The sequence below is a fragment of the Paraburkholderia dioscoreae genome (assembly GCF_902459535.1).
Taxonomy (GTDB): Bacteria; Pseudomonadota; Gammaproteobacteria; order Burkholderiales; family Burkholderiaceae; genus Paraburkholderia; species Paraburkholderia dioscoreae.
Window position 1 is genome coordinate 2,684,370 of sequence record NZ_LR699553.1, and the last position, 461,373, is coordinate 3,145,742.

Below are 461,373 nucleotides of genomic sequence, written 5' to 3' on the forward strand. Positions count from 1 at the left end.
TGTGCGAGATGAAAAGGAACTGGGTTTTGTCCGACATCGCACGCACGAGGTTCGCGAAACGTTCCGTGTTGGCGTCGTCGAGCGGCGCGTCCACTTCGTCGAGCAGACAGAACGGCGCGGGATTCAGCTGGAACATCGCGAACACCAGTGCGGTGGCCGTCAGCGCTTTTTCGCCGCCCGACAGCAGGTGAATCGTCGAATTCTTCTTACCCGGCGGCTGCGCCATCACCTGCACGCCGGCGTCGAGAATTTCGTCGCCCGTCATGATCAGCCGTGCCTGGCCGCCGCCGAAGAGACGCGGGAACAGTTCGCCGAAATGCTGGTTCACCTGGTCGAAGGTGCCTTGCAGCAGTGTGCGCGTTTCCGCGTCGATCTTGCGGATGGCGTCTTCGAGCGTTTCGATCGCGCTGTTCAGGTCGGTGGATTGCGCGTCGAGGAACGACTTGCGCTCGGTCGCCGCCTTCAGTTCGTCGAGCGCGGCCATGTTGACCGGACCGAGCGCGGTAATGGCGTTGTTGATGCGCGTGACCTCGCCCTGCAGGTACGACGGCTTCATGTCCGGCGTGAGCTTGGCTTGCAATTGCGCCTCATCGACGCCGGCTGCGGCGAGTTGCTCGATGAATTGCTCGCCGTTCAGGCGCGCCGCCTGTTCCTTCAGCTGCAATTCGTTGATGCGGTCGCGCAGCGGCTGCAACGCGCGCTCGGCGGTGAGACGCGTTTCGTCGGCGGCACGCAGCTTGGCGGTGAGATCGTCCAGTTCGAGGCGCGCGGCGTGCAGCGCTTCTTCCTTGACCGCGCGGATGTCGAGCGCGTCCTGCAAGCCGGTGTGCGCGGTCTGCTCGTTGATGGTTTCCAGCTCGGCGCGCGCATCTTCCAGCGACGCCGCTACACGCTCGCTCTGCTCGTGCGCGACCTGAATGCTGCGCTTCAGTTCGTCGATGCGGTTCGCCATGTTGCGCGCGGCAAAGCGCGCGTCGGTAGCGGCGCGGTCCAGATCGCGCGCCTGGCCGCGCGCGGCGGTGAGTTCTTCGTCGAGCGCTTCGAAGGCCAGTTGATGATCTTCGAAACGCGCCTGCAATTCGGCAAGCTCGCCGTCGTGACGCTCGAAGTTCGCTTCCGACTCCGCACGCATGGCGCGCTGCTCTTCGATCTGCGCGGTGATCTCTTCGAGTTCCTCGCGAATCTGTGTACTGCGCTGGGTGTAACGCTCGTGCGCCTGGGTGAGCTTGAGCACGTCCATTTGCAACGCGTGCACGCGCTGCGTGGCGCGCTCCGCCTGCTGACGCACATCGGTCAATGCCTGGGCGGCCTGCGTATGCGCGGCTTCGGCGCGGATCGCGGCGGCTTTCGCTTCGTCCGCGAGCAAGGCCTGCGCGCGAACCTGACGCACCAGATTTTCGATTTCCTGCTGACGGGCCAGCATGCCGGCCTGTTCGGAGTCGGCGGCATACAGTTGCACGCCGACGCGCGTCACCACATGCCCCGCCTTGACGACGAACGAGCCGCCGTCCGGCAACTGCGAGCGCATGGCGAGCGCCTGCTGCAGATCGTCGGCGACGAACGAAAGGCCGAGCCAGTCGTTCAGCACCGCGCGGATGCCCGCGTCGTCGATCCGCACCAGCGACAGCAGCGGCCGCAGCGCGGGCGGCGTCGCAACCGGCTGGCCGGCCGCGGGCGGCGCGTAGAAGGCGAGCTTGGCGGGCGGTGCGTCGGTGGCGAATGCCTTGACCCAGTCGAGGTTCGACACTTCCAGCGCGGCGAGCCGCTCGCGCAGCACGGCTTCGAGCGCGGCTTCCCAACCGGCTTCGACATGCAGTTTCTTCCACAGACGCGGCAGGCCGTTCAGCTCGTGCTTTTCGAGCCACGGCTGGATCTTGCCTTCAGTCTGGACGTTTTCCTGCAACTGCTTGAGCGCGGCAAGGCGCGCGTCGAGCTGATGAATCTGCGAGCTTTCCGCCTGCACGCGCTCCTGCGCGGCGCGGCGCTCGCCGTCGAGGCGCGGCAGCGTTTCCTGCGCGTCGGCGAGACGCGTTTGCGCGTCGTGCAGAATTTCTTCATGCTCGGCGAGTTGCATGCGCAAGTCTTCGAGCTGCGCTTCGTCGGGTGCGTCGAGACCGCCCGCTTCCGATTTCAAGCGCTCATGACGCGCCTGCAGTTGCTGCAACTGCTGGTCGGCATTGCGCTGATGCGCAGCTTCAAGCTTGAGCGCCTGTTCGGTCTGCGCGATCCCGCCGCGCTCCGCGTTCAGCTCCGTCTGCGCGTCGCGCCAGCGCGCTTCGAGCGCGGGCATGGCGTCGTGTTTGGCGGCGGCTTCGTCTTCGGCCAGCGCGGCTTTTTCTTCGGCCACCGCCAGTTGTTCTTCAGCGTCCGCGAGATCGTCCTGCGCTTTTTGCGCCTGCGACTGCCATTGCTCGCGCTGCGCATTCAGCGCGGCGATCTGCGCCTGAACCCGATTGCGCGATTCGACGATGAACTTGATCTCGGCTTCGAGCCGGCTGACTTCCGAATTCGCCTCGTAGAGCGCGCCTTGCGCGCCCTGCATCGCGTCGCTGGCGGAGTAATGCGCGACGCGCAGCGTTTCGAGTTGCGCCTCGACTTCGCGCAGCTTCGCTGTGTGCGCTTCGAGGTCGATCTGGGCCTGTTCGATCGCGCGTTGCTGGCGCTCCTGCTCGCCGCCGGCTTCGTTCTTGCGCAACAGCCACAAGAGACGCTGCTTTTCTTCGCCGTCGGCCTGCAGTTCCTTGTAGCGCGTGGCGACCACGGCCTGCGTTTCCAGCTTCTCGAGGTTCGCGCCCAGTTCGCGGACGATGTCCTCGACCCGCGTCAGGTTCTCGCGCGTGTCGTGCAGACGGTTCTCGGTTTCGCGGCGGCGTTCCTTGTACTTCGATACGCCCGCGGCTTCTTCGAGGAACACGCGCAGCTCTTCCGGCTTTGCCTCGATCAGGCGCGCGATCATGCCCTGCCCGATGATCGCGTACGCGCGCGGCCCAAGACCGGTGCCGAGAAAAATGTCCTGAATGTCGCGGCGGCGCGCCGGCAGATTGTTGATGTAGTAGCTCGAGGTGCCGTCGCGCGTGAGCACGCGCTTCACGGCGATTTCGGCATACTGGCCCCACTGGCCCGCGGCCCGGCCGTCGGCGTTGTCGAACACCAGTTCGACGCTGGCGCGGCTACCGGGCTTGCGCGCGGTCGAGCCATTGAAGATCACGTCCTGCATCGACTCGCCGCGCAGCTCGGAGGCGCGCGATTCGCCGAGCACCCAGCGCACGGCGTCGATGATGTTGGACTTGCCGCACCCGTTCGGTCCGACCACACCGACTAGCTGGCCCGGAACCTGGAAATGCGTGGGATCGACGAATGACTTGAAGCCAGCGAGTTTGATCGAGGTCAGACGCACGGCGATTTCGCTGTTTGAAAAGGGAAAAAATGGGTGGCTCGTGAAGGCCGCGCCAGCCGTTCGCCGATAGAGCGACACGGCCCGCGAACCCTCGGGCCTCGGGTGCCGGCTTCATGCGGTGAAGCATGCGTCGGCCAATGAGGGGCAATCATACCATCGCGCGTGGACGGTTCTTGCCGTCCTTGCGCTCGCCGGGGTCGGCACCGCGCTCGCCGGCGAGGCTCGCGTCCTGAATGGCCGGATCGGGCGGCATGGCCTTGGTCCGATGCACCCAACTGGAGAGCGCCGAGGCCAGCACGATGCACACGCCGCCCGCCCATTCGCGCGGCCCGGGCGTCTCGCTGGCGAAGAGCCAGGCCGACAACGCCGTGACCACGATCTCGAACAGCATGATGATCGACGCCCGGTTGGCCGGCACACGCGCGAGCCCGTACTGCACCAGCATATTGTTCGACGCCAGCAGAAAACCGAGGCCGAGCACCAGCCACGCGGCCGTGCCGAGATGCGCGCCGGTGGGCGGCGCGGGCATCGCCTCGAACAGCGAAGCACAGGCGCTGAAAATCGCCGCGCCGCCGAAGATCGTCGCGGTGCGCATTTCCGGCTTCATGTCAGGCAGCACGCGGCTCGTCTTGAGAATCAGCACGTTGCTCATGGCGAAGCCCATGCCGCCCGCGAGGCCCGCCCATTCGGCGAGATTGCCGGGCACCGGAATGCCCAGTTGCGGCGACCACAGCATGGTCATCGCACCGACGAGCGACAGCGCGGCGAGACCCGCGCCCGCCCAGGTGAGCCGCTCATGCAGGATGAAGTGCGCGAAGAGCGCGGTCCACGCCGGGGTGAGATAGAACAGCAGGAGCACGCGCATCACCTGGCCGTGAATCGAGCCCCACACGAAACCGAGGTTGGTGATGCCCGCCGCCAGCGCGAGCGCCGGCAGCAGCCAGTGCCAGCGCACGGTCCTGAGCGTTCGATAGCGCACCAGCAGCACAAACAGGCAGCCGGCGCCGCTCGTCAGCGCACTGGCGGCCGTGCCGGTCACGCCGAGGGCCGCCAGCATACGCAATGGATACCAGATCATTCCCCACACGGACGCGCCGAGCATGATCGCGAGCGTCGGCCAACTGTTGCGAAGCCAGCTGGTCATGGTGCGGGGCTCCTTGCAGCGGCGTTCGGCGTGTTTCCGTCGCGGACCGCGGTGCTCGTTGCAAAGGCGCTGGTGAAGTTCGGGCCGAGCACCGCGGCGTGTCTCGCCAAAGCGCCGGTGAAGTTCAGACCAAGGGCTGCGGCGTCTCTCGCAAAAGCGCCGGCGAAGTTCAGGCCGAGCACTGCGGCGCTCCTGCGCCTGTTCTGTGCGGATTTCTCCAGGACTGCTGCGTACATTGCTGCTCCTGCTACTTTCTTGCGCGAACCGCCTACGGTTCGCGTTGTTCCCGCTGCAGCGCATTGCCTGCGCCGCCTGGCGGGTTGCGCCGTGATTCGCCGGCGCGCTGTTGCTGGTCCATTGCGCGGGTGGCTACGCGCCGCGACATGCCCGACGCGCCCTGCTCACCACGCTATAATCATCTGCTCGCCGCTGCCGTCTGTCCGGCGCCTTTGTTGCCTGGGTGCCTTGGTCCGCCTCGTGCACTCAACGCCGGCATGCGTGCTTCGCTTTTCCTGCTTCCATCAGCGCTCATCTTCGATCAGGCTCGATCCGCCCAGTGAACCCGCTACTCGACTCCCTTCAGCCCTACCCGTTCGAAAAGCTGCGCGCGCTTTTCAAGGACGTCACGCCGAACGCCGACCACGCGCATATCAGCTTCGGCATCGGCGAGCCGAAACATCCCACGCCCGCGCTGATCCGCGACGCCGTGGTGGCCTCGCTCGGCGGCTTGTCCGCGTATCCGGCCACGATCGGATCGCCCGCCTTGCGCGAGTCGATCGCGAAGTGGGTCACGCAGCGCTACAACCTGCCACCGGTCGATCCGGCCACCCAGGTGCTGCCGGTATCGGGTTCGCGCGAGGCGCTGTTTTCCCTCGCCCAAACGGTGCTCGACCCGAAAAAGAATGCCGGCGGCGAGCCTGCGATCGTACTCTGTCCGAACCCGTTCTACCAAATCTACGAAGGCGCGGCGATTCTAGCCGGCGCGCAGCCGTATTTCGTGAATAGCGACCCGGCGCGCAACTTCGCCTGCGACTACTCGGCGGTGCCGGCCGACATCTGGGCGCGCACGCAACTGCTCTATGTCTGCTCGCCCGGCAATCCGACCGGCGCGGTGCTCACGCTCGACGACTGGCGCGAACTGTTCGCGCTGTCGGACCGCTACGGCTTCGTGATCGCCTCGGACGAGTGCTACTCCGAAATTTACTTCGACGAGGCCAACCCGCCGCTCGGCGGCCTGGAAGCGGCCCACCAACTCGGCCGCGGTTTCGAGCGGCTCGTCATGCTGTCGAGCCTGTCCAAGCGCTCGAACGTGCCGGGCATGCGCTCGGGTTTCGTCGCGGGCGACGCGGCGATTCTCAAGGACTTCCTGCTCTACCGGACCTACCACGGCACGGCCTTGTCGACGGTGTTCCAGAATGCCAGCATCGCGGCCTGGAACGACGAAGCGCACGTGCGCGAGAACCGCGCGAAGTACCTGCAGAAGTTTTCCACCGTCACGCCTATGCTCGCCGAGATACTCGACGTGCGCCTGCCGGACGCCGCGTTCTACCTGTGGGCGGACGTCTCGCGCACGGGCCTCACGGATACCGTGTTCGCCCAGCGCCTCTACGCCGACTATAATGTGACGGTTCTGCCGGGCTCGTTCCTCGCGCGCACTGCGCACGGCGTGAACCCCGGCCGCAATTTCGTGCGCATGGCGCTGGTCGCCGACGTCGACGAATGCACGCAGGGCGCGCAGCGGATCGTCGATTTTTGCCATGCGCTGGCGGGTTAGGGTTCGTCAACGGCCGCTGCGCACCGCATCCCCTTCTTCAGACTTCAACTCTCTTCGATAAAGCACGCATATGTCGCAACAACTTCAGCAGATCATTGACACCGCCTGGGAAAACCGCGCCGAGCTGTCGCCGAAGGCCGCTCCGGCCGACGTGCGCCAAGCCGTCGCCCACGCCATCGAGCAACTGGACAAGGGCCTGCTGCGCGTCGCCGAGAAGAAAGACGGCGACTGGGTCGTCAATCAGTGGCTGAAGAAAGCCGTGCTGCTGTCGTTCCGCCTGGAAGACAACGCGCCGATGCCGGCCGGCGGTTACTCGCAGTTCTACGACAAGGTGCCGTCGAAGTTCGCCAGCTACACCGCTGAAGACTTCGCCGCCGGCGGCTTCCGCGTGGTGCCGCCCGCCATTGCGCGCCGCGGCTCGTTCATCGCGAAGAACGTCGTGCTGATGCCGTCGTACACCAACATCGGCGCCTACGTGGACGAAGGCACGATGGTCGACACGTGGGCCACCGTCGGTTCGTGCGCGCAGATCGGCAAGAACGTGCACCTGTCGGGTGGCGTGGGCATCGGCGGCGTGCTGGAGCCGCTGCAGGCGAACCCGGTCATCATCGAAGACAACTGCTTTATCGGCGCGCGCTCGGAAGTGGTGGAAGGCGTGATCGTCGAAGAAAACTCGGTGATCTCGATGGGCGTGTACCTCGGCCAGAGCACCAGGATTTACGACCGCGAAACCGGCGAAGTCACGTACGGCCGCATTCCGGCGGGTTCGGTGGTGGTGGCGGGCAACCTGCCGTCCAAAGACGGCACGCACAGCCTGTACTGCGCCGTGATCGTCAAGAAGGTGGACGCCAAGACGCGTGCGAAGGTCGGCCTGAACGAGCTGCTGCGAGGCGACTGATGGCACGCGGCACCAAAACCGTCGTCTACGGCATTCCGAACTGCGACACCGTGAAAAAAGCCCGCGTGTGGCTGGAAGAGCACGGCGTCGAGTTCGAATTCCACGACTTCAAGAAACACGGCGTGACCGAACCGCTCGTGCAGGACTGGCTGAAGGACGTGAAGCTCGACACCTTGCTGAACCGTCGCGGCACCACATGGCGCGCTTTGTCCGACGACATGAAAGCGGCCGCGGACACGCAGTCGGGTGCGATCGCGTTGATGATCCACAAGCCGTCGGTGATCAAACGGCCTGTGCTGGTGGTCAACGGGCGCGTCAAGTCGCTCGGTTTTTCTGCGGACGAGTACGCAGCGCTGTTTGCGTAAGAGCAGCACGGTTCGTCAGATCCGGCGCGCGCAGAGCGCAGCGCCGGATCTGGTAGTCGTCTGGTGCGAATCCTGGCGCCGGCGCCGCAAACGCAAACGCAAACGCAATACGTAGTGAAACCGCAGTGAAACGCGGCCTTGGCCGCGTGGCTCAAAAGCAGTTGCCGGCTGCGGTGTTCGACCGCCAGCCGGCATTTTTTCATTTCAAAGTGGCTTGTATCGAATCCATGTCCGGCACCCTCGCCCTTACCGAACAACTGATCGCGCGCGCCTCCGTCACGCCCGACGACCAGCATTGCCAGCGCCTCCTGATCGAACGCCTGGCCGCGCTCGGCTTCGAGCACGAGACGATCGAATCGAACGGCGTCACCAACCTGTGGGCCGTCAAACGCGGCGTCGACGGCACTGCTGGCAAGCTGCTCGCGTTCGCCGGCCATACCGACGTGGTGCCGACCGGCCCGCTCGAACAATGGCACTCGGCGCCGTTCGAGCCGACCCATCGTGACGGCAAGCTGTACGGCCGCGGCGCGGCGGACATGAAAGCGTCGATCGCGGGCTTCGTGGTGGCGAGCGAGGAGTTCGTCGCCGCGCACCCGGCGCACCGCGGCTCGATCGCCTTCCTGATCACGAGCGACGAAGAAGGCCCCGCCACCGACGGCACCATCAAGGTCGTCGAGGCCTTGCAGGCGCGCGGCGAGCGCATGGACTACTGCATCGTCGGCGAACCGACTTCGAGCGCGCAGCTCGGCGACATGGTGAAGAACGGCCGGCGCGGTTCGATGTCGGGCAAGCTGATCGTCAAAGGCGTGCAAGGCCATATCGCCTACCCGCATCTGGCGAAAAACCCGGTGCATCTGCTCGCGCCAGCGCTCGCCGAACTGGTGGCCGAACGCTGGGACGACGGCAACGAATATTTCCCGCCCACCACGTGGCAGGTGTCGAACATTCACAGCGGCACCGGCGCGACCAACGTGATTGCCGGCCATGCGGACGTGATGTTCAACTTCCGCTTCTCGACGGCAAGCACGGTGGAAGGTTTGCAGGCCCGCGTCCACGCGATCCTCGACAAACACGAGCTCGACTACGACCTGCAATGGACCGTGAGCGGCCTGCCGTTCCTCACGCCGCGCGGCGATCTGTCGAACGCGCTCGCCACGGCGATCAAGGACGAAACCGGCGTTACCACCGAACTGTCGACCACCGGCGGCACCTCGGACGGCCGCTTCATCGCGCGCATCTGCCCGCAGGTGATCGAATTCGGCCCGCTGAACGCCAGCATCCACAAGATCGACGAACATATCGAAGTCGCACACATCGAGCCGCTGAAAAACGTGTATCGCCGCGTGCTCGAACAACTGATTGCGTGACCCAAGGACTATTTGCGATGACGCTCCCGTTTTCCACCGTTCGCGACCTGCTGCGTTTCGCGGTCTCGCGCTTCAACCAGGCCGATCTGTCGTTCGGCCACGGTTCGGCCAATGCTTACGACGAAGCCGCCTATCTGGTCCTGCACACGCTGCATCTGCCGCTCGATCTGCTGGAGCCGTTTCTCGACGCGCGTTTGAGCGCCGCTGAAATAGACGCCGTGCTGAACGTGATCGAGCGCCGCGCCACCGAGCGCGTGCCGGCCGCTTACATCACGCAGGAAGCCTGGATGCACGGCTTCCGCTTCTATGTGGATGAGCGCGTGATCGTGCCGCGCTCGTTCATCGGCGAATTGCTGCAGGACGGTTTGCAGCCCTACGTGGAAGATCCCGAGCAGGTAAGCGCCGTGCTGGAGTTGTGCACCGGCTCGGGCTGCCTCGCGATTCTCGCGGCCCACGCGTTTCCGAACGCGGACATCGACGCGGTGGATCTGTCCGCGCCCGCGCTGGAAGTCGCCATGCGCAACGTCACGGACTACAAACTCGACGACCGCATCGCGCTGTTCGAAGGCGATCTGTACGCGCCGCTCGCCGAGCGCCGCTACGACGTGATCATTACCAATCCGCCGTACGTGAACGCGGCGTCGATGCAGGAACTGCCCGCCGAATACCGGCACGAGCCGGATATGGCGCTGGCGGGCGGCGCCGACGGCATGGACATCGTGCGCCGGATCATCGCCGATGCGCGCAACTGGCTCACCGACGACGGCGTGCTGGTCGTTGAAATCGGCAATGAGCGTCAGCACGTGGAAGCGGCGTTTGGCGGCCTCGATCTGGTCTGGCTGTCGACCAGTGCCGGCGACGACAACGTGTTCCTGATCCAGGCGGCTGATTTGCCGGTCTGAAGTTTTGCTGCATTCGCGCACGAAACCACGAAGCCTGACCGGAACGCGCCCCCAAAGCACGCACGTTCGGTAAGATAGGCGCGGTCAGCTACCCGGCGCTCATCGAACCGGCCCGGGTAGCGCTTCGCCAACCCTTCGTCCACCTATGCAATTCGACCTGCTTCACATCGGCACGCTGGTCGCCCTCTGCCACATTCTCGGCGTGGTCGCGGCGTGTCATGCGATTCTCAACACCCGCACGTCGCAAGGTGCGATTGCGTGGGCCGTGTCGCTGGTCGCGATGCCTTATCTGACGCTGGTGCCGTATCTGTTCCTCGGCCGCAGCAAGTTTGCCGGCTACGCGGACGCGCGCCGGGTCGAGAACGAACTGCTGCGCACGCGCGCGCATCCGCCGGAATGGGACACGCAGGCTTCGTCGGAAAGGCTGCCCACGCAGGAGCTCGGCGGCAGGCTCGTGCATTCGCTCACGCGCCTCGGCGGCATGCCGTTTCTGCCCGGCAACACGGTGCGCACGCTGGTCAACGGCGCGGCAACCTTCGAGGCCATCTTCCAGGCGATCGAGGGCGCGCGCCGCTACGTCATCGTGCAGTTCTTCATCGTGCGCGACGACGCGCTCGGCGAAATGCTCAAAGACACGCTGATCGCAAAAGCACAGCAAGGGGTGCGCGTCTACTTCCTGTACGACAGCATCGGCAGCTTCGATCTGCCCCACCGCTATGTGGCAGCACTGCGCGCGGCGGGCGTGGAGACGCATCCGTTCGCTACCCATCGCCGCTTCGTCAACCGTCTGCAAGTGAATTTCCGCAATCACCGCAAGATCGTTTCGGTGGACGGCGAACGCGCGTTTGTCGGCGGACACAACGTGGGCGTGGAATATCTGGGCGGCAAGCCGCCGCTTTCGCCGTGGCGCGATACGCATATCGAAGTGCGCGGCCCGGCGGTCGCCAGCATCCAGTTCGTGTTCACCGAAGACTGGCACTGGGCCACCCAGCGGTTGCCCGAGTTCGACATACCACCCGCTCCGGCCGCCGATCCCGCGGCCGGCCAGGGCATGCATTGCCTCGTCGTGCCTAGCGGCCCGGCGGACAAGCAGGAGACCTGTTCGCTCTTTTTCGTCGAAGCGATCAATGCGGCGCGCGAGCGGATCTGGATCACCTCGCCCTACCTGATCCCCGATGAAGCGGTGTTCTCGGCGTTGCGGCTCGCGGTGCTGCGCGGCGTGGACGTGCGCATTCTGATTCCGAGCCGGCGCGATCACCTCGTCGTGTTCGCCGCGTCGAAACTGTATGCGTATGACTCGCTGCGCGCGGGGATCCGGATCTTCCGCTACCAGCCGGGCTTCCTGCATCAGAAGGTCGTGCTGATCGACAGCGTGGCTGCGGCCATCGGCAGCGCCAATCTCGACAACCGCTCGTTCCGGCTGAACTTCGAGATCATGGTGCTGACCGTGGATCGCGGCTTTGCCAAAGAGGTCGAAACAATGCTGCTGGCCGACTTCGCCGAATCGCGCGAAATCGACCGCAATGAATACCGGCAGGCAGGCGCCTTGAAGCGCGTGCTGATGCACGTGGCGCGGCTCTTTTCACCCATCCTGTAGAGGCCGCCGTGACGCAACGCCAAGCCGCCGTCGCCGTACCGTGGCTTCACAGCAGCTTTTCGATATCCTCGGTAATCGCCTCGGGCTTCGTCAGCGGCGCATAACGCTTCACCACATTGCCCTCACGGTCAATCAGGAACTTGGTGAAGTTCCACTTGATCGCCTCGAGACCCAGCACGCCCGGCGCCTCGCCCGTCAGATAACGGAATAGCGGATGCGCGTTCGCACCGTTCACGTCCACCTTGTCGAACATCGGGAACGTCACGCCGTAATTCTTTTCGCAGAAGCTGCCGATCTGCGCGGCGTCGCCCGGCTCCTGCTTGCCGAACTGGTTGCACGGAAAGCCGAGTACCGCGAGCCCGCGCGCCGCGTAGGTCTCGTACAGCTTTTGCAAGCCGGCGTATTGCGGCGTGAACCCGCATTCGCTCGCCGTGTTGACGATCAGCAAAACCTTGCCGCTATATTGCTCGAGGCTCACTTCCTCGCCGCCGAGCGTGCGTGCCGAAAACGAATAAATCGATGTCATGGGCTCCCCCCGTGAAAGCCGTCAGTCTATGCCAAAAGCTGCGCCGGTACAGTCGGCCGAATGACCGATCCCGCTTGAGCGCCCGGTGTCGGGCCCGGCAGTCTAAAATAGCGGTTTTCTCCAGCCGGCCTCTTCGTGATCCGCTTTAACCAGTTCAGCCTCGCGCGCGGCACCAAGCCGCTCTTCGACCACACCACGTTCACCCTCAACCCCGGCGAAAAGGCCGGCCTGGTGGGGGCGAACGGCGCGGGCAAGTCGACGCTGTTCGCCGTGCTGCGCGGCGAACTGCATGCGGACGGCGGCGATTTTTCAATCCCGCCGACCTGGCAGATCGCCCACGTCGCGCAGGAAACGCCTGCCGCGGACAAGACCGCCCTCGCCTACACGCTGGACGGCGATGCCGCGCTGCGTACGATCGAAGCGCGCATTGCCGCCGCCTCCGCCGCCCATGACGGCGCGGCCGAAGGCGAAGCGCACGCCGCGTTCGCCGACGCCGACGGCTACACCGCGCCCGCGCGCGCCGAAGCGCTGCTGCTCGGTCTGGGCTTCACGCTCGAACAGACGCGCGAACCGGTCAGCAGTTTTTCAGGCGGCTGGCGCATGCGGCTGAATCTCGCGCAGGCGCTGATGTGCCGCTCCGACCTGCTGCTGCTCGACGAACCGACCAATCACCTGGATCTCGACGCGATCGTCTGGCTCGAAGACTGGCTGCACCGTTATCCGGGTACGCTGATCGTGATCTCGCACGACCGCGAATTCCTCGACTCGGTCTGCAATGTCACGCTGCATCTGGAGCAGCAGCAGATCAAGCGCTACGGCGGCAATTATTCGCAATTCGAAGTGCTGCGCGCGCAGCAGATCGCGCTGCAACAAAGCGCGTACGAAAAACAGCAGCGCACGGTCGAGCATCTGCAAAGCTATATCAACCGCTTCAAGGCGCAGGCCACCAAGGCGCGCCAGGCGCAAAGCCGCGTCAAGGCGCTGGAAAAGATGGAGCTGATCGCGCCGGCGCATGCGGCCTCGCCGTTCACGTTCGAGTTCCGCACCCCCGATTCCGCGCCGAATCCGATGATGGTGATGGAAGACGTGCGCTGCGGCTATCGCAGCGAGAGCGAACCGGGCGTCGAGATTCCGATCGTCGACCACGTCATGCTGTCCATCCAGAACGGTCAGCGCATCGGCCTGCTTGGCGCAAACGGCCAGGGCAAGTCCACGCTGATCAAGACGCTCGCCGGCACGCTCGAACCGCTCGGCGGCCACGTGCGGGAAGGCAAGGGGCTGCGCATCGGCTACTTCGCGCAACACCAGCTCGAAACATTGCGTCCGGACGACACGCCGTTGCAGCACCTCGCGCGCCTCGCACCGGACACGCGCGAACAGGAATTGCGCGACTTCCTCGGCAGCTTCAATTTTTCCGGTGAGATGGCGACCTCGAAAATCGCGCCCTTCTCCGGAGGCGAAAAGGCCCGCCTCGCGCTCGCGCTGATCATCTGGCAAAAGCCGAACCTGCTGCTGCTCGACGAACCGACCAACCACCTGGATCTCGAAACGCGTCACGCGCTGACTATGGCGCTCGCGCAGTTCGAAGGCACGCTGATTCTGGTGTCGCACGACCGGCATCTGCTGCGTGCCACCACTGATCAATTCATGCTGGTCGCGAAACATCGCCTGCAAGAGTTCGACGGCGATCTCGACGACTACCGCGACTGGCTGCTGCAACATGCGGCCGAACAACGCGCCGCGCTCAAGGCGGGCACGGCGTCGAACGCTGGCAATGGTGGCAATGGAGGCAACGGCAGTGACGGCGGCGCGGACAACGGCGTGAACCGCAAGGAACAGCGGCGCCTCGAAGCCGAAACGCGTCAAAAGCTCGCGCACCTGAAAAAGCCGCTGCAAAGCCGGATTACGAAGATCGAAAAGGAAATGGACGCGCTCAACGCGGAGAAGACGACGCTCGACGCGTTCGTCGTCGATCCGGCGAGTTACGAGCCCGGGCAGAAAAGCAAACTGACGGAGGCGATCCGCCGTCAGGCAGATGTGAACGCGCGCCTCGAAGCGCTCGAAGCCGAATGGCTCGAGACGCACGAGGAACTCGAACAGATCGGCTAGCGGCACGCTGTTTCAGGTCCGCGCCGGCATCGACGAGAGGTTGGCTTTGTCTTCTGCGACATCATCCGTCTCACCGCCTGCATCATCGGCCACACCGACACCGCCCGCGCTGCAAGGACTGCGCGTGCTCGACCTGACGCGCCTGCTGCCGGGCCCGGTTGCCGCCTTGCGGCTTGCCGAGCTGGGCGCCGACGTGCTCAAAATCGAAGCACCCGGCGCCGGTGACCCCACCCGCACGATGATGCAATCGTCGAGCGACCGCGTGGCGGGCCGGCCCGGCGCGTTTTACCGGCTGGTGAATCGCGGCAAGCGCGAAACGCGCCTCGACCTCAAATCCGAGGCGGGACGCAACGTGCTGTGCGCGCTCGCCGCCGAAGCGGACGTGCTGATCGAGAGTTTCCGGCCCGGCGTGATGGAGCGGCTCGGCATCGGCTACGAAACGTTGCATGCCATCAATCCCCGGCTGGTCTATTGCGCAATCAGCGGATATGGCGCGAGCGGGCCGTTCGTCGACCATGCCGGCCACGATCTCAACTACATCGGCTACGCAGGCGTGCTCGATCAACTGGCGGGCCGCGACGGCGCGCCGATCCTGCCGAATTTCCAGATCGCCGATCTGCTCGGCGGCGCCCTGAGCGCGGTCACGCAGATTCTCGCGGCGTTATGGCATGTGTCGCGCGGCGGCGAAGGCCGCTTCGTCGACGTGTCCATGACGCATGTCACCTACGCGCACAACGTCGTGGCGCAGGTCGCGCTCGCCAACGACGGCGCGGCGCCAGCGGCCGGCGGCAGTCTGCTGAATGGCGGCGTGCCCTGCTACAACCTCTACCGCACGCTCGATAACCGCTGGCTCGCGGTCGGCGCGCTCGAACTGAAGTTCTGGGAAACGCTCTGCATGGCGCTCGACCGGCCCGAATGGGCGACGCGCCACTGGAGTCTCGGCCAGGCCATCGGCGGCCCGGACGCCGCCGCGCTCACGCAGGAACTCGCCGACGTGATCGGCAAGCGTGCGCTGGAAGAATGGGTTGCGATGCTGGAGCCGCTCGACTGCTGTGTCTCGCCGGTGCTCACGCCGGCCGAGGCGGCGCGGCATCCGCTGTTCAATCCGCAGGCTGACGATACGGCGAATGCGGGCGGCGAAGACGAGGAAGAGCGGTCGATCCGGTAACGTGGGGATATGTGCGCTGCGGGTACTGTTCAGTTTGAGCGGCAAATCTGCAGTCGATCCGCGCAGCGCGCTCGTCTCAGTTCGTCTCACAACGAGAACCGCCCAATACTTTCCGTCGCGGCCCACCCGCCCTAACAACCTCAGCGCCGCGCCACCGTCTGCCGCGGCAAGGTCTGACGCGGCGTCTTTTCATCGTCGTACAGCATGTGCTTACGGCCTTCCACATGACGGTCGATGGTCGCACGGACTTCGGCGGCGGTGGCGTCTTCGGCCACGACTCGCCGTGAAATCTGCCCCGCTGTGTCGATCCATTCGACGATCCGGCAGGCGCCGCCCCATGGCTGGCGAATGGGCGCGGAGACACGGCAGCCGCGCACCTGTATTGGCCGCTCGGCTACGGTTTCATATGACTGTTTCAAGGCGCGATCCTTTTTCGGGCATCAGAAGGGATGCAGACCCTCGCAGCTTAGGAAAAAGGAATGTCGGGTAGGTTACAGCCAATATGGAGATATTTACCGGCCATTACGGAACGGCGGGCGCCCCGAAACGCCCGAAGCCCCGTCTATTCGAGCGTGCGGACCCGGTCGATGGCCTGTTCGATCCGCTCGACCGCAACGACCTGTAAGCCTTCTATCGGCTGCTTTGGCGCATTGGCCTTGGGAATCACCGCGACGGAAAAGCCCAGTTTGGCGGCTTCCTTCAAACGTTCCTGACCGCGCGGCGACGGCCGGATTTCGCCGGCGAGGCCCACTTCTCCGAACACCACCAGGCCCTTGGGCAGCGGCTTGTTGCGCATGGACGAATGGATCGCGAGCAGCACGGCCAAGTCGGCAGCGGGCTCGGTAATCTTCACCCCACCCACGGCGTTCAGGAACACGTCCTGATCGAAACAGGCGATGCCGGCGTGACGATGCAGCACCGCCAGCAGCATCGCGAGCCGGTTCTGTTCCAGACCGACCGCGAGGCGCCGCGGATTCGGCGCGTTGGCGGCGTCCACGAGCGCCTGCACTTCGACCAGCAGCGGCCGCGTGCCCTCCTGCGTCACCAGCACGCAGGAACCCGGCACCGACTGCTCGTGCTGCGACAGAAACAGCGCCGACGGATTGGCCACGCCGCGCAAGCCGCGCTCGGTCATGGCGAACACGCCGAGTTCGTTGACCGCGCCGAAGCGGTTCTTGATCGCGCGCACCAGACGGTACGACGAATGCGTGTCGCCCTCGAAGTACAACACCGTGTCGACGATGTGTTCGAGCACGCGCGGCCCCGCCAGCGCGCCTTCCTTAGTCACGTGGCCGACCATGATGATGGTGGTGCCCGACTGCTTGGCGATCCGTGTAAGCTGCGCGGCGCACTCGCGCACCTGGGCGACCGAGCCCGGCGCGGAAGTCAGCGCGTCGGAATAGACCGTCTGGATCGAGTCGATCACCGCGACATCGGGTCGCTGTTCGGCGATCGTCGCCTGGATTTTTTCCAGCTGGATTTCCGCCAGCAGTTGCAGCTCGCTCGCCTTCGAGCCCGGCTCCAGCAACGAAAGTCGTTGCGCGCGCAACGCAATCTGCGCAGCGGATTCTTCGCCGCTGATATAGAGCGCGCGTTTGTCGGCGGCGATTTCCGCGAGCGATTGCAGCAACAGCGTCGATTTGCCGATGCCCGGATCGCCGCCGATCAGCACCACGCCGCCCGGCACCAGACCGCCGCCCAGCACGCGGTCGAACTCGCTCACGCCGGTGGTGAAGCGCGGTATGTCGGACGCTTCGATATCGGCGAGACGGCGCACCGGCGCGCTCTTCGCGAGCGACTGGAAACGATGCGTGGAAGGCGCTTCCGCCACCGACTCGACCAGCGTGTTCCACGCATTGCACGAGGGGCACTGGCCGGCCCATTTCGGCGATTGCCCGCCGCATTCACTACAGATGTACACCGTCTTGGGTTTAGCCACGCGCTTGTTGCCTGAATTGCTGTTGTTTGGATTGACACATTGAGACGCTCGATGGGCGACCCGTTGGCCGCCGTGCCGCACCGCCCTTGGCCCCTTTAACCGCGCCCTTACTCCGCGCGCACCGGCACGCGCGGTGCCACGGCGCACATCAGCTCATAGCCGATGGTGCCGCAGGCCTGCGCGACGTCGTCGATCGGCAGCGCGTTGCCCCACAGTTCGACGCGCGAGCCGACGTTGGCGGTTGGAATCGGCGTCAGGTCCACGGTGAGCATGTCCATCGAGACGCGCCCGACGATCCGCGTGCGCACGCCCTCGACGATCACCGGCGTGCCTTCCGGCGCGACGCGCGGATAGCCGTCCGCGTAGCCGCACGCCACCACGCCGATGCGCATCGAGCCGCGCGCCTTGAACGACGAACCGTAGCCGACCGTATGGCCTTCGTTGAGCGTTTGCACGGCGATCAGTTCCGAGGCGAACGTCATGGCCGGTTGCAACCCCGTGCCTTCGATCGCCGCCGTCACGCCGGACGGCGACGCGCCGTACATGATGATGCCCGGACGCACCCAGTCGAAGTGCGTGGCAGGATGCCACAGCGTAGCCGCCGAATTGGCCAGGCTGCGCGCGCCGGCAATGCCCTGCGCGCCACGCTCGAACGCCTCCACCTGGTAGTCGACGCCGCGGTCGCCGTCGGCGTCCGAGAAATGGGTCATCAAGGTGATCTGGCCGACGCCTTGGGCAGCGCGCGCCCGCTCCCACGCGGCGCGGAATTTCTCCGGCGTATAGCCGAGGCGGTTCATGCCGGTGTTCATCTTCAACTGGATGTTGACCGGTTTTGACAGGCGCGCCATTTCGAGCATGCGCAACTGTTCGTCCGAATGAAGCGCGGTGGTCAGGCTGTAGCGGTCGATCACGTCGATATCGGTCGGGCGGAAAAAGCCTTCAAGCAGAAGAATGGGCCCGGCCCAGCCCAATTCACGCAACTTCACGGCTTCTTCCAGGTCCAGCAACCCGAAGCCGTCGGTTGCGCGCAGGCCCGGAAAAACACGTGCAAGGCCGTGCCCGTATGCATTGGCCTTGACGACGGCCCATATTTTGGATTTCGGCGCGTAACGCCGGGCGACGGCGAGATTATTGGCGAGGGCGGAGGTGTGAATCGTGGCTGAAAGGGGGCGCGGCATGGGATATTTTCGTAAAGACGCTTGCGAATCAGCGGCTTACCGGGCGTTTTCGGCGCTCGGCAGCCCGCTGGGCGGTGCGATCAAGGATTTTGCTAGTCCGAATCCAGCTATTTTCGTGATATAAAGCCGTGCGCACAACCCATTTCGAACGGCATAAGCCCGGACGCTCAACCAGCGGCCGGGGCGGACAGACCGCAGCGAGGACAGCATCGCATCAGATGAAAAAAGGTTTTTACACCATCATGGCCGCGCAGTTTTTTTCGTCGCTGGCCGACAATGCGCTTCTGATCGCCGCTATCGCACTGCTGAAAGATCTTCACGCCCCGAACTGGATGACGCCGCTGCTCAAGTTGTTCTTTGTGCTGTCGTATGTCGTACTTGCAGCCTTCGTGGGCGCCTTCGCCGACTCCCGTCCGAAAGGACGCGTGATGTTCGTCACCAACACCATCAAGGTGGTCGGCTGCATTACCATGCTGGTCGGCGCGCATCCGTTGATTGCGTACGGCATTGTGGGTTTCGGTGCGGCGGCCTATTCACCCGCCAAGTACGGCATTCTCACCGAGCTGCTGCCGCCTGACCGGCTGGTCGCCGCGAACGGCTGGATCGAAGGCACCACCGTCGGCTCGATCATTCTCGGCACCGTGCTCGGCGGAGCGCTGATCAGCCCGCACATCGCCGCGCCGATCCTGCGGCAGCACATTCCCACCGTCAACACACCCGCCGAGGCGGCGATGCTGGTCATCATGGCCATCTACGTCATTGCCGCGCTGTTCAATCTGCGTATTCCCGACACTGGTGCGCGCTATCCGAAACAGGAGCGCGGCCCGATCAAACTCGTCACCGATTTCGCCGACTGTTTTCTCGTGCTGTGGCGCGACAAGCTCGGCCAGATTTCGCTCGCCGTCACCACCCTGTTCTGGGGCGCCGGCGCGACGCTGCAATTCATCGTGCTGAAGTGGGCCGAGGTGTCGCTCAACATGTCGCTCTCCGAGGCGGCGATCCTGCAGGCGGTGGTCGCCGTGGGCGTGGCGGCCGGCGCGATTTTCGCGGCTTCGCGCGTGCCGTTGAAGAAGTCGCTTTCGGTGTTGCCGGTCGGCATCATGATGGGCATCGCCGTGATGCTGATGGCCTTCTACACGCGCGACCTGTTCCCCGCCCACTGGGGTCTCTATTTCGGCCGCATGCATGTGCCGGGCTATCTGATCGTCGCGTATATATTCCTGATGATCGTCGGCGGCCTGTCGGGCTTTTTCGTCGTGCCGATGAACGCGCTGCTGCAGCATCGCGGGCACGTGCTGCTGTCGGCGGGTCATTCGATCGCCGTGCAGAACTTCAACGAAAACCTGTCCGTGCTCGTCATGCTGTGCCTGTACGCCGTGCTCGTGTGGCTGGACGTGCCGGTCACGGCGGTGATCGTGCTGTTCGGCACGTTCGTCTGCGTGATGATGTGGTTCGTCATGCGGCGTCACCAGGCCAATCAGCGCGCATTCGACTCGGTCGCGCTGATCGGCGAAGTCAAGCACTGATCCGCGGCGGGTTTCCGCTCGCGTCGAAGCCCGCGCCTTCTTTCTTCCTCGCTTTGCCATGACTCAACCGATTCCCAATGTGCTGACCATCGCCGGTTCCGATTCCGGCGGCGGCGCCGGCCTTCAGGCCGACCTGAAGGCTTTCTCGGCGCTCGGCGCCTATGGAGCGAGCGTCATCACCGCGCTCACCGCGCAGAACACGCGCGGCGTCACCGCGATTCACACGCCGGACCCCGGCTTCGTCACCGCGCAGCTCGACGCGGTGTTCGACGACATCCGCATCGACGCGGTGAAGATCGGCATGCTGGCGAACGCGCCGATCGCCCGCGCAGTGGCCGACGCGCTGCGCCGGCACAAGCCGAAGCACGTCGTGCTCGACACGGTGATGATTTCGAAGAGCAACCATGCGTTGCTGCTGCCGGACGCGGTCGCGGCGGTGCGCGACGAATTGCTGCCGCTCGCCGATCTGCTCACGCCCAACCTGCCGGAAGCCGCCGCACTGCTCGGCGTGCAAGCCGCAACCGACGAAGCCGGCATGGTCGAGCAAGGCGAAGCGCTGCGTGCGCTCGGCGCCCGCGCGGTGCTGATGAAAGGCGGCCATCTGAGCGCGGCGGACAGTCCGGACTGGCTGGTGCAGGAGAGCGGCGCGCTGCGTCTGGGCGGCCCGCGTGTGCCGGTGAAAAATACGCACGGGACGGGCTGCACGCTGTCGTCGGCGATCGCGGCGCTGATTCCGCAACGTAGCGATCTGGCGAGCGCCGTCGCCGATGCGAAGCAGTATCTGACCGGCGCGCTGCAAGCGAGCGATCGGCTCGACGTCGGTAGCGGCGTCGGGCCGGTGCATCATTTCTATCGGTGGTGGTGAGGGGCGTCGGGGCTGACGGGCTGGGTCGGCCGTCTTATGCAGCGTTTTTTTAACCGCTGCTACTGCTGCGCGTAGTTCCGGGCCTGCTCCGGCCACTCGTCCGGCACGATAAAGCCGCGCGAGCGCTCGATCAGGTTGCCCGCGCTGTCCTCGGCGAACGCGGCGACCATCGCCGGGCCGGGCTGATGCGACGTTTGGCCGGCGAGCGTTGGCGCATCGACGAAACTCAAGCCCGCGCTTTGCGCCTCATCGGCTGAATGCCGCTGCGGCGCGAGCCATTCCAGCCGCGGCAGGGTGCGCCACTTCTGCGTAGCAGCGGCCGCGAACGCCAGCCAGTCGCTGCGCGTGACCCACCAGCCACGGCCATGCGCCGGATCGAGTTCGACAGGATCGGACGGCGTTTCGCCGTGCCGGTAAAACAGCCAGCCTTTGATGAACATCTGCGGCGTCCACGGCCCCGGATAGCCGACCGAGGCAAACTCCTCACGTGCGCTCAACGGCAGTTGATGAGCCAGCACATGGGCGAGCTTGAGGTCGAAACGGTCTTTCAGGTTCGGGCCGACGTAGTTGGATAACTGAGCGAGTGACGACGTGGGTGACGGCGTGGATGGCGACCCGGATGACTGAGCGGACAACGGCGCAATCGACTGCCCCCGCTCTTCGCCTGCATGCAGATAGCACTTGACGGCCAGTTCCCAATGCAGCCGCGCGCCCCGCTGCGTCTGGACCAGAAAATCGCATTCGCCGAGCGTGACGCCCGCACGCCGCAACGGCACGCCCGCGACCACCAGCCGCGCCGCCGGTCCGTGCTGGAGGAACCAGCCGAGCAGCCGTTCGGCGTAGCGGCCGAGTCGCGTGATGCGCGTCGCCGCGAGGTCGTGATGCAGGGGCTCGGGTGCGGCGTCGAGCGCGCGCAGCCAGTCGACGGTCGCCTGCGCTTCCTGCTGCGTCTCAAAGGGATTCGCCAGCACGCCCACCGGTGGTTGCGGGCGCAACAGATCGGCACTCAGCAGCAACCATGCGAGAGCGCGCACGGAAGGATCATGCAAGCTGTCGAGCAGCGTGGCGCGGCTCGCGGCATCGATGCCGGGCGCGCCGGACGAACCGGCCGCCGCTCCCCCGGCAGTCATCACTTCGACGCGTTCGACGGCGCACCGCACGCCGCACGCCACGTGTCGCGCGCGAGGCACAGATCGGCCCAGGCTTTCGCCTTGTCGGGCAGGCTGCGCAGCAGATACGCCGGGTGGTACGTCACGATCACGGGCACCCCTTCGTATTCATGCACGCGGCCTCGCAGCGACGAAATGCTCGCGTCGGTTTTCAGCAGGCTTTGCGCCGCAAAGCGGCCCAGCGCGACGATCAGCTTCGGCTTGACCAGCGCCACCTGACGTTGCAGATACGGCTCGCAACGCGCGACTTCGTCCGGTTCGGGATTGCGGTTGCCGGGCGGCCGGCATTTGATCACGTTCGCGATATAGACGTTGGTGTCGCGCGCGAGCGTCAGCGAACGCAGCATGTTGTCGAGCAGCTTGCCGGCCTGGCCGACGAACGGCTCGCCCAGACGGTCTTCGTTCTCACCCGGCGCTTCGCCGATCAGCATCCAGTCGGCACCGCGATCGCCGACGCCGAACACCGTGCTCCTGCGCTTCTCGCACAGACGGCACAGCCGGCAGGCGGCGACGCGCTCGCTCAGCGCGTCCCAGTCGAGGGTGTGGATTGCTGGGGCTGGGGGGGCTGCGTCGGGTGCGTCTGCCGGCGCGTGGGTCGGCAGGTCGTCGAACCATGCGAAATCGTCTTCCGGTGGGGCGTCGAATGCCGGCGGCTCGGGTGTTCGGGATGGTTGCTGCGGTTGCTTGGGCTGACGCGTTTCGGCGGGCGTTTGTGCCCGGCCTGGCTCCGCCTGCGCCGCATCCTGTGCAGGCAGCGCGTGGCGTTCGCTCTGTGCCGGCGCGGCATCGGCCCGTCGTGCATCGCCTGCTCGCAGCGCGGGCGGCGCAGTTTCCTGCGTGCGCACTGCCGCCGACGCACTCTCCCGCGAGCGCGCGGCGGGCGGCGCAGTTTCCTCTGCAAGCGCAGAGGCCGGCGCGGCTTCCTGCGAGTGCGCGCGCGCGGCGGGCGGCAACCCGCGCACATCGTCACGGCTCGTACCCTGGCCGGCCGTGTCGCCAACGCCCTGCGCGGCTCCGGCTCCGGCTCCGCCTTCGGCCTGTGCTTCAGCAGCCGCTTGCGAGGCCGCCGCCAACCCGCGACGCACCCACAGCGGCGCGAGTCCGAACTCTTCCAGTACCAATTCATGCAGCGCCATCTGCGCCCTCCGTGGCAAACGAGAAACGCATGACGATGGCGTCCTCCCGGCTGCGATGTCGCGCCGGATAATAGTTTTTGCGCCGGCCGATCGACGTAAAGCCGAAGCGCTCATACAACCGGATCGCCCGATGATTCGACGGCCGCACTTCCAGCAACAGGCCCTCGAGTTTTTCGGCGCGGGTAATGCGCACCGCTTCGCGCAGCAGCGCGAGCCCGGCACCGGCGCCTTGCGCAGCCGGCGTCACGCACAGATTGAGCAGATGCATTTCGTCGACGACCGGCATCAACACGCAATAGCCGATCAGCGTGCCCGTGACATGGCGAAGGCAGACGCCGAAGTAACCGTTGCGCAGCGAGTCGCCGAAATTGCCTCGGCTCCAGGGAAACTCGTAGGCGATCTTTTCGATGGCGGCGACTTCGTCCAGATCGCCTTCGGTCATCGGCGACATGTACCGGTCCGCGAGCAACACGCCACTCATTGCCGGCCCTCGCCGTGAGGGACATCGTGCGCGATTCTGGCGGCTTTTTCGGCTTTTTCGGCTTTTTCGGCTTTCTCTGCGACGCGCTCGGCTGTGGTCTGGGCGACCTTGTCGCGCACGTACTCCGGCGCGGCCTGATCGGCGGGTACCGTGCGGCCGGCGCGAAACGCGCGCAGCGCGGCGTGGGCGAGCGGCACGGCGTGCGGCAACGCTTCGCCATCGACGCTGTGCGCCGCGGCGAGCGCGGGCAGTCGCGCGCCGAAGGCCGCGGCGGCGTTGCCCGCCAGCGTGAACGGAACGCCGGGCAACACGAGCCCGTCCGGCGCATCGAGCGAAGCCCGCTGGACGGTGCGCCATTCGCTTTGCGCTTCGTCCCAGGCGTAGTCGGCCCAATAAACTTCGTCCATGCGGGCGTCGAGCGCGGCAAGCACGCGCGCGGCCGACGGATCGCGCATACGCGCGCTTTCGGCACACGCGAGCAGCGTGCTGATCGGTACGACCGGCAGGTTCAGGCCGAATGCGAGGCCTTGGGCGACGCCGGTCGCCGTACGCAGGCCAGTGAACGAGCCGGGACCGGAGCCGAACGAGATAGCGTCGCAGTCCGCCAGTTTCAGGCCGGCTTCGTCGAACAGTTCGCGAATGGCGGGAAGCAGACGCGTGCTGGACACCGCGCCAGTTTGCTCGTGGCGCACCCAGACGCGCGGTTCGGTGCGTAGCGGCCCGGAGGCGGCAGGCGCGGCGCCAGTTGCATGGCCAGCGGCCGACAGCAGTGCCACCGAGCAGAATTCGGTTGAAGTATCGAGGGCGAGGAGCACAGTTTCAGTCATGGACCGTATTGTAATCGGCACTGCGCGCGCGAATGTGGTTTGGCTTGCGGCGTGGATGGTTTGCATGGTTTGGCTTGCGCCTCTAGATAGTCCGGATTTTCCCCTCGGGTGATCCGGCTCCGCGCCAAGCCCTGCAGCCGGTGTTTGGAATAAGCCCTCAGCCCCGCGGCGGCATGCAGTTGTTATGATCGTCAGCCGACCTCAACCCCGACCCCGCCCAGCGGGCAAACCAAAATGACCGACATCAATACCCAGTTCGCCCAGGCTCAGGAAGATGTGAAACAACTGCCGGAACGCCCGGGCAATCTCACGCTGCTGCGTCTGTACGCCCTCTTCAAGCAGGCTAGCGAAGGCGATGTTCAGGGCGACAAGCCGGGTTTCACCGACATCGTCGGCAAATACAAGTACGACGCGTGGGCCGCGCTCAAAGGCACCGCGCAGGACGCCGCGAAGCAGCAATACGTCGACCTGGTCGAATCGCTAAAGAGCGGCGCGTCGGCCTGAAGCGGCTCCGAAGCGGTAACTGGCGGCCCGATCGGCGATCGGACCGCCCTTCAGCCGGCCGCCGTTGCAATTTTTCTGCCAGGAAACTTCCTAACAGTGGCGCGGTGCAGCAAAACCCTATACAATGCTGCCTGCGCTTCACTGCTTTGCCCGGCTTTCTCCTAGCGGCCTTTGCGGCGCAGCGCCTCGTAGCGTTTAGCTCCAATCCAGTTTAGAACCTGTCCCCTCCTGCCTAGCCCCCTACGGGCGATCATGTCCCAGGCTGGCGGCACGCCGTGTTGGCATGTCGCATCCGATACAGCTTCTAACGAAAAGCTCGCCTTCATTGTCGCGAGCTGCCCCCGTTTTTCGATTTGCTCGCTGCTTCTTTGCTCGCTGAATCCGACGACTTGGGTATGCCGATTGGCGCCGACGTTTTAATTCCGTGTGTACCAAGGATTTACCAAGGATTCTCATGACTTCGAGCAATACCCCCAGCAGCCCGTTGAACGCCATCGCCGACCAGGCACTCGGTCTCGCAAGCAGTGACGCAGCACCCGCCCAAGCCGCAGCCGTCGCTGCCGCTCCGGAAGCCGTCGTCGCCGAAGCCGCGGCACCGGCCGGCCCGTCGTTCGCGTCGCTCGGTCTGTCCGCGGACGTCGTCTCCGCGCTGACCGCCGCTGGCTATCAGAACCCCACGCCGGTTCAGCAACGCGCGATTCCCGCCGGTATCGCCGGCCGCGACCTGATGGTCTCGAGCCCGACCGGTTCGGGCAAGACCGCCGCTTTCATGCTGCCCGCCATCGAGCGTTTCTCGCAACTGCAAAAGGCGCAAGCCGGCCAGCCGCGTGAGCCGCGCCCGGCCGACGGCGCCCGCACGCGCCGTCCGCAGCCGGTTGCCCGTCCGACCATGCTGGTTCTGACGCCGACCCGCGAACTCGCCATGCAGGTCACCACCGCCGCCGCCACCTACGGCAAGCACCTGAAGCGTCTGCGCACCGTCAGCATTCTCGGCGGCGTCGCGTACGGCCAGCAATTGATGCTGCTCGCGAAGAACCCGGAAATCCTGGTTGCCACGCCGGGCCGTCTGATCGACCACCTGGAACGCGGCCGCATCGATCTGTCGCAACTGCAGATCCTCGTGCTCGACGAAGCCGACCGCATGCTCGACATGGGCTTTATCGAAGACATCGAAACGATCGTTGCCGCTACGCCGGCTACGCGTCAAACCATGCTGTTCTCGGCCACGCTCGACGGCAAGATCACTTCGCTGACCGGTCGTCTGCTGAAGGATCCGGAGCGTATCGAGATCGTTCAGCGTCTGGAACAGCGCACCAATATCGCGCAAACCGTCCATTACGTCGACGACCGCGATCACAAGGATCGTCTGCTCGACCATCTGCTGCGTGACGAAGGCCTCGACCAGGCAATCGTCTTCACGGCAACCAAGATGGACGCCGACCAGTTGGCCGGCCGTTTGGCCGACGCCGGTTTCGAATCGGCCGCCTTGCATGGCGATTTGCCGCAGGGCGCGCGTAACCGCACGATCCGCGCGCTGCGCGAGCGCCGCGTGCGCGTGCTGGTGGCGACGGACGTCGCCGCTCGCGGCATCGACATCCCCGGCATCACGCACGTGTTCAACTACGACCTGCCGAAGTTCGCCGAAGACTACGTGCACCGCATCGGCCGTACCGGTCGTGCCGGCCGCTCGGGTATCGCGGTGAGCCTCGTGCATCACGCGGAACAGGGCGCGTTGAAGCGCATCGAGCGCTTCGTGCGCGCCCCGCTGGCGGTCAATGTGGTCGAAGGCTTCGAGCCGCGCAAGTCGGCTCCGTCGGGTAACGGCCGTCCTGGCTTTGGCGGCCGCGGCCGTCCGGGCGGTGGCAACGGCGGTGGCCGTCGCTTCGGTAGCGGCTCGGGCAAGCCGGCCGGCAACGGCGGCGCTTCGCGCAGCGGCAGCGGCAACGGCGGCGGCTGGGCCGGCAAGTCGGCCGGCGGCGGTTCGCGTGAAGGCGGCTTCGGCGGCGGTTCGCGCGATGGCGGCTACGGCGCTCGCCGTAGCGACGGCCCGCGTACGGCGCGTCGCGGCAGCTAAGTACTGGACTGTGGGCGCACGCTGCTTCAGGCTTTCGGGCCGTTGCAGTGCCCAGCAAGTACTCAGTGGGCTTGAAACATTACCCGAACAGCTTCGCGCTGTTCGTCGGCAGGAAGAAACCGGTGCTTACGCGCCGGTTTTTTTTCGCCGGTCGCCCTGACAAATTTCACGATGTGGAAAATTTTTTTGCGTCGTAAAAAATCGTGCTGCACGGCACAAGACGACCTATTGCAAGATGGGAAAAGTCGTTTCTTGATGTGAAACGCACACTATAAGTCACTGATTATAAATAAGAATAAATATTCAAAAAACATCTCTTAGCGACTGTTGTGTGCCCCTCGATTTGCCTAGACTCTTATATAAGACTTCACGAAACGGAACACCCAATCAGGCCGACCGCGTCGACGAAGACCGCAAGTTTGCATGGAACCAGAGTGAGCGTTGAAGCGCCCACTCTGGTCGACAGAGTTACTTATTCATTACAGGCAACCAAGGAGCAAATCATGTCCCGTCAAGAACAAGCCAAACAACTTCAGCAGCAATGGGAAACGGATCCGCGCTGGAAAGGCGTGAAGCGCAGCTACACGGCGGAAGACGTGATCCGCCTGCGCGGTTCGGTGCAGGTCGAGCACACGCTCGCCAAGCGCGGTGCGCAAAAGCTGTGGGAAAGCGTGAACAACGAGCCGTTCGTCAACTCGCTTGGCGCGCTGACCGGCAATCAGGCCATGCAACAGGTCAAGGCCGGTCTCAAGGCGATCTATCTGTCGGGCTGGCAAGTCGCCGGCGACGCGAACGTGGCGGGTGAAATGTACCCGGACCAGTCGCTGTATCCGGCGAACTCGGTGCCGCTCGTCGTGAAGCGCATCAACAACACGCTGACGCGCGCTGACCAGATTCAGTGGTCGGAAGGCAAGAACCCGGGCGACGAAGGCTATATCGACTACTTCGCGCCGATCGTGGCGGACGCGGAAGCCGGCTTCGGCGGCGTGCTGAACGCGTTCGAACTGATGAAGGCGATGATCGAAGCGGGCGCTGCCGGCGTGCACTTCGAAGACCAGCTCGCCTCGGTGAAGAAGTGCGGCCACATGGGCGGCAAGGTGCTCGTGCCGACTCGCGAAAACATCGCCAAGCTGACCGCCGCGCGTCTGGCCGCCGACGTCTCGGGCGTGCCGACCGTGCTGCTGGCTCGTACCGATGCGGAAGCCGCCGACCTGATCACCTCGGACATCGACGAAAACGACAAGCCGTTCCTGACCGGCGAGCGCACGGTGGAAGGCTTCTACCGCACGAAGCCGGGTCTCGAACAGGCGATCTCGCGTGGCCTCGCCTACGCGCCGTACGCCGACATGATCTGGTGCGAAACCGGCAAGCCGGACCTCGAGTTCGCGAAGAAATTCGCCGACGCGATCCACAAGGAATATCCGGATCAACTGCTGTCGTACAACTGCTCGCCGTCGTTCAACTGGAAGAAGAATCTCGACGATGCAACGATCGCCAAGTTCCAGCGCGAACTCGGTGCGATGGGCTACAAGTTCCAGTTCATCACGCTGGCAGGCTTCCACGCGCTGAACTACTCGATGTTCAACCTCGCGCACGGTTATGCCCGCAACCAGATGACCGCCTTCGTCGAAATGCAGCAGGCTGAATTCGCTGCGGCCGAAAAGGGCTTCACCGCGGTCAAGCACCAGCGCGAAGTCGGCACCGGCTACTTCGACGCCGTGACGCAAACGGTCGAACGCGAAGCATCGACGACCGCACTGCACGGCTCGACGGAAGACGAACAGTTCTTCGACAAGCGGGTCGCGTAAGCAACCCCGCGGTCTGAACGAAGCAACAAAGGGCAACAAGGCAGACAGACGGACCAGCAGCCTTCGTCAGAAAGGCGCCGTCACAGGGAGGAGCAAGCCGTCGGCGCATGAGTCGATCAGCGCCGACGGCTGGAATCTGGGAGAGACAGCAGCAGAGACAAAGCCAGCGCAACGAATTGTGCGGCGAACACGGCGCGCGCCGGCCTCACCGCCGGCGCGTTTTCTTATCGGCTCCAATTTTGTCGGCTTCAATTCAGCGATACACGATCACTGGAATCTTCGTATGCGTGAGCACCCGCTGCGTTTCGCTGCCGATCAGCAGGCTGCCCAGACCGCGGCGCCCGTGCGACGCCATGAAGATCACGTCGCAGCCACCCTGCTCCGCCGCTTCGATAATGCCGAGATACGGCGCCGGGTGCACGCTGGTCCGGCTATGGACCGGAACGCCGACACGGCGCGCCGCCGTTTCCACTTCACGCAGATGCACACGCGCTTCGCGTTCGCTGCGCAGCAGGAATTCGGAGGGCGGCTCGACCACCACGTCGGAGAACGGCGAGTACGGGTATTGCGGCAGACATGCATAAGCGGTCACGCGCGCGTTGACGGCTTGCGCGAGATCGATGGCGCCGTCGATTGCTTTGCGTGACAGGTCTGAACCGTCGGTCGGAACCAGAATGTGCCTGAACATGATGTCCTCCGTCGCCGGCTGCGCGCAGCGCGGCGTCAGCGTCCAACGAGGCTCGGCGTACAAGCCGCTTCAATCGATTGTAGGTCGCGGAATCGGGCCTATGGATCTGCCGAGGGTCTGTCCGCATATCGGAAACCCCTCGTTCGCGGCGGCGCGATCGCCGGGCAAGGTCGCGCGGCGCCGGCCGACGTCAGCCCCAGTAGCCGGGATGTCCATAGGTATGCTTGAGAAAGTCCAGAAACAGTCTCACTCGCAGCGGCAGATGGCGACGCTGCGGAAACACCGCATGAATGCCGATGGGAGGCGCGGCGAATTCGTCGAGCACGCTGACGAGCCGCCCGGCCGCGATGTCCGTACCGACCTCCCACCACGAGCGCCACGCGAGACCGTAGCCTTCGAGGCACCAGTCGTGCAGCACCGCGCCGTCCGAGCATTCCATCGTGCCGGACACCTTGATCGAGACCACCTTGTCGTCCTGCTGGAACATCCAGCCGCGCTGCTGGTTGGCGCTCGCGCCGAGCGCGAGACAGTTGTGATGCGCAAGGTCGGCGAGACTGTGCGGCGCGGCGCGCCGGCTCAGATACGTCGGCGACGCGACGCAGACCCGGCGGTTCTCGCCGAGCTTGAGCGACACCAGCGACGAATCCGGCAATTCGCCGAGACGCACGGCGCAGTCGAAACCCTCGTTGACCAGATCGACGAGCCGGTCGGACAGGTCGAGCGTGATCGACACGTCCGGATGCGCGACCGTGAACGCCGGCACCAGCGGCGCAACGTGCCGCCGTCCGAAGCCCGCGGGCGCGGAGAGCCGCAGATGGCCGCTCGCCTTGACGCCGCCCGCCGACACGCTGGCTTCCGCGTTCTGCATCTCGTGAATGATGCGCTGGCAGTCCTCGAGAAAGGCCGAGCCTTCGAAGGTCAGTGTGAGCTTGCGTGTGGTGCGCACCAGCAATTTGACGCCGAGACGCTCTTCGAGCGCGTCGATGCGTCGCCCGATGATGGCCGGCGCCACGCCTTCGGCCGAGGCCGCAGCGGACAGGCTGCCTTTGGCTGCGACGGTCACGAAAGTCTCGATCTGCTTGAAACGGTCCATAAGCGATTGGAGCCGCGCCGTCCCAAGGCAAATGACCTTGAAAGACCGCGCGGGAAGGTGGATGGTGCGCGTCAGATTAGGTGCATGAAAGTAAAAGATCAAGTGATGTTTAGCCTCTTTTTTAGCATGAAGCATCACTAATACAATCCGTCCTGACCTCTGACAGGAGTGCACGGCAATGTCGGCCACAACGACACTCTCCCCCAAAGCAGTGATTTTCGACGCGTACGGCACGCTCTTCGACGTGCATTCGGTGATCGCTGCCGCGGAGCAGCTATTCCCCGGCAACGGTGACGCGCTCTCGCAGTTGTGGCGGCAGAAACAGATCGAATACACGCAGTTGCGCACGCTCGCCGCTCCGGTGGGCACACCCGGCGCGCACTACCGGCCGTTCTGGGACATCACGCTCGACGCGTTGCGCTTCGCCGCGAAAAAACTTCAACTCACGCTAGGCCGCAGCGCCGAAAAACGTCTGATGGACGAATATGCGTGCCTGTCCGCCTTCCCCGACGCCGTGCCCGCACTGCGCCTGTTGCACGACGTGTCCTCCACGGCAGCGGCGCCCGCAAGCGGCGAATCCACCTCGCGCCTGCGCCTCGCGATTCTCTCGAACGGCAATCCGCAAATGCTCGACATCGCCGTGAAGAGCGCCGGCATGACGGGCCTGTTCGACCACGTGTTATCCGTCGACGCCGTGCGCGCCTACAAACCCTCACCCGCCGCTTATGCACTCGGCACCCAAGCCTTCGGCGTGGAACCGCGCGAGATCGTCTTCGTGTCGTCGAATGGCTGGGACGTGGCGGGCGCGACGTGGTTCGGCTTCACCACTTTCTGGCTCAACCGGCAAAACGCACCAGCCGAAGAACTGGGCGTCACGCCGCACGGCGCGGGCGCAGGCATGACCGATCTGCCCGCTTTTCTGAAAACCCTGGCATCGCCCGGCCGCAGCAGCGGCGCCGGCGGCGGCCGCCCACGCCACAGCCCTGGCGCGTGACGGCTACCACTGGACTGCGCGACGTGCATCACCCGCATTTCAACATTTGTATCTTTGCAATCTGACCGACCAAGGAGAAAACATGGCGAACCCGCAGTCATCGCATGCATCGTTGCAGTTGCCGCAAGGCATGGAAATCACGGCTGAAATCAAGCCGGGCTATGACACGATTCTCACGCGCGAAGCGCTCGAACTTGTCGCCGCGCTGCACCGCACTTTCGAACCGCGCCGTCAGCAGTTGTTGCAGGCACGCGCGGAACGCACGAAGCGCCTCGACGCCGGCGAGCGTCCCGACTTCCTCGCCGAAACGAAAAGCGTGCGTGAAGGCGACTGGAAAATCGCACCGCTGCCGCAGGACTTGCAGTGCCGTCGCGTGGAAATCACCGGACCGGTCGAGCGCAAGATGATCATCAACGCGCTGAATTCGGGCGCGGATTCGTACATGACCGACTTCGAAGATTCGAATGCGCCGAGCTGGGATAACCAGATCACCGGCCATATCAATCTGAAGGACGCAGTGCGCCGCACGATTTCGCTGGAACAGAACGGCAAGTCGTACACGCTGAACGACAAGATCGCCACGCTGATCGTGCGTCCGCGCGGCTGGCATCTGGACGAGAAGCACGTGAAGGTGGACGGCAAGCGTGTGTCGGGCGGCATCTTCGACTTCGCGCTCTTCATGGTGCACAACGCGAAGGAACTGGTCGCGCGCGGCTCGGGCCCGTACTTCTATCTGCCGAAGATGGAAAGCCATCTCGAAGCGCGCCTGTGGAACGACATCTTCGTGGCCGCGCAGGAAGCGGTCGGCGTGCCGCGCGGCACGATTCGCGCGACGGTGCTGATCGAAACGATCCTCGCCGCGTTCGAGATGGACGAGATCCTGTACGAACTGCGCGAACACAGCTCGGGCCTGAACGCCGGCCGCTGGGATTACATCTTCTCGGCGATCAAGAAGTTCAAGTCCGACCGCGACTTCTGTCTGGCCGACCGCTCGCAGATCACCATGACCTCGCCGTTCATGCGGGCCTACGCGCTGCTGTTGCTGAAGACCTGCCATCGCCGCAGTGCGCCGGCGATCGGCGGCATGAGCGCGCTGATTCCGATCAAGAACGATCCGGCCGCGAACGACAAGGCAATGACCGGCGTGCGCTCGGACAAGGCGCGCGACGCCGGCGACGGCTACGACGGCGGTTGGGTCGCCCACCCGGGCCTCGTGCCGATCGCAATGGAAGAGTTCGTCAAGGTGCTCGGCGACAAGCCGAACCAGATCGGCAAGCAACGCGACGACGTGCTCGTCACGGCAACCGACCTGCTGGACTTCCGTCCTGAAACGCCGATCACCGAGAACGGTCTGCGCAACAACATCAACGTCGGCATTCATTACCTGGGAGCGTGGCTCACGGGCAACGGCTGCGTGCCGATCCACAACCTGATGGAAGATGCCGCCACCGCGGAAATCTCGCGCTCGCAGGTGTGGCAATGGATTCGCTCGCCGAAGGGCAAGCTCGATGACGGCCGCAAGGTCACGGCCGAGCTGGTGCGCGCGTTGTCGGTGCAGGAACTCGACAAGGTGAAGCAGGCCGTGGGCGGCGATACGAAACCGTATGAGCGCGCCGCGCAGATCTTCGAGGCAATGTCGACGTCGGAGCAGTTCACCGACTTCCTGACGTTGCCGCTGTACGAGGAGATCTGAGGCCGGCGTCGGACCTCGAGCGCCTTGGTGGCATCAGGTGCAGGAGTGACGGACGACGCAGTAGCAAGTCCGCTTTCGCGTGTCATTTCGCGTGCTTATTCGTGCAGCGCACGCGGCGCGAAAGCGGCTTGAGTCGCAAGGCTGACCGACCGGGCGGCCCGACAGGCGCATGCCTGCCGGGCCGTTTTTTATGCACGCGTGACGCGTTCAGTCAGCGCGAGCTGCGATGCTCGACCCAGTCGCCCGATCTGATTTCCGGCAAGCCCTTCACCGCATTCGGCGCAACGGGATAAAAGCGGCAGTTCACGACATTGCCGTCGACTTTCACCATCACCTCGCGCGCGAGGAAACGATCCTCGACGCCTGGATAAACCGCCTCGATTTCGTCGAGCACCGCGACCAGTTCGTCGTCGATCTCATAGACGTCGCCGATCACATCGACACCGGCTTCGTCGACGACGAGACCCGGGTACGAGCCGAAATCGAACAGGTGGCCGCGCACCGTGGCCGTGCCCAGCAGATTGGGCGCGGCGATCTCGTTGCGCGCCGCCGCTTCGCTGATGTCGTTCACTTCACCGGCGCGCAATGTGCCGTATACAAAGACGGTCTGCATCGTCGTTTGCTCTCCTTGAAGGGGGTTCGGGTGACTTGTGCTTCTGTTCGAATCTGCGTCCTGGCTGCGGTCGAGCTCAGCTCTGTTCACTTCAATGCCGCGCTCGCCACGAGCACGCCGTCGCTATCCACGTAGATCCATTCACCGGGACGCACTAGCGCGCCGGGCAACTGCACCGCCACGCCGCGCTCGCCGGTGCCGAGTTTCTGGCCGCGCCGCGGGCAGGTTGCCAAAGCTGCAATGCCGACGTTCACTTCATTGAGCTCCAGCGTGTCGCGCACACAGCCGTTCAGGACGATGCCCGCCCAACCGTTCTGTTGCGCAATCTGTGCAAGGTTGCCGCCCACCAGCGCGCAGCGCAGGCTGCCGCCGCCATCGACCACCAGCACACGGCCCGCGCCCTTCTCTTCGAGCGTGGCGCGCACGAGTGCGTTGTCTTCGAATACCTTCAGCGTCACCGCTTCGCCGCTGAAACACTCGGCACGGCTGAACAGGTGAAAAACGGGATCGAGCACGCGCAACGTGCCGAGCGCCAGTTGGTCCTCGTGCGCGTCGCACAAGTCCGCGGTTGCAAAGCTCATGGAGTTCTCCTCGGGTCTGGGCATCGACACATTATGCAACGCCGGGTGCCACGCAACACCTACAATGAGAAGCCCGCGGCGGTTTGCCGTAGCGGGTTTTGCATGGCGGAGCCTTGAGACTACTTTCCGGGTCCGCTCTTCTCGCGTTCCGTTATCGGGATCGATCTTCACCATGACTTCGTCCGTCGACTCAGACCTGTCGAGCTTCGTACGCTTCGCCGACACTCCTCCCGAGTTCCAGCCGACCGATGCGCATCCCATCCGCGTGCGTTCCCGGCAGATGCCCTCGGGCTGGCGCATTGCGCGTCACACGCATGCGTGGGCGCAGGTGGCCTATGCGTCGCGCGGCGTGCTGCGAGTGGCGACGACCGGCACGACGTGGATGGTGCCGCCGTCGCGCGCAATCTGGGTACCGCCGCACGTGACGCACGAAGTGGTCGCTGTCGAAGACGCGTTCCTGCGCACGCTGTACATCACCGAAAGTACCGTGCCGGCCGGGCTCGACACGCCGCGCGTGGTCGAAGTCTCGGATCTGCTGCGTGAAGTGATCGCCGCGCTCGACACACCCGGCATCTCGGCCACGCGCGAGCAGTTGCTCGGCGCGCTCGCACTCGACGAATTGACACGATCCGAGCCACTGCCGCTCTCGGTGCCAATGCCCAACGAAAAGCGCCTGCGCGCGCTGTGCGAAGCGGTCATCGCGGACCCGACGCATGGCGAGTCGCTCGAACAATGGGCGTCCAGCGTAGGCGCAAGCACGCGCACGATTGCGCGGCTGTTCCGTCAGGAGTTGGGCGTGAGTTTTTCGCAATGGCGCCAGCAGGCGATTCTGGCGCGCGCGATTCCGCTGTTGAGCCAGGGAAGGCCGCTCTCGCATGTCGCGCTGGAACTGGGCTATCAGAGTCAGAGCGCTTTCTCCGCGATGTTCCGGCGCGCGTTCGGCGAAAGTCCGCGCGCGTTCATCGAGCGTGGCTCCGAACATCGCGTGGAACATGGGGAGCGTGGCGACATGGAGACGGACAACGAGACGGCGGCGCAGGACCGCGCGGATGCCGAGGACGCCGAGGAGGATGCCGGGCGCTGAGCGTCCGCCTCAGACGCGTCGCGCCAGATGACGGATCGCGCCGAGTTGCGCCAGACGCGGCCCGGTCAGCTTATAGCCTTTGCGCTGATAGAGCCGTGCGGCGGGATTGTCGACGAACACACGCAACTGCAACTCGCGCAACCCACGCTCGCGCGCCCATTGATGCGAGACATCGAGCAGATACGTGCCGGCGCCGAGCCGGCGATGGCCTTCGGCAATCTGCACGTCGCGAATATGCAGCGAGTCGCCCTCTTGCGTGATGCGCAACACGCCGATCGGCGTGCCGTCCACCTCGAGAATGAAATTCTCCGACTCGCGCCAACTGCCGAGAAACAGATCGCCGCGCCAGACGAGATGGTGGCGGCGATAGTAACCGCCCATATTGTTGCGAGTCAGCGCCTCGGCGAACTCGAAATCGTCCATGCTGGCTTTGCGCAGATGAAACGGTAACGCAGCTTCGGTTGGATCGAACATGGCGGAGCGACGGAGATGAGTCGGATCAACGGTAAAACAGGCCGCGCGCGCTGGCAATGGCTGTTTGTCCCGAGCATACCCAGGCGCAATGGATAGCGAAATAAAAAAAGCCCACTTCTTTCGAAGTGGGCTTTCTCAAATCTGGCGGAGCGGACGGGACTCGAACCCGCGACCCCCGGCGTGACAGGCCGGTATTCTAACCAACTGAACTACCGCTCCAGATTTTTTGCGCCGCAGCTTATGAGGCTGGCTCATTTATCACTGCGTCACACTGCATCGCTCATACTTCCAACCGAACGACGCCAGATGCTCTGGCGTCCCCTAGGGGATTCGAACCCCTGTACTCACCGTGAAAGGGTGATGTCCTAGGCCTCTAGACGAAGGGGACAACGTACTGCTTATACCTTTAATGAAAAAGCCCGTTCAAGTTTGGATGAACGGGCTTTGTCTGGCGGAGTGGACGGGACTCGAACCCGCGACCCCCGGCGTGACAGGCCGGTATTCTAACCGACTGAACTACCACTCCAGTCTTTACACCCTAGCTTGCGAGCGTCGGTTATTTCTCTGCAAGCTGCGCCACTTTACTGCCCACCGAGTTGAACTCGGAACACTAAAGCGACGCTGATGTTTGGCGTCCCCTAGGGGATTCGAACCCCTGTACTCACCGTGAAAGGGTGATGTCCTAGGCCTCTAGACGAAGGGGACATAATCTTTTCAGATCTGTCTTTAACTCGCTGCCAACTTACGCTAACTTGTCAGTTATTTCGTTTCGTCAACTGCGAAGACCGCTATTTTAACTACGTTACAACTGTTTGTGAAGTCTTTTTTGCTACAAGCCCCAGACTTCGGGACGACTTCATTCTGCTCTGATGGTGGAGGTAAGCGGGATCGAACCGCTGACCTCTTGCATGCCATGCAAGCGCTCTCCCAGCTGAGCTATACCCCCTTGCAGAACAGAAACGAGATTTTAGAGGCCAATTTTCGCTTTGTAAATACCCTTTGAGCAATTGCATGCGACTTTTTTCGCAAGTCGCATGCAAACGCGCTCAGGCCAGCGCTTTTTCGATACGGCTCACCACGACATCACGCCCGAACAGCATCAGAACGCTATCGATCGACGGCGTGTGCGTGGTGCCCGCCACCAGCAGACGCACCGGCATGGCAAGCTGCGGCATCTTCAACTTGTGCGTGCCGAGCGTGCCCTTCAATGCCGCCGCGATTGCCTCCTTGGTCCACTCTACTGTCTTGAGCGCGGCGGCCAGATCGGCGAGCGCCGGACGCACCGCGTCGGTCACGTGCTGCGCGAGGGACTCGGCGTCCGGCGCCGGCGCACGATAGAACATCGCGGCATTCTCTGCGATTTCCTTTACCGTCGATGCGCGATCCTTCAGCAAGCCCACCACGGCTGTCAGATCGGCGCCCTGGGCAAGCGTGGCTTCGTCGATACCGAGCGCAGCGAAGAAGGGGCGCGCCAACTCCGCGAGGCGCGCGTTGTCGGCTTCCTTGATGTAGTGCGCATTCAGCCAGTTCAGCTTGTCGTGGTCGTATTGGGCCGGGGACTTGCCCAGATGCTCCAGATCGAACCACTCGACGAACTGTTCACGCGAGAAGATTTCCGCGTCGCCATGCGACCAGCCCAGACGCGCCAGATAGTTGACCACCGCCTCCGGCAGGTAACCGGCGTCGCGATAACCCATCACGCTCATCGCGCCGTGGCGCTTGCTCATCTTCTCGCCCTGCTCGTTCAGCACGGTCGGCAAGTGTGCGTAGACCGGCGGCTCGCCGCCGAGCGCGCGCAGAATGTTGATCTGCCGCGGCGTGTTGTTGACGTGATCGTCGCCGCGAATCACGTGCGTGATACGCATATCCAGATCGTCGACCACCACGCAGAAGTTGTAGGTCGGCGTGCCGTCCGGCCGCGCGATCACGAGGTCGTCGAGTTCCTCGTTCGAAATCTCGATGCGGCCCTTCACGGCGTCGTCCCATGCCACCACGCCGTTGAGCGGGTTACGGAAGCGCAGCACCGGCTGCACGCCCGCGGGCGGCTCCGGCAGCACCTTGCCCGGCTCCGGGCGCCACGTGCCGTCATAGCGCGGCTTTTCGCCGGCTTCGCGCTGGCGTTCGCGCAGCGCGTCCAGTTCTTCCGTCGACATGTAGCACGGGTACACCAGCCCCGCGTCCTGCATCTGCTTGAGCACTTCGCGGTAACGGTCCATGCGCTGCATCTGGTAGAACGGACCTTCGTCGAAATCGAGGCCGAGCCACGCCATGCCTTCGAGAATGGCGTCGACGGATTCAGTTGTGGAGCGCTCGACGTCGGTGTCCTCGATCCGCAGCACGAAGATCCCGTTCATCTTGCGCGCGAACGCCCACGGGTAAAGCGCGGAGCGAATGTTGCCGAGGTGGATGAAGCCGGTGGGACTCGGTGCGAAACGGGTGCGAACAGAGGTGGTCATTAGCGGTTACTCGGAAGACAGGCGCCGGCGCCTGGGTGGGACATAGCCCGTGAAGCAGCCCGTGAAGCGTGGCAGCGGACCGCGCCCGTGCGGCAGGCAGGCGCCGCGCATGGACACGAAGGAAATAAATGCGAGAGGCGAATTATACCTTCCGCAAGCGGGTTGCCTGCCCTCGTCCGAACGGCCAATGCGGCCCGCGTGCCGCGTCGCGCAGCGCCCGAGCGTTTCCTCTGCAACGTTTCATTACCGCGCCGCCGCGCGCACCTGGCTTTGATTTATGATGTGCGCGCGCTGCGGCCGGAGTTCAATCCACAGCGCCTTGGTATCGCCGCCGGCGATCCTGTCGTCTGACTATCTGCCTGATCGCGGCAAGGGTGACGCCGATTGCGTTGCCCGCGCCGTTGCTGGAGAACTCGTTGAAACCCTCATCGCCTCGCCTCGCCCGCCGCAACTTTTCATTGGCCGCCGCCTCCGCGGTGCTGGCCGCCTGCACCACCACCGGCGGCAAAACCGATAGCACGCCCGTTGCCGCCACGCCCACCACCAACACGCCACCACTCGACAAGCCACAGCGGCCGCTGCGCGTCGCGCTCGCGCTGGGCGGCGGCGCCGCGCGCGGCTTCGCGCACATCGGCGTGATCAAGGGGCTCGAGGCGCGCAATATCCAGATCGACCTGGTGGCCGGCACCAGTGCGGGTTCGGTGGTCGGTGCGTTGTACGCGTCGGGCATGAACGGCTTCGCGCTCAACAAGCTCGCCTTGAGCATGGACGAAGCATCGATCAGCGACTGGGCCATGCCGTTTCGCACGCGCGGCTTCCTGCAAGGCGTCGCGTTGCAGAACTACCTGAACACGACGCTCAACAACCGTCCGATCGAGAAAATGGCCAAGCCGCTCGGCGTGGTCGCGACCGACCTGAAAACCGGCCAGCCGATCCTGTTCCAGCGCGGCAATACCGGCGTCGCGGTGCGTGCGTCGTGCAGCGTGCCGTCGATTTTCGAGCCGGTGAAGATCGGCGGACACGAGTATGTGGACGGCGGGCTGGTGAGCCCGGTGCCGGCGTCGTTCGCACGCAAGATGGGCGCGGATTTCGTGATCGCCGTGGATATCTCGCAGCGCCCGGAAAGCGGCCTGACGGCCAGCTCGTTCGACGTGCTGATGCAAACCTTCACGATCATGGGCCAGACGATCAAGGCCTATGAACTCGACAAGTACGCCGACGTCGTGATCCGGCCGAATCTGGCCGCCATGAGCGGCAGCGATTTCTCCCAGCGCAACGCCGCGATTCTGGCCGGCGAAGAAGCGGTGGCGAAGATGATGCCGGAGTTGCAGCGCAAGCTGGCAGCGAGTCGCGTAGCGACGTAGCGGACCTGAAGCGCTCTGCGAAGCGGCTCGTTGGCCGCTCAAATGCAAAAAGCCTGCTTCGAACGAAGCAGGCTTTTTTACGCCGGAACCGCCGCGGAATGGGCCACAGACCGGGCCACACTATCCCTTACTGATTGCCGCCGATCGCCGCGTTCACGCGCTTGCGCAGATCCTGGCCGTCCTGATAGGACGTCTCGATCCGGCGCGCGCCGGTAAAGCGCTTTTCCCAGTAGCCGCTATCCATGTCGTCGACACGGATCGTGCTGCCCGTGGAAGGCGAATGCACGAACTTGTTGTCGCCGATATAGATGCCAACGTGCGAGAACGTGCGGCGCATGGTGTTGAAGAACACCAGATCGCCCGGCTTCAGGTCGCTCACGCGAACCTTCTCGCCGACGCGGCTCATTTCCTCGGCGCGGCGCGGCAGCGCCATACCGAGCGTGTCCTGGAACACGTAGCGCACGAAGCCGCTGCAATCGAGCCCGGAATCCGGTGTATTGCCGCCCCAGCGGTAGCGCACGCCGATCATGTTCAGCGCGCCGACCACCACGTCGCCCGCTTTTCCGGCCATGCCGGAAAGAAACGATTTGGCGCCGCTGTCGCTTTCCGGCGCGGTGGTTTGCGAATTGGAAGTGGGCAAAGAATTCGACCCGCTGAGGGTCGAATATGAGGCATTCTGATTGAAACTGCTTACTTCGTCGGCGAACGCGCCGGGAGTTGCTGCCATCAAGACGCCAATGAACATCCCGGCGACGACGCGCGTACCAGCCTGGGTTAGGTTTCTGTGCTGCATTGGTCGGTATTTTTTGCCTAAGAATCAGGGAGCTACGGAAAAAGTTTGGTCGATACTAGCCAGTAAGTATTCACGTGTCAAAACAAATAGAAAAAATCAATCGAGACACGCACCCAATTGGTGAAAGGGTGAAAAATCAATGGTCAAGAGCTGCTTTCAGCAGCTTTCGAGTGTAGGGGTGCGCGGGTCTCGCAAAAATTTCCTCAACGCCCCCCGTTTCCACGATCGAACCGTTTTGCATGACCGCGACACGATGCGCCATCGCCCCGATAACAGCCAGATCGTGACTGATGAAAACGAAGCCCAGGTTGTACTTCTGCTGCAACCCGGTGAGCAGTTTCAACACCTGCTGCTGAATGGAAACGTCGAGCGCGCTGGTCGGTTCGTCGAGGATCAGAATGCGCGGCTCCAGCACCAGCGCGCGCGCAATGGCGATCCGCTGACGCTGGCCGCCGGAAAATTCGTGCGGATAGCGTTGCAGCACCGTGCGGTCGAGGCCGACTTCGCGCAGTACCGCGATCACCTTGTCGCGCCGCGCTTGCGGCGTCATGGCCGGCCGGTGCAGCGCAAGCCCTTCGCCCACTATGCGTTCGATGGTCTGGCGCGGCGACAGCGAACTGAACGGATCCTGAAAGACGACCTGCATATTCGAGCGCAAGGCGGTCTGTTCGGCGCCGCGATAGCTGCCGAGCGGCCTGCCCTGAAACTCGATCTCGCCGTGCACGGTGCGCTGCAGACCGAGCAACGCCATCGCCAGCGTCGATTTGCCCGAACCCGATTCGCCGACGATCCCAAGCGTTTCACCCTGCCGCACGGACACATTGGCGTCCGCGACCGCGCGAAACCGCCCCGAGCGAAACCAGCCGCTGAAGCCCGGCAGCTTCGTTTTGAAATCGACCGAGATGTCGCGCCCTTCGAGCACCACCGGCGCAATCGGCAGCACCGGCACAACCGTGCGTTCCGGGCGGCTCGCCAGCAGACGCTGCGTGTATGGGTGCTGCGGCGCCCCGAAGACCTGCTCGACGGGCCCGCTTTCCACCAGAACGCCCTTCTCCATCACCGCGATGCGTTGCGCGAAGTGGCGCACCAGATTCAGATCGTGCGTGATCAGCAGAACCGCCATGCCGCGCTTTTCCGCTTCGTCGCGTTGCAATTCGAGCAGCAGTTCGACAATCTGTGCGCGAATCGTGACGTCGAGCGCGGTGGTCGGCTCGTCGGCCAGCAGCAGACGCGGACGGCACGCCAGCGCCATTGCGATCATCGCGCGCTGACGCTGGCCGCCGGAAAGCTGATGCGGATAGCTGTTCACGCGCTTGCCCGGTTCGGCAATGCCGGTGCGCCCCAGCAGCGCCACCGCGCGTTTGCGCGCCTCGTGCGCGCTTACGCCATCATGCACGACGATGGTTTCCGCGATCTGGTCGCCGACCGTATAGAGCGGATTGAGTGCGGTCATCGGCTCCTGAAAGATCATCGCGATATCGGAGCCGCGCATGCCGCGCATTTCGCGCTCGCTTTTGGCAAGCAGGTCTTCGCCGTCGAAACGGATCGAGCCGCTCACCTGCGCGTCGCTCAGCAGGCGCAGGATCGACAGCGCGGTCACGCTTTTGCCCGACCCCGATTCGCCGACCAGCGCCACCCGCTCGCCCCGCTGGATCGCGAGCGTGACGTCCTTCACCGCGACCGTGTCGCCAAAGCGCACGTGCAGATGCTCCAGCTCGAGCAGCGGCGTCGCGGCCTGCGGTGCGTTGTTCTGCAAGCCGGCGCTCATTGATTGCCTCCGGCGCGCATGGCATCGGAGATGCGTGTGTCGAGCGCGTTGCGCAACGCATCGCCCATGAAGGTCAGCAGCAGCAACATCGCTACCAGTACGCCGAAGGTAGACAGTGAAATCCACCACGCGTCGAGATTCGCCTTGCCTTGCGCGAGCAGTTCACCGAGGCTCGGCGTCGGCGACGGTACGCCCAGACCGAGAAAGTCGAGGCTCGTCAGCGCGAGAATGGCGCCGCTCATGCGAAACGGCAGGAAGGTGATGACCGGCGTCAAGCTATTGGGCAGCACATGCCGCCACATGATCTGCCAGTTCGACAGCCCCATCGCACGTGCCGCGCGCACATAATCCTGGTGGCGATTGCGCAGAAACTCCGCGCGCACATAGTCGGACAGGCCGATCCAGCCGAACAGCGAGAGCAGCACGATCAGCAGAATGAAGCCCGGCTCGAAGATCGACGAAAAGATGATCAGCAGATAAAGCTCGGGCATCGCGCTCCATATTTCGATCAAACGCTGCCCGATGATATCGATACGTCCTCCGAAATAACCCTGCACGGCGCCCGCCGCAATTCCGAGTATCGTGCCGATCAGCGTCAGCACCAGCCCGAATTCCACCGACACCCGGAAGCCGTACAGCAAACGCGCGAACAGGTCGCGGCCACGGTCGTCGGTGCCGAGCCAGTTGTCGCGCGACGGCGGGGCCGGGTTCGGCGCCTTCGAAAAGTAGTTCAGCGTGTCGTAGTAGTAGCGATTCGGCGGATACAGCGCGAAATTGCCCGGCGCGTCGAAGCGCTGCTTGACATACGGATCGAGATAATCGGCCGGCGTCGGGAAATCGCCGCCGAACGTGGTTTCCGCGTAGGTCTTGAACATCGGGAAATACAGGTTGCCCTCATAGCGCACCACGAGCGGCTTGTCGTTCGACCACAGCGGACCAGCCAGACTCGCCGCGAACGCCACCACGAATACGATCAGACTCCAGTAGCCCAGGCGCTGCTGGCGAAAGCGCTGCCAGACACGGCGCGCAGGCGAAGGCGAGACGAACGCGCGCGCGGTTTCGGCGCGCGCCGACGCATCGGCGGAAAGACGGGCTCGATTCATCAGCGCTCCAGTTGTTCGAATTGGATGCGGGGATCGACCCACACATAGCAAAGATCGGAAATCAGCTTGGTTGCAAGACCGATCAGCGTGAACAGATACAGCGTGCCGAGCACGACCGGATAGTCGCGCCGCACCACCGATTCATACGACAGCAGCCCGAGCCCGTCGAGCGAAAACAGCGTTTCGATCAGCAGACTGCCGGTAAAGAACGCGCCGATGAACGCGGCCGGAAACCCGACGATCAGCGGCAACAGCGCATTGCGGAACACGTGCTTCCATAGCACGCGCTTTTCGGACAGACCTTTGGCGCGCGCGGTCAGCACGTATTGTTTGCGGATCTCGTCGAGAAAAGCGTTTTTCGTCAGCATGGTGACCACCGCGAAACTGCCCACGACCGAGGCCGTGATCGGCAACGCGATATGCCACAGATAGTCGAGCACCTTGCCGGCGACACTCAATTGAGCCCAGTTGTCCGACGTGAGATTGCGCAGCGGAAACAGTTGCAGGAACGTGCCGCCACCAAACAGCACGAGCAGCAACACGCCCAGCACAAAGCCCGGAATCGCGTAGCCGATCAGCACCACGAGGCTCGTTGCGACGTCGAAGCGCGAGCCGTTGCGGATCGCCTTGGCAATGCCGAGCGGCACCGATATCAGATACGTCAGAAAGAACGTCCATAAGCCGATGCTGATCGACACCGGCAGCTTGGAGACGATCAGCGACCACACGCTTTGATGGCGGAAATAGCTCTGGCCGAGATCGAAAGTGGAGAAGCGCTTGAGCATCAGCACATAGCGCTCGAGCGGCGGTTTGTCGAAGCCGTAGAGCGCCTTCAGTTGCGCGATCTGCTGCGCGTCGACGCCGCTATGCGCGCGCAAACCGAACGGCGCACCGTTCTCCGCGCCTTTGCGCAATTCGTGCTGCATCTGCTCGACCGGGCCGCCGGGGACGAACTGGATCACGGCGAAAGTCAGCGTCAGCACGCCGAGCAGGGTCGGGATCATGAGCAGCAGGCGTTTGAGGATGTAGCTCCACATAGCGGCGGTTCCGGTGCGAAGGCGATGAATGAATGACGCGTTAGCGCGGCTGGGCCTGGGCTTGCGGCTGCGCGAACCACCACGTCGACGTGATCCAGCCTTCTGCTGAATAGTACAGGGGCAATGTTTTTGGCCACGCGAGGCCGCGCTTGAACGCCACCCGGTGCGTCGCGCTGTACCAATGCGGCACGACATAGTAGCCATGCATCAGCACGCGGTCGAGCGCGTGGGTGGCATCGATCAGTTGCTCGCGGGTCTGCGCATGCACGAGCGCGCTCAGAATGGCATCGACCGCGGGCGACTTCAGCCCGATCATGTTGTCGGAGCCTTGCGTATCCGCGGCCTTGCTGCCGAAGCGCTCGATCTGCTCCGAACCGGGCACCTGCACGTCCGGCATCCGGATCGTCGTGGTGTCGAAATCGAAGCTGTCCAGACGCTTCTGATAGACCGCGAAATCCGACACGCGAAACGTGGCTTCGATGCCGAGCTTCTGCAGATTGCGGATGAAGGTCGCGACGATCGGCTCCATCTGCGCGGACGAGCCGGAGTCGTCCAGAATCTCGAAGCGGAACGGCTCGCCTTTGGCATTACGCAACGCGCCGTCGCGATAGGTCCAGCCGGCCTGCTGCAATAGCGCGCGCGCCTGCAACAGATTGGCGCGCAGCGAGCCGGGCGGATCGGTGTCCGGCTGCTTCGGCGGCGGACCGAACACCGCCGGGTCGAGCTTCGCGCGCCACGGTTCGAGTAACGCCAGCTCGCCTGGCGACGGCAACCCCTTCGCCTGCAGATCGGTATTGGCGAAGAAACTGTCGATACGCGTGTACTGATTGAAGAACAACTGGCGGTTGAGCCACTGAAAGTCGAGCGCGAGATCGAGCGCCTTGCGCACGCGCACGTCCTGAAACAAAGGCCGCCGCGTGTTGAGCATGAAGCCCTGCATGCCGGTGCCGTTATGTTGCGGAAACACCTGTTTGATCAGCTCGCCGTTATCGAACTTCTTGCCAACGTCACGCCGAACCCAATTGCGCGCGACATACTCGACCAGTACGTCGTACTCGCCCGCTTTGAACGCTTCCAGACGCGCCGTGCTGTCCGAATACAGCTTGTAGACAATATGATCGAAGTTATTCGTGCCGACACGCACCGGCAGCGCCGCGCCCCAGTAATTCGGGTCGCGCCGGTACGTGATCGTTCGGCCGTTGTCGTACTGCTCGATCAGATAGGGACCGCTGCTGATCGGCTTTTCGAACGCGAGCTGGTCGAACCGAATCCGGCTGCCGTCCGGCTTCATCCCCCACTTGCGCGAGAACACCGGCATACCGCCCGCAAGTAACGGCAACTCGCGATTGCGCTGGCGAAACTCGAAGCGGATCGTCTGCGAATCGACGACCACCGCGCGCGTGATCTCGCCGAAGATCGATGCGAATTGCGGCGCGGCCTGCGGGCTCTTCAGCGTATCGAGCGAAAACTTGACGTCGTCGGCGGTGACCGGCTCGCCGTTCGAAAAGCGCGCGCGCGGATTGATGTGGAAGGTGACGGACAAGCCGTCCGGCGCGATGCTGATGTCGTCGGCGAGCAGCCCGTAGGCGGACGCCACTTCGTCGCTGCTGCCGGTGGTGAGGCTTTCGAACAGCAGGTCCACACCGGGCGCCGTATTGCCGCGCAGTGTGAACGGATTGAATTTATCGAAGCTCGTGAGGCGGCTCGGATTGGCCAGCACCAGCGTGCCGCCCTTCGGTGCGTCCGGGTTGACGTAGTCGAAGTGCTTGAAATTCGCCGGATATTTCGGGTCGCCGTATTGCGCGATCGCATGGACCGCCTGCGCCCTCGGCGCCACGAGCAACCCGGCCACCGCCAGCACGCCGCACATCATGGCCGCGCAGAGGGAGCGCCATGAACGCGGCACGAGCGCGCAGCCGGCGCGCGAGGGTCTGTGAATCACGCTGCACTGAAGTGCACGAGGCGTTGGAACCCTTCGCGAGCCAGTCGTCATAGAGGTCTTGTTGATCAGTGGGCAATTGCAGTGTGAGAGAATTCTACCCAATAAACCTGCGCGATCCGCACGCCGGTTGCACACAGCGTCGACGTGTGAGGCACGCCGATCTGAACAGGAGATTCCATGGGCTTCCTCGCTGGCAAACGTATCCTGCTGACCGGCTTGTTGTCGAACCGCTCGATTGCATACGGTATCGCGCAAGCCTGCAGGCGCGAAGGCGCCGAGTTGGCGTTCACCTATGTCGGCGAGCGCTTCAAGGACCGCATCACGGAGTTCGCCGGCGAGTTCGGCAGCGAACTGGTGTTCCCCTGCGACGTCGCCGACGACGCGCAGATCGACGCCCTCTTCGCTTCGCTGAAGCAACACTGGGACGGCCTCGACGGTCTGGTCCACTCGATCGGCTTTGCGCCGCGTGAAGCGATTGCCGGTAATTTCCTCGACGGCATGACGCGCGAAAATTTCCGCATCGCGCATGACATCTCAGCGTACAGCTTCCCCGCGCTCGCCAAGGCCGCGCAGTCCATGTTCACACCGGACGCGTCGTTGCTCACGCTGAGCTATCTCGGCGCCGAGCGCGCGATTCCGAACTACAACACGATGGGTCTCGCCAAGGCTTCGCTCGAAGCGAGCGTGCGGTATCTGGCGGTCTCGCTCGGCGCCAAAGGCGTGCGCGTCAACGGCATTTCGGCGGGCCCGATCAAGACGCTGGCTGCGAGCGGCATCAAGGGCTTCGGCAAGATTCTCGAGTTCGTCGAACAGAATGCGCCGCTCAGGCGCAATGTGACGATCGAACAGGTCGGCAACACGGCGGCTTTCCTGCTGTCGGATCTGGCGGCCGGCGTGACCGCGGAAATCGTGCACGTCGATAGCGGCTTTAATGCGGTGGTGGGCGGCATGGCTGCTGTTGCGGAGTGAGAGTGTGATTCGCTTGAGCGTGTGGCGCTCTGTTCGAGCAGCTGTGTTTCGCTAGCCTGTTGCGGAAGCCCAATAGAAAAACCGCCCTCCCGGGCGGCTTTTCTTTGACTTCGCGGTTCGATCAATCCCTGTCTGGACGCTCAATGCCAGCCGCGACGATTATCGTAATGGTCGTGGCCATAGTTGTAACGCCCCGGGGGATGATGGCGATACCAGTCATCGCGCGCCCAGTAGCGGCGGCCGTCCCAATAGCGGTCGCCATGCCAGCCGATTACGATCGACGGGCCGCCGTAGTACACGGGAGCCGGTTGATACACGACCGGCGGCGGAGGCGGCGGCGGCGGTGCATAGACCGGTGCCGGCGCGACGTAAACCGGCGCGGGAATGCCGATGTTGACACCCACGTTGAGACCGCCGGCCATTGCAGCACCCGACGCGCCCAACGCGAAAACCCCGATCAGAAGCGGAACAAAACGAGCGGACTTCATCGATCACCCTTTGGAAGAATGTGTTGTTGGCGGCAATATAACGCAAGGCGCTGTCCAGCGTATTTCAACTTTGTAATAACTGATGCATAACATCGCACTCGCGCGTGACTGGTTACGTCTCGTTACATTGGATGAGGTTTTGGTGAAGAAGGGGTGGTGTTGTAATCGGTGCGGGTGTTCGTAACGGCTCAGGTTTCGTCCTCGTGGCGCCGCGTGCTGCAGCGCTTGACGGCCGAGCAGGCGCACATTGGCGGACACGCAGGGTTGCCGCCGCCATCAGGCCATCGTTATTCGGCGCGCCCCGTCCAGATGGACAGTCTCTTCAATGTCGTCTTACAGCAGCGTTGCTCTATCTGACGGTGCTATTTTCTTTGATATACATCATGGCCGTCACCGTCCCACCGCTGCCGCCGAGAGGATTCTGAACGATATATTCCTGCTTCATGGTCGAAAAGGATAGGCGGACACTTTCGTGGCAAGTTGTTTCGTTCGCGAGCGGCGCAACGTGCGTGATTATCACGTCATACAGAGCGACCGAGCCAGAAAAATCATAGTTCCTGACTATTATCTGAGGAACTTCTATTCTCGTCAGAGCAAGGCCTCGAGAAATCCCAACGCCGAACGCGCCAAAATGGAAGTGGTGCGGATTTCTGTCTGGATCATTCAACGATATCATACTGCCCGATATCACGGAAAAACCCAGACTGAGACCCAGCGTCGCGCTTGTATCATAGGTCCACTTGCTTTGCCTCAGATACGCCATTTGCTGTGATCCCCTTTCCCAGGAAACTTCACAATCAATAAATTAAACAGCCCTATGGCCGGAATACCTACAACAAATGCAGTCAATAAAATACTCGGAAACCAGATCGCACCAACCCGACCAATCGTCGGACGGGGATTGGGGGAATATTCCAGATAGAGAACGGTGACCCGGTCGCCGACCTTATAGCCAGCAATCCACCCGCCCTGAGGGTATGAAACGCGCTCCCCTTTTTTGTTTACATATTCGATCTGCGGATGACTGCCACCCGCATTTAGCGGGACGACTCGACCAGGGGCTTTGACGGCCGCGTAGAGAAAATCTTTTGTGTCGTCAATAGAGATAGCCAGGCCGATCAGACAGCCAATCCAGAATATCGAAAAAATAAGGACTTTAAAGCGTCGCATGAGCACTTCATCGGTCAGCGGCATGGTACGAAATACCCTTCACATTCGTGGTGTGTGAGTATGTTGATAGCGAAGGGGCAGTTAGCGGAGGCTCCGTGTTTTTTGGCATGCAGGTTGACCTCCAGGCAAGAGATTGAGCCGCCCTACCCCTACTCGGCGCACTTTGTTCGGCAGGTTGCACGATGCAACAGATCGGTTCGTTGTACATATTTTTCGTCACAAGGACGGCCATCGATGATTAGAGGACATGAAACATTCAAACGCCCGCTAATACTTGCATCGGGTCGAGATCATCGCAGAGCTCGGCCCGATGTTTGCCGGTGTTATCAACGTAGCGCGCTACGGCCGTTCGACTACCAGACAGATCCCAATCATCTCGCAGAAACTGCGGCTTGGTTCTCCGAACCGAGAGGGGCATCCACCGCACGCGGCGGAAACCGGTGATAGAAGGGTTTGATGGGCTATGACTACGCGGGCAGAAAGGACGTATCGAATAATGCGCCCCAAAAAACAAAACCCCGCAGAGCCTAAACTCTGCGGGGTTTGCCACCATCGCTGGCGGAGACGGAGGGATTCGAACCCTCGATCCAGGTTTTGGCCCAGATGCTCCCTTAGCAGGGGAGTGCCTTCGACCTCTCGGCCACGTCTCCCAAACTTTCGGTCGCGCAGGGAGTCAGCGCGACGAAGCCAAGATAATAGCGGGCCGAACTGCGAAGGTCAATGTCTGGCGAACATTTTTTGTGCCAGTTTTGTCATCGATGACGCAATTTATTCACATCGACCGCGCAAAACAAACGGAGCGCTCCTGTCCACTCCGTTGCCCAAAGCTACTTACGCCTGATCCAGTTCGAACGCTTTATGCAGCGCGCGCACAGCGAGCTCCATGTACTTCTCGTCAATCAATACCGAGATCTTGATTTCGGAGGTCGAGATCATCTGGATGTTGATGCCCTCTTCCGACAGCGTGCGGAACATGGTGCTCGCGATACCGACGTGCGAGCGCATGCCGACGCCGACCACCGACACCTTCGACACCTTCGGATCGCCCAGCACCTGCTCGGCCTGCACGTGGCCCTTCACCTGGCCCGTGAGGATGTCCATGGCGCGCTGATAGTCGCCACGGCCGACCGTGAACGTGAACGCCGTTTTACCATCCACGCTCTGGTTCTGAATGATCATGTCGACGTCGATATTCGCGTCCGCCACCGGGCCGAGAATCTGATACGCGATGCCCGGCTTGTCGGGCACACCCATCACGGCGATGCGAGCTTCATCGCGCTGAAACGCGATACCCGAGATGACTGCTTTTTCCATGGTCTCGTCTTCTTCAAAAGTAATCAGGGTGCCCGACTTCATTTCAGCGTCGAGCGGCATCAGCGGATCGGTCAGGCTCGACAGCACACGCGTTTTCACCTGATATTTGCCGGCGAATTCCACCGAGCGGATCTGCAGCACCTTCGAACCCAGGCTTGCCATTTCCAGCATTTCTTCGAACGTCACGCGATCGAGCCGGCGTGCTTCTTCCACCACGCGCGGGTCGGTCGTGTAGACACCGTCGACGTCCGTGTAGATCAGGCACTCGTCAGCCTTCAGCGCAGCCGCGACGGCGACCGCCGACGTATCCGAACCGCCGCGGCCGAGCGTAGTGATATTGCCGTCAGGATCGATGCCCTGGAAGCCGGTGATCACCACCACCTTGCCCGCGTCGAGATCGCGCAGCACGCGCTCGCCGTCGATTTCGCTGATACGCGCTTTCGTGAATGCGCTATCCGTTTTGACCGGCACTTGCCAGCCGGCGTAGCTGACCGCGTCGACGCCGGCTTCCTGCAGCGCGATGGCGAGCAGTCCGGAGCTGACCTGCTCGCCCGTAGCGGCGATCATGTCGAGTTCGCGCGGGCTCGGCTGAGCCGTGATTTCTTTCGCGAGACCGAGCAAACGGTTGGTTTCGCCGGACATCGCCGACGGCACGACGACCATCTTGTGGCCAGCCTTGTGCCATTTCGCGACGCGCCTGGCGACGTTCTTGATGCGCTCGACCGAGCCCATCGAGGTGCCGCCGTATTTGTGTACGATGAGTGCCATTGTCGTTCTGAACTGGAGGAGAAACCGCGCTGGCGCGCTGGAGACGACCGCACAAAAGCACAGGAGCGCAACGTCTTGTGAACGACGGCAAAATGTGTGGCGGCGTAAATGCAGCACGCGTGCAGCACGCGCGGATTTGCCCGGGAATGATCGCTGATGGCTTATCGGAAACGACGGATCACGATCGCAGACCGGTAAAAGCGACGGCAAAAGCGGTCGGGCAAACAAGCTAAATTACCCGATCGAGCGTAAAAAGACAAGCCGCAAAGGCCATCGAAATGCGTTCAATAAGGGCGGCAAAGGCTTGTTTCACGCGGATTTGCGCCACGTTTGCGGATTCACCGGTTAGCTCATCGGGGTGTCCGACCGGCCGGTCAGGCGATCAGCAGATCTTCGCGCCACGCTATGCTGACGTGTGATCCAGCCTCGTCGGGCTGCTCTGGCAACGCAGCGCGATTCACCCCGAGCAGGGGCACGAACAGCAGCTCCTCGCCGACGTAGAGCAGTGGCACGTCGCGTTTCCACGCGGGAATACCGCGCTCCTGGAACAGGTTTTTCAGGGTGCGGCCCGGCGCATTGCGCGCCGCACCCGTGCGCATCCGTTCGCCGCCGCTGCGCGAGCGTGCGCTCAACACAGCGCCCCGCAAAAGACTGATAGGCATCGCGTCGGGCTCGCCCGCGGCCGCATCGGCGAATACGAACGTGCCGCGCCATTGCGGCAAGCGCCAGACCGACTCGCCCTGCCATGCCAGTTCGCCGACCGCGCGCGGGGCGAGCGCGGTTTCGTCGGCGGGCTCGCTGCTGTCTCCGGATTCCCAGTACACGAGGCCGCGGTAGCTGCGCAATGCATGACCCGCGTGATCGACACGCAGCGCATGGCCCTCACCCGCCGCGCCGATTTCGCGCAGTTGACGCAGCGCGTCGCCAAGACGCACGCTCGACGCAGCGGCGAGGCCCAGCGTGCGCATCCAGTAGCGCATGAGGTTAAGCGCGCGGTCGTCGTCGAGCGCGAGCAAGGCGTCGTGCGAGAGCGCGCGTCCTTCGTCGCGTGATGTGGCTTCCATGTCGATGCGCGCGAGTTCATCGAGCAAGCGCTGCGCGGACGCCGCGTGTGCCGCCGTGCGAGCCAGTGCGTCACGAAAGCCGGGAAAGTGGACAGCGAGCGCCGGCATCACATCGTGGCGCAACGCGTTGCGCGCATAGCGCGTGTCCGCATTCGACTCGTCGTCGATCCAGCGTAGCGCACGCTCGCTCGCATATTGTTCGAGCTGCGCACGCAGCAGATGTAGCAAAGGCCGCACGCGTGTTGCCGACGCCTTCGCCGGCAAATACTCCGGCGCCATCGCGGCAAGACCCGCGAGGCCGGCACCCCGCAGCAACTGCAGCAGCACCGTTTCCGCCTGATCGTCCGCATGTTGCGCGAGCCAGAGCGTGGCGACACCGCGCGACGCGCACATGCCTTCGAGCGCGCGATAACGCGCATCGCGCGCGGCGGCCTCGACGCTCACACCCGTGTCACGCGACACCACGACGCGCTCCGCAGCGAACTCGACGCCACGCTCCCGCGCGAACGCGTCGCAATGCGCGAGCCACGCATCCGCATGAGCGCTCAGGCCGTGATGCACGTGCAACGCCACGCAGCGCGACGCGCCAGCGACACGCACTGCGGCATCGAGCAGCACGCTCGAATCCACGCCGCCGCTAAACGCAATCGCAATACGGGCGGTTGCGGAAAGCCTGGACAACGAAAAGCCGACCGCCTCGATAACGAGGCGGTCGGCAGATGTTTCGGCGGTGGAAGTCACGTCGCTCGCACGCTGGGCGCTGAAGGACGAAAGAGAACGCGCGCGGGCTTAGGCACCCGGCGTCGTTTCCTTGAACTTGCCGTACGACATCAACCGTTCGAAACGGCGTTGGCGCAGGTCATTGATGCTCATGCCCTGGAACTGGCGCAGCGAATCGGCAAGCGCACGGCGCAGCATGGCGGCCATGCCCTTCGGATCGCGATGCGCGCCGCCGAGCGGCTCGTTGACGATCTTGTCGATCAAACCGAGCGCCTTCAGCCGATGCGCGGTCAGGCCAAGCGCTTCCGCGGCTTCCGGCGCTTTCGCGGCGCTCTTCCACAGAATCGATGCGCAGCCTTCCGGCGAAATCACCGAATAGGTCGAGAATTGCAGCATCAGCACGCTGTCGCCCACAGCAATGGCCAGCGCGCCGCCCGAACCGCCTTCACCGATGATCGTCGCGATCAGCGGCGTCTTCAATTCAGCCATCACGTACAGATTGCGGCCGATCGCCTCCGACTGACCGCGCTCTTCCGCGCCAATGCCCGGATACGCGCCCGGCGTGTCGATGAAGGTGAAAATCGGCAAGCCGAATTTTTCGGCGAGACGCATCAGACGTTCGGCCTTGCGATAGCCTTCCGGACGCGGCATGCCGAAGTTGCGCAGCGCGCGCTCCTTGGTGTCGCGGCCCTTCTGATGGCCGATCACCATGCAGGCCTGGCCGTTGAAACGCGCAAGGCCGCCGACGATCGACAGGTCGTCCGCATAGTTGCGGTCACCGTGCAGTTCGTGGAAATCGGTGAACAGCTCGTTCACGTAGTCGAACGTGTATGGACGTTGCGGATGGCGAGCGATTTGCGAAACCTGCCACGGCGTGAGGTTCGCGTACAGATCTTTGGTGAGCTGTTGACTTTTCTTGGACAGCCGCTCGATCTCTTCCGAAATATCGACGGCCGAATCGTCCTGCACGAAGCGCAATTCTTCGATCTTCGCTTCGAGTTCAGCGATCGGCTGTTCGAAATCCAGAAAGGTGGTCTTCATTGGTTGTAATCCTTGGACTTACCGGCAGCGCGTATTCTAACCGCGCTCGCCGATGTCAAAACCATTTCTCAACTATCAATTTTTAACAGTCGATAGTTTTTGATCTGATTCCGTTTCTTGTTCTTCAGTAGTCGACCGGCAGCGGGTCCAGACTACGCCACATATACCAGGTGGCGACGGTACGCCACGGCTCCCAGTTGGCGGCGACTTCGCGCGCTTCGCTGCGCGTGACCGGCTCACCGCTGAAATAGTTGACGCTGATCGCACGGATCAGTCCCAGGTCGTCGAGCGGCAGGACATCCGGGCGCGACAGATTGAAGATCAGGAACATCTCCGCCGTCCAGCGGCCGATGCCGCGAATCTGCGTGAGCTCGGCGATCACCGCCTCGTCTTCCATCGACGTCCATTTGCCGACGTGCAACGCACCCGAAACGAAATGCTGCGCGAGATCGAGCACGTACTCGGCTTTGCGTTTGGACAACCCGCATGTAGTCAGCTTTTCCAGACCGAGCTTGATGAACTGCTGCGGCACCAGCTTCGGGCAGGCGGCCTCGACTTTCGCCCACGCTGCTTGTGCTGACGCGACCGAAATCTGCTGCCCCACCACCGAGCGCGCGAGCGTGACGAACGGATCGCCGCGGCTCAACAGATGCACCGGACCGAACTTCGGAATCAGCTTCTTCAGAATACGATCGCGCTTGACAAGGTCGGCACACGCCTTGTCCCAATACGCCGGCCGCGTAACCTCGGGCGTGAGGCCGCCGATCTGCACCGGCACCGCGACTTCGCTCGCGCTCGCCGCTTCGCCCCCCGCGGTAGCGGATGCGCGCGTCTTGCGCACGACTTCGCCTTCGTGCCCCTCGCCTGTCACACGGGCCAGTTCCTGCACGTCGCCGGCCAGTTCGGCCGGCAATGCGCCATTGCTCTTTGCACGCGACGCCTTCGCGCGTTTCGCGACAGGCGCATGTACCGACGCGCCGTTGAGCGCGCGCTTGACCGAAGTCTTTTTCGATGCGCCCGCTGCGGTCTCGGCCACCGCCCCGGCGGCTTTCGACGATGCTTTCTTTAACACGCCGCTGCCCGTGCGAGCCGACGTGCGTGTCGACTTTCCCGCGGCTGCCGCGTTTGTTTGAGACGCGGCTCGTTTAGCCGGCGTCTTCGTGGCCGTTGCCATCCTGCCTCCTGCCTGGCGAGTCGATCAAAGGGAAGCTCGAGGTGCGCTCACACGCGCCGCCACTCGGTCAACCCGCCGGGTTTGTCTTCAAGTGCAACGCCGGCCTCGAGCAATTCGGACCGGATCCGGTCTGCCGCCGCAAAGTCCTTCGACTGCTTCGCGGCCGCGCGCGCGGCAATCTTCGCTTCGATCGCTGCGGCCTCGAGCGCGCCCACGGCCGCTGTGCCCGCCGCCTGCTGCAGGTAGGCACGCGGCTCGCGGCCGAGCAGTCCGATCACCGCGCCAAGCGAACGCAATTGACGGGCCAGCGCGGAGTCGCGCGTGCGGTTCACTTCACTTGCCAACTCGAACAACACCGATACCGCAACCGGCGTGTTGAAGTCGTCGTTCATTGCTGCCTGGAAACGCTGCGCATACGCTTCGTTCCAGTCGAGTTCCGCGCCGTCAGGCGTGACGTCCTTCAGCGCGGTGTACAGACGCGTGAGGGCGTTGCGGGCGTCGTCGATATGCACGTCGCTGTAGTTCAGCGGCGAGCGGTAATGCGCGCGCGCGATGAAAAACCGCACGACCTCGGCATCGTACTGCGCCAATACTTCGCGAATCGTAAAGAAGTTGTTCAACGACTTCGACATCTTCTCATTGTCGATCTGTACGTAGCCGTTGTGCATCCAGAAATTGACGAAGGTTTGACCGGTGGCAGCTTCACTTTGCGCAATCTCGTTTTCGTGGTGCGGAAACTGCAGATCCTGGCCGCCACCATGAATGTCAAAATGTTCGCCGAGCAACGTGCAGCCCATCGCCGAGCATTCGATATGCCAGCCCGGACGGCCGCGCCCGTACTTCGAATCCCAGCCGGTGTCGGCGGGCTCGTCGGGCTTGGCCTGTTTCCACAGCACGAAGTCGAGCGGATCCTGCTTCGCGTCGTTCGCGGCGACGCGCTCGCCCGCGCGCAGATCTTCGAGCGACTTGCCCGAGAGCTTGCCGTAGTTCGCGAACTTGCGCACCGCGTAGTTCACGTCGCCGTCGCTCGCCTGATAGGCGTAGCCGTTCGCCTCGAGCCGCTCGATCATGCCGAGCATCTGCGGAATAAAATCCGTGGCGCGTGGCTCGATGTCGGGCCGCTGGATGCCGAGCGCGTCCGCGTCTTCATGCAGTGCCTTGATGAAGCGGTCGGTCAGCGATTTGATCGTTTCGCCATTCTCGACCGCGCGCCGGATGATCTTGTCGTCGATGTCGGTGATGTTGCGCACGTAGGTCACGTCGTAGCCGAGCGTGCGCAACCAGCGCTGCACGATGTCGAACACGACCATGACCCGCGCATGACCGACGTGACAATAGTCGTACACGGTCATCCCGCAGACGTACATCCGCACGACACCGTCTTGCAGCGGCACGAAAGTTTGCTTGTCACGCGCGAGCGTGTTGTAGATGCGCAGTGATTCCATAGAGAACGGTGCGTGGGCCGAAAGAAATCCGCAATGTGTTTCATGCGCGCCGCGCCCAGCGAACAGACGGCGGGGTGCAGCGCATACAGCAAAACCGGTGCAACGGGTGCGGCGGTCAGGCTGCGGTCAAGGCGGAGACGACCACGAGTGGCGAAAAGACAGTTTGCGGTTCGACGGAACGCGCAGACCTTTTGTTAGAATGGGTCGGAGTATAACATCCAGACCTGAGCCTATGAAACCTTCAAGCGGCCGCGCGCGCAGCGCTGCGACCCTCGCCGCGACGGCCTTTGGTAGCGTCGCGCGCGGCGTGACGCACGGCATGAGCGGCGGCGTTGCGCCCGGCGCGACCCGTGCCCTCGCTTTGCGCATCACCCTGGCTGTGGCCCTTGCGACCGTGCCGGCAGCGGCCGCCTTTGCGCAGAAGACCGCCACGCTGCCGCAAGGTCCCGCCGTGCGCGACAACACGCCGGAAATCGACGCGTCGATCGCGCAGAAAAACTGGGCCGCCTCCTTGACCCAGCTCGACGCGCGCATCGCCTCGAATCCGCGCGACGCGCAAGCGAAGTTCAAGCGCGGCACGGTGCTCGCCCACCTGGGCCGCGACGACGAAGCCATCACCGCGTTCACCGAACTCACGCAAACCTACCCCGAGTTGCCCGAGCCGTATAACAACCTCGCCGCGCTGTACGCGAAGCAAGGCCGTTATGCCGAAGCGCGCGCCGCGCTCGAAACGGCGACCAAGGTCAACCCGGGCTACGGCCTCGCATACGAAAATCTCGGCGACCTGTATCTGCGTATGGCCAACGAAGCCTATCGCCGCGCGCAGAGCCTCGGCAAGGTGAGCCCCACCACCACGCAGCGCCTCGCGGACATCCAGAAGGTCATCTCGCCGGTCAGAACCCACGCGCCGGCACAGCAGGCCGCCACCGCGGAAGACAACTACACCGCGCGCGCCACCTCGAACATGAACATGACGCAGACGCCGAGCTTCCAGTACGGCGGCGCGAACGGCTCGCTCGCCATGCCGCCCTACATGGCGCCGTCGAAGTAACGCCGTTAAGTTTTCGCGCAACACGTTTTTCCAACCCTGAGGATCTTCATGAAATGGTTGATGTTGGCGCTCGGCAGCGCCGCCCTGATCGCAAACGCGCCCGCCTTTGCCCAGTCCGGTTCGCAAGCCGCGCATCCGTCCGTCCTCTTCAAGACATCGGAAGGCGACATTCGTGTCGAGTTGTATCCCGAGAAAGCGCCCAAGACGGTCGCCAACTTCCTCGACTACGTGAAGTCCGGCCAGTACAGCGGCACGATTTTCCATCGCGTGATTCGCGGCTTCATGATTCAGGGCGGCGGCTATACGCAGAGTTTCGCTGAGAAGCCCACGCGCGCTCCGATCGTGCTCGAAAGCCGTAACGGTCTGAAGAACACGACCGGCACGCTCGCCATGGCGCGCACCAGCGATCCGAATTCGGCCACCGCGCAGTTCTTCATCAACACGGTGGACAATGCCGGCCTCGACTATCCGAATCCGGACGGCAACGGCTATGCGGTGTTCGGCAAGGTCACGGGCGGCATGGACGTCGTGAAGAAGATCGAAGGCACACCCACCACCTCGCGCGGCCCGATGAGCGACGTGCCGCAAAAGCCGGTCGTGATCGAGTCGGCAACGGTCGTCGGCAAGTAATTGCAGCAATCAAGGCGCGCAACATACGGCAACACACAGCAACACATACAGCGCGCCTGAATAAAAAGCGTCAGCGCACAATCCACGCCCCGGCGCGGCCCGGCGTCAGTTCATGACGACTTGCCGCGCCTTTTACCCACCCCGTTCATCAAAGGATTCCATCATGGTTGAACTGCATACGAACCACGGCGTCATCAAACTCGAACTGGACGCTGAAAAGGCGCCGAAATCGGTTGAGAACTTCCTCAACTACGTGAAGGCCGGCCACTACGACAACACGGTGTTTCACCGCGTGATCGACGGCTTCATGATCCAGGGCGGCGGCTTCGAGCCCGGCATGAAGCAGAAGCCGACGGCCGAGCCGATCACCAACGAAGCGAACAACGGTCTGAAGAACGTGAACGGCTCGATCGCGATGGCTCGCACGAACGACCCGCATTCGGCCACGGCGCAGTTCTTCATCAACGTGAACGACAACGACTTTCTGAACCATTCGTCGCCGACGCCGCAGGGCTGGGGCTACGCCGTGTTCGGCAAGGTGGTCGAAGGCATGGACATCGTCGAGAAGATCAAGAAGGTCAAGACGGGCTCGAAGGGCTTCCATCAGGACGTGCCGGCTGACGACGTGGTGATCGAAAAAGCTGTGATCGTCGACTGAACGTGAACGAAGCGTGAACCAAGCGTCGACTCGTTCGAACTGACATCAGGCACCTTCAATGCTGCAAGAAACGCCGCTGCGAAGCGTCGCCGCGGGCGTGCCTGGCGAGGGCAAGCGCCCGCACGCCGCACGCCCGTTTTTTTTCCTCTCCGATCTTCACTTGAGCGAGGCGATTCCGCATACGGTCGCCGCGTTCGAGCATTTCATCCGCGTCACCGCCGAGCAGGCCGATTCGGTTTTCATCCTCGGCGACCTGTTCGAGTACTGGATCGGCGACGACATGCTCGTCGAGCCGTTCGTCGCGCGTATGGCGGCGCTGCTGCACACATTGTCCGAGCGCGGCATTGCGCTCTACGTCATGCACGGCAACCGCGATTTTCTGCTGGGCAAGCGTTTCATGAGAGCGGCCGGCGCGATCTGGCTACCCGACCCTTTCGTGATCACCGCATTCGGCACGCGTATCGCGCTCGCGCACGGCGACGGGCTGTGCACCGCGGATCGCGGCTATCAAATGTTCCGACGTCTTGGGCGCAGCCGTTTCGCGCAGATGCTTTTTCTGGCGTGGCCGTTCCGCTGGCGTCAGAAGCTCGCCGAGAACATGCGCTCGAAAAGCGAACAAGGCCGCGCGCGGCCGGTTTCGCCGAAGTACGACGTGACGGCCGCGGCGGTGGGCGCGTTGTTCAAGTCGTCGAAAACGGCGACCATCATTCATGGGCACACGCACCGGCCGGCGCGGCATCGCGAACCGGGCGGCACGCGCTGGGTTCTGCCGGATTGGGATCTGGACCACGGCGAGCGCCGTGGCGGGTATCTGCGTATCGATGCTGAAGGGATTCGGGCGCTGCCGCTGGATTGATTGTGGCGGCGGTTGATTACGGCGCTGTCGCCGCTCAGCGTGCCAGCATTAATACTGGCCTGCCTGCGGGCCGCATTCAGCGCTGCTGGCTGCCCTTGGGTTAGCGCCCGCGCAGTGTGGTGTTGATGGTGGCGCCAAGCGCGAGCGTTCGGCTTCGGCTTCGGCTTCGGCTTCGGCTTCGGCTTCGGCTTCGGCTTCGGCTTCGGCTTCGGCTTCGGCTTCGGCTGGCAGCATCAGCGCTCCGCCACCGCCCCATCCACCTTGCCCGCGATTGCGGCCGACAGGCGCCGCAGATCGAGCAGCGCCGCGTCCGCGCCTTGTATTGCTTCGAGACTCGTGCCCAGCCGGTCCAGCGCATCGACGATTTCGTCGATGCGCTTCGCTTGCGTGGCCGCGTGATCGATCAGGCCGTGAATCGCCAGCGACACGGGATCGTCTGCATTCGGCGTGATGCCGTACGCGCAGAAGCCACTGCTTCCGACCGAGCGTTTCGCATCGCTCGCGGCGCCGCCGGAATCGGAATTCACCGCAGCGGAAGCCACTTCCGACGCCACCGCAGCCGCCGCCGGCACGATGATCCGCGCCGGATTGCCCACCGCAGTGCCGCGCGCCGGCACGGGCTTGGTCACCACCGCGTTCGAACCGATCTTCGCCTCCGCGCCGATCGTAAAGCCGCCGAGCACCTTCGCGCCCGCGCCGACGATCACGCCGCGCTCGAGCGTCGGATGCCGTTTCGCCCCGCGAGTGAGCGACGTGCCGCCGAGCGTCACGCCCTGGTAGATGGTGCAGTCGTCGCCGACCTGGGCAGTCTCGCCGATCACCACGCCCATACCGTGATCGATGAATACGCGCCGCCCGAGCGTCGCGCCCGGATGGATTTCGATGCCGGTCATGAAGCGCGCCACCTGCGAGACGAAACGTGCGAGCCAGCGGCGCCTTGCCTGCCAGCATGCATGAGCGAGCCGGTGCAGCACGAGCGCGTGCAGCCCCGGGTAACACGTGAGGACTTCCCAGGCGCTGCGGGCGGCGGGGTCGCGCTCGCGGATCGTGGCAATGTCTTCGCGAAGTCTCGTGAACATGGCAAGGGACTGTGTTGTAGGAGAAAGGGCCACACGCGCGACAACGCACGCATGCCGGCACGGCTTGCCGCATAGCACGGCAGCAGCTTTGCTTAGAACGTTTCGAGGATTGTAGGGCGAATGCGCGCAACGTGCCGCAAGCCCACGCTGCCGGCGGGGTCGTCGCCGGCTATCCGGCTATCGGAACGGCACGCCGTTCTCAGGACGCGTCGCCGCCCTTGGGTCCGGTCTTCAACAGAATGTGTTTGGCGATGCCGCGCACGATATTCACTTCCTCACGCTCAAGACCGGAGCGCGCGAACAGCCGCCGCAGACGCGACATCAGCTTCTTCGGATTGGCCGGATCGAGAAATTCGAGCGCGACCAGCGCGCTTTCCAGATGCATGAACATGCTTTCGATTTCGTCGCTCGCCGCGCGTGCGCCGGCCGGTTCGGCCGGTCCCGCCGCCGCCCGAGGCGCGGCGTGCGCCGCGGTCGTTGCGCTATCGGCCGAAAGATAGGTGGTGCGCAACTCGTACGCGAGCACCTGCACGGCCTGCGCGAGATTGAGCGAGCTGTAGGCCGGATTGGCCGGAATATGCGCGAGCGCGCTGCACCGCTCGACATCCTCGTTCGACAAACCCGTGCGCTCGTTGCCGAATACCAGCGCGATCTCGCCGTGCATCGCCTGCTCGCGCGCGACGCCGGCCGCGGCGCGCGGCGCCCATTGCGGCGGCCCGTATTCCCGCAGCCGCGCGGTCAGCGCGATCGACCAATGCACGCCGCTCAAGGCGTCGGCGAGCGTCGGCACGACGTGCGCGGAGGCCAGCACGTCGTCGGCGCCGCTCGCCATAGCGATGGCCTCCGGATCGGCCTGTACCTGCGGCACGCGCGGCGACACCAGCACGAGCCGCGAGAAACCCATGGTTTTCAACGCGCGCGCCGCGGCGCCGACATTGCCGGGGTGGCTCGGCTCGACGAGCACGAAGCGGGTCGAGGTAAAGCCGCCGCGCAATTCGGCTACGGCACGATCGGAAGAATGGGGGGTATGGTCCACGATGGAATTCGGCAAACTAAAGACGCGTATGGTAGCGCCAACGCCGTAGCCGGTCAGGACTGCACGCAAGTGCGCACGCAAATACGCCCGCGAACACGCTCGCGACCGGTGGGCCGGGCCGCGTAGAAACAGGCAAATTGTCCACCTGCCCCGCGAACGCTGCCGCGGCGCCCGGACTCAGGTAAAATGCCGAAACTCGCGTCCAGCTTTGCCATCCGGCCTTGCATGAGCGCCTCGTTCTTATCCAATTCGTCTCCGTCGGCGGAATGCGCACCGGTGCTGTACCGGGCGGCCGTTCCGTGCTGTTTCCGCGCCTCCCAGAGAGCGCCCGATTAGCGCAGGTTAGCGCTCATTTACCGGCCAGCAGCCGTGCTGCCCCGGCACAAGGATCCAGTCTCATGCATCCCATGCTCAATATCGCTGTGAAGGCCGCGCGCCGCGCAGCCCAGCTTATCAACCGTGCGTCGCTCGACCTCGATCTCGTCCAGGTCAGCAAGAAACAGCACAACGATTTCGTCACGGAGGTCGACAAAGCGTCTGAAGCGGCGATCATCGACACGCTGAAGACCGCCTACCCCGATCACGCCATCCTCGCGGAAGAATCCGGCAAGTCGGATAACGAATCCGAATACCAGTGGATCATCGATCCGCTCGACGGCACCACCAATTTCATCCACGGTTTTCCGTACTACTGCGTGTCGATCGCACTGGCTCACAAGGGCATCGTGACGCAAGCCGTGGTCTACGACCCGACCCGCAACGACCTGTTCACCGCCTCGCGCGGCCGTGGCGCGTTCCTCAACGATCGCCGCATCCGCGTGGCCAAGCGCGACCGTCTGGCTGACGGCCTGATCGGCACCGGCTTCCCGTTCCGCGAAACGGACGGCCTCGAAGCGTATGGCCGCCAGTTCGCTGAAATGACCCAGGCCTGCGCCGGCCTGCGCCGTCCGGGCGCCGCCGCGCTGGATCTGGCGAACGTCGCCGCCGGCCGCATGGACGGCTTCTTCGAGCAAGGTTTGAATGCGTGGGACGTCGCCGCGGGTAGCCTGCTGATCACAGAAGCCGGCGGTCTGGTCGGCAACTACACGGGCGATTCCGATTTCCTGCACATTGGCGAAATCGTCGCGGGCAACCCGAAAGTCTACGCACAGATGATTCCGATCCTGTCGCGCTACAGCCGCACGCGCCAGCAATCGGCTTAAGCGCTCGCATCATGGCGCCCGTTTCTTGCCGGCATCCGGAATGAGAAAGCGGCTTCGGCCGCTTTCTCGTTGGCGCGCCTGCAGCGGGCGTTCGTGCTACAAAAGCGGGAAGCCGCGCCGGCGTACTCGATTGCCGGCTGCGTTTCGCGCGTTTTCGCTGCGCCCTGCTTTGCGCCTGACTGCGCGCACAGCTTCCAATCCGCTTCATGAAAAAAGGCTTCTACACAATCATCGCGGCGCAGTTCATTTCGTCGCTTGCGGACAATGCGCTGTTGATCGCGGCCATCGCGTTGCTCTCCGTGATTCGCTCGGCCGCCTGGGTCACGCCGCTGCTGCAGATTTTCTTCACTGTTTCGTACGTGCTGCTCGCGCCGTTCGTCGGCGCTTTCGCCGATTCGATGCAAAAGCGGTACGTCATGTTCATCTCCAACGCGTTGAAGGCGAGCGGCTGCCTGATGATGATCGCTGGCGTTCATCCGATGATTGCGTACGGCGTGGTCGGCTTCGGCGCGGCCGCGTATTCGCCCGCCAAGTACGGCATCCTCACTGAACTGCTGCCCGCGGAAAAACTCGTCAAGGCGAATGCGTGGCTCGAATCGGCCACCGTGCTGTCGACCATTGTCGGCACGATGGTGGGCGGCGCGCTGATCAGCACCTTCGCGGACAAATTCGTCGCGCATGCGCATCTGCCGCTGATCCGCTCTTCCGCCGACCTCGCCATGTTCGCGACGATGGTGACCTACGCGATCGCCGCCGCGATCAACATCTTCATTCCCGACACCGGCGCGCGTTATGAAAACCGCCTCAAGGAACCGAAGAAGCTGGTCGGCGATTTCTATCATTGCTTCAACGTGCTGTGGGCCGACAAACTCGCGCAGATCGCGCTGTGGGTGACGACCCTGATGTGGGGCGGCGCCGTGACGCTGCAATTGCTGGTGCTCAAATGGGCCAACGTGAATCTCGGGCTGTCGCTCTCGAAGGCGGCGGTCATGCAAGGCGTTACGGGTCTGGGCATCGCGGTCGGCGCGGCGGCCGCGGCCGCGCTGATTCCGTTGCGCAAGTCGCTGCGCGTGTTGCCGGTCGGCATCCTGACCGGCGCGGTGGCGATCGCCATGGCGTTCTACAACAAGGATCTGTTCCCGCCGGGTTCAGGCATTCGCATCGGCACGTACGTCCTGCCGTTCTACATTCTGCTCGCCTATCCGCTGATGATCCTGCTCGGCGCGCTGTCGGGCTTTTTCATCGTGCCCATGAACGCGCTTCTTCAGCATCGCGGCGCGACGCTGCTCTCCGCGGGGCATTCGATCGCGGTGCAGAATTTCAACCAGAATCTCGCCGTGCTGCTGATGCTCGGCGCGTACGCGCTGTTGCTGACGGCGAAGATGCCGGCGCAATGGATCATCGTCGTGTTCGGCACCTTCATCACCTTCATGATGTGGCTCGCAAAACGGCGCAGCGCGATGAACGCGCGCATGGTGGACATGCGGGCCCTGGTGGAAGAATGAGGCCGTAACGAAGATGAAGCGGGCGCGGCGCGGCCGGCCCGCGCCCTGTTGCCACGGGCTTCTCGCCAGAGCTTGGGGTTCGCCGTGCGGATTGGCCATCCGGCCAGGGTCCGTTCGCCCTGACGACAGGTTAAACTCACGCCCTGAACAGCTAACGCAAGAAGACACCGAGGATGGGCATTCAAACCGCAGCGGCCAGCGACGTCGCACAACATACGCCGATGATGCAGCAGTATCTCCGCCCCGCCAGATAAGGCTTTGCGCGATGACCTACGCCATAGCCCACGCTCATTAATTTCCTGTCGGACCACTCTCGACCCGAAGCCGTCTTAGCGCCGAACGACGGGTGAACGTCCGCTTCCCGAGCGAGTTCTGTCGCTAGAATCCCCCGAGGAGCGCCGCAGTGCGTCGCATCTTCATCGCCTCGAATTGATCTGGTCAAGAGTTCTAGAAAACACGGCGAGAGTTGTTGGCTCGCCTTCATCGCCGTCATACAAAAACCAACCAATTGCGATTGCAGATGTGCTTAATGAGCCGACGGTTGACATGACAAACACCATCCCGATGGCGAACACCGACAAAGCATGAAAGCTTGCACAGTAATTCAGTCGGGAAATCGAGCATAGAAGGACCTTTGGGGCCCTCCTTTTGCTGACTACTTTATACTCCGCGATTAAACGACGGAGACTTGCTGCATGAAGATATACATTGCAAATCTCGGCATCCAGAACCATCTCTGGCCAACGTGTCTTGAGCGATCCACGATCGCCCTGTTCGAAGATGTAAGACTGCGTCCGTTCTGGGAACGACGTGATCGTGAGGGCTATATTGCCGTTGCCAAGACGCTTGGCACGGTAGCCCAGACGGCAGGACGCTGGTTCAATCTGCCAGAGATCATTCTTAGCACAGCAGGTGACATCTGGATCCATCGCGATGGCGACTACCTGTGGTGGACAGTGTCAAAGGCAGAGCCGGCTACTACCACGCTCGAACCATGGAACGATCCGAACGGTAAGACGAGCGAGATCTACATAACGCATAAGCCGGTGGAGCCGTGGTCGAACCGTGACAGGAAAGGCAACCGTCTCCTCTGGAAAGAAATTCATCCGACCGCTCGCTGGTTCCTCACGACGGAGGCCACAGTTCAGTCTGTGGCGACTCATCCCGACTATGCACTCGCACTGATCAACGGCGACAGTCTTGCGCAGTGGCATTCGCAGCCGCTTTGGGAAGCCGCCCGTCAGAAGTCCGGCAAAGGCCAAGTGACCAACTACGATCCGATCGCAAAGTCCGCATGGCAAATGGCGTACACAGCCATGCAGACGACAGCCTACGCGAACGGTCAAGACGTCACTCGTACCTTGAAAAACAAGGACATGATGTTCTCCTCGCAGCCCGAACTCGAGGAATACATCAAGGATCTCGCCAAGCAGCAGCAAAACCTGTGCGCGATCACCTCTCTTCAGCTTCAGTTCATAGGTGTGGAGACAGACCCGGAGATGCTGTGCTCGCTTGATCGCATCGAAAGCAGCGGCCATTACGAGCGCGGCAATCTGCAACTGGTTTGTCGTTTCATCAATCGATGGAAGAGCGACGGTGACGTCGACGAATTCCGACGCCTGATCAAAGTTTTGCAAACGTCCGGCCTGACCTAGGTCTCGGATCGTCCCGGATTATCTTGGCCGACGTCGCCGACAGCTATGGTCACCGTTTCAGCTATTTTCGACCGCGGCGCACTAGATGGCTCAGTATCGCGTCGATCGGATTCCTCGCATCTGTCGAATCAGTTTTCAGATCCTTGGGTGTCACTGCGGCGCTAGGCATAACTCCATCAAATTCCCAGCGATGCCCAACAAGGTCGACAAAGGCCTCAGTGAGCGTGTCGGGTACCCCGCTGTCTTTATATTTCATGAATCGGGCTACCGCTCCGACACACAGGTCGGAAACCTGAATTTGTGGGTGCTCCTTCGAGTCGCCCTGCTCAAGCGATGTCGCTCGAAGAGGAAAATGGAATTTGCGTCGATCGTATCCGACGAGCTGTGACGGCTCGCCTGACATTGCCATCATCTGTTCAAACTGATCCTGTGTCGCAAGAATTGGCTTCGACTTGTCATGAACAACGCGAAATCGATCAGACTTTCTAGCACCCCAGACGCCCATCTGGCTGAACAAGGCCGGAATTGCTGGATCAAGCACATTGGGACCCATCCCGTCAAACCATGTGTGAAACAACTCTTGGTCCGCGAACGGCGCAAGGAAATTTCTGAAATCATTGTCGGCAGATGCATCCACAGCTTCTCGAGCTGCAAGGTAATAGGCCTGCACAGCTTCATCCGTTCGCGCTCTCATCAATTCAACGAACGCCTCGAGTAACTTTTCCGCCACCGCTTCCCCACAGAATTCCGGGAGACAGAAATGCATCATATTCGACATCGCGAGATTAGCACCACCTTGATAGAGATCCCGTCCCATTTCGTGCTGCAGCGTTTCGACAACGAGGTCCACCATCTTCGTCACAACCATAAATTTCTTGTCGAAGCAGTGAATAACCAGCCGGCTGTTGTCGAGGCGAGGATCCGAGAGGAAGCGGATGAGGCGATTGATACCGTCCGGCGACTTTCTCAGCGTTTTGAATTTCGGCTCGGCCCCTTGAGGTGATTGCACATGAGTAAGGAGTGAGGTTGCCTCCTCTGTTCCAAAGTCGTTTGAGACGAGCACGAAATGAGGTTGTTCTGCATCGAGAAGCCGTTGGCCAGAATTTCCTGCCTCGTCGCAATAAATTGCCTTCATATCACTCTCAGTTGGTTAAGTACGTCTAGTCTAGCGCAATCAATTCACACGACTTCGTCACATCGCACAATCTCGGATAACACTTCCTGGCCCGCAGTCGCAGCGGCGTAACGGTCGGCCATCCGACGTACAGCGGACGTAAAAACATTCCCGAAAAACGAACTCACTGACTGATTTTGGCCGGGAGCGAAAGATCGGGCAGTCAAAAGAAGCAGCGCACTGATAGACTCGTGCACCCGCTTTGCACTCGTCTGACTCCCTTGGTTCGATCGAAACAACTTCTTTTTCGTGGGAATCGAAAGGGAGAATGTGAAATTCGCTGGTGGAAATACGAATAGGAAAATGATGAAGTCACAATTTTTTTTTGCATTGCAAGTCGCATTGCTTTTGCTGAACTCACAACTAGTGAGTGCGGCGGAGCGTACATCTGTTGACTTGTATTGTCAGACCATGGTCACTTCAGTTATCGATACCAGCCAGTACGTTACGAAGAAAAAAATTCCTCTCGAACAACTACAGCGGGCGGAGAAGGACATGAGCGATCTTTGTCTAGCGACGCCTGCGATGGAGTCGAAGCGCATATCCAACATGAGTGGCCAGGAGATCGCTATTGTGAGTTGCGTTGGTTTTGCCGAAGGCGCCTATATCGCATACCAGCCAAAGGGCGCACCCGACGAGCCCTACTCGAAGCAAATGGCTCGGCGCGAGTTCGCATTCAAAGCCTGCGCATCAAATCCAAAGAAATTTCAAGATGACATCTTTCGACGTGGTCCAGACTACGCTACAACGCAGAGATACTGATGGCAGGCCCAGCCTGTTCTATCCCCGCTCGTCGGCCAACCGATGCACTGGTAAACTCGTTCAGCCAAAGCAACTTTACATTCGACATATGACCGCACCAGGCCGTGTTCGACTCAACCTACGGAGCAATGGCTTATGACTGAAGCTTCGACGATAAGTCTTCGCGAGCGCTTCGATAGCCTTAATGGCGGTATCTCGATGTGGCTTTCGCGTTTTTCGGACTCACTCGTTGAGCACGGGCTCGACGAATTCTATAGGGTCGCTCACGAAGAATCGAAACACGCGCCCGAAATGGCCATGCGCAATGATTGGCACTTCCTCCGCACCGGCATCGAAGGTCTCGGCAATGAGCAGCTTGAGAGCGTCATTGCTTCGCTCAAGGAGCCATTCGCGCGGATCGGAACGCTTGGCGAGGAGTATCAACGCTGCGCCGTATCCATTGAAAAGTCTGAGGAGCAATGGCACGTCGTCGCGAAGCGGGCGAGGCAACAGTTGGCCGTATGGGAGCCCTGGGCGATCGAGGCCGAGATCGCATGGCGAAAGCGGTCGTTTCCATGGACTCACGTTTCCGGTTTCGACGGGCTTTTGCGCCTTCAAGTCTCTATTGATCTCCGTGGCGCGAGCGCAGAGATCGAATCGCCTCAACGACTGCAAAGGAACCTCGCATTCTTCGAAACACAGTTCCGAGCCGTCCGAGCAACTATTTCGAGCGCATATCTCGACGAGGAATTACCGGAGGAATCGAGCGTCTACGACTTCGACATGGGCATCAGCGACCTCATGAAGCAGCAGACACAGGTCAACGAGTTGGTGAACCGGAAGGCCGAAATTGCCGAGGAGCTCAAATGCGCAAGAGACGCGTATCGGGCCCAGAAGGGACCACTTAACATTCTGTTGGGTCAGTTGCCGAACACGGCTCAATGGGCGCTCTTTCGCATTTGCCGCCCGGATTTGCGCGAGCCATCCGAGGTCAAGCAACTTGGGGCACATTAAAGGGTTGATCCAGTCAACGCGTGGCGGGTGTCGAATCCGAAGCAGCCATAGACTTGCTCAAATCAATGACCAAACTAGCCGAGAGCGGAGGATTGTGCAGTTCGAACGAGCAGCGCGCTGCTAAACTCATGCACCAAAGCAACTTTGTATCCGGCCATGCCTAGACTCGCTATTACGCCAGCCGCCGGGTCCTCAGCGACTCACTCGCCAGACATTCATCAGTACCTGCGGGTTACCCAGCAGCGCCAAGAGCTCCGGCCTACGCCACAACCTACGCCAATCATCTGCGGAGAGCGACCCGGTAGATGAACCTCTCTTCGAGCCGCTGAGTTGCCTGTAGGCCGGCGATACGTGTACGATCGCGCAAATTCCTTGCGCTCGAAGTATCAACAAGAATCATCACCCTTTACTGGCGACAACCATGGTTTCAAAAAAGGTACCAGCGAAAAAGGCGCTTCCTGCTAAGAAAGCAGTGACCGTCGATCTGGATCTCGAGAGCAAGTCAGTCGAACCGATCAAACTTTCGCTGCTCGATTTTGACTTCGAAAATCCGCGATTCGGCATGACTGCCGGTCGGACACGGACGCAAACCGAAATTCTTGACTATATCGTTAACGATTTCGGTATTGAGGACGTGTTAAGTTCAATTTCTGTAAATGGTTTTTTCGTTGCCGAACCTTTGATTGCGAGAGCTCAAGGCAATGGTCGATGGACCGTCGTCGAAGGCAATCGCCGCCTGGCCGCCTGTCTAGTTTTGGCAGGGGACAAAAGGGCGAAGAATCAGGAACGCAAAATAGCCCAATACCAAGGGCTTCAAACCAAATCAAAGCGAAAACCATTTGAAGCAGTCCCCGCCATCAAATTTGAACAGCATGAGCAGGAACGCGATCTACTTTCGTACCTAGGAGTACGGCACATTGCGGCATCGCAAGGGTGGGATTCCTTCGCCAAGGCAGCTTGGATTGCACGAGTAGTCGAGCGAAACGACTTGACTCTGCAAGAAATCGCCCTGATGACTGGGGACCAGCACCGCACGATTAAGAGATTGCTTGAAGGCTACTACTTCATTACTCAACTGATCAAGGACGGAGTATTTGATCCAGAGTCAAGTTCACGCAAAGGGCGCGGAAGCAATATAGATTTCCCATTTTCGTGGGTCTATACCGCACTTGGCTATCCGACTGTCAGAGAGTACGTCGGCATGCCTGAAGAGCCAACGCCAAAACCCGTCGCCGCCAATAAGCGCACGGAAGCTTCGACGCTCTTGGTTTCGATGTTCGGTGACTCATCCAAAGGACGGCCTGCTGCGATCGACGATTCACGGGAAATCGGCGAGCTAGCTAGTGCCCTCGGCGACGAAGACAAAGCCGATCTTCTTCGACAAGGTCATAGGCTGGAAGAAGTACTTTATATGACCCTTCCGCCGGCCACACGTTTAAACGACGGATTGTCGGAATGCCGGGATATCCTTCAAACGATTGCATCGATGCTGGCGGAGACGATGGTGGCTGACGAGGTAGCTGAGAAGTACGCCCCACTTGCCAAAAGAGTTCGCAATCTCGCCGGATCTATCCACCGAAAACTCGTTTCTGCCGACGACGACGAGGAAATTTGATCGTGGCGACTAGACCAAGAAAAAACGCAAACGAGTGGGAAAACCGGGCATTCATACAAAGCATCTCGGGGAACGCCGATCAAACAGAGTGGAAGGCTGTTAAAGACGGTCGAGCAAATCTGCAGGCTGGGATTATGGACGACCGGATCGCCGATGCAACTGAGCAATTTGTAGGCGATGACAGCAAGGACACTGTTTTCCAAAAGTCAGAAGCGACATACGAGACGCTAACAGGCACGCTGACAGAAGAGATTCTTTGGAGGCAAAAGGTCCTTGGCAAAGACTATCCGTTCGAGATCCAAGGAGGGAGCCTAGTCCATGTACCTGGCACCTCAATGGTGTATGAGGCGCTGCTAGGCATTACGCAAGCAGAAACTCTCACTGAGGGTGATCACACCATCCTGCCCCGTTGGTTCGAGCGAATCGCAGTTGTTACTGCACAGTCCTACCTCGGCCCAACGAGCGTGGCCAGACACACGGGCTGGCCGCGACCTTGGGCTCAGAAAAAGGAATTCAAGGCAGTCGTCGACCTGCTGAATGAATTGACCGGTAAGCGCAACGGCGAATGGCAATGGCACCCCGCAGACGATCGGCCAACGAGCCCTACGACGACTGATGTGAAAGACGGTGGTGTCGATGTTGTCGCTTGGATTCCGCATCTTGACGAACGAACGGGCCAACTGTACCTGCTCGGTCAATGCGCTTGCGGCGGCGATTGGACTACGAAATTCGACGACATTAATATTGACGATCTAACCCAATGGGCAAAAATCTCAGTCGTCCCTCCAATCCGATCCTTTTTCACGCCATATCGGGTGGCGACCCCTTACATGAGGGACGCTTCGCGAAAAGCGGGTATCGTTTTTGATCGCATCCGCATCGTTTCAGTGCTTCGAAAGGGACATCGCAGCCAGATTGTTGCTCGCCTGCCCAGAGTATTCACCCGACTTATCAATGTGGCGAAGCTGCCCAAGCCGCCCAAGGCAGCAGCCGCGCCTCAGCCCCAGACGTCAGGAAGCGCTTGAGCCACAGCTCGAAAAAGTGGCGGGGGTACCGCGTTACCAACAACTCGGTACCTCATCGCCAACGAAGAAGCTTCGGAGTCTGGAAACTTAAAACGCTTGCCGAAACCTTGTAGTCGCGCTGCCTCGCGATACGAAAATCGCCGTGCCGGTCCGTCACTTTCGAACTCCCACTTGTCTGTGTGAATTCGACGAAGCGATGGACTGATCGGATGCAACGGCATATGGCGCATATGGCTGACGATCGTCTTCGCTGTCTCATTCCAATCCCTTCTGCGATTGCGAGACAGGTAGTACCAGTGAAACGGATCCTCACAAAATTCGCCCATGGGCCAATCTGGCATTCCTGTCAGGGTGTCCTCGATCGTCACGAGTCGCTTCCTGCCTTCACCATGAGTCGGCGTTGGGAAGTGATATTCAGCGCGGAGATCGTTGCGAATACCGACTATTAGAATCCGTTTCCGCTCTTGCGGCACTCCGAAATCTTGGGCGTTCAGCAGTTCCGCTTTTACCGAATACCCGTACTTACCTGCAGTCGAAAACTTCGCGATCTGATCATCAAGCAGGTGCTTATAGGTTGACCGGCGCATTCCAGACACGTTCTCGACAATGAACGCCTTCGGGCCAATCTGTCGAAGTGCCCGCAAGAACTCCAGATACAGGAAATTGATGTTACGGTCGGCGTCTCTTGCCCCCCCTTGCGAAAATCCCTGGCAAGGGTAGCACCCCACCAAAAGTTCGGCTGACGGGAAAGACTTTATTTTCGAAACGTCACCAAGATGGTAGTCGGTGTCCGGATGGTTGGCCAAGTACACATCCCTCGCGTACGGCAACACATCGTTGGCCATCAGAACGTCGAACCCAGCCTTAACCAGACCGGCATCAGACCCCCCGCACCCTGTAAATAACGAAACAGCCGTTGGCATCTATTCTCCTTTGTCGACCGCATTATATACAGACAGAGCGCTGCCCCCACTGATGCAATTGACATGACAGCGCCTGCTCACGGCACGTCATCATACCTACCAACGTAGTGGAAAGCCTTTGCCGTTCAAGCATCTAGTGATCTTCCGCCCCCTTGCAAGTGCCCGCGCAACCATCGAAGGATTCGCGACTAGCCGGCAGTTCAAGCAGCCTTGCGATGTTCGTAGTACGGTCGCTCGCGGTCGTCGAGAATGGCGTAAAGCGCTGCCAGATCAGACGGAACCGGATTGAGCCACGTGTCAACGTTCTCCGGCTTGATCGGGATAATGCAGCGATCGTGACCGGCCGCTGCGACTTCCGCGGGCGGCTCGTCGGTGATCGCCGCGAATGACAGCAGGTCGGGTTGACCTGGCGCCTGCCAGTGTGACCATAGACAAGCCACCAGCATTTCCCCTCCCGTGTCCGGACCAAACTCCAGAACGACGTTGTCATCCTTCTCGCCCGGCGCCAGTTCGCGGCCTTCCATTTTGGCGCGACTCACGTTTTCGTAAAACGCGCTGACAACCATTAGCCCGTGCGAATAGCCGAAGAGCGACTTCCAGAATCCCTCGAGGTTGTCGCGGCGCGCGTTGTATGTCCCCGGGTATTTGGTGTCGTAGAACGCCGGCTTGCCCGCCGGCCGGCACTGGTAGCGCATCGGCTTGATAACCCGCTTCCCGTTCTCGATGACCATCACCGGTGCATAGGTGCCGGGAAAAATTCGCGAGTCGCGATCTTTCAGATCAACCCGGCGAAGATCGTCGAGCCGGCGCATCGCCGCGTCAATCTTGTCGGCGGCGATCCGTTTGCTCTCGGTCGCAGCCTTGGTGGCTTTACTCTGTAGCACGCGCTCGGCGTCGGCGAGCCGCGTTCGCTGCCTGAACAGTTCCTGCTCGAGAGCAGCGACCTGGCCTGAATTGAATTGGTCAATTGCTGCTTTGATGTCGAGCAGTTCCGCGCCCTTCGGCTCGGTGAATGCCGCATCGACAGCCTTGGGAATCCTGGCCTTGCTGCCGTTCGCACGTTCCCAGTACAGGATCGCGAACTCGCGCAAATTCAGGCTGGCGCCGAACGCCTTCACATATTTCTTGTAGTCCGCCTCAATCTGCGCCGAGTAGCACATGTACGCCTCCGAAATTTTGAGACGACTCTATGATACCGCCGACCGCCCCGGATATACTGTACATCCATACAGGTTTTTCACGAACAGCGTCAACAATCATCCGACAAATCTGGGAGGAAGCGATGGACGCAATGAGCTTGAAGGGAGCGCAGTTGGATTACTGGGTCGCATGCGCGGAGCGTCAGAACGGTCATGCCGAATCCGACGCAATACCGACTCCGCCGCCGGCGTTCTCGTCGGATCGTGCGCTTGCTGACGCAATTATTGATCGCGAAGGCATCGTTGTCGTCTTAGCCGTAGATGCCGAGTTCGGCAATCAATACATCGCGGGCGCAGGGCCGGCGAATGCCTACGGATTTCCGAACGCCTCTGATGGGCTGTGGATGGGCGACGGCAGGCTTGAAGCGGCAATGCGTTGCTACGTGGACCGGACTTTCACGCCTCAGCGCGCGACGGACTAGCGGTGGCTGCTCAAAACTGACTGGGACGCGAGTTCGGCGACGCGCGCAGCAGACGTCGCCCATTCATGTGGGATCTCGCGGTGTGGCCACGCGACTTTTTGAGCAAGAAATGAAGTTGCCGAAATTCACTCCGCCGTCGCTCGCAGATCTCCGCAAGTGGTGGTCGAAGCACCGGCGCGAACGCGAAGTCCAGACGTTAATACTCGAGGTTCAGTACCTGAGGTTGCTGTTGCTCGACCTGCGGGAAATGGCCGACGACGGTGTTCGGCTCGCGCGCGAGGCGGACAAGAGACTCGTCGGGCGTGACTCGCCGATCATGGGGCTGCGGATCCGGCTAGCGCAGGAAGTACTGAGGATTGGGGAAATTGACGACACTCCGCCACTCGACGCGCCTAGGTCCGTCCGCGAGTACCAGCGGCCGGCGGAGGCACTCGCTTACGAGCGGGGGGAGATGATGCGGCGCCGGAAAAGGCAAACGGCGCCGTGACGCTGCCGCCCTTCAAACCACCAACTATCGACGAACTGCGCGACTGGTACCGGCGATACAGAACAAATGAGGATGTCTGGCGCCTCATCCTGGAGGTGCAGCATGCACGGATGACGCTCGTCGAGATGACGGCGTTGCTCGGCAAGGTCGAGCGCGCCGCCCGCCGCGCCGACTTCGGGCGCCTGACAAGCGGGGCAGCCCCATTGCACAGCGTGAGTTCACTCGCATGGGAAGAAATGGTGCGCGCTGGGCTCGTCAACTCTTCAATCAACCCGACGATGGCGGACGCCCCCACTACGAAGGGCGCGGCCGGTTTCGATTTCGATCCGGATGAAGCGGAGGATCGTCGGCTCGAGGAATTGGCGCGCATGATCGCTCGCGCACATCAGACACGGTAGCGCCTCGACCTAGGCGCCGAACTTATTCAACAGATTCGTTCTGCGGCTGTGCTAGTTTCGTATTCCTTTGACCACTTGCGCAATCGCCAACTGCTGGCGCGCACCGCTGCGGCCGACCGCCGTGAAAGAAAACTGAAGATGTACAAATCGATCGCTGCCGCAACCGACTGGTATTTTGCGCAAAAGCCGGAAAGGCCGACGTATGACAGAATCGTCTGGAACCTCGCTGCATGGGGTCTCAAACAGAACGGCGAAATAGTCGGGCTGGTCAGCGTAACCGAAGGAGGGAAACCAAAACTTGTCGCCATTCCCGATTTGGAGGGAATGTACCTTCACAAGAGTCAACTTTCTCCCGCCGAAGTGGTCGCCACCGTAACGCTCTAATTGCGCGTCAACCTCGACAGGAAATTGTTCTAGTGTACCCGCCACAAATAGCACGCCACGGCAGACGGCTTTTAGGCACTACCGCCCCCACTTGCGGAGAACGCGCGATTGGCGCTGCAAAACCGTCGGCTCGCTGGCAGCAAGTTCCGGTGTTGTATGCAGTCGAAAACCGCTTAAAAATGCGTATCCGGTGACTCGAACGCACGTCCAATGGTCAGGCCGACAGCGGCGCTCATAATGCCGACGGCGCCGCCCGTGATGGTGCCGATCTGACCGAGCAGCGGTGCCGCCTTGGCGACAGTCGACGCAAGATCGGACCAGTTCATGCAACGGCCCCCAGTGCGCGGTTCAGTTGCCACCCATATTCGAACGCCTCCTGACTGGGATTCTTTTCTGCGATCTCGACATAGCGAACCGACTGCAACGCCGTCACCATGCCGAGCAAGACACGATGGCCGTCTGCGCCTCGCAGTGCATAGAACGCCTTCACCGCAGCGAGTGTCATCGGACCGAGGCCACCGTCGACGGCAATGTCCGGAAACGATTTCCCTTGCTGGTTAAGCACGTTGAGTGCGCGCTGCATGAACTGAACGCCCGTTGCCGTCCCCATGTTCACGCCGATATCGAGCAGCTTGTTCGCAAGCGCCGCATCGATCGCCGCGAGCTGGTCTAGATGCGGCTGTGTCCAATAGCACTTCGTGTAGATATCTACTGCTGTCGAGCGCGGCATTTGTTCCATCGGACCCGTGTATCCATACGCCCGCGCTCGAGCGACAGTCACCCCCCACATGGTCTCGCCGCCAGCGTCTGCCGGGTTGTTCGAATAGCCGCCTTCGCGGCCGATCACACCGTCGATATACGTTTGAATGTTATCCATGGTTACCCTCTTCCAAGCTTGCTGCGCTTCCAGACGCCCCCAAGTACTTCCCACAGCTCGCGCAGGTCGCCGCGGTAAATCTCGACGACTGCGAGTATGAATAGATCCGGGGTCAGCTCTGACGGCTCCACCGGAGTCCAATACCAGCCGAACCACACGCGCAGCGCGATAGTTGCGTAGGTCACGAAAAGCGCCCAGCGCAGGATCTGACCGCCGCGCGAGACGGACTCACCCTTTGGGATATCGGCGAACATAAGCCGCCACGCGATGCGGGTCGAAACCGCACCGGTCAGCAACAGCAGCGCGAAATCGACGGGCCCGTGCGCATGCAGATATCGCATCAGGTCAGGAATCGTCATTTGCCTTTCCTCCAGGAAGTTTTCCTAACGCCCAGGCTCGAATGCGATCGAGCGTGGACGGAACGTTGCGCTCTACCCAATCGAGCGCCGGTATGGCGATCGTCACGATGGACACCGCCGGAACGAATCCCACTAGCCAGCCGGGCAACGTCGGAAAGCGTGGCATTGCCCAGTTCGACAGGTAGAACCCGCCGACAAGCGACACACTGAAATAAATAGCCTTGTGCCAACGCGATGGTTCCCGCGCGCGCATCAGGTACATGGCAGACCCACAGACAATTCCAGCAAGCACGCCCGAGTCGTGCGGCAGGTGCAGCCCGTTCATTGCGACACCACTCACCAGTCCAAACACGGTTGCTCCCGCAGCCGATGCAACGGGTTCAGCCATAGACCTCCTCTGCCAATAAAAAACCGCCCGAAGGCGGCATATGAGACACGCATGCGTAGCAACGCGATCAGCAGATCGGCAGCGGCGATGCGACTCGTTGGGCCAGCGATGCGTTGCTGATTTCCAGGTTTGCAAACTGCACCGCCGTCACGGCCGGATCAGTGCCTCGGTAAATCCCAAATTTCATGTACGGTCCGAGCGCGTCGTTGTATCCAAGCGGGATAGCCTGATCAAAGATCGAGGCACCATTGCGCCAAACCTGCAGCAGACCATTCCCGGTGCGCGCGAAAACCATGCGGAACACGTAGTAGTTGTAGACGCCGCGCTGAAATGATTCGTCCACGTACCGCGTCATGGTGAGCGGGTTCCCCGACGGATAGACATCGGTCTCGGAGCGCGTCTGAATGTTCAGCACATCTCCTGCAATATCGAGCGTAAAACACGGCGACCACGCGAGCTTTCTCGCGTAGTTGGCGTCGCCGGGCTGTGGGTTTCCGTGCATCTGAATCAGCGAACACCACACATACTGACTACCTGCGTCGTAGACCGGTGTGCCGCGCTCCACAAAAATCGCACATGAAATCCAGACGTCCACGCCGTAGGCGAACGACGTCGCAGCCGACGCTTCGCATCGGTCGACCGGATGCCCACTATCAAACGGCGCCTGGTCACCCTGATGCACTTCGAAACGCTGAAGGGACGCCTTATTGGTCGCGTTCTGATACGCATAGGGAGCGGCTGCATTGCCCTGCACGCCCCATGACAATCCGTTCGCACTGAAGGTTGACCCGACGGGAAAGGTCACGCCCCATTTGGTCGGGTACATGACAGCAGAGAATTCAGTCTCGCGCGGAACGCCAATCTGTGGCGCAAGCACAATTGCATTCTCGATAGCGAGCATGCCTACAGCCGGAACAGGTATCGTCCACCCGCTGCCATCCGGAACAGTGACCTGCTGCCAAACTCCGCCTCCGCGCGACTGAAGGTTCACGCTGTAGCTGCCCTTCGGAACTGCCAGCGTCGTCGCATAGGCCGCGCGTGATCCTGCGACATAAGTCGTACAGTCATGCGCCGATGCTCCATCCTCAAGCTGCGGAAACTGGATATCAAAGGTAGCGTCGAAAGGGTCGCTTGCCGCTCCAACAACGTTGAACTGCAGTCGCTGATACATGCTCGCGCCCATCGACGCCACGACGAATGCGGAAACATTCACCAGACCGCCAGCGGATGACATCGGCGAGCTGAATCCTGTGATGCCAGTCGAGTTGTTATTCACCTGCATCGTTACGCTGGAGATGTTTGGGGTGGCCGCGACAATTCCCATTGCCGCGCTGCCCACTACCCCGCCGCGCGAAGGCGCAACGCCGAGCGTCAGTGGCATGCGAATGCCGAAACTCGTTCCGGCGGGTGTGCCCGCCGCCCGGTAGACGCGAATCCGCAGCTTTCCGCGTGACACCGAAACCACTTCCCACGGCAAACCCGGATCTGAAATCTGAACACCCGACGGCAGAATCCCCCCAGCGTTATACGGACCAACCACACCGCCTGCGAAGGTCGGATTCGGAAGCAGATTCGTGGTTGCACGCTGCACCAGCAGCCGTCCGCTTGAATCTCTCTGATCGCCTCCCTGAGACACGGCTTGCTGCAGAGAACACATCGCCCCCCAGATGGAATAGAAGCCATTCATGAAGTCACAGCGGTAGCTCGCGGCGCCCGCTTCGAGACTCACGATCCTTGCTACCAGATCGTCGGTCACACTCAGGTTGCCGTTCAGGTCTCTTTCGACATATGTGGCCCCCGTGAGGGCTGCCCTTACCGTGCTGTTGCTGAGCAGAGGTTTTTCATCGGCGCCGACTCTCAACACGTTTGCATCGTCAGATGAAACGCCAGCATAAAGCTCTCCGGCATAGCCAGCCACCTCTGCCACGGTAAGGCCGACCTCACCCGAACCTTGGTCTCCGTAGAGCAAATCGGTCCCTTTAACGGGACCGGCAGGCGGAAAATCAACAAGACGGATCTCGTCCATCAGCTCTTATCTCCAGCGGTATTGCTTGGTGCTAAAAATGTCCCCCGGCGGCGCCACGTCCACCGAGCATTGAGCGGCGGTCACTGCCAACCGCGGCAGATGTCGAAGTGCCAACCAAACGAGGGGGGAAGTCTGCGGCAAGATCGCGCAGCCGCGTAACGTCGCCGGCTTCGGTCGAAACGTGCATCGGCCTAGCGGCTACAAACGAACAAGGCTCCTCGGTGCCGAAGCAACAATGCGCGCTATCCAACACTCACATTCACGACGCCATACTTCTGCGCCGACACCGTGGTCACATCGGCGAATGCGAACGCATCGCCAGTGCCGCTCACATATGACAAGGAGCGATTCCGGTCCTGCGCGGAAAGCACGACACTGGCGGATGCTGCAAAGCTGAAAGTCACTGCGTATCTGATGGCTCCGTTATCTGTGTAACGGAACGAGCAATCAACATTCTGGTCGTTCGACAGATTGGAGCCCCAGACATAGCCGCCTCTAAACATATAGCCGGCGCCGGGGTTGTAAATGACACCAGTCGTTGATAGCACCATCACTTCGTACGCCTTTCCTGCCCCTGAGTACGGCTGGAAAATGCCTGCCGTTTGCGTCGGATCGATCGGACGCGCCGGAACGATTCCGAACGACGAGTCAATCCACATCGCAACATCGCCGTACTGCCCACGACAGGCAATCCAATAGACATTCGGATTACTCGAATAAGGTCCGGCGTTCAGATTCACGCCGGCGCTAATCGTCTGTCGCCCTTGAGCCCATCCGTTGACGAAGTGAACGGAAGACTGAAAACCGCTCGCGCAAATCTGAAGGCCATAGTGCTTCTTGATTTTGACCTGTTCGAGCGGCGTGTTCCTGTAAAGGACTTCAGTGGCGCCGGCGGTGATTTTGAGCAGATAGGCTTCCTGCAACACCTCGCGCAGGGCGTTGTTCGGCTGGATGTTATTGACGAGAGAGATGACGATCTCCCGACAGGTTCCGGAGATCACCGCTACTGCGGGGTCCAGCGCTGCGCCGTCGATGGTCATCTGATACGAAAGACATCGTGCTGTCGGATTACCACCCGATTCCTGATTTGTCGTGCCATGGGAGCCGCCGGTGAAGTAACCAGACCGGCCGCTCTGTGAAGGATCCGGGTTATTTACGGCCTCGATCACATACGGGCCAAGCCAGTCCGAACCGGCATTGCACACCTGGAGCCAGTCGCGGTTCGTGACCGATGGTGGCGTCCCACTGTGCGGCGCAACATACACATTCCCGTAGTTGTTGAGGGAGTTGTTTCCCACCGGGCCAAACGTCAACTTGATGTCGTAGGTCCCGCTCAGACGCATGGCATAAGTCAGCACACCGCCGACGAGACTGTATGCCAGGGGAAAGACAGCATTGGTTCCTGCACCGGACGCCGCCGGGATCAGACTGACGGGAAACGGCCTGTAACACGACGGATCGATAATGTGACAATACCCGCTCCCACCAGGCAGATTCGCCTGGATGACGCCTGCACCGGCGAATACGTTCGTGTCGTACGTGACGAGAAACGCAATGCTCGAATCCTTTGGACCGTTGAAGTAGCGTGTGACGACGCCGTTTACAATCGGCCCGACTGCGTTGTCGGTTACCGCGGAGGAGCGCACATCGTTGAGGGCGATGATTGGCCTCGAGTTAGAGGCGCTGTTCGTCGCATAGGTCGTCGCATCGTACTCGGAGAAGAGCATCTGGTAATTTGGCGTACCGAAGGCCGTAGTGCCATTTCCATACCACTCCAGACGGTAGTACTTCCCTGGTTTTGCCCCAATCACGGTGATATCGAGCAAGCCGGCCTTCAGATGTGGCTCGCTGCTTCGGACCGCGCCATCGCGCGTCATCGACGCCAACGGGTTGTCGACCAGCTTCATGAACGCATACTTGCTCGACTGCACGCCGACCGCGTTTGCATAGCCAGAGATATCGTCCGCAGTAAGGCGCACCTCTCCTGAGCCCTGATCGCCATAGAGCGCGTCGGTGCCGCTGACAGGACCGCCTGGTGGAAATTCGATTAGACGAATCGTGTCTGTCGTGGCTGTCAACTTTTATCCCCTGCAGAGGTGCTCGTCGTTGACAGACCGATGCTGGTTACAACGCGAGCGCCAGAGATCGTCACGACCGGCACCCCACTTGTCGTTATAACCGTGCCATTTGGAGGAGGTCCAGGCGGCAGCGAATCCGGACCTCGACCGCGCCGTCGGTTGATAGAAAGGCCGAGTCCGATCATAGGAGCGCCACGATGTTCTGCGCGGTCGTGCCGGCGGCCTTGATCTGGACTGGACGAACGTCGAGGATCTCGCCGGCATAGCAGTTCTTGAAAAGCACGTCGACGCCATCCATCCCCGTCAGCGTTACGTCACCGGCGATGCCTACGCGCAACGCGCGCGGTCGGCTTGGAAGCAGGTCCGAGTTGCTTGGCGTGACGAGGTAGAAAGCCCCCGCCGGACTGTCTAGTTGTGGGGCGTAGGTTAGAAAAGCATCCGGAACGAGTGTCGGTGAGTTCACGATGCGAGCTCCGAGAAAAAGTTCAGGTGAGTGCCGCGCGCTATCGCGGCTGGGTTACGGGATGGTCGTGCTCGCAACCGGCAGCTTTGACGCGCTGCTGGCGATTACCGACCTGAGCGCGTAGACGTATGTGCGCATCGCCGCGGCGAAGTCCTTGAAGCTGGTTTCGCTGAATGGGTGCAAAGCACCGGCGATATCCGGATAGTTGAAGGTTGCGGCACCGCCGGGAAAGCCAGTGCCAGCGTTCAACCCCGTCTCGATCGCAATGACGTCCATCTGGCTGAGTTGGTCGATCGCATACGTGGCATTGATCGCTGGCGAGCCTGTGCTGACTAGTGTCAGACCCGCAGCCAACGCAGATTGCGCCGATTCAACCAATGCACGTGCCGTGAGTTCGGCGGCGGTCGGTGGCACCGGCGGCACTAGCGCACCATCGGCGACGGTGTAGCCCGGCGTTGACAAGCATGCATACCACTCTTCGTCAGTGATCTCGATCACGTCTTGAACGTCGTCCGGAACCGGGCTGTCATCGCTGTCGTAGAAAGCGGCGATTGCACCGTCCGAGTCATATGCTGCGAATTTTTGACCCATGCCTATTCTCCTTAAATACCGATCGCGAGGCCGAATCCCTGGACAGCACCTGATCCCGGTGCCAGATATGGCGCACTACCGCTCGGAGCAGTGAAGCCGTTCCAGGTATAGGCAGAAAGTGTCTTGCTGTTTAGGACCGCATATGCTTGCGCGCCCCCTGATCCCTGAAGTCCGGTTAGCAGGGCGGCAAAGCAGTTGTTCGGAAACGCCAAGGGAAATGTTCCTGTGGTGGTCGTACTCCCCACGTTGCTGATAGGGAACCATTCGATGATCAGCGGTGGCCCATTGGGATTGGGGATTTTCACGTAGCCTATGGATGACAGCGACGCGCCGAACTGCCCCAGTTGCACCGCTTGCTGACTCTTGATCGCGGCTGAAACCTGCAACGCACCGCCGCCTTGCCCGATGATGACGGCCGTCCCCGCAACCGCGTTAAAGCGGAAGAGGTAGTTGCCTTGTGCGACGATTTCCCCACCCTGGAGCGCGCCCGTATTGCCGGAGATTCCTATCGGACCGAGGCCATTTACATTAATTGTGCTGGCGTCGCTGTTCGCATGCGTCGCCCGCATCCCAAAGACCATCCCATCTAAATACTCGGATGGCGCAGGATTCAGCGTAATCGCATAAGCGTTCACCGCGCCGACGTCGACGGCATAGCTCCCAACGGACATGGCCGACGCCAGATTGGACAGCAACGTCGCCGTCGTGCCGTCATCGATTACCGGTTGCCCTGTTTTCGCAACGATTAACTGCGCGAGCACATTAGCCATGAGGCTGCTTTGGCGCCAGGTCTTGTTCAGCGCCGCGGAAGATGCAACTCCCGACTGGTAGCCGGTCAGAACCGCCGACAATGCGGCATAGTCGTCTTGCGACAGGACGTTCGCACCGCCGCCAGTTGCGAACGCTAGAAAATCATTCTGGATGGTCATTTAGATTCCGAAAAACAAAAAGCCGCCCGAAGGCGGCCTGTCGCGCGTTGAAAGTGCGTTATGCCGGGACACCCCACGCGCCAGTCTCAAAGCCGGCGACGAGATCGTTATCCATGTCGAAACCAAAAAGCGGTGCGCCTGTCAGGGTCGTCACGACAACGGTGTTCACCCGAACCGTTTCCGGTTTCAGCGGGATGTAGCCGCCCTTCAGAAGCGCGAGCGACAGGGCGTTCGGCGGCGACCCGGCAATGCAGATGCTGATTGACATGTCGTCATGGTCCTGAATGAACACACGCGAACTGGTGTCAAAAATGCTCCGCAAAATCGCCACAGACGTTTCCGCAGTACCGTCCCAGTGATTCGCGCCGATCCTTGCGCGGATCAGCATCCTGTACGTCTCGTCATCGAGAGTGGTGAGGCCCGTACTTGGGTCGAATGGTCCCTGCCACACTCCCTGGTCAAATCCCAGCCCACTCACATCGAGCGAGAAGTAGACCCCGGTGAGCGGCGTGGCGACCTGCCGCCCTATTCCTACCCATAGCCCGACGGCGTCAAGTTGCACGCCAACTGCGTCGTCCAGATCGAATGCCTCCGGTACCGACTGCTGAAAGTTGCGAAGGTCGACGAAGCACGAGGTCAGCGCCTCGATCGTCGCCATGAACTTGGGCTTATCGGCATGCTCCGACGTGACGAGGTCTGTGTAGTCAGATATCTGTGCCATGCAGCCTCAAAAATTAAGTTGCACGGCATCGGGCGTACATGTCGCCGCCTGGTTGAACAGAAGTGCTACGTCGGGACTGCCTGCTCCGGTCGGCCCGATCAGTGTCAGCGATTCGATCTTGAACGTTGTGCCGCCAGCGACCGATTTTGCAGCTGCGATGCATGCATCCCATTCGACGCATCCTGCCGCGCCGCCCCCGATCGCGACGCCGTTGATGAAGTCTGAGACGGCTTTCTGAACCGCGGCGCCGGTCGTCGCGTTGTATCCGGGCAGCGCCTTCATCGCGATCTGGCATCCGATCGCAACATCGGTCGGTCGGAAGATGCTGATTGCGTGCGGGATACGGTACGCATCGGGAACCACGATCGTTGTTGTCCCGTAGGTGCCCCCGCCGGGTGTCTTCTTGAGTGCGATCGTTTGGCAGATCGCGGTCGCATCGCCACCTTCAACAACGAACGCAGTCTTATGACCAGGAATTCCGTGTACGTCCGGCACGCCGTCATCGTTCTCAAATGCCCTATACCGCACGACGCCAGGCAGGTTCGCAACCGCCCCGACCATCCCCTCAAGCACCGTTCGGGACGGGATTGCCGTCGATACAGCCTGGCGCTGCCGCAGCACTGGATCCCGCTCCACCGGCGCGCCGGGCGACGCGTCGCTCGCATTCGTGACGGACTGCCAGCCGCGCGTGGGCGTCGCAATTTGCGTCACCGTGCCCGGTGCCGCAATGATGGCGCCGGGAGTCTGGCACGTTGCGGTCACAGTAACCGTGCCTTCCGGGGGAATGACGACGGAGGCCGGCAGCGACCACTTGTTGCCGGCCTTGTCCTGTGTGACACCATTGTTGATCGGCGTTCCGGCTTGCCCGATGATGATCTGGTCAACCGTTGAGAAGCTGCTCTTGGCCCGGCTGATTCCATTGATCTTCACGACGCTGGACAGTCCATTACCCTGCGCCGTCGCCGGCGAGAATGCGTTGTAGACCGCAACAGCGCCGCCATTCGCGTCACTGATTGCCTTTGCAAAGATCGCAACGAGTTGCCCGTCCTGGCTGTCTCCTTCGAGATAGGTGTCCGGCCCGTATATGCCGCGATACTTGCTTTGTAGAAACTCCAGGACCTGTTCGTACGTCGGCACCCAGATTCCGTTGGCATCGATAACCGGCGCGGTACTTGTGATCATAAGGTTGTCGCAAAACTGGTTTCACCGTATTGCGTCGCAATCGTGATCCGCACGATCAGCGTTCGCGCATCGGCATCAAATGAACTTATATACGAGGCGATGAGTGTCACGCCCGGCGTCGATAAAACTCGATCCTTTATCACCGCGTCGTACGCGTCTTTGGTGTACTTGCCAAGCACCTCGGTACGCCACGGTGTGCCGTCCGACGTATCGAGAAACCACTCGCCGGTGAAAAGTGACAGCCGCGTTTTGACTGATTGCGCGACACCCTCCGCTGAGTCGATATAAAAGTCGCCCTGCTGGTTGCCGAAGGAATAATCGCCGTCGGCATCAAGCTTTCGATATCGCATTGGGAAGTCTCAATTCGGCGGGTTGGTATTCTGTCCAGACCCGTTCTCGTGGTGAGTGTGCGTGTCGTCGACCCGCTTCCCGTTGACGACGAACTGACCGATCAGATTGATTGCACCGTAGATGGTCGCCGCCGCGCCACTCGCCGCGCGCCCGATGATCCCGTTCATGAAAGTCAGCAATCCGGCGATAGTTACAGCGCCGGAAAACGTTGACAGCGGCGCATCCACCTCGAATCCGCCGGGCGCAACGATCGTCACTTTTTGCGCTGAGGGATTGAGATCGACATACGTCGACCCGTCGTTGCTGCGAAGTTGTACCGACGCCGTGCTTATGCCGCCGATTTTCGTGACCTGCGAAAAGAATCCGACAAAAGCAAAGCCATCGCTGAGGTCGTGCATCCGCGGCTCCATCGGCGCCTGAACGCCGCCCGACTGCCACCATCCGTCAATGCAACGGGCCGAGAAAACGACCAGGCATTCGTCGCCTGCCGCGACAGGAAAGGTCAGCGTGCACCCACCGCCGCGGGGAAAAAATACCGGCACGTCGACGAGCAGCGGTTTATTCACGAACTGCGCGCTACCGTCTCGCGCATGCACCACGCCTTTGATCGCCAGTTGCACAACGGCCGTCACGTCTTTCGAGCCACTGCCAAAGTTCACGGATTCGATAATTCCTGGCTCTGCTGTCCACAATCCGGAACGCATCCCTTCCATGGCAACGCGCAAAGCCTCTTCCGGGTCGTCCCATTGTTCACGGCTGTCCATTCACCACCGCGTTTGCGTAGGTCGAGGATATCGGCTGCGTACCATTGACCGCAGAACAAATAATGTTCGAATAGAAGTCCTGTCCGCGCGTGTCGCCGACGTTATTCAAAGCGAAAACCTTGTAGAAGCCATCCGAGTCGGTGCTGGGAAAGTAATTCACTGCGGAGTAGTCGACGCTTATCCCAGCCTGCTGAATGCTCGCATTGTCAAGTTGGATCCGGCGACCGGGCTGGATGTTCGGGTTGAGCAGCGCCTTCACGACGATGCCGTCGACGGTTTGGGTCGGCATGCCGATCAGTCCCGTGTTCGACGTTAGAACGATGGTCTCGCCCGGGATGTAGTCGTTGTCCTTCACCATGTGAAGCTGGCCGTCGATGATCGACCATTGCGCCCCCGCACTTCCTGCCAGTTGTCGCATGTAGTCTCGACTGCCCCCGAACATAACCTTGCCGCGCGGCAACTGCGCAGCCGAGAACTCTGGTGTATAGCCTGCGCTCACGCCATAGCTCGACATCGTTTGCATCAACGCGCGATGAGAATCGGTCTGCGACCAGCCGGCCGCCAGGGTGGTGTTGACGACGGCCCAGTTATAGGCTTCGTCTCCATCCGCCGCGATCAGCTCTACGAATGTGTCGGTCGCATTCTCACGGCCTCGCGGCGCCTGCTTGATCGCACCGCTAAAGATCTGGCCAAAATTTCCGTCGTAACCGGCTTGCAGGAATACCTGCGTGAATTCCTGTCTGAGCGCGAGCGCCGTGTTGTCTGCCACGTTATAGATGCGGATCCTCGCGTGCTTCGGCGACTGCGTCGTGGCGCTCCACACTGCGAAGCGAATATGCAGGTCGGAGAGGTCAAGGCCTTTGCCAGAGGCGTCGCCGACTATCAGCGAGATTTTGCGTAACCACTGTTGGCTCATGTTGGCTCGCGGGTCATTTTTTGATCGCTGCGGGCGTAGCGACGATGAGATCGACCAAAATTAGCTCACGGAACCACGAAATAAACGTGCGACGCCGTTCCAAGGTTGTCATATGTGGGAACCGCCGCGGGATCAACGTCCGTCTGGACCCACAACTCCCCGCCGATACCAAGATATTGGTACTGCGCCAGCAGATCCACGCCTGTTACGAGGGGGACGCCTGAAACAATCGGGCTTCCCCCACTGTCGGCAATATCAAGAGTCCATCCCCCCTCTTCCTCGTCACGCCACTGAAGGGTGAGCTGGTACTGGACACCGACGAGCGTGACAAGAAATGTCTGCGCTGCCGGTGTTAATGGAATCTCAAAAGTCTGTGTCATAGGCCAAGCGCGCTCCCCATTCGATATAGGAGGCTTGTGTCCGTCGCCTTCGGTTGCTTCACGCCGGTGTTTTCAACGGGTGCCGTCGATTGAGGGTCTGCGTGATTTTCCGCAGGCTGCAATGTCGTCACCTGCGTCTCGACGATGATGATCTGCCGCATTGTGGCGGATACCATCAACGCATCCTCTGTCGCGGGGTCCGTTGTCACCGACAGCGACTTGATCAGCATGTTGCAATAGGAGCGCTTGCCGGTCACCAGATCAAACGGGACCCGCGACGCTTGCAGGTCGAGCAACTGTTGATAGACCGCGTTGACGTCGCCCGCGAAAAGCGAGCCCACAGACGAGCTATTGCTCCAACCATATCGACACGTCACATCGGCAGGATTTTTGTACGCGTGATCCGACACGGATGCACCCTGCTCGACCGGATGATCCGTGATCGTGAGCTCGTCGTGGTGCGCCTCCTCGACGGACACGTCCGGCACGATCCCGGCGATAGACCGGCCCTGCCGGAACAGAATCGTTTGCAGATCGCCAATCAAACTCATGCTGTGGCACTCCGCATATTCCTGATGAGGCGCTGATTGACGCCTTCCTGCGCGTTGGCGACTGACTGGCCGACCGCACGCGGATCAGACGCACCGTTTACCGTCGTGTGGTTCGTCTGGTTGATGACCGTCCGCGCCCCCGACTGAGTGCCGGCCGCTGCGTTGGTCGACGCGTCCGCAAGCTGCTGCACAGCGTAAGGATTCCCGCCGGCGCTGGCGCGCGCCGCTTGTAGGGCGCGTGACATCGCTTCTGTCGAAATCGACGCCCTGTTATTTCCGACGCCCGCGTAGTGGCTGCGCCCCGTGGACGGATCCGCGACGCTCGCCCACTCACGCGACGCCGCCTTCATCGCCGCCACCAGGTCGTTTGACTTGCCGCTAATGTAGTCGCCGATAGCGCGACGTTTGTTGTTCACCAGGTACTGCTCGAATATCCGGTCCTGAATACCCCGGTCGAACTTCTCGTTGCCCTTAAGACCCATGCTCTTCACCGCATCAGCGAGCGTAGTGCCGATGAGTTGATAGCGGCCCGCCGCGTTGAACTTGCCATCCTTCTGCGCCGCCATGACCTGCGCCACTGTCATCTGCTCGAGGTTCTCCTTGCCTGACTGATAGCCATGCTTTGCGCCCCGATTCACTGAGTCGTAGTCGCCTTCGCCTTTGGCAATAAGCGCGCCAAAGGCCGACGCGGCGATGCCGCGCGACGAACCGGATGCTGCGGGTTTGCTGTCTGCCGACGATGGACCGCTCGCGAAATCCAGCGAACGACTGTTTCCCATGCCCGTTTGAGACACGGCGCCGTTGCCCTCAGACGCTACGTTGGTGGCGACATCCGATCCGGCCTGATTCGCCTTTGCCTGAACATCGTTGAGAACCTTTGCGGTCTTCTCGCCAGCGTCATTCACGATACTCATGAACTTTGTCGCGTGTGTGGCGAGATCTCCCCAGCGATGTGCCATCGCTGCGTTAATGATCTCCCCGAGTTCGGTAAACGCATCCCCAAGCTCTCGAAGCAGCTTTTTTGCTAAATCAATGTCCGGAAGCCACGTCCCCCAATCGATCAGACTCTTGCCGCCTTCCTTCCAGACCTTGTAATCGTCATACAGCGCGAGGATCGCGGCGCCAAGCGCAACCACGATACCGAGGGGTGTCGCGAGAATCCCGGAGTTAAGCAACTTCCACGCGACGAGCAACGCGGCCAGAGCCGCCGCCGCCTTCTTCGCCCCGTCGTCCCATGAGTTGAACCAGTCGACCACGTCGCCGGCCAACTGCATCGCGCGGAATACGAGGCTGCTCATCACGTCGGCAAGCCACAAGACGCCCTTGGCGACGCTCGTAATAATGCCGGCGATCTGACTGAAATTGGATACGAATCCTTCCCGAAACCGACGCAGGTCGCTGGACATTCCACCTGCCAGCGTGGAGGCGACCTTCTGCTCGAGAATGACGAACGCCGAGCCCAGCGAGCGGACCTCGTTCATGAAGGCATGCGAGTTCTTCGCGGCCTCCTGCGAGTCCATCCCGGCCGCTTTCAACATCTCCCGGTATTCGTCGCCGACCTGGCCCATACCCTGGCGCATGGCCATGAGTGTGCGCTCGTCAATGCCGAGCGCCTGCGCGTAGGCGTTCGCGCGGTAGTACGGCATGTTCGCAAACTGCTTGCCCAGATCGCCCATGATCGCGCTCGTGTCGCGCAGCTCACCATTGATCTCGCGCGTCTGCACGCCGATGCTCTTGATGAGCCCCTCGGCACCTGGGCTATTGCGCATGAAGCGCGCAAGGCTTTCCAGAGAATTCTGCGCGCCGTCTGCCGTGCCGCCAAGCTGTTCGGCCGCAAAGCGGAGCGCCTGGATTTTCTCAACCGACGCGTTCGTGCGCTGCGACGCGAAGTACAGCGACTCCATCTGGCTCGCGATCTTCGTGACGCCGGCGACCACCGCCGCAGCAGCGGCTTCGACTGCAACGCCGAAGGCCGCAGCCTTGAGCGTGCCGGAGACCATCGCGTCGACGAACTTCTTCTCGCTACTTTCGTCGACCTTGAAGCCGACCGACACGAGAAACTCGCGAATTACATCGACGCTACCGGCCATTTCGATTTTCTTCCCGTTCCTGTGCTTTCATCCGGTTGCGCGTCCGAACATCAAGCGCGTCGTTCATCCGGTCAATGTCCTCGAGACCAATCGCACCAGTCAGCAGGCTCTCGTAAAGACACATGCGTTCGACGACCGGCCTCATGAGCCAGTCCTCTTCGTCGATCATGCATTCCCACTGGACCCCGGTGTCTTCGGGCGCTCGCCGGTCTTTGCGAGCAGCCCTCTTATAAAACCCCCGAGGCTGTCCATCACCACGCGTGCAACGAGAAGCGTCATCACGCCGAGATCGATGTCGTCGAACATGCACACAGCCTGCTGCCTGCTCCAGATTGGAGCCCAGGCACTGCCCTGCCGGCGCGAGACTGCTCCAAGGCATGCCGAGTAGACGTATTCCGCATCTGCGTCCGGCATTGACGCCAACACCTCAGCGACGGGATCAAGAGTCGAGGCAATATCACCGACGAGTTCGATATCCACCCGCTTCAGGTCCGGACCACCCCCAGATTCGGTCTGCGGCAACCCAACAGACACCGGATTGGCCAAGGTAGCAAATGCGCCCGCCTGCCCGCTCTGGAATATCTTGAAGAGTGCGGGCAACAGCTTCGGCAGGACCGGAGACAGCTTGCGGGATATGTGCAACTGCGCGAACGCATCGAGCTTGTTGACGCGATATGTCTCGCCTGAGATTTCGAATTCGATCATGTTCCGCTGTACGTCCCGAGCAAGGTGTCAATCTTGATGGAGTCGAAAACCCACTCGACGATGTCGCCGTCTTCGGCGTACGTTAGGTCAGGCTTCTTCTTGAACGCGCACTTCCGCGCGGTCGTGATGTCGCCGCTCGCGGTATTGCGAACCGTGATGACGTTCTGTCCGTGCAGCGAACTCGAGATCGTCTGCGCGTCGTACAGCGCCATCAACTTGGCGTTGATCGGCGCCGTCTTCAGGTAGCGCAGCGTCACCTGGCCGGACTTATCGGCGTGCAGGCTGTGCATGCCTTCGCCATCTGCGCCGATCGTCATCGTGTTCTTGTCGCCCGCCATGGCGATCTTGATGCCCTCTTTGGCGACCGCCTCGCCGTAGCCGAGAGCGAACGCGCCGCCGGGCCCCGTGATCGACGCTGAGACGTCGAGGAACGAATATGTGCTCATGTGTCTGTGTCCTCGTTATCGATTCACGCTGACCGCAACATCGGAGAAGTGGATCGCGCCAGCCAGTTTCATCGCCCCCTGGATCAACGGCGCCTTACGCGCCGCCCGGTCTGATTGCGACTGCTGCGCGACAGGCGGGGCGAAGAAGTAGTACCCCTTCGACAGCGTCTGCCCCTGCTGCACGACGCCGATCGAGGCCGCGTTCCACACGCCCGGTGCGCACAGGCCATTGCGAACTGCCATCTCGGCCGCGCCGTTTTCGATCGTGTTGATGATCTGCGTCACGCCTGGATCGGTCTGGGCGATCTTCGTGCCGTTCGTGTAGAACAGGTTGAACACGTCCGTCTGAATCTGGTTTTGCAACCAGTCCAGACCGTGCACCTCGTCGAAGTAGTAACCGTTCGACATCACGCCTTCCTGGAGGATGGCGGTGCTGTTCTGGTAGCTCACGAACACGTTGCAGTTCTTCGCGCGCAACGTCTTGGATTGCGTCTCCGTCAGCTTTTCCGCCGTAACACCAGGCTCCTGCTTGAACTTCAGCGTGATCGTGGTGTTCACGCCAGTGAAATTCACTGTCGACGCCCGCGCGAACATCGACGTAGCTGCGTAGGCGTTGCTCGACGAGTACTGCGTGAAAGTCTGCTGATATCCGGCGCCTTTCAGCAGGCTGCAAATGTCCGAAGTCAGCGTCGGATCCAGCACGGCGGGATCCTGCGTCGTGATGCCGTACATCCGGCTTGGCGAGGCCGCTTCGATCAGGCCGGCCACCGACATGTGATCGGCGTTCGTAATGCCCGCATACGCAACCGTGAGGGCGTACCAGTCAGTCGAGACATCAGCCATGATGAGGACTGCCCGCGCCAGCGATTCCGCAGCCACGCCCGCGACGGGCGCGGAGGCACCCGAGCCCTGAGACAGTCCGAGCAGCGCTGAGATGTCGGTCCCATTTGCCGGCGCAGTGGCGTAGCCCACCGATGACGGCGCGGCGCCGCCCGACAGCGTTGCGCCCGACACCGCGATGTTGGCGCCGCTCTTTGCCAGCGTGATCGCATTGCCCGCTATGCCTGGAGCGATGGCCGCCACCGTCACAACCTTGCTCGCCGCGGTATAGCTGCATGCCGTCAGGTTCGCATCCGTCGACGCGGCCAGAAACGCTTGCAGATTGGCGGCCGTTGCCGCCGCATTCGCACCGATCAGCACCTGACCGTCGGCAGGGTTAGCAACCACAAAGGTCACCACAGTGCCGTTCACGGTGACAGTGTCGTTCGCGGCGGCGTTACCACTTAGCGTGATCGCGCCGCTCGCGTTGGCGCCCGGCCCGTTTGATTTGCTCGTCACCTCGAATCGTTGGGCGCTCGCGTTCCAGACGACCGTGCCATAAGACGCGATCGCAGCTCCGACGATCGACGCGACACCGTTCAGGTTGGTCGCCGCCGAAAAGTTGAGGCCGGTCACGTTGCGCACCGCGCCATCGAGCGCGATGTTGAACGCTCCGTTGGTGATCGGTGTATAGGCCGACATCGCCTGTTGCGCGGCTGAACGCACGGCGCCGTGCAGTGATCCCGCCGTGGCGCTCTGCGCCCAGCGCCCGACGTACACCATCGACGGTTTCGGCTGCTGCGAGAAATGGAGCTGCGCAGCCTGGTACTCGGGGGAGTCCAGACCGAAGTCGTCGCCGATGGGTCCGATATCCGAATACTCACGGAAGCGCTCCTGTGTGTCGATGACCGGCGACGCGCCGAGAATCAGCAACGAGCCGAAATTGCGCACGGCTGCGGCGATAGGCGTCAACGTCACCGAGACGTTGACGACGTCGCTGACCGAAAGTCCTTGAGACATAAAGTCTTCTCCGGGTCCAGAAAAACAAAAACCCGCCATGTGGCGGGTTCGTGGGAAAGGTGCTCAACGAATCAGGAAACGGATGCTTTTGTAGCTGGCCCGCTGTCGGTCCTAACCGCTACCTCAGCGGATGTGAGGTTCAGCGTCGGGTAGACACGCTGTGCGTTGCGCCGCACTGAAATCGACACGTCGTAGCGACGCACCCATTGCTGATTGACCATGTCGGGTGCAGGCGTAACGGTGCCGACACAGATCAGACCCATTTCATTGGCGCGCAAAATGTCGTTGTTCTGCGGCATATACATGCCGTCACGTGCCATGTTCGCCAGGCGGCTCCCGTGCGGACCATAAAAGCTGCACAACAGCTCGATCTCTTCATGGCGCTGCACCACATCGCTTCCCTCTCCGGCGCCAACGTGGATGATCGCGGGGCCCGCGTCTGGGGTCGTCACCATCACCCCGATCGCACACCAGTCCACGCCAGGCTCCGGCTGCTTGGGTGCCGTCGGCTGCCAGCGCGGTCGCACGAGGCTGCCGGGCAGCGCGGTGAGCCCGACAACCATCTTCTGGAAGATCGCATCAAGTTCAGCGTCGTATGGCGGTCCGGCGTCGACAGGCAGGAGGTATCCGCCGGTGCTGGAGTCGTTAGCCACCACTGCCCCCGGACAACGGAATGAGGTCGCACGTCGCCATCACGAATCCCGCGCCGTACGTGCTCCAGTTCGCTACATTCGTCACGGTGTACCTCGCGCCTAGCCAGGTGACAATATCCGCGCTGCGGCCATCCTGCCCATCGCAGAGACGAAACTTCGTGTGGATGGTGATCGAGCCGGCAATCAGCTCGCCCTCGGCGCGCCGCAGCAGGATGTCGCCAGTGTTGTTCGTGACAACGCCCGAAAACGGCGAAACGGTTTCCGCATTCACGGCAAGTCCGTCGTCGTTGACGGTCTGATCCTGTCGCGTGCAGGCGAGCGATGAATCCATGAAGTCCGGATCAAGCAGCACGTCGGACACATCAAGCAGCGGCATCACTTCTTCCTGATCACATAAGTGATTGATTGGCGATACTGGCCCGTATCCACCAGCGGTTTGGCATTCGCGTTATCTGGCTGATTGCCTGCGGCGCGACTTTCCAGTTCCTTCGCCGCACCCTTGCGCCCGCGCCGCGCGCGCGCACGAAGCGTCGCGTCCGACAGGGCCATGAACGGCCCGTCTGTGATCTTTGCCCGCACAGCCTTCTGGCCGATCATGCCGGCGGCATTCAGCGCTGCTTCCGCGCCGGATGTGGAGCCGTCAAGTGCCGCAATCGAGCCCTTGCGAAGCCGCTCGGCAATCTCGTCCTGCACCGAAGCAACGCCCGGCACCAGGTGTGGCCGTGCCGGAATGTTGTTCGCCGGCGAGCCGTTTTCCATGATGTAGCCGATCGCAGCGTTGCCGATTGGCGCGTCGTCCTTTCGCCCAGGACTGCTGTCCGGCACACCAACGAGCACGTCCCTCTCCATGAGGCTGCTGACGGCCTTAAGGACATCGCCGAGCTTGTCGACGGTCATCTTCACGGACATGGCGCTAGAACTGAAGGCCGCCCGCGCCCATCATGCGGGCGAGCGTGATATATCGGATGCCGTAGGACGTCAAGTTCCACGAGCCACCGTCTTCGATGGTGGCTGCCGCGCTGTCGTAGCCAACAGACACTTTGTCGACGGCCTTGGAGATCGTCGGCCCTTTCACCTCGCCCGGCGTTCCGCCAGCGTTGGCTGTCGCCACATCTCGCACCCCCAGCGTCAGATAGTGCGCTGTCACGAGTTCAAGGCCGAGCGTGGTCAGCTCCATCCAGCGCCGCTCGTTGACGAGCGACACGGCGGCCGTGAGCCACATCTGAACCTGTGAATCCGAATACCTGGTCGTGTCGGCGAATTCGGGAAAATCCTGTCGGAATTGGGAAGGCGCCATGAGTGAACGGTAGCCTCTCGCGAGGCCTCCCTGTCATTGCTTCGGTTGCGATTTCTTGGGTGGCTGCGACCCGCCGTCCTGCACTGGCGGCTGCTGCGGATCACCCCGAGTTGCGGCAGCCGCCTCGGCGATGGCCACTTCTCGCGCGTTGAGACCGGCTTGCCGCGCGTCGAGCGCCTTCTCGCGCTCGTCGAGGTCGTTGGCGAGTTGTTTCAACGCCGCCTCGCGCCCGTTTAGCGTGGCGCGCTCGCTATCGATCTGTTCGGCTTCCGCACGCAACTCGGCGGAGGCGCGATCCAGTTCCGTGCGGAGTTCAGCGCTCATCTCGGCGCCACCGCCCGCGCCGCCCGATTCCAGCTGGCTGCCTGGTTTGTCGCCCGTGTGCAGTCGGACATACCAGTGCTCCGCCAGACCTGCCTCGATCTCGTGCTTTCCCACGCCGAAATGCTCGACGCTGCCGTTGTCGTGCGTCAGTGTGAACGGCGTGTGAACCTGAACCGTCGTCTTGTCCATGTCAGATCCCATCCCGGTATGCCAGCGTGACGCCGTAGCGGAACTCGACCTGGCCGAGCCGGCACCAGTACGTCGTGATCTGGAACAGCGATCGGTATTCGAGCGGCGTACGCTGAATATCGGTCATCGGGTACTGGACATACTTCCTGTCCTTCGAGTACGCGACCATCCGGTCGACTGTGCCCAACTGCCCAGGTGTGCCGCCCGCTCCCATGCCGATCAGCCATTTCAGTGGCAGGATCGTCAGCGGCGTGCCGCTCTGCTTAGAGATGTTGTTCTCCAGCACGTAGGTCAGGATCGACGTGTTACCTGCCTCACTGATCTTGCGCGTTGCAATACTTCCATACTGCGCCGGCGGCAACAGGAGCCGGTTCGGCATTACCTTCCAGCCCGACGCGGCCCAGGCTGCGGTCAGAATGTCGTTGCAGTCCTTCAGGATTTCGTCGGGAGTCTTGTTGGTCCACTGCGGCACGCCACCCGCGCCGTTCTGCACGTTCGACACGCCGCCGACCAGCCCAGTGGAATTGATCAGACCGCCGAAGCTCAACATGGGATCGCCGATGTACACGAGCTGGTCGATATCCATCTGGCGCTTGAGGTTCATTGCTTCGACTTTCTGCGAGTCGATCGGCATGCCCAACTGCTGAGACTTCACCAGTTCGGGCACCGTGTACTTCACCTCGGCACCCCAAAGGCGCATCGGCTGCGGCGTCTTGCCGATATCCACCGACGGTCCGGCCAGCGCATTGCCCTCGTTCGAAATCCAGTTCAGGCCGTTCGGATTGATGCCTCCGGACATCGCGAATGCCGAATTCGTGAACGACGCAATTTCGTCCGCCGGCGAGACGTCGGTGCGAATATCGATGTCGCGCGACCACGTGTACTCGACCAATGGCTCATTGAGCGTCTGATCGAGGCGTTCGAGCTGCCCGACGAGGAATGCGCCAGTCGAGTCGATGGTCTGCTCGTCGTACGTCATCATCGCGTCCTGCGTACGCGCGCGGATCAGCGCGCGCGTCGCGTCGGCGACGCCACGTCGCTTGAACGCAGCCGCTTCGCGCTGCAAATACTTCAGTTCCGACATGTCCATGTAATGGCTCCAGAAATGCGAAGGCCCCGCAAAGCGAGGCCGATCTTGTCGCGCTACACAGCGCCGGGTTTAGATGTTGACTGCGATCTCAGTGACGCCGTACGAGTCGGCGGGGCCGGTGAATGACCACGACGCGGGCATCGCCACGGTGTTCGCACCGTCTGCGCCTGCCTCGAATCCGCCAAGCGGCTTGCCTGCCGCGGGACTTGCGACTCGCAGATAAACCGTACCGTTCTTGAGCGCCGACGCTGTGCCGCCGAGCACCACGTTCACGTAGCCGCGACGCAGGATATCCGTCACGCCCGAAGTCGGCGGCGTCGAGCTGCCGAGCGGATCGGTGCCGTTGCCCTGAATCGGGTACGGACGCAGATTCACGCCGTAGACGATCGCGGCCGTGTCCGCTGCGAGGTTGATCGGCTGAATCTTGCCGTTGACCATCTTGACGGCTACGCCAAACGCAGTCGGCGGTGCGGCCGGGTCGATCAGCTGCGGCTCGATCGTCGCGATTTCGGCACGCTGCAGGTCACCGGCGAACCCGGCCGGCATGCGGTATTGATAGGCTTGAAGCGAAGGCATGGCGGCTCCTTAAGTGCGCTGTTCCCAGAATTTCCGGTTGCGCTCATTGATGTTTTCGAACGCGTTCGCGTCGTTGGTCGGTGCAACGCGTTGTCCCGCGACTGGGCGCTTGTTGACTTGCTTCACCAGTTCGGAAGCCGCATTGAAAACCACCTTGGCCGAGTCGCACGTCATCTTGGAGACGTCAGCGCCGCCGGTGACAGTCTTGACCACGTTGGCGTTGTCACCGTCGAGTGCGGCGCGCAGCGCACGGCGGCGCAGGACGCAGATAGCATCGTTCGTCTTTTTGGGTTCGGCCTTGGCGTCGAACGTAGGCAGCTTCACGCCGGGCGCCAGAATCTCCGCACGAGACATGGCGTCACGGAACTCGTCCCGAAGCTGGGCGCTATCGCCGGTGTTTGCAGGAGCCGGTTTACTGGCATCCGGATTTTCGTCGTTGGTCCCTTCGCCGTTGGGGTCACCTTCCGGATCATCCGCCGGGCCCCCAGCTTCGAGCTTCGCGACACGCTCGCCGATACCCTGCACGACCTTGCCTAGCGCCTCGATCGCCCCTAGCACCTTTGCCAACGGATCGTCAGCACCGCCTGCGGCACCACCGGCGGCGGCGCCAGCAGCACCCCCGTCGGCGCCATCGTCGCCAGTGGGTTTGTCCGCATTCGGCGCCGCGCCAGGAACATGGATGTGGATCTGTGGTTGGCCACTGCTGTTGCTGCCACCACTGGCATCGTCGTCGCCGGTCATTTCGCTTGCGGCTTCTTCGAACGCATCGGAATCGCGCGTCATGAATGCCTGGCGCAACTTGTCCAGCAGGGTGCTCTGCCCCGGTTTCTTCTTCATCTTGGGTTCTCCAGAAGAGTTAGGTTTGCTATCCCCGATCGAACATACGGGGCCGCAGCGGGCGCTCTTTACCAGTGCGATATGGTTTCCCGTGATCGTCACCTGACGCGCCCGCCCAGGCGCGATTTGCTCGTAGTCGGCGTCGTAGCCGTTGCTGACCTGTTGAAGGAGTTTCTGTCGCACTTGCCGAATCGCCTCAGCATCTGCGATCAGGAGATCAGCGAGCATGAGATCGGCTTGTTCGCTGTCGCCGCGGCGCACGTTGCGCGCAATGCCTTTCGCAACAGCGGCCCAATTGCCAGGGTTCACGAAATCGTCCGGATGCCCGATCGTGACCGGCTTGCCCTCGAAGCTCGCGAGCGTCTCCGGACTGAAGAGGACATCGGCTGTGCGTTCCGCGACGATCACGCCATCTTTCGCCTCCAGCTCGGGCAGCTCGAAATACGCGTAGTCCTGAGTGCCGACGCGCGCAATCGGCACGTCCTCGCACAGCAGAAAACCCTCCGGGGTAAGCGATTGCTTCGAGCCGATCTGCTCGGCAGTAAAGAATCCTGATGCCGTAATGGCGTCTGCGGTGGCGCTGCGCGCCGCCTCGCCTCCGCATTTGCATGCCTCGTCGGCGGTGAAACGACGTCGGAGAACTTTCATGTGTGGTGCGCTCGCGCGCGTATTGTTTATTCGGGAATAACGGGTTCGGCGTAGCACCGGCAATTCGGCGTACAGCCTGCGTGACCGGTCAGTTTGTCGAGCGTCGGGGGCTCACTCCACTTCACAAATTTCCCATTCATTTCCCGGTGCGACGGGCGCACGTCGCCGTCACCAGCTGTGCGCCAGATGTAGCCATCCGAGCCGATGTGCGTGGCGCGCGCCTGCGTGAGTGTCGTCGCAGTGCGCGTTACCTCTGTGCGTGCGATCAGCAGCGCACGGCTCTTCGCCACGTCGCCCGAGGCTATGATTTCTTCAGCGATCGAACTCGCACGCGTGCTGTTCTGGATGCCTTCGAGCGTGAGACGGTGCACGCGACGAGCGGCTTCGCGCGGGATGCTCTGGATCAGGCCGACCTGTTCCGCCAGCAGCGCGCGCATAACCTGGCCTGTTGGCGCGTAGCGAATCTCCTCGCGCAGCGCACGGCCCATGTCTTTCGCCAGCACCGCCCACGTCTGCTCGTCGCGCAACGCAACATCCATGAGCATGTTGCTGGCGGTCTGCGTCGCCCAGCCGTGCAACATGTCTGCGTACGCAGCGAGGAGCCGCTCGATAGTCGGCATCTGGCCAATGTCACCGGGCGTGAACGGCTGGATGATCGCGCCGACCTGCTGCGCGACCTTCTTCAACTGGGAGCCGTAGCGCTGCTCGATCGCCTTCGTGCGGACAGGATTGCCCTTGGACTTCCCTTTCTGGTCGAGCGTCAGTGCCATCGCTTCTTCCAGAATCGTGTAAAGAACGAGTCGCCTGTCGGTGTCGGGCTGCCCGCCATGGACGTGAACGCGCCAAAGCCCGGAATGGAAAGTTCGCCGGCGCCTGGTGGTGGCGCGTCCTTTTCCTGCTCCTCGGCCAGCGTGATCTGCTCGTCGGTGATGCTCCCGAACAGCCCTGTTGTCGGCGCTGAAGCCTTCAGTTCCTTCATGCCTGTCGAGCGCGGGATCAGATCGCTGTCCACCGCCTTGGTGACCGCCTCCGTTTTATTTTTACCGATCTCGGCCTTCTCGGCTTCCGACATCTCCTGCAGATTGCGGAACTCGTACTGGAAGGCGTCGGGCAATGGCTTGTCGAGCGTCGACATTGACATGACCGCGAGCAGCCGGTGCAGCGGATTGCGAAGCTTGCGTTCCTGTTTCTGCTTGACCCTCTCGTGGTACTGCTTCATGTCACCTTCGCCAGTCGCGTTCATACCAACCGGTGCCTGGCCGAAAAGGCGCGTGAGCGGGATACCAGTCGCGCCGGAGAGCTGCTGCGCGAACTGGATCAGCACGTCGCTCAAACCGCTGAAGCTGTACTGGTGGGTCTCGAACTTGTCCGTCGAGTCGAGGACTGTCATCCCCTCGTTGGTCTGGGCGAGCCGGGTGAACTCGATTTGCCCTTTGAGGCCGGCGAGCGCCGGACCACCGGCCGCGATAATCTCGCGCAGCTTCTCGATGCTGATCACGCGCAGGTGCGCCTTGTAGACCAGCTGACCGACGCCAACCGTCGCGCTGTCGAATGCGATCAAACGGTCCCACATCGGTTCGAGCACTGACAGACCCCAGCCGTTCTCACTGTTGCGCTGGTAGAACGGCAGCGCGTCGCCCTCCATGCGCAGCACGCGCGAGTGGTGAATCTTGCCGCGGGGGATGCCGGCGGAATCGGCGATCACGTTGTAATACTTCGGCTTGGCGAGATCCGGTCCGAACTCTGTTACCACCTCACCAACCGGCGGCGCCACCATCCAGCGATCCAGCACTGCAAGACCCTTGAACTGCCCTTTGCCGATCGATTCCACGCGCAGCGGCGTCGCCATGTCCTGCCCGTCGATCAGCATGACCGCAATCGCACCGCCGTACAGTTGCGCCCACTTGCCGGTGTCGCACAGAGAATCCCATATGCCAAGCGTCGTCAGGTCGCGCTCGAGCAGGCTGATATCGGTCGCCTCAATGCCCGACATCTCGATGCCGGCGCGCGTCATGTCTTCGGGAATTGCGTCGACCGCTGCCCGCACGATCCATGAACCGCGATAGGCGGCTTCGAGCCAGATCCGGTTGCGGCTCTGGTACGTCAGCGTGTACTGCGACGCCGAGGACTGGTTATCCGTGCCCCAGCCGAGTCGCGCCTGAAAATTTGCGAATGAGTCGCTGGTGCGCTGTGACGTGGCAGGCGCGGCAGCCGCTCTCGTCCGGCCAGCGTTGCGGGTCTTTCGCGACATCCTTGGGTAAGTCCTGTGATGATCAGCCAGCGAGCCGCTCCCAAACCGAAAGGTCTTTCGCGCCACCCAGCATGTCGTTGATTGCGTCGACCATGGGGTCGATCTGGTCGTCGTGCATATGCGTGTCGTCAGCCGTAAACGACTCGCATTCGGTGATGAAGTCGCTCACCCACGGTGCCTCGGCCGGCACGCAGACGTTACCGGCGTCGATCTGACTGACGACGTCCATAACTCGCGTCAGCTTGTCCTTCGTGCGTTCAATACCTTCGACGGGAATGCCGCCGTCGGCCTGCATCTCCTGGATGAGGCCGGTACCGCTCGCCTTGTCTTCGATGACCATCTGGCGCAGCACCGGCGCGTTTGGATCACCCGCGCCGGCGGCCGCATGCTTGTTCCAGAAGTCGATGGCGTGCCGCTTGAGGTCGGGCGCTTTCCATTTGCCGCGAACCAGGTCGAGCAGATAGATGCGATTGTCGTAGCCGAAGCCCCAGCACTCGAACACGCTGTAGTCGTTGCGCTCCGCCGTTTTCTGGGCGGTATCCGCAAAGATCTTCCGGTACCGCAACTGCGGCAGCACCGTGTAACGCCGGAAGCCAGCGCTCTGGATAATGTCGCCACCGAGCGGCGTCGGCCGCTGTTGGTACTGCCCGGAAAACACGTAACGATCGGCCTGCTCAGTCGCGAGCAGATCGGCCAGCGGTTCCTTGTATGGCCAGTAGCTGAACCGGCCATCAACGTCGCGCTCACCGGAGTCGACGAGTGAGCGGATGTGCTCGGGCAGTGACTCGACATACTCGTCGGTGATGAGCGCCGGAATCTCGATGTATTCCCAGTCGCCCGGCACCTTGCCGGCCTTGATGAATCCGGTCGGATCCTCTTCGGCCAGGCGCTGCATGATGACGATGATCGGCGTGTCCGGATTTGCCTTCCTGCTCTTCACCGTCGAGATCAGCTTGCGGTTCGCCTTGTCGCGCGCGGGCTTGCTGTACGCATCGTCGACCTTGAGCGGGTCGTCGATGATGATCGCGCCCTGCCAGCCCTCGGCCATGTGCCCCGCACGAAAGCCGGTAATCTGGCCGCCAAGTGAGACGGCATACACGCCGCCCGCCTTCCTGCCGGCAGACATCACGTTCCAGCGCTTCTTCGACTTCGCGTCGTCCGCGATGGCCAGCGGCCAGAGCGCCTGATACTCGTCGGACCCGACAATCTCTTTCGCCGTCTCGCTGTTCAACAGCGCCAGATCGTCCGAGTAGGAGATGTGCAGGAAACGCGCGCGCGGATTGAGCGCAAGACCGCGCGCGATCAGATTGATCGCCACCAGTTCGGTTTTCGACGAGCCAGGCGGCACGTTGATGACGACGTTCTTCAACTCGCCGCGAATCACCCGTTCGACGGCGTCCGCAATCAGGGCGTGGTGCCAGTTGACGCGAAACTTGATGCCCTGCCGGTGCTTGAAGAAATACCGGCTGAAGAACAGGTGATCGCTTTCGCAAAGCTCCTTTATCGCGAGTCGCTCTACCTCCCCGTCAGTACTCAGACTGGATGCGTCGGACTGCGGCTCTAACCTCATCTTCGCTCACGACCGTCGTCCGGCTCTCTATCGGCGCGCCATCTTTGCCGCTCAGCTCAAGTGCCTGCGGTGACTCCTTCCAGCCGGCGCGCGTCTTCAGCCAGAAAATGGTGGAAGCCGTGTCGCCGGCGATCGCCTTCTTGAAAAGGGACTGCGCGACCTTAACGTTGGCCTTCAGGCGACCCTGCTTCAGTTCGAGAGCAAAGTGTTTGCGCAGCGTCGGCAGGCTGATCGGCTTTCCTGCCTTGTTGCACACGAAAACGACCATCTCCTCGACAGGAATGCCGAAAGCCACGAGTTGCTCGACCAATTGGCGATCAGATTTCGTGGGTTCAAATGCGGGGCGTGCCATCGCGTTATTTCCTTGCGTCCTCGACCTCGGCGAACGTCATCGACGATTCGGCGAGCGTTGCGGCGTGTCCCGTGAAATCCTGCCAGCGCCGCACAATGACGTCGCAGTAGCGTGGATCGATCTCCATCAGCCTTGCGCTCCGCTGCAACTTCTCGCACGCTATCAGGGTTGAGCCGGAGCCTCCGAACAGGTCAAGTACGACGTCACCTTGCCTGCTGCTGTTGCGGACCGGATACTCCATCAGCGCAACCGGCTTCATAGTCGGATGCTGGTCATTGCGCGCGGGTCTGTCGAACTGCCAAACCGTGGATTGCTTGCGGTCGCCGTACCACCGATGCGCCGCGGTAGGTTTCCACCCGTAAAGGACGGGCTCATGTTGCCAGTGGTAGTCCTGCCGCCCGAGGACCAAGGACTGCTTTACCCAGACACAGCATTGGGCCACTTTCCACCCCGCATCGCATAGCGCACGCCGGAAATTGACGCCCTCACCGTCGGCGTGAAAAACATAAACTCCAGCGCCGTCGGCTGCCGACGCGAACATGTTGCGGAACGAGTCGAACAGGAATCCATAAAAGACGTCATGCGTCATATCGTCGTTGGCGATCCGCATGTGCGTCGGCTGCTTTCCCTCGTACGCCACGTTGTATGGCGGATCGGTTACGACCAGATCGGCCGACGCTTGCGCCATCAGCCTGTCGACCTGATCGCGTTTGAGGCAGTCTCCACACATGACACGATGACGGTCGCAGCGCCAGATATCGCCAACCACGGAAACTGCTGTCTCGGGCACTGCCGGAGCCTCGTCATCCTCCGTCAGGCCTGTCCGTGCTTCAGGCTGCAACAGCCGGCCGATATCTTCGATCTCAAAGCCGACTACGTCGATCGCAAATCCGTCAGATTGCAGTTCGCTGAGTTCAAGCACCAGAAGCTCGTTGTCCCAGCCAGCGAGTTCGGCGAGCCGGTTATCGGCAATGACGAACGCGCGGAACTGCGACTCGGTCCAGCCCGACGCGTCCAGCACCGGCACCTCGCCGTCCGGGAAGGGCTCGGCACCTTGCGCGCGTCCCGGAGGCGGATACAGTTTCTTCCCGACACCGTACAACTTGCGGACCGCGGCGAGCGTGCCGTGCCCCTTTGCTATAACTCCATTGCGCACGACGATCGCGCCGACCATGCCGAACTCGTCAATGCTCGCGGCAATGCGCGCTATCTGGTCGTCGGAGTGGGTTCGCGCGTTCCGCGCATAAGGGATCAGGGTGTCGAGACTTCGGCGATTAATTTCCATCAGCCACCCCTTGCATAGACGGAAGAATCCCGCCATGCGCAGCGCATATTTTGAAGTGCCCATTGAAAAGAGCGACTTCGACACCAGTTTCGGAGGTCGCACACCGGGTGCGGCTTTTCAAACGGAGACTATATGAGTACGGATGTAATGACTGACAACAACTACGTGGGCGTGTTGTTTGCCGACACCGCAGTGTTGGCAACTTTGCTCGCGCTACAGGTTGCACATCAGCCGGAGCGGGACAAGGCTATGAGCGCGCTTAAAGACTTTGTACACAAGTCTTTGAACAACATTTACAGTGACCAGAACGTTCCGGCGGAACTGGCAGCCAGGGTAAAGATGCGGGTCGACAATGTGTTCGACGTAGCCACGCATATGGACCTCGGCTGAATCGAATTTCGGAAACTTCTAAGCCGGAAAATTCTCGCCGCAGCCATCTGTTCGGTGGCTGCGGCGGAAACGCATATTTCTACAGACCTCTGAACTAGCTCCGGCGACCCGGTCGCGTTAGACGTAGGCCTCCCAATTTCAGGCTGGAGAGATGAAGAGGTCAAGGGTCGGACGGCTCAATGACCCAAGACGTAGCTCGGCACGCTGAAGCCATTGAGGACGGTCACCGGCATGGAAAACGTTGTCTTGGCGCTGGGCACCATGGGTACAGGGGCCGCGGCCGCAGCATCCTTCCCTGCCTTGCCATCACCCGGCGCAGTCGTAGGCGCGCCCTTAGCAGGAACCATTGCTTGCTTGAGAGTGATCGTTAGCTTGCTTCCCCTGCTTGCAGCAACACTCTGTTCCATATCAAGTTTAGGTCCGAGCTGCAAACCCTTCGAGAAGTCTACCGACAGGTCACCTTTGCCGTCCCTTGACGTCGTCAGATCGAGCTCGACATTGATAGTGTCGACGTAAAGCCCCAAGTCCATGTTCTGCTGGGTCAACTGCTGCTTGAACTGAAATAGCCCTTCTCCAACTGAACCAAGTGCTTTTTCGACAGAAATATCGCTTGGCTGAACAGGCGCAGGAGCAAAGAATGCGCAACCCGTTAGGGACAATGCTGAGACCAAAACGACGCCCACTGATGTCTTGTTCATTGACGTCTCCATTGATTTTTCGCCGCCAGGATGGCGAGCACCACAATTACAGGAGACCGCGTTGAAATCGGACAGCAGTGACGGGGCTATTGAGAGCGCTAGCGCACGTTTCTGCCCGCCAAATTAGAGAGGTGCAGCTTACGCAACGATATGCGATGGCGCGGCGACCGCAAAAAAGCCCGTTGGCTTTCGCTCAGCGGGCTTCGGTCGCATCTATGACGTGTATCGATTGACCCCGATTATTGTGCACCGCTTGCACATAGTCAAGCGGCAGCCTCGGTTCTCAGCAATCCTAAGTCTGAAAACCGCCGCTCGATCGCCGACCACGCCACCTGCGTCACGCCAACTTCGCCTGATTTCTTTCCGCCCTCCAACCACCGCCGCACGGCGGTGTTGTGATTGCCGACTGTGTTCCGGTGCGCGCCGCAACGCTCGGCTATGTCCTGAAGATCCTCCTTCGAGCCGAAAATGCGCTCGACGATGGCGCGCCGAACCTGATAGTGCGAGAAGCCTGAAACGTATGCCGTAGACGCATCGGTCAGCCAGGCAATGGCAGCGCGCCACTCCTGATTGGGTCGATGACCGCTGCAGCATTGCGCACCGCAGCAGCACGGCACGTCGTGCGGAGCGGCGCGCGCAACCAACGCCGCGAGGTGCAAGTCCGGCATCTCCCACATCTCGCGTCGGATCTGTCCGGCCTGTCCGGCGCCGTCCAAGCCAACGAGGCCCATGCCCTGCGACGTTGAATCGCCGCGCAGACGCTTCGCCATAAGCGTTTCGCCATACTGCTGCGACGAGTAGCAGAGCGCAAAACGTACTGCATCGAATGCGCTCTTGAATACAACTTCCGAGGTTTCCATTCCCGTAACTCCTCACCTATGCGCACTGCAAATTCAATTCGACCGCCTCGACGCGCACGCCGGGCGCGCGGCTATACCGTTTCGACACCCATAGGTCAACGATCTGCGAGTCATCGGCGTACACCACACCGTTCATGCCATCCTCGACCGCCTTCAGCACGTTCGACACATCGGGCTTTTTCGTCGCACCGATCAGCGCGCCAGCGGCCATCGTCTGACGCTTCATCGACCACCCGCCGGGAATCGGCAGATCGATGTTCAGAATCAGGCGGATCGGACCGCCGAACGGCTCGCGCATGCCCATGCCCTGCCGCGCAGCCATCTTCACCAGGTTTTCGTAGCGTTCGGTCTCCGGAGGCGTGAACGTCGTGACGATCTTGCCGCGGCGCGCGTGTCGCGCGCGGCCCTTTGCGATCGGCTTTCCTGGTATCAAAAACTCGACGCGCTGCATTACCGGCGAAGCTGTCAAAAGCGTTTTCTGTTCACCTGCCATTGCTGCTTTCCCTCGCCATTTCGGCTTTTTTATAACCGCAAGAAACCCTTCCTAGCCGTCGATCGCCACGTCAAGTTGCGCGATCAGTACGTCGCGCTCATCGACCGCAGTGTCGAGTTGCGCGCGCAGCGTTTCAATCTCGGCACGTTGCGCACGACGGGTGATTGCCGCAGACAGTTCGAGCGCGGCGTGGCGCGCGCGCATTGCAGCGCCGCCGACGTCGATGAAGTTTCTTACAAGATTGGCCATGCTAGGATTCGCTCCAAAAATCAAGGGATAAAACATGCGTAACTGGAAAACTGTCGCTTGCGTGTTGCTGGGGATCGTCGGCGTCATACTGATCTCCCACTTTGGCGCAACGTCGGCCGGAAGAAAGCCCTATGACCCCGGCCTGATGGCGAGCTGGATGCAAGCAATCGGTTCGATCGGCGCGATTCTCGGCGCCTACTGGATGACCGAGCGCCAAAACAAGATCCAACTTGCGAACGCCGCTGAGCAGCAGCGGATCGAAACAGAAAGGAGGTACGCACTGGTCGCCGCTTTGCTCGAGCAGGCAATCAGGCAGACCGAATCTGTCCGCTCTGATTTTGACGTAGGGCCGTCCCCGAACGAATTCGTATTTAGCTACTCGCAATCCGACTTCAGCGCATCGATTCAGAGATTGCAGGCGCTCAATCTGGTTGACATCGGTTCCGTCGAACTTGTGAAAGGCGTAGTCGCGGTCATTGATGCCATGGGTGCGATTCCCAGGGCGATCAATCGTGCACGCACCTCCAACAATCGAGCGAACTACCTGGAAGGCGCTCGCAATTGCGATATGGCGGCGAAGGCATACGCCAACGCGGTGCGCGCAGTCGGTATGACGCCAATCGTCGATCCGTTTGACCCCGACGAGAGCGACCCGGACGACGCAGAATTCGACGAGCGCCAATACGCTGAGTAATCCCACTTTTCCATTCACAGCAAACTCTCTCGCTGTCGATTGCCATCGTCCGACGGCGGCTCGTTGTCCCACCATGGATGCTCAACCGGTGCATGCTTTGGCAATGGCACAGCCACGGCCGTCTTGGTGGTGCCTACCGGTACCACCGCAGACCGCGGCTGCTCACACGCCTGCTGCCCTTCCGGAAACACACGTCCCAACGCCTGATACGCCACGCGGTACACGTTCGTTGGCTTCGATGGCTTCCCAGCCTCATGCTCGGCCACAAGGCGATGCGCCCACGCCTTCGATCCCGGGTTGTTCATGGCGTTAGAACGGAATCCGGTCGATGTACTCAACGCGATGCATCTCCACCGAACACACCGATGCCTCCGCGCCGAGCGCGAAAAACTCATGCCCTGGATTCGCCACCGCGAGTCGCTCAGCCTCCCCCATCGCATCGGCAAAGGTCGAGTGCCGGTGCCTGGGCGGCTTTGCGCCGGTTGGCGACCACACGATCCAAAATTTGTCATCCTGAGTCTTCACGCTGTACGTCCTCCATCGCTCCCTGTCTTGCCAACCAGCGCCGCTATCGGTACCGGCCCATTGCGACCCATTGCCGGAAAGTGAGCAGCCCACCATGGTCCGTCGCCAGCAGCATTGAACACGCGTAGCTTGAACTCAGCGTCCGGCTCGCCGTCCTGTTGCTCCGCGCCAAGTTCGCGACCGCGCCCGACAATGCCGGACCAAGTTCGATGCCACTCGGCTGACGGGGCAACTGCCACCGACGAAGTGGCGCCGCGCGCCGCGATTGCGTCCGCGAGAATCGCGTCGACAAAGCCGACGTTGATCGGCTGAGCGGAATTTTTCTTCGCACGTCGTTGCCGCGCCTCTGTAATCGCCGCGAGGACGTGCTCTCGCGACACGCCTGCGTCGACCCATCTGGCAATTAGCGGGTCGTCCGCTTTCGCATCAATCCCCGCCTGCTCGAGCATTTCGATAAAAGCGGCGGCAGCAGGCGGCGAACCGCGCGCGCTCGCGCAAGCAGAGGCAGTAGAGTCGCCGCTGCCGCTTGGGTTTACATATCCCTGTCCCTGTCCCTGTCCCTTAAGAGCGTTTTCCCGCGGATTTCCTTGGCGTTGGCCCGGTCTTCCCCCGTTTGACGGCGTGCATTCCGGTGGAAACAGATCGGGTTCCAGCGGAAAACCCATCGCTATCCAAGTGTCGAGATCGGGTATTTCCAGCGGAACAAGCCCAATCTCTACGCGCCTTTTGTTTTGTTTTCGGATGCGATCCTCCAGCTTTCCGTAGATGTGCCGATGTTTCGCGCGCCAGGACTCGTTCGCTTTCTCGGCGACCACGGGGTGATACAACCTGCCGTCGCCGCACTTGATCCATCCGCGCAACGCGCCGTCTCGGACCTTTTTCCACTCGGTCACGACGCGCCCATAGCCCGCCAGTTGAGACAGCACACGGTCGTCGTCAGGCAGTGACGCGGCTGGAACCTGATGCCACGACGCACACCAAAGAAGCACCGCGCAGCGAAATTCCTCGCCCGTTGAAAGTGCGGCAATGTCGCTGTCGCGCAACCGCACAACGTCGAGCGGCATAAACGCGAAGTCACGGAGATCGCAATCCCCTGGTGTCAGCGGTGGAGGTCCTTCTGTCATTCGCAAAGTCCGTAGGCTGACGCGCACGCCGTCGCAGGCGTGGCGTCAGCGAGTAAGTCATATTGGCGGCCGCCGCGGGTCGTCTTGGACCACTCGACCACATCGGAGACGGTGCTTGCTTTTCCGGAATGGCCTTGAGTGCCCAAGTGAAAAAAAGAGACAGGCGAATTCTGGCGACAGACCGATGAAACAATCCGCTCCCACTCAGCAATGCGAGCGATGTGCTCGGGAAACCGACGTGCGATTTCCGCCAGCTCAGCCTTGGAGCAATTGATACATGGCATACAGCCGACCCGGCTCATGCCCTGGAGGTAAAGCGGGTTCGGTTTGAGTCCAGCTAGGTGGTGCGCTGCGAAAACATCTTCCACATGCCAGCGCAAAATCGGCCGATAGACGAAAAGTGCGTCTCCGATATGCTCGAATGACTTAACACATGTCCCGGTGCCTTGTAAGCGAATGCGACGCGACTCGCTTTCGTCAATTCGCACGCCCTGCCACGACCAGACGGCGTGTCCTTCGTCGATTCGAGCGATCGCAAATTCCGTTAGCGGGCGTGTTTTCAAGTACTCAGTGCAGAATTGGCGCTTGCGCGACGGAAACCCGCCGCGAACCATGCACAGATCCAAGTACGGGATTCCCGTTGGATGTAAAATTTCAAGCGCTTGCGAAGCCAACGCCGGTGTCCATCGATACATGAACTTCCGGCGACCGTAGACCTCCGACTCTGGCTCACCAGCGGCGATTCGCGCGAGGTTCGCACGCTTGGTCGCAAACTCGTCAACGAACGAGGCTCGCACGACGTCGACCGTGATCTTGAGCGCGCGCGGCAAGTACTCGAGGGCGTATTCGTACGTGGCCTCGTGCTCGTTGCCTGTATCGGCAAACACAAATCGGCAGTTCTCCCGCCCATGCAGTTCGATCGCGACGAGCGCTGTCGCCGTACTGTCTTTTCCGCCGGAGAGTGAGACAACGTGCAATGTTGGTCGTTCGATCACACGACCTCCAGCGAAAGTGCCTGCTGAATCGGCGCCGCCTCGCGATCCCAGAACGTCGTCGACTGTTGCATTTCAATCCGCTCGCGCATGACCATTGCGCGGGCCTCCTTCGTCGGTGGCGTATATGGACCACGCCACTTCGAGTCAATTCCAATGTTCTGGCCAATGTTCGTGCTGTCGGCACTGGCGAACGGAAAGCGTGTGAACACGTCCGGATTAAGCATCCGCAGCCCGTGTATCTTGCAGATTGGCCGGCCGTCGCGGTCGCACAGCACGTCCATCGCTTCGGCCATGCGCGTGTACCAACTCCACGTGCCGACCGTCGCGAATTCTCTGGAACTACCGAGACACACTCGCGGCCACGCGAAAGCCAACCGCTCAAGCCGTTCGAGGTTTTCGTGCAGATGCCACACCGGTGCACCGACCCACGGCGCGCGCTCGCGCCATGGCCATTCCTTGAGCAGCGCATCGTTGGCGGCTTCGTCACCGTCGATCACATCCGGAATCACCGCGAAATCGAACGAGGGGTAGCGATGCACTTCTGCCACCCACGCGTAATACTGCGACCAATCGCTGACCGGTCGGCCTACTCGCCACGCCGTGTAAGCACCATTGTCGAGCGCGAACGACTGCGCCACTGAGATGACCAGAGCGAGTTGTTCGGGGTGCTCAAACGACACGAACGCGTGGCCGCCGTTGACTGCTCGCACCGCTGCGGTCGAGGGGGTAATTGGGGTGCCGTGATAAGGGATCACAAGACCTCCAGCGCAAGGGCCGGCAGCCTCCACCGCATTCGCTGCAACGCTTTGCCGACCAATTCATTCATGCTCGCTATCTCCGCCCGCACTCACCCATGTTCATCCGGGCGCAGTGGCAGTTCGAGCCGATGACATTGCCCCGCGCGAGGTAGTCCATGTATTCGGTTGTGGCCACGACGAGCCCAAGTGCCTTGAACAGCGCCGGGATCCTGTCGATCGGAATGCCAGCGCAGTTGTTCTTCACCTTGTCGAGCATGTCGACGCCCCAGCCGACAGCGTCGGCGATGTCAGCTTTCGCTCGCTTGTCCGAGCACGCCTTGCTCAGCCGCTCGTAAATGATCGAGCTCTGAAAGCCCGATTCCGGCTCATTCATCGTTGTTCTCCAGCATTCCGAACACAGGTAATGCGCCGGAATGGCTTGTTGCCTAAAGTTGCGGTCATACCGCGGCGTTGAGGGCGGCGACTGGCACCGCGCCTTTTCAAGAAGGAGGAGTCTCCAGCCATGGAAGAATCACCGTCGGCTACCAGGCCATCGACATGAACCCTGACCATGAAAGGAGGCTCCTGTGAACGAGATCGAAAACCTGAAGCGGCTGGTTGCAGAACTCGAAGGACACGTCACCTCCCTCGTCGCTTTCCCCAGCGCATTGCTGCGAGAGATGCCGAAAGCAAAGCAGCAGGCCATCGTCGCCACTTTCGAGTCGCGCTGCGAACAGACGTCGGCGTTCCTGCTTGGCCAACCGGACCCTCTCGCGGAGCACCAGATCGAGGCGCTCCAGGTGACCCGGCAAACGATCCAAGGCCTCGCCGACCCTCAAGCCAGAATTGCATAGCGGCATCTGGCTGATTCAACTGTCCATATGGAACGGGGCGAGGGTTCCGGCTCTCGCCAGTTAAATCGCAGTCGTCACAACCCGTTTGCCTTCCGCGCAAGGAGGAACCCTCATGAAGATTGATCGAAGCATCCAACTCGAAATTCTTAAAGCTGCTGCTGACACACACCCCGCGCCGCTCGACATTGCCGTCATGCGACAACTGCTCGCCACTCATGGCGAAGACGTGATGGCCGCCAACCTGCGTTATCTCGCCGGGCACGGCTTGATCGATCGTGGCGTTACCGTCGGCGCTGACGGGCACTTTTCTTTCAAATGCCCGGAAATCACTGCGGACGGCATCGACTTCCTCCTGGATGACGGAGGCCTGTCGGCGATCCTTGGCGTGGTCACGATCAGATTTCACGATGAAACGCTTCGGGAGTTGATCGGTTTCCGGATATCTCAGTCCGATCTAAGCCAGCCCGATAAGTCGCGATTACTTGGTCAGCTTCGCGAGCTGCGCGGCGAGACCATAAAACACCTGACACTGAAACTTGTGGATGCGGGGCTGGCAAACTGGCCGGTCGCACTTCAAGCAATTGAAACGTTCGTGCGCCGTTCCGGGTTTTGAAACGAGGTACCACAGCAAAACGCGCGAATCCAATGACCTGTGACAGACGGATCCAGAACTCGTCGAGGTCCGTGTGCGCCTCGACGAATGTTCCGTTGGCGTGAAACATCAGCGAATCGATATCGATCGGGTTCATCACGCCGCCTCCTCTGCAGGCGTCACTTCGGGCGCGGCAAAAGCGCCTGGAACTGGCGGCGATCCGGGCGCGCCAATCAAGTCGCCCCAGTACTGGTGCCAATCGTCCGGCCGAAGTCGTGTTCGGCTAACGCCGAACTTTTCCTCGATGGCCTTGCAGTGCCGCGCTGCCACGGAGCGATTTCGATCCGGAAGATCGCACGTCCATTGAGAAACCATCTGCGGAGAAACGCCGAGCGCTCTCGCTAAGTTGGATGGTCCTTTGGCGATCGTGACGGCCTCACGAATCGCGGCCAAAGCGTTCAGGTTGATCGTATTCATGCGTCGAATCGTAAAGCATTGCTTCCCATACATCAAGCATTGCTGCAGAACTTAAAGCAATGATTTAATCCAGACTATGAAATCGACAAATGACACCGCCGAGCTGGCGCGCCGAATTACGGTTGCGTTGGACGAGGCGCACCTTTCGTCGGCTGAAGTCGCCGCAGCTTGCGGTGTCAGCCCGCAGGCAGTAAACGGGTGGAAGAAAACAGGAAGGATCGGGAAGGAGCAGTTGCCGAAACTGGTGGAACTTACTGGCCGCCCGCTTAAATATTGGCTCGGTAGCGAAGAAGATGCGAGTGGTGATTCTCTGGCGGAAGCTGTCGCCGTCGAACGGTTTTCGCGGATGCTAAAAGGCAGAAGCGCCGCAGATGTACAACGTATTGCCGAGGCGCTCGATACTCTCCTGAATGTGCCCCGCCCACTTGGGGCAATCGGTGCGGAAAAATTAGTGGCGGAAGACGAAGGCGTCCTGCCGCCGCCGGATCGGCGTCGCCGGCGCGACAAGGCCGCTTAATACCAAACAGCCGCGAAAGCGGCTATTTTTTGATGACATCGATAGCTTTACTCAATCAATCCGAACTTTTCGAGATGAGCTGGTTATCGCAATTCATCACCTAGGAGTTAGATGTGAAAGACACCCTTTATTCCAGCGAGCCGCGCTTGAGGCGCGGCGTTGTGCATCTCCACTCCTTGCTGGTCGAGGGGGAAACCGTGCAGGCATGCACAGTTCAACGGAGACTGTTTGCCCTCCTCCACCGGCGCGTCTTAGTAGCGGCAACTTCCGGCCGTCTTATCGGCATGAAGCGACGTCTGATTGCTGGATTCACCCCGGTCGATCTGCGGTGGCAGGACATAAAGAGTGCGCAAGTCGAAGCTGGCATATTCGGAAGCACCCTGACAATAAGCGCCCTAACCCAGCCGGATCTGGCAATAAATGGCGACATACGCATGGTCGAGTTCAAGGGCCTTCGAAAAGCTGAGGCGCAAGCCGTCTATCGAATTTGTCAAGCCCAGGAGCAGGCCTGGCGTGAAAAGCGACGACTTCGCGAACTCGAAGAACTACGCGCCCGTTCGGGTGGGTTTCAGGGTTCCGAAATGGGACGACGCAGCGAAGGACAGGAATCGGATGGCTCGAGCTCTACTGCTCGACTGCAGCGCGCGAAAGAAATGCTCGATAATGGTCTCATAAGCGATTCCGAATACGAGACGATCAAAGCACGCGTTATTGGCCAAATTTGAGCGGCAGATTCATCTGCGAGGACGAAACCGCAATGAACCGTTTCCCAACACGCCTTTCGGCAAGGGTCAAGAAAAACAATACCCGATACCATTTAATCCGCTCTGCACAAAGACAATGGGTTTCCCCGAAAAATCCAACAAAACTTCACTAACCCGTTGCATCGCGGTGGCTTTATGCGCCCGCAGCTCTTTGCCTTGCCACCGCACTCGCGACGACTGCAATTCTCCCAGCGAAAGGCATAAGGCAAAGCAACTCTTATGAAATTCTCAAAAAAATGTATTACTAATTCTGAAAAAAGCGAGATTCCGAAATTATCGATTTACCGCGTTATGCCATACGCATATATCTGGCGATTCTTGGCAAAAGAGCTTTCAAGAAGTAAAGTTCTATTCAATGCGCATCATTCGTTCGGGCAGAGTTGGTGCGTTTCACGAGCGGCTTAGTCCTCCGAGGCGCTTTATGCATAATGCGACCGAATGGTTCAAACGCCCGCAGGCAGAGGATCTGTTGCTGCTCGCAGTTGACATGCTCGATTCCCCATGCGGAGACGGTCGCCCGCATTCAGCTGTCGCTTAAAATCGGTCCAGTGCAATGGCCGACGTTACCGACTTGAGCGCGTACAGGGAAGAGCGCGCCAAACAGACGGTCTCCTCAGTTCGTCCACCTCGGGGTCGCGCTGCCTCGCAATCTCCTCCTCCTTTGGAAGCGGTCCGACCTCCGCCCACCTCCCCCAGCGAAAAAAACATCTCCGGGTCTCTCACTGTTGAGATCGACGACGAGGGCGGATTGCACTTCAAACGCACCGGCATCTGTACAGCCTGCGACGCCGTGACGCGCTATGCCTTAGCACAGATGCTGTCGCACTTTTGCGACCGCGATCCAAGTCTGCCGTGGTAAAGCATTTGTTGAGAAACATAAAGCATTACTTGCTTTGCGTGAAGCAATGCTTTAGTCTCCTATCCATCGCCACCAACTGATGGATGAACATGCCCTCCACCCCAAAAATAGCACCTCCGGTCGCTGCCACTTATAGGAAAAGCATCCCAAGCGCTCACCCTACGGTCATCCTGGTCTGGAATCAGTTTCGGGATGAGTCCGTCACGCTGGTGTCGACACCACAGGCACGCCAGTTCAACTTCTACTGGGGACACTTCGACGGCATTTGCATCGAGGGTGATTGCGAACGAAACGCCTGGCATCGCCTGGCGCTGCTCATGGGAGCGACCGGCTCGTTCAGCGAGGACGAATGCACCGACGAGGTTCTGCGCGATTGGTGGCAATACATCTGCTTGCTGCCTCGCGACGTTGAGTCACCGCTTGACCTTGCGGGCGACCCCGAACTTGTCGGCGCCCGCGTCGTCAGCGTGTTCCTTTGCCGAGCTATCGACCGTCCGCAAACTCGGATAGCAAAGCGTTTAGAACAGTTTTTCTGTGCTGAATCCAGAAACTTGACGCTTTCCGGGTCCGAACAGGATCGCGCTGGGCCCGACTGTGCACAGGATCCACCTCGCGAAGCTGCTCCGCCGCCCACTGGCAAAGAGCCTCACGGGCATCCGGATATCGGTCCAGCAGGAACTCAAACGCTTCCTGTCTAGCAGTTGCTAACTCTGTGGCGTAGTCGAAGCTATAGCCTGTCATCGGGTGGTTCCTCAGCAAGGTCGGTTAATGAAAGCTGTTTCCTAGTCCAGCATTTTTATTATCCGCGAGTGAACCACCCACCCATCAAACAAAAGAGGCATGACATGAAACAGATCAGTACTACACATCGATCAAGAGGCTGGACCACCGAGGACGAGATTGCATTCATCGAAGGACTAGCCCGCGGAGCAGCCAACGCAGACATGCTGCGCGGCTATCTGCGCAGCCTTCGCAACCGCGCCAACTTCGGCACCATCAACGCAGAAACCGTCATTCAGCACGCGCAGAAGTTGCTCAGAGACGCCGAGCGCGCCGCAGCCTGACGCCTGACCGGGAGCCCAAAATGTTCTCCTTCCACCCGCTCGTACTCTCGCGCGCCGACCATATTCTCGGGAGCCTGCTCGATCAGGAACTCGCTGTTAAGGCCGGCGCAACCGAACACATGCCCGCGGCCGCGTCGACGCCGATCGCCGGGATTTCCATCGACGACGTAGCCACGGCACTGCGCGGCTTGCCCTTACCAACGCAGCAACGTTGCCTGCACGCGCTGATCGACGGCGAGCCGCATGCCGCAGGTCTGGTTTTGCTTCACGCGTTTAACCTGGCAGTCGAAGCGCACAAAACGTTGCCGCCGCAAGAACCGGACTGCACCGACTACGCTCCGACCCACCGCACGTTTCGAATCACAGGGGGGCTGTGATGCTGGCCACCCAGGAGCGCGCGCTCGATTCGACAAAGATCGACTGGCGCAACAAGTCGCACACAAGTGCCTCGACGATCAAAGAAGGCGTCTACCCCGCGACGGCAACGCGCGAGGATGTCGAGAAAGCCGTGCGCGGCACGTTTGGCGGTCGTTTCGAGCATTTCGGCGATGGCCGGTTCAAGTACATCGCCTATACGGACTGATCGGTGCAAATCCTCCTCTTTCTCGCCGCCTGGACGCTTCTAGCTGTCGTCATCTGTGTCTGGCACCACCGAGCCGTAAAACAACACTGCCCTGTGCGCCGCGTTCGGTTCACGCGCGCTCGCTGGGATATTGGCCGAATTGCCGATCGACACCCGTGGATTGTTTGGCTCACCGCGATCGCGATCGCCACCGCATGGCTCGCTCACAACGGCGTATGTGCCGACGCCGAGACCCAGCTCTCTGTTCGAATCTCGAGGTCCGCATGAAACTGCACGCGTTCCGCATCACGATCAATCGGCGCCCACCGTTCGTCGGCATGTTCCCGTCAACCGTCGCCGTGATCGAGGCTTTCGAGCGACTCGCATTCGAAGAGGCCGAGTCACTCGGTGGCTTCAAGCTTTCCGTCGTCGCGTTGCACCCGGCGCAAAATCACTGACGACCCTTTCATTCCGGAAATAGCACCATGACCAATCAAATCACGCATCAGATCACGATGGACGCTGTGGAGTCCTCACAGATTCATAGCATCGGCTATGACTTGACCACCGGCACGCTTGCGGTCCGTTTCAAGAACAAGGCCGGCGAGCCCACTTCGCTCTACCACTACAGCTGCGTGACGCCGGGAAACTTCGACGCGATCAAGAACGCCGAGTCGGTCGGCTCGCACTTCTACAAGCACATCAGGCCGTTCCCGGACCGCTTCCCGTTCACGTGCATTGAAAAGATGCCGACCGCCGGTCAGGTGTCGGAATGAATGCGTTCACTGTCCGCGCATCCGCATGGGGCGCCCTGTTCGACTGCGCGATGAAGTTTGAGGGTGAACACCTGCTCGGCATGCGTAAGGCGTCCGGCCTGCGCGCCGCGTTGGGCACCGCCGTTCACGCCAGCACCGCAGCGAATGATCAGGCGCGCCTCGACGGCAACCCGCTGACGCCCGACGACACCGCCGGCGTGCTGATCGATGCGCTGCACAACCCGACTCAGGACGTTGACTACCGCGACGACGATCTGACCGTGCGGGACGCCGAGCGCATCGGCCTCGCGCTACACACACGGTACTGCCTCGATATCGCGCCGCAGTTCGAATACACCGCGGTTGAAATGAAGCTGGCGCCGTTCGAGATTGACTGCGGCGGCGGCACCGTCGTGCGTCTGACCGGCTCAATGGACCGCGCACGCGTTGCGCAACGCGAGGACGGCATTGCAATCCCCGACCTGAAAACCGGCCGCGCAATCATCCAGAACGGCAAGGTCAACACGAAGGGCAAAGCCGCGCAGCTTGGCACATACCAGCTGCTGTACGAAAACACGACCGGCGAGCAGACGGTGGGCGGCCAGATCATCGGGCTGCCGACCACCGGCAAAGCCAATCCGATGGTCAGCCCGCTCTTCGACGCGCGCCGCGTGATGCTCGGCACCGACGGTCAACGCGGGCTGATCGAGTACGCCGCCGAGATGTTCCGCTCGGGCCTGTTCCCACCCAACCCGCAGTCCGTCCTGTGCTCGCCGAAGTTCTGCGCGCGTTGGAAGACCTGCATGTTTCACGAATAACGAGGATCCCGTGAATCAGCCAACCACTATCGACAACCTGAGAAACCCTGCCCCCCGCGAAGCCGCCCTGCCAACGGTAGAAATGGGGTTCGGCACACTGCAGTCATTCGAGTTGATGCAACGCGCAGCGAAAATGCTGACGCACTCCACTCTCGTACCGGTCGCTTATCGCGCGCGCACCGAAGTGAAGGAGTACGGCAAGGTCACGGGCTACGAAGACAACCCGAACGGGTTGCCGAACTGTGTTGTAGCTCTAAACATGGCTCAACGCATGGGCGCAGACCCGCTTATGGTCATGCAGAACCTGTACATCGTGGAGGGGCGCCCCTCCTGGTCATCGCAGTTCATTATCGCCGCGATCAATTCGTGCGGTCGCTACTCCCCCCTTCGATTTGACCTGTCCAAAGCGTCGGAGCCGCAGGAGGTCACTTATTCGGCCACTGAATGGCAAGAGCAGGCCGGCGGCGGGAAAGCCAAAAAGGTTTCTGTACAAAAAAAGATCGTCGTTCAGCATCAATCGTGCGTCGCGTGGGCGATCGAGAAAGCGTCCGGAGAGCGCCTGGAATCCCCTCGCATTTCCGTTCAGATGGCTATAGACGAAGGCTGGCTAACCAAGAATGGAAGCAAGTGGCAAACGATGCCCGAAGTAATGCTGCGCTACCGGGCAGCAGCATTCTTCGGCAAGTTGTACGCGCCGGAGCTGTTAATGGGATTGCAGACTGCTGAAGAAGTGGCCGACATCGTCGACGTGAATCCTGATGGCTCCTACACGGTTTCGACGCCTCTGGAAGAAGCGCGCGCCGCACGTTCACCTGGTGCCCGAGCAGCGGCTACTCGCGCCCCGGTCGCCGAGGAAGTTGCCTCGTCCGTCGAAAAGGAAGCGACGGCGGCAGCGTCTGAAGCGGAACCAAAGCCTGCTGCCACCGAGGCTCCAGCGCAAGCGTCGCAGGCTCATGACCAACAGGACGGTTTCAGCTTCGATGAGGCCGGAATGATCACTGGTATCCGCGAGGAAATCGACGCGGCGAACACCGCGGAGGAGTTGGACCTCGCGCGCAGCGTGATCCGCGACGTGACGGATGAGAGCGTCAAGGCCGAACTCAACGCGCTTGCCGCGCAGCGCATGCGCGCAATCAACGCCGGCCAGTCGCAGGCGTCGGCATCCACGCCCACACCAAGCCCGGCGCCGCAGCGCAGGCCGCGCGCGCCGATTAGCGCTGAGTAACCCACTCCACCGACAAAGGATAGGCAATGAGCCACTCAGAAGAAGCCAAGCACGTGCTGGGGATGACCGCCGCGACGGTCGGCAAGGATCTCCTGTCAGCTCTCGTTCTCGAACTGAAAATGCTGCCCGATGTCTGGGTCAAGCTCCCAGAGACGAAGCAGAACGACATCATCGACCGGCTGCGCAAGCGCGTTGAGAACGGCGTCAAGATGGCGGTCCATCTGATCGCGAGCGACGGCCGCATGGTGGTGGTTGGCGACCTCGACAAGATCACCATCAAGGACGGTGCGCAGGCCGTCATCAAGATCGGCAAGTCGGCGCCCTCGCTCCACGAGCTCTATGACGCCCAAGGCAAAGCAGTGCTGATCGTCGTGTCCGACGCTGGCGAGCATACCGGCGGCATGGACGAGGTGCGCGGCGAATCAGACCAGCGTGGCTTTGATCTCGGCAAGGAATACACCGACGGGGACGGGGACGGCGACGGCATGGGCGGCGGTGGCGAGGGCGGCGAAGTGGTTGACGTTGAGTCGCGCCCGGTGGCCGCCCTCGGCGATGGACCGCTGCAGTCAGAACTGGATGATCAGTACGCGGCCGGTCGCGAAGCTGCCGCCGCAGGTCTGCCCGAAAGCGAATGCCCGGTGATGCGCGGCGAACTCTGTATCGCGTGGGTGAAGGGCTGGAAATCGTGGCACGAAGAAAACTCGGAACTGGGAGGCGATGCGGCATGAAGCTGACGCACATCCTCGTGCGCGACGTCCTCGGTATCGCCGAAGCCGACGTGCACCTCACCAAACCTGTCGCCCTATTCACCGGGGTCAACGGCGCGGGCAAAAGCAGCCTGCAGGAAGCCGTCCGCATGGCACTCACCGGCGACACCGTGCGCGTGTCGTTGAAGAAAGAATACGGCGCGCTCGTGCATGGCGATGCGAAAGACGGTCAGATTGTCGTCACGTCGGACGACGCCGCGAACAGCATTACGCTGCCCGGCGGCAAGCTCGCGCGCGGCTTGCCCGACGATCCGCGCCTGCCGATGGTCCTGGACGCCCAGCGCTTCGCTCAACTCGACGGCAAGGCGCGCCGCGCCTTTGTCTACGAACTGATGGGCGTGAAGGTCGGATCCGAAGAAATCCGCCGGCGGCTCGTCGCACGACTGTTTCCTACGGCTGCACCGGCCGACGCCGACACGGTTCGGCTCGAGTCGGTCATCCCGATGGTGCGCGCGGGCATCGACGCGGCACACAAAGAAGCTGGCGACAAGGCGCGCAACGCGAAAACCGCGTGGCGCGTGGTCACCGGCGAGACCTACGGCAGTTCTAAGGCCGAAGGCTGGAAACCTGCGGCAGTTCTGTTTGACGAGGCGGCGCTGCTCAAGCTCGAGTCCGACCTTGAATCTCTGGACGGCCGGATCGGCGATATGCAGCAGGAGATCGGCGCAGTCGAAGGCGCGCAGCACGCCGCGCGCACCCGGGCTGAGCAGATCGCGGCACTGCACGAATCTGCATCGCAATTCGCCCGGCTGAGTGACCTGGTGCAGCGGGCCGATGACGCTGTCGCAGAGTTCCAGCCGAAAGTCGAAGCGCTGCGGGCACGGGCGACCGGCGCGCCGGCAGGAGCGGCATGCACCTGTCCGGAGTGCGGTGCGCTGCTGCGTTATTTTCAGGGTGCGCTTGCGGCCGCCGGCGCGACCGAGCGCGACGACGAAGCCATCGCCAAGCTGCCTGAATACATGGCGAGCCTCACGATGCTGCAAAACGCCGCACAGAACCGCCGCAAGGAACTGGATGCTGCGGATACCGCGGCAAAGCAGTTGCGGGCGATTGAAGATCAGGTCGATCCCGACGACGTCCCGATCGATATCGATGCGCGTCGGCGCGAACTGGCAGAGATGCAACAGCATCGGCGAGCCGTGGCCGCGGAAACTGTTGGGCTGCGTGAACAGCAACGCGCCGCGGCGGCCGCTGCCGAAACAGAAAAGAAAGCCGCTGGGCACCATGCCGATGTACGCGCGTGGGAAGCGATCGCCGACGCTCTCGCACCGGACGGCATTCCAGCAGACCTGATGCGTGAGGCGCTGCTGCCACTGAACGAGCAACTCGCCACGCTTGCGCAGATGTCGGAGTGGGCCGACGTCACGATCACGCCGGAGATGGAGGTTCTGGCCGACACCCGCCCCTACGCCCTGCTCTCCGAATCCGAGCGCTGGCGAGCGGATGCGCATCTCGCGTGTGCGATCGGAGCGATTTCCGGGCTGCGACTACTCGTTCTCGACCGCGGCGATGTGCTGGTCGGCGCCGAGCGCGACCGCCTGCTGTACTGGCTCGATGACCTCGCATACGCCAATCAAATCGATACGGCCCTGGTGTTCATGAGCTTGAAAGAGCCGCCAAAGGCATTGCCCGACGGCATCGAATCGTTCTGGATCGAAGGCAGCGCCGTGCGTTCCGTTCAGCTGGGCGGCCGCTGCATGACCACGACTTCATAAAAATCCAAACCGCCGCGTCGGCTGCCCCTCGTGTTGATGCCATGCGCGGTCGCGATACCGACAACCGAAGGAAGCGAAATGCCTAAAACCGAACGAACTCCAACGCCCGACACAGTGTTGGCAGCAATGGAACCGGACCGTCATTACAGCGCGCAAACAATCGCGTCGATGCTCAGCCTTCGCACCGATCTCGCTCGTAGCCTGCTTAACATGATGGTCAACGCCGGCACTCTTGTCCGCATCCAGTCAACGAGGAAACATCCGGTCCGCTTCGCCGTTGCGGTGAATGAAGACGGGGAGCCCCAAGAGGAAGTGCAGCCAACGATTGCAACGCCGCGCACGCACGCGGTCATCACTGGCACGCTCATTGGTTATGACGCTGAGATCGCACGGCGAGCGGAACTCTGCATGATAGTGCGAGGTGTGCGATGAAGTCAGCCCACGCGTCACTTACTCTCGGGAAACTTGCTCGATCTCGGAACAGGATTGGCTTTGAGCCAACGCTTCCACTTGCCCCACCAGATCAGGTGCCATACGAATCTGACCAGCCCCGGAAAACGCGAGATCGTCTCGTATCTGTTCGCGCGATCCATTTCGAAAAGGACCCGTTCGCGGTCTCGATTCAGCCAGACGATCTCATTGTTGATCGAGCCAATTTCCATCTGAAGGGGTGGCTTGCCGCGAACGCTTGCCACCTTGATAAGCTTCATGGACTTGAGGACAACCGATCGACATTTGCCCTCAATAGTGCTTCGCAGAAAATCTCTCTCTCGCTCTTCCAATTGCAAAATACGAGCAAGCAAATCAGTTGCTCCGATCTCATCGACAGATATCTCGCTCGCCGGTCTATCCGCCTGAAGCAACGCACTATGCGCATACGATTCGGCGTCGAGCATAACGTGGAAGAGTGCGCCGACCATCACCGCATCCAACGCCGCCGCTTCGACTCTTCGATCTCGTCGCTCTGCCATGCGTTGCCATGCCGGGATCATGATCGCGATTACCAGAGCGAGAACCGCGCCAATGGCTTGCGCCCACCCGGACAGCTTGTCGTGGTCTTCCATCCAGCGAAGAAGGTCCGGCATGAGAGTCTCCCGACGCCGACGTATAGGGCGATAGTACGGGCAGATCGTGGCGCCGTCGACTCGGCGTGTTCACGACACAAGAGCTTAGTCTGGCTGCAAAGAGCTAGAGTAAAAACGTCAGCCGTTATTCACAAAGCCGCCGCCGTCCAATTTTGTTTCATCGCGTTGCATGCGGTCGAGCGCCCACTTGCCGGCTTCGGACATAGCCTCGTCTCGTGTCTCAAATTCGGCCAGTATCCGGTGCTTGACAGAAGGGGTGATTTCTTTCGCGTGATCGGCCTTTCTCTCGAAAAAGACAAAAGCCTCCCATTTGCCGTTTTCCAACGGCGACGCGAAAGCCCAAGCGAAGTAGCCATTTTCTTCGAAGAAAACATTATCGGCCACGATGGTCTCCGATTTGGTCGTGTTCGAACAATCCTAGCATGACCCACAAGCCCACCCGAACAAATTGCGTCAACACCGGCTTATTCGTTCGAGTCAATGACCAGCTTGATCGTCCGGTTTTTAATCGACGCGATCTGCTCGTCGATAGCATGAATGTAGGAACCGTACCCGTTGATGACCCCGCTCACCCTAGCGCGTTCTACAACAACTCTGCGGATGTTCGTACACGCGAGATCAATGCCGAGAAGAGCCATAGCGGCGTGCGTCGGCAGACCGTACAAAGGTATCTGACGAATCTGCGCGATGTGTTCATCGATTCTTTGCTCAAGCGTGTGGCTACTGACAGCACTGAAATGCTGTTTGCCGACAGCTTCGCGTGCTTCGTCGAGCGTCAAGACGAGAGTTTCGACTACAAGCCGAGCCACTCGAATTACGTCTTGCATTTCCCTCTTTGTTTGAATATCCGAACGCCTATCGGCTTCGGCCTGCTTCATCGCTTCAAAGTGTCGCTGGACAAAGACGACTCCGAACGCACCAAAAACTGCAAGCATGGCGGCTATCGCTTGTGCCAACGAAAGGTAGTCGCCGTGGTGCCAAGACATGGGTGAACTCTCCATTTTATTTTCTGGCGCGATGGTACGTGCACCGCTTGACGGCAGCAAGGCAAAGGCACTTCCGAAAAAAGTTGGGCTAATGAAACTCTCCGTTCACCAGCATCCATATCCGACGGCTCGGCACGTTGGCGCGAATTCGCACAAATACGCCGCGGTATCGCGAGCAAATGTAGTGCTTCTCTACACACTAGCCGTTCACGTTGCCCTCGTCGTTGAGCGTCATGGCTTACTGCGGATCGGAGCTGGCCGGCGGTCCATAGAGGTGCGCGCACGGTGCGCAAGGTTGAATCCAGACGCCCGTGCTCGACTAACTTGGCCCTTTTGGGCCATTAAATACGCGTCACTTGCCGCAATGGATATGCTCGATGATCTCGCGCATGCCGCGATGAGTACACGGCCGCCCTGGCGCAACCGCCTCGATAAGAGCATTGATCTCGGTGACGCTGAACGCCGGGTTGAGAATCGCCGGGTGCAGACTCTCCAAGTGTCCCGTGTGAAGGCTCTTTCCGCTTTTTTCATTGAAGCAAATCTGTTGCACCCCGTTTCGATTCGCTTCAACGCGCAACCCACGCTCACGCGCGGCGCGCAAAACTGCGTCGACGAAACCACTCTTGTTCATGGAGCTCTGCCTCCTAGCTTTTCGAGGATCGTAGCATGAAGGAAAGTCTCTTTCTTTTTAGCGGCGCAACGTTGCGAGCACTACCGGATCTGGCCCTCCCACTCAAGGCCGAATATTTCGACGATATTGTCGCCGGCCGCAAGCCCGAGGAGTTCCGTCTAGCTACCGATTATTGGCGCAAGCGTCTCGTCGGTCGCGAATACGGCCGCATCGTGCTGATGCGCGGCTACCCGAAACGCGATGACCACGAGCGCCGGCTGATTCGACCGTGGCGTGGCCTTGTGATGCGGACGATCACGCACCCGCATTTCGGGCCCGAGCCGGTTGAAGTGTTCGCGATTGCCGTAGGCGATACGAAAAAAACCCCGCACGAGGGGGGGCGCCAAGGCCGCGCGGGGAAGCGCGTAGCCGAGAGAGATTTCGATAATCGGAGGTCGGCAGCAATGCGCCTATCGGACGACTCCGAGAAAGAGGTGTCAAATGGCTGACACGAGAAAGACCGCCTTGGTCAAACCACTCTATCTCGATCTTGAAACGGTGTGCGCGATCGTCTCACTGGCTCCTGCAACTGTTCAACTGCTCGTCCGTCAAGATCATTTCCCTAAGCCGCGGCTGCTATCCGGGCGTCGAGTGGGTTGGCTGCTTCGTGAAATAGAGGAATGGGCAGAACAGCGGCCGGTTTCCGACCTGCTTCCCCCAGCGAACACCGGTACCCGTAGAAAAAAGTCGGTTGCTGCAACGATTAGCGACCTCCCGCCAGTTGCTCAAGCCTCTCCGACACCCTCGTAAGCCAGACCCGACGTTCCGCATCGTAGGCGTGCCGGTTGTACACGCCCTTAATGCCCTCCTGCATGTGGCCGATCACGGCTTCGCCCACTTCGTCAGGGCAGCCCATCGATGCCAGCATCGTTCGTATCGTGCGGCGAAGATCGTGTGGCGCCCAGACCGTTACCGGCAGCCGCGGGCGCACCATCTCCGGCCTGGTCCTAGAATAGGGCTGATGGTAGTGCACCGCTGTCTGCACCACCTTTTGCTCAATGTGAGCCGCCGATCCGTTCGCAGGTGGGAATAAATAACCTTTGCCGTAAACACTCAGCCGACGTCGCACGACCACTTCGGCGCGGCCGATCAGCGGCACGCGCAAATCGGTGGCATCTTCGTGCCGCTCGTTCTTTGTCTTCTCCTTCGGGATCGTCCACCACCACCCGTCGCTTTCCTCGGTGACCTCGCGGCCTTCCATGCTCACGATCTCCGCGCCACGCGTCGCGGTCCAGAGGTATAGCGTCAATACGTCACAGACGCTTCGGCTAAAGTTCGGCAGCCATGGAATCAGGACTGTCAGCTCAGCATCTGTCAGCGTTCGCTTCTTCCCGACCCGCTTGCCCCCGATTGACTTGCCCTTGCTTTTCAGTTTGCCGCGCATGATCAGGCGCCACCAATTTGGCACGTCTTGCGACAGACGTCCGGCGTCATGAGCATATTCCCAAGCCGCCCCCAGTTCGGCACGCAGCTTCGCAGCCTGAACCGGAATATGGGCGTGCGACTCAAGAAGGTCGAACGCTTGGGCGCGAGTCAGCCCGTCGGCAGCCGCGTCGGCTAGCGGGCCGAGCATCGTGCGGAACATTCGTGCGATCTCCTTCGCACCCTTCGTTTTGCGGTTGCGCTCGACGTGCCCCTCAAGGTAGTCACGGCACAGGATTCCCACCGTGTATTTCGACGTCTGCGGTACCATATCGCCGTTCGGGGCTTTACTCGATTGCCGTGACTTGGCAACGGGCTCTTGCCCCTCGTTACGCGCCTCACGAAGCTTTTCCCAAGCGACGGTTGCAGTTGCTGGCGACATCGCCGGCCACTCCCCGATTTTGGTTTGCTTCATGCGACCGTCGACGGGTGACTTATAGCGATAGGTCCAGCTCTTCGTTGTCTTCGTGGCCACCAAGCGTAAGCCGGGGCAATCAGCGACGGTGAGGTGTTGATCGGGCTGAAGTTGCTTAGCCGCACGGGCATCAAAATGCATGAGAGTCGGCGTAGGTTTTGCCGGAAAAACGCGAAGATGCACCGGCGTAGGTCGGATGGGCTTTAATGTCCAGAAACCTACGCTAACCGCTCAAGTTTTGCAATGTGCTGTCATGCACAGCCATGCCTAGACAGAAACGTGCAAAAAGGCCCTTCGCCCAGCTGGATAAAGGATAGATGGAAGAAACACGCGCAAAACCAGACGTACAAGGCATCGACATCAGTAGTCACACCCCGATGATGCAGCATTAGAGGCGTTAGCGGTCCTAACCTTTGTCCAGCTTGGTTCGCGAACCCCAAAAACGTCACTGAGCTACAGCTGGACTACACCACCTCGGCGTTACCTGGCGTGCAAAAGCGCTCTCTTTACCCGTTTCGACCGCCCAAGGCCACGCAGAGCGCCTTTGTCTCGGAAATTTGTAGCCCAGTTCCGACCGGACTACGCCCCTTTGATTCGCTTGTAGTTCGGCACATACTGGGCTACACGGCATTGCGCCCCCAGAAATACCTACGCATCAAGGACTGATGGGTAGTAGGTATCTGCACATCAAGGCGTTCTGTTGCCCGGGCAGCTTTTCCACGGCCGCGCGGATGACCGCGCGGCCTTGTGGCGGGAGCGTGGGGAGTCGATTAAGATCCATCGATTGAGCGCGCGGCATTTAGACCTCGGCTCACCCGATAATCAACTCGGCCCGCGGACTCTCTGACGCCGAAAATGCGCGTGAAAATATGAATGACGATTCAATGTTGCCCAAACTATCCGACGGCTCCAATTCGGGAGACCTGGCGCGTCCGAGACGGCCGGATAGCCACATAACCGGCGAAGAAGCCCAACGAGTGTTTGAAGATCGGCGGTCGCGCAATTGGATTGTGCGCCCCGTTGGGCCGCCGGATTATGGGATCGATTTGGATATCGAGTGGACCGAACACGGCAATGTGATGGGGGCGCATGCCGGAATCCAATTGAAAGGGACCGACTCAATTCCCTGGAATAGCGGACAATCTTTCGCTTACTCGAAAATCGAGCCGTCGACGAACAACTATTTTCTTGATTATGACTTGCCGGTGTTTTTAATTCTGTCGGATGTTTCCGATTTCCGCGCTTATTTTTGTCCCGCCAAAGAATACATCCGCGCAAATTACGAACGCGCTCTTTCAAATCAGTCGATTTCGTATCGATTTTTCAAAGAGCAAGAAGTCGGAGAAAGCAACGGCATCTCCTTTGCATTGGCGTTTTTAAAAGAACGGCGCCTGATGGCTCGCGATGTCACATTGCGCGAGCTTCCGCGATTCCAGTCGGCTTTCCACAGTCTGCATTATGATTTTTACCGCCGAGATGGGCACATGGCGGTGGACGATTTGAAGCGCGAGCGGGAGCTGTTGAATTTGGTGCTCGATTGCGATCGATATTCTTCGCTGTTCGAGTTGCAGTTTGTTTTTGGGACGGACAAAGAGCAATTTGAGACGTGGAGAGCAAAAGGCGTTTTCCCCGGAGAAATGCTCGAACGCGATTTTACGGAATGGCTGGATCGAATTGATAATGCGTTTGCGGCTGTCGTCGCGGCGGCTCAAACTCTCGTGGGCACGACGGAAAAGGTCTTTTGGCAGGTCCGACGCCTGGACGTCGCGGACGCCATCTTGGGCCTGAATCCATCGTTGGCTCAAGTCCTCACGCCGGAAGCTCGCCGCTCGCAACGCCGCCCGTCCGCGTTCTGAGCCTCCGCAACTTCGGGCAACCACGGGTGAGCGACCGCACGGCGGCATTGCTCGCGCGACCGCGCCCGAGGCTATCAGGATCGAAAGAGCTCGACGCGATGGTGCACCCGAAGGGCTCTTTGCTGAGCGTCTAGCTCGGCCCGCAGGCGAGCATGGTCGCCGATCAGCGCGCTCGCCTCCCCGGGCGAACTTTTTGGACGCCAAAAGCTCGCCGTCGTCGCTGAAGGTGATGAACCCGCGATCAAACAGGACGTCGACGTGGGCGGCAAGCGGCAACCGCGAAGGGCTCGATCGAATAGGCGGTCGATTGCGGCTGCTAACACATGAAAAGATGTTTGCAACCATTCCCGCGGTATCCAACGCCCTCTCTTCTAAAACAGGTGATTTTGTAGCCTGCGTTTGCGGTCGACAATTAACATGTTCGCAAGTAATATTGCAACACTTTGTAACAAAATTTATGCAAGGCACGCAGCGACTCTTCGCGGCGTCGGCTTTCTGCGGCGGGGGACATATGGACACTGGGGTCGAGGGCGCGACGGTCGATGCATGCCAGCCACTGATCGACATTGCGGTCGAGAGTTGGCGATTCGCAAAAATCTTCGCCAAGGTTCTGACAAAACTGGATGCCGGTGAGGCCGGTAGATATACCAATCAGCTTCGCTACTTCCAAAAGAGGCTCGACGACAGCCTTCAGGCGGCTGGTCTGCGCCTTGTGAATCTTGAGGGCCAAGACTACGACCTTGGAATGGCCGCTTCCGCGCTCAACATCGGCGACTACGGGACGGATGAACAGCTTTACGTCGAACAGATGGTCGAGCCGATCCTCATGGGCGCCAACGGCGTCGTCAAAGCAGGAACAATGCTGCTCGCGAGCAGGAGCCGCACATGAAGCATTACGTTGGAATCGATCTCGGCACCACCAACAGCGCGATCACCACATACGACGCCGAGAACGTACGGCTTTACAAAAGCCCCGAGCAGAACGACGTGACGCCTTCGGCGATCTTTGTGGACAAGCGTGGCAATAGATATTTCGGCCAACGAGCTTACGAAAATGCGGCGCGCAGCCCCGACAACGCGGCAAAGCTTTTTAAACGCCTGATGGGGACAAGCACGCCGATCAACCTGTCGGCGGTTGGACTGGTCATGACGCCCGAAGAATGCTCTGCGGAGATTCTGCGCGTGCTATTCGGCTATCTGCCGGAAGAGATTCGAAACGACCCGGACACGGGAACCGTTATCACGGTGCCGGCGGCGTTCAACCAAATGCAGAAAGATGCGACGATGGCGGCAGCGGAGTCCGCAGGCCTTGGCAAAGTCGCACTAATGCAGGAGCCGGTAGCAGCCGTGATGAGCGTGATGCGCCAACGCAAGTCTGACGGCATCTTCCTCGTTTTTGATTTGGGCGGCGGCACGCTGGATATCGCCATTGCGGAGAGTATCAACGGCCGCGTGAGTCTGCTAGCGCATGGCGGCGTCGCGATGTGCGGCGGACGCGATTTCGACCGCGCGCTCATGGACAACATCGTGAAGCCGTGGTTGATGGAGAACTTCGACCTTCCGGATAATTTTTCTGTAGACAAGCAATACAGCGCGTTACGCCACATGGCGGAGTGGGCAACCGAGCGAGCGAAGATCGAGCTTTCGGCCAGGGACGAGTCGATCATCAGTCTCGACGACAGTGAACTGCGCGTCAGGGACAGATCGGGGGCCGATATCTATTTGGACATTCCCGTCACCCGAGCCGAATACGACGCCCTGATCGCCGACAAACTCGAAGAGGCCATCCAGGCCGCACGGGATACTCTCGACAAGGCAGGACTCACCGCACACGACGTGGGACGTGTAGTGTTCGTTGGCGGACCAACCCAATACAAGCCGCTGCGCGACAAGGTTGCCTTTGAGTTGGGTATCGCCGCATCGACGGATGTCAATCCAATGACTGCCGTGTCGGAGGGTGCTGCTGTTTTCGCGGAATCCATTGATTGGACAAGCCACAGTCGAGGACGCAAGAGCGGACGTGGAGAACTTTCGTCCGGCGGCGGGTTGAACCTCACATTCAACTACGTTGCGCGCACGCCCGACACGAAGGCGCGCATCGTCGCCAAGGCTGCGGGCCAAGTCGTCGCCGGCGCCGCATTCCAGATCGACAGCCTTGACACCGGATGGTCATCTGGAAGAGTCGAGCTCAGGGACGGCGCCAATGTCGAGGTGCCTCTAACCAAGCCCGGCGAGAACGTTTTCAAGGTCTTCATCTTCGATGGAGCTGGAGGGCACATCACACTGCCGCAAGATAAGCTCATCATCTCGCGCACGGCCGCCCAGATCGACGCCATTCCGGCCTCACACTCTATCGGGGTCGAGGCACGCGAGAAGCTTGGCGGGCGCATGATCATGGCGTATATCGTGCGCGAGGGCGATCCTCTTCCGAAGAAGGGAAAAATTACGTTCCGCGCGGACGAGTCGCTACGGGCGGGGGCTCCGGGTTCTATCAAGTTCAAGCTGTTCGAGGGCTCGATCGACGAGCCTCCCACGGACAATCGCTTCATAGGCCTTTTCGAAATACGGGGCTCCGATTTCTCCGAAGGTGTCATCGTCAAAGGAGCAGAGTTGCTCGTCGACTACGAGGCACATGACTCCGGAGCGATTGTGCTCGACGTCACCGTTCCGTCCATCGGCGCCAACTTCAATAGTGGCCGCAATTTCTATTCGCGCCAAGACGGACAGATCGATTACTCCAACGCGGCGAAACTGATCGAGGACGACGCGGAGAATCTGGAATCTCGCATCGACGCCATTGCGAAAAAAGTCAACGATCCTCAACTCGATCGCGCCCGCGCGAAGCTTAGGAGCGCGAAGACCGACGCGGCAAAGGGTGATCCTGAATCCGCAAAGCAGGCCATGGACGACGTGCAGGAGGCGAAAAAACTGTTGGCTCTTACACGCAGAGCAAACTTGCGAGACATTCGAACGGTGGACCTTGAGAGTTGCGTGTCGATGTTCGATGAAATTGTCAGACGGCACGCCCGACCCGCAGAAGAGACGGCGTTCGACAACCTCGCGGCCACCGCACGGCGTGCCATCGCCAGCCCAAGTGGCGACTTCGAATCGCACTTGCGCGAGATGCGTGGGAAAAACTGGGACATTCTCGCCCGCCAGGACTGGTTCGTCATCGACCGGTTCAAGTGGCTAGCGGGCGCTCCTCACCTATTCCACAATGCCAAAGAGCATGAACAGCTCGCCTTGACGGGCCTCGCTGCTCTTGAGAAGAACGACATCGATCAGTTGCGAAACGTCGTTGACCATTTGGACTCGATTCGCATCAGCCTCGGCGGGGACGATCAAATGCTGGCCGGTTCAAACATTCTTGTTGGATAGGCCATGTCGATAGAAGCTTGGCTGCCAATCGGTCACGAATTACATGACGGAACACGTTGTGGAAAGCCCCTCTACGGAGGACACGGCTGGCAGATCGTCACGACCGCTGGTGGCGGCCGAGCGCTTTTGGCCAACGAGGCGCTCCATTCGAAATGGGTTACCTCGCGGATTATTGACGACTCCGCATTGAAACCTCTGTTGTTCGGCTCCGCAACATTCCACGCTCTATCGAGTGCTCCGAGCAAGATGTTGGCCCCGATCAACGAATGCCGATCTCCAAACAACAAAGCTGAGGCTCTGAGCTTCGCTTTGGCGCTAAAAGCCACGCGCGAAACGGATGCCGAATCGCCATTGCAAGATGCGATCTATGTCGAGCCTATCAGCAGGCTGCTGCCCACATACACGATCACGTCACGCGTCGACGACGATGTGCTGCTCGGATTCTGGCTCACGGGGGGAGCGAGGGTATCCGCCAAAGCTGGCAGGCGTTTGTCGCAGATGCTCAGTTGGATGGGTTCGTCGAACCTGACCGAAGTGGTATCGGCGTCCGGGGTGATGACGCTCGCCAAGATGGCGCAGGACGATGCCGAGCAAGCCGATTTGCTCCAAACCGAGATTGCCGACCCAATCCCAAGGTCCAGTGGCGATAGAGGCATCGACTCCGATGCACGGTTCTCTTTGCCTGGACGGCCAATGCTTGAGGAGTTCTTCAACGAGCACATCATCGACATTGTTAGAAACGAGGAGCGATACGCGGCGTTGGGGGTAGGCTTTCCATCGGCGGTGGCTCTGCATGGGCCACCTGGCTGCGGAAAGACTTTCGCGGTCGAGCAGCTCGTGGAGTTCCTAGGGTGGCCGTCTTTCCAGATCGATGCGTCGAGCGTCGCGAGTCCATACATCCACGAGACCAGCAAAAAGATCGCAGAGATCTTCGACAAGGCGATGAGGAGTGCTCCGTCCGTGCTAATCATCGACGAGATGGAGTCTTTCCTTGCCGACCGAGAAGCGGGGTCTGGCGGAAGCCATCATCGCGTTGAGGAGGTCGCAGAGTTTCTGCGGCGAATCCCCGAGGCCGGCAAGAATCATGTCCTTGTCGTAGGCATGACGAACCGGATCGAGATGATCGATTCTGCCATCATGCGGCGTGGTCGCTTCGACCACGTGATCGAAGTCCCCCCCGCCACCGAGGAAGAAGTTTCCGCGCTGCTCGACAAGCTTTTGTCCGATCTTCCGAAGGACTCCGGCGTGGATCAGGCCACTCTCGCGAAACGTCTGGCGGGCAGGCCACTTTCTGACGTCGCTTTCGTCGTTCGCGAAGGCGCCCGACTTTCGGCTCGTGCGGGCAAATTGAAGATTAATCAGGCGTTCCTGCTGTCGGCCTTGGATAGCGCACCGTCGCGCGCAGACCAAGGTCAAAGTCGGCGCATCGGCTTTGTATAAGGTATGGAAATGAGCACAGACGGATCAAAGGACAAAGTGCGCGGGTTCGCAGGCTTGGCGGATTTGGCACCTCCGCCCCCGCCCTCTCCGCCGCCCCCCGCCCCACCGCTCGTCTCGAATGATCAAGGGCGGGAACCGTCGGCACTCAACCCAAAGCCCGGGACGCAGAGCGTTCCTAAGAAAACAAAGAATGCTGGCAAAGAGCTATGGATCATCGGTGTGGTCGCGCTCGCGGCCATTCTTATCTACGGGGCAAACTCGGCGAACAACGTAGGGTCGGCGCCGGCCTCACCCGCGCCCGCTTACCAGCCTCCGGCTTCGCCTCCGCCAGCAGACGCTCCCCCCGCTCCGCCAGCGGAAACCACACCCGTTCCCACCCCGGCTTACTCTCCCGCGCCCGTCGTTGAATCGCTTCCTCCGCAAGGCGCCGGCTTGTTGCTCAACGACTCGCAAATAAGTTACTGCGTCGCGCAAAAAATGCGTTTGGAAACCTGGAGGAGCGTGACACAGGACACAAACAGCGCTGACGTTGACCGGTTCAACGCACAAATCAACGACTATAACTCGCGCTGCTCAAGTTACAGATATCAACAAGGTGCACAAGAACGCGTAGCTGGCGAAATGGAAAACGAGCGTCCTCGCATCGAAAGCATGGCACGCGCAGGCTGGCTCGCAACTACGCCGCCCGCACCGGCGCCAGCCCCGACCTATATTCCCGACTTGTCCAACCACTACGACACTACGGCTCCCGCGTATCCGCCCATCGTTCCAACTCCTTCGCCATCCAGCGACGACAGCGGCAATGGCAATGGCAATGTCGATAACGATGGCAACGGTAACAGCGGCAGCGACGGCGGCGGAAACGGAAACGAATAATCAAGAAAGTCACAACACAGACCATCATGAGCACATCGCCCGACACCAACTGGCAAGACGCAAGCCCCGGATCCTTAAGCGTAACAAGCATGCACGCTAATGCGTTTTGGGTGATCGGAGCAACGACCCGAGACGACCGGCGGAAGATTGTCGAGCTCGCGGAGGCGAGGTCTTTGGAATCAGGGGGCGACGGGGCACAAAAGGCACGTGCGGCACTGACCAATCCCAAAGGCCGTCTCGCGCAAGAAGTATCGTGGCTCCCTGGCGTCGCGCCAAAAAAAGCGTCGCAAGCGGTGGCGTCGGTTGAAGAGCGTGGCTTAGCGGTTGCGTATGACGAAGGCCTTCCACCGCTTGCGCGGGCGAACCTGACGGCAGCAGCATTCGAACTCGCTCAAGACTTGACCCCGCACCAAATGGCCGCGCTTGCAATCAAGCTGGCCGAACTCGTCGAGGCGATCGACCCAGCAACAACACTGCTCGACATCAACGAGGATCGCGCGATCGCCGGATTTCCGGAGGTGCTAGACGAGGCCGCCGTGGAAACCGAACTAGGCGACCGCCGCACCGCTTACAAGTCAGCAATCAAAGGCGCACTTGACCGCATGGAGTCATCACGCTTGGTCGAATCAATGGTGCTGATGGTCCGCCAAGCGACAGACGAAGGCAGGACCCCGGCCCTGCCATTGATCGATCACTTGGTCGACGCCTACGCGCTGGAAGTGGAGCCAATTCTTTCCGCACGCGCCGAGAGAATCGCTTTGGAAATCCAGGGCGCGGTCGACTTCGCTCCGCAAGGAAAAGCCAAAGTCGGCGTCGCGATTAGCTCTATTGAGGAGATGAGCCGTGCCTGGTGCGCGATCGCGAAGCCTGTCCAGTTAAACGCCAAAGCACGCGGCACGACTGATCAATCCAGCTTCGGGTTGGGCGCAAAAATCCGGTCATTGGGAATCACGCTCAACAACGAACACAACATGATTGAATTGGCAGAGCGCACGACCGCTTTGGTGCGGGAGCTGTTTGCCGATCTGCCCGAGCTCGCTGAAATCGCTGGAATCGACGCGGAGAAGCTCCTGGAGATCAAACAAAGTGCGATCGATGCCAAGCGGCAGGACGACGAATGGGCGAACTCCATTACTTTCCGCTCCGAAGTCGGGCTCCTCTTCAAGGACGCACTTTCCATAGGCCCCGAGGGAATCCAGTGGAAGGGGCGGACATACCCGCTTTCTTCGATTACCGCGTTGCGTTGGGGCGGAGTCCGCAAATCAGTCAACGGGATACCGACAGGAACTGACTACAAGATCGGCATTGCCACAGAGAACGGATCGACGCTCATCGAGTTGAAGAAAGAAGCGACCTATACGAAGTTCCTCGACTGCCTATGGCGTGCGGTCTGCGTTCGCCTTATTGTTGAGATGACGCAGGCCCTCAAAGGAGGCAAGGCGCTATCTTTCGGCAGCATCGAGGTAAGTGACACGCATGCACATCTTGTGCGCTCGAAGCTTTTCGGCTTCGGTGACACGGTGAAGCTCGATTGGGGCCATGTCCATATTTGGTCAGCCAACGGGAAAGTCGTCATGGCCTCGCGCGACGACAAGAAAGTGTCCGGCGCCGCTTCATACATCGACCATTGGAATGCGCATATCTTGGAGCACGTTGTGCGCGGTGCCTTCAAAAAGGGCGTCGGCAAACTGAGCGACTACCTGACCTGAAATAATAATCAGCCGCGCGCATGAAAACACCATGGCATGAAATCGTCATGGCGCAAGCTAACGCTTGGCGACCATATTCCCGGCCACGGGTGACAGCGCTGCACGGAGCCGATACCATCGCAGAAGTTTTTCTTTGGCTTTGCCGCGACGAACCACTGCGTGTGTCGTTTCGTTTCTTTGATAAACCGAGAGCCAACATGCCGACTGGAATTAAGCCCCGCGTCAACGAAGCGCGCGAATTTCTCGAGATCGCGAAAGACTTCAAAGACCCCAAGGAGATACTTCGCGAGGCGTTGAGCAATTGTTGGGATGCGGGAGCGTCCAAGGCGACGATCAAATTTTCCTTGCTGCCCTGCCCTGGCTCTAAGCGCAAGAAAATCCGGGTGGAGATCATCGACAACGGCGACGGAATGAGCGCAGACCCGCGCGGAGACGGCAAACCCAGCGAAGTCGAAAGCTTCTTCAATCTTGGAGACTCATACAAACACTATGGCTCGATCGGATCCAAGGGCCATGGCACGAAAATCTACTATAAGAGCCTCGGCATCACCTTGGATTCATGGAAGGATGGCCATCGGGTTCACGCGGAGACAGAAGTTCCTCCATGGGAGGAGCTCCTGAGAGGCAAGGTGCCAACGTATAGATACGAGAAAACGCTGGAGGCGGGACAGGGAACACACATCGTCGTCGACGGTTTTCAAGCAAAGCACAACGAGTTTTCGTCGCTCGACGAATTGATTCCTTACCTGCGGTGGTTCACCGTGCTGGGCTCTTTCGGGCAATATTTCAATAGCCCCCGACGCATGGACGTGGCGCTGAAACCCCTCGAATCGTCCTCGCCGGTCACTTTGCCTTACGGGTTCGAGTTTCCGCCCGAGCAAACAGACCTCGCGCAAGGCGCGGACTCGATCTGCAAATTGTTTGGCCCAAAGCGGATCTTGTGCGGCGTCACGGAAGAGGGAAACGAAGTTTATGTGGACATCATCGGCGCGCTGCTCGGCGAAAACCACCGCGGGATCGTGCCGCACACCTACACGCACATGGGCCTTTGGCTCTGCAAAGACTATATTCGCGTCGAAAGGAGCAATGAGATCCTGGAGGCGGTGTTGAAGGGGCAGTATTACTACCGCTCGCTGCTGATTTTCGCCAATTGCCAGCAATTCGACTTGACGGCGAACCGCAACAACGTTCGCACCGAGCAAGAGTATGACCTCGCGATCGAGGGGATAAAGACGTTTTGCGCCGAGCTCTGGAAAGACGAATTCGTTGAGGCGTTTTTCGCATCGAAGAAAAACGACGAAGAGACCAAGCGGGACGAGGAAAAGGCGCGCGAACACGCCGAACGGCAGGCGAAATGGCAACAAACGAGAAAGGAGCGGCTCAACCTCTACAAGGGCCGCGCCAACCTTCCCACTGCCAGCGTGAAACGCGCCCCTGTCAAGGAACCGAGGAACGAAGCGGAGACCGGGCTGTTGTTGCAGGCGATGATTTCGTCTGGCCATCCAGGCGTCGACTTTGTGATTGGCGAATACAACGCGACGAACGGCGTCGACCTGATCATTGAGCAGACCGACAAGGACATGGACATGCTTAAGTGGGCGGAGCTTGTCTATTCGCTTGATCGGCTGTATCAGTGGCCGCATCCGCCGGAAGGCTATCACTGCATCATTTGTTACCAGCTGGGCGCAGTCAAAGAAGTGCAGGACTTTCTCGATGGGCAAACGGGGAAACTGGTCCCGAAGTCCGTCAAAGGCAAATACACCCTCCTCGTCGGCAGCGACAGCATCGACATTTATGTCTTGAGAGAGTTGTTGATCGCCGCGGCGTCCAAGCCTATGTGATGCAAAAAGCCTGCCCTGCCCGCCGGCAGGCCAGCGCCGTGACGCTTTCGTCGCAGCGCCTCACGACAAGCGTTCCGCCGATGGCGCGCGCCAGCGATCAATGAACGATTGTCGGCTGCAATGTTTCGCTTCTCCGCCGGACCTCGTGGGCATGTTGCTGTCTCACGGCCGGTCGATTGGCGCCGTGCCCGTGTAGGCATCGCGGCTTCCGCTGGCGAGAAGTGCGTCGTGGATTGCGTCGCGATAGAGTGCACCCATCACGTCCCCCATTTCGCGCTTCCGGTCGCGACTGACATTCGCGGACGCCTTCCGGGACAGCCACCGCAGATAGGCCTTCCTGGCTCACCGGACTCCACTCTACGTTCCTTGCACTCTGATCGCCTCATCCCGTTCTCCCCACCCCGCCGTCCGACGCTCGCCGGCAGCCTGACAATGACGCGTTTCGAAGGGGTGACAAGCGGCCAGCGCGCCTCTACCATCGACACGTTGCCCGCCCGGGAAATCACCCAAGAAACGGGGCGAAAATTGGCGGCGAAAATCGCCGCCTGAACCAAACCACGCGCAAAACCATGAGTGAAAAAGAGTTCGAGGGCGAGATGGAAATCAGCAAATCCGGCACGAAGTCGGATTTGCCGCTGCCCAAGCGGCCGGAAAATCATATTGTTGAAAGCGACTCTGAGACGATTTTCCGGAGCGTTCTGGCTCGGGAATGGCTGGTCAAAGATGCGCGCCAACCCGACTACGGCATCGACCTGCAAATCGAGTGGGCCGGTGGAAACGTCATGTCGGCGATGACCGGACTGATCCAATTGAAAGGCACTCATTCAATCCCTTGGAACAACAAAGGTGAGTATTTTCGCTCCGATATTGCAACGAGCACGTCGAATTATTGGCTTCAACAAGACTTGCCCGTTTTTATTGTGCTCGTTGATATATCGGAAAAACGCGCCTTTTACTCCGTCGCCAAAACGCAGATCCGCGAGCAATATGCAAAACTTCGCAACAACAAATCCATCAGCTATAAATTCACGAAGGACCACGCCGAATTTATCGAAGGGCATCAACCCTTCTATGCCGATTTTTTCCACGAGCGGCAGTTGAAAGAACACGAAGCGGCGATTCGTGAGCTTTCGCGATTCCAAACCGATTTCTTCGATTTTCATTTGGCCAATTATCAACACGAAGGCTACATGCAAGTCGACAGCGAAGAAAAAATCCGTTGTTTGTTCGGCTTTCTGGCGGACGCCGAGAAAATGGCCTCGCCACTTCGCACCCGCTTGATGCTCTACACGGACAATCAAAACATTTATTCAATGTGGAAAAACGAGCGTCGTTACCCCGGGACGATGACGCAGTGGGATATGACGCTGTGGCTCGACCAAATCGACGCGACGCTCACCCAGTTGATTCGGCGGGCGAAGGGCATCGTGCTCCAATGGGAAAAGGACTACTGGGCGGTGATCGACACGACGCTCGTCGAACGCGTCGCCAACCTCAAATCGCATTCCGCCCAAGCGAACACGCGGGAAGCCCGTAAGCTCCCCAACCCCTGGCGTCGCTGAGAGCAGCTCTCAAAGGCGGTGAGGCGCGGCGGCCGCCGAGCCGGCGCTCATTTTTTTCGGGTTTTCAGCTTGAAGTCGGGTTCGTAGATCTGCACAAGATCATGGATGAAGGCTTCGGCGTGCTCGATCACCGCTTGCGCCTCTTCAACCGAGCAAAACTCGCCCTGATGCGCGACGGCGTTGCGCGTGTCGTTGATTTCTTCGGCGCGTTTGCTTAGCGCTTTGATCGTCTCATGCTTTCTGGGCTCCGCCGCCGTCAAAGGCAAAAGGAGGTTGCGGAGCTTCCCGGACAACCCATTTGCCCAACGCAGCATCTTGTCGACAAAGGCGACCTCAAACGTGCTGCGCGCTGCGAATTCGGCCCGAATTGCGAAGTTGGCGGCCAGCTCGGTCGCGGTCGCAGCGCGAATCACCGCCGCCGACCACTCCTCGCGCGAGTGCAAGCCGTGGATTTTGTTCCACTGTGATTGCACCTTCTCCAAGTCAGTCCGTTCTTCGTATGGTTTCTTGTTTGCCATGGTGTTCTTGTTGGTGTGCGCGGGGCTGAGATGGAAAAACCGTCGCGAACAACGTAGATGTATCGGGCGGAAGGCGCGAGCAAAAGTGCATATCGCGCTACCGAGGATTCTCGCACTACCGGGCGTTCGACACGCGCGCTGCTCCGTTTCGAGTCGGCTCGCCGATTTAGGGCGCCACCATAGGCAGCGCCGCCACGCTCCGCGTAGAATCGACGCAGTTTCCCCAGACCAATGCCCCTCGGCTCATGCGAACACCCAGAACCGCCTGCGCACCATGCGACGCGACCGACCCAACGAAAGGGGTCGAGCCCGACGCCTTGGCCTCTTTGGGTGCAGCCCAGCTTGCAGTGTCAGAGGCCGACCGTCGCCGCGCCCATGAGGTGGCAGGCAATCGGATGTCGAAGGATTTGCGGTCGTGAGCGCTCAGAGGCCGCCGCGTCCGCGTTCTCCTCTGGTGGGCGATCCCGCTCGGCAAGCGATCGCCTCCCTGCGTGGCTACGATTACCAGATCTGGCGCTCGGTTGAAGCCTGGATGCGGCTCGCCAAGGGGCAAACTTTGTATCTGGAATGCGCCGAGGACTTCGACCTTGTCGACGACCGCGGCGCCGAGTCCACGCAGGTCAAAAACTCGGCGAAGGACATCTCGTTAGGCTCTTCGGATGTCCGCGAGGCCATCGAGAATTTCTGGCTTCTGCGCGAACGCAATCCGGACCGGTCGGCGCTCTCGATGAGGTTCTTGACGCGGGGCGGCATTCGCTTCGAAAAGTCAAAACCGTTTGGAAGAGAAAAAGGCATAGAGGTTTGGAGGCTCGCCGCCGCTGGCGATGACGCCGCGGCGCCGGCCGTGGGCCGCTTTTTCAAAGCGCCCTTCAAGACGCCTGCACTCAACGAATTTCTCGCGACGGCGAGCGCCGCCGAACTTCGCGACCAGTTGTTGGCTCACATTCATTGGATCACCGACGAGCCCGACACGGAAGCCGTTCGGCTGAGCGTCGAGCGGCTCGCGGTCCAGTTGGGGAGTGTTCGAAACATCACCGCCACGGCGTCCGTGGCGGCGGTTGATGGCCTCTTGGCTCGCTGTCGCGAAACGGCCGCGCAATCGAGTCCGCACCTGCGCAGTCTGACGATTGAAGATAAGCTTGTGGCCTTCGAGGCAAAGACGAGCCTGAGCGTCCCGATGACCCACGTCGCGCTGGCGCGGTTGGGCAATTCGCTGTATTCGACTGGCGGTGGAGCGGTCACGAGCGGCGCCATCACGTTCGATCCCGCGAACCTTGGAATCGGGCCGCCACCTCTGCCGGCGTCAACCCTGCCAAGGTTGCCTCTCGTCGAAGCCATCGCGCAGTCGCTGCGTGCTGGGCATACTGTATTGATCGTGGGATCCGAAGGCCGCGGCAAAACCACCCTCGCGAACCTCGTGTCCCGAGCCCTAGACGGCGCTGATTTTTGGTTGGATCTGTCATCGCTCGAACTCTCCTCCTTGTCGGCGACGCTGGAGCGGCTGTTGGTTCAGATTCGCGGCGTGGCCACGCGCCAAGTCATCGTTCTGGACGACGTCCCGGTCGCGAACGGCATGGAACAAGGCTTTTGGACGCGACTGAGCGCGGTCATCGGCGAATGTTCGGCCCGCAGCCACGTGCTGCTGCTCACGGCGCAAGGCGTCCATCCCGAGGCCGTTGATCCAAGGGTGCGCACGGCAGCAATCGCCTTGCATGACGTGCCCGATTTGTCCCGGGAGGAAATCGCTGAATTTGTGGCATCCCTCGGATGCCCCGAACCGTTGCGCAGCAGTTGGGCAGCGACCATCTTGGCTCAAACCGGGGGTGGCCACCCCAAACTGGTTCACCTGCGCGGACTCGAACTTCGCGACGAAGGGTGGCCGGCACCCAGCGCGGCAACGTTGGCCACGCCACCACGAAGCGTTGAAGAGGCGAAGCGATACGCCCGGCAAGAGGCGGCAAGAACGTTGCCCGACCAAGACCGGGAATTGCTCTACGCTCTGAGCCTCGCCCTCGTCCCTCTTGATCGCGAGGCGGTGCTCGCCATCGGCTATGAGCTGGCAAATCTCGCAGCGCCCGGCGACGCCTTGGATCGGCTCGCTGGCCGTTGGATCGAACTTCAAGGCTCGGCCGGCTATCGCGTAACGGCACTTTTGACGGCGCAAGCGGTTTCCGCCTGGCCCAAAGCAAAGATCGAACAAGCTCACGCCTGCCTTTTCGACACGATTATCCGCAGACGCGCGATCAGCGTGGACCAGGCTCTCCCGATGTTCATGCACGCTTTTCAGAGCGCCGACGATGGACGCTTCGCTCACTGCCTGACCGGGCTGGCCAGCGAGGACGGCAAATCGCGCGACATCGTCTACGAACGAATCGCGCCCATCCTGTTCATTGCGCGGGGAAAAGCCGCATCGGCGCTATCGCGTTTCAGCGCGCGAAGCCTTGTCCTTTTGAAATTGCTGCAATTCCGGGTCGCCCAACAGCAGGATCTCAACCAACTGACTGAGATCGCCCATGAGTGGAGCGAAGAAATCGCCCGATTGCCGGACGGGCAAATGCGCGATGGGAGTCGGCTGCTGAAGGCGTTCTTGGTCGGGTCAGCGACCGAGGGCTTTTTCCCGGCGTCGATGCTGATTGAGGCGCTCGAAGAGCTGGTTCGCCTCGAACACATGATTCCGGCATCGGCCCGAAGCCAAGGGCTGCCGGTCGACCTGTCCGTGGGTGGGCGAGAAGGCGCCGGCGACATGATCGCGGCCCTCTTTATGTTTATGCAGGCGCGCTGCGACAGCATCGACTTCCAGGATGAACTTCTGAGCGCGTTGGAAAACGCTGATCCCGCGGCGCGAAGTCGCATGTTGAAAGCGTTCGATATTCCGTTCGTCCGCCAGAACCATCTTTTCGTGGATCGGCCATGGCTCGCCGAGGCAAAACGGGAAACACCGCGTTGGGATTTCGCGGTGGCGACGTTGCGGAGAATGATCGAGCTCGCCACCGCATGGAACTGCGCCGCCCTTGGCGCCCCCGCCGCCCGTGTGCTCGCGCTCATTTACGATGAGCACCTTGACAACCACGACGAAGCCATCGCATGCCTTCGCGACGCCACCGCTCGATTCGGCGAAGCGCCGCTGCTGATCGCACAAGAGGGGAACGCGCTCTTTCAGCGCAAGCGTTATAAAGACGCGCTGGAACTCTGGAAGAAGTCGCTATGGCGATCCGGCTCCCCGATCGACGATCGCGTTCGCGATCCTTATTCACTGCGCAAGGCGGGCATCGCGGCCGGCCTGATCGGCGATTACGAGAGCGCTTCCGATTGGTTTGAAGAGACGGGCGACCTGGCGCGCGAAAAGGAAATGCGCGCGACGGCCGGCGGCGCTTGGTTCGATGCGGCTTACTGCGCGTTCAAAAACGGCGCTTGGCCCAGGACCGTCGCGCTCGCGTATGCCGGGCTCGACGCCTTCCGGAACGACTTTGACCCAAGCGACGAGTTCGCGCTGTTCGCCACCAAGAAATTGGGCGGCCACATTCTGTTCTGGATGCTCGCGCAGCTTCGAACCAGCTTCGTCGAAGACCCGGCGCAGCCCGTGCTCGGGCAGTGCAGCAATCCGGATCGAGACAAGGGCATCGCGGAGCTGCCCAGCAACTCGTTTGACCTGTCCGGCGCGATGTTGGCCGAAATCGCCTCCTTGCTTGGCGTTTCCAGCGCTGAAACGATCGCCCTGCGCGCTCACATCCAAGAGACTAAGATCCCGGCCGCGAGTTATCAATACTGGTCATTCAGGTGCAACGAAGCTGTCGAGAGCGGCCAGTTCGAAGAGCTCGCTGAGATGCTGATGGGTTTGCATCGCGCGCATTGGGCATCGCTCGCCCAGCGGCAAAGCGGCGCCAGCCCTCTTGCGGCCTACACCGCGCCCATTGAGGAACTTGACCGGACCGCCACGCTGAGCGCCGAGGCTGCCTTTGTCGCTGCTTTGTGGCTGCGTGATCTGGATGGAGGCTCGCCTCAATCGCTCGCCGCGCGCTGGGCCGAGAAGTTCTCCCAGAGCCCGGACGGGAAGCATTTGGAAGCGGAGGCGGAGCGTGCTCTTCTCGCTTTTTCGGTTGACTGGCAAAGCGCAAGAGCCGTTTTCTTTGACCGGAACGCGGAATTCCTGGCGAGGCTGGGCGCAGTATGCCGACTGCTGGTGGGTTCGAGCCGGGACCCCGCTTTGACGGCGCGTTGCCAGAGCGTCGCATTGCTGTGGCTGCTGCAATCCGCGGGTCGATTGACGTTCGACGGGATGCTTGCGCCAATCGCACGGCACTTCGCAAAGATGTGGCGCCAGCATCTATCGACGCCCGCGCTCCTGATCTCGCCTCGCATCGCCCTGCCTCTTCTGCGAGACGTGACAGAAAGCAAACCGAACGCACCGGAACAGATCATGAAATTGTTCGACGCCGCGGAGATCGCCACGGGCGTGGCCGCCAATGGTGAGCTTCGCAATGAGCTGCGCAAGGCGATGAGGGCTCATGCAGCGCGGATTCCTTGGTAACAGTGGCGGCGCAAGAGTGCGCGAGCGTCGTCGGCGCGTTCATCGGAATCTTCAAAGCGGTTCGTAGAGCGTGTCGTCGTTTGCGAGCCTTCGGCTTATCGCTTGCAACACACCTTGAACCAAGGATTCATATATTGGGCTTGAATAACCATCCGCCCACCGCTCCGAACGCAATAGCGTGTGCACATAGTGACGCAGCTCAAAAAATAACCACGAACCCACCGCGTCTTCAACACGCACGTCGCGCTCGACGGTTGGGCCGCCGGGCGCGAAGTCTGTGCACACAAACCCGCACGCGTAAGAACCCTCCACGAACAGTCGGTATTCGAGCAACGCTGTGAATTCCTCGTGTCGTTCCACGGGCAGACGTTCGTGGCCCTGCACGCCAAAATGTCCCAACGCCGCTGTGTCGAGCGCGTCGATTAAAAGCACAAGCATCCGCGCCTGAAACTCGTTGACCGCAGCCCGTTTGCTCGCCGGCTTCCTGCGGATCTTCTGCGCTGAGAGAGATTTTGCGTTTGCGGGCGCCTCTTCAATCGACTCGAACGATGCTTCGCGATCGTTTCTCATGTGGTGCCTTGTGTGTTTTCAAGCATCAAGTTCATGCCGCGTCGCGCGCAGCGCCTGCGGTCGTGGGGACTACCGCCGATGGGTCCGTCATTTGATCGCAATCGTGGGCATCCTGTCGACCTATACCGCCGACGATCGCGCGTTTTCGGTTTCGGGGCCTGCGGTGGATTAGGGACGCTTGCTCCCGAAAGTCGCCGGAGTATGCGTTCGCACGGTAGGAGCTATTTTTCCTTAGCCTACGACCGGCGCCGGCAATGCCAGCAGGGCTTGAGAGGCGGTCTGCATCACCCTCGCCGACAAATCTGCCCCCGAGACATCTTCGTAACGGGCGGGGATGCGCTCTTTGAGCCGAAACAGCCGCTGGTGCGCCGATCGGGTGAGCTGGCCGTAGGTGACGGCCTGCACACGACCGCGTAAAACGCCCTCCTCTTTGAGCTCCTTCTCGCGCGTCGTCTTCGCCGCGATCTCGTGCCCCACCACAAACGCCCTGAACATTGGCGTTCCATCGAGCGCGCCGCTGCCAAGGAAGTCCTGCACATAGCCGTCGGCCTGATTCATCTCCTCGCGGCCGATCGCGGATTTGCCCTTCTTGAGTTCGATGATCAGCACGTTCTGGATACGCGTGAGCGTCGGATCAGCCGGGTCGAATCCTTCGGTGCCGACGATCGAGCACGTCGCGTTAGCCAGAACCACGATGTCTGGTCGCTGTTTGTGGTTGATGAAGGCCTCGGTGGACAACCTCTTCCTGAAGATCTTCTCGGCGGCCGTTCGCAGGCTGACGTTGGATGAATATTCGCTGCTGTCAAACTCCGGCCCGAACAGCCAGCGAGCCTGGGTGACCAGGGGATGCAGCGTGTGAAGTTCATCGGCCCCCTCGTCTCCGCAGAGCTTCTCAACGGCTGCGAGAACCGCCAGACGATGATCGATCTCATCGAGCACCGACAAGGCGTCGCGGACGGTCCACTGACTCAGCAGCCGGTCGAGTCCATCGATGTCGGACTCGTCAAGCTTGGTGAGTTTTTCAAGAAGAGCTGCGCCACCGCGTGCCTTTTCCAAGTTGATCAGAGCCTGAACCGCAGCAGAGAGCACATCCGGGGAGACCGTGGGCGTCGCCTTCACCAGGTCCCGCGCGAAGCTTGCGACCTCGGCGCGACCGAGCTGCGATAGCTCTTTAAACTCCTCGCGATTTCGGATCAGGGCCTCCTCGGAGCTCTCCTCAACAAGAGTGGCGGACAACGAGGCAAAACTTTTCTGCGCGTATTGCCGAACCGCCTCGAAGAGCGCGTCCACCTTGGGTCCATTCTTGAACCGAGACCAGTCAGGCTCGACCTCCGCCATCCAGCCGTCACTGGTTTTGACAACAATCGAATAGCGCTTTGCGAATCGGGCACGACCGTCAATAACGGCCTCGGACCCGACGACCCATCCGGGTGTGCCGACCAGCCGACCATTGACCCAGAAGGCAATTCCTTGATAGATGGTCGATTGAGCAGTCCGAGTCGAGTCCACGACGTAGGCTTCCGCCGGCGGACACCCTTCGATTGAAAGGTCCATTCGCTCGATGAGCCCCGTTTGGTCTGCCAGTTCAACGGACTGTCCGTTGACCCGCACAACGAACTGTGGATCATGCAGGAAGCGAGCTGACAGAATTTCACGGATCCGGTCCGGGTCGGGCAGATGCCGTTCGACAATCACCGAGAGCTTTGTCCCGTGGCCCGATCGCAGGAAGGCGCCCTCCTTCTCGATCTTAAAGGGCGTCTCCTGACTCTGCGTGCCGATCTCAAAGCTCGCGCCCTTGTCTTCGCGCCAGGTTTCTACCGAATATTGGCCCGCGAAGCACAGCAAGCCATGGCGACCAATCCCATTGCGCCCATAGGCCCGACGACGCCATCCCTTCCGCTCCGGAGGGAACTCCACGTTTGAGCTTTGGTGCTTGGTCCGGTCATAACCGAGTTTCATCCACCGGGCCTTGAACTGTGCAGCCGTCATGCCGTGGCCATCGTCTTGCACCGTCAAGACGAGGTTATGCGTGGGCGGAATAATGAGATCGACTAGCGATGCTCCCGCATCCCAAGCGTTAGCCACCAGCTCGGTGAGAGCAATCTCCGGGTCATGGGCGATGCGGCCCAGTGTGCGGACAAGATAGTTTTCTTCGAAGAGCGACCCCATTGAGTCGTCCACTTTCCGTTTTGGCCTTGCCATCACGCACCCCGTATTTGTATGTTGCTCTTGTGCCTGATTTGCAGGGTGGCCGCGCCATCGAGCACCGGCCGCCCTATTGCACAGGGCTCACTCTACGCCCAGCGCCTTGAAGACGGCGTCGACGGGGTCTGAGTAAAAACTGGTCTGAAACTTGGCGAACAGCTCCCCCGGAACCGTCGGAATGTCCGTCACGCTCGACATGGGCAGCAGGATTCGCTTGGCGCCCGCGTCAAACGCCACTTGCAAGCTCTCGGCGAGGTTTCGCGCCTGGGCGATTGTGCCGCCGAGCGTCATGTCGCCCATCACCGCGAGCTGGGTTTGGACCGGCTTGCTCAGCGCCGCCGAGCAGAAAGCGATGAAGCTCGCGAGCGTCACGGCGTCCGGGGCCCCGGAGTTTTGCAGCTCGACCAGGTGCAGATGGAAATCGCGTTCGGTGGGGTGGATGGAGGCGCTCACCCGCGTGGCGTTTGCCCGAAAGTAGTCGAAGGCCACCCGAACGTGCTCGCGCGACAGCGATCCCGAAACGGACAGCTTGCCGCCGCCCGCCATGGCCTGCACTTCCATGCGGTAGACCCCGGGCATTTCGGCCGCCGCCATGGCGATCGTGTGCAGCACGCCCGGTTGCAGGCGACCCTCCGGAATCAACCCGCCGCCCGTCTGCTCCGGGACCGACACGAAGCGCTCTTGCATGTCTTCGAGGTCGATGTAGGAGAAATGGACGTCATAGAACTCCATGCCGCCGATCTTTTTGAGCTGCTCCTTGACCCGCCGGCGGACCTCCAACGCGTATTCGAGGCACCGGCGGACGGTGTCCTTGGTGTATTCGCCGTCCGGGCAAATCAGTTTCAGGAGCCCCGAGACCGTTCGGCGCACGGCGATGGTGTCGCGCTGGTTCAGGTTGTTGCCCAGCTTGAACCACTTGTCGATCGCATCCGCAAAGCTGCGCTTGCGCATCTCGCGCACCCACTCCGCGAGGTAATCGACGATCAGGCCATACTGGTTCGTGAAGAATTCCGGCCGCATCTTGGGGATCTCCCAACCCGGCACGTAGGCGTGGAAGCGGTCGAAAAACGCGGAGTCGATCATGGCGTCCGGAAAGGGTGCCAACAGATGGCTCGTTTTCACGAGCGACTCGACGCTTTGATTGAGGTTGCCCACGAAGACCATCGAGGCGCTGGCGTTGATCGATTCGCGGCCCCGGCTGAACGAGCCGGAGGCCATGTAATCCTTCATGATCTGCACGCCGTCTTGGTCCTTGAAGCTGATGCCGGCCACCTCGTCGAACGCCACGACGTCCCACAAGCCGACCAGGCCGACTTTGCGCGCGCTCATGTTGTAAAAGAGATTGGCGACGGTCGACTGCCCCCCGGAGACCAGGATCGAATTGGGGCTGATTTCCTTGTAGATGTGGCTCTTGCCGGTGCCGCGGGGGCCCAGCTCGCACAGGTTGTAGTTGTTCTCGACGAGCGGGATCATGCGCGCGAGCAAGTGCCACTTGGCCCGCTCTTTGAAGCACGTCGGCTCCATGCCGGTCGAGCGCAGCAACGCGTCGATCCACTGCGATTCGGTGAAGCCTTTGCGCGCCGAAAAGAGCTCCTCCATGTCCATGCTGGGCATCTGAATGGGCTTCAAGTCGGCGACCGCGAAGGGCGACGTCTTTTGGTTCTCTTCGAAGAAATAGCGCAGCGTCACGATGCACCAAATGCCGCCCACCAGCAGCTTCTCAAACTCGCGCACGTAGTGGTCCGGCACCTCGGCGTTTTTGATGCCGAGGTTGGAGAGCAGCGCCTCATAGGCGTCGCGGTTCTCGTTGAGCTTGACGGTGACTTTGTCGATCACCTTGAAGGAGCCCAGCTCGCGGATCTTGCTCTTGACCTTCTCCGCTTCGTCGGGGCGCACGTAATTTTCCGCCAGGATGCGCTTGACGGTGGCCAGCCCCGCGCGAATCGTCTCCGGGTCGTCCGAGGCGCAATACATGCCCAAAAGATACTCGAGCACGTAGACCGGAACGTTGGCCCCTTCCTTGATGAGTTTCGTCAGATCTTTGCGCACCACCCGGCCGGCAAACCGCTCGTTGAGCAGGCTGTCGAGCGTCCGCTCGGCGCTCGCGTCTGCCGCAGCAGCCGGCCCCGCAGCCGGCGCCGCAGTCGGGGCCGCAGCCGGAGCCGCCGGTGCCTCCGCGTTCGGAGCTCGGTCCGCGTTCGAAGCCGAGGCCGGGGTTGGGGCCGCCGGGTCGGAAAAGGGCGCGGAAACGGGTTCTGCCATGTCGGCCTCTAAAAATCGTTGCTGAATGCCAAGTCGATGCGCAGCGGCGAGCGCCACGCCTCGGCCCTTGTCTTCGCGTCCCGCGCGACCAGAAAATAGTCTTTCGTCCGATCGTGGGAGCCGGCCTGAATGGTCAGCATCACGGAGCGCTTGCGCTCGTCGAGCAACGGCGAGGCGCTGTCGAACGTGATCGCCTGCTCGTCGCTCACGGGCGTGTCGCCGTCCCGAATGGAGAATATTAACGTCACGGGCAGAACGCGCTCCGAGATCGCTTCATTTTGAATGAATTCGAAGCGTTGTTTGTTCGTCACCACTCGGTTCGTCGAGCCCAAGGGGCTCACCTCCACGGGCTTGGTCCGCACCTTCTCGGACTCGCTTTCCTTCACCAAAATCACCGGCACGGCTATTTCCTGCGGCATCGCGCTGCCATGGACGAACCGGGCGCCGCCGGCAAAATGGAAGCGACCCGCGCCTTTAGGCGCCCAAAAATCAATGCTGCCCTCGCCCGGGTCGGTGCCGGCCGTCCCTTCGGTCGAGCCGCACCAGGCCTTGGGCGAGCGCCCCATGCCGCGGCCCAAGATGTAGCGCTTTTTGGACTTGATGGCGCCGTCGGGGTCTTTGTCCAGCACCGAGCGGTCGGCCTCTTCGAGCGCGGACTCCTGATACAGGAAGCCGTGGTCGGCGGTGACGAGCACGGTCGAGCCATTGAGGCTGTTGACGATGAAGCTGACCGTCTCGGCCAATTCCTTGATGGTCTGCGCCGTCGCCTCGAAGGCCTTGGTCTCCGTCACGCGCTTGTCGGCGATCGCGTCGATTCGGTCGTGGTAGATGTAGACCAGGCGGTGGGGCTTGACGAACTCGCGCCCGCGCTCCTTGCCCTTCTCCATCAAATCGTCGCGCCCGATCGCCACGCCGTCATGCGCGGCGAGGATGGCCGACCGTTGTTCCAACGTGGCCGAGGGCTTGCCGTCGACCAAGACGTCCAAGCCCGCGTTGGTCTTGTAGGCCAGGCGCTCGTGCGGCAAAAGGCTCGCCATCCCGAGCGTGGTGTAGCTCGGCAGAACGCCCAGCATGGCGCCCAAACGCGCCTTCACGCGATTGCGCGAGTTGAGCTCGCGCGCGAGCTCCTCGGCCGCCTCGTAGCGGAACGCGTCGGAGATGATCACGAAGACGCGTTTGGCGCCGCTGTCAAATTCCGGCCGAACCATTTGGTCGAAAAACGCCTGCTGATTGGCGACGTCCGGCAACGCCCACGCGCTCAACAGCCCATTCTCGCCTTCGATCACGGAGCCCCAGGCCGACGCCAATTGGCCCACAAACCATCCCGAATAGGCGTCCTCCATCCGATCGCGCAGCTCGTGCAGCAGCGCCCAGCCCATCGGCTCCACGAACTCGGCCGCGCGCATGAACCAACGATACAGTTGATCAAAGCGGAAGAGGCTCGAGCGATACGCGGCGAACGCGGTTCCCGCGTCCGGAAAACTAAAGCCGCTCGAATGGGCCGCTTGCAGCTCAAAGAAGCTCGCGGCGGCCTCCAAGGCGTCGTAACTGGCGGCCAGGGCGCGTGTGGAATCGCTCGCGCCCGCCAGCAACGGATTGGCCCAATGGCCGTCCCTTCGGCGCGCGGTGAGCGCGCGAACGGAATCCATGTTGGCGCCGCCGCCGGCAATGATGCGCCCTTTGAGATCGGCGATCACGCGCTTTTCGATGCTCTCGAAGGTCATTGATTCGACGAGGTCTTCGGCGCTCATCGGGCGAATCAAATCTTGCACGCGCAAGTCGTCCGCCACGAGCGTCGAGAGCATGTCGTAGCTGGCGTAGTTGGCCATGTCCGAGCGCCACCGACTTGCAAACACCGATGCGTGGCCGGCTCGGGCGCGCTCGCGGATGAGCAAGTGCGCCATCGGCGCGGGCGCCGCGCGCACGCTGTTGCAAAAGTCGGTCGCGAAAATCGCGTAAAGGAGGCCGCGAAGGGACCGCGCCTCGGGCCCCGCCTCCCGATAGCCCATCTCGCGTTCGACCAAGGCCCAGAAGGCGTCGTCGAGATCGTTGGCGGCGATGTCCGCCAACGCCTTGGGCGTGTCGCCCAAATCGTCCGCTTCGGCCGCGAGCCCCGCGAAGACTTTGAGCAAAATGGCCGAGGCGTCCGGCGTCTCCGCGCGCGCGACGACGGCCAGCATCTTCCGATCGAGATCCTCGACCGTGTCTTGCGGGTCCGTCCAGCGCTTCAAGCGCTCGAGTCGCTCCCGCGCCCGCAAGAATTTCGCTCGTCGTTTGAGGTGCGCGCGCAGCGACTGCTGCGTGGAGAGCCCTAGCTCGTCGAGCTGAATGGAGGCTGTGTCCGCGCTGAATGCCTTGCCGCGCAGTCGAGCGTCGAGAAGCCAGTCGGCCGTGGGCTCGGGCTCAGGAAATGGTGCGTAAAGCAGCCACCGGGCGTCCTTCTCCCGCTCGATCCAGATTTTCACTTGCAACGCCGGAGTTTGATCGAGCCGCACGACGCGAACGCCATCGAGCTCGATCCCATCGAGCTGCGAGGCGAATTCGCCCTCGGCGTCGTTCCAAAACACCAGCGAATGGCCTTCGGCCATCAGACGCGAGAGAGCTGGCAAAAAAGTGTGTTGCCCGCTACTCATCGCTTCCGCCGGTGATCGTTCTCGAATCGGCGACCAGGTCGCCAAATTTCGCGTAGTTCGCCCTCACCCCATCGTCCAGATCGACTTCGACGCGCATGTCCGCGTAGTGCCGGAGCTTCTCGTCGTAAGTAAGGATTTCGGCCTGCTTCGCTCTTAGCGTATCAATCTGCCTTTGGATTTTCACCCGCGCTGCTGTCGATGTGGCAACGGCGGCGTCCCTGTCGAGCAACTCCATCCGGGCCGCTATTTTCGCGATCAATGGCGCCACGTATTGAGCACGCATGCGAGCGAGTGTGCCCTCGTTGTAGCGATGCATGTAAACCAAAGCCTGAAATGCGCGCTGCTTGCCGCTCGAAAAGAGCCAGTAGATTGGGCGCTTCTTATAGGCTTGGACATGCACCGCGTAGAATTTATCAGCGAGGAACCGTCGGACAGTCTCATCCGGGGTCTCGCCGGGTTTTTTCTTAAGGCTTTCGGCGAGCCATTCCATGTTCGCGTCTAAAGTATCCGGCCCCCATATAACGCCGACAAGCTCAGTCACCCGGCGCGCTGCGTCATCTTCGAACCAACAAGTATCCGTCACAGCAACTATGCCATCGTCATCCGCTGAAAACGTTTCATAATGCGCGCTGTCGAAACCGCAATTTCCTGCATGAGCATAAACTAACCCGGCTCGGTCCACGCTATATCTGCCCATCATGCATCCGATCGCGTAAGACATTAGGCGCTGGCAATCACTCTCGCGATTCGCACGTGCAAGGGTAATCTCGTTATCCGAAACAGAAGGCGAAAACTGGTCCTGAAGGTCGAAAATCTCCAAAAAAAGCCGATTGTTTGTCTCCTCGATTTCTCGAAGCCGGTTCAGACGGCGATCGCATGCGCGAGCCCACGCCTCCCACGATTCTTGAAGAGATTGACCGTCTGATACTTTCCAGGCTGCGGGAATACCCGAAAAATCCCAAGACTCCTCAAAGCTGTTCCAATCGTCCCTAGCGATTGCAACGGCTTCCTGCACGCTCGTGATGACCTGATCCCCCAAGCAAGGCTCACGGTATGGCAATAACCCGAACGGGCCTTCGTGGTAGTCCATAGTTTGAGACAGCGCTTCGAAGAAGACCTGAGCCACTTTCGAGTTCCCGAACGCTAAAAGAAGCTCGAGCGGAAGCTCAGCTTTCGGGAAGCACACCGCACCCTTCGATTCGAAAATGAAACCGGGGGGACACTCCCGCATTGCGAAGTTGCTTGAGGTCAATGTTGACCAAGTGGCCCCTTGCTTCCCATAGAATCGCTCGTTTCGGATGGACGAACCTCGATGAGCACGTAGCTCGGCCCCCCCATCCCGCCAATCCACCACAAATTCGTGGTTTCCGAACCATCGCCGGTAAGAGCCGCCCTTTTGGACGGGAACCCAGTAGGTATCACCGCTTGCACGTTCCGCATCGAGCATGGTGAAGTTCGCGACGGATATCTCAAACCATCTCCGAAGGAATCTGTCGTTCTCTCCGGTATCTAGTCCCTTCTTCGGTTCAGCAACCGCGCTTATCAGCTTGCTTTTCTGCCACGCGTCCCGAACTCGATCGCTTGCCCAGTAGGCAAACGGACTCCCCGGGACCGCCGCGAAGCTGGTCTGGTGACGCGGATGAATATGATTCGGGTCTCGCGCCAAGAAAACCTTGCTCTTGTCGGCGTTCTTCGGCGCGCTGTTTAAGTCAATATATGCCCCAACGTAGTCCTCAATGGCATCATTGAGAAAAACAAACGCGCAGGCTTGTGCAATCTTGGAGTTCATCTCGGGGAAACTGTTGAACCCTATCTGCACCAACGACTGCACAGTTTTACTGGAAATCAGGTATTGCCGCAGATCGAAGAAGGACGATATGAACATCCAACTCTGCATGGTAACCAATGCAGAAATGCCGGTCCCGGACCTAGCAAATTGAAAGGCCCGAAGTATGAACATTGCGTATAAGTCGGCCCTTCCTGACGGGTAACAGCCTTCCGCCCATGATTTGATAAATTCGGGGAGATTTCTTCCTCCCATATAGGGAGGGTTCGCCACAACCAAGTCAAACTTCATTGACAAAACGCGTGCCTGCCGCACAAACGGCCATAGGTCGGCCGCCGCAGCTCGCGCATACAAATCGCCCGAATGTGTGGCCTTATCTAAAGCTTCGTATATTTCCGCCAGATTCTCGGAAATCACCGCCGGAATCTGAATGAGGGAACCGAACGACTTCGCCAGCGCGAAGATATCGAGCACGTTCGCCACCACTGATTGGCTAACGCCGAAAGGTCCAAGATGCGAGGAAAGCTCGTCAACATCCAGCCCCTTGCTCTCGCTCATGGAAAAAACGTTGAGAGTCGGAGAATTGCTAAGCAAGCGTCTGTCATCTGCGCGCGCTTTCATCAGTAGCGCGAACCCTGCCAACTGCGCTGCGCGGTCATCAATGTCGATGCCATACAGGTTCTTTTCCAAAATTAGACGCGGAATGTCTCTCAGACGGTATCCACACTCCAAGTAGATAGCCTTGAGCGTTTCATAAGCCTCAACCAAGATGTGTCCTGAACCACAAGCCGGATCAAGAAGTCTGATGGATTCAGGATTAAGGCGTGCGCCATCCTGCTCAATACGCTCTCGGATTTTCGCCTCAATCTGCGCTGTTACTTTATCCGACTGCGCAGGCGGATCCACGTAATAGTCAAACTGCGACTTTAGTGACGACGACGGATTCGCCATCAACCAAAGACGACCAACACTGTTCTGGACCAGATACCGAACGATCCAATTGGGTGTGAAAAGCTGAGTCGCCGCGGGAATATCCTCGCTCTGGACCACCTTTCCTATCACCTCGTCTTTCTTCTCACTGATGTAGAACTGATAGAGCCAGCCGACAACTTCGATTTGCGCCCAATCTTCTTCAGGGACGCTTGAAATCAGTCTTACTAAGATTGAATCGGTGCGTAGCAGGTGGTCGGGCAGCAAGAGCTCAGTCTCGTCGTCGATGCGCTCGAACAAAAATGGCATCGAGCGCGACAAATCATTGCACTGCGCCACCAACAACAATTTGTATAGTTCGTTATCCTGCGTGCCAGTCAGCTGCATTTCCCGCGCGACCTCGGCGTTCAGATCAGGAAGCGACACCTCGCTGGCATGGCGCAAAATTTCCGGAAGCCCACCGTCCCGGCTCGACAGCACTCGCCATCCATGATCGAGGTATCCATGCAGCTCCATGAAGCGCAAGGCAGCGAATCGGTTGAACCACGTGTAGGCCACCTCTTCCATTGCCTGCTCGAAACCGCGACGCTCGATGCGCCGGACGAGCTTCTCGCGTTGCGCGTTGACCTTGGCGGGCCACTCACGCCCCTCAATGATCACCAAGTCGCCGCGGACGCTGGCCGGCGCGGCCCCTGCCGCCGAGATGCCCAGCAGGTTCGCCCGCGCGGCGACCGCGGCGATGAAATCGCGGCGCGCTTGCGGCGCGTAGGCTTTCAGGTTTGTTTTGTTCATGTCTTGATTGAGCCTTTCGTCTAGGCGTTACTGCAAACGCGCGCGGTGGCCCGCCGCGATGGCCGCGAGGAGCTCCCGGCGAAGGCTTCCGATGAATTCTTCAACGTCTTCGGCGCTTTCAAGGTAGGTCTTGGCGCTCAGCTCGCTCGTGCGCACCACCTTGATGGAGCGCGTCGAGACCGCCGCGCCTGCGACGCCGGTCCCCGCGCCCGCGCCCACTCCGCCCCCCGCGGCGCCGTCAGCCCGCGCCTCGACCCGAGCCTTGGGCGCCTCATTGGTCCTCGCCGCGCGCGCAATCTTGTCCATCGCCTCGTCGAGCAGATCGCCCGCCCGCCCCTGCGCGAAGAGAATGCGCGGGATGCTGACCATCCCGGCCAGTTGCGCCTTCAAGGTTTGAAGGGGATTGAGCGCCGCATTGCGCAGAGCCGGATCCGCCTCGGCGGCGTCCAGCGCCTGCTGCGCCTCGGCAATCTTCTCGTCGACCGAACGGAGCGCGCGTTCGCGACGCTCGCCGCCGATCGCGTCGTTCACTTTCTCCACGGTCGCGACCAGCCCCTCGATCCGATTGATCATCCCGTAGGGCGCCGGGTTGTGGTGGATCATCTCCAATTCGGACAGGGCCGCCGCAGCCTCCGGCGCGTTGAGCAGCGCCTCGCGATTGTCCGAAAAGCTGGCGAGGGCGTCGAGCAGGCGCGACCAGACCGGAACCTGGTTCTTGTAGAACCCGAGCACGTCGTGGACGTCTTCGGCCAAATCCAACCAATCGTTGCGAGCCTGCGCGAGCGCGTCCAAAAACTCATAGGGATCGCGCAGCGCCAGTTGGCGATCGATCGTGATCAACGCCCGCACAATCTCCGTGCCGCCCGGGTAATCCTTGTGTTCGGCTTTGCCGCGCGCGCGTTCGAGGTCCGCTTTGAGCTGGGCGAGGTGGCTGCGGAACTCGGCGACGAGCGCGTCTTCGTCCTCCGGCGGCATGATCGAAAACATGTCGCGATGCAACTCTCTCGCGGTGGTGCGCGTCAGCGCATCGGAGGTCTTGCGCTTCAAGATCGAGACGTTTTTGAAGCGGGCCGCTTTCGTCAGTGGCTCAATCGCCCCTAGGGGGTCCAGGTCCGCGCCCTCCATCACCAGCTTGATTTCGCCGGCCATGAAAAGCCGCGCCACCAGCAGGACCGTCTCCCATTCCGGCCGCCACCCCCAGGGCACCCCCGAGAAGCGGTCGATGACGTCGGAGAGGAGCACGCGGCTGCTCTTGGCGACCACGTCGAGATATTGGCGCATTTCCCCCAACGCGAGGGCATTGCCGTCCTCCCCGCCCAACGCCATGCGTTGCTGGCCCACCGTGTCGGCAGTGAGCACGGCTCGGATTTCCGCGATCGGATCGGCCTGGCGAACCTTGATGTAGCCGAGTTTTGAATAGGTGTTGGAGACCAGATAGTTGAGCATTTCGTCGAGCACGCTGGGCGGCGATTGCGGCTTGATCGTCAGCCGCTGGCCCAACGCGTAGAAGTCCCCGGCGCTCATCATTTCCGCCAGTTGCGACAGAAGGCGCGCCCGGCGTTCGCGGTTTTCGTCCTTCCGGTCGTAAAGAATCCGTTTGAGCGACGGGGTCGCCGTGTCCGCTTTCGGCGCGATGTATTTCTCGATCTGCAAATACGTTTTCAGCTCGACATAGACGCGCGGATCGTTGGCCATTCGCAGCAACGCCCGTCCCGAGCCCTCGGCGCTGCGGCCGATGCATCGCGCCTCGTGCATCATTTCGTAGTCGGCGCCGACGGGCGAGATCACCTCGAAGGTCAACGCGGCGTTCGCCAGCTTGTAGGGGACGCTGTCGAGCAGGCGATTGAATTCGTAATCGCTCTTGGTGTCGCGATGCCTCACTTTCGTTTGCCCGGCAAGAATCTCATCGAACACGAGCTCGGCGACCAGGCGCGAGATATCAGCCTCCGAGACGTTGACGGACTTCACCTCTTGTGAAACGTCGCGCTCCTCGTTGGTCAGGAAAAACCAAAGGTCGCCGTTTCGGCTCACCAGATTCTGCCGCTCCAAGCGCAACAGCGCGGCTTCAATCTGGCGTTTGAGCGCGAGCTTGTCCGCGTCGACGCGATCGAGGCACAGGGTGGCGAGGTTGTCGACCGTCCCCTTCACCGCGTCCGCGTAGCGAATGAGGAACAACGTTCGCAGGAGCTCCCCGTCCCAGTCCTCCAACGCCGGGTTGTCGGCCGCTTGATCGATGGCGCGCTTGACCGAGGAGTCCAGGAAACTTTCGATCGCCGGATAGAAATCGTAGAGGGGCACGAGCGCGTCGATGTCCCGCGGGCCATTGTGGACCGCCGCCGTTTGAAAGGCGTCGAGCATCGAGCGCTCGCCGCGCGCCAAGTGCCGGCCGGTCGCCCCCACTTTGCGAATCGACTCGAAGACCTTTTGCAACAGCTGAAACTGGTAAGGGGCGAACGGATAGTGCGCGGAGAAATCCGCGGCGTCGCGAAAGCGCCGAAAAGCCACCGCGTGATCCGCAAACGAAACCTGGTTGTTAATGATGTCGCCCTTGGCCTTCCAGAGGGCTTCGAGCTCGGCGCGCGCCGAGGGCGTTTTTTCGAGCAGGCGATGCGAAATGACCTCGTCGGTGTTCGAGCTCGACAGGGACAAGCGCGTGTGAAAGCGGCCCGTGATCTTCGAAAAATCGTTCGTGCGCGCCTGGTTGGCTTCGCCCAGGGTGGCGTCGATGTCTTCCTGGCTGGTCACGATCACCCAGGCGCGCCCTTTGCATTGCGTGCCGAGCTCTTCGGTGATGGTCTGCAAGTTGAGCATCAGCGCCGTGTTCTTGCCGATGAACTGGCCGACCTCGTCGACCAAAAAGACGATCCGGTGCTGCGGGCCCTTGGTGTCGAGGTATTTGCGCACGAGCGCGGCGAAACCCTCGATGTTGATCTTGTAGTCGTCGCGCGCGTTGTCGAACCATTTCGCTGCGGAATCCGGCGACATGTCCAGCGCGTGGCTGAGCCCTGCGATCACATCGTCGCGCAGGAAATCGACCGCGTCGCGCTCGGCGTCCCACGCGTTGCCATTGGCCGCTTTGAACGCCTGCTTGAACGCGTCGTAGGCGCCCTTGGAGATCAGATAGCGCTCCATCTCGGCGACGTGCGGCGCGTCGCCCGACAACCCTTGCATCTCGTTGAAGACGCGCAGGAACACTTGCAGGATCGCGTCCCGATCGCCTTTGGAGTCGGCCTTCGAGTCGATGTTGAACAAGATCACGTCAGTGTTGCCCGTGACCGCGCGGCGAATGTCGCCCAAGAGCATGGCGTCTTTGATTTTCGAATCAAAGAATTCAATCGCGCGCCGCGATGTCTCGTCGCCCGGATGGGAGGCTTCGAGGTTGGACAACAGATACGACAAAATCTTAATGAAGTGCGACTTGCCCGACCCAAAGAAACCCGACACCCAGACGCCCATTCGCGCGGCGATACTCGGGTCGTTGGGGTGGGCTGCGGTGGCGAGGTAAGCTTCAAAAAAGCTGCGCAGGTATTCCGTGACCTCTTTGGTCGCGACGTATTCGTCCAGCTCCTGCCAGATGCTCGCCTCGTCGCGTTGATCCGCTTTGATGACGCCGTTGATCGGCCGGTCAATGCGCTTGACGAATAGCTCTTTAATTTTCATTGGTCCCTCGGTCTCTCAAAGCGTTAGGGCACCAGGCTGAACGCCCGGTAATAGTTGTCGTCGACCAGCGCGTTGAACAGGCGCAGTGACTGCCCGTCGTATCGCCCCGGGTAAAGCATGAGAAGCGGTGTGTCCTGCATGTGCGGGTGCAGCGCGGAGAGCAGTGTGTGGGTGCGCAGCAGCGGATAAACGGCGCCCACGCCCTTCACGATCAGCAGGTCGAGCTCGTCGGCGCGCGTCTTCTCGACGATCCGCGCGGCCAACCGATCCTCTTTGAGGACTGAGCGCAAGGAGGCGAGCAGCGCGTCGTCCCCTTTGGCGCGCTGCATCTCCAACGCCTTGGCCAACAGGCCGCGATCTTCGAGCAAGCCAATCACGCACTCAAAGAGGTCGACCGTCGCAAAGCGAAGCTGCGGCTTCTGCTTGCGCACGCCCGGCTCGATCACCTCCGCAAGCCAACCGCGCACCTTCATTTCGTGCTCGGGTGGATAGTCGAAAACCCAGAAGCCGATCTCGCCGCCCGCGCCCTTGTTGTCGAGGACGTCCGGCGACAGCAGCCGCGGCAACACTTGATTGAGGCGTTCGTCGAACGAGGCGCTCATGCTTGGGTCTCCAATCGCGCGAGGGTCTCGGCGTCGCCGAGGCTTCTGAGGTAAGCCTGCGCCTTCGGATGAACCAAGGGCGGCGTCAGTTCCATCCGCCGGGTCGAGTCGAGGTATTTGGCTTCAAAGAGAATGCGGACGATCACCTGAAAGAGCTTTTCGCGGGTCGACGCGGCCCATGCGGCGACCGCCTCGTCGCGATGCGCGCACTCTTCGAGGAAACCGTCCCATTGGCGGTGGCTCAGGTTCTTCTCGAGCCGGAGCAAGTCCGCCCGATAGACGTCCCGCATGAAGTCGCTCAGCAGTTGGCTGTGGCGCGCGGCGGCCGACAAGAGAATTTGCCGGCACAGCTCGGCGTCGCCTTCGACGACCAGCTGCAAGCCCGTGTCGTCCAGGGTGTCGAGCCGCCTTCGGATCAGCCGCGCCTGGCGCCGCGCCGTGGCGGGCTTCTTCTGCAAGAGGTTTTCGTCGCTCAGGGCGGCGTCCCATTGCGCGTCGGTGGGGTGGGAGAGCAAGAGGGCCGCGATGCGGCGGCTCTCCGGGATCATGAGCGAGCCCGCTGAAATTTCCGCGTTGTATAAGCCCACGCCCCGCCCTCCGACATTCGTTCCAGCGCCCCCCGAAGCTCGGCGCGCCGGCTCGTTGGCGCCGAAAACCCCCGCTTGGATCACACCCGTCATCCTTGTCCCGCTGGTAGTTAACGCACGACTGGCCCGCTCTGCACCGCCGCCTGCGTCGGCGGTCCGGCAGAGCGGCCCAAAAGCCGTGATTATCGCGCACTTTGTCGCCAGGAAAGCGCCTGAGCGGCCCCGCCCACGCGAGCGGGCGCGCCGCGCCGGGCAAAATCGGCGCGCAAAGCATTCGCCGCCGCTCAGGCGGCGTTCAAAAGGGGGGTCCAAGACTGCTTCGGTCAATGGCAAGTGGGCTCCCGTCGGGCGTTTTTTCATGGTTGGCGCCATGGGCCGTCAAGAGCACCCTCCCTTTCCCATCCGGTCGCTTCAACGCCGGTTCTGCAGGCGTCACTGCGGCCGCAAAAAAACGGCCGGCAGGTTGCCCCGCCGACCGCCGAACACACGCCGAAGATCGAGGTCTTCAGCCGCACAGGCGCGTCAGCGCCCGATTCTTTGCGCCGCCCTCGCCGCCCCGTCGCCGGCCCGCGATGAATGGCGGCACGATCCCGATCGGGCGCGAAGGGCGAGGACTCAGTTCTGGACGCAGTAGTTGCCGTCGGAGTGATAGCCCGACGGGCAGGACCCGCTCTTGGGCACGACGTTTTTCGGGGTCACGCTGTTGGCCAGGCAATAGTTGCCGTCGCTGTGCCAACCGGACGGGCACGAGCCATTTTTCGGGATCGCGGGTTTGGCGTTGGCGTTCGGGACGCACATGTTGCCGTCCGAGCGGTAGCCGGAGGGGCAAGAGCCGTTCTTCGGAATCGGCATGGCCTGCATTGTCATTGAGTGGTCCCTTCGTTGTTCAGCGTTAAAGGCGACGCCGTGGCGCCGTCCTGCATGGATGGTTTACGGCTTCTCACCCTCTGTTCCTGAGGATGTTTTGCCTGAGCCGTTTCTCGGGTGGTCTCCGCGCGACGTCCAACGTGCGAGGTGCTCGAAGCTTACCGTCCGAGAGCCGGCTGGCGCCATCCCGTTTGGCGTCGGCGCGACACGCTATGTCGCGCAAACGACCCCTGTGGCCGTGGCGAGAGACCCTCTTCATGGCGCTGATCGCGCCAGCGCGCGACATCGTCTGTCGCGCCTCCATGGCACACTGCCCGCATCCGTTGGGAAAGGGCCATCGATCGGGGCGGCCCTTGACCCAAAACGCATGCGAGCACCGAAGCGCAATTCAAGAAAAAGACCCAATGAACAACGACAAAGCCGAAGCGGCGCCCCCGAGGGACGGCGACCGCTTGGACGAAGACCGAGCGGCCTTCGCCGAGATGGCCCAAGCCGCCCTGGCGGCTGAGGGCGGCCCAAAGAGACCCTCCGCGTGGTCGCCTGCGTTCTGCGCCGCGCGCTGCCCCGACCAGTGGGTCGGGACCGTCCGGTTTGCCGACTCGCGCCTGCGCTACGCGCCGAACGGCGCTGAGCCTTCGAACGACTTCTCGTGTCGCCGGCCGACGAGCGATCTGAGCGCGAAGGGCCCTCGCCGGCTCTTGATGATCTTGGAAAGCCCGCACGTTCGCGAATTCGGCGCGCCCGCCCGCGCCGCGAAGCTGGGCGAACTCAGCGCCATCGCCTCGGGCAACCTCCGCCCCATCGGGCCCGCAGCGGGGGCGACTGGAGACAACATTCGAGCTCTCCTGGGCGACATCGCTTTGATCGGAGCCGAACAGCTGACCGTGTCCCCGGAGGGCGAAGACCTTGACCTTGTCCTGATCAACGCGATTCAGCATCAAACGTCCTTGGGTCACGCCACGAGCCACTATCGCGACGAGGTGTTCAGGACCGCCTGGGCGTCGGAGCGGATTGGCCGCGAACGGTTCCTGGCCCGATTGGAAAGACTCTGGCGCACCGAGCCGCAAGACCTTGTGGTCAATTGCTGCACGGGCGCGGAGCGCGCGAAGGCGTCCTTGAAGAATCTCGTCTACGACGCGCTGCGAGAGATCGCGGACAAGAATCCACTGCGGCCGCCGCTCGTCGTCGGATGCACCCATCCGAGTTCGTGGCGACGAAACAAAAACAACCGCGTGGCGCGAGTCGTCGCGCTCACGCCGGGCGCGAATGGGCCGAAGGGAGGCGCGCATGTCTGACGCGCTGCTGAGGCAATGGAACGTGTTGCGCATGATCCCAAGGGGCGGCAAGATCACGGCGACTGAAATCCACGCCAAGCTGCGCGCCGCGGGATACGACGTGTCGAAGCGAACGGTGGAGCGCGATCTTTCGGCGCTCTCCGTGGCGTTCGCCATCGAGTCCGACGAGCGCAACACGCCCTACGGCTGGAGATGGAAAGGCGACATGCCGCCCTTGGACTTTCGCGGATTGACGACGCCCGAGGCGCTCGCCTTCCGTTTGCTCGACGAGCATTCGCGGCATTTGTTGCCGTCGGGGTATCGCCAAGAGCTCGAACCGTATTTCAAGGCGGCCAGGCAGCGCCTCGAATCCGAGGCGGGCGAAAAAGGCGCCGCCGCCTGGACGCGAGCCGTGCGCGTCGTCGAGCCCAATCAACCGCTGTTGGCCCCGCCCATCGACGAATCAGTTCGCGCCGCGATCAGCGACGCGTTGATGCTCAGCCGTCAGCTCGAAGTCGTCTACCAGGCTCTCGACCGGCCGGCCTCGACGGCGAAGGCGCTCAGTCCTCTGGGTCTGGTCGGCGTCGGCGGGATCATGTATCTGGTCGTTGTGTTCGACGGCTTCGACGACGTTCGAACGCTCGCCCTGCACCGGATTCGCCAGGCCAAGCTGTTGCCCGAACCGGCGTCAAAGCCCGAGGGCTTCGACCTGGATGCGGCGATCGCCGATGGCCTCTTTGGGTTCGGCGAGCTCGGGCGGCGCAGCCCGATCCGCCTCCTCTTTCGCGAGCACGCCGGCGCCCATCTGCTCGAAAGCCCACTGTCCGACGATCAAGTCGCAACGCCCCACGGCCCCGGAGAGGTGGTGATTGAAGCCTCCGTGCCGCTGACTCGCCGGCTGAGGTGGTGGCTGTCCAATTTTGGACCCGACGTGGAAGTGCTCGGCCCGCCCGAGCTGCGCCAGGAAATGGCCGAGCGGCTGCGCAAAGCGGCCCAGCGATACGACGGGCCAACGCAATGAGCGCCCCAACCCTCGCAATGGCGGCGAACACGGATGCCCTGGCCACGCCGACCGCCGGCGCGGCCCCGCGGGACACATCCTCGGCGACCGACGGCGGTCGCCCGTTCTTCGTTCAGATCGTCGACGCGCTCGGCCTTTGGGGGTCGGGGAACGAGCTGCCCGACTTCGGTAGCCGGGTCGCCTGGCGGGTGAGCGCCGACGCGGACGCGACACCGGACTCGACGCCGGACGCAACGCCCGATTTCGTGATCCGGGTGGCGACCGACCTCGAGCCTCTCGCGGGCCGTCGAGGCCGGCCCGCCGGGGTCTCGGTGCTTGTCGATTCGGTCGTTCCGATTGGCGCGCGGGGCTGCGGACCGATCCTCGCGTGCCCACACGACGAGGTTCGAAGCGCGGTCGAGACCCTCGCGCAAGCGGTCTTTCGCGTCGCGCTCGCCGACCAAGTCGTCCTTTACGAGTGGAGCGAGATCGAAGAGTTGTTGCGCGGGGATTGCCTCGTGCTCGTGCGCTCGCTGCCCGCCGCCTCGCCTGACGCGTTCGCGGCGGCCGCGATTGGCGCCGTTGCCTACTTCCAGGGCCGAACCCGGATCGAGCCCGAAGGTTTGTTGTTGGGCCTCGCGGCGCCCGGGACTCTGCCCTTGGTCCAGCGGCGCGATTTCACGCGGCCCCTGCTCGCCTTGGCCGGCCACCACTGCGCCTTTCTCGCTGGGGTTCACACGCATCGCGGGCAGCCGCCCGAAGCGGCGCTCCTGCTGACCTTCCCGATGCCGCGATTGCCAGGCGAGGACGTGCGCGCCCAACGCGCGAGGCGTCCGTGAGCCTTCACGCGAACACGGCGCGCAGCGCGAAGCGGGCCGAGGCCGTCACGCGTCGCCCGCGTTGGCGCCGCGCACGTCCAGGTAGCGGTCCAGCAGCGCCCGGAGGTTCGCGGCGCCCACGGGATTGGCGCTGTGCACCCAAAACCGGAACGCGGGCGGAATGAAGGCGCCGTTCGCGTCCAAGTCCAAATCGATCAGTCGCTTGGCCACGGCCATCGCGGTGTCGTCGCCGCCCAGATCGTGGTCGAACGAAATCTCGTCGGGGCAGCCGCGTCCGAGCAACAGGGTAATGGCCTCCGCCGAGCTGCGCGCAATCGTCCACGCGGGATCGACGGGGTCGCGCAAGTCGTCAATGAACAGGCGATAGCCCATGGGAGACTCCTCCGTTGAAGGGTTGCGAAAGAAGCGCGCAAAAAGCAAAGGCCAAGGTCCGCATCCGAATCCGAGCCGATCGCGCCGCTACGCTACACTAGCCTGGCTCTGCGGCAGCCGGCGTCGCATGCGGCGCAAACAATCCGCGGGCGTTGAGAATCGAGGCGCCCGCCCAAAAACTTTTCCAACTCCATCGCCATGCGCAACACGCAACTGAGAACAAAAGTCGGCGCCGAATTGCAGGCCGCCGCATCCGTGGACACGGCGGTCATCGAGGCGTTGCCGGAAGAGAGTCGGGAGCAGGCGCGGGCAACGCTCGCCAAGATCCGCGAGAAGCAACAGGCGACGCGCAACGACGAGCCCCCGCCGACCATCTTTGCGGCCGCGTCGCTGGCGGACCCGCTGTTGCTCAGCGAGCTGGTTCGCCATTTCGATCCGCGCCTCGCGGACAGCGACGGCTGGACGCCGTTGATGGCGGCGGCCCGTGCCACCCTGTTGGCGCGCGAGGACGCCCCTGCGGAGGCGTCGCCGAGCGTGCAGTGCTTGAAAATCTTGTTGCCGTTGTCTGACCCGATGGCCGAATCGTCTTCGGGGAGAACCGCGCTGATGTTCGCAGGATCCGCTCACGCCGCGAACCTCTTGTTGCCCGTCAGCGATCCGAAGGCGCGCGACGAGCGCCGCCGAACCGCCTTGATGCACGCGGTCCTCGACAATCGGCCGGCCGTCGCGGCTGCCCTCCTCGCGGTCAGCAACGTCGACGCCGAGAGCGACGAGGGCGCCACCGCGTTGGACTACGCCTTGGGCTTCGGCCACCGCCGCGCCGGAGTGAAGCTCGCCGAGCTCTTGGCGCCGTTGGCGACGAGCGGAATCGACCAATCGCTTGAGCTCGCGGTGGCGGCCACAACGTCGAAAGCCGCGGAGGACGCTGCGGCCCGCAACTCCTGGCGGCCCGTTGTCGACGAACTGGCCTCGCGCGCGAGCGCCGGCGCCGCGAAAGCGGCTCTCGCCAAGTTCCGCGCGCTCGACTTCCCGAAAACTTCGTCAGTTTTGGCGAAACGGTCGAACAACTGAAGCTCGGGGGCGATTAGCACTCCCATGGGGGCGACCGGCTACAACCCGAGCGGTTCTCGCGAACCGCACTTCACCCCGCCGCACCCGATTCGTTCAATGCCGACGAACGAGTGCCCTAGCCTCCGGGATCGCCGCACGCCCCTTTCAAGCAAATCCCCTCATCCGAATCCTGCGCGCCGGCGCCCCCCATGAGCACGCTAAACGGTGGGCTAAAATCGCACGGCGGCCGGCGCCCCAACGACGGCCGAGGACGTCCAACAACAACGTTGTGAAAACACAGAGGCGCCGATGAAGCTCGCGCAATACACCATCAACAAATTGGCCGATCTCGTTTGCGGCGGAGGCAACGGATGGCCTTATCGACGCGGCGTCGACCTGGTTGAGTTTTTCAATGGTTACGGGTTTCGAGACGTCTACGAGTCTGGTTTTCCCAGCCGCGTCGTATTTGCGAAGGAGCGTCTCACCGAACTCGCGTCCAAGCCCGAGATGGCGCAATTGATCTGCGATCTAATCGACCCAAGGCTCTGGTATGACTTGCAGCAAGCTGTCGTCGTTAGCAACGAGGACAGCGCCGCGAAGCTCAACGAACTGCTTGCCTTTGACAACTACGAGGTCGTCAAAGAAGGCTCTCGCTACAAGCTGCGCGATCTGACGGGAGCTTTGATCGCTCCGGAGGCGATCCCCGAGACGCTGCCCGAAGCGTCGGCCGCATCGATCGAAACGCAGATCAAAAAGTGCCGCACAAAAATCGAGGTCGGCGATTACGACGGCGCCATCACGAACGCACGGGCGCTCATCGAACATCTGTTGCTCGCAATTGAGACGGAGCTTTCCGTCGATCTGCCACCGGCGTTCGATGGCGATTTGGGCCGACTCTTCAACCGCGTTCGCGTCCTACTGAATCTGGACACCAGCCGCAAAGACATATCCGACACCCTGCGCCAGGTTCTCACGGGACTTACGTCGATCGTGCAGGGATTAAGCGCGATGCGCAACAAAATGTCTGACAGCCACGGAACGACTTACAAGCCCGCTCGGCACCACGCGAAGCTCGCGGTCAATTGCGCAATGACGCTCGCCGACTTTCTCTTCGAGACGAAGGCCTATCAAGAAGAGAAAGGGTTGCTTGGTAAGCAGAGAACGGCTGCAGAAAAGCACTGAGCCCCCCGTCCCCGCCCTCTCGCGGCGTCACTTTGGAAACGGGGGGTGACCGCTAGAATAACTTGGACACGAAGGCCGCAGTCTGGCGGTTTTGCTCGAAAACGCCTGGCAGCTGGCGCGTGCAACTCACCAATCTGGGCGCGATTTATCGAGACCGAAGGAAGACCCTAACAATGATCACGATCAACGGTGAAAAAGAACTTGTCCGCGTCGAAGACTGGGCCGACATTGAAAGCCGCCCAGATTATGACCGCAATCTCGACCCGTCGGCTCACGAGCTTCAGGCAATCATCGGCAACTATGTCTTTGCCGACAAGATCCGCTGCGGTCTTTCCAACTGCCACACGCCGCACGGGCGGGGCTACCTGGTCGCGACCAAAGACGGCCGGCTCACGAACATCGGCAAAGACTGCGGGCGCATTTATTTCGGCGTCGACTTCGAGACGATGTCTCGCCAGTTCGATCGAGACATTACCGCGAAGGAAAACCGCGAGCGGCTTTGGAGCTTCTCGTTTCGCATTGACAACGTGCTGGCCGAGATCCAGCAGATCCGTCGGGGCGAGAACGGCGCGAGGGGGGCCGACTGGGTTCACAAGCGCTCGCGCGCACTCGTCCAATTGAATCAGGGTGTCCCGGAGCTTATCGTGCGTCGAGTGTCGGAGATGCTCAGAACCGGATCGGACGCCGTGGCGACGCAACGGGAAGCGACAAAAGAGGAAGCCGAGCGCGCCGACGCCTTGGCGGGCCGCCGGCTGCCTCGCCCACACTATGTGGAAGAGATCGTCGGCCGCGTGTCGAGCCTCGAAGCGTTGCAACCGCAGAACGATCTGCGCGAAATCTTGATTGTCGACTTGGAGACGCGCATCAAGGAGTTTTCGGCCCTAAACGTTGATGCTTTGACGCACGTCGAACTGAGCCGATGGACCAAGTGGACAGGTGCCGTCGATCTGCAACTCGAAAGAGCCGCCGCTGCGGTCGACTTGGGTTGCCATCTGCTGACCGCAACCAACCTGATGCCCTTCGAGTCGATCCTAGCCAACGCCCAAGACATATCGATTTTTCGCGCCTATTTGCGCTGCCTGTCTGAGGCGTAGCGCGGTCAACCTCAAGATCGAACCACCGCTCGCCTCGGCGCCGCCCATGCGTTGTTCAACCTTAGCGCTTTCTTGATCGAAAGCGCCCGTGCCTATGGCCATGAACGAATTTGAAGCGAACCTTGCGCGCTTTCGTGCGCAATTCGACGCTCCGGAAAGCGCCGATGCCCGAACTCTCCTGAACCGATACAGCTATCTGCCAGAACTTACCGCCAAGTTGGATAATCGCGCGAAGGGGACTGGCGTTGGCCGTTTGGAGCTCTACGAGATGGTCTTGTGGAAACTGTCCCGATTCCCCCATATCGACGACGAACTGCTCGCGCGAATTGGCGAGGTCGATTCGATCGAGCCAGGGAAGCATCGCGACGCAAAATGCCTCCTCGCCGAGCTGCTGCGCTGCAAAGGCGTTCGCCTCCCCGTTGCATCGACTTTGCTTCGCTTCGCGAACCCGGAGACGTTCCAGGTCATTGATGAGCGCGCTTTGCGCGTGTTGCTGCCCAACGACCGGGTGCCGGCGCCTGTTCCTGGGTCGCGGTCTAAGGCTTACCTGGTGCGATGCTGCGAGCTGTATTTTCGCTATCTCGACGAGCTGCGGACAATTTGCAGCGAGGCTCTCCCCTTCCGCTTGGCCGACCGCGCGCTCTATCAGCTCGACAAAGAGCTCGGCAATAAAATCGGGAAACGAGCGAGCGACGAAGGCGAGTGAATCGGGACCGAGGGATCCCGAGCGCCAGATTTGGCCATTTGCAACATAACACCAATAGGATTCGCCAATGTCTTTGCTGTCTCATCTTTTGACGGGCTCGGGGAAGGAAGAGCTCTACGCCACCACCGCTCTGAACTACTTGCTCGGCCACAACCCGCAGTTTCGCGAGGCGCTCGTCGCGAATTGGGCTCAGCAGGCACAAATCGACTTGCCCCCCGCGCTGACCTTTCGATCGGAAGTTCAAGCTGGCGAAGGGTGGTGCGACATCGCGGGCATCGACGCCGTGGGACAGGTCCACGTTCTCATCGAAGGAAAGTTTTGGGCCGCACTCACGGACAATCAGCCCGGATCGTATCTTGAGGTATTGGCCAATGGCGGGGGCGGCCTGCTCATGTTCGTTGCGCCCGCGATCCGGACAGACACGATTTGGCCAGAAATTTTGCGGCGCGCCCAAGGTTCAGGACATGAAGCACAGTGAGCCCCACGGTGTTGCCGCATTTGCGTTTCGCAACGCTAAAAAGCGGCCACACTCTAGCGCTGACATCTTGGGGCGCGGTGCTTAATTTCCTTGAAGGCGAAGGCATCAAGGCGACCGACGCGGCCTTTGTATCCGACGTCAGGCAACTCGAGGCGCTTTGCGCGCGAATGGACGTTTCCGGCTTCTTGCCGTTGACGGCGACCGAAATGACCTGCGCGGTCGGGCGTCGCTACGCGCAATTGCGTCTCTTGCTCGACGACTTGCAGCAACGCCTCTTTGCCGCCGGCGTGGCGACAAAGAACCCGGGGACAATCAAGTCCACGGAATGGTGGCCCCTGCTCTTGTCAGACGCGCGCGCGTATTTGAGATTTTGGATTCAAGGATGGTCAACCCATCGCGAGACGCCATGTTGGCTTGCAATCCCACGATCGGGCGAACGTCTGCTCAATGCCGATCAGTTCGCAAGGATCGAGCGGCTGGATCATGAGCATCCATCCCGCCTAATCAAAGAGTCCGATTACTGGCTCGTGCCGCTCTACCCCAAGTTGGGGGTCGAGCGGCACGACGTGCTGTTGGACATGCTCGAACAAGTTCGCGGCGTCGCCGACCTCATTGCACAAGACGCCACGCCGTTGGGTAGTCCCTCGCCACCGTCGCAAACGGCAAGTTGACGCGGACGGGTCAGCCCAAAAGCACCAGAGAATCCCAGATCTCCCTGCGAACCTCGAAAGTGCCGCTCGTCAATCCGCGGCGCCTCGTCGTTGGCGTGTTGGTTGCGCCGCTTGCCTTGCTCCTCCCGCTCCAGCCGCGGCGCTTTCTGCCTGACCAACGGCATTGCTATTCGCGCTCACTTTTGCCTCTCATATGCGAGTTACCACCCCACGGCTTCACCCAACGCTGCTGAGCCAATGCTGCCATGCGTCGGAGCCCACCGTGAAACTGGGGAACCAGATGGGAACCTCCGGTCCTGGCCATCGCGTGATGGTCGCGGTCGGCGTCATTCGCGTTCCGGTGTTCGGTTGTCCGCCGCGATGGCATCTAAGGTTGTCACGAGGCTCGCCAACAAGTCCTCGTGATGACGCCGGAGATGCCCGCGGATGTTCTCGTTCCTCAGAAGCCGATTCATGAATCCCTTGGCGACCACGAGCGAGAGCATCGTGTCGCCGATTCCGTCCTCGACCGCCTGGCAATCTTGGTGCAGGCGCTCCATTTCAGCCTCCATGCGCGCGATGTCTTCTGGCGAAATGTCGGTCTTCTTCTTGGGCTGCGCCTTGGCAGTCAACGCTTCCGGTCGCGTCGTGATCAAGAGCATTTCCGCGTAAGACGCGGTGAATCTGTTGGCCGCAACCATCATCTCCGCCGCCTCGATTTGCCGCATGGGCTTCATCTTCTTTAAGGCTGCAAACACTTTGGGAATAGCCTGCTTGTCTTTGAGAAGGGATACCGCTTCGGGCGCCACTCCGTCCAACAGATGAATTCTTTCGCGAATCCTTCGCACGTCCATTTTGAGGACCGTCGCGATGCGCTCTTCGGACGCCCCCTGCGCCAGGCTAGCTCGAATCATTCGATGCTCTTGGACAACGGTGATCCGGTTAATGTGGCGGTTGAAAGAGAACCCCTCGTCGTCCAGAGAGACCATGCACGGGGCCGTTTCTCGCCCCAACTCTTTGAGCGCTTCAAGCCGCAAGCGTCCGTCCAACAGGTCATATTCTCCCGGTCGCCCTTCCACTGGGTAAACCGCCAACGGCTCTATGACACCAAGCTCTCGGATCGAGCTGACGATGGTGCGAAATTTCGGGGTCGCCAAGACTTGCGGCAGTAGTGGCGCGCTAGGGCGTATCCGTTCCAATGGAACCTCGATGATCCGCAGATCGAACGCATGCTTGACGGTCATGGCAAAAGCTCCTGTGGGATGCGGCTGGCCACCGCCTCGGGAATGTCTTTGATTCCCTCGGCGCGAAGCAACGTCCGAAAATGCTCATCAGACAAGAACCGCCGAAACGCGGACGTGATCAGCAGAAGACGTTGCTCCTGAAGCGTGGCATTCTGAATGACGAATTTTTGCCTGCGCACCTCGGTCTGGTAGGTGCGAAGCAGCTTTTGCGGGGTCGGCTTCTCTCGCGGCGCTGGCTTCTTTGAATGAAACGCTTTCCCGACCGCCTCGCGCTTGCTGAGGAGCTTGCGCACTCTCATCAACTCCTCGCCTTTGAGCGTGCCATTCTCGTATGCCGCGACCATTGCATCCTGCATCTCCCCCGTCGAGGATCGAGCGATGTCCAACGCAAGCCACATCGGCACCATTCGCTTCTCAACGGCTCTCACAAGACGCTGCTCGCCGTTTTCCAGCAGGTTCAATATGCCGTTGATGTAGCCCGAATCGAGGTTCGTCTTCGTCGAAATTTGCTCGGCCGTGTATCCACGAGCCTTCAGTATTTGGATGCCGCTGAGCAACTCTTCGGTTGTGTGCCGTCGCCGAGCGATATTTTCAGTCAGCGTGATGAGGTAGCGCTCGACTTGATCCGCCTCGACGACGCAGCATGGAATGACGGTTTCGCCCAACGCCTTTAAAGCTTCCAGGCGCCCTTGGCCGCAAAGCACCTCATGCCACTCCTCGCCCGACTCGGCGCGCCCGCCATACGCGACCGTGATGGGCCGTTTGAGCCCGATCGTCGCGATGTTCTCGACAAGCTGCGCGAAAAACAGGCTGTTGCGGGTCCGAGGGTTCAGGACTCGGAGTTGCGTGGCCGGAATCAGCGTGATCTTTTCCGCTCTGGGCAGCGTCGCCAAGAATCCTTTGAACTTGTCATCCATAAGACACTCCTCGGAGAGGAACCCTGCGACTAAGGTGGACCAGCATGGACAAATCGTCGAAGCGATACACGTCGAATCCGTGTTCGTTGTGGTCACCCAGACGCAACTGGTCCGCATAGACATCAACCGCCGGAAGCAAGTAGTAGTCGCGAATGGCCTGCGCGTCCGGCTCCATGCGCACGGCCACGGTGATGTCCGGTTTCATGGCGTTGTCAAAGCGAACGATCCAGCGGTTGGCGCCTGCCTCGGTCGCTCGGCACCGGCACAGCGCGAGGGACACCCGGAATTCGCTGTTCACAGAAATCAACTCCGTGCCCGGATCGGTTTCGACCGATGCCCCAGCCGCCACCATCGCGCTTTTTGCCTGCGCGACTATTTCCGGGTGCAGCGCCCGCAGGCGACGGTTGATTTCTATGTAGCGGTAGTCCCGATCAGGGGTGTATCCGATCAGACCATAGCTTCGCAACAAGCTGCCGAACCGGCTGCGGTAAGCGCTGCTGGACGGACCGCCGCCCGCCTCATCGATCAAAATTCCTGAGAGGTATCCATTGCGGAGCAACACTTTGCGCAGCACATCGAGCATGTCGCCGTCGCTCAAGCGATACGAGCGGCCGAGGATGATCTGGCGCGCCGCCTCGAACATCAGCTTGTCGACCACTGGCTCGAACGCGTCGTCCGCGCGAGCCCACGACGCTGGGGGGTTATTCACGCGCTCCTGTTTCAGCTTGAACGAGGTTCGGTTCCAGACGTTGTGGCCGATGTATTTTTCGTTGATCAGAATCTGATGAACGGTTCCTCGTGACCATCGCGAGCCCAAATCTGTCCTCTGCCCTGCGGCGTTGAGCGAAGCGGCGATCTCAGCTTCGGTCCGGCCTTCCTCGACAAACGCGCGGTAAATATCCCTCACCACCACGGTTTCCTCGACCGGCCCCGGAGCCAGAATCACTCGGTCCGTTTGAATGGACTTGTGCTCGCCGCGATCAAGCTCGCCTTTGACTCCGCCAGCTTGGTCGATCAACACTCGGCGCAGCCCGTAACCCGCAGGACCGCCCTGACGGTATCCGCTCTTGATCAATCGAAGCTGGCCGGCATGGACTTTGACACTGAGCTCCCGGCTGTATTCGCCAGCCATGGTCCTTTTCACGCTCTTGATGATGCTTGAAACCGGACTGCCGTCATTTTCGAACTGTTCGGCGCAGTAAAGGACGCGAACGCCAGCCTGTTTGCAGCGAATTTCGTAGCTTGCGCTTTCGTCGGGGTCTTGGAAACGCCCCCAGCGGCTGACGTCGTAGACGAGAATCACTGAAAAATCGACGCCGGCCTCAACGTCGCGAATAAGCGCTTGCAAGGAATCACGCCCCTCGAGCCGGAGCCCGCTCTTTCCTTCGTCCGCATAGGTCCGAACGATTTCAAGGTTTCGCGACTCGGCGAACGCCTGAATCACGTCCTTCTGATTTTCGGTCGAATATTGTTGATGCTCCGTCGACATTCGCACGTAGGCTGCGGCGCGGCCCCGCGATCCATTTGTCCCGGCGGACGAATCTTCGTGCGCTGATCGGCTCACCATGCCTCCCATGGTCGGGCGATCGACCAACGCCGCAGGAGTGCGGCGCTCCACGCCCCGCCTCGGCGCTCGCCTTCACGAAATATACTTTTGGAGCCGCGAAAAATGTTACCGAAAACAGGCAACAAATTGCCGGCGAATCACGCGCTGCCTGTCGGGAGCGAATACCCCCTCGCCATCGCCTTTGCGCTCAAAAAGGATGTGGGCGACACTCGCCAAGCAATCAAAACGCTAACTCGCTGGACAGGGGCGAGCGAGCGGACGGTCCAAAACTGGCTCTCTGCTGTTCGAGGCCCCAGCGGTGCGCACCTGGTTGCCTTGGCGAAACACTCCGCAGCCGTTCATTTCGCTTACCTCGCTCTTAGCGGGCGCTCGGACGCGCAGTCGCGTGATGTCGGCGCGTCAGTGGCACTGCTTCACGAAGCAATCGCACTGTTGGTGGGTCCGCGCTAGCCCGCACGAACACGGAAGACCTAAGGGTCGCGTCCATTACGGGAAACGAAAGGACGCGAGCGGTCGCGAAACGGTCAACAAGCGCCGAGGCTTCAGCCCTTCTTCTGGCTTCGGCAATGAGCATCATTGCCTGCCCAAGGACTTCAATTCCGCTACCGCTTCGCCTTTTTTGGCTTGGGTTCTTCCTCTTGTGTGAACAAACCATCACCACTGTTGAGCACGCGAAAACCTGATGGGTTCAGCAATGTTGCGCTGCGCGGCTTGATGAGCACATCGCCCGAGCATCGAACTTCCGTATCCGATCCGTGGGCGGAGATTGCACGCTTATAGTCTCTCGGACCCAAGTCGATCTCAACCATCTTCTCGCTGTTCTCCACGACAGCCGCGACGAGAATCGTCCCATGCTTTTCGCCGTGCGCCCGATCGAGACGCTTAATGTAGCCTTGAACGGTCTTGTTTTTCGCGGTGTAGGTGCGCCTGTAATACGCGGAAGCTTTCTCCAAGCGCTCCACTTTTTCCTTTGCGAACGAAAACTTGACTGGCTTTGGTCTATCTTTGCCCGGGCGCAGCGGAGTGATCGAAATCTCGACCGCCCTGCTCTTGTCGCGGCCACTTATGCCCACCAACGCGTCGCACATGTTCGCGCTGGCCCCCGCCGCCACAGCTTCATCAAGCGCTTTGTGTTCGTCCTTCTTTTTGCTTTTCAGACTGACCGCGTGGCTGAGCGCCTTTAATCCTGACGACAGGTTTGAGATGACATTGTTCGTCATCGGCACGTCCTGCAGTGTCGGTTGATCGATCGGCGGCTCAGGCATCAGGGCAAACAGATTTACGACGTAACTCCCCTTGGTGGTTTGGCCCAACCTAAGGGTATCGAGAAACGCGTTGGTCACGGCCGTTGGCCGCTGGTGGTATTGCCTCTTTGTCAGATAGGACATGGCTGCTGCGATCAGCAACTCAAGGGCCTTCTCGTTTAGCGCCACTCCATCGATGGCCGGGATAGTGCCGCCCTCGACATCTTCGTGGACCACTCGGATGCTAATCACATCGCCGAAGCGGTCGCTTGCGGCAATTACGATATCTTCTGTCGTTCGACCTTCGAACTCGGCTATCGCCATCACCGCGTCCGCTAACCGAGGCAAAAAATCCTCGGCTTCTTCTGATGTCGGCAGCAACACCTGTGCATCGCTCTGATCCGCGTGGTGCCATATCGATGCGAACGGCCCGAGCGCGCCATAGTCGGCCCACCCCGACGCAATGAGATAAGACTGCAACTGAGTCCATCTCAGGTTGCCGATCTGTTTGATCACGTCATCGCGAGTCATGCGTGCTTCCCCTGGCTGGCCAACGTGATGAGGTGCAACAACGCGTCCGTGTCCAAACGCTGCGTCAGTGGAATATCGACCGTCACCTTCGATTTGTTTTTGATCGTCGGGTCATTCTTGATCGACATCCAATAGCACGTGTTGTGGAGACTCATGTATTGGGGGTGATGCCGGATCCAATCGCCGGTGTCGTCAGGCACGAGAAGCACGACCAAGTAGCGAGGAACGATGAGCCGATCGTTTTTCAGGTCGTCGTAGTTCTTCCGGGGAAGCGGAAACTTGATGAAGCCGTCCTTCACCATTCTTTGCGAAGTGGCTTTCAACTGTAGGCTGATCTTAGGAAACCGATTCTTGGTTGCCGTCGGGAATTTGCCGTCAACATCAAGGTCGATGCTTTGGTCGTCGACCTTCATATTCCCGGTGTTCAAGCCTGCCTGGCTCGCCATCGCATGGACGTATGCCACATTGAACTGCTCTTTTTGATTGGAATTGAACATGCAGCACTCGCTCCCGCGTCGGCCGGTCGCTCTCAACCCGGACCCATTTTGGTTTTTCGAATTGTAACGAAGAACCCAAGGTGCGGCTTCGACAAGTTTCCCTCACGGCGCCGGTCATGCAAGGAAGCACGACATGGTCGTTCATCTCGACGCGTTACGCACCGACACGGTTGCCGGCTTGGCCTGGCAGCGATTGCCAAATCCAACGTTGTGCGATTGACCGTGCTGCTTTCGGGTGCGGTCGGAACTGATCCGCAATGACGCATCGGGTCGCGACGCAGTTTCAGTTCACGCGTGTTAAGGCAAAGCAAATTTTCAACGCCTCCGACACTAGGAACATTGCGTGAGAGCACCGCGCTCAGATGTGCAACTTCACTGCCAACTGGTCTTCTAATGGAACTGGCTCGACCGGATGCATTTTTCTGTAGCCCAGCGCGGGATTTTTTCGTGAACGAGCGGGTGCTGGGCTACGGGTGGGCTACAAAATTGTCCTCTTTACACCCCAGATTTGGCTCTTAAGCGGCGCAACAATCCAACCTAAGTAATTGAAAAATAACGGTATGAGATTCCATTCGTCCTCGTCGTCGTGACACGCCAACTATTCTGCGATAATAGCGCGTCAGCCTAATCGGCATTGGAATTTTTTATTTAGAATCAAATGGTTACAAGAGACGAGAGCGTGCCGGCGGTAGAGCCGAAAATTACTCCAGGTATGCAGCAGTACCTACGCATCAAGGCGGAACATCCCGGCACGCTGGTGTTCTACCGGATGGGCGACTTCTACGAACTTTTTTTCGAAGACGCGGAAAAAGCCGCGCGCCTGCTCGATCTGACGCTAACACAGCGTGGCGCGTCGGCGGGCAATCCGATCAAAATGGCCGGCGTGCCGCATCACGCAGTCGAACAATATCTGGCCAAGCTGGTCAAGCTCGGCGAATCCGTTGCGATTTGCGAGCAGATCGGCGACCCGGCAACGTCGAAGGGTCCGGTCGAGCGCAAAGTGGTCCGCGTGGTCACGCCGGGCACGCTCACGGACGCCGCGCTGCTGTCCGACAAGAGCGACGTCTACCTGTTGGCCATGTGCGTCGCGCACAATCGGCGCGGTGTCGCGACCAGCGTCGGTCTCGCATGGCTGAATCTGGCAAGCGGCGCGCTGCGCCTCGCTGAACTCGCGCCGGACCAGGTGGCGGCCGCGCTCGAACGCATTCGTCCCGCGGAAATTCTGGTGGCCGACACGCCCGGCGACTCCGCAAGCTGGACGCCGCCGGTCAACGCCGGCGCCCTCACCCGCGTCCCGGTCTGGCACTTCGACATCACCTCGGGCACGCAGCGCTTGTGCGATCAGCTGGAAGTGGCCGGACTCGACGGTTTCGGCGCGCATTCGCTGACCTGCGCATGCGGCGCGGCCGGCGCGCTGCTGCTGTATGCCGCCGCCACGCAAGGCCAGCAATTGCGTCACGTGCGCAGCCTGAAGGTCGAGTACGAATCCGAATATATCGGCCTCGACCCCGCCACGCGCCGCAATCTCGAATTGACGGAAACACTGCGCGGCACGGAGTCGCCCACGCTGTGTTCGCTGCTCGACACCTGCTGTACGACGATGGGCAGCCGTCTGCTGCGTCACTGGTTGCATCATCCGCCGCGCGAATCGGCGGTGGCGCAGGCGCGTCAGCAGGCGATCGGCGCTTTGCTCGACGCGCCGCCGGGCGCGGGCGTCGACGCGTTGCGCGGCGCGTTGCGGCAGATCTCGGACATCGAACGGATCACCGGGCGTCTCGCGCTGCTGTCGGCGCGGCCTCGCGACCTGTCTAGCCTGCGCGACACCTTCATCGCGTTGCCCGAGTTGCGCACGCAGCTCGCGGCCGTTTCGCCGAATGCGGATTCGCTGGCCCGCATCGACGCCTCGCTCGAACCGCCGCAAGCCTGCGTCGAACTGCTCAGGCGCGCGGTCGCCGAGGAGCCATCGGCGATGGTGCGCGACGGCGGCGTGATCGCGCGCGGCTACGATGCGGAACTGGACGAATTGCGAGATATTTCGGAGAACTGCGGGCAGTTCCTGATCGACCTCGAAACTCGCGAGCGCGCACGCACGGGCATCGGCAATCTGCGCGTCGAGTACAACAAGGTGCATGGCTTCTATATCGAAGTCACGCGCGGCCAGACCGACAAGGTGCCGGACGACTATCGCCGCCGCCAGACGCTGAAGAACGCCGAACGCTACATCACGCCGGAACTGAAAACGTTCGAGGACAAAGCGCTGTCCGCGCAGGAACGCGCGCTCGCCCGCGAACGCTCGCTTTACGACGCATTGCTGCAGGCGCTGCTGCCTTTTATCCCGGATTGCCAGCGGGTCGCCTCGGCGCTTGCCGAACTCGATCTGCTGGCGGCCTTCGGCGAGCGTGCCCGCGCGCTGGATTGGGTCGCGCCCACGTTCTCTCCGAACGCCGGCATCGAGATCGAACAGGGACGGCATCCGGTTGTGGAAGCGCAGGTCGAGCAGTTCATCGCCAACGACTGCGCGCTTACGCCCGAGCGCAAACTGCTGCTGATCACCGGCCCGAACATGGGCGGTAAATCCACCTTCATGCGGCAGACCGCGCTGATCGCGCTGCTCGCCTATGTGGGCAGCTATGTGCCCGCGCGGCGCGCCGCCTTCGGGCCGATCGACCGTATCTTCACCCGTATCGGCGCAGCGGACGACCTCGCCGGCGGCCGCTCCACCTTCATGGTCGAGATGACAGAAGCCGCCGCGATCCTGAACGACGCCACGCCGCAAAGTCTCGTGCTGATGGATGAGATCGGCCGCGGCACGTCCACCTTCGACGGGCTCGCGCTGGCGTGGGCGATCGCGCGGCATCTGCTTGCGCACAACGGCTGCCATACGCTCTTTGCCACTCACTACTTCGAACTGACGCAACTGCCGGCGGAGTTTCCGCAGGCGGCCAACGTGCACCTGTCGGCGGTCGAGCATGGGCACGGCATCGTGTTCCTGCACGCGGTCAGCGAAGGTCCCGCCAATCAGAGCTACGGCCTGCAGGTCGCGCAACTCGCCGGCGTGCCGAACGCGGTGATTCGCGCGGCGCGCAAACATCTTGCGCATCTCGAACAGCAGTCGGCCGCGCAGCCCGCGCCGCAACTGGATCTGTTCGCCGCGCCCATGCCGATGCTGCTCGAAGACGCGGACGACGAGCGTGAGTCGAAAGCCGAAGCGGCTGTGCCGCCCGCCATGCAGGCGCTTGTCGAGCGTCTGCGCGGCATCGATCCGAACGATCTGCGGCCGCGCGAAGCACTCGATCTGCTGTACGAATTGCACGAACTGGCCGCCGTGCCGGATGCGGATCATTGACGCACCCAGGCGCCCGCAGCGTCCGCGCAAGCTCCGCGCGGCGCTGACTCTCGCCCTCACGCTCTCGGGCGGCGGCGTGCCGCTCGCGGGGTTGGCGGCGGGGTTGTCGACTTTCGCGCCGGCGGCCCACGCCGACACGCCGCGCTACACGTTCGCGGTCATCGCCAACACAATGCAAAGCGCCGCCGACGAAGCCCCCACGCAGCGGCTGATCGAAGCGATCAGCCGCGAGCACGACATGTCGTTCATCGTGTACGACGGCAATCTGAAGGGCGCCAAAGAGGCCTGCCGCGACGCGCTCTACGAACGTCGCCACGCGCTGCTCGAAACGTCGCGGCCCGCCCTCTTCTTCATTCCCGGCCAGCATGACTGGGCCGATTGCGGCACGGCCGAGGCCGGCGGTTTTGATCCCGTCGAACGGCTCGATCAGTTGCGTCAGACGCTCTTCGCCGACGCCACGTCGATGGGCCAAAACCCGATCGCCTTGACGCGTGAAAGCGAAGTCTCGCGCTTTCACCCCTATCGCGAGAACGTGCGCTGGCAAGTGGGCGATACCGTATTCGTCGGCCTGAATGCGCCGAGTCCGAACAATCATTATCTGACCGCGGGCGGCCGCAATGGCGAATTCGAAGATCGCGTGATCGCCAATGCATTCTGGCTCGAACATGCCGGCGAATATGCGAAACGCCGCGACGCGCGCGCAATTGTCGTGTTCATTCAAGGCGATCCGGACCCCGAGCGTTATGAACGTCCCGACCGTTTCGCGTGGCTGCGTTTTGCACGCAATACCCGCCGCGACGGCTTCCTGGAATTCAAACGCAGCCTCGTCAAGCTCGCGCAGATTTTCCGCGGACCGGTGCTGGTGATTCATTGCGACGACGAGCGTGCGAGCGCCGGCTTTGTGATCGATCAGCCACTACGCAATGACAAGGGAATGCTGGTGACGAATCTCACGCGTGTCGCGCTCGCGCCGCATGATCGTCTCAATCAGTGGATTCAGGTTGAAGCGGATCTCGGCAGGAAACCGCCGTTCCGCGTGAGTGTGCGCGATGTGCCGAGGCAAATGCCGATGCCCACGGCGCAACCCGTCATGCCGCGCGACGCGCCGGCGGCCTCGATGCCGGCTGTACCGGCGCTCGGACCCGCCTCGGAATTGCCGCCGCTGTTGCAGACGCCCGGGGATTCGCAACTGGATCAGCAACCGCGCATACCAGCCGATCAGGGCGGCGGCGGATACGGACCGGCCACCTCCACGCCGCCCGCCTCCGCTGCGCAGCCGCGCACGCCGGGCGCTTCTTCAAGCGTGCCCGGCATGCCCGCCAGCTCAATGCAGCGTGGGCCCTGACTTGTCTTCTTCATCGTCCTCGTCTTCGTCGAGAACTTCGAGGCCGTCGGCGCCGTGCGCATGTTCGTGCTGGATTTCGTCTTCGGTAGCCGGACGCACGTCTTTCACGGTCAACGCGAAACGCAGCGCCATGCCGGCGAGCGGATGGTTGCCGTCGAGCACGACTTTGTCTTCCGCAACGTCGGTCACCACGTAGACGAGCGAATCGAGATCCTCGTCGCCTTCTTCCGGCGTGCCTTCGAATTGCATGCCGACTTCGAGCGGTTCCGGGAAGCGATCGCGCGGCTCGATCTTCACGAGATCGGGGTCGTACTCGCCGAACGCGTCTTGCGGCTCCAGCTGGATCTGGGTCTCGAAGCCGGCCTCATGGCCGTCGAGCTCTTCCTCGATCTTGGGGAACGTGCCATCATAGCCGCCGTGCAGATAGACCATCGGCTCGTCGCTTTCCTCGATCAGATTGCCCTGCGCATCCGACAGCTTGTAAGCGACCGACACGACGGTGTTCTTTGCGATTTTCATTCGATTCTCCAGAATACAACTCACATTATACGATGCCCAAGCGGCCCACTGACCACCCGGCCGACGCTGCATCGGCACGGAATTCGTCGCCGGCTTCAAAGCCGGCTCTGCCCACTCTTCCGGTACTGCCGCCCTCTCCAGACACGCCGACAGCGCTGCTCGGCAATTTGACACCGTCGCAATTCATGCGCCGCTACTGGCAAAAAAAACCGCTGCTGATTCGCCAGGCGATACCGAACGTCGAGGCACCGCTCTCACGCGAAGAATTTTTCGAGCTGGCCGATCAGGACGAAGTCGAGGCACGTCTGATCACGCATTTCCGCAATAAATGGCAGCTGGAGCACGGCCCGTTCGCACCTGACGAACTGCCGTCGGCGAAGCAGCGCGCCTGGACGCTTCTCGTGCAAGGCGTGGATCTCCACGACGATCGCGCGCGCGCCTTGCTCGACCGCTTTCGCTTTGTGCCCGACGCTCGTCTGGACGACCTGATGATCTCGTATGCAACCGACGGCGGCGGCGTAGGCCCCCACTTCGATTCCTACGATGTGTTTCTATTGCAAGTAAAAGGCAAGCGCCGCTGGCGCATCGGCGCGCAGAAAGATCTGACACTGCAAGCCGGCTTGCCTTTGAAAGTTTTACAGAATTTCCAGGCCGAAGAGGAATGGCTGCTCGAACCGGGCGACATGTTGTACCTGCCGCCGCACATCGCGCATGATGGGATCGCCGAAGGCGAATGCATGACCTGCTCGATCGGTTTTCGCGCGCCTTCCACGAGCGAGTTGACCGCGCAATTCCTCTATCATCTGGCCGAGCGAGGCGAATCGGCAGGCAACGCCGGCGCGCTTTATCGCGACCCGCAGCAGCCGGCTGTCGAGCGTCCGGCGGAGCTGCCCGCAGCGCTTGTCGAAAGGGTTGGCGCAATCCTTGCTGGCATCAAATGGAAAGAGCAGGATATTGCGTCGTTCCTTGGCACGTATCTCAGTGAACCCAAGCCGAGTGTCGTCTTTGATCCGCCGCAAAGGCCGCTTAATGAAGCACGTTTCATCAGTCAGGCATCGAAGTCAGGTATTCGGCTGGACCGCAAGACTAATTTGTTGTACAACCGCCGTTTTTTCTTCATAAATGGAGAGGAAACATCATTCGATGGCGCAAAAAAGTGGTTGTTTGACCTCGCAGATTGCCGGTGTATGAGTGCGAAACGCTTTGTAACACTCTCGCACGATTCGCCGGTGACAGCACGGCTACACGAGTGGTATTGTGCGGGCTGGATACAAGTGGGCGAGCTTGCGTAACTCTGCCTGCCTGCTATACCGTACAGTGAAATTTTGTATGAGAAAGACAACGTATTGACCCCGGATTTATGGATTGTCAGTACGAAAGTGCATATAATTTCCGCCCAAGCCGTAGGGAAGATTCCAGCTCGTCAAAAGAGCGTCTCCACCAGCGGCCCAGGTCGGTGTTGGAGCACATTACCGGTTTTATTTTGCGCTGTTGCTTACCTTTAAACCATAAAAGGACGTGATCATGAAGAAATCCCTCCTCGTAGCATCCCTGTTGGCAGCTGTGGCACTGGCTGCATGCAACAAGAGCAACGACCAGGCAGCTGCCCCGGCTAGCGACGCAGCTGCTGCTTCGGCACCGGCTGCTGCAGCTTCGGATTCGGCTGCTGCTGCTTCGGGTGCTGCTGCTGCTGCGAGCGACGCTGCTGCTTCGGCTACGTCCGCTGCTTCGGACGCAGGTGCTGCTGCTTCGGACGCCGCTGCTTCGGCTGCTGCTCCGGCTTCGGGCGCAAGCCAGTAAGCTGTCGCATAGGGCTCGCCTCTGGGCGAAACTGCATCGGGAAATCACCTCGATTTCCCGATGCAGTAAAGCAAAACGCCACGGATTCACATCCGTGGCGTTTTGTCATTTAAGCGCCGCTATTTGCAGTAGCGCTTATTGATTCCGATCAGCTATTGCGCCGGTGTTTCATTCTCTTCGAAAAACTCGCGAACCACCTCGATCTCTCGCGTGCGTTTAAATGGCGGCAGGCTCTGCCATATACGGCGCCCATACGGTTTGTCGACGAGTCGCGTATCGCAGATCATCAGCACGCCGCGATCGGTCTCCGCGCGAATCAGACGCCCTGCTCCCTGCTTCAGTGTGATCACGGCCTGCGGCAACTGATGCACGGCGAACGGGCTCAAACCCTTTTTGGTCAGCGCGTCGAGACGCGCCGACAGAACCGGATCGTCGGGCGGCGCAAACGGCAGCTTGTCGATCACTACCAGCGACAATGCGTCGCCGCGCACGTCCACGCCTTCCCAGAAACTCTGGCTGCCCACCAGAATCGCGTTGCCATATGAGCGAAAGCGATCCAGCAGCTCGGTGCGGCTCGCGTCGCCCTGCACGAGCAGCGGATAGCTCCAGCCGCGTGCTTCGATCGTGTCGCGCAGCTTGGCCGAAATGCGGTCCACCGCGCGCAGCGTCGTGCACAACATGAAAACGCCGCCGCCCGACGCCTCGATCGCCGGCAATGCGGCGTCGAACACGGCGTCGGTGAACATCGGCGAAGACGGCTGCGGCAAATTGCGCGGCACGTATAGCAGCCCCTGCGTCGAATAATCGAAGGGACTGGGCAACGTCATCGAGCGTTTCGCGTTCAGGCCCATCTGCGCGGCGTAGTGAGTGAAATCGCCGCGCACCGAGAGCGTGGCCGACGTGAAAATCCACGCGCGCGGCACGCCGGCGCGCTGCTTCGCGAAGATCGGCGCGACCGACAACGGCGTTTCGTGCAACTGCACGGTATGCGAGAAGACTTCGATCCAACGCACCTTTTCGTTCGGGTCGGCGCGCTCGGCTTTGCCGTCGGCTGAGGCAGCGTCAGCGTCCTCGCGCTCGGCCTCCGTGGGCGGCGTGGTCCAACCGGCAAGCACGCCTCGCAGTTCGCGTGCGCGGCGCAGACAAGCGCCGATCGATTCGGCTCGCTCGGCCTGGCCCGCCAGCGCGGACGTGAGGGCATCGAGCTCGGTCTCCAGCGTTTCCAGTGCGGGGAACAATGGATGGTCGTCCGGCAGTTGGCCGATCGACAGGCGCACCGAGTCTTCCTTGAAGGCAAGCCGCACATCGCGCGCCGCGCGCTCGAGCGTCGAGCCGAGCGTGACCCAATCGACCGTCTCGCGCGCATGACCCAGCCCCTCGGCCACCGAATCGCGAGCCAGCTCCAGAAACTGCGTGGTCGAGAGCGTCTCGCCGAAAAACAGCGTTGCGGTTTCGGGCAACTGGTGCGCTTCGTCGAAGACGATGGTGTTGGCGGTGGGCAGCAGTTCAGCCATGCCCGTATCGCGCAACATGATGTCGGCGAAAAACAGATGGTGATTCACCACCACGATATCCGCCTGCTGCGCCTCGCGGCGCGCCTGCATTACGAAGCAGTCCTTGTAATGCGGGCACTCCTGGCCAAGACAGTTTTCGCGTGTCGACGTGACCATCGACCACACCGCCGCCGTTTCGGGCACGCTGGCCAGTTCGGCCTTGTCGCCGGTGCGCGTGATCTTGGCAAAGCGCACGATATCCTGCAGATAGGAGGTTTCCTGGCGCGATGGCAGACGGCCGTTATCCGCTGTGCGCTGCAGATAGTAGTGGCACAGGTAATTCGCGCGCCCCTTGAGCATCGCGACCGAAACCGGCACCGCGAGCGCGTCGCGCACAGTCGGAATATCGCGCTGAAAAAGCTGATCCTGCAGATGCTTCGTGCCGGTGGAGACGATCACCTTGCCGCCCCATAGCATGGCCGGCACGAGATACGCGTAAGTCTTGCCCGTGCCCGTACCGGCTTCGACGATCAGCGTGTTTTCGCTGCCGTCGAGCCCGCCCGATTCGGCGCCCTCAGCGGCCTCGGCGGCGGCATCCGCACCCGGCGCCTGCAGACGGCGTGCCGGCCGCTTCTGCGCCTCGAACATCGCGGGCTCGGGCATCGCGCGGCCCGACGCTTCCATTGCCGCGGCCACCGCGCGCGACATTTCTATCTGCGACGCCCGCGAGCGGTAGCCGTCGATCTGCCGCGCCAGCAAGCCGTTGTCGGCGAAGATCTCGTCCAGCTCGGCGGCGCGGCGCGGGTTCAGCGACGCGCTCAGTGCGGACGCGGCAGGACGCGGCGCCGGTGTAACGACACTGGCTGCGTCGTCGCCCGGCGTGGCACGGGATGAAGTTTCAAGCGGTGAATTCAAGGCAAGCGTTTCCTGCAAAGTCCGGCTCGCGCGGCGCGCGCCCGGCGCCTGCCAGGCCGCGAACTCAGGCGCGTGCGTCCGGTTCGAGCTGCAATTGCAGCAAGATGATGGTGTCTTTGACTTTGAGTTTGCGCTTTTTCAGGCGCTGCAACTCGAAGTCGTCGATGCCGGGCTCATCCGACATTCGGTCGATCAGGCGATCGAGCCCACTATGCTCCGATTCCAGTTGCAGAATACGGTCGCGAAGTGTGTCCGCGTTAATGACGTGATGTTGATCGCGCATACTCGCCTCCTCTCGTCGACGGCGCGGGCGGCGTGTGCTGCCCGATACCTGAGGTTGCTGTCCGGCTTAAAACGCGTTACGGCGACTACGGCCCTGCCACGCAGTCTCAGGGCCTACTCCGGGAATCTTACTGCTGCTCCTGTTGCTGCTTCTGCTGCTCTTCGAGTTGCTGCTGCTTCAATGCGTCCTGACGTTTCTGTTCGGCTTTCTCGGCCGCCTGTTTCTGACGTGCTTCCACGTCGGCCTTGTGCTGTGCCGCGTCCGCCTGCTTCTTCTCGAAAGTCTGCTGCTTCTGCACGCGCTCCTGAGCCTTCTGCGCACCCTGCGCACGCGCCTCGTCGAGCTTGCGCTGGAAGTCGGCCTGCTTCTGATCGTACGCCTGCTGGTTGGCCGCCGCCTGCGACGGGCTGACGCCGCGCTGCGCCTGATCCAGCGCATGTTGACGCTGCTTCTCCTGATAGGCCTGTTCATTCGCGCTGCGCTGCGGCGCCTCGGCGGCGCGCTGCGCCTGATCGAGCTGATGCTGGCGCTGCTTGTCTTCGTAAGCCTGCGCGTTGCGCGCGTCTTCGGCGGCACGCTGCGGCGCGCTCGCTTCGTCCTGTGCGCGTTTGAACGCGGCCTGTTCGTCGCGGGTGCGGGCGCGCTGCGCGCGCTGTTCGCCGTCGAGCGCGAGCTGTTCCTTGCGAATATCGGCCTGCACCGAGCGCATGTTGTCGCGCGCCTTGTTCAGGCAATAGTTGACGAAGAACTTGCTATAGCAGTCGTGTTCCGCAACGCCGTAGCGATAGTTGTTCTCCTCGGTACGCTGATCCAGGACTTTTTGCCGCGCGTCGAAAGCACTCTCCTGCGGGACCGCGTTGCCGGCGTTGTCCGTGCCGTCGCCGGTCGTTCCGCCCTGCGCATTCGTGACGCTCGCGGCCTCCCCGCCCGACGCTGCGGCCGGCGCGAGCGCGCCGGCGGGCCGCGCAACGTTGCTGCTCGCCGGCGTTATGGATTGCGCCGCAGCCGGTGTGGACGCGGCCAACGCGGCGGCGAGGACACATGACGCGCACGACGCGACAAGCATCCCACTGGGAAGAAACGGGAACCTGAACACCGGGCGCGGAGCCGATACGAGCGAGCCGACCGGTGAGCGCGACACGAGCGGCGAAAAACGCGACAGCGAGCGCGCCAGGAAACGCGACGATAAAAACAACGGCAGTTGTGTCAAGCGAGAGACCAAGCGGGAGCCCAGGCGGTTGAGGGACAAGGAGATCGGCAACGTCGTAGAGGGTCAACGGAACATGCCCGAAATTCTATCACCCTGCGGTTGAGCCCTTTTGCATTTATGGCAAAATGCCCCGCTCCAGCAACCTGGTCGCAGCGCGCACGCCCGGCGTGCCCCGACGTGCCACGTGGCCCTCATGTGCCGCCCACGTCCGGTCAGCGCGCGGCCTCCGAACTGAGTCCGCAGGAACACCAAGACCTTATGACGGAAACCGTAGCACTCAAGATCGTACAGCGCATCGCCGCCGAACTGTCCGTCCAGCCGCGCCAGGTCGCGGCCGCGGTGCAACTTCTCGACGAAGGAGCGACTGTTCCGTTCATCGCCCGCTACCGTAAGGAAGTGACCGACAATCTCGACGACACGCAATTGCGTAACCTCGAGGAACGCCTGCTGTATCTGCGCGAGCTGGAAGACCGGCGCGCCGCGATCATCGCCAGCATCGACGAACAGGGCAAGCTCACGGACGAACTGCGCGCCGCGATCGAAGGCGCCGACAGCAAGCAGGTGCTGGAAGACCTGTATCTCCCGTACAAGCCGAAGCGCCGCACGCGCGCGCAGATCGCCCGCGAAGCCGGTCTGCAGCCGCTCGCCGACGCGCTTCTCGCCAATCCCCTGCTCGACCCGCAAACCGAAGCCGCCGCCTACGTGGACGCCGAGAAAGGTGTCGCCGACGTGAAGGCCGCGCTCGACGGCGCGCGCGACATTCTCTCGGAGCAGTTCGGCGAAACGGCCGAGTTGCTCGGCAAGCTGCGCGACTACCTGTTCAACCAGGGCGTGGTGTCGTCGAAAGTGGTGGAAGGCAAGGAAAACGCCGAAGAAGAGAAGTTCCGCGATTACTACGACTACTCGGAAACCATCCGGACCGTGCCGTCGCATCGCGCGCTGGCGCTGTTCCGCGGCCGCAACGCGGGCGTACTGATGGTCAAGCTGGGCTTGGGCGAGGAACTCGACGCGCAGGTGCCGCATCCGGGCGAAGCGCTGATCGCGCGCCACTTCGGCATCGCGAATCAGAACCGTCCGGCCGACAAGTGGCTCTCCGACGTGTGCCGCTGGTGCTGGCGCGTGAAGGTGCAGCCGCATATCGAAAACGAGCTGCTGACCAATCTGCGCGACGAGGCCGAGCACGAAGCAATCCGCGTGTTCGCGCGCAATCTGAAAGACTTGCTGCTGGCCGCGCCCGCCGGACCGAAGGCCGTGATCGGCCTCGATCCGGGCATGCGCACCGGCGTGAAAGTCGCGGTGGTCGATCGGACCGGCAAGGTGCTCACCACCGACGTGATTTATCCGCACGAACCGCGCCGCGACTGGGACGGCTCGATCGCGAAACTCGCGCGCATCTGCGCGCAGACACAGGCTGAACTGATCAGCATCGGCAACGGCACGGCGTCGCGCGAAACGGACAAGCTCGCGAGCGAACTGATCGCGCGTCATCCGGAATTCAAGCTGCAGAAGATCGTCGTGTCCGAAGCCGGCGCGTCGGTGTACTCGGCGTCGGAGCTCGCGGCGAAGGAATTCCCCGACATGGACGTGTCGCTACGCGGCGCCGTGTCGATTGCGCGCCGTCTGCAGGATCCGCTCGCGGAACTGGTGAAGATCGAACCGAAGGCGATCGGCGTCGGCCAGTATCAGCACGACGTGAACCAGCGCGAACTGGCCCGTTCGCTCGACGCGGTGGTGGAAGACTGCGTGAACGCCGTCGGCGTGGATGCGAATACCGCGTCCGTCGCCCTGCTCGCCCGCGTGTCGGGTCTGAACGCCACGCTGGCGCGCAATATCGTCGACTATCGCGATGCGAACGGCCCGTTCCCGTCGCGCGAACATCTGCGCAAGGTGCCGCGTCTGGGCGACAAGACGTTCGAACAGGCAGCCGGCTTCCTGCGCATCAACAACGGTGAGAATCCGCTCGACCGTTCGTCGGTTCACCCGGAAGCGTATCCGGTCGTCGAACGCATGCTCGCGAAAATCAGCAAGCATGTCGGCGAAGTGCTGGGCAATCGGGATGCGTTGCGCGGCTTGTCGCCCGCGGAATTCGTCGACGATCGTTTCGGCCTGCCGACCGTGCGCGACATTCTGCTCGAACTCGAAAAGCCGGGCCGCGACCCGCGTCCCGAATTCAAGACCGCGACGTTCCGTGAAGGTGTCGAAAAGGTCAGCGATCTGACGCCGGGCATGGTGCTCGAAGGCGTGGTGACGAACGTGGCCGCGTTCGGCGCATTCATCGACATCGGCGTGCATCAGGACGGTCTGGTGCACGTGTCGGCCATGTCCACGAAGTTCATCAAGGATCCGCATGAAGTCGTCAAGGCCGGCCAGATCGTCAAGGTGAAGGTGCTGGAAGTCGACGTGAAGCGCCAGCGTATCGCGCTGACCATGCGGATGGACGACGAAGTCGGTGTAGCCGCGGCACGCAGCGGTGGCGGCGCCCAGCAGGAGCGTGGCGGCGCGGGCCGCTCGGGCGGCGGTGGACGCGGCGCGCCGCAACAGCGTTCGCGCGAGCCGGAACCGGGCGGCGCGATGGCGGCTGCCTTCGCCAAGCTCAAGCAGAAGTAAGCTCGCCGCGCCTGGCGCGCGATTCGCTCACGCGCCAGTTGCGCTGGTTGCCCTTGCCGGGCATGACATAGTGCGCGCTCACTCGGTCAGCCAGTAAAAAAGCCCACGCAAAAAATTTCCGCGTGGGCTTTTTTTTACGCCCTCCGCAAGGGGACGTTGGCGAATCAGCAGCGACTATCAGATCTCGATCTTCGTCCCCAACTCCACCACCCGGTTGGCCGGAATACTGAAGAAGTCCGTCGGCTTCGCGGCGTTCTGGTGCATCCACGCGAACACCCGTTCGCGCCACACCGACATGCCCGGCAATTGCGTCGGCACCACCGTTTCGCGCGCGAGGAAGAACGACGTGTCCATCAATTCGAAAGTCATGTCATGCGTGCGGCCGACTTCGAGCAGGACCGCCTTCACGTCCGGCGTTTCGTTGAACCCGTAGGCCGCCTTGACGAGATACAGACCGCCGTCGATATCCTTCACCGTCACACGCTCTGCGTCGTTCACGTATGGAATATCGCGCGTCACGAAGGTCAGGAAAATGGTGCGCTCATGCAGCACCTTGTTGTGCTTCAGATTGTGCAGCAGGCTCACCGGCACGAGCGAATCGCTGCCGGTCAGATAGATCGCGGTACCCGACACGCGGTGCGGCGGATGCGCGAGCAGCCCTTGCAGGAACGGCATGAGCGGAATACCGTCGGCCGCCGTGCGTTCCTTGACAATCATGCGGCCCTTGTACCAGGTCATCAGCAGGAAGAACAGCAACGCGCCGATGCCGAGCGGCAGCCAGCCTCCCTCCTCGACCTTCAGCAGATTGGCGCCGAAAAAGCCCAGATCGACCGTCATGAATACGCCGATGATCAGCGCCACCAGCAGCTTGTTCCAGTTCCACACTTTCACCATCACGACGCAGGCGAGAATCGTGGTGATCACCATGGTGGCCGTCACCGCGATACCGTATGCGGCCGCGAGATTGTCCGAACTCTTGAAGGCGATCACGATGCACAGAATGATGAACAGCAGCATCCAGTTCACCACCGGCACATAGATCTGGCCGATCGCCAGTTCCGACGTGTGCAGAATCTTCATGCGCGGCACGTAGCCGAGCTGGATTGCCTGGCTCGTCAGCGAATAGGCGCCGGAAATCACCGCCTGCGAGGCGATCACCGTCGCGACGGTGGACAGCACGACGAGCGGCAGCAACGCCCAGTCCGGCGCGAGCAGGAAGAACGGATTTTCGATGGCTTTCGGATCGTGCATCAGCAGCGCGCCCTGGCCGAAGTAGTTCAGCACCAGCGACGGCATCACCAGCACGTACCACGCCATGCGGATCGGCTTCGCGCCGAAGTGGCCCATGTCGGCGTACAGCGCTTCGGCGCCGGTCAGCACCAGCACGACCGAGCCGAGCACGACGTAGGCCTGCAGCACGTGCGCAGCCATGAAGGTGTAAGCGTAGTACGGGTTGAGCGCGCGGATCACGTTCGGCGACTGCAGGATGTGCCACAGGCCGAGCGCCGCGAGCACCACGAACCACAACACCATGATCGGACCGAACAGGCGGCCGACCATGGCCGTGCCATGCCGTTGAATCCAGAACAGCAGGATGAGGATCACGATCGTGAGCGGCAGCACCAGATGCGACAGATGTGGTGCGGCGATCTCCAGACCTTCGACCGCCGAGATCACCGAAATGGCCGGTGTAATCACCGCGTCGCCGTAGAACATGCAGGCGCCGAAAATGCCCAGCATCATCAGCAAGCCCGCCATCTTCGACTTCCCGTCGAGCGAGCGCAACGCCAGCGCCATCAGCGCGAGAACGCCGCCCTCACCGTTATTGTCCGCGCGCATCACGAACAAAACATATTTGACGCCGACTACGATCACGATCGCCCAGAACAGCAGCGAGATCACGCCAAGAATGGATTGATCGGTCAGCGGAATGCCGTGCGATGGGCTGAAGGCTTCTTTCAGCGAGTACAACGGGCTCGTGCCGATATCGCCGAATACCACTCCAATCGCAGCAATGGCGAGGGAAGGCAGAGGCTGTTTGTGCTCGTGATTGTTATCTGTCATAAACGCGAGAAAATCCGTTCCCTGGGCGGGAAAAACGATCGCTATTCTAAACTGCCCATCTGGCACCGCCCGGCTTGTTGTGGATACACCACGTGATGGTCCGCGCAGTGTAGCACCGCGATATGAGCGCGTCTGCTGCGCAAGCCGTATTGTCCACATCGCCGATGCGCGGTTTGCGAGGCGCACACGCACAGTGCGCAAACAAAAAAACGGAGCCCATTGGGCTCCGTTTTGCGAGACTACGCGGGATACGACGCAACAGGTTCGGCGCCGAAGTGTACATCACGCCCCCGACGACTCCTGCGCTTGTGCCGTGCCGCGCTTGATCCACGCGCCGAGGTTATGCGGACGCACCGTGTCCCATTCCTCGAACGGTTGATGGATCCACGGATTGGTGGGCAGATACTGCACGTGGTAGTCGGGCTTCACCTTCGAGCAGCCCTTGTACCAGAGCACCGCCGAACGCACCGCGGTGATCGCCGGATAACGTTCTTTCAGATGCTGCTGAACACGCGCGAGCGTCACGCCCGAATCGACCAGGTCGTCGACCAGCAGCACATTGCCGTGCAACTCGCCGCGCGTCATGGTGATGTATTGCGCGATGTCGAGTTCGCCCTGCTCCGTGCCGGCCGCCTCACGATACGAACTCGTGGCAAGAATCGCCAGCGGCAGATCGTAAATGCGCGAGAGCTGATCGCCGACACGCAAACCGCCGCGCGCAAGGCACAGGATCTTGTCGAATTTCCAGCCCGACTCGTGCACCTGCAACGCCAGCAGTTCGATCAACCGGTGATACTCGTCCCAGCCGACCCACAGGTTCTTGTCGTCGTTGCGCGGATCTTTCATCGCAATCATGGGTACACCTTGCACCATGTTTAAACCTTGAACGGATGACGAAGCAGGATGGTCTCATCGCGATCCGGACCGGTCGACACCATGTCGATCGGAATGCCCGCAACCTCCTGCACACGCGACAGATACGCGCGCGCATTCGCCGGCAGCTTGTCCCATTCCTTGATGCCAACCGTGCTTTCCTTCCAGCCCGCGAAGGTTTCGTACACCGGCTCGCAACGCGCGACTTCCGACGCGCCACGCGGCAGCAGGTCGACTTGCTTGCCGTCCACCGTGTAGCCGACGCACAGCTTCACTTCGTCCAGACCGTCGAGCACGTCGAGCTTGGTCATGCACAGACCCGATACGCCGTTGATCTGGATCGAGCGGCGCAGTGCAGCGGCGTCGAGCCAGCCGGTGCGGCGCGGACGGCCGGTGACCGAGCCGAATTCCTTGCCGACCGTGGCCAGTTCGAGGCCGATCGCTTCCTGACGGGCGGCGTTATCCGCGTCGTACAGTTCGCTCGGGAACGGGCCCGAGCCGACGCGCGTGCAGTACGCCTTGGTGATGCCGAGAATGTAGTTCAGCTTTTGCGGACCGACACCCGCGCCTGCCGTGGCCGCACCGGCCACGCAGTTGCTCGATGTGACGAACGGATACGTGCCGTGGTCGATGTCGAGCAGCGTGCCTTGCGCGCCTTCGAACAGCAGGTTGCTGCCGGCCGCGTTGACGTCGTACAGACGGCGCGACACGTCGGTCACCATCGGCTTCAGACGGTCGGCATAGCTGAGCATCGTGTCGAGCGTTTGCTGGAAGTCGACCGCGGCGACGCCCAGATATTGCGTCAACACGAAGTTGTGATAGTCGAGGTTTTCACGCAGACGTTCGGCAAAAGTCTCGGGCTCGAACAGATCCTGCACGCGCAAACCGCGGCGTGCCACCTTGTCTTCGTAAGCCGGGCCGATGCCGCGGCCGGTCGTGCCGATCTTGCCCGCGCCACGGCGCGCTTCGCGGCCCTGGTCGATGGCGATGTGATACGGCAGGATCAGCGTGGTGGCTTCGGAAATGAAGAGGCGATTCTGGACATCGATCCCGGCGGCTTCGAGCTCGCCGATTTCCTTGAACAGCGCTTCCGGCGACAACACGACGCCATTGCCGATGTAGCACGCGACGCCGGGATGCATGATGCCCGACGGAATCAGGCGCAAGATGGTTTTCTTGCCGCCGATGATAAGCGTGTGGCCGGCATTGTGACCGCCCTGGAAGCGAACGACGCCTTGAGCGTGGTCCGTCAGCCAGTCGACGATCTTGCCCTTGCCTTCATCACCCCATTGGGTTCCCACGACGACGACGTTACGCCCGGGGTTCACATTCACTGCGCTGGCAGACATGTTGTTTCGTAAGCTGGTTAAAAACGTATTCTACCTATGTTCGCGGAACCTTCCGAATTTTTCCGTTTCCGCTCAACGGTATGCACGTTATGGTGGGTATAGCGAAAGTGGCGCGGCCAACGGCCGCGCCGTGCTTCGGCGACACGTTCGGCGCCGTCTGACATGCCATGAGGATCGCCCTCTGGCGGGTCTGCCGGAACGCGCTCAGGCGCGCGGTTCGACGACCCAGTTACCGCTGCGTTCGACCAGCACGCGGTCGAACGCGAATTCATCGAGATCGTGTTCGTGGCCAGGCAGCGCCTGAATCACCACCTCGCCGGCATCGCGCAACGCGGCCACGCTCACGCGCAATGCCTCGTCGTGCTGCCACGGCGCGAGAATCGCGCTGCTGCGCGCTTCGACCGGCGAAATCCGCGCCACTTCGCGCAGATCGAGCGAAAAGCCGGTTGCCGCCCGCGCGCGGCCATACGCTTGACCCACGTGGTCGTAACGGCCGCCCCGCGCCACCGCATTCGGTACGCCGTCCACATACGCCGAGAACATCACGCCGCTGTGGTACGCATAGCCGCGCAGATCGGCGAGATCGATCATGACTTCGGCGCCGTCCACCTGGCTCGCGAGGAACGCGAGGTCGTCGAGCGCGCGGGCAATGGCCGGCATATTGGGCAGGCGTGCGCGGGCTTCGTCGAGCACTGAAGCGTCGCCGTACAACGTGGGCAGCGCGCGCAACGCGTCGCGAATCGCCGGCGTGAGGTTGGCCGTCAGTTCGACGAGGCGCGGCACGTCCTTGCCCGCGAGCGCGTCGTAGAGCGACTGGCCGAGTTCGGCCGCTGCCGGTTCGGCTTCGATCAGCGCGGCGAGCACGCCCGCATGGCACAGATCGAGGCGCACTTTCGCAAGGCCGGCCAGACGCAGCGCGTCGAGCATCAGTTGCTGGATTTCCAGGTCCGCTTCGAGGCCGGCGTGGCCGTAGATTTCCGCGCCGATCTGAATCTGCTCGCGCGTGGCGTGCAGGCCGCGCGGACGCGTATGCGCGACGTTGCCCGCGTAGCAAAGACGCGTCACGCCCTGGCGATTCAACAAATGTGCGTCGATCCGCGCGACCTGCGGCGTAATGTCCGCGCGCAGACCGAGCGTGCGTCCGGACAGCTGATCGACGAGCTTGAAGGTGCGCAGATTCAGATCGTGTCCGCCGCCGGTGAGCAGCGACTCGATATATTCGAGCAACGGCGGCATGACCATCTCGTAGCCATACGAACGGAAACGGTCCAGCAGATGGCGCCGCAATTCTTCGATCTTGCGGGCTTCCGACGGCAGCACGTCGGCAATATTCTCGGGAAGTAACCAGGTCGACATCGATACAGTCCTACGACGTTGAACACGGCGGCTGGGTGCGCCGGTAAGTGAGTGTGAATGGCGGGCGGCGGCTCGATTTTGGCGGCTACCGCGGGCGTTCGGGCCGCTTGCGAAGAGCGCTTCCGACGATTGTCCGCAGGCGTTGCAGTTGTAGTTGCTTTGCGCGCCGTTCGGGAACCAACCGCCGGCAGTGGCCGCCGTTTGCAGTTGGCCTCAAGCCTTCGCGCACCATCAGGCTGGCACCAAAAGAGATCCCTTCAGGTCACGATAAACAGCAGGATCAGCCCGAGCACCATCACGATCAGGCCGCCCACGCGAATCTGATGCGGCGGCCGTTCCGCTATTTTACGGAACGTGTCGCGCCAGGCGCTCGGAAAAACGAAGGGAAACATCCCTTCAATAATCAGCATCAACGCGATCGCGAGCAATAACGAGCCGGCTATATCCATGCGAATGAAGGGGCCGCGATGCGGATGCCGCGGCGTTCCGGTTTCCGGTTATCAGTGTTTGCGTGGGACCGCGGGAGCGTCCGGGGCGGCGCCGCCGGTCGGGCTACGCATGAAGCGGAAGAACTCGTTGCTCGGGTCGACCACGATCACGTCGCCCGGCTTGAAGGTGTTCCTATACGCCTGCATGCTTTGATAGAACTGATAGAACTGCGGGTCGGTGCCGTACGCCTCGGCGGCGATTTCCGCAGCCTTCGCATCGCCCTCGCCCTTGATGGTTTGCGCCTGACGATAACCGTCCGCGAGAATTGCCTGTTGCTGGCCGAGCGCGTCCTGCCTGATCTTGTCGGCCTCGGCCGTGCCCTTCGCGCGCTCGTCGGCCGCGACCTGCTGACGCGCGGCGATCATCCGCTTGTAGACGGAGTCCGCCATCGACGCGGGGAAGTCGACACGCGTCAACTGCACGTCGACCACCGACACGCCGAGCGATGCCGCAGCCTTGTCCATCGCGGCGCGCGCTTCGTCGGCGACGGCCTGCTGGCGGGCCAGCGCGTCGGACAGCGTGACCTTCGCGAACGCATCGCCGAGCGCGCTGCGCGACAGCAAGGCGAGCCGGTCCGGCAAGCTCTGCGCATCGCCTCTGGTTTCGGCAAGCAGCTTCAGCGGATCGGTCACGCGATATTTGACGACCGGGTTGGCCAGCAGATCGGTTTTATCGGACGTCATGTAGCGGTCTTCGTCCGGTGCATCGAGCGACTGGATGCGGTTATCGACCAGCGTGACCGTTTGCAACGGCGGCGGCAGTTTGACGTGCAGCCCGGGGCCGAGCAGGCTCGGCGCCTTGTCGCCATGCGACGACAGCACGGCCAGATGACGCTGATCGACGACGAACACCATCGACGAAGCGGCAAACAGCACGATGACGACAGCCACGACGAGCGCAATGATCCTGTTCATGATGTGCGCTCCTTATTGAACGTCGTCTTCGCGCATACGGCTGCGGAAGGAGTCGCGTGAGCGCAGCGCGTCGCTGCTGGCTGCGGCCTGGCTGGCGGGCGCGGCAACTGCTGCCGGCGCGGAAGCAGCGGCGCCGGTTGCGGAGGCAGACGGCGTGGCCGAAGGCAATGCGGCACCGCTCGCCGCTTGCGGCGCGGCAGCAGCCACGGCGCCCGAGGCGGCGGCCGCGTCGGTCACCCGCTGACGGGTCTGTTCGACCAGCTTGTCGAGCGGCAGATACAGCACATTGTTGCCGCTCTTGCTGTCCACAAACACCTTGGTCGTATTCGAATAGATCTGCTGCATGGTTTCCAGATACATGCGCTCGCGAATCACAGCGGGCGCTTTCGAGTACTGCGCGTAGACCTGCTTGAAGCGCTCGGCGTCGCCCTGCGCCTGGGCGACCGTCTTGTCGCTGTACGTTTTGGCTTCGTCGATCTGGCGAGCCACGTCGGCTTGCGCGCGCGGCAACAGATCCGCGGCATAGGCCTCGGCATCGCGTTTCGCGCGCTCGTTTTCCTGACGGACTTTCGCGGCGTCGTCGAACGCGGCTTGCACCTGGTCGGGCGCCTGCACACCCTGGATCGTCACACCGGTCACGGCGAGTCCGGACTGGTATTCATCCAGGGATTGCTGGATCGCCGCCATCAGCTGCTGGCGAATTGTTTCGCGATCCTGATAGAGAATGTCATTGCTGCTGCGCGCGCCGACGATGCTGCGCACCGCCGCCTGAGCGGCCTGCGTCACGCCCTGATCGGGATCGACGCTGCGGAACAGGTAGTCGGTCGGCTTCCTCACCTGGTATTGCACCGCGAAGCGCACGTCGACGATGTCCGCGTCGTGTGTGAGCATCGACGCGTCTTTCACGTTCGCGACTCGCACCACGTTATTGCGGCCAATCTCCACCTGGCGGATCTGGCCGATATTGACGAGCTCATGCGCTTCGAACGGATATGGCAAACGCCAGTGCACACCCTGCCCGGCCGTGTAGCGATATTTGCCGAATTGCATCACGACGCCGGCCTGGCCGTCCTGCACGACGAACACGCCGCTGCCGAGATAAATGGCCAGCAGCACACCGATCACAATGCCAACGCCGATGCGCGCACCCCGACCGTTGTCCGGCCGGCCGCCACCCGCGCCGCCGCCCTTGCGGCCGAACACGCGGCTCAAACGGCGGTTGAAATCGCGCCACATCTCGTCGAGATCGGGCGGGCCTTCACCGTCCTTGCTCGGCGGACGCCTGGGCTCGTTTGGACGTTGCCGGTCGCCATTGCCGTCCCCCCGGCCCCAGCGCGGATCGTTCAGTGAAAGCATGGCGCGCATGCGCAGCCAGATACTCCGCTCGTTGTAATCGTTCACCTGTGTTCGTTCACCAGAGTAGACAGCGGGTCAGTGCAATTGGAACGGGTCAATGCCCGAGTTCTGGAACCTTGCGGTCGTCGCGTGGTGCCGCCGACCGGTCTTCTTCCGAAAGATCGACCAGCGTTTCGGGAAGAGGTTCGGCAGTAGCGATTTCAGCGATGGCAGCGCGCAGTGTGTCCAGCCCCTGCCCTGTGCGCGCGCTCAAAAAGACGCGCGAAATATTACCATACTCGTCCCGCTCGACCGCGTCCCCACGGGCTGCCAACTCCGGCACCGCGTCGATCTTGTTGAAGACCAGCACCTGCCGGATGGTGTCCGCACCGATTGCGTGCAACACCTCGTTCACCTGATCGATCTGATCGAGCCGCACCGCGCTCGACGCATCGACCACGTGCAGCAGCAGGTCGGCGTGAATGGTTTCTTCAAGCGTGGCGCGAAATGCCGCCACCAGTTGGTGAGGCAGTTCGCGAATGAAACCGACCGTATCGGACACCACGACCTGCCCCGCTTCGTCGCCGAGATAGACGCGCCGCGAGGTCGTATCCAGCGTCGCAAACAACTGGTCGGCGGCGTACGCCTGAGCCTTGGTGAGCGCGTTGAACAGCGTGGATTTACCCGCGTTCGTGTAACCGACGAGCGACACGGACATGGTCTGATTGCGGCTGCGCGCACGACGCTGCGTGCCGTGCTGACGGCGCAATTTCTCGAGCCGCGTCTTAAGCGCCTTGATGCGCTCGCCGATCAAACGGCGGTCGGTTTCGAGCTGCGTTTCACCCGGGCCGCGCAAACCGATACCGCCTTTTTGCCGCTCCAGGTGAGTCCATGCGCGGATTAGTCGCGTGGAAAGGTACTGCAACTGCGCGAGTTCCACCTGCAGTTTGCCTTCATGGCTGCGGGCGCGTTGCGCAAAAATGTCGAGGATCAGACTGGTGCGATCGATCACGCGCCGGTTAAGCGCCTGCTCCAGATTGCGCTGCTGCGCAGGCGCCAGAGCATGATTGAAAATGACGAGTTCGATGTCGTTCGCCTCACACGCAAGACGCAGTTCTTCGGCCTTGCCGCTGCCGACGAACATCTTGGCATCGGGGCTGGACCGGCGCCCGGTGAGGGTGACCAGGGGATTCGCGCCCGCGCTTTGCGCGAGCAGGCTGAGTTCTTCGAGACTGGCTTCGAAATCGATCTTACCGAAGTCGATGCCGACAAGCGCTGCATTGATCAAATTGGAGGATATCAAAATGAGGCGGCCGGGAGTAATCGCCAACGGGCGACGTTACGCCGGCCGCGACGAGGGTTAGGACTGTTCGGAATCCGGGTGGAAATTCACCGGACGGGCTGGCACGACAGTCGAGATTGCGTGCTTGTAGACCATCTGGGTGACCGTATTCCGGAGCAACACGACGTACTGGTCGAACGATTCGATGTTCCCTTGAAGCTTGATGCCGTTGACCAGATAGATCGACACCGGCACATGCTCTTTACGCAGTGCGTTCAAAAACGGGTCTTGTAACAATTGCCCTTTGTTGCTCATAGCAAACTCCGTATTTTTTTGCAGGTTGACTTAATTGACGACGAAGAAAAAGAGATCCGCCGTCAACCGCTACACTATAGCCGATTTTCATTTTTGCGCGAGGCACCTGGCCAGGCGGCCAAAGCCAGTGCGCATGCGGGTTTCAGCCTGGATTTAGCCTTTATCCGCGTAAGGGTTCGTCGACGATCTGAACTCTATTCGCAATGGAGTCCCAGTCAGCTTGAAAGTTTCCCGGAAGCGGTTTTCGAGGTAGCGTTTGTAGGTTTCGGTGATCGCGTCGAGCGCGTTGCCGTGAATCACGATGATCGGCGGATTCTGTCCACCCTGGTGCGCGTAACGCAGTTTCGGGCGCACCGGACCGCGGCGGCGCGGCTGCTGGAACTCGACGGCATCGATCAGCGCGCGCGTGAGCTTCGGCGTCGGCAGCTTGGCCATGGCGGCGGCGTAGGCGTCGTCGACCGAGCGCATCAACGGGCCGATTCCGGTTTTTTCCGCGGCGGAAATGAAATGGAATTTGGCGAAGTCGAGAAATTTTAGTTTGCGCTCGAGGTCCGCCTTGGTGCGCTCGCGCACATGCGGATCGAGCCCGTCCCATTTGTTCACGCCCACCACCAGCGCGCGCCCCTGCTCCACTACGAAGCCGGCGATGTGCGCGTCCTGTTCTGAAATATCCTGGCGCGCGTCGAGCAGCAGGATTACGACGTTCGCGTCGGAGATCGACTGCAGCGTTTTCACCACCGAGAATTTCTCGATCGCTTCGAACACTTTGCCGCGGCGGCGCAGGCCGGCTGTATCGATCAGCGTGTATGGCTTGCCGCCGCGCTCGAAATCGACGTAGATCGAATCCCGCGTGGTGCCGGGCATGTCGAACGCGATCACGCGCTCTTCACCCACCAGCGCGTTGATCAACGTCGACTTGCCGACATTCGGCCGGCCGACGATCGCAATCTTCACGCCGCGTGCGGCTTTCTCGTCGTCGTTTTCTTCAGGCTGGCCGGCATAGGCGACTTCGAGCGCCTCGTTGATCATTTCCGTGACGCCGTCGCCGTGCGCCGCGGAAATCGCGCGCGGGTCGCCGAGTCCGAGTTCGTAGAAATCGGCGGCGACCGTGCTGTACTTCATGCCCTCCGCCTTGTTGACGACGAGGAAAATCGGCCGGCCGACCTTGCGCAGATAGTCCGCGATCGACTTGTCCTGCGGCGCGAGGCCATTGCGCCCGTCGACGATGAACACGACAATGTCCGATTCCTCGACCGCCTGGCGGGTTTGACGCGCCATTTCGTGCAGGATGCCGTCTTTGGCGACCGGCTCGAAACCGCCTGTATCGACGACCAGATACGGCCGCTCGCCGGTGCGCCCTTCGCCGTAGTGGCGATCGCGGGTGAGACCGGGCAGGTCGGCAACCAGCGCGTCACGCGAGCGCGTGAGCCGGTTGAACAGCGTGGATTTCCCCACATTGGGGCGCCCAACGAGGGCAATAACGGGTTTCATCAGATGTTGTTCACGGTGAAACGCGGGATCGAAATCGACCGTCCGCGTAGCGACGCCATGCGGCCGCTACACGGCAGCGTTTGACGAAAATTATCACGAATTCGGCCAGCTCCGGATGTGCTGTCAATATGCGCACCGGAGTGGACGGGGGTTTGGCTGTATGGGGCGGTGCAAGGGGCCGCCAGGTTCAGTCTTCCTGCTCGACGACTCGCACGCCAGTTCGAATACGATTCTCCGCGGTATTTGCGAAGATGCCGTCGATGATGGCGCCGCAAGCAGCCACCGATGGCCACGTAGCCCGTGTGCCATATCTGATCCGACTTGCCGGACCAGCCAGTCCGGCGTAATTCTTCTACTTACTCTGCCTTGCAACCAACTCTTCTGAAACGCGTGCGGCCGGCAAAGCCGGCCTGCACGCCAGACGGCGATTGGCCTCGCGCGATCAGCGCGGGCGGTAGCCGTACAGGTCGCCGTCGTGCGTCAGCACCACCAGCGTCTCGCCGGCCAGCACCGGCGCGGCGGTAATCGGGCTGCCGTCGGTCTTCACGCGGGCGACGAGCGTACCGTCGTCGCGGGACAGGAAGTGGACGTAACCCTGGTAGTCGCCCAGCACCGCAGCGTGACCCAGAATGAACGGCACGCTCAGGTCGCGGTTCTTCAGCTTGTCGTTCTTCCACAGCGGCGCGCCGCTGGCGACGTCGAACGCCGACACCACCGACCAGTCGTCCGCCGCGACCACGGCGCGGTCATCCTGCGCCAGACCGCTCGTGCTCGAAAACGCTTTTTCCCACACCGCGCGGCCCGAGTTCGCGTCGAAACAGCCAATCTGACCCTGGAACGTCACTGCGCAGGTTTCCGAACCGACCAGCGTGGGCGGACCGGTCACGTCGTTGATACGCTCCACTTCCGTCACGCCCTTCGGATAGGACACCGGCGTTTGCCAGTAGTTGTCGCCCGTCTGCAGGTTGATCGCGGCGAACGCGCCGCCCGGGAAACCGGCCAGCACGGCTGCGTCGCCCGCGAACGTCATGCCCGACGAGACGCGCAGATTGAGCGGCACCGCGCGGTTGCGGTAGTTCCAGCGCTGCTCGCCGGTTTGTGCATTGAACGCGACGATCTGGCCGTCGACCGTACGCACCACCACGAGGCCATTGCCGACGAGCGGCGGCGAAATGATCTCGCCCGGCGCCTTGGCAGTCCACAACTGCTTGCCGTCCGCGCCGAGCACGTAGACGTCGCCCTTCAGGCCACCGACCGCCGTGAGCGTGCCGTCGCTGCCGACACCCGCCGAGAGGTCGTCATGCAGCTTGATGCGCCAGATGTCCTGACCGGTTTGCGCATCGATCTTCGCAACCGAACCGTTCGCGCCAGCCGCGTACACCGCGTTGCCGACCGCCACCGGCGAAAACAGGTAACGGCCTGCCTTGCCGACGCTCGCCTTCCAGGCCTGCTGCACGTCGAGCACGGGTTTGAACTCGGTGAGCGGCGTCGGCACGCGGCGCTCGTCTTTCGTGGATGAGCAAGCCGCCATGGTGAGGACGGTCATCGCACAGGCAACGGGCACAGCGTAACGTTTCAGCAGATTCATCGGTGGACGAAGCATTCAGGAAATTAGTTAAAAGAGACCAACTGGTCGTTACATGCGGCGCTGATTATGGCGCTTACATGCGGCAATCAGCCGCCCAGCGCGTCCAGCTTGAACTGAATCAACTGGCGCGCCGAACTATCGTTTTTCGACAGCGAGTCGAGCGCGAGCTTGTAGGCCGCGCGCGCATCGTCACGCTTGCCTTGAGCGGCGAGCAGATCGCCGCGGCCGTTCGCCACGATGCCTTTGAACGCGTCGGATTGCGGTTCGGCGAGCAGCGCAAGACCCTGGTCGTAAGCCTTGTCGTCGAGCAGCAGCGAAGCGAGACGCAGTTTCGCAATCTGCTTGAACTCGTCATCTTTTGCGTGATCGATGGTCCATTGCAGTTGCGCCTTCGCGGCGGCTTCGTCGCCCGCGGCGTACAGCGCCTTGGCGGCGCCCAACGCGGTCATCTGCGCATACGCGGTGCGGCTGAACCTGTCTTCCATGTCGGCGGCGACGCGCGTGATCTTTGCCTTGTCGCCCGATGCCACGGCTTGCTGCACCTGGTCATATAGCACGGCGGCTTCCGCCGCCTCGCGCCGCTGCCAGAAATTCCAGCCGTTCCAGCCGGCCGCGGCCACCAGCGCCACCAGCACGATCCATGTGGTTGCATTACCCCACTGCGTCCACCATGCCTTCAGACTTTCAATCGATTCTTGTTCGTCGTGGTAACTCATTGCCCGGCGATTTCCTCTTTCTTGCTACATGTGCGTGTCGAGTCCGATTGAAAACCAACCGGCTCGACGACATCGCGATCAGTCGTCGCCGTCTTCGGCGGTTGCAACCATCGCATTGATTAGAAATTCGGTCAAGTCTTCGGCGGGCACGTTGTGTTGCTCGTTTTTACCGCCGTTAGCATTCGTATCGCGCAGCGGCTTCACGCCGACCGTGCCGTTGGCGATCTCGTCTTCACCGAGCACCACCGCGAAGGCCGCGCCGCTTGCATCCGCACGCTTCATCTGCGATTTGAAGCTGGCCGTCTGACCGTCTGCACTGCAATGCAGGATGACGTCGAGGCCCGTGTCGCGCAAACGCTCGGCGATGATGAAGGCCTGTTCGCGCGCCGCGTCGCCCTGGTGGACCACGTACACGTCGCAACCTTCGTCTTCCGGCACGAGTTGCTCTTCTTTTAGCAATTCGAGAATCCGCTCGATGCCCATTGCCCAGCCGCATGCTGCCGTGGGCTTGCCGCCGAGCTGTTCGATCAGCGGATCGTAACGGCCGCCGGCCGCGACGGTGCCTTGCGCGCCGAGCTTGTCCGTCACCCATTCGAACACGGTCAGATTGTAATAATCGAGACCGCGCACGAGACGCGGATTGATCGTGAACGGAATATTGTTCGCCTTCAGAATGCGCTGCAAACCGTCGAAGTGCGCGCGCGATTCTTCGCCGAGAAAATCGATCAGCTTCGGCGCGTTCTGCGCGACTTCCTGCATGGCCGGATTCTTCGTATCGAGCACGCGCAGCGGGTTCGTGTAGAGACGACGCTTCGCTTCTTCGTCGAGTACGTCCATGTGCTTTTCGAGGTGCGCGATCAGTTCGACACGATGCGCCGCGCGTTCGTGCGCGAGACCCAGCGAGTTGATTTCGAGCTTGATGCCCATCAGGCCGAGGTCGTCCCACAGGCGCTGGCACATCATGATGATTTCAGCGTCGGCGTCCGGACCGGCAAAGCCCAGCGCTTCCACGCCGACCTGATGGAACTGGCGATAACGGCCGCGCTGCGGACGCTCGTGACGGAACATCGGGCCGATGTACCACAGGCGCTTCGGACCGTCGTACAGCATGTTGTGTTCGATCGCCGCGCGCACCACCGCTGCCGTATTTTCCGGGCGCATGGTCAGATTTTCACCATTGAGCGCGTCGGTAAAGCTATACATCTCTTTCTCGACGATGTCGGTCACTTCACCGATACCGCGCTTGAACAACTGCGTATGCTCGATGATCGGCGTACGAATATTCTGGTATCCGTACGAACGCAGCATCGACTTGACGGTGGTTTCGAAAAATTCCCACAACCCGGCTTCCTGCGGAAGGATGTCGTTCATGCCCTTCACGCCGGACAGCTTTTCGAGCTTTTTCTTCTGTTCAGTCATCTGTCTTTCGATAGCCGATATTTAATTGAGCGCGTCGGCGCGGCCGTAGCGGCGCTCGACGTAGTCACTCACGATTTGCTGGAATTCTTGCGCAATGTTCTCGCCGCGCAGCGTCTTCACCTTTTCGCCGTCGATGAACACCGGCGCGGCAGGATTCTCACCCGAACCCGGCAAGCTGATGCCGATGTTGGCCTGCTTCGACTCGCCCGGACCGTTGACGATGCAACCCATCACCGCGACGTGCATCTTCTCGACGCCAGGATACTGATCGCGCCACACCGGCATCTGCGTGCGCAGATAGGTCTGGATCTGCGACGCCAGTTCCTGGAACAGCGTGCTGGTGGTACGACCGCAACCCGGACACGCGATCACCATCGGCGTGAACGAGCGCAGACCCATGGTCTGCAGGATTTCCTGGCCGACGATCACCTCGCCGGTGCGCGATCCGCCCGGTTCCGGCGTAAGCGAAATACGGATCGTGTCGCCGATGCCCTGCTGCAGCAACACGGACAATGCCGCGGTCGATGCCACGATGCCTTTCGAGCCCATGCCTGCTTCGGTCAAGCCGAGATGCAGCGCGAAATCGCAACGGCGCGCGAGTTCACGGTACACGGCGATCAGATCCTGCACGCCGCTAACCTTGCACGACAGAATGATCTGGTTGCGCGACAGACCGAGTTCGACTGCTCGCTCCGCCGAGCCGATCGCCGACTGGATGAGCGCTTCGTACATCACGCTTTGCGCTTCCCACGGCGTGGAACGCGCGGCGTTCTCGTCCATCATCTTTGCGAGCAGATCCTGATCCAGACTGCCCCAGTTGACGCCGATACGCACCGGTTTATCGTATTTGGCCGCGGCTTCGACCATCTGCGCGAACTGCGTGTCGCGCTTCGCGCCGTGGCCCACGTTGCCCGGGTTGATCCGGTACTTGGACAACGCCTCCGCGCAGGCGGGGTAATCGCGCAACAACAAATGGCCGTTGTAATGGAAGTCGCCGACGAGCGGCACCGACACGCCCATGCGGTCGAGCTGCTCGCGCACGGCCGGCACGGCCGCAGCCGCTTCCGGCGTGTTCACCGTGATACGCACCAGTTCCGAGCCGGCCTGCGCCAGCTCCTTGATCTGGATTGCGGTGCCAATGGCGTCCGCGGTATCCGTGTTGGTCATGGACTGGACGCGCACGGGCGCGTCGCCACCGATCGTGACGAGCTGGCCGCCCCAGCGGACGTCGACCGCGTGCGACTTGCGCCGCGCGGCCTGGCCGCCGAACACCGGCTCGTTGGAAACGATCTTGCTACTGGATTGGGATTGAGCTTCGGAATGCATCGAAAAACCCATTTACGCCGCATGCGCCACTCAAGAGACGTAGCGCCTGAATTGAAAAAGCGCCGCGGACCGGTTGGCCGCGGCGCATACCGTATCTGTCAAGGCAGCGCAAAGCGCGCCACATTACCTTTGGCCGCCGCATATTTCGACGGATCGACCGGCTGGCCGTCGAGCGTCAGCGATTCAAGACCGGCCTTGTTGCCAACCGTGATCCTGAACGGCGCCACACCCGTTACTTCTTTGGTATCGCCTGCGTGCACAAGGCCGGAGAACACTTCCTTGCCATCCTGTCCACGCACGCTGAACCAGCTGTCCTGCGTCACGCGCAATGCGACGATTGCCTCACCGGCAGCCGGCGCCACCGTTGCCGCCGACGCACCCGCGACCACCGCCGCCGGCGCACTTGCGCCCGGCGCTGTGGCAGCTGGGGCCTGCGACCCGGCCTTGGGCGCGGCCGCTGCCGCCGTAACCGCCGGCGCCGGCGCCGACGACGGCGTCGTGCCAGTGGCAAGCGGCGCAGGCATCAGCGTGGCCGATGCTGCATTCTCTGCTGCCACCTGCGCGTCCGGCGTGGACGCGGCCTCGTCCGCCGTTGCTTCGGAACCCGCCGCTTGACCTTGCGCCACCGCGCCCGATGCGCCGGTCGCGCCACCAGCGGCACCATTCGCACTCGCTTTCAGCCGCGCAAGCCACGCCGACGAATCGCCGCCGTTGGTATGCCACATGCCCAGCGCGATCACCGCGACGATCACCGCCGCCACGCCCCACAACCACGAGCGGCTCTTTTGCCCGCTGCCGCCCAGCGAAAGCGACACCCGGCCACGCGGCAAATCCTTACCCGACGACGCCGGCATCGACAGATCCGGCGCGGCCACGCCTTTCTCGCGCCGCAATGCCGCCGTGAACGGCGTGGGATCGGCGCCGAGCATCTTCGCGTAACTGCGCACCACACCCAGTGCGAAAGTGGTGTCCGGCAAGTGGCTGATGTCGCCCGATTCGAGCGCGCGCAACTTGATGGCGGACACTTTCAGACGCGCCGATACGTCCTCGATTGTCCAGCCTTTCGATTCACGCAATTGGGTCAAGCGCGCGCCAACCGCCGCCAACGAATCCATGCCCGGCTGCACAACGGGCTGCACCACCGCCCGTGCAACCGGCGCCGGATGGCCTTCGTTCGTGTCTGTGTCCTGCGGCTGCGGGTGCTGCGGCTCACTCATCCCAAATCCTTTCGCGTCGATTCTTTTTCACTTGTGCAACCCGGACGGGCTCAAGCCTCACGTCCAAATCGCAGACCGTTTATAACAAAATGCGCGGCCTTGTGCGCCGCTTCCGATCGCTTCTGCAAACTTTCTTTTCAATCGACACCGATACGGCAGGTCTTCGCGCGTTCGCAGAGCTTCTTCGAACACCGGCACCCTACCGTCCCGCACGATTACACGGCGCGAACCTCGATAATCTTCGCCGCCTTCCCGGTGCGCTCAGCGAGGCGAGTGCGGTCCTTCACCGCACCGGCCAACTGACCGCAGGCAGCGTCGATATCATCGCCGCGTGTTTTACGCACCGTGGTGACGACGCCCGCGTCCATCAACACTTGTGCAAACCGCTTGATCTGTTCCGGTTTCGAGCGGATGAGGCCCGATTCGGGGAACGGATTGAACGGAATCAGGTTGAACTTGCACGGCACGTCGCGCGTTACCGCCAGCAACTCGCGCGCTTGCGCTTCGCTGTCGTTCACGCCGTCGAGCATGCAATATTCAAACGTAATGAAGTCGCGCGGCGCGACCTTCAGATAGCGCTGGCAAGCCGCCATCAATTCGCGCAGCGGGTACTTTTTGTTCAACGGCACCAGCATGTCACGCAATGGATCGCTAGGGGCATGCAAGGATACCGCGAGCGCCACGGGCAGATCGGCGCCGAGCCGGTCCATCATAGGCACGACACCCGAAGTGGACAGCGTGACACGGCGGCGCGACAAACCATACGCGTTGTCGTCGAGCATCAGGCGCATGGCCGGCACGACCGCATCGTAATTGAGCAGCGGCTCGCCCATGCCCATCATCACGACATTCGTGACGACGCGCTCGCCCTTGCCGTCACCACCCGTGGCGCGGCCGCCGTCCACGCCGCGCGACGCGCGCAGCGCGAACTCGGCCATACGCAACTGACCGATGATTTCGCCGGTGGTGAGATTGCGAGAAAAACCCTGTTTGCCGGTCGAACAGAAACGGCAATTGACCGCACACCCGGCCTGCGACGATACACACAGCGTGCCGCGCGTTTCTTCGGGAATGTAGACGGTTTCAACCGCGTTGCTGTTGCCGACATCGATCAGCCACTTGCGTGTGCCGTCGGTCGAAATATGGTCGCTGACGATGCCCGGCATCGAGATCGTGGCGCGCCCCTTGAGCTTTTCGCGCAAGGACTTCGCCAGATCGGTCATGCCGTCGAAGTCGGCAGCGTTGTATTGGTGAATCCAGCGCTGCAATTGCTTGGCGCGAAACGGTTTCTCGCCCAGGCTGTCGCAGTAGGCGACAAGCCCTTGGGCGTCGAGGTCGAGAAGGTTGACGGTGGGACTGCTCGTCATATCGAATCCTGCCATTTCAGTGCGAGACTACGTTCATGCAACAAGCTGCATGAACGCCATGCCGTTCGCGCCCATTCCTGCTGCTTTTACCTTACTACTTTGCCGGGCGATTCGTGCGATAAATCCAGTCGGCGGCACGAATCCGGCATGGCAAGTCCTGCTTAACGCGAGTAGACGTTCACTTGCGGGAAGAAGAACGCGATTTCAACTGCAGCCGTTTCAGGCGCGTCGGAACCGTGCACTGCGTTCGCGTCGATGCTGTCTGCGAAGTCGGCGCGGATCGTGCCCTTTTCCGCCTTCTTCGGGTCCGTTGCACCCATCAGATCACGGTGCTTCAGGATGGCGTTTTCGCCCTCCAGCGCTTGCACGACAACCGGGCCCGAGATCATGAAATCGACCAGGTCCTTGAAGAACGGACGTGCAGCGTGCACAGCGTAGAACTTCTCCGCGTCGGCGCGCGACAGGTGAACCATGCGCGATGCCACGATCTTCAGACCAGCGTTCTCGAAACGGGTGTAGATCTGGCCGATCACGTTCTTGGCCACTGCGTCCGGCTTGATAATGGACAGGGTGCGTTCGATCGCCATAAAAACTCCAAAAAATTAAGAGGTTACAGATTCAAATGAATCCGCTATTGTAGCATGTTCCCGTGTATGATTGCGATTGAACCCTTACAACATTGAAAGACTCCAAGCAGGAGTTTCCGAATACTGGTAGCGTAGGCAGTGTCGGTATTTTCAGGGCATTGAAACTCCCTGCCCGCGCGCCAATCTTAGGGATGAGAGCGCCGCGGCCGGTGACAGAAATTCCCACGGCGCGGCTCGCTAAACCCGCTTCACAACCATACGTAACTTGCTTCTGAGGTAAGGAGAGACCATGAACGATCATCCGTATAGCTTTGGCCGCAATGGCGCGGTCAGCACGGTCGAAACGCGTAACCGCGTGCTACGGAACACCTACTGGCTGCTCGCGCTGTCCATGATTCCGACAGTGCTCGGCGCGTGGGTGGGCCTCGCCACGGGTTTCTCGCTGTTCGCCGCCACGAGTCCCGCCATGAGCATGCTGGCGTTCTTCGCGATCGCCTTCGGCTTCATGTTCGCCATCCAGAAAACCAAAGACAGCGCGGCCGGCGTGTTCGTGCTGCTCGGCTTCACATTCTTCATGGGCCTGATGCTGTCGCGCATCCTGAGCTTCGTGCTCGGTTTTTCGAACGGCCCGTCGCTGATCATGCTCGCCTTCGGTGGCACTGGTGTGATCTTCGCGTCGATGGCAACCATCGCCACGGTCAGCAAGCGCGACTTTTCGGGTCTCGGCAAGTGGCTGTTCATGGGCGTGATCGTGCTGCTGCTGGCGTCGGTCGCGAACGTTTTCCTGCACCTGCCGGCGCTGATGCTTACAGTGTCGGTCCTCGCCATCGTGATCTTCTCGGCCTACATGCTGTTCGACGTTCAGCGCGTCGTGAACGGCGGTGAAACGAACTACATCACTGCCACGCTCGCGATTTACCTGGATCTGTACAACGTGTTCGTCAACCTGCTGGCGCTGCTCGGTATCTTCGGCGGCAACCGCAACTAAGCCTGATTCGGGGCGCGGCGTTCGAAACGCCTCGCCCTTGAAAGGACAAAGCCCCTAACGAGCGATCGTTAGGGGCTTTTTTCATTGGCGCCGCGACGTCCGCCGCGCCGGGAGAGCAAGAGGCATCTGGCGTGGATTACACGCTCAGCCACGCAAACCCGTCGTCCTGCGAAGCCACCACCACGTCCGTGGGCGCCGTGCCCAGCACACCGGCCATAGCCGCCTGCGCCAGTTCCGGCAGATTGTTCTGCTGGCTCAGATGCGCGGCGACTAGATGGCGCAATCGCGAACGGTCGAGCGAGGCCAGAATTTGAGCCGCCGCGTCGTTGTTCAGATGCCCGTGATTGCCGCCGATGCGCGCTTTCAGCGACTGCGGATAGCGGCTGCCCGCCAGCATCCGCACGTCGTGATTGCATTCGAGCACCAGCGCGTCGCAACCGCTCAGCATCGCGCTGATATGCGGCGTGGACGTACCGACATCCGTCAGCACACCGAGCCGGCTCGCGCCGTTTGAGAACACGTATTGCAGCGGCTCGCGGGCGTCGTGCGGCACGGTGTAAGGGAGAATGCTGAGGTCGCCGATCGCCACCGCTTCGTCGCCCCACAGCACCTGCAGGTCGATATCGGCTTTGTCGGCTCCCACCGCGCGGGCGGTCCCCCAGCTCATATACAACGGAATCGACCACTTGCGCGCCAGCGTCAGCGCACTGCCAATGTGGTCGCTATGCTCATGCGTGATCAGAATCGCGTCGAGACCTTCGACGCTCGCGCCGAGCCGCGTCAGACGCCGCTCGACCTCCTTTGCCGAAAAGCCGCAGTCGAGCAGCACGCGCGTGGTGGTCGCGCCGCTTTGCGCTTCCACCAGCAGGGCATTGCCTTCACTGCCGCTGCCGAGACTCGCGAACCTCACGGGCCGCTTAGTTCAGTTGCGCGTGCAGCAGCGTCACGATGCGCTGCGCGTCGGACGAGTTGTCCACCTGCCCATTCGCGTCCAGCACGGCCACCTGCGTCACGGCGTCACCCTTCGAGCGCACGTTGACGAGGAATTCCTGACCCGGCTTTTTCGACGAATTGCCGCTGTAGAACAGCTTGCCGAGCAGCCCTTCTTTCTTCAGTTCCTGCATCGAGTCCGCGTAGCGCACGTAGTAGATGCCCTTCGCACGATCGCGGTTGTCGACGGTGAAGTTGGTGCGGTCGAGCGCGAGGCCCACGCGCAGCCATGCGCGATCGAACGACTCCTGCAGGTCGAGCGTGGATGCGCCCGCGCTCTGGTCGAGCGTGGTCGGTGCGGCCGCCGGACGCGCGTCGGTCAGCAGTTGCCTGGATTGCGTTTCGGTCAGGCCGAACTTCTGCATCAGCTTGGTGAGGAACAGCGCTTCGAGCGCCGGATCACGCGGACGCTCTTCCCAGCGCGACGATGTCTTGTCCTGCCCGGTCATCACTTCCTCCATTGCGCTGTGCGTGATGGAGATATCGGTCGTGCCGCCCGGCGCGCGCGAGACGAGCGTGCGGAAACTGTCACGCGTGCCCGACGAATACGCGAAGTCGATCACCTTGCCGACCGTGCGGCGGAACCAGTCGTCCGGGATATTGGCGCGGTTTTCGGCCCAGTCGGTCGTCATGATGCCGGTGGCCGGCGCGTCGGTCTTCAGCGCGAAGCCGTTTTCCTGCCAGAACTCCTGCAACTGCGGCCAGAGCTGTTCCGGCGAGCGGCCGTCGACCACGAGCCAGCGGCGATCGCCGTCACGTTCGATATGCATGCCGAGCGGATCCTGCGCGTTCGGCTGGCCTTCGGTCGAATTGCCGGCGGCCGTCACCGCGCGCTTCTGAGCGCCGCCCAGCGCCAGATTGGCGGGCGGTGCGACGTAGCGCTGATCGGTCGGCGTAGTGCTCAGATCGCCCGGAACGGCGAGCGGCGGCGCACTGCCCGCGCCCTTGTAGTTGACGCGGTCGGAAGCAAACCAGTCGTTCAGCGTGTCACAGCCGGCGAGCGTCGTAAGGGCAAGCGCCAGCGCCGCCATGCGGGTTGCGTGGAGGGAAAGTGCGGAACGTTTCATGAGGTCCTTCGTGATGCTGGAACGCGGTGCCTTGGTTCTGTGTGCCGGGAACGCGGGCTGGATCGACGTCGGTTAAGGGAGTGCCGGTGGCAGGCTTTCGTTAGCGCTACGGGTTGCCGCGGACGCTATCCGCCTAGCCCAGCAGGCCCGCTTCGCGCAGCGCGCCGCGCACCACTTCGTGGTACTGCGGGTCGAGCGGCGTAAGCGGCAGGCGGATTCCGCCCTGCACACGACCCATTTGCTGCAGCGCCCATTTGGCCGGAATCGGATTCGATTCGACGAACAGGTTCTTATGCAGCGACAGGAGTTTCAGATGAATCTCACGGGCGGTCTTAGCATCCGCGGCGAGAGCGGCCTTGCAGAGATCGCTCATGGCGCGCGGCGCGACGTTGGCGGTGACCGAAATATTGCCGTGGCCGCCGAGCAGCATCAGCGCGATCGCGGTGGGATCGTCGCCGCTGTAGATGCCGAAGTGCGACGGCGCAAACTTGATCAGATGCGCGGCGCGATCGATATTGCCGGTCGCTTCTTTCACACCGATGATGCCCGGCACCTGCGCGAGGCGCAGGATGGTTTCGTTGCTCATGTCGGCAACGGTGCGGCCCGGCACGTTGTACAGAATCACCGGCAGATCGACGGTTTCCGCGATCTTCGCGAAGTGGCGGTAGATGCCCTCCTGCGTCGGCTTGTTGTAGTACGGCACGACCTGGAGCGTGGCGTCGGCGCCGACCTCTTTGGCCCGCTGGGTAAGTTCGATCGCCTCGGTCGTGGAGTTGCCGCCCGAGCCCGCGATCACCGGAATCCGGCCCGCCGTGTGCTCGACCGCGGTCTTGACCATCAGCACGTGTTCTTCGACCGACAGCGTGGCCGACTCGCCGCTCGTGCCGACCACGACAAGAGCGTTCGTGCCCTCTGCAACGTGCCAGTCGATCAGTTTGCGAAACGCCGGCAGATCCAGACTGCCGTCTTCGAGCATCGGGGTGATGATGGCAGGAATGCTGCCGCGAATCTGAACGCCGTCGTTGCTGCCGAGCTTGCTGCTTTGGTTGCCGTTAGTCATGAAACGCCATGAATTTGATCAGGTAAACCGCGATTGTAGCGGATTAGCCAGCCAACTCGTAACAAGGCGGGGGTGCCGCCTGCGCGGGGTCGTCTGAGCGCTCCGCCTCCAGAATTGCGCAGATCCGCTGGACGTAAGCCGGGCGCGGCTGCGCAAGAAAACCATCTTGAAATGCGACTACCCGGAGTTTGCCGCGCACGCGCTCGAGAAGCTCGCCGGGCGCCAGCAAAAACGCCGGATTGGAAGGTTTGCCGACTCTTTCGTTTCCTTGCGCGAAGGTCTCGTAGACCAGCACGCCGCCCGGAGCGAGCGCGTGCAGGAGCTGCGCGAAGAGCGGCCGGTGCAGGTAATTCGTCACCACGACGGCGGCGAATTTCGCCTCGGCGGGCAACGGCCAGCCGGCACCTTCGAGATCGGCTTCGAGCGGCGTGACGAGCGGCTCTCCGCGCAGGGTAGCGAGCGCCGCCGCATCCCGGTCGATGGCCGTCACCGGATGCCCCAGCGCCGCAAAGAACCGCGCATGCCGCCCCGCCCCGCACGCGACGTCGAGCACCGCGCCGCCCGCCGCGACCAGATGCGCCCAATCGCGCACCCAGGGCGACGGTTCGCCCAATCCATGCAGGGCGGCAGCGGGCGTGTTCATCGGAGTGCTCATACCTTGGCGCGGCTCGTCGGTTGCGTCAGTTGTACGAGAGGCCCATCGCTTCGCGGACGTCGCGCATCGTTTCCGAAGCAAATTTGCGGGCCTTGTCACAGCCGTCGGCGACGATCGCGCGCAACAGCGATGGGTCGTCCATGTACTTCTGCGCGCGCTCGAGCATGGGCTGCTGCTCGCGCAGAATGCCTTCGATCACCGGCTGCTTGCACTCCAGGCAACCAATGCCGGCTGTCCGGCAGCCTTTCTGCACCCAGTCGTGGGTGGCTTCGTCCGTATAGACCTGATGGAGCTGCCACACAGGGCACTTGTCGGGGTCGCCCGGATCGGTGCGGCGCACGCGGGCCGGATCGGTCGGCATGGTGCGGACTTTCTTCGTGATGGTTTCCGCGTCTTCGCGCAAGCCGATCGTGTTGCCGTACGACTTCGACATTTTCTGCCCGTCGAGACCCGGCATGCGCGACGCCTCGGTCAGCATGGCTTGCGGCTCGACCAGAATGATCTTGCGCGAACCTTCGAGGTAGCCGAACAGGCGCTCGCGGTCGTTCATCGACAGACTCTGCGATTCCTGCAACATGGCGCGCGCCTGTTCGAGCGCTTCGTCGTCGCCTTCCTGCTGGTAGGCGTTGCGCAGTTCGTGATAGAGCTTGGAGCGCTTGCCGCCGAGCTTCTTCGCCGCCTCGTTGGCCTTCTCCTCGAAGCCTGGTTCGCGGCCGTACAGGTAGTTGAAACGGCGCGCGATTTCACGCGTCATTTCGACGTGCGGCACCTGGTCTTCACCAACCGGCACGAGCGAGCCGCGATACAGCAGAATGTCCGCCGCCATCAGCACCGGATAGCCGAGAAAGCCGTAAGTGGACAGATCCTTGTCCTTCAGCTTCTCCTGCTGCTCCTTGTAGGTCGGCACGCGTTCGAGCCAGCCGAGCGGCGTGCTCATGCCAAGCAACAGCGCCAGTTCGGCGTGCTCGGGTACCTTGCTCTGGATGAACAGCGTGGCCTGCGCCGGATCGATGCCGGAGGCAAGCCAGTCGGTCAGCACGTCCCAGACGTTCTTTTCGATCACTTCGGGCGTTTCGTAGTGCGTGGTCAGCGCGTGCCAGTCGACCACGCAGAAGAAACACGGGTATTCGGACTGCAACCGCACCCAGTTTTTCAGCACGCCGTGATAATGGCCGAGGTGCAACGACCCGGTGGGCCGCATGCCGGAGAAGATACGGTCTGGGAACATGATATTTAGAAAAGCGAAACAAGGGGAGTCAGAATGGCGGTGATCGCGCTGTACCCGATCGTGACGAGCGGGTTCAACCAGTAACGCGTCAGCGTGCCCGTCATGACCAGTGCCATCACGATGAAAAAGCCGTACGGTTCGAGGCGCGACAGCGTGATGGATTGGCGCGGCGGCAGCAGCGCCATCAGCACACGGCCGCCGTCGAGCGGCGGCAGCGGAAACAGGTTGAGCACGCCGAGCACGAGGTTCACGCCCACGCCCGCTCCCGCCATGCGCGTGAAGAAGGGCTCGTCGACATTCAACACCGCCAGCGCGACCCCGAACAGGCCCCAGATCAGAGCCTGCACGAAGTTGCAGGCCGGCCCCGCCGCCGCGACCCACAGGCTGCCCCAGCGCGGATTGCGCAGGTTACCGAAGGCGACCGGCACCGGCTTGGCGTAACCGAACATGAACGCGCCGCTGGTGGCGAAGTACAACAGCAAGGGAATTGCAATCGTGCCGAGCGGATCGATGTGCCGCATCGGATTGACGGAGACGCGGCCGAGCACGTAGGCGGTATTGTCGCCGAGCCAGCGCGCGACGTAGCCATGCGCGGCTTCGTGCAGCGTGATGGCGAAAATCACGGGCAACGCATATACCGCAATGGTCTGTATCAGGGAAGAATCCATAACTCGTTATTGTAACAACGCGATTGCGTGCGTCTGTCCGCTTTCACTCATGCCGTCTCTGCAAGGCCGAACGGCGCGAGAGAACCGCGCCCTGCCCGCACCAGCACCGGTTCGGCACCGGTCAGATCGATCACCGTGGAAGGCTCGCACACGCAAGGGCCGCCGTCGATCACCAGATCCAGTTGCTTTTCCAGGCGCGCCCGGATTTCTTCCGGGTCGTTCAGCGGCTGGGTTTCGCCCGGCATGATCAGCGTCGAGCCGAGCAACGGCTGGCCGAGTTCCTCGAGAATCGCCAGCGTGATCGCGTGGTCCGGCACGCGCAGGCCGATGGTCTTGCGCGACGGATGCGAGAGGCGCCGCGGCACCTCCTTGGTAGCCTGCAACACGAATACGTACGGGCCGGGCGTCACCGATTTGATCAGCCGGTACTGCCGGTTGTCCACCATCGCGAAGTTCGAGAGCTCCGACAGATCGCGCACCAGCAAGGACAGCAGTTGCTTCTCGTCGAGTCCGCGAATGCGCCGCAGACGCTCGACCGCTTCCTTGTCGTCCAGATGGCAGGCGAGCGCGTAGCTGGAATCCGTCGGCAGCGCGACCACGCCGCCATCTTTGATGATCTGCACGGCCTGCTTGACGAGGCGCGGCTGTGGGTTATCGGGATGAAGCCGGAAGTATTGGGACATGGCGACTAACGTTGGCTGACGGATGAACAGCGGATGAACGGCAATGGAGTTCTGGCCGAAGACCGGCCGGAAGCACGCGCCGCGCCCAACCGGCGGTCGCGCCGGACGTGCCGCCCCGGCACGGCGCGGTCACAGCCAGCGTTCCCAGACGGGCTTCAGATCGGCGGGCAGCGGCGGCAGCGTGCCGAGGTCGACGCGGCCTTCGCCGGCTGCGTGGAAGTCGGACCCGCGCGACGCCTCGAAGCCGAAACGGCGCGCGACATCCGCGTATTCGCGATACTGGTCGGGCGTATGGCTGCCTGTCACCACTTCGATCGCCTTGCCGCCGAGATCGATGAATTCGGCGAAAAACGCGTCGAATTCGACCGGCGAGTACGCATACCGGCCCGGATGCGCAATCACGGCTTCGCCGCCTGCGGCCTGGATCCAGCCGACCGCATCGGCCAGTTTGGCCCAGCGGTGCGGCACGTAACCGGGTTTGCCGTCGCCGAGATAGCGGGTGAACACGTCCTGCGTGGAACTGGCGTAGCCGCTTTCCACCATGAAACGGGCGAAATGCGTACGCGAAATCATGTCCGGGTTCGACACGTATCTGAGCGCGCCCTGATAGGCGTCGGGTATGCCGAGCGTGGCCAACTGCTCGCCGATCGCCTCCGCGCGCGCGGCGCGGCCGTTGCGCGTGCGCGCGAGCCCGTCGATCAGGACGGAACTGGTCGGATCGATGCCCAATCCGACGATGTGCACCGTGCGCGAAGCCCATGTCACCGAAATTTCGACGCCGCTCAGATAAGCCATGCCGAGCGCTTCGGCAGTGCTTTTCGCTTCGCGCTGACCGCCCAGTTCGTCATGATCGGTGAGCGCCCACAGCGTCACGCCGCCCGCGTGCGCGCGGCGCGCGACATCGGCCGGCGCGAACTGGCCGTCGGAAACGGTGGAGTGACAGTGGAGGTCGGCGTTCATCGTTGTCTTGAAAAGGATCAGCACTCATTTTACTGCAACGCAGTAAGTGAACGCAGAGCTATCTCGCGCAACCGCCGCCCCGAAGGAAATCCCGTTGGCGGTTCGCGGGAAACCCTGGAAACGATTTTAAAGCGCTATGCGCAAAACCCCTCGATCAGCGCGGCCACCTGCTCCGGCTGGTCGTGGTGCACCATGTGCCCCGCTTCGTCGATGATCTTCTCGCGCCAGTTCGGGAACGCCTGAAAGCGCGCCTTGAATTCGTCGAGCGGGATCTCGCCGGCGATCTGCGCGAGCGTCGGCGAGTTGGCGGCTTCAACGTGCAGCACCTTCGCGCTCACCTTGCGCCACGTCGCCATCACTTCGTCGAGGCGGTACAGCGCGGGGCCGCGCAGTTTGTGCGCGGGATCGGCGAGCAGCATGAAGCGCCCTTCACCGTCCGGCTTCGACCAGTGCTGCGCGAGGAACTGCGCGCGCTGCGGATCGAGGCGCGGATTGGTTTTGACAAGGCGCGCGGCGACGTCGTCGAGCGACGCGTAGCGCTTCAGTTGCGGCGGATCGCGCAATTCGTCCAGCCAGTTGCGCAGGCGTTTGGGCGCCTGCGCCGGGTGCGACGGCGCGAGACCGAAGCCTTCGAGGTCGACTACGCGCCGCACCCGCTCCGGCCGCACGCCTGCATATACGCAGGCGATATTCGCGCCCATGCTGTGGCCGACCAGATTCACTTCGCCGGCCGGCGCATAGTGGTCGAGCAAGGCGTCGAGATCGGCCAGATAGTCCTGAATCCAGTAATTGCCGCCGCCGCGCTCAGCCACTGGCCAGTCCGACAGGCCGAAACCGCGCATGTCCGGCGCCAGCACCTGCCAGTCACCGCCCAGCGCGTCGACGACGAACTGGAACGAGGCCGCCACGTCCATCCAGCCATGCAACATGAATAGCATCGGCGCGTCCGGGTTGCCCCAACGCCGCACATGCAGACGGATGTCGCGCACGGCGACGAATTCAGAGCGGGAAGTGTTCATGAACGGCGCGTCCAAAAAAAGAATGGTCGTTCGATTATAACGAGATAGCCGGCCGATGCACGGCGCCGGATTGCGAAGGAAACCTCAACCGGCGGCGGCCGGCGGCGCGGGTTCCGGCGCGTCGAGGCCCGCCAATGCTGCCAACTCGGCCAGTTCCGCCTCGTCGAAACCGGCATCGCGGCGCGCCTCGAAATTGAACGGACCACGTAATTTCGGTGCGTGATACTGGTCGGCGAGGCGCGTGTAAGTCTCGTGAGGGTCGAGCCCGCTGCCATCGCACAGGTAACGGAACCAGCGGTTGCCGATCAGCACGTGGCCGATTTCATCGCGCAGGATCACGTCGAGAATGGCTGCTGACGCCTGATCGCCCGCCTGCAGCAGGCGCGCGCGGATCGGCGGCGACGCGTCGAGGCCGCGTGCTTCGAGCGTGCGAGGCACCAGCGCCATGCGCGCCAGCACGTCGCCGCGGGTGCGCTCGCACATGTCCCACAGGCCGTCGTGGGCTGGAAAGTCGCCGTAGACGTGGCCGTACTCCGCAAGGCGCGCGGCCAGCAGCGAGAAGTGATACGCCTCTTCGGCGGCGACTTTGAGCCAGTCGGCGTAGAACGCGGCGGGCATGCCGGCGAAGCGCCAGACGGCGTCGAGCGCGAGATTGATGGCGTTGAATTCGATGTGCGCGAGCGCGTGCAGCAGAACCGCGCGCCCTTGCGGCGATTGCATGCTGCGCCGCTTCAGATGGCGCGGATCGACCAGTTCCGGCCGCGCCGGACGGCCCGGCAGTCCGGCCGGTTCGTCGAACGCGAGGTCCGCGGCGCATGCCATGCTGCCTTCGAGCACCGCGGCATAGAGCGCGCGGGCCGCGGCGGCCTTGGCGATCGGGTCGGCTTCGCGCAGTGCGGCGAGCGCCGCGGCGCGCGCGCAATGGGCGCTCCGCCCGGCATCGGCGACAGATGAATCGGGCGACGCGGACAACGCGGACGGAGCGGCAGAGATCATGACGAGCGGATCGACAAAGGAAACAGCAACGGAAGCCCGAAGCGCGGAGGCTGACGAAACGGCGGAGCGAGCGGCGACCGCCAAGTCAACACGCTGCCGTCAAAGCAGCCGTCGCGATAAATCGCGATAAATCGCGATAAACCTACGCAGACCGTGGCCCGAGCAGCGAAGCGGCGAATGCCCGTGCGGCTCCGGCAAGCGGGGCCGGCAGCGGCTCAAGCACACAACCGTTTACAATACCCGATTCGACGACCATTCAGCGCGCCCGGTGCGCCGGAGCGGCGCAGCCGCCCGGGGCGCAAGACCTGTCGGGCGGGTCTGCCGCCCTATCCCGCCACGTGCGTAGCGACCGATCAAAAGGAGACACTGTGACCATTTACAAGCTTGGCGATGCCGCCCCGACCATCCATGAAAGCGTGTTCGTCGCGGATTCAGCGAGCATCATCGGCAACGTGACGCTCGGGGAGAACGCCAGCGTGTGGTTCAGCGCGACGATTCGCGGCGACAACGAGCCCATCACCATCGGCACGGGCAGCAACGTGCAGGAAAACGCCGTGCTGCACACCGACCCCGGTTTTCCGCTGACGGTCGAGCCGAACGTGACGATCGGCCACCAGGTCATGCTGCATGGCTGCACGATCAAGGAAGGCTCTCTGATCGGAATTCAGGCCGTGGTCTTGAATGGCGCGGTGATCGGCCGCAACTGTCTGGTCGGAGCGGGCGCCATCGTCACCGAAGGCAAAGTGTTTCCCGACAATTCGCTGATTCTCGGCGCGCCCGCCAAAGTGGTGCGCGAACTGACCGAAACAGACATCGCCAACATGCAGCGCGGCGCGGCAACCTATGCCGAGCGCCGCGAATATTACAAGGCGCAGCTCGTGCGTATCGGCTAACCAGCCGGAGCGCGCAGCGCGCACGGCGCGGCATCACGCTGCGTCATTCGACCGAGGAAAAGTTGTGAGCGACCAGTTGCAAAAATTCATGTTCAGCGCGGCGCCGGTGCGCGGCGAGATCGTTTCGCTGCGCAATACGTGGCAGGAAGTCCTGACGCGTCGCGATTATCCGGCGCCGGTGCGCACGGTGCTGGGCGAAATGATGGCTGCCTGCGCGCTGCTGTCGGCGAACCTCAAGTTCGACGGCACGCTCATCATGCAGATTTTCGGCGACGGCCCGGTCAAGATGCTGGTGGTGCAGTGCGGCTCCGATCTGTCGATGCGCGCCACCGCCAAGCTGTCGGGCGAAGCGGCCAGCGTGATCAGCGAGACGACCAGCATGGTCGACCTGTTGAACGCGAGCGGTCACGGCCGTTGCGTGATCACGCTCGACCCGGCCTCCAAGCAGCCCGGCCAGCAGCCGTATCAAAGTATCGTGCCGCTGTCGGGCGTGGACGGCCCGCTCAACTCGATGGCCGAAGTGCTCGAGCATTACATGCATCACTCCGAGCAGCTCGACACGCGCCTGTGGCTGGCGGCGAACACCGAGCGTGCGGTCGGCATGCTGCTGCAAAAATTGCCGGGCGACGGCGGCATCGTCCCGCATCCGGGCGATCTGGACGCGGACACGTGGGAGCGCGTGTGCACGCTGGGCGGCACGATGTCGCAAGACGAATTGCTGAAGGAAGAACCGGAAACGATTTTCCGCCGCCTGTTCTGGCAGGAGAACGTTCAGCATTTCGAACCGGCGAAGGCGCGTTTCGAATGCACGTGTTCGCGCGAAAAGGTCGGCGGCATGCTGAAGATGCTGGGCCGCGAAGAAGTGGACGGCGTGCTCGAAGAACGCGGTCACGTCGAGATTCATTGCGAGTTCTGCAACCAGCGCTACGAGTTCGATCCGGTCGATGTGGCGCAACTTTTTGTCGCCGAAGCGCTCTCACAAGGTGTGACGCCCGCGGCTGACCAACGGCACTGAACGGCTCGCCGGCGCGCGGCGCTCATGCGCGCGAGGCGGCGGTTGACTACAGCCGTGTTGAGGCAGTAAAGGTACCGCGCTGCCCGCTGCATTTTCGGGGCTCGGACGGCGCGGTATCGTTGACCATTGCGTTGAATCATTGGCGGTGCGTGCGGGGCATGATTTGCTTAGGCATCCGACCGATGGAGATAGAAACATGAACCATCCTACTTCGTTGATACCGCTGCTGCGCCGTGCGCGCACGGCCGCCGTGCTGGCTGTCCTCGTCGGCGGCGGCGCGCTGGCCGGCTGCATGATGGATCCGCCGGGTCCGTCGCCGATATATAGCCGCCTGCCCGCCGACCAGTCTGGCACCGCCCAACCGCTGACGCCTCAGGAGCGACAGCGCTATGACGCGATCGACCAACAGGTCATGGTCGAGCAGAATCAGGCGATTGCCGCCGAAAACGCGGCGCAGGCGTGGTCGCGTTACTACACGCCGCCTGTGAGCGTGTACGGCAGCTATTACGGCGGTGGTTGGGGGCACGGCTGGGGTACGGGTGTCGGCGTCGGATACGGACCGTACTGGGGCTGGTAGCGAGTAAGCGGCAGAGTTCACGCACGCCGCGGGAATTCCGCCCCGACGGCGGCTCCAAAGAAAAAGGCACGGTTTATTTTTCACCGTGCCTTTTTTGCGTCCTTCGTATCAAACCGTTGCGCGGCGACGAAGCTCAGTGCGCAGGCTTTCTTTCGTTAGCAGCAGCTTTCCCACCGTGCTTGCGGTCCGGCTTCGCGCGCGACTCCGGATTCGGCACCACATGCAGCGGCGCCGCCGACATTTCGCCACGCGTGGACGTGGTTGCCGATGGCGTGTTCGCCGCCGGCAACGGCGCATTCGGCGACACGAACTGCACGAACACTTCGCCGTCCTTCACCATGCCCATTTCGTAGCGTGCCCGCTCTTCGACAGCGGCCGTGCCGTTCTGCAAATCCTGCACTTCGCCTTGAATGCGCTCATTGCGCAGCTTCGAGTCGGCATTCTTTTGCACTTGTTGCGCCAGTTGCTGCTGCAACTCGTGCACGCGCAACCAGCCGCCATGTCCCCACCAGAGCGGGTACTGGATCAGCGCCAGTAGAACGATCAGGACAGCAGTGACAAGCCGCATGAAGTAGGCACAATAAATACACGCCGCCCTGCGCTATACGCAGGGCGGCGGGGTCAATCAGAAACGAAGGATAACCGGCTCATCGGTCAGCGCCAGCAAGAAAGCCATTAGCGCAGATTGTAGAACGCCGACTTGCCCGGGTAGCTGGCGATATCGCCGAGATCTTCTTCGATACGCAGCAACTGGTTGTACTTCGAGATGCGGTCCGAGCGCGACAGCGAACCCGTCTTGATCTGACCGGCGTTCAGGCCGACCGCGATATCCGCAATCGTCGAATCCTCGGTTTCGCCCGAACGGTGCGAGATCACGGCCGTGTAGCCGGCGCGCTTGGCCATTTCGATCGCCGCGAAGGTTTCCGTCAGCGTACCGATCTGGTTGATCTTGATGAGGATCGAGTTGGCGATGCCCTTTTCGATGCCTTCCTTCAGGATGCGCGTGTTGGTGACGAACAGGTCGTCGCCCACGAGCTGAACCTTCTTGCCGAGCTTGTCGGTCAGCGTCTTCCAGCCGGCCCAGTCGCTTTCGTGCATGCCGTCTTCGATCGACACGATCGGGAACTTGTCGGCCAGATTCGCCAGGTAGTCCGTGAATTCCGTGGACGAGAGTTGCAGGCCTTCGCCGGCCAGCTGGTACTTGCCGTCGTGGTAGAACTCGCTTGCTGCGCAGTCGAGTGCGAGCAGCACGTCTTCACCGGCGCGGTAGCCGGCTTTCTCGATGGCTTGCAGGATGGTGGACAGGCATTCGTCGTTGCTGCCGAAGTTCGGCGCGAAGCCGCCTTCGTCGCCCACTGCCGTGCTCATGCCGCGATCCGACAGGATCTTCTTCAGCGCGTGGAACACTTCGGCGCCGCAGCGCAGTGCTTCGCGGAAGGTCGGCTGGCTGACCGGCACGATCATGAATTCCTGGATGTCCAGGCTGTTGTTGGCGTGCGCGCCGCCGTTGACGATGTTCATCATCGGCACCGGCAGTTGCATCGCGCCCGAGCCGCCGAAGTAGCGGTACAGCGGCAGGCCGGCTTCTTCAGCAGCGGCTTTCGCGACGGCCATCGAGACAGCCAGCATCGCGTTCGCGCCCAGGCGCGACTTGTTGTCCGTGCCGTCGAGTTCCAGCAGCGTCTTGTCGAGGAACGCCTGCTCGGAAGCGTCGAGACCCATGATCGCTTCGGAGATTTCGGTGTTGATGTGCTCGACGGCCTTCAGCACGCCCTTGCCGCCGTAGCGGCCGGCTTCGCCGTCACGCAGTTCGATCGCTTCACGCGAACCCGTCGACGCACCCGACGGCACCGCGGCGCGGCCCATCGTGCCCGACTCGAGCAGCACGTCGCATTCGACGGTGGGGTTGCCTCGCGAATCGAGAATCTCTCGACCGATGATATCTACGATAGCACTCATGGTTTCCTCAAGAAATGACGTTGAATTCTTTACTGTGACACTGTACCAGGCGTGTCGAGCCGGAGTGGGTGCTTCAACATCGTGTCGATCCGGAATTAGTGCTTCAGCACTTACTCCGGTCCCACGCGACGCGCTCCGGTCCCATGCAGAGCACCGGTCTCCCCGGCAAACTGCTTGCACGCCGATACGTTCGACGACCATTGCGTGCATTCTCCGCGTGCCGATTGTGGCTAATTGTGCAGTCCGATCGTGACACGCGGTGAATGCCTGAATCAGTTGAAATCGCTTTCGAGGAACGGCGCGCGCTTGACGGCCCGATCGAGCGTGACCAGCGTCTCGAGCAGATCGGCCATGCGATGAAGCGGCACCGCGTTCGGACCGTCCGATTTGGCCTGCGCCGGATTCGGATGCGTTTCCATGAAGAGACCCGCCACGCCCACCGCCACCGCGGCACGCGCCAGCACCGGCACGAATTCGCGTTGGCCGCCCGAACTCGTGCCCTGCCCGCCCGGCAACTGCACCGAGTGAGTGGCGTCGAACACGACAGGCGCGTTGGTTTCGCGCATGATCGCGAGCGAGCGCATGTCCGACACGAGGTTGTTATAGCCGAACGACACACCGCGCTCGCACGCCATGAAACGGTCTTCCGACAGACCGGCTTCACGCGCCGCGTCACGCGCCTTGTCGATCACGTTCTTCATGTCGTGCGGGGCGAGAAACTGGCCTTTCTTGATGTTGACCGGTTTGCCCGAACGCGCGCAAGCGTGAATGAAGTCCGTTTGACGGCACAGGAAAGCCGGCGTTTGCAGCACGTCGACCACCGAGGCGACCTGTTCGATCTCGTGCTCTGCGTGAACGTCGGTCAGTATCGGCAGACCGAGTTGACGCTTCACTTCGGACAGGATGCGCAAACCTTCGTCCATGCCCAGACCGCGGAACGACTTGCCGCTGCTGCGGTTGGCCTTGTCGTACGACGATTTGTAGATGAACGGAATGTTCAGCTTCGCGCAGATTTCCTTCAGCCGGCCGGCTGTGTCGATCGTCATCTGTTCGGATTCGACGACACAGGTGCCGGCAATCAGGAAAAACGGCTTGTCGAGCCCGATTTCGAAATCGCCCAGTTTCATGCTTTCTCCTCGACTTCGGCCGCGGTGCGCGACTGCTGGTGCGCGAGCGCCGCTTCGACGAACGACTTGAACAGCGGATGGCCGTCACGCGGCGTGGACGTGAATTCCGGATGGAACTGCACGCCGACGAACCACGGGTGCATGCTGCGCGGCAGTTCCATCATTTCCGGCAGATCTTCACTCGGCGTACGGGCGCTGATGATAAGGCCGCCCGCTTCGAGCTGGGGCACGAAGCGGTTATTGACTTCATAACGGTGGCGATGGCGTTCGTTCACGTCCTTGCCATAGATCTCTTCGGCCATCGTGCCGGGCTTGATCGGGCAACGTTGCGAGCCGAGGCGCATCGTGCCGCCGAGATCCGACTCTTCTGTGCGCTTCTCGACCCGGCCTTCGCGGTCGTACCACTCGGTGATCAGCGCGACCACGCGGTTCGGCGTTTCCTGATCGAATTCCGTGCTGTTCGCGTCTTTCAGACCCACCACGTCGCGGGCGAATTCGATCACCGCCAGTTGCATGCCGAGGCAGATGCCGAGATACGGCACCTTCGCTTCACGGGCATAACGGATCGCGGCGATCTTGCCTTCGGTGCCGCGCCGGCCGAAGCCGCCCGGCACGAGCACCGCGTCCAGATGCTTGAGGCTTTCGACGCCGTGCGTCTCGATTTCTTCCGAGTCGATGTATTCGATGTTGACCTTGGTCGACGTATGCATCGACGCATGGCGCAGCGCTTCGATCAGCGACTTGTACGACTCGGTCAGATCGACATATTTGCCGACCATGCCGATCGTGACTTCATGCCTGGGATGCTCCAGCTTCTCGACCAGATCGGACCACATGGTCAGATCGGCGGCCTTCGGCTCGAGCTTGAGTTCTTCGCAGATGATCGCGTCCAGCCCCTGATCGTGCAGCATCTGCGGAATCTTGTAGATGCTGTCCGCGTCCCACACCGAGATCACGGCGTCTTCCGGCACGTTCGAGAACATGGAGATCTTCGCGCGCTCGTCGTCCGGAATGCGGCGGTCGGCACGGCACAGCAGCACGTGCGGCGAAATACCGATTTCGCGCAGTTTCTGCACGCTGTGCTGCGTGGGCTTGGTCTTCAGTTCGCCGGCCGTGGCAACCCACGGCACCAGCGTGAGGTGCACGAAGCACGCGCTGTTGCGGCCCATGCGCAGGCTCATCTGACGCGCGGCCTCCAGGAACGGCAGCGATTCGATGTCGCCCACGGTACCGCCCACTTCGACGATGGCGACGTCCGGCTCACCGCACGTTGCGGAAGCCGCGCCGCGTTCGATGAACGCCTGGATTTCGTTCGTGATGTGCGGGATGACCTGCACCGTCTTGCCGAGATAATCGCCGCGGCGTTCCTTGCGGATCACCGATTCGTAAATCTGGCCCGTGGTGAAGTTATTGGCCTTGCGCATCTTCGTGCTGATGAAGCGCTCATAGTGGCCGAGGTCGAGGTCGGTCTCCGCTCCGTCTTCCGTCACGAACACTTCGCCGTGTTGAAACGGGCTCATCGTGCCGGGGTCGACATTGATGTAGGGATCGAGCTTGAGGAGGGTGACTTTAAGACCGCGCGATTCGAGGATCGCGGCGAGGGAAGCGGCGGCAATACCCTTGCCGAGGGAAGATACTACGCCGCCGGTGACGAAAACATATTTGGTCATCGCTGGATGCTCGCGGGAAAAACGGATTATACCGTAAAGCAGGGTCTCAACCCCAGCAAAATCCGAGCTGCGTCTGCAGACGCATGGCGCGGCGGCGGCCATCGTCGCGCGTCGATCATGCACTGTTTTTGCCACGCACATGCCGCGGCACCGCGCTGCGCCCGGCGCCACGTTGGCAGGTCGACGCAACGGCAGCCACCTGACATTCACGCCGCGTGACCGTGCGACCGTCGCCGTCTTGTGGGTGCGTTACCTGCATGCGCCGCCTGACGCGGCATCAGCCTCGCCGCTCCAGTTCATGCAACATGCTTTGCACCGCGCGCGCGGTTTCGACGGGTCTTTCCATCGGGTAAAGATGACTGCCCTCGATCCATTCCACATGGCCGCCGGTCGCGCGGCGGGTGGCCTCCAGACCGGCCTGGCGAATTTCCTTCGAACGCGTGCCGGCGATGAAGCCCACCGGCACCGGCGCGCCCCGCGCGAGCCGCGAGCCGAGCGTGTGCGGCAAGGTCTTGTAGATCTGATATTCGGTACGGCGGTCGAAAGCGAGCGACCGCGAGCCGTCCGGCGATGTTTGCGGAATGCCGAAGTCGATGTAGTCGGACAGCATGCGCTCATCCCAGCGCGCGAACGCCGGCTTCGAATGGAAGTGCCGCCACGCTTCGTCGCGGCTCGCCCACTGCGTGCGGCGCGTACGGGTGGCGGCCGCGGGCGACAGACGCTCGTCGAGGCCGGTCCATTGCGACACGCGCAGCATGCTGCTGCGCCAGCCGGCGATCACCGGCGAATCGAGCATCACCACCCCTCTCACCCACTGCGGCTTCTTCAGCGCGGCCATCAGCGACAGATAACCGCCGAGCGAATGCCCCACCAGCCACACCGGATGTTCGTACGTTCTGCCGATGTCTTCGAGCAACTGCTCGACCAGATGCGGCCAGTCCTGCGTCACCGGAAAGCGCGCGTCGTGACCGATCCGCTCGATGGAGCGCAATTCGTAGTCGTCGGCGAGTTCGGCGAAGATGGTCCGGTAGGTCGATGCGGGAAAGCCATTCGCGTGCGAGAAGTGGATGATGTTTTTCAACTGCGGCTATCTCCGTTCTGTTTTTGCGTGCGGGGTTTTGGTGCGCGCTTACGTACAGCCGCTTCGTCCAGCGACATGCTTTCTGTGCGGTCTGCTGCGCTCCGTCTATCGATGAGCGAACCTGTTAGCGGTCCATCCAGTAACGGTGCTGCGTGTCGCGATAACGATCGAGCGTCAGCGTGGTGTTTTGTCTCGCGGCGCCCTTCGCCCCGGCTTCCGGGTTCACCTCGACTCGCACCGCGCCGTCCGTGTCGCTGCGCCCAAGCTCGATCTGCCGCGCCTTGTAGCGCTCGAACACACCCGCATTCGGATGATGAAAACGGTTGCGATAGCCTACCTGAAATAGCGCGATGAGCGGGTCGATAGAGTCGAGGAACGGCTCGGTCGACGAGGTCTTGCTGCCGTGATGCGGCACGACCAGCACCTGTGCGCGCAACGCGCCGCGATCGCGCGCGAGCAGAATGCGTTCGACGGGTGCCTCGATATCCGCCGTCAGCAAGGCGGCCATGCGCGGCGGCTCCGTTTGAACGCGCGCGCCCGGCCGGCTCGTCGCGGGCGGCGACGTGCTCACCCGCAACACGCAGCAATGCGTGTTCGGCTTGCCTTGCAGCGGACCGGCGTCGGGCCAGAGCATCGCGAACTCGACACCGTCCCACTGCCAGCGCTGCCCCGCCGCGCAGGGCAGCGTGGCGGCGCCGTGCTGCCGCGCGTTCAGCCACAACGCATTCGACGGCGCCAGTGCCGCCACCATCTGATGCACCTCGATTGCGTCCAGAACAGCAGGCGCGCCGCCCGAATGATCGGAATCGGCGTGGCTGACGATCAGCGTATCCAGCGCGTTCACGCCGTGCGCCTGCAGGAATGGCACGACAACCCGTTCGCCCGCGTGAGTCGATTCCGGGCCCGGCCCCGTATCGAACAGCAACGTGTGATGCGCCGTTTCGATCAGCACGGAAGTACCTTGACCGACATCCAGCGCGGTTAGCCGAAAACTGCCATGCGGCGGCCCGGACGGCGCCGGCATCAGGAGCGGCAGCCACGTGAGCGGCGCGGCCCAGCGCAGCGGCCAGCCGCGTGGCGCGAGACACCAGAACACACCGAGCGCCGCCGCGGCCAGCGCCCACGTATCCGGTTGCGGCAGGCGCCAGAGCAGCCAGGCGGGCCCCGAGAGCCGCTGCAAGCCCGCGGCCAGCCACTCCAGCAAAGCGTGCGCAACATGCCATGCGTGGACGTCGAGGGGCGCGGGCAAAACAACGCCGGCGAGTATCGCTGGCGTGACCAGCAGGCTTACCCACGGAATCGCGAAGGCATTCGCGAGCGGGCCGATCAGCGGAATCTGCGTGAACCAGTAGACGGTTAGCGGGGCGAGCGCGACCGTAACGGCGAACTGCACGTGTGCCGCGCTGCGCAGCCGTTCGCCGGCACCGCGCACGCGACGCAGCAATCCGGCACACAGTCCCGATAATTGGGACGATGGCTCGCCGCCCTCGTTCGCAGGGTCGTGGTGCTGTTCATGATCCTGCACGCGCGGTCGCCCGGACATGGCGAACAGAATTGCCGCCACCGCGCAGAACGACAACCAGAACCCCGCCGACACGACCGCCCACGGATCGATCAGCAGCACCAGCCCCAAGGCCCAGGCGAGCACCGCCGAGCGTGCCACGTTGCGCCCGCTGACAAACGCGAGGGCGACGACGCACGCCATCCACAGCGCGCGCTGTGCCGGCACGTTGAAGCCGGCCAATGCAGCGTGCAGCGCGGCGAACAGCGCACCGCCCGTGATCGCGACGACCTGCGCGGGCAGCCGCAACGGCCAGTCGCGGCCGATCCAGCCGGAGCGCCGCCATAACGCGCCCGCGAGCCAGCCCGCAAGGCCCGCGACGAAGCCAATGTGCAGCCCGGAAATCGCCACCAGATGACTGGTGCCCGTGCCGCGCATCAGCAGCCAGTCCGCTGCGCTCACTTCGTCCTGCGCGCCGATGGCCAGTGCCAGGACGATTCCGCGGTGCGGCGCGTCACCAAGCACCGCGTCGATGCGTGCGCGCAGCGCGGCGCGCAAGCGGTCCACCGTTACGCCGACACCGCGCGCATCGCCGCGCAGTCGCACGGCGTGAGCCGGCGCACTCACATAGCCGGTGGCCCGCACGTTGCGCGCCAGCAGATTCGCCTCGGCGTCGCGCACGCCGAAATTCGCATTGCCATGCGGACGTTTCAGCCGCACGGTCAACTGCCAGCGTGCACCGGGTTCGAGGATCGGCGGCGGCGCATCTTCGGCGATCCACGCCAGTTGGATCACGCGCGGGAAACTGGCCATTGGCGCGTCGGCCGGGTCGACGTCGAATAGAAAGCGTGCGCCGTTTTCATCGCGTGACGGCAGGCCTTTGATACTGCCGACGACCTCGATATCGCGGCCCTCCCATGCGGTGGGCAAGCTGAGCGCGAGGCGCATGTCCGCGCGCAAGGCCGCGTAGCCGAAGCCCATGCACGACGCCGCACACCACACCGCGCTCCAGCCGGCGAATGAACGCACGCGCGGGCCGAAGCGGACACGGCGTATTAGCGAAGCGAGAACCGCAAGCGCGTGCGCGCATTCTGTGGGCGCAACGGTAGCCTTTGCGGCAAGCGCAATTGTCGCCTTTGCCGTGAGCTCGGCTGTCGCCCCAGTTCCAGCTTCAGCCCGAGCCGTAGCGGCATACCCACCAACCGCCGCAGCCATCCCTCCAGCCACCGCATGCCGCTCAACAGCCCGCGCACTCCCGCCGTCGCCCAAACCCCAAACCGCCACGACAACCGCGACACACGCAGCGAACACCAATCCGCACAACCCGACCCAATCCGGCAGCACCGCTTGCCGCTGCAGCCAGACCACTCCCAACGCAAACCCGCACCACCATGCCCGCATCCGCCCTCCACCAGCAAACGCCGGGCGCAGCAGCGCTTGAGCACAGGCGTTAGCGAGCCCGCCAAGCGTGAATGTCGCCCGGCGCGAACCACTCAGACCTTCCGGGTTCGATTATGCAGAGGAAAGTGCGAGCCGCGGCAGCGCGGCGAGCGCGTTAGCCGTTGTGCCAAGGGCGGCTTCGTCGGCGGCCATGCCGCGCAGTTCCGCGAGGCCCGCGCCGATCGCCGGAATCTGCTCCGGCGAATTGCGCTGCCTGTAAATCCATGCAGGCGCGATGTCCGGCGCATCGGTCTCGACAACCAGCGCGTCGAACGGCAACTGTTCGGCAAGACGGCGGATTTGCCGCGCCCGCTCGAACGTCAGGTTGCCGCCGAATCCGAGATGCATGCCCTGGTCGATATACGCCTGAGCCTGCTGAAAACTGCCGTTGAATGCATGCGCGATACCACGATGAATCTGATGCCGCCGCAGTCCCTTGAGCACCTGATCCTGCGATTTGCGCACATGGCAAATCACCGGCAGATCGAATTCGCGTGCGAGTTCCAGCTGAGCGTTGTAGAAGAATTGCTGGCGCGCGTCGTCGAGACCGTCGACGAAATAATCGAGCCCGATTTCGCCGAGGCCGACGAACCGCGGATCGTCGAGACTCGCCTCGATTTCCATACGCAACAACTCGAGATCGCTCTCTTGCGCCGCTGGCGTGAACAGCGGATGGATGCCGAGCGCATACGCGCCGCCGTCGACCCGGTGCGCCAGTTCGCGCACCGTTGCGAAGTTCTCGCGGCCGATCGCCGGAATCACGATCCGCCCCACGCCCGCGCGGTGCGCCGCCGCCGCGACTTGCGCGCGGTCGGCGTCGAATTCCGAAGCGTCGAGATGACAGTGCGTATCGATCCACATGACGTGCCTCGCTAGCGGCGCAGCATCAGCGCACAGTGTCCGGCAATCAGACCGGCACCGACGGCTCTTCGTGCAGCACGCCGTCGCGCAGCCGCATGATGCGGTCGCAGCGCCCCGCCAGTTCCGGATCGTGCGTGACGATCACGAAGCTCGTTTCGAGCGTTTGCGACAGTTCGAGCATCAGGTTGAACACGGTGTCCGCCGTGCCGCCGTCGAGATTGCCGGTCGGTTCGTCGGCCAGCACGCAGGCGGGCTTCGTCACCAGCGCGCGCGCAATCGCGACGCGCTGGCGCTCGCCGCCCGACAGCTCGCCCGGACGATGCTTCGCGCGGTTCCCCATGCCGACGCGCTCCAGCACCGCGAACGCTTCGCGGCGCGAGGCTTCGGTCGACATGCGGCGAATCCGCAACGGCATGGCGACGTTATCGAGCGCGGAAAACTCCGGCAGCAGGTGGTGGAACTGATAGACGAAGCCCAGCGCGCGATTGCGCAGGTCGTTGCGTTCGCGCTCGGAGAGTTTGGTGAAAGGCTTGCCCATTACCGAGACCTGTCCGGCGCTCGGATCGTCGAGGCCGCCGAGCACGTGCAGCAGCGTGCTCTTGCCGGAGCCCGACGCGCCGACGATCGCCAGCTTCTCGCCGCGCCGCACGCTCAGTTGCGCGTTGTTGAGCACCGTCACATTCAGACCGCCCTGCACGAACGACTTGGAAATGTCGGTCGCTTCCAGCACATAGGGATGCGGCACGGTGTCTGCGGAAGGCATGGATAAGTTAGCGGAACGGTCATTCATAGCGCAGTGCCTCCGCGGGACGGACTTTCGCACCACGCCAGCTCGGGTACAAGGTGGCCAGCGCCGACATCAGGAAGGCGATGATGCCGATCCGCGCGACGTCGGCCGGAATCAGTTCGGACGGCAATTCGCTGATGAAATACACCGACGGCGGCAGGAACTGCACACCGAGCAGATGCTCGATCATCGGTACGAGCCACGGAATGCTCCACGCGATCAGGCAGCCGAGCGCGACGCCGGTGGCCGTGCCGATAAAGCCGATCGTCACGCCCTGCACCACGAAGATCTTCATGATCGAGCCGGGCTGCGCGCCGAGCGTGCGCAGAATCGCGATATCGGCCTGCTTGTTGGTCACCGTCATGACGAGCGACGACACCAGATTGAACGCCGCCACCGCGATGATCAGCGTGAGGATGATGAACATCATGCGCTTTTCGATCTGGACCGCCGAGAACCACGTCTTGTTCTGCTGGGTCCAGTCGCGAATGTATAAATCGCCGGACAGGCTGCGCGCGAGCTGATGCGCGACCTCCGGCGCGCGCTGCATGTCGGTCAGGCGCAACCGCACGCCGGTCGGCGCGGGCAGCCGGAACAGCGCCTGCGCGTCCTTGATGTTGATCAGCGCGAGCGTGCTGTCGTATTCGTAATGCCCCGACTCGAAGATGCCCACCACCGTGAACTGCTTCAGCCGGGGCAGCATGCCGGCGGGCGTGATCGTGCCTTCCGGGGCGACCAGCGTGATCTTGTCGTTGACCGCTACGCCGAGATTGGTGGCGAGGTCGGCGCCGAGCACGATGCCGAAGTCGCCCGGCACCAGCGCGTTCAGACTGCCGCCTTTCATTTCCTTGCCGATATCGGACACCTGCGGCTCGAGCGACGGCTCGACGCCGCGCAGCGCCACCCCGCTCACCGCGTCCTGGCGCGTGAGCAGCGCCTGCGCTTCGACATACGGCGCCGCGCCGATCACTTCCTTGTTCTGGCGGGCTTCCTGGGCGGTGAGTTGCCAATTGGGCATCGATCCGGTCGGCGAGAAGATCTCCACGTGCGCGAGCACCGACAGCATCCGGTCACGCACCTCTTTCTGAAAACCGTTCATCACGGACAACACGACGATCAGCGCCGCGACGCCGAGCGCGATGCCCGACATCGACACGAGCGCAATGAAGGAAATGAAGCCGTTACCGGTCGTGCGTTTGCCGGCGCGGGTGTAGCGCCAGCCAATCTGCCATTCGTAGGGAAATTTCAAGCGAATCCTTTTCTGCGTGTCTTCGGCTTTGTGCCGCGCACGAAGGCGTGAAGCGCCTGCCGTGCGGCCCGAGCGTCGTGATCATTGGTGTCGTTGCGCAGCGGATGGTTCCGGTACGACGCGCCACGTCGTAGCAATGCGCGCGCCATACCGCTCCGCGGCGGTCCGGCAGACGGCTCTTGCCGTTGCCACAATCGCTGGCAGCGCCGATCAAGCGCGAAGTTTGCCATACAATGCCGCCCGCTCGCGTAAAGGCGGTGTGGGCGCGCCCGAGACAGGAAGGGCGGCCGAGTCAGGTCAGGCTGGCTGCGGCGTCTGCGGCGTCGGAGTGGAAAGGCGACGGCCATGCCGACTACTGCTGCGCCGGAATGGAAAGGCGGCAGCCACGCTGACCGCTTCGCCTGGATTGGAAAGGCGGCGGCCGCGCCGGCAAGGCCGCGCTGCGCCGCGCCGGGCGTCCGGCGCGAAACCCGGCACGGCTTTATCTACCGCAGGTTGTACCGCTCGCGCAGCTCGTTGATGATGCCCGCCGCGGCGCTGTTGGCGGCGTCGCGGACGTCGGCGTCCTTGCGGTCGCGGTGCAGATGGGTGATGTCCCAGTTGCAGCCGCTCTCGTCCTCCACGGTCTCGTGGAAGCCGGTCGGAATCCAGCCGGCCGTGGCCGGGTTCGCATCGAGCGCCTTGACGACCAGTGCCAGCAGTTCCTGCTCGGTTTTGATTTCACGCGACATGACGGTCTCCATCGTCCTATGCGCGGTGCCGCCGCGCGCGGCTTTTGCTCCGGGCTCCAGAAGGCGGCGAACGGGTGGCCCGCCGCCGCGGTTCATCGAGCGGGAACTGATGGACGGAATACTCGCACTCTTTGCCCTACAATGCGCAGCATCATGCCCGCCAACCGCCTCCATCTTCTCCTGCCCTTCGCGCTGCCCGCCGCAGCGGACGCTGCCACCGCCCTTCACGACATCCGCAGCCCGGCCCTCGACCGGCTGATCGCGCGCGCGACGCTGGTGGAGCGCGTGATCGGCGAAGACTTTCAGCGCACGCTGCCACACGAGCGCTGGGTGGCACGCCAGTTCGGCGCGCTGCCGAGCGGCGCCGCGGCCGCCGACGAAGCGCCGCTCGCGCCGTACATGCTGCGCGCCGACGGCGGCGAACCCGGCACCGCGACATGGGCCTGCGTGCAGCCGGTGCATGTGCGCATCGCGCACGACCATCTGGTGCTGATCGATCCGGCCTCGCTCGACCTGTCCGACCAAGAAGCCAGCGCGCTGCTCGCCGTCGCGCGGCCGCTGATCGAAGAACTCGGCGTGCGCATCGAAGCGCCGCGTCCGGTGCGCTGGTATCTGTCAGGCGAAGGGTTCGGCACGCTGGCCGGCGCGTCGCCGTTGCGCGCAAGCGGGCGCAACATCGAAATCTGGCTGCCGCACGAGGCGCATTCCGGCGAGCGTTCGCGCGCCTGGATGAAACTGCAGAATGAAGTACAGATGGCGTGGTTCGAGCATCCGGTCAATGAAGCGCGCGAGGCGCGCGGCCTGCCGGCCGTCAACTCGATCTGGTTTCACGCGCAAGGCGCGGCGCAGCCCGTGCACAGTCCGTTTGCACGGGTGTTCTCCGACGCGGCGGCAACGCGCGGCCTCGCAATGACCGCCGGCGTGCCGGTCGCCTCGCCACCGGGCTCGTTCAGCGCGCGGTCGTCGCTTCCGGGTGACGCCAACGGCAACCCCAAGACCAGCACGAGCACCACACTGGTCGAACTCGATCCGTTCTCCGCGCCCTACATCGAGCAGGACTGGGCGCGCTGGAACGACGCCTTCGCCGCCTTGCAGACGGACTGGTTCGAACCGGCGCTCGCCGCGCTGCAATCCGGTCAGCTCGACGAACTCGGCCTCACCTTGTGCGGCGACACCGGCTCGGTCACGCTCTCGGTCACGCGCGGCGACCTGCGCAAATTCTGGCGGCGGCGGGTGCTCGCTTCGCTCTTCATCGAATGAATGACTGAATGACCCAACGAATGATCCACGGCCTTTCCGTATGACCCGAATCGTTACGCGCGCCGCGTCCCCCGTCGACGCCGAAATCCTCACCCGCCACGGCCTGCATCCGGTGCTCGCGCGCCTCTACGCGGCGCGCGGCGTGTGCATGCCCGACGAAATCGAAACCGGCCTCGCGCGGCTCGTGCCGCCCGTCGCGCTCAAGGGTTGCGAAGACGCCGCCGCCCTGCTCGCCGACGCAATCCAGAGCAAACGCCGCATGCTGGTGGTCGCCGACTACGATTGCGACGGCGCCACCGCCTGCGCGGTCGCCGTGCGTGGCCTGCGCATGTTCGGCGGCCGGATCGAGTATCTGGTGCCGAACCGTTTCGAGTACGGCTATGGCCTGACGCCGGAGATCGTCGCGCTGGCCGCCCGCAACGCGGCGGGCAAGCCGGATCTGCTGATCACCGTGGATAACGGCATTGCCAGCGTGGACGGCGTGCAAGCGGCCAACGCGCTCGGCATCGACGTGCTGGTTACCGATCACCACCTGCCCGGCGACGAACTGCCGCCCGCCCGCGCGATCGTCAATCCGAACCAGCCGGGCTGCACGTTCCCGAGCAAATGCATCGCGGGCGTCGGCGTGATGTTTTACGTGCTGCTCGCGTTGCGCGCAGAATTGCGCCGCCGTGGCGCGTTCAACGATAACTTTCCCGAGCCGCGCCTCGACGGCCTGCTCGATCTGGTCGCGCTCGGTACGGTCGCGGACGTGGTCAAGCTCGACGGCAACAACCGCGTGCTGGTCGCGCAGGGTCTGCAGCGCATCCGCAAAGGCAAGATGCAGCCGGGCATCGCCGCGCTGTTTCGCGCCGCCGCGCGCGACGCCCGCAGCGCGTCGGGCTTCGATCTCGGCTTCGCGCTCGGGCCGCGCCTGAACGCGGCGGGCCGGCTGTCGGACATGTCGCTCGGGATCGAATGCCTGACTACCGACGACATCGGCCGCGCGTGGGATCTCGCGCAGCAACTCGACACGATGAACCGCGAACGCCGCGAAATCGAAGCCGGCATGCAGCAGCAGGCGCTCGACGACCTCTCGGCGATCGACCCCGACGGCACCACCACCATCACGCTGTTCAATCCCGACTGGCATCAGGGCGTGATCGGCATCGTGGCGGGGCGGCTGAAAGAGAAATTCCACCGGCCCTCGTTCACCTTCGCGCTCGCCGACGACAGCGGCCAGACCGTCAAAGGCTCGGGCCGCTCGATCGCGGGCTTCCATCTGCGCGACGCGCTCGATCTGATCTCGAAGCGCGAGCCGGGCCTGATCGTCAAGTTCGGCGGCCACGCAATGGCCGCGGGCCTCACGCTCGCCGCCGCCGACGTGCCGCGCTTCACCGCCGCGTTCGAAGCGGTCGGCCGCGAATGGCTGTCCGAAGAAGCGCTCTCGCGCACGGTGGAAACCGACGGCGAACTCGAAGACGCCTACTTCACGCCGCAATTCGTCGAAATGCTCGACGCGGCCGTGTGGGGCCAAGGCTTTCCGGCGCCGGTGTTTTCGGGCGAATTCGACATCGTCTCGCAGGCGCTGGTGAAGGACAAACACCTGAAGCTGCAACTCGTGCGCGGCCGCCAGCGCTTCAACGCGATCTGGTTCAATCACACCGACACCCTGCCCGCCCGCACCACGGTCGCCTACCGCCTCGCGAGCGACACGTGGAACGGCGTGTCGCGCGTGCAACTGATCGTTGAGCACGCGGCTAGCTGAAGTGGTGGACTAGTGGTGGACTGACGCCGTTCAGCCCGGCAAGGTCCGGCGTAGCGGAAACGTCAGAAATCTCCGCAAAATCAACCCCAAACACGCGCCGGATCGCTCAAGAGCCGCCGGCGCGCCGCGCCGATCGGCTATAATTTCCCCTTTTTACGAAGCTAAAAGATCGACATGGAAGCGGAACGTCTCAACGCGATCGAAGCCTCACTGGCGGACCTGCGCACTCGCGCGGACTCGCTACGGGGGTATCTTTGACTACGACGACAAAGCACTGCGTCTAATCGAAGTCAACCGGGAACTCGAAGACCCGGACGTTTGGAACGACTCGAAGCACGCTCAGGCACTAGGCCGGGAAAAGAAGCTGCTCGACGACACGGTCGGCAAACTCACGTCGCTCGACAACGACCTGCGCGACGCGCAGGATCTGTTCGACATGGCCCGCGAAGAAGGCGACGAGGCAACCCTCCTCGCCTGCGAATCCGACGCGCAAGGCATCGAACAACGTGTCGCCGACATGGAATTCCGCCGCATGTTCTCGAACCCGGCGGATCCGAACAATGCCTTCCTGGACATCCAGGCCGGCGCCGGCGGCACCGAGGCGTGCGACTGGGCGGCCATGCTGCTGCGCCAATACCTGCGCTACTGCGAGCGCAAGGGCTTCAAGACCGAAGTGCTCGAACAGACCGACGGCGACGTCGCGGGCATCAAGAACGCCACGATCAAGATCGAAGGCGAATACGCGTACGGCTTTCTGCGCACCGAAACCGGCGTGCACCGCCTCGTGCGCAAGTCGCCGTTCGACTCGTCGGGCGGTCGTCACACGTCGTTCTCCTCGGTGTTCGTGTACCCGGAAATCGACGATTCGATCGAAGTGGACATCAATCCGGCCGATCTGCGGATCGACACGTACCGCGCGTCCGGCGCGGGCGGTCAGCACATCAACAAGACCGATTCGGCCGTGCGTATCACGCACATGCCGTCGGGCATCGTCGTGCAGTGCCAGAACGACCGTTCGCAGCACCGCAACCGCGCCGAAGCGATGGCCATGCTGAAATCGCGCCTGTACGAAGCGGAAATCCGCAAGCGTCAGGAAGAGCAGGACAAGCTGGAAGCCGGCAAGACCGATGTGGGCTGGGGTCATCAGATCCGCTCGTACGTGCTGGACAACAGCCGTATCAAGGATCTGCGCACCAATGTCGAAATCAGCAATACCAAGAGCGTGCTCGACGGCGACCTCGATCCGTTCATCAGCGCCAGCCTGAAACAGGGCGTCTAAGCGCAACCGGCGCGGCCTGCCCTTGCAACGCCGCGCCGTATCTTCGCTGCTTCTTCGTTTTTGTTCGCTGTTTCTTTACACCGCCTGAGGTTTTTACTGACTGGCCACCCGCATGCGAGCCACTCCCGTGCGGGCCACCGAATACCAAATCATCATGACCGAACCGACCCAGCCTAGTGCGGCCCAGCCGAACGCCGTGCCCGAGGTGGACGACAACAAGATCATTGCCGAGCGCCGCGAAAAGCTGCGCGAACTGCGTGAGCACGGCGTTGCCTATCCGAACGATTTCCGCCCCACGCATCACGCCGAAGATCTGCAAGCGCAATACGAGCACTCCGACAAGGAAGCGCTCGAAGCGAATCCGCTCGAAGTCGCGATTGCCGGCCGCATGATGCTCAAGCGCGTCATGGGCAAGGCGAGCTTTGCGACCGTGCGCGACGGCTCGGGTCAGATCCAGTTCTTCATCACGCCGGCCGACGTCGGTCAGGAAACGTACGACGCCTTCAAGAAGTGGGACATGGGCGACATCGTCGCGGCGCGCGGCGTGCTGTTCCGCACCAACAAGGGCGAGCTCTCGGTGCGCTGCACCGAACTGCGCCTGCTGTCGAAGTCGCTGCGGCCGCTGCCGGACAAATTCCACGGCCTGTCCGACCAGGAAATGAAGTATCGCCAGCGCTATGTCGATCTGATCGTCACGCCGGAAACGCGCAAGACCTTCGTCGCGCGCACCAGGGCGATTTCGTCGATCCGCAAGTTCATGGCGGACGCCGACTTCATGGAAGTCGAAACGCCCATGCTGCACCCGATCCCGGGCGGTGCGGCGGCCAAGCCGTTCACCACGCACCACAACGCGCTCGACATGCAGATGTTCCTGCGCATCGCGCCGGAGCTGTATCTGAAGCGTCTGGTGGTCGGTGGCTTTGAGCGCGTGTTCGAGATCAACCGTAACTTCCGCAATGAGGGCGTGTCCGTGCGCCACAATCCGGAATTCACGATGATCGAGTTCTACGCGGCGTACACCGACTACAAGTGGCTGATGGATTTCACCGAACAGTTGATCCGCCAGGCCGCAATCGACGCGCTGGGCACGGCCACCATCACGTATCAAGGCCGCGAACTGGATCTGGCCAAGCCGTTCCATCGCCTCACGATCACGCAGGCGATCCAGAAGTACGCACCGCAATACACGAACGAGCAACTCGCAGACAGCGCTTTCCTGCGCACCGAACTGAAGAAGTTCGGCGTGGATGCATCGCAGCCGCAGTTCCTGAACGCGGGCGTCGGTGCGCTGCAATTGGCGCTGTTCGAGGAAACCGCCGAGTCGCAATTGTGGGAGCCGACCTACATCATCGACTATCCGATCGAGGTGTCGCCGCTCGCGCGCGCGTCGGACAAGGTCGACGGCATCACGGAGCGTTTCGAACTGTTCATCACCGGCCGTGAAATCGCCAACGGCTTCTCGGAGCTGAACGATCCGGAAGACCAGGCTGCCCGCTTCAGGAAGCAGGTCGACCAGAAAGATGCCGGCGACGAAGAAGCCATGTTCTACGACGCGGACTACATTCGCGCGCTCGAATACGGCATGCCGCCGGCCGGCGGTTGCGGTATCGGCATCGACCGTTTGGTCATGTTGCTGACCGATAGTCCGAGCATTCGCGACGTGATTCTGTTCCCGCATCTGCGCCGCGAAGACTGATCGCAGCGCGGTACAACACAAGCAAAACGCCCGGTTCGTGCCGGGCGTTTTTCGTGGTATCGCGCAAAAAGTCATCTGGCGCTGACGGTTTGTAACTATCGGTAAAAAGTGCATACTGCGCGAGGATTCGGACGTGCGGCGCACTATGCAGGCACTTGCCTTGGACGCGGCGCCTGCATGATGATTGCCCGGATATCGTTACAAATTGAAACCCTTGCAGGATCGATTTGCCAGACACTTTGTCTATTAAAAGTCGACTCTGCTAAAGACGGAGGCCAAAAATGGACAATCCAAACACGCAACCCACCACGCAATCTCCACAGCCCGCGCAACCACGCCGGCTTCACCCGCTCGTCGCAACCGCCGCCGGTGCAGTGATCATCGCGAGCCTGGTCGCCACGGCGGCCGTAACGGGCCTGTTTCCGAAGGCATCCAGCAACGGCGCGCAAAGCGATCAGACGCAAGCGGCGCAAGTGGCCACACAAGGCACGCAGCCGGGCGTGGTCGATTCAGCGGCACCGGCCAACCTGAGCGCGCAGCAGGCCGCCCAGCAGCAGGCCGCGCAACAGCCGCAACCGGCACCCGCACCCACTCCGGCGCCCGCGCAACAGCAATACGCGCAGCAACAACAGGCGCAGCCAGCCCCGCAGCCGGCTCCTGACTACGCCCAGCAACAGCCCGCACGACCCGCCTACTGCTCGACGTGCGGCACGGTCGAAGCCATCTCGGCGGTACGCCAGGAAGGTCATGGCACGGGTATCGGCGCGGTCGGCGGCGCGGTGGCCGGCGGTGTGGTCGGCAACCAGTTCGGCAGCGGCGGCGGCCGCACCGCGATGACCATTCTCGGCGCGCTCGGCGGCGGCCTTGCCGGCAACTCGGTCGAAAAACATATTCGCAGCACGACGTCGTACTCGGTGCGCGTGCGGATGGAGAACGGCAAGATGCGTTACTTCACTTACCATGAAGCGCCGCCGTTCCAGCAAGGTCAGCGCGTGCGTGTGGAGAACGGCACGCTCGTGGCAAGCTGAGAGCAGGTGTAGGCACCGGCAAACGGCGTTTCCAGCCGGCGTAAAGAAAAAGGCGACCTCAATTCGAGTCGCCTTTTTCTTTGTCGCAACCCCAGCAGCGCACGCAAACCGCTGACCGGCGTCGAAGCCTCAGAGACGCTCAATAATCCGCGTCTTCAATCCATGCAGCCTGAATCGCCTCGAGGATCTTTTCGTTCGACCGGTTAGGATCGTCGTCGAATCCTTCCAGTTCGGTCACCCAACGGTGCAAGTCGGTGAAACGCACCTGTTGCGGATCGATGTCCTGGTGCTTGTCAGTCAGGGCCATCGCGATGTCTTGCGTATCGGTCCACTTCATGGCTGCATCCTCCTGTTAGTGGTTTTCCTTCGCGTGATTGATCGAGTAGCGAGGGATTTCGACAACCAGATCCTGCTCGGCCGGCACCAAGGCCTGGCATGACAGGCGCGAGGTGGGTTCGAGGCCCCACGCCTTGTCCAACAGATCGTCCTCGTCTTCCTCGGATGGCGTCAAGGCGGCGAAACCCTCACGCACGATCACGTGACAGGTCGTGCACGCGCAGGACTTCTCGCACGCGTGCTCGATTTCAATGCCGTGTTCGAGCAGGCTGTCGCAGATGCTCTTGCCGGGCACGGCATCGATCACCGCGCCTTCCGGGCACAGTTCGACGTGAGGCAGCACAACGATTTGAGGCATACATTTTCCGTTTGGGTCGGTGGCACGGCGGCCGCAAACAGGCTCCGTACCATTTTACTGGCGCCGCGAGGACTTTTTAAGTCCACGCGGCGCGGTTCGGTTTCTTCGGCGGCGGCACGAGGCGGCCCGCCGGCCGCTGCCGCAACGCTCAGATCTCGTCGAGCTTGCGGCCGGCGAGCGCACGGCGAATGCCCTTGTTCATGCGACGGGCGGCGAATTCGTCGGTGCCTTCGGCGACAGTTTTGGTAGCGGCTTCGATCGCATCGACGTCGTCGCTTTGCGCGACGTTGCGCAATGCATCGAGCAGCTTGTCGAGCTCGGCGCGCTCGCTGTCGTCGAGCAGTTCGGCGTCGGCGGCGAGCGCGGCGTCGGTGGCTTCCACGAGACGCTGTGCTTCGACTTGCGCTTCGCGCAGCGCGCGCGCCCGCATGTCGATTTCAGCGGTCGAGAAACTGTCTTCGAGCATTCTGGCGATGTCGTCGTCGGCGAGGCCGTAGGACGGCTTGACCACCACCGACGCTTCCACCCCCGAGCCCTGCTCGCGCGCAAACACGGACAGCAGCCCGTCCGCATCTACCTGGTAGGTCACGCGGATACGCGCCGCGCCGGCAGCCATCGGCGGAATGCCGCGCAGCTCGAAACGCGCGAGCGAGCGGCAGTCGCTGACGAGCTCGCGCTCGCCCTGCACGACGTGGATCGCCATCGCCGTCTGGCCGTCCTTGAAGGTGGTGAAATCCTGCGCGCGCGCGACCGGAATCGTCGAATTGCGCGGGATGATCTTCTCGGTCAGACCGCCCATCGTCTCGACGCCGAGCGACAGCGGGATCACGTCGAGCAGCAGCCAGTCGTCGCCGTCCGCGCCGCGATTGCCCGCGAGCAGATCGGCCTGGATCGCCGCGCCGAGCGCGACCACCTGATCAGGATCGAGATTGATCAGCGGCGGCTGGCCGAAGAACGATTCGACCGCGCGGCGAATCACCGGCATGCGCGTCGCGCCGCCCACCAATACCACGCCCTTGATTTCCTTTGTCGTGACCTTGGCGTCGCGCAGCGCCTTTTTCGTGGGGCCGAGCGTGCGCTGAACCAGCGCTTGTGTGATGGCCTCGAAAGTGGCCTCACCGATTGTCAGATCGATCTCAGTGCCGTTCGAGAGCGTGGTCTGCAGCCTTGCACTCGGCGCATCCGACAACGCCTCCTTGGCCACGCGCACGCTGTCCAGCAGCAGGCGCACGTCTTCCGGTGCGAGCGTTTGCGGTGCAATGCCCACCTGCTCCAGCACGTGGCGATATAACGCGTGATCGAAGTCGTCGCCGCCGAGCGCGGAATCGCCGCCGGCTGCGAGCACTTCGAATACGCCTTTGGTGAGCTTGAGAATCGACAGGTCGAAGGTGCCGCCGCCCAGGTCGTACACGGCGTACAGACCCTCGGAACCGTTATCGAGGCCATACGCAATCGCGGCCGCGGTCGGTTCGTTCAGCAGGCGCAGCACATTCAGACCCGCCAGACGCGCGGCGTCTTTGGTGGCCTGGCGCTGGGCTTCGTCGAAGTAAGCCGGCACCGTGATGACCGCGCCGACGAGTTCGTCGCCGAGCGTGTCTTCCGCGCGCTGGCGCAGCGTGGCGAGAATTTCGGCCGACACTTCGACCGGGCTCTTCACGCCGTCGACGGTACGGATCTGCACCATGCCGGGTGCATCGATAAAATCGTACGGCGCGTTTTCGGCGCCCTCCACTTCCGCCTTGCCACGGCCCATGAAGCGCTTGACCGAGACGATCGTGTTGCGCGGATCGCTCGCCGCCTCGGCCTTGGCCGTGCGGCCGATACGGCGGCCACCCTTTTCGAGGTAGCGCACCACCGACGGCAGCAGCGCATGGCCCTCTTCGTCGGGCAGCACGTCGGGCACGCCGCTGCGTACGGCTGCGACGAGGGAATTGGTGGTGCCGAGATCGATGCCGACCGCCAGACGCCGCTGGTGGGGCGCCGGCGCCATGCCGGGTTCGGAGATTTGCAGTAGGGCCATCTGGATCTTCTCGGAGCCGCTCGGCCCCGTCCTGAATTTTCGCGTTGCTGGATGTAATGCTACGGCGCTTCGGTTCGCTTCTGGTCGCCATCGCCGCGCTGATGCCGGCGATTTACGATGCACAGCGGGCGCACAGCGCGCTCGGGTTCGCTAGTTTTCGAGCCGCTCGATCTGCGTGCCGATTTCCGACGCCACCCGCTCGATGAACATCAACTGCCGCACCGCCTCGCCCGCCGCCTGGTTCGCGCCGCTGTCGAGCAAGGCGCCGAGCTTGTCGAAACGCATGCGCTCTTCGTCGCGCAGTTCGGTGAGCAAGGCGTCGAGCGCGTCGACGTTTTTGGCCGCGGCCGCGTCTTCGATGCTTTCACGCCATTCCATCTGCTGCATCAGGAACGCCGGCTCCATCGCCGTATTGTTCTCCGCGCCGACGTCGATGCCGCGCAGATGCAGCAGATAAGTGGCGCGCTTCAACGGATCGCGCAGTGTCTGATACGCCTCGTTCGTGCGCGTCGCCCATTGCATCGCAATGCGCTTTTGCGCGTCGCCGGCCGCCGCAAAGCGGTCCGGATGCACTTGCGCCTGGACCGTGCGGTACGCGTGATCGAGCGCCGAAGCGTCGAGCGCGAATTGCGCCGGCAGGTCGAACAGGTCGAAGTGGCTGTCGTTCAGCGAGGCCATCGGATAGAAAAAGTCCGTTCAGGAAAGCGCACCGGAGTGCAGTCTAAAAACGCGGCTCGACGAAGCGGAGCACAGCGGCATAGGCGAATGCGCGGATCAAACTAAAAAGGCGGCCCGCGCCGCCTTTGATCCGCTGCACGCGGAAATATCCCGATCTATACGCGGAACGATTCGCCGCAACCGCATTCGTCCTTCACGTTCGGGTTGTTGAACTTGAAGCCTTCGTTCAACCCTTCACGCGCAAAGTCGAGTTCGGTGCCGTCGATATAGGCGAGGCTCTTCGGGTCGACAATGATCTTCACGCCGTTGCATTCGAAGACTTCGTCTTCGGGCGCGAGTTCATCCACGTACTCGAGCTTGTAGGCCAAGCCGGAGCAACCGGTGGTGCGCACGCCGACGCGCAGGCCGACGCCTTTACCGCGACGGTTCAGATACTTCTGGACGTGCTGTGCTGCCTTTTCGGTCAACGTAATTGCCATAGCGTTTCTCATTGCGCAGGGCGTGCCGGCCGTTCGTCCGCCTGCTCACGCGCTGCTACCCTGCCTGCATCAAATATCGCTCGTGCCGGACGGCTGGTCTGAATTCGCGCCGTCCGCTTCGATTCACCTGAAACCGCGTTGCAACCCGCCGCTCGATCAGGCGTGCTGCTTTTCGTCTGCAACGACGGCTTCGCCGTGGCGTTGCTTGTAGTCGGCGACCGCTGCCTTGATCGCGTCTTCCGCGAGGATCGAGCAGTGGATCTTCACCGGCGGCAGTGCCAGTTCTTCGGCGATCTGCGTGTTCTTGATCGACATGGCCTGATCGAGCGTCTTGCCCTTCACCCATTCGGTGACGAGCGAGCTCGATGCAATCGCCGAGCCGCAGCCATACGTCTTGAACTTCGCGTCTTCGATGATGCCGTCCGCGCCCACGCGGATCTGCAGCTTCATCACGTCGCCGCATGCCGGCGCGCCGACCATGCCGGTGCCGACCGCATCGTCGTCTTTCGCGAAGGAACCGACGTTGCGTGGGTTTTCGTAGTGGTCCAGAACCTTGTCGCTATAAGCCATGATTAAACTCCTTGATCCGTTTCAATCTGCAATTTGCAATTCGATGAATTCGACTTCGTCCAGACGGCGCGTCAGTGCGCTGCCCACTGGATGGTCGAAATATCGATCCCGTCCTTGTGCATTTCCCACAGCGGCGACAAGTCGCGCAGCTTCGAAATCTTGGTCTTCAGCAGGTTGATCACGTAATCGACATCCTGCTCGGTCGTGAAGCGGCCCACCGTGAAGCGGATCGAGCTGTGCGCCAGTTCGTCGTTACGGCCCAACGCCCGCAGCACGTACGACGGTTCCAGCGAAGCCGACGTACAGGCCGAGCCCGACGACACCGCCACGTCCTTCACCGCCATGATCAGCGATTCGCCTTCCACGAAATTGAAGCTGATGTTCAGGTTGTGCGGCACACGCTTTTCCATGTCGCCGTTCACATACACTTCTTCCATTTCCGACAGGCCGCGCAGCAGACGGTCGCGCAGCATACGGATACGTTCGTTTTCCGTCGCCATTTCTTCACGCGCGATACGGAACGCCTCACCCATGCCGACGATCTGGTGCGTGGCCAGCGTGCCCGAACGCATGCCGCGCTCGTGACCGCCGCCGTGCATCTGCGCTTCGATACGGATACGCGGCTTGCGGCGCACGTACAGCGCGCCGATGCCCTTCGGACCGTAGGTCTTGTGCGCCGAGAACGACATCAGGTCGACCTTCAGCTTTTGCAGGTCGATCGCGATCTTGCCGGTGGCTTGCGCCGCGTCGACATGGAAAATGATGCCCTTTTCACGGGTGATCTCGCCGATCGCCTCGATGTCCTGGATCACGCCGATCTCGTTGTTCACCGACATGACCGACACCAGAATCGTGTCCGGACGCAGCGCGGCCTTGAACTTTTCGAGGTCGAGCAGGCCGTCGTCCTTGACGTCCAGATACGTGACTTCGAAGCCTTCGCGCTCGAGTTCGCGGCAGGTGTCGAGCACGGCCTTGTGCTCGGTCTTCACCGTGACGATGTGCTTACCCTTGCTCTTGTAGAAGTGCGCGGCACCCTTGAGCGCAAGGTTGTCCGACTCCGTTGCACCCGAGGTCCAGATGATTTCGCGCGGGTCTGCGTTGACCAGCGCGGCGACATTCTCACGCGCTTCTTCGACCGCGCGCTCCGCGTCCCAGCCATACGAGTGGCTGCGCGATGCGGGGTTGCCGAACTGCTCACGCAGGTACGGAATCATCTTGTCCACCACGCGCGGATCGATCGGCGTCGTCGCGCTGTAGTCCATGTAGATGGGCAGATGGAGAGTGTCGTTATTCATCAATTGCTCCGGGGACGTCATGTGCTCTGGCTTCTGGGTTCCTGATCAGGCTGCGGTGCTGCTTTGCACCATGCCTAGGAACCGGCCATGTTGAAAACGGAATTGGGCCCTTTCGGCGCCACGCGGACGGGTTCGACCGCCGGCGCCTCGTTGCGCCTGTCGCGCAACACAGCCGGCGACCCTTCGCGCGAACGCTGCTGATCGACCAGATCCTTCAGGGAGACCGAATCGAGGTACTCGACCATTTTCTGGTTCAGCGTGGACCACAGTTCGTGCGTCATGCAGTGGCCGTCGTGCTGTTTGGTGCCCTCGCACGAGCCCTTGCCGCCGCACTGGGTGGCGTCGAGCGGCTCGTCGACCGCGATGATGATGTCGGCCACGGTCACGTCTTCAGCGCGGCGGGCCAGATTGTAGCCGCCGCCCGGTCCGCGCACGGACTCGACGATCTCGTGACGACGCAGCTTGCCAAACAGCTGCTCGAGGTACGACAGGGAGATGTGCTGGCGCTGGCTGATACCCGCAAGCGTCACCGGGCCCTGCTCCTGGCGCAGTGCCAGGTCAATCATCGCCGTGACGGCGAAACGGCCTTTCGTGGTGAGTCTCATATGTGTGGGAACCGCAATTCTCGACAAGTTTTGTCAAGTATAAATACATGACCGATTTAGTCAAGTATCCCTATTGCGATTTGGGTCATTTGCTTAATTGTTGGATGGGGCTGCGCACTATCGTCGAACCCTGGTCAAACCCTACGCCTGCAAGTGGGGGCGCAACGCCGCGATCAGGCCGCGGCAGGCCGCCTCACACTGGTCCAGCACCTGCTCGAAACCTTCCGCGCCACCGAAATACGGATCGACGACTTCACGGGCGCCGCCCCAGCGGGCGTCCGCTTCGGGGACAAATTCCATCAGCAGACGAATCTTGTCGCGTTGGTCCGGTGCGCAGACCTGGCGCAACGCGACGACGTTTTTGTCATCCATCGCGATCAGTAGATCGAAACGCTCGAAATCCACCGCCGCGATCTGGCGGCCGCGCAAGGCCGCGAGTTCGTACCCTCGCTGGCCAGCCGCATGTTGCGCGCGCTCGTCCGGCGGTTGGCCGATGTGCCAGTCGCCTGTGCCGGCGGAATCGATCAGGATGTGCTCCGCGAGCTTCGCTTCGACCACCAGACGGCGCATCACACCTTCCGCCGTCGGTGAACGGCAGATGTTGCCGAGGCAGACAAAGCAGATGGACACGGTTTTCATCAGGGGTTTTTTCAGGCGCGCGAGGCGCGTCGGCCGATGTTTATCAAGATAGGTGCCGAGATTATACAAAGCTCACCGAAATCTCGCCGGACGCCGGCTCGCGGTGGTCACCTTCGGCACGGCGACGGCCATGCTCGCCAAACCGGTCGCGCTAGCCTTCGTGCTTACGACGCTTCCGCGAGCGGCACCGCGGCGGCGGCGCGCATGGGTTTTGCCGGCCGCGTCGAGGCGGCGTCGACCATGCCGTACGAGACGGCGCGCGCAAGCTCAGCCGTCAACTGGCCAGCGGCGAGCGGGGTTTGCGACGCGTGCGAGGCAGCGTCGCTGAGTATATGTAGACAGGCAGCCACAGCCAGCGGCACAACGATGGCGAGCGGCCAGTACGCCGATATTGCCTTTTTCATGATGTCGTTTCTTCCGATTGCGGGCGCATGGGTTTGTATTCCACTATGCCCAATCGAAATCCTATAGGAATACGCAATCGGGAAAAACCCAACGCAGCGAGACAGATCGTTGCTCTCAATGGAACAGTCAATCGGCTGTTGTTGCAGCGCGCGCCGTTAGCGTGGTTCGTGGCATAAAAAAGAAATCCTTACAAACGCACACAAAGCCGCTGCGACGGATGGCGATAATAGCGGTCTTATTGATATAAGCCCTCGCACTGGTCCATCACATGAAACGCTTTGCACCAATCGCCTGCGTCACCCTTGCCGCCCTGCTGGGCGGCTGTGCGGTCTACCCGGACGGTACGCCGATGTACGGCAATGCCAACGGCGGATATAGCGGCTATGACGGTTACGACGGCTACGCCACCGGCGTGCCGGTCGTGCCGCAAACCAACATCTATATGGGTTATGGCAATTACTCCGGGCCGGGCTACTACAACGACGGGCCGGGCCGCTATTACGGACGCGGACCCGGCTATGGGGACTATCCCGACCGTGGGAGGCCGAACAATGGCAACTATGGAAACAACGGCAACCACGGCGATAACGGCGGCTGGCACGGTCAGCCGGGTGGCGGCGGTGGGTCGCACGGCGGACCGCCGCCCCAAGGCGCAGTGGGCGGCCCGCGGGGCCCCAGCGGATCAAATGCGCCTCGACCGGGGGCCGCCAACGCGTCCCCACCTCCGCCGCCGCAACAGGCTGGCAACGGTGGCGGTCGTGGCAACGGCAACAATGCTGCGCCCGTACGCGGAGTGCCGGGCCGCCAGTCCGGCCAGATGACGGATCACTGACGACAGAGCGCCGGGCGCAGCGGACGGACACCAGGCCCCACGTTCGCGATGTAATTGCGCAACGGCAAGCCCGGCGACGTTAGGCCGCTTCCAGGCTGCTCTGTATGAGTAGGCTTGGGAACCCCTGTGGAAGCGCGACCCAGCCACCGCGATGCTGCGATCTACGGCTCGCGCCCAATACCACCAATCGGTGAGATACGACCGCACGCCCCCTCAGCAAAACCTGCTCAGCCAATATGGCTGCGCTGCGCGGCGTACAACTCCCTGAACGTCCGTCCGACCGGAGCGGGCATCTCCCGCGTATTGGTCCAACCGGCGCCGCCTAGCGGCAGCCGGGCGATTGACCGGTTCCTTCCGCCCATGCGCTCCAGCACGCGCACCGCCAGCTTGGTGAAAAGCGCGTAAGCGTCGGGATGCAGCGCCAGGAAACCCCACACGGCGAGCCCCGCGCGCTCTTTCCAGGGCCGCAGGCGCCGCTCCACCTGTTTCTCCCGCAGCTTGCGCAACAGATCCGATAAGGGAATCCCCACCGGGCACACGCTGTTGCACTCGCCGCACAAGGTCGCGGCTTGCGGCAAATCCAGCGCCTTGTCGATACCGACATAGCTCGGCGTCAACACCGAACCCATCGGGCCGGGATACACCCAGCCGTATGCGTGGCCGCCCACCTTCTGATACACCGGGCAATGGTTCATGCACGCGCCGCAACGGATGCACCTCAACATTTCCTGGAAATCGCCGCCTATCAACCCCGTGCGCCCGCCGTCGACGAGCACCACGTACATGTGTTCGGGACCGTCCTGATCGCCCTCGCCGCGCGGCCCGGTCAACACGGAAAAGTAGTTCGCGGTGGCCTGCCCGGTCGCCGAGCGCGGCAGCAGACGCATTGCCGTGGCCAGATCTTCGAGCGTGGGCAACACTTTCTCGATACCCGTCACGGCCACATGCACGCGTGGCATGACGGTGCACATGCCTTCGTTGCCCTCGTTCGTGACCAGCACGACCGAGCCGGTTTCCGCCACCACGAAGTTGCCGCCCGTCACCCCCATGTCCGCCGTCATGAAATGCGGACGCAGCATCTCGCGCGCTTCGCGTGTCATGTCGGTGATTTCGGTCAGGCGCGGCCGGTTGTGAGTCTTCGCGAAAAGATCCGCGATCTCGTCCTTATCTTTGTGGACGACCGGCGCGATGATGTGGCTCGGCGGCTCGTTGCCGTTGATCTGGAGGATGTACTCACCCAGATCCGTTTCGATGGATTGCACGCCCATTTGCCCGAGCACTTCGTTCAGGCGCATTTCTTCGGTGACCATCGACTTGGTCTTGATCACCTTCTTCACCTCGTGCCGGCGCGCAATGTCGCCGATGAGCCGCGCAGCCTCCTGGGTCGTCTCGGCGAACAGGACGGTCACGCCGCGCCGAGCAGCCTCGCGCTCGAAGGTTTCCAGCCACACGTCGAGATTGTCCAGCGCGCGATTGCGGCGCTCCTTCAGCGCGGCGCGCGTGGCCGGAAAGTCGATCTCGGTCATGGCCGTAGCACGGGCCGTGACGAATTTGGTCGACAGCTTGGTCAGGTTCTGCTGCAGCCGCTGGTCGGCGAGCTTCTGACCAGCGCGTGCCTTGAATTGCATGGATTGGACTTGCATGGCGGCCTTATGCGTAAATCGGCGTAAATCGGCGGAGCCGGCAGGATCGGCGTAATCGGAAAGAGCACGCATGAAGCGTGCGTATCTGAACACGGCGGGGGTGCGGCAAGCCGCGTTACACGTCGCCGGCCAACACCTGTGCGATGTGCAGCACCCGCGTGGTCGCGTCGCCGGTACGCCGCAAGCGGCCTTCGATATTGAGCATGCAGCCGAGATCCCCGAGCACCACCGTGCCGGTGCCGCTCGCACCGATATTCGCGCATTTTTCGTCGACGATCGCCGTGGAGATATCGCCGTACTTGAGCGCGAACGTGCCGCCGAAGCCGCAGCAATGCTCGCAATCCTTCATCTCGTTCACCGTCACGCCGATCTGTGCCAGCAAGGCGCGCGGCTGCGCTTTCACGCCGAGCTCACGCAATCCGGAGCAGGAATCGTGATACGTCACCTGGCCCGCGAACTCGCCCGGCTGCAACTGCACCCTGGCCACGTTGACGAGGAAATCGGTCAGTTCGAATACCTTGGCGCGCAGCCGGCCGAAGCGGTTCATCAGTTCCGGGTCGTCGGCAAAAAGATCGCCGTAATGCGCGCGGATCATACCGCCGCACGAACCGGACGGCACCACGACGTAATCGAACTGTTCGAACTCGCGCAGGGTCTTCTCGGCCAGATCGCGCGCAATGCGCCGTTCGCCCGAGTTGTACGCGGGCTGCCCGCAACAGGTTTGGGCGGGTGGCACCACCACTTCGAAACCGGCGGCTTCGATCAGCTTGATGACCGAAAACCCGATCTCGGGACGCATCAGGTCGATCAGGCAGGTAACGAACAATCCGACTCGCATGAGCCCTCCTTCGGGAAAACGTCCCTGATTATCCGCTGTTTGGCGCACAATACCAACGGCCGGAGGGCATAGGACATACGTCAAGTTAAATTGGAATAGCGCCTCCAACCGCTTTCTTTTTTTTCACAATACGGGATACAATCAATTTCCGCTGTTTGACGCGTCAACCGATTCCTCCCATGAGCGATACGAACCCGGATCCCAAAACTTCGATCCAGGTGATCGAACGCATGATGCGCCTGCTCGATGCACTGGCTGCGCATAGCGACCCGGTCAGCCTGAAAGAACTCGCCATCCGCACCGAGCTGCACCCTTCCACCGCGCACCGCATCCTGAACGACATGGTTATGTGCCGGCTGGTGGACCGGTCGGACCCCGGCACTTACCGCCTCGGCATGCGCCTGCTCGAACTCGGCAATCTGGTGAAAGCCCGCCTGTCGGTACGCGACGCGGCGCTCACGCCAATGCGTGAACTGCATCGTCAGACCGGCCAGACGGTGAACCTGTCGGTCCGGCAGGGCGACGAGATCGTCTATATCGAACGCGCTTATTCCGAGCGTTCCGGCATGCAGGTGGTGCGCGCCATCGGCGGGCGGGCGCCGTTGCATCTGACTTCCGTCGGCAAGCTGTTTCTCGCCGCGGACGAATCCACCCGCGTACGGGCCTACGCCACGCGCACTGGCTTGTCAGGCCACACGCAGAACAGCATCACCGACCTGGCCAAACTGGAGCGCGAACTGTCTCATGTGCGCCAGCAAGCCTGCGCGCGCGACAACGAAGAACTGGAACTCGGCGTGCGCTGCATCGCTGCCGGCATTTACGACGACACCGGCAAGCTGGTCGCCGGCCTGTCGTTGTCGGCGCCGGCGGACCGTCTGCAGGATTCCTGGCTCGGCCAGGTCAGTCAGACCGCGCTGATGATCTCCGAGTCGCTCGGCTACCGGCCGCAACCCACGCAAGACCATTCGCCTAGCCATCACGCGTAAGCCGGCGTCCGGCGTTCGCGCACAAAAAAACGCCCCGCATTGCGAGGCGTTTTTTATGCAGGCCGATTCCGCGAACCGGCCACCGACGAACCGCTTCAGGTACCCGAACCGCCGGCGTCCGCGCTGGTAATGCGCGGCTGGTCGCCACCATTATCCAGCCACGTGCGCAGACGCGTTGCGTCCGCGAACCGCGAGTATTTTCCCGACGAGTCGAGCAGCACCATGATCATCGGGCGACCATGAATGGTCGCCTGCATCACGAGACACTCACCCGCTTCGTTGATGAAGCCGGTCTTTTGCAGACCGATGTCCCACGTCGGGTTACGCACTAGCGCATTCGTGCTGTTGTACGCCAGCGAGCGCTTGCCGGTGTACACCTCGTAGCTGTGATCGGTCGAGAACCTGCGGATCAGCGGATACTGATACGCCGCATTGACCATCTTCACGAGGTCGCGCGCGCTGGAGACGTTCTGGCTCGTCAAACCCGTGGGGTTTTCAAAGTGCGTGTCGGTCATGCCAAGCTGCCTTGCCTTCGCGTTCATGGCCGCGAGGAACGCCGGACGGCCGCCCGGGAAATAACGCGACAGCGCTGCGGCCGCGCGATTTTCCGACGCCATCAGAGCGATATGCAGCATGTCTTCACGCGAGAGCACCGAGCCCACCGACAGACGCGAGCCGGTGTTCTTTTCGTAATCGCGGTCTTCGTCAGTGACTTCGATCTGGTCGGTCATCGGCTCTTTCGAATCGAGCACCACCATCGCGGTCATCAGCTTGGTGATCGACGCGATCGGCACCACGGCGCGTGAATTCTTGTCGAAAAGCGGTTCGCCGGAGTTCTGATCGATCACGTAGGCGACGCTGGAGCGCAGCATGAGCGCGTCCGGCGTTTCGTGCAGGCCGAAAGCCTGGCCGACGCTCGGCGGACGCGGCTCGTACGCCACACGGCGCACCACGGAGTGGTGACGGCCATTCGACGTGTACGTTACGCGCTTGCGCTTGACGCCCGCGCGAGGCGCGTCGTCGTTAGCGGCTACGGTCTTTGCAGACGCAGCTTTCGACGCCTTCGACACCTTGGCAGGGGCGGCGGCCGGCTTTTTGGCCGCTTTCGCGTGTTTGGAGGTTTTTGCAGTTGCAGCGGGCGTGGCGGCAAAAGCGCTCACGGGCGTGGCGAACGCCGCTGCGATGACCATGGAGGCGGCCACCGACAGAGCGGTGCTGCGGGCCGCGCCGTGGATCACTTTTAGCGACGAAAACATGTCGGTTTTCATGGGTGTTCGGTAGGGAGCGGCGAGAGGGTTTCCGCAAGTGTAGTAAAACAACGAAAAATTAGCAATTTGAAGCACTTATACGCGCTCCTTAAACCGGCTTGTAAGCTCCGATCGCAAAAACACAAATAAGTGCCTCATCTCGATCGAAAAAAAACGATCGCCAACGCGCTTCGCCTCGCAGCTGCCGCCATACGCCAGAATCGAGGTGATTCTTCCAGCATAACGGCAATTTCGAGACAACCTTGATCAGGGGAAATACGGTCAGAGCACCTGCGCGTCTGTCGCTGTCAGTGCAGAGGTACGGCGTTGGCATCATCCCACAGATTGTTAAACGTCCGCTGGGAACCGCCAACGCGCATTCGACCGGGTTCCAGCGTTAACGTTCCGTGACACTTTCCGGTTTACATGGATTTGCAACGTGGGCGTTTTGTTTTCGTTGTCCAATGTTAGCGGGTGCCTGCACGGCGCGCGACAGGAGGTAAAAAATACCCATCTGCAGCAATAAAACACGTCGAATATCCCGCACCAGTACGGTGCGGCGGCGAAATTGATCTACGTCATACGATCGTCATGCCTAGCGCATAACGTCTTGTTTTATCAGTAGTTTCTTAATATGGTGCGACGCACAAAAAGGACTTGACATTCGGTGCAGCCATCCTAAAATGGGAACCATTGCTGCGATGCACAAAACATCGCGGTCCGGCGGGGCGCACCAACGTGTCTCACCACTCACCCAATGCGGTCCGCACAGACAGACCGCGATCCAGGAGCGTAAACCATGACTCTGCTGACCCCTGAGCAATTCGCCGCAGCCCAGAAAGCCAACTTTGAAACGCTGTTCGGCCTGACGACCAAAGCATTCGAAGGCGTCGAAAAGCTGGTTGAGCTGAACCTGCAGGTCGTGAAATCGACGCTCGCGGAAAGCCAGGAAAATGCCCAACGCGCGTTGTCAGTGAAAGACGCGCAGGAACTGCTGGCACTGCAGGCAAGCCTTGCACAGCCGGTGGCCGAAAAGGCGCTATCGTACGGCCGTCACGTGTATGAGATCGTTTCGGCAACGCAAGGCGAATTCGCCCGCGTCGCGGAAGCGCAATTCGAAGAGCAAAACCGCAAGGTCCAATCGCTCGTCGAAAACGTTGCCAAGAATGCTCCGGCCGGTTCGGAAACCGCCGTCGCCGTGATGAAGTCGGCCATTACCGCCGCCAACACCACGTACGAAACGGTCCACAAGGCTACCAAGCAAGCGGTCGAAATCGCTGAAAGCAACTTCAATGCAGCTGCAACGGCCGCCTCGAAGGCAGCTTCGCAAGCTGCTGCACAAGCATCGCGCTCGGCCAAGAAGGCAGTCTAAGCTTCCGTCTCACGCGTCAACCTGCAGGCATCAAACAGCGCCGGCACAGCTCATACGCTGTGCCGGCGTTACCGCAAGCAACAGCGTCGTGCCGTTGCCGCTCACACGGTGTTAATTGGCCGAACGCTCCGATACGTTGAATAGCGTATCGTTTGCCCGGCGCAAGGCCGGGATTTTTTTTCCCGCCACTGTCGTTGCGCGGTAACTGCCCGGCTCTGCTCTGCTGCTCAAAAAAAACGGCGCGTCCTTTGCGGAACGCGCCGTTTTTTGCTTTATCGGCCAGCCTGCATATGAATGCGGACGGGCCAAACCGCGCTACTTCTTTTTCTGCGGCGGCAAGTCGGTGCACACGCCTTCATACAGCTCGGCGGCCATGCCGATCGATTCGCCGAGCGTCGGATGCGGATGAATCGTCTTACCGATATCCGTTGCGTCCGCACCCATCTCGATCGCGAGACACACTTCGCTGATCAGGTCGCCGGCGTTCAACCCGACAATCCCGCCGCCGATCACACGATGCGTTTCCTCGTCGAACAGCAGTTTCGTGAAGCCTTCGTCGCGACCGTTGGCAATCGCCCGGCCCGAAGCCGCCCACGGGAACACCGCTTTGCCGTACTTGATGCCGGCCGCCTTCAACTGGTCTTCGGTCTTGCCCGCCCACGCCACTTCCGGATCGGTGTAAGCCACCGACGGAATCTGCAACGCGTCGAAGTACGCCTTCTCACCATGCGCGGCCTCGGCGGCAACGTGGCCTTCGTGCACCGCTTTATGCGCGAGCATCGGCTGACCGACGATGTCGCCGATCGCGAAGATGTGCGGCACATTAGTGCGCATCTGCCTGTCGACGTCGATGAAGCCGCGATCGGTCACCGCCACGCCCGCCTTATCGGCGCCGATTTTCTTGCCATTCGGCGTACGGCCCACCGCAACCAGCACAAGGTCGTAGCGTTGCGCTTCGGCCGGGGCCTTTTCACCTTCGAACGAGACGTGAATGCCGTCGTCTTTCGCTTCGGCTGCGGTGGTTTTGGTCTTCAGCATGACGTTTGCGAAACGCTTGCTGTTGTACTTCTCCCAGACCTTGACCAGATCGCGGTCCGCGCCGGCCATCAGGCCGTCGAGCATTTCGACCACATCGATCTTCGCGCCGAGCGTGGCATAAACCGTGGCCATTTCCAGACCGATGATGCCGCCACCGATCACCAGCATGCGTTGCGGAATCTGACGCAGTTCGAGCGCGCCGGTCGAATCGACCACGCGCGGATCTTCCGGAATGAACGGCAGTTTCACCGCTTCCGAACCGGCGGCGATGATCGCCTGCTTGAACTTGACGACTTTCTTGCCGCCTTCGGTCTGCACTTCCATGTGATGCGGATCGACGAACGCGCCGTTACCCGTCACGACTTCGACCTTGCGCATCTTCGCCATGCCCGCAAGACCGCCAGTCAGTTTCTTGACGACGCCCGACTTGAACTCACGCAGCTTGTCCAGATCGATTTGCGGCTTGGCGAACGTGATGCCGTGTGCGCCGAGCGCTTCGGCTTCATCGATCACGAGCGCGGTGTGCAACAGCGCTTTCGACGGAATACAGCCGACATTCAGACAGACGCCGCCGAGCGTCGCGTAACGCTCGACCAGCACCGTTTTCATGCCGAGGTCGGCCGAGCGGAACGCTGCCGAATAGCCGCCGGGGCCAGACCCGAGCACGAGCATGTCGCACTCGATATCCGCGCTGCCCGAATAGCTGCCGGCTTGCGGCGCGGCTGCTGCCGCTTTGGCCGGAGCCGGAGCGGGAGCCGCCGCTTGAGCCGCCTGCTGCGGTTTGGCCTCCGCCTGAGCGGGCGCTTTCTCAGCTTCTTTGGCCGGAGCCTTCGGTGCGTCTTTCGCGGGCGCCGCATCCGCCGACGTTTCGACGAGCGCGATCAGCGTGCCTTGCGAGACTTTGTCGCCAGCTTTGACGCGGACTTCCTTGACGGTGCCGGCGGTGTCGCTCGGCACTTCGATGGAAGCCTTATCGGACTCGAGCGTCATCAGCGCCTGTTCGTTCTCGATGACGTCGCCCGGTTTGATATTGACTTCGATGACATCGACGTCTTTGAAGTCGCCGATATCCGGCACTTTTACTTCGACGAGACTCATTAGTGTCCCCTTCTCATATTGATCGTGATGAGACGAAGAACCCACGCAATGCAGCCCAAAAGCTGGCAGCGCTCTGGACAGAATCATCCTTTGCAGTCCGCCCAAGGACGCGCCTTTCTTTTGCCTACTTTTCTTTGGAAGACGCCCCGCAGGAAGTACCCTTGGGATGCAAAGAAAAGTAGGTGCCGCCCCGCACAGGGGCGACACTAATAGACCGAAAAGAAAGCAGGTTCTACAGAGAGACGCGGATAACAAACAAAAAACCCGCGCCCCGCGCAACCATCACCACATCAAAGAATCACACGCCGGAAATCGGCAAGAATCGCACCCAGATAAGCATTGAAGCGCGCCGCTTCCGCCCCGTCGATAACCCGATGGTCATACGATAAAGACAACGGCAGCATCAGGCGCGGCACAAACTGCTTGCCGTCCCACACCGGCTTCATCGCACCACGCGACAGCCCGAGAATAGCGACTTCAGGCGCATTGATGATCGGCGTAAAGTTCGTGCCGCCAATTCCGCCGAGCGACGAAATCGAGAAGCAACCGCCCTGCATCTGATCCGGCTTCAGCTTGCCTTCACGCGCGGCCTTCGACAGATCGGTCATTTCCTTCGCGATCTCGACCAGACCCTTCTTGTCCGCGTCGCGAATCACCGGCACCACCAGACCGTTCGGTGTATCGGCGGCAAAACCTACGTGGAAGTACTGCTTGAACACGAGGTTGTCGCCGTCGAGACTCGCATTGAACGTCGGGAATTTCTTCAGAGCCGAAACAACAGCCTTGATCACGAATGCCAGCATCGTGATCTTCACGCCGGCCTTTTCGTTTTCCTTGTTCAGTTGCACGCGCAGCGCTTCGAGTTCCGTGATGTCCGCTTCGTCGTTGTTCGTGACGTGCGGAATCATGACCCAGTTGCGATGCAGATTCGCGCCCGAAATCTTCTTGATGCGCGACAGCGGCTTCGGATCGACCGGACCGAATTTCGTGAAGTCGATCTTCGGCCACGGCAGCAGATTCAACTCGCCGCCGCCCGCCGCAGCCGGTGCCGCGGCACCCGCCGGCGCCGCACGCTGGCCGGCCATGACACTCTTGATGAAGGCAGTCACGTCGGCTTGCGTAATGCGGCCCTTCGGCCCCGTACCCCGCACCTGCGTCACGTCGACGCCGAGTTCGCGCGCGAACTTGCGCACTGACGGCGACGCATGGCTCGCGTGACGGGCGCCGCCTTCGCCAGCCGGAATCACGGGCGCCTGAGCGAGCGCCGACGGCGCCGCCGGAGCCGGCGACGGCGTAGCCGGCGCATCGGACGGCTGCTCGACAGCTTGCTGCTTCGGTGCCGGAGCCGGCGCAGCCGCGCCGCCTTCCGCTTCCACCACCACGATCACCGAGCCTTCCGACACGGTATCGCCAACCTTGACCTTCACTTCCTTGACGATGCCGGCAGCCGAGCTCGGCACGTCCATAGTCGCCTTGTCGGATTCGAGCGTCACCAGCGACTGCTCTTTCTCGACACGATCACCGACCTTCACGGCGACTTCGATCACGGGAATGTCTTTGTAGTCGCCGATATCCGGCACCTTGACTTCCTGCAGACCGCCACCGCCGCTCGCGGCGGGTGCGGGCGCAGCCGCGGGGGCGGCAGCCGGTGCCGGTGCGGCCGCAGGCGCCGGTGCAGCCGCGCCGCCTTCCGCGCCTTCCAGCACGACGATCAGCGAACCTTCCGACACGTTGTCGCCGACCTTGACCTTCACTTCCTTGACGACGCCGGCGGCCGAGCTCGGCACATCCATGGTCGCCTTGTCGGATTCCAGCGTAACGAGCGACTGCTCTTTCTCGACGGTGTCACCCGCCTTCACCAGCACCTCGATCACAGGAATGTCCTTGTAATCGCCGATGTCCGGCACCTTGACTTCGATCGCTTGACTCATTGTTAGTGTCTCCTGGGCCGCGCACGCACCCGGCCCCCGTCGAACGGGGGCGGGCGCACACGCCGTGGCACACGGGGAAGGATGCCTTAGACGGTCATCGGGTTGGGTTTGGCGGGATCAAGGTTGTATTTCCTGAGCGCCTCGGCGACGACCTTGCGTTCGATCGTGCCTTCATCTGCCAGTGCATTCAACGCGGCAACCGTGACCCAGTAGCGGTCGACTTCGAAGAAGTGGCGCAGCTTCTCGCGCGTGTCCGAACGGCCGTAGCCGTCCGTGCCCAGCACGACGAATTTCTGCGGCACGAACGCGCGGATCTGTTCGGTCAGCGCGCGCACGTAATCGGTCGAGGCGATGACCGGACCTTGTGCGTCCTTAAGCAGCTTCTCGACGTGCGAGAGCTTCTTTTCTTCCGTCGGGTGCAGCAGGTTCCAGCGCTGCACTTCATGGCCTTCGCGAGCCAGTTCGGTGAAGCTCGGCACGCTCCACAGATCGGCGGCAACGCCCCAGTCGTTCTTCAGCAGGTCGGCGGCGGCGATCACTTCGTTGAAGATCGTGCCCGCGCCCATCAACTGCACGCGCGGCGTCTTCTTGTCGGCCTCGGCCTTGCGGAACGCGTACATGCCCTTGATGATGTCGGCGGCCACCGAGTCACCCTGCGGAATCGCCGGGTGCTCGTAGTTCTCGTTCATCACCGTGACGTAGTAGTACACGTCTTCCTGTTCCGCGACCATGCGGCGCAGACCGTCCTGCATGATGACCGCGAGTTCGTAGCCGAACGTCGGGTCGTAGCTGATGCAGTTCGGCACCGAAGCCGCCCACAGCAGCGAGTGGCCGTCTTCGTGCTGCAGACCTTCGCCGTTCAGCGTGGTGCGGCCCGCCGTACCGCCCAGCAGGAAGCCGCGCGAACGCATGTCGCCCGCCGCCCATGCCAGGTCGCCGATGCGCTGGAAGCCGAACATCGAGTAGAAGATGTAGAACGGGATCATGATCTCGCCGTGCGTCGAGTACGACGTCGCGGCCGCGATCCAGTCCGACATGCCGCCGGCTTCATTGATGCCTTCCTGCAGGATCTGCCCGGTTTCCGACTCACGGTAGAACATGAGCTGGTCGGAATCTTCCGGCACGTACTTCTGGCCGTCCTGATTCCAGATACCGATCTGGCGGAACAGGCCTTCCATACCGAAGGTGCGCGACTCGTCCGGCACGATCGGCACGATACGCTTACCAAGCGCCTTGTCTTTCAACAGGATGTTCAGGATCCGCACGAACGCCATCGTAGTGGAGATCTCGCGGCCTTCGCCCGTGCCCTTGAGCAGCGGCTCGAATACCGACAGTTCCGGCACCGGCAGCGACTCGGCCTTCTGACGACGCGCCGGCAGATAGCCGCCGAGATCCTGGCGGCGAGCGCGCATGTACTCGAGTTCTTTCGAACCTTCTTCGAACTTGAGATACGGCACGTTGACGAGGTCTTCGTCGGAGATCGGCAGGCGGAACTGGTCGCGGAATTTCTTCAGCTGGTCCACGTGCAGCTTTTTCTGCTGGTGCGTGATGTTCATGGCCTGGCCGGCTTCGCCCATGCCATAGCCCTTGATCGTCTTCGCGAGAATGACGGTCGGCTGGCCCTGCGAATTCGACGCTTCCTGGAACGCTGCGTAGATCTTGTGCGGATCGTGGCCGCCGCGGTTCAGGTTCCAGATTTCCTCGTCGGACCATTCGGCGACCAGCGCCTTCAGTTCCGGCGTGTTGAAGAAGTGTTCGCGTACATACGCGCCCGACTCCGACTTGTACGTCTGGTACTCACCGTCGACCACTTCCATCATGCGGCGCATCAGTGCGCCCGATTTGTCGCGTTGGAACAGCGCATCCCAGCGGCTGCCCCAGATGACCTTGATGACATTCCAGCCCGCGCCGCGGAATTCGCTTTCCAGTTCCTGGATGATCTTGCCGTTACCGCGCACCGGGCCGTCGAGGCGCTGCAGGTTGCAGTTGATCACGAACACGAGGTTGTCGAGGCGTTCGCGGCCGGCCATGCCGATCGCGCCGAGCGATTCCGGCTCGTCCGTTTCGCCGTCGCCGAGGAAGGCCCACACTTTGCGGCCTTCGGTTTTCGTAATGCCGCGCGCCTGCAGGTACTTCATGAAGCGCGCCTGATAGATCGCCATGATCGGGCCGAGGCCCATCGAGACGGTCGGGAATTGCCAGAAGTCCGGCATCAGCCACGGGTGCGGGTACGACGAAATGCCCTCGCCGCCCACTTCCTGGCGGAAGTTGTCGAGCTGGTTCTCGGTCAGGCGGCCGAGCAGGAACGCGCGCGAGTACACACCCGGCGACGAATGCCCCTGCACGAACACGAGATCGCCGCCGTGTTGCGCGGACGGTGCATGCCAGAAGTGGTTGTAGCCGACGTCGTACAGCGTGGCAGCCGAGGCGAACGAGGCAATGTGGCCGCCGACGTTGGTGTCCTTGCCGGCGCGCAGCACCATGGCAATGGCGTTCCAGCGGGTATACGAGCGGATACGGTGTTCGAGATCCTGGTCGCCGGGAATTTTCGCCTGGCGCGAAACGGGAATCGTATTGATATACGGCGTGTTGGCCGAGAACGGCAGATGTTCGCCATGCACGCGGGCGAACTCGATCTGTTTCTCGATGAGATAGTGAGCGCGGTCGGGGCCCACAGCAGAAATCACGCCATCCAGCGCTTCAAGCCATTCGCCGGTTTCCTGGGGATCGTCGTCTTTTTCGGCGGCGACATATTTCATGACTTCGTCGGGTACAGCGGACATGCTCGTCTCCTGGATATAGAGGAACGCTCTTTGAACAGACGACGCGGACGAAGCACGGCCGCGGCAGCTTCGGCCGATTGTAATGACCGTCCCGACGTCCGCGCAACAAAATTTTCGAATTACGAGATTCATTCTCATAATGCGGAAAATTGTTGCGGCGCAACCTGATTTGACTGCCAATCGACGGATACGTCGGCTAGTTTGCGCCGAATAATGGCACTTTCAGCGCTTTTTTGCGCCATTTGCCAGCTTCCTGCTGCGCTACAATGCCACGCATGTTGACCGAACGGCTTTTCGCACGCTCGGCGCGCACCGCCGGTTCGCCGGCGGATTCGACGCCGTCCTCCCGCTGGCACCACGGACCGTGGTGGTCGAATTCCTATTTGCTCACGCCGCTCCTGTCGATCCTCGTTTTTCTGGTCGTCATGAGTCTGATTCTGTGGAGTCTGAACCGGCGCGAACAGCAGCAGCAGGAAGACACGCTGTATCGCAACGTCGCGTGGGCGCAGCAGCAGATCCGTCTTTCCATGACCGGCGCACAGGAACAGATCCAGGCGCTCGCGCGCGATCTGGTGGCCGGCCACGCCGATCCGCATTCGTTCCAGGTGTCCACCACCGACATCATGCAGGGGCATCCCGAGATCCTCTACATGAACTGGTACACGAGCCAGCAGCAGCCGCGCTGGCCCAATACCGCGCTGCCGGTGTTCGGCCAGCGGCTCGCGAGGCCGAACGACACGCAGATGGACGAAGCCGTCAAGGCCGCCTTTACCGAGGCGCGCAATACGCGCCGCCAGGTCTATTCGCCGCTCATTTATGACGACGTCGGCAACGGCTACATCACGCTGCAAACGCCGGTGTACCGCGACCGCGACTTCCTCGGCACGATCGCCGCGGTGTTCTCGGTGGAAGGCATTCTCAAGCACGACATTCCGCCGGAGCTTTCGGCGAAATACAAAATCTCGATCATCGACGTGAACAACCGCGAGTTGACCACCACGTCGACCCGCCCGCGCCTGCCGCGCGACATGTTCTACGATCTGCCGCTAGACCCGCCGGGCCAGGGCGTCTCCGTGCGCGTCTACGCGTTTCCGCAGATGACCAACTTCACCAACAACACCCTGGTGTGGCTGGTGGCGGGCCTGTCCTGTTTCGTGCTGTGGAGCCTGTGGAGCTTGTGGAAACACACGCGCCAACGCTTCGAGGCGCAGCAGGCGCTGTACGCCGAAGCGTTCTTCCGCCGCGCGATGGAAAATTCGGTGCTGATCGGCATGCGCGTACTCGACATGCACGGGCGCATCACCCACGTCAATCCGGCGTTTTGCCGCATGACCGGCTGGGATGAAAGCGATCTGGTCGGCAAGAATGCGCCGTTCGCTTACTGGCCGCGCGACGCTTACCCCGAAATGCAGCGCCAGCTCGACATGACGCTGCGCGGCAAGGCGCCCTCTTCCGGCTTCGAATTGCGGGTGCGCCGCAAGGACGGATCGCTGTTCCACGCGCGTCTTTACGTGTCGCCGCTGATCGACAGTTCGGGCCGCCAGACCGGCTGGATGTCGTCGATGACCGACATCACCGAACCGAAACGCGCGCGCGAAGAACTCGCCGCCGCGCACGAGCGCTTCACCACCGTGCTCGAAAGCCTCGACGCCGCCGTGTCCGTGCTGGCCGCCGACGAGGCCGAGCTGCTGTTCGCCAACCGCTATTACCGTCATCTGTTCGGGATTCGCCCGGACGGTCATCTGGAATTGGCGGGCGGCGGGTTCGATAGCGCACAGGCGTCGTCCGATTCGATCGATATGGTGGATACCTACGCCGGGTTGCCCGCCGCGGCGTTGACCGAAAGCACCGCCGATGCGCAGGAAGTTTACGTGCAAAGCATCCAGAAGTGGTTCGAAGTGCGCCGCCAGTACATCCAGTGGGTGGACGGCCACCTCGCGCAGATGCAGATCGCAACCGACATTACGACTCGCAAGCAGGCGCAGGAATTGTCGCGTCAGCAGGACGAAAAACTGCAGTTCACGAGCCGCCTCATGACGATGGGCGAAATGGCGTCGTCGCTCGCCCACGAGTTGAACCAGCCGCTCGCCGCGATCAATAACTATTGCTCCGGAACCGTCGCACTGGTTAAATCCGGTCGGACGACGCCTGACAATCTGCTGCCCGTGCTCGAAAAGACGGCCCAGCAAGCGGTGCGCGCAGGCATGATCATCAAGCGCATTCGCGAGTTCGTGAAGCGCAGCGAGCCGAAGCGTCAGGCCACGCGCGTCGCGGATATCGTCGCGGACGCCGTGGGTCTCGCGGAAATCGAGGCGAGGAAGCGCCGCATTCGTATCGTCACGGATCTGCGCGCGCGCCTGCCGGTGATCTACGTCGATCCGGTGCTGATCGAGCAGGTGCTGGTCAACCTGCTGAAGAACGGCGCCGAAGCAATGGCCGAAGCCCGTCCGAACGCGGTCGACCCGGTGATCCGCGTGGTCGTGCGGCTGGAGGGCGGATTTGTCTGCATCAGCGTCGTCGACCAGGGGCCGGGCGTCGACGAAGCAACAGCCGAGCGGCTGTTCGAACCGTTTTACAGCACCAAGTCCGATGGCATGGGCATGGGGCTGAATATTTGCCGTTCGATTATCGAATCGCACCGCGGCCGTCTGTGGGTGGTCAACAACGTCGAATCTGACGGCCACATCACAGGCGCCACGTTCCATTGCAGTCTGCCTATTGGAGAGCCTGACGGCCCGAGCAACGGCGGGTCACAGGCGCCGACACCACAAACCGTTACGGGAGAGCTATGAACAGCCCAGTCACCACACAGGAAACTGTCTTTGTCGTCGACGACGACGAGGCCGTGCGAGATTCGCTGCGCTGGCTGCTGGAGGCGAACGGCTACCGCGTGCAGTGCTTCTCCAGCGCCGAGCAGTTCATCGACGCATGGCAGCCGCACACGCATCCGGGCCAGATCGCCTGCCTGATCCTCGACGTGCGGATGTCCGGCATGAGCGGGCTCGAATTGCAGGAACGCCTGATCGCCGACAACGCGTCGCTGCCGATCATCTTCGTGACGGGTCACGGAGACGTCCCGATGGCCGTGTCCACGATGAAAAAAGGCGCGATGGACTTCATCGAGAAGCCGTTCGACGAAGCCGAGTTGCGCAAGCTTGTCGAGCGCATGCTCGACAAGGCGCGCAGCGAAAGCAGCAGCGTGCAGCAGCAGCGCGCCGCGGCAGAACGACTCGGCAAGCTGACCGCGCGTGAGCACCAGGTGCTCGAGCGCATCATCGCCGGCCGCCTGAACAAGCAGATCGCCGACGACCTCGGCATCAGCATCAAGACGGTCGAAGCGCACCGCGCGAACATCATGGAAAAGCTCAACGTCAACACGGTCGCCGATCTGCTGCGACTCGCGCTGTCGAACAAGCCGCAACCGGCGCAATAAGCCACACCCCGAGCCGCACCGCGGCGGCACGCCCCGAAGAAAATCCCCTGGGGTAGCCGCCGCCGGAAAAGTGGCCACGCATCAACGGCCGGACCCTCCACGAGTCCGGCCACCTCGCCGCCTCCCTCCTGTCATACCCCCTCGCTTTTTGCCTCGCCACCTTGCATGCCATCAACGCGACCTGCGTTAATTCGACGCATCCAGCAGGAAAATAATACGCATTACTCAGCAAATGCTTACACTATTGCGCAACAATTTCTTTCCTCAGACAAGATTGACGGACTGATGCGCACCCTTTAATTTACACAGAACTCCTTAGCGCATATCGCCGACGGCGATCAACGCGGGAACGACGTGCTGCAAAAATCAGCACGCGGTATCGCCTGGTGGTACGAAACAATCGGATCGGCTCGAGCGTTTCTTTTTCGCAGCATCGTGTCCGCCGAGCCGTTTGGCTGCCAACCGGACACCTGCTCGCCTCGCCACCTCCCTGCCACTTCCTTGCCACATTCCATCGCGGCGGAGCGACGCAGCGCGTGCTGCGCACGCACGTCGCGTCTTATAAACATTACCGGGAGGAAATCATCGTGAAACGATCCGGAGCACACCGCTCGTGTGTGTTGTTTGTCTGCGCCGTTCTTGCAGGGGCGCCGCTCGTTACCGGGCTGGCCACGCCGGGCGTCGTCCATGCGCAAGGCGTCTCGAAAATGTCGAACCAGCAACTCGATTCGCTGGCCGCTCCCATTGCACTTTATCCGGACGCCCTGCTCGCGCAGGTGCTGATGGCCGCGACTTTTCCGCAAGACGTGCGGGCTGCGGCCGCGTGGTCCAGATCAAACGCGAAGCTGCAAGGCGACGACGCGGTCAGAGCGGTCGCGGCCGAGCCGTGGGATCCGAGCGTGCAGTCGCTCGTCGCCTTCCCACAGGTGCTCGCCACGATGGCTTCGAAATCGGATTGGGTCACGCAACTCGGCTCAGCGTTCCTCGCCCAGCCCGGTGACGTGATGGACTCCGTGCAGCGTCTGCGCCGGCAGGCGCAAGCGGCCGGCAATCTGAAAACAAGTGCGCAGCAAACGGTCGTGGTCGAGCAGAGCACGATTCAGATCGTGCCGGCCAATCCGCAAGTGGTGTACGTGCCAACCTACAACCCCACGGTAGTCTATGGCGTGTGGCCTTATCCCGCGTATCCGCCTGTGTATGTTCCGCCGCCGCCCGGTTACACCATCGCCACCAGTTTCATGGCCGGTCTCGCGTTCGGCACCGGCGTCGCCGTGGCGAACGCGCTGTGGGGCGGCTTCAACTGGAACTCGCATGACGTCAATATCAACGTGAACCGGTACAACACGATCAACGTGAACAACCGCCTCAACGTGAATGGCAGCACGACGAACTGGAACCGCAACACCAACGTCAATCGAAATATCAACAATGCGAATTTCGATCGCAACCTGAACAACAACGTCGGCGGCATACAACACGATGCGTATCGCGGCCGCGACAACGCCCGCGCTCAGGCGCAGCAGACCCTGCAGAACCGCACGGGCCAGAATCTGGGCGGCAGCGCGAGCCAGCGCGTGCAAGGGATCCACCAGGGCGGCACGGCAAACCCCGGTTTGCAGAACCGCGCGCAGAACGTCAATCGCGACAATGCGCTGCGCGGCGCCGGCGACGGCAACACCGCTCGTGAGGATACGCAGCGCGGTCAGGCAAGCCGCGACGCGCTCGCGAACCGCGCTACCCAGCAACACACGGGAAGAGATAACGGCGCGAATGCCGGCGTACAGCAACGCACACACGGCGGTCCTGGTGCAGACGGCGGCGGCCAGCAACATGCGCTGCGTGGTATCGGCGCAGACGGCGGCGGCCAACAGCGAGCGCTGGGTGGTGCCGGCGCAAACGGCGGCGGCCAGCATGGCGGCGGTGCCGGGAATTGGGGCGGTGGCGCACTGGGTGGTGGCGGCGCAGGTGAGCGCCACTTCGGCCGCAATCGTTGAACAATAAAAAGGAGTCTCTGATGATGCGTTTACTTTCACTGGGCACGCTACGCGCCCACGCCCTGACAGTTGCCGTGGCCCTCGGCACCACCGCCGCGCTGCTCATCGCGCCGGTGCTGCTCATCAGCACGATCCCGGCCCATGCCCAGGCTGTCTATCCCAGCGCGAACGACGCCGCCAATGCATTCGTGGAAGCGCTCGCCCGCAACGACGAGGACGCACTCAAACATGTGCTCGGCAGCGATTTTCAACGCTTCATTCCGACTGAAGGTATCGGCGAGGACGACATTTATCAATTCCTCGGCGAATGGTCGAAGAACCATCAGATCGTCGAGGATCCGACGGCGGACAGGGGGCGCGTCACCGCGCATCTGACGGTCGGCTACAGTGGCTGGAACTTGCCGATTCCGCTCGTGCAAGCGGGCAACGGCTGGCGTTTCGATCTGCCGGCGGCACGCGACGAGATGCTGACGCGCCGCATCGGCCGCAACGAGCGTGCCGCTATTCTGACCTCGCTCGCCTATCTGGATGCGCAATACGACTATCGCAACCTGACGCAGCACTACGCGCAGCGCTTCGTCAGTACGCCGGGACAGCATGACGGCCTGTATTGGGCCACGGCGCCCGGCGAAGCGGAAAGTCCGTTTGGCCCGCTCGCCGCCACCATGCCCACCGGCACGCAGCCTCAGGAGGCCTACCACGGCTATCACTACCGCATTCTCGCGGCGCAGGGGCCGCACGCGAAGGGCGGCGCGCAGAACTACCTCGAAAACGGCGTGCTGACCAAAGGGTTCGGGCTGATCGCCTCGCCGGCCGAATATGGCAAAACCGGCGTGATGAGTTTCATCGTCAATCAGGAGGGGCAGGTGTACCAGAAGAACCTCGGGCCGCAGACCACGCAGGCGGCCGCGGAGATCAGGTCGTTCGATCCGGACTCGGGTTGGCAGGCGGTCCAGCCCTAGCACGATGGGTCGATAGCCGCGGCGGTAGATCAGTTGCCCCGGTCAATCGAGCCGGGAGTCCGCACGCGGCCCACCGGGCAGGGCCGGTATAATGTCGCACTTTGCAGCGCTGCTTAACCCCGATTCGCGCCGCGCGCTTTTCACGTGCCGACCCATTCCCGCTGAAAAGCGCCATCGCGCGTGGCCCGCACGAGCGCCTGCGCGCTGCCCCGCTTTCCAAACTGCCCATCTCGACCCGACCATGACTGCCAAACTGATCGACGGCCTTGCCCTTTCCAAGACCCTGCGTGCCGACGTCGCCGCGCGCGCTGCCGCCCTCACCGCCCGCGGCCATCAGCCGGGCCTCGCCGTGGTGCTGGTCGGCGACAATCCGGCCAGCGAAGTGTACGTACGCAACAAGGTCAAGGCGTGCCACGACAATGGCCTCGGCTCGTCGTTCGACCGCTATCCGGCCGACCTGCCGGAAGCCGACCTGCTCGCGCGCATCGACGAACTGAACCGCGATCCGCTCATTCACGGCATTCTGGTGCAACTGCCGCTGCCGCCGCATATCGACAGTCACAAGGTGATTGAGGCGATCGCGCCGGAAAAGGACGTGGACGGCTTTCACGTCGCCAACGCCGGCGCCCTGATGACCGGCCAGCCGCTGTTCCGTCCGTGCACGCCGTACGGCGTCATGAAAATGCTCGCCGCTTACGACATTCCGCTGCAAGGCGCGAACGCGGTGGTGATCGGCCGCTCGAACATCGTCGGCAAGCCGATGGCGCTGCTGCTGCTCGAAGCCGGCGCGACCGTGACGATCTGCCACAGCAAGACGCGCGATCTGGCGGCCCACACACGCAACGCCGACGTGGTGGTGGCCGCCACCGGCTTGCGCAACATCCTCACGGCGGACATGGTGAAGCCGGGCGCGGCCGTGATCGACGTCGGCATGAATCGCGACGAAGCCGGCAAGCTGTGCGGCGACGTCGACTTCGCGGGTGTCAGGGAAGTGGCCGGCTACATCACGCCGGTGCCGGGCGGCGTCGGCCCGATGACCATCACCATGCTGCTCGTCAATACGATCGAAGCCGCCGAGCGTGAAGCGGCGGCAAACGCGTAAAGCGGAGAACGTCGGGCGCAGAACGTCGGGCGAAAGGCCGGTAGAGCGGAGAGCCGCTCCGCCGGCATCGAGACCTTTCGGCCCTGGCGTCGCGCCAGGGCATCGACCATGATAGACGCCACATCGCGCCACATCGCGCCACCTTCGCGCCATACACGCGCCGCATCTCAGCGCACGGCCTGATCGCTTGCCGGCATGCCGGCGGCTAGCGGCGTCGACCGGCGCGCGAGACGCCTGCGGCACCACTTCAGCACGGGCCGCTCCACGAAGTGCCACGACAGCGCCGCGCACAGCAGGATAAACGGCGCGGCGATCAAGACCGCCGCCACGTGGTTCAACTGCGGCGCGATATTCGCCACGCATTGCTGCACCATGAAGCCGTACAGATAGATGCCGTACGAGTAATCGTGATGCGGCACGAAGCGCCGCAACAGCGGCGTCGTGCCGAGCCACAGCACGCCGTACACGAAGGCCAGATAGAACAGCGGCTGCGCGCCGGCCGTATCGCGGAACACCAGAAACACCATGGTGAGCGCCAGCGCAGTCAGGCCGTTGATATCGATCCGCTCACGCCAGCCGTACAGCAGCATGCCCAGCATGAAAAACGGCTCCGGCCAGAACGAATAACCGCCGGGCGTTTCGCTGAAATCGCGCAAACCGACCTGCCAGTGCGACAGATTCACGCGCAGCACGAAAGCGGCGCACCCGAGCGCGGCTGCAAGCGCCACGCCGCGCGAACTGGACAGCAATCCCACCATGCCGGTCGCGAGCACGATCAGATAGCAACGCACTTCGAGCGGCAGCGTCCAGAGCGGTGCGCAGATGTCGACGGGAAAGCGGTTGTGCTCGAACACGCCGGGCAGCGCCCAGCCGGTTTTCAGCACGATGGTCGAGAAGTTGTCGAGATTGCCCCACGTCATGCCGGAGGCGAAATACTCGCGCAGCGGCAGCGTCGTGAAAAGCGGGCCGATGATGAACACCGTCACCAGCGAACCGGCCGCCACCGCCGGCCACAGGCGCGCAATGCGCAACACGGCAAAGCGCGGCACCGAGCGTTGCCGGTCGAAGCTGGCGGTCACCAGCATGCCGCTCAACAGAAAAAAGGCGTAGACGCCCAATGCGCCGAAACCGTCGAAACCGAGCGCGTTCTGAACCCAATCCGTGCTGCCGTCGGGCGCCTGGAGCAGATACGAATGGCCGTAGACCACGGCGACGGCGGCCAGCAACCGCACCAGATCGAAGTTGTTGCCCTTGCGCGATAGCGCATCCGAAAGCGGGTTCATCAATACCTCTTTACGAAAAACGCCGCTGACCGATAGCGGCACTCCACATTGCCGCATAGCAGCAATCGGAACCGTTCGCTTTCGCACAAAGCACAACGGCGTTTTTCGCCGCGCGGCGCCGCCCGCCTCGCCTCGCCTCGCCTCGCCTCGCCTCGCCTCGCCTCGCGCATATTGCGGCGACATCTGATAATTTGTCTGTCGACGGATTGGAATCGGCACGTCCTGCCCCAATAATGTCTCTATCGGCTGCGACAGGGCGTCGCCGCGCGCGCCCGAAGACGTCCTCTTAAGGGACGCCCGTCCATGCACCGATTACCCGTTCACCCGCGTCAGACAGGAAGCCTCATGTCCACTACCGCCTCGAATCACGACAATCCGCTCCTCGATTTCTCCGACCTGCCGCGCTTTGGCCAAATCCGCCCCGAACACGTCACGCCCGCCCTCGATGTGCTGCTCGCCGACGCGTCCGCCGCCGTCGAGCGCGCCGCCCAGCCCATCACGCCTGCTTCATGGGCCGACGTGGTCGAGCCGGTCGAGCGCGCCACCGAACCGCTGTCGCGCGCCTGGAGCGTGGTCGGCCATCTGAACGCGGTGGCCGACACGCCCGAGCTGCGCGCCGTGTATGGCGAGAATCTGCCGCGCGTCACCGAATTCTGGTCGAGCGTCGGACAGAACCTCGCGCTGTACGAGAAGTACAAGGCACTGCACGCCAGCAGCGATTTCGAATCGCTGACCGGCGAGCGCAAGAAGATCCTCGGCAATGCGCTGCGCGACTTCCGCCTGTCCGGCGCGGAATTGCCGGAAGACCAGAAGCCGCATTTCGCCGAATTGCAGGAACGCCAGGCGGCGCTGTCGAAAGCGTTTTCGGATCACGTGCTCGACGCGACCAACGCATATGCGTATATCGTCGCAGCCGGCGACGAAGCGCAACTGGCCGGCCTGCCCGAAGACGTGATCGAAGCCGCCAAGGAAGCGACCGAGCGCGAAGGCAAAACCGGCTACAAATTCACGCTGCATTTCCCGTCGTATTTCCCGGTGATGCAGTACTCGGAGAATCGTCCGATGCGCGAAGCAATGTATCGCGCCTATGTCACGCGCGCCTCGGAACTCGGCCCGCAATACGGCAACGGCAAGCCCGAGTGGGACAACACCTCGGTGCTCGCCGAGCAGTTGAAACTGCGCGCCGAAGAAGCGCACATGCTCGGCTACAACAATTTCGCCGAAGTCTCGCTCGCGCCGAAAATGGCCGAGTCGCCCGCCCAGGTGATGAGCTTCCTCGAAGACCTCGCCACGCGTGCGCGTCCGCATGCCGAGCAGGACTGGAAGGAACTGCGCGAATTCGCCGCGAACGAACTCGGCATGAGCGAACTGCAGCCGTGGGACATGACATTTGCCGCTGAGCGTCTGCGTCAGAAGCGCTATTCGTTCTCCGAGAACGAGGTCAAACAGTACTTCCCGGAAGACACCGTGTTCAAGGGTCTTTTCAAGGTCACTGAAACGCTGTTCGGCGTGCGCATCCGTCGCGACAAAGCGGCCGTGTGGCATCCGGACGTGCGCTTTTTCCGTGTCGAGAATCAGGACGGCGGCCTCGTTGCACAGTTCTACCTCGATCTGTACGCGCGCGAAGGCAAACGCGGCGGCGCCTGGATGGACGACGCGCGCGGCCGTCACAGACACACGCACGGCGGCGTGCAAACGCCGGTCGCGTATCTGACCTGCAACTTCTCCGCGCCGGTCGGCGGCAAGCCCGCCTGCTTTACGCACGACGAAGTCATCACGCTGTTCCACGAGTTTGGCCACGGCCTGCACCACATGCTCACGCGCGTGGACGAGCTGGGCGTGTCGGGCATCAACGGCGTGGAGTGGGACGCGGTCGAACTGCCGTCGCAATTCATGGAGAACTTCTGCTGGGAGTGGGACGTGCTGAGCGACATGACCTCGCACGTCGAAACGGCCAAGCCGTTGCCGCGCGAACTGTTCGACAAGATGCTCGCGGCGAAAAACTTCCAGAGCGGTCTCGGCACGCTGCGCCAGATCGTCTTCTCGATGTTCGACATGCAACTGCATACCGGCTTCGATGCGTCCGGCACGAAGAGCGCCACCGAGCTCGCGAGCGAAATCAACGAGCGCTTCCACGTCGTGCCGCAGGCACCCTTCTCGCGCTGGCCGAATACATTCAGCCATATTTTCGCGGGCGGTTATGCGGCGGGCTACTACAGCTACAAGTGGGCCGAAGTGCTGTCCGCCGACGCCTACGCGGCATTCGAAGAAGCCGCGCAATCGGCCAGCGGCAGCGTGCTCGATCAGGCCACCGGCATGCGTTATCGCAAGGAGATTCTGGAGGTAGGCGGCAGCCGTCCGGCAATGGAATCGTTCAAGGCATTCCGCGGCCGCGAGCCGAATATCGACGCCTTGCTGCGGCACAACGGCATGACGCCGGGCGCTGCGCATTGATCGGTTGAGGTTGATACAAGCGTCGGCGCCTTGCATGGGCCGATGAAAGCCGGTGACCTGCTTGACGCAGGCGCCGGCTTTTTTGTTCGTGAACGTTGAATGCGCAACTAGGCGCGATGCAGCTTGAAATCCACCTCCGAAGGCCGGCCTTCGAGCGACAGCGCCGCACGCGCAGCCGGTGCGCGGCTGACCACCTTGCCGCGGCTCACCACCGCGAGACGCGCGGCGCGCAGGCGGATCGCCTCCACCGGATCGCGCGCGTCGAGCAGCACGAGATTGGCCGCGCAGCCCGGCGCGATACCGTAGCCCTCCAGACCGAGAATACGCGCGGCGTTCACCGTCACCGCGTCGAAACAGGCGCGCATGCCGTCGACGCCCGTCATCTGCGCCACATGCAAGCCCATGTGCGCGACTTCGAGCATGTCGCCCGAACCGAGGCTGTACCACGGGTCCATCACGCAATCGTGGCCGAACGCGACGTTGATGCCCGCCGCCATCATCTCCGGCACGCGCGTCATGCCGCGCCGTTTCGGATAGGTGTCGCTGCGCCCTTGCAGCGTGATGTTGATCAGCGGATTCGCAATCGCCGCGACGCCCGCCTCGCGCATCAGCGGCAGGAGCTTGCTGACGTAGTAGTTGTCCATGGAATGCATCGAGGTCAGATGCGAGCCGGTCACGCGCCCTTGCAAACCGAGCCGATGCGTTTCGGCCGCGAGCGTCTCGATGTGGCGCGACATCGGATCGTCCGATTCATCGCAATGCATGTCGACGCGTAAGCCCTGCTCCGCCGCGTACTCGCACAGGAGGCGCACGGACTGCGCGCCGTCGGCCATGGTGCGCTCGAAATGCGGTATGCCGCCGACCACGTCCACGCCCATCGCGATCGACCGCTTGAGGTTCTCGAAGGCGCCCGCGCTGCGCAATACGCCGTCTTGCGGAAAGGCTACCAGTTGCAGGTCGAGATACGGCGCGACACGGCGTTTCACTTCCACCAATGCCTCGACCGCGAGCAGGCGCGGGTCGCACACATCCACGTGGCTGCGGATGGCCAGCAGGCCGCGCGCGACGGCCCAGTCGCAATACTGCAGCGCGCGCTCGATCAGCGCTTCCTGCGTCAGGTCAGGCTTCAGTTCGCCCCACAATGCGATGCCCTCGAGCAGCGTGCCCGACGCGTTCACGCGCGGCAGACCGTACGAGAGCGTCGCATCCATATGGAAATGCGGATCGACGAACGGCGGCGTGACGAGCGAGCCCGCGGCATCGATTTCTTCGCGCGCACTGGCGGCCAGATTCGGTTCGACGGCGACGATGCGGCCCGCTTCGATGCCGATGTCGACCGGCTCTTTTTGTTGCGGCGCGGCGCCTGGGGACAGCATCGCGCGGCGGATGATCAGATCCATGTATCGCTCCCTTTGAGCCTTCCTGATTGATGACGATTCTATCGGCGTCAGAAAGCGCGTGCCGACGTTTTTATCCGCCGCCGTTGCGTCAACCCGTACCGGCGGGCGACGCGCGATCCGTACCGGCTGCGGGTCGCGCCGCCCGCCTATACTCGCCAGACAGACGGCCGATGCCGCGCCGTCATCCACTCATGGAGCAGGGACATGAAGACAATCGGCGTGATCGGCGGAATGAGCTGGGAATCGTCCACCGAGTATTACAAGCTTCTGAACCGCCACGCGAAGGCGCGCCTGGGCGGCCACCACAACGCCCGCAGCCTGATGCTCAGCGTCGACTTTGCGCCGATCGAAGCGCTCCAGCGCGCGGGCGACTGGAGCGCGCTCGGCCAGCAGATGGCCGACGCCGCGCGCCGACTCGAACAGGGCGGCGCCGATCTGGTGATGCTGGCGACCAATACGATGCATCGCGTGTATGAGTCGATCGAAGCGGCGATCGACGTGCCCTTCCTGCATATCGCCGATCCGACCGGCAGCGCGTTGCGCGCGGCGGGAATCGAACGCGTGGGCCTGCTCGGCACGCGCTATACGATGGAGCAAACTTTTTACACGGGACGCCTGCACGAGCGCTACGGCCTCGAAACGCTGGTTCCCGACCAGGCCGAACGCGCGGACGTGCACCGCATCATCTACGACGAGTTGTGCCACGGCAAGGTGAACGACGCTTCGCGTGCGGTGTATCAGCGAGTGATCGAAGCGCTGGCCGCGCGTGGTGCACAGGCGGTGATTCTCGGCTGCACTGAAATCACGTTGCTGATCAAGCCGGAGGATTCAGTAGTGCCCGTGTTCGATACGACCGCGTTGCATGCGCAAGCGGCGGTGGAGTGGGCGATCGGCTCGGCGTGAAAGCCGATGGGTGCGTGTGCTCCAGCGCGTGTGCGCGGACGAACGCAAACCTCGCAGCAAAGCCATCAGCAAATTGGCGCGCAAAGGGCTTGGCCAATCGTTCCGCCACGGATTGCAAGTCGGTTTTCTCCGCTCGTCCCATGCAGTCACTTTGCGCCAGTTAAACGCGAGCTCCCACAAGGAAATTTCCCACACATTTTTGTGATTCTTCTGATGGCGCAAGGGGTCGGCTTGCGATCCAATAGCTCTTCCGATCTGTCTTTCGACACAATTAATAAGGATGACATATGGATTACGTCTGGACGACATACGCAGAAGGCGCGCCTGCCTACGCTTGCGGACGCACCAATCCGTTTCCCCACCCATGCACCACCTGAAGTGACGTGAAGCGATGGATCCGCGACTTCTTGGGTACTACAACGCCGAATTGCTGTTCATGCACGAACTGGCGCAGGAGTTCGCGAAAGCACATCCCAAGGTCGCGAAGCGCCTTGGCATGCAGGCGGGCGAAGTCGGCGATCCCTTCGTCGAGCGCCTGCTCCAGTCTTCGGCCTTTACGACCGCGCGCATGCAGATGCGCCTGGATCAAGCGTTCGCGGAATTCACACAGCCGCTACTGCAAACCGTCTATCCGAACTATGTCAGCCAGATTCCCTCAATGGCTGTCGCGCGCATGTTTCCGCTCGTACGGGGCAAGCAGTCCGCTAACGGAACCACGGTGCCGCGCGGCACGGCTTTCTTCTCACGCGTACCCGACGGTGAGCTGACGGCCTGTGAGTTCCGCAGCAGCCAGGACGTAACGCTCTATCCACTGGAGATCGCGCAGGCACGGCTGACCGGCATCCCGCCGGATATCCCGGAGCTCGGCCGCTATATCACGCCAGAGGTGCAGATACAGGGCGCGTTGCGGCTTCTTCTGCGAACGATCAATGGCGCACCGATCTCGAGCCTCGCGGGGCTCGAACGGCTGCCGGTCTGTCTCGCGGGCAACGAAGCCGCTGCTTCACACCTGTTCGAACTGATCCACGCAGCCGGCGTAGCCACCGTTATGGGCGTACCCGGCGAACTCGCGACCGGCACGCTGCATGTCGTCACAGCTGACGCGGTCGTTCATGACGCACTGGAACCGGAACAGAGCCTGCTGCCCGCAGTCCCTCGCAAGTTTCACGGGCATAACCTGATGCAGGAGTATTTCGCCTGTCCCGCACGCTTCTGGTTTTTCACGCTCACCGGCCTCGGCAAAGGGCTATCAGCCATCGGCGGCAATGAGGCTGAAGTCATCGTGCTGCTTGACCGGTCTGTGGACGGGCTGGCGCAGACGGTCGACGCGTCGCACTTCGCGCTGTTCTGCACGCCTGTCATCAACCTGTTTCCGAGGCGCACCGAGTGGCTGGAGCTCGACGCTCAGGCAACCGGGCACCGCCTCGTGCCCGTGGCCAAATTTCCCCGCGACTACGACGTGCATTCGGTGTCGCGTGCCTGGGGGCAGGTCTCGGAAGACTCCGAAGCGCTGCGGCTCCAGCCGCTGCATGCACACTACCTGGACGACGAGAACCACGGCGGGCACCGCTTTACGATTCGTCGCGAACTGAGCCGCCCGCTCGACGAAACCCGGCACTACGGCACCCGCCGGGCGTTTACGGAAACACGCGCCTTTCTTTCGCTGGTGGATGAAAACGGACTGCCCAGTACCGAAGGCATCCGCAATATATCGCTCGAGGCGCTACTGACCAATCGTGACCTGCCATGCGTACTGCCGTGCAACGGCGTGAACGACCTGTCCGTGGCGAGTTCGATTCCCCAAAGGAGCATCGGCCTGCTGCGCGCGCCGACAATGCCACGCCCGCCGCTCGCGTGCGGCGATCACGCGTGGCAATTGATCGGGCAACTCAGCTTCACCTACGCGGCGTTCGATAGCAGGCCGGATCATCCGTGCGCGGGCGATGGACTGCGCAAGCTGCTGGCGTTGTACCTGGGCAGCGAATCTCCCGGGTTGCGCCGTCAGGTTGCGGGGTTGGTGGGCGCAACCGCAACGCCCGTCAACCGCCGCCGGGCGCTTGACGGCCATCTCACGTTCGGCCGCGGGATCGAATGCGAGCTGACTTTCGACGAAACAGAGTTCGACGGCATGAGTCCGTACACGCTTGGACTCGTACTCGAACGCTACGTGGCACGTCATGTATCGCCTCGTTCGTTCACGACGACCGTGTTGCGCTCGAAGCAGCGCGGGCGTATCGGACACTGGCCACCGCGCTCCGGCACGCGTGACGCGGCGTGACGACCTCGTCTCACCGCGCCTGACTGACCTCGCACATGAGTTGCTGATGATTGGAGTCGCTGATGTCCTGGTTTAAACAGCCGCGCACGCTGGAAGTTACCGGCAAGGCGCTGCCGCAATGGGCGGGCGGACCGCTGTTCGTCGTCTGCCGGCTGTCGGGAAAGGAGAAGCTCGGCCGTCTGTATGACTACGACGTCGACGTGAGCACCATCGATGACGCGGCGCTCAGCGTTATCGAGGCGCAGCAGTTGGTCGATGTCGATGCGCTGATCGGCAAGGAAATCACCGTCCGCATCGCCATCGAAGGCAGCGGGACTGCGGAGCCAGGCCGCACGGGCGGGGCGGAAAACTTCGGCGCGCACGTGCGCAAGCTGACAGGCCTGATCGTTTCGGCGCAGTGCGTCGGCGCGGATGACCGGCGTGCGTTCTACCGGCTCAGGATTCGCCCCTGGCTATATCTCGCCACGTTGAACCGAGACAGCCGGGTCATGCAAAACAAGGACGTGACAGAGATAACACGGGAGGTACTGCTGAAATACCCGTACCCGTTCGACATGCGTCTGGCCGGTCCCGGCGCGGCGCGGCGCCCCTACCCGAAGCGCGAATATCAGCGACAGTGGTGGGAGTCGGATTTCGCATGGCTGTCGCGCTTGTGGCAGGAATGGGGCATCACGTTCTTCTTCAGCGAGAGCACTCTGGTTCTGTGCGACTCACCCGGCGGCTATAAGAAACACCCGGCCGCCTACCAGACGCTGCGCTTTCTCGACCGCGACGGCCAGCGCATCGACGAAGAACATGTCCACGCCTTTCGCATCGCCCGGCAACTTACAACGGGCCAGGTGACGCTGGTCGACTACGACTACACGCAGTCGCTTGCCGACCTTGCGGTTGACGAGGCGAACCCTAGCCAGCGCTCATTCGACAACGCCGAGGAATACGCGTGGGGCGACTATTCGCAGCCGATGGAAGGACCGAACGGCGTCAATCCTTCGTGGCGGAACGATCCCGACTTCGACAGCAGGCACCTCGCGCGCGTGAAAGTCGAGGCGCACCGTTCGAAGAGCCTGCGCGCGAAAGGCAAAGGCAACCTGCGCGGACTGATGACGGGCTATACGTTTGCGCTCGAACGCTATCCGCTGACGCCCGGCAACGGCGAGTATCTGGTCGTGTCGACCGACACCAAGATCGTCAACAACGACACTGTCACCCAGCACGGCGGCTTAATCCGCCAGTACCACTGCGATACGAGGTTTACGGCAGTACCCGCCGCGACGTTCTTCCGTACGCCGCAAAAAGCGCGGAAGCCCCGCGCCTATGCCGAGGCGGCCATCATCACGGGTTATGGGGAGGAACCAACCTTCTGTGACCAGTATGGGCGCGTCAAAGCTCATTTCGTCTGGGACAGGATCGGTGCGAAAAACCAGGACGCAAGCTGCTGGCTACGGGTCGCGTCGCCGTGGCATGGCGCCGAACACGGCGCCATGTGGCTGCCACGCGTCGGACATCATGTACTGGTGGGCTACTACGACAGCGACCCGGACCGGCCCTACATCATGTCCGAGCACACGACCGAGTTGCATCAGGCGCCGTGGGCCTTGCCGAAGAACGACGCGCTGTCGGGCTGGCGCAGCCAGGAACTGAAAGGCCAGTCGGCGAACAGTGTCGTGACGGACGACACGCCCGGACAGTTGCAGGTTCAGGTGGCAAGCGACCACGCGCAGTCGCGGCTCGTGCTTGGCTATAACACGCGCATCGACGGACATGAAGGACGCGACAACGCGCGCGGTGAAGGCTTCGAACTGGCAACCGAAGCACATGGCGTCGTGCGTGCAAATCGGGGCATCCTGGTGACGACCGAAACGCGAGCCGGAGCAATGTCGCCCGTCAAGGACATGGGTGAGACCGTACAACGCCTGACGCAGGCGCGCGAGCAGCATGAAGACCTCGCGCAGCTTGCGCAGCGGCACAACGCGCAACCCGCTGAAGCGAACCAGAACGACGCGACCGGCGCGATCGGCACACAGAACAACGCGATCAAAGGCGGTACAAGGATCCGCGAAAATCCGTCGCCGGAAATGACCCGTCCCGACCTGCTAATGGCAAGCAGCGCGGGCATCGCGACCTCGGCAGCCGACAATACGCACATGGCAAGCGCGAATGATCACGCAGTCACGGCGGGCCGCGATGTGAGCGTGTCGTCGGGGCGGTCGTTACTCGCCTCGGTGCGCGGCGCGATCTCCCTGTTCGCTTACCACCTGGGCATGAAGCTGATCGCGGCGAAAGGCAGGATAGACATCCAGGCGCAAAGCGATGAGCTGGCGCTTGCGGCGCTCAAGGACGTTACCGTTAGCAGCGCGGACGGCAAGATCATCCTCACCGCATCGAAGGAAGTCTGGATTGGCGCCGGCGGTTCGTACATTCAGATCAACGCAGGCGGCATTATCAACGGCTCACCCGGGCCGATTCTCGAAAAGACCCCTTCCTGGGAAAAACCGGACGCATCGTCGATGCGCGCGCCACTGCCAGTCCTTCCGCTCGCCCCGCTCGCTCAGAATCCGACCGACATTTATACGCAGATGTTCGACGTCGGTACCGTTGTCAGGAATCGTGGCATCGGCCCCAAACTGGCTGACCGTCCCTATCGCATTTATCTACCGGACGGCACGATCCAGCAGCAAGGCATGCTGACGGACGGGGCCACGCTGGCCGTTACCACGTCGGTATCGACCAAGGTGAAGTGCGAAGTCGGCGCGGGCGACTGGCGCATCGCGGAGGACGCTTACGACCACGGCGAGTCCGACGGTAGCGACACGTCTGCGTGAGCGCGCATGCAAACGCAGAACGAACTGACTAGAACCTATGGCCCATCACCAGCATCCAGCAAGCCAGCCGAAGGCATCGGCCGCCCCTTACGTGCAAGTTACCCTCGTCTTTCGCGATGTTCTGCAAAAACCCATTGAAGGGCTGTCAGTCCAGATCAAGGCCGGTACGGGCGCGCAGCCCGCTCCCCAATGGACGACAGGAGCGGGCACAGACGCCGACACCGCATCCGCACCGGCCGTTCCCCTCGCACCCGTCTCTACGGCGCCGCCGCCCGCGGTTGCGAACAGCATTCAGGCAACAACGGACAAAGACGGCTATGCGGTCACGATTCGCAATGCCGCACGCAACCAGCAGATTGATGTGCTCGTGAAGAACCGTCGCGGCGAATTCGTCTGGAAGGCAACGGTTACGCCGAAGAAGGACATCAGCGTATTCACGGTCACGAGCCCTGAGTACCACCTGGAAGCCACGACGAAGCTGACGCCCAAAGAGGAATTTGAGCAGGATCTGAATCTTCCCTTCGTCAAACCAGGTGAAGTCATGACGATCGAGCGGCTCGTGAAAGAGTTCGGGCCGTATATTGGGTGGTCGCAGAAAGTCACCGAGCAGGGCAAGGTTAAAAAGGATACCCCGACTCGCCATAAGGAAACCACTGTCGACGACAAGACGAAAAAGAAAAAGACGACCGTGACCATCGAACACCACTACAAGGTTGTCGATACTGGCAAGCCGGCCACTGTCGCATTCAACGTACTCGGTTCAAAGCTCAACTATCCCAAAACGCTGGAGATAAGCGAAAGGAAATACGCCGAAGCCGCGAAGGCTCTCGGTTGTGAGGCGGCGGCCATCAAGGCAGTCGCGATGACCGAAAGCCAAGGGGCAGGGTTTTGCGACAACGGATTACCTAAAATTCTCTACGAACGCCACGTCTTTTTTCGATCTCTCCTGCCAAAGGACAAGCAAAATGAAAAGACGAGTTTATTAAAGAAGGAAGCCAATCCCTTCCCCGCATTTCCTAATCTTTGTCTGCCCATTCCAGGAGGATATACGGCTGGGGAAACTGACGACCGTGGCTGGTCGCATAGCGACGAGAAGGTAATGCATCAATATGAACGCTTTATTCAGGCATGCGCTTTGAATCGTGACGCCGCGATAATGGCATGTTCATGGGGAGCTTTTCAGGTACTGGCCTTTTTCTACAAAGAATTGGGGTACACAAGTCCCACGGAATTGGCCAACCTCGCCATGCAGGGCGTTGATGAGCAATTCGATCTTTTTATTGCCTACGTCAACATGAACGATTCAGCCAAAAAGGCCCTGAAAAAGAAGGACTGGAAGTCTTTTGCATATTATTATAATGGCCACAGCTATCCTAAAAAATATCCGGATAAGATGAGCAAATTTTATGAAAAATTCAAATAGAATATTTTTTAGATTTATTACACTCTGCCTCATTATGCCTTTCTGCCGGATGGCAACAGCAGGTGTCGCGACAACATACGACGAACTGAATTTAGTAACATATCAGTCGGGACAGGATATCGTCGGTTATTACCGCGCTCACGAGCCTCCATTCTCGTGCGAGTTCCTGTTTATGGCGAATCGGGATCATGGAGTAAAAAGTGCGGACGGAACAGAGGCGTTGCAAATGAAAACGTTCGATTTCGTTCCTTATAAAAATACCTTCTCTTATGCTCAGCGTGACCCACGGGCAGAAATCGGCGGAACGCTATACCTGCGCGACAATGAAATCGCCCTGAAAACAGATCATCCACACGGAGGATGTCAGAGTGCAGCGGGATTATTCAACGCGGCGCCCGGAGAACGCGGGGGAAGTCAATATTCGGCGACCAAACGGTTCGACGCGGTCGGCATCGCCGTTTCCGTCGAGAAATCCTATTTTTATGAAAAACCGGGTATTGGCAGACGGCGACAATATATATTGCCAGGAGATCTTGTCACACTACTTAGCCGACGCAATGGTTATTCGTATGCGCGGTACGTTAATCCCGATATGGCGATTGATGAAACAGACTCCCGCAAGGTCGTATCAGGATGGCTTCGCAACAGCGATCTGGCCAACCCCTTCCCTGCTTCTCCGGCAATCGAGTTGATGCGGAGTAGCAAGAAAGAGCGGCGAGATAATGACTGATTCGGTCCGGCTCGGATGGCGCCATCGTGGGTTCAGTGCACACCTCGGCATTTTTTAGAAATTTCGCATCTGTCATGATGAATTGGCCAAAAAAAGCTTTGATTGCCTTGCGTGCGGGGCAGCGGTTCGACCTGCCCCGCACGCCTGTCAGACAACCCGTCAGACGAGCCGCGTCAGACTTGAAACATCGGTGTTGCTGACGCGTGGCGCGCCAATGTTTTACCGAACCCAGGGGCATGCTCTCGTTGCAAGCTTCACGCTCTGTCGAGCCCGCGAGCCATGCGACCGAACAGCAGAAACGTCGCGAACAAAGGGCAGCCGCAGCCGATTCATGGAAGTATCGCGGAGGGGTTTCGCAGACACGCTGGAATTGAGAGAGGCACTAACCGGCGACGCGACAAACGAAGCAAGACAAATCTTTGCGACGCTAACAGGACCGATCGAACTGGAACAGAGGGAAGGCGCTCACTTCGCGCCTTATGACGACATTTCCGAACGGCTGCTCGTCTGTGCTGCCGGAAATGTGTCTTTTGTGTTGGTTGCGGGGGTAGGATTTGAACCTACGACCTTCGGGTTATGAGCCCGACGAGCTGCCAGACTGCTCCACCCCGCGTCAGAGAAAACGGATTGTATAGAGATGTTCGCAATACGTCAAACAGTCGCACGAATTATTTCGCGCTCGTGAAATGACTCAAAGATCCTGGACCGTTGCGCCTTCCACTTTACCGTCGATGATATCCGCGCCGTACTGGCTCGCGCTGCGTTTAGCCACGCCGAAATCGGAGAACGTGGCCGGCAGCACGAGACGAAACACGCGGCTCGCCGTCGAGCCGCTGATCGCGCCAGGCCGGCAGACGCGCACCGCGACGTCGTAACCTTCGGCGTGACGCTTGTGGCCGTCGAATTTGTCGAACGTCCGCGAAAACACTAGCGGGTGCACTTCGAAGTCCTTATAAAGTGCTGGGTAAAGTTCAGCCATGATGCCTCCCCGATGCGCAAGAGTGCGAGTGTGTGTGATCCCACTATACGCCGCGGCACGAGCGATCCGCCCTTTTATTTTCTATGCCGCGGCGGGGCCATTTTCACGGCCCCTCTTTCGCGCGATAAGATGCGGGACTATTGGAATTACGCAAGCTGGAGAGAATGCCATGAAAATTGCCACCTGGAACGTCAACTCCCTCAAAGTCCGCCAGCAACATGTGATCGACTGGCTCGAAACCACCGGCACCGATGTACTGTGCCTCCAGGAATTGAAGCTGCCGGACGAAAAATTCCCGCGCGCCGAACTCGCGGAGAAAGGCTACCGGAGTTGGTTCGCGGGGCAGAAGACCTATAACGGCGTCGGCATTCTGGTGCGCGACGGCCTGACGGTCGATGAAAGCAGCATCGTGCGCAACATTCCCGGCTTCGAAGATCCGCAGCAGCGCGTGATTGCCGCGACCATCGAAGACACGCGCGTTATCTCCGCCTATTTTCCGAACGGCCAGGCGCCGGGCACCGACAAGTTCGCGTACAAGCTGCGCTGGCTCGCCGCGCTGCACGACTGGATCGCGAGCGAGATGGCGTTGCACCCGAAGCTCGCGCTGCTGGGCGACTACAACATCGCGCCGGAAGATCGCGACGTGCACGACCCGAAAGCGTGGGAAGGCCAGAATCTGGTGTCGCCCGAAGAACGCGCCGAGTTCGTGCGGCTGATCGGACTCGGCCTCGTCGACGCGTTCCGCCGGTTCGAGCAGCCGGAGAAGATCTACTCGTGGTGGGACTACCGGATGATGGCGTTCCGCCGCAACGCCGGGCTGCGCATCGATCACATTCTGCTGTCGAAAGCGCTGGCCGAAGTGTGCTCTTCGTGCGACATCGACAAGGTGCCGCGCAAATGGGATCAGCCGTCGGACCACGCGCCGGTCGTCGCGCAACTGGGCTGACGGCCGGCTGGTTGAACCTCGCACGCTGAGCCGTTGCGCTGCTCGCTGTCACCCAGGCAAGACCACAAGAACTCGAGGACGAGGGCGTCCTGCGCCGCCATGTGCAAGCCGTCCGCCGCTCCGTGGCCGCCCTCCTTGTCCTCGAAGTACCAGACGTTGCCGGCGCCGAGCGCCTGCATTCGCGCGGTCATTTTTCGGGCATGGCCGGGGTGCACGCGGTCGTCGCCGGTGCATGTCGTGAACAGCACGGGTGGATACGTGCGCTCAGCCGACAGTTGATGATAGGGCGAATAGGCGGCCAGTACCCTCGCCTGCTCGGGGACATCCGGATCGCCGTATTCTTCGAGCCATGACGCCCCGGCGTGCAGAAAATGGTAGCGGCTCATGTCCAGAAGCGGCACCTGGCTGACCACGGCGCCGAACAACTCGGGCCGTTGCACCATGCACGCCGCCACCAGTAAGCCACCGTTGCTGCCGCCCCGGATGCCCAGTTGCGCCGGCGTCGTCACCCCAGTATCGATGAGCGCCTGTGCGACAGCGATGAAATCGTCGAACGCGCGCTGGCGGTTTGGACCCATCGCCGCAGTATGCCAGGCGGGCCCGAACTCGCCGCCGCCGCGAATATTCGCGACCACGTAGACACTGCCGCGCTCCAACCATCCGACACCGATCCCGCTCATGTAGCCCGGCGTCAGCGCGATTGAAAAACCGCCATAGCCGTTTAGCAGACACGGGCGCGTTTGCTGTCCGGGCTCACGTGGCCCGATCAGGGTATAGGGTACCCGGGTGCCGTCTGCCGAGATCGCATGGGCGCGCGTCACGGCGAAACGCGTGGCATCGAAACTGGCAGGGAATTGATCGATCAACTCCCACTGCGAGAGATCGTCCTGCATCAGATCGACAATCCAGCAGCCGCCGGGCTGAAGATAGTCCTCGACGCCGACATAGGCCTCGTCGTCCATGGTCGGCTCGATCGGCGAAACACCGATCTGCGCGTTCTCCGGCAATGGAAACTCGCGCGAATCCCACTGCCAGATCCCGTCGCCCGACTGCTTTGCCTGCCACAGTATGGTGCGCTGCTGAACGTCGTCGAGATACGAGACGATTAGCAGGTGCCGTGTGAACGAGTAGCCGCAGCCCGACGTTGTCGGCGTGGGCACGAAGAGGGGCACGCAATCCCGCTCGCCGCGCAGGAATGCCGCCTCGCGAATGGCCAGCAACGCGCCGCCCGCGTAGGTCACCTCATCGCAGTCCCAGGGGAGGCGCGGCTGAAAAAGCAGCCATCCGTCCCACACGCCGACTGCAACATGTGCCGGCACGTCGAAGCGCTGCCACTGCCGCGCCTCGTCGAGATAATAGGTATCCGAATCAAATGAATCGACACTGACGAATAGCGCATGGCGCCGTTCGATGGGATCGTAATCTGCACCCACCGAGACGTCGTCGAATTCGGCACGGAACACGACCGGCGCGTCCGTTATCGGTGTACCGCGCGTCCAGCGCCGCACTTCGCGCGGATAGCCGGAACGCGTCAGACTCAACCCGCCATTGTCCCAACCGAGATAGACGGTGTCACGGTCGATCCAGAAAATCGAATGCTTGCCAGGCTCGGGTAACACAAATCCATCGTCGACGAAACGACGTGTCTCGAGATCGAACTCGCGCACGATGACGGCATCCGAACCGCCGGACGAGAGGGAAATCAGCGCCCGGTCGCCATCCGGATAGAGGATCTGCTGATCAGCGCACACCCACTGCGTCTGCTCGTCTTCGCCGAGCGCGTCGAAATCGATCAACGTCTGCCACTCGGCTTGACCGGCACGCCAGCTGGCCCACGAAGTGCGGCGCCAGATCCCTTTGGGATTGTGTTCGTCCTGCCAGATATCGTGTGCCCAATCCCGCCAGCGTGCGGGAATGACCGGCGGATCGCGCGGCAAACAGACGGAAGCGAGCCGGTCTTTGAGCGCGTTGAAGCGTGGCCCGCTTCCCCATGCCGCAAGCGTGCGCGCGTTCTGCCGCTCCACCCATTCGAGCACCACGGGGTCGTCGAGCGCTTCGAGCGCGAGGAATGTGTCAGGAGAAAGAGGCCAGGAAAACGATGTCGGCATAACGGTTCCCGAAATAGAAAGGACAACCGATTATGCCGGTCACTCTAACCGCGGAATCGTGAAGGCGACGACGTGCCGCACCATGCGCGTCAAACGCTCATAGTGCGGGACATCAAGATCAGAATAAATAGGATTACCGCCCCGGCATTCCCATCAAGGTTCGAGATTCAGTTCCTGAATCTTGCGCGTAATCGTATTGCGGCCAATGCCGAGGCGTTCCGCCGCTTCCACCTTGCGGCCGCGCGTGAAATCCAGCGCTTCGCGAATCACCGCCGCTTCGAAGCGGCGCGCGAGTTCGTCCATTACATCCGCGGCGTTCTCGCGCAACATGCGCGCGACTTCGGTGCGCAGGCCGCCTTCCCAGGCGCTGACGGCGGTCGCGACCGGCATGCCACCCGCTGCGGCCGGATGCGCTGCGGCACTCGTGCCGTTGACTGGCGCGCCGCCGGCGAGACCCGCCTCGCCCGTACCGATCACCCCGCTCCCACCGCCGGTCAGATCGCTCACGCCGGCTTGCGCGGGTCCGAGGTCGGGCGGCAGGTCCTTGATCTCGATGGTCTGCGCGGGCGCCATCACCGTGAGCCAGTTGGCGAGGTTCTCCAACTGGCGCACGTTGCCCGGAAACGGCAGCGACGCGAGATAGGCCAGCGCCTCTTCGGACACGCGCTTGGGCTCGACGCCGAGATCACGCGCGCTCTTTTGCAGAAAGTGACGCGTGAGCAGCGGAATGTCTTCACTGCGCTCGCGCAAGGCGGGCAAACGCAAGCGGATCACATTGAGGCGGTGATACAAGTCCTCGCGGAACAAGCCTTGACGTACGCGCGACTCCAGATTCTGGTGTGTCGCCGCGATCACACGCACATTGGCGCGCAACGGATTGTGTCCGCCGACGCGATAGAACTGTCCGTCCGACAGCACGCGCAGCAGACGCGTCTGCAAATCGAACGGCATGTCGCCGATTTCGTCGAGAAACAGCGTGCCGTTCTCGGCCTGCTCGAAACGCCCCTGACGCATGGCCTGCGCGCCGGTGAAGGCGCCGCGCTCATGGCCGAACAATTCGGATTCCAACAGATCCTTCGGAATCGCCGCGGTGTTCAGCGCGATGAAGGGACCGTTCGCGCGTGGGCTATGTCGGTGCAACGCACGCGCGACCAGTTCCTTCCCGGTGCCTGATTCGCCGGTAATGAGCACGGTTGCCGCAGAATGGGACAAGCGGCCGATCGCGCGGAACATGTCCTGCATGGCTGGCGCCTGGCCGAGCATTTCCGGTGCTTCGGTAACGCGTTCGTCCCACGTCTGTTCGCCGCGCATGCTTTCGTCCACCGCGCGGCGAATCAGTTCGACCGCCTTGTCGACGTCGAACGGTTTGGCGAGGTATTCGAACGCGCCGCCCTGGAATGCGGCGACCGCGCTATCCAGATCCGAGAACGCCGTCATGATGATGACGGGCAGGCCCGGCACCTTGTCACGAACGGTTTGCAGCAATTCGAGGCCGGAGCCGCCGGGCATCCTGATGTCGGATACCAGCACCTGCGGGCTGTCGTGATCGAGTGCGGCCGACGCCTCGCGCACGTTCGCGAAGCTGCGGGTCGCGAAGTTTTCGCGGGCCAGTGCTTTTTCGAGCACCCAGCGAATCGATTGATCGTCGTCTACTATCCAGATCGGCTTCATATAGGTCGGTCAGAAGTCTTCAAATACGCGTGGGGTTAGCAGTCGAGCGGCAGCAAAATCTGAAACTCGGTGTGGCCCGGCCGGCTATCCACTTCGATCAGACCGTCGTGTTGTTGCACGAAGGTCTGCGCGAGCGTCAGTCCGAGACCGCTACCGTCCTCGCGCCCCGACACGAGCGGATAGAAAATGCGGTCACGGATCTCTTCGGGAATGCCCGGGCCGTTGTCTGTGATATGCAAGTCCAATGCCAGCTTACATAAGCGTTTCGACACCGTAATCTTGCGGGCAATGCGGGTGCGCAATTCGATCCGCGCATCGCCTTGCGAAATACGTTCGCGCAAGGCTTCGGCCGCGTTGCGCACGATGTTCAGGAGCGCCTGGATCAGTTGCTCCTTGTCGCCGCGCAGGTCCGGCACGCTCACGTCGTAATCGCGCTCGATGGTGAGGCCGCGCGGAAACTCCGCGAGAATCACCTGTCGCACGCGTTCGCACACTTCGTGAATATTCACGTCGCCCACGATATGCGGATGCCGGTGCGGTTCGAGCAAACGGTCGACCAGCGTTTGCAGCCGGTCCGATTCCTTGATGATGACCTGCGTATACTCGCGCAGTTCGTCGCGCTGACGCTCGCCGAGTTCGAACTCGAGCAGCTGCGCCGCGCCGCGAATCCCGCCGAGCGGGTTCTTGATCTCGTGCGCGAGATTGCGGATCAGTTGCTTGTTGACCGCCGTGAGGTCGTTGATACGCTCCTCGCGGTCGGTGCGCAGATGCCGCTCGTTCTCGAACAGTTCGAGCAGCACGTAGTCTTGCGCGCTTTCCAGGAAACCGACGATCGCGTGCACATGCAGCGGCTCGTGGCCCGGACGTTCGAGCACGGCGTCCAGATGCGTCGCGTGAAAACGGTGGGCGGCGATCGCGGAAATGGTCGCGACCAGTTCGTCGGCATTCGAGAAGATGTCCGGCCACGCCATTTGCGTCAGTTGCCGCCGCGAGAGTTCCAGCATCGACTCCGCCGACGGGTTCGCGAACGCGACGCGCAGCGTGCGCTTTTCGAGCACCAGCACGACCGTCGGCAACGCCTCGAAGCCCGGCAGCAAACCGGAGCTGACGAGTTGGGCGTCGTCCGAGAGCGTCGGCTCGTGCGTTTTCCTTGCCTTGATCAGATTCTTAAGAACCATCTTGCAGTCTGGCCGATATGAGATGGTGATAAATCAGGTAGTCCGCCTGCTGTCCAGCTTGATAACGAAAACAATACGACGCAAACGTTGTGCTCGGCCTAACGAAAAAGGGACGGCGCCGCCGTCCCTTCGTGACCGATCGCGAGCGTCGGGCAAAGCACTTCGCCGTGTGAAGGGCGAAGCGCCATTGCCGCTTACAGCGAGTAGTACATTTCGAATTCGATCGGGTGCACCGACTGACGATAGCGTTGCAGCTCGCCCGTCTTCAGTTCGATGTACGCGTCGAGCATCGAATCCGTGAACACGCCACCGCGCGTCAGGAATTCGCGATCGGCGTCGAGCGAATCAAGCGCCTGGTCGAGGCCGGCACACACGGTCGGGATCTTTGCATCCTCTTCCGGCGGCAGGTCGTACAGGTTCTTGTCGGCAGCTTCGCCCGGGTGAATCTTGTTCTGCACGCCGTCCAGACCCGCCATCATCAGCGCGGAGAAGCACAGGTACGGATTCGCCATCGGATCCGGGAAGCGCGTTTCGATACGGCGGCCCTTCGGGTTCGACACGTGCGGAATGCGGATCGATGCCGAACGGTTGCGAGCCGAGTAAGCCAGCTTGACCGGTGCTTCGAAGTGCGGCACGAGGCGCTTGTACGAGTTCGTCGACGGGTTCGTGATCGCGTTCAGCGCGCGAGCATGCTTGATGATGCCGCCGATGTAGAACAGCGCGAATTCCGACAGACCTGCGTAACCGTTGCCCGCGAACAGGTTCGCGCCGTCTTTCCAGATCGACTGGTGAACGTGCATGCCCGAACCGTTGTCACCGACCACCGGCTTCGGCATGAACGTTGCCGTCTTGCCGTACGTGTGCGCGACGTTGTGGATGATGTACTTCATCTGCTGCAGCCAGTCGGCGCGTTGCACCAGCGTCGAGAACTTCGTGCCGATTTCATTCTGGCCCTGGCCCGCGACTTCGTGGTGATGCACTTCGACCGGAATGCCGATCTGTTCGAGCAGCAGACACATTTCCGAACGGATGTCCTGGAACGTGTCGACCGGAGCGACCGGGAAATAGCCGCCCTTCGTGCCCGGACGGTGGCCGGTGTTGCCGCCTTCGAAGTCCAGTGCCGACGACCACGGTGCTTCTTCCGAACCGATCTTGACGAACGTGCCCGACTGGTCCGTGCCCCACTTGACCGAGTCGAAAATGAAGAATTCGGGTTCCGGACCGAAGAATGCCGTGTCGCCGAGGCCCGTGCTCTTCAGATAGGCTTCAGCGCGCTTTGCCAGCGAACGCGGGTCGCGCTCGTAACCCTTGCCGTCCGCCGGTTCGACGACGTCGCAGGTCAGCACGAGGGTCGATTCTTCGTAGAACGGGTCGATGAACGCCGTGTTCGCGTCCGGAACCAGCAACATGTCCGATGCTTCGATGCCTTTCCAGCCGGCAATCGACGAACCGTCAAACGCATGGCCGCTTTCGAACTTGTCTTCATCGAATGCCGACACCGGCACCGAAACGTGTTGCTCCTTGCCGCGCGTGTCGGTGAAACGGAAGTCGACAAACTTGACGTCTTCGTCTTTGACGAGTTGAACGACGTCGGCCACGGATTTACTCATAACCTATCTCCTGATTAACGAATTCGGCGGATTCAGCCGCCGCCCAATCTAGCTGACCCGTCCCGGCGCGTCCACCCCTCAATGGGCAGGAACGAATATAAAAATCTGCTCGGACAAATCGATCGGCACCACTAAAGCAGCTTCTGTGCCATGCATGCGCCAACCCGGCGCAAAACCCGACTGCGCGCGCATTTGCGGGGAATGGGCGCACCGAACGGCATGCAGCCCCGAATTCTTCGAACCTCTTCTCGCACCAGTTTCGTGCATTCGTCAATTCGGTAACAGCCGCCATCTTTATTTTGGTGCATTCCATAGAATTTGCACCATATTTGCGCATTCCTCCGGCCGAGGCGTCCAACCGGCCAGCGCCGTTCGCGCCACGCGTGCGCGCTTCACTCCGCGCGCTAGAATGATCATTTGGTCCGAAGGAGATATGCGCTCATGAGCACGCTCGAACAGTTGTACGCGGTCGCGGACAAGCGCCGCGCCGAGAACCAGTTGCCGTATGCGGGCGCGATATCGCCTGCGGAAGCGTTCGAACTGTTGCAGCTCGATCCGCGCGTGCGCCTCGTCGACGTGCGCACGCGCGCCGAACTCGATTGGGTCGGCCGCCCGGTGATCGGCGACGGACAATATGCGCACGTGGAATGGACGCGCTATCCGGGCGCGGTGCCGAATCAGGAATTCCTCCAGCAATTGAATCAGGTCGCCACGCCTGACACGCCGGTGCTGTTCCTGTGTCGCAGCGCCGCGCGCTCCAAGCTCGCCGCGATTGCGGCCACCCAGGCTGGCTTCAACAAGGCGTACGACCTGCTGGAAGGCTTCGAAGGCGACAAGGACGGCCAAGGGCATCGGAAGACGGTGTCGGGCTGGTGCTTTCGCGGATTGCCGTGGATTGGCGCGTAAATGCAGCATGTGGCGGCTTGATTGCTGCCTGGTTGTTACATTGCCTCTGCCTGCGCTCTTGCCTGATTGCCGCATGCCGCCCCGGCTCGTCGAAACCGGCTCAAGACAGCCCTGTCGAGGCTCGCGCGTGCGGACAAGTGCATCGTCTGCGCTAAATGTGACGCGCCGATGATGCGCCGATGCCACGCCCAGATGGATGACGAGCGCGATAAAAAAGGGGCGCCGCAGCGCCCGAACAAATCTGGATGCATGCCGCGCTGATCAGGCGCGCGGTTTCGTCGCCACGGCTGCTGCCGCTGCCTCGGGTTCGACGATATCGCCGCCCAGCAGATGCACACCTTCGCGCAGCTTGACGAATGCCGCTGCCACTGCTTCGGGTTCGCCCTTCACGCCCAGGTCGATATGATGCCGCGCATACACACCGCCGCGTTCCGCATCGCCCACGCTCGGCAGACTGAAGACCCGCACGCCCGGAAAATCGTGTTCGATCTTTTCCATCAGCGGCGTGAGGCGTGACTCCGGCAACTCAAACACCAGTAGCGACTTCTCCGCGTGCGGCATAGCGTGATGCAGATGCGCGTATTGCGTGTCCAGCACCCACTCGATCATCGGCCACGCCATGACGGGGAAGCCCGGCACGAACTGATGCTGCTGGATCGAAAAACCCGGAATCTTGTTGTACCCGTTCGGAATGATCGACGCACCCTGCGGATAGGTGCCCATATTCAGGCGATGCCGGTTCTCCGGCGACTCCAGATCGAGCGGCGTCGCAGCGTTCGCCGGGTGCATGTCGCGGATCCGCTCCTGAATCAGCTTCGCGGCTTCTGGGTGCAGTTCGAGCGGCACGCCGAGCGCGGCCGCCGCGCATTGGCGCGTGTGGTCGTCCGGCGTGGCGCCGATGCCGCCCGTGGAAAACACGATGTCGCCGGAAGCAAACGTGCGCCGCAGCGTCGCCGTGATGCGCTCGGGGTCGTCGCCGATGTACTCCGCCCAGCCGAGCGACAGCCCACGCGCGCCGAGCAATTCGATAACCTTCGGCAGATGCTTGTCGATACGCCTGCCCGACAGGATCTCATCGCCGATGATGATGACGCCAAATGCCATTGCCGCCTCTTTCGCTTAGTCAGTAATTCATCAGTAAGGAACCGGCGCCGCGTGTCGCACGCCGCCGTGCTCTTCCGCGCGCATGCGTTGCAGCGCGCGCAAACAGTAGTAGCCGAACCACAGCGCCGAAAACACGAGGATGAAGGCATAGATCCAGATCGTCACGGCCGTGACCACCGGAAACAGTACGATCAGCCAGACTGACGACGCCCATAGCAGCGTGGGCAGCGAACCCAGCAAGCCGCTGGCAATGCCGATCAGCAGCAGCGGCAGGCGGAAGCGCCGCACCAGCGCGCGCCGCTCGTCACGCGTGGCATGCAGCGCTAGCGCGTCGTAGCTCATCACGCGATACGTGAGCCACCCCCACAGCAGCGGCGGAATCAGCGCGAAGAACGGCGGCACAAGCCAGAGCGGCAGCGTGACGATCAGCAGCACCAGACACACCAGCGTGGTCCACAACGCCTGCGCGAGGCTACCGTACCACGTTCCGCCGCGGCGCATTTCCAGGCTCGGGAACTGGCGCGCGGACAGGAAGCGGATCACGGCGGGCATCGACAGCGTGGCGATCAGCAGCAGCACCGTGACGACGATCAGCGGAATCGCCATCGCGATCACGATAAACGGCGCGATCGCCGCGTGCAGCGCCGCAAAACCGAGCCAGTCGAACAGATGATAAAGCGTCAGCGTGAAAGACCAGCCTTCGAGCCAGGTGCGGGTCGCGCCGATCAGCGTCTGCCAGGAAAACCACAGGATCACGCCCCACCCGACCGTTGCCGCGAGAAACGGCATGAAGGTCAGCCAGAGCATGCGCGGGTGGAGCGCGCTTGCGAGCGCGCGTCCGAACGAGCGCAACAGATCATTCATGCGAGCCAGTGCCGGTGAACGAAACGATGGAATAGGAAAAACCGCGCGACGATCCGGCCAGGCGGCCCGACGCCCGTCCAACAAGGGGACTTCCTGCGGGGCGTGCGCAAACGTGAACAGGATAAACCACGTGATGCGCCGCCGGGGAAACCGGCGGCGTGGGAGGATGCGCGCTCAAACGGCGGCGGCGTCGTTACTTTCGGTGCGGCGCTTCGGCGAAAGGCGCCCGGCGATGCGCACGAGGGCGAGCCAGTGCTGCGCCCAGAAACCTTCGCCGTAGCGGCGGCCTTCGAGTTGATCGCTGATGCCGGTCGGCTCCATGTCGCGGCTCCAGGACACACTGCGAAACAGCATGTCCCACCACGGAAACAGCACGCCGAAGTTGCAACCGTACTTCAAACCTTCGTGGCCGTAGCCGATCGCATGATGGCGGCGATGAAAGGTCGGACTGACCAGCAGACGCTCACCCAGCCAACCGAAATACAGACGGATATTCGCGTGCTGCACGCTCTGCGCGAGATTCGTAATGGCCACCAGTACGACGAACTGCGACGGCGGCACACCGATCACCAGCGCGATCACCGCGAAAAACGAAGCCTGCAGCAGATCGTCGAGCAGATGGTTGCGGTCGTCGGACCACAGCGACATCTGCTGCTGGCTGTGGTGCACCGCATGCAGTTCCCACCACACGCCGATCCGGTGCTCCCAACGGTGATACCAGTAACCGGCGAAGTCGAGCACGAGCAGATACATCACGAACGTGACGAGCGGCTGCGTGGTGACGCCCGGCCACAGATTGTCGAACTCGATATTCGAAATGTTGTGCAGCCGCAGCCACGCCTGCACATTGTCGAAGAACGGCTGCAGCGCGAAAAAAAAGAACAGGTTGAGAATGCCGAGCTTGGCGATCCACGTGTAGATCACATCGACGCGCACCGCCTTGCGGTTCTCCCACTGCTCCACCGGACGCAACGCTTCGAGCGGGCGCAGGATCGCGTACATGGCCAGCACTTCGAAGACGCCCACGATCACCCAGTACAGGCTGTCGTAGGTGTCTTCGTCGTAGTCCATCAGATTGAAGCGGAACAGCAGCGGCTGCACCACGTCGACGTACAGCAACGTCTGCACGGCTGAGACGAAGCTGTCGAGGGAAGAAAAAATCAGATGGAACATGGTGCTGGCCTGTTACTTCATCCGTGACGGTTCGCCTGGTGCAGCATGAACCCTTGCATCAGGCGCCATTCGGCGCCGTGACCGGCGCGCGATTGAAGAAATAGATGCCGTGCGGCGAACGGCCCACGGCAATCGTCTGGATCAGCTTACGCGTTGTCAGGTCGATGATGCCGACGTGCTTCGCGAAGCGGAACGTAACCCACAGATAGCGTTTGTCGGCGGAAAGTTCCATGTCGTCGGGTCCGGGCATCAAACCCGTGATGTCGCCGACGTTGGTGAGCGCATCTTCGTCGATGATGCTGATGGTGCTCGCCACCCGGTTCGACACCGCGACGTGCTTGCCGTCGGCCAGCGAGCGGAAGTTATGCGCGCCGTTGCCCGTGTGGATCGTCTTGATGACCTTCTGGTTGCGCCAGTCGACCACCGCCACGTAATCCGCGCCCGTCATGCCGACCAGCAGGTATTTGTCGCCCGGCGTCATCCACAGGCCCGCCGGCACCTTGCCGACTTTCATCTTCCACTTGACGGTCTGCGTGGCGAGATCGATCGCCGCCAGTTCGCCCGATACCTGCAGCGTGACGAAAACCGTTTTGCTGTCTGTCGTGAACGCCATGTGGCTCGGCATGACCGCGAGCGGCAGGCGCGACGCCAGCGTCATCTGGTTCTTCTGGCCGTCGTAATGATAGATGTCGAGACGGTCCAGACGCAGGCCGGTGGTGACCAGCCATTTGCGGTCAGGCGAAAACCCGATCTGATACGGATCTTCGATATTTTCGACCCAGCGCTGCACCTGGCCGGTTTTCGGATCGACGAACATCAGATTGTTCGACACCGAATTCGCCACGATCAACGACGAATTGTCCGGCGTGGCCATCAGATGGTGCGGTTCCTTGCCCGTGGGCACGGTGCCGATCACCTGATGGGTGGTCTCGTCGATCAGGCTCAGCGTGGCTTCGCCGGAATTGAGCACGATCACGTTGTTGGCGTGGGCGGCCGGAGAAAAAAAACCTGCGGCGGCAACCAGTGCCGCACCCGCGGCGAACGTGGCAGTCAAGCCGGGAAGAAAAAATTTGCGCATGAAAACTCACTTCGGAGAACAGCCATCATTGTAGAACGTTTGCCAGGGCCAGCGGTTGACGCAGGTCGGTGTTCGGGCACGAGAGAAATCAGGGGCGCGATGGGCTTTGGCGCCGCCTGGCAAGCAGGCCGGCGCCATCCTCGCTCACGTCGTTCCGAAACAACGGGCAATGATTATCAGGCTTGAAGTCTTAAATCTCATTCAAAGCATGTGAATACGAGAACAGACTTAAATTGAAAACATAATTGCCAGAATATCTAGGATCATTCTTTGGTTGATTCATTTTCCCACACCGGTGAATCGACAGTTACGCTCACAAAAAGAATTTTCCTCGCTGACTTCGCGATTTAACTGACCTCTCTGCGTTTCGCAGGATTGGACAATCCCGCAGCCTCATCGCCCACGCGATCAACCCAGTGGACGCAGGCATGACGCGGGCGGTTCCTGCGCGCAAAAAATACCGGGGCACCGGCACAGGAACTCCGAATCCTGCGGGTATTTATTTTTGCGCAATTTATCAGGGCGATGAATCCTTACTGGTCCCCCGCGTTGATGCGCTGTCCGTCTACACAATAGCGCGGAGTTTCTAAAACAATGAATTTCAATAAACCATTGGTCTGGTATAAAACGACGGAAACGTGGCTGGCGGAACCGGCGCCGGCAAGATCGAAGACAAGGCGAGCAGCGGGTCGCGAGAAAGCTATCGCGCGGGCGGTGCTGGGGCTGGCGGTATTGGCAGGGGGCGCGCCGGCGGCACAGGCGGCCACCATCTATTTCGCGGCAGCCCCGTTCAATCCCGCAACGGACGCGAATGCCACGGCCGTCGGCCCCGGCTCGATCGCGGAGGGCATCGCGGCACAGGCGGTGGGCGCCTATTCCATTGCGCACGGCATGCAGGCGAACGCGGCCGGCACTCATGCGGTAGCACTCGGCATGGACGCGCAAGCGCTGAGCGAAAGCTCGATCGCAACAGGTTTTCAGGCCACGGCGGCAGCCACCTTCTCGATTGCGACGGGCGTGCAATCGAACGCACAGGCCTTCGGCTCGATTGCGACTGGCGTGCAAGCAACCGCGCGCGGCGACAGATCGACCGCGACAGGCCTTCAGTCCGATGCCGAGGGCGACAATTCGATCGCGACCGGCGCGCAAGCAAGAGCGATCGGCACGAGTTCTGTCGCGATCGGCTACCTGTCGAGCACGCTCGGCACCGGTGCCTTCGCGGGCGGCAATTGGGCCCTGGCGGCGGCTGACTACAGCACTGCGATCGGCAATCAGGCCTTCGCGAACGGCGTTGGGGCAATGGCGTTGGGCGCATTCGCGCAGGCTGCCGGCGGCAACGCCACGGCTCTCGGCGCCAATTCCAGTGCCTCGGGCACAGGCGCCACCGCATTCGGCGCCGACGCATCCGCGGCGTCGGCGGGCAGCATCGCCGTCGGTTACGCCGCCGTTGCCAGCAACGCCGGCTCGATTGCAATGGGCCGTAACGCGAATGCATCCGCTGACGGTTCGGTTGCCTTGGGCCAGGGTTCGTTGGCTGACCGCGCCAATTCCGTCTCGGTCGGCTCCGCGGGCAACGAACGTCAGGTCACGAACGTCGCAGCCGGCACCCAGGCAACCGACGCCGTCAATCTGAGCCAGTTGCAGGCTGTTAGCGCGAACGCTTCGCGCTATTTCAAGGCAAACGGCCTGAACGACGGAACGGACGATGCATCGGCCACGGGCGCCAACGCAGTCGCCATCGGCGGTTCGGGACTCGCCGCAGGACAAGCGAGCCTTGCCGTCGGCACGGGCACGCAGGCGAATGGCGACTTCAGCACGGCGGTGGGCGGCTTCGCCGTCGCTCAGGCTGACGGGTCCACCGCCGTTGGCTATCAGGCAAGCGCAATGGCCACCAATGCAACCGCACTCGGTTATCAGGCAAGCGCAATGGCCACCAATGCAACCGCACTCGGTTATCAAGCCAACGCCGCCGCCGCGAACTCCACCGCGCTCGGCCGTCAGGCGAGCGCGGTGGCCGTCGGCTCGGTCGCACTCGGCCAGGGCTCGGTAGCCAACCGCGCGGGAACCGTCTCCGTGGGCTCCGCCGGCAACGAACGCCAGATTACGAACGTCGCGGCCGGTGCCGCCGACACCGACGCCGTCAACCTCGCACAGTTGAAAGCCGTGAGCGCGCAAGGCGCGGCCACCGCCGCGAAGCTCGACGGCGCGGTGATGTACGACCGGAACGCCGACGGCAGCGTTGACCGGAGCAGCGTCACGCTTGGCGGCGACAGTTCGAACGGCGGCACCCTGATCCACAACCTCGCGGCCGGCGTTGCCGGAACCGATGCGGTCAACGTGAACCAGCTGAACGCGGCCATCGCCGGCGCCGTCAACAACGCCGTGGTCGATGCGGCCAATCCGTTCTTCAGCGCGCAAGGCAATCGTGATACCGAAGCCGCCGTGTCGTCCGGCACGCACGCCGTCGCCATGGGCGCCAGCGCGCAGGCCACTGGCGCCAACGCAATCGCCGTCGGTGCAAGTTCGCTGGCGGGAGGCAACAACGCCACCGCGCTCGGCGCGGCGGCGAATGCCAGCGCCGACAACTCGGTCGCGCTGGGCCAGGGCTCGATCGCGGATCGGGCGAACACGGTATCAGTCGGCGCGGCGGGCCAGGAACGCCTGATCACCAATGTCGCGGCCGGCGTGCAAGGCACCGACGCCGTCAACGTCAACCAGTTGCAACAAAGCACCAGCGCTGCGCTCAGCCAGGCAAACAGCTATACCGATGACCAGATCCGCTCCGCCCGCCGCGACTCATACGGTGGCACGGCATCCGCAATGGCAATGGCCGGTTTGCCGCAAGCGGTCCTGCCCGGTCACGGGATGGTCGCGATGGCCGGCGGCACCTACGCCGGCCAGTCGGCGTTCGCCATTGGCGTATCGCAGCTCTCGGAAACGGGTAAGTGGGTCTACAAGCTGCAAGGCACCACGGATTCGCGCGGCCAGTTCGGCGCGTCGATCGGCGCCGGTATGCACTGGTAAGCCGGACCAGGCCGAACTGACAGGGCGAACCGGGGCCGAGGCCGCCACTGCCGTGGCCCGGGTATCGATGTAGCGAGTGTCTCGGGCGCGAGTCGGAAAAAGAGGCCCGCGTCTTTCGCGCGCGACGTCATTCTCACGAGGCATGGCGTTGCGCGCCTTTTTTATCCGCGCGGTGAGAGCTTAGCGGCGCGCCACGCGAGCCGCCCCTCCAGACGGGGCAGGCATGGCGCCCCACCCCGCTTGTCGCGGCGCTCAGCGCTGCATCGACTCCCACACCTTGTAGAGGCGCTTCACCGAAACCGGCATCGGCGTGCGCAATTCCTGCGCGAACAGCGAGATCCGCAGTTCCTCCAGCAGCCAGCGGAACTCCGACAGGCGCGGATCCAGCACGCCGCCGCGTTGCGCCACCGCGCGCTGATAGTTCTGCAGCAGCGGATGGAACTCGGCGAACTGTCGGGCGTCGCGCGCGGGGTCCGCCTTCAGCTTGTCGATGCGCAGCGCGATCCCTTTCAGATAGCGCGGGAAATGCGCCAGTTGCGGGTACGGCGTGTCGGCCACGAAGCGCTTGCCGATCAGCCCATCGAGCTGATTCTGCAGATCCGCATGCGCGGTCGTGAACGACTTCGCCTGCACCAGCTTTTTCGTCACGCCCGCGTATTCGCCGAGAATCTGCCCGACCAGGCGGGCAATTTCCTGAGCCAGCAACGTCAGACGGCTGCGGCCCTCGTCGCGGCGCGTGTGGAAACTGAGGTCGTCATCGGGTAACGGGTCTTGCAGACAGGCGCGGTCGAGCGCGGTGTCGATCAGTTGATCGCGCAACTCTTCCTGGGTGCCGCGCGGCATGAACTGCATCGCCATTTCGCGCAAGCCCGGCAGATTCTTTTCCAGATACTTGATCGGCTCCTTCAACTGCAACGCGAACAGCCGGCGCAATCCCGCGCGATGAATCCGCGCGGCTTCGTCGGGTGAATCGAACACTTCCACGTCGCAATGCGTGCCGCGATCCACCAATGCGGGATAACCGAACAGCGTCTGCCCGCCACGACGGATTTCGAGCAGTTCGGGCAATTTGCCGAAATTCCAGGTCGTCAGCTTTTCATACAGCGCGGTGCCTTGCGCACCGGCTTGCGGCGCGGTCTGCGGGCCCGATGCGGGCGCGCCCTTGCCGCGCTGTGCCGCTGCGCCCGCGTGGCCGGACGCTTGCGACGGCGTTGCGACACCGCCGCCGCCCGCGTCCGCCAACGCCGCACCCGCCGCGCTCGATGCGATCTTCTGAAAATGCTGCTGCGCCTGGCCGCCGAGTTCGGCGCGCAGTTGCGACAGATTGCGGCCCATCGCGAGCTGACGCCCATGCTCGTCGACGATCTTGAAGTTCATGAACAGATGCGGCGGCAGCGTTTCGAGCTTGAAGTCCGACTGCTTCATCGCGACCTGCGTGTGCTCGCGAATATCGGCGATCAGCGACTCGAGCAAACCGCCCGCGCCGAAGCGCGGCCCGCTATGCCGGTCGACGAAACCCGTCGCGTACTCGGGCAGCGGCACGCAATGACGGCGCAGTTTCTGCGGCAAGGACTTCAGCAGCAGTTGCGTCTTTTCCTTCAGCATGCCGGGCACGAGCCATTCGCAGCGGCGCGCATCGACCTGATTCAGCGCATACAGCGGCACGCCGAGCGTCACGCCGTCGCGCGGCGAACCCGGCTCGAAGTGATACGTGAGCGCCATGTCGACGCCCGCCATCGTCATCCGTTTCGGGAACAGGTCGGTGGTCACGCCGGCGGCTTCGTGCCGCATCAGATCGTCACGCGACAGATACAGCAGGCGCAATTTGTCTTCGGGCTGGCCGCTCTTTTTCACCTCGTCGCGATACCAGCGCTCGAACGACGCGCCGGTGTAAATGCCCTTCGGCAGCGCCTGATCGTAGTAGGCAAAAATCAGTTCGTCGTCGACCAGCACGTCCTGGCGGCGCGACTTGTGTTCGAGCTGTTCGATATCGGCGAGCAGCTTGCGGTTGTGCGTGAAGAAAGCGAGCTTCGTATCGAACTCGCCTTCCACCAGCGCGCCGCGAATGAACAGCTCGCGGGCGCGCGCCGGATCCTGTTTACCGAAGCTCACGCGCCGCCGGTGATAGATCGGCAGGCCATAAAGCACCGCGCGCTCGAAAGCGGAAACCTGTGCCGCGCGCTTCTCCCAATGCGGCTCGGAAAGCGACTTCTTCAACAGGTGCGGGCCGATCTTCTCGATCCACTCCGGCTCGATCTTCGCGATGCAGCGGGCGTATAGCCGGCTCGTCTCGACCAGTTCGGCGGCCATTACCCACTTGCCGGCTTTCTTCACCAACGCCGAGCCGGGCCACAGATAGAACTTGATGCCGCGCGCGCCGAGATAGTACGGTTCGTCGTCGGCCTTCAGGCCGATGTTGCCGAGCAAACCCGTCAGCAGTGCGAGATGGATCTGCTCGAAAGTCGCTTCCGCTTCGTTCAAACGCCAGCCATGTTCACGCACCACCGTGAGCAGTTGCGAGTGCACGTCGCGCCATTCGCGCAGACGCAGTTGCGACAGGAAGTTCTTGCGGCATTCCTCGTGCAGTTGCTTGTTCGATTTCTTGTGCGTGATCGCTTCTTCGAACCAGTTCCAGATTTTCAGCCACTGGAGGAATTCCGAGCGCTCGTCGGCGAACCGGCGATGCGCCTGATCGGCCTGCTCCTGCGCTTCGATCGGCCGGTCGCGCGGATCCTGCACGGACAACGCACTCGCGATGATCAGCACTTCCTTCAGCGCCTGCTGGTCGCGAGCGGCCAGAATCATCCGCCCCACGCGCGGGTCGAGCGGCAGGCGCGCGAGTTCGCGGCCGAGCGGCGTGAGCTGGTTGTCGTCGTCGACGGCGCCGAGTTCGTTGAGCAGTTGATAGCCGTCGGCGATCGCGCGGCCCGGTGGCGGCTCGATGAACGGGAACGTCTCGATCGCCGTCAGATGCAGCGACTTCATGCGCAGAATCACCGAGGCCAGCGACGAGCGCAGAATCTCCGGATCCGTGAAGCGCACGCGTCCCTGGTAGTCGCTTTCCTCGTACAGGCGAATGCAGATGCCGTCGGCGACCCGGCCGCAACGGCCGGCCCGCTGATTCGCGGCGGCCTGCGAGATCGACTCGACCTGCAACTGCTCGACCTTGTTGCGATACGAGTAGCGCTTCACCCGCGCGAGTCCGGTATCGACCACGTAGCGGATGCCCGGCACCGTCAGCGAGGTTTCGGCGACGTTGGTGGCCAGCACGATACGGCGCGCGTTCGACGTGCGGAACACGCGCTCCTGTTCGGCCGCGGAAAGCCGCGCGAACAGCGGCAGAATTTCCGTATGCGGCGGATGGTGCTTGCGCAGCGCCTCGGCGGCGTCGCGGATTTCGCGCTCGCCGGGCAGGAATACGAGCACGTCGCCCGGACCTTCGCGGCAGAGTTCGTCGACGGCATCGACGATGGCTTCCATCAGATCGCGATCGGTTTCGCGCTGGGTTTTCGGCCGCTCGCCACGCGACGCGGAAGACGACGCGCTGCCTTGCGCGGCCTTCACGGCGGGGCTGTCTTCCGCGACGGGCCGGTAGCGCACCTCGACCGGATAAAGCCGCCCGCTCACCTCGATCACCGGCGCGGGCTTGTCTTCGCTCCCGAAGTGACGCGCGAAACGGTCAGCGTCGATCGTCGCCGAGGTCACGATCAGTTTCAGATCGGGCCGCTTGACGAGAATTTCCTTCAGATAACCGAGCAGAAAGTCGATGTTCAGGCTGCGCTCGTGCGCCTCGTCGATGATCAGCGTGTCATACGCCTTGAGCAGCGGATCGGTCTGCGTTTCGGCGAGCAGGATACCGTCGGTCATCAGCTTGACCGATGCGCCCGGCGACAGATTGTCGGTAAAGCGCACCTTGTAGCCGACCACCTCGCCGAACGGTGTGCCGAGTTCCTCGGCGATGCGGCGGCCCGTCGCCGACGCGGCGATCCGGCGCGGCTGCGTGTGGCCGATCAGACCGGAGCCGCCCGCGCCGAGCCCGCGGCCCAGTTCGAGGCAGATTTTCGGCAGCTGGGTGGTTTTACCGGAACCGGTCTCGCCGCAGACGATCACCACCTGATTCCGCGCGATGGCGCTCGCGATTTCCTCGCGGCGGCCCGACACGGGCAGCGCTTCAGGATAGGTGATGGGCGGAATCGGATTGGGCTCGACGAGACGCGGCGCGCGTGCAGCGCGTGGCGGACGCGGCGGCTGCGGTTCGCGGCGGTTCGCGCTACCCTCACCGCCTCGCTGCGACTGCCGGTCTTGCGGCGCACTCTCTGCTCGACTCAGGTGCTGGCCGGAACCACCACCTTCCTTGGCGCGTGGCGACTGCGACTCGCCGCTTCCCCGACGGGACGCGGCGCGGCCCGATTCACTTTTCAGCGCCTGCGCATTTTCCGCGGCGCGCCGCGATTCGCGCGCCGTATCCGGCGCGTTGCGTTCGGCGTCCTGCGCATTGCGGCGCTTCGCGTCGCCGGCCTTCGCCTGATCGGCGGCCGGCGCCGGATTCTCGTTCGCCGCAGCGGGACTTTTGGGTACATTCGACATGGGGGCGCATTATAATCCCCGGCATGAATTCCCAAACCGACCTCGTCCCCGCGCCCGCGAGCGCTCCGGCCCCCGCCGCAGCAACGGAAAACCTCGCACAGCACGCGCAATTCGTCGACTGGATGCGCTCAGTCGCCCCTTACATCCATGCGTTCCGTAACAAGACGTTCGTCGTCGGTTTCGGCGGCGAGGTGGTGCATCAGGGGCTCCTGAATGCGCTCGTGTCCGACATCGCGCTCTTGCAGGCCATGGGCATCCAGATCGTGCTGGTGCATGGCTCGCGGCCGCAGGTCGAAGAACAGATGAGCCTGCACGGCGTGGAATCCGAGTTTTCGCACGGCATGCGCATTACCGACGCGCGCGCGCTCGAGTCCGCGAAAGAGGCGGCAGGCGAAGTGCGTCTGGATATCGAGGCCGCGATCAGCCAGGGGTTGCCGAATACGCCAATGGCGCACGCGCACATCAGCGTGGTGTCGGGCAACTTCGTGACGGCGCGGCCGGTCGGCATTCTCGACGGGGTCGATTTCGCCCACACCGGCGTAGTGCGCAAAATCGACGCCGATTCGATCCGCCACTCGCTGGCAAGCCGCAAGCTGGTGCTGCTCTCGCCGCTCGGCTTCTCGCCCACCGGTGAGGCCTTCAATCTGTCTATGGAAGACGTGGCGTCCGCCGCGGCAATCGCGCTGCGCGCCGACAAGATCGTGTTCCTGACCGAAACGCCCGGCCTGATGCAAGCCGGCGAAGACGGCCCCGAACTGGTGCGCGAACTGTCGCTCGACGACGCCTACAAGCTGCATGAAAGCGGCGAAGTCACCGGCGACGCCGGCTTCTACCTGAAGCACTCGATCCGCGCCTGCCGCGGCGGCGTGGCGCGGGCGCACATCATCCCTTACGCGCTCGACGGCAGTCTGCTGCTCGAGCTGTTCCTGCACGACGGCGTGGGCACGATGATCTCGTACGAGAATCTGGAAAGCCTGCGCGAAGCCACGCCGGACGACGTCGGCGGCATTCTGGCGCTGATCGAGCCGCTCGAATCCGACGGCACGCTGGTGCGGCGAGGGCGTCACCAGATCGAACGCGACATCGACCATTTCTCGGTGATCGAGCACGATGGCGTGCTGTTCGGCTGCGCGGCGCTGTATCCGTACACACAGGAGCGCATCGGCGAAATGGCCTGCCTGACGGTCGCCCCCGAAGCGCAAGGCACCGGCGACGGTGAGCGGCTGTTGAAGCGCATCGAGCAGCGCGCGCGGGCGCGCGGCCTGACGCGTATTTTCGTGCTCACCACGCGCACCGAGCACTGGTTCCTCAAACGCGGCTTCGTCAAGGTCACGGTCGACGACCTGCCGGAAGACCGCCGCCGACTCTATAACTGGCAACGCAAGTCGCTCGTGCTGATGAAACAGCTCTGAGCGGCCCTATCTATAGCGACTGTCGCCCCCACACCGATTCCAGGAGAAGCACAGCATGACTCGTATGGTTCAATGCGCGAAGCTCGGCAAGGAAGCCGAAGGCCTCGATTTCCCGCCGCTGCCCGGCGAACTCGGCAAGCGGATCTACGAAAGCATTTCGAAGGAAGCCTGGCAGGCCTGGTTGAAGCAGCAAACCATGCTGATCAACGAAAACCGCCTGAACATGGCCGATCCGCGCGCACGTCAATACCTGATGAAGCAGACCGAAAAGTTCTTCTTCGGTGAAGGCGCGGACACGGCGCAGGGTTACGTGCCGCCGTCGGCGTAATCTAACGCTTGCGCGCTTCAGGCTGCATCAGCGGAATCCGCGCCCCGTGCGCGGATTTTTTTCGCCTGCGCTGCCGGAAATCATCCCATCGATCAGGCGGCGTTCGGCTGGCCACTCGTCGCCGTGGGGAAATTCTCCAAACGGTACATTTCGAACCATTTTTAAGCCGTGTCTCCAGACGGCCAGGATCGCCCCAATCCTACGCCCCGCAAGGGATTGAACGTCCTTGCCAAGGCCTCCGCCCGGCACCGGGTTTGCACGATCCTCCGTCATCGTGCTATCATGTGCACCGTTCCAACAGCATTTCACCTACATTCACGTTCTCTTCAATCTGGCGCGAAGTGAGTGCGCCGGACCGAATCGAACAGTTTTTATACAAGAAGGCTTGTCGGTCGTTTCCCGTTTCATGCCACCGCATGAGCGGCGAATACAGCACCGGCCTTTTTCGTTTCAAGCCTTCCGGCGGCGCGTGGGCCAGCTTTCAGCCACCCGGCGCCCTCATGCATCTGCCCCCCTTCCACGGCCACGCAGGTGCAACAGTCAGCACAATCTAGACGAGTGTTTTTTCGCGACCTGTCTCGCGAGGCACGGGCGTTCTGTTTTCCATCCCGCCCAGCTCTGTCGCCCTTGAATGGCGAGGGAGACGCTTTCGCCTTGCTCGCGACATTGCACTTCCCAGCAACCGTGGCGGAACGTTCACGTGCATCATGAGTTTCGTCGCAGTCATTGGAGTTTTCACCTTGACCGCTTCCAGCAACGGCTTCTGGCGACACCACAAAGAAGAACAACGCCTCTCTCTGGACGACATCACCGTCGTCGACAAATCTCTCCTCAAGCGGGCCGTCGGCGCGATGGCGCTCGGCAACGCAATGGAATGGTTCGATTTCGGCGTGTACAGCTATATCGCCGTCACGCTCGGCAAAGTGTTCTTTCCGTCGTCGAGTCCGTCCGCCCAGTTGCTCGCCACCTTCGGCACGTTCGCCGCGGCGTTTCTCGTGCGGCCGGTCGGCGGCATGGTGTTCGGGCCGCTCGGCGACCGCATCGGCCGTCAGCGCGTGCTGGCCATGACCATGATCATGATGGCGCTCGGCACGTTCGCGATCGGTCTGATCCCGAGCTACGCGACCATCGGCATTTTCGCGCCGGTGCTGCTGCTGGTTGCGCGTCTGGTGCAAGGCTTCTCGACCGGCGGCGAGTACGGCGGCGCGGCGACCTTCATCGCCGAATTCTCGACCGACAAGCGCCGCGGTTTCATGGGCAGCTTTCTCGAGTTCGGTACGCTGATCGGCTATGTACTCGGCGCGGGCACGGTGGCCGTGCTGACCGCGACGCTGCCGAACGACGCGCTGCTGTCGTGGGGCTGGCGTGTGCCGTTCCTGATCGCGGGTCCGCTGGGCCTGGTGGGTCTGTATATCCGGATGAAGCTCGAAGAAACGCCCGCGTTCAGGAAGCAGGCCGAGCAGCGCGAAGCGGAAGACAAGGCGTTGCCAAGGCAATCGTTCCGCGAATTGCTCATGCAGCAATGGAAGCCGCTGCTGCTATGCGTCGGCCTCGTGCTGATCTTCAACGTCACTGATTACATGGCGCTTTCGTATCTGCCGAGCTATCTGTCGGCCACGCTGCACTTCAACGAAACGCACGGCCTGTTCCTCGTGCTGCTCGTGATGGCATTGATGATGCCCATGACGCTCGCCGCCGGCCGCCTGTCCGACACGATCGGCCGCAAGCCGGTGATGCTGTTCGGTTGCGTGGGTCTGTTCGCGCTGTCGATTCCCGCCCTGCTGCTGATCCGCATGGGCACGGTGCTGCCGGTGTTCGGCGGCCTGATGATTCTCGGCGTGCTGCTGTCGTGCTTTACCGGCGTGATGCCGTCGGCGTTGCCGGCGCTGTTCCCGACCAGAATCCGCTACGGCGCGCTCGCCATCGGCTTCAATATCTCGGTGTCGCTGTTCGGCGGTACGACGCCGCTCGTCACGGCGTGGCTGGTCGAGCGCACCGGCAATCTGATGATGCCCGCGTACTACCTGATGGGCGCGTCGTTGATCGGCATCGTCTCGGTGATGGCGCTGCGCGAAACCGCCCGCAAGCCGCTGCCCGGCTCGGGCCCGTGCGTGGCGACGCGCGCGGAAGCGCATGCCGTGCTGCGCGGCGAGCGTGAAGCCGAAGAGATGGATGAAGGTTATGCGGCAACGGCCACGGCGCGAGCCTGAGCATAGGCTGAGTCACGGTTGGCGCAAGGGTTGTCCGTGAGTTGTACGAGTGCGGGCCGGCAAATCTGTCGGCCCGTTCTTTATGGCATCAGTGAATCGAAGCTTGCGGTTACGCTCGCCCCTTCGACGATCAGGATTGCAGCCGAAACCGGCAGTTTGAAGCGCCGTGGCCCGGCACTGCCCGGATTGACGAACAGCACGTTGTCGCGCTCGCTGATCGACGGCTTGTGCGAGTGGCCGGTCACCACCACGCCGATACCCTCGCTGCGCGGATCGGTGCCCACGTCGGCGATGTCGTGCACGACGAGAATCGTCACCTGCTGCACGGTCAACGTGGCGTGCGTCGGCAACGATGCGGCCCAGTCGCCGGTGTCGTTGTTGCCCCGCACGGCCGTGACCGGCGCAATCTGCCTGAGCGCTTCGAGCACGGCTTCGTTGCAGATATCGCCTGCGTGAATGATCGCGTCGCAACCCGCCAGATATTGCAATGCCTCGGGGCGTACGAGGTTGTGCGTGTCGGAGATCAGGCCGACTCTTGTGCGTGTGGATGGTCGATTGCGCGAAGTCATGTCGGCAGTATCGGGCAAATGAGCGGAGCGTGTGCGCGGTCGTTTTGCTTGAAGAGGCGTGCCGTGTGTTTCGAATCGCAACTACGGAGTGCGATGAACCGCGCTAAGCCGCAGTTCATCAAGCACGCTCAATCCGCCGACTGCCGTTCGGCAAGCTCACGCGCTACGGCCTGCACCGGCCGCTTCGCGCCGAGCATCCGCCTCGTCGCGCCCTGCACGACGATCGAGACCACGGCTGCGCACACGAAGCTCAGCCACACACCGTACCGCGGCAGCATGGTCGCCGTCACGGCAAAGAATGCCGCGAACGAGGCACGGCCAATCACCATGCCGCGCATCAGCAACGCGACGAAGTCCGCGCCATGCGCGCGCTGCGCCGAGATCGCGAGCACGATGCCGAGCAAGGGAAATACCGAGAACAGTCCGCTCCACGTCGCGCCCATCGACGCGGACAGCGTGGTCACCACGACCGTCAGCAGCGCGCCGGCGAGCATACGCATGGCGAGATCCCCGAGCCCGAGGCGCGCCGCCGGCACGTGACCGGTCACGCGCGGCAAGCCGCTTTGCGACACCGCCACGGCCACACAGGCCGCCGCCGCCGCGCATGCGAGGCTCGCAGGGATCTGCGTGAGCAGCATCGCCACGCCGGCCCAGCCCACCAGCCCGACGACCAGCGCGAGCGGCCACACAAAACGCCGGCAGCTCCAAGCGTACGCAAAATTGAAGGCTTCCGACGCGGCGATCGCCGCAATCGAGGCGGCCGACGTCTGCGCCGCGAACGACGAACCGCGCTCCAGCGCAAGCAACAGCACGATGGGCCCGGCGACGACCGGCAGCCCCGCGAGCCACCCCGCCACCGACGGTCCCCACACGCGTCCGGCCACGGTCAGCGCAGCGAGAAACGCCGGCACCAGCATGAGCTTGAGAACGAGCAGCATGTTTACGCTTCCTGCATGTGCCTGATGCTTCCGTGCATGTCCGGCGAGCTATTTCTGTTCACCGCATTCCCTCGCCATGACAATCGCTCGCGCACGGTCGTAGTGAGCGCACCCTCGTTCCTGACGAACAGCAAAGCCGGCGACAAACCGCCAGTGTGAAGCCGTTGGGCACCCGCCTGTGAAACCGACGACCCCCACGCTCGCATCACCCCGCGCTCCCCGCAGCCTGGATCATCTTCCACCCATTGCCGGCAGGATCACGAAAACCCGCATCGACGCTGCCGAAGCGCTCTACCGGCTCCTGAGTAAATTCCACACCGCAGGCTTTCATCCGGGCATAGCTGGCGCGACAGTCCTCCACCGCGAGGACCAGCGGCGGCATGGCCCCCTTGGCGACCATCGCGCGCAAGGTTTGCGCGGTGGCCTCGTCGTGGATCGGCGGGCCGGGTGTGAACAGGCCGAGCTGAAACGACGGCTGTTCGGGATGCTGGACCGTGAGCCAGCGATAAGCGCCGTTGCGCACGTCCGTATGCACGCGAAATCCGAGCTTGTCGACATAGAACGCGAGCGCTTCATTCTGGTTATCGACATACAGTCCCACCACATTGATACCCTGATTCATGACACCTCCCTGGTTGATGGCCGGACTGTATCTTCGACCGCGCGGCGGCGCTTCTCCAAAACTGCGACGGTGAGATCCGGGCGCTGCGCGGCCTTCAGAACACACGCGGGTACGCGGTCGAGTTGAACCATGCCGGCCTGGGCTCGGGCCTGGACACGCATGGCGCCGGGGCTCTGGCCGGTGATGTCGCGAAAGATGCGGCCGAAGCTCCCCAGGCTCTCCCAGCCAGTGGCAAAGGCAATTTCCGTGATGCCAAGCCCCGTGTCGCGCAACAGGGTGACGGCCTGCTCGATGCGGCGTGTCAGCAGGTAGCGGTGCGGCGGAACGCCGAAGGCGCGCTTGAAGGAGCGCGCGAAATGCGCTTCGGTGACGCCGCTGAGCTCAGCCAGGCGTTTGACGGGCCAGGCCTCGTGCGAGGCGGCGTCCATGCGGTCTTTGGCGCGTAACAGCCGGCGCAGCAGGACCGGATCTTGCAACGCGTCGGCGTCGACCTGTGCGGGGGCCGATACAGGCGGCAGGACGTGATGGTCGTCGCGAGGAGGCATGAGTCCGGGGGGCGCTGGCGGAATGCGTAGTTTAGGCTCGCGCGGGTACTTCGTGGGCCATTCCCGGCGTGCTCATGAAGCCGCGCACTTCGAGTTCGCCGACAAAGCCCTGCCACCGGCGAATCCCAAACCGCCGCAAACATCGGGATAATGCACGTGTTCACCTCACTGTTTTACCGGCCTGCACGAGCCCAGCGAACCGGCCGGATGCATCGCCGGCGTTCGCGCCGGCGTACGAGCGCCGCGGGCATCGCGTGACAGACGGTGCGAGCGGCACCCTTAAGAAAAAGGATGAGGTCATCATGTCCAGACAATCGACATCGCCGGGTTTCATCGTCGTCATCACCCTGCTGTTCACTGCGCTCACCGCGCTCTATCTGCTGATAGGCGGCGCATGGCTGCTTTCGCTCGGCGGGTCCGCGTATTACGTCGTCGCCGGGGTCGTGCTGCTCGGCGTGACCTGGCTGCTGTACCGCCGCAGTCCGGCGGCGCTCGCGCTCTACGCACTCGTGCTGGTCGGCACGGCGATCTGGGCGCTGTGGGAGTCGGGGCCCGACTTCTGGGCGCTCGCGCCGCGCTCCGGCGTGCTCGTGGTGTTCGGCGTATGGCTGCTGCTGCTCGTGAGCTGGCGCCTCGACGCGCCGCGCAAGCTCGGCGTAACGTCGCTAGTCGGTGCGCTCGTGATCTGGGCCGGCGTGCTGGTCTACGCGAGCTTCAACGATCCGCAGACGATCAACGGCACGCTGAGCGCAGCGGCCACAACGCCCGCCGCCAATCCGAACGGCATCGATCCGTCCGACTGGCCAGCCTATGGCCGCACCCAGGAAGGCACGCGCTACGCGCCGCTGCAGCAGATCACGCCCGAAAACGTCAAGAACCTGCAGGTGGCCTGGACCTTCCGCACAGGCGACCTGAAAGGTCCGGACGATCCGGTCGAGATCACCAATGAAGTCACGCCGATCAAGATCGGCAATCTGCTCTATCTTTGTTCGCCCCACCAGATCCTGTTCGCGCTCGACGCGAAGACGGGTGAGCAGAAATGGAAGTTCGACCCGAAACTGCGGCCCGATCCGTCGTTCCAGCACGTGACCTGCCGCGGCGTGTCGTATATCGATCTTTCGGCAAGCGCCGCGACCGCGCAACCCGCCGCGCCCGCGAGCGACACCGCCCCGGCGGCCCCTGCGGCATCGCTGGCCAACGGCGCCTGCATGCGCCGCATCTATCTGCCCGTCAACGACGGCCACCTCTACGCGCTCGACGCGCAGACGGGCGAGCGCTGCGCGGGCTTCGGCAACAACGGCGATCTCGACCTTCAGCACGCGCAACCGGTCACGACGCCGGGCATGTACGAGCCGACCTCGCCGCCGATCGTCACGAACACGGCGATCATCGTGGCGGGCGCGGTGGAAGACAACTTCTCGACGCGCGAACCTTCGGGCGTGATCCGCGGCTTCGACGTGCGCACCGGCCGGTTGCTGTGGGCGTTCGATCCGGGCGCGCAAGACCCGAACAGGATTCCGGGCGCGGGCGAACACTACACCATCGGTTCGCCGAACTCGTGGGCACCCTCCGCCTACGACGCGAAGCTCGACCTCATCTATCTGCCGATGGGCGTGACCACGCCGGACATCTGGGGCGGCAACCGCACGCCCGAGCAGGAGCGCTATGCGAGTGGCCTGCTGGCGCTGCATGCGTCGACGGGCAAACTGGCCTGGTTCTACCAGACCGCGCACCATGACCTGTGGGACATGGACCAGCCGTCGCAGCCCACGCTCGCCGACATCGCCGGCAAGGACGGCAAGACCGTGCCGGTCGTGTATGCGCCCGCCAAGACCGGCAACCTGTTCGTGCTCGATCGCCGCACCGGCACGCCGGTCGTGCCCGCACCCGAAATGCCGGTGCCGCAAGGCGCCGCGCCCGGCGACCACGTTTCGCCCACGCAGCCGTTCTCCGATCTCACGTTCCGCCCGAAGAACCTGCTCACCGACGCCGACATGTGGGGCGCGACGATGTACGACCAGCTCGTGTGCCGCGTGATGTTTCACAAGCTGCGGTATGAAGGCACGTTCACGCCGCCTTCGCTGCAGGGCACGCTGGTGTTTCCGGGCAACCTCGGCATGTTCGAGTGGGGCGGCATTGCCGTCGATACCGACCGGCAGATCGCCATTGCCAACCCGATTGCGCTGCCGTTCGTCTCGCGCCTGATCCCCCGCGGCCCAGGCAATCCGATGCAGCCGGAGCCGGGCGCAAAGGGCAGCGGCACGGAAGCGGGCATCCAGCCGCAATACGGCGTGCCGTACGGCGTGACGCTGAACCCGTTCCTCTCGCCGTTGGGCTTGCCGTGCAAACAGCCGGCCTGGGGCTACATCTCGGCGGTCGATCTGAAGACCAACGAGATCGTGTGGAAGAAGCGCATCGGCACGGTGCGCGACAGCTCGCCGATTCCGCTGCCGTTCAGGATGGGCATGCCGATGCTCGGCGGTCCGATCGTGACGGCGGGCGGCGTCGCGTTCATCGGTGCGACTGCGGACAACTACATCCGCGCGTTCGACGTGAACAACGGCAAGGAACTGTGGCGCGCGCGTCTGCCGGCGGGCGGCCAGGCCACACCGATGAGCTATTCCATCGACGGCCGCCAGTACATCGTGATCGCCGCGGGCGGGCATGGTTCGTTCGGCACCAAGCTCGGCGATTACGTGATGGCTTACGCGTTGCCGCAGTAACGGCTTCCTTCGGGCGCGGCGCGCTGCGCCCGAAGGAAGCGCATCGGCGTTTCGCTCGACCTCTGATCTGACTGCAATGGCATAGACGTAGCGCTCCACGTCTATGCCCGACTCGGTCGACACCTCGCGGGAAGGTGGATCGACCGGCTCTTCGAGCGCCATGACCTGCTGCTTTGCCCGACAATCCATACGCTTGCCGAGCCAATCTCCGCGTCCACCCTGAACCCTGGTTGACAATGCTCCTGTCTTGAACGGCTCACGGTATCCGGCGCGCTCATTTCCCTCCATTCGCATTCGAACCGTTACCGCTCAAGCGGGCAGCACAATGAATTGAGCATTTCGCCATCGCGCAACTGCACGGCGGGCACAATGGCTTCGATCCACTCACCAGATCAGCGAGCGTGGCAATGCACCCGATAATCTTGCTCTTTGTCTGCCTCCTGATCGGCGTGTTACTTCGCCTGACGCACAGGCTGCCGGAGAACGCCTCCAAGGTGTTGGGCGGATGGGTGATCAACGTCGCGTTGCCGGCCGCCGCCATACGCAGTCTTCACCAGGTGTCCGTGCGTGCCGACTGGTGGCTCGCGGCGCTCACACCGTGGGCCGGAGCGATACTTGCGATCATCGTGCTCGTTCCGCTTTGCCGCAGCCTCGGCTGGTCGGCCCGGCGAACGGGTGCGTTGGTACTGGTGGGAGGCTGGGGCAATACTTCTTTTGTCGGCCTGCCAATGATCGCCACCTTTGCAGGAAGCCAGTGGCTAGGGCTGGGCATCGTGATCGATCTGCTCGGTTCGTATCTTGCGCTGTCCACGCTTGGACTGGTGGTGGCGACTGTCGCAAGCACCGGGCGCATGAACTGGCGCGCGGTTGTCCTGCGGATCGCAACGTTTCCACCGTTTTTCGCGATCATCATCGCGTTCGCGACCAATCATCTGGAACGGCCGGAGTGGCTGACACAAACAATCGACTCGCTGGCCAATACGCTGACGCCCGTGGCGCTCGCTGCCGTCGGATACGCGCTGCGCGTCGACCGTATTGCCGGACGCATCGGCGCACTTCTGGTCGGACTGGGGTTCCGGCTTCTTCTCGCACCGCTCGCGATCCTGGTCGCCTATGTCGCCGTGAGCAGAGCCAGCGATCCCGTCGCGCAGGTTGCCATGCTCGAGATGGCCATGCCGCCCATGCTCGGCGCCAGTATCATTGCCATCGATCACGATCTCGAGCCCGATCTGGTCGCGTTGCTGATCGGTTTGGGAGTGCCGCTGTCCATTGCGAGCGCCCTGGCGTGGTGGTCGGCTATCGGCCATCTGTAGGTCAACCGAATGAAAAATATCGCGCTGACGGCTGTACTGAATACGCTCCGGGGCTTTCACACTGAACTCTCGCTGGCGAAAGTATTCGAGCGCGCGCCTAGATGCGCGGACGCGATGCTCTCGACGGTCCTCGCCGTCTATGTCGCCCATTGGATCGGCCTTGGCGAAGTCTGGTGGGCCGCCATCTGCGCATTCTCGCTCACAGGCCTCGAACTCAAGGCGGCAGCCAGCCAGGGAATGCAGCAAATCGCCGGATCGGTCTGCGGCGCGTTCATCGGATGGGTACTGTCACAGCACGTGGCCGGCGAGGTCGGCCTGTTCGTCGTTTCGATCACCTGCCTCTCCGTGGTTGGCCTCTATCTGGCGACGAGCCGTGCGGCAAGCTTCATGTGGATCTTATGCACGGCGCTGGCCATATTCATGATTGCCGCAGTGCACGCACACACTGAAACCGATCCTCTGGCTGTGGTGAAAGCGCTGAGCGTCAACGCCGTAGCAGGCACGACCGCTTACTGGATGATCAGTGCGCTGTCCCGTATCGTGCTGCGCCTGTCTGGACGCCGGACGGGCATCGCGGCTCCGGCTCCGAGCGCTTCGCCAGTGACGTCCGCCTCACCGTCCGGCCCGACACTCGGTCGCCTGCGCCACACCATTGTTGGGGCGGCCACTTTATCCGTGCTGGCGTATTTCGCCTACCAGTATCCGCTCGACGGATTTGCCCAGGCAATGACGACGGCGCTCGTCACCCTTCTGGTCCCACTCGATGTCCGGGGCGCATGGTCTTTGGATGCCGTCGTGTTGCGAATGTGCCACCGTCTGCTTGGCTGCCTTTTCGGCAGCGTCATCGTGCTCGCGGTCATGCCTTTTACGGCGGGGCACATGGTCTACTGCATGATCGCTTTATGCGCGTCGATCTGGGTGGCGTGCCATCTCCGTTTCGCCGATCTGAATATAAGTTATGTCGGCACGCAACTGGGAGCGGTGGTCATTCTCGCTTTCGTCCACGATACCGTGTGGCTGAGCGACGACGTCAGCGTGGCTTATGACCGTTTGATCGGCGTCGCTTCGGGCATCGTCGCGCTGGCCGTGGTGCTGGGCCTGGTCAGCAGCATTTTTAGCAGCGGGCCGTTTACGCGGCGAGTATGACCATCGACCCATTCACGACAGCGCATCGAGCAATCCATACCACGCCACGCCGGCACTGATATAGAACCGCTGCAACGCATGAAACGGAATCGGCTCGATAGACGTGGGCGGAAGCGGCAAGCCGCGTGTCGTCCCGCCGATCAAAGCGGCCAGATGCTTTCCCAATGTCGTCGCCATTGCAATGCCGCGTCCGTTGTATCCAAGCGCGATGGTCATGCCTTCAGCCGGCACATGCACGTGCGGCAAGAAATTGCGTGTGATGGCGATCCGGCCGGCCCACCGGTATTCGTATCCGATGTTCTTCAGTTGTGGAAACATCAGCCGGGCGGCACGCTCGAGATGCATCCAGTCCGCGGCGCTGCGAGGCTCGCGAAAAGGGCCGCGCCCGCCCATCAACAGACGCCCGTGGGCATCCTTGCGGAAATAGAGCAGCAGGCGCCGTGAATCGGAAGCCACTTCGCCACCGGGCAGAATCGTTGCGCCAACCTCGTCGGGCAGCGGCTTCGTTGCGACGATAAAGCTGTTCGCTGCGATCACTGATTGCGCGAGGCGCGGCCAAAGGCCATCGGTATAACCGTTGGTTGCCAGCAGGATCTGTTTCGAATCGATGAGCGGACCCTGCGCCGTGCGAATGCGCCACCCCTTCGGGCCCCGCTCCACGCTCGCGGCGCGAGTTCCGCCGTGGATCGCCGCGCCTGCCGTCTGCGCCGCGCGCGCGAGGCCGCGTGCGTAGCTCAACGGATGCACGCTGCCCGCGCGCAAATCCACCCAACCGCCCACGAATGTGTCCGTGCCGAGCCGCCTCGATATCTGCGCACGGTCCAGCAGTTCGACCGGCGCGCCGCGCGCCGCCCACTGCTGCGCCCGGCTGTGAAGCGTGCCGAGCAGCCTGGCCGAATGGGTCGGCTGGATCCAGCCGGCGCGCGTGGCGTTGCACTGAATGCCGTGGCGCCCGATCAGATCGAAAACCGAATCCGCGGCGCCGCCCGCCATCTGCACGAGCGCATCGCCATCGCGTGGGCCGAAGCGCCGGATGAGTTCGTCGGGATCGTATTTCAGGCCGGGAATCACCTGGCCGCCGTTACGGCCGGACGCGCCCCAACCGGGCTCGTTGGCGTCGATCACACAGACCCGCAGGCCTTGTTCCGCCAGATGCAAGGCCGTCGACAAACCCGTGTAACCGGCGCCGACGATCGCCACGTCCGCCGTGACCGGGTCATCGAGCGGCGGCGTATCTACGGCGGGTTCCGCCGTTGCCGCCCAGAGAGAGGGAGGCAGCGGTTCTGCAACTTCAACCAGGCTCATGGTGTATTCAAATCCGGGGGGCTTCGGTAAGCACGGGCATCCTGCCGAGAAATTCGCGTGTGCGAGGATTGCGCGGACGTTCGAACAGATCGGCGGCTGACCCTTCTTCATGGATCGTGCCGTCATGAAGAAAACACACACGGTCGGCCACTTCACGCGCAAAGCCCATTTCATGGGTGACGACGATCATGGTCATGCCGTCGTCGGCGAGTTGGCGCATGACGCCGAGCACTTCGCCCACCAGTTCCGGGTCGAGTGCCGAGGTGGGCTCGTCGAAGAGAATCGCCTTCGGCTGCATGGCCAGTGCGCGCGCAATCGCCACACGCTGCTGCTGTCCGCCCGACATTTCGGCCGGGTAAGCGTTCATGCGGTGCGCGAGGCCGACCTTGTCGAGCAGATGGCGGGCTCGCTCGCGGGCTTGTGTACGCGCTTCCTTTCTGACGAACACGGGGCCTTCGAACACGTTTTCCAGTGCGGTTCGATGCGGAAACAGGTTGAAACGCTGGAACACCATGCCGACCTGCGCGCGAAGGTCGTGGATCTGCTTCGATTTCGCGTCGACGGCGTTGCCTTCGACGGTGATCGTCCCGGCGTCATGCCGCTCCAGTCCGTTGATGCAACGAAGCAGCGTCGACTTGCCCGATCCGGACGGACCGATCAGACACACGACCTGGCCGCGTTCGACACTCAGACTGACGCCTTTCAGCACGTGCTGATCGTGAAAGCGCTTGTGAATCGCGTCGACCCTGATCATCGTTTTCCCTTCAATCCGAGGCGGCGTTCGATCCGCCGCAATCCATAGACGAGTGGCAGGCTGAGCCCAAGGTAAAGCAGCGCGACCAGCGTGAAAACCGTCATGTTCTGGAACGTCGACGACGCGATGAGCTGCCCGGCGCGCGTCATTTCGGCGACGGTGATGGTCGACGCGAGCGACGAGTCCTTGAGCATCATCACGAGGGTATTGCCGTACGCCGGCAGTGAGATTCGGAACGCCTGCGGCAACACCACGCGCCGCATGATCATCGCGCCGCGCATGCCGATGGACTGCGCCGCTTCGATCTGCCCGGGATCGATCGCCTGGATGCCCGCGCGAAAGTTTTCCGCCTGATACACCGAGTACGCGACGCCGAGACCAATGAAACCGGCCTGGAACGCCGACAACTGCACACCGAGATCGGGCAGCACAAAGTAGATGTAGAAGAGCTGAACGATGATGGGCAGCCCGCGAATCACGTTGATGAAAGTCGCGGCGGCGTTCGATACGGCGCGGTTGTCGGACACGCGCATGAGCGCGAGCACCAGGCCGAGCACCGTGCTCAGAACGAACGAGCAGAAGGTGATCTCGATCGTGACAACCGCGCCTTTGAGCAGGATCGGCAAAAACTCGATGGCGTTCTGGAAGAACATGGCGGACCGTCCTTATTCGGAAAACGACGTCATTCCACCTGCCACTTCTTGACGATCTGCGTGAGCGTACCGTCGGCCTTGATCTTTCTGATGCCGGCGTTCAATTGCTCCAGCGTCGCCGTGTCGCCCTTGCGCACGACAAAACACACCTGGCCTTTCACCGACGGCTGATATCCGCTGACCAGCCGCAATTGCGGATTCGGATTGTGCTGAAGCTGGTAGGCCAGAATCGGATGGTCGCCGAAGCCCGCCTTGATGCGGCCGAGTGCGACGTCGCGCATGATGTCGGCGACTGAATCGTAGGTGCGCACTTCCTTGAAGATGCCCTTCTTGTTTAACGCGTCGACGAACGCGGTGCCGACCTGCGCGCCGACCACCTCGCCCTTGAGATCGTCCATGGAGGTGTACTGGCCTTTGTCGTCGGCGCGCACGATCAGGCCTTCGCCATAGGAATACACGGTGTCGGAGAAATCCACGATCTGCTCGCGCGCCGGCGTTTTTAGCATGGCCGCCGAGATGATGTCGATCTTCTTCGTGGTCAGCGACGGAATCAGCGCCGAGAACGTGGTCTGCTCGATCTTGACGTCGAAGCCCGCCGCCTTGCCCGTCGCGGTGATCGCATCGACCAGAAGGCCCTGAATCGAATTGGTCTTCACATCGAGAAAGGTGAACGGCACGCCGGTGGCGGTCGCTCCAACTTCGTACGTGGTGGCGGCCACCGACAAGGCCGGCGCACCGGCGAGCAGCAATCCTGTTGCAAAGACACTGGCGAAGCGTTTGGCGAACTGGAACATGAGTCTCTCCACGAGTTGAAGACGGCCGATCGGAATATCGGTATCCATCAGTTGAAGCATGATATTCGAGTCAAAAATATCGACAAACGAAATTTGCGTATCGATATTCGATATGATAAAGTCGGTAGCAGGCGAAAACAATGGGGTGATTCCATGACACGCAAGCAACTCAGCCCGGAGACGGAAGCGCCCCAGGAGCCGGAAGAACCGCCGGACGCACTGTTCAATCAGTCGCTGGAGAAGGGAATCGCGGTGCTGCGCGCGTTCAGCGCCCAGCGCAGGTCGATGACACTGCCGGAAGTCGCGGAGGCAACGTCGATCACCAAAAGCTCCGCGCAGCGCATGATCTACACGCTGGAAAAGCTCGGCTATGTGAGAAAGCATCCGCGTACGAGGCGCTATCAACTGGCGCCGCGCGTGATGCAGATCGGCTTCAACTACCTGGCTGCCGACACGCTGATCGACGTCGCCAATCCGTTTCTGTCCGAACTCACCAATGTCACCGGCGAGACAACCAATCTGACCGAGCCGGATGGCGTCGACATGGTCTATGTGGCGCGGTTCGTGTGTATGAAGTTCGTGCCGATCCACATGCCGATCGGCAGCCGCATTCCGATGTACTGCACGGCGTCGGGACGGGCGTATCTCGCGGCGCTCCCGGACAACGAGTCACGCACGCTGCTGCTGGCCAGCGACCGCGTCGCGCATACGCAATACACCGTGACGGATCTCGACGAGATCGAGACGCGGCTCGCGCTTGGACGGCTCAATGGCTATGCGTCGAACCGCGAGGAACTGTTCATCGGCGATATGACGATCGCGGCGGCCGTGCTCGACGGCGAGCGCCGGCCGGTCGGCGCGGTTCACGTCGTCGCGCCGACGAGCCGCTGGACAGCGGCGGAAGCGGAGGCACGGCTCGCGCCCGCGGTGATCGATTGCGCACGCGGCATCAGCAATTCGATCAGGACGCTTGCCTGAGGGGACGTGCCCCCGTTCCGCAATCCGGCGGCAACGCGGGCGCCGCGCTCAGGCTTCCAGCACGTGTTCGATGCGCCGGTCCGGCACCAGCCACCAGGCGGCGGCAAGCGTATAGAGCGCGGCCGAGGCCCACGGCACGACAAAAGCCAGCGCAATGCCCGCCAGATAGATCACCACCGAGACCTTGCCCTTGAAGTCGTTGCCGACCGCTTTGGCAATCGTCGAGTCCTTGCCGTGCTCGCGAATCAGCACGCGCGTCAGGATGAAATATGCGATCGCCGACATGAACAGCACCACGCCGTACATGGCGGTCGGCCAGGAGGCCAGATGGTTTTCGCCGACCCAATGCGTGACGGCCGGCAGCAGCGACAGCCAGAAGAGCAGATGGAGGTTGGCCCACAACACGGCGCCGTTGACCTTCTGCACCGCATGGAACATGTGATGATGATTGTTCCAGTAGATGCCGACGTAGATAAAGCTCAGCACGTACGCGCAGAACACGGGAAGCAGCGGACGCAGCGCCGCGAGATCGAAGCCTTCCGGCACCTTCAACTCGAGCACCATGATCGTGATGATGATGGCGATCACGCCATCGCTGAAGGCTTCGACACGTCCTTTGCCCATCGGTTGGATTCCTGATGATGAATACGGTTGAGCGCACCGCTCGCCCGCGCCCCGCGGACGACCCGCGCCGCTGCCGATTATGTGCGATGCCGCGCCGCTTTGTCGACGTGTTCCAGACCGGCTCGCGTGTTGAAACTCACTTCATGGGCTTGAGCCCGTCGAGCAAGGTCGGCACCAGTTCGCTGATGGTCGGATGAATATGCATGGCGTACTGCAAGGTCGGATACGGCGCGCCCGCCGCCATGATGTCGATGAAGGTATGAATCGCCTCGTCGCCTTCGATGCCGTGAATGGCCGCGCCGAGAATCTGCCTGCTCTCGCTGTCGACCATCACTTTCATGAAGCCGTCGGTCTCGCCGCGTTCACGCGCGCGGCCCACCCGCGACATCGGCATGGTGGCGATCAGCGCGGCGCGGCCCGATTTGCGCACCTCGGCCTCCGAAGCCCCCACGCGTGCCAGCGGCGGATCGACGAACACCGCATACGCCATGATCCGCGTATCGACACTGCGCGCGCCGCCGTCGAGCAGATTGGCGGCGACGATCTGAAAGTCGTCGTAGGACGTGTGGGTGAAAGCACCACGCCCGTTCACGTCGCCGATGGCCCACACGCCCGGCACGTTGGTCCGCAACTGGCCGTCGACCGGAATCGTGCCGTGCCGGTCCGTCGTGATGCCGGCGGCCGCGAGGCCGAGATCGTCGGTATTCGGCGCACGGCCGGTGGCGAACAGCAGGTGCGACGCTTCGAGCGCGGGAATGTTCTGCTCGAAGCCGATACACACTTCGTTCGGGTGATGCGGATGCGGCTCGACCCGCGAAGGCTGCACACCAAAGCGGAACTCCACACCCTCGCGGGCGAGCACCTTGTGCACGGATTCGGCAAAATCGGCGTCCTCGCGGGTCAGCACGCGTTCGCCGCGCACCAGCACCGTCACACGGCTGCCGAAACGGCGAAAGATCTGCGCGAATTCGAGCGCGATATAGCTGGCGCCGACAATCACCAGATGATCCGGCAATTCCGTCAGCTCAAGCAGGTTGGAGTTGGTGTAGTAGCGAATCCGCCCGAGACCTTCGAGCGGCGGCACGACGGCGCGCGTGCCGGTATTGATGAAGATTTCGTCGGCGCTGATCTCCTCGAGCAGCTTGCCGTCCGGACCGCTGATAGAAAGCGTATGCGCGCCGGTGAAGCGCGCGTGGCCGTTGAACACGCTCACGTTCTTCGCGCCGCGCAGCCATTTCTCGACGCCGTCGCGCGACTGCCCGATGATACTGTCCTTGCGCGCCTTGACCGCGGCCAGATCGACGCTGATCGCGCCGCTCACCTGCACGCCGAGTTCCGCGCAATGGCGCGCGACATGCGCTGCGCGAGCGCTTGCGACATAAGATTTGGTCGGCGTACAGCCCACGTTCACGCACGTGCCGCCGAAGGCCCCGCGCTCAATGACCGCGGTTTTGCGGCCGCTTTGACCGAGACGCACCGCAAGCGGCGAGCCGCCTTGTCCCGTACCGATTACGACTGCATTGAAGTGCTGTGGCATGGCAACGCTCCCGTGGCTGGAGTGCAGGTCGTAGCATCTTACCCTCCACGCCTCGAATCACCACGCCGGGTTGTCGATTGCCTCAGTTTGTTGCCCGTTTTTGTTGCCCTTTGCCGTGCGCGACGCTCAGTCGTGGCAATGCGCAGCGCAGATCAATTCACGCGAGCGTTGCAGCGCGGCCTGCGCGCCACGGGACGCCATGACCCAGCCGACCTGGCCCAGGTTGAAATCCTGCGACACCATCACCTGCATGAGGGCGACCATCGGCAATACCACCGACGGCCGGTAAAGCTGGTTCCTGATCAAAGCTGGCATGACAACAACTCCCGTAGCGCGGCGCCGCTTCGGCTTCGCGCTGATTCACGTTTCGATGGGAGGATTGTAGGGAGACTGTAGTCGCGGATAAATACCGCTAACGCGAAGGCACTTGTTTGTCAAACCGAACAATCAAGTCCGGACGCGGGCGGCCGGGCGCGGCGGGTTCCCGCGTCCGCGAGGCCAGGCAAGGCGCCGGGCTGGCGCGCGAGGCCGCCGGCCGGCTCAGGAGGCGTCGGCGAGACCGACCTGCGCGTCCCACAAACTGCGGGCATACGCGCTGGCCCCGACCGGGCGGCTATAGAAATAGCCCTGCTGCTTGTCGCAGTCGATCGCGCGCAGAAAGGCCGCCTGTTCGGCGGTTTCCACTCCTTCGGCGGTGACGTTCATGCCGAGCGAGTGCGCCATCGCCACCACCGCCTGCGTAATCGCAATGGAATCGCGATGATCCGGCAAGCCGACGACAAACGAGCGATCGATCTTCAGGTTATGCAGCGGAAAGCGCTTCAGATAAGACAACGACGAATAACCGGTGCCGAAATCGTCGACGGAAATACGCACCCCCATCGCGTTCAGCGCGCTCAGCATAGGCAAGACGGTTTCGCTGTCGCTCATCAGCAGCCGTTCGGTGATCTCCAGTTCCAGCGCCGCCGGTTCGAGTCCGGTTTGTATCAGGCAGCGCTGGATGCGCTCCACCAGGCCGTCGTTGAACTGCCGGGGCGACAGATTCACCGCGACGATCAGTTCGGGCGCCAGCGTGCGCCGCCATTGCGCCACCTGTTCGCAGGCCCGAGCCAGCACGAAGTTGCCGATCTCCACGATCAGCCCCGCGTCTTCGGCCACGGGGATGAATTCCACCGGCGACACGTTGCCCAGCTCGCTGTTGTACCAGCGCAGCAGCGCCTCCGCGCCGATCGTGCGGCCGTCGTGGCTATCGACGATTGGCTGATACACGAGGCTCAGCTCGTTGGCGGCGAGCGCGCGCCGCAGCGACTGTTCGATCGTGAAGCGGCGTTGCAACTGCCGGTTCAGCTCGGCGGTGAAGAACTGGAAGTTGTTGCGGCCGCGCTGCTTGGCGTGATACATCGCCGAATCGGCGTTGCGCAGCAGCGTGGCCACGTCCTGCCCGTCTTCGGGAAAGCGGCTGATGCCGATCGACGCGCCCAGATAGTACTCGTTGTCCGCCACCGCGAACGGCACCGCGATCATGTCGAGAATGCGCTGTGCGAGGCCGATCAGATGCCCGGTATTTTCATACGCGCTGACCACGATCACGAACTCGTCGCCGCCTACGCGCGCGAGCGTGTCCTCGGTCGAGATGCACGCCGCGAGCCGCTCCGCCACGCTGCATAGCAGGGAGTCGCCAGCCTCGTGACCGGCGGTGTCATTGACCTTCTTGAAGCCGTCCAGGTCGACGAACAGCACCGCGACGCTCGCCAGTTCGCCCATGCCGGAAGACGTATCGAGCGAGAACAGATCGCGCAGCCTCTCCGTCAGATAGGCGCGGTTATAAAGGCCGGTGAGCGAATCGCGGGTGGCGAGGAACTTGAGCTGCCGTTGCGCTTCGCGCACGGGGCCGATGTCGGTAAACGAGATCAGCACCGAACTGGGTTCGCTCTCGCCCGGCTTGATGATCGGCACCACGTTCTCGGTGATCCAGACGATGTCGCCGCCAATCAACTCCACGCCGATCGTGACGCCAAGCATGGGTTTGCCGGTTGCCAGCACCTGGGTGGTCGGGCGAACCGCCTCGGTGACGACCGAACCGTCCTCGTGATAAGCGCGCACCATCACCGTGTGAATACTGCGGCCGACGATCTGCGGCGTTGCCCGCAAAATGCGCTGCGCGCTCGGATTGCAGGCCAGAACCACGCCTGCGCGCGACTGCACGACGATCCCTTCGATCAGGTGATCGACTACCAGGCGGTGATGCTCCTCGCTGTGCGCGAGCCGCTGCGCCATCGTGTCCTGATGCACCGCCAGACCCACGCTGCGGCTGATATCGCGCAGCATGGCCTCTTCTTCGGCGCTGGGACGGCGCGACTTGCGGTAGTACACCGCGAATGCGCCGAGCACCGCGCCGGAATCGTTTTCAAAGGGCACCGACCAGCAGGCTCTGAGGCCGAGCGGCAACGCGAGGTGCCGGAAGTCGGCCCACAACGGATCGGTTTCGATATCTTCGACGGCGATGAGCCGCCGCTCGAACATGGCGGTGCCGCACGAGCCGGCCTGCGGACCGATCGCCACCCCGTCGATCGCCGCGCTGAAGTGTTTAGGCAGCGACGGCGCGCCGCCTACTCTGGCGTGCATGCCATCGGCGTCGAGCAGCAGGATGGAACAGGACGCGCCTTCCCCCAGCAGCGCTTCCGCGCGGCGGCATACTTCGTCCAGCAATTCCGGCAGCGGCGTGTTGCGTGTAATCAAACGCAGCACCGTGCGCTCCGAGGCCAGCACCCCTTCGGCGAGATTCGCGCCGTAGCGGGTGCCCTCAGGCGCCGCTCCCATCGTGTTTTCTGATGTCGCTTCGCAAGTCATTTGTGCGCCCCCTAACCCGACATCGGCAACTTAGTGTACGCGGCACACGGGGGTTTACGCGAGCGGTGCGAGTGTATTCTTCGCACATCGCGGACCGTTCCGGTGGTCTGGCCTCGCCGTTGTCCGACCGGATATTGCCGTTGTCGGGACAGGATGACGGTATCCGCTATCGCCTGATGGTGAGTTGAAACACGAACCCGCTCCGGCTTGTCACGACGACTTCCCGGGGTGAGGCCGGCGGCGTGGGCTCGATCAGCCGTGCTGGTCCGGTGGGCGCCCTCCACCACCGCCTCGTCCGCCGCCACCGTTTTCACCACCCGGCGGCCTACCACCAGCGTTACCCTGCTGGCCGCCCGGTGGCCTACCACCGACGTTCCCCGGTTGCCCGCCCGGTGGCCTGCCACCGACGTTCCCCGGCGGTCTCGCTCCGCCGTGCCCCGGCGGCGGCCCACCCGGCGGACGGCCACCCGGCGGCCTGCCGGCGCCAGGGCGCGGCGGAGGCGGCGGCGGATGATGCGCCCAGCGCGATTGCTGGCCGTACCACGGCCTCCCGCGATAATAGTTGCCCCAATACGTGCCGATCGAGAACGTCACGATCGGCAGGCCGATCACCGTGCCGTACGTCATCACCGGCACGTTGCCGCCCTGATAGGGATAGCTGAGCCGCCCGGCATAGACCCAGCCGCGCAGGTCCGGCGCGGCGACATCGCACCACTGATAGTTGCTGATGCACCCCATCACGGTCACCGGCACGCCGCCCGGCAGTTGCGTCACGATCGGGTAATCGGAGGCCGGACCCGCCCGCACGTTGACGGTGCCATTGGTGTAAGCCTGCGACTGGGCGCAGGCTGCGGCCGGCAACGCCAGCACGCCAGCCACCGCACAAAGACATCGAACGAGGCGTTGTTTCATTCTTTCTCCCGATTCAAGGCCGTGTTCCGCTGCCGGTCCGCCTTGCTAGTGTGTCATGAGTGCTGCTTCTTTCTTGCGCAACTCACCGCGCTGCTGCGAGACGCATTTATTCAAAGACTGGACGCACGGCGCATGCCTGAACGCGTTCATTTCCCCTTTCTCGACGCTCCCGCCGTCCCCGTCAGGCAAGATCTGGTAACCACCCTGCCGAAGTCACGCGTTTTTCGGGCGTCCGGGTAACGGCAATCCGGCCGATCATCCGTTGCATGAAAAAACCATGCACTGGCCCGACCGCGATGAACCGCCTCCGCCCGCTTCTGCTTGCCGCGCTGATGCTCACGCATCCGCTCGCCCACGCCGCCAGCTTCGACTGCAACCGGGGGCGCTCGCTGACCGAGAAAATCATTTGCAGCGACCCCGCGCTCTCGAAGCTCGACGACGCGCTGGGGCAACTGTACTGGAAAGCACGGCGAAGAGTCGCCAACCGGCGCGCCTTTCTCACCGATAGCGACAGCAAGTGGGCATGGCGGGAAGGCAATTGCCGCGATGCGGCGTGCCTGGGGACGTGGTACGCGACGCGTATCGAAGAGCTGCAAAAGCTCGTGGAAAGCCTGCAAGCGGGGACGCCGCCGCCAGTTGCAACACCGTCCGCAAAGCCGGCCGAACCGGCCACGCGGCGCACGCCGCTCACGGCGCCCGTGCAAGCCGTCGGCATGGCGACGCATCAGTGCACGGCGGCCAATCCTGGGATCGTGGTGAACGAACAGTGTTCCGCCGTACTCAAGAAGAACGGCAGTCAATGGAAATACCCGCCGCATGACGGCGACTGGTTCTGCGGCGTCGCCATGCTGGCGCCGGCGCAATTGCAGGTGGACGCTGCACAATAGGAAGCTGTCGCGCGTGCGGGCCGCGCTGCGGGCATGCATGGACGCTCGCTTGCGCGAGACCCGCGAGCAACGCCGCCTCAATTCCGCAGAAGCGCCGCTCTCGCGAAATCATGAAATACCGCTACCGGCTACTCCAGAATCGACGCTGAACTCCCATCACCTCGGCCTCCATCTCAGCTACCGGCCCGATCACCTCGACCGGTTTCTGGCAATGATCGAAGACATACCGGCAATCCACGCTCATGGTCGGATTCTCGGCGTGATCGCCGGTCGCTTCCAGCAACCGCTTTTCGGTCATGCCGAACACGACCCGGCCGATATTGGCCCAATACATCGTCCCGGCGCACATGCAGCAAGGCTCGACTGACGTGTACAGCGTGCAACTCCACAAATACTCCGGCGTGAAGTTCAGCGCGGCCACGCGTGCCAGCACCGACTCGGCGTGATTCACCGTGTCGACGTTGCCCTGCTCCATCAGCACAGTCTCCTGGTCCGGGCCGACCAGCACCGCGCCGAACGGATGATGCCCTAGCAGCGTCGCCCGTTCGGCCACCCGGCTCGAATGCCGCAGATGCCGCACCATCTGCTCGTGCGTGGGCGTCAAACCCTGCGGCGGATAGTTCGCGGCCGCTGCGGCGGCCTGCGTCGAGACGGTCGGACTCACGGGCGATCTCCTTGAATAATAGTTAGATTAGCGAAGCAAATTTCACTTCGGCAGTGAACCGTCCACACCCTGCACGAACCAGTTCAAACGCAGCAGTTCCGGATCGCTCAGCGACTTGCCGGCGGCGACCTTCACCGCGCCGGACTGATCCATGATCGGACCGGCAAACGGATTGAACTTGCCGGAAATGATGTCGTCGCGCTTCTGGCTCAAGGCTTTCTGCGCGGCCGGCGAAACGGCTTCAGTATTGATGTCGGCGAGATCGATCGCCTTCTCTTTCAGCCCCCACCACACCGGCGAGTTGTTCCATGTGCCCGACATCACCTGCTCCACCAGATGCGTGTAGTACACGCCCCAGTTGCTCACGCATGCGCCCAGTTGCGCATTCGGCCCGAACTTCTTCATATCCGAGTCCCAGCCGAACGCATGCACCTTCTTCTGCTCGGCGGTCTGCATGGTCGCGGTCGAATCGGTGTTCTGGATCAGCACGTCGGCGCCCTGGCCGATCAGCGTTTCAGCGGCCTGCTTTTCGCGGCCCGGATCGAACCAGCTATTGATCCACACCACCTTCACGCGCGCTTTCGGATTGACGGAGCGTGCGCCCATCGTGAACGCGTTGATGTTGCGCACCACTTCGGGCACCGGCACCGAGCCGACAAACCCGAGCGTGTTCGACTTGGTCGTATAGCCCGCGACGAGGCCGGCCAGGTAAGCGCTCTGATAGGTGCGCACGTCATAGGTGGCAAAGTTGGCGGCTTTCTTATAACCGGTTGCATGCTCGAACACGGTGTCCGGGAAGTCCTTGGCGACCTTCAGTTCGAAATCCTGAAACCCGAAGCTCGAGCCCACCACGATCTTGTTGCCCTTGGACGCCAGATCGCGAAACACGCGCTCCGAATCCGCCGACTCCGGCACGTTCTCGACGCGCGTCACCTTGACCTTGTCGCCGAATTTCGCCTCGACCTCTTTCACGCCCTGTTCGTGCGCATAGGTCCAGCCGGCGTCGCCCGGATTGCCGAGATAGACGAAGGCGATGCCGATCGGCTGCGTGGTGGCGGCCGCCGCGCCCGCGGCGCTGAACGCCAGGGTCGCGCCAAGCGCCGCGGCGAGTACGGTTCGAACGGTTTTGATGCGCAGTGAATGATGCAGCGCTCGCGCCAGCGTGGTTTTCATGGATTCTCCGAAGATGGTTGAAGGTGCCTGCCCCAGCGCTCGGGATGACCCGGGCAAGGCTCCAGCATAGGGGGCCATATTCGAAGGCCAATTTCAGCAGAAAAATTATTATTCGTTATCCCGCCCATAACGAAACCCGTATTCTGGTCTCTGGGGAACATGTTCGACGCCTTCGAACGAGTGCATCGGCAAAGTGGTACGACAAGCACCTTCCGCAGGCGCAATATCACTCTCACCAACCCGCAAAACTCTTTCGGAGAAACAAAATGACCCGCTTCCAGAACAAGTCGGTTCTCGTTACCGGCGGCAGCAGCGGCATCGGCTTCGCCGCGGCCAAAGCATTCGCCGATGAAGGCGCCCGCGTCGTCATCACCGGCCGCGACGCCGCCGCGCTCGAAGCCGCCAGAGCGGCGCTCGGCGCCAATGCCGTCGCGGTGCGCAACGAGGCCGGCTCGGTGGCCTCCGCGCATGAACTGGCGGCGGCGGTCCGCGCGGCCGGCATCCGGCTCGACGCGGTCTTCGTCAATGCCGGCACGGCAAAATTCGCGCCCTTCCCGGACGTCGACGAAGCCTTCTGGGACGCGATGTTCAACACCAACGTCAAAGGCGCCTACTTCCAGATTCAGGCACTGTTGCCGCTACTCAATCGCGGCGCGTCGATCGTGATCAACGGTTCGATCAACGCCCATATCGGCATGCCGGCGTCGTCCGTGTATGCGGCGAGCAAGGCCGCGGTGATTTCGCTGGCGAAGACGCTGTCATCGGAATTGCTGCCGCAGGGCGTGCGCGTCAACGTCGTGAGCCCCGGCCCGGTGCAAACGCCGTTGTACGGCAAGCTCGGCCTCGACGCCGCCGCGCTCGAAGCCACCGCCGCGCAGATTCTCGGCCAGGTGCCGGTCGGCCGGTTCGGCACGCCGGAGGAAATCGCCTCGACCGTGCTGCATCTGGCCGCGCCGGAATCGGCGTTTATCGTCGGCACGGAAATCATCGCCGACGGCGGTATGAGTCAGCTTTGAGGGCACGCCCAGGCGAGGCGGCCGGCGCGCACAGCGGCGGCCCGGCCCACGGCGCTGGCCCGGTAAAGCCGGGCACACTTCAATGAAGCTTCGGCGGCGGATCCGGCTGGTCCTCACCGGGAGTCTCGCCGTCGCCGAACAGTTCGGCGCACAGACTTTCGCCGAGCTCGCTCAGGCGCGCCGTCCCGGTGCCCTCCTCGCTGAAGGTGGTATGCACCAGCTCACCGTCGACGAGCGCCGTCAACTGCCGCCGCAAGCCGCTCATCGGCACGCCCGCCTGCTTCGACAGTTTGGCGAGCGACCAGGCCCCGCCCGGCGTTTCCCGATGCGCGCGCCATAGCTGTTCCAGCACGGCGACCAGCACCGGATCGAGTTCGTCGTCTTGCATGGTGAGTGTCTCCTCGTTGTCATGCCATCTGCGTGACCAGTTCGCCGAGCGTCTTCAATGCCGCCTCGGTCTGCGCCGTCCACGGATAGCTGTAGTTGAGCCGGATGAAATGCCGAAAATCGTTGCGCGTCGAAAACATCATGCCCGGCCCGACCGTAATGCTGCGTGCGAGCGCCGCCTGATAGAGCCGCATGGAATCGACGCGTTCGGGCAACTCGACCCAGAGCACGTAGCCACCTTGCGGCGTCGACATGCGCGTGCCCTCGGGGAAAAATCGCTGCACCATCGCCATCATGATGCTCGCCTGCTGCCGGTAGACCTTGCGCACGTGCCGCAGATGCCGGTCGTAGCCGTCCTGGCGCAAATAGTCGGCGACCGCGACTTGCGGCACCGACGGCGTGGTCAGCGTATTGAGAAACTTCAGCTTCTCGACCTGCGCGCGATAACGCCCCGGCAGCGCCCAGCCGATCCGGTACGACGCGGTCAGGCTCTTCGAAAACGACGCGCAATGCAGCACCAGCCCTTTGGTGTCGAAGCTCTTCAAGGTCGAAGGCCGGGTTTCGCCGAAGTACAGCTCCTGATAGACGTCGTTCTCGATCACGGGAATCTCTTGCGCGGCGAGCAGTTCCACCAGTTGCCGCTTGCGCGCGTCGGGCATGCGGAAGCCGAGCGGATTCTGGAAGTTCGGCATCACCATGCAGGCCGCAATCTTCTGTTCGGCGATCACCCGCGCGAGCGCCTCGATATCGATGCCGTCGACCGGATGCGTCGCCACCTCGATCGCGCGCATGCCCAGACGCTCGATGGCGTGCAGCATCGCGTAATAGGTGGGCGATTCGACCGCCACCGTGTCGCCGGGTTTGGCGACCGCCTGCAGGCTCAGGTTGATCGCTTCGGTCGCGCCGAGCGTGATGATGATTTCGCCGGGATCGACCGGCACACCGTTCTCGGCGTAGCGCCGGGCGATCTGCCGGATCAGCTCGGGGTTGCCGGGCGGCAGATCGTCGATCAGATTCCAGCTCGCGTGGCGCCGCGCAATCGCGTTCGCGTACTGGTTGATGCGCCGCCACGGAAACAGCGAGGGATCCGGATACGGCGAGCCGAACGGCACGGCGTCGTGCGCGCGGATGCTGCGCAAGGTGGACAGCACAAGGCGGCTCACATCCACCGCCGCAGCCACCGGCTGCGTTGGGGGCGCGGGCAGGCGGCCCGGCCGCGGCTCTTCGAGCGCCACCGACCTTGCTGCGGCGTCCCGCACGAAATAGCCCGACTGCGGGCGGGTTTCGACAATCCCACGGCTTTCCAGCAACGCGTACGCGTGCAACACCGTCTTGATACTGACGCCGTGCTGCTGGCTCGCCTGCCGCACGGACGGAATCCGCTCGCCGGCCGCGAACACGCCGTGGCGCACGGCTTGCGTTATTTCGTCGGCGAGTTTTTCGTACAGGTTCAAGGGCCTGGATCAAACAAAGACGTGGGTTGGAACGCCAGTCTATGACAAAAATCAGGCAACTGTATCCCTTCCCTTTCCAATTTTCTGTATGCTGCGCGCTTTTTGGAACACAGTAGGCTTGCACCTGTCGGCTCAACAGCCTCGTCAAGCCCGATTGGCGGCACATCATGAAGAAACCCGAAGCTCGCATCGAACCGTATACGCATCCCGCCGCCGGCTGGGGGGCGCTCAAGTACGTCGCCATCAACCTCATCAAGGAAAAGGTGACGGGCGGCGACTACCGCATGCTGCTCAAACAGAACCAGCCGGACGGCTTCGATTGCCCCGGCTGTGCATGGCCGGATCGCGAGCACGCGTCCACCTTCGAGTTCTGCGAGAACGGCGTGAAAGCCGTGGCCGCCGAGGCGACCGGCAAGCGCGTGACGCCGGCGTTCTTCGAGGAGCACACGGTTGCCGAACTGATGACGCAGTCCGACTTCGAACTGGAACAGCATGGCCGTCTGACCGACCCGCTCGTCTACGACGCCCTGCGCGACCGTTACGTGCCGATCGGCTGGGACGAAGCATTCGACCTGATCGCCGCTCACCTGAAGCGGCTCGGCGATCCGGACCGCGCCGCCTTCTACACCTCGGGGCGCGCGAGCAACGAAGCCGCGTTCCTGTACCAGTTGTTCGTGCGCATGTACGGCACCAACAACTTCCCCGACTGCTCGAACATGTGCCACGAGGCGACCAGCCGCGGCTTGCCGCATACGGTCGGCACCGGTAAAGGCACGGTCACGCTGGATGACTTCGAACACGCCGACACGCTGCTGATCTTCGGCCAGAACCCGGCCACCAACCATCCGCGGATGCTCGGTGAACTGCGCGAGTGCGCCAGGCGCGGCGCGACGATCGTGTCGATCAATCCGCTGAAGGAGCGCGGCCTGGAGCGCTTTGCGAGCCCGCAGCACCCGGTGGAAATGCTGACGATGGGCAGCACGAAGATCAGCTCCGTGTTCATTCGCCCGAAGGTCGGCGGCGATTTCGCGCTGATCAAGGGCGTCGCCAAGCGTGTGGTCGAGCTCGACGACGAAGCTTTGGCTTCGGGTCTCGAACGGGTGCTCGACGTCGCGTTCATCGCCGAACACACCGTGGGCATCGACGCATTCGCCGACGATCTGCGCGCCGAAAGCTGGGACACCATCGTCGCCGAAGCGGGCGTGCCGTTCGAAGACGTGCTGAAGCTCGCCGACATCTACGTGAAGGGACGCGCGGTGATTTCGACGTGGGGCATGGGCCTCACGCAGCACAAGAATTCGGTGCCGACGGTCCAGATCCTGTCGAACCTGATGATGATGCGCGGCAATATCGGCCGGCGTGGCGCGGGCCTCTGCCCGGTGCGTGGGCACTCTAACGTGCAGGGCGACCGCACAGTCGGCATCGAGGAAAGACCGACTCAGGCTTTTCTCGACAAGCTCGGTGAGGTCTACGATTTCGAGCCGCCGCGCGAGCATGGACTCGACGTCGTCAATACGATTCAGGCGATGCTCGACGGCAAGGTGAAGGTGTTCATCGGGCTCGGCGGCAATTTCTCGATTGCGACGCCGGACACGCCGCGCACGTGGGACGCAATGCGTTCGTGCGATCTCACCGTGCACATCACCACCAAGCTGAACCGCAGCCACCTCGTGCATGGCCGCGACGCGCTGATCCTGCCGACGCTCGGCCGTACCGAGATCGACTTGCAGAACGGTGTCGCGCAAGGGGTGAGCGTCGAGGACTCGATGAGCATGGTGCATATCTCGTACGGCATGAACAAGCCGGCGTCGGAGAATCTGCTGTCGGAGATCGCGATCGTCGCGCGCATGGCGCATGCGACGCTCGGCAGCGAGAAAGTGGATTGGCTCGCCCACGCGGCGGACTATTCGCTGATTCGCGACGGCATCGCCAAGGTGATCGAGGGGTTCACGGACTACAACGAGCGCCTGAAGAACCCTGGCGGTTTTCATCTGGGCGTGGCGTCGCGCGAGCGGATCTGGAAAACGCCGAGCGGCAAGGCCCAGTTCCTCGTGCATGCGATCGATGTGGCCACACCGATTCACCAGGCACGCAAAGCGCATGGCGAGCGGCTGATGACCTTGATGACGACGCGCTCGCACGATCAGTACAACACGACGATCTACGGCCTCGATGACCGCTATCGCGGCGTGTATGGACAGCGTCGCGTGCTGTTCGCCAACAAGGACGACCTCGCGATGCTCGGTTTCGTCGCGGGACAACGCGTGGATATCACGAGCGTGTGGGCCGATGGAATCGAGCGTCGCGCGGAAGGTTTTCTGCTCGTGGAGTACGACATTCCGCGCGGCTGTCTCGGTGCGTATTACCCGGAGACGAATCCGCTGGTGCCGCTCTCGTCGGTCGCCGACGGCGCGGGAACGCCGACCTCGAAGTCCATTCCTGTTTTGTTGACGGCTTCCGCGGTCGAGGCGGTTGCTGCCTGATGCGCGAGACCTGACGCTGGATCGTCAGGTCTGTTTTTTCTCCAATTCGCGTTGCGTCAGGTAAAGACGCAGATCGAATTCGATCTGGTGGTAACCCGGCTGCATGAACTCACAGAGGCGATAGAAAGCCTTGTTGTGGTCGCTTTCCTTCAGATGCGCGAGTTCGTGCACCACGACCATCTTCAGAAATTCCGGCGCGGCCGATTTGAACAGCGACGCTATGCGGATTTCTTTCTTCGCCTTCAGCCTGCCGCCCTGCACGCGGGAAATGCTCGTGTGCAGACCTAACGCATGGCGCACCACGTCGAGTTTGCTGTCGTAGGTGACCTTATCGATCTGCTCCGCGCTGCGCAGATGTTCGCGTTTAAGCTCGGCGCAATAGGCATAAAGCGCCCGATCTGTCTGTACGTCATGCGTATTCGGATAGCGCGCGGCGAGATACGCGTTGAGTTCGTCTTCGGCGATCAGTTTCCTGACCTTCTCCTGGAGCGCGGCTGGGTAGCCGGTGAGGTATTTCAGATGAGACATGATCCGGGTCCACGGTCCGTCAGACGGCGCGGCGATTTTCTTCGCAATCGTCCCAATAGCGCAGCGGATCGCGATGGTCGGGGTATTGCGCGTCCAGCCAGTCAGACAGGATCTTCCACTGCGGATGATTCGGACCGCTCCTCGTGTCCCAGAACGACTCCTTCAGAGCAGCGTTGTTTCGGCCGCGATCTCGCACCACGATCCGGCAGTGATCGTTCGACTCATGGAATTCCGCCTTCAGGTAGTAGCGCGGCAGTATCTGCAATGTCGCGCCCTCCACGATCCGGCCCTGCGCACGAACCACGCCCGCGCATTCGATTCGCAGAACACCGTCCACCGACTTGTCCGCGCGCCACCCGAGCGGCAGCCTGACCACACATTCGTCTTTGCCGACCTTGATCCAGTCCATACGCCAGGTGCGGGCGAGCGCATCGCGCATGGCCGCCGCATCTTCGTAGCCGGGCGGCAGTTCGAATTGGGCCGGGAGAACGACGAGTTCGTCTCCGGTCTGCACTGCGCCGGCCGGATGGTGGAACGGATCATCCTCGAAAGGGTTCGAAGGGCGGCTGGCCGCGGTGTTGCTGGTTTTCGGCAAATCCCCGAAGAGGCTTTCAGCGGCACGGCGTGCGCGCTTCGATTTTTCACTGCCCATCGATTTCTCCGTTGGGGTTGGGTTAGCGTAGGCTTGGTGGGGAACGCGGGTTGATTACGTCATGGCATCGCACGTTGTCGAGCGAGCAGGCGAGCGCAGTGCCCCGGCTACAAGACAGGATTGTAGTCGCAGGATGCGCAAGAGGGCTGACGCTCGTGGGGGGAACCCGGCGATGCCTCACACCGGGGTTGATGAATCGGTCCCGCTCGGGACTCACGGGGCGAGCGCTACCAGTGCCGGCGCGCCCGCGTTCTGAAATACCCTCACTCCTTGTTCGTCCAGACAAGCGGGAAATGCTCGCACGCAAACGGCTCGCCATCAGCAGGTGCGTCATCGGGAAGAGGCGGAGACATCTTCCCGCTGCGGCGCCGAACACGTGCATCATCTCCAAGCCAGCGCGTCGACAGAATCCGCCGGGGCGTGTCGCGCAAGTTGCCCGGGGCGCCGTGAAGGGTCAGCCCGTGAAAGACCAGCACGTCACCCGGCTGAACGCCCCATCCGAGAATGGGCCATGCCGGGCGGTCCGCTTCAATGTCCGGAAGCAACGCCCACCGCGGATCGTCGTCCACGCGCAGCGATCCGTCAATGAAGCGCTGCGGCCGATACCAGGTGCCGGACCGCTGCGAGCCCCCCACGAACTCCAGCACCGCCTCGCGCGGCACGGGATCGACCGGCATCCACATCGTGCAGAACTGCGATCCCTCGACCGGGCTATACGGTTGATCCTGATGCCACGGTGTCGGCTTTGTCGCCCCCGCGTACTTCACCAATACATGGTCGTGCAGGAAAGTCACCGTTCGACTGGAAAACAGTTGAGCCGCAATCAGCCGCGCCGGCGATAAGCGCACGAATGCTTCAAACTCTTCGATCCTTTTCCAGTTGTTGGAGTCCTGAAAGAAGCGCTTCTCGCTTCCGTCGGCAAAGCTCGCTGCGGGTCCCGGCGCGGCCAGATTTCTTTCGATCCCTCGCCGCACGATATCCACCCACTCTGTTGAGAAGACACCGCGTAAGCAGACCGCTCCATTGCGTGCGAAATCTTCTATAACTGCCGCGTCAAGCGCCAATGCGTTCGCCTCCGCCGAAGCAGCGATATGGGCTTCATTCTCGTTAGATCGAGCATCGTTCATTTTCTCTCCCCGATGGAAGCTGTCGGTCAGATATCGAATAGCGTATTGACAATGCCCGGCCTGGAACTTTCCAATGCCCAATTTTTCATTCTCTCGATGTCGTCGGCAAGGTAGCGGTCTTTCGTATAAAAGGAAACGCGCGCGCGAATCTGCACATGCTGTTCCTCCAGCAGTTCACTCGAACGCAGCGGACGATGAAAGTCCATGCCCTGCGCCGCGGCCATCCCTTCTATTCCCACGATAACAGCCGTGTTGTCGGTCATATCCTTGAGCCGTCTCGCAGCAAATGTGGCCATTGAAACGTGATCCTCCTGATTCGCCGACGTCGGCAAACTGTCCACGCTCGCGGGATGTGCGAGCGACTTGTTCTCCGAAGCCAACGCCGCGCTCGTTACCTGCGCAATCATGAAGCCGGAATTGATACCGCTTTCCTTCACGAGAAACGCCGGCAAGCCCGACATATGGCTGTCTAGCAACAATGCCGTACGTCGTTCGGAAATCGCACCAATCTCCGAAATAGCCACTGCCAGCGCGTCTGCTGCCAGCGCAATCGGTTCCGCATGGAAATTGCCGCCCGACAGCACATCGCCATTGTCGAAAACGAGGGGATTATCCGACGCGGCATTTGCCTCGATGGTCAGAATTCCCGCAACGTAGCGGATGTGGTCGAGGCATGCCCCCATGACCTGCGGCTGACAGCGAATCGAATACGGATCCTGCACGCGAGTCCCGTTTCCATGCGACGCGATGATGCCGCTGCCATCGAGCAGTGCCGCGAGACGCCCCGCCACGTCGATTTGCCCGCGCTGGCCGCGCGCAACATGAATGCGCGGATCGAAAGGCACGGTCGAACCTTTCACAGCTTCGAGCGACAACGCACCGGTAACCATCGCCGAAGCGAACACGCGTTCCGCGGCGAAAAGCCCCGAGAGCGCGAGCGCAGTCGACGCCTGCGTTCCGTTGAGCAACGCGAGTCCTTCCTTCGGACCTAATTCAAGTGCTTCGAGTCCGGCGACGCTCAAGCCTTCTGCGGCCGGCATGCGCTTGCCGTCGATGCGCACGTGGCCCACGCCCAACATCGCGGCCGCCAGATGCGCGAGCGGCGCGAGATCGCCCGATGCACCGACCGACCCCTTGCTGGGAATGCACGGATAGACGCCGGCATTGAGCATCGAGATGATTGCGAGCACAACTTGCGGACGCACGCCCGAGTGACCGCGCGCGAGACTGATCGCCTTGAGCGCCATGATCAGGCCGACGACATGGTCTTCCATCGGTTCGCCCGTGCCCACGCTGTGCGAGAGCACGAGATTCCTTTGCAACTCCGCGATCCGCTCAGCGGGGATCGTCGTGTTTGCCAGCCGGCCAAAGCCCGTATTCACGCCATAGACGATCTTGCCGTCCGCGACGATCCGGCTCACGATGTCCTTCGATTTTTCGACCCGCTCGAGCGACGCGCGCTCGATCTGCACCATCGGTCGCGCTTCGATGATGCGGCGCAACTGACCGAGCGTTACCTGGCCCGGCACGAGAGTCAGAACTTCATCTGGTTTGTTCATAGAGATACCATTTCACCTTGCTTGCAATGCGCGCCGCTCGAATATCGCTCAAACAGCAGTCAGGCCAGTTCGACCGTCATCCAGATCAACTTTTTGTTATCAAAGGTCGAGTCCCAAACTGCGCGGCCGACTTGCTCCAGCTTGCCGGCATCCGCGGCGTCGATTTCGCCGAGCACGGGCTGCGACAGGTCTTCCGTAGTCGGACCGTATTGCACGATAAATTTCTGTCCGGTCGACTGCGAATAGCGCAGACGGCCCACCGGCGCGTCGCAGATGCGTTCGCGCAAATGGATCGGCGCGGTGCTCAGTACAGGCGTCCATGCATACATCGACTCACCTGTCACGACCGCGTGATCCTGAATGACCGTGAATGGCAGCGCCGCAACGACATCCCCGCACAGCTCGGGATTCTCTTCGCTTGCAAGCGTCGCATTGACCGTAATGCCGAGCGGTTCCCAACTGATACGAATCCGCTGCCCGCGCGTGATGCATGCGCGTGTCGCGCCGAGGTCGGCGACAGGCAACGGCGCGTCCTGCAGGCGGGCCTCGTCGTAGCGAAAGTGCTTGCCCAATCCCCAAGGGAAATAGTGAAACGACCACGCCTGTAAACGGTTCGTGTAGGCAGTGAACGCACGCAGCGCCGCGACGACGTCGGAACGCGACGTACTGGCGCGAATCAGGCCGCGCAGTTCGACCGCGAGCTTACCCATCTTCGGAAAGCCGCTGTACCGCAGGTAGTTGCTATACGCCGGATCGAGCGCGTCGACGGTCTTTGACAGGCTGATCAGGTCAATCTCCGCATCTTCGGCCAACGCGGTGATGGGGTACAGCGTGTACATCGAGTAATCGCGCAGCATGCCGTGTGCGATATCCCACGTGCCGAAGTACTGGCCATAGCTTCCCGCCGTGTTCTCCATTTCCCCGCAGCGCATGCTTGCGATTTCCTGCGGCTCTTCGGTCATCATCGCTGCGGTCATCGCTTCGACTTCGGCCGTGAATTCTCCCAGACTGCGTAGTTGCTCCGACATCTTTCTCTCCATGAATTGATACTGGATCCCGATTTTCTTTCGGGATCCTTAATTTATAGATTGAATCTACCCATATTATTTAAAGACGCTTACTCGGCGTCTGGCTTCCAGCGGCCCGGACGCTCCTGGCCGTCCTTGCTGCGGTTGTAGAACATGCCGAGATACCAGGGGAACATCTGATACGACCAGGCGCACAGCCGATTGCCATACTGGAGAAAGGCGCGCAGAACCTGCTGGATCTCTTCTTTCGATTCCGCCTTTGCCACGTATTCGCGCACTTCGCCAGCAAGCGCCTCCAGCTTCTTGAATCCAACGACCGACAGATAGCTGGAATATGGAACGTCGAGTTCGTTCAGCACCTGGCTCAGGGCCTTCGGCTCCAGCTTGCCGGCAAGCGTCAGGATCGGATAGATCGTGTACATGATGTAGTCGCGCAGCATGCCGTTTGCGAAGTCCCACGCACTGAAATACTGCCCATACGTCCCTGCGTCTTCCACTTCGCCCAGCCGCAACGCACGAATTTCTTCCGGTTCGACGAGCTGGATGCGTTCCGCTTCGTCGTACAGCTTTTGTGCAAGCGGCGCCAGGTTTATCGGCTTCGCCGGCTTGCCTGAATGGCCCTGGCCTTCGTGTGCCGACACTTCCAGGAAGATCACGTCCTTCTCGTAGAACAGGTTGTTCCACACAGCCTTGCCCACGCCCGGCAGCAGATGGCAATATTCCGGCAGCACCTGGCCCAGCACCGGCTGTGCGAGCGGCTCCTGACCCTTGCCGTATTGCACCGACATCTTGTTGCCGGTCGATTGCGAATAACGCAGACGGCCAATCGGGCATTCCGTGATCAGCTCGCGGTGATGCACAGGCGCGCTGCTGACCACCGGCGTCCATGCATACATCGACGCGCCGGAGACAACCGGATGCGCCTGCGTCACCTTGAACGGCAACTGTTGCCAGAACTCTTCGCACAGTTCCGGATTGCGCTCGTCATTCAGTTCGGCCACGACTTTCACGTTCAGTTGCGGCCATGCGATATCGATCAAACGTCCCATCAGAAACACCTCTTTAAAAAGACCACCTGGTTTTACAGTGCCCCGCCACGTGTCGTGGCGTTCACTTCGTCAATCGCGACGCTTGCGGCTTGCACCGCGCGTCACGAGTTGCCACTCGCCACCCGGGCTCGCGGCGCCTTGGTTGCTTTCGCGGATTGCCGCTTGCCGTTGCGGCCGCCGCGCGAAAGCCACGCCTCGAGCCCGTGCTGTATGAAAGTCCAGACGCCGGTCAGCATCAGGTAATAAACCGACACGCCCAGATACACCTCGAAGGTCATGAAGGTCGCGGCCTGCATCTGCTCGGCCACGCGAAACATCTCCGACACGCCGATCACGCTCAGCAGCGCCGTCGTCTTCAGCATATTGTTGAACTGGTTGCCGAGCGCCGGCACGATGAGCGGCACCGCCTGCGGCAGCACGATGCGACGCATCGCCATTGCGGGCGTCATGCCGACGGCGAGCGCCGCTTCCATCTGGCCGGGGTTGATCGAGCCGACGCTCGCACGCGTGATCTCGCTCATATACGCGGCTTCATGCAACCCGAACGCGATCACACCGGCTACCAACGCGCCGCTGAGATGCAGCGGCCCGAGCGACATCACAGCGGGAAACAGATCGAAACCCACCAGATACGGCAGCCCGAAATAGATCAGCACCAGTTGAACCAGTACCGGCGTGCCGCGAAAGAACCAGATGTAGCCCTGATTCAGCACGCGCAGCGGGAGCGCGTGGTGCATGCCCGACAGCCCCAGCACAACGCCGATCACGGTGCCGAGCAGTTGCGCTATCGCCGCCCCGAGAACCGTGACGACGAGTCCCTGCAGCAGAGCCGGACGCGGATCGAACACGAAGTGCAGGAAAAACGGCATATCGAAGACAAGATGCGGAGCGTGTGGCACAGTGGGCCTCCATGCGTTGAGTCAGAGGTAGACGGCGCGAATCAGCGAGGGGCGCGCCTTTATTCGCACGGGTGCGCCGTGCTGCACAAGGTCACGCCGTCGTCGATGCCCCATGTCTTCACGACCTTCTGCATGTCACCGTCTGCGTTCATGCGATCGATAGCGGCTTGCACGGCCTGCTTCAGTTCGACATTGCCCTTTGGAATCGCGATCGTCCAGGTCTTGGGCGGCACGGGCACACCGCCCACTTCGAAGCGGCCGTGGCTGCGTGAACGGTAATAATTGATGTTGACCGTGTCGCTCACGAACGCGTCGACCCGCCCAAGCGCCAGATCCTGATACGCGGCGGCGTTCGTGTTCAGCTCCACCGTTTCGATGGGCGGCTTGCCCGCTGCCTTGATCTGTTCATTGATCTGATGAAGCACCGAAGCGTTGCGGCTGCCGAGCAGCACCGCGACGCGCGTGCCGCCGAGATCCTCGAACTTCGTCAGATGACGCGGATTACCGGCCGGCACCAGCAGTCCGGATGCAACGCGCCAGTAGTCGACGAGCTCATAGCGCTGCGCACGTTCCGGCGTCTTGCCGAGGCTTGCCATGACCATGTCGCACTTGCCGGTGTCGAGCGCTGCGAAAATGCCGGAGAACTGGTAGTTATCGATGCGCGTCGGCACGCCCATCGCCTTGCCCACCTCTTTCATGATGTCGACCTCCGCGCCTTGTGGCGTCGATCCGTCGTCGGCCGTGCCGTCGGCAGGCGGATTCGACAGATCCGAACAGAACGCGAGGCCATGTTTGGCCATGATCGACGCGGGCGGCGCCACGGCTGCCGCAGCCGCAATACAAGGCACGACGCCCGAACACACGATGGCACAGACAGCCGCGGACGGCAGCCAGTTTGCGATACGAGAGATCATCTTCATTCCCCATTTACTTAGTATGCCGAATTGACAGGTAGCCGCAAGCCTGCCGTGACGACGTTGGCTTCGCGGGTCTGGCTACAAAAATGCGTGATACGTTTTTCCGACTATTCGCGCCCTCCCCTGCGACGCAGACAACAGGATCAGGAGGGCGCGCCCATCACCAGATCAGGCAGCCACGTCGACAGCGAAGGGATCAGCGCCACGACGATCAGGACGATGAGCAGCGGAATCAGCAAAGGCAGTACTGCCATCGTGACGCGTTCCAGCGACACATTGGACACACGTGTCACGACAAAGAGGCCTACGCCCATCGGCGGATGCGCGATGCCGAGTGCGAGAGCGAGCGTCATCACCACGCCGAACTGCACGCGGTCGATGCCGAACTGGTCGATGACCGGCAGCAGCACCGGCACGAGAATGAGCTTGGCCGGCGCGCTTTCGATAAAGCAGCCGATAAAGAGCAGGAATGCGACGAGCAGCAGCATCAGGACCGTCGGCGATTGCGTGAGCGTCAACACGAGCGCTGCCAGATGCTGCGGCGCCTGCTGGATCGCCAGCACCCAGCTCATGAAATGCGAGAAGCCGATGATCACCATGATCAGGGCCGTGACTGAAACCGTGTCGTTGATCGCTTGCCAGACTTTTTTCAGGTTGATGGAGCGGTACGCGAAACCGAGCAGAATCGAATAAACCGAAGCGAGAATGCCCGCTTCGCCAACCGTCGTATAGCCGCCCATCGTGCCGATCAGAATGATCGCCGGTGCGCCGAGCGCGGGCAGCCCGGCAATGACGGTACGCACCGCGAGGTCGAACGGCATGGCTTCCTCTCGCGGATAACCCCGCCTGCCGGCAATGATGCGATTGCACACCATCAGCGAAATCGCCAGCAATGTGGCGGGCACGATGCCCGCCATGAACATGCGGGCCACCGACGCATTGGCCATGGATGCGTACACGATGAACGCAATCGACGGCGGCATGATCGGCGCCATGACCGACGATGCGACGGACACAGCCGCGGCGAATTCAGCAGGGTAACCGCGCTCGCGCATGGCTTTCACTTCGATCGCCCCGAGTCCCGCGATGTCCGCGAGCGCCGAGCCCGAAATGCCGGAGAAGATGGCGGCTGCAATCACACTGACCTGAGCGAGGCCGCCCCGAAAACGCCCGACGAGCACCAGAGCCAGCGAGAAGATCCGGTCGGTCACACCCACCGCGTTCATCAGGTTGCCCGCTAGAATGAAAAACGGTATCGACATCATCGACGGGCTGTCGATGCCTTCGAGCATCTGTTGCGGCAACACATAAAGCGCATCGGTGAAGCCGCTCATCGCGAATACGGAGAGCGCCGACGCGCCGATCGCCATCGTCACCGGCACGCCGAGGGCCATCAGACCGATGAAAAGCACGAACAGGAAGGCGGGCATTGCGTTCACTCCTGCCAGGCGATTGCCGCGCCCGGCGACATGCGCCGCGCAGCGAGGTGATAGAGATCGAGCGATGCATCGATTGCGATCAGCCCGACGACAAGGAACAGCAGCAGCGCTTCGTCGTACTTTGGAATACCGACCAGATCGATCACACCCTGCTGCAGTTCGACGATCTTCGGCGCCTGCCAGAGGATCGTCCCCGACACGAGCAGCACGACGACATCCCGTATCAGGCGAACGAACACGCGACCCGCACCGCCGAGTTTGTTCACGAAGTACTCGATACAGATGTCGCGTCGCGTGCGATGAATCACATAGAAGCCCGCAAAGCACATCCACACGAAAAGCACTTCCGACCATCCGGTGAACGACGCGATTTCCTGATGATGGGTAATGCGCAGTCCGAGGTTGCACAGGCTCAGGGCAACGATGCCGAGCATCAGCAGGCCGGCGACCACCCGCAAGATGCTGCAGCAAAAATCCAGCAGCCGGTCGATATAACCTGTGAGCCTGTGCATATCATCCTTCTCCCACTGTTCGTGACCGTGCTACTGACCTGACGCCGATGCCGTCGTCACGTTCGACTGCACCGACTGCACCGCTGCAAGAAAGCCCTTGGGCAAGGTGCCCGCCGTCGAGCGCGCGTCGTACAGCGTGCGCGCCTGCTGCACGATCGGCTTCGTATCGAGCACGGTGAACTGCACGCCGCTCTTCTTCATCTTGTCGATGGCCGTATCGGTGAAGCTCTTTTCCAGTTCCGCCGCATACGCGCTGCTCTCGGCATAAGCGCGGTCCACGGCGTTCTTTTCGGCCGGCGAAAGCGCCGCATACGCCTTGTGGTTGACGAAGAACGCAACGCTCTGCCAGTACTCGTCGGTGCGTGCCACGTATTTGGCCACCTCGGTCACCTTGATGCTTTCGAGCTGTGAAATCGGACTCGTCATCGCGTCGATCATGTGACGGTCGAGGCCGTCGTACACCGCAGACCAGTCCAGCACCTGCACGCTCGCGCCGAGCCTCGTCCACACGTCGACGCTCAGCTTGTCCTTCGCAAGGCGCAGCTTCAGGCCGCCGATATCGGCGAGGCTGTGCACCGGCTTCGTCGACACGAGCACGCGATACGGGCCGCGCATGAATTGCGACGGATCGCCGAGAATATCCACGCCGGCCTTGTCGTGGATCTGGCCCACCCATCCCTTCACGACGTCGGAGTGCATGAAGTTGACCCACTGCGCGCGGCTCTGGAACAGAAACGGCGAGCTGACGTACTGCACGTCGGGCACCCATTTCGATGCATCCGCAAGCGCGTCCGGAAACACCTGGATCAATCCGCCGCTGATCTGTTCGAGCATGGCACTCGCGCTGCCGAGTTGCGACGCCGGAAAGATCGTTATCGTCAGTTGATCATTCGAGTACTTCGCCACGAGATCGGCGAAGCGCTGATATGCCTTGCCTTCAGGGCTATCGGCCTGCTGATCGGTAGCCATGCGCCACGTGTCCTGCGCGGACGCCGGTAACGCAGTAAGGGAGGACAGCACGAAAGCGATCGCTGCAACGCCGGTACGACAGGTTTTCTTCAGCATTTCTCTCTCACCCAAAACAGGTTGTCTCGCGGACCTGATGCAACTCTCGCGTCGCATGCAGCCCATCCCTTGGTTCAATGCAATACGTTCGGGCCCGACAGCTTCACGGCCTCCTCGTCGAGCACGCGTTCGAGCGTCCCGGGCGTCACGGTCTCGCCCGCTGCGCTCAGGCGCTTGCGCACGGCATCCACCAGCAGTTGCCGATGCGCCTGCGGACGATTCAATGCGGACGTGGCGAATTGCGCGCGGACGGGGTCAGGCCAGATGCGGTCGTAAGCGTCGCGCTCCGGGCCCATTGCGAAGACCGGCGGCGGCGCCGAGGAACGGCGCGCGGCGCGCAGCGTTTCGGTGCCGCTGCGATCGATCGAACCGTCCAGCGCGAAGGCCACACCATAGTCGCGCGTTGCCGCTTCGGCCGAGAGCATCTCGCGCCGCAGATCGCTTTCGATCGCCGCGAGTTCGCGCTCGAGCGGGTCGCCAAATCCGCCGCCCGCCGGTGTCACGAGCCGGATCACGTCGTCACGCTTGAGCTTGAGCACGGTCACGCGTTCAAGCACCTGTTCGCCTGGCGTGCCCGGATTGATCGTGACCTCGGCGAGCCGTCCCGGATGGCCACCCGCAACACCCCACGGCCGGAACGCAAAGCGGTTCATGCCGCGAATCGTCATCGTTGCTTCGGCGTCGGTGTTTTCCATTTCCATCACGAGCGCCGCGCCGCTGCGATAGCGGCCCGCCGAATAGCTGTCTTTCAGCAGACGATTGGCGCGCACGAACAGCATCGTTTCCACTTCGATGATTTCGGTCGGCACGCTGCGTAGATAACCGGAGCGCGAGTCGATTGCATCGACGCCATCGCATACCGAGCGTCCGCCCCCGCCTCCACAAAGCGGGTTGATCACGCTCACCTGCCGCGTGCCGGTGCGCGGATCGCGCGCACTGAGCACGATCACCGCCGACATGCCGGGCCCTGCCGCCGAGAGACCGCCGGCGAGCGCCTGTTGCAGGCAGCCAAGCATCGTGTCGTAGACGCGTGTGCTGGCCGCGACGCGCGAGCCGCCCGCCGCCGGAAACTCGGCATTGATGACAGTCCCGCGCGGCGCGTGCATGGCGATCGGCCGCAGCAGGCCCGCATTGCGCGGCGCGTCGGGTTCCACGGTCAACAGGTAATAAAGAAACGCCTGCACCGTGTAAGGATGGGTGCGCGCGCCGCTCACGTAGTTGTACGCGGCCGGAATCTGCGGATCGGTGCCGGTGAAATCGAAGCCGAGGCTATCGCCCTTCACCTTCATCGACGTACGGATATAGGTGTGCTGGCCGGGCTCGAGTCCCTCCAGATAGTCGCCGAACTCGTACACGCCGTCCGGGATCGACGCGATCACGCCGCGCGCCTTGGTCTCCGCGAAGTCCAGCACGTCCTGCATGCCCTCTTCGACGACGTCCGCGCCGTAGGCATCGCACAGCTGCCTGAATCTGCGGTCCATACTTTGTAGTGCGGACAGCATCGCTTTCAGGTCACCCCATAGATCGTCCGGAATCCGGCTGTTGTCGAGAAAGAGGGTGCGCACGTCTTCATTGAGCACGCCCGCCTTGTAGAGCTTCACCGGGCGGATGCGCAGCCCTTCCTGAAACACTTCGGTGAAGGCCGGCGAAATACTGCCCGGCACCGCGCCGCCAATGTCGGATGCGTGAACGAAGCCCCACGCAAATGCCATTAAGCGCCCACCAAAAAAAATCGGGCGGAGCATTGTCACATCCATCATGTGAGTGACGAGTCCGTCGGTGGAGAACGGGTCGTTGGTGAGGAAACAGTCGCCCTCCTCGATCCCGATCTCCAGCAGCCGTTCGACGGTTGCCTGCAACGGCAGGCCGATGAAAGAATTCACCCCGCTCTGACTCGGATACGCGAAGATTTCGCCGGCCGCCGTCGCGATCGCGCACTGGTAGTCCTGCACGAGTTTGACGAAGGTCGTGTGCGCCGTCCGGTACATGATCGCCGAAGCTTCCTCGACAATTGCCGTGAACCGGTTGTTCATTACTGCGGTACGGACCGCGTCCATCTCAAGACTCCTTCTCAAGCAGGATGTTGCCGTGGGCATCGACCGTCGCCCGGTAGTGCGGTGGCACCAGAATCGTCGTGTCGTGCTGTTCGATGATCGCGACGCCTACGAGCGTGTCGCCGCCGCGCAGGCGCTCGCGTGCATAGACGCCGCATGAGGCCCGCGTCGCGCCTGCTATATGCAACGTCCGTTCGCCGCTGCGGGCTCCGTCGGCGGCACCTGCGACCGGCGTGCTTTGCTGCGTGCCGGATGCGCCGGCGGACGGCATCGGCAGCTTGCCGCGGATACGCAGGCGCAGTTCGGTAAATTCCACCGGCGCCGCCGGATCGGCGTGCGCATAGAGACGCTCGTGCTGGCGGTGGAATTCGTCTTCGATCGCCGCGACGTCGCCGCGGGCGATGGCTGCGGTCGGCACGTTCACTATCAGTTGGAAAGACTGGCCGCGATATCGCGCTTCCGCGCGCTGCTCGAGCTCGACGTCGCGCAGGCTCACACCGACCTCCTGGCTCGCGAGCCATTGACGCGCACTCTGCTCAAGGGCAGCGAATTCGCGCTGGATCAGGGCGCCGCTCACTGTCACGCCCTGCACGCTCTTCACGTCGTCGTGCGTGAGGCCGGCGACGAGCCCGCCATATGCGCAGAACACCGAAGGCATGGCCGGCACCAGTACGCGTCCAATCCCCAATTCCGTCGCCAGCAACGGGCCGTGCAGCGAGCCCGCGCCGCCATAGACCACCAGCGTCACGTCGGCGGGATCGAGGCCATAGCGCGCCAGATACGGCAGCACGCTCGCCACCATGTTCGACGTCGCCACCGTAAGGCAGGCCTGCGCCGCGGACACGACGTCCATCTTCAATGCGTCGGCCACGGGCTGCATCGCGGCACGTGCGGCGTCGACGTCGAGCGTCATGCGTCCACCGAGAAAATGCAACGGATCGATGAAACCGCACAGCAGGTATGCGTCGGTCACCGTCGGCAGCGTGCCGCCGTGGCCGAAGCACGCCGGGCCGGGACGCGCGCCCGCGCTTTTCGGGCCGACCCGCAGCACGCCGCCGTCGATCCAGCAGACGGAGCCGCCGCCCGCGCCGATCGCTTCGATGCCGGTGACCGGCATCATCAGCGGGAAGTCGCCTACTTCGGCGTCGCCGGTGATCGACGGCTCGTTGTCCTGAATCAGCGAGAGATCGGTGCTCGTGCCGCCCATGTCCATGGTCAACATGCAGCGCTCGTTCAGCGCGGCACCAAGGCTTTGCGCCGCCGTCACGCCGGAGGCCGGGCCCGACAGCAGCGTATGGACGGGCAATTCGCGCGCCTCGTCGGCAGAAAGCGCGCCGCCGTTCGACTGCATGATGAAGAGCTTTGCATTCGGCAGACGCGTGGCCAGCCAGCGTTCGATCTCGCCGATGTAAGCACTCATACGCGGCTTCACGTACGTATTGAGCACCGCAACGATCGCCCGTTCGTACTCGCCGATCTTCGGCCAGATTTCGCTGGAGATCGACACGTTGCGCAAGCCTGTCGCTTCGACCACGGCCTTGCGTGCCGCGATTTCGTGTGACGGATTGCGAAAGCTGTGCAGAAAAGCAATGGCGATGCCTTCCACTCCCGCCGCTTTCGCTGCGTGCGCCGCGTGCTTGACCGCTTCCAGGTCGAGCCGCGTGCGCATACGTCCATCCGATCCGATACGCTCCGGAATTTCGAACACGAACTCGCGCGGAATCAGCGGGTCCACCCGGTTGCCGAACAGATCGATCGCGCGGCGCAAACGCAGTCGCTGCAATTCGAGGATGTCGCGAAAGCCCGCCGTCGTGAACAATGCAATGGACGGACCATTGCGCTCGATCACGGTATTGGTGGCCACTGTCGTGCCGTGCACCACCACGATTTCCTCGTGCGTGTGCGGCTCCATCCGTTTCAGTATTTCATTGCAGCCCGACTTGAAGGCTTCGGCGAAATCCGGAGGTGTGGACGGCACTTTCAACGTTTCGACGCGCCCTTCGCCGCCCTCCCGCCAGGCCGCGAAATCGGTGAACGTACCGCCAATATCAACGCCAATCTTAAGCATTGCGTCTCCGCCTTTCACCACCGCCTGACTGCTGTTGCATGACAACTCCGAACGTGCATTGCATGTGGTATTTGCAAATGTGACGAACCCCGGCTCGTTCGCCGGCTAACCTGTTCGATAGCGCGGCGCGAACGTTGTCCGCTTTACGTCGTCAACGTGTGTCTACGCGTTGCTTTGCGCAGTACGTACACTGTGATTGTTAGCTGTCTTGTTCTTCCGACCCGCAAGCCTTACCTCCCGCAGCGGGCACCCAACACAGCGGTAGCTGACAATCGCAGCGAAGCGTTATCGAATGAAAAACAGCTTATGTACATCAAAAAAAATGTACAATCGTTTTTTTGTTATTGAACATAAAGAAAATGATGACCCTCGAGACTCTTGTTGAACTCGTCACCGCCCGGACGATGCGAGGCATCGCGCTCGAAGTCGCGAACCTGATCCGCAACGGCACGATTCCAATCGGCTCGCAACTTCCGCCAGTCCGCGATCTGGCCGACGCCATGGGTGTGAGCCCCGCGACGATCTCCGGCGCGTGGAAACAGTTGCGCACGTACCGGATGGTGAGCGGCAGCGGCCGCACGGGAACATGGGTGCGCGGCGATCAGACCTCGCTACGTCCCGCGCGGTACGAGGACTTCGCGAACTACGGCGAGAACATCGTCGCGGACCTGCGATTCGCGTCGCCCGATCCGCAGTTGCTGCCGGATATTCGCGAGGCCTTGTCGAAGGCACATCGTGTGAGTCATCTGAACAGCTACGTGCGCGACACCATTGCGCCGGAACTGGAAGAAGTGATAGCGCAGGACTGGTCGTACGAAGGTTGCACGTTCACGGCCGTCAACGGCGGATACGACGGCCTGCACACAACGTTGCAAACCATTGTCGTGCCCGGCGCGACCGTCGCGATCGAGGATCCCACCGCGTTGCGGGTGTTCGATATTCTGGAAAAGCTCGGTGCACGCGTCGTGGGCGTGGCGTGCGACTCGGAGGGACCGCTGCCTGAATCCCTCGCGGCGGCACTCAATGAAAAGCCGGTCGTGTTTCTTTTTCAGCCGGGCTCCCATGCACTAACCGGCGAACGCTTGAGCGCAAAGCGCCTCAAACAGCTCGGCGCCCTGTTCAAGGACAACGACACGCTCATCATTGAACTGGACGGCCTTTCGGGTCTCGCGAGTCAACGGCCTCTGAGCCTTGGCAGCATGTACCCTGATCGCGTCGTGCATATCCGAACGATGTCGAAGTCGCTGGGTACGGATTTCCGGCTTGCGGTGCTCTCGAGTTCGAGCAAATTCGCCGATCAGATTCAGGCATACCGCAATTTTCGCGAAGGCTGGACGAGCCGGATCTTGCAGGGGGCCGCGGCACATCTGCTCACCACGCCCAAATCGCTGAAGGAAATCGAGCACGCGCGCAGCGTCTATGCACAACGCCGCGAAACGCTCGGGGCCGCCATGATCGAACGTGGCCTCCACGTTTCGGGCCGCGACGCCTTGTGCATCTGGCTGCCGGTGCCTGACGAGCAGTTCGCGCTTATTACGCTCGCCGCGCGCGGGATCGCGGTGCAGCCGGGTTCCAGTTTTCAGGTCACACCGCGCCCCTTCATACGCGTGGCCACGAGCGCGAATATTACCGCGGAGAACGTCGATGCGATCGCCGACGCGCTGGCTCACGCATCACGCCGTGGCGAAGGTATGCTTTCGAGAGAATAGGCATGTCTGCTTTGGACGGCTGCTTCTTCCTCTACGAAAACGCCGAGCCGTTACGCGCGGCCCGGGGCTTTGTGGTACCGGGATACCGAAGTTAGCCGCTTCAGAACTTGTGAGTAATACCGAGGCGTGCGTCCATCTGTTTGTTGGTGAGCGACGGGTTCACGAACCATCCGAGTTCCGGGTTGACCCCGGCAGATGCCTTGATATAGTCGCCGGACACGTACACCGTGGTGCGTTTCGACAGATAGTACTGCACCCCGGCCGACACCTGATTCCACGCATGACCCTGAAGCGCATCATGCTGGGCGCTCGCAATCAGCCCCCAGGCCGGCGTAGGGTTGTAGATCGCGCCGCCCTCGAATACATGCATGTACGAAGTCATGCCGTGGTAGCCCAACTCCGTGTTTGTGAAGTTGGCCATCACCGTCACCTTGCCGAACTTGTAACTTCCGCCAACTGCGAAGATGTTGTACTTGTTGAGCACGAAAGCGGTGTTCAGATCCGTTGCTTTCGTACTGGTGACCGTGGCGACCGTCTGCCCGAAAAATACCGGCGTGCCGAGCTGCCCATACGGATCGATCGATTTGCCCGGCAGCGAGGCCCAGGCCAGCCCCAGATGAAGCGGGCCGAAGATGTAGCTGCCACCCACTTCCCACGCACTGCCCGTATGGAAGCTTCCAGGAACGTTGCTGAACGAATACATGATACCGCCCTTGAAGCCGCCAATCCTGGGCGATGTGTACTTCACCGCATTGGGCAGGCGGTCGCATTCCATCCGGTCGATATCGCCTTCGTGAATACCATATCCGCTCGCGTAGAAGCCGACGTTGTAATCACACATGTAGTCCGAAATGATGTCGTACTGATCACCCGCGGTCACGGCGCCCCACTTCTGACTCTGCAGGCCGACCCATGCCTGGCGGCCGAAGATCGCGCCACCATTTCCGGTCGCCCCCGTGTTGAGATTGAACCCGCCTTCAAGATCGAAGATCGCGGAAAGACCGCCGCCCAGGTCTTCCGTTCCCCTAAGTCCCCAGCGGTCTCCGTGCGCGATCCCGCTAGCCAAAGCGTTCGAGCTGTGGCCACCAATGTTGGAAACGTACGTGTAGCCTTCGTCGATCAATCCATACAAAGCCACACTACTCTGCGCGTGGGCGAGATCGGTTGCTGAAGCCAACCAGCCAAATGCGACGACTGCACCAACCCAATTCTTCATTTCACGTTCCCCTGTAAATGTAGTATTCCTAACATATAAATGTTGAGAAAAAACGCTTGTCACGTGCCTCGTCGCTACGGGAATCGACTCGTCGCCGCGCGGGAGCCGTGTATCGATTGAACGCAGCTTATGTTTTACAAAAAAAATGTACAATAATTTTTATGTTATTGAACATTAGTCGTGATTTGTGGCGTGAAAGGCATCTGCGAGGGTCGGCGCCTATCTGCGCAGCGGGTGTTGGCGCATGCCGCCAAGCATGGGAAGGAAGAGCGCCGTGCGCAGCCACGGCGATTGATTGAGCGGGTCGGTTGCGGCGGCAATCGTACGCACGCGGCAGTGTCGTGGAGTCGTCGGCCGGCTTTGTTCGTGGAATTTGCGTAAACCCTATGCCAGGAAAGGCGCGGAAAGGCATGCGTCGCCGGCGGATCTGATCAGGCAGAAAAAACCTTACTGCGCAGAGGAAGGCAGGGAGAAGAAGGAAATATGCGGAGAGTTGCAGTGGTGCCGGGGACCGGACTTGAACCGGCAAGCTGTGAAGCGGCGGATTTTAAGTCCGCTATGTTTACCAATTTCATCACCCCGGCAAGGGTCGGAACGCAGGTGGACGCGAATTCTACCATTTCGCCGCGAGCGTACCAAACGCTGAGCCGCCTGCCTCGCGCCCCGATTCCAGACGCCGCAAACCAGGAATTGAATTCATCCTGGAGTCACAAACCTTCCCGATAATCCGCTCACGAAAACGTTTACGACCCGAACGGAAACTCATGACTCCGACGATCAAAGATGTCGCTGCCCACGCCGGATTCTCCATCGCCACGGTATCGCGCGCGATCAACGCGCCGCACACCGTCAACCCGGTCACGCTCGACAAAGTGCGTCAGTCCATCGACGCCCTGCACTTCCGCCCCAGCCCGCTCGGCCGTCAATTGCGTGGCGAACGCACGCGTCTGATCGGCGTCATCCTGCCGACGCTCGCCAATCCCGTATTCGCCGAGTGCCTGCAAGGCATCGACGAACTCGCGTCGGCGCAAGGCTACCGGCTCATGCTGATGACCACGCAGTACGACGCCGAGCGCGAACGCCACGCTATCGAAACGCTGCGCGAACAGCGCGTGGAAGGCCTGATCCTGACGGTCGCCGATGCCGACACACATCCGCTACTCGACGAACTCGACCGCGCAGGGCTGCTGTACGTGCTGATGCATAACGACACGGTGCGCCGTCCATCGGTCGCGGTCGACAACCGTCTCGCCGCCTATGACGGCGTACGCATGCTGATCGCCCATGGCCATCGCCGCATTCTTATGCTCGCGGGCACGCTGGCCGCCTCGGACCGCGCCCGTCAGCGGCACCTCGGCTATTCGCAGGCCATGCAGCAAGCCGGCCTCACGCCGGCGCCCGCGCTCGAGGTCGATTTCAACGCGGAGGAACTGTCGCCCGCCGTGCTCGCCCATCTGACGAGCGGCGCGAACCGCCCCAGCGCGCTCTTCTGCAGCAACGATCTGCTGGCAATGGTGGTCATGCGGGGCCTGCGCCGCGCGCGTCTGCAGATTCCTCACGACATGTCGATTCTCGGCTTCGACGGCCTCGCAATGGGCGAACTGCTGTCGCCGCCACTCGCCACCATCTGTGCGCCTAATCGCGAAATCGGCTGCGCGGCCTGGCAGCGCTTGCTGGCGCGCGTGACCGGCAGTTACGAGGCCATGAGTGAAACGTCGCTCACGTTGACTTTGCCGCACAGCTTGCGCGAGGGCGCCACTATCGCTGCGATTTCGAACCGCAACGAACCCTCGCCGTTGCGTGCCTCGGCAACCGTCGAACGGCCGTTTGCATGAGACGCCCGCGCACCGGCCATTGGTGACTGCTGAAACCGGATGCGCCGTACAGTCGGCGTCGCACGCCGTAGTCGACGAAAACAGGCTCGCTCTGCAAAATGAGTGGAAGCCCGACAATCCCGTACGAAACTGCCCCGCGCCGTTCCTGATCCTGGCGCCGGGCATGAACAGGGAAGAAAAGACTATTTCAAGGTGGCGGTAAATATCACGGTCTTTACCGTCACTTCGTCGACTGCGCCAGAGATATTGAAGCTACCGTGCACCACCTCATTGGACTTGAACGTGCCTTTCGCACCTTTATAGTCCGAGCCTACGTAAAACTGAACCCCGAAGGTAAAATGCTTTACCCCGTTCATACACTGCTTTTCCCTTGAATCCCCCACGTCATATAGATTGAGGTATGAATTATTAGCGGGAATGAATCCTGAATTATCTGCACACGCGTCGTTTGTAATTTTGATTGCATAGTATATTCCCGGCGCAGTTGTGCTATACAAAACAGCCTGATGGGAGTTGCCGTTGGCGTCCGTGACAGTCGCATATTTATAGTCCGTCGAACCCGCGCGATTATTCTTACCCCTCAATGCCTGCCCGCCCTGCCCGAGATCGCAGTTCGAAGTGATATTGTCATCGGTGGGTGTGATCGACATGCTGCCGGTTGGCTTGATCACCGTATATCCTGACTTCGGCGCAACGACGTTTTGAAACACCAGATTGTTGATATTCAAATCCACAGCGTCATGGGTTTTCTCAAAATAGCATTCCGTGGCTGCGTTAGCAGGCGCGCAAACAGATAAAAGCAGGGCAGTCAGAGCCAACAATAGATTGGTTTTCATACAATCCTCTAATATCAGAAATTTACGGTGACCTTCGGACAAACCGGGATCCAAACAAGATGCCTTTATAAAACCTCCTTTTTTATAAATTCAGTTGATCTTGTCATTCATAGCCGCTTAACAAACGGCGATTTCATAGTGAATTTGCCCCCACTCGCCGCCCATCGGAGAACTCCTAAAGTCGCAATAAATCAGGGACCGGTATTTCCATGCGAATCAGATATCGCAGGAAAATGCGGAGGCGGACAGACCATACAAAACCATCGGATCCGGTCGGACTGGTAATCGGCGCGCGCCCCCCGCTGGGCTATTTCGTCGCTCGTCCAACGTTCGTCCCGACATCCGCAACCTGCCTTCGCTTCGTCGCGATCACCTCAACGCGCATGCCACGGCGGCAGGCCACACGTCATAGCGTCGTCACATACGTTCCCGATAATCCGCTCGACGAAAACGTTTACATCCCGAACAGCACGGCATGCCGGCGCTGTCCGATGCCGCATCACGTGACGTGCATTCCGTCAGTTCACCCGTACTCGACACAACCGCTGAAGCCACCTTGTCCATCTCTGGGAGATTGCTGTGACCCGCCGTTCCTCCACCGCTTTTGTTCGAGTGCGTCAGTTGGCGCGCGCCGCGTTTGCCGCATCGGCACTTGTATTGACTCTGGCCGCGCCGTCGCTCGCGCACGCCGACGAAACCGCGATCTGCTACAACTGCCCGCCCGAATGGGCCGACTGGGCGAGCCAGATCAAGGCGATCCAGCAAAAGACCGGCATTCGCGTGCCGTTCGACAACAAGAACTCCGGCCAGTCGATCGCCCAGCTCATGGCGGAGCAGAAGAGCCCGGTCGCCGACGTGGTGTATCTCGGCGTCTCGTCGGCTTTCCAGGCGAAGGACAAGGGCGTGATCCAGCCGTACAAGCCCGCGCATTGGGACGACATTCCCACCAACATGAAAGACCCGCAGGGCTACTGGTTCTCGATTCATTCGGGCACACTGGGCTTTTTCGTCAACAAGGACGCGCTCGAAGGCAAGCCCGTACCGCGCTCGTGGGCCGACCTGCTCAAGCCCGAGTACAAAGGCATGATCGGCTACCTCGATCCGTCGAGCGCGTTCGTCGGCTATGCGGGCGCGGTCGCGGTAAATCAGGCGCTCGGCGGCACGCTCGACAACTTCGAGCCGGGCCTCGACTGGTTCCGCAAGCTCAAAGCCAATGCGCCGATCGTGCCGAAGCAGACCGCGTATGCGCGCGTGATGTCCGGTGAAATTCCGATCCTGCTCGACTACGATTTCGACGCCTACCGCGCCAAATACAAGGATCACGCGAACGTCGAATTCGTGATTCCCAAGGAAGGCACGATTTCGGTGCCGTACGTGATGAGTCTCGTGAAGGGCGCGCCGCATGAAGCGAACGGCAAGAAGGTGCTCGACTTCGTGCTCTCCGACGAAGGCCAGAAGCTGTGGGCCGACGCCTATCTGCGCCCGGTCCGCGCGAATGCGATGACGCCGGAAACCGCCGCGAAATTCCTGCCGGCGAGCGACTATGCGCGCGCCAAACCGGTGGACTTCGGCAAGATGGCGGAGAAGCAGTCGAGTTTCGGCGAGCGTTATCTGCAGGTGATGCATTGAACGACATCACGTTCCCGCTGCGCTGGCGCATCGCGTTGATTGCGCCCGCGCTGGCGGTGTTCATCGCCTTCTGGCTGTTGCCGATGGGCGCGCTCGCGCAGCTGAGCGGCGACGGCCACGCATTCGCCACCTATCGCGCGATGCTGACCAATCCGCGCTACATGTCGAGCCTCGGCGCGACGGTTCTGCTGTCCGCGGCGGTCACGGCGGCGACGCTGGTGCTGTCGGTGATCGCGGGTCTGCTGCTGGCGCGCCGCGAGTTTGCGTTGAAACGCACGCTGCTCGCCTTGCTCACGTTTCCGCTGGCATTTCCCGGCGTGGTGGTCGGTTTCATGGTCATCATGCTCGCGGGACGCCAGGGACTGATCGGCGCACTCTCGCTGAAACTCACGGGCGACCGCTGGGTGTTCGCGTATTCGATGAGCGGCCTCTTTCTCGGCTATCTGTACTTCTCGATTCCGCGCGTGATCGTCACCGTCATGGCGTCGGCGACCAAGCTCGATGCGTCGCTCGAAGAAGCCGCGCGCTCGCTCGGCGCGTCGCCGTGGCGGATCATGCGCGACGTCGTGCTGCCCGCGCTCTCGCCGGGTTTGATCGCGGCGGGCGCGGTGTGCTTCGCCACCGCGATGGGCGCATTCGGCACCGCTTTCACACTCGCCACGGACATCGACGTGCTGCCGATGACCATCTACACCGAGTTCACCCTCAACGCGAACATGGTGACGGCCGCCGGGCTCTCGATCGTGCTCGGCCTGGTGACGTGGGCGGTCCTGGCGTTGGCGCGCAGCGTAAGCGGCTCGGCCGTGGCGGCAAGCGCATGAACGGTATGTCCAGGCCTGGCGCTGCCAGACCGGAAGACGGGACTTCAATGAATTCCATCACTGCCTCTTTACAGCCGGCGGCGAAGCCGCGCCTGCGCCTGCGCCTGCGCCTGCGCCTGCGCCTGCCGGGCGCCAGAACGTGGCTCGCCGCCGGCCAATGGTTCGTCACACTGTTGCTGTGCGCGTTCCTGATCGTACCGGTCGTCATGTCGATCATGGCGGGGCTGACGGTCAACTACTTCAAGGGCGTGTCGAGCGGACTCACGCTGCGCTGGCTCGCGGAAGTGTGGACGCAATATCACGGCTCGGTGTTTCTCTCGCTCGAAGTGGCGGCGGCGACCCTGGTCGTCACGCTGCTGACCGGCGTGCCCGCGGGTTACGTGCTCGCGCGCAGCAAGACGCGCCTTTCGCGCATCATCGAAGAGTTTCTGGTGCTGCCGATCGCGCTGCCCGGTCTCGCATCCGCGCTCGCGCTGCTGGTGGTGTACGGCGGCTTCACCGTGTTCCGCATGAGCGTGGCGTTTATCGTGGTCGGCCATGTGGTGTTCACGCTGCCCTTCATGGTGCGCGCGGTCGCCGCCGTGTGCGCGAGCAGCGATCTGCGCACGCTCGAAGAAGGCGCCGCGAGTCTCGGCGCGAGCTTCCTGCAGCGCTTCGTGACAATCGTGCTGCCGAACGCGCGGCCCGGCATCGTGGCCGGCGCGCTGGCGGTGCTGACGCTCTCGATCGGCGAATTCAACCTCACGTGGATGCTGCACACGCCCGACACCAAAACGCTGCCGGTGGGTCTCGCCGACACCTACGCGTCGCTGCGCATCGAGATCGGCAGCGCCTACACGATTCTGTTTTTCATCATGACGATGCCGCTGCTCGTCGCCATGCAGTGGCTCGGCGTCGATGCGACCGGCCAGCGCAGCGCGGCGAAAAAGCGCGTTACCGCCTCCTCTTCGAAGTCCCCCCAGCCATGAAACTCGCTTCCGTTCCCGCTGCTGTACCCATTGCGCTGACGCAATGCGCGAAAACGTTTCGCGGCACGCGCGTGCTCGAACCGCTCGATCTGCATATCGGCGCCGGTGAAACGCTGGTGCTGCTCGGGCCGTCGGGCTGCGGCAAGACCACGACGCTGCGCATGATCGCCGGGCTCGAAACACCGGACGCCGGCGGCCGCATCGCGTTCGGCGCCGACGACGTCACCGCCCTGCCGATCGAAAAGCGCCAGGTCGGCATGGTGTTCCAGAGCTACGCGCTGTTTCCGAACCTGACGGTGCGCGGCAACATCGGCTATGGCCTGAAAATCAGACGTGTGCCGGCTGAGACCGTGCGCCAGCGCGTCGACGAATTGCTCGGCATGATGCGTCTGACCGCGCACGCCGACAAACCGATCGATCAGCTCTCGGGCGGCCAGCGCCAGCGTGTCGCGCTGGCCCGTGCGCTCGCGGTGCAGCCGCGCGTGCTGCTGCTGGACGAACCGCTCACGGCGCTGGACGCGCGTTTGCGCGACGCTTTGCGCAGCCAGATGAACACGCTGCTGCGCGAGTTGGGCATCACGACCGTGTACGTCACGCACGATCAGGCCGAAGCGATGGAACTGGGCGATCGCATCGTCGTGATGAGCGCGGGGCGCATCGAGCAGATCGGTTCGCCGCGCGAGATCTATTACCGCCCCGCCAACCGCACGGTCGCGCAGTTCGTCGGCACGATCAACCGGCTCGCGGGCGAACGGCGCGACGGCATGCTGACGACCACCGGCGGCGCCGTGCCGCTGCCCGCAGGCTCTACCCACGCGAGCCCGGCACACGAAATTTTCTTCCGTCCCGAAGACGCTTATCTTGCCGACCCGGCTCATGCGCAATTGCGCGGCCATATCGAAAGCACCGCGTTTCTCGGCGAACGGACACGTCTGACGGTCGGCGGCGCCGCACCGGACGCGCTGCTGATCGACGTAGCCGGCCGGGTGGAATTGGCGCGCGGCACGCCGGTCGGCATTTCAATCGCGCAGGACGCGTTGATTGCGCTATCGTAATGAAGCCGCGCTGTTTTCTTGGCGCGCAATAAAAAGGACATCCCCATGCTGCTGGCTCAAATTAGCGACCTGCATATCAAACGGCCCGGCGCGCTCGCTTACCGCCGCGTCGATACCGGCGCCTATCTCGCACGCTGCGTCGCCGCCCTGAATGCGCTCGAACCGCGTCCCGACGCGGTGATCATGACTGGCGACCTCGTCGATCAGGGCGATCCGGAACAGTACGAGCATCTCAAGACACTGCTTGCGCCGCTGGAAATTCCCTACTTCATGCTGGTCGGCAATCACGACGAGCGCGCTGCGTTGCGCGCCGCGTTTCCCGATCGCAAGGAACTGGCGAGCGGCGGCGAGTTCGTGCAATACGCGGTCGATCTCGGGGCGCTGCGACTCATCGCGCTCGATTCGATGGTGCCGGGCCAAAGCGCGGGCACTCTGTGCGACGCGCGGCTCGCCTGGCTCGCCGCGCAACTCGATGCAGCCCAAGGCAAGCCGACCATAGTCGCGTTGCATCATCCGCCGTTCGTGTGCGGCATCGGGCATATGGACGAACTGCGGCTCGATCCCGCCGCCGCCGACAGACTCGCGGCGTTGATCGCGCGTTATCCGAACGTGGAGCGGGTGATCTGCGGGCATGTACACCGGCCCATGTTCGTGCGGTTTGGCGGCACGATCGCCTCCGCGGTGCCGGCGCCCGCGCATCAGGTCGCGCTCGATCTGCGCGAAGATGCACCGTCCGCGTTCATGATGGAGCCGCCCGCGTATGCGCTGCATCACTACGATCCGGCAACCGGTATCGTCACGCATCACGCCTATGTGGATGCCGCCGATGGGCCGTATCCCTTTTACGAGCCCGAGGGCGATCTGATCGATTGACGCTCGCGGCTCACGCGCCGATGAAAGTCTCATGCACGCGCCGGGACGACCTGAAATACGGAATCCCGAGCGCGGCTGCAACCACCGCCTGAATGACGCCGTCGTACGGAACGGCAATGTCGATGCCGATGGCGTGCGTCATGTAATCGCCGAGCAGATATGCGCCGGCACGCATCACGACAATGGCGACGAGCCATGCTTGCACCTGCGCCACAAAGCGCGCCGATCTGCGCCACGCGAGCAGCGCCAGCCAACCCGCACCTGCGACGATGAACACGCCGGTAGCGACGTCGCAGCCGACCATCGCGACCACGGCGCGATACCAGCCGTGCGTTTCGCGTCGTACGAATACGGCCAACAGTTCCCATTCGAGCATCAGCTTGAGCGGATCGCGCATCGCGATCGCCGTATGGAGCACCCAGGCGGCCAGGCAGATCAAGGCGAGCAGCAGCCAGCCGCGGATGCGCAGAGGTTCATGTGGGGTGGTCGAGCGCATGGAGTCGTTCTGATAGTCGTGTGGGTTGGTAACCGGATAACGCGCGCCGATTCTACGAACGAAAACCGAACGACCATCTCATTTTGTTCGCGCGGCGTTTTCAAGCGGCGCTTTCCCATTGACCCTGTTCATGCAAGCCATATGCGGCGCTTTCTCAGCGCTCGCGGCCGTCTGCACGATCCGCCTGGCTCCGGTATGATCGGCACGCTTGAGGACCGCGCATGGGCCGGTCCGTCGACCGCCCTCTCTCATGTCCACTTCCAACCCGTCCACCCCCGCTTCCGCCGACCGGTCGCTGCGCGGCTTGCTGCTTCTGCTCGCCACCATCGCCGGCGTCGCGGTCGCGAACATCTATTACAACCAGCCGCTGCTCGACGACTTCCGCCAGTCGTTTCCGCGTAGCGCGTCGTGGGTCGGCGCGGTGCCGGCCGTCACGCAACTCGGTTACGCGGCCGGCATGCTGTTGCTGGCGCCGCTCGGCGACCGCTTCGACCGGCGCCGTCTGATCCTGCTGCAGATCGTGGGAATCTGCGGCGCGCTGGTGGTGGCGACCGCGGCGCCGACGCTGTCCGTGCTGATCGTCGCGAGTCTCGCGATCGGCGTGCTCGCCACCATCGCGCAGCAAGCCGTGCCGTTCGCGGCGGAACTCGCGCCGCCGGCGGAACGCGGCCACGCGGTCGGCACGGTGATGAGCGGTTTGCTGCTGGGGATCCTGCTGGCGCGAACGGCCTCGGGTGTGATCGCCGAATATTTCGGCTGGCGCGCGGTATTCGGCGCGTCCGTGATCGCGTTGCTGGTGCTGGCGGTCGTCATCATTCTGCGTCTGCCGAAGAGCCAGCCCACTTCGACGCTGCCCTACGGCAAGCTTCTGGTGTCGATGTGGCACCTGGTGGTCGAGCATCGCGCGCTGCGTGAAGCGTCGCTCACCGGCGCGGCCCTGTTCGCGGCGTTCAGCATTTTCTGGTCGGTGCTGGCCTTGCTGCTGGCCGGCGCTCCGTTTCATCTCGGGCCGCAGGCGGCCGGGTTATTCGGCATCGTCGGCGCGGCAGGCGCGATGGCCGCGCCGCTCGCCGGCAAGTTCGCCGACCGGCGCGGACCGCGCGCGATCATCACCGTGTCGATCGTGCTGGTGGCGATTTCGTTTGTCGTATTCGGCGCGTCGGCGAAAAGCATTGCGGGCCTGGTGGTCGGCGTGATCATTCTCGATATCGGCGTGCAGGCCGCGCAGATCTCCAATCAGTCGCGCATTTATGCACTCAAGCCGGACGCGCGCAGCCGCGTGAATACGGTGTACATGGTGGCGTATTTCATTGGCGGAGCGATCGGCTCCGGCGTGGGCGCGGCCGTGTGGCCGGCTTTCGGATGGCTCGGCGTGAGCGCTGCCGGGCTCGCGTTCGCCGGGCTGGCGGCGTGGAATCATCTGGCGCTTCCCGCCGACGCCGCGAAGGGTTAGTCAGTCGTCCCTTGCCGGCGCGGAGCGCTCATTTGCCGCTTCGCGCGTACGCATAGTCGTGCAGCGCGTCGATCACCCGGTCGAACTCGAACGACTTGTCGTAAAAGTGGCGCACGCCATATTGTTCGCAGCGCTCCCGGTAGGCGGGCAGCGCGTGATTGGTCAGGACTGCGGCGAACACCGCGTCGATCAGCCCTTCCCGTTGCAGGTAGGCCAGTACCGGCACACCCGAGCCCTGCTTCAACTGCAGGTCGACGATGACCGCGTCGAACGACTCATCGCTCAACAGGGCGATCGCCTGGTCCGCAGAATCCGCGTAGGCCGCCACCTTGAGCAGACCGGAGGCGTCGATCGCTTCCACCAGGCTTCTGCGAATCAGCGGCGAATCCTCGATCAGCAGCACACGTAATGGCGTGTGCCGGGCGGGCTCGGCAACAGGGTTCGATTCGCTGTTCATCGGCATATCTCGATCGTCCATTATTCGATCAAGCCGTTCTTGATCGCGTAATAAGTCAGATCGGCATTATTCGCCAACCGCATTTTCTCCAGCACGCGGGCCCGGTAGGTACTGACCGTCTTCACGGACAAATGCAATTCCTCCGCAATCTCCGTAGGAATCTGTCCCGCCGCGAGCTTGCAGAAAATCTGGAACTCGCGCTCGGAGAGCGCTTCATGCGGCCGCCCGACAGCCGGTTTGTCGAGGTTGTCGGCGAGCGTATCGGCGAGCGCCTCGGAGAGGTAACGATGCCCGCGCGCTACCGCACGAATCGCCCGCACGATCTCATCGGGCTCGCAATCCTTGTTCAGATAACCGTTGGCACCCGCGCGCAGCAGGTTGATCGCGTACTGGCTCTCCGGGTATCCCGACAGGATCAGCACGCCCTGGTTCGGGCGCACCTGCTTGATCACGCGCAAGGTGTCGATGCCGTTTTTGTCCGGCATCGCGATGTCGAGCAGCACCACGTCGAACGCCTGCTCGCGCACGAGGCTGATGGTTTCGTCGCCGGTGGCCGCTTCAGCCGCGACGCACATATCCGGCTCGTCAGCGACGAACTGCCTGAAGCCACCTCGGACGATCGCATGGTCGTCAGCTATCAACACTCGAATCATTGTTTTGGGTGTCCGTGCAATGGAATCGCGCCAGAGCAGACATTGTAGTGACCTCCGGTGTGGCTTCTGCCGGAATCGAAAAAAACCCGGTGGCGCATGCCGGCGCGGGTAACCCGCCAGACCCACCCGCGCCCATTGCGCCACCCCGCTTACTCGCGGCCTTCGAGCAGATCCGCCATATCGTCCGCGTGCTCTTCTTCGACTGCGAGAATGTCTTCGAACATACGACGGGTCGTCACGTCCTTATCGCCGAGATAGCGAATGATCTCGCGGTAGGTGTCGATCGCAATGCGCTCGGCGATCAGGTTCTCCTTGATCATGTCCGTGAGGTTGGCGCCCTCCTTGTATTCCGAATGCGAGCGCGTTTTCAGACCGTCCGGAGCGAAATCCGGCTCGCCGCCCAGTTGCACGATCCGCTCGGCAATGCTGTCGGCGTGTTCCTGTTCCTCCGCGGCATGCGCGGCGAACTCCGCAGCCACGGCCTCGGAGTTGATGCCCTTCGCCATGAAGTGATGCCGCTTGTAACGCAGCACGCAGACGATTTCGGTGGCCAGTGCGTCATTGCATAGTTTCAACACCGTCTCGCGGTCCGCGCCATAGCTTTGCGTGACCGGGCCGTCCGACATGTGCTTGCGAGCCTCTTCGCGGATCTTTGCAAGGTCCATCACGAACGGGTCGCTGGATTGAGTGGCCGCGCCCTGGGCGCCAGGTAGCTTCGACATTGAATTTCTCCTTTATCCGGTATGGGGGAACTGCGCATCACGCACGAATCGCGCCTGATGCGCCGGCGCAAGGAAAACGAGGAATGGCTGCTGCCATGCCCGTCTACGTTCGGAATACGCCGAGCAGCAGCGTGACCACGAACACGACGAGGAAAATGTAGAACAGAATCTTTGCAATTTCGGCGGCGCCTGCCGCGATTCCGGTAAAACCGAACACGGCGGCAATGATCGCGATCACGAAAAAGACAATGGCATAGTGAAGCATGGCAACTCTCCTTCCTGTTGGTATCTGTGTGGCATCGGCACAGGCCGTTGACTGGCGAACCGTCTGCCGTGCGCAAAGCCACGGTTTGCGAACGCCTCGTTGAGCAGCGCTAATCGACGATCTTTTTCGTCACCACGAAGCCCAGCACGAGGAACACCACGCACAGAATCACGAATACGATAAACAGGAACTTTGCAATCGCCGCCGCGCCTGCCGCTACGCCGGTAAAGCCAAGAACCCCGGCGATCACCGCGACGACGGCGAAGAACAACGCCCATTTCAGCATGATGGCTTCCTCCCGAAACATTGATTGAACGATCAGGTCCATCCTAACGATCAGTGACGCCGGGCGCATTCCGACGCACGCCGGTTTTCGTGTGAGAATCCGCTGACATTGGATTACGGCCGCGTTACGGCAATGCTGCATTGCAGGAGCGAACGCGCGGGCGCCGCAAGCGGCGGACGTTACACTGATGCCCCATCAGAGGAGCCGAATGTGCCAAATGTGCAGAACGTGCCGAACCCGGTCGATGCTGGAACCGCCGCCCGGCTGAGCGACTGGATGCGCAATCGCAGCTGGGCGATCGCCATGACGGTGGCGATCGTCATTACCGTGGGCGGCCTCGTGATTCTCGAAACCGCGCGCGAGCGCATTGCCGCCGAGTACGAGACCGCACTCGAAGCACGCGACGTCACCGTGCAGCTGAGCACCCTTGCGAGCCAGCTCTCGCGCCTGAGTGCGCAGCAAAGCGATTTTCTTCTGACAAGGCAGGACGCCGCCGCGCGCGAGTTCTGCGCTACCGCTGTGCGCATCCGTCAGAGCGAGCAACTGTTGAACCGCTTCTACCGCAGCGGCAAGGCGGACAGCGCAGAACTCGCGAGCTTCACGCAGATTCTCGCGCTGATCGAGGCGCGTATCGGCGCGGGCGCGTCCGCGCTGCAGGGCGCGGCGCCGCATCCGCTCGACCTGGCCACGTGCGGCAGCGCGAGCGAGGCCAATCCGGCCGACGCGTCGCTGGTGGACAGCACGCTCACGCTGCTGCGCGACAACGAGGAGCGCCGCGCGCAACACGCGCTCGCCGCGAGCCGCGGCGATCAGCGCATCTCCACGCTATGCGCAGCCGGTCTGTCGGCGCTGAACATCGTGCTGTTCATTCTGCTGTTTCGCAATCTCGGCATTCAGATCGATCGTCAGGCGCGTGTGCAGCGTCAATTGATCACACAACAGGAAGGACTCGACCAGCTCGTCAATGAACGCACCCGTCAACTGGAGGCGCTCGGCTGGCACCTGCAGGCGGTCAGCGAAAACGAAAAGACCCAGCTCGCGCGTGAACTGCACGACGAGCTCGGCGCGATCCTGACCGCGAGCAAAATGGACGTGGCCTGGGCCAACCGCAAGCTGAAGGACAGCGCGCCGGACATCTCCGAGAAACTCAAGCGGGCGCTCGCGAATCTCGATCAGGGCATCGCGCTCAAGCGGCGCATCATCGAAGACATGCGGCCTACGGTGCTGGCGAACTTCGGGCTCGTCACCGCGTTGCGCACGCTCGCCGACGAAGCCGCGCAACGCAACAACTGGACGCTCGACCTGCACCTGCCCGCCGACGACATCAAGCTCGACGAGCAGACCGAGATCGCGCTGTTTCGCGTCGCGCAGGAGTCGCTCACCAATGCCGCCAAATACGCGCGAGCCTCGAAGGTATCGATCGCCTTGCAGGTGGGTGACGGCCAGGTGGCGCTGCATATCGCCGACAACGGCGTCGGCATCATGCCCGCCGATCTGAAGCGCACCCACACTCACGGGCTGCTCGGCATGCGCCAGCGCGTAGCGGCGCATGGCGGGCGCTTCGAGATCCGGCGCGGCGTGCCCAACGGCACCGACATCCACGTGGAGATGCCGAGCGTCAGCACCGCGACGCCTTCGGTCGATCTGCCGCCGGCCACGCCCTCGCGAACGTCCGTCTAGCAAAGGCCCACGCAAAGCGCTAGTGAGGCTTGTAGGAGTGCGCCGACGCAAACACCGGAGCACGCCTACATGAAAATCGCAGTGCAGCCGACAGCGCCGCCTCCGCCCTTTTTTTACCATGCAATCAGACCGGATCGACTGGCGTAAGCCCCGGTCGGACGACAGCTAGCTCAGCTAGCACGTGCCGTACAACATGGGCACGTCAACCGATGCATTCTCGACAAGGAGAACTTTTCATGAATCGACTGATCGCTTTGCTTCTCATTGCAGGGACAGCTGCGCTCGCCGGTTGCAACACGATGGCGGGGGCCGGGCAGGATATTTCGAAGGGTGGCAACGCTATCACCAACTCGGCCGATCAGGCCAAGTGAGCGGCGTCTAACAAGAAAGAAGCACACGGCCGGCGCTTTGCAGCGCCTGGCATGAGAGATAGGGAGAGCCCGCTGCGGGGAAGAACCGCGGCGGGTTTTTTTGTGGCTGGAAGGTGGTACGCGTGGTACTTCGGTGGTACGCGTCGTACTTCATGAGCGCTTCATGGATACTTCACGCGCGCTTTACGCTCGCATCGGTCACGGTCGTGGCTACCGCGCGTGGTCGAAGCCGCAAACAAGACGGCGATCCACTCACGTGGATCGCCGCTCCGTCCTCCCGGGACCTGTCGTTTATTGCCGTACCCGCTCCGTTAAGGCTTCGATCGCAGGCGATTTACAGCGCGCTTATTGGCCCGTCAGCGTGTTCGTCAATTCGACGCTCGGCGTCTGCGTATTGCCGTTCTGTGCCACCAGCAGATGGATCTGGCCCGGCACGAGCTGGCTCAGCGCACCCGCGATCGGCACCGACGTCACCAGCCAGTCGGCATTGTTCGACAACGTGAACGCCGTCGACTGGAAGATCGGCGTCTTGCTGCCCGCCACGGTCGCGATCAGCACGTACGTGCCGCCGGACACATAGATCGAATCCTGGCCGCTCGCCGGCACCGCGTTCTTGAAGGCCACGCCGGCCATGGTCGGCGCGGCGTTGGTAATGTCGGTCGAGGTCGATTGGACCAGATACAGGTCGAGATTGGTCGCGTTCGCCGACGCGTTGAAGCCGCGCAGACGTGCGCTATTCGAGAGCAGGCCCTTGTCGAACGGATCGTCGATCAGGCCGATGTCCGGTGCGGCGAGGCCCGGCAAAGCGAGCACGGTGTATTCGTGGCCCTTCGCCACATCCGGAAAGCTGCCGCTCGCGAGCGCCGTCGTCGTGCCGGTCGCGGAGTAAGCGACCGTGGTCGCACCCGTGTTGATATTGGTGAAGTTCGTCACGCCTTTATAGTTGATGTTCGTCTGTCCCGAGGGCGCGGTGCCGTTCACGAGAAAGTCGACTGCCGGGCCGCTGGGAATGGCATGGATGAAATGGATCTCCGGATTGGTCAGCCCGAGTTCCTTGCCCACGTCGTCGGAGCCGCCGCCACACGCGCTCAGGATGGATGCAACCGCAGCCATCGCCACCATGGTTCGGATCAGTTTCATTATGTTCACCTATCGATGTTGTCGGGCTCTCGGCCCATTGATTTGTGGACGTCCCGCTTCGGACAACACGCCGACTGAAACCTTGTTCGCTGGTCGTTGGAACGGTTCAGGCCGGCTCTCCGAAACGGAGCACCCCCTCCTATCCCTGCCGCACATCGCGCCTTTATCCGGGCGGCGCGGTCCGTGTCGATGGACGCTCGCTTCGAGCAATGCGTGTGCCGCAGGCTTCCACTTGGCTGGTGGCGGCTGAAGAATGTCTTACGGGGCAATGACTTGCGGGGATTAGAATTTTTCCTCGGAGGGTTGGCACGCCGCGCGGTGTATCGTTCGTGCGCATCCAATACTTACACGGTCCTCCGCATGCCTTACCCACACTTACTCGCCGAACTCGACCTGGGCTTCACCCGCTTGCGCAACCGCGTGGTGATGGGTTCGATGCATACGGGCATGGAAGACCGCTTCTGGAATTACCCGAAGCTGGCCGCGTATTTCCGCGAGCGCGCGAAGGGCGGCGTCGGTCTGATCGTTACGGGCGGCATCTCGCCGAGTCGCGAGGGTTGGCTGTTGCCGTTCGGCGGCACGCTGAATTCCGTGTTCGATCTGCGCAATCACCGGAAGTTGACCGAGGCGGTGCACGCCGAGGGCGGCAAGATCGCGCTGCAGATTCTGCATGCGGGCCGCTATGGCTATCAACCGTTCGTCGTCTCCGCTTCGGCGATCAAATCGCCGATCTCGAAGTTCAAGCCGCGCGAGCTGAGCATCGCGGGCATTGCGAAGACCGTGCGCGACTATGCGCGCTGCGCGCGCCTTGCTCGGCGCGCGGGTTACGACGGCGTCGAGATCATGGGCAGCGAAGGCTATCTGCTCAACCAGTTCCTGTGTCCACGCACCAATCGGCGCACCGACGCCTACGGCGGCAGCATCGAAAACCGTATGCGGCTCGCGCGCGAGATCGTCGAGCGGGTGCGTGCCGTGTGCGGCGAGCGCTTTATCGTCATGTACCGGATCTCGCTGATCGATCTGGTGGAGGGCGGCAACACGTGGGACGAAACCGTGCAGGTCGCCCGCGCGCTCGAAACCGCCGGCGTGACGATGTTCAACACCGGCATCGGCTGGCACGAAGCGCGCGTGCCGACCATCGTGACCTCGGTGCCGCGCGCGGCTTTCGCCGAGCTGAGCGCGCGATTGACGGCCGCCGTCAGGGTGCCGGTGATCGTGTCGAACCGCATCAATACGCCCGAGGTCGCGGAAGAACTGCTCGCACAGGGAGCAGGCGATCTGGTTTCGATGGCGCGGCCGCTATTGGCCGATCCGGAGTTCGTGGTGAAGACCGCCGAGGGGCGCACGCACGAAATCAACACCTGTATCGCCTGCAATCAGGCCTGCCTCGATCACACCTTCAGGAACCAGCGCGCGACATGCCTCGTCAATCCGCGCGCGGGACGCGAAACCGAGCTGATCTACCGGCCCGTCGCCGGAACGCAGGCCGCGCGTTCGGTCGCGGTGGTCGGCGCGGGTCCGGCGGGATTGTCGGCGGCGACGGTGGCAGCGTCGCGCGGGCATCGCGTGACGCTGTTCGATGCGAGCGCAACGATCGGCGGCCAGTTCAATCTGGCGATGCGCGTGCCCGGCAAGGAAGAGTTCAGCGAAACGATCCGTTATTTTCAGAGCCAGTTGCAGCGCCACCGCGTCGACGTGCGGCTCGACACGCGCGTCGATCCCGCGCTGCTTGCCGCCGGCGCGTATGACGACGTGATCGTCGCCACCGGCATCGTGCCGCGGCGGCCGGCGATTGCCGGCATCGATGCAGCGAACGTGCTGTCGTATGTGGACGTGCTGCGGGGTGCGCCGGTCGGCCAGCGCGTCGCCGTGATCGGCGCGGGCGGCATCGGCTTCGACGTCAGCGAGTTTCTGCTGCATCGCGCGGGCGACCCGCTGCCCATGCCGCGCGACGCGTGGCTCGACGAATGGGGTGTCGATCTTGCCGTGCAGGAACGCGGCGGCCTGAAACCGCCCGCGCCGGCGCGGCCGCCGCGGCAAATATGGCTATTGCAGCGCAAGGCCGGCAAGCTCGGCATGGGGCTCGGCAAGACCTCCGGCTGGGTGCATCGCGCGACGCTGGCGAGGAACGGGGTGAAAATGCTTGGCGGCGTGTCGTATCTGGAGATCAGTGCGCGCGGGTTGAAGATCGCCCGCGAAGGCGTCGAGGAATGGCTCGAAGTGGATACGATCGTGGTGTGCGCGGGGCAGGAATCGCTGCGCGATCTGCATCCGCAGCCGGCGGCAGGAGAAGCGCATCGGGCCGAGGGGCCGCGCTATCACCTGATCGGCGGAGCGAAGGTCGCGACCGAACTGGACGCGAAACGCGCGATTCGCGAAGGCGCGGAAGTGGCGGCGGCGCTGTGAAGGCGGCGGCCTGCTGCCCGGGTCAAGCATATTCAGGGCAAACCCAATGCAAACCCAAGCCAGACTCCAGGTGAACGTCAGGCGAGCCCCTTCTTCCGGTAGTCGAACCAGAAAGACAGCCCCACACTCGCCAGAATCACGATAGTCGCGATCACCGTGGAGCGCGTTACCGGCTCGCCGAGCAGCAGCGCACCGAGCGCCACGGCCACCACCGGGTTCACATACATGCAGCTGCTGGCAATGATCGGGCTGGTGTGCCGGATCAGAAAACCGTACGCAACATAGGCGGCCATCGTCCCGATCAGCATCAGGTAGATGAACGCCAGCAGCGGCAGTAAATGCAGCTCGGCCATGCGTTCGCCCGAGACCCACGCGACCAGCGTCGACATCGCGCCGCCCAGACCGATTTGCAGCGACGTCGAAAGAAACAGGTCCGAAGGCAGCTTCAGCCGCCCGGCCAGATGCGCGCCGCCCGCCCAGAAAAGCGCGCCGCACAGAATCGCCAGGCTGCCGCCCGCCGAGCCCGGCGCGCTGTCGCCGTGGCTGAGAATCGCAATGCCGACCAGACCGAGGCCGACCGCGAACCACTCGCCCCGGCCGATCTTGCGCCCCGCCACTGCCGCGATCACGGTCGCGAACAGCGGTACGGTGGCGACCATCACCGCCGCGGTGCCGGTGCCGACCGTGCGCATCCCATAGGCGAGCATGCCGCTCGACAAACCGACCAGCATGGTGCCGACCAGCCCGGCATTGCGGATTTCCACCGCGCCCGGCCAGACGGGATTGCGGCGCGCCGCGAAAACGAAGAGCCCTATGCCGGCGAACAGATTGCGCAACCCCGAGAGCAGCAGCGGCGGAAACGAACCCAGCGCGACGTGCACGGCAAGATAAGTCGAACCCCACACGAGATAGACGACGGCGAGCGCGAGTGCGAGCTGGCCGTTGCGGGACTGTGGCAAACGGAGCGGGAAACCACGCGGAAAACGGCTTGGAGTTTGCAGCGACATGCGTTCAACCCGCCCATGCCGCTCGAGGTGCTGCGCCCCCGCTGAAGACCCTGAGGCGGGATGGCGGACACCGCATCGGCGATACGGTCTGACGGGCGAGGCTGGCGGACATGTTGGTGGAACGGAAGGACGATAGATGGCCAAGGGAGCCACAACGCCGCAGCGGCCGAAACAGATCGGGCCACGGCGAACACGCGCCAAATGGTTGGCGCGCATCGCATTATGCAGTAAGCGCCCACCGCGTCGCTTGAAAGAATCGTAACTTTTTGACTTACTCGCAACAAAAATGGCCGTGGGCGTTTCCCCTGGATCTTCGTCGCGTCGATACCTCGGAACGCGTTGCACGCGAACGGCTGCGTTAATCTGCGCTTCGGGGTGAACTGGCGCGAGTTGCTGTGGATCGATCCGTAGTCGAGGCTCTCGCCCACCGGTCGAGCGGATCGCCGGATGGGTTTGTTCATGATTCGGTATCCGTAACGTCTGAGCAGACGGGCTCGGGCAGACGGCGGGCGGCTCGCACACGGCGCACACGATTTACCGCGGCTGGCAGGGCGTGGCAAACGGGCCGGGCCGGGCGCCGCGACGAGAGATTCCCGGCCCTGTGCTAAAGTCTAAAGGCAGCACCTCCCGTGCTAACATTCACCTTTCGATCGCGCCCGTACAACTGTATTGCGGCGCCCGCTTCATCCTCTTTCGCTACCCACTGGCTATCTCGATGCGCTTTCCGACTTCCCGTGCCTTCTCCCGCTTGCGCCCGCCCCGCGCAACCGGTTGCGCGCGCGCGGAGTCCATGCCGCGTCGCACCGGCGAGCTGTCCCGAACGCTCCCGCTCCACGCCGCCCGGCGCCCGATCTAACGCTGCCCGCTCCATTGCCTGAGCCGCGTTGTCGGGCTCCGGGCCGATCTCATCCGCACGCTGTTTCCCTACATGCAGATCGAATTGGAGTACCCATCGTGAAAAAGACGAAAACCTGTTACCTGACCGAGCTCGACGTCACCCGTCTCGAGAAGCACGCGGCCGCGCCCGGCGCCGACGCGCGTTTGCAGGACATGCTCGACGACGTCCTGGAGCGCGCGGTGATCGTCGATTCGCACGAGATTCCGGCCAATGTCGTCACGATGAATTCGCAAGCCACGCTGGTCGACGAAACCAGCGGCGAGCACATGACCTGGACGGTGGTCTATCCGCCCAACGCGGACTTCGCGCACGGTCGCCTGAACGTGTTCTCGCCCGCCGGCCTCGCCCTGCTCGGCGCGAAGCGCGGCGAGCGCATCCGCTTCACGCCGCCGAGCGGCACGGAGAAGGTGCTGAAGCTGGAAAAAATCCTGTTTCAACCCGAAGCCGCGGACGATTTCACGCTGTAAGCACAGCGCCACGCCATAGCAAACGTGTCGCGCCGCATCGTGGCGCCAGCCTGATGCCAGCCGCCTCGACACACGACTCGCGCGTGGCCGACCGCTGCGCTATCCGCCAGCCGGCGTTTCCTGACGGGTTGCCAAGCAGCGGGAAGCCGGTGTATCGTGTGCGCTGCTAACGCGGGGGTCCTGCGTCGCACGGAGGTTGGAAGTCCGTGTTGCGTGGGTGAGAAATACCCTTTGAACCTGATCTGGATAATGCCAGCGCAGGGAAGCGTACGGATTTCGCGCTCCAGCTTTATCGCCTCACCTCTCGCGATTTCCGACAACTTCCGTCTCGTCTCCTGCTTAGCCGCCCCACATAGCTTTGCAACGGAGATACGCATGAACGCCAACCCGAAGTTCCTTTCCGCCGACGCGCACGTCGACGAAGCCGCTGTCGCGCCGCTGCCGAATTCCCGCAAGGTCTACGTGACCGGCTCGCGTCCCGACATCCGCGTGCCGATGCGCGAAATCTCGCAGGCCGACACGTCCGACAGCTTCGGCGGCGAAAAGAATCCGCCGGTCTATGTCTACGACACGTCGGGCCCCTACTCGGACCCGGATGCCAAAATCGACATCCGCGCCGGTCTGCCGGCACTGCGTCAGGCCTGGATCGAAGAGCGCGGCGACACCGAAGCGCTGACCGGCTTGTCGAGCGACTTCGGCCGCGAACGCGCCGCCGACACGGCAACCGCCGACCTGCGCTTCCAGGGCCTGCACCGCACGCCGCGCCGCGCGATCGCCGGCAAGAACGTCTCGCAGATGCACTACGCGCGCAAAGGCATCATCACGCCGGAAATGGAGTACATCGCGATTCGCGAAAACCAGCGCCGCGCCGAGTATCTGGAAAGCCTGAAGACGAGCGGCCCGAACGGCGAAAAGCTCGCCGCGATGATGGGCCGCCAGCATCCGGGCCAGGCGTTCGGCGCGAGCGCGTTCGGTCCGAACGGCCTCACCGAAATCACGCCGGAGTTCGTGCGCGAAGAGGTGGCGCGCGGCCGCGCGATCATCCCGAACAACATCAATCACCCGGAAAGCGAGCCGATGATCATCGGCCGCAACTTCCTCGTGAAGGTGAATGCGAACATCGGCAATTCAGCGGTGTCGTCTTCCATCGGCGAGGAAGTCGACAAGATGACGTGGGCGATCCGCTGGGGCGGCGACACGGTGATGGACCTGTCCACCGGCAAGCACATTCACGAAACGCGCGAGTGGATCATCCGCAATAGCCCAGTGCCGATCGGCACGGTGCCGATCTACCAGGCGCTCGAAAAGGTCAACGGCAAGGCCGAAGACCTGACGTGGGAAATCTTCCGCGACACGCTGATCGAACAGGCCGAGCAAGGCGTCGACTACTTCACGATTCATGCGGGCGTGCGTCTGCAATACGTGCCGCTCACGGCCAAACGCATGACGGGCATCGTCTCGCGCGGCGGCTCGATCATGGCGAAATGGTGTCTCGCTCATCACAAGGAAAGCTTCCTGTACGAGCACTTCGAAGACATCTGCGAAATCATGAAGGCGTATGACGTGGCCTTCTCGCTGGGCGACGGCCTGCGCCCCGGCTCGATCTACGACGCCAACGACGAAGCGCAGCTCGGCGAATTGAAGACGCTCGGCGAACTCACGCAGATCGCGTGGAAGCACGACGTGCAGACCATGATCGAAGGCCCCGGCCACGTGCCGATGCAACTCATCAAGGAAAACATGGATCTGCAACTGGAATGGTGCGACGAAGCGCCGTTCTACACGCTGGGACCGCTGACCACGGACATCGCGCCGGGCTACGACCACATCACGTCGGGCATTGGCGCTGCGATGATCGGCTGGTTCGGCACGGCCATGCTGTGCTACGTCACGCCGAAGGAGCACCTCGGCTTGCCGAACAAGGACGACGTCAAGACCGGCATCATCACCTACAAGCTCGCCGCGCACGCCGCCGATCTGGCGAAGGGCCATCCCGGCGCGCAGGTGCGTGACAACGCGCTTTCGAAAGCGCGCTTCGAATTCCGCTGGGAAGACCAGTTCAACCTCGGTCTCGATCCGGACAAGGCGCGCGAATTCCACGACGAAACGCTGCCGAAGGATTCGGCCAAGGTCGCGCATTTCTGTTCGATGTGCGGGCCGCACTTCTGCTCGATGAAAATCACGCAGGACGTGCGCGAGTTCGCCGCGCAACAAGGCGTCACCGACGACGAAGCGCTGAAGAAAGGTATGGAAGTGAAGTCGATCGAGTTCATGAAGAAAGGCGCCGAGATTTATCAGCGGCAGTAAGGTTCGGACGCGGATGCACCGTTAGCGCTGCGCGGTTCCATCCGCCATCCGGTCCGCCAGACCTCTGCATTGCAGTATCGAAGCCCGCCACCAGCGGGCTTTTGCGTTTCCAGCGGCCGGGCACGCCGCGTGCTGAATGAAGGGAAACATTTGATTACGAAACCGTCAGTTCGTTGACAGGTGCACACATCCGGACACGGGCTGCGGCGATAACATCAAATGGAAGAACGGTGACTACTTCCAATCACAAGTACCGGAGTCAGCATCATGAAATCGATTCGTCAAATCAGTACGCTCGCGGCCATCGTGGCAGCGGTGGTCAGTCTTTCCGCGTGTGAAGGCATGAGCCGGCAGGGCCGTGATACGGCCATCGGCGCAGGCCTGGGCGGCGCGGCGGGCGCGGCGGTCGGCGGCAATGCGCTGTCGACGATCGGCGGTGCGGCGGCGGGCGGAGTCATCGGGCATGAGGTGGGCAAGTAACCGGACGCCCGGTCTTCGCGCTATCCATGACACAAAGGTGAGTCCGGCGATGCGCGGCTCACAGAGAGCCGGACGCGCTGCTTCCCGGGCGGGCGAGATGTCTCCGATGCCCGTTTTCAAGTGACGCTGCAATAAGGTGAAATAAGCCGTTACGGATTTGCAATCCGGTTGGCGCGGGAGCAGCGTAAGCTGATGCCCTGTCGCCCCAACGGCGGCGTTCGATTCAACCAGGAGCGCGTCATGAAGTCCCGCCTCATCAACACGGTGTGTGCGATCGGCCGGCGGTTGCCGCGGCCCTTTTCCGGTGATTCCTCGCCACGTCTTTCCAACACGGGTATTGCGCTTGGAGGTGTGGTCTGTGTTCTCACGCTCTCCGGTTGCTATTACCCATACGGCTACTACCCGGCCGGCTACTACCCGCCGTACTACGCCACGGTGCCGGCCACTGCTACTCAGCAACAAGTGCCCGTCGGGCAAGTCGACTCATCCGCAGGTCAACAGCAGCAGCAACAGGCGCAGGCGCAAGCGGCTCAGCAAAGCTCGCCGCCCACTTACGCGGTCGCCGCCCCGCCGGTTTATGTTGCGCCGGCTTATCCCGTCTACTATCCGCCACCGGTCTATCCGGCCTATTACGGCTATCCGGGCTGGTACGCGCCGTCGGTCTCGATCGGTTTCGGGTTCGGCGGTTACTGGGGCGGCGGTCATGGTTATGGGGGTGGATGGGGCGGTCACGGACATGGGCACTGACAGCCGCCTTACGATTCACCCTCGCCCGACGTTTCGCCCGATGCGCACCCCGCATGGACCCGCGCATCGCTCGTCGCATCGCTCGTCGTGTCGCTCGTCGTCTCGCGCACCGTGCGGCCCCGCGCGGGCGCAAGACGCGCTCCCAGCCCCTGTCTGCTTCGCCCGTAGTTTCCCTTCTTGACGCAGCCCGACGGGGTTCTATGCTTCGGTAAGCCGCACACAGTATCTGCTTAAAAAGGCGCCCCGGCCCGTCCCGCACGTGCTGCCGTCGGCACCCATCCGTCATGCCAGAGCGACGCGCCCCTTCAGGCGGAGTGGCGCGTCGAGTTCGAACAACAACGAAGGAGACGTGATGTTCCACCAGCTACTCACTCCTGTCGGCAATTCGCTATTGCCCTCGTTCCTCGTCGCGGCCCTGCCGATCATCGTCGTGCTGCTTCTGCTTGGCTGGGCGCGCCGGCCGGCGTGGCAGGCTTCGCTCGCGGGGTTGATCGTCGGCCTGATCGTGGCGGTCTTTGTCTGGCAGTTTCCGGTGGGACTCGCGGTCAATTCGGTGGTCGCCGGCGCCGTGTTCGCCTGCTGGCCGGTCATGTGGATCGTGTTCACGGCGATCCTGCTTTACAACATCTCGCAGCGCTCGGGCCGCTTTGCGGCCTTTCGCATGTGGATGATCGACAACCTGCCGAACGACCGGCGCGTCGTGCTGGTGGTGATCGGGTTTTCGTTCGGCGCGCTGCTCGAAGGGATTTCCGGCTTCGGCACGCCGGTCGCCATTACCAGTTCGTTGCTGATTCTGCTCGGCTTTCCCACGCTCGAAGCGCTCACCTTCACGCTGATCTTCAATACCGCGCCGGTCGCCTTCGGCGCGCTCGGCGTGCCGATCACCGTGCTCGGCGCGGTCACGCACCTGCCGGCCGATTCGCTCGCCAAAATGGTCGGCCGCCAGTTGCCGTTCTTCGCCTTCCTGCTGCCCTTCTATGTCATCAGCGTCTATGCGGGCTTTCGCAACATGCTGAAGGTGTGGCCGGTGCTGCTGGTATCCGGCGCGAGCTTCGCGCTGACGCAGTTCGTCGCCTCGAACTTCGTGAACTACAGCCTGACCGACGTCCTGTCGTCGATGGTCTCGCTCATTCTGACGATTGCCTTCCTGCGCGTCTGGCGACCCGCAGCGGATCCGAAATTCGCGGTCAACATCGACCGGGTCGGCGAGGTGCGCGGCAAGATCGGCGGCGGCCAGGGCTGGTATCCGTGGATCATCGTGTCGGTCGTGGTGATCGTCTGGACCGTGGCGAAGATCTTCCTGATCGGCGACATCAAGGTGCCGTGGCCCGGCCTCGACAAGGCCGTGTTCATCACGCTGTACAACACGACGTATGGCGCGGTGTGGGACTTCCAGCCGCTCGCGACCGGCACTGCCATTCTGGTCGCCGCGCTGATCACCGCGTTCGTCGTCAAGCTGAGCCCGCGCGAGTTCGGCGCGGCCATCGCCGACACGTGGGTGCAGACGCGCATCGCCATCCTGACAGTGGCGACCATCGTCGGGCTCGCGTATCTGATGAATTACTCGGGCCTCACGTACACGCTCGGGCTGGGCGTTGCCTCGGTCGGACCGTTCTTCCCGCTGGTGTCGGCGTTCCTCGGCTGGGTCGCGGTGTTCCTGTCCGGCAGCGATACGTCCGGCAACGCGCTGTTCGGCAACCTGCAGGTGGTGGCGGCCAACCAGTTGAATCTCAACCCGATCCTGATGGCGGCGACGAACTCGTCGGGCGGCGTGATGGGCAAGATGATCTCGCCGCAAAACATCTCGACCGGCGTGGCGACCACCGAACTCAAAGGCAAGGAGGGCGTGGTGTTCGCCAAAACGTTCAAGCATTCAATGCTGCTGACGGTACTGCTCGGCGTGCTGGTCTGGGTGCAGCAGAATTTCCTGCAGTGGATGATTCCGCACTGAGCGGAGCGCATTGAGGCGAGTACGGGCGCGGCGGTCGTGCGGGTGGTGCGGGCCGCCCCCGCCCCCTTCCTTCGCTCATGCATTTCATGTCCGCCGTCTAAATGGTCGCCGCAAAATAATTCGCGGACTTCAAGCGGATACCCGCTCACGCTTGCGTGCTCCGTTCCACCACATTGCCCTGGTCGTAATTTTTCTCACATCAGCGTGAGAATTGCTCGTTTTGCGCGTGCCACTGCGGCCTTTACGATCACCACTATCAGACGCCTTTCATCTCCCGGATCTTGCCGTTTCATTCCAGCCTGAAACGTTTCGCACGATAGCGCTGTTACGATGCGCGGGCGTCTCGACTCAACCGCGCGCGGCGCCACCCTCATGAATGCCAAGAACCTGCTGCAGTTGCTGATCCTCGCCGCCCTGTGGGGCGCCTCGTTCCTGTTTATCCGCGTCGGCGTAACCGACTTCGGCGTCGCACCGTTGATGGCGCTGCGCGTCGGCATCGGCGCGGCCTTTCTCGCCGTCGTGCTGATCGCGCGACGCCCGCTGCGCCAATCCGCGGCCATCCTGCGCACGCGAGCCTTCCCGCTGCTGGTGGTCGGCATCCTGAATTCGGCGGCGCCCTTCTGCCTGTTCGCCTATGCCGAGCTGACGCTGTCGGCGGGAGTGACCTCCGTGATCAATGCGAGCACGCCGCTGTGGGGCGCGCTGGTGGGCTTTGTCTGGCTGCGCGACCGGCTGAGCGCGCTACGCACGCTCGGGCTGGTGATTGGCTTTCTCGGCGTATTGATGCTGGTGTGGGATCAGATCGCCGCGCCGAACGGTACGCCCGCCACGCCGCTCACGACTGCGCTCGCGGCCGCCGCCGCGCTCGGCGCCACGCTGCTGTACGGCGTCGCCGCCAATTACACCAAGCGCCATCTGACGGGCGTCGACGCGCTGACCGTCGCTACGGGCACCATGACCGGCGCCACGCTCGTGCTGCTGCCGCTCGCCGTGATCTACTGGCCGGCGGCGCCGGTCTCGCTGCACGCATGGGGCGCGGTGATCGCGCTCGGCGTCGCGTGTACCGGCGTGGCATATATGCTGTTCTTCCATCTGATCGCGGTGGCCGGACCGGCGCGCGCCATTACCGTGACCTTCGTCATTCCGATCTTCGGCATTCTGTGGGGCGCGCTGTTTCTCGGCGAGAGCGTGTCGCCCGGCATGCTGGAAGGTTGCGGCGTAATCCTGGTCGGCACCGCGCTGGCCACCGGCGTCATCAAACGCCTGCCGTGGATCGGCACGCGCCGCGCGGATACCTGAAAACCGCTTCGTTCGCGCGACGCTTCCCGGCGTCGCCGATACTGCCGTTCTTCCCGCCGTCCCCAAGCCGCAGCAACTCCCAGGCACAAAAAAATAGCCCGCACTCCACAGGAGTGCGGGCGAAACCGTCGCCCTACGAGGATAGGCGACGGGGCCACCGAGGCCGCGCGCTACACGCGCGGGCCGTCATCGGGCTAAGCAGCGGTTCGTTGGCCGATGCTGGATGCTGGATGCTGGATGCTGGAGTCGTTGACCGGATCGCTGGATTGACGGCTCGCCGCAAACCCACGTGCGGCAAGCCGGCCCGGCTCCACGAACTTACAAAAGCAGCTTGTGTGCCAGTTTGTCAAACGACGGGAGCCATCAAGGGCAAACAGTTGATTCTTATTGGATTTTCTTACAGGAGAAAAAGATGGCGGCGGCCGGAAGGAAGGCTTTGAAAGTTACGTCACCGGGGTAACGTCACGTTACATGCGGCTGCACGAGGCGGCCGCATGTACGGTTGCCGTTGCGGAATACGGCAAGCGGTTCAGGACGGCGGCAAGGACGGTTCAAGGCGTCGGCCACTTCGTTCGACGCGCCGCCGTGTGCCGCATCCGCAAGCCGGTTGGCCGCCGCGCCTCGCGCGGGCTCAAGGCTGCGCCGCACACCAGCGCCAGGACGAGCAAGCTCGCGGCCCACATCCAGTAAGGAATCACGTCGAACATGGCCAACTCCCATTGAATGCCGGTTCGTACCGGTATTCTGCAAGCCAAGCAAAACACATGCGCACGCGGGCGATCTCTGTCCGGGCCGCGCGCTGCTTCATATCCGGCGATAGACATCCGGGCATAAAAAAACCCGCCCGGGAGTCAATCCCGGGCGGGTTCAGACATTCAGACGGTGCTCGAACCTGCTGCGCCTTAGTGCAACTGGTCAACCATCAGACTCATGATCTGCTTGGCCTGCGGGCTTTCGTCGATCGCGCCCTGGTCGTTGACCACGGCCACGCGCGTCTGGTCAGGCGTCACCGCGCGCACGTTCACGAGATACTGCTTGGCCACTTTCTCCTTCTTGCCGTGAAACACCTGGCTCCAGAAGCCCTGTTCCGCCGACGTCATATCCTTCGGATCGACGTAGCGCACGAAGTACAGGCCACGGGTCAGATCGCGGTCGTCGACGGTGAAATTGCTGCGGTCGAGCGCGAGGCCCACGCGCAACCAGGCGCGGTCATATGGCTCGCCGAGCGTGAGCTCCGTGGAGGAGAGCTGCGCCGATGTATTGTTCGCCGAATCCGCGTCCGGCGTGGGCTGCTGCGCGGACAACGCGACGTTTCGCGCCGCCGTGGCCGCAGCCGCCGACTTTGCGCCCGCCGTGGCCGCGTTAGGCGCCGTTTGCGCACCGGCCGGCGAGAGCTCGGCGCTTTGCGTGTCGCCCGGCTTGGTGCGCGAATCGGCCAGTGCCAGCGCTGCTTGCAGCCGCTTCAGATATTCCTGTTCGAGGCCCGGGTCGTTCGGCTTCGGCACCCAGGTGCTCGAATCGTTGTTCGTGCCGCTGAGCGCTTCACGCATGCCCTTCTGGCTGATGAACACATAGGTGCCGCCATTCGGCGCCGCTTCGAGACGCGTGCGGTACTTGTTGCGCTCCGAGGTCACATAGCTGTTGCCCATCGCCTTGGACAGCGTGTTGCGGATCAGGCCGTCGTTGATCTGAGCGTGCGTTTCGTTCCAGTCGGTTTCCATCACGCCCTTGTCGCGCTGGTCGACCACCAGCAGGAAACCCTGCTCCTGCCAGAAACGGCGAATCTGCGCCCATGCCTGATCTGGCGCCTTGTTGTCGATGACCAGCCAGCTTTCGGTGCCGTCGCGCTGGATATGCATGCCGGCGACCTGCGGCACCACCACCACGGAGTTGGCCGACGGCGCCTGCGCCTGGACCTGCTGGAGCGTGGACAACGAGGTTTCGCCGCCCTGCGGGGGCAACGAACGCTGATCGGCCGTCTCATCAATCATGTTCGGCGGTACGGCGAGTGACACCTGCTTCGATTTCGAGTCGCTCTTGTAGTCGATTTTGGTCGGCGACGACGTGCCGCAGCCGGCGACCAGACCGCCTGCCATCAGCATTACTGCAAACCGCTTGGTAAGACGAAGATCAGTCATGTTCGGGGAATCCTTCCGCTACGCCACGGCAAGTTTCCGTGGATCAACCCAACATTTTACCGATCCCGGCGACCCGTGTGCAAAAACCCGGGTTTGCGTGCGAATTAAGCAGCGTGAGCCGCTGGGAAATGGCACCCGATCTACTCACGCCAGGGATCTGGAACCGCCCTCGCGGCGCGCAGCTTCCCAGGGTTTCAGGCGACTGGTTTTCGCGCCTGAAACCGGCTTGCCGCGCGGCAGATTTAACAATTACCCACATTTCCCAAGCGCCTGTCAGATACACCCTACTTACTCGACAGTGTATTGATTCAACGGCCTTTTCCGGGCCTCTCGCACGGCTAATTTTGAGATCTCGAAATAGTCGAATACCGCTTCTGGTAACGGTCAGAAAACCTCAGTGATATCTTGAAATAGACATTTCAAGAAGCCTTCGAGGGCGCCAACCGAGAGACGACCATCATGCCAGTGCCCACCTTCTCCCCGACTCTCGCCGCCTGCGCAATGGCCATTGCCGTGTCGTGCGCCAGCGCCGATGCGCGCGCCCAATTGGGTGGCGCCATGCCGGATCAGGCGAGTTCGAACGCGACCGCGCCACGCAGCTTGCTGAACGGCGCGCTGCGCATGCGCACGCTGACCGACGCGGGCAACACGACCATCAACGAGTACGCCACGAACACCGGCCAGATCATCGCCTACACGTGGCAAGGGCCAACCATGCCCGACCTGCGCGCACTGCTCGGAACCTATGCCGGCTCGTATCGCGCGGGCGCCGAAGCAGCGACCGCCGACGGCAATCTGCATGTCTCGCGCGTGGCACGGCCGGACGTGGTCGTGGAATCCGGCGGGCCGATGCGCGGTTACGTGGGCCGCGCATGGCTGCCCGCGGCGCTGCCGGCCGGCGTCACGGCCGACGATTTCCAGTGACGCGCACAGCCTCGAGACTCCGCCTCCACCCCAGCTCACGACGCCATGAAATCCGCCCTTAGCCTTCCCGCCCTGCTCCTCGTCTGCGCCGCCTTTGCGGGGTGCGGCGGCGGTGGCGGCAGCACCCCGGCCGCCACGTCCCAGACCACTTCGGCCAGCAGCCCGGCCGCCGCGAGCGCGCCGCCGGCCGCCACGCCGCCCGCCGCGTCGAACGGCTCCGTACCGCAGTCGACTACGCCGAATATCCAGCCGATCATCGTCACCACCGCGCCAGGCTTGACGCGCAATATGCTGACGACGAGCGTCACCGTCTGCCAGCCCGGCACTGACAACTGCGCGACGATCGACAATGTCCAGGTCGACACCGGCTCGCACGGCTTGCGGATTCTCGCCTCCGCGCTGCCGGCGAGCCTCCCGCTCGCGGCAATCGCGTCGGGCGGCGGCATGGCGGGCGAGTGCGCGGTGTTCGGCGGCGGCTACACGTGGGGCGCGGTGCGCAGCGCGGACGTGCGCATGGCCGGCCAGTTGGCCGCGTCGATCCCGATCCAGACCATCGCCGACCCGGCGGTGCCCACCGTGCCCGCCGACTGCGCGGGCTCCGGCCGCGCCATGCAGACGGTGGCGGGCCTGCGCTCGAACGGCATTCTCGGCGTCGGCCTGTTCACGGCCGACTGCGGCAGCGGCTGCGTCAATAGCGCGCTGCCGCGCTGGTACTACAGTTGCGACGCGAGCGGCGCCTGCCAGGCGAGCACGCAGGCGCTCGCGCAACAGGTGACCAATCCGGTCAGCCGCTTCGCGCTCGACAACAACGGCGTGGTGATCGACCTGCCGGCCATCGCCGACGCCGGCGCGGCGAGCGTATCGGGCTCGATGATCTTCGGCATCGGCACCCAGGCGAACAACACGCTCGGCGGCGCCAGCGTCCTCAAGGCGAATTCGGTGACGGGCTACGTCGTCACCACGAGCGGCGGCCAGACGTATTCGCAAAGCTATCTCGACAGCGGCTCGAACGGGCTCTTCTTCAGCAATAGCCAGTTGCCGCAGTGCGGCTTCTGGTACTGCCCGCCCTCGGTGCAGGCCGCGAGCGCCGCGATCACGGGCACGGACGGCGCGTCGAGCATGGTGTCGTTTGCGATCGGCAATTCGAGCGCGCTGTTCGCGTCGGCGAATAACGCGTTCAATAACCTTGCCGGCGTGGCCAGCAGCGGCTTCGGCTGGGGCCTGCCGTTCTTCTTCGGACGACGCGTCTATACGGCGATCGCCTCGCGCGAGACGTCGGCGGGACCAGGCCCTTACTACGCGTTCTGAGCGCGCGGCTTCTTTCGTCGCTGAAAATTCCCAAACTCGCCGAACGCACAGATTTGATATCCACCGACTGCGATAATTTCCGCTTTCCGGCTAACTGCCTTCCAGTTAGTTAGTCATGCAAATTCTGGAATTGTCGGCAGATGGAAGAACCCACTTTTTCGCTCGATCACTTCGAGCAGCTCGTTTATACGCAACAGCACGTCAAGGCTTCCATCCAGTTCATTGCCGCGCTCGCGCTTCTGCAGCAGAAGCGCGGCAAGCTGGACGGCTGCTTTCTTGCGTCGGGCATAGCCGATCTGCCGCCTGACGAGCAACGCCAACGCTTCTGCACACGCCTCGCGAGCGCGGCTTCGACCCTGTTCGCCGACCCGGCGTTCAAGCTGCCGCCCGAGTGCTTCAGGCTGTTGCTGACACTGCACGAATGGGTCGGCCTCGTCTTCTCCTCCACGGCATTCGGCAATGCGGACCATGTCGCCCGCAACCTGAATCCGCGCGGTCAGGAGAACGCCCAGTTTCTGCCGGGCGACAGCTTCGTCGAGAAACTCTGCGTTCTCTACTCCACGGAATCGGAACTCGAACTCGACTTCGCGGCGCTGTGGGCGTACAACAAATCCCTCGCCGCCTGTCTCGCGCTGGTATTGCTGGCGCCGGTCTTCAAGGGCTCGGCGAGTGCGCACATCAAGCGCGAGGCGCTGATGGAATGGCTTCCCGGCAAACTGCAGCAGATCGCCGACCTCGACGACCTGCCCACGGCCCTGCTGCACAACGCGTATATGTTTTGCAGCTATGCGGACACGCCGCGGCGGCACGAGATCAAACGCGACATCAATGCACTGGTGCGCCGCAAGCTGAACCAACTGGGGCTGACCGACCTTCCCGCGTCGCAGTTGTCGCCCGCAAAGAGCCGCAAGCAGCGTGGCAAAAAGCCGCTCATGCTGGTCGTGCTCGAATGGTTCGGCGGCGCCCATTCCATCTACCGCACGCACTCGCGCACGCTCGAAGCCGCGCGCGAGCATTTCGAGGTGGTGGCCTTCAGCTTCGGCTACGCTATCGACGACATCGGGCGCGCGGTGTTCGACCGCTTCATCGAACTGGAGGAACCGGAATACATCGGCGAATGTCTGAAAACAATTCGCGACTTTGCCGAGGCGGAACGTCCCGACGTGCTCTATATGCCGAGTGTCGGCATGTTCGCGCTGACGGTGTTCATGTCGAACCTGCGCGTTGCGCCGCTGCAGATCGCCGGGCTCGGCCATCCGGCCACGACTCACTCCGACAAGATCGACTACGTCAGCGTCGAGGAAGATTACGTCGGCGACCCGGCCTGCTTCAGCGAACGTCTGCTGAAGCTGCCGAAAGACGGTCAGCCGTACCGGCCGTCGGTGGCGCTGCCGGATATCGTCGCGGAAGTGCCGCCGTCACGTGAAACGCTGGAGGTGGTCATCACGGCCAGCGCAATGAAGCTCAATCCCGGCTTTCTCGAAGCGTGCCGCGAGATCGGCACGCGCGCTGCAACGCCTGTGGAGTTTCACTTCATGAGCGGCGTACCTTACGGTTTACCGCTCGAGCGCATGCGCGAAGTCATCCGCCAGGCGTTGCCGCGCGCGGTCGTGCACGGCTTTCACGATTACGCGGATTATCTGGCGCGGGTCAATCGCTCCGACCTCTTTCTCAGCCCGTTTCCGTTCGGCAATACCAACGGTATCGTCGACGCGCTCACGCTGGGTTTGCCCGGCATCTGCAAGCGCGGGCCGGAAGTGTTCGAACGGATCGACGGCGCGCTGTTCGAGCGCGTGGGCATGCCGTCGTGGGCGACAGCGGAGAGCGTTGAGGACTACATCGCCGCCGCCGTGCGAATGATCGATGCGCACGCTGAGCGCACGGCCTTGCGGCTGCGTCTGATTGACACGCAGGCGGTGGAGCGCTGCTTTGAAGGGCGGCCGCAGGCGTTTGGTGAAAGCGTGTTGCGACTGGTGCGGGACAAGCAGCGCCAACGCGAGGAGGCGGTGGTTTGAAGGTTGCGGTGGTTTGAAGGTTGCGGTGGTTTGAAGGTTGCGGTGGTTTGAAGGTTGCGGTGGTTTGAAGGTTGCGGTGGTTTGAAGGTCGTTGCGGCTTGCCTGCCCTCACGGCTTGCTTTGCCTCACGGCTTGCCATGCGCCGCAAGTTTCCTTGTGTCACCAATCACCACTCGACTTGCCATTGCCCGATGCGTTATTCCGTCGCGTTCGCGGCCGGGGTCACAAGATTCGCCGGTGCGAGCCAGTTGAATGCGCTCAGCGTCGGCCCGTGGAACGTGCACTCGGCGGCGGCTGGCGTGACGATCTTCTGCGGTTTGGCGGGCTTGAGCGAGAGTGCTTCGGTTGCCGAAGCGCCTGATGCCCCAGAAGCACCAACGGACACCGCCGAAGCCGGCAATGCCGCAGACGCCGCCTGTGCGCCCGAAGCGGTCAGCGGCGCTTTCGTCACTGAAGCCACAGACGCCACAGACGCAGGCACCCCCACATGCTCGATCGATCCCTCGACCACCACCCGCGAGCCGTTAATGCCTGAGCCCGCATGGGCGATCTTCAGCGTATCCGCCGACGTATCCGCCAGCTTGCTTCGCATCAACTGCTCGCACGCGTCCGTGTTCTTATAGACAGTCGTACAGCCCGCCAGCAAAGCAGCAGCCGTGACGCAGGCGATAAAGAGAATCCGAATCTTCATTGATGTTCCGTTTTTCAAGCCGTCGGCAATTGTAGCTTACGGGCCGCTTGACCTGCACCCGCTCAGCGCACCCGGTCGCGTGTCCATTCAATGCCGGAAGCAACGTACCGGCTGCATATGGCAACGGACATCTTCACGGCCTATCCACCGCGAGTAACACAGTGACTGCTTGACCGCAGCGGCTTGCACCGGCATCGTGTTGACCGGCCGCCGTCCTTCCAGCGCGCCGCCGGCTTCCCGGCCGTGCCTCGCGATCAACATCGCTTCGCCCTCTCAATCTTTCTCACTTTGTGCCGACCAGCTTTCCCGCATGTTCAGCCTTGCCCTGCTCGCTATCGCGGGTTACACCGCCACCAACATCGACAACCTGTTCGTGCTGCTCGCCTTCCTGGCGGAAGCGGGCGGCGAGCGGTGTCGCGTGATCGCCGGGCAGTGTGCCGGCTCGCTGACCTTGATCGTGGGGTCAATGCTGCTCGCCGCATTGCTGAAGCATCTGCCGGCGGGTTATGTCGGATTGCTCGGCATCCTGCCCATCGGCGTGGGACTCGCCAAAGCATGGGAGCGCTTTGGCCCCCGCAGCGCGCAACAGGAGGAAACGCGGCGGGCCGGCGGCGAGCCGCCCGCCGCACGCGCCTCATCCCGGTGGGTGGTGGCCTGCGTTGCCATCGCCAACGGTTCCGACAATCTCGCCGTCTATGTGCCGCTGTACGCAAGCCATTCACACAGCGAGGGTGCATTCATCTCGCTGGTCTTTATCGTGATGATCGGGCTCTGGTGCGCGGGCGCCGTATGGCTCGTCAAACATCCACTGCTCGGCGCGCCGATCCGGCGCTACGGCACGGCGCTGCTACCGCTGATCCTGGTGGTGATCGGCGTCTCGGTGATCGCGCAGAACGATACGCCGCGGATCATATTCGGGCTCTGAGTGACGACGAGCGGCACATCAGCAAGAGAATCGACGAAAAAAAACGGCACGGTCCGTGCAAAGATGCGCAGCTGTCCAGCGCGCGATGCTGCATGACCGCCAGGCGCGCGACCGCTCAGTTCGCCGGCGTTTGCGGTTGCACGTAGGTACGTACGCCGGCGAGCGGTGAACCATAGCCGCCGGAATTCGCGTGGTTCGGCAAGCCGTTGACCAGTTGCGCGCGCGGATCGGTCGGATTCAGGTTCATTTCCCCTGCCTGCTGGTTGCCGTGCGTCGGATATTCGCTGCCTCGCGCTGCGTTCGGCATCAAACGCGTGCTGTTTTGCGGCGCATTCATGTCGTCCTGCGGACTCAGGCCTTGCGCTCCCGCCTGCGCGGCGATCGCGCACGCAGCCGCGCACAGTAACACCTGCCCTGCCCGCCACCTCCTCGATGTTCGTTTCATACCTGCCTCCAGCAAAATGAAATGAAAAGAAAAGAATCAGGTTGCGCTCGACACACGCCAGGCCCGCGCGCGACGGCAAACCCTGACCACCCCCTGACCACCATTTATACGCGCCATCTGACGCTTCGGATTCGCCCGGCGTGGCGCGACCTGCAGCAAACAGGAAAACTGGCTGCCCCGGTCATTTATTCCTCGCGTTCCCGGCTGCTGCGGCGCCACGCAGCAAATCGAGCAAGCGCCTATCCTTATGCCGATTGCCGATTTCCTTCCAGGCCGATCGAACCCGATAATGGACGCCATGAACCCTCGACCCAATCTCCAGACTCGCGCGTCGCGCACCGCGCTCGCCGCGTTGAGTGCGGCGCTGCTTCTCGCGGCCTGCGCCGGCCCGTCAGCCTCGACTTCCGCCTCTGCATCGGTCGATCCCGCGCTGCTCGACGCGGCCATTGCCGGACCGCAGCGCGGCGACAAGGCCCGCACGCGCGATATCTACCGTCATCCGAAAGAGACGCTGCAATTCTTCGAACTCGCGCCGTCACAAAGCGTGCTGGAGATCGAGCCGGGCGGCGGCTGGTATACGGAGATCCTCGCGCCGTATCTGCACGACCACGGCAAGCTCTTCGAGGCGCAGTACGACGGCCCGCAGGGCGGACCATCGGTGGAGGCACAGGCCGGCCGGGCTGCGTTCGCACGCAAGCTCGCGGCCACGCCCGCCGTCTACGGCAAGGTCGTGGTCGGCACGCTGCATGCGGGCCAGTTCAGCGGTTTTCCAGCCGATGCCAGCGTCGATGAGGTGCTGACCTTCCGCAATATCCACAACTGGATCAAGGACGGCCAGATCGACGCGAACCTGCGCGCCTTCTACGCAGCGCTCAAGCCGGGCGGCGCGCTCGGGGTCGAGGAACATCGCGCGGCGCCGGGCACCTCGCTGCAACAAACCATCGATACCGGCTACGTGACCGAAGACTACGTGATCGAACACGCGCGCGCGGCCGGCTTCGAGCTGGCCGGCAAGAGCGAGGTGAACAGCAACCCGCGTGACACGAAAAACTATCCCAACGGCGTCTGGTCGCTGCCGCCGACCTTCGAAGGCGGCGACGTCGACCGGGCGAAATACGCGGCGATCGGCGAATCGGACCGCATGACCTTGCGCTTCGTAAAACCGGCGCACTGATCGCGCACGGACGGGACGGCGCTTGACGCCGTCCCAATAATATGTTCCTATTGCGCACTATGTACCGCGCCCAGACCATCCTATCGCTACTACTAGCCCCCTCTACCGGGCTAGGTCTGCTGCTGCGCGCTTCTATCTGATACACCCGAAGCACCGCTCAATTCCCCAGTAACTGACCCAGCCCCGGTTTCCGACCGGCGGCCCAGTTATGTCTTTTCGTCGTCCGGTCGACTCCCAGCTATCTGGTCTCACCCAAGGACGATGAAAATGTTGAAGAACCCCGCTACCAAATATCGCTCGTTCAAGCCCATCGACTTGACGGATCGCCAGTGGCCGTCGCGCACCATCACGCAAGCGCCGATCTGGATGAGCACTGATCTGCGCGACGGCAATCAGTCGCTCTTCGAGCCGATGGATGCGCAGCGCAAGATGCGCATGTTCAAGACGCTGGCGCAGATCGGCTTCAAGGAAATCGAAGTCGCGTTTCCGTCCGCTTCGCAGACCGACTTCAATTTCGTGCGTGAGCTGATCGAAGGCGGCCATATCCCCGACGACGTCACGATCGAAGTCCTGACGCAAGCTCGCGACGATCTGATCCAGCGCACCTTTGAATCGTTGCGTGGCGTGCCGCGCGCCATCGTCCATCTGTACAACGCGACCGCGCCGGAATTCCGCAAGATCGTCTTCAATCTGGAGAAGAGCGGCGTGAAGGAACTCGCGCAAAACGCTGCGCGCACGATGAAGCGCATCGCCGCCACCATGCCGGAAACACAGTTCACGTTCCAGTACAGCCCGGAAGTGTTCAGCGGCACCGAAATCGAATTCGCCAAGGAAGTCTGCGACGCCGTGTTCGACATCTGGGAACCGACACCGGAGCACAAGGCGATCGTCAACCTGCCGGCCACCGTCGAAATGTCCACGCCGAACATCTACGCGGACCAGATCGAGTGGATGCACCGCAATCTCAAGCGCCGCGATTCGCTGGTCATCTCCGTGCATCCGCATAACGATCGCGGCACTGCCGTGGCCGCGGCCGAACTCGCCGTGATGGCCGGCGCGGATCGTATCGAAGGCTGTTTGTTCGGCAACGGCGAGCGCACCGGTAACGTCGATCTCGTTACGCTCGCATTGAACCTGTACACGCAGGGCGTCGATCCGGGCCTCGACTTCTCCAACATCAACGAAGTCGCGCGTACCGCGGAAGAGTGCACGCAATTGCCGATCCATCCGCGTCATCCGTATGTCGGCGATCTGGTGTTCACCGCCTTTTCGGGTTCGCATCAGGATGCGATCAAGAAGGGCTTTGCGGTGCAAAAACCGGATGCAATGTGGGAAGTGCCCTATATGCCGATCGATCCGGCCGATCTGGGCCGCACCTACGATTCGGTGATTCGCGTGAACAGCCAGTCGGGCAAAGGCGGCATTGCCTATCTGCTCGAACAGGGCTACGGCGTGGTGTTGCCGCGCCGCCTGCAAGTGGATTTCAGCTCGGCCGTGCAGCGCTTCACCGACGATAGCGGCCAGGAAGTCACCTCCGCGCAGATCTGGGAATTGTTCCAGCAGGAATATGTGCAGAACGCCACGCCGATCCATTACGTCGGCCATAGCCTGTCCGAGCGCGACGGACGCGAGCACATCAAGCTCACGGTCGATATCGACGGCACGCGGCGTGTGCTGAACGGCGCTGGTAATGGTCCGCTCGACGCGTTGATGCACGCGATCGGCGTGCCGGTGCGCATTCAACATTATGAAGAGCGCGCGTTGACTCAAGGTGCCGATGCACGCGCGGTGGCGGTTGCCGAAATGGCCGGAGCCGATGTGGCCGGCAGCGCATTCGGCGTCGGTATCGATGCCAATCTGGTGACGGCTTCGATTCGCGCGGTGATCAGCGGTGTGAATCGCGCTTACGCACGAGTCAATGCGCAAGCGAAGGAGCGCTTCTTCGAGGCCGCCATGAACGATGCTACGGAAAGCGTGGGCGTTTAAGGTTTGAGGAGCGTGGCTGCGATTTCGTAGCGCGAACGTTCAAAGGGGGCGTTGTTCAACGCCCCCTTTTCTTTTGACCCGCTGCCCCGCTGCGCTGCTGAATTGCTGAATTGCGGCATAGCTACCGCCACTGCCTTACTGCTTCTCGGATCAGTTCGGTGCAGTCCACTCATCCGGCAGACTGTGCGTCAGCGTAGACACGAATCGCTCGGTTTCCGGCGCACGCGGCTGCATGAAGATCTGGCGCGACGGACCGGCCTCCACCACCACGCCGTTATTCAGAAACACCACGTCGCGCGCGATCGTCGCGGCAAGCCGCAGGTCGTGCGTGGCCATCAGCATGGTCATACCTTCGGTGGCGAGTTGCTTGAGCACCTCCACCACTTCCGCGGCGAGACCGGGATCGAGCGCCGAGGTCGGCTCGTCACATAGCAACACTTCCGGCGACGGCGCCAACGCCCGCGCAATCGCCACACGCTGCTGCTGACCGCCGGACAGCGTCGAAGGCCACGCATCCGCCTTCTGCGCGATGCCGACTTTCTCCAGCAATTCGTCGGCGCGAACCCGCGCCTTGTCCTTGTCCCACTTCAGCACGGTCAGCAAACCTTCCATCACGTTCTGCCGCACCGTGAGATGCGGAAAGAGCTGGAAGTTCTGAAACACCATGCCCGTGCGACGGCGAATCGTCAGTACCGTTTCGCGCGAGGGTTTGTGCTCGCGGCTGAATTCCAGCCGCTGGTCGCCGAGTTCGAGCGAACCGGACTCCGGAATCTCGAGCAGATTCACGCAACGCAGCAGCGTGCTTTTACCGCTGCCTGACGGACCGATCAATGCGGTGACATTGCCCGAGGCAAGTTGAAGATCGACCGAGTTCAGTACCCGTTGGCCGCCGAAGTACTTGTCGATTTTTTCCAGTCGGATCATCAGTTGCCTGCATGGAAAAGTGCGTGGCGGCCGAATTTGCGCTCGAGCCTGACCTGCGCCGACGACAACACCGAACTGAAGACCAGATAAACCAGGGCCGCCTCGGTGTACAGGATCAGCGGCTCGTAAGTCACCGACGCGATCCGCTGCGCCGCCTGAAACACTTCAGGCACGGTCAGCACCGCGGCGAGCGAGGTGTCTTTCACCAGCGCGATGAACGAATTCGACAAGGGCGGCAGCGCAACGCGCGCCGCTTGCGGCAGGATGGCGCGGCGCAAGGCCTGCTCGCGCGTCATACCCATCGAATACGCTGCTTCCCACTGCCCTTTCGGAATCGACTCGATCACGCCGCGTATCACTTCGGAGTTGTACGCGCCTACATTCAACGAAAAGCCGATGATCGCCGCCGTCAACGGATCGAGCACGATGCCCACGTTCGGCAATCCGTAGAAGATCACGAATAGTTGCACGAGCAACGGTGAGCCGCGAAACAGCCACACGTAGAAGCGCACGATCGCCACGGCCCACTTCGGTCCGAACAGACGCACCAGTGCGACGAGGAACGCGAGCGCCAGCCCGATCGCAAACGATATCAGCGTGAGCGGCACAGTGAACACGAGCCCCGCATACAGCAGGGGCCACAGCGACTGCGCCATCAGATGCAACCATGCCGGCATGATTCAGACTCGCGGAAAGGCGTTTACTGGGAGACGTCCTTGCCGAAATACTTCTGGGAAATCTTCGCGTAGGTGCCGTCTTTCCTGATGCCGGCGAGCGCCTTGTTGATCGCCGCCTGCAATTCGGGGTTGCCCTTCCTGATCAGCACGGCGGACTTGTCGCTGCTGTCGGTCGAGGTGTCGAGCGCGGCGATCTTCACCTTTGCGTCCGGCTTGTGCTTCTTGAAGTCGAGGAACGACAGCGAGTCGTTGACGGTGGCATCCACACGGCCCGAGGTCAGCAGGTCGATCGACTCATTGAAGCCCTGCACGGGAATCACTTCCGCGCCGTGCGCGGCTGCGATCTTGCCGAAGTTGCTGGTCAGCGTGTTGGCCGACTTCTTGCCCTTCAGGTCGTCGAAATTCTTGATCGTGGTGTTGTTCGACTGCACGATCAACGCTGCATGCGAAGTGATGTACGGGTCGGAGAAATCGTATTTGACCTTGCGCGCGTCGGTAATGGCCACTTCGTTGATCACCGCGTCGTAACGGTTCACGTCGAGACCCGCGATCAGACCGTCCCATTTGCCTTCGACGAATTGCGGCTTGACGCCGAGACGCTGCGCAATTGCCGTGCCGATTTCCACGTCGAAGCCGGTCAGCTTGCCGGATTCGTCGTGATACGTGAATGGCGCATAGGTGCCTTCGGTGCCGATCCTGAACACGCCGGCGGATTTGATCTGCGCGAGTTCATCGGCGGCGAATGCGGAGCTCACGGCCACCGCCTGGAACAACGCGATCAGCAGAATGGAACGAATCGATTTCATCAGGCGGCTCCGTCAAATAGGCCACGTCGGTGGCTTGGTCTTGTGTTGGACAGTCCCCGCCGGCGTTTGAGCCCGGCTGAGTGGGCGGACTGTAGCAAATGGCCTGGGTTTTTACAAAGGATCAGGTTTTCGATCCATATGCGCTTGCGTGCTAAGCGAACAGCCATGACCTCTGACATGACGTGGATTTCAACTCTACAGCAGATAGAGCAGGCGCGGCATGCATCGCAACATGGAACGTGTGTTGCGCGCCATCGGGGAAAACGCGAGAGGAGTGCTGCCGGAGCGAACGCCCGGCATGGAAAAACGGGTGGCGCCGCATTCGATGGCGGCGCCACCCGTGGGATTGCCAATAGCCTACCGCTCCACCGGATGCGGCTCCTTGCGCCTGTTGGCGACCCGGATCGCGTCGAAGTAAGCGCCGTTGGGCGGGCGCTTCAGATAACGGCCCGCACCGCGCACCGCGCGCAATTCGCCGTCGGTCCACGCGAGCGCGCCGCGCGTGAGCGTGTGCATCGCCACGCCTTGCACCGTCATGCCTTCGAACACGTTGAAGTCCACTTTCTGATGATGCGTCTTCACCGAAATCGTCCTGCTCGCGTTCGGGTCCCACACTACCAGGTCGGCATCCGCGCCAACCCGCACCGCGCCTTTGCGGGGATACAGGTTGAAAATCTGCGCGGCGTTCGTCGAGGTGATACGCACGAACTCGTTCGGCGTGAGACGCCCGGAATTCACGCCGTGATGCCAGAGCACCGCCATCCGGTCTTCCACGCCGCCGCAGCCGTTCGGGATCTTCGTGAAGTCCTCGCGGCCCATCGCCTTTTGCGACGCGCAGAAGACGCAGTGATCGGTCGCCGTGGTATGCAGCTGGCCGGCTTGCAAACCGCGCCACAACGCCTCGCGATGCTCGGCCGAGCGGAACGGCGGGCTCATTACGTGGGCCGCCGCGCGGGTCCAGTCGGGATCGCGATACACCGCTTCGTCGATCACCAGATGGCCCGGCAGCACCTCGCCGAATACGCGCAGACCTTCGCTGCGCGCGCGCGCAATGGCATCCACCGCGTCTTTTGCGGACACGTGCACGATATACACCGGCACGCCCAGCACCTGCGCGATCCGGATCGCGCGATTGGCCGCTTCGCCCTCCACTTCGGGCGGCCGCGACAGCGGATGCGCCTCCGGACCGGTAAAGCCTTTCGCCAGCAACTGACGCTGCAACTGGAACACCAGCTCACCGTTTTCCGCATGCACGGTGGGCAGCGCGCCGAGTTCGAGCGAACGGGAGAAGCTGTTCACCAGCACTTCGTCGTCGGCCATGATCGCGTTTTTATAGGCCATGAAGTGCTTGAAACTCGACACGCCGTGTTCGTGCACCAGCGTGCCCATGTCGCGATAGACCGAATCGTCCCACCACGTCACCGCGACATGAAAGCCGTAGTCCGAAGACGCTTTGTCGGCCCAGCCGCGCCATTCCTTGAAGGCCTCCATTAGCGGCTGCTTCGGGCTCGGAATCACGAAGTCGATGATGCTCGTGGTGCCGCCCGACAAACCCGCCGCTGTGCCGGTGTAGAAATCGTCGCTCGCCGTGGTGCCCATGAACGGCAATTCCATGTGCGTGTGCGGGTCGATACCGCCGGGCATCACATACTGCCCGCCCGCGTCGACGATCGTGGCGCCGGCCGGCGCCTGCAGATCCTCGCCGATCTGCAGGATCGTGCCGCCGTCCTGCGGGTCCGCGCACAACACGTCCGCACGATACGTGTTCTCCGCGTCGATAATCGTGCCGCCACGAATCAGGGTCGTCATGTTGCCGCCTCCTTATGAACTGCTGGTTTCGTTGCTGCGTACTTCGTTCCTGTTCATGCACTCGCCACGCGCGCACTGGGCCCCTTGCTCAGCTTCATCCACGCGCTATATACGATCGACGCCAACGCGAGTCCGACAAACCAGGCATACGTATAGAGCGTATTGAAGATCGCCGGCACGTTGGGAAACGACGCCGGAAACGCGGTGTGCAGGAAGCCCGGCAAGTTCGGCAGCACGCCGATCACGAGCGCGACCACCGCGCCGATATTCCAGCCGCCGGTGTAGCTGTACTCGCCCTGTTCGTCGAACAGTTCACGCGTGTCCAGGCGCGTGCCGCGAATCAGGAAATAGTCGACCATCAGAATCCCCGCCACCGGACCGAGCAAGGCCGAATAGCCGACCAGCCATGTAAAGATATAACCCTGCGTGGTAGCGAGAATCTTCCACGGCATCATCACGATTGCGATGGTCGCGGTAATCATGCCGCCCACGCGATACGAAATACCTTTGGGCCACAGGCTCGAAAAATCATAGGCCGGACCGACGAGATTTGCCGCGAGATTGCAGCACATGGTGTCGAGCGTCAGGATGATCAGCGCGACGCCCACGCCAATGCCGGTCATGCGGCTCGTCAGGTCGATCGGATCCCAGATCGCCTTGCCGTAAATCACCACGGTAGCCGACGTGACGACCACCGAAATCACCGAGAGCAATGCCATCGGCACCGGCAAGCCGACTGACTGGCCGATGATCTGATCGCGCTGCGTTCTGGCAAAACGCGTGAAGTCGGGAATATTCAATGCGAGCGTGGCCCAGAAACCGACCATTGCCGTGAGGCCGGGCCAGAAGGTGATCCAGAACATGCCCTCTTTCTTGCCGCCCGGCACGAATTGCGACGGCGCCGACAGCATCGAGCCCAAACCGCCCGCTTTCGATGTCGCCCACCACACGAGCGCAATGCACATCACGATCTTGATCGGCGCGGACCAGCTTTCGAGCCAGCGGATCGAATCGGTGCCATGCACGATGAAGTAGATCTGCAGCGCCCAGAACACGAGAAAACAGGCCAGTTGCGCAAGCGAGATGTCGAGGAACGGCAAAGCCGCGCCGTGCAGCGCGTTGCCGGTGAGAATGTTCAGCAGCGTATAGATCGCGCTGCCGCCGAGCCACGTCTGAATCCCGTACCAGCCACAGGCGACGATCGCGCGCAGCATCGCCGGCAATTTGGCGCCCTGCGTGCCGAACGAGGAGCGCACCAGCACCGCGTACGGAATGCCGTGCTTCGCGCCCGCATGGCCAATCAGCAGCATCGGCGCCAGCACGATCAGGTTGCCGAGCAGCACGGTCATCACGGCTTGCCACGGCGACATGCCCTCTTCCGTCAAACCGGCGGCGAGCATGTAGGACGCGATGTTCATCACCATCCCTACCCAGAGCGCCGCGAAGTGATACCACTTCCATGTGCGCTGCGCGATACCGGTCGGCGCCAGGTCGTCGTTGTAAAGACTGCTGCCCTGCACGCCGGCTGCGAACTGCGGGTCGGCGGGTTGCGCTGTCTGCTTCATCTAGGGATCTCCACTCGATCGTTGAGGCCCGCGCGGCTCTAATGGCGCGTCGGGCCCTGGGGAATGACAGGTTCAGTACTAGCGCTGCGTGTCCTGCAACCACGTCGTGTTTCAGGCGGCTTTCGCCGCGTGGGCATGCGCGGGCTCGGCGGTTTCAGCCGCGTCCGCCGTTGCGCCTTGTCCGGCACCCACTCGCGCCGGGTTGTTCGGATGCGTGGTCCAGTTCGCGTACTCGCCGTTGTCCACGCGTTCCATCGTGATGCACTGCTCGACCGGACACACGTGCATGCACAGATTGCAGCCGACACATTCGGAGTCCATCACTTCAAAATGCCGGACGCCATCTTTTTCTTTCATGATCGCCTGGTGAGCCGTGTCTTCGCAGGCGATATGGCACAGGCCACACTGAATGCACTTGTCCTGATCGATGCGCGCCTTGATGTCGTATTTGAGGTTCAGGTATTTCCAGTCGGTGACATTCGGCACGGCGCGGCCGCAAATGTCGTCGAGCGTTGCGTAACCTTTTTCGTCCATCCAGTTGGAGAGGCCGTCGGCGAGATCGGAAACGATACGGAATCCGTAGTGCATCGCCGCCGTGCAGACCTGCACGCTGCCCGCGCCAAGCACCATGAATTCGGCGGCGTCGCGCCATGAGGAGATTCCGCCGATACCGGAAATCGGCAGGTTCGGCGTTTCTACGTCGCGCGCGATTTCCGCCACCATGTTCAGCGCGATCGGCTTCACGGCCGGGCCGCAGTAGCCGCCGTGCGTGCCTTTGCCGTCGACCATCGGCAACGGCGACATTGCATCGAGATCGACGGCCACGATCGAGTTGATCGTGTTGATCAGCGAGACGCCGTCCGCGCCGCCTTTATAGGCCGCGCGCGAACCCAGACGAATGTCGCTGATGTTCGGCGTCAGTTTGACGAGGCACGGCAGTTTCGTGCCCTCCTTGACCCAGCGCGTGACCATCTCCACGTACTCGGGCACCTGGCCCACCGCCGCACCCATGCCGCGTTCGCTCATGCCATGCGGGCAGCCGAAATTCAGTTCGACCGCATCCGCGCCGGTGTCCTCGACGAGCGGCAGAATCCATTTCCAGTCGCGTTCGTTGCACGGCACCATCAGCGAGACGATCATCGCGCGATCGGGCCAATCGCGTTTGACTTGCGCGATTTCCTTCAGATTGACGTCGAGCGGACGGTCGGTGATCAGTTCGATGTTGTTCAGGCCTGCGATACGCTGGCCGTTCCATTGCACCGCGCCGTAGCGCGAGCTAACGTTCACCACGTGCGGGTCGAGGCCAAGCGTCTTCCACACCACGCCGCCCCAGCCCGCCTCGAAGGCGCGGTTCACGTTATAGGCTTTGTCGGTCGGCGGCGCGGAGGCGAGCCAGAAGGGATTCGGCGAAGTGATGCCGGCAATCGTACAGCGCAGATCGGCCATGTTCGGCTCCTTGGGGACTGCTGTTTTTTGTCTGTTTTCGTTACGTGATTTGGCTCGATTCGCTTCAGGCGGCTTTCGCCGCCGTGCGGGCGAACTGCGCATCGATGGCGGCAGCGGCGACCTTGCCGTCCTGCACCGCCTGCACCGTGAGATCGATGCCGCCAGTGGCCGCGCAATCGCCGCCGGCCCATACGTTTGCCAGCGAGGTCTGGCCGTTCGCGTCGACTGCGATACGGCTGCCGTCCAAGGTCAGCAACTCGCGCCCGATGCCGACCGGCACCAGCGTTTGACCGATCGCCTTGAGCACCATGTCGGCTTCGACTACGAAGCGCTCCTCGCCGCCATCATTCGACGTACGTACGAATTCGACACCCGTGACCACGCCGCCGTCGCCAATCAACCGCATCGGCGTGGCATGCGTGATGAGCGTCACGCCGCTGGTCTGCGCGAAGTCGCGCTCGGCCCAGGTGGCGCTCATCGCTTCGACGCCGCGCCGGTACACCATCGTCACCGACGCCGCGCCGAGCTTGCGGCTTTGCACGGCAGCATCCACCGCCGTATTGCCGCCGCCGATCACGACGACGCGCCGGCCCACCGGCACCGTGCCGAGGTCGCTCGTGCTGCGCACCTGTTCGATGAAGTCCACCGCGTTCATCACACCGCCAAGGTCTTCGCCTTCCATCGCGAGCGCCCGCACGCCGCCGAGGCCGATAGCGAGGAACACCGCGTCGTGCTGCTTGCGCAGCGTGTCGAGCTCGATATCGCGACCAAGCGCCACGCCATGTTTGATTTCGATACCGCCAACGGAGCACAGCCACGCCACTTCACGCTGCGCAAAATCATCGACGGTTTTGTAGGCGGCAATGCCGTATTCGTTCAGGCCGCCGGCTTTTTCGTGAGCGTCGTAGATCGTCACGTTATGGCCGGCGAGCGCAAGCCGATGCGCGCAGGAGAGTCCCGCCGGCCCCGCGCCGACCACCGCAACGTGCCGTCCGGTTTCGGCCGCGCGCTTGAACAGCACTTCGCCGCGCGCCATCGCCCAGTCCGTCGCATGACGTTGCAGCGCACCGATCGCCACTGGTTTCGCATCCTGATGGTTGCGCACGCAAGCGCCTTCACAAAGAATTTCCGTGGGGCAGACGCGTGCGCACATGCCGCCCATCGGGTTGGCCGACAGAATGTCCACGGCCGCGCCCTTCAGATTGCCGTTGCTGATCTTGCGGATGAAACTGGGAATGTCGATCTGCGTGGGGCACGCGTTCACGCACGGCGCGTCGTAACAGTAATGACAGCGGCTCGCCGCCGCGGCCGCGGCGCTCGCGTCGAGCAGCGGTGCGATGTCGGAGAACTCGCACGAGAGCTGCTCGGGCGACAGGCGCTGAGCGGCAATGTCGCCGGTTTGCTTGATGGCCATACTCGTTCCTTCTTCGATGTGAGGACGTAGCCGCTCCCGCCGGCCGCGCTTCGAGCGCAGCCGGGACGGCTTGTTTTATGGGCACTAAAGTAAAGCGGGTGAAACGACCGCAACCGCCGGATCGCTACGACGTCGTCATGAAACCGGCTCGCACGCACGCTCCAGCATGGCGTGCAGCAGCACGTTGGCGCCTGCCTCGATCCACTCGAAGGTGGCGTCTTCGATCTCGTTGTGACTGATGCCGTCCACGCATGGCACGAACACCATCGAGGTCGGCGCGACCTGGGCCAGATAACAGGCATCGTGACCCGCACCGGACACCATGTTGCGATGCGGATAACCGAAACGCTCCGCGGCCGCGCGCACGGACTTCACGCAGGCTTCGTCGAAAGCGACGGGCGCGTAATAAAAGATCTGCTCCAACTCGGTTTCAAGACCGATGCAGTTTGCGATATCCGCTACGCCCTGGCGCAACGCGGCATCCATTTTCGCGAGCACCGCATCGTCCGGGTGACGGAAATCGACAGTGAAAAACACGCGGCCCGGAATCACGTTGCGCGAGTTCGGATAGACCTGCATCATGCCGACCGTCGCACAGCCGAACGGCGCGTGGTCCAGACCAATGCGATTGACCAGATCGACCACGCGCGCGGCGCCGAGCAAGGCGTCGCGGCGGCGCGGCATGGGCGTCGGCCCCGCGTGCGCCTCCTGTCCCGTCAGCGTGATTTCGTACCAGCGCTGGCCTTGCGCGTCGGTCACCACGCCGATGGTTTTCTGTTCGGCTTCGAGAATCGGTCCCTGTTCGATATGCAATTCGAACGCCGCGTGCAGCGGCCGCCCGCCGCACGGCAGATCGCCCGCGTAGCCGATACGGTTGAGTTCCTCGCCGATGGTCTTGCCATCCACGTCCTTACGCGAAAGGCCGTAGTCGAGCGTGAACACGCCTGCAAACACGCCCGACGCCACCATTGCCGGCGCGAAGCGCGAGCCTTCCTCGTTGGTCCAGATCACCACTTCGACGGGATGCTCTGTCTCGATGCCGTGATCGTTCAGACTCCGAATCACTTCGAGACCGCCCAGCACACCGTAGATGCCGTCAAAGCGGCCGCCGGTCGGCTGCGAGTCGGCGTGCGAACCGGTCACGACCGGCAGCGCGGCGGGATTGCGCCCGGCGCGGCGCATGAACACGTTGCCCATCTGATCGACACTGACCGTGCAACCGGCTTGCTTCGCCCAACTGACGATCAGGTCACGCCCTTCCTTGTCGAGATCGGTCAGCGCAAGGCGGCAGACGCCGCCTTTGGGCGTGGCGCCGATCTTCGCCATCGTCATCAGGCTGTCCCACAACCGCTTGCCGTCGACCTTGACCGACGTACCGGGTTCTGAGTGTTTCAGGGCTTCGGATACCGCGTTCATTCGTCTCGCTCCTTTCGGTGGACCGACATAAAACTGGTGCATCGGCGGCGGGTTTTGGGGCGTAGCCGCACGGAGGCGGTGCACACGGGATGCCTTTGATCGCCTCTTATACAGAGGGCAAACCCTGAGGCATCGGCCGCTCTTCCAATCCTGTCCAGTTGGACAGGTTGTAGACGATTAAACTCGCCAAATCAACACCTTTCGTTCGGTGAGAAACATAGCGAGAAGCGTGCCATTGCATCGCAGCATGTGTTTGCCGCGGGTAGCGAATGCGCGTGTGGGTGCCGCGGCAAACGACTAGAATGAAGCGCGACGCGGCACACATGCCGCCGAAGGCGAACATGAGAGACGACGACGTGGCAGCCGACATCACGGAAAACGAAGAAACACGCGCACCTTTGCGGCGGCGCAAGGCACATATTCGCGAGTCGAATGAAGCGCATCTTCTGGCGTGCGCCGAGGCGGTTTTCGCCGAGCGCGGACTCGACGGCACCAGCACGGCAATGATCGCGGAGCGCGCAGGCTTGCCGAAAGCCAACCTGCATTACTACTTCCCGACAAAGCTCGCGCTATACCGGCGCGTGCTGGAGGATCTGTTCGAAGACTGGTATCGCGCGGCCGACACGTTCGAATGCAGCGACGATCCGGTCGAAGCGATCGGCGGCTACGTACGCGCGAAAATGGAATTATCGCGCCGCCGGCCGCTCGGCTCGAAGGTGTGGGCGAGCGAGATCATTCACGGCGCGGAGCACATGGAGGACATTCTCACGGAGCGCGTGAAGCCTTGGCTCGATAGCCGCGTGAAGGTGATCGACGACTGGATCGCGCGCGGGTTGCTTGCGCCGGTGAATGCGCAAACGCTGATGTACATGATCTGGGCGACGACTCAACATTACGCCGACTTCGACGCGCAGATTCGCGCGCTCAAAGGCAAGCGCGCGTTGACGCAGAAAGCGTTCGAGGCGACGACGGAGGAAGTCGTGCAGTTGGTGATTCGGGCGTGTGGGGCGGTCTCGCCGGAGAGGTCGGACCTGTTGGGGCAGAGCACCTGAGCGGCTTACCTAAGCGGCGCATCCAGGGGCAGAATTACGGCTTTAAACAGATGACTATCGAGAAAATCATGCAACGGAATCTGGTATCGAAGTCCGAGTTCAAAACCAGAGCGCTCGAGTTCTTTCGGCAAGTGGAATTTTCCGGCGAAAGCCTGATCGTGACGGACCACGGCAAACCCGTGCTTGAAGTGCGGCCCTACCGTCGAGCGGAACGGTGCCCGCTCGACGCGCTGCGCGGCACGGTTGTTAAATACGACAATCTCACCGCGTCTGCCGGTGAAGACGATTGTGAGGCGGCACGGTGAATTCCGGTGTCAATAAGTCTCCAGATGCAGCCTCCCCTCCCGCTTGAGCCTCGCCCACAGCCCATCCCAATCCAGTTGATGCTGCTCGCCGATCTCCTTGAGCGCCTGTAGCACGCCATCTTCCATACCCTTCAACCCGCACACGTAAATATGCGTGTTATCGTCCCTGAGCATATGCGCCACGTCGACAGCGCGCTCGCGCATGGCATCCTGGACATAGCGCTTCGGTTGCCCCGGCGTACGCGAAAACGCCAGATTGGTATCGATAAAATCTTTCGGCAAATTCGTAAGCGGCCCAAAGTACGGCAACTCTTCTTTGGTCCGCGCGCCGAAGAACAGCATCAGCCTGCCCGTTGCGCCCTTCAAGCGGCGCCGGCGACGATACTCGGTCATCGCGCGCATCGGCGCTGAACCTGTACCCGTGCAGATCATCAGCAAATGCGAGTTCGGATGATTGGGCATCAGGAAGGTGCCGCCGAACGGGCCAATCACATTGACCGCCTCGCCCTTCTTCAGATCGCACAGGTAGTTCGAACACACGCCATCGGTCGAATCGCCGTGCTGCTGCGATACTCGTTTGACCGTCAGCGAGATGTTGTTATACCCCGGCCGTTCGCCGTCGCGCGGGCTCGCGATCGAATACTGGCGTGCGTGATGCGCGCGGCCGTCGGCAGTCGAGCCGGGCGGCAGGATGCCGATCGACTGTCCTTCCAGCACCGGAAACGGCATCGAGCCGAAATCCAGCACGATATGATGAATGTCGCTGTCGGTCGAACCATCGGTCAGCCGGTAGTTGCCGACCACCGTCGCGGTAGTCGGCGCCTTGTGCGTGTAGAGATTCACATAGGGCTTCGCCGCGGACCACGGCGGCACGACCGAACCCCGCACGGTATCCACTTCGATGCCGCTCGCGTCCACCGGGGTATCGCCGGACGCGCCCGCGCCCGACAGCTCGTCCGCCGCGGCCACGGCCATCGTGTTCTGTTCCGGCAGCACGTCCCACGTGAACTGCTCGTCGATCGGGTAAGCGTCGGCTTTCAGCACCGTGCGCCAGTTGTCGATCGCCCCGGTCGGACACGGCGGCACGCACGCCATGCAGCCGTTGCAGATATCCGCCTTGACCACGTAGTTGTTGTCGTCGTGCGTGATCGCATCGACCGGGCAAGTCTCTTCGCACGTATTGCAGCGAATGCAGATTTCCGGATCGATCAGATGCTGCCTGAGAACTTCGATCGATACTGGGCCGTTCATGACTTCCTCCACCTGGATATGCAGCGCAAGCGTGCCCCGCGCCGCCCGCGCGCTCAGTTAAAGCGCACGTATTCGAAATCGACCGGCTGACGGTTCACACCCATTGCCGGCGGCGCGATCCAGTTGGCGAACTTGCCGGCTTCGGTGACTCGCCCCATCAACGACGCGACGTACGCGCGGTCTTCCGGTGTGGCGAGCCATTTCGCTTCGTTGGCGGCCCATTCGGTTTCGCTGACCACGCGGCCGTCGGGCGATACGCGCGTGCCGGCGAACGTGCCGATCTGACGATTGAACGCTTTATGCGGCACCGTCATGCGGAAATCGATGCCGGCCTTTTCGAGTACCTTGTTCCAGCGCGCCACGCCCGCCACCGAATCCTTGATGTAATCGTCGCGCAGCACTTCGTTCATCGCGTTGAGCATCGGCACTTCGCGCTCGACCAGCTTGCCGTCCTGCACGTCGAGCAGCTTGTAGCTCTGGCCGTTCAGTTGATGATCGTCCTCGCGCCTGTTTTCTTCATAGCGACCCTTCAGGCCCGAGCTATAGAAGGTGGCCGCGTTGGACGAATGATCGGCGCCGAACAGATCGATGGTGACCGAGTAGTGGAAGTTCAGATAGCGCTGAATGGTCGGCAGATCGATCACGCCGGCCGCGCGAATCTTCGTGACGTCGTCCGTGCCCAGTTCGTTCATCACCTTGGCGGTCCGCTGGATGACCCGCGAAACACCCGACTCGCCGACGAACATGTGATGCGCCTCTTCAGTGAGCATGAACTTCGTGGTGCGCGCGAGCGGATCGAAACCCGACTCGGCCAGCGCCGACAACTGGAATTTGCCGTCGCGATCCGTAAAGTACGTGAACATGAAAAACGCGAGCCAGTCCGGCGTTTTCTCATTGAACGCGCCGAGAATGCGCGGGTTGTCGTCGTCGCCCGAACGGCGTCCGAGCAATGCTTCGGCTTCCTCACGGCCGTCGCGGCCGAAGTAGCGATGCAGCAGATACACCATCGCCCACAGGTGGCGACCCTCTTCCACGTTCACCTGGAACAGGTTGCGCAAATCGTAGATGGAAGGCGCAGTCAGACCCAGGTGGCGCTGCTGCTCGACCGACGCCGGCTCCGTATCGCCTTGCGTCACGATAATGCGCCGCAAATTCGCGCGATGCTCGCCGGGCACGTCCTGCCAGGCCGCTTCGCCCTTATGTTCGCCGAAGTGAATCTTGCGGTCCTGCTCGCCGGGCGTCAGGAAAATGCCCCAGCGGTAATCCGGCATCTTCACATGATCGAAATGCGCCCAGCCGCCCGCGTCGACGCTCACTGCGGTGCGCAGATACACATCGTAGCCCTGCGAGCCTTCCGGGCCCATATCGCCCCACCAGGCCAGAAAATTCGGCTGCCATTGTTCGAGCGCGCGTTGCAGCGTGCGGTCGTCGGCGAGGTTGACGTTGTTCGGAATCTTTTCGCTGTAGTTGATCGTGGACATGGTCGGTTCCTGGTTCGGAAACTGCAGTGACGATGAGAGGCGCGTATCGGGCAAGTGGCGCTCCGGCTCGCGCTCGCTGCGTCGATGGCGTTGCAATGCGCATCAGGCGCGCATCAAATGTGAATCACACGCGCGAGACGTCGAATTGCGCCTTGCTGCCCTTGCCGTACACCTTGAGCGCGCCCTTCTCGCCCACTGCGTTCGGCCGGTTGAAGATCCAGTTCTGCCAGGCGGTGAGACGGCCGAAAATGCGCGTCTCCATCGTTTCCGGACCGTTGAAGCGCAGATTCGCTTCGAGTCCGGTCAGGGCATCCGGCGACATGGCCGCGCGCTCTTCGAGCGCAATGCGGATTTCGTCGGCCCAGTCGATGTCGTCGGGCGATGCCGTAACGAGGCCGAGGCGTTCGGCTTCGACCGGCTTGATCGCCTGACCGATCCGGGAGCGCACGGCATCGAGCGGCTCCGTTTCCTCATAGAAACGCCGCGCCAGACGCGATTGATGCGTGACCATCGGATAGAGTCCGAAGTTGACATCCGAAAGCGTGATGGCCGGCTCTTCGTCTTCATTGGCCGGCAGCGCCGCCATATAAGTGCGGTCGGCGGCGAACGCGAGTTCCGCGAAGGTGCCGGCAAAGCACGAGCCCGGCTCGATCAGCGCGAACAGCGAACGCGACGAGACGTCGATACGCGCCAGCGTGCGGCGCAACAGGCCAATCGTCTCGCGCACGAACCAGTGGTCTTTGTGTTGCATCAGCGAGGCGTCCGCGGCGAGCAGATTGCGGGCGTCGCCTTCGGTCCTGAAGACCCACGTGCCGACCGCAAGCTCGTTGGTGCGCATGGACAGGATCGCGTCGTCGAGCTCGCGGGCGAATTGCAACGGCCACCAGTTCGCGCCGGCAGCGACGATGGCGTCGATACTCATGGGCGGTTCGGTTTGCGGAGCCTTGGCCCTGAACGTTGCAATGCGCTTGGCACGATCGATCGTCACGTCGAGCGTTTTATAAGTGAGGCCGTCTTCGCGATCGGTGCGTTCGATCCGCGTGAGCGGCACGCCTTGTGCGTCCATGGGACGATCGCTCTGCGCGGCGAGTTCGAGCGCGCGCGCCTGGATCGCCTGGTCGAACTGGTTCGGCTTCACGACTTCGTCCACGAGGCGCCATGCCTTTGCGCGCTCGCCGCGCACGCCTTCCACCACCGTGCAGAAGATGTCGGCGCGATCGTGACGCACCTTGCGCTTGTCCGTGACGCGCGTCAGGCCGCCGGTGCCCGGCAATACGCCGAGCAACGGCACTTCCGGCAGCGATACCGACGACGAACGGTCATCCACCAGATAGATCTCGTCGCAGGCGAGCGCGAGTTCATAGCCGCCGCCTGCGCAAGCGCCGTTCACCGCCGCGAGAAACTTCAGCCCCGAATAGCGCGAGGAATCTTCCAGTCCGTTGCGAGTTTCGTTGGTGAACTTGCAGAAGTTGACCTTCCACGCATGGGTGGAAAGACCCAGCATGAAGATGTTGGCGCCCGAGCAGAACACGCGATCCTTCAGGCTCGTCAGCACCACGGTTTTGACTTCCGGATGCTCGAAGCGGATGCGCTGTATTGCGTCGTGCAGTTCGATATCGACGCCGAGGTCGTATGAATTCAGCTTCAGCTTGTAGCCGTCACGGATACCGCCGTCCTCGGCGATATCGATGCCGAGTGTCGCGACGGGACCGTTGAAGCTCAGCTTCCAATGCTTGTACTGCGAGGGATCGGTGCGGTAGTCGACCGGCGCGACGGCGGTTTCTGCTGTGGACATGGGGCGTCTCCTGACTGGACGATGCAAATTGTTTTTTGAACAATAGTGCATCGTCAAACCCATGTAAAGCACTTTAGTGCATGTTCGCTAGTAAACCCTGACACCGGAATACATGTCAGCTCACACGCGTTTCATCCGGCGATTCGGCGGCCAGCCTTGCGGCGAGGCGGTCGCGCAGTTGCAGGTAGGCGTCGGCCAGGGTTTTCTCGCTGGTGTCGAAGGTCATGTCGGCGCGGCCATACAGCTCGCTGCGTCCCGCCAGGATGCGCTTCAGGTCGTCCATCGCCTCCTTGTTGCCCGACATCGGCCGCAGATCGCCCTGCGCGACGACGCGGCGCATATGTTCCTCCGGCGCGGCCTGCAGCCACACCGTGTAGCAATGCGACAGCAGCGTATTGAACGTGCCCGACTCGGACACGAGGCCGCCCGGCGACGCAATCACCGCGTGCTCGTGCTCCTGAATCACGGCCTCGAGCGCCCGGTGCTCATAGCGCCGGTAAGCGGCCGCCCCGTACAGCGAGTGAATCTCCGACGGCGGGCAGCCGGCCAGTTGCTCGATCACGCGCGTGAGCTCGACGAACGGCACCTTGCGCTCCTGTGCCAGCATGCGCCCAAGCGTGGATTTACCGGCGCCGCGCAGGCCGATCAACGCAATCCGGTCCTTGCGATGCGGGTCGCGCGGCGCCTGCGCGAACATCTCGGCAAGCGCCACGCGGGCGCGCTGCAAAGCGGCCTGATCGCGTCCGTGCAGCAGTTCGCGGATCAGCAGCCATTCAGCGGAAGCAGTGGTTTCGTCACCGATCACCTCGGCCAGCGAACAGTTCAAAGTCGCCGCGATCTGCCGCAGCACCAGCACCGACGCATTGCCCACGCCCGATTCCAGATTCGCAAGATGCCGCTCCGACAAGCCGGTTTCCGTCGCCAGCGTCTTGCGGGTCATGCCGCGGCGCGCACGCAGCAGGCGCACGCGCTCGCCCATCGCCGTCAGAAAGGGATCGCGCTCCTCGCGTTCGCCGCCGCGCTCCGTGGCACGTTCCGCGCGGCCGGCATCCTCGTCGGCGGAATCGTCCAATGATGCGGGAGAGTAATTCTGGTTCATGTTTTGGCGCCCCTTAACTACGATACATGTACTATAGTGCTTGACACACACGTGGTGAACGGTTAATTTTCGCCAAATATTGATCCAATAACAAACGCTGTCGAGATGTTCCGGCGGCGTCACGGAGAGTGCGCGACGGCTCGCATGCATTAACGTGCGTGCGGTACCGAACGCGCCGACCTGGAGGCTCGCATGTCCCCACATGAATTCCAGCGCCTGATTGCGGGCGTCACGGAGCAACTCGCCGGCCGGCCGCTCGATGGCAAGCTGGCGGTCTGGCTGAACGACACGTATCCCGTCGACGGCGACACGTTCCGCGAGCTTGCCGCCGCGTGCAGGAGCGGCGTCGCCGATGGCTGGCTTTGTCAGCGCGAAGGCGGCGGCATTCGCTATGGCCGCGTCTTCAAGGCGCTACCCGATACCCATGGCTTTTCTGTCGACGTCGTCGATATGAAGAATATTGCCGGTCCGCACCACGTTCACCCCAATGGCGAGATCGATCTGATCATGCCGCTGACCGAAGGCGCCACCTTCGACCGCCACCCGGCCGGCTGGTGCGTGTACGGCCCCGGCTCCGCGCATCGTCCGACGGTATCGAACGGCGAGGCGCTGGTGCTATATCTGCTGCCGCAAGGCGCGATCGAATTCACTCCCGCCTGAGCGCCGCCATGAACGAACTGTTGAAGAACCATGTGGCCGGCCAGTGGATCGGGGGCGGCGGTGCAGGCATCACGCTCACCGATCCGGTAACGGGCGTTGCGCTCGTGCGCGTATCGAGCGAGGGCCTCGACCTCGCAAGCGCATTCGGCTTTGCCCGCGAAGACGGCGGCGCCGCATTGCGAGCGCTGACCTATGCGCAACGCGCCGCCCGCCTCGCCGATATCGTCAAGCTGCTGCAGGCGAAGCGCGACGACTACTACGCGATCGCCACCGCGAACTCAGGCACCACGCGCAACGACTCGGCGGTCGATATCGACGGCGGCATTTTCACGCTGTCCTACTACGCGAAACTCGGCGCGTCGCTCGGCGAGGTGCATGCACTGCGCGACGGCAGCGCCGAGTCGCTGAGCAAGGATCGATCGTTCAGCGTGCAGCATGTGCTGACGCCGACACGCGGCGTCGCGCTCTTTATCAACGCGTTCAATTTCCCGTCGTGGGGCTTGTGGGAAAAAGCCGCGCCTGCCCTGCTATCCGGCGTACCCGTTATCGTGAAGCCCGCCACAGCCACGGCCTGGCTCACCCAACGCATGGTCGCCGATGTGGTCGACGCAGGCATCCTGCCGCCCGGCGCGCTCTCCATCATTTGCGGTAGCTCGGCGGGCCTGCTCGATCAGATCCGATCGTCCGATGTGGTGTCGTTCACCGGCTCGGCCGAAACCGCCGCGACGCTGCGCGCGCATCCGGCTTTCGTGCAGCGTGGCGCACGCCTGAACGTCGAAGCGGACAGTCTGAACAGCGCGATTCTATGCGCCGACGCCACGCCCGACACACCCGCCTTCGACCTGTTCATCAAGGAAGTGGTGCGGGAAATGACGGTGAAATCCGGCCAGAAATGCACGGCGATCCGTCGTGCTTTCGTACCGGAGGCAGCACTCGAACCCGTACTCGAAGCACTCAAGGCGAAGCTCGCGAAAATCACCGTGGGCAATCCGCGCAACGACGCGGTGCGTATGGGTTCACTGGTGAGCCGCGAGCAATACGAAAACGTGCTGGCCGGTATCGCGGCGTTGCGTGAAGAAGCGGTGCTCGCCTACGACGGCTCTGCTGTGCCGCTCATCGACGCGGACGCAAACGTCGCGGCTTGCGTCGCGCCGCATCTGTTCGTGGTCAACGATCCGGATAGCGCGACGCTGCTGCACGACGTCGAAGTATTCGGACCAGTGGCGAGCGTGGCGCCCTATCGCGTCGCCACCGACGCCAACGCGTTTCCCGAAACGCACGCGGTCGCTCTCGCGCGACGCGGCCAGGGATCGCTCGTCGCATCGATCTATTCGAACGACGACGCGCATCTCGGCCGCCTCGCGCTGGAACTCGCGGATTCGCACGGTCGCGTGCATGCCATTTCGCCCTCGGTGCAGCACAGTCAAACCGGCCACGGCAACGTGATGCCGATGTCCCTGCACGGCGGCCCCGGCCGCGCGGGCGGCGGCGAAGAACTCGGCGGTTTGCGCGCGCTGGCTTTCTATCACCGGCGCTCGGCGATCCAGGCTGCGAGCGCGGCAATCGGGACGCTGACGCAAGCGACGCATTGGCCCGCGGCCTGACCGCGCACGAACCAGGCAATCAGGACCGGGCACGTCAATGAGCGTGCAAGCATCAAGCGGATCATGAGCACAGAACGGCCGGACCGCGCCCACCCGATGGAGGAGACATATGGAAGCTCTGCTGGAAAAGGCGGCGAACCCGCCCGCCGCGACGGTCGAAGCACCGCCCGCGCTATTCAACTTCGCGGCCTATCTGTTTCGCCTGAACGAATCGCGCGCCGGCAAGACCGCCTATATCGACGACACCGGGAGCACCACCTACGGCGAACTCGAAGAACGCGCGCGGCGTTTCGCCAGCGCGCTGCGTACGCTCGGCGTGCATCCCGAAGAGCGAATTCTGCTCGTGATGCTCGATACCGTCGCGCTGCCGGTTGCCTTTCTCGGCGCGCTTTATGCGGGGGTCGTGCCGGTCGTCGCGAATACGCTGCTCACACCGGCCGACTATGTGTACATGCTCACGCACAGTCACGCACGCGCCGTGATCGTCTCGGGTGCGCTAGTGCAGAACGTGACGCAGGCGCTGGAGTCCGCCGAACATGACGGCTGTCAGTTGATCGTCTCGCAGCCCCGCGAAGGCGAGCCGCTCCTCGCGCCTTTGTTCGAAGAACTGATCGTTGCCGCCGTGCCCGCCGCCAAAGCCGCCGCAACCGGTTGCGACGATATCGCTTTCTGGCTGTATTCGTCGGGTTCGACCGGCAAGCCGAAGGGCACCGTTCACACGCATGCGAATCTGTACTGGACCGTCGAACTGTATGCCAAGCCGATTCTCGGCATTGCCGAAAGCGACGTGGTGTTCTCCGCGGCCAAGCTATTCTTCGCGTACGGTCTCGGCAACGGATTGACGTTCCCCCTCTCGGTCGGTGCCACCGCGATCCTGATGGCCGAGCGCCCCACCGCCGACGCGATTTTCACGCGCCTCGTCAAACATCGGCCCACTGTGTTTTACGGCGTGCCCACGCTGTACGCGAACATGCTCGTGTCGCCCAACCTGCCCGCACGCGCCGATGTCGCGATACGCATCTGCACGTCGGCGGGAGAAGCGTTGCCGCGTGAGATCGGCGAGCGCTTCACCGCGCACTTCGGCTGCGAGATTCTCGACGGTATCGGCTCGACGGAAATGCTGCATATCTTCCTGTCCAATCGCGCGGGCGCGGTCGAATACGGCACCACGGGTCGACCGGTGCCCGGCTACGAAATCGAATTGCGCGACGAAGCCGGCCATGCGGTACCCGACGGCGAAGTCGGCGATCTGTATATCAAGGGACCAAGCGCCGCAGTGATGTACTGGAATAACCGCGAGAAGTCGCGCGCCACCTTTCTCGGCGAATGGATCCGCAGCGGCGACAAGTACTGCCGGCTGCCCAACGGCTGCTATGTCTATGCGGGCCGCAGCGACGACATGCTGAAAGTCAGCGGCCAGTATGTCTCGCCTGTCGAAGTGGAGATGGTGCTGGTGCAGCACGACGCGGTGCTCGAAGCGGCCGTGGTCGGCGTCGATCATGGCGGCCTCGTCAAGACTCGCGCGTTCGTTGTTTTGAAGCGTGAATTCGCGCCGTCTGAGATACTCGCTGACGGGTTGAAGGCTTTCGTGAAGGACCGGCTCGCGCCGCATAAATATCCGCGCGATATCGTGTTCGTCGACGATCTGCCAAAAACCGCCACCGGAAAAATTCAACGCTTCAAACTGCGCGAACAGTTATAAACAAGGTGATTTATGCAGAACCCTGCCATTGGCAACGTTGCCGACACGACCGCTAGCGACTTCGCTGAGTTGCCCGCTACCGCGTCGCATGGACCGTTGCGCATCGAGTATCGCTGGGTGAATGAAGCGGCGGGCAACGCGCCGATCGCCGTCTTCCTGCATGAAGGGCTCGGCTCGATCGCGATGTGGCGCGACTGGCCGCAAGCGCTGTGCGAACGGCTCGGCATGCGGGGGCTCGTCTATTCGCGGCCCGGCTACGGGCTTTCCACACCGCGTCCACATGACGTGAAGTGGCCGACTGATTTCATGACGACCCAGGCGCGCGATATCCTTCCCGCCTTGCTCGATGCACTCGGTATCGATATGCGCGAACGCCGGCGCATGTGGGTGATCGGCCATAGCGACGGCGGCTCGATTACGCTGCTGTACGCGGCGCTCCATCCCGAAGAACTGGCCGGCGCGGTGGCGATTGCGCCGCATGTTTTTGTCGAAGATATTTCGGTGGAAAGTATCGCGCAGACCCGACAACTGTACGAAACCACCGACCTGCGCAACAAACTCAGCCGCTATCACGCCGATGTCGATTCCGCGTTCTATGGCTGGAACGACATCTGGTTGAATCCCGCATTCAGGCAATGGTCGATTGCCGGAGAGTTGGCGTCTATCCGCAAGCCGTTGCTCGCCGTGCAAGGTCATGACGACAATTACGGCACGATGGCTCAGATCGATACGATCGCGGTGCACGTGTCGCATGCGCAACTGGTCAAGCTGGACGCTTGCGGGCACTCGCCGCATCGCGACGCGCCGCGGCCTTTGAACGAAGCCATCGCGGCGTTCGTTTTGAAAGACGGCGTAGCTTAGGTATCGAGCACGGTAGCGCGGGGTATCTTCACGACGCCCCGCGCTACCGCGTGGAAACTACGCTCAGATCACCGTCGAAAGACCCAGCGTCAACAGCAACGCCGTTACCGAAATGATCGTTTCGCAAACCGTCCACGTCTTGAAGGTTTGCGGCACCGTCATGCCGAAGTACTCCTTCACCAGCCAGAAGCCGCCGTCGTTCACGTGCGAGAGAATCAGCGAGCCCGCGCCGGCCGCCAGCACCAGCGAGATACCCGCGGTCGGCGTGGGCTTGCTGCCGGGCAATATTACCGTCGAGATCGAGGCCATCGTCGCGCTCCACGATTGACGGCACCTCAATTTTCAACAAATACTCATATTTCCACATCTTCACAAAAGTTACACAGGTAAGCGACTATTCTTGCGCATCGCTGACCTGGGCACATCGATGCCCTGGCGCAACCTCCCCGTGCCGGAGACATTGCCATGTCCGTTGTGTCGAAGCCGTCTAAAACCTTGCATTGCAAACGTTTGGCGGGCGTACTGGCCGCCGTGTCGCTTTGTACGCTGATCGGTGCTTGCGGCAACGACGACGAAAAAACGCCGGACCCGAGCGCGGTGAGTTCTGCCGAACGCCCCGCCGACGGCAGCAGCAGCGCCACGGTCCTCTCGGCGAATCCGTCTTCCGCCTCACCCGCACCCGCCGCACTGACGATTCAAACCCCCGCATTACCTGCATCAAGCGCCGACCCGGCATTGTCCGCTGCCGCTTCGACGCCGCTCGCCACACCCGTGATCCACACCGTGGACTGAGTTTCGCGCCCCCACGCGACGCGCGGGCGAGGCTCGCACGCCGCGTGCATCGTTCCTCCACCGAAGATCGAAAGCCAATACCATGACCTCAAAAAATCGCCGTGATTTTCTGCGCTCCGCCGCGCATGCAGCCGGTTCCGCCACCGCATTGAGCATGCTGCCTCTGGGCATTCGCAATGCGCTCGCCATTCCTGCCAACAACAAGACCGGCACGATTCGCGACGTCGAGCACATCGTCGTGCTGATGCAGGAAAACCGCTCGTTCGACCACTACTTCGGCACGCTCAAAGGCGTGCGCGGTTTTGGCGACACGCGCGCCATCAATCTGCCGAACGGCAAGCCCGTGTGGTATCAGCCGCTCGCGGCGGATATCGGCTACGTGCTGCCGTTCCGCCCCACCGCTCCGAACCTGGGGCTGCAATTCCTGCAGGATCTCGCGCACGACTGGACCAGCACGCACGCGGCATGGAACGGCGGCCGCTACGATCAATGGGTGCCCGCGAAAGGCGCCACGACAATGGCCTACCTCACGCGCGAGGACATTCCGTTTCACTATCAGCTCGCCGACGCGTTCACGATCTGCGACGCGTATCACTGCTCGCTGATGGGACCGACGGACCCGAACCGCTACTACATGTGGAGCGGCTGGGTGGGTAATGACGGCAGCGGCGGCGGTCCGGTGATCGACAATTCGGAACTCGGCTACGGCTGGTCCACGTATCCCGAAGTGCTGCAAAGCGCGGGCATTTCGTGGAAGATCTATCAGGACATCGGCACCGGTCTCGATGCGAACGGTTCGTGGGGCTGGACGCAGAATCCGTATATCGGCAATTACGGCGACAACTCGCTGCTCTACTTCAACCAGTACCGCAACGCACAGCCCGGCAACCCGCTCTACGACAATGCGCGCACCGGCACGAACGCGGCGAAAGGCGACGGCTACTTCGATATCCTCAAGCGTGACGTGCAGAACAATGCGTTGCCGCAAGTGTCGTGGATCGTCGCGCCCGAAGCCTATTCCGAGCACCCGAACTGGCCGGCGAACTACGGCGCGTGGTACATCGACCAGGTCTTGCAGATTCTCACGTCCAATCCGGAGGTGTGGAGCAAGACGGTGCTGCTGGTCAACTACGACGAGAACGACGGCTTCTTCGACCACATGGTGCCGCCCTTCGCGCCGTCGTCGAACGCGAACGGTCTGTCCACCGTCGACACCACCAACGAAATCTATGCGGGCGACGCGAAGACTCCCTCCGGCCCGTACGGACTCGGACCGCGCGTGCCGATGCTGGTGGTTTCGCCGTGGTCGAAAGGCGGCTATGTGTGTTCGGAACTGTTCGACCATACGTCGGTGATCCGCTTTATCGAAAAGCGCTTCGGCCACGATCACAATCTCGGCGAATCGAATATCACGCCGTGGCGCCGTGCAGTGTGTGGCGATCTGATGTCCGCCTTCAACTTCAGCAATCCGAACGACGCGGTCCCGGCGCTGCCGAGCACGAGCGGCTACGTTCCGGCGGATCAGAACCGCCACCCGGACTATGTGCCGCTGCCGCCTGCGTTGCAGGCCGTGCCGAAACAGGAACCCGGCGTGCGTCCCGCTCGCGCGCTGCCCTATGAGCTGTTCGTGCGCGTGCACGGCGAAGGCGCGGCCAACACACTCACCATGCGCTTCGTCAACACGGGCCGCGCCGGCGCGGTGTTTCTCGTCTACGCCGCTCACAGTCTCGACGCACCGCGCACCTATACGGTGGAAGCCGGCAAGCGGCTGCAGGATCCGTTGCCATTGAATGCCGACGGCAGCTACGACTACACGGTGTACGGCCCGAACGGCTTTCTGCGCCGGTTCGCGGGCAAGCCGGTCTCGCGCAGCTGGTGGCATGGTTCGGACATCGCGCGTCCTGAAGTTGCAGAAGGCTACGACGTCTCGAACGGCAACCTGCAATTGCGGCTGGAGAACGTGGGCAGCGCGCGTTGCCAGTTCACGATCGTCAACGCGTACGATCCAGGCAATGCGATCAAGCATTCGGTGCGCGGCGGCGATACCGAACAGCTCTATCTGGATCTGCGTAATGCACATGGCTGGTATGACCTGGCCATCGCGGTCGATACCGATCCGCTGTTCGCGCGGCGCTTTGCCGGACACGTGGAAACCGGCAAGAGCAGCATGAGCGATCCTGCGCTGGGCGCTTGAACCTGGGCTTGAGCTCAGCTTCAGCCGAACGTTCCGGCTAAATACAACGGCCGCTGCGATGAAAAACGCAGCGGCCGTTTTTTATGCGGCTACCCGAGCGCCTGGGCTCAGCTACGTCATGCAGCCACCGCAGCCGCCAACGACGCGCGCTCCCGCGCCTTCTCGCGAATCGCATCCACGATAAACTCCGCATCGCGCGCGATGCCGGAAAAACGCCCCGAACCCCACGTATGCAGCCACGGCAAGCCGACGAAATACAAACCGTCGATCGGCGTAATGCCGCGCGTATGCGCCGGATAACCGCGACCGTTGAACACGGGTGCATCCAGCCAGCTGAAGTCCGGCGTAAAACCAATGCACCAGATGATCGCTGCAATGCCGCTCCCTTCCAGATCAAGCGTAGTGCGCTCCTGTTCCGGACGCCAGACAGGTTCGTACACGCCACCCGCCGGCGCATCGATCCCGTGCTTTTCGATGAAGCCGTCGATGCTCGCGTTGATCCGGTTATACGTATCGTCGGCGGCATCGAGATTGGCGGCCAGCGTCGGCGCAAAATGGAACTGCCCGTCGCGCAGATCGTCGAGCCGGCCATACAGCTCCATGCCCTCGGCGGCGAACTTGCGCAGGTCGATGTCGCGGCCGCCGTCGCGGCCCGTCACATAGTGATTGGTGTTGTCGCGCACCCCTTCGCGCAACGGATGCTTTTCGACCGGCATATCGTAGTACTGCATGTCTGCGAGCCAGTCGACCACGTCGCGGCCCCGATAGAAGCGCGCGCAACGCGGCGCCTCGCCCACGGCGAGTACCACCTTGCGGCCGGCCAGATGCAGATCCTCCGCGATCTGCGCGCCGGATTGCCCGGTGCCCACCACCATAACCGCGCCTTCAGGCAGCGCCTGCGGGTTGCGATATGCCGACGACTGCAGTTGCACGATCCGCGCGGGCAAGCGCTCCGCGAGGCGCGGCACGATCGGCGTGTGATAGCCGCCCGAGGCCACCACCACCTGGTCCGCGGCGAAATCGCCCTGCGTCGTCGTGATGGCGTAGACGCCGTCGTCGCGCTGCCTGACGCGTTTGACTTCCGTGTGCTCCATCACCGGCGCATCGACCTGCGCAATGAAGCCGTCGAGGTACGCAATGATCTCGTCCTTCTTCATGAAGCCGTGCGGGTCGTCGCCGCGATACGGATAACCGGGCAACGCGCATTGCCAGTTCGGCGTGACCAGACAGAACGCGTCCCAGCGCTGCTCGCGCCACGTATGTGTCACCGTATTTTTCTCCACGACCAGATGGTCGATGCCGGCCTGCTTGAGGTAATAGCTGACCGACAGACCCGCCTGCCCGCCGCCGATGACGAGCACGCTGTAATGGCCCTCGGCGCGCGCGTGATGTGTTGGATTCGACATGATGCGTCCTCTGAAAGAATAAGCGCCTAGCTGAATTCGATAACCTTGACGGTCGCGTCGGGCCGATCGCGAAAGCGCGCCGCGTCGTGCTCGATCTGCGCAAGCTGATCCAGCGCCGCCGAGCATGCAAAGCCGTACTTCTCGCGCACCCGCTCGGACGCGATGCCGAGCGCCTGCCGCGAACGCTCGACGAAATCCTCCAGCGCGTAAGCGTGGCCCGGCGTGAAAAAATCGCCGATCACGAGCGAAGGCGAATAACAGTTCGCCTCGTCGCCATCGGGCCATTGAATGCGAAAGTGCATGACAGGCATCGTTAATCCTCGAATCAATGGGTAAGCAGCGCGCGCTTCGCGACGAAACGGCGGTACGCGTCCATATGACGCTGTGCGCTCGCCGTCCAGCTGAAGCGCGCGAGCAATGCGGGCACGGCATGCTCGAAGTCGATACCGCTCTCATTCAACGCACGCACGAGAGCCGCGGCGATCGACTTCGCGTCGAGAGGATCGGCCCAGCAGCAGGTGGTGTCGTCGAGATACTCGGTGAACGGCGCAATCGACGACACCACCACCGGCGTGCCGCTCGCGAGCGCCTCCAGCACGACGAGACCGAAGCCCTCGCGCAGGGACACCATCGACAGAACATCGGCGCTTCGAAACAGCGCGGGCATGACGGCGTCTTCGAGCGGCCCGGTCACCACCACGCTTTCATGCGGTCCGATGGAGAGGCCCAACTCGCTCGCCCGTTGCAGCAGCCGCCGGCTATAGGCGTCGTGGTCGAGCAGGCTCGCGCCACCGGCAATGACGAGTTGCGCTTGCGGCAAACCACTGCGCACGACGGCAAAAGCTTCGAGTAGCGCCAGCGTGTTCTTGCGCGCTTCGATTCCGCCCACTGCCAGCACTATCGGGCCGCCGTCCAGCCCGAAGCGCTGGAGAACCTGCGCGTCGTGTCGATCCGCCCGGGAAGAAAACCGCTGAACGTCCACGCCGTTCGGTACGGTGAACGCGTCAATGCGGTACTCCGCCTGCATTTCACGTGTCCACCTATCGCTCACACACAGCACCTCGTCCGCGTCCTGATATGCGCGGCGCTGCCAGGCCATCAGCCTCGGATCGTCGAAATGATCCAGGTGGTGCACCGTGCGCATGAAACCGTGAATGAGGCCTTGCGCTTTCAACTCGGCGAGTGCGTTGCCGCTGATACCGTCTTGCGCGTGCAGCACGTCGAACGCCGCGTCATGCCCGATCAACGCGCGCCGGAAGGCATCGATCCGCGCTTCGACCATTGCAACCGTATTGCCCTGCGCCAGAACGACAGGCGCATACACCACACGGCAAGGCGGCAGACGAAACAACGTCTCGCCGCGCGCGGCCGGCACGAACACTGTCACGTCGTGGCCGAGCGCGGTCAACGCCGACGCCAGTTCGAGCGTGTGCACCACACCGCCGCGCGGATTGACCGAATGCGTGAGCAAGGCGATACGCAGCGCGCTCATTTCACCTCATCCTTTCCGACAATGAACGGCTCACGCTGGAAGTCCCATAACGTGGCGACGTCATTCTGTCGATGCAGGACCACCTGGCTCGTTGCGTCAACGGAACCGATCACTGAGCATGCAAGCGAGCGGGCGTCGAACTTCGCCCGTACGGTCTCCACATGCTCGGGCCGCACGGACAGCAAATAACCGAAACTCGGAAACGCGGTCACCCATCGTTCGAGCGGCACACCCTCAGGCTTCGGAATGCACGCGAGATCGATCCGCGCCCCTACCTGCGAACATTCGAGCAGCATCAGCGCGGTGCCGAGCGTGCCCGCCATGCTGATATCCTTCGCGGCATCGCACAGACCGCCTTCGGCCAGTTGCGGCAGCAGTTCGAGGTCGGCGCGCAGACGTTCGGGCGGCGCCCCCACCGAAGCATTCCAGAACGGATACGGCTCTTCGAAGCGGCCGCGCAGATCGACCGCCATCATCAGGCTGTCGCCCGGTTTCGCGTTGAAGCTCGACAGCAGCGCCCTGGCGCGGCCGATAATCGATACCGCCAATTGCGCCGCCTCGCTGCGCGTATTCGTGTGGCCGCCGACAATCGGCACGCCGTACGCAACCGAAGCCGCCGCCATACCCGCCAGCACTTCCTCCGCAGCGCCAATGCCCTGGCTCCACAGCGCGTCCACCACTGCCAGCGGACGTCCGCCCATTGCATAGATATCGCTGACGTTCACCATCACGCTGCTATAGCCGGCGAACCAGGGCATCGCGCTCACGAAATCGCTGACCATGCCTTCGATCGCGAAGAGCAGATAGCCGTCGCCATCGGCGAGCGCGGCGCAGTCGTCGCCGAGCGCCACGGCCTGCGCGAGATCGCGCGTGCCGCGCGGCAAGCGCTTCGCCAGCGAGCCGACGACATCCACGATATCGGTCTTGTGGCGGAACCCGCGGCTTTCGCGCAAGCCGGCGACCAGATCGGCGACCGTCATGCCGCGCTCCGCTCACGCTCACGACGGCGCGACAGCGGCTGCGACTGCGTGACAAAGCCGCCATAAGGAGTCGCACACGGAGGATACCGGTCCAGCTGCGCCTGCATCAGATGATGCGGTCTGCCGAGCAGGGTTTCCTCCGCGAGTACGTCCCAATACATTGCGCGAAAGAGCGGCACATTCTGACTCTGCACATGCGCGAGGAACGTCTCGCAGCCGAGCGCATGCGCGCTGCTCACCGCGAGACGAATCAGCGTCGCGCCGATCTTTCCATGCCGGCGAAATGCCGCATGCACGGCGAGCCGCGAACCGAACCACACGTTGTCGTGATCGCGATGAATGCGCACGGTGCCGACCACCTGTTCCGGCATACCGCCGAGGCAACTCACCGCCACCAGTTGCTGCGCGTGCTGATCGATCTCGTCGCAATCATCGCCGATAAAAATGCCCTGCTCGATGCAGAAGACCGCGCGCCGCAACCTGAACGCCTCTTCGGCTTCCCAATTCAACGTGGTCCACTTGATACGGAATTCGCTCGGCGCATACGGCGCGAAACCCATGTCGCCGTCCAGCGCCTCACCTGCGATCGCTTCACCGAACATGATCACTCCTCGTACGACGACAGCGACGAACACGCGCCGCATTTACCGCAGCCCGCCTTGATATCGCTCGAACGCATGGCCGCGGCATTGAGCATGCCGCCAAGCGGCTGTAAAACCGACTTCATGAATTCGGGCGTGGGCGCCGGATGATCTTCGAGCGGCGTACCGCTAATCGGCACGAACGGCACGACGAACGGATAGACGCCGAGCTCGATCAACTCGCGCGACATCGCCAGAATCGCCTCGGCGCTGTCGCCTAGTCCCGCGAGAACATAGGTGCTGACCTGGCCGCGTCCGAATACCGCCACCGCGGACTTGAACGCTTCCATGTAGCGCGACAGCGGCACGCTCGCCTTGCCCGGCATGATGCGTTCGCGCAATTCGGGCGTCACGACCTCCAGGTGCATGCCGAGTGTGTCGATGCCGCTCGCTTTCATGCGCGCGAACCAGCGGTCGTCGTCCGGCGGCTCGCATTGTGCCTGGATCGGCAGATCGACCGCCGCCTTGATCGCAAACGCGCTCTCGCACAGAATCTGCGCGCCGCGATCCGGCGTGGGTGGCGTGCCGGTGGTCAGCACCATATGCTTCACGCCGTCGAGCAGCACGGCCGCGCGCGCCACTTCCGCCAGTTGCTCGGGCGTCTTGCGCGCAATCGTGCGGCCCGCCGCGAGCGACTGCCCGATCGCGCAGAACTTGCAGCTCTTGCGCCGGCTCTCATAGCGAATACAGGTTTGCAATACGGTAGTCGCCAGTACGTCCGCGCTATGCAATGTGGCGATATGCGAGTACGGCACGCCGTCGAGCGTCTGCATGCCGTAAAAACGCGGCGACTTCGGAAAGCTGATACTGGCAATCGGAATCGTGCCGCGCATCAGCGCACTCGAACCACTGGCATCCGGTGTTTGCGCGACGAACGGAGAGTGCCATGCGGTACTCGTATGCACGGGCACCATGATCGTCACGCCATCCACCGTCACCGCCTTGTGGTCCGACGGGCCCGCGCCGCCGCGCCGGCTCGCCGCGCCCGAATCTGGCGATACGAGCCGCAAACCGGCCGACTGCAATTCAGTCATCAATTGCCGGCTCTCTGCCGACAGCGGTTCGCTGGCGTTCATCGCATCCTCCTTCGGTTGAATTGAAATCGGCGCCCGGGACAACCGGCCACGCCTGCATCGGCGCCACGGTTTCCGCGGGCCGCCGGTTGATGGCGAGGCTCAGCAATTCGGGCCGCGCGTAATGTCCGACTGAATCCATCATGCGTTTGCGCTTGGTGATCAAGGCCATGTCGAGATCGGCGATCACCATGCCTTCGCCCTCGCGCAACGGCTCGGCAAGATGCTGGCCTTCCGGAGACACGATCGCGGTATTGCAGCCCCCGCGCAGCGCCCTCTGCAGATTCGTATCCGGAGTCACCGACGCAATCTGCGCTTCGCTCAGCCATCCCGTTGCATTGACGACGAAGCATCCCGATTCCAGCGCGTGATGGCGGATCGTCACCTCGATCTGGTCGGCGAAGATCGGCCCCACCAGCGAGCCGGGAAACTGGCTGCAATGAATCTCTTCGTGCTGCGTCATCAACGCATAACGCGCGAGCGGGTTGTAATGCTCCCAGCAGGCGAGCGCGCCCACGCGTGCCACCGCGGTGCGCGCCACCGTCAGCCCGGCCGCGTCGCCTTGCCCCCAGATCATCCGTTCATGAAACGTGGGAGTGATCTTGCGGCGCTTGAGTACGATCTGGCCATCCACGTCGAAGATCAATTGCGTGTTGTAAAGGCTGCCGTGATCGCGCTCGTTGACGCCGAGCACCACCACCATCCGATGCAAACGCGCCTGCTCGGCCACCGCCTGCGTCACGGGGCCCGGCACCACCACGGCCTCTTCGTAGAGTTTCATGTGATCGGCGCCGGAGGCGACGGGCGGCCGCACGAAAGAGAAGTACGGGTAATACGGCACGAAGGTTTCGGGAAATACGATCAGTTGCACGCCTTCGCGCGCCGCCTGTGCGATTGCCTCGCAGACCTTCTCGAGCGTGCCGCCGCTGCGCTCGAAGTCCGGTGCGATCTGGACCGCGGCGGCGCGCACGATGCGCTTGCCGGTCGATTTGTCGGACATGGTGGTCACTCGCCTTTCGTCAAACCGTCCAGGTGTGGATGACCAGCGCGTTGTCCTTGCGGTGAAGCAACTGGATGTCGAGCACGTCGAGTGGGCTGATGGGACGAATGCCTTCGATCAGCGAGGCTTCGCCGTGTCCGTACAGCGCCTGCAGTGCGAAGCGGCATGCGTAGACCTTGCCGCCTTCTTCCATGAACTTCGTCAGTTGCTTGTTGAAGTTCAGATGGCCGGGGAACGCTTCGTCGCCGAGCGTCGGAAAGCCGCGTTGCAGACCGAGCGTCACGCCCGGCCCGTAGAGCAATACCGATGTTTCGAAGCCCTTGCGTTGCAGGCGCGTGGCCTGCAGCAGATTGACGAAGCCGATCGAGCCTTCGAAGGCGACGGTATGAAACGTGACGAGCGCCTTCTCGCCCGGCTCGGCTTTCACGTCTTCAAAGACTTTCTCCTCATAGTCGACAAGGTAATCGCCTTTCTGATGCAGCGGTTTGTTGACGGCTGGCATGACACTCTCCGATCAGGTTTGCTAAGTAAAAGAAGGTGCGCGTTCAGGTACTGCGCGCTTCTTCCAATGCAACGGCCGTGCCATTGATCGGCCATGCCAATGCGATCAATCAGCAATCAATTCCGTCTCGATTCGAAATGCGACGTGAAAATTTTTTGGCGCGAAGGTTGCATACAGTCCGCTAATCCCGCGCAAACGCCTTTGGTGCGGCTTTACCGCACCAGCCATGTGCGATTTGCGCAGCCGAACGTGTCGGCGTGGTGCAGTCATTCACCACAGTCGATCAATCCGATCATTGATCGCATTCCGATGCGATCAGCTTTTTCAACACGAATAGAGACCTGAAGGCAATGAGCAGCCCGACACATCACTGGATCAAACGTCTTGCCGACATTCGCAAACCCGCCTACCTCGCGATTCCCGATCTGATCGAAGAAGATCTCGCCACCGGGCGGCTGCGTCCGCGCGACCGCTTGCCGGGCCTGCGCGATCTCGCCGAAGAGCTCGCGCTGAACTACACGACGGTGGCACGCGCCTACGCTGAAGCGCGCAAGCGCGGCCTGCTCGATTCGCGCGCCGGCAGCGGCACGTTCGTACGCGGCCGCACGGCCACCTTGCCGCTCGCGGGCGGCAGCAGCATCGAAATGTCGATGAACACGCCGCCCGAGCCGCCCGATTACGCCATGCGTCTGCGCGACTCCGCCGCGCGCCGGATGGCGGAGAGCGATCCTTATCAGTTGCTGCGTTATCAGGACTTCGGCGGCTCGGCGGCCGACAAGGATGCGGGCGCCGAATGGCTGAGGCGCCGGGTGCCGCATTGCGACGCGCAGAACGTGCTGGTGTGCCCCGGCATCCACAGCGCGCTGGTGGCGCTCGTCTCGCAGCTCGCGCGGCCCGGCGGCACGATCTGCCTCGATTCACTCGCCTACCCCGGCATCAAGGCAATCGCCGCGCAACTCGGTGTGCGTCTGCAAGCGCTGCCGCGCGACGACGAAGGGCCGCTCGCTCATGCCTTCGAAGCACTCTGCAAGACCGACAAGCCGAGCGCGTTCTATTGCAATCCGACGCTGCAGAATCCGAGCACGCTCACGCTCACGCATAAACGTCGCGAGGCGCTCGCCGACGTGGCGCTGCGCTACAGTGTGCCGATCATCGAAGACGACGCCTATGCAATGCTGCCGCAGAGCGCACCCGATGCGCTCGCGAGCTTCGCACCCGAACTGACGTACTACGTGACAGGTCTGTCGAAATGCTTCGGCGCGGGTTTGCGCGTCGCGCATCTGCATGCGCCGACACCGCGCCAGACACAGCGGCTGGCCGGCGCGTTGCGCGCCACCACGGTGATGGCAAGCTCGTACACAGTCCTGCTCGCGACGCAATGGATCGCGGACGGCACCGCCTCGGACATGCTCACCGCGATCCGCAACGAGTCGCGTGCGCGCCAGGCCATTGCCGCGCGCATGCTCGAAGCGTGGCCTTACGAAGCGCATCAGGACGGTTTTCATTTGTGGCTGCCGGTGCCGGTGGAAAGCGGCTGGAGCGCGTCGGAACTCGCCTTGCAACTGCGCAATCAGGGCATTGCCGCCGTGGCGGGTGCCGCGTTCTCCACCGACGGCAATCCGCCCAATGCCATGCGTGTATGCCTCGGCGGATCGAAAACGCGTGACGAATGCACAGAGGCGCTGCGCATCGTGGCGGAAACTCTGGACCATCCGCATCATCTGCATTCACCGGTGATGTAAGACGCGATCCGCCGCCTATTCAGCGCGGCGTTATCGTCGTACGAATACAACGCCTCACGACCCATCTTGCCGCCCCGCGGCACTGCGCCACACGCTGCTCTCACGGCGTTTTGTCAGCAATTGAAAGTATTTACCGCTCAAGTCTCGCGTGTTCAGGCCGTATACCGCAGGTGAGGCCCCCGCCTCACCAACTCCGGTTCACCGCTCACTCCGAAAGACTCCCGACATGTTCACCTCCATTCGCGCGCGCATCGTTGCCCTATGCGTCGCTATCGTCGTGGTGGCGCTTGCCGCCAACGCGGTTCTCAACTATGTCGTCGCCAACTCGTATAACGCCGAGGCCATCAATAGCAGCCTGACCGCGGTCGAAAGCGGACACGCGGCCGGCATCAGCGACTGGGTCGCCAGCAACAGCCAGATGATCAACTCGCTGCAGGACGCGGTGCTGCAACCCGATCCGTCCGCCGCACTGAAGCAGATCGCCGCGGCCGGCAAGTTCACCAACGTGTATGTCGGCTACGCAGACAAGACGGCGAAGTTCTCCGACCCGACCGGCATTCCGGCCGATTACGATCCGACCGGCCGTCCCTGGTACAGGCAGGCCGCCACGGCGGGCAAGCCGGTGGTGACGCCGCCATACGTGGACGTGGGCACGGGCAAGCTGGTGGTGGCATTCGCGGCGCCGGTGGTGCGCGACGGCGCGGTGAAAGGCGTGGTGTCGGGGGACGTTGCGATGGACAGCGTGATCGCCAACGTCAAGGCGATCCATCCGACGCCCGCAAGCTTCGGCATGCTGATCGATGCGAGCGGCCATATCGTCGCGCATCCGGATCCGAAACTGACCTTGAAACCGGTGTCCGATGTCGCGCCCGGCCTGACCGGCGACAAGCTCGCCGCTCTTTTTAGCGCAGACCGTCCGCTCGAAATGGACGTGAGCGGCAGCACCAAACTGATGCGCGCGCAAGCGATTCCGGGCACCGACTGGTACGCGGTCGTCGCACTCGACAAAGCCGAAGCGACTGCCGGCATGCGTTCGCTGCTGACCGCCTCGGTGATCGCGCTGATCGTGATCGCCGGCATCGCCGCCGCAGTCGTGGCGGCGGTCACCGCGGTGTCGTTCCAGCGTCTGTCGAAAGTGCGCGATGCGATGGACGCCATTGGCTCCGGCGAAGGCGATCTGACGCAACGCCTGCCGGCTGTCGGCAACGACGAAGTGGCGCAGATCGCGCGCTCGTTCAACACCTTCATCGACAAACTCAGCCGCGTGATGCGCCAGATTCGTGACGCCAGCGAATCGGTGCGCGTGGCCGCGAATGAAATCGCCGCGGGCAACGTCGATCTGTCGGGCCGCACGGAATCCGCTGCCGCGAGCCTGCAGCAAACCGCCGCCTCGATGGAAGAAATCACCTCGACGGTCACGCACTCGGCCAGCGCCGCGAAACAGGCCGACGATAGCGCCGTCTCCGCTTCGCAGGTCGCCTCGCGCGGCGGCGTGGTGATCTCCGAAGTGATTGCGACGATGGGCGAGATCCAGCATGCGTCGGTAAAAATCTCCGACATCATCGGCGTGATCGACGGCATTGCGTTCCAGACCAACATCCTCGCGCTGAACGCCGCGGTGGAAGCCGCGCGCGCGGGCGAACAGGGCCGCGGTTTCGCGGTGGTGGCCGGTGAAGTGCGCAGCCTCGCGCAACGCAGCGCGCAGGCAGCGAAGGAAATCAAGGCGCTGATCGAATCGACCGTGGCCAGCGTCTCGTCCGGTTCGGGCCAGGTGCGCCAGGCCGGCGAAACGATGACGGAGATCGTCAGCAACGTCGCCAACGTCACGACCATCATTTCCGAAATCACGCAGGCCGCCAACGAACAGACGCGCGGCATTCAGGAAGTCAACCGCGCGGTCAGCCAGCTGGACGAGATGGTTCAGCAGAATGCCGCGCTGGTCGAAGAATCGACGGCGGCCGCCGCCGCACTGCAAAGTCAGGCCGTGAGCCTTGCCGGCGCGGTGACGCAGTTCAAACTCGATTAAAAGCTACCGTTGGGACATTGCAGTGACGTTCTATAGAAATCTGAAGATCGCCGTCAAGTTGGCACTGCTCGGAGCGGTCTTGCTGGCCGCGACGATGATCGTGGGTCTGGAAGGCTGGCATGCATTGTCCCGAACGCATGCGCTGCAAATCGAGTCCGCTCGATCGCTCAGCCAGTATGCGCAAGCCGCCGATACGGCGCGCGTCGCGCAGGTCGAGTTCAAGAAGCAGGTGCAGGAATGGAAGGATCTGCTGTTGCGCGGCGCCGACCCGGCCGCCTTTGCGAAATACCGTGATGCCTTCAACAAGGAAAGCGGCACGACGCACGCTGCCCTGCTGAACCTGAAAGACCAGTTGAGCGCAGTGGGCGCCAACGTGGACGGTGTCGACAAGGCGCTCGCCACGCATGCCTCGTTGCAGGACAGCTACCTCGACGCGCTCAGGCACTACGACGCCGCCGATCCGAACACCGCGCACGTGGTCGACGGCCTCGTGAAGGGCATCGACCGCGCGCCAACCGCCGCTATCGACGACATCGTCGCCGCCGTGATGCAGCAGGCGCATGACTCCAGCGTACGGACGAGCGAAGTCGCCGAACATGCGTACACGATCGCGACCGTATTGTTGCTGTCGGTCGTCATCGGTTCGCTCGGCGTCGGTGCTTTCGCGGTCTGGTTCTTGAGCCGCAGTATCACGGTGCCGGTCAGACAGGCGGTGGGCGTCGCGCAGGCGGTCGCAGCGGGCGATCTGCGCGCGGACGTGCCCGTGGTAAGCCGCGACGAAACGGGCCAGTTGCTCGTCGCGCTCAACGACATGAATCAGCGCTTGCGGCATATCGTCAGCGAGATTCGTGAAGGCGCACACACGATTTCGTCGGCCACGCAGGAAATCGCCGCCGGCAACCTCGACCTCTCCGCACGCACCGAACAGCAGGCGGCCTCGCTCGAAGAAACCGCCGCGTCGATGCAGCATTTCACCGACTCGGTTCAACGCAACGCCGCCAACGCACGCGAAGCCACGACGCTCGCGCAAACCGCCGCGCATGCCGCGCGTGAAGGCGGCGCGGTCATGACCGACGCGGTGCGCACAATGGGCCAGATCGACGCGGCGTCCAAGCGCATTGTCGACATCATCGCGGTGGTGGAAGCTATCGCGGCGCAGACCAATATCCTCGCACTCAACGCCGCGGTCGAAGCGGCGCGCGCCGGTACGCAGGGGCGCGGTTTCGCGGTGGTCGCAAGCGAAGTGCGCAGTCTCGCGCAACGTTCCGCCGACGCCGCGCGCGAGATCAAGACGCTGATCCGCGAGTCGGTCGCCACGATCGAAGCCGGCACGCAACTGATCAATCGCGCGAGCAACACAATGGACGGCGTGGTGGAAAGCGCCGGCAGCGTGACGCGCATTGTCGAGTCGATCGCGACGGCGAGCGTCGATCAGGCAACGGGTATCGCGGAAGTCAACGACGCCGTCACGCAAATGGACCAGGTGACGCAAAGCAATGCGGCGCTCGTCGAGCAGGCGGCAGCCGCAGCCGACGCCGTGCAAAGCAAGGCATCGGGGCTCGTGCAAAGCGTGAGTTTCTTCAGACTGGGCGCCACGGCTTGACGCATCGGCGCCGTGCCCGTCGCGCGGCGCCCGCGGTGTGTGGATGAAGCAACGCGCCGCTTACGACTCGAAGTCGAGTCCGCCGATCAAGGCGACCGGCTCGGCCTGCGTATGCGAGACAAAGTCCAGTTCGCGCGCACGGTTCCAGGCCGCGAGCTTGCGCGGCAGCGCGGCCAGATAGCCCGCGAAACGCGCCGGCCCTTCGGCGCCCATCAGTCTCTCGATTTCGTCGCTGTCCCAGGTCAGATACAGATTCAGCGGATGCGGGTACAGTCCCATGTCTTCGATCGGCGCTGCATGAATCCGCACGCGGGTGGGATGCCCGTGGCCGCCGTAGGGCAGTACTTCGGTATGCACGGTGGTGGCGAAACACGCGGCAAGAGCCTCTGCAATGCGAGGCGCGAACTGTTTATCGAAACGGGCGGCACTCTCCGGACGCATCCATGTCTCCAACTTTATGCGTAATGTGCCGAATATCCTAGCATGCGGTCAGGCGCGCGCTTCTCGTGTATCCGCGCGGCTTCGCGCCGCACTGTTGTATCAAACCGTCTTCAGCATGCGCGGCCTCGCTTCGCTCAATCCGGCCGCCGGCTCGGGGACCGCGTCGGGTACATCGGCGCCCTTCTCGGTGCGCATGGACAGATAGCGCAAACAGCACACCCGCAGGAATGACGCGAAGTTGGTCGGCAGCTCGCCGCGCAGCGCGATCAATTCATCATAGAGCTGCACGGCGAACTGACTGGTCGTCATGTTCTCGCGCGCGGCGATTTCGTGCAGCACGTCCCAGAACAGATTCTCCAGCCGGACCGTGGTGATCACGCCGTGAATGCGCAACGAGCGCGTGCGCGATTCGTACAGGATCGGATCGGCGTTGATGTATATCCCACACATGGCGTTACTCCCGGTTTTCAGGCAGGTGTGCCGTGGCGCTCTTCATGCAGCCACGGCACGCCGCCCCTTCGTCAACATACGCCGGCATCCGCCGCCCGACAATCGCATCGAACCCGAACGCCGCCCTACCCCGTCGAATCGCGTTACACCGCGCGTTTATTCATCTGCGCCGCAATGTGATCGGCCTGCCGGATCGCCAGCGTCACGATCGTCATGGTGGGATTTTCCGCCGCGCCGGTGGTGAACTGGCTGCCGTCCGAAATAAACAGATTCGACACTTCATGCGTCTGGCCGAAACTGTTGCATACGCCGTCTTCGGCGCGAGCACTCATGCGGGCAGTGCCCAGGTTGTGCGTGGACGGATACGGCGGCACGCGATACACCGTCTTCGCACCTGCCGCCTCGTACACCGCCGTACCCTGCCTGAACGCGTGCTCGCGCATCGCTTCGTCGTTCGGATGGTCGTCGAAATGCACGTTGGCGACCGGCTGGCCGTATTGATCCTTCACGTCGGTATTCAAGGTCACACGGTTACTTTCGCGCGGCATATCCTCGCCGACGATCCACATGCCCGCCGTGTACGGGTATTGATCCATTGCCTGGGTAAATGTCGCCCCCCACGCACCCGGATCGAGAAAGGCCGCGTAAAACGGCAGACCGAGCGATATGGTCTCCATGTGATAGCCGCCCGCGAAGCCGCGCTGCGGATTGAATACCGCTTCGTCTTCGATGATCCCGGCCATCGTGGTGCCCTTGAACATCTCCACCTTATCGTTGAACACGGCGTAAACCGAGCCCGTGGTGTGACGCATATAGTTGCGCCCCACCTGTCCCGAGCCGTTCGCGAGCCCTTGTGGGAATCTGCTCGAATGCGAGTTCAACAGCAGGCGCGGCGTCTCGATCGAGTTGCCGGCCACCGCGACGATGCGTGCCTTTTGCCGCTGCAATTTGCCGTTGCCGTCGTAGTAGAGCACCTCCTTCGCTTTACCGCGCGCATCGGTTTCAATACGCACCACGTGGGCCTGCGTGCGCAACTCCATATGGCCGGTCGCCTGGGCGCGCGGCAACTCGGTGTAGAGCGTCGACCACTTGGCGCCCGTACGGCATCCCTGGAAACAGAAGCCGCGCTGGAAGCAATGCGCGCGGTCGTCGCGCACTACGCTATTGATCGCCATGTGCCCGGTATTGCAGTCCTTGTAGCCCACCTTCATTGCGCCGGCCGACATCACCTTGAAGTTGTTGTTGCCCGGCAGACCCGGCAAACCGTTGGTGCGCGTCACGCCCATTTTCTGCTGCGCGCGGTCGTAGTACGGATCGAGTTCTTCGCGCGTGAGCGGCCAGTCGAGCAGATTGGCGTCCTTGATATCGCCATACGTGGTCTTCGCCTTGAACTCGTACGGCCTGATCCGCAGACTCGCGCCGGCCCAGTGCGTGGTCGTGCCGCCCACCGTCTTGCAGATCCATGCGGGGAGATTCGGAAAGTCTTTGGCGACGCGCCAGGTGCCCGACGTGGTGCGTTTGTCGAGCCATGACAGCATCTGGAACGCGCCCCACTCGTCGGTGGTGAAATCGGCCTGCGTATGTAGTTTGCCCGCTTCCAGCACGACGACGTCGATACCCTTCTGCGCCAGTTCGTTGGCGAGCGTCCCGCCGCCCGCGCCCGAACCGATGATCACGACGACCTTGTCGTCGTTGTGCGAAAAACGCACCTTGTTGTTGTCCTGATTCATGTCCTGTCTCCTGTCAGCTATCCGTCGGAATCGGGCCGCTGGCACTGGCCGGCGGATTGGGCAGCCACGAGAGACTGTTGAAACCCTTGTTCAGGTAGCCGCCGTCTCCCTCCGAAGCGCCGTAGCCGAAGTGCGCATACGCCATCGTGTTGGCATACAGCGAGACCACCGCGGTGCTGCGTATCGTGTTGAAGAAAGGCGTCCCCGCGAGCGCCGCAACGTCCCGTGCCTGGTCCGAGGGCGCGCGCTTGAGCCAGTCCGAGGCGGCTTGCGCGTCGAGCTGTTGCACCCCATCCGCGAGTTGCCGGCGCACTGCCGGATCGGCTTTCGCTTTCGCGTCGAGATCCTTGACGACCAGCGCATAGACCGCGTTGTCGAGCGTGGGGTGCGGATAGAGTTGCCGCGTGAAGGCGAGAATCACTTCGCCCTGGTGCGTGTCCAGTCCTTGCAGTTCGAGCGCCCACGCGCGGCTCGGTGCGAGCGTCGACAACACCGATGAAACAGCCAGCGTGCCCATCAGCACACCCGTGCCTCTCAACAGCTCGCGCCGCGTGAGTGGAATCCGCAATGCGGCCGCGGCTGCCTTTGCCGCGCGATGTGCGCCGCCGTGCTCGTCAGCATGCTCGTGAGGGTGCGCATGGTGTGCGTGATCGGACGCGACGATCGGGATGATCGCTGTCTTCATGTCTGTCTCCTTTGTAGACCGGAGTCAGCGCGTCAGCACTTACTCCGGTCCCATGCAACCTGGTTGTTGTGGGGTATTGCAACTACGTGCGGCGGCCGCCTGGATTACTTTTACTATTGATAGTGGCCGTAGCGTTCCAGCACTTCGATTTTGTAGCCGTCAGGATCCTGAATGAAAAAGTAACGCGCCAGCAACTCGCCGTTGTCGTTGTGAAACTCGCGCAGATCGTTGGGCGCCATGCCGAGATCGAGCAGGCGTTGCCGTTCGCGCTTTGCATCGTCGACGCAAAACGCCACGTGGCCGTAGCCGTCGCCGTGCGAATACGGCTCCGCCCGGCCTTTGTTCCAGGTGAGTTCTATTTCGGCGTCGGCTTCCTCGTTGCGCAAATACACGAGCGTGAAATCCGGAAAGTCGAGCCGGTGCGATACGTCCAGATTGAAAGCCTTTTGATAGAACTGCAGCGAACGCGGCAGATCGTGCACGCGGATCATCGTGTGGATGAGTTTGGCCATCTGTGTCCCCTCCTGTTTGAATCCAGTGTAGGAGGCCGCACACGCGAGTGGTAATGCACGGCTAAATCGGGCCAGGGACTTGCCCTATGTTGCGCAAGCGTCGATTGCATGATCTTCGCGCGAGCAATTGCGATGCAAACGGCGATGGACATGACGCTACGGCAGGTTGCAATGCAGCACGCCAGGCTATTCGAGCGAGTGTTTGCCGAATGGCATCAGGCAAAACCCGACAGGGCCGGCAGGCAGGCGTGCGTCCGCTGAAGCCCATTCGTTTTTGCATTGAGGTCGTGCACATGCGCCGCGAGTTTCCATAAGATCCGGCTGTGGACACTTTTCCTGAATGACGGGCGATGCGACACCGATGCATCGGCCCAGGCTGTGGAGCGTAGTGCGTTATGGAATTCGATACGAAAGTCGCGATCATCGTGCTGGACGATCTCGCTGTCTGGCAAAAACTCAATGTCACCGCGTTTCTCGCAACAGGGATCGCGGGCGCGGCGCCCGAGGCGATGGGCGAACCGTACGAGGACGCGGCGGGCCGCCGCCATGCGCGGCTGTTCGGCCAGCCGATGATGGTCTATCAGGCGGACAACGCGGGTTTGCTGCGCGCGTTTCGCCAGGGCATTGAACGCGAATTGACGCGCGCCGTGTATGTGCGCGCGATGTTTTCGACCGGCCACGATCAGGCGAACCGCGATGTGTTCCGCGCCGAGCCGGCCGACGCCCCCGACCTGGTCGGGCTTGCCGTGCGCGGGCCGAAAAAAGCCGTCGACAAAGCCGTGAAAGGTCTCTCGCTGCACACCTGAAGCGCAGCGATTGCTCATCGCGCTCAGAGGTCCGGGCTCGGGCCGCGCTCCAGATAGGTGGTCAGCGCGATATAGCTGCGCGTGCCGGTGAAGCCTTCGATCGCGTGAATGCGCGCGAGCAGTTGTTCGAGCGATTGCGTGTCGCGCGTGCGGACTTTGAGCAGCATGGCGCTCTCGCCCGTTACGGTATGAATCTCCTCGACGTCCGATAGCTCCTGTAGCGCCAGCAGTTGCCGCGTTACCGCCCAGCTCGTCGTATCGACATGCACGAACGCGAGTAACGGACGGTTCAGTTTCGCGGCGTCGAGCGCGGCCACGGTGGCCTTGATCACGCCTTCTTTCTTCAGCCGCCGCGCGCGCTCGTGGACAGCGGGCGCCGATAGAAACAGCAGCTTGCCGAGTTCCGCGTAAGTGCGGGTGGCGTCTTCGGCGAGCAGCGCGAGCAGCTTGCGGTCGGTGTCGTCGAGCGAGGCCGCGCCCGGTTGCGCGCCCGAAGCTCTCAGCGCCCTGCCGCTGCGGGTGGTGAGCGAACGTCGGCTCGTGCTCATCGGCGCTCGGGTTTTGACGTGGGATTGTCCGCGTCCTGTTCCAGTCCCTCGCGCAAGGCTTTGCGGATCACCTTGCCGGTCGCAGTCAACGGCAGGCTGTCGACAAAGCGAATCTCGCGCGGATATTCGTGTGCGGCGAGACGCGTTTTGACATGCTGCTGGATCTCGCGCACCAGCGCCGCGTCGCCGACAAAACCGGGGTTCAGCACCACGAACGCCATCACGATCTCGGTGCGCTCGCGATCCGGCGCGCCGATCACGGCCGCCATCGAAACAGCCGGATGACGCAGCAGTGAGTCTTCGATCGAAGCCGGCCCGATGCGGTAGCCGGCGCTCGTGATCACATCGTCGCCACGGCCGACAAAACGGATGAAGCCGTCCGCGTCGCACGTGCCGAGGTCGCCGGTCACCAGAAACTTGCCGCGGAATTTCTCGCGCGTCGCCGCTTCGTTGCCCCAGTAACCGAGAAACATGACCGGATCGGGCGCGGCCACCGCGATATCGCCGATTGCACCCGGCGGAAGTTCGTTGCCGTCCATATCGACAATCGCAACACGATGCCCCGGCACCGCGCGACCAATCGCCCCGAAGCGCGGCTCGAAGAGCGCCGCGCACGACGACACCACGACGTTGCACTCCGTCTGCCCGTAGAACTCGTTGATCGTGACGCCCAGCGCTTTGCGGCCCCAACCGATCAATTCCTCACCGAGCGATTCGCCGCCGCTCGCCACCGAACGCAACGCGAGACTCCAACGTTCGGGACGTTCGACGCCGCGCATCATCTTCAATGCGGTGGGCGGCAGAAACGTATGCGAGACCGCGTGACGCGCCATCAGATCGAACGCGGCCTCGCCGTCGAATTTCGCAAAGCGGCGTGCGAGTACCGGCACGCCGTGATGCCAGGACGGCAAGAGCACGTCGAACAGGCCGCCGATCCACGCCCAGTCGGCGGGCGTCCAGATCAGCGTGGCATGCGCGGGAAAGCCCTGCTGCGACATCTCGACGCCCGGCAGGTGACCAGGCAACACGCGGTGCCCATGCAGCGCGCCCTTCGGTTTGCCGGTCGTGCCCGATGTATAGATGATCACCGCGGGATCGTCGGCACCGGTATCGGCGGGCATGAAACCGGCGGGCGCGCTCCTCAGCGCGTGCCAGAACGAACGCACCGGTGCGTGCGGATCGCCGTTGTCCTGATCGATATCCACGCTGAAAACATTGCGCAGCGACGGCAACGCCGCGCGGATTTCGCCGACCTTCTGCACGCCGCCGTGATCGGTAATCAACGCCACCGCGCCGCTATCGCCGAGCCGATGTTCGATCGCATCGACGCCGAACAGCGCGAAAAGCGGCACGGCCACCATGCCGGCCTTGTAGGCGGCGAGATGCGCGATAGCCGTTTCGACGGATTGCGACAGGAAGATGCCGATCCGGTCGCCGCGTTGCGCACCCGCTGCGAGCAGCGCGTTGGCGAAGCGGTCGGACAGCGCTTTCAACTCGTCGAACGTATAGCGGGTAGCGTTGCTCTCGGGATCTTCGTAGATCAGCGCGAGACGGCCCGAACCGTCGGCCCATTTATCGCACACGTCCACACCGATGTTGTAGCGCGCCGGGATCTGCCACGCGAAGTTTGCCGTCAGCGATTCGTAGGTCTGGCCGTCGAGGTTCATCGTGTCTGCTCCTGCAAGCCCGTCGGCGGTTGATAGCGCGGGAAGCCGTTATATTCGATCGTACGCTCCGCCGGCGGAAGCGGCCACGAGTGGCGCGCGTTCGGCACGCCGCCGTCGACGCGGATCACCGTGCCGTTGATGAACGCCGACGCCTCCGACAACAGAAACACCGCCGCGCCGGCAAGTTCGGATTCGGTGCCGAAGCGCTGCAGCGGAACCTTATGCCTGAGCGTGCGCAGCAGCGCCTGGTAGTCTTCGTTGTAGCTGTCCATGCCCGCGGACGCTATCCAGCCCGGCGCGACCGCATTGACTCTCACACCGGCGTGGCCCCATTCGCATGCGGCGGTTTCCGTGAGGTTCCATACGCCCGCGCGCGCCGCGCCCGAGTGCCCCATGCCGGGCATGCCGCCCCAGATATCCGCCAGCATGTTCACGATCGTTCCGCCGTGATGTTCCATCCATTGCGTATAGCACTCGCGGGACATCAGAAACGTACCGTGCAGATTGTTGCGCACCACCGCGTCCCAACCGTTCAGCGAAATTTTTTCGAGCTTTGCGGGGAACTGGCCGCCCGCGCAGTTGAAGAGGCCGTCTATGCGGCCGAGTTCCGCGACGATCGAAGCGATCGTTTCGCGGACCTGTTGCTCGTTGCGGATGTCGCAGGAATATGTTTTGTGTCCGGCGGACGCGCGTTGATGATCCTCGTCCAGTTCGGCTTGCACCGCTTTCAGCTTGTCCGCGCTTCGGCCGACCAGCGCGAGAGTTGCGCCTAAGGATGCGAGTTCGTGCGCGGTGCATCGGCCTAACCCGCTACCCGCACCGGTGACGATGATGACTTTGCCGGCGAAGAGACCTTCGCGGAAAACCGAACGATAGCCGTTTGACGGCGGCGAGGTGCTCGACGAAGCTGCGGGCATTCGGGTGTCTCCTTCATGTACTGCGCTTTCGATGTTTATTGAGTTTAGCTCAGGTTTTATTCTCGTGTTGTGCATAACCGCAATTTTATTTCATATTATTTATGCTTTACCACTTCTCCGTTATTTGAGCTAGACTCAACTTATGCCGACTCAATTTCGCGTGTATCCCAATCGATGACCGTGTCCGCCATTTCCCGCCGCGTGCCTGTGCAGGCGCGCTCCGAACAACGACTCAAGGCGATTCTGGAGGCGGCCCGGCTCGTGTTTTCCGAAGTCGGCTACGCGTCGGCCACCATGACGGAGATCGCCGGGCGCGTCGGCGTGTCCGAGGCGACGATCTTCACGTACTTCGCCAGCAAGCGCGATCTCTGCGTTCGCGTGCTCGGCAACTGGTACGACGAGATCATCACCCAGGTCGAAAACGAATTGCCGTTGATCGCGGGCACCCGCAACAAGTTCGCCTACCTCGTGCGCACGCACCTCTACCGGTTGACCGTCGACGGCACGGGTCTGTGCGCGCTCATTCTTTCCGAAGGACGCGAGAAGGACGACAAGTTCGGCGATGTGATCGTCGAACTTCAGCGCCGCTATACGGCACCGATGATGAGCGTGCTCGCCGAAGGCGTGGCGAGCGGCGACGTTCGCGCCGACATGCCGCTCGGTCTGTTGCGCTCCGCCGTGTATGGGCCGATGGAACACGTGCTGTGGGACGCGGTGCGCAAACAGAAAGCGGTGGATATCGAAGCGACCGCCGCTTCGCTGAGCGATCTGCTGTGGCAAGGGCTCGTGCCGCCCGATGCACAGGAGGCCGCATTGCGGCAACTGCGCAGCGATGTCGTCGGCGCGGTGAAGCGGTTCGAGGCGGCGGGATCGAAGTGAAGAAGGTGCGGGTGTCATGGGCCTCAGGCACTGTTCAGCAAAGTTCTTTCCCGCAGCCGATCACGCCGGCACGCCTCTGCCCGTGCCGTGCGCCTGCTGCAAAATGAAATCGATGAAGGTCGCCGCCGCGCGCGTGTGATGCCGGTTCGGCATATACAGCATGTACATATGCGTGCCGAAGATGCTCAAGCGCCATTCGTCGAGCGCGGTCACCGCATCGCCACGGCGCAGGTCGTCCTGCACCACGTAGTCCGGCACGAGACCCACGCCCAGCCCGGCGAGCACCGCCTGGCGCAAAAAAAGAAAGTTCTCGGAGATGAGCGTCGGCTCCAGCAGCACTTCGTGCCGTTCGTCACGCAAGTAAGCGGCCACGCGCAACTGCCTGCCGACCACGGCCGAGGTAATCAGCGGCGCCGTGCGCAGATCGTCGAGTTGCCGCGGCATGCCGTGGGTTTGCGCGAAAGCCGGCGACGCACACGCCACGTACCTGACCGGCCCCATGTCGCGCGCAACCAGGTTTTGCGGCGGCTCGGACATCACGCGCACGGCGATATCGACTTCGTCGCGCATCAGGTCTTCAACGCGGTTCTCGAACATCACGTCCAGCACGATGCCGGGATAAAGCCGCTTGAACGCGATCAGCCAGTCCGACATGACGAGTTGCCCATACCCGCTCGGCACGCTCAGCCGCACGCGGCCCTGCAGGCTTTGCCCGAGCGTGGTAACGGACTCGCGCGCGGCGAGCAGCGCATTCTGGATCGTGCGGCCATGCTCGTATAGCTGCAGGCCGATCTCGGTCGGCTCGACCCGGCGCGTGGTGCGCCTCACCAGTTGCAGGCCGATAGAGCGCTCCAACTGGTTCAGGTGATAGCTTACGTTCGCGCGGCTCATTTTCAGCCGGCGCGCGGCTTCGCTGAGATTGCCCGCGTCCAGAATCTCCACCAGCAAGGTCAGGGAATTGACGTCCACAGCGGCGCCTTTGTCAAAATAACCTTGACAGTCTGTCAACCTTCCATGTGATTGTCAATAAACCTTGACCGCCTCACAATCGGAGAATTCGCCAGACCCGGCATGCCTTTCCGCCTGCAACCGATAACAGTCAGGAGACGACACCATGACCCTCAACCCTTCAGCCGACGTTGTGACGCGCGAATTGCGCGGCAAGGTGCTGCTCGTGACGATCGACCACGCGCCGGTCAATGCCCTCTCCGCCGACGTGCGGCGCGGTCTGCTCGCCGCCGTCGAAGCCGCGGATGCCGATAACGCGGTGGAAGCCGTGCTGATCGTCGGCGCGGGGCGCAATTTCATCGCCGGCGCGGACATTCGCGAGTTCGGCAAGCCGCCGGTGCCGCCCGCGCTCCCGGACGTATGCAACCGCATCGAAGCGTGCACGAAACCGGTGGTCGCCGCGATTCATGGCGCGGCGCTCGGCGGCGGCCTGGAAGTGGCACTCGCGGCGCACTACCGGATTGCCGTGGAAGGCGCGAAACTCGGCCTGCCCGAAGTGCAACTCGGCCTGTTGCCTGGCGCGGGCGGCACGCAGCGCACGCCGCGCCTGATCGGCGCGCAGGCCGCGCTCGACCTGATCCTGAGCGGCCGCCATGCGAGCTCGAAGGAAGCGCTGGCGCTCGGTCTGATCGACCGCCTGGGCAGCAGCGACGACATCCTCGCCGAAGGACTCGCGTATGTACACGAGTTGCTGGCCGCCCACGCGCCGGTGCGCCGCACCCGCGAGGCCGCAGCGCTCGGCGACCGCGCCGCGAGCCTCGCCGCCGTAACCGCAGCGCGCGCGGAAACCGCGAAGAAATCGCGTGGCCTGTTCTCGCCGCTGAAAATTATCGACGCCGTCGAGGCCGCCATCGAACAGCCTTTCGACGAAGGTCTGCGGCTCGAACGCAAGCTGTTCCTCGAATGCCTCGACAGCCCGCAGCGCGCCGGCCTGATCCATGCGTTCTTTGCCGAGCGCGAAGTGCTCAAGGCGCCCGAAACACGCGACGCCAAACCGCGCGCGCTGAACGCGATCGGCGTGGTGGGCGGCGGCACGATGGGCGCGGGCATCGCGGTCGCGGCGCTCGACGCGGGCCTGCCGGTGACGATGATCGAACGCGATGACGCCTCGCTTGCGCGCGGCCTCGCACACATCGAGAAAGTCTACGATGGCCTGATCGCCAAGGGCCGCATGAGTGCGGACAAGAAAGCGGCCGTCATGGCGCGCTGGAACGGCAGCACCTCTTACGATGCGCTCGCCGATGCCGATCTCGTGATCGAAGCCGTGTTCGAAGACCTCGCCGTCAAACAGGCCGTATTCGCCGAACTCGATCGCGTCTGCAAAGCAGGCGCCGTGCTCGCAACCAACACGTCATATCTCGACATCGACGCGATCGCGGCGAGCATTTCGCGCCCCGCCGACGTGATCGGCCTGCACTTCTTCTCGCCCGCCAACATCATGAAGCTGCTGGAAGTGGTCGTGCCGAAACAGGTCAGCGCGGACGTAGTCGCCACCGCGTTCGAGTTCGCGAAAAATTTGCGTAAAACGCCGGTGCGCGCGGGCGTGTGCGATGGCTTCATCGGCAACCGGGTGCTGGCCGTGTACCGCGCCGCCGCGGATGCCATGATGGAAGACGGCGCCTCGCCCTATCAGATCGATGCGGCCGTGCGCGCGTTCGGCTTTCCGATGGGACCGTTCCAGGTGGTGGATCTGGCGGGCGGCGACATCGGCTGGGCGGCACGCAAGCGGCGCGCCGCCACCCGCAATCCCGCAGCACGTTACGTGCAGATCGCCGATCGCCTGTGCGAGCGCGGCTGGTTCGGCCAGAAAACCGGACGCGGCTTTTATCTGTACCCCGAAGGATCGCGCAGCGGCACACCCGACCCCGAAGTGGAAGCGATCATCGACGCCGAGCGCGCACGCGCCGGCATCACGCCGCGTAGTTTCACCGACGACGAGATCATCCGCCGCTATATGGCCGCGATGATCAACGAAGGCGCCAACGTCGTGCACGAGCGTATCGCGCTGCGTCCGCTGGATGTCGACGTGACGTTCCTGTACGGCTATGGCTTTCCGCGCTATCGCGGCGGTCCGATGAAATACGCGGACATGGTCGGCCTGCCGAAGATTCTTGCCGACATCCGCGAGTTCGCCAAAGAGGATCCGCTCTTCTGGAAGGCCTCGCCGCTGCTCGTGGAACTGGTGGAACGCGGCGCCGATTTCGCGAGCCTGAACCAGACGGTCTGAAACGGGGCATCATCGATAGGCATTACGAGCGGCGTGCCTTGCGTGCGCGGCTCGGCCCACTCTATCCGGAAAAACCGTCATGGATCTGAACTTCACTCCCGAGGAAGAAGCCTTCCGCGCCGACGTGCAGGCCTTCCTGCGTGACAAGCTGCCACCACGACTCGCCGACAAGGTGCACGGCGGCCGCCGTCTGACGCGCGACGACATGGCCGGCTGGCACGCCATTCTCAACGCGCAAGGCTGGCTCGCCAATCACTGGCCGAAAGAGTACGGCGGACCGGGTTGGAACCCGGTGCAGAAATTCATCTTCGAAAACGAATGCGCGCTGGCCGGCGCGCCGCGCGTGGTGCCGTTCGGCGTCAATATGCTCGGCCCGGTGCTGATCAAATACGGTAGCGAAGCGCAAAAAACGCCATTGGCTGCCGCGTATTCTCGACGGCTCGGACTGGTGGTGCCAAGGCTATTCGGAACCGGGCGCCGGCTCCGATCTCGCCTCGGTCAAAACTTCCGCGGTGCGCGGCACGGATGCGCAGGGCGAGCATTACATCGTCAACGGACAGAAGACGTGGACCACGCTCGGCCACTACGCGAACATGATTTTCTGTCTCGTGCGCAGCGCTACCGACGTGCGCAAACAGGAAGGCATCAGCTTTCTGCTGATCGACATGAAGACGCCGGGCGTCGAAGTGCGTCCGATCATCACGCTCGACGGCGAGCACGAAGTCAACGAGGTGTTCTTCACCGACGTGCGCGTGCCGGTCGAGAACCTGGTCGGCGAAGAGAATAAAGGCTGGACTTACGCCAAGTATCTGCTCACGTATGAGCGCACCAATATCGCGGGCGTCGGTTTTTCCGTGGCCGCGTTCAATCGACTGCGCAAGATCGCCGCGAAACAGCGGCGCAATGGCCGGCCGCTCGTGGAGGATCCCGCGTTCGCGGCGCGCATGGCGCGTGTCGAGATCGATCTGGAGAACATGAAGACCACCAACCTGCGCGTGATCGCGGCGGTGGCCGGCGGCGGCGTGCCCGGAGCCGAAAGTTCGATGCTGAAGATTCGCGGCACGGAGATCCGTCAGGAAATCTCGTCGCTCACGCGCCGCGCAATGGGTCCGTACGCGCAGCCGTTCGTCGAGGAAGCGTTGCAAGACGGCTTCGAAGGCACGCCGGTCGGCCCCGAGGAAGCCGCGAGCGCCGCTTCGCTTTACTTCAATAATCGCAAGCTGTCGATCTTTGGCGGCTCGAACGAAATCCAGAAGAACATCATTTCCAAAATGATCCTGGGACTGTAAGAGGCGCACGTCATGAATTTCCAGCACACCGAAGACCGCCGCATGCTGGCGGATACGCTCAATCGTTTTGTCAGCGAGCAATACGGCTTCGAGACGCGCGAGCGGATCGCGTGTTCGGCAGAAGGCTATAGCAGCGAACTGTGGAACCGTTTTGCCGAACTCGGCATTATCGGCGCACTGTTCGACGAAGCTGACGGCGGTTTTGGCGGCGGCGGCTTCGATATCGCCGTGGTGTTCGAGAGCCTCGGACGCGGCCTCGTGGTCGAGCCATTTCTGGATACGCTGATTGTCGGCCGCGCTCTTGCGCAGAGCGGCAACGCGGCGCAGAAAGCCGCGCTCGGTGAATTGATCGACGGCTCGCGGATCGTTGCTCTCGCGCACGGCGAACCCGACGGCCACTACGAACTGGCCCGCGTGACGACGCGCGCGCAGCGCAGCGGCGACGCGTGGCGGCTGAACGGCGCGAAGGCCGTGGTTCAGCACGGTGAGCACGCTTCGCTCTTTCTGGTCTCGGCGCGCACGCACGGCGATAACGATGAAGAAGCAGGCGTGACGCTCTTTCTCGTGCCGCGCGATGCGGCAGGCGTGAGCGTGCGCGGTTACCGCAAGATCGACGGCGGGCGCGCGGCCGAATTAACGTTCGACAACGTCGCGCTCGGCGACGATGCACTGCTCGGCTCAGCAGGCGCGGGCTTCGCGCCACTGGAATACGCCGTTGGCTGCGGCGTACTGGCCTTGTGTTCCGAAGCCGTCGGCGCGATGGATGTCGCGAAAGACCATACGCTGGAGTATCTGCGCACGCGCAAACAATTTGGCGTGCCGATCGGCAGCTTTCAGGCGTTGCAGCATCGCATGGCCGACCTGATGCTCGAAATCGAGCAGGCTCGCTCGGCGGTGATCAACGCAGCCGCGGCGCTTGGCGCCGAACGCAGGCTGCGGGAGCGTGCGGTGTCGGCGGCCAAATACAGTATCGGCAGGATCGGCGCGCGGGTCGCGGAGGAGTGCATCCAGTTGCACGGAGGAATCGGCATGACGTGGGAACTGCCGCTCGCTCACTACGCAAAGCGCCTCGTGATGATCGATCATCAACTCGGCGATGAGGACCACCATCTCGAACGGTTTATCGCGCTGGGGCGCGAATAAGCGCGACAGCCGGACGGTGAACGCAGTTTGGGCGTTCTGATCGCACTGGGATTTTCGCTCTCACGCGCAGTGGCAATTTCGCGCCCCGATTTATGGTTCAAGGCCGACACGCTGTTTCTTGCGCTCGATCATTGCACCCGTGGCGTCGCGCGATCGTTGCATTGAAAACGAAAAATGCCTTACAAGCATTGCTTGTAAGGCATTGATTTCTTTGGTCGGGGCGAGAGGATTTGAACCTCCGACCACCTGCACCCCATGCAGGTACGCTACCAGGCTGCGCTACGCCCCGAACAGCACAAAATTATAACAGACACTTCATTCGATTAGAACCGCTTCGTGTTAACAAAGGAGACTAATGGCTCAACAAATCGATCACCTTCAGCAATTCCTTGCGCAACTGCTCGACGTCTACTGTGGCTGCGGTCGTGGTCGTCGCCGGTATCGCAGCGCCTTCGCGCTCGTCGACCACGTCGGCCGGCACTGCGTGTGCGCCACCGCCATGCGAATCGAGCCGATTACGCGCACCGTTGATCGTGAAGCCCTGTTCATACAACAGCTCACGAATCCGCCGGATCAACAACACCTCGTGATGCTGGTAATACCGGCGATTGCCACGCCGCTTGACCGGCCTCAACTGCGTGAACTCCTGCTCCCAGTAGCGCAGCACATGCGGTTTCACGCCGCATAGTTCGCTGACCTCACCAATCGTGAAGTAGCGCTTCGCCGGAATCGGAGGCAAGACGACTTTTTCGATCGCCGCTGTCATCGTCAGTTAGCCGTCGTGGTGGGTTGCGCAGGAACGCGCCAGTCGATCAGCGCGTGAAACTCGCTTCAGCGCCGTTCTCGACCAGCGCTTTCAGCTTTTGACTTGCATGGAACGTCACAACGCGGCGCGCGGCGATCGGAATCGCCTCGCCGGTCTTCGGGTTTCTGCCGGGACGCTGGGGCTTGTCGCGCAACTGGAAGTTGCCGAACCCCGACAGCTTCACGCTGTCGCCACTCTCCAGCGCATCGCGGATCACCTCGAAAAACGCTTCGACCATGTCTTTCGCTTCCCGCTTGTTGAGCCCGACATTGTCGAACAGCAACTCGGCAAGTTCCGCCTTGGTGAGTGTCGGCGTTTCAGCGGAAACGACGGCGGGTGATGTCGGAATATCGCGAATCATGGCGCTGCGTTGCGCCGTAAGAAGGGCTTCGAAATCACTCGAGTTCATTTCATTCATATCTATCAAATGGCGCGCCAAGCAAAAAACAAAAGATGCGGAAACAGCCGTGCAATTGTTAAATGCGGGTTATCCGCGCAGCCGTGCGCCATATACTCGAGCCAGACGTTCCACCAGAGTTTGAATAGCCAGTTCGACCGTTTCGTCCTGAAGGGTTCCACCAGTATCTTGCAAGGTTACACGGAACGCAAGGCTTTTCTCATGAGCAGCCAGACCACCGGAAGTGTTTGATTTTGGACGGAATTCGTCGAAAAGCGCAACCTTCTGAACAGTCTTGCACGCGGGTTCGGACTGGGCTTTCTGAAGCTCGTCGAGCAGTGCCTGAACCTCGATTTTCTGATCGACGACCACGGCAATATCACGACGCACAGGCGGAAATTTAGACACTTCCGCCGGAGTAGGCAATACGCGCTGCATTAATGCCTCTGCTTCGATTTCAAACAGAATCGGCGCATGCGGCAAATCATATTTCTGCATCCAGCGCGGATGCAATTCACCAATCCAGCCAACTGCGCGGCCATTCAGTTCGATACGCGCGCTGCGTCCCGGATGCAATGCCGGATGTTCCGCTTTGACGAAACGCGCGACCGCCGGCGCCAGTATGGATTCCAGATCGCCCTTCACGTCGAAGTAGTCGACCGTGCGCGTCGCCGCGCCCCACTGCTCGTCGAGCGCGGGACCGTATGCGAGGCCGCCGATCATCTTCGGCTGCGCGAAGCCTTCGACCGTCAGCTCACCGGCCTTGATCGAGGGATCGTGCAGGAACACGCGGCCAGCTTCGAACACGCGCACGCGATCCGCGGCGCGGCGGTTCAGGTTCGTGCGCAGCACGTGAATCAGGCTGCCAAAAAGCGTGGTGCGCATCACCGACAACTGGCTTGCAATCGGATTCAGCAGACGCACCGGCTTGTCATTACCGGCGAAGTCCTGCTCCCACTCGGCATCGACGAAACTGAAGTTCACCGTTTCCGCGTAGTCGCGCGCGGCGAGCGCGTGACGGATCACGTGGATCGAACGCTGCGTTTCGTTGGTCGCGCGCATTTCGCTGGTCGCGACCGGCGGCCGCGCCGGAATTTTCTCGAAGCCGTAAATACGCGCGACTTCTTCGATCAGGTCTTCTTCGATTTCGATATCGAAACGATACGACGGCGGCATCACCGAGAACGTATCGTCACCGCGCTCGAACGACAGGCCGAGGCGCGTGAAAATCTGCGCGATTTCGTCCGCGCCGATCTCGATGCCGATGATGCGATTCGCACGCGAAACGCGCATTTTCACGGGCTCGCGCTTCGGCACATTGACGATCTGATCGTCGACCGGGCCGGCTTCGCCGCCGCAGATGTCGAGGATCAGTTGCGTGATGCGTTCGATATGCTCGACGGTGGTCGCATAGTCCACGCCGCGCTCGAAGCGATGGCCGGCGTCGGTCGAGAAGTTGTATTTGCGCGAGCGCCCGCGAATGCTATCGGGCCACCAGAAAGCGGCTTCGAGATAGATGTTGGCGGTGTCGAGCGTGACGGCCGTGCTGTCGCCGCCCATGATGCCCGCGAGACTTTCGATATGCTGCTCGTCGGCGATCACGCCGACCGTTTCATCGAGCTCGACGGTGTTGCCGTTCAGCAGCTTGAGCGTTTCGCCCTTGCGGCCCCAGCGTACGTCCATGCCGCCGTGGATCTTGTCGAGATCGAACACGTGCGACGGACGGCCCAACTCGAGCATCACATAGTTCGAGATATCCACGAGCGCGGAGATGCTGCGCTGCCCCGAACGCTCGAGGCGCTCGACCATCCATTGCGGTGATTTTGCACGCGCATTCACGCCGCGGATCACGCGACCCGAGAAGCGGCCGCACAGATCGGGCGCCGAGATTTTGACAGGCAGCGTCTCGTTGAGCTTCACTTCAACCGGTTTGATTTCGAGCGGGCGCAGCGGCGCGCCGGTAATCGCCGAGGTCTCGCGCGCCACGCCGAACACCGACAGGCAGTCCGCCTTGTTCGGCGTCAGCTTGATCTCGAACACGGTGTCGTCGAGATTGAGCGTTTCGCGGATGTCCTGGCCGATCGGCGTATCTTCCGGCAGGATCAGCAGGCCGCTATGATCTTCCGAGAGCTTGAGTTCGCGTGCCGAGCACAACATGCCCTGGCTTTCCACGCCGCGCAGCTTGGAGAGCCTGATCGCGAACGGCGCACCGCCTTCTTCAGCCGGCGGCAGTTGCGCGCCGACCAGCGCGACCGGCACCTTGATGCCCGGCGCCACGTTCGGCGCGCCGCACACGATGTTCAGTGTCGCGCCCGTGCCGGCGTCGACCTGACACACGTTGAGCTTGTCGGCATCCGGGTGCTTGACGACTTCCAGCACCTGGCCAACGACGATCTTCGAGGTCGGCGGCGCGGCCGGCCGCAGGTCTTCGACTTCGAGACCCGCCATCGTCAACGCGTGCGACAGTTCGTCGGTCGTCAGTTGCGGATCGACAAAGGTTCTCAGCCAGGATTCCGGGAATTGCATGGTTCTTTGTACGTTCTGATCAGGTTAGGTCCATGTCCGGCAGTGCTTTGCATGACTCGATGTTCGTGTGAATCATCAGGCTCTGCCGGGGACGCTGTGGCGGCATGCACTGCGTGCGTTGCCGCGCTCTATGCTTGTCGCGTTCGCACGCGCCGGTTCACGCGAATTGACGCAGGAAACGCAAGTCGTTTTCGAAGAACAGTCGCAGGTCCTGCACGCCGTAACGCAACATGGTGAGCCGCTCGAGGCCGCTGCCGAAAGCAAAGCCGATGTAACGCTCGGGGTCGAGGCCCATGTTGCGGATCACCGTGGGGTGAACCTGGCCCGAGCCCGAAATTTCGAGCCACTTGCCGGCGTTCTTGCCCGTTTCGAACAACATGTCGATCTCAGCCGACGGTTCGGTGAACGGAAAGTACGACGGACGGAAGCGCACCAGAATATCGTCGCGCTCGAAGAATTTCTTGAGGAAGTCGGTGTAGACGCCCTTCAGGTCCGCGAAGCTGATGTTCTCGTCGATCCACAGGCCTTCGACCTGGTTGAACATCGGCGAGTGCGTCGCGTCGCTGTCCACGCGGTACGTGCGGCCCGGCACGATCACCTTGATGGGCGGCGTGTTGGTGCGGGCGTAGCGAACCTGCATCGGGCTGGTGTGCGTGCGCAGCAGCAGTTGGCGGCCGTCGGCATCCTTACCGTCGACGTAGAAGGTGTCCTGCATGGAACGCGCCGGATGATTCTCCGGGCTGTTCAGCGAGGTGAAGTTGTACCAGTCGGTTTCGATTTCGGGGCCGTCGGCCACGTCGAATCCGATCGTACGGAAAATCTGTTCGACGCGCTCCCAGGTGCGCATTACCGGGTGCAGGCTGCCTGCGCCGGTGCCGCGGCCGGGCAGCGTGACGTCGATGGCTTCAGCGGCGAGGCGCTGGTTCAGCAACGCGTCGGCCAAAGCCTGACGGCGGGCCGTCAACGCGGCTTCCACTTGTTGCTTGACGAGGTTGATCCGTGCGCCTTCAGTCTTGCGCGTTTCGGGATCGAGTTTGCCAAGTCCCTTCAATAGCTCGGTCAGCGCACCCGATTTGCCGAGAAAGCGGGCTTTCTCGTTCTCGAGGGTGGTGACGTCTGAGGCTTCTGCGAAGGCTTTTTGCGCGTCGGCGACAATCTGGTCCAGATCCATTGATCCCATCATTTCAACGTCAGTGTTCAATCGAAGCAAAACTGGTTCTACCAACAAAAACGGGGCTCGGTGAGGAGCCCCGTTTTTGTTGCAACGTCACCGAGACTACCGGATGTTCGCTGCAACGAACCACGCAGTTTTAATTGCCAGAAGCGCAATCAGGCTGCAACGGCGGCTTTCACCTGCTGAACGATCGCAGCAAAAGCAGCCTTGTCGAACACAGCCATGTCGGCCAGCACCTTGCGGTCGAGTTCGATCGAAGCCTTCTTCAGGCCGTTGATGAACACGCTGTACGTCATGTCGTGCTGACGCACCGCCGCGTTGATACGCGTGATCCACAATGCACGGAACACACGCTTCTTGTTGCGGCGATCGCGGTAGGCGTATTGGCCCGCGCGCATGACCGCCTGCTTGGCGATGCGATAGACGTTATTGCGACGGCCGCGGTAACCCTTGGCCAGCTTGATGATCTTCTTGTGACGGGCCCGTGCGGTAACCCCACGTTTTACTCGAGGCATGTTTCGCTCCTATGAGTTTCGGTTAAGGGTTAAGCGAACGGCAGCATTGCGCGTACGGAGTTCAGATCGGAATCATGAACTGCCGTCGAACCGCGCAGATGGCGTTTGTTCTTGGTGGTTTTCTTGGTAAGAATGTGGCGCTTGAAGGCTTGACCGCGCTTGACGGTACCACCCGGACGCACCACGAAGCGCTTTGCAGCACTCTTCTTGGTCTTCATCTTCGGCATGACAACTCCATTATTTGATGGATATGGGTGTGCGGTCGGCCAGTTGGCCATTACCCGCCCTTCGAAACCCACTCCACTTGGTATGCAGACCGCCTGAACCGCTGACGGCCGCTTTTTCAGGAAGCGGCGTGCATTTAGTCACACACGCGCCGCCCCGAAACCTGCCGATACCGCACCGGGCACCCGGTGCCGCACCGTTTCAATCTTTTCACGACGGGAGCACACGCCACACGGCGCGCCGCTGTTCCGGCCGGTTACTTCTTTTTCTTCGGAGCGAGCACCATGATCATCTGGCGCCCTTCCATTTTCGGCATCTGCTCGACCTGACCGACTTCGTCGAGGTCCGTGCGCAGGCGCTCGAGCATGCGCATACCGATTTCCTGGTGGGCCATTTCGCGGCCACGGAAACGCAACGTAATTTTCGTCTTGTCGCCGTCTTCGAGGAAGCGGATGAGGTTGCGCAGCTTGACGTTGTAATCACCGTCGTCAGTGCCCGGTCGGAATTTGACTTCCTTGACCTGGACGACCTTCTGCTTGAGCTTGGCCTCGTGTTGTTTCTTCGCTTCCGAGTACTTGAACTTGCCGTAGTCCATCAAGCGGCAAACCGGTGGAACCGCCTGGGGCGCGATTTCGACCAGATCCACATCTTGCTGTTCCGACATGCGGAACGCATCAGCCAGTTTCACGATGCCGAGCGGTTCGTTCTCGACCCCGACCAGACGCACCTCGGGTGCCGTAATTTCACCGTTGATGCGGTGCGCAGACTTATCAGTAGCGATGTTACGTTTCCTCTAAAAATTAAAAAAACGAGCCGGGCTGCCAAGTGGCTCAATTGAACGACTGCACATCCTGGCGCAGACGCTCAATGAAGGTATCGAGGGGCATCACACCCAGATCGACACCACCACGGGCACGCACGGCTACCGTTTGGGCTTCACGCTCTTTGTCGCCGACCACAAGCAGGTACGGCACCTTCTCTAGCGTGTGCTCCCGTATTTTATAGCTAATCTTCTCGTTGCGCAAATCGGCCTCCACTCTAACCCCTTGTTTTTGCAACGATTGAGCTAAAGACTGCGCATATTCGGTCTGACTTTCCGCGATATTCATCACAACGACCTGCATTGGCGCGAGCCACGCAGGCATTGCACCAGCGTGGTGCTCGATCAGAATACCGAGAAAACGCTCCATTGATCCGACAATTGCCCGGTGCAGCATGATCGGCCGGCGGCGGCTATTGTCTTCGGCTACGTATTCCGCGCCGAGGCGCTCCGGCAACACCATATCGAGCTGCAACGTGCCACACTGCCACGAGCGGCCGAGCGCATCCCTGATGTGGTATTCGACCTTCGGGCCGTAAAACGCGCCCTCGCCCGGCAGTTCTTCCCACGTTACACCGCAGGCCGTCAGCGCCTCGCGCAGACCCTGCTCCGCGCGATCCCACGTCTCGTCCGTGCCGGCGCGCGCGTCCGGGCGCAGCGACAACTTGATCTCGACATTGTCAAAACCGAAATCCTTATAAACGCTCATCGCCAGCGTATTGAACGCGATCGATTCGCTGATAAACTGGTCTTCGGTACAGAAAATGTGCGCGTCGTCCTGTACGAAACCGCGCACGCGCATCAGTCCATGCAGCGCGCCCGACGATTCGTTGCGGTGGCACGAGCCGAATTCCGCATAACGCAGCGGCAGATCGCGATACGAACGCAGACCGTGGTTGAACACCTGCACGTGACCCGGGCAGTTCATCGGCTTGATCGCGTAATCGCGCTTTTCCGATTCCGTCGTGAACATGTTTTCACGATAGTTCTGCCAATGGCCCGACGCTTCCCAGAGCGAGCGGTCCATGATCATCGGCGTCTTGATTTCGAGGTAACCCGCGTCGTTCACGCGACGGCGCATGTACTGCTCGACCTGCTGCCACAGCGTCCAGCCACGCGGATGCCAGAACACCATGCCCGGCGACTCGTCCTGCATGTGGAACAGATCGAGTTGCTTGCCGAGCTTGCGGTGGTCGCGCTTTTCCGCCTCTTCGAGCATGTGCAGGTACGCTTCCTGGTCTTCCTTCTTCGTCCAGGCCGTGCCGTAGATGCGCTGCAATTGTTCGTTCTTCGAATCGCCGCGCCAGTAGGCACCCGCGACCTTCATCAGCTTGAAGACTTTCAGCTTGCCGGTGGACGGCACGTGCGGGCCGCGGCACAGATCCGTGAAGCCGCCATGCGAGTACAGCTTGATCTCGTCGGTGGCGGGAATCGATTCGATGATCTCGGCCTTGTACTTTTCGCCGATGCTCTTGAAGTAGTCCACCGCTTCGTCACGCGACACCACGCGGCGCGAAACCGGCTCGTCTTTCTTCGCGAGTTCCTGCATGCGCCTTTCGATCTTCTCGATATCTTCCGGCGTGAACGGACGGTTGTACGCGAAGTCGTAGTAAAAACCGTTGTCGATAACCGGGCCGATCGTGACCTGCGCTTCCGGGTACAGATCCTTCACCGCGTACGCGAGCAAGTGCGCCGTGGAGTGGCGAATGATATCGAGACCGTCTGCGTCTTTCTCGGTGACGATGGCAAGCGCCACGTCGTGATCGATCAGCGCGGACGTATCGACCAGCTCACCGTCGATCTTGCCGCCGAGCGCGGCCTTCGCGAGGCCGGGGCCGATCGAGGCGGCCACTTCGGCGACGGTCACCGGATGCTCGTACTGTCGAACAGAACCGTCAGGCAAACGTATCGAAACCATTGCGTTCTCCGTGGTGCCGACCGGCGGCGGCACATACAACCATCAAACAAGCCAAAAAAAATGCGGCCCCGCTTTCGAGGGGCCGCATTCACATTTCCTGCAAACTACATTGGCGAAAGTGGTCCTCGACTAGCGTCGCTCCGAAGTAGTTTCGGTCAACGTTCGCGGTGTCATAACCGTATTCGCCTTTTGCGCCAAATGCGCTTACTGCAGTTTGCGAAACCCCGGCGAAACCGGAATTTCTCTTTCGTTGGTAGGCTCGATTGGACTCGAACCAACGACCCCCACCATGTCAAGGTGGTGCTCTAACCAGCTGAGCTACGAGCCTGAAGAAACGAGATTATATGGAGCGCCACACCGCTTGGCAAGTACTTTTATGCATCGACTTTAAATATCTACTCGCGAACTCGAACATGTCCACGAGACGCGCACACCTATCAACAGCATCAACTCCTGCGCGATGCACGCACCACGCCCGTCACCTCACCGAGCAGCGTACACGCGCGCTGAATCTGCGCGGCGTTCGATACCTCGACGGTAAATTGCATGAACGCAGCGTTACGCCGCGTCTGCGTCTTCACGCCGATCACGTTCATCTTTTCACGCGCGAACACTTCGGAAATATCGCGCAGCAAACCCTGCCGGTCCGTGGCTTCGATCGAGAGATCGACCGGATAGACCGACTGGCCGCGGCCGCTCATTACCTCCGCCGACCACGCCGTTTGCAGCACTCGCTCGGGCGCCCGCTCGGCCATGCGCAGGAACGTCGCGCAATCGCTGCGGTGAATCGACATGCCTTTACCACGCGTGACAAAGCCGCAGATGTCGTCGGGCGGCGCCGGCCGGCAACAGCGCGCGAGTTGCGTGAGCAACGCGTCGACACCGACCACCAGCACGCCGGTGGACGCACCGCGCGCTACGCTCGCGCCACTACTGCGCTTTTCGAATTGCTCAGGCGCGTCGACCACCGGCTCAGGCGGAGGCGCATCGTGCAGCGCCTGCTCGACGAGCCGCAAACTGAATTCTTCCTTGCCCACCACCGAGAACAGATCGTCGGTGGTCTTGAAGCCAAGCTTGGCCGCGAGCTGATCCAGATTGACCGACGTCTTGCCCTCGCGCTGCAAGGTCTTTTCGACCATCGCGCGGCCGCTCGCGATATGTTCCTGCACTTCGACCGCGTTGAACCACGCGCGCACTTTTTGCCGCGCGCGCGGACTTTGCAGATAGCCGAGTTGCGGGTTCAGCCAGTCGCGCGACGGGCCGCCCTCCTTGACCGCGACGATCTCGACCGTCTGACCGTTCTGCAGCGGTGTGTTGAGCGGCACCATTGCGCCATCCACGCGCGCGCCGCGGCAGCGATGCCCCAGCTCGCTATGCAGGTGGTACGCGAAATCGACGGGCGTTGCGCCGTGCGGCAACGGAATCACCCGCGCCTGCGGCGTCAGCACATAGATATGGTCGTCGTCGAGCGTGGCCTGGCGCAGTTGCTCCCATGGCTGCGCCGCACGCTTCTCGCCGTGCTCGCCCTCGGAGACTTCGTCTTTCCACGCGAGCAATTGGCGCAGCCACGCGATCTTCTCGTCGTACTTCTCGTTCGCGGTGAACTGGCCGCCGTACCCGCGCACGCCCGCTTCCTTGTAGCGCCAATGTGCCGCCACGCCGTATTCGGCGAACTGATGCATTTCCTGCGTTCGGATCTGCACTTCGAACGCGCGGCCGTCGTCGCCGATCACGACCGTGTGCAGCGATTTATAGCCGTTCGGTTTCGGCCGCGAGATATAGTCGTCGAACTCTTTCGGCACCGGTTGCCACAGGTTGTGCACAATGCCGAGCACGGTGTAGCAATCCTTGATGTCCGGCACGATCACCCGAAAGGCGCGCACGTCGTACAGTTCGGCGAAGTCCAGTTCCTTGCCGCGCATCTTGCGCCAGATGCTGTAGATGTGTTTCGGCCTGCCGCTCACCTCTGCACGAATATGCGCCGCGGCCAGTTCCTTTTGCAGGCGCTCGATAGCCTGCGCGACATAGCTCTCGCGCTCGACGCGTTTCTCGTCGAGCAGTTTGGCGATGCGCTTGTAAGTGACCGGCTCTTCGAAGCGCAGCGCGAGATCTTCGAGCTCCCACTTCAGTTGCCAGATGCCCAGGCGGTTGGCGAGAGGCGCATAGATATCGAGCGTCTCGCGGGCCACGTCCGGCGAGGGCGTGATTTTCGCCGCCGCGTAATAACGCAGCGATTGCAGGCGCGACGCGAGCCGGATCAGCACCACTCGAATATCTTGCGCGAATGCGAGCAGCATCTTGCGCAGCGCCTCGACCTGCGCGCGGCGCGCGGCCTGGGCGTCGCGCCCGGCTTCGGGCATGGCATTCTGCGCGGCACGCAAGCTCACGGTGCCAAGGCGCAGCAACTTGCGCACATCGCCGACCAGTTGCGCGACTTCTTCGCCGAAGTTGTCGGCGATCACACGCTCCGGATCCTGCAGATGCGGCGTCAGCGCAAACAATGCCGCCGCCAGCACCGCCGGCGGATCGACGTTGAGCGTGCGCATGATCGACGCCGTACCCGCCGCATGATCCGCCAGCATTTCGCCCGACGAGAGCCGCACCTCGCCCGCATGTTCACGCACGAACGCCATTGCTTCATCGAAAGAAGGCAGGGGCTTCGGCGTGCTCGTAACGATTTCGGTATTCATGGTGCGGTGGCCCACCGGGCCGGACAAATCAACGGAATTTCAACGACGCATGTGGCTGGCTTAGCTGCGCTGCGCGGCGACCACGACGACTTCGACGAGGCACTTCGGATTGGCGAGCTTCGCTTCGACGGTAGCGCGCGGCGGCGTGGCGCCGGGTGCGATCCACTCGTCCCACACGGCGTTCATGCCGGCAAAATGCGCCATGTCCGAGATGAAGATCTGCACCGACAGCAAATGCGACTTGTCGCTGTTCACTTCGCCCAGCAGACGGTCGATGTGGGCAAGCACTTCGCGAGTCTGCCCGGTGATGTCCTGATCCGCGTCTTCAGCGATCTGGCCCGCGAGATACACAGTACCGTTGTGAACGGCAATTTCCGAGAGGCGCTTGCCGACGTGGTGACGAATGACTGCCATGAAGGATCCTGAAGTTGGTTGGAAGTTGAACGTAGATGCGTTCCGCATCGCGCCCCGTCAAGGGCGCCGGGCGGAGCCACATATTATGACGCGTCGGCGGCCGGTCCGATAAAGAACCGTCTTGCAATATCGATCTGTTCGGCTGACAGGAACGCCGGCGCATGTCCGACGCCAGCGATCTCCGTGCTCGATACGGCGCGGCCGGTCTCGACCATCTTCGCGACGGTTTCACGCGAGAGCAGATCGGATTGCTCGCCGCGCACCACCAGCACCGCCCCCTGGAAAGAGGCCAGCGAATGCCACAGCGCGGCCTCGCCGAGTTTGGCTGCTTCCTCGGTGGTCGTGGTAAAGGGCTGTGCGATACGCGGGTCGTAGCGGAACAGCCACGCGCCGTCCTGCTCGCGCAGAAGCGGTGTGTTGATCTCACGCCATTCGTCCGGCGTGAGCGGGCCGAAAGTCTGCGCGAGCAAGGCTGCGTAGTCGATGCCTTGCTGCAGCGTTTCGAAACGCACGGGCTTGCCAAGATAATCGCCGATGCGCTGCACCGCAGCCGGCTCCAGATGCGGACCCACGTCGTTCAACAACATCTTGCGAATCGGCGTTTCCGGCAAGCCGGCGAGCGCGAGTCCGATCAGGCCGCCCATCGAGGTGCCGAACCAGTCGACCGTTTCGACATTCAGGCGCGCGATCAACGTGACCATATCGGCGACGTATTGCGGCACCGTATAGAAGTTGGGGTTGGCGAGCCACGATGACAAGCCCCGCCCCGCGACATCCGGACAAACTACGCGGTAAGTGCCGGCGAATTCCGCCGCGAGGCGGTCGAAATCGCGCCCTGAACGGGTCAAGCCGTGCACGCACAGCAGCACGCGCGGGTTGGCCGGGTCGCCCCACTCAGTGTAGGCGATGCGGTGCAAGCCACCGGCGCTCGCGCACTGCACATAGCGTTGGCGCGGCGCGGGCCGCCCGGCGGTGGAAGCGGACGTGGTTGCGGTCATCTGGGTTCCTTGCGAAAGCGCTGAGGGTTCGGCCTGGGCACAGCAGGATGGATAAGCGTCCAATCTTCGAACGATTGTAAACCGCTTTGCCGCGCGACAAGAGTCGGCCGAACGGCATAGGACAGCCCAGGACGGCCTAAGACACCCCGTAGAACAACTATCCGCGACACAAACGGAAGCGGGCGAGACTCGCGCCTCGCCCGCCCGGGAACCACCTTGCCGCCGCCTGCGACCACCCGCCGCGAGAACAGCTCACGCAAACGGCCTACACAACCGTTTCAGACCGCTTCAGGCGGCCGCACGGCACGCCGTTCAGCTCACCGCGCTCACGTCGAGCGGTGCGCCCGTCTTCGCCTTGATTTCCTCGACGCTCACGCCCGGCGCCAGTTCGGTCACCTTCAGACCGTCTTCCGTGATTTCGATCACGCCGAGGTCGGTAATGATCTGATCGACCACGCCCACGCCCGTGAGCGGCAGCGTGCATTCTTCGAGAATCTTGTGCTGGTCGCCCTTCGCGACGTGCTCCATCAGCACGACCACGCGCTTGACGCCCGCGACCAGGTCCATCGCGCCGCCCATGCCCTTGATCATCTTGCCCGGGATCATCCAGTTGGCCAGATCGCCCTTCTTGCTGATCTGCATCGCGCCCAGAATCGCCAGGTTGATGTGGCCGCCGCGAATCATCGCGAACGAATCCGCCGACGAAAAAATCGACGAGCCCGGCAGCGTGGTCACCGTCTGCTTGCCGGCGTTGATCAGGTCGGCGTCCACTTCCTCTTCGGTCGGCGACGGGCCGATGCCGAGCAGACCGTTTTCCGACTGCAGCCACACTTCGACGCCCGCCGGCACATGATTGGCTACCAGCGTAGGCAGGCCGATGCCGAGGTTCACATAAAAGCCGTCCTGCAATTCCTTCGCCGCGCGCGCGGCCATTTCGTCACGAGTCCATGCCATGATCAGTCTCCTTTCGCGCGGACGACGCGTTGTTCGATGCGTTTTTCCGGATGCGCATTGAGCACGATGCGCTGCACGAAGATGCCTGGCGTATGGATCGCGTCCGGATCGAGTTCGCCCACTTCGACGATTTCTTCGACTTCCGCGACGGTGATCTTGCCGGCCATCGCGCACATGGGGTTGAAGTTGCGCGCGGTGCGGCGGTAGATCAGGTTGCCCGATTTGTCGGCCTTCCACGCCTTGACCAGCGCCACGTCGGCCGTCAGCGAGTGTTCGAGCACGTAGTGGTTTTCGCCGAACTGGCGGGTTTCCTTGCCTTCGGCGATCAGCGTGCCGTAGCCGGTATTGGTGAAGAACGCCGGAATGCCCGAACCGCCCGCGCGCAGCTTCTCGGCGAGCGTGCCTTGCGGCGTGAATTCGAGCTCGAGTTCGCCGGCCAGATACTGGCGCTCGAACTCCTTGTTCTCGCCGACATACGACGAGATCATCTTCTTGACCTGACGCGTTTCGAGCAGCAGACCGAGGCCGAAACCGTCGACGCCCGCGTTGTTGCTGATACAGGTGATGCCCTGCACGTTCGAATCGCGCAGTGCGCCGATCAGCGCCTCGGGAATGCCGCACAGCCCGAAGCCGCCCACGGCAAACGTCTGCCCGTCCTTGACGATGTCTTTCAGCGCCTCGGCGGCGCCTGGATAGACCTTGTTCATCAGTTTGTCCCTTCCTTTATGGAAATCCGAAACCCGAACGCGGGCCGCCGGATCGTTGCGGCTGGTATGGCGTTTTGCGGGCTCGAGCCCGACACGTCATTCTAGTCATCCCCGGCAGGCTGTGTGCCCAGGTTTCCCTGCGCGTCGTGCAGATGCCTGCCGCGGATGACTTCACCGCGATATCGTGTGGTCGAAAGAGTACGCCGTGCGCGCCATACGGCACAATACGCAAAAATACATAAGTACTTGCCGCCAGCCCATGCCCGCACTGGATTACAAAACAGCGTTCCACCTCGCTCCGATCGGACTCGTGCTGTCGCGCGAACGGATTATCGAAGACTGCAATGACGAGCTCGCGTCGATTTTCGGCTGCACGCGCGAGTCGCTGCTCGGCCAGTCGTTCCAGGTGCTGTACCCGTCCACGGACGAATTCGAGCGGATCGGCGCGCGGATTCCACCGATCATGACCGCGCAAGGCAGTTACGCGGACGACCGCATCATGAAGCGGGCTAACGGAGAACTGTTCTGGTGCCATGTGACAGGCCGCGCGCAGGAACGCGCCGATGCGCACGCCGCGGGCGTCTGGACCTTCGAGGATTTGAGCGCGACGCGGCGCGTGGCGGTCGAACTGACGCCGCGCGAACGCGAAATCGCCGCGCAACTGGTCACGGGGAAAACCAGCAAACAGATCGGCCGCGTGCTGGATATCAGCCCGCGCACGGTGGATGTCTACCGCGCGCGGCTGATGCGCAAATACGATACGGGTAACGCGACGGAGCTATTGCAGCGCCTGCTCGGGCATTGAAGAAATGAAACGCGCGCGCAGGTGAGCGCCGGGGCCCGCCGGCCTAATACCGCCGCTCAGGCTGCCTTCACCAGCGCGGCGCGCTCGATGGTTGCGCGCAGCAAGTCAGGCACTGGCACCGACTTGCCGGCCGCGTAATCGATCCACACGCAGCGTGCGGCGCCGCGCGCATACACGGTAATCGGATCGTCGGCGCGCACGAGTTCAAACCCCGTGTCGAAGCTGCTGCGGCCGGGCGTAGCCACTGTCATCCGGCCGATCACGTCGCCGGGATAGTGCAGCTGCTTGAGAAACTCCATCGAAGCATTGACGATCACCGGCCCCTGTCCGTCGGCATTGCTGCCGGCCAGACCCAACTGCTCGAACCAGGAAATCCGCACCTGCTCCATGTAGCGGAAATAGACCGTGTTGTTCACATGGCCGAACGCGTCCATATCGCCCCAGCGGATCGGCATCGACATCTCAAAAACAGCGTGAAAATCGCTCATCGCACTTCTTTATCGGATTGAAACCAGGTTGAAGCCGGCACGCGAACCGGCGCGGGGATAGATCGCAACATAGCGCGCGCCCTCGAGCGGCGCAAAGGCCAAAACGCGTAAAACAGTTTCTTCGAATGGGCGCCAATCCGGCCTGCACGCTCTGAAATGCGCGGACCGGACGCGCCGTGACGCGCTCAGGAGAGCCCGAATCCGTCGTCGGCGGCAATCACCGAGCCGTTGATGAACTGCGATTCGTCGGCTGCCAGCAGCAGCAGGAGCCCGTCCAGGTCGTCCGGTTTGCCGACGCGATGACGCGGCAACATGGACACGAGCTTCTGCCCTTGCTCCGTCGACCAGTGATGATGGTTGAGCTCGGTGTCGATATAGCCGGGGCAGATTGCGTTCACGTTGATGCCGTGCTTGCCCCACTCCAGCGCCATCGCTTTCGTCATATGCACGACGGCCGCCTTGCTGATCGAGTAAAGGCCGATCTGCGGCAGCACGCGCAAGCCCGCCATCGACGCGATATTGATGATCCGGTACGACGGTTTCTGCGCGTTGTTGCCGCGCATGATCATGCGCTTGGCGACCTCCTGGGCGACGAAGAACGCGCCGCGCGTGTTGGTATCGAACACGTATTCGAAGTCTGCGGGCGTGACCTCGGAGAGCTTCTGCGTGGTCGACACGCCCGAATTGTTCACCAGGATGTCGATCGTGCCGGCCTCGGTTTCCGCATGGGCGACGGCCGACTTGATGCTCTGATAATCCGTGACGTCGAGCGACACGACGTGCGCCGCGCCGCCGGACGCCTCGATCTCGGCGCGCAATTCCTTCAGACGCTCGGTTCGGCGGCTCGCCAGCACGACCTTGGCGCCCGCCTGCGACAACACTTGCGCAAAGCGCTTTCCCAACCCGCTCGAAGCGCCGGTGATCAGCGCAACCTTGCCTTCCAGATTAATCGAACGGCCCATTGTCGTTCCTTGTTCGGTTGTTTTTGCAGATGCGGTTGACAGGTGCGGTAAGACCGCCAACGCGGGTCGATACCGTATCACGTAAATAGAACGATCGTGCTAATGTCTGCTCATCGGGTTGCAGTGCGGGAGTGCATCACCCACAATACGAACCCGAAAAAAGCATTCTAACGGTAAGAGGAGCATCAATGACCCCCGCAAGTCTCATTGAGCAGTACGGTCCGCGCGAGTCGATGGAATACGACGTCGTGATCGTCGGCGGCGGCCCGGCCGGGCTGTCCGCGGCGATCCGCCTGAAGCAGCTGGCGGCGGAACAAGGCGCTGAAATTGGCGTGTGCGTACTGGAAAAAGGCTCGGAGATCGGGGCACATATCCTCTCGGGCGCGGTGATGGATCCGCGCGCGATGACCGAGCTGATCCCGGACTGGAAGGAAAAAGGCGCACCGCTGACGGTGGATGTGACCGAAGACCGTTTCCTGTTCCTGACCGAAACCGGTTCGAAGAGCGTACCGGTCTGGGCGTTGCCGGATAACTTCAAAAACCACGGCAACTATGTGATCAGTCTCGCGAACGTCACGCGCTGGCTCGGTCAGCAGGCTGAAGCGCTGGGTGTTGAAATTTTCCCCGGCTTTCCGGCTGCCGAGATTCTGTACAACGACGATGGCTCGGTCAAAGGCGTCGCAACCGGCAACCTCGGCATCGGCAAGGACGGCCAGCCGACCGAGAACTTCCAGCTCGGCATGGAGCTGCACGCGAAGTACACGCTCTTCTGCGAAGGCGCGCGTGGACACCTGGGCCGTCAGCTGAACGACAGATTCAGGCTGCGCGAAGGCGTCGATCCGCAGGTCTACGGTATCGGCATCAAGGAACTGTGGGAAATCGATCCGGCGAAGCACAAGCCGGGTCTGGTGATGCACACGGCCGGCTGGCCGCTGGAGAGCGACACCTACGGCGGCTCGTTCCTCTATCACATGGATAACAACCAGGTGGTGGTGGGCTTCGTGGTGGGCCTGGGTTATACGAATCCGTACCTGTCGCCGTTCGAGGAATTCCAGCGCTACAAGACGCATCCGGCGATCCGCACAATTCTGGAAGGCGGCAAGCGCGTCTCGTATGGCGCACGCGCGATCACCGCCGGCGGCCTGATGTCGCTGCCGAAACTGGTGTTTCCGGGCGGTGCGCTGGTCGGCGACGATGCGGGCTTCCTGAACGCATCGCGGATCAAGGGCTCGCACGCGGCAATCAAGACCGGCATGCTGGCCGCTGAAGCGGCATTCGAAGCGGTACAGGCAGGCCGCACCAGCGATGAACTCACCGCCTATCCGGAGAGCTTCAAGACCTCGTGGCTGCACACGGAACTGCATCGCGCACGCAACTTCAAGCAGTGGATGAGCAAGGGCCTGTACCTCGGCACGCTGATGGTGGGCATCGAACAGAAGCTGCTGGGCGGCAATGTGCCGTGGACGCTGCATCATCAGCACTGGGATCACGAGATGCTCAAACCGGCTTCGCAATGCAAGCCGATCACCTATCCGAAGCCCGATGGCAAGCTGACGTTCGATCGTCTCTCGTCGGTGTTCATCTCGAACACGAACCACGAAGAGAACCAGCCGGCTCATCTGACGCTGAAAGATCCGTCAGTGCCGGTGAATGTGAACTGGCAGACGTATGCGGGTCCGGAGTCGCGTTATTGCCCGGCGCAAGTGTACGAATTCGTGAAGAACGACGACAACACCGAACGCCTCGTGATCAACGCGCAGAACTGCGTGCACTGCAAGACGTGCGATATCAAGGATCCGACGCAGAACATCGTCTGGGTCACGCCTGAGGGCGGCGGTGGTCCGAACTACCCGAACATGTAACTTCCGCACGCGTCACCTCCCTTCGCAGCGCCGGCGACTGAATGCCCGCGCTGTGAAGGCAACCTGCTTCAACTCCGCCCCACCGCTTCAATCCGCTCCCGCACTTTCGCCACGACCGGCGCCCAGTCGCCGACGCGCGGCTGTCGAACCAGTTCGATCGAATCGTACC

Annotated in this window: 409 protein-coding genes, 10 tRNA genes, 2 pseudogenes and 1 riboswitch (2 of these 422 running past the window's edge); of the genes and pseudogenes, 154 read left to right on the forward strand and 267 right to left on the reverse strand. The window is 62.3% G+C overall.

The genetic code is table 11. The features are described 5' to 3' along the window. The 3 genes from smc to PDMSB3_RS11970 all read right to left on the reverse strand — a co-directional run. On the reverse strand, positions 1-3,397 hold the 5' portion of the coding sequence (gene smc, locus PDMSB3_RS11960) for a chromosome segregation protein SMC (protein WP_165186265.1). It extends 122 nt beyond the left edge of the window; 3,397 of the gene's 3,519 nt are visible here — the first part of the coding sequence; its start codon is at positions 3,395-3,397; its stop codon lies off the left edge, out of view. Positions 3,398-3,545: 148 nt separating this feature from the next. Further along, complete coding sequence (locus tag PDMSB3_RS11965; RefSeq protein WP_165186268.1) at positions 3,546-4,541, reverse strand: DMT family transporter; 996 nt, start codon at positions 4,539-4,541, stop codon at positions 3,546-3,548. Next, a complete protein-coding gene (locus PDMSB3_RS11970) occupies positions 4,538-4,777 on the reverse strand; it encodes a hypothetical protein (RefSeq protein ID WP_007181421.1) in 240 nt (79 codons plus the stop codon). The genes PDMSB3_RS11965 and PDMSB3_RS11970 overlap by 4 nt, the downstream gene beginning before the upstream one ends. A 320-nt stretch (positions 4,778-5,097) precedes the next feature. Between PDMSB3_RS11970 and dapC the strand changes: the two genes are divergently transcribed. The 6 genes from dapC (at position 5,098) to cls (ending at position 11,444) form a co-directional block, all read left to right on the forward strand. Further along, positions 5,098-6,315 (forward strand): succinyldiaminopimelate transaminase, encoded by a 1,218-nt coding sequence (gene dapC, locus PDMSB3_RS11975; RefSeq protein ID WP_007181420.1) that lies wholly within the window; start codon positions 5,098-5,100, stop codon positions 6,313-6,315. A gap of 70 nt (positions 6,316-6,385) precedes the next feature. Further along, the gene (gene dapD, locus PDMSB3_RS11980) at positions 6,386-7,213 is read left to right on the forward strand and encodes a 2,3,4,5-tetrahydropyridine-2,6-dicarboxylate N-succinyltransferase (protein WP_007181419.1); all 828 of its coding nucleotides are present in this window, start codon (positions 6,386-6,388) and stop codon (positions 7,211-7,213) included. Next, complete coding sequence (locus PDMSB3_RS11985) at positions 7,213-7,578, forward strand: ArsC family reductase (RefSeq protein ID WP_007181418.1); 366 nt, start codon at positions 7,213-7,215, stop codon at positions 7,576-7,578. The genes dapD and PDMSB3_RS11985 overlap by 1 nt, the downstream gene beginning before the upstream one ends. Before the next feature lie 227 nt (positions 7,579-7,805). Then, on the forward strand, positions 7,806-8,945 hold the full coding sequence (gene dapE, locus PDMSB3_RS11990; RefSeq protein ID WP_035518560.1) for a succinyl-diaminopimelate desuccinylase: 1,140 nt from the start codon (positions 7,806-7,808) through the stop codon (positions 8,943-8,945). Positions 8,946-8,962: 17 nt separating this feature from the next. Further along, positions 8,963-9,847, forward strand: coding sequence for a 50S ribosomal protein L3 N(5)-glutamine methyltransferase (prmB, locus tag PDMSB3_RS11995; RefSeq protein ID WP_165186271.1), 885 nt, complete (start codon positions 8,963-8,965; stop codon positions 9,845-9,847). A gap of 145 nt (positions 9,848-9,992) precedes the next feature. Next, a complete protein-coding gene (cls, locus tag PDMSB3_RS12000) occupies positions 9,993-11,444 on the forward strand; it encodes a cardiolipin synthase (protein WP_007181415.1) in 1,452 nt (483 codons plus the stop codon). Positions 11,445-11,490: 46 nt separating this feature from the next. Here the strand turns inward: cls and PDMSB3_RS12005 are convergent, their stop codons facing one another. After that, positions 11,491-11,970 (reverse strand): glutathione peroxidase, encoded by a 480-nt coding sequence (locus PDMSB3_RS12005; RefSeq protein ID WP_007181414.1) that lies wholly within the window; start codon positions 11,968-11,970, stop codon positions 11,491-11,493. 135 nt (positions 11,971-12,105) lie between these two features. Here PDMSB3_RS12005 and PDMSB3_RS12010 point away from each other — a divergent pair, with 135 nt between their 5' ends. Together PDMSB3_RS12010 and PDMSB3_RS12015 are read left to right on the forward strand one after the other, a co-directional pair. Next, entirely contained in the window at positions 12,106-14,079 is a 1,974-nt protein-coding gene (locus tag PDMSB3_RS12010; protein ID WP_007181413.1) for an ATP-binding cassette domain-containing protein, read from the forward strand. Positions 14,080-14,188: 109 nt separating this feature from the next. Beyond that, on the forward strand, positions 14,189-15,247 hold the full coding sequence (locus tag PDMSB3_RS12015; RefSeq protein ID WP_165187468.1) for a CaiB/BaiF CoA transferase family protein: 1,059 nt from the start codon (positions 14,189-14,191) through the stop codon (positions 15,245-15,247). 140 nt (positions 15,248-15,387) lie between these two features. On the opposite strand, the gene PDMSB3_RS12020 is transcribed toward PDMSB3_RS12015, so the two are convergent. The 3 genes from PDMSB3_RS12020 to alr form a co-directional block, all read right to left on the reverse strand. Then, positions 15,388-15,666 carry a DUF2866 domain-containing protein gene (locus PDMSB3_RS12020; RefSeq protein ID WP_007181411.1) on the reverse strand — a complete coding sequence of 93 codons (279 nt, stop codon included), beginning with the start codon at positions 15,664-15,666 and terminating at the stop codon, positions 15,388-15,390. 143 nt (positions 15,667-15,809) lie between these two features. Continuing rightward, positions 15,810-17,186 (reverse strand): DNA repair protein RadA, encoded by a 1,377-nt coding sequence (gene radA / locus PDMSB3_RS12025; RefSeq protein ID WP_007181410.1) that lies wholly within the window; start codon positions 17,184-17,186, stop codon positions 15,810-15,812. A gap of 107 nt (positions 17,187-17,293) precedes the next feature. Beyond that, positions 17,294-18,364 carry an alanine racemase gene (gene alr, locus PDMSB3_RS12030; RefSeq protein ID WP_007181409.1) on the reverse strand — a complete coding sequence of 357 codons (1,071 nt, stop codon included), beginning with the start codon at positions 18,362-18,364 and terminating at the stop codon, positions 17,294-17,296. Between the two features lie 218 nt (positions 18,365-18,582). Here alr and lplT (PDMSB3_RS12035) point away from each other — a divergent pair, with 218 nt between their 5' ends. Next, positions 18,583-19,890, forward strand: a complete 1,308-nt coding sequence (gene lplT / locus PDMSB3_RS12035; protein WP_007181408.1) for a lysophospholipid transporter LplT — start codon at positions 18,583-18,585, stop codon at positions 19,888-19,890. Between the two features lie 58 nt (positions 19,891-19,948). Next, positions 19,949-20,755, forward strand: a complete 807-nt coding sequence (thiD, locus tag PDMSB3_RS12040) for a bifunctional hydroxymethylpyrimidine kinase/phosphomethylpyrimidine kinase (protein WP_007181407.1) — start codon at positions 19,949-19,951, stop codon at positions 20,753-20,755. A gap of 59 nt (positions 20,756-20,814) precedes the next feature. Here the strand turns inward: thiD and PDMSB3_RS12045 are convergent, their stop codons facing one another. The 4 genes from PDMSB3_RS12045 to tsaB are packed head-to-tail and all read right to left on the reverse strand — an operon-like array spanning position 20,815 to position 24,368. Next, complete coding sequence (locus PDMSB3_RS12045; RefSeq protein WP_165186274.1) at positions 20,815-21,885, reverse strand: DUF1853 family protein; 1,071 nt, start codon at positions 21,883-21,885, stop codon at positions 20,815-20,817. Then, positions 21,885-23,060 (reverse strand): uracil-DNA glycosylase, encoded by a 1,176-nt coding sequence (locus PDMSB3_RS12050; protein WP_165186277.1) that lies wholly within the window; start codon positions 23,058-23,060, stop codon positions 21,885-21,887. The genes PDMSB3_RS12045 and PDMSB3_RS12050 overlap by 1 nt, the downstream gene beginning before the upstream one ends. Beyond that, positions 23,047-23,541 (reverse strand): ribosomal protein S18-alanine N-acetyltransferase, encoded by a 495-nt coding sequence (gene rimI, locus PDMSB3_RS12055; RefSeq protein WP_007181404.1) that lies wholly within the window; start codon positions 23,539-23,541, stop codon positions 23,047-23,049. The genes PDMSB3_RS12050 and rimI overlap by 14 nt, the downstream gene beginning before the upstream one ends. Then, entirely contained in the window at positions 23,538-24,368 is an 831-nt protein-coding gene (gene tsaB, locus PDMSB3_RS12060; RefSeq protein ID WP_165186279.1) for a tRNA (adenosine(37)-N6)-threonylcarbamoyltransferase complex dimerization subunit type 1 TsaB, read from the reverse strand. Before tsaB ends, rimI begins: the two co-directional genes overlap by 4 nt. A 234-nt stretch (positions 24,369-24,602) precedes the next feature. Here tsaB and PDMSB3_RS12065 point away from each other — a divergent pair, with 234 nt between their 5' ends. The 3 genes from PDMSB3_RS12065 to aceA all read left to right on the forward strand — a co-directional run bounded on the left by PDMSB3_RS12065 (position 24,603) and on the right by aceA (position 28,754). Beyond that, on the forward strand, positions 24,603-24,872 hold the full coding sequence (locus tag PDMSB3_RS12065; RefSeq protein ID WP_007181402.1) for an acyl-CoA-binding protein: 270 nt from the start codon (positions 24,603-24,605) through the stop codon (positions 24,870-24,872). Positions 24,873-25,326: 454 nt separating this feature from the next. Further along, complete coding sequence (locus PDMSB3_RS12070) at positions 25,327-26,946, forward strand: DEAD/DEAH box helicase (protein ID WP_007181401.1); 1,620 nt, start codon at positions 25,327-25,329, stop codon at positions 26,944-26,946. Between the two features lie 503 nt (positions 26,947-27,449). Further along, complete coding sequence (gene aceA / locus PDMSB3_RS12075; RefSeq protein WP_007181400.1) at positions 27,450-28,754, forward strand: isocitrate lyase; 1,305 nt, start codon at positions 27,450-27,452, stop codon at positions 28,752-28,754. A 253-nt stretch (positions 28,755-29,007) separates the two neighbouring features. Here the strand turns inward: aceA and PDMSB3_RS12080 are convergent, their stop codons facing one another. After that, positions 29,008-29,442 (reverse strand): universal stress protein, encoded by a 435-nt coding sequence (locus PDMSB3_RS12080; protein ID WP_007181399.1) that lies wholly within the window; start codon positions 29,440-29,442, stop codon positions 29,008-29,010. A 190-nt stretch (positions 29,443-29,632) separates the two neighbouring features. Continuing rightward, positions 29,633-30,535, reverse strand: coding sequence for a LysR family transcriptional regulator (locus PDMSB3_RS12085; RefSeq protein ID WP_035518035.1), 903 nt, complete (start codon positions 30,533-30,535; stop codon positions 29,633-29,635). 178 nt (positions 30,536-30,713) lie between these two features. Here PDMSB3_RS12085 and PDMSB3_RS12090 point away from each other — a divergent pair, with 178 nt between their 5' ends. Then, the gene (locus tag PDMSB3_RS12090; protein ID WP_007181397.1) at positions 30,714-31,529 is read left to right on the forward strand and encodes a haloacid dehalogenase type II; all 816 of its coding nucleotides are present in this window, start codon (positions 30,714-30,716) and stop codon (positions 31,527-31,529) included. 82 nt (positions 31,530-31,611) lie between these two features. Continuing rightward, complete coding sequence (aceB, locus tag PDMSB3_RS12095; RefSeq protein ID WP_007181396.1) at positions 31,612-33,222, forward strand: malate synthase A; 1,611 nt, start codon at positions 31,612-31,614, stop codon at positions 33,220-33,222. A gap of 211 nt (positions 33,223-33,433) precedes the next feature. Here the strand turns inward: aceB and PDMSB3_RS12100 are convergent, their stop codons facing one another. After that, positions 33,434-33,835 (reverse strand): gamma-glutamylcyclotransferase family protein, encoded by a 402-nt coding sequence (locus PDMSB3_RS12100; protein ID WP_007181395.1) that lies wholly within the window; start codon positions 33,833-33,835, stop codon positions 33,434-33,436. Between the two features lie 86 nt (positions 33,836-33,921). Next, complete coding sequence (rraA, locus tag PDMSB3_RS12105; protein ID WP_007181394.1) at positions 33,922-34,416, reverse strand: ribonuclease E activity regulator RraA; 495 nt, start codon at positions 34,414-34,416, stop codon at positions 33,922-33,924. A gap of 172 nt (positions 34,417-34,588) precedes the next feature. On the opposite strand from rraA, the gene PDMSB3_RS12110 reads away from it, so the two are divergent. Continuing rightward, complete coding sequence (locus PDMSB3_RS12110; protein ID WP_007181393.1) at positions 34,589-35,500, forward strand: AraC family transcriptional regulator; 912 nt, start codon at positions 34,589-34,591, stop codon at positions 35,498-35,500. Between the two features lie 9 nt (positions 35,501-35,509). Here PDMSB3_RS12110 and PDMSB3_RS12115 read toward each other — a convergent pair whose 3' ends face one another. From PDMSB3_RS12115 to gltX, 7 genes are all read right to left on the reverse strand, one after another. Next, entirely contained in the window at positions 35,510-35,974 is a 465-nt protein-coding gene (locus PDMSB3_RS12115; protein ID WP_007181392.1) for a GNAT family N-acetyltransferase, read from the reverse strand. 142 nt (positions 35,975-36,116) lie between these two features. Continuing rightward, a tRNA-Asp gene (locus PDMSB3_RS12120) sits at positions 36,117-36,193 on the reverse strand. Between the two features lie 93 nt (positions 36,194-36,286). Next, positions 36,287-36,362, reverse strand: a tRNA-Glu gene (locus PDMSB3_RS12125). Positions 36,363-36,423: 61 nt separating this feature from the next. After that, positions 36,424-36,500: transfer RNA gene (locus PDMSB3_RS12130), tRNA-Asp, on the reverse strand. Positions 36,501-36,603: 103 nt separating this feature from the next. After that, positions 36,604-36,679 (reverse strand) — tRNA-Glu (locus PDMSB3_RS12135). Between the two features lie 165 nt (positions 36,680-36,844). After that, positions 36,845-36,920: transfer RNA gene (locus tag PDMSB3_RS12140), tRNA-Ala, on the reverse strand. A 100-nt stretch (positions 36,921-37,020) separates the two neighbouring features. After that, the gene (gltX, locus tag PDMSB3_RS12145; RefSeq protein ID WP_007181391.1) at positions 37,021-38,430 is read right to left on the reverse strand and encodes a glutamate--tRNA ligase; all 1,410 of its coding nucleotides are present in this window, start codon (positions 38,428-38,430) and stop codon (positions 37,021-37,023) included. A 416-nt stretch (positions 38,431-38,846) separates the two neighbouring features. On the opposite strand from gltX, the gene PDMSB3_RS12150 reads away from it, so the two are divergent. Next, positions 38,847-39,794: a patatin-like phospholipase family protein gene (locus PDMSB3_RS12150; RefSeq protein WP_035518557.1), complete on the forward strand. Its 948-nt coding sequence runs from the start codon at positions 38,847-38,849 to the stop codon at positions 39,792-39,794. A 127-nt stretch (positions 39,795-39,921) separates the two neighbouring features. Here PDMSB3_RS12150 and PDMSB3_RS12155 read toward each other — a convergent pair whose 3' ends face one another. From PDMSB3_RS12155 to PDMSB3_RS12175, 5 genes are all read right to left on the reverse strand, one after another. Next, complete coding sequence (locus tag PDMSB3_RS12155; RefSeq protein ID WP_007181389.1) at positions 39,922-40,587, reverse strand: C40 family peptidase; 666 nt, start codon at positions 40,585-40,587, stop codon at positions 39,922-39,924. Between the two features lie 136 nt (positions 40,588-40,723). Then, positions 40,724-42,355, reverse strand: a complete 1,632-nt coding sequence (locus PDMSB3_RS12160; RefSeq protein ID WP_007181388.1) for an ABC transporter ATP-binding protein — start codon at positions 42,353-42,355, stop codon at positions 40,724-40,726. Then, a complete protein-coding gene (locus PDMSB3_RS12165; RefSeq protein WP_007181387.1) occupies positions 42,352-43,458 on the reverse strand; it encodes an ABC transporter permease in 1,107 nt (368 codons plus the stop codon). The genes PDMSB3_RS12160 and PDMSB3_RS12165 overlap by 4 nt, the downstream gene beginning before the upstream one ends. After that, positions 43,458-44,495: a microcin C ABC transporter permease YejB gene (locus PDMSB3_RS12170; protein ID WP_007181386.1), complete on the reverse strand. Its 1,038-nt coding sequence runs from the start codon at positions 44,493-44,495 to the stop codon at positions 43,458-43,460. Before PDMSB3_RS12170 ends, PDMSB3_RS12165 begins: the two co-directional genes overlap by 1 nt. A gap of 40 nt (positions 44,496-44,535) precedes the next feature. Continuing rightward, positions 44,536-46,368, reverse strand: coding sequence for an extracellular solute-binding protein (locus PDMSB3_RS12175; protein ID WP_197740252.1), 1,833 nt, complete (start codon positions 46,366-46,368; stop codon positions 44,536-44,538). Between the two features lie 246 nt (positions 46,369-46,614). Here PDMSB3_RS12175 and fabI point away from each other — a divergent pair, with 246 nt between their 5' ends. Then, entirely contained in the window at positions 46,615-47,406 is a 792-nt protein-coding gene (gene fabI / locus PDMSB3_RS12180) for an enoyl-ACP reductase FabI (protein ID WP_007181384.1), read from the forward strand. A gap of 140 nt (positions 47,407-47,546) precedes the next feature. Here fabI and PDMSB3_RS12185 read toward each other — a convergent pair whose 3' ends face one another. From PDMSB3_RS12185 to cysS, 8 genes are all read right to left on the reverse strand, one after another. Next, positions 47,547-47,894 carry a hypothetical protein gene (locus PDMSB3_RS12185; RefSeq protein WP_007181383.1) on the reverse strand — a complete coding sequence of 116 codons (348 nt, stop codon included), beginning with the start codon at positions 47,892-47,894 and terminating at the stop codon, positions 47,547-47,549. 750 nt (positions 47,895-48,644) lie between these two features. Further along, entirely contained in the window at positions 48,645-49,088 is a 444-nt protein-coding gene (locus PDMSB3_RS12195; RefSeq protein WP_165186285.1) for a DUF3592 domain-containing protein, read from the reverse strand. A gap of 532 nt (positions 49,089-49,620) precedes the next feature. Beyond that, positions 49,621-49,714: transfer RNA gene (locus PDMSB3_RS12200), tRNA-Ser, on the reverse strand. A 181-nt stretch (positions 49,715-49,895) separates the two neighbouring features. Continuing rightward, positions 49,896-51,146: an aspartate kinase gene (locus PDMSB3_RS12205; RefSeq protein ID WP_007181380.1), complete on the reverse strand. Its 1,251-nt coding sequence runs from the start codon at positions 51,144-51,146 to the stop codon at positions 49,896-49,898. A gap of 374 nt (positions 51,147-51,520) precedes the next feature. Next, entirely contained in the window at positions 51,521-52,951 is a 1,431-nt protein-coding gene (tilS, locus tag PDMSB3_RS12210) for a tRNA lysidine(34) synthetase TilS (protein WP_165186288.1), read from the reverse strand. A gap of 48 nt (positions 52,952-52,999) precedes the next feature. Beyond that, complete coding sequence (locus tag PDMSB3_RS12215) at positions 53,000-53,971, reverse strand: acetyl-CoA carboxylase carboxyltransferase subunit alpha (RefSeq protein ID WP_007181378.1); 972 nt, start codon at positions 53,969-53,971, stop codon at positions 53,000-53,002. Positions 53,972-54,095: 124 nt separating this feature from the next. Then, entirely contained in the window at positions 54,096-55,145 is a 1,050-nt protein-coding gene (locus PDMSB3_RS12220; RefSeq protein ID WP_007181377.1) for a DNA-3-methyladenine glycosylase family protein, read from the reverse strand. 47 nt (positions 55,146-55,192) lie between these two features. Further along, positions 55,193-56,590, reverse strand: coding sequence for a cysteine--tRNA ligase (gene cysS, locus PDMSB3_RS12225; RefSeq protein ID WP_007181376.1), 1,398 nt, complete (start codon positions 56,588-56,590; stop codon positions 55,193-55,195). 232 nt (positions 56,591-56,822) lie between these two features. On the opposite strand from cysS, the gene PDMSB3_RS12230 reads away from it, so the two are divergent. From PDMSB3_RS12230 to PDMSB3_RS12245, 4 genes are all read left to right on the forward strand, one after another. After that, entirely contained in the window at positions 56,823-57,641 is an 819-nt protein-coding gene (locus tag PDMSB3_RS12230; RefSeq protein WP_035518029.1) for a tetratricopeptide repeat protein, read from the forward strand. A gap of 48 nt (positions 57,642-57,689) precedes the next feature. Then, positions 57,690-58,271 carry a peptidylprolyl isomerase gene (locus PDMSB3_RS12235; RefSeq protein ID WP_007181374.1) on the forward strand — a complete coding sequence of 194 codons (582 nt, stop codon included), beginning with the start codon at positions 57,690-57,692 and terminating at the stop codon, positions 58,269-58,271. 163 nt (positions 58,272-58,434) lie between these two features. Beyond that, positions 58,435-58,929, forward strand: a complete 495-nt coding sequence (locus tag PDMSB3_RS12240; protein ID WP_007181373.1) for a peptidylprolyl isomerase — start codon at positions 58,435-58,437, stop codon at positions 58,927-58,929. A 58-nt stretch (positions 58,930-58,987) separates the two neighbouring features. Further along, complete coding sequence (locus tag PDMSB3_RS12245; protein ID WP_007181372.1) at positions 58,988-59,785, forward strand: UDP-2,3-diacylglucosamine diphosphatase; 798 nt, start codon at positions 58,988-58,990, stop codon at positions 59,783-59,785. Between the two features lie 48 nt (positions 59,786-59,833). Here the strand turns inward: PDMSB3_RS12245 and PDMSB3_RS12250 are convergent, their stop codons facing one another. From PDMSB3_RS12250 to PDMSB3_RS12260, 3 genes are all read right to left on the reverse strand, one after another. Continuing rightward, positions 59,834-60,019, reverse strand: coding sequence for a hypothetical protein (locus PDMSB3_RS12250; RefSeq protein WP_165186291.1), 186 nt, complete (start codon positions 60,017-60,019; stop codon positions 59,834-59,836). Next, positions 60,019-60,864 (reverse strand): serine O-acetyltransferase, encoded by an 846-nt coding sequence (gene cysE / locus PDMSB3_RS12255; protein ID WP_007181370.1) that lies wholly within the window; start codon positions 60,862-60,864, stop codon positions 60,019-60,021. The genes PDMSB3_RS12250 and cysE overlap by 1 nt, the downstream gene beginning before the upstream one ends. A 199-nt stretch (positions 60,865-61,063) precedes the next feature. Then, positions 61,064-61,900, reverse strand: a complete 837-nt coding sequence (locus PDMSB3_RS12260) for an RNA methyltransferase (RefSeq protein ID WP_007181369.1) — start codon at positions 61,898-61,900, stop codon at positions 61,064-61,066. A gap of 398 nt (positions 61,901-62,298) precedes the next feature. Between PDMSB3_RS12260 and PDMSB3_RS12265 the strand changes: the two genes are divergently transcribed. The 3 genes from PDMSB3_RS12265 to PDMSB3_RS12275 all read left to right on the forward strand — a co-directional run bounded on the left by PDMSB3_RS12265 (position 62,299) and on the right by PDMSB3_RS12275 (position 66,262). Next, positions 62,299-63,102 carry an inositol monophosphatase family protein gene (locus PDMSB3_RS12265; protein WP_007181368.1) on the forward strand — a complete coding sequence of 268 codons (804 nt, stop codon included), beginning with the start codon at positions 62,299-62,301 and terminating at the stop codon, positions 63,100-63,102. Positions 63,103-63,308: 206 nt separating this feature from the next. Continuing rightward, positions 63,309-64,607, forward strand: coding sequence for a lysophospholipid transporter LplT (lplT, locus tag PDMSB3_RS12270; protein WP_165186294.1), 1,299 nt, complete (start codon positions 63,309-63,311; stop codon positions 64,605-64,607). Positions 64,608-65,302: 695 nt separating this feature from the next. Beyond that, complete coding sequence (locus tag PDMSB3_RS12275; RefSeq protein WP_165186297.1) at positions 65,303-66,262, forward strand: hypothetical protein; 960 nt, start codon at positions 65,303-65,305, stop codon at positions 66,260-66,262. A 61-nt stretch (positions 66,263-66,323) separates the two neighbouring features. On the opposite strand, the gene PDMSB3_RS12280 is transcribed toward PDMSB3_RS12275, so the two are convergent. After that, entirely contained in the window at positions 66,324-67,397 is a 1,074-nt protein-coding gene (locus tag PDMSB3_RS12280) for a DUF3800 domain-containing protein (RefSeq protein ID WP_165186300.1), read from the reverse strand. Positions 67,398-67,739: 342 nt separating this feature from the next. Between PDMSB3_RS12280 and PDMSB3_RS12285 the strand changes: the two genes are divergently transcribed. The 4 genes from PDMSB3_RS12285 (at position 67,740) to PDMSB3_RS12300 (ending at position 71,831) form a co-directional block, all read left to right on the forward strand. Further along, a complete protein-coding gene (locus PDMSB3_RS12285) occupies positions 67,740-68,198 on the forward strand; it encodes a hypothetical protein (RefSeq protein WP_165186303.1) in 459 nt (152 codons plus the stop codon). A gap of 135 nt (positions 68,199-68,333) precedes the next feature. Further along, the gene (locus tag PDMSB3_RS12290) at positions 68,334-69,191 is read left to right on the forward strand and encodes a hypothetical protein (protein WP_165186305.1); all 858 of its coding nucleotides are present in this window, start codon (positions 68,334-68,336) and stop codon (positions 69,189-69,191) included. 421 nt (positions 69,192-69,612) lie between these two features. Beyond that, positions 69,613-70,806 (forward strand): ParB/Srx family N-terminal domain-containing protein, encoded by a 1,194-nt coding sequence (locus tag PDMSB3_RS12295; RefSeq protein WP_165186308.1) that lies wholly within the window; start codon positions 69,613-69,615, stop codon positions 70,804-70,806. Positions 70,807-70,808: 2 nt separating this feature from the next. Beyond that, a complete protein-coding gene (locus PDMSB3_RS12300; protein WP_165186311.1) occupies positions 70,809-71,831 on the forward strand; it encodes a hypothetical protein in 1,023 nt (340 codons plus the stop codon). Here the strand turns inward: PDMSB3_RS12300 and PDMSB3_RS12305 are convergent. Together PDMSB3_RS12305 and PDMSB3_RS12310 are read right to left on the reverse strand one after the other, a co-directional pair. Then, positions 71,804-72,754, reverse strand: coding sequence for a DNA cytosine methyltransferase (locus tag PDMSB3_RS12305; RefSeq protein WP_165186313.1), 951 nt, complete (start codon positions 72,752-72,754; stop codon positions 71,804-71,806). The two genes, PDMSB3_RS12300 and PDMSB3_RS12305, sit on opposite strands and share 28 nt — an antisense overlap. A 200-nt stretch (positions 72,755-72,954) precedes the next feature. Then, the gene (locus PDMSB3_RS12310; RefSeq protein WP_165186316.1) at positions 72,955-73,914 is read right to left on the reverse strand and encodes an SOS response-associated peptidase family protein; all 960 of its coding nucleotides are present in this window, start codon (positions 73,912-73,914) and stop codon (positions 72,955-72,957) included. Positions 73,915-73,943: 29 nt separating this feature from the next. Between PDMSB3_RS12310 and PDMSB3_RS12315 the strand changes: the two genes are divergently transcribed. The 4 genes from PDMSB3_RS12315 (at position 73,944) to PDMSB3_RS12330 (ending at position 75,644) form a co-directional block, all read left to right on the forward strand. Beyond that, positions 73,944-74,375 (forward strand): hypothetical protein, encoded by a 432-nt coding sequence (locus tag PDMSB3_RS12315; protein ID WP_165186318.1) that lies wholly within the window; start codon positions 73,944-73,946, stop codon positions 74,373-74,375. 109 nt (positions 74,376-74,484) lie between these two features. Then, positions 74,485-74,862: a hypothetical protein gene (locus tag PDMSB3_RS12320; RefSeq protein ID WP_165186321.1), complete on the forward strand. Its 378-nt coding sequence runs from the start codon at positions 74,485-74,487 to the stop codon at positions 74,860-74,862. Then, a complete protein-coding gene (locus PDMSB3_RS12325; RefSeq protein ID WP_165186323.1) occupies positions 74,859-75,260 on the forward strand; it encodes a hypothetical protein in 402 nt (133 codons plus the stop codon). The genes PDMSB3_RS12320 and PDMSB3_RS12325 overlap by 4 nt, the downstream gene beginning before the upstream one ends. 75 nt (positions 75,261-75,335) lie before the next feature. Beyond that, complete coding sequence (locus PDMSB3_RS12330; RefSeq protein WP_165186325.1) at positions 75,336-75,644, forward strand: methionyl-tRNA formyltransferase; 309 nt, start codon at positions 75,336-75,338, stop codon at positions 75,642-75,644. Positions 75,645-75,817: 173 nt separating this feature from the next. Here PDMSB3_RS12330 and PDMSB3_RS12335 read toward each other — a convergent pair whose 3' ends face one another. From PDMSB3_RS12335 to PDMSB3_RS12500, 34 genes are all read right to left on the reverse strand, one after another. After that, entirely contained in the window at positions 75,818-75,970 is a 153-nt protein-coding gene (locus PDMSB3_RS12335; RefSeq protein ID WP_165186328.1) for a hypothetical protein, read from the reverse strand. Beyond that, positions 75,967-76,521: a glycoside hydrolase family 108 protein gene (locus tag PDMSB3_RS12340; protein WP_165186331.1), complete on the reverse strand. Its 555-nt coding sequence runs from the start codon at positions 76,519-76,521 to the stop codon at positions 75,967-75,969. The genes PDMSB3_RS12335 and PDMSB3_RS12340 overlap by 4 nt, the downstream gene beginning before the upstream one ends. Positions 76,522-76,523: 2 nt before the next feature. After that, positions 76,524-76,880: a hypothetical protein gene (locus PDMSB3_RS12345; RefSeq protein ID WP_165186333.1), complete on the reverse strand. Its 357-nt coding sequence runs from the start codon at positions 76,878-76,880 to the stop codon at positions 76,524-76,526. Next, the gene (locus PDMSB3_RS12350; protein WP_165186336.1) at positions 76,867-77,268 is read right to left on the reverse strand and encodes a putative holin; all 402 of its coding nucleotides are present in this window, start codon (positions 77,266-77,268) and stop codon (positions 76,867-76,869) included. Before PDMSB3_RS12350 ends, PDMSB3_RS12345 begins: the two co-directional genes overlap by 14 nt. 67 nt (positions 77,269-77,335) lie before the next feature. Next, on the reverse strand, positions 77,336-79,294 hold the full coding sequence (locus tag PDMSB3_RS12355; RefSeq protein ID WP_165186337.1) for a heparin lyase I family protein: 1,959 nt from the start codon (positions 79,292-79,294) through the stop codon (positions 77,336-77,338). A gap of 242 nt (positions 79,295-79,536) precedes the next feature. Further along, positions 79,537-81,372 carry a hypothetical protein gene (locus PDMSB3_RS12360; protein ID WP_165186338.1) on the reverse strand — a complete coding sequence of 612 codons (1,836 nt, stop codon included), beginning with the start codon at positions 81,370-81,372 and terminating at the stop codon, positions 79,537-79,539. Between the two features lie 181 nt (positions 81,373-81,553). Further along, on the reverse strand, positions 81,554-81,835 hold the full coding sequence (locus PDMSB3_RS12365; RefSeq protein WP_165186339.1) for a spike base protein, RCAP_Rcc01079 family: 282 nt from the start codon (positions 81,833-81,835) through the stop codon (positions 81,554-81,556). 54 nt (positions 81,836-81,889) lie between these two features. Next, positions 81,890-82,426 (reverse strand): hypothetical protein, encoded by a 537-nt coding sequence (locus PDMSB3_RS12370; protein ID WP_165186340.1) that lies wholly within the window; start codon positions 82,424-82,426, stop codon positions 81,890-81,892. An 11-nt stretch (positions 82,427-82,437) separates the two neighbouring features. Beyond that, positions 82,438-83,355, reverse strand: coding sequence for a gp53-like domain-containing protein (locus PDMSB3_RS12375; protein ID WP_165186341.1), 918 nt, complete (start codon positions 83,353-83,355; stop codon positions 82,438-82,440). A 58-nt stretch (positions 83,356-83,413) separates the two neighbouring features. Beyond that, positions 83,414-84,076 carry a DUF2612 domain-containing protein gene (locus PDMSB3_RS12380; protein ID WP_165186343.1) on the reverse strand — a complete coding sequence of 221 codons (663 nt, stop codon included), beginning with the start codon at positions 84,074-84,076 and terminating at the stop codon, positions 83,414-83,416. 6 nt (positions 84,077-84,082) lie between these two features. Further along, a complete protein-coding gene (locus PDMSB3_RS12385) occupies positions 84,083-85,258 on the reverse strand; it encodes a baseplate J/gp47 family protein (RefSeq protein ID WP_165186345.1) in 1,176 nt (391 codons plus the stop codon). After that, positions 85,255-85,608 (reverse strand): hypothetical protein, encoded by a 354-nt coding sequence (locus tag PDMSB3_RS12390; protein WP_165186347.1) that lies wholly within the window; start codon positions 85,606-85,608, stop codon positions 85,255-85,257. The genes PDMSB3_RS12385 and PDMSB3_RS12390 overlap by 4 nt, the downstream gene beginning before the upstream one ends. Before the next feature lie 9 nt (positions 85,609-85,617). After that, positions 85,618-86,373 (reverse strand): Gp138 family membrane-puncturing spike protein, encoded by a 756-nt coding sequence (locus tag PDMSB3_RS12395; protein WP_165186349.1) that lies wholly within the window; start codon positions 86,371-86,373, stop codon positions 85,618-85,620. Next, complete coding sequence (locus PDMSB3_RS12400) at positions 86,360-87,289, reverse strand: phage protein (RefSeq protein ID WP_165186352.1); 930 nt, start codon at positions 87,287-87,289, stop codon at positions 86,360-86,362. Before PDMSB3_RS12400 ends, PDMSB3_RS12395 begins: the two co-directional genes overlap by 14 nt. 65 nt (positions 87,290-87,354) lie before the next feature. Next, complete coding sequence (locus tag PDMSB3_RS12405; RefSeq protein ID WP_165186354.1) at positions 87,355-87,669, reverse strand: phage baseplate plug family protein; 315 nt, start codon at positions 87,667-87,669, stop codon at positions 87,355-87,357. Beyond that, positions 87,666-88,214 (reverse strand): phage baseplate protein, encoded by a 549-nt coding sequence (locus tag PDMSB3_RS12410; protein ID WP_407670536.1) that lies wholly within the window; start codon positions 88,212-88,214, stop codon positions 87,666-87,668. The genes PDMSB3_RS12405 and PDMSB3_RS12410 overlap by 4 nt, the downstream gene beginning before the upstream one ends. A gap of 2 nt (positions 88,215-88,216) precedes the next feature. Further along, a complete protein-coding gene (locus PDMSB3_RS12415) occupies positions 88,217-90,310 on the reverse strand; it encodes a glycoside hydrolase family 104 protein (protein ID WP_165186358.1) in 2,094 nt (697 codons plus the stop codon). Further along, on the reverse strand, positions 90,300-90,479 hold the full coding sequence (locus tag PDMSB3_RS12420; protein ID WP_165186361.1) for a DUF6889 family protein: 180 nt from the start codon (positions 90,477-90,479) through the stop codon (positions 90,300-90,302). The genes PDMSB3_RS12415 and PDMSB3_RS12420 overlap by 11 nt, the downstream gene beginning before the upstream one ends. Then, complete coding sequence (locus PDMSB3_RS12425) at positions 90,476-91,015, reverse strand: phage tail assembly chaperone (protein ID WP_165186363.1); 540 nt, start codon at positions 91,013-91,015, stop codon at positions 90,476-90,478. The genes PDMSB3_RS12420 and PDMSB3_RS12425 overlap by 4 nt, the downstream gene beginning before the upstream one ends. Then, complete coding sequence (locus tag PDMSB3_RS12430) at positions 91,012-91,461, reverse strand: phage structural protein (RefSeq protein WP_165186365.1); 450 nt, start codon at positions 91,459-91,461, stop codon at positions 91,012-91,014. The genes PDMSB3_RS12425 and PDMSB3_RS12430 overlap by 4 nt, the downstream gene beginning before the upstream one ends. 15 nt (positions 91,462-91,476) lie before the next feature. Next, a complete protein-coding gene (locus PDMSB3_RS12435) occupies positions 91,477-93,300 on the reverse strand; it encodes a DUF3383 domain-containing protein (RefSeq protein ID WP_165186367.1) in 1,824 nt (607 codons plus the stop codon). Positions 93,301-93,371: 71 nt separating this feature from the next. Continuing rightward, positions 93,372-93,953: a phage neck terminator protein gene (locus PDMSB3_RS12440; RefSeq protein WP_165186369.1), complete on the reverse strand. Its 582-nt coding sequence runs from the start codon at positions 93,951-93,953 to the stop codon at positions 93,372-93,374. Then, the gene (locus tag PDMSB3_RS12445; protein WP_165186371.1) at positions 93,946-94,329 is read right to left on the reverse strand and encodes a hypothetical protein; all 384 of its coding nucleotides are present in this window, start codon (positions 94,327-94,329) and stop codon (positions 93,946-93,948) included. Before PDMSB3_RS12445 ends, PDMSB3_RS12440 begins: the two co-directional genes overlap by 8 nt. Then, positions 94,329-94,850 carry a hypothetical protein gene (locus PDMSB3_RS12450; RefSeq protein WP_232064184.1) on the reverse strand — a complete coding sequence of 174 codons (522 nt, stop codon included), beginning with the start codon at positions 94,848-94,850 and terminating at the stop codon, positions 94,329-94,331. Before PDMSB3_RS12450 ends, PDMSB3_RS12445 begins: the two co-directional genes overlap by 1 nt. Positions 94,851-94,866: 16 nt before the next feature. Further along, positions 94,867-95,250 carry a DUF4054 domain-containing protein gene (locus PDMSB3_RS12455; protein WP_165186375.1) on the reverse strand — a complete coding sequence of 128 codons (384 nt, stop codon included), beginning with the start codon at positions 95,248-95,250 and terminating at the stop codon, positions 94,867-94,869. 33 nt (positions 95,251-95,283) lie between these two features. Next, the gene (locus PDMSB3_RS12460) at positions 95,284-95,763 is read right to left on the reverse strand and encodes an STY1053 family phage-associated protein (RefSeq protein ID WP_165186378.1); all 480 of its coding nucleotides are present in this window, start codon (positions 95,761-95,763) and stop codon (positions 95,284-95,286) included. A gap of 1 nt (position 95,764) precedes the next feature. Then, on the reverse strand, positions 95,765-96,853 hold the full coding sequence (locus PDMSB3_RS12465) for a DUF2184 domain-containing protein (RefSeq protein ID WP_165186380.1): 1,089 nt from the start codon (positions 96,851-96,853) through the stop codon (positions 95,765-95,767). Positions 96,854-96,922: 69 nt separating this feature from the next. Next, entirely contained in the window at positions 96,923-97,429 is a 507-nt protein-coding gene (locus PDMSB3_RS12470; RefSeq protein ID WP_165186382.1) for a structural cement protein Gp24, read from the reverse strand. A gap of 9 nt (positions 97,430-97,438) precedes the next feature. Continuing rightward, on the reverse strand, positions 97,439-98,914 hold the full coding sequence (locus PDMSB3_RS12475) for a DUF2213 domain-containing protein (protein ID WP_165186384.1): 1,476 nt from the start codon (positions 98,912-98,914) through the stop codon (positions 97,439-97,441). 26 nt (positions 98,915-98,940) lie between these two features. Beyond that, positions 98,941-99,684, reverse strand: a complete 744-nt coding sequence (locus PDMSB3_RS12480; RefSeq protein WP_165186386.1) for a phage head morphogenesis protein — start codon at positions 99,682-99,684, stop codon at positions 98,941-98,943. Continuing rightward, entirely contained in the window at positions 99,675-101,231 is a 1,557-nt protein-coding gene (locus PDMSB3_RS12485; RefSeq protein ID WP_232064185.1) for a DUF1073 domain-containing protein, read from the reverse strand. Before PDMSB3_RS12485 ends, PDMSB3_RS12480 begins: the two co-directional genes overlap by 10 nt. After that, on the reverse strand, positions 101,188-102,735 hold the full coding sequence (gene terL, locus PDMSB3_RS12490) for a phage terminase large subunit (protein ID WP_165186390.1): 1,548 nt from the start codon (positions 102,733-102,735) through the stop codon (positions 101,188-101,190). The genes PDMSB3_RS12485 and terL overlap by 44 nt, the downstream gene beginning before the upstream one ends. Next, positions 102,692-103,087, reverse strand: a complete 396-nt coding sequence (locus tag PDMSB3_RS12495; RefSeq protein ID WP_197740231.1) for a hypothetical protein — start codon at positions 103,085-103,087, stop codon at positions 102,692-102,694. Before PDMSB3_RS12495 ends, terL begins: the two co-directional genes overlap by 44 nt. Positions 103,088-103,091: 4 nt before the next feature. Continuing rightward, on the reverse strand, positions 103,092-104,456 hold the full coding sequence (locus PDMSB3_RS12500; protein WP_232064187.1) for a site-specific DNA-methyltransferase: 1,365 nt from the start codon (positions 104,454-104,456) through the stop codon (positions 103,092-103,094). A gap of 48 nt (positions 104,457-104,504) precedes the next feature. Between PDMSB3_RS12500 and PDMSB3_RS12505 the strand changes: the two genes are divergently transcribed. Then, positions 104,505-104,762 (forward strand): hypothetical protein, encoded by a 258-nt coding sequence (locus PDMSB3_RS12505; protein WP_165186392.1) that lies wholly within the window; start codon positions 104,505-104,507, stop codon positions 104,760-104,762. Positions 104,763-104,938: 176 nt separating this feature from the next. On the opposite strand, the gene PDMSB3_RS12510 is transcribed toward PDMSB3_RS12505, so the two are convergent. The 4 genes from PDMSB3_RS12510 to PDMSB3_RS12525 form a co-directional block, all read right to left on the reverse strand. After that, complete coding sequence (locus tag PDMSB3_RS12510; protein WP_165186394.1) at positions 104,939-105,460, reverse strand: hypothetical protein; 522 nt, start codon at positions 105,458-105,460, stop codon at positions 104,939-104,941. Between the two features lie 263 nt (positions 105,461-105,723). Continuing rightward, complete coding sequence (locus PDMSB3_RS12515; RefSeq protein ID WP_165186396.1) at positions 105,724-106,320, reverse strand: DNA-binding protein; 597 nt, start codon at positions 106,318-106,320, stop codon at positions 105,724-105,726. Between the two features lie 16 nt (positions 106,321-106,336). Then, positions 106,337-106,813, reverse strand: coding sequence for a RusA family crossover junction endodeoxyribonuclease (locus PDMSB3_RS12520; RefSeq protein ID WP_165186398.1), 477 nt, complete (start codon positions 106,811-106,813; stop codon positions 106,337-106,339). A gap of 51 nt (positions 106,814-106,864) precedes the next feature. Beyond that, the gene (locus PDMSB3_RS12525) at positions 106,865-107,062 is read right to left on the reverse strand and encodes a hypothetical protein (RefSeq protein WP_165186400.1); all 198 of its coding nucleotides are present in this window, start codon (positions 107,060-107,062) and stop codon (positions 106,865-106,867) included. 34 nt (positions 107,063-107,096) lie between these two features. On the opposite strand from PDMSB3_RS12525, the gene PDMSB3_RS12530 reads away from it, so the two are divergent. After that, positions 107,097-107,756 carry a hypothetical protein gene (locus PDMSB3_RS12530; protein WP_165186402.1) on the forward strand — a complete coding sequence of 220 codons (660 nt, stop codon included), beginning with the start codon at positions 107,097-107,099 and terminating at the stop codon, positions 107,754-107,756. Between the two features lie 309 nt (positions 107,757-108,065). On the opposite strand, the gene PDMSB3_RS12535 is transcribed toward PDMSB3_RS12530, so the two are convergent. The 5 genes from PDMSB3_RS12535 to PDMSB3_RS12555 form a co-directional block, all read right to left on the reverse strand. Further along, on the reverse strand, positions 108,066-108,281 hold the full coding sequence (locus tag PDMSB3_RS12535; protein ID WP_165186404.1) for a hypothetical protein: 216 nt from the start codon (positions 108,279-108,281) through the stop codon (positions 108,066-108,068). Continuing rightward, positions 108,278-109,405 (reverse strand): DUF1376 domain-containing protein, encoded by a 1,128-nt coding sequence (locus PDMSB3_RS12540; protein ID WP_165186406.1) that lies wholly within the window; start codon positions 109,403-109,405, stop codon positions 108,278-108,280. The genes PDMSB3_RS12535 and PDMSB3_RS12540 overlap by 4 nt, the downstream gene beginning before the upstream one ends. Then, positions 109,402-110,400, reverse strand: a complete 999-nt coding sequence (locus PDMSB3_RS12545; protein WP_165186408.1) for a phosphoadenosine phosphosulfate reductase domain-containing protein — start codon at positions 110,398-110,400, stop codon at positions 109,402-109,404. Before PDMSB3_RS12545 ends, PDMSB3_RS12540 begins: the two co-directional genes overlap by 4 nt. Beyond that, positions 110,397-111,155, reverse strand: a complete 759-nt coding sequence (locus PDMSB3_RS12550; protein ID WP_165186411.1) for a hypothetical protein — start codon at positions 111,153-111,155, stop codon at positions 110,397-110,399. The genes PDMSB3_RS12545 and PDMSB3_RS12550 overlap by 4 nt, the downstream gene beginning before the upstream one ends. A 76-nt stretch (positions 111,156-111,231) precedes the next feature. Beyond that, a complete protein-coding gene (locus PDMSB3_RS12555) occupies positions 111,232-111,531 on the reverse strand; it encodes a DNA-binding protein (protein ID WP_165186413.1) in 300 nt (99 codons plus the stop codon). A 193-nt stretch (positions 111,532-111,724) separates the two neighbouring features. Between PDMSB3_RS12555 and PDMSB3_RS12560 the strand changes: the two genes are divergently transcribed. Beyond that, positions 111,725-111,991, forward strand: a complete 267-nt coding sequence (locus PDMSB3_RS12560) for a hypothetical protein (RefSeq protein WP_165186416.1) — start codon at positions 111,725-111,727, stop codon at positions 111,989-111,991. A 112-nt stretch (positions 111,992-112,103) separates the two neighbouring features. Further along, positions 112,104-112,604, forward strand: a complete 501-nt coding sequence (locus tag PDMSB3_RS12565) for a hypothetical protein (protein WP_165186418.1) — start codon at positions 112,104-112,106, stop codon at positions 112,602-112,604. A gap of 135 nt (positions 112,605-112,739) precedes the next feature. Here the strand turns inward: PDMSB3_RS12565 and PDMSB3_RS12570 are convergent, their stop codons facing one another. Further along, positions 112,740-113,060: a transcriptional regulator gene (locus PDMSB3_RS12570; RefSeq protein WP_165186421.1), complete on the reverse strand. Its 321-nt coding sequence runs from the start codon at positions 113,058-113,060 to the stop codon at positions 112,740-112,742. A 76-nt stretch (positions 113,061-113,136) separates the two neighbouring features. Here PDMSB3_RS12570 and PDMSB3_RS12575 point away from each other — a divergent pair, with 76 nt between their 5' ends. From PDMSB3_RS12575 to PDMSB3_RS12635, 13 genes are all read left to right on the forward strand, one after another. Then, positions 113,137-113,577, forward strand: coding sequence for a helix-turn-helix domain-containing protein (locus PDMSB3_RS12575; RefSeq protein ID WP_165186423.1), 441 nt, complete (start codon positions 113,137-113,139; stop codon positions 113,575-113,577). Positions 113,578-113,690: 113 nt separating this feature from the next. Next, positions 113,691-114,302 (forward strand): SHOCT domain-containing protein, encoded by a 612-nt coding sequence (locus PDMSB3_RS12580; RefSeq protein ID WP_165186426.1) that lies wholly within the window; start codon positions 113,691-113,693, stop codon positions 114,300-114,302. Positions 114,303-115,289: 987 nt separating this feature from the next. Continuing rightward, a complete protein-coding gene (locus PDMSB3_RS12585) occupies positions 115,290-115,898 on the forward strand; it encodes a hypothetical protein (RefSeq protein WP_165186428.1) in 609 nt (202 codons plus the stop codon). A gap of 147 nt (positions 115,899-116,045) precedes the next feature. Beyond that, entirely contained in the window at positions 116,046-116,264 is a 219-nt protein-coding gene (locus PDMSB3_RS12590; protein WP_165186431.1) for a hypothetical protein, read from the forward strand. A 20-nt stretch (positions 116,265-116,284) separates the two neighbouring features. Further along, positions 116,285-116,641, forward strand: a complete 357-nt coding sequence (locus PDMSB3_RS12595; protein WP_165186434.1) for a hypothetical protein — start codon at positions 116,285-116,287, stop codon at positions 116,639-116,641. Then, on the forward strand, positions 116,641-116,847 hold the full coding sequence (locus PDMSB3_RS12600; protein WP_165186436.1) for a hypothetical protein: 207 nt from the start codon (positions 116,641-116,643) through the stop codon (positions 116,845-116,847). The genes PDMSB3_RS12595 and PDMSB3_RS12600 overlap by 1 nt, the downstream gene beginning before the upstream one ends. Before the next feature lie 263 nt (positions 116,848-117,110). Further along, positions 117,111-117,284 (forward strand): hypothetical protein, encoded by a 174-nt coding sequence (locus PDMSB3_RS12605; RefSeq protein ID WP_165186438.1) that lies wholly within the window; start codon positions 117,111-117,113, stop codon positions 117,282-117,284. A gap of 27 nt (positions 117,285-117,311) precedes the next feature. Beyond that, complete coding sequence (locus PDMSB3_RS12610; protein ID WP_165186440.1) at positions 117,312-117,602, forward strand: KTSC domain-containing protein; 291 nt, start codon at positions 117,312-117,314, stop codon at positions 117,600-117,602. Then, the gene (locus PDMSB3_RS12615) at positions 117,599-118,399 is read left to right on the forward strand and encodes a RecB family exonuclease (protein ID WP_165186442.1); all 801 of its coding nucleotides are present in this window, start codon (positions 117,599-117,601) and stop codon (positions 118,397-118,399) included. The genes PDMSB3_RS12610 and PDMSB3_RS12615 overlap by 4 nt, the downstream gene beginning before the upstream one ends. Before the next feature lie 10 nt (positions 118,400-118,409). Then, entirely contained in the window at positions 118,410-119,624 is a 1,215-nt protein-coding gene (locus PDMSB3_RS12620; protein ID WP_165186444.1) for a hypothetical protein, read from the forward strand. A gap of 26 nt (positions 119,625-119,650) precedes the next feature. Continuing rightward, entirely contained in the window at positions 119,651-120,352 is a 702-nt protein-coding gene (locus tag PDMSB3_RS12625; RefSeq protein WP_165186447.1) for a cell division protein FtsK, read from the forward strand. Further along, positions 120,349-122,106: an AAA family ATPase gene (locus tag PDMSB3_RS12630; protein ID WP_165186449.1), complete on the forward strand. Its 1,758-nt coding sequence runs from the start codon at positions 120,349-120,351 to the stop codon at positions 122,104-122,106. The genes PDMSB3_RS12625 and PDMSB3_RS12630 overlap by 4 nt, the downstream gene beginning before the upstream one ends. Positions 122,107-122,184: 78 nt before the next feature. Next, positions 122,185-122,538, forward strand: coding sequence for a hypothetical protein (locus PDMSB3_RS12635; protein WP_165186451.1), 354 nt, complete (start codon positions 122,185-122,187; stop codon positions 122,536-122,538). Positions 122,539-122,552: 14 nt separating this feature from the next. Here the strand turns inward: PDMSB3_RS12635 and PDMSB3_RS12640 are convergent, their stop codons facing one another. The 3 genes from PDMSB3_RS12640 to PDMSB3_RS12650 all read right to left on the reverse strand — a co-directional run bounded on the left by PDMSB3_RS12640 (position 122,553) and on the right by PDMSB3_RS12650 (position 124,177). Further along, the gene (locus PDMSB3_RS12640; RefSeq protein WP_165186453.1) at positions 122,553-123,191 is read right to left on the reverse strand and encodes a hypothetical protein; all 639 of its coding nucleotides are present in this window, start codon (positions 123,189-123,191) and stop codon (positions 122,553-122,555) included. Between the two features lie 117 nt (positions 123,192-123,308). Continuing rightward, entirely contained in the window at positions 123,309-123,575 is a 267-nt protein-coding gene (locus tag PDMSB3_RS12645) for a hypothetical protein (RefSeq protein WP_165186456.1), read from the reverse strand. Positions 123,576-123,655: 80 nt separating this feature from the next. Next, entirely contained in the window at positions 123,656-124,177 is a 522-nt protein-coding gene (locus PDMSB3_RS12650; RefSeq protein ID WP_165186458.1) for a hypothetical protein, read from the reverse strand. On the opposite strand from PDMSB3_RS12650, the gene PDMSB3_RS37860 reads away from it, so the two are divergent. The 3 genes from PDMSB3_RS37860 to PDMSB3_RS12665 are packed head-to-tail and all read left to right on the forward strand — an operon-like array spanning position 124,176 to position 125,597. After that, the gene (locus PDMSB3_RS37860; RefSeq protein ID WP_232064188.1) at positions 124,176-124,847 is read left to right on the forward strand and encodes a hypothetical protein; all 672 of its coding nucleotides are present in this window, start codon (positions 124,176-124,178) and stop codon (positions 124,845-124,847) included. The two genes, PDMSB3_RS12650 and PDMSB3_RS37860, sit on opposite strands and share 2 nt — an antisense overlap. Beyond that, entirely contained in the window at positions 124,844-125,296 is a 453-nt protein-coding gene (locus PDMSB3_RS12660; protein ID WP_407670537.1) for a hypothetical protein, read from the forward strand. Before PDMSB3_RS37860 ends, PDMSB3_RS12660 begins: the two co-directional genes overlap by 4 nt. Then, positions 125,289-125,597 (forward strand): helix-turn-helix transcriptional regulator, encoded by a 309-nt coding sequence (locus PDMSB3_RS12665; protein WP_165186463.1) that lies wholly within the window; start codon positions 125,289-125,291, stop codon positions 125,595-125,597. Before PDMSB3_RS12660 ends, PDMSB3_RS12665 begins: the two co-directional genes overlap by 8 nt. On the opposite strand, the gene PDMSB3_RS12670 is transcribed toward PDMSB3_RS12665, so the two are convergent. Beyond that, complete coding sequence (locus PDMSB3_RS12670) at positions 125,551-126,825, reverse strand: tyrosine-type recombinase/integrase (protein WP_165186465.1); 1,275 nt, start codon at positions 126,823-126,825, stop codon at positions 125,551-125,553. The two genes, PDMSB3_RS12665 and PDMSB3_RS12670, sit on opposite strands and share 47 nt — an antisense overlap. A 728-nt stretch (positions 126,826-127,553) precedes the next feature. Between PDMSB3_RS12670 and PDMSB3_RS12675 the strand changes: the two genes are divergently transcribed. From PDMSB3_RS12675 to PDMSB3_RS12710, 8 genes are all read left to right on the forward strand, one after another. Then, the gene (locus PDMSB3_RS12675) at positions 127,554-128,540 is read left to right on the forward strand and encodes a DUF4365 domain-containing protein (RefSeq protein WP_165186468.1); all 987 of its coding nucleotides are present in this window, start codon (positions 127,554-127,556) and stop codon (positions 128,538-128,540) included. A 193-nt stretch (positions 128,541-128,733) separates the two neighbouring features. After that, the gene (locus PDMSB3_RS37865) at positions 128,734-129,429 is read left to right on the forward strand and encodes a hypothetical protein (protein ID WP_232064189.1); all 696 of its coding nucleotides are present in this window, start codon (positions 128,734-128,736) and stop codon (positions 129,427-129,429) included. Next, positions 129,426-131,918, forward strand: a complete 2,493-nt coding sequence (locus PDMSB3_RS12685) for an Hsp70 family protein (protein ID WP_165186470.1) — start codon at positions 129,426-129,428, stop codon at positions 131,916-131,918. The genes PDMSB3_RS37865 and PDMSB3_RS12685 overlap by 4 nt, the downstream gene beginning before the upstream one ends. Before the next feature lie 3 nt (positions 131,919-131,921). After that, a complete protein-coding gene (locus PDMSB3_RS12690; protein ID WP_165186472.1) occupies positions 131,922-133,358 on the forward strand; it encodes an ATP-binding protein in 1,437 nt (478 codons plus the stop codon). 432 nt (positions 133,359-133,790) lie between these two features. Continuing rightward, entirely contained in the window at positions 133,791-134,234 is a 444-nt protein-coding gene (locus PDMSB3_RS12695; RefSeq protein ID WP_165186475.1) for a hypothetical protein, read from the forward strand. 26 nt (positions 134,235-134,260) lie between these two features. Beyond that, a complete protein-coding gene (locus PDMSB3_RS12700) occupies positions 134,261-135,943 on the forward strand; it encodes a hypothetical protein (protein WP_165186477.1) in 1,683 nt (560 codons plus the stop codon). Between the two features lie 20 nt (positions 135,944-135,963). Then, a complete protein-coding gene (locus PDMSB3_RS12705) occupies positions 135,964-137,784 on the forward strand; it encodes an ATP-binding protein (protein WP_165186480.1) in 1,821 nt (606 codons plus the stop codon). Between the two features lie 569 nt (positions 137,785-138,353). After that, positions 138,354-139,346 carry a DUF4365 domain-containing protein gene (locus PDMSB3_RS12710; protein ID WP_165186482.1) on the forward strand — a complete coding sequence of 331 codons (993 nt, stop codon included), beginning with the start codon at positions 138,354-138,356 and terminating at the stop codon, positions 139,344-139,346. Positions 139,347-139,393: 47 nt separating this feature from the next. Here PDMSB3_RS12710 and PDMSB3_RS12715 read toward each other — a convergent pair whose 3' ends face one another. After that, positions 139,394-139,864 carry a hypothetical protein gene (locus PDMSB3_RS12715; protein WP_165186485.1) on the reverse strand — a complete coding sequence of 157 codons (471 nt, stop codon included), beginning with the start codon at positions 139,862-139,864 and terminating at the stop codon, positions 139,394-139,396. Between the two features lie 454 nt (positions 139,865-140,318). On the opposite strand from PDMSB3_RS12715, the gene PDMSB3_RS12720 reads away from it, so the two are divergent. After that, positions 140,319-144,392: a hypothetical protein gene (locus PDMSB3_RS12720; RefSeq protein WP_165186488.1), complete on the forward strand. Its 4,074-nt coding sequence runs from the start codon at positions 140,319-140,321 to the stop codon at positions 144,390-144,392. Positions 144,393-144,443: 51 nt separating this feature from the next. On the opposite strand, the gene PDMSB3_RS12725 is transcribed toward PDMSB3_RS12720, so the two are convergent. The 9 genes from PDMSB3_RS12725 to PDMSB3_RS12765 form a co-directional block, all read right to left on the reverse strand. Then, entirely contained in the window at positions 144,444-144,962 is a 519-nt protein-coding gene (locus PDMSB3_RS12725) for a hypothetical protein (RefSeq protein WP_165186490.1), read from the reverse strand. Positions 144,963-145,193: 231 nt separating this feature from the next. Further along, complete coding sequence (locus PDMSB3_RS12730; RefSeq protein WP_165186492.1) at positions 145,194-147,131, reverse strand: ATP-binding protein; 1,938 nt, start codon at positions 147,129-147,131, stop codon at positions 145,194-145,196. Between the two features lie 120 nt (positions 147,132-147,251). Continuing rightward, entirely contained in the window at positions 147,252-149,486 is a 2,235-nt protein-coding gene (brxL, locus tag PDMSB3_RS12735) for a protease Lon-related BREX system protein BrxL (protein WP_232064190.1), read from the reverse strand. Next, positions 149,438-152,017, reverse strand: a complete 2,580-nt coding sequence (gene pglZ, locus PDMSB3_RS12740) for a BREX-1 system phosphatase PglZ type A (RefSeq protein WP_232064191.1) — start codon at positions 152,015-152,017, stop codon at positions 149,438-149,440. The genes brxL and pglZ overlap by 49 nt, the downstream gene beginning before the upstream one ends. A 37-nt stretch (positions 152,018-152,054) precedes the next feature. Continuing rightward, entirely contained in the window at positions 152,055-155,570 is a 3,516-nt protein-coding gene (pglX, locus tag PDMSB3_RS12745) for a BREX-1 system adenine-specific DNA-methyltransferase PglX (RefSeq protein WP_165186497.1), read from the reverse strand. 27 nt (positions 155,571-155,597) lie between these two features. Beyond that, positions 155,598-159,230: a BREX system P-loop protein BrxC gene (gene brxC / locus PDMSB3_RS12750; protein WP_165186500.1), complete on the reverse strand. Its 3,633-nt coding sequence runs from the start codon at positions 159,228-159,230 to the stop codon at positions 155,598-155,600. A 23-nt stretch (positions 159,231-159,253) separates the two neighbouring features. Then, entirely contained in the window at positions 159,254-159,832 is a 579-nt protein-coding gene (locus PDMSB3_RS12755; RefSeq protein WP_165186502.1) for a DUF1788 domain-containing protein, read from the reverse strand. Beyond that, a complete protein-coding gene (locus tag PDMSB3_RS12760; protein ID WP_232064192.1) occupies positions 159,829-160,419 on the reverse strand; it encodes a DUF1819 family protein in 591 nt (196 codons plus the stop codon). Before PDMSB3_RS12760 ends, PDMSB3_RS12755 begins: the two co-directional genes overlap by 4 nt. A gap of 615 nt (positions 160,420-161,034) precedes the next feature. Next, entirely contained in the window at positions 161,035-161,286 is a 252-nt protein-coding gene (locus PDMSB3_RS12765) for a hypothetical protein (protein WP_165186507.1), read from the reverse strand. A 404-nt stretch (positions 161,287-161,690) separates the two neighbouring features. Here PDMSB3_RS12765 and PDMSB3_RS12770 point away from each other — a divergent pair, with 404 nt between their 5' ends. The 3 genes from PDMSB3_RS12770 to PDMSB3_RS12780 are packed head-to-tail and all read left to right on the forward strand — an operon-like array spanning position 161,691 to position 164,399. Next, positions 161,691-162,581, forward strand: coding sequence for a hypothetical protein (locus PDMSB3_RS12770; RefSeq protein ID WP_165186509.1), 891 nt, complete (start codon positions 161,691-161,693; stop codon positions 162,579-162,581). Then, positions 162,574-163,581 (forward strand): helix-turn-helix transcriptional regulator, encoded by a 1,008-nt coding sequence (locus PDMSB3_RS12775; RefSeq protein ID WP_165186512.1) that lies wholly within the window; start codon positions 162,574-162,576, stop codon positions 163,579-163,581. Before PDMSB3_RS12770 ends, PDMSB3_RS12775 begins: the two co-directional genes overlap by 8 nt. Further along, entirely contained in the window at positions 163,578-164,399 is an 822-nt protein-coding gene (locus PDMSB3_RS12780; RefSeq protein ID WP_165186514.1) for a hypothetical protein, read from the forward strand. The genes PDMSB3_RS12775 and PDMSB3_RS12780 overlap by 4 nt, the downstream gene beginning before the upstream one ends. 45 nt (positions 164,400-164,444) lie before the next feature. Here PDMSB3_RS12780 and PDMSB3_RS12785 read toward each other — a convergent pair whose 3' ends face one another. After that, positions 164,445-164,771 (reverse strand): cyclic-phosphate processing receiver domain-containing protein, encoded by a 327-nt coding sequence (locus PDMSB3_RS12785; RefSeq protein WP_165186516.1) that lies wholly within the window; start codon positions 164,769-164,771, stop codon positions 164,445-164,447. 198 nt (positions 164,772-164,969) lie between these two features. Between PDMSB3_RS12785 and PDMSB3_RS12790 the strand changes: the two genes are divergently transcribed. The 6 genes from PDMSB3_RS12790 (at position 164,970) to PDMSB3_RS12815 (ending at position 169,952) form a co-directional block, all read left to right on the forward strand. Continuing rightward, positions 164,970-165,842 carry an ankyrin repeat domain-containing protein gene (locus tag PDMSB3_RS12790; protein WP_165186519.1) on the forward strand — a complete coding sequence of 291 codons (873 nt, stop codon included), beginning with the start codon at positions 164,970-164,972 and terminating at the stop codon, positions 165,840-165,842. A gap of 288 nt (positions 165,843-166,130) precedes the next feature. Then, positions 166,131-167,003, forward strand: coding sequence for an abortive infection family protein (locus PDMSB3_RS12795; RefSeq protein ID WP_165186521.1), 873 nt, complete (start codon positions 166,131-166,133; stop codon positions 167,001-167,003). A 173-nt stretch (positions 167,004-167,176) separates the two neighbouring features. Beyond that, positions 167,177-168,097, forward strand: coding sequence for a hypothetical protein (locus PDMSB3_RS12800; protein ID WP_165186523.1), 921 nt, complete (start codon positions 167,177-167,179; stop codon positions 168,095-168,097). 100 nt (positions 168,098-168,197) lie between these two features. Next, complete coding sequence (locus tag PDMSB3_RS12805) at positions 168,198-168,803, forward strand: hypothetical protein (protein WP_165186526.1); 606 nt, start codon at positions 168,198-168,200, stop codon at positions 168,801-168,803. A gap of 67 nt (positions 168,804-168,870) precedes the next feature. Next, positions 168,871-169,281 (forward strand): hypothetical protein, encoded by a 411-nt coding sequence (locus PDMSB3_RS12810; protein WP_165186528.1) that lies wholly within the window; start codon positions 168,871-168,873, stop codon positions 169,279-169,281. Next, positions 169,278-169,952, forward strand: coding sequence for a hypothetical protein (locus tag PDMSB3_RS12815; protein ID WP_165186531.1), 675 nt, complete (start codon positions 169,278-169,280; stop codon positions 169,950-169,952). Before PDMSB3_RS12810 ends, PDMSB3_RS12815 begins: the two co-directional genes overlap by 4 nt. Before the next feature lie 326 nt (positions 169,953-170,278). Here the strand turns inward: PDMSB3_RS12815 and PDMSB3_RS12820 are convergent, their stop codons facing one another. The 5 genes from PDMSB3_RS12820 to PDMSB3_RS12840 all read right to left on the reverse strand — a co-directional run bounded on the left by PDMSB3_RS12820 (position 170,279) and on the right by PDMSB3_RS12840 (position 175,931). Next, positions 170,279-171,175 carry a ParB/RepB/Spo0J family partition protein gene (locus PDMSB3_RS12820; protein ID WP_165186533.1) on the reverse strand — a complete coding sequence of 299 codons (897 nt, stop codon included), beginning with the start codon at positions 171,173-171,175 and terminating at the stop codon, positions 170,279-170,281. Further along, complete coding sequence (locus PDMSB3_RS12825; RefSeq protein WP_165186536.1) at positions 171,172-172,092, reverse strand: ParB/RepB/Spo0J family partition protein; 921 nt, start codon at positions 172,090-172,092, stop codon at positions 171,172-171,174. The genes PDMSB3_RS12820 and PDMSB3_RS12825 overlap by 4 nt, the downstream gene beginning before the upstream one ends. Then, the gene (locus PDMSB3_RS12830) at positions 172,085-173,659 is read right to left on the reverse strand and encodes a recombinase family protein (RefSeq protein WP_165187476.1); all 1,575 of its coding nucleotides are present in this window, start codon (positions 173,657-173,659) and stop codon (positions 172,085-172,087) included. The genes PDMSB3_RS12825 and PDMSB3_RS12830 overlap by 8 nt, the downstream gene beginning before the upstream one ends. A 602-nt stretch (positions 173,660-174,261) precedes the next feature. Continuing rightward, complete coding sequence (locus tag PDMSB3_RS12835; protein ID WP_165186538.1) at positions 174,262-175,434, reverse strand: hypothetical protein; 1,173 nt, start codon at positions 175,432-175,434, stop codon at positions 174,262-174,264. Beyond that, a complete protein-coding gene (locus PDMSB3_RS12840) occupies positions 175,431-175,931 on the reverse strand; it encodes a DUF4365 domain-containing protein (RefSeq protein WP_165186541.1) in 501 nt (166 codons plus the stop codon). The genes PDMSB3_RS12835 and PDMSB3_RS12840 overlap by 4 nt, the downstream gene beginning before the upstream one ends. Before the next feature lie 658 nt (positions 175,932-176,589). Between PDMSB3_RS12840 and mutS the strand changes: the two genes are divergently transcribed. Both mutS and PDMSB3_RS12850 read left to right on the forward strand, forming a co-directional pair. Further along, positions 176,590-179,277: a DNA mismatch repair protein MutS gene (gene mutS / locus PDMSB3_RS12845; RefSeq protein ID WP_165186543.1), complete on the forward strand. Its 2,688-nt coding sequence runs from the start codon at positions 176,590-176,592 to the stop codon at positions 179,275-179,277. Further along, complete coding sequence (locus PDMSB3_RS12850; RefSeq protein ID WP_007181365.1) at positions 179,264-180,622, forward strand: hypothetical protein; 1,359 nt, start codon at positions 179,264-179,266, stop codon at positions 180,620-180,622. The genes mutS and PDMSB3_RS12850 overlap by 14 nt, the downstream gene beginning before the upstream one ends. Here PDMSB3_RS12850 and PDMSB3_RS12855 read toward each other — a convergent pair. Further along, a complete protein-coding gene (locus tag PDMSB3_RS12855; RefSeq protein ID WP_007181364.1) occupies positions 180,602-181,141 on the reverse strand; it encodes an FKBP-type peptidyl-prolyl cis-trans isomerase in 540 nt (179 codons plus the stop codon). The two genes, PDMSB3_RS12850 and PDMSB3_RS12855, sit on opposite strands and share 21 nt — an antisense overlap. Positions 181,142-181,173: 32 nt before the next feature. On the opposite strand from PDMSB3_RS12855, the gene PDMSB3_RS12860 reads away from it, so the two are divergent. Together PDMSB3_RS12860 and PDMSB3_RS12865 are read left to right on the forward strand one after the other, a co-directional pair. Continuing rightward, positions 181,174-182,433 (forward strand): cupin domain-containing protein, encoded by a 1,260-nt coding sequence (locus PDMSB3_RS12860; protein ID WP_007181363.1) that lies wholly within the window; start codon positions 181,174-181,176, stop codon positions 182,431-182,433. A gap of 232 nt (positions 182,434-182,665) precedes the next feature. Continuing rightward, on the forward strand, positions 182,666-182,941 hold the full coding sequence (locus tag PDMSB3_RS12865; protein WP_081435531.1) for a hypothetical protein: 276 nt from the start codon (positions 182,666-182,668) through the stop codon (positions 182,939-182,941). Between the two features lie 152 nt (positions 182,942-183,093). Here the strand turns inward: PDMSB3_RS12865 and PDMSB3_RS12870 are convergent, their stop codons facing one another. The 3 genes from PDMSB3_RS12870 to PDMSB3_RS12880 all read right to left on the reverse strand — a co-directional run bounded on the left by PDMSB3_RS12870 (position 183,094) and on the right by PDMSB3_RS12880 (position 186,698). Further along, the gene (locus tag PDMSB3_RS12870; protein ID WP_007181362.1) at positions 183,094-185,349 is read right to left on the reverse strand and encodes an ATP-dependent DNA helicase; all 2,256 of its coding nucleotides are present in this window, start codon (positions 185,347-185,349) and stop codon (positions 183,094-183,096) included. A 64-nt stretch (positions 185,350-185,413) separates the two neighbouring features. After that, positions 185,414-185,632 carry a DUF465 domain-containing protein gene (locus PDMSB3_RS12875; protein ID WP_007181361.1) on the reverse strand — a complete coding sequence of 73 codons (219 nt, stop codon included), beginning with the start codon at positions 185,630-185,632 and terminating at the stop codon, positions 185,414-185,416. A gap of 127 nt (positions 185,633-185,759) precedes the next feature. Then, positions 185,760-186,698: a hypothetical protein gene (locus PDMSB3_RS12880; protein WP_007181360.1), complete on the reverse strand. Its 939-nt coding sequence runs from the start codon at positions 186,696-186,698 to the stop codon at positions 185,760-185,762. Between the two features lie 402 nt (positions 186,699-187,100). Here PDMSB3_RS12880 and PDMSB3_RS12885 point away from each other — a divergent pair, with 402 nt between their 5' ends. Next, a complete protein-coding gene (locus tag PDMSB3_RS12885) occupies positions 187,101-189,449 on the forward strand; it encodes a Tex family protein (protein ID WP_035518025.1) in 2,349 nt (782 codons plus the stop codon). Positions 189,450-189,626: 177 nt separating this feature from the next. Here PDMSB3_RS12885 and PDMSB3_RS12890 read toward each other — a convergent pair whose 3' ends face one another. The 17 genes from PDMSB3_RS12890 to ndk all read right to left on the reverse strand — a co-directional run bounded on the left by PDMSB3_RS12890 (position 189,627) and on the right by ndk (position 209,137). Continuing rightward, complete coding sequence (locus PDMSB3_RS12890) at positions 189,627-191,513, reverse strand: potassium transporter Kup (protein WP_007181358.1); 1,887 nt, start codon at positions 191,511-191,513, stop codon at positions 189,627-189,629. Between the two features lie 282 nt (positions 191,514-191,795). Further along, the gene (locus PDMSB3_RS12895; RefSeq protein WP_007181357.1) at positions 191,796-192,386 is read right to left on the reverse strand and encodes a phosphoribosyltransferase; all 591 of its coding nucleotides are present in this window, start codon (positions 192,384-192,386) and stop codon (positions 191,796-191,798) included. Between the two features lie 2 nt (positions 192,387-192,388). Beyond that, positions 192,389-193,735: an adenylosuccinate synthase gene (locus PDMSB3_RS12900; RefSeq protein ID WP_007181356.1), complete on the reverse strand. Its 1,347-nt coding sequence runs from the start codon at positions 193,733-193,735 to the stop codon at positions 192,389-192,391. Positions 193,736-193,939: 204 nt separating this feature from the next. Beyond that, on the reverse strand, positions 193,940-195,091 hold the full coding sequence (locus tag PDMSB3_RS12905; protein ID WP_007181355.1) for an ATP phosphoribosyltransferase regulatory subunit: 1,152 nt from the start codon (positions 195,089-195,091) through the stop codon (positions 193,940-193,942). Between the two features lie 257 nt (positions 195,092-195,348). After that, positions 195,349-195,540: a DUF2065 domain-containing protein gene (locus PDMSB3_RS12910; RefSeq protein WP_007181354.1), complete on the reverse strand. Its 192-nt coding sequence runs from the start codon at positions 195,538-195,540 to the stop codon at positions 195,349-195,351. 51 nt (positions 195,541-195,591) lie between these two features. Further along, a complete protein-coding gene (hflC, locus tag PDMSB3_RS12915) occupies positions 195,592-196,494 on the reverse strand; it encodes a protease modulator HflC (RefSeq protein WP_007181353.1) in 903 nt (300 codons plus the stop codon). 12 nt (positions 196,495-196,506) lie between these two features. Continuing rightward, on the reverse strand, positions 196,507-197,895 hold the full coding sequence (gene hflK / locus PDMSB3_RS12920; protein ID WP_165186546.1) for an FtsH protease activity modulator HflK: 1,389 nt from the start codon (positions 197,893-197,895) through the stop codon (positions 196,507-196,509). Positions 197,896-197,944: 49 nt separating this feature from the next. After that, complete coding sequence (gene hflX / locus PDMSB3_RS12925) at positions 197,945-199,159, reverse strand: GTPase HflX (RefSeq protein ID WP_007181351.1); 1,215 nt, start codon at positions 199,157-199,159, stop codon at positions 197,945-197,947. Between the two features lie 30 nt (positions 199,160-199,189). Then, positions 199,190-199,426, reverse strand: a complete 237-nt coding sequence (hfq, locus tag PDMSB3_RS12930; protein ID WP_006051315.1) for an RNA chaperone Hfq — start codon at positions 199,424-199,426, stop codon at positions 199,190-199,192. Between the two features lie 153 nt (positions 199,427-199,579). Continuing rightward, positions 199,580-200,917, reverse strand: a complete 1,338-nt coding sequence (der, locus tag PDMSB3_RS12935) for a ribosome biogenesis GTPase Der (RefSeq protein WP_007181350.1) — start codon at positions 200,915-200,917, stop codon at positions 199,580-199,582. 442 nt (positions 200,918-201,359) lie between these two features. Next, positions 201,360-202,505 carry an outer membrane protein assembly factor BamB gene (bamB, locus tag PDMSB3_RS12940; RefSeq protein WP_007181349.1) on the reverse strand — a complete coding sequence of 382 codons (1,146 nt, stop codon included), beginning with the start codon at positions 202,503-202,505 and terminating at the stop codon, positions 201,360-201,362. Between the two features lie 86 nt (positions 202,506-202,591). Next, positions 202,592-203,221, reverse strand: coding sequence for a YfgM family protein (locus PDMSB3_RS12945; RefSeq protein ID WP_007181348.1), 630 nt, complete (start codon positions 203,219-203,221; stop codon positions 202,592-202,594). Positions 203,222-203,299: 78 nt separating this feature from the next. Continuing rightward, positions 203,300-204,640, reverse strand: coding sequence for a histidine--tRNA ligase (gene hisS / locus PDMSB3_RS12950; RefSeq protein WP_165186549.1), 1,341 nt, complete (start codon positions 204,638-204,640; stop codon positions 203,300-203,302). A 21-nt stretch (positions 204,641-204,661) separates the two neighbouring features. Then, a complete protein-coding gene (gene ispG / locus PDMSB3_RS12955) occupies positions 204,662-205,978 on the reverse strand; it encodes a flavodoxin-dependent (E)-4-hydroxy-3-methylbut-2-enyl-diphosphate synthase (RefSeq protein WP_007181346.1) in 1,317 nt (438 codons plus the stop codon). Between the two features lie 86 nt (positions 205,979-206,064). Next, on the reverse strand, positions 206,065-207,183 hold the full coding sequence (locus PDMSB3_RS12960) for a helix-turn-helix domain-containing protein (RefSeq protein WP_007181345.1): 1,119 nt from the start codon (positions 207,181-207,183) through the stop codon (positions 206,065-206,067). Positions 207,184-207,398: 215 nt separating this feature from the next. Further along, positions 207,399-208,550 carry a 23S rRNA (adenine(2503)-C(2))-methyltransferase RlmN gene (gene rlmN, locus PDMSB3_RS12965; RefSeq protein WP_007181344.1) on the reverse strand — a complete coding sequence of 384 codons (1,152 nt, stop codon included), beginning with the start codon at positions 208,548-208,550 and terminating at the stop codon, positions 207,399-207,401. Between the two features lie 161 nt (positions 208,551-208,711). Then, positions 208,712-209,137: a nucleoside-diphosphate kinase gene (gene ndk / locus PDMSB3_RS12970; protein WP_007181343.1), complete on the reverse strand. Its 426-nt coding sequence runs from the start codon at positions 209,135-209,137 to the stop codon at positions 208,712-208,714. Positions 209,138-209,426: 289 nt separating this feature from the next. On the opposite strand from ndk, the gene PDMSB3_RS12975 reads away from it, so the two are divergent. After that, a complete protein-coding gene (locus PDMSB3_RS12975) occupies positions 209,427-210,125 on the forward strand; it encodes a Bax inhibitor-1/YccA family protein (RefSeq protein ID WP_007181342.1) in 699 nt (232 codons plus the stop codon). A 136-nt stretch (positions 210,126-210,261) separates the two neighbouring features. Here the strand turns inward: PDMSB3_RS12975 and PDMSB3_RS12980 are convergent, their stop codons facing one another. The 10 genes from PDMSB3_RS12980 to PDMSB3_RS13025 form a co-directional block, all read right to left on the reverse strand. After that, positions 210,262-211,035 (reverse strand): MBL fold metallo-hydrolase, encoded by a 774-nt coding sequence (locus tag PDMSB3_RS12980; protein WP_007181341.1) that lies wholly within the window; start codon positions 211,033-211,035, stop codon positions 210,262-210,264. 7 nt (positions 211,036-211,042) lie between these two features. Next, complete coding sequence (gene bamC, locus PDMSB3_RS12985) at positions 211,043-212,182, reverse strand: outer membrane protein assembly factor BamC (protein WP_007181340.1); 1,140 nt, start codon at positions 212,180-212,182, stop codon at positions 211,043-211,045. A 133-nt stretch (positions 212,183-212,315) separates the two neighbouring features. Then, the gene (gene dapA / locus PDMSB3_RS12990) at positions 212,316-213,242 is read right to left on the reverse strand and encodes a 4-hydroxy-tetrahydrodipicolinate synthase (protein ID WP_165186551.1); all 927 of its coding nucleotides are present in this window, start codon (positions 213,240-213,242) and stop codon (positions 212,316-212,318) included. 43 nt (positions 213,243-213,285) lie between these two features. Further along, a complete protein-coding gene (locus tag PDMSB3_RS12995; RefSeq protein ID WP_197740232.1) occupies positions 213,286-213,885 on the reverse strand; it encodes a class I SAM-dependent methyltransferase in 600 nt (199 codons plus the stop codon). 37 nt (positions 213,886-213,922) lie between these two features. Beyond that, on the reverse strand, positions 213,923-215,125 hold the full coding sequence (locus PDMSB3_RS13000; protein WP_007181337.1) for a tryptophan--tRNA ligase: 1,203 nt from the start codon (positions 215,123-215,125) through the stop codon (positions 213,923-213,925). A gap of 5 nt (positions 215,126-215,130) precedes the next feature. Continuing rightward, positions 215,131-215,793 carry a site-2 protease family protein gene (locus tag PDMSB3_RS13005; RefSeq protein ID WP_007181336.1) on the reverse strand — a complete coding sequence of 221 codons (663 nt, stop codon included), beginning with the start codon at positions 215,791-215,793 and terminating at the stop codon, positions 215,131-215,133. Positions 215,794-215,840: 47 nt separating this feature from the next. Further along, positions 215,841-216,476, reverse strand: coding sequence for an L-threonylcarbamoyladenylate synthase (locus PDMSB3_RS13010; protein WP_007181335.1), 636 nt, complete (start codon positions 216,474-216,476; stop codon positions 215,841-215,843). Positions 216,477-216,605: 129 nt separating this feature from the next. Then, positions 216,606-217,436, reverse strand: a complete 831-nt coding sequence (locus tag PDMSB3_RS13015) for a 3',5'-nucleoside bisphosphate phosphatase (protein WP_007181334.1) — start codon at positions 217,434-217,436, stop codon at positions 216,606-216,608. Between the two features lie 134 nt (positions 217,437-217,570). Beyond that, the gene (locus PDMSB3_RS13020) at positions 217,571-218,455 is read right to left on the reverse strand and encodes an alpha/beta fold hydrolase (protein ID WP_007181333.1); all 885 of its coding nucleotides are present in this window, start codon (positions 218,453-218,455) and stop codon (positions 217,571-217,573) included. 84 nt (positions 218,456-218,539) lie between these two features. Further along, positions 218,540-219,451, reverse strand: coding sequence for a ferritin-like domain-containing protein (locus tag PDMSB3_RS13025; RefSeq protein ID WP_007181332.1), 912 nt, complete (start codon positions 219,449-219,451; stop codon positions 218,540-218,542). Between the two features lie 368 nt (positions 219,452-219,819). Between PDMSB3_RS13025 and PDMSB3_RS13030 the strand changes: the two genes are divergently transcribed. The 3 genes from PDMSB3_RS13030 to PDMSB3_RS13040 all read left to right on the forward strand — a co-directional run bounded on the left by PDMSB3_RS13030 (position 219,820) and on the right by PDMSB3_RS13040 (position 221,936). Beyond that, on the forward strand, positions 219,820-220,344 hold the full coding sequence (locus PDMSB3_RS13030) for a gamma carbonic anhydrase family protein (protein WP_007181331.1): 525 nt from the start codon (positions 219,820-219,822) through the stop codon (positions 220,342-220,344). A 64-nt stretch (positions 220,345-220,408) separates the two neighbouring features. Continuing rightward, a complete protein-coding gene (gene hslO / locus PDMSB3_RS13035) occupies positions 220,409-221,359 on the forward strand; it encodes an Hsp33 family molecular chaperone HslO (RefSeq protein ID WP_007181330.1) in 951 nt (316 codons plus the stop codon). A 196-nt stretch (positions 221,360-221,555) separates the two neighbouring features. Continuing rightward, positions 221,556-221,936, forward strand: coding sequence for a hypothetical protein (locus PDMSB3_RS13040; RefSeq protein ID WP_007181329.1), 381 nt, complete (start codon positions 221,556-221,558; stop codon positions 221,934-221,936). A gap of 133 nt (positions 221,937-222,069) precedes the next feature. Here the strand turns inward: PDMSB3_RS13040 and ftsB are convergent, their stop codons facing one another. The 10 genes from ftsB to PDMSB3_RS13090 form a co-directional block, all read right to left on the reverse strand. Beyond that, entirely contained in the window at positions 222,070-222,504 is a 435-nt protein-coding gene (gene ftsB / locus PDMSB3_RS13045; protein ID WP_007181328.1) for a cell division protein FtsB, read from the reverse strand. A 107-nt stretch (positions 222,505-222,611) separates the two neighbouring features. After that, positions 222,612-223,895 (reverse strand): phosphopyruvate hydratase, encoded by a 1,284-nt coding sequence (gene eno, locus PDMSB3_RS13050; RefSeq protein ID WP_007181327.1) that lies wholly within the window; start codon positions 223,893-223,895, stop codon positions 222,612-222,614. A gap of 272 nt (positions 223,896-224,167) precedes the next feature. Further along, positions 224,168-225,022 (reverse strand): 3-deoxy-8-phosphooctulonate synthase, encoded by an 855-nt coding sequence (gene kdsA / locus PDMSB3_RS13055; RefSeq protein WP_165186557.1) that lies wholly within the window; start codon positions 225,020-225,022, stop codon positions 224,168-224,170. After that, positions 225,019-226,692, reverse strand: coding sequence for a CTP synthase (locus PDMSB3_RS13060; RefSeq protein WP_007181325.1), 1,674 nt, complete (start codon positions 226,690-226,692; stop codon positions 225,019-225,021). The genes kdsA and PDMSB3_RS13060 overlap by 4 nt, the downstream gene beginning before the upstream one ends. 277 nt (positions 226,693-226,969) lie before the next feature. Next, positions 226,970-227,773, reverse strand: coding sequence for an alpha/beta fold hydrolase (locus PDMSB3_RS13065; RefSeq protein WP_007181324.1), 804 nt, complete (start codon positions 227,771-227,773; stop codon positions 226,970-226,972). Positions 227,774-227,897: 124 nt separating this feature from the next. Then, complete coding sequence (locus PDMSB3_RS13070; RefSeq protein WP_165186559.1) at positions 227,898-230,675, reverse strand: DNA internalization-related competence protein ComEC/Rec2; 2,778 nt, start codon at positions 230,673-230,675, stop codon at positions 227,898-227,900. Between the two features lie 111 nt (positions 230,676-230,786). After that, positions 230,787-231,575, reverse strand: coding sequence for a TatD family hydrolase (locus tag PDMSB3_RS13075; protein WP_007181299.1), 789 nt, complete (start codon positions 231,573-231,575; stop codon positions 230,787-230,789). 46 nt (positions 231,576-231,621) lie between these two features. Continuing rightward, positions 231,622-232,365, reverse strand: coding sequence for a lipoprotein-releasing ABC transporter ATP-binding protein LolD (lolD, locus tag PDMSB3_RS13080; protein WP_165186561.1), 744 nt, complete (start codon positions 232,363-232,365; stop codon positions 231,622-231,624). Next, on the reverse strand, positions 232,358-233,611 hold the full coding sequence (locus tag PDMSB3_RS13085; RefSeq protein ID WP_007181297.1) for a lipoprotein-releasing ABC transporter permease subunit: 1,254 nt from the start codon (positions 233,609-233,611) through the stop codon (positions 232,358-232,360). Before PDMSB3_RS13085 ends, lolD begins: the two co-directional genes overlap by 8 nt. A 485-nt stretch (positions 233,612-234,096) precedes the next feature. Continuing rightward, positions 234,097-234,342 carry a hypothetical protein gene (locus tag PDMSB3_RS13090; RefSeq protein WP_007181296.1) on the reverse strand — a complete coding sequence of 82 codons (246 nt, stop codon included), beginning with the start codon at positions 234,340-234,342 and terminating at the stop codon, positions 234,097-234,099. A gap of 141 nt (positions 234,343-234,483) precedes the next feature. On the opposite strand from PDMSB3_RS13090, the gene PDMSB3_RS13095 reads away from it, so the two are divergent. The 5 genes from PDMSB3_RS13095 (at position 234,484) to PDMSB3_RS13115 (ending at position 241,352) form a co-directional block, all read left to right on the forward strand. Further along, a complete protein-coding gene (locus tag PDMSB3_RS13095) occupies positions 234,484-235,602 on the forward strand; it encodes a hypothetical protein (RefSeq protein ID WP_007181295.1) in 1,119 nt (372 codons plus the stop codon). Between the two features lie 40 nt (positions 235,603-235,642). Next, entirely contained in the window at positions 235,643-237,349 is a 1,707-nt protein-coding gene (recJ, locus tag PDMSB3_RS13100; RefSeq protein WP_007181294.1) for a single-stranded-DNA-specific exonuclease RecJ, read from the forward strand. A gap of 174 nt (positions 237,350-237,523) precedes the next feature. Beyond that, positions 237,524-238,628, forward strand: a protein-coding gene (gene prfB, locus PDMSB3_RS13105) for a peptide chain release factor 2 (protein ID WP_007181293.1) whose coding sequence is annotated in 2 segments (ribosomal slippage) — positions 237,524-237,604 and positions 237,606-238,628 — 1,104 coding nt in all. Because the reading frame shifts where the segments join, the coding sequence is not laid out codon by codon here. Between the two features lie 154 nt (positions 238,629-238,782). Then, complete coding sequence (lysS, locus tag PDMSB3_RS13110) at positions 238,783-240,324, forward strand: lysine--tRNA ligase (protein ID WP_165186564.1); 1,542 nt, start codon at positions 238,783-238,785, stop codon at positions 240,322-240,324. A gap of 281 nt (positions 240,325-240,605) precedes the next feature. Continuing rightward, positions 240,606-241,352, forward strand: coding sequence for a glycine zipper 2TM domain-containing protein (locus PDMSB3_RS13115; protein ID WP_007181291.1), 747 nt, complete (start codon positions 240,606-240,608; stop codon positions 241,350-241,352). 139 nt (positions 241,353-241,491) lie between these two features. Here the strand turns inward: PDMSB3_RS13115 and iscX are convergent, their stop codons facing one another. The 10 genes from iscX to PDMSB3_RS13165 form a co-directional block, all read right to left on the reverse strand. Next, a complete protein-coding gene (gene iscX, locus PDMSB3_RS13120; protein WP_007181290.1) occupies positions 241,492-241,689 on the reverse strand; it encodes a Fe-S cluster assembly protein IscX in 198 nt (65 codons plus the stop codon). Between the two features lie 15 nt (positions 241,690-241,704). Next, positions 241,705-242,046: an ISC system 2Fe-2S type ferredoxin gene (gene fdx, locus PDMSB3_RS13125; RefSeq protein ID WP_007181289.1), complete on the reverse strand. Its 342-nt coding sequence runs from the start codon at positions 242,044-242,046 to the stop codon at positions 241,705-241,707. Positions 242,047-242,194: 148 nt separating this feature from the next. Beyond that, positions 242,195-244,066, reverse strand: a complete 1,872-nt coding sequence (hscA, locus tag PDMSB3_RS13130; protein ID WP_007181288.1) for a Fe-S protein assembly chaperone HscA — start codon at positions 244,064-244,066, stop codon at positions 242,195-242,197. Between the two features lie 150 nt (positions 244,067-244,216). Continuing rightward, positions 244,217-244,744, reverse strand: a complete 528-nt coding sequence (gene hscB, locus PDMSB3_RS13135) for a Fe-S protein assembly co-chaperone HscB (RefSeq protein ID WP_011488977.1) — start codon at positions 244,742-244,744, stop codon at positions 244,217-244,219. A 155-nt stretch (positions 244,745-244,899) separates the two neighbouring features. Continuing rightward, complete coding sequence (gene iscA / locus PDMSB3_RS13140) at positions 244,900-245,223, reverse strand: iron-sulfur cluster assembly protein IscA (protein ID WP_007181286.1); 324 nt, start codon at positions 245,221-245,223, stop codon at positions 244,900-244,902. Between the two features lie 156 nt (positions 245,224-245,379). Further along, positions 245,380-245,793 carry a Fe-S cluster assembly scaffold IscU gene (gene iscU, locus PDMSB3_RS13145; protein WP_007181285.1) on the reverse strand — a complete coding sequence of 138 codons (414 nt, stop codon included), beginning with the start codon at positions 245,791-245,793 and terminating at the stop codon, positions 245,380-245,382. 71 nt (positions 245,794-245,864) lie between these two features. Beyond that, positions 245,865-247,088 (reverse strand): IscS subfamily cysteine desulfurase, encoded by a 1,224-nt coding sequence (locus PDMSB3_RS13150; protein WP_007181284.1) that lies wholly within the window; start codon positions 247,086-247,088, stop codon positions 245,865-245,867. A gap of 74 nt (positions 247,089-247,162) precedes the next feature. Continuing rightward, positions 247,163-247,693 carry a Fe-S cluster assembly transcriptional regulator IscR gene (iscR, locus tag PDMSB3_RS13155; RefSeq protein WP_007181283.1) on the reverse strand — a complete coding sequence of 177 codons (531 nt, stop codon included), beginning with the start codon at positions 247,691-247,693 and terminating at the stop codon, positions 247,163-247,165. Positions 247,694-247,834: 141 nt separating this feature from the next. Continuing rightward, positions 247,835-248,332: a low molecular weight protein-tyrosine-phosphatase gene (locus PDMSB3_RS13160; RefSeq protein WP_007181282.1), complete on the reverse strand. Its 498-nt coding sequence runs from the start codon at positions 248,330-248,332 to the stop codon at positions 247,835-247,837. Between the two features lie 164 nt (positions 248,333-248,496). Next, positions 248,497-248,736 carry a hypothetical protein gene (locus PDMSB3_RS13165; RefSeq protein ID WP_007181281.1) on the reverse strand — a complete coding sequence of 80 codons (240 nt, stop codon included), beginning with the start codon at positions 248,734-248,736 and terminating at the stop codon, positions 248,497-248,499. A gap of 269 nt (positions 248,737-249,005) precedes the next feature. Between PDMSB3_RS13165 and PDMSB3_RS13170 the strand changes: the two genes are divergently transcribed. After that, the gene (locus PDMSB3_RS13170) at positions 249,006-249,569 is read left to right on the forward strand and encodes a hypothetical protein (protein ID WP_007181280.1); all 564 of its coding nucleotides are present in this window, start codon (positions 249,006-249,008) and stop codon (positions 249,567-249,569) included. Between the two features lie 227 nt (positions 249,570-249,796). On the opposite strand, the gene PDMSB3_RS13175 is transcribed toward PDMSB3_RS13170, so the two are convergent. Continuing rightward, on the reverse strand, positions 249,797-251,212 hold the full coding sequence (locus PDMSB3_RS13175) for a lactate utilization protein B (protein WP_165186566.1): 1,416 nt from the start codon (positions 251,210-251,212) through the stop codon (positions 249,797-249,799). 115 nt (positions 251,213-251,327) lie between these two features. Then, complete coding sequence (locus tag PDMSB3_RS13180; protein ID WP_007181278.1) at positions 251,328-252,050, reverse strand: (Fe-S)-binding protein; 723 nt, start codon at positions 252,048-252,050, stop codon at positions 251,328-251,330. 179 nt (positions 252,051-252,229) lie between these two features. Between PDMSB3_RS13180 and PDMSB3_RS13185 the strand changes: the two genes are divergently transcribed. Beyond that, positions 252,230-253,036: an IclR family transcriptional regulator gene (locus PDMSB3_RS13185; protein ID WP_007181277.1), complete on the forward strand. Its 807-nt coding sequence runs from the start codon at positions 252,230-252,232 to the stop codon at positions 253,034-253,036. Positions 253,037-253,131: 95 nt separating this feature from the next. On the opposite strand, the gene pbpG is transcribed toward PDMSB3_RS13185, so the two are convergent. Beyond that, positions 253,132-254,304: a D-alanyl-D-alanine endopeptidase gene (pbpG, locus tag PDMSB3_RS13190; RefSeq protein WP_035518006.1), complete on the reverse strand. Its 1,173-nt coding sequence runs from the start codon at positions 254,302-254,304 to the stop codon at positions 253,132-253,134. Positions 254,305-255,082: 778 nt separating this feature from the next. On the opposite strand from pbpG, the gene PDMSB3_RS13195 reads away from it, so the two are divergent. Then, complete coding sequence (locus PDMSB3_RS13195; protein WP_007181275.1) at positions 255,083-255,655, forward strand: phasin family protein; 573 nt, start codon at positions 255,083-255,085, stop codon at positions 255,653-255,655. A 315-nt stretch (positions 255,656-255,970) separates the two neighbouring features. On the opposite strand, the gene lpdA is transcribed toward PDMSB3_RS13195, so the two are convergent. The 3 genes from lpdA to aceE all read right to left on the reverse strand — a co-directional run bounded on the left by lpdA (position 255,971) and on the right by aceE (position 262,505). Then, positions 255,971-257,791 carry a dihydrolipoyl dehydrogenase gene (gene lpdA / locus PDMSB3_RS13200; RefSeq protein WP_007181274.1) on the reverse strand — a complete coding sequence of 607 codons (1,821 nt, stop codon included), beginning with the start codon at positions 257,789-257,791 and terminating at the stop codon, positions 255,971-255,973. A gap of 290 nt (positions 257,792-258,081) precedes the next feature. Then, positions 258,082-259,722, reverse strand: a complete 1,641-nt coding sequence (gene aceF / locus PDMSB3_RS13205) for a dihydrolipoyllysine-residue acetyltransferase (protein WP_165186569.1) — start codon at positions 259,720-259,722, stop codon at positions 258,082-258,084. An 86-nt stretch (positions 259,723-259,808) separates the two neighbouring features. After that, positions 259,809-262,505, reverse strand: coding sequence for a pyruvate dehydrogenase (acetyl-transferring), homodimeric type (aceE, locus tag PDMSB3_RS13210; protein WP_007181272.1), 2,697 nt, complete (start codon positions 262,503-262,505; stop codon positions 259,809-259,811). Positions 262,506-262,780: 275 nt separating this feature from the next. Here aceE and fixL point away from each other — a divergent pair, with 275 nt between their 5' ends. From fixL to folD, 5 genes are all read left to right on the forward strand, one after another. After that, complete coding sequence (fixL, locus tag PDMSB3_RS13215) at positions 262,781-265,297, forward strand: oxygen sensor histidine kinase FixL (RefSeq protein ID WP_035518544.1); 2,517 nt, start codon at positions 262,781-262,783, stop codon at positions 265,295-265,297. Beyond that, entirely contained in the window at positions 265,294-265,938 is a 645-nt protein-coding gene (fixJ, locus tag PDMSB3_RS13220; RefSeq protein WP_007181270.1) for an oxygen response regulator transcription factor FixJ, read from the forward strand. The genes fixL and fixJ overlap by 4 nt, the downstream gene beginning before the upstream one ends. 587 nt (positions 265,939-266,525) lie before the next feature. Further along, complete coding sequence (locus PDMSB3_RS13225; RefSeq protein WP_165186572.1) at positions 266,526-267,932, forward strand: DUF3300 domain-containing protein; 1,407 nt, start codon at positions 266,526-266,528, stop codon at positions 267,930-267,932. Positions 267,933-267,952: 20 nt separating this feature from the next. Next, positions 267,953-268,894 carry a DUF2950 domain-containing protein gene (locus tag PDMSB3_RS13230; protein ID WP_007181268.1) on the forward strand — a complete coding sequence of 314 codons (942 nt, stop codon included), beginning with the start codon at positions 267,953-267,955 and terminating at the stop codon, positions 268,892-268,894. Between the two features lie 241 nt (positions 268,895-269,135). Then, on the forward strand, positions 269,136-269,996 hold the full coding sequence (gene folD / locus PDMSB3_RS13235; protein ID WP_035518004.1) for a bifunctional methylenetetrahydrofolate dehydrogenase/methenyltetrahydrofolate cyclohydrolase FolD: 861 nt from the start codon (positions 269,136-269,138) through the stop codon (positions 269,994-269,996). A gap of 167 nt (positions 269,997-270,163) precedes the next feature. Here folD and PDMSB3_RS13240 read toward each other — a convergent pair whose 3' ends face one another. Next, complete coding sequence (locus PDMSB3_RS13240) at positions 270,164-271,279, reverse strand: acyltransferase family protein (RefSeq protein ID WP_007181266.1); 1,116 nt, start codon at positions 271,277-271,279, stop codon at positions 270,164-270,166. A gap of 345 nt (positions 271,280-271,624) precedes the next feature. On the opposite strand from PDMSB3_RS13240, the gene PDMSB3_RS13245 reads away from it, so the two are divergent. Next, positions 271,625-273,733, forward strand: a complete 2,109-nt coding sequence (locus tag PDMSB3_RS13245) for a M3 family metallopeptidase (RefSeq protein ID WP_165186575.1) — start codon at positions 271,625-271,627, stop codon at positions 273,731-273,733. Positions 273,734-273,840: 107 nt separating this feature from the next. Here the strand turns inward: PDMSB3_RS13245 and PDMSB3_RS13250 are convergent, their stop codons facing one another. Continuing rightward, positions 273,841-275,133 (reverse strand): amidohydrolase family protein, encoded by a 1,293-nt coding sequence (locus PDMSB3_RS13250; RefSeq protein ID WP_165186577.1) that lies wholly within the window; start codon positions 275,131-275,133, stop codon positions 273,841-273,843. A 204-nt stretch (positions 275,134-275,337) separates the two neighbouring features. On the opposite strand from PDMSB3_RS13250, the gene PDMSB3_RS13255 reads away from it, so the two are divergent. The 5 genes from PDMSB3_RS13255 to PDMSB3_RS13275 all read left to right on the forward strand — a co-directional run bounded on the left by PDMSB3_RS13255 (position 275,338) and on the right by PDMSB3_RS13275 (position 283,289). Continuing rightward, complete coding sequence (locus PDMSB3_RS13255; protein ID WP_007181263.1) at positions 275,338-276,036, forward strand: aspartate/glutamate racemase family protein; 699 nt, start codon at positions 275,338-275,340, stop codon at positions 276,034-276,036. Positions 276,037-276,427: 391 nt separating this feature from the next. Continuing rightward, positions 276,428-278,314, forward strand: coding sequence for a type VI secretion system baseplate subunit TssF (gene tssF, locus PDMSB3_RS13260; protein WP_007181262.1), 1,887 nt, complete (start codon positions 276,428-276,430; stop codon positions 278,312-278,314). Between the two features lie 62 nt (positions 278,315-278,376). Beyond that, positions 278,377-281,136 carry a type VI secretion system Vgr family protein gene (locus PDMSB3_RS13265; protein ID WP_007181261.1) on the forward strand — a complete coding sequence of 920 codons (2,760 nt, stop codon included), beginning with the start codon at positions 278,377-278,379 and terminating at the stop codon, positions 281,134-281,136. A gap of 37 nt (positions 281,137-281,173) precedes the next feature. Then, positions 281,174-282,559: an N-acetylmuramidase domain-containing protein gene (locus tag PDMSB3_RS13270; RefSeq protein ID WP_007181260.1), complete on the forward strand. Its 1,386-nt coding sequence runs from the start codon at positions 281,174-281,176 to the stop codon at positions 282,557-282,559. Continuing rightward, a complete protein-coding gene (locus PDMSB3_RS13275; RefSeq protein WP_007181259.1) occupies positions 282,543-283,289 on the forward strand; it encodes a hypothetical protein in 747 nt (248 codons plus the stop codon). Before PDMSB3_RS13270 ends, PDMSB3_RS13275 begins: the two co-directional genes overlap by 17 nt. Before the next feature lie 536 nt (positions 283,290-283,825). On the opposite strand, the gene PDMSB3_RS13280 is transcribed toward PDMSB3_RS13275, so the two are convergent. After that, positions 283,826-283,902 (reverse strand) — tRNA-Met (locus PDMSB3_RS13280). Between the two features lie 78 nt (positions 283,903-283,980). After that, positions 283,981-284,268, reverse strand: a complete 288-nt coding sequence (locus PDMSB3_RS13285) for a hypothetical protein (RefSeq protein ID WP_007181258.1) — start codon at positions 284,266-284,268, stop codon at positions 283,981-283,983. 169 nt (positions 284,269-284,437) lie between these two features. Between PDMSB3_RS13285 and xth the strand changes: the two genes are divergently transcribed. Beyond that, complete coding sequence (gene xth / locus PDMSB3_RS13290; protein ID WP_007181257.1) at positions 284,438-285,214, forward strand: exodeoxyribonuclease III; 777 nt, start codon at positions 284,438-284,440, stop codon at positions 285,212-285,214. Here xth and PDMSB3_RS13295 read toward each other — a convergent pair. The 4 genes from PDMSB3_RS13295 to glnA form a co-directional block, all read right to left on the reverse strand. Continuing rightward, positions 285,172-287,322 (reverse strand): prolyl oligopeptidase family serine peptidase, encoded by a 2,151-nt coding sequence (locus tag PDMSB3_RS13295; RefSeq protein WP_007181256.1) that lies wholly within the window; start codon positions 287,320-287,322, stop codon positions 285,172-285,174. The two genes, xth and PDMSB3_RS13295, sit on opposite strands and share 43 nt — an antisense overlap. A gap of 153 nt (positions 287,323-287,475) precedes the next feature. Further along, the gene (ntrC, locus tag PDMSB3_RS13300) at positions 287,476-288,993 is read right to left on the reverse strand and encodes a nitrogen regulation protein NR(I) (protein ID WP_007181255.1); all 1,518 of its coding nucleotides are present in this window, start codon (positions 288,991-288,993) and stop codon (positions 287,476-287,478) included. Positions 288,994-289,028: 35 nt separating this feature from the next. Next, entirely contained in the window at positions 289,029-290,171 is a 1,143-nt protein-coding gene (gene glnL, locus PDMSB3_RS13305) for a nitrogen regulation protein NR(II) (RefSeq protein ID WP_007181254.1), read from the reverse strand. 194 nt (positions 290,172-290,365) lie between these two features. After that, the gene (glnA, locus tag PDMSB3_RS13310; RefSeq protein ID WP_007181253.1) at positions 290,366-291,781 is read right to left on the reverse strand and encodes a type I glutamate--ammonia ligase; all 1,416 of its coding nucleotides are present in this window, start codon (positions 291,779-291,781) and stop codon (positions 290,366-290,368) included. 441 nt (positions 291,782-292,222) lie between these two features. On the opposite strand from glnA, the gene PDMSB3_RS13315 reads away from it, so the two are divergent. Then, positions 292,223-292,687: a rhodanese-like domain-containing protein gene (locus PDMSB3_RS13315; RefSeq protein WP_007181252.1), complete on the forward strand. Its 465-nt coding sequence runs from the start codon at positions 292,223-292,225 to the stop codon at positions 292,685-292,687. Positions 292,688-292,948: 261 nt separating this feature from the next. On the opposite strand, the gene PDMSB3_RS13320 is transcribed toward PDMSB3_RS13315, so the two are convergent. From PDMSB3_RS13320 to PDMSB3_RS13335, 4 genes are all read right to left on the reverse strand, one after another. Continuing rightward, a complete protein-coding gene (locus PDMSB3_RS13320) occupies positions 292,949-293,791 on the reverse strand; it encodes a competence/damage-inducible protein A (RefSeq protein WP_165186580.1) in 843 nt (280 codons plus the stop codon). Between the two features lie 30 nt (positions 293,792-293,821). After that, positions 293,822-294,655, reverse strand: a complete 834-nt coding sequence (locus PDMSB3_RS13325) for an EI24 domain-containing protein (protein ID WP_007181250.1) — start codon at positions 294,653-294,655, stop codon at positions 293,822-293,824. 174 nt (positions 294,656-294,829) lie between these two features. Next, on the reverse strand, positions 294,830-295,828 hold the full coding sequence (locus tag PDMSB3_RS13330) for a sterol desaturase family protein (protein ID WP_007181249.1): 999 nt from the start codon (positions 295,826-295,828) through the stop codon (positions 294,830-294,832). Positions 295,829-295,886: 58 nt separating this feature from the next. Continuing rightward, complete coding sequence (locus PDMSB3_RS13335) at positions 295,887-296,906, reverse strand: YVTN family beta-propeller repeat protein (RefSeq protein WP_007181248.1); 1,020 nt, start codon at positions 296,904-296,906, stop codon at positions 295,887-295,889. A 594-nt stretch (positions 296,907-297,500) separates the two neighbouring features. Here PDMSB3_RS13335 and PDMSB3_RS13340 point away from each other — a divergent pair. Next, positions 297,501-299,930: a YadA family autotransporter adhesin gene (locus tag PDMSB3_RS13340; protein WP_165186583.1), complete on the forward strand. Its 2,430-nt coding sequence runs from the start codon at positions 297,501-297,503 to the stop codon at positions 299,928-299,930. Positions 299,931-300,182: 252 nt separating this feature from the next. Here PDMSB3_RS13340 and hrpA read toward each other — a convergent pair whose 3' ends face one another. Then, positions 300,183-304,517, reverse strand: a complete 4,335-nt coding sequence (gene hrpA, locus PDMSB3_RS13345; protein WP_165186586.1) for an ATP-dependent RNA helicase HrpA — start codon at positions 304,515-304,517, stop codon at positions 300,183-300,185. A gap of 23 nt (positions 304,518-304,540) precedes the next feature. Here hrpA and argA point away from each other — a divergent pair, with 23 nt between their 5' ends. From argA to proP, 3 genes are all read left to right on the forward strand, one after another. Further along, on the forward strand, positions 304,541-305,929 hold the full coding sequence (gene argA / locus PDMSB3_RS13350; protein ID WP_007181245.1) for an amino-acid N-acetyltransferase: 1,389 nt from the start codon (positions 304,541-304,543) through the stop codon (positions 305,927-305,929). A 55-nt stretch (positions 305,930-305,984) separates the two neighbouring features. Then, positions 305,985-306,257 carry an oxidative damage protection protein gene (locus tag PDMSB3_RS13355; protein ID WP_007181244.1) on the forward strand — a complete coding sequence of 91 codons (273 nt, stop codon included), beginning with the start codon at positions 305,985-305,987 and terminating at the stop codon, positions 306,255-306,257. Between the two features lie 707 nt (positions 306,258-306,964). Next, positions 306,965-308,467, forward strand: coding sequence for a glycine betaine/L-proline transporter ProP (gene proP, locus PDMSB3_RS13360; protein ID WP_007181243.1), 1,503 nt, complete (start codon positions 306,965-306,967; stop codon positions 308,465-308,467). Positions 308,468-308,547: 80 nt separating this feature from the next. Here the strand turns inward: proP and PDMSB3_RS13365 are convergent, their stop codons facing one another. From PDMSB3_RS13365 to PDMSB3_RS13380, 4 genes are all read right to left on the reverse strand, one after another. Beyond that, positions 308,548-309,036, reverse strand: coding sequence for a metallophosphoesterase family protein (locus tag PDMSB3_RS13365; RefSeq protein ID WP_007181242.1), 489 nt, complete (start codon positions 309,034-309,036; stop codon positions 308,548-308,550). A gap of 128 nt (positions 309,037-309,164) precedes the next feature. Beyond that, complete coding sequence (locus tag PDMSB3_RS13370) at positions 309,165-309,974, reverse strand: hypothetical protein (protein ID WP_165186588.1); 810 nt, start codon at positions 309,972-309,974, stop codon at positions 309,165-309,167. A 205-nt stretch (positions 309,975-310,179) separates the two neighbouring features. Continuing rightward, the gene (locus tag PDMSB3_RS13375; RefSeq protein WP_165186590.1) at positions 310,180-310,596 is read right to left on the reverse strand and encodes a VOC family protein; all 417 of its coding nucleotides are present in this window, start codon (positions 310,594-310,596) and stop codon (positions 310,180-310,182) included. Continuing rightward, positions 310,593-311,141, reverse strand: coding sequence for a helix-turn-helix domain-containing protein (locus tag PDMSB3_RS13380; RefSeq protein ID WP_165186592.1), 549 nt, complete (start codon positions 311,139-311,141; stop codon positions 310,593-310,595). The genes PDMSB3_RS13375 and PDMSB3_RS13380 overlap by 4 nt, the downstream gene beginning before the upstream one ends. Before the next feature lie 302 nt (positions 311,142-311,443). Between PDMSB3_RS13380 and PDMSB3_RS13385 the strand changes: the two genes are divergently transcribed. From PDMSB3_RS13385 to PDMSB3_RS13395, 3 genes are all read left to right on the forward strand, one after another. Then, positions 311,444-313,864, forward strand: coding sequence for a glucose/quinate/shikimate family membrane-bound PQQ-dependent dehydrogenase (locus tag PDMSB3_RS13385; RefSeq protein WP_165186594.1), 2,421 nt, complete (start codon positions 311,444-311,446; stop codon positions 313,862-313,864). Between the two features lie 407 nt (positions 313,865-314,271). After that, positions 314,272-315,177: an AEC family transporter gene (locus PDMSB3_RS13390; RefSeq protein WP_007181238.1), complete on the forward strand. Its 906-nt coding sequence runs from the start codon at positions 314,272-314,274 to the stop codon at positions 315,175-315,177. A 9-nt stretch (positions 315,178-315,186) separates the two neighbouring features. Next, positions 315,187-316,323 (forward strand): FUSC family protein, encoded by a 1,137-nt coding sequence (locus PDMSB3_RS13395; RefSeq protein ID WP_007181237.1) that lies wholly within the window; start codon positions 315,187-315,189, stop codon positions 316,321-316,323. A gap of 12 nt (positions 316,324-316,335) precedes the next feature. On the opposite strand, the gene PDMSB3_RS13400 is transcribed toward PDMSB3_RS13395, so the two are convergent. From PDMSB3_RS13400 to PDMSB3_RS13415, 4 genes are read right to left on the reverse strand one after another with little or no spacing between them, the layout of a single operon-like run. Next, positions 316,336-317,628 (reverse strand): NAD(P)/FAD-dependent oxidoreductase, encoded by a 1,293-nt coding sequence (locus PDMSB3_RS13400; RefSeq protein WP_197740233.1) that lies wholly within the window; start codon positions 317,626-317,628, stop codon positions 316,336-316,338. Between the two features lie 7 nt (positions 317,629-317,635). Then, the gene (locus PDMSB3_RS13405) at positions 317,636-318,382 is read right to left on the reverse strand and encodes an amino acid ABC transporter ATP-binding protein (RefSeq protein ID WP_007181235.1); all 747 of its coding nucleotides are present in this window, start codon (positions 318,380-318,382) and stop codon (positions 317,636-317,638) included. After that, positions 318,379-319,035, reverse strand: a complete 657-nt coding sequence (locus PDMSB3_RS13410) for an amino acid ABC transporter permease (protein WP_007181234.1) — start codon at positions 319,033-319,035, stop codon at positions 318,379-318,381. Before PDMSB3_RS13410 ends, PDMSB3_RS13405 begins: the two co-directional genes overlap by 4 nt. 29 nt (positions 319,036-319,064) lie before the next feature. Continuing rightward, the gene (locus PDMSB3_RS13415; protein ID WP_007181233.1) at positions 319,065-319,829 is read right to left on the reverse strand and encodes a substrate-binding periplasmic protein; all 765 of its coding nucleotides are present in this window, start codon (positions 319,827-319,829) and stop codon (positions 319,065-319,067) included. Between the two features lie 153 nt (positions 319,830-319,982). Here PDMSB3_RS13415 and PDMSB3_RS13420 point away from each other — a divergent pair, with 153 nt between their 5' ends. Continuing rightward, positions 319,983-320,807: an IclR family transcriptional regulator gene (locus tag PDMSB3_RS13420; protein WP_007181232.1), complete on the forward strand. Its 825-nt coding sequence runs from the start codon at positions 319,983-319,985 to the stop codon at positions 320,805-320,807. 48 nt (positions 320,808-320,855) lie between these two features. Here PDMSB3_RS13420 and PDMSB3_RS13425 read toward each other — a convergent pair whose 3' ends face one another. The 5 genes from PDMSB3_RS13425 to PDMSB3_RS13445 form a co-directional block, all read right to left on the reverse strand. After that, positions 320,856-321,431, reverse strand: a complete 576-nt coding sequence (locus tag PDMSB3_RS13425) for a TMEM175 family protein (protein ID WP_007181231.1) — start codon at positions 321,429-321,431, stop codon at positions 320,856-320,858. Between the two features lie 136 nt (positions 321,432-321,567). Then, a complete protein-coding gene (locus PDMSB3_RS13430) occupies positions 321,568-322,968 on the reverse strand; it encodes an FAD-containing oxidoreductase (protein ID WP_007181229.1) in 1,401 nt (466 codons plus the stop codon). 126 nt (positions 322,969-323,094) lie between these two features. After that, positions 323,095-323,283: a hypothetical protein gene (locus PDMSB3_RS13435; protein WP_007181228.1), complete on the reverse strand. Its 189-nt coding sequence runs from the start codon at positions 323,281-323,283 to the stop codon at positions 323,095-323,097. Positions 323,284-323,508: 225 nt separating this feature from the next. Next, on the reverse strand, positions 323,509-325,818 hold the full coding sequence (locus PDMSB3_RS13440; RefSeq protein ID WP_007181227.1) for a putative bifunctional diguanylate cyclase/phosphodiesterase: 2,310 nt from the start codon (positions 325,816-325,818) through the stop codon (positions 323,509-323,511). A gap of 252 nt (positions 325,819-326,070) precedes the next feature. Then, on the reverse strand, positions 326,071-326,730 hold the full coding sequence (locus PDMSB3_RS13445; protein WP_165186596.1) for an SH3 domain-containing protein: 660 nt from the start codon (positions 326,728-326,730) through the stop codon (positions 326,071-326,073). Between the two features lie 296 nt (positions 326,731-327,026). Between PDMSB3_RS13445 and PDMSB3_RS13450 the strand changes: the two genes are divergently transcribed. Next, positions 327,027-327,617, forward strand: coding sequence for a lysozyme inhibitor LprI family protein (locus PDMSB3_RS13450; RefSeq protein WP_007181225.1), 591 nt, complete (start codon positions 327,027-327,029; stop codon positions 327,615-327,617). Between the two features lie 121 nt (positions 327,618-327,738). On the opposite strand, the gene PDMSB3_RS13455 is transcribed toward PDMSB3_RS13450, so the two are convergent. After that, on the reverse strand, positions 327,739-328,281 hold the full coding sequence (locus tag PDMSB3_RS13455; RefSeq protein ID WP_007181224.1) for a nucleoside deaminase: 543 nt from the start codon (positions 328,279-328,281) through the stop codon (positions 327,739-327,741). Positions 328,282-328,323: 42 nt separating this feature from the next. Beyond that, entirely contained in the window at positions 328,324-329,454 is a 1,131-nt protein-coding gene (locus PDMSB3_RS13460) for a BMP family ABC transporter substrate-binding protein (RefSeq protein ID WP_165186598.1), read from the reverse strand. A gap of 266 nt (positions 329,455-329,720) precedes the next feature. Here PDMSB3_RS13460 and PDMSB3_RS13465 point away from each other — a divergent pair, with 266 nt between their 5' ends. Beyond that, on the forward strand, positions 329,721-330,470 hold the full coding sequence (locus tag PDMSB3_RS13465; protein ID WP_007181222.1) for an SDR family oxidoreductase: 750 nt from the start codon (positions 329,721-329,723) through the stop codon (positions 330,468-330,470). Positions 330,471-330,549: 79 nt separating this feature from the next. Here PDMSB3_RS13465 and PDMSB3_RS13470 read toward each other — a convergent pair whose 3' ends face one another. Together PDMSB3_RS13470 and PDMSB3_RS13475 are read right to left on the reverse strand one after the other, a co-directional pair. Then, positions 330,550-330,858, reverse strand: coding sequence for a helix-turn-helix transcriptional regulator (locus tag PDMSB3_RS13470; protein ID WP_007181221.1), 309 nt, complete (start codon positions 330,856-330,858; stop codon positions 330,550-330,552). A gap of 19 nt (positions 330,859-330,877) precedes the next feature. Beyond that, positions 330,878-332,311: an aminotransferase-like domain-containing protein gene (locus PDMSB3_RS13475; RefSeq protein ID WP_007181220.1), complete on the reverse strand. Its 1,434-nt coding sequence runs from the start codon at positions 332,309-332,311 to the stop codon at positions 330,878-330,880. 167 nt (positions 332,312-332,478) lie between these two features. Here PDMSB3_RS13475 and PDMSB3_RS13480 point away from each other — a divergent pair, with 167 nt between their 5' ends. Further along, positions 332,479-334,794, forward strand: coding sequence for an FdhF/YdeP family oxidoreductase (locus tag PDMSB3_RS13480; protein ID WP_165186600.1), 2,316 nt, complete (start codon positions 332,479-332,481; stop codon positions 334,792-334,794). A gap of 24 nt (positions 334,795-334,818) precedes the next feature. Here the strand turns inward: PDMSB3_RS13480 and PDMSB3_RS13485 are convergent, their stop codons facing one another. The 13 genes from PDMSB3_RS13485 to PDMSB3_RS13545 form a co-directional block, all read right to left on the reverse strand. Further along, positions 334,819-335,322 (reverse strand): M48 metallopeptidase family protein, encoded by a 504-nt coding sequence (locus PDMSB3_RS13485; protein WP_165186603.1) that lies wholly within the window; start codon positions 335,320-335,322, stop codon positions 334,819-334,821. Positions 335,323-335,341: 19 nt separating this feature from the next. Further along, positions 335,342-335,974 (reverse strand): hypothetical protein, encoded by a 633-nt coding sequence (locus PDMSB3_RS13490; protein WP_165186605.1) that lies wholly within the window; start codon positions 335,972-335,974, stop codon positions 335,342-335,344. Positions 335,975-336,237: 263 nt separating this feature from the next. After that, positions 336,238-337,101: a phytanoyl-CoA dioxygenase family protein gene (locus PDMSB3_RS13495; RefSeq protein WP_165186608.1), complete on the reverse strand. Its 864-nt coding sequence runs from the start codon at positions 337,099-337,101 to the stop codon at positions 336,238-336,240. A 26-nt stretch (positions 337,102-337,127) separates the two neighbouring features. Beyond that, on the reverse strand, positions 337,128-338,660 hold the full coding sequence (gene hutH / locus PDMSB3_RS13500) for a histidine ammonia-lyase (RefSeq protein ID WP_165186610.1): 1,533 nt from the start codon (positions 338,658-338,660) through the stop codon (positions 337,128-337,130). Between the two features lie 59 nt (positions 338,661-338,719). Next, positions 338,720-339,688, reverse strand: coding sequence for a cucumopine synthase-related protein (locus PDMSB3_RS13505; RefSeq protein WP_007181214.1), 969 nt, complete (start codon positions 339,686-339,688; stop codon positions 338,720-338,722). An 89-nt stretch (positions 339,689-339,777) separates the two neighbouring features. Then, positions 339,778-340,737: a cucumopine synthase-related protein gene (locus tag PDMSB3_RS13510; protein WP_007181213.1), complete on the reverse strand. Its 960-nt coding sequence runs from the start codon at positions 340,735-340,737 to the stop codon at positions 339,778-339,780. Positions 340,738-340,838: 101 nt separating this feature from the next. Continuing rightward, positions 340,839-341,636 carry an amino acid ABC transporter permease gene (locus tag PDMSB3_RS13515; protein WP_007181212.1) on the reverse strand — a complete coding sequence of 266 codons (798 nt, stop codon included), beginning with the start codon at positions 341,634-341,636 and terminating at the stop codon, positions 340,839-340,841. Positions 341,637-341,695: 59 nt separating this feature from the next. Continuing rightward, on the reverse strand, positions 341,696-342,556 hold the full coding sequence (locus PDMSB3_RS13520) for an ABC transporter substrate-binding protein (RefSeq protein ID WP_232064194.1): 861 nt from the start codon (positions 342,554-342,556) through the stop codon (positions 341,696-341,698). 140 nt (positions 342,557-342,696) lie between these two features. Further along, positions 342,697-343,983, reverse strand: coding sequence for a TRAP transporter large permease (locus PDMSB3_RS13525; protein WP_007181210.1), 1,287 nt, complete (start codon positions 343,981-343,983; stop codon positions 342,697-342,699). Between the two features lie 5 nt (positions 343,984-343,988). Then, positions 343,989-344,504 (reverse strand): TRAP transporter small permease, encoded by a 516-nt coding sequence (locus PDMSB3_RS13530; RefSeq protein ID WP_007181209.1) that lies wholly within the window; start codon positions 344,502-344,504, stop codon positions 343,989-343,991. Positions 344,505-344,534: 30 nt separating this feature from the next. Continuing rightward, on the reverse strand, positions 344,535-345,473 hold the full coding sequence (locus tag PDMSB3_RS13535; protein WP_232064195.1) for a TRAP transporter substrate-binding protein: 939 nt from the start codon (positions 345,471-345,473) through the stop codon (positions 344,535-344,537). Between the two features lie 170 nt (positions 345,474-345,643). Beyond that, positions 345,644-347,626, reverse strand: coding sequence for a hydantoinase B/oxoprolinase family protein (locus PDMSB3_RS13540; protein ID WP_165186612.1), 1,983 nt, complete (start codon positions 347,624-347,626; stop codon positions 345,644-345,646). A 1-nt stretch (position 347,627) separates the two neighbouring features. Next, a complete protein-coding gene (locus PDMSB3_RS13545; protein WP_007181206.1) occupies positions 347,628-349,691 on the reverse strand; it encodes a hydantoinase/oxoprolinase family protein in 2,064 nt (687 codons plus the stop codon). 359 nt (positions 349,692-350,050) lie between these two features. Here PDMSB3_RS13545 and PDMSB3_RS13550 point away from each other — a divergent pair, with 359 nt between their 5' ends. Next, on the forward strand, positions 350,051-351,400 hold the full coding sequence (locus tag PDMSB3_RS13550; protein ID WP_007181205.1) for an aminotransferase-like domain-containing protein: 1,350 nt from the start codon (positions 350,051-350,053) through the stop codon (positions 351,398-351,400). 100 nt (positions 351,401-351,500) lie between these two features. On the opposite strand, the gene PDMSB3_RS13555 is transcribed toward PDMSB3_RS13550, so the two are convergent. Next, entirely contained in the window at positions 351,501-352,616 is a 1,116-nt protein-coding gene (locus PDMSB3_RS13555) for a porin (RefSeq protein ID WP_007181204.1), read from the reverse strand. Positions 352,617-353,115: 499 nt separating this feature from the next. After that, positions 353,116-353,200 (reverse strand) — tRNA-Leu (locus tag PDMSB3_RS13560). A gap of 180 nt (positions 353,201-353,380) precedes the next feature. Here PDMSB3_RS13560 and PDMSB3_RS13565 point away from each other — a divergent pair. Continuing rightward, positions 353,381-354,451 carry a LacI family DNA-binding transcriptional regulator gene (locus PDMSB3_RS13565; RefSeq protein ID WP_007181203.1) on the forward strand — a complete coding sequence of 357 codons (1,071 nt, stop codon included), beginning with the start codon at positions 353,381-353,383 and terminating at the stop codon, positions 354,449-354,451. 182 nt (positions 354,452-354,633) lie between these two features. Here PDMSB3_RS13565 and PDMSB3_RS13570 read toward each other — a convergent pair whose 3' ends face one another. Further along, entirely contained in the window at positions 354,634-355,287 is a 654-nt protein-coding gene (locus tag PDMSB3_RS13570; RefSeq protein WP_007181202.1) for a hypothetical protein, read from the reverse strand. Positions 355,288-355,866: 579 nt separating this feature from the next. Here PDMSB3_RS13570 and PDMSB3_RS13575 point away from each other — a divergent pair. Genes PDMSB3_RS13575 through PDMSB3_RS13595 form a run of 5 tightly spaced genes read left to right on the forward strand, consistent with a single transcriptional unit; the run spans position 355,867 to position 360,633 of the window. Then, positions 355,867-356,916, forward strand: a complete 1,050-nt coding sequence (locus PDMSB3_RS13575; RefSeq protein ID WP_007181201.1) for an ABC transporter substrate-binding protein — start codon at positions 355,867-355,869, stop codon at positions 356,914-356,916. Continuing rightward, entirely contained in the window at positions 356,913-357,737 is an 825-nt protein-coding gene (locus PDMSB3_RS13580) for an ABC transporter permease (RefSeq protein WP_007181200.1), read from the forward strand. The genes PDMSB3_RS13575 and PDMSB3_RS13580 overlap by 4 nt, the downstream gene beginning before the upstream one ends. A 47-nt stretch (positions 357,738-357,784) precedes the next feature. Continuing rightward, positions 357,785-358,705, forward strand: coding sequence for an ABC transporter permease (locus tag PDMSB3_RS13585; protein ID WP_165186614.1), 921 nt, complete (start codon positions 357,785-357,787; stop codon positions 358,703-358,705). Next, positions 358,702-359,760, forward strand: a complete 1,059-nt coding sequence (locus PDMSB3_RS13590; RefSeq protein WP_007181198.1) for an ABC transporter ATP-binding protein — start codon at positions 358,702-358,704, stop codon at positions 359,758-359,760. The genes PDMSB3_RS13585 and PDMSB3_RS13590 overlap by 4 nt, the downstream gene beginning before the upstream one ends. 45 nt (positions 359,761-359,805) lie before the next feature. Continuing rightward, positions 359,806-360,633, forward strand: coding sequence for a phosphodiesterase (locus PDMSB3_RS13595; protein WP_165186617.1), 828 nt, complete (start codon positions 359,806-359,808; stop codon positions 360,631-360,633). Positions 360,634-360,643: 10 nt separating this feature from the next. On the opposite strand, the gene PDMSB3_RS13600 is transcribed toward PDMSB3_RS13595, so the two are convergent. Then, a complete protein-coding gene (locus tag PDMSB3_RS13600) occupies positions 360,644-361,129 on the reverse strand; it encodes a DUF2569 domain-containing protein (protein WP_007181196.1) in 486 nt (161 codons plus the stop codon). 250 nt (positions 361,130-361,379) lie between these two features. Between PDMSB3_RS13600 and PDMSB3_RS13605 the strand changes: the two genes are divergently transcribed. After that, positions 361,380-362,582, forward strand: coding sequence for an MFS transporter (locus tag PDMSB3_RS13605; protein WP_007181195.1), 1,203 nt, complete (start codon positions 361,380-361,382; stop codon positions 362,580-362,582). Positions 362,583-362,610: 28 nt separating this feature from the next. On the opposite strand, the gene PDMSB3_RS13610 is transcribed toward PDMSB3_RS13605, so the two are convergent. The 5 genes from PDMSB3_RS13610 to PDMSB3_RS13630 all read right to left on the reverse strand — a co-directional run bounded on the left by PDMSB3_RS13610 (position 362,611) and on the right by PDMSB3_RS13630 (position 364,965). Continuing rightward, positions 362,611-363,039 carry a response regulator gene (locus PDMSB3_RS13610; protein ID WP_035518538.1) on the reverse strand — a complete coding sequence of 143 codons (429 nt, stop codon included), beginning with the start codon at positions 363,037-363,039 and terminating at the stop codon, positions 362,611-362,613. Positions 363,040-363,059: 20 nt separating this feature from the next. Next, entirely contained in the window at positions 363,060-363,692 is a 633-nt protein-coding gene (locus tag PDMSB3_RS13615; RefSeq protein ID WP_007181193.1) for a response regulator, read from the reverse strand. 149 nt (positions 363,693-363,841) lie between these two features. Beyond that, positions 363,842-364,414 (reverse strand): ferritin-like domain-containing protein, encoded by a 573-nt coding sequence (locus PDMSB3_RS13620; protein ID WP_007181192.1) that lies wholly within the window; start codon positions 364,412-364,414, stop codon positions 363,842-363,844. Between the two features lie 103 nt (positions 364,415-364,517). After that, positions 364,518-364,679: a DUF1328 domain-containing protein gene (locus tag PDMSB3_RS13625; RefSeq protein WP_006052455.1), complete on the reverse strand. Its 162-nt coding sequence runs from the start codon at positions 364,677-364,679 to the stop codon at positions 364,518-364,520. Positions 364,680-364,788: 109 nt separating this feature from the next. Then, positions 364,789-364,965, reverse strand: coding sequence for a DUF1328 domain-containing protein (locus PDMSB3_RS13630; RefSeq protein WP_007181191.1), 177 nt, complete (start codon positions 364,963-364,965; stop codon positions 364,789-364,791). A gap of 210 nt (positions 364,966-365,175) precedes the next feature. On the opposite strand from PDMSB3_RS13630, the gene PDMSB3_RS13635 reads away from it, so the two are divergent. Together PDMSB3_RS13635 and PDMSB3_RS13640 are read left to right on the forward strand one after the other, a co-directional pair. Continuing rightward, on the forward strand, positions 365,176-366,645 hold the full coding sequence (locus PDMSB3_RS13635) for a sensor histidine kinase (protein WP_007181190.1): 1,470 nt from the start codon (positions 365,176-365,178) through the stop codon (positions 366,643-366,645). A gap of 236 nt (positions 366,646-366,881) precedes the next feature. Beyond that, positions 366,882-367,016 carry an entericidin A/B family lipoprotein gene (locus PDMSB3_RS13640; protein ID WP_007181189.1) on the forward strand — a complete coding sequence of 45 codons (135 nt, stop codon included), beginning with the start codon at positions 366,882-366,884 and terminating at the stop codon, positions 367,014-367,016. Between the two features lie 345 nt (positions 367,017-367,361). On the opposite strand, the gene PDMSB3_RS13645 is transcribed toward PDMSB3_RS13640, so the two are convergent. Then, positions 367,362-368,156 (reverse strand): DUF4397 domain-containing protein, encoded by a 795-nt coding sequence (locus tag PDMSB3_RS13645; RefSeq protein WP_007181188.1) that lies wholly within the window; start codon positions 368,154-368,156, stop codon positions 367,362-367,364. A 360-nt stretch (positions 368,157-368,516) separates the two neighbouring features. Between PDMSB3_RS13645 and PDMSB3_RS13650 the strand changes: the two genes are divergently transcribed. Then, a complete protein-coding gene (locus PDMSB3_RS13650; protein ID WP_165186619.1) occupies positions 368,517-370,562 on the forward strand; it encodes an NADPH-dependent 2,4-dienoyl-CoA reductase in 2,046 nt (681 codons plus the stop codon). 77 nt (positions 370,563-370,639) lie between these two features. On the opposite strand, the gene PDMSB3_RS13655 is transcribed toward PDMSB3_RS13650, so the two are convergent. Beyond that, positions 370,640-371,569 (reverse strand): EamA family transporter, encoded by a 930-nt coding sequence (locus tag PDMSB3_RS13655; RefSeq protein ID WP_007181186.1) that lies wholly within the window; start codon positions 371,567-371,569, stop codon positions 370,640-370,642. A gap of 954 nt (positions 371,570-372,523) precedes the next feature. Here PDMSB3_RS13655 and PDMSB3_RS13660 point away from each other — a divergent pair. The 7 genes from PDMSB3_RS13660 (at position 372,524) to PDMSB3_RS13690 (ending at position 380,408) form a co-directional block, all read left to right on the forward strand. Continuing rightward, positions 372,524-372,934, forward strand: coding sequence for a GreA/GreB family elongation factor (locus PDMSB3_RS13660; RefSeq protein ID WP_007181185.1), 411 nt, complete (start codon positions 372,524-372,526; stop codon positions 372,932-372,934). A gap of 163 nt (positions 372,935-373,097) precedes the next feature. Then, positions 373,098-373,216: riboswitch (TPP riboswitch) on the forward strand. Positions 373,217-373,309: 93 nt separating this feature from the next. After that, the gene (gene thiC, locus PDMSB3_RS13665; protein ID WP_165186622.1) at positions 373,310-375,241 is read left to right on the forward strand and encodes a phosphomethylpyrimidine synthase ThiC; all 1,932 of its coding nucleotides are present in this window, start codon (positions 373,310-373,312) and stop codon (positions 375,239-375,241) included. 267 nt (positions 375,242-375,508) lie between these two features. Further along, entirely contained in the window at positions 375,509-375,721 is a 213-nt protein-coding gene (locus PDMSB3_RS13670) for a glycine zipper 2TM domain-containing protein (RefSeq protein ID WP_007181183.1), read from the forward strand. 240 nt (positions 375,722-375,961) lie between these two features. After that, positions 375,962-376,468: a hypothetical protein gene (locus tag PDMSB3_RS13675; protein WP_007181182.1), complete on the forward strand. Its 507-nt coding sequence runs from the start codon at positions 375,962-375,964 to the stop codon at positions 376,466-376,468. Positions 376,469-376,820: 352 nt separating this feature from the next. Next, complete coding sequence (locus PDMSB3_RS13680) at positions 376,821-378,419, forward strand: L-lactate permease (RefSeq protein WP_007181181.1); 1,599 nt, start codon at positions 376,821-376,823, stop codon at positions 378,417-378,419. A gap of 372 nt (positions 378,420-378,791) precedes the next feature. Further along, entirely contained in the window at positions 378,792-379,718 is a 927-nt protein-coding gene (locus tag PDMSB3_RS13685) for a DMT family transporter (protein ID WP_035518536.1), read from the forward strand. A 387-nt stretch (positions 379,719-380,105) separates the two neighbouring features. After that, positions 380,106-380,408, forward strand: coding sequence for a hypothetical protein (locus PDMSB3_RS13690; RefSeq protein ID WP_165184131.1), 303 nt, complete (start codon positions 380,106-380,108; stop codon positions 380,406-380,408). 212 nt (positions 380,409-380,620) lie between these two features. On the opposite strand, the gene bamC (PDMSB3_RS13695) is transcribed toward PDMSB3_RS13690, so the two are convergent. After that, entirely contained in the window at positions 380,621-381,856 is a 1,236-nt protein-coding gene (bamC, locus tag PDMSB3_RS13695) for an outer membrane protein assembly factor BamC (RefSeq protein WP_007181176.1), read from the reverse strand. Positions 381,857-382,315: 459 nt separating this feature from the next. Between bamC (PDMSB3_RS13695) and PDMSB3_RS13700 the strand changes: the two genes are divergently transcribed. The 3 genes from PDMSB3_RS13700 to PDMSB3_RS13710 all read left to right on the forward strand — a co-directional run bounded on the left by PDMSB3_RS13700 (position 382,316) and on the right by PDMSB3_RS13710 (position 386,103). After that, a complete protein-coding gene (locus tag PDMSB3_RS13700) occupies positions 382,316-382,780 on the forward strand; it encodes a DUF2844 domain-containing protein (RefSeq protein WP_007181175.1) in 465 nt (154 codons plus the stop codon). A 45-nt stretch (positions 382,781-382,825) separates the two neighbouring features. Continuing rightward, entirely contained in the window at positions 382,826-384,088 is a 1,263-nt protein-coding gene (locus tag PDMSB3_RS13705; RefSeq protein ID WP_007181174.1) for a DUF3443 domain-containing protein, read from the forward strand. Between the two features lie 140 nt (positions 384,089-384,228). Next, positions 384,229-386,103, forward strand: coding sequence for a glycosyl transferase family 1 (locus PDMSB3_RS13710; RefSeq protein ID WP_165186625.1), 1,875 nt, complete (start codon positions 384,229-384,231; stop codon positions 386,101-386,103). 196 nt (positions 386,104-386,299) lie between these two features. Here the strand turns inward: PDMSB3_RS13710 and PDMSB3_RS13715 are convergent, their stop codons facing one another. Next, complete coding sequence (locus PDMSB3_RS13715; protein ID WP_007181172.1) at positions 386,300-386,794, reverse strand: hypothetical protein; 495 nt, start codon at positions 386,792-386,794, stop codon at positions 386,300-386,302. 310 nt (positions 386,795-387,104) lie between these two features. Here PDMSB3_RS13715 and PDMSB3_RS13720 point away from each other — a divergent pair, with 310 nt between their 5' ends. Continuing rightward, positions 387,105-387,719 carry a cadmium resistance transporter gene (locus PDMSB3_RS13720; RefSeq protein ID WP_007181170.1) on the forward strand — a complete coding sequence of 205 codons (615 nt, stop codon included), beginning with the start codon at positions 387,105-387,107 and terminating at the stop codon, positions 387,717-387,719. 115 nt (positions 387,720-387,834) lie between these two features. On the opposite strand, the gene PDMSB3_RS13725 is transcribed toward PDMSB3_RS13720, so the two are convergent. Next, entirely contained in the window at positions 387,835-388,164 is a 330-nt protein-coding gene (locus PDMSB3_RS13725; protein WP_007181169.1) for a hypothetical protein, read from the reverse strand. A gap of 289 nt (positions 388,165-388,453) precedes the next feature. On the opposite strand from PDMSB3_RS13725, the gene PDMSB3_RS13730 reads away from it, so the two are divergent. Together PDMSB3_RS13730 and leuA are read left to right on the forward strand one after the other, a co-directional pair. After that, on the forward strand, positions 388,454-389,338 hold the full coding sequence (locus PDMSB3_RS13730) for a class I SAM-dependent methyltransferase (protein WP_007181168.1): 885 nt from the start codon (positions 388,454-388,456) through the stop codon (positions 389,336-389,338). A gap of 267 nt (positions 389,339-389,605) precedes the next feature. Then, on the forward strand, positions 389,606-391,324 hold the full coding sequence (leuA, locus tag PDMSB3_RS13735) for a 2-isopropylmalate synthase (protein ID WP_165186627.1): 1,719 nt from the start codon (positions 389,606-389,608) through the stop codon (positions 391,322-391,324). Positions 391,325-391,474: 150 nt separating this feature from the next. Here leuA and PDMSB3_RS13740 read toward each other — a convergent pair whose 3' ends face one another. From PDMSB3_RS13740 to PDMSB3_RS13775, 8 genes are all read right to left on the reverse strand, one after another. Then, entirely contained in the window at positions 391,475-392,248 is a 774-nt protein-coding gene (locus PDMSB3_RS13740; RefSeq protein WP_007181166.1) for an amino acid ABC transporter ATP-binding protein, read from the reverse strand. After that, a complete protein-coding gene (locus PDMSB3_RS13745; protein WP_007181165.1) occupies positions 392,248-392,925 on the reverse strand; it encodes an amino acid ABC transporter permease in 678 nt (225 codons plus the stop codon). Before PDMSB3_RS13745 ends, PDMSB3_RS13740 begins: the two co-directional genes overlap by 1 nt. 23 nt (positions 392,926-392,948) lie before the next feature. Continuing rightward, the gene (locus PDMSB3_RS13750; RefSeq protein WP_007181164.1) at positions 392,949-393,731 is read right to left on the reverse strand and encodes an amino acid ABC transporter substrate-binding protein; all 783 of its coding nucleotides are present in this window, start codon (positions 393,729-393,731) and stop codon (positions 392,949-392,951) included. 357 nt (positions 393,732-394,088) lie between these two features. Next, entirely contained in the window at positions 394,089-395,540 is a 1,452-nt protein-coding gene (hydA, locus tag PDMSB3_RS13755) for a dihydropyrimidinase (RefSeq protein WP_165186629.1), read from the reverse strand. A gap of 53 nt (positions 395,541-395,593) precedes the next feature. Next, the gene (locus PDMSB3_RS13760) at positions 395,594-397,105 is read right to left on the reverse strand and encodes an NCS1 family nucleobase:cation symporter-1 (protein WP_007181161.1); all 1,512 of its coding nucleotides are present in this window, start codon (positions 397,103-397,105) and stop codon (positions 395,594-395,596) included. Between the two features lie 111 nt (positions 397,106-397,216). Further along, positions 397,217-398,551, reverse strand: coding sequence for an NAD-dependent dihydropyrimidine dehydrogenase subunit PreA (preA, locus tag PDMSB3_RS13765; RefSeq protein WP_007181160.1), 1,335 nt, complete (start codon positions 398,549-398,551; stop codon positions 397,217-397,219). A gap of 64 nt (positions 398,552-398,615) precedes the next feature. Further along, positions 398,616-399,965, reverse strand: coding sequence for an NAD(P)-dependent oxidoreductase (locus PDMSB3_RS13770; RefSeq protein WP_165186632.1), 1,350 nt, complete (start codon positions 399,963-399,965; stop codon positions 398,616-398,618). A 135-nt stretch (positions 399,966-400,100) separates the two neighbouring features. After that, positions 400,101-401,381 (reverse strand): Zn-dependent hydrolase, encoded by a 1,281-nt coding sequence (locus PDMSB3_RS13775; RefSeq protein WP_165186634.1) that lies wholly within the window; start codon positions 401,379-401,381, stop codon positions 400,101-400,103. Positions 401,382-401,683: 302 nt separating this feature from the next. On the opposite strand from PDMSB3_RS13775, the gene PDMSB3_RS13780 reads away from it, so the two are divergent. Both PDMSB3_RS13780 and PDMSB3_RS13785 read left to right on the forward strand, forming a co-directional pair. Next, a complete protein-coding gene (locus tag PDMSB3_RS13780) occupies positions 401,684-402,433 on the forward strand; it encodes a TetR/AcrR family transcriptional regulator (protein WP_197740234.1) in 750 nt (249 codons plus the stop codon). A gap of 68 nt (positions 402,434-402,501) precedes the next feature. Continuing rightward, positions 402,502-402,738 carry a type II toxin-antitoxin system Phd/YefM family antitoxin gene (locus PDMSB3_RS13785; RefSeq protein ID WP_007181156.1) on the forward strand — a complete coding sequence of 79 codons (237 nt, stop codon included), beginning with the start codon at positions 402,502-402,504 and terminating at the stop codon, positions 402,736-402,738. A gap of 9 nt (positions 402,739-402,747) precedes the next feature. On the opposite strand, the gene boxA is transcribed toward PDMSB3_RS13785, so the two are convergent. From boxA to PDMSB3_RS13805, 4 genes are all read right to left on the reverse strand, one after another. Then, a complete protein-coding gene (gene boxA / locus PDMSB3_RS13790; RefSeq protein ID WP_165186636.1) occupies positions 402,748-403,989 on the reverse strand; it encodes a benzoyl-CoA 2,3-epoxidase subunit BoxA in 1,242 nt (413 codons plus the stop codon). 53 nt (positions 403,990-404,042) lie between these two features. Further along, positions 404,043-405,470, reverse strand: coding sequence for a benzoyl-CoA 2,3-epoxidase subunit BoxB (gene boxB / locus PDMSB3_RS13795; RefSeq protein WP_165186639.1), 1,428 nt, complete (start codon positions 405,468-405,470; stop codon positions 404,043-404,045). A gap of 124 nt (positions 405,471-405,594) precedes the next feature. Next, on the reverse strand, positions 405,595-407,265 hold the full coding sequence (boxC, locus tag PDMSB3_RS13800) for a 2,3-epoxybenzoyl-CoA dihydrolase (protein WP_007181153.1): 1,671 nt from the start codon (positions 407,263-407,265) through the stop codon (positions 405,595-405,597). Positions 407,266-407,380: 115 nt separating this feature from the next. Further along, positions 407,381-408,364: a helix-turn-helix transcriptional regulator gene (locus PDMSB3_RS13805; protein WP_007181152.1), complete on the reverse strand. Its 984-nt coding sequence runs from the start codon at positions 408,362-408,364 to the stop codon at positions 407,381-407,383. Between the two features lie 192 nt (positions 408,365-408,556). Between PDMSB3_RS13805 and PDMSB3_RS13810 the strand changes: the two genes are divergently transcribed. The 4 genes from PDMSB3_RS13810 to PDMSB3_RS13825 all read left to right on the forward strand — a co-directional run bounded on the left by PDMSB3_RS13810 (position 408,557) and on the right by PDMSB3_RS13825 (position 413,191). Continuing rightward, positions 408,557-409,024 (forward strand): DUF4863 family protein, encoded by a 468-nt coding sequence (locus PDMSB3_RS13810; RefSeq protein WP_007181151.1) that lies wholly within the window; start codon positions 408,557-408,559, stop codon positions 409,022-409,024. An 8-nt stretch (positions 409,025-409,032) separates the two neighbouring features. Further along, on the forward strand, positions 409,033-410,628 hold the full coding sequence (locus tag PDMSB3_RS13815; protein WP_165186641.1) for a 3,4-dehydroadipyl-CoA semialdehyde dehydrogenase: 1,596 nt from the start codon (positions 409,033-409,035) through the stop codon (positions 410,626-410,628). Positions 410,629-410,737: 109 nt separating this feature from the next. Then, positions 410,738-412,330, forward strand: coding sequence for a benzoate-CoA ligase family protein (locus tag PDMSB3_RS13820; protein WP_007181149.1), 1,593 nt, complete (start codon positions 410,738-410,740; stop codon positions 412,328-412,330). A 12-nt stretch (positions 412,331-412,342) separates the two neighbouring features. Beyond that, positions 412,343-413,191, forward strand: coding sequence for an alpha/beta fold hydrolase (locus PDMSB3_RS13825; protein ID WP_007181148.1), 849 nt, complete (start codon positions 412,343-412,345; stop codon positions 413,189-413,191). Positions 413,192-413,254: 63 nt separating this feature from the next. Here PDMSB3_RS13825 and PDMSB3_RS13830 read toward each other — a convergent pair. Further along, positions 413,255-413,506 (reverse strand): annotated as a pseudogene (locus PDMSB3_RS13830) (GntT/GntP/DsdX family permease); the annotation flags it as partial. A gap of 150 nt (positions 413,507-413,656) precedes the next feature. Between PDMSB3_RS13830 and PDMSB3_RS13840 the strand changes: the two are divergent. Then, on the forward strand, positions 413,657-413,983 hold the full coding sequence (locus PDMSB3_RS13840) for a hypothetical protein (RefSeq protein ID WP_007181147.1): 327 nt from the start codon (positions 413,657-413,659) through the stop codon (positions 413,981-413,983). A gap of 82 nt (positions 413,984-414,065) precedes the next feature. After that, the gene (locus PDMSB3_RS13845; protein ID WP_165186644.1) at positions 414,066-416,177 is read left to right on the forward strand and encodes a phosphocholine-specific phospholipase C; all 2,112 of its coding nucleotides are present in this window, start codon (positions 414,066-414,068) and stop codon (positions 416,175-416,177) included. 116 nt (positions 416,178-416,293) lie between these two features. Here the strand turns inward: PDMSB3_RS13845 and PDMSB3_RS13850 are convergent, their stop codons facing one another. Genes PDMSB3_RS13850 through PDMSB3_RS13885 form a run of 8 tightly spaced genes read right to left on the reverse strand, consistent with a single transcriptional unit; the run spans position 416,294 to position 423,271 of the window. Then, the gene (locus tag PDMSB3_RS13850) at positions 416,294-417,583 is read right to left on the reverse strand and encodes an MSMEG_0569 family flavin-dependent oxidoreductase (protein ID WP_165186646.1); all 1,290 of its coding nucleotides are present in this window, start codon (positions 417,581-417,583) and stop codon (positions 416,294-416,296) included. Positions 417,584-417,609: 26 nt separating this feature from the next. Continuing rightward, complete coding sequence (locus PDMSB3_RS13855) at positions 417,610-417,894, reverse strand: MSMEG_0570 family nitrogen starvation response protein (RefSeq protein WP_007181144.1); 285 nt, start codon at positions 417,892-417,894, stop codon at positions 417,610-417,612. Between the two features lie 14 nt (positions 417,895-417,908). Further along, complete coding sequence (locus tag PDMSB3_RS13860) at positions 417,909-419,075, reverse strand: MSMEG_0565 family glycosyltransferase (protein ID WP_007181143.1); 1,167 nt, start codon at positions 419,073-419,075, stop codon at positions 417,909-417,911. Continuing rightward, positions 419,072-420,055 (reverse strand): sll0787 family AIR synthase-like protein, encoded by a 984-nt coding sequence (locus PDMSB3_RS13865; protein WP_007181142.1) that lies wholly within the window; start codon positions 420,053-420,055, stop codon positions 419,072-419,074. The genes PDMSB3_RS13860 and PDMSB3_RS13865 overlap by 4 nt, the downstream gene beginning before the upstream one ends. Further along, the gene (locus tag PDMSB3_RS13870; protein WP_007181141.1) at positions 420,052-420,657 is read right to left on the reverse strand and encodes an MSMEG_0567/Sll0786 family nitrogen starvation N-acetyltransferase; all 606 of its coding nucleotides are present in this window, start codon (positions 420,655-420,657) and stop codon (positions 420,052-420,054) included. The genes PDMSB3_RS13865 and PDMSB3_RS13870 overlap by 4 nt, the downstream gene beginning before the upstream one ends. Positions 420,658-420,659: 2 nt before the next feature. Continuing rightward, positions 420,660-421,772: an MSMEG_0568 family radical SAM protein gene (locus PDMSB3_RS13875; RefSeq protein ID WP_165186649.1), complete on the reverse strand. Its 1,113-nt coding sequence runs from the start codon at positions 421,770-421,772 to the stop codon at positions 420,660-420,662. Further along, positions 421,723-422,769 carry a Nit6803 family nitrilase gene (locus PDMSB3_RS13880; RefSeq protein ID WP_007181139.1) on the reverse strand — a complete coding sequence of 349 codons (1,047 nt, stop codon included), beginning with the start codon at positions 422,767-422,769 and terminating at the stop codon, positions 421,723-421,725. Before PDMSB3_RS13880 ends, PDMSB3_RS13875 begins: the two co-directional genes overlap by 50 nt. 19 nt (positions 422,770-422,788) lie before the next feature. Continuing rightward, complete coding sequence (locus tag PDMSB3_RS13885; RefSeq protein ID WP_007181138.1) at positions 422,789-423,271, reverse strand: MSMEG_0572/Sll0783 family nitrogen starvation response protein; 483 nt, start codon at positions 423,269-423,271, stop codon at positions 422,789-422,791. 350 nt (positions 423,272-423,621) lie between these two features. Here PDMSB3_RS13885 and PDMSB3_RS13890 point away from each other — a divergent pair, with 350 nt between their 5' ends. From PDMSB3_RS13890 to PDMSB3_RS13900, 3 genes are all read left to right on the forward strand, one after another. Continuing rightward, positions 423,622-425,013, forward strand: coding sequence for an aminotransferase-like domain-containing protein (locus tag PDMSB3_RS13890; RefSeq protein ID WP_007181137.1), 1,392 nt, complete (start codon positions 423,622-423,624; stop codon positions 425,011-425,013). A 226-nt stretch (positions 425,014-425,239) separates the two neighbouring features. After that, on the forward strand, positions 425,240-427,039 hold the full coding sequence (locus PDMSB3_RS13895) for a methyl-accepting chemotaxis protein (RefSeq protein WP_007181136.1): 1,800 nt from the start codon (positions 425,240-425,242) through the stop codon (positions 427,037-427,039). A 22-nt stretch (positions 427,040-427,061) separates the two neighbouring features. Continuing rightward, on the forward strand, positions 427,062-428,642 hold the full coding sequence (locus PDMSB3_RS13900; protein ID WP_007181135.1) for a methyl-accepting chemotaxis protein: 1,581 nt from the start codon (positions 427,062-427,064) through the stop codon (positions 428,640-428,642). A gap of 60 nt (positions 428,643-428,702) precedes the next feature. Here the strand turns inward: PDMSB3_RS13900 and PDMSB3_RS13905 are convergent, their stop codons facing one another. From PDMSB3_RS13905 to PDMSB3_RS13925, 5 genes are all read right to left on the reverse strand, one after another. Next, complete coding sequence (locus PDMSB3_RS13905) at positions 428,703-429,083, reverse strand: DUF5594 family protein (RefSeq protein WP_007181134.1); 381 nt, start codon at positions 429,081-429,083, stop codon at positions 428,703-428,705. 99 nt (positions 429,084-429,182) lie between these two features. Beyond that, positions 429,183-429,533, reverse strand: coding sequence for a ribbon-helix-helix domain-containing protein (locus PDMSB3_RS13910; RefSeq protein WP_007181133.1), 351 nt, complete (start codon positions 429,531-429,533; stop codon positions 429,183-429,185). Positions 429,534-429,676: 143 nt separating this feature from the next. Beyond that, positions 429,677-431,263: a GMC family oxidoreductase gene (locus PDMSB3_RS13915; protein ID WP_007181132.1), complete on the reverse strand. Its 1,587-nt coding sequence runs from the start codon at positions 431,261-431,263 to the stop codon at positions 429,677-429,679. Positions 431,264-431,276: 13 nt separating this feature from the next. Continuing rightward, positions 431,277-431,948 carry a hypothetical protein gene (locus PDMSB3_RS13920; RefSeq protein ID WP_007181131.1) on the reverse strand — a complete coding sequence of 224 codons (672 nt, stop codon included), beginning with the start codon at positions 431,946-431,948 and terminating at the stop codon, positions 431,277-431,279. A gap of 113 nt (positions 431,949-432,061) precedes the next feature. Further along, complete coding sequence (locus PDMSB3_RS13925; RefSeq protein WP_007181130.1) at positions 432,062-432,460, reverse strand: VOC family protein; 399 nt, start codon at positions 432,458-432,460, stop codon at positions 432,062-432,064. 395 nt (positions 432,461-432,855) lie between these two features. Here PDMSB3_RS13925 and PDMSB3_RS13930 point away from each other — a divergent pair, with 395 nt between their 5' ends. Beyond that, the gene (locus PDMSB3_RS13930) at positions 432,856-433,266 is read left to right on the forward strand and encodes a DUF2000 domain-containing protein (protein ID WP_007181129.1); all 411 of its coding nucleotides are present in this window, start codon (positions 432,856-432,858) and stop codon (positions 433,264-433,266) included. Positions 433,267-433,289: 23 nt separating this feature from the next. Here PDMSB3_RS13930 and PDMSB3_RS13935 read toward each other — a convergent pair whose 3' ends face one another. From PDMSB3_RS13935 to PDMSB3_RS13945, 3 genes are read right to left on the reverse strand one after another with little or no spacing between them, the layout of a single operon-like run. Continuing rightward, positions 433,290-433,814 carry an Lrp/AsnC family transcriptional regulator gene (locus PDMSB3_RS13935; RefSeq protein WP_007181128.1) on the reverse strand — a complete coding sequence of 175 codons (525 nt, stop codon included), beginning with the start codon at positions 433,812-433,814 and terminating at the stop codon, positions 433,290-433,292. Further along, entirely contained in the window at positions 433,811-435,481 is a 1,671-nt protein-coding gene (locus PDMSB3_RS13940; protein ID WP_007181127.1) for an acyl-CoA synthetase, read from the reverse strand. The genes PDMSB3_RS13935 and PDMSB3_RS13940 overlap by 4 nt, the downstream gene beginning before the upstream one ends. Then, the gene (locus PDMSB3_RS13945; protein WP_007181126.1) at positions 435,478-436,398 is read right to left on the reverse strand and encodes an SDR family oxidoreductase; all 921 of its coding nucleotides are present in this window, start codon (positions 436,396-436,398) and stop codon (positions 435,478-435,480) included. Before PDMSB3_RS13945 ends, PDMSB3_RS13940 begins: the two co-directional genes overlap by 4 nt. A gap of 174 nt (positions 436,399-436,572) precedes the next feature. Between PDMSB3_RS13945 and PDMSB3_RS13950 the strand changes: the two genes are divergently transcribed. Next, positions 436,573-437,277, forward strand: coding sequence for a TetR/AcrR family transcriptional regulator (locus PDMSB3_RS13950; RefSeq protein WP_165186652.1), 705 nt, complete (start codon positions 436,573-436,575; stop codon positions 437,275-437,277). Between the two features lie 60 nt (positions 437,278-437,337). Here the strand turns inward: PDMSB3_RS13950 and PDMSB3_RS13955 are convergent, their stop codons facing one another. After that, positions 437,338-438,246, reverse strand: coding sequence for a LysR family transcriptional regulator (locus PDMSB3_RS13955; RefSeq protein ID WP_007181124.1), 909 nt, complete (start codon positions 438,244-438,246; stop codon positions 437,338-437,340). A 145-nt stretch (positions 438,247-438,391) separates the two neighbouring features. Between PDMSB3_RS13955 and PDMSB3_RS13960 the strand changes: the two genes are divergently transcribed. The 3 genes and pseudogenes from PDMSB3_RS13960 (at position 438,392) to PDMSB3_RS13970 (ending at position 442,944) form a co-directional block, all read left to right on the forward strand. Further along, positions 438,392-440,512: a 3-hydroxyacyl-CoA dehydrogenase NAD-binding domain-containing protein gene (locus tag PDMSB3_RS13960; RefSeq protein WP_007181123.1), complete on the forward strand. Its 2,121-nt coding sequence runs from the start codon at positions 438,392-438,394 to the stop codon at positions 440,510-440,512. 79 nt (positions 440,513-440,591) lie between these two features. Next, positions 440,592-441,801, forward strand: a pseudogene (locus tag PDMSB3_RS13965) (acyl-CoA dehydrogenase family protein). 12 nt (positions 441,802-441,813) lie between these two features. Further along, the gene (locus tag PDMSB3_RS13970; protein WP_165186654.1) at positions 441,814-442,944 is read left to right on the forward strand and encodes an acyl-CoA dehydrogenase family protein; all 1,131 of its coding nucleotides are present in this window, start codon (positions 441,814-441,816) and stop codon (positions 442,942-442,944) included. 212 nt (positions 442,945-443,156) lie between these two features. Here the strand turns inward: PDMSB3_RS13970 and PDMSB3_RS13975 are convergent. The 15 genes from PDMSB3_RS13975 to PDMSB3_RS14045 form a co-directional block, all read right to left on the reverse strand. Continuing rightward, positions 443,157-443,233, reverse strand: a tRNA-Pro gene (locus tag PDMSB3_RS13975). A 63-nt stretch (positions 443,234-443,296) separates the two neighbouring features. Continuing rightward, the gene (locus tag PDMSB3_RS13980) at positions 443,297-443,710 is read right to left on the reverse strand and encodes a MerR family transcriptional regulator (RefSeq protein ID WP_007181120.1); all 414 of its coding nucleotides are present in this window, start codon (positions 443,708-443,710) and stop codon (positions 443,297-443,299) included. A gap of 46 nt (positions 443,711-443,756) precedes the next feature. Next, complete coding sequence (locus PDMSB3_RS13985) at positions 443,757-444,167, reverse strand: integration host factor subunit alpha (RefSeq protein WP_007181119.1); 411 nt, start codon at positions 444,165-444,167, stop codon at positions 443,757-443,759. A gap of 69 nt (positions 444,168-444,236) precedes the next feature. Next, positions 444,237-446,672 (reverse strand): phenylalanine--tRNA ligase subunit beta, encoded by a 2,436-nt coding sequence (gene pheT / locus PDMSB3_RS13990; protein ID WP_007181118.1) that lies wholly within the window; start codon positions 446,670-446,672, stop codon positions 444,237-444,239. Between the two features lie 157 nt (positions 446,673-446,829). Continuing rightward, complete coding sequence (gene pheS, locus PDMSB3_RS13995; protein WP_007181117.1) at positions 446,830-447,843, reverse strand: phenylalanine--tRNA ligase subunit alpha; 1,014 nt, start codon at positions 447,841-447,843, stop codon at positions 446,830-446,832. 158 nt (positions 447,844-448,001) lie between these two features. Continuing rightward, entirely contained in the window at positions 448,002-448,361 is a 360-nt protein-coding gene (gene rplT, locus PDMSB3_RS14000) for a 50S ribosomal protein L20 (RefSeq protein ID WP_006052502.1), read from the reverse strand. A 29-nt stretch (positions 448,362-448,390) separates the two neighbouring features. After that, positions 448,391-448,588: a 50S ribosomal protein L35 gene (rpmI, locus tag PDMSB3_RS14005; RefSeq protein ID WP_006052501.1), complete on the reverse strand. Its 198-nt coding sequence runs from the start codon at positions 448,586-448,588 to the stop codon at positions 448,391-448,393. Between the two features lie 254 nt (positions 448,589-448,842). Then, positions 448,843-449,367, reverse strand: coding sequence for a translation initiation factor IF-3 (gene infC / locus PDMSB3_RS14010; RefSeq protein ID WP_084585254.1), 525 nt, complete (start codon positions 449,365-449,367; stop codon positions 448,843-448,845). Between the two features lie 49 nt (positions 449,368-449,416). Continuing rightward, positions 449,417-451,324: a threonine--tRNA ligase gene (thrS, locus tag PDMSB3_RS14015; RefSeq protein WP_165186656.1), complete on the reverse strand. Its 1,908-nt coding sequence runs from the start codon at positions 451,322-451,324 to the stop codon at positions 449,417-449,419. A gap of 251 nt (positions 451,325-451,575) precedes the next feature. Beyond that, a tRNA-Val gene (locus tag PDMSB3_RS14020) sits at positions 451,576-451,652 on the reverse strand. A 118-nt stretch (positions 451,653-451,770) separates the two neighbouring features. Further along, on the reverse strand, positions 451,771-454,014 hold the full coding sequence (locus PDMSB3_RS14025) for a RelA/SpoT family protein (RefSeq protein ID WP_007181114.1): 2,244 nt from the start codon (positions 454,012-454,014) through the stop codon (positions 451,771-451,773). Positions 454,015-454,074: 60 nt separating this feature from the next. After that, positions 454,075-454,428 (reverse strand): RidA family protein, encoded by a 354-nt coding sequence (locus PDMSB3_RS14030; RefSeq protein ID WP_007181113.1) that lies wholly within the window; start codon positions 454,426-454,428, stop codon positions 454,075-454,077. 83 nt (positions 454,429-454,511) lie between these two features. Continuing rightward, on the reverse strand, positions 454,512-455,426 hold the full coding sequence (locus PDMSB3_RS14035; RefSeq protein ID WP_007181112.1) for an alpha/beta fold hydrolase: 915 nt from the start codon (positions 455,424-455,426) through the stop codon (positions 454,512-454,514). Between the two features lie 312 nt (positions 455,427-455,738). Beyond that, the gene (locus PDMSB3_RS14040; RefSeq protein WP_007181111.1) at positions 455,739-456,380 is read right to left on the reverse strand and encodes a CoA transferase subunit B; all 642 of its coding nucleotides are present in this window, start codon (positions 456,378-456,380) and stop codon (positions 455,739-455,741) included. Between the two features lie 2 nt (positions 456,381-456,382). After that, positions 456,383-457,087 carry a CoA transferase subunit A gene (locus tag PDMSB3_RS14045; protein WP_007181110.1) on the reverse strand — a complete coding sequence of 235 codons (705 nt, stop codon included), beginning with the start codon at positions 457,085-457,087 and terminating at the stop codon, positions 456,383-456,385. 259 nt (positions 457,088-457,346) lie between these two features. Here PDMSB3_RS14045 and PDMSB3_RS14050 point away from each other — a divergent pair, with 259 nt between their 5' ends. Continuing rightward, complete coding sequence (locus PDMSB3_RS14050; protein ID WP_007181109.1) at positions 457,347-457,892, forward strand: LuxR C-terminal-related transcriptional regulator; 546 nt, start codon at positions 457,347-457,349, stop codon at positions 457,890-457,892. Between the two features lie 56 nt (positions 457,893-457,948). Here the strand turns inward: PDMSB3_RS14050 and PDMSB3_RS14055 are convergent, their stop codons facing one another. After that, complete coding sequence (locus PDMSB3_RS14055; RefSeq protein ID WP_035517985.1) at positions 457,949-458,380, reverse strand: acyl-CoA thioesterase; 432 nt, start codon at positions 458,378-458,380, stop codon at positions 457,949-457,951. Positions 458,381-458,565: 185 nt separating this feature from the next. Further along, a complete protein-coding gene (locus tag PDMSB3_RS14060) occupies positions 458,566-459,342 on the reverse strand; it encodes an SDR family oxidoreductase (RefSeq protein WP_007181107.1) in 777 nt (258 codons plus the stop codon). A 188-nt stretch (positions 459,343-459,530) separates the two neighbouring features. Between PDMSB3_RS14060 and PDMSB3_RS14065 the strand changes: the two genes are divergently transcribed. Next, on the forward strand, positions 459,531-461,204 hold the full coding sequence (locus PDMSB3_RS14065; RefSeq protein WP_165186659.1) for an electron transfer flavoprotein-ubiquinone oxidoreductase: 1,674 nt from the start codon (positions 459,531-459,533) through the stop codon (positions 461,202-461,204). Between the two features lie 68 nt (positions 461,205-461,272). Here PDMSB3_RS14065 and PDMSB3_RS14070 read toward each other — a convergent pair whose 3' ends face one another. Continuing rightward, positions 461,273-461,373 carry the end of an ADP-heptose--LPS heptosyltransferase gene (locus PDMSB3_RS14070; protein ID WP_007181105.1) on the reverse strand. The gene runs 1,387 nt beyond the window's last position, so the window shows 101 of its 1,488 coding nt (coding positions 1,388-1,488); its start codon lies off the right edge, out of view; its stop codon occupies positions 461,273-461,275.

Bases quoted from the DNA above. Each gene is read 5' to 3' on its own strand.
- PDMSB3_RS11965 (WP_165186268.1), bottom strand. From the start codon at position 4,541: ATGACCAGCTGGCTTCGCAACAGTTGGCCGACGCTCGCGATCATGCTC.
- PDMSB3_RS11970 (WP_007181421.1), bottom strand. From the start codon at position 4,777: ATGTACGCAGCAGTCCTGGAGAAATCCGCACAGAACAGGCGCAGGAGC.
- dapD (WP_007181419.1), top strand. From the start codon at position 6,386: ATGTCGCAACAACTTCAGCAGATCATTGACACCGCCTGGGAAAACCGC.
- PDMSB3_RS11985 (WP_007181418.1), top strand. From the start codon at position 7,213: ATGGCACGCGGCACCAAAACCGTCGTCTACGGCATTCCGAACTGCGAC.
- dapE (WP_035518560.1), top strand. From the start codon at position 7,806: ATGTCCGGCACCCTCGCCCTTACCGAACAACTGATCGCGCGCGCCTCC.
- prmB (WP_165186271.1), top strand. From the start codon at position 8,963: ATGACGCTCCCGTTTTCCACCGTTCGCGACCTGCTGCGTTTCGCGGTC.
- cls (WP_007181415.1), top strand. From the start codon at position 9,993: ATGCAATTCGACCTGCTTCACATCGGCACGCTGGTCGCCCTCTGCCAC.
- PDMSB3_RS12005 (WP_007181414.1), bottom strand. From the start codon at position 11,970: ATGACATCGATTTATTCGTTTTCGGCACGCACGCTCGGCGGCGAGGAA.
- alr (WP_007181409.1), bottom strand. From the start codon at position 18,364: ATGCCGCGCCCCCTTTCAGCCACGATTCACACCTCCGCCCTCGCCAAT.
- lplT (WP_007181408.1), top strand. From the start codon at position 18,583: ATGAAAAAAGGTTTTTACACCATCATGGCCGCGCAGTTTTTTTCGTCG.
- thiD (WP_007181407.1), top strand. From the start codon at position 19,949: ATGACTCAACCGATTCCCAATGTGCTGACCATCGCCGGTTCCGATTCC.
- PDMSB3_RS12045 (WP_165186274.1), bottom strand. From the start codon at position 21,885: ATGACTGCCGGGGGAGCGGCGGCCGGTTCGTCCGGCGCGCCCGGCATC.
- PDMSB3_RS12050 (WP_165186277.1), bottom strand. From the start codon at position 23,060: ATGGCGCTGCATGAATTGGTACTGGAAGAGTTCGGACTCGCGCCGCTG.
- rimI (WP_007181404.1), bottom strand. From the start codon at position 23,541: ATGAGTGGCGTGTTGCTCGCGGACCGGTACATGTCGCCGATGACCGAA.
- tsaB (WP_165186279.1), bottom strand. From the start codon at position 24,368: ATGACTGAAACTGTGCTCCTCGCCCTCGATACTTCAACCGAATTCTGC.
- PDMSB3_RS12065 (WP_007181402.1), top strand. From the start codon at position 24,603: ATGACCGACATCAATACCCAGTTCGCCCAGGCTCAGGAAGATGTGAAA.
- PDMSB3_RS12070 (WP_007181401.1), top strand. From the start codon at position 25,327: ATGACTTCGAGCAATACCCCCAGCAGCCCGTTGAACGCCATCGCCGAC.
- aceA (WP_007181400.1), top strand. From the start codon at position 27,450: ATGTCCCGTCAAGAACAAGCCAAACAACTTCAGCAGCAATGGGAAACG.
- PDMSB3_RS12080 (WP_007181399.1), bottom strand. From the start codon at position 29,442: ATGTTCAGGCACATTCTGGTTCCGACCGACGGTTCAGACCTGTCACGC.
- PDMSB3_RS12085 (WP_035518035.1), bottom strand. From the start codon at position 30,535: ATGGACCGTTTCAAGCAGATCGAGACTTTCGTGACCGTCGCAGCCAAA.
- PDMSB3_RS12090 (WP_007181397.1), top strand. From the start codon at position 30,714: ATGTCGGCCACAACGACACTCTCCCCCAAAGCAGTGATTTTCGACGCG.
- aceB (WP_007181396.1), top strand. From the start codon at position 31,612: ATGGCGAACCCGCAGTCATCGCATGCATCGTTGCAGTTGCCGCAAGGC.
- PDMSB3_RS12100 (WP_007181395.1), bottom strand. From the start codon at position 33,835: ATGCAGACCGTCTTTGTATACGGCACATTGCGCGCCGGTGAAGTGAAC.
- rraA (WP_007181394.1), bottom strand. From the start codon at position 34,416: ATGAGCTTTGCAACCGCGGACTTGTGCGACGCGCACGAGGACCAACTG.
- PDMSB3_RS12110 (WP_007181393.1), top strand. From the start codon at position 34,589: ATGACTTCGTCCGTCGACTCAGACCTGTCGAGCTTCGTACGCTTCGCC.
- PDMSB3_RS12115 (WP_007181392.1), bottom strand. From the start codon at position 35,974: ATGTTCGATCCAACCGAAGCTGCGTTACCGTTTCATCTGCGCAAAGCC.
- gltX (WP_007181391.1), bottom strand. From the start codon at position 38,430: ATGACCACCTCTGTTCGCACCCGTTTCGCACCGAGTCCCACCGGCTTC.
- PDMSB3_RS12155 (WP_007181389.1), bottom strand. From the start codon at position 40,587: ATGCAGCACAGAAACCTAACCCAGGCTGGTACGCGCGTCGTCGCCGGG.
- PDMSB3_RS12160 (WP_007181388.1), bottom strand. From the start codon at position 42,355: ATGAGCGCCGGCTTGCAGAACAACGCACCGCAGGCCGCGACGCCGCTG.
- PDMSB3_RS12165 (WP_007181387.1), bottom strand. From the start codon at position 43,458: ATGAATCGAGCCCGTCTTTCCGCCGATGCGTCGGCGCGCGCCGAAACC.
- PDMSB3_RS12170 (WP_007181386.1), bottom strand. From the start codon at position 44,495: ATGTGGAGCTACATCCTCAAACGCCTGCTGCTCATGATCCCGACCCTG.
- PDMSB3_RS12175 (WP_197740252.1), bottom strand. From the start codon at position 46,368: ATGATGTGCGGCGTGCTGGCGGTGGCCGGGTTGCTCGTGGCGCCGAGG.
- fabI (WP_007181384.1), top strand. From the start codon at position 46,615: ATGGGCTTCCTCGCTGGCAAACGTATCCTGCTGACCGGCTTGTTGTCG.
- PDMSB3_RS12185 (WP_007181383.1), bottom strand. From the start codon at position 47,894: ATGAAGTCCGCTCGTTTTGTTCCGCTTCTGATCGGGGTTTTCGCGTTG.
- PDMSB3_RS12195 (WP_165186285.1), bottom strand. From the start codon at position 49,088: ATGCCGCTGACCGATGAAGTGCTCATGCGACGCTTTAAAGTCCTTATT.
- PDMSB3_RS12205 (WP_007181380.1), bottom strand. From the start codon at position 51,146: ATGGCACTCATCGTACACAAATACGGCGGCACCTCGATGGGCTCGGTC.
- PDMSB3_RS12215 (WP_007181378.1), bottom strand. From the start codon at position 53,971: ATGAAGACCACCTTTCTGGATTTCGAACAGCCGATCGCTGAACTCGAA.
- PDMSB3_RS12220 (WP_007181377.1), bottom strand. From the start codon at position 55,145: ATGGCAACGGCCACGAAGACGCCGGCTAAACGAGCCGCGTCTCAAACA.
- cysS (WP_007181376.1), bottom strand. From the start codon at position 56,590: ATGGAATCACTGCGCATCTACAACACGCTCGCGCGTGACAAGCAAACT.
- PDMSB3_RS12230 (WP_035518029.1), top strand. From the start codon at position 56,823: ATGAAACCTTCAAGCGGCCGCGCGCGCAGCGCTGCGACCCTCGCCGCG.
- PDMSB3_RS12235 (WP_007181374.1), top strand. From the start codon at position 57,690: ATGAAATGGTTGATGTTGGCGCTCGGCAGCGCCGCCCTGATCGCAAAC.
- PDMSB3_RS12240 (WP_007181373.1), top strand. From the start codon at position 58,435: ATGGTTGAACTGCATACGAACCACGGCGTCATCAAACTCGAACTGGAC.
- PDMSB3_RS12245 (WP_007181372.1), top strand. From the start codon at position 58,988: ATGCTGCAAGAAACGCCGCTGCGAAGCGTCGCCGCGGGCGTGCCTGGC.
- PDMSB3_RS12250 (WP_165186291.1), bottom strand. From the start codon at position 60,019: ATGCTGCCAGCCGAAGCCGAAGCCGAAGCCGAAGCCGAAGCCGAAGCC.
- cysE (WP_007181370.1), bottom strand. From the start codon at position 60,864: ATGTTCACGAGACTTCGCGAAGACATTGCCACGATCCGCGAGCGCGAC.
- PDMSB3_RS12265 (WP_007181368.1), top strand. From the start codon at position 62,299: ATGCATCCCATGCTCAATATCGCTGTGAAGGCCGCGCGCCGCGCAGCC.
- lplT (WP_165186294.1), top strand. From the start codon at position 63,309: ATGAAAAAAGGCTTCTACACAATCATCGCGGCGCAGTTCATTTCGTCG.
- PDMSB3_RS12275 (WP_165186297.1), top strand. From the start codon at position 65,303: ATGAAGATATACATTGCAAATCTCGGCATCCAGAACCATCTCTGGCCA.
- PDMSB3_RS12280 (WP_165186300.1), bottom strand. From the start codon at position 67,397: ATGAAGGCAATTTATTGCGACGAGGCAGGAAATTCTGGCCAACGGCTT.
- PDMSB3_RS12285 (WP_165186303.1), top strand. From the start codon at position 67,740: ATGATGAAGTCACAATTTTTTTTTGCATTGCAAGTCGCATTGCTTTTG.
- PDMSB3_RS12290 (WP_165186305.1), top strand. From the start codon at position 68,334: ATGACTGAAGCTTCGACGATAAGTCTTCGCGAGCGCTTCGATAGCCTT.
- PDMSB3_RS12295 (WP_165186308.1), top strand. From the start codon at position 69,613: ATGGTTTCAAAAAAGGTACCAGCGAAAAAGGCGCTTCCTGCTAAGAAA.
- PDMSB3_RS12305 (WP_165186313.1), bottom strand. From the start codon at position 72,754: ATGCCAACGGCTGTTTCGTTATTTACAGGGTGCGGGGGGTCTGATGCC.
- PDMSB3_RS12310 (WP_165186316.1), bottom strand. From the start codon at position 73,914: ATGTGCTACTCGGCGCAGATTGAGGCGGACTACAAGAAATATGTGAAG.
- PDMSB3_RS12315 (WP_165186318.1), top strand. From the start codon at position 73,944: ATGATACCGCCGACCGCCCCGGATATACTGTACATCCATACAGGTTTT.
- PDMSB3_RS12320 (WP_165186321.1), top strand. From the start codon at position 74,485: ATGAAGTTGCCGAAATTCACTCCGCCGTCGCTCGCAGATCTCCGCAAG.
- PDMSB3_RS12335 (WP_165186328.1), bottom strand. From the start codon at position 75,970: ATGAACTGGTCCGATCTTGCGTCGACTGTCGCCAAGGCGGCACCGCTG.
- PDMSB3_RS12340 (WP_165186331.1), bottom strand. From the start codon at position 76,521: ATGGATAACATTCAAACGTATATCGACGGTGTGATCGGCCGCGAAGGC.
- PDMSB3_RS12345 (WP_165186333.1), bottom strand. From the start codon at position 76,880: ATGACGATTCCTGACCTGATGCGATATCTGCATGCGCACGGGCCCGTC.
- PDMSB3_RS12350 (WP_165186336.1), bottom strand. From the start codon at position 77,268: ATGGCTGAACCCGTTGCATCGGCTGCGGGAGCAACCGTGTTTGGACTG.
- PDMSB3_RS12355 (WP_165186337.1), bottom strand. From the start codon at position 79,294: ATGGACGAGATCCGTCTTGTTGATTTTCCGCCTGCCGGTCCCGTTAAA.
- PDMSB3_RS12370 (WP_165186340.1), bottom strand. From the start codon at position 82,426: ATGGGTCAAAAATTCGCAGCATATGACTCGGACGGTGCAATCGCCGCT.
- PDMSB3_RS12375 (WP_165186341.1), bottom strand. From the start codon at position 83,355: ATGACCATCCAGAATGATTTTCTAGCGTTCGCAACTGGCGGCGGTGCG.
- PDMSB3_RS12380 (WP_165186343.1), bottom strand. From the start codon at position 84,076: ATGGCACAGATATCTGACTACACAGACCTCGTCACGTCGGAGCATGCC.
- PDMSB3_RS12385 (WP_165186345.1), bottom strand. From the start codon at position 85,258: ATGATCACAAGTACCGCGCCGGTTATCGATGCCAACGGAATCTGGGTG.
- PDMSB3_RS12390 (WP_165186347.1), bottom strand. From the start codon at position 85,608: ATGCGATATCGAAAGCTTGATGCCGACGGCGATTATTCCTTCGGCAAC.
- PDMSB3_RS12395 (WP_165186349.1), bottom strand. From the start codon at position 86,373: ATGGACAGCCGTGAACAATGGGACGACCCGGAAGAGGCTTTGCGCGTT.
- PDMSB3_RS12400 (WP_165186352.1), bottom strand. From the start codon at position 87,289: ATGAGCCAACAGTGGTTACGCAAAATCTCGCTGATAGTCGGCGACGCC.
- PDMSB3_RS12405 (WP_165186354.1), bottom strand. From the start codon at position 87,669: ATGACACAGACTTTTGAGATTCCATTAACACCGGCAGCGCAGACATTT.
- PDMSB3_RS12415 (WP_165186358.1), bottom strand. From the start codon at position 90,310: ATGGCCGGTAGCGTCGATGTAATTCGCGAGTTTCTCGTGTCGGTCGGC.
- PDMSB3_RS12420 (WP_165186361.1), bottom strand. From the start codon at position 90,479: ATGATCGACGAAGAGGACTGGCTCATGAGGCCGGTCGTCGAACGCATG.
- PDMSB3_RS12425 (WP_165186363.1), bottom strand. From the start codon at position 91,015: ATGATCGAATTCGAAATCTCAGGCGAGACATATCGCGTCAACAAGCTC.
- PDMSB3_RS12430 (WP_165186365.1), bottom strand. From the start codon at position 91,461: ATGAGCACATATTCGTTCCTCGACGTCTCAGCGTCGATCACGGGGCCC.
- PDMSB3_RS12435 (WP_165186367.1), bottom strand. From the start codon at position 93,300: ATGTCTCAAGGACTTTCGGTCAGCGACGTCGTCAACGTCTCGGTGACG.
- PDMSB3_RS12445 (WP_165186371.1), bottom strand. From the start codon at position 94,329: ATGCCGCTGCTTGATGTGTCCGACGTGCTGCTTGATCCGGACTTCATG.
- PDMSB3_RS12450 (WP_232064184.1), bottom strand. From the start codon at position 94,850: ATGACCGTCGACAAGCTCGGCGATGTCCTTAAGGCCGTCAGCAGCCTC.
- PDMSB3_RS12455 (WP_165186375.1), bottom strand. From the start codon at position 95,250: ATGGCGCCTTCCCAATTCCGACAGGATTTTCCCGAATTCGCCGACACG.
- PDMSB3_RS12460 (WP_165186378.1), bottom strand. From the start codon at position 95,763: ATGGACAAGACGACGGTTCAGGTTCACACGCCGTTCACACTGACGCAC.
- PDMSB3_RS12465 (WP_165186380.1), bottom strand. From the start codon at position 96,853: ATGGACATGTCGGAACTGAAGTATTTGCAGCGCGAAGCGGCTGCGTTC.
- PDMSB3_RS12470 (WP_165186382.1), bottom strand. From the start codon at position 97,429: ATGCCTTCGCTTCAAGCCTATCAATACCGCATGCCGGCCGGGTTCGCC.
- PDMSB3_RS12475 (WP_165186384.1), bottom strand. From the start codon at position 98,914: ATGAAAGTTCTCCGACGTCGTTTCACCGCCGACGAGGCATGCAAATGC.
- PDMSB3_RS12480 (WP_165186386.1), bottom strand. From the start codon at position 99,684: ATGGCACTGACGCTCGACCAGAAAGGGAAGTCCAAGGGCAATCCTGTC.
- terL (WP_165186390.1), bottom strand. From the start codon at position 102,735: ATGAGGTTAGAGCCGCAGTCCGACGCATCCAGTCTGAGTACTGACGGG.
- PDMSB3_RS12495 (WP_197740231.1), bottom strand. From the start codon at position 103,087: ATGGCACGCCCCGCATTTGAACCCACGAAATCTGATCGCCAATTGGTC.
- PDMSB3_RS12505 (WP_165186392.1), top strand. From the start codon at position 104,505: ATGAGTACGGATGTAATGACTGACAACAACTACGTGGGCGTGTTGTTT.
- PDMSB3_RS12510 (WP_165186394.1), bottom strand. From the start codon at position 105,460: ATGAACAAGACATCAGTGGGCGTCGTTTTGGTCTCAGCATTGTCCCTA.
- PDMSB3_RS12515 (WP_165186396.1), bottom strand. From the start codon at position 106,320: ATGGAAACCTCGGAAGTTGTATTCAAGAGCGCATTCGATGCAGTACGT.
- PDMSB3_RS12520 (WP_165186398.1), bottom strand. From the start codon at position 106,813: ATGGCAGGTGAACAGAAAACGCTTTTGACAGCTTCGCCGGTAATGCAG.
- PDMSB3_RS12525 (WP_165186400.1), bottom strand. From the start codon at position 107,062: ATGGCCAATCTTGTAAGAAACTTCATCGACGTCGGCGGCGCTGCAATG.
- PDMSB3_RS12530 (WP_165186402.1), top strand. From the start codon at position 107,097: ATGCGTAACTGGAAAACTGTCGCTTGCGTGTTGCTGGGGATCGTCGGC.
- PDMSB3_RS12540 (WP_165186406.1), bottom strand. From the start codon at position 109,405: ATGACAGAAGGACCTCCACCGCTGACACCAGGGGATTGCGATCTCCGT.
- PDMSB3_RS12555 (WP_165186413.1), bottom strand. From the start codon at position 111,531: ATGAATGAGCCGGAATCGGGCTTTCAGAGCTCGATCATTTACGAGCGG.
- PDMSB3_RS12565 (WP_165186418.1), top strand. From the start codon at position 112,104: ATGAAGATTGATCGAAGCATCCAACTCGAAATTCTTAAAGCTGCTGCT.
- PDMSB3_RS12570 (WP_165186421.1), bottom strand. From the start codon at position 113,060: ATGAATACGATCAACCTGAACGCTTTGGCCGCGATTCGTGAGGCCGTC.
- PDMSB3_RS12575 (WP_165186423.1), top strand. From the start codon at position 113,137: ATGAAATCGACAAATGACACCGCCGAGCTGGCGCGCCGAATTACGGTT.
- PDMSB3_RS12585 (WP_165186428.1), top strand. From the start codon at position 115,290: ATGCCCTCCACCCCAAAAATAGCACCTCCGGTCGCTGCCACTTATAGG.
- PDMSB3_RS12590 (WP_165186431.1), top strand. From the start codon at position 116,046: ATGAAACAGATCAGTACTACACATCGATCAAGAGGCTGGACCACCGAG.
- PDMSB3_RS12595 (WP_165186434.1), top strand. From the start codon at position 116,285: ATGTTCTCCTTCCACCCGCTCGTACTCTCGCGCGCCGACCATATTCTC.
- PDMSB3_RS12600 (WP_165186436.1), top strand. From the start codon at position 116,641: ATGCTGGCCACCCAGGAGCGCGCGCTCGATTCGACAAAGATCGACTGG.
- PDMSB3_RS12605 (WP_165186438.1), top strand. From the start codon at position 117,111: ATGAAACTGCACGCGTTCCGCATCACGATCAATCGGCGCCCACCGTTC.
- PDMSB3_RS12610 (WP_165186440.1), top strand. From the start codon at position 117,312: ATGACCAATCAAATCACGCATCAGATCACGATGGACGCTGTGGAGTCC.
- PDMSB3_RS12615 (WP_165186442.1), top strand. From the start codon at position 117,599: ATGAATGCGTTCACTGTCCGCGCATCCGCATGGGGCGCCCTGTTCGAC.
- PDMSB3_RS12625 (WP_165186447.1), top strand. From the start codon at position 119,651: ATGAGCCACTCAGAAGAAGCCAAGCACGTGCTGGGGATGACCGCCGCG.
- PDMSB3_RS12630 (WP_165186449.1), top strand. From the start codon at position 120,349: ATGAAGCTGACGCACATCCTCGTGCGCGACGTCCTCGGTATCGCCGAA.
- PDMSB3_RS12635 (WP_165186451.1), top strand. From the start codon at position 122,185: ATGCCTAAAACCGAACGAACTCCAACGCCCGACACAGTGTTGGCAGCA.
- PDMSB3_RS12640 (WP_165186453.1), bottom strand. From the start codon at position 123,191: ATGCCGGACCTTCTTCGCTGGATGGAAGACCACGACAAGCTGTCCGGG.
- PDMSB3_RS37860 (WP_232064188.1), top strand. From the start codon at position 124,176: ATGGGTGAACTCTCCATTTTATTTTCTGGCGCGATGGTACGTGCACCG.
- PDMSB3_RS12650 (WP_165186458.1), bottom strand. From the start codon at position 124,177: ATGTCTTGGCACCACGGCGACTACCTTTCGTTGGCACAAGCGATAGCC.
- PDMSB3_RS12660 (WP_407670537.1), top strand. From the start codon at position 124,844: ATGAAGGAAAGTCTCTTTCTTTTTAGCGGCGCAACGTTGCGAGCACTA.
- PDMSB3_RS12665 (WP_165186463.1), top strand. From the start codon at position 125,289: ATGGCTGACACGAGAAAGACCGCCTTGGTCAAACCACTCTATCTCGAT.
- PDMSB3_RS12670 (WP_165186465.1), bottom strand. From the start codon at position 126,825: ATGCATTTTGATGCCCGTGCGGCTAAGCAACTTCAGCCCGATCAACAC.
- PDMSB3_RS12675 (WP_165186468.1), top strand. From the start codon at position 127,554: ATGAATGACGATTCAATGTTGCCCAAACTATCCGACGGCTCCAATTCG.
- PDMSB3_RS12685 (WP_165186470.1), top strand. From the start codon at position 129,426: ATGAAGCATTACGTTGGAATCGATCTCGGCACCACCAACAGCGCGATC.
- PDMSB3_RS12690 (WP_165186472.1), top strand. From the start codon at position 131,922: ATGTCGATAGAAGCTTGGCTGCCAATCGGTCACGAATTACATGACGGA.
- PDMSB3_RS12700 (WP_165186477.1), top strand. From the start codon at position 134,261: ATGAGCACATCGCCCGACACCAACTGGCAAGACGCAAGCCCCGGATCC.
- PDMSB3_RS12705 (WP_165186480.1), top strand. From the start codon at position 135,964: ATGAAAACACCATGGCATGAAATCGTCATGGCGCAAGCTAACGCTTGG.
- PDMSB3_RS12710 (WP_165186482.1), top strand. From the start codon at position 138,354: ATGAGTGAAAAAGAGTTCGAGGGCGAGATGGAAATCAGCAAATCCGGC.
- PDMSB3_RS12715 (WP_165186485.1), bottom strand. From the start codon at position 139,864: ATGGCAAACAAGAAACCATACGAAGAACGGACTGACTTGGAGAAGGTG.
- PDMSB3_RS12725 (WP_165186490.1), bottom strand. From the start codon at position 144,962: ATGAGAAACGATCGCGAAGCATCGTTCGAGTCGATTGAAGAGGCGCCC.
- PDMSB3_RS12730 (WP_165186492.1), bottom strand. From the start codon at position 147,131: ATGGGGTCGCTCTTCGAAGAAAACTATCTTGTCCGCACACTGGGCCGC.
- pglZ (WP_232064191.1), bottom strand. From the start codon at position 152,017: ATGGCCGAAGGCCATTCGCTGGTGTTTTGGAACGACGCCGAGGGCGAA.
- pglX (WP_165186497.1), bottom strand. From the start codon at position 155,570: ATGAACAAAACAAACCTGAAAGCCTACGCGCCGCAAGCGCGCCGCGAT.
- brxC (WP_165186500.1), bottom strand. From the start codon at position 159,230: ATGAAAATTAAAGAGCTATTCGTCAAGCGCATTGACCGGCCGATCAAC.
- PDMSB3_RS12755 (WP_165186502.1), bottom strand. From the start codon at position 159,832: ATGAGCGCCTCGTTCGACGAACGCCTCAATCAAGTGTTGCCGCGGCTG.
- PDMSB3_RS12765 (WP_165186507.1), bottom strand. From the start codon at position 161,286: ATGACAATGCAGGCCATGCCGATTCCGAAGAACGGCTCTTGCCCCTCC.
- PDMSB3_RS12770 (WP_165186509.1), top strand. From the start codon at position 161,691: ATGAACAACGACAAAGCCGAAGCGGCGCCCCCGAGGGACGGCGACCGC.
- PDMSB3_RS12775 (WP_165186512.1), top strand. From the start codon at position 162,574: ATGTCTGACGCGCTGCTGAGGCAATGGAACGTGTTGCGCATGATCCCA.
- PDMSB3_RS12780 (WP_165186514.1), top strand. From the start codon at position 163,578: ATGAGCGCCCCAACCCTCGCAATGGCGGCGAACACGGATGCCCTGGCC.
- PDMSB3_RS12785 (WP_165186516.1), bottom strand. From the start codon at position 164,771: ATGGGCTATCGCCTGTTCATTGACGACTTGCGCGACCCCGTCGATCCC.
- PDMSB3_RS12790 (WP_165186519.1), top strand. From the start codon at position 164,970: ATGCGCAACACGCAACTGAGAACAAAAGTCGGCGCCGAATTGCAGGCC.
- PDMSB3_RS12795 (WP_165186521.1), top strand. From the start codon at position 166,131: ATGAAGCTCGCGCAATACACCATCAACAAATTGGCCGATCTCGTTTGC.
- PDMSB3_RS12800 (WP_165186523.1), top strand. From the start codon at position 167,177: ATGATCACGATCAACGGTGAAAAAGAACTTGTCCGCGTCGAAGACTGG.
- PDMSB3_RS12805 (WP_165186526.1), top strand. From the start codon at position 168,198: ATGAACGAATTTGAAGCGAACCTTGCGCGCTTTCGTGCGCAATTCGAC.
- PDMSB3_RS12810 (WP_165186528.1), top strand. From the start codon at position 168,871: ATGTCTTTGCTGTCTCATCTTTTGACGGGCTCGGGGAAGGAAGAGCTC.
- PDMSB3_RS12820 (WP_165186533.1), bottom strand. From the start codon at position 171,175: ATGACCGTCAAGCATGCGTTCGATCTGCGGATCATCGAGGTTCCATTG.
- PDMSB3_RS12825 (WP_165186536.1), bottom strand. From the start codon at position 172,092: ATGGATGACAAGTTCAAAGGATTCTTGGCGACGCTGCCCAGAGCGGAA.
- PDMSB3_RS12830 (WP_165187476.1), bottom strand. From the start codon at position 173,659: ATGGTGAGCCGATCAGCGCACGAAGATTCGTCCGCCGGGACAAATGGA.
- PDMSB3_RS12835 (WP_165186538.1), bottom strand. From the start codon at position 175,434: ATGACTCGCGATGACGTGATCAAACAGATCGGCAACCTGAGATGGACT.
- PDMSB3_RS12840 (WP_165186541.1), bottom strand. From the start codon at position 175,931: ATGTTCAATTCCAATCAAAAAGAGCAGTTCAATGTGGCATACGTCCAT.
- mutS (WP_165186543.1), top strand. From the start codon at position 176,590: ATGGTTACAAGAGACGAGAGCGTGCCGGCGGTAGAGCCGAAAATTACT.
- PDMSB3_RS12850 (WP_007181365.1), top strand. From the start codon at position 179,264: ATGCGGATCATTGACGCACCCAGGCGCCCGCAGCGTCCGCGCAAGCTC.
- PDMSB3_RS12855 (WP_007181364.1), bottom strand. From the start codon at position 181,141: ATGAAAATCGCAAAGAACACCGTCGTGTCGGTCGCTTACAAGCTGTCG.
- PDMSB3_RS12860 (WP_007181363.1), top strand. From the start codon at position 181,174: ATGCCCAAGCGGCCCACTGACCACCCGGCCGACGCTGCATCGGCACGG.
- PDMSB3_RS12865 (WP_081435531.1), top strand. From the start codon at position 182,666: ATGAAGAAATCCCTCCTCGTAGCATCCCTGTTGGCAGCTGTGGCACTG.
- PDMSB3_RS12875 (WP_007181361.1), bottom strand. From the start codon at position 185,632: ATGCGCGATCAACATCACGTCATTAACGCGGACACACTTCGCGACCGT.
- PDMSB3_RS12880 (WP_007181360.1), bottom strand. From the start codon at position 186,698: ATGCTTGTCGCGTCGTGCGCGTCATGTGTCCTCGCCGCCGCGTTGGCC.
- PDMSB3_RS12885 (WP_035518025.1), top strand. From the start codon at position 187,101: ATGACGGAAACCGTAGCACTCAAGATCGTACAGCGCATCGCCGCCGAA.
- PDMSB3_RS12890 (WP_007181358.1), bottom strand. From the start codon at position 191,513: ATGACAGATAACAATCACGAGCACAAACAGCCTCTGCCTTCCCTCGCC.
- PDMSB3_RS12895 (WP_007181357.1), bottom strand. From the start codon at position 192,386: ATGGTGCAAGGTGTACCCATGATTGCGATGAAAGATCCGCGCAACGAC.
- PDMSB3_RS12900 (WP_007181356.1), bottom strand. From the start codon at position 193,735: ATGTCTGCCAGCGCAGTGAATGTGAACCCCGGGCGTAACGTCGTCGTC.
- PDMSB3_RS12905 (WP_007181355.1), bottom strand. From the start codon at position 195,091: ATGTCGACCTGGTTACTTCCCGAGAATATTGCCGACGTGCTGCCGTCG.
- PDMSB3_RS12910 (WP_007181354.1), bottom strand. From the start codon at position 195,540: ATGGATATAGCCGGCTCGTTATTGCTCGCGATCGCGTTGATGCTGATT.
- hflC (WP_007181353.1), bottom strand. From the start codon at position 196,494: ATGAACAGGATCATTGCGCTCGTCGTGGCTGTCGTCATCGTGCTGTTT.
- hfq (WP_006051315.1), bottom strand. From the start codon at position 199,426: ATGAGCAACAAAGGGCAATTGTTACAAGACCCGTTTTTGAACGCACTG.
- der (WP_007181350.1), bottom strand. From the start codon at position 200,917: ATGAAACCCGTTATTGCCCTCGTTGGGCGCCCCAATGTGGGGAAATCC.
- bamB (WP_007181349.1), bottom strand. From the start codon at position 202,505: ATGAATCTGCTGAAACGTTACGCTGTGCCCGTTGCCTGTGCGATGACC.
- PDMSB3_RS12945 (WP_007181348.1), bottom strand. From the start codon at position 203,221: ATGAGTTACCACGACGAACAAGAATCGATTGAAAGTCTGAAGGCATGG.
- hisS (WP_165186549.1), bottom strand. From the start codon at position 204,640: ATGACTGAACAGAAGAAAAAGCTCGAAAAGCTGTCCGGCGTGAAGGGC.
- ispG (WP_007181346.1), bottom strand. From the start codon at position 205,978: ATGGGTTTTTCGATGCATTCCGAAGCTCAATCCCAATCCAGTAGCAAG.
- PDMSB3_RS12960 (WP_007181345.1), bottom strand. From the start codon at position 207,183: ATGAGTGAGCCGCAGCACCCGCAGCCGCAGGACACAGACACGAACGAA.
- rlmN (WP_007181344.1), bottom strand. From the start codon at position 208,550: ATGACGAGCAGTCCCACCGTCAACCTTCTCGACCTCGACGCCCAAGGG.
- ndk (WP_007181343.1), bottom strand. From the start codon at position 209,137: ATGGCGATCGAACGCACCCTGTCCATTATCAAGCCGGACGCAGTGGCC.
- PDMSB3_RS12975 (WP_007181342.1), top strand. From the start codon at position 209,427: ATGAACGATCATCCGTATAGCTTTGGCCGCAATGGCGCGGTCAGCACG.
- bamC (WP_007181340.1), bottom strand. From the start codon at position 212,182: ATGAAACGTTCCGCACTTTCCCTCCACGCAACCCGCATGGCGGCGCTG.
- dapA (WP_165186551.1), bottom strand. From the start codon at position 213,242: ATGACTAACGGCAACCAAAGCAGCAAGCTCGGCAGCAACGACGGCGTT.
- PDMSB3_RS12995 (WP_197740232.1), bottom strand. From the start codon at position 213,885: ATGAACACGCCCGCTGCCGCCCTGCATGGATTGGGCGAACCGTCGCCC.
- PDMSB3_RS13000 (WP_007181337.1), bottom strand. From the start codon at position 215,125: ATGTTCCCAGACCGTATCTTCTCCGGCATGCGGCCCACCGGGTCGTTG.
- PDMSB3_RS13005 (WP_007181336.1), bottom strand. From the start codon at position 215,793: ATGGATTCTTCCCTGATACAGACCATTGCGGTATATGCGTTGCCCGTG.
- PDMSB3_RS13010 (WP_007181335.1), bottom strand. From the start codon at position 216,476: ATGTCCCAATACTTCCGGCTTCATCCCGATAACCCACAGCCGCGCCTC.
- PDMSB3_RS13015 (WP_007181334.1), bottom strand. From the start codon at position 217,436: ATGAACGCCGACCTCCACTGTCACTCCACCGTTTCCGACGGCCAGTTC.
- PDMSB3_RS13020 (WP_007181333.1), bottom strand. From the start codon at position 218,455: ATGAACACTTCCCGCTCTGAATTCGTCGCCGTGCGCGACATCCGTCTG.
- PDMSB3_RS13025 (WP_007181332.1), bottom strand. From the start codon at position 219,451: ATGATCTCTGCCGCTCCGTCCGCGTTGTCCGCGTCGCCCGATTCATCT.
- PDMSB3_RS13040 (WP_007181329.1), top strand. From the start codon at position 221,556: ATGAACCATCCTACTTCGTTGATACCGCTGCTGCGCCGTGCGCGCACG.
- ftsB (WP_007181328.1), bottom strand. From the start codon at position 222,504: ATGCGGCTTGTCACTGCTGTCCTGATCGTTCTACTGGCGCTGATCCAG.
- eno (WP_007181327.1), bottom strand. From the start codon at position 223,895: ATGAGTGCTATCGTAGATATCATCGGTCGAGAGATTCTCGATTCGCGA.
- kdsA (WP_165186557.1), bottom strand. From the start codon at position 225,022: ATGAAACTGGGCGATTTCGAAATCGGGCTCGACAAGCCGTTTTTCCTG.
- PDMSB3_RS13060 (WP_007181325.1), bottom strand. From the start codon at position 226,692: ATGACCAAATATGTTTTCGTCACCGGCGGCGTAGTATCTTCCCTCGGC.
- PDMSB3_RS13070 (WP_165186559.1), bottom strand. From the start codon at position 230,675: ATGCGGGCATGGTGGTGCGGGTTTGCGTTGGGAGTGGTCTGGCTGCAG.
- PDMSB3_RS13075 (WP_007181299.1), bottom strand. From the start codon at position 231,575: ATGTGGATCGATACGCACTGTCATCTCGACGCTTCGGAATTCGACGCC.
- lolD (WP_165186561.1), bottom strand. From the start codon at position 232,365: ATGAATGACCGTTCCGCTAACTTATCCATGCCTTCCGCAGACACCGTG.
- PDMSB3_RS13090 (WP_007181296.1), bottom strand. From the start codon at position 234,342: ATGTCGCGTGAAATCAAAACCGAGCAGGAACTGCTGGCACTGGTCGTC.
- PDMSB3_RS13095 (WP_007181295.1), top strand. From the start codon at position 234,484: ATGCGCAGCATCATGCCCGCCAACCGCCTCCATCTTCTCCTGCCCTTC.
- recJ (WP_007181294.1), top strand. From the start codon at position 235,643: ATGACCCGAATCGTTACGCGCGCCGCGTCCCCCGTCGACGCCGAAATC.
- lysS (WP_165186564.1), top strand. From the start codon at position 238,783: ATGACCGAACCGACCCAGCCTAGTGCGGCCCAGCCGAACGCCGTGCCC.
- PDMSB3_RS13115 (WP_007181291.1), top strand. From the start codon at position 240,606: ATGGACAATCCAAACACGCAACCCACCACGCAATCTCCACAGCCCGCG.
- iscX (WP_007181290.1), bottom strand. From the start codon at position 241,689: ATGAAGTGGACCGATACGCAAGACATCGCGATGGCCCTGACTGACAAG.
- fdx (WP_007181289.1), bottom strand. From the start codon at position 242,046: ATGCCTCAAATCGTTGTGCTGCCTCACGTCGAACTGTGCCCGGAAGGC.
- hscA (WP_007181288.1), bottom strand. From the start codon at position 244,066: ATGGCCCTACTGCAAATCTCCGAACCCGGCATGGCGCCGGCGCCCCAC.
- hscB (WP_011488977.1), bottom strand. From the start codon at position 244,744: ATGGCCTCGCTGAACGACAGCCACTTCGACCTGTTCGACCTGCCGGCG.
- iscA (WP_007181286.1), bottom strand. From the start codon at position 245,223: ATGGCAATTACGTTGACCGAAAAGGCAGCACAGCACGTCCAGAAGTAT.
- iscU (WP_007181285.1), bottom strand. From the start codon at position 245,793: ATGGCTTATAGCGACAAGGTTCTGGACCACTACGAAAACCCACGCAAC.
- PDMSB3_RS13150 (WP_007181284.1), bottom strand. From the start codon at position 247,088: ATGAATAACGACACTCTCCATCTGCCCATCTACATGGACTACAGCGCG.
- iscR (WP_007181283.1), bottom strand. From the start codon at position 247,693: ATGAGACTCACCACGAAAGGCCGTTTCGCCGTCACGGCGATGATTGAC.
- PDMSB3_RS13160 (WP_007181282.1), bottom strand. From the start codon at position 248,332: ATGAAAACCGTGTCCATCTGCTTTGTCTGCCTCGGCAACATCTGCCGT.
- PDMSB3_RS13165 (WP_007181281.1), bottom strand. From the start codon at position 248,736: ATGAAAAAGGCAATATCGGCGTACTGGCCGCTCGCCATCGTTGTGCCG.
- PDMSB3_RS13170 (WP_007181280.1), top strand. From the start codon at position 249,006: ATGAAACGCTTTGCACCAATCGCCTGCGTCACCCTTGCCGCCCTGCTG.
- PDMSB3_RS13175 (WP_165186566.1), bottom strand. From the start codon at position 251,212: ATGCAAGTCCAATCCATGCAATTCAAGGCACGCGCTGGTCAGAAGCTC.
- PDMSB3_RS13180 (WP_007181278.1), bottom strand. From the start codon at position 252,050: ATGCGAGTCGGATTGTTCGTTACCTGCCTGATCGACCTGATGCGTCCC.
- PDMSB3_RS13185 (WP_007181277.1), top strand. From the start codon at position 252,230: ATGAGCGATACGAACCCGGATCCCAAAACTTCGATCCAGGTGATCGAA.
- pbpG (WP_035518006.1), bottom strand. From the start codon at position 254,304: ATGAAAACCGACATGTTTTCGTCGCTAAAAGTGATCCACGGCGCGGCC.
- PDMSB3_RS13195 (WP_007181275.1), top strand. From the start codon at position 255,083: ATGACTCTGCTGACCCCTGAGCAATTCGCCGCAGCCCAGAAAGCCAAC.
- lpdA (WP_007181274.1), bottom strand. From the start codon at position 257,791: ATGAGTCTCGTCGAAGTAAAAGTGCCGGATATCGGCGACTTCAAAGAC.
- aceF (WP_165186569.1), bottom strand. From the start codon at position 259,722: ATGAGTCAAGCGATCGAAGTCAAGGTGCCGGACATCGGCGATTACAAG.
- aceE (WP_007181272.1), bottom strand. From the start codon at position 262,505: ATGTCCGCTGTACCCGACGAAGTCATGAAATATGTCGCCGCCGAAAAA.
- fixL (WP_035518544.1), top strand. From the start codon at position 262,781: ATGTTGACCGAACGGCTTTTCGCACGCTCGGCGCGCACCGCCGGTTCG.
- fixJ (WP_007181270.1), top strand. From the start codon at position 265,294: ATGAACAGCCCAGTCACCACACAGGAAACTGTCTTTGTCGTCGACGAC.
- PDMSB3_RS13230 (WP_007181268.1), top strand. From the start codon at position 267,953: ATGATGCGTTTACTTTCACTGGGCACGCTACGCGCCCACGCCCTGACA.
- folD (WP_035518004.1), top strand. From the start codon at position 269,136: ATGACTGCCAAACTGATCGACGGCCTTGCCCTTTCCAAGACCCTGCGT.
- PDMSB3_RS13240 (WP_007181266.1), bottom strand. From the start codon at position 271,279: ATGAACCCGCTTTCGGATGCGCTATCGCGCAAGGGCAACAACTTCGAT.
- PDMSB3_RS13245 (WP_165186575.1), top strand. From the start codon at position 271,625: ATGTCCACTACCGCCTCGAATCACGACAATCCGCTCCTCGATTTCTCC.
- PDMSB3_RS13250 (WP_165186577.1), bottom strand. From the start codon at position 275,133: ATGGATCTGATCATCCGCCGCGCGATGCTGTCCCCAGGCGCCGCGCCG.
- PDMSB3_RS13255 (WP_007181263.1), top strand. From the start codon at position 275,338: ATGAAGACAATCGGCGTGATCGGCGGAATGAGCTGGGAATCGTCCACC.
- tssF (WP_007181262.1), top strand. From the start codon at position 276,428: ATGGATCCGCGACTTCTTGGGTACTACAACGCCGAATTGCTGTTCATG.
- PDMSB3_RS13265 (WP_007181261.1), top strand. From the start codon at position 278,377: ATGTCCTGGTTTAAACAGCCGCGCACGCTGGAAGTTACCGGCAAGGCG.
- PDMSB3_RS13270 (WP_007181260.1), top strand. From the start codon at position 281,174: ATGGCCCATCACCAGCATCCAGCAAGCCAGCCGAAGGCATCGGCCGCC.
- PDMSB3_RS13275 (WP_007181259.1), top strand. From the start codon at position 282,543: ATGAAAAATTCAAATAGAATATTTTTTAGATTTATTACACTCTGCCTC.
- PDMSB3_RS13285 (WP_007181258.1), bottom strand. From the start codon at position 284,268: ATGGCTGAACTTTACCCAGCACTTTATAAGGACTTCGAAGTGCACCCG.
- xth (WP_007181257.1), top strand. From the start codon at position 284,438: ATGAAAATTGCCACCTGGAACGTCAACTCCCTCAAAGTCCGCCAGCAA.
- PDMSB3_RS13295 (WP_007181256.1), bottom strand. From the start codon at position 287,322: ATGCCGACATCGTTTTCCTGGCCTCTTTCTCCTGACACATTCCTCGCG.
- ntrC (WP_007181255.1), bottom strand. From the start codon at position 288,993: ATGAAGCCGATCTGGATAGTAGACGACGATCAATCGATTCGCTGGGTG.
- glnL (WP_007181254.1), bottom strand. From the start codon at position 290,171: ATGGTTCTTAAGAATCTGATCAAGGCAAGGAAAACGCACGAGCCGACG.
- glnA (WP_007181253.1), bottom strand. From the start codon at position 291,781: ATGAGTAAATCCGTGGCCGACGTCGTTCAACTCGTCAAAGACGAAGAC.
- PDMSB3_RS13315 (WP_007181252.1), top strand. From the start codon at position 292,223: ATGAGCACGCTCGAACAGTTGTACGCGGTCGCGGACAAGCGCCGCGCC.
- PDMSB3_RS13320 (WP_165186580.1), bottom strand. From the start codon at position 293,791: ATGGCATTTGGCGTCATCATCATCGGCGATGAGATCCTGTCGGGCAGG.
- PDMSB3_RS13325 (WP_007181250.1), bottom strand. From the start codon at position 294,655: ATGAATGATCTGTTGCGCTCGTTCGGACGCGCGCTCGCAAGCGCGCTC.
- PDMSB3_RS13330 (WP_007181249.1), bottom strand. From the start codon at position 295,828: ATGTTCCATCTGATTTTTTCTTCCCTCGACAGCTTCGTCTCAGCCGTG.
- PDMSB3_RS13335 (WP_007181248.1), bottom strand. From the start codon at position 296,906: ATGCGCAAATTTTTTCTTCCCGGCTTGACTGCCACGTTCGCCGCGGGT.
- PDMSB3_RS13340 (WP_165186583.1), top strand. From the start codon at position 297,501: ATGAATTTCAATAAACCATTGGTCTGGTATAAAACGACGGAAACGTGG.
- hrpA (WP_165186586.1), bottom strand. From the start codon at position 304,517: ATGTCGAATGTACCCAAAAGTCCCGCTGCGGCGAACGAGAATCCGGCG.
- argA (WP_007181245.1), top strand. From the start codon at position 304,541: ATGAATTCCCAAACCGACCTCGTCCCCGCGCCCGCGAGCGCTCCGGCC.
- PDMSB3_RS13355 (WP_007181244.1), top strand. From the start codon at position 305,985: ATGACTCGTATGGTTCAATGCGCGAAGCTCGGCAAGGAAGCCGAAGGC.
- proP (WP_007181243.1), top strand. From the start codon at position 306,965: ATGAGTTTCGTCGCAGTCATTGGAGTTTTCACCTTGACCGCTTCCAGC.
- PDMSB3_RS13365 (WP_007181242.1), bottom strand. From the start codon at position 309,036: ATGACTTCGCGCAATCGACCATCCACACGCACAAGAGTCGGCCTGATC.
- PDMSB3_RS13370 (WP_165186588.1), bottom strand. From the start codon at position 309,974: ATGCTGCTCGTTCTCAAGCTCATGCTGGTGCCGGCGTTTCTCGCTGCG.
- PDMSB3_RS13375 (WP_165186590.1), bottom strand. From the start codon at position 310,596: ATGAATCAGGGTATCAATGTGGTGGGACTGTATGTCGATAACCAGAAT.
- PDMSB3_RS13380 (WP_165186592.1), bottom strand. From the start codon at position 311,141: ATGCCTCCTCGCGACGACCATCACGTCCTGCCGCCTGTATCGGCCCCC.
- PDMSB3_RS13385 (WP_165186594.1), top strand. From the start codon at position 311,444: ATGTCCAGACAATCGACATCGCCGGGTTTCATCGTCGTCATCACCCTG.
- PDMSB3_RS13390 (WP_007181238.1), top strand. From the start codon at position 314,272: ATGCACCCGATAATCTTGCTCTTTGTCTGCCTCCTGATCGGCGTGTTA.
- PDMSB3_RS13395 (WP_007181237.1), top strand. From the start codon at position 315,187: ATGAAAAATATCGCGCTGACGGCTGTACTGAATACGCTCCGGGGCTTT.
- PDMSB3_RS13400 (WP_197740233.1), bottom strand. From the start codon at position 317,628: ATGAGCCTGGTTGAAGTTGCAGAACCGCTGCCTCCCTCTCTCTGGGCG.
- PDMSB3_RS13405 (WP_007181235.1), bottom strand. From the start codon at position 318,382: ATGATCAGGGTCGACGCGATTCACAAGCGCTTTCACGATCAGCACGTG.
- PDMSB3_RS13410 (WP_007181234.1), bottom strand. From the start codon at position 319,035: ATGTTCTTCCAGAACGCCATCGAGTTTTTGCCGATCCTGCTCAAAGGC.
- PDMSB3_RS13415 (WP_007181233.1), bottom strand. From the start codon at position 319,829: ATGTTCCAGTTCGCCAAACGCTTCGCCAGTGTCTTTGCAACAGGATTG.
- PDMSB3_RS13420 (WP_007181232.1), top strand. From the start codon at position 319,983: ATGACACGCAAGCAACTCAGCCCGGAGACGGAAGCGCCCCAGGAGCCG.
- PDMSB3_RS13425 (WP_007181231.1), bottom strand. From the start codon at position 321,431: ATGGGCAAAGGACGTGTCGAAGCCTTCAGCGATGGCGTGATCGCCATC.
- PDMSB3_RS13430 (WP_007181229.1), bottom strand. From the start codon at position 322,968: ATGCCACAGCACTTCAATGCAGTCGTAATCGGTACGGGACAAGGCGGC.
- PDMSB3_RS13435 (WP_007181228.1), bottom strand. From the start codon at position 323,283: ATGCCAGCTTTGATCAGGAACCAGCTTTACCGGCCGTCGGTGGTATTG.
- PDMSB3_RS13440 (WP_007181227.1), bottom strand. From the start codon at position 325,818: ATGACTTGCGAAGCGACATCAGAAAACACGATGGGAGCGGCGCCTGAG.
- PDMSB3_RS13445 (WP_165186596.1), bottom strand. From the start codon at position 326,730: ATGAAACAACGCCTCGTTCGATGTCTTTGTGCGGTGGCTGGCGTGCTG.
- PDMSB3_RS13450 (WP_007181225.1), top strand. From the start codon at position 327,027: ATGAACCGCCTCCGCCCGCTTCTGCTTGCCGCGCTGATGCTCACGCAT.
- PDMSB3_RS13460 (WP_165186598.1), bottom strand. From the start codon at position 329,454: ATGAAAACCACGCTGGCGCGAGCGCTGCATCATTCACTGCGCATCAAA.
- PDMSB3_RS13465 (WP_007181222.1), top strand. From the start codon at position 329,721: ATGACCCGCTTCCAGAACAAGTCGGTTCTCGTTACCGGCGGCAGCAGC.
- PDMSB3_RS13470 (WP_007181221.1), bottom strand. From the start codon at position 330,858: ATGCAAGACGACGAACTCGATCCGGTGCTGGTCGCCGTGCTGGAACAG.
- PDMSB3_RS13480 (WP_165186600.1), top strand. From the start codon at position 332,479: ATGAAGAAACCCGAAGCTCGCATCGAACCGTATACGCATCCCGCCGCC.
- PDMSB3_RS13485 (WP_165186603.1), bottom strand. From the start codon at position 335,322: ATGTCTCATCTGAAATACCTCACCGGCTACCCAGCCGCGCTCCAGGAG.
- PDMSB3_RS13490 (WP_165186605.1), bottom strand. From the start codon at position 335,974: ATGGGCAGTGAAAAATCGAAGCGCGCACGCCGTGCCGCTGAAAGCCTC.
- PDMSB3_RS13495 (WP_165186608.1), bottom strand. From the start codon at position 337,101: ATGAACGATGCTCGATCTAACGAGAATGAAGCCCATATCGCTGCTTCG.
- hutH (WP_165186610.1), bottom strand. From the start codon at position 338,660: ATGAACAAACCAGATGAAGTTCTGACTCTCGTGCCGGGCCAGGTAACG.
- PDMSB3_RS13505 (WP_007181214.1), bottom strand. From the start codon at position 339,688: ATGTCGGAGCAACTACGCAGTCTGGGAGAATTCACGGCCGAAGTCGAA.
- PDMSB3_RS13510 (WP_007181213.1), bottom strand. From the start codon at position 340,737: ATGGGACGTTTGATCGATATCGCATGGCCGCAACTGAACGTGAAAGTC.
- PDMSB3_RS13520 (WP_232064194.1), bottom strand. From the start codon at position 342,556: ATGAAGATGATCTCTCGTATCGCAAACTGGCTGCCGTCCGCGGCTGTC.
- PDMSB3_RS13525 (WP_007181210.1), bottom strand. From the start codon at position 343,983: ATGCCCGCCTTCCTGTTCGTGCTTTTCATCGGTCTGATGGCCCTCGGC.
- PDMSB3_RS13530 (WP_007181209.1), bottom strand. From the start codon at position 344,504: ATGCACAGGCTCACAGGTTATATCGACCGGCTGCTGGATTTTTGCTGC.
- PDMSB3_RS13535 (WP_232064195.1), bottom strand. From the start codon at position 345,473: ATGGCTACCGATCAGCAGGCCGATAGCCCTGAAGGCAAGGCATATCAG.
- PDMSB3_RS13540 (WP_165186612.1), bottom strand. From the start codon at position 347,626: ATGGACGCGGTCCGTACCGCAGTAATGAACAACCGGTTCACGGCAATT.
- PDMSB3_RS13545 (WP_007181206.1), bottom strand. From the start codon at position 349,691: ATGCTTAAGATTGGCGTTGATATTGGCGGTACGTTCACCGATTTCGCG.
- PDMSB3_RS13550 (WP_007181205.1), top strand. From the start codon at position 350,051: ATGATGACCCTCGAGACTCTTGTTGAACTCGTCACCGCCCGGACGATG.
- PDMSB3_RS13555 (WP_007181204.1), bottom strand. From the start codon at position 352,616: ATGAAGAATTGGGTTGGTGCAGTCGTCGCATTTGGCTGGTTGGCTTCA.
- PDMSB3_RS13565 (WP_007181203.1), top strand. From the start codon at position 353,381: ATGACTCCGACGATCAAAGATGTCGCTGCCCACGCCGGATTCTCCATC.
- PDMSB3_RS13570 (WP_007181202.1), bottom strand. From the start codon at position 355,287: ATGAAAACCAATCTATTGTTGGCTCTGACTGCCCTGCTTTTATCTGTT.
- PDMSB3_RS13585 (WP_165186614.1), top strand. From the start codon at position 357,785: ATGAATTCCATCACTGCCTCTTTACAGCCGGCGGCGAAGCCGCGCCTG.
- PDMSB3_RS13590 (WP_007181198.1), top strand. From the start codon at position 358,702: ATGAAACTCGCTTCCGTTCCCGCTGCTGTACCCATTGCGCTGACGCAA.
- PDMSB3_RS13595 (WP_165186617.1), top strand. From the start codon at position 359,806: ATGCTGCTGGCTCAAATTAGCGACCTGCATATCAAACGGCCCGGCGCG.
- PDMSB3_RS13600 (WP_007181196.1), bottom strand. From the start codon at position 361,129: ATGCGCTCGACCACCCCACATGAACCTCTGCGCATCCGCGGCTGGCTG.
- PDMSB3_RS13605 (WP_007181195.1), top strand. From the start codon at position 361,380: ATGTCCACTTCCAACCCGTCCACCCCCGCTTCCGCCGACCGGTCGCTG.
- PDMSB3_RS13610 (WP_035518538.1), bottom strand. From the start codon at position 363,039: ATGAACAGCGAATCGAACCCTGTTGCCGAGCCCGCCCGGCACACGCCA.
- PDMSB3_RS13615 (WP_007181193.1), bottom strand. From the start codon at position 363,692: ATGATTCGAGTGTTGATAGCTGACGACCATGCGATCGTCCGAGGTGGC.
- PDMSB3_RS13620 (WP_007181192.1), bottom strand. From the start codon at position 364,414: ATGTCGAAGCTACCTGGCGCCCAGGGCGCGGCCACTCAATCCAGCGAC.
- PDMSB3_RS13625 (WP_006052455.1), bottom strand. From the start codon at position 364,679: ATGCTTCACTATGCCATTGTCTTTTTCGTGATCGCGATCATTGCCGCC.
- PDMSB3_RS13630 (WP_007181191.1), bottom strand. From the start codon at position 364,965: ATGCTGAAATGGGCGTTGTTCTTCGCCGTCGTCGCGGTGATCGCCGGG.
- PDMSB3_RS13640 (WP_007181189.1), top strand. From the start codon at position 366,882: ATGAATCGACTGATCGCTTTGCTTCTCATTGCAGGGACAGCTGCGCTC.
- PDMSB3_RS13645 (WP_007181188.1), bottom strand. From the start codon at position 368,156: ATGAAACTGATCCGAACCATGGTGGCGATGGCTGCGGTTGCATCCATC.
- PDMSB3_RS13650 (WP_165186619.1), top strand. From the start codon at position 368,517: ATGCCTTACCCACACTTACTCGCCGAACTCGACCTGGGCTTCACCCGC.
- PDMSB3_RS13655 (WP_007181186.1), bottom strand. From the start codon at position 371,569: ATGTCGCTGCAAACTCCAAGCCGTTTTCCGCGTGGTTTCCCGCTCCGT.
- thiC (WP_165186622.1), top strand. From the start codon at position 373,310: ATGAACGCCAACCCGAAGTTCCTTTCCGCCGACGCGCACGTCGACGAA.
- PDMSB3_RS13670 (WP_007181183.1), top strand. From the start codon at position 375,509: ATGAAATCGATTCGTCAAATCAGTACGCTCGCGGCCATCGTGGCAGCG.
- PDMSB3_RS13675 (WP_007181182.1), top strand. From the start codon at position 375,962: ATGAAGTCCCGCCTCATCAACACGGTGTGTGCGATCGGCCGGCGGTTG.
- PDMSB3_RS13680 (WP_007181181.1), top strand. From the start codon at position 376,821: ATGTTCCACCAGCTACTCACTCCTGTCGGCAATTCGCTATTGCCCTCG.
- PDMSB3_RS13685 (WP_035518536.1), top strand. From the start codon at position 378,792: ATGAATGCCAAGAACCTGCTGCAGTTGCTGATCCTCGCCGCCCTGTGG.
- bamC (WP_007181176.1), bottom strand. From the start codon at position 381,856: ATGACTGATCTTCGTCTTACCAAGCGGTTTGCAGTAATGCTGATGGCA.
- PDMSB3_RS13700 (WP_007181175.1), top strand. From the start codon at position 382,316: ATGCCAGTGCCCACCTTCTCCCCGACTCTCGCCGCCTGCGCAATGGCC.
- PDMSB3_RS13705 (WP_007181174.1), top strand. From the start codon at position 382,826: ATGAAATCCGCCCTTAGCCTTCCCGCCCTGCTCCTCGTCTGCGCCGCC.
- PDMSB3_RS13710 (WP_165186625.1), top strand. From the start codon at position 384,229: ATGGAAGAACCCACTTTTTCGCTCGATCACTTCGAGCAGCTCGTTTAT.
- PDMSB3_RS13715 (WP_007181172.1), bottom strand. From the start codon at position 386,794: ATGAAGATTCGGATTCTCTTTATCGCCTGCGTCACGGCTGCTGCTTTG.
- PDMSB3_RS13720 (WP_007181170.1), top strand. From the start codon at position 387,105: ATGTTCAGCCTTGCCCTGCTCGCTATCGCGGGTTACACCGCCACCAAC.
- PDMSB3_RS13725 (WP_007181169.1), bottom strand. From the start codon at position 388,164: ATGAAACGAACATCGAGGAGGTGGCGGGCAGGGCAGGTGTTACTGTGC.
- PDMSB3_RS13730 (WP_007181168.1), top strand. From the start codon at position 388,454: ATGGACGCCATGAACCCTCGACCCAATCTCCAGACTCGCGCGTCGCGC.
- leuA (WP_165186627.1), top strand. From the start codon at position 389,606: ATGTTGAAGAACCCCGCTACCAAATATCGCTCGTTCAAGCCCATCGAC.
- PDMSB3_RS13740 (WP_007181166.1), bottom strand. From the start codon at position 392,248: ATGATCCGACTGGAAAAAATCGACAAGTACTTCGGCGGCCAACGGGTA.
- PDMSB3_RS13745 (WP_007181165.1), bottom strand. From the start codon at position 392,925: ATGCCGGCATGGTTGCATCTGATGGCGCAGTCGCTGTGGCCCCTGCTG.
- PDMSB3_RS13750 (WP_007181164.1), bottom strand. From the start codon at position 393,731: ATGAAATCGATTCGTTCCATTCTGCTGATCGCGTTGTTCCAGGCGGTG.
- hydA (WP_165186629.1), bottom strand. From the start codon at position 395,540: ATGACGACCCTGATTCGTGGCGGCACGATTATCGACGCGGAGAACACG.
- PDMSB3_RS13760 (WP_007181161.1), bottom strand. From the start codon at position 397,105: ATGAAGCAGACAGCGCAACCCGCCGACCCGCAGTTCGCAGCCGGCGTG.
- preA (WP_007181160.1), bottom strand. From the start codon at position 398,551: ATGGCCGATCTGCGCTGTACGATTGCCGGCATCACTTCGCCGAATCCC.
- PDMSB3_RS13770 (WP_165186632.1), bottom strand. From the start codon at position 399,965: ATGGCCATCAAGCAAACCGGCGACATTGCCGCTCAGCGCCTGTCGCCC.
- PDMSB3_RS13775 (WP_165186634.1), bottom strand. From the start codon at position 401,381: ATGAACGCGGTATCCGAAGCCCTGAAACACTCAGAACCCGGTACGTCG.
- PDMSB3_RS13780 (WP_197740234.1), top strand. From the start codon at position 401,684: ATGAAGCGCGACGCGGCACACATGCCGCCGAAGGCGAACATGAGAGAC.
- PDMSB3_RS13785 (WP_007181156.1), top strand. From the start codon at position 402,502: ATGCAACGGAATCTGGTATCGAAGTCCGAGTTCAAAACCAGAGCGCTC.
- boxA (WP_165186636.1), bottom strand. From the start codon at position 403,989: ATGAACGGCCCAGTATCGATCGAAGTTCTCAGGCAGCATCTGATCGAT.
- boxB (WP_165186639.1), bottom strand. From the start codon at position 405,470: ATGTCCACGATCAACTACAGCGAAAAGATTCCGAACAACGTCAACCTC.
- boxC (WP_007181153.1), bottom strand. From the start codon at position 407,265: ATGTCCACAGCAGAAACCGCCGTCGCGCCGGTCGACTACCGCACCGAT.
- PDMSB3_RS13805 (WP_007181152.1), bottom strand. From the start codon at position 408,364: ATGAACCAGAATTACTCTCCCGCATCATTGGACGATTCCGCCGACGAG.
- PDMSB3_RS13810 (WP_007181151.1), top strand. From the start codon at position 408,557: ATGTCCCCACATGAATTCCAGCGCCTGATTGCGGGCGTCACGGAGCAA.
- PDMSB3_RS13815 (WP_165186641.1), top strand. From the start codon at position 409,033: ATGAACGAACTGTTGAAGAACCATGTGGCCGGCCAGTGGATCGGGGGC.
- PDMSB3_RS13820 (WP_007181149.1), top strand. From the start codon at position 410,738: ATGGAAGCTCTGCTGGAAAAGGCGGCGAACCCGCCCGCCGCGACGGTC.
- PDMSB3_RS13825 (WP_007181148.1), top strand. From the start codon at position 412,343: ATGCAGAACCCTGCCATTGGCAACGTTGCCGACACGACCGCTAGCGAC.
- PDMSB3_RS13840 (WP_007181147.1), top strand. From the start codon at position 413,657: ATGTCCGTTGTGTCGAAGCCGTCTAAAACCTTGCATTGCAAACGTTTG.
- PDMSB3_RS13845 (WP_165186644.1), top strand. From the start codon at position 414,066: ATGACCTCAAAAAATCGCCGTGATTTTCTGCGCTCCGCCGCGCATGCA.
- PDMSB3_RS13850 (WP_165186646.1), bottom strand. From the start codon at position 417,583: ATGTCGAATCCAACACATCACGCGCGCGCCGAGGGCCATTACAGCGTG.
- PDMSB3_RS13855 (WP_007181144.1), bottom strand. From the start codon at position 417,894: ATGCCTGTCATGCACTTTCGCATTCAATGGCCCGATGGCGACGAGGCG.
- PDMSB3_RS13860 (WP_007181143.1), bottom strand. From the start codon at position 419,075: ATGAGCGCGCTGCGTATCGCCTTGCTCACGCATTCGGTCAATCCGCGC.
- PDMSB3_RS13865 (WP_007181142.1), bottom strand. From the start codon at position 420,055: ATGACGGTCGCCGATCTGGTCGCCGGCTTGCGCGAAAGCCGCGGGTTC.
- PDMSB3_RS13870 (WP_007181141.1), bottom strand. From the start codon at position 420,657: ATGTTCGGTGAAGCGATCGCAGGTGAGGCGCTGGACGGCGACATGGGT.
- PDMSB3_RS13875 (WP_165186649.1), bottom strand. From the start codon at position 421,772: ATGAACGCCAGCGAACCGCTGTCGGCAGAGAGCCGGCAATTGATGACT.
- PDMSB3_RS13880 (WP_007181139.1), bottom strand. From the start codon at position 422,769: ATGTCCGACAAATCGACCGGCAAGCGCATCGTGCGCGCCGCCGCGGTC.
- PDMSB3_RS13885 (WP_007181138.1), bottom strand. From the start codon at position 423,271: ATGCCAGCCGTCAACAAACCGCTGCATCAGAAAGGCGATTACCTTGTC.
- PDMSB3_RS13890 (WP_007181137.1), top strand. From the start codon at position 423,622: ATGAGCAGCCCGACACATCACTGGATCAAACGTCTTGCCGACATTCGC.
- PDMSB3_RS13895 (WP_007181136.1), top strand. From the start codon at position 425,240: ATGTTCACCTCCATTCGCGCGCGCATCGTTGCCCTATGCGTCGCTATC.
- PDMSB3_RS13905 (WP_007181134.1), bottom strand. From the start codon at position 429,083: ATGCGTCCGGAGAGTGCCGCCCGTTTCGATAAACAGTTCGCGCCTCGC.
- PDMSB3_RS13910 (WP_007181133.1), bottom strand. From the start codon at position 429,533: ATGTGTGGGATATACATCAACGCCGATCCGATCCTGTACGAATCGCGC.
- PDMSB3_RS13915 (WP_007181132.1), bottom strand. From the start codon at position 431,263: ATGAATCAGGACAACAACAAGGTGCGTTTTTCGCACAACGACGACAAG.
- PDMSB3_RS13920 (WP_007181131.1), bottom strand. From the start codon at position 431,948: ATGAAGACAGCGATCATCCCGATCGTCGCGTCCGATCACGCACACCAT.
- PDMSB3_RS13925 (WP_007181130.1), bottom strand. From the start codon at position 432,460: ATGGCCAAACTCATCCACACGATGATCCGCGTGCACGATCTGCCGCGT.
- PDMSB3_RS13930 (WP_007181129.1), top strand. From the start codon at position 432,856: ATGGAATTCGATACGAAAGTCGCGATCATCGTGCTGGACGATCTCGCT.
- PDMSB3_RS13935 (WP_007181128.1), bottom strand. From the start codon at position 433,814: ATGAGCACGAGCCGACGTTCGCTCACCACCCGCAGCGGCAGGGCGCTG.
- PDMSB3_RS13940 (WP_007181127.1), bottom strand. From the start codon at position 435,481: ATGAACCTCGACGGCCAGACCTACGAATCGCTGACGGCAAACTTCGCG.
- PDMSB3_RS13945 (WP_007181126.1), bottom strand. From the start codon at position 436,398: ATGCCCGCAGCTTCGTCGAGCACCTCGCCGCCGTCAAACGGCTATCGT.
- PDMSB3_RS13950 (WP_165186652.1), top strand. From the start codon at position 436,573: ATGACCGTGTCCGCCATTTCCCGCCGCGTGCCTGTGCAGGCGCGCTCC.
- PDMSB3_RS13960 (WP_007181123.1), top strand. From the start codon at position 438,392: ATGACCCTCAACCCTTCAGCCGACGTTGTGACGCGCGAATTGCGCGGC.
- PDMSB3_RS13970 (WP_165186654.1), top strand. From the start codon at position 441,814: ATGAATTTCCAGCACACCGAAGACCGCCGCATGCTGGCGGATACGCTC.
- PDMSB3_RS13980 (WP_007181120.1), bottom strand. From the start codon at position 443,710: ATGACAGCGGCGATCGAAAAAGTCGTCTTGCCTCCGATTCCGGCGAAG.
- PDMSB3_RS13985 (WP_007181119.1), bottom strand. From the start codon at position 444,167: ATGAATGAAATGAACTCGAGTGATTTCGAAGCCCTTCTTACGGCGCAA.
- pheT (WP_007181118.1), bottom strand. From the start codon at position 446,672: ATGCAATTCCCGGAATCCTGGCTGAGAACCTTTGTCGATCCGCAACTG.
- pheS (WP_007181117.1), bottom strand. From the start codon at position 447,843: ATGGATCTGGACCAGATTGTCGCCGACGCGCAAAAAGCCTTCGCAGAA.
- rplT (WP_006052502.1), bottom strand. From the start codon at position 448,361: ATGCCTCGAGTAAAACGTGGGGTTACCGCACGGGCCCGTCACAAGAAG.
- rpmI (WP_006052501.1), bottom strand. From the start codon at position 448,588: ATGCCGAAGATGAAGACCAAGAAGAGTGCTGCAAAGCGCTTCGTGGTG.
- thrS (WP_165186656.1), bottom strand. From the start codon at position 451,324: ATGGTTTCGATACGTTTGCCTGACGGTTCTGTTCGACAGTACGAGCAT.
- PDMSB3_RS14025 (WP_007181114.1), bottom strand. From the start codon at position 454,014: ATGAATACCGAAATCGTTACGAGCACGCCGAAGCCCCTGCCTTCTTTC.
- PDMSB3_RS14030 (WP_007181113.1), bottom strand. From the start codon at position 454,428: ATGGCAGTCATTCGTCACCACGTCGGCAAGCGCCTCTCGGAAATTGCC.
- PDMSB3_RS14035 (WP_007181112.1), bottom strand. From the start codon at position 455,426: ATGACCGCAACCACGTCCGCTTCCACCGCCGGGCGGCCCGCGCCGCGC.
- PDMSB3_RS14040 (WP_007181111.1), bottom strand. From the start codon at position 456,380: ATGGCATGGACTCGTGACGAAATGGCCGCGCGCGCGGCGAAGGAATTG.
- PDMSB3_RS14045 (WP_007181110.1), bottom strand. From the start codon at position 457,087: ATGAACAAGGTCTATCCAGGCGCCGCCGAGGCGCTGAAAGACATCGTC.
- PDMSB3_RS14050 (WP_007181109.1), top strand. From the start codon at position 457,347: ATGCCCGCACTGGATTACAAAACAGCGTTCCACCTCGCTCCGATCGGA.
- PDMSB3_RS14055 (WP_035517985.1), bottom strand. From the start codon at position 458,380: ATGAGCGATTTTCACGCTGTTTTTGAGATGTCGATGCCGATCCGCTGG.
- PDMSB3_RS14060 (WP_007181107.1), bottom strand. From the start codon at position 459,342: ATGGGCCGTTCGATTAATCTGGAAGGCAAGGTTGCGCTGATCACCGGC.
- PDMSB3_RS14065 (WP_165186659.1), top strand. From the start codon at position 459,531: ATGACCCCCGCAAGTCTCATTGAGCAGTACGGTCCGCGCGAGTCGATG.